The 459244-nt window shown below is 73.3% G+C and carries 402 protein-coding genes, 13 tRNA genes, 1 other RNA gene and 5 pseudogenes (2 of these 421 only partly in view); 177 read left to right on the top strand and 244 right to left on the bottom strand.

Annotated features, from left to right (window positions below):
• Window positions 1-835: the 3' portion of a nucleotide pyrophosphatase/phosphodiesterase family protein gene (locus AAG742_RS06830; RefSeq protein WP_248115655.1), read on the top strand. 383 nt of this gene lie to the left of the window's left edge; the window shows 835 of its 1218 coding nt (coding positions 384-1218); its start codon lies beyond the left edge, outside the window; its stop codon occupies window positions 833-835.
• A 26-nt stretch (window positions 836-861) separates the two neighbouring features.
• Here AAG742_RS06830 and sepH read toward each other — a convergent pair whose 3' ends face one another.
• Window positions 862-2595 (bottom strand): septation protein SepH, encoded by a 1734-nt coding sequence (gene sepH / locus AAG742_RS06825; RefSeq protein WP_298711200.1) that lies wholly within the window; start codon window positions 2593-2595, stop codon window positions 862-864.
• Between the two features lie 291 nt (window positions 2596-2886).
• On the opposite strand from sepH, the gene AAG742_RS06820 reads away from it, so the two are divergent.
• Window positions 2887-3186, top strand: a complete 300-nt coding sequence (locus AAG742_RS06820) for a DUF4193 domain-containing protein (protein ID WP_248115653.1) — start codon at window positions 2887-2889, stop codon at window positions 3184-3186.
• A gap of 4 nt (window positions 3187-3190) precedes the next feature.
• Here the strand turns inward: AAG742_RS06820 and AAG742_RS06815 are convergent, their stop codons facing one another.
• The gene (locus AAG742_RS06815; RefSeq protein WP_248115652.1) at window positions 3191-3718 is read right to left on the bottom strand and encodes a DUF3093 domain-containing protein; all 528 of its coding nucleotides are present in this window, start codon (window positions 3716-3718) and stop codon (window positions 3191-3193) included.
• A gap of 65 nt (window positions 3719-3783) precedes the next feature.
• Between AAG742_RS06815 and dut the strand changes: the two genes are divergently transcribed.
• The 4 genes from dut to AAG742_RS06795 are packed head-to-tail and all read left to right on the top strand — an operon-like array spanning window position 3784 to window position 6126.
• Entirely contained in the window at window positions 3784-4290 is a 507-nt protein-coding gene (gene dut, locus AAG742_RS06810; protein ID WP_248115651.1) for a dUTP diphosphatase, read from the top strand.
• Entirely contained in the window at window positions 4287-5063 is a 777-nt protein-coding gene (locus tag AAG742_RS06805) for a DUF3710 domain-containing protein (RefSeq protein ID WP_298711197.1), read from the top strand. The genes dut and AAG742_RS06805 overlap by 4 nt, the downstream gene beginning before the upstream one ends.
• Complete coding sequence (locus AAG742_RS06800) at window positions 5060-5383, top strand: hypothetical protein (RefSeq protein WP_248115649.1); 324 nt, start codon at window positions 5060-5062, stop codon at window positions 5381-5383. Before AAG742_RS06805 ends, AAG742_RS06800 begins: the two co-directional genes overlap by 4 nt.
• A 14-nt stretch (window positions 5384-5397) precedes the next feature.
• Entirely contained in the window at window positions 5398-6126 is a 729-nt protein-coding gene (locus AAG742_RS06795; RefSeq protein WP_298711193.1) for a DUF3159 domain-containing protein, read from the top strand.
• Here the strand turns inward: AAG742_RS06795 and AAG742_RS06790 are convergent.
• Window positions 6012-6794 carry a TrkA family potassium uptake protein gene (locus AAG742_RS06790; protein WP_298711188.1) on the bottom strand — a complete coding sequence of 261 codons (783 nt, stop codon included), beginning with the start codon at window positions 6792-6794 and terminating at the stop codon, window positions 6012-6014. The two genes, AAG742_RS06795 and AAG742_RS06790, sit on opposite strands and share 115 nt — an antisense overlap.
• A complete protein-coding gene (locus AAG742_RS06785) occupies window positions 6791-7483 on the bottom strand; it encodes a TrkA family potassium uptake protein (RefSeq protein WP_248115646.1) in 693 nt (230 codons plus the stop codon). The genes AAG742_RS06790 and AAG742_RS06785 overlap by 4 nt, the downstream gene beginning before the upstream one ends.
• 124 nt (window positions 7484-7607) lie before the next feature.
• Here AAG742_RS06785 and AAG742_RS06780 point away from each other — a divergent pair, with 124 nt between their 5' ends.
• The 7 genes from AAG742_RS06780 (at window position 7608) to AAG742_RS06750 (ending at window position 18348) form a co-directional block, all read left to right on the top strand.
• Window positions 7608-9590 carry an amino acid permease gene (locus tag AAG742_RS06780; protein WP_298711184.1) on the top strand — a complete coding sequence of 661 codons (1983 nt, stop codon included), beginning with the start codon at window positions 7608-7610 and terminating at the stop codon, window positions 9588-9590.
• 60 nt (window positions 9591-9650) lie between these two features.
• Window positions 9651-11135: a TRAM domain-containing protein gene (locus AAG742_RS06775; RefSeq protein ID WP_298711181.1), complete on the top strand. Its 1485-nt coding sequence runs from the start codon at window positions 9651-9653 to the stop codon at window positions 11133-11135.
• A gap of 254 nt (window positions 11136-11389) precedes the next feature.
• Window positions 11390-14092 (top strand): aconitate hydratase AcnA, encoded by a 2703-nt coding sequence (gene acnA, locus AAG742_RS06770; protein WP_298711179.1) that lies wholly within the window; start codon window positions 11390-11392, stop codon window positions 14090-14092.
• A 128-nt stretch (window positions 14093-14220) separates the two neighbouring features.
• Window positions 14221-16287 carry a 1-deoxy-D-xylulose-5-phosphate synthase gene (gene dxs / locus AAG742_RS06765; RefSeq protein WP_298711177.1) on the top strand — a complete coding sequence of 689 codons (2067 nt, stop codon included), beginning with the start codon at window positions 14221-14223 and terminating at the stop codon, window positions 16285-16287.
• Window positions 16288-16345: 58 nt separating this feature from the next.
• Window positions 16346-16945 carry a hypothetical protein gene (locus AAG742_RS06760; RefSeq protein ID WP_248115641.1) on the top strand — a complete coding sequence of 200 codons (600 nt, stop codon included), beginning with the start codon at window positions 16346-16348 and terminating at the stop codon, window positions 16943-16945.
• 3 nt (window positions 16946-16948) lie between these two features.
• On the top strand, window positions 16949-17923 hold the full coding sequence (locus AAG742_RS06755; protein WP_248115640.1) for an aldo/keto reductase: 975 nt from the start codon (window positions 16949-16951) through the stop codon (window positions 17921-17923).
• Window positions 17923-18348, top strand: a complete 426-nt coding sequence (locus tag AAG742_RS06750) for a PLD nuclease N-terminal domain-containing protein (protein ID WP_248115639.1) — start codon at window positions 17923-17925, stop codon at window positions 18346-18348. Before AAG742_RS06755 ends, AAG742_RS06750 begins: the two co-directional genes overlap by 1 nt.
• 45 nt (window positions 18349-18393) lie before the next feature.
• Here AAG742_RS06750 and AAG742_RS06745 read toward each other — a convergent pair whose 3' ends face one another.
• Window positions 18394-18924, bottom strand: coding sequence for a Rieske (2Fe-2S) protein (locus AAG742_RS06745; protein WP_248115638.1), 531 nt, complete (start codon window positions 18922-18924; stop codon window positions 18394-18396).
• Window positions 18925-19060: 136 nt separating this feature from the next.
• Between AAG742_RS06745 and AAG742_RS06740 the strand changes: the two genes are divergently transcribed.
• Window positions 19061-19714 carry a hypothetical protein gene (locus AAG742_RS06740; protein WP_248115637.1) on the top strand — a complete coding sequence of 218 codons (654 nt, stop codon included), beginning with the start codon at window positions 19061-19063 and terminating at the stop codon, window positions 19712-19714.
• 166 nt (window positions 19715-19880) lie between these two features.
• Here the strand turns inward: AAG742_RS06740 and AAG742_RS06735 are convergent, their stop codons facing one another.
• From AAG742_RS06735 to msrB, 5 genes are read right to left on the bottom strand one after another with little or no spacing between them, the layout of a single operon-like run.
• Complete coding sequence (locus AAG742_RS06735; RefSeq protein ID WP_298985525.1) at window positions 19881-22064, bottom strand: 3-hydroxyacyl-CoA dehydrogenase NAD-binding domain-containing protein; 2184 nt, start codon at window positions 22062-22064, stop codon at window positions 19881-19883.
• 42 nt (window positions 22065-22106) lie between these two features.
• Window positions 22107-23384 carry a ribonuclease D gene (locus AAG742_RS06730; RefSeq protein ID WP_298711171.1) on the bottom strand — a complete coding sequence of 426 codons (1278 nt, stop codon included), beginning with the start codon at window positions 23382-23384 and terminating at the stop codon, window positions 22107-22109.
• A gap of 23 nt (window positions 23385-23407) precedes the next feature.
• Window positions 23408-24007 (bottom strand): DUF3000 domain-containing protein, encoded by a 600-nt coding sequence (locus AAG742_RS06725; protein WP_298711168.1) that lies wholly within the window; start codon window positions 24005-24007, stop codon window positions 23408-23410.
• A 59-nt stretch (window positions 24008-24066) separates the two neighbouring features.
• The gene (locus tag AAG742_RS06720) at window positions 24067-25206 is read right to left on the bottom strand and encodes a beta-eliminating lyase-related protein (RefSeq protein WP_298711165.1); all 1140 of its coding nucleotides are present in this window, start codon (window positions 25204-25206) and stop codon (window positions 24067-24069) included.
• Window positions 25203-25706, bottom strand: a complete 504-nt coding sequence (gene msrB, locus AAG742_RS06715; protein WP_298711163.1) for a peptide-methionine (R)-S-oxide reductase MsrB — start codon at window positions 25704-25706, stop codon at window positions 25203-25205. The genes AAG742_RS06720 and msrB overlap by 4 nt, the downstream gene beginning before the upstream one ends.
• A 99-nt stretch (window positions 25707-25805) precedes the next feature.
• Here msrB and AAG742_RS06710 point away from each other — a divergent pair, with 99 nt between their 5' ends.
• A complete protein-coding gene (locus tag AAG742_RS06710) occupies window positions 25806-27149 on the top strand; it encodes an alpha/beta fold hydrolase (RefSeq protein WP_298711161.1) in 1344 nt (447 codons plus the stop codon).
• Between the two features lie 89 nt (window positions 27150-27238).
• The gene (locus AAG742_RS06705; protein WP_343281954.1) at window positions 27239-27649 is read left to right on the top strand and encodes a hypothetical protein; all 411 of its coding nucleotides are present in this window, start codon (window positions 27239-27241) and stop codon (window positions 27647-27649) included.
• Window positions 27650-27787: 138 nt separating this feature from the next.
• Here the strand turns inward: AAG742_RS06705 and AAG742_RS06700 are convergent, their stop codons facing one another.
• The gene (locus AAG742_RS06700; protein WP_298711156.1) at window positions 27788-29872 is read right to left on the bottom strand and encodes a M3 family metallopeptidase; all 2085 of its coding nucleotides are present in this window, start codon (window positions 29870-29872) and stop codon (window positions 27788-27790) included.
• A gap of 93 nt (window positions 29873-29965) precedes the next feature.
• Between AAG742_RS06700 and AAG742_RS06695 the strand changes: the two genes are divergently transcribed.
• From AAG742_RS06695 to AAG742_RS06660, 8 genes are all read left to right on the top strand, one after another.
• Window positions 29966-30730 carry a YebC/PmpR family DNA-binding transcriptional regulator gene (locus AAG742_RS06695; protein ID WP_248115628.1) on the top strand — a complete coding sequence of 255 codons (765 nt, stop codon included), beginning with the start codon at window positions 29966-29968 and terminating at the stop codon, window positions 30728-30730.
• 11 nt (window positions 30731-30741) lie between these two features.
• Window positions 30742-31407, top strand: coding sequence for a crossover junction endodeoxyribonuclease RuvC (gene ruvC / locus AAG742_RS06690; RefSeq protein WP_298711153.1), 666 nt, complete (start codon window positions 30742-30744; stop codon window positions 31405-31407).
• Window positions 31408-31502: 95 nt separating this feature from the next.
• The gene (gene ruvA / locus AAG742_RS06685) at window positions 31503-32144 is read left to right on the top strand and encodes a Holliday junction branch migration protein RuvA (RefSeq protein ID WP_298711150.1); all 642 of its coding nucleotides are present in this window, start codon (window positions 31503-31505) and stop codon (window positions 32142-32144) included.
• A 2-nt stretch (window positions 32145-32146) separates the two neighbouring features.
• Complete coding sequence (gene ruvB / locus AAG742_RS06680) at window positions 32147-33163, top strand: Holliday junction branch migration DNA helicase RuvB (RefSeq protein ID WP_248115625.1); 1017 nt, start codon at window positions 32147-32149, stop codon at window positions 33161-33163.
• A 66-nt stretch (window positions 33164-33229) separates the two neighbouring features.
• Complete coding sequence (yajC, locus tag AAG742_RS06675; protein WP_298711147.1) at window positions 33230-33721, top strand: preprotein translocase subunit YajC; 492 nt, start codon at window positions 33230-33232, stop codon at window positions 33719-33721.
• Window positions 33722-33779: 58 nt separating this feature from the next.
• Window positions 33780-35564 carry a protein translocase subunit SecD gene (gene secD, locus AAG742_RS06670; RefSeq protein ID WP_298711144.1) on the top strand — a complete coding sequence of 595 codons (1785 nt, stop codon included), beginning with the start codon at window positions 33780-33782 and terminating at the stop codon, window positions 35562-35564.
• Window positions 35561-36583 carry a protein translocase subunit SecF gene (gene secF, locus AAG742_RS06665; protein ID WP_298711141.1) on the top strand — a complete coding sequence of 341 codons (1023 nt, stop codon included), beginning with the start codon at window positions 35561-35563 and terminating at the stop codon, window positions 36581-36583. The genes secD and secF overlap by 4 nt, the downstream gene beginning before the upstream one ends.
• Before the next feature lie 215 nt (window positions 36584-36798).
• Window positions 36799-39036, top strand: a complete 2238-nt coding sequence (locus tag AAG742_RS06660) for a bifunctional (p)ppGpp synthetase/guanosine-3',5'-bis(diphosphate) 3'-pyrophosphohydrolase (RefSeq protein WP_298711413.1) — start codon at window positions 36799-36801, stop codon at window positions 39034-39036.
• A 7-nt stretch (window positions 39037-39043) separates the two neighbouring features.
• Here the strand turns inward: AAG742_RS06660 and AAG742_RS06655 are convergent, their stop codons facing one another.
• On the bottom strand, window positions 39044-39718 hold the full coding sequence (locus AAG742_RS06655; RefSeq protein ID WP_248115621.1) for a hypothetical protein: 675 nt from the start codon (window positions 39716-39718) through the stop codon (window positions 39044-39046).
• 102 nt (window positions 39719-39820) lie between these two features.
• Window positions 39821-41494 carry a DUF349 domain-containing protein gene (locus AAG742_RS06650; protein WP_298711138.1) on the bottom strand — a complete coding sequence of 558 codons (1674 nt, stop codon included), beginning with the start codon at window positions 41492-41494 and terminating at the stop codon, window positions 39821-39823.
• A 175-nt stretch (window positions 41495-41669) separates the two neighbouring features.
• Here AAG742_RS06650 and hisS point away from each other — a divergent pair, with 175 nt between their 5' ends.
• Window positions 41670-43046, top strand: coding sequence for a histidine--tRNA ligase (hisS, locus tag AAG742_RS06645; RefSeq protein ID WP_298711136.1), 1377 nt, complete (start codon window positions 41670-41672; stop codon window positions 43044-43046).
• Between the two features lie 38 nt (window positions 43047-43084).
• Complete coding sequence (locus AAG742_RS06640) at window positions 43085-43282, top strand: hypothetical protein (RefSeq protein ID WP_298711133.1); 198 nt, start codon at window positions 43085-43087, stop codon at window positions 43280-43282.
• 12 nt (window positions 43283-43294) lie between these two features.
• Here AAG742_RS06640 and AAG742_RS06635 read toward each other — a convergent pair whose 3' ends face one another.
• Window positions 43295-44587, bottom strand: coding sequence for an APC family permease (locus AAG742_RS06635; RefSeq protein ID WP_298711131.1), 1293 nt, complete (start codon window positions 44585-44587; stop codon window positions 43295-43297).
• A gap of 165 nt (window positions 44588-44752) precedes the next feature.
• On the opposite strand from AAG742_RS06635, the gene aspS reads away from it, so the two are divergent.
• Window positions 44753-46579: an aspartate--tRNA ligase gene (gene aspS, locus AAG742_RS06630; RefSeq protein ID WP_298711128.1), complete on the top strand. Its 1827-nt coding sequence runs from the start codon at window positions 44753-44755 to the stop codon at window positions 46577-46579.
• Between the two features lie 25 nt (window positions 46580-46604).
• Here aspS and dtd read toward each other — a convergent pair whose 3' ends face one another.
• Entirely contained in the window at window positions 46605-47075 is a 471-nt protein-coding gene (gene dtd, locus AAG742_RS06625; protein ID WP_298711126.1) for a D-aminoacyl-tRNA deacylase, read from the bottom strand.
• Between the two features lie 73 nt (window positions 47076-47148).
• Window positions 47149-48912, bottom strand: coding sequence for a choice-of-anchor I family protein (locus AAG742_RS06620; RefSeq protein ID WP_298711124.1), 1764 nt, complete (start codon window positions 48910-48912; stop codon window positions 47149-47151).
• Window positions 48913-49041: 129 nt separating this feature from the next.
• Between AAG742_RS06620 and AAG742_RS06615 the strand changes: the two genes are divergently transcribed.
• From AAG742_RS06615 to AAG742_RS06495, 25 genes and pseudogenes are all read left to right on the top strand, one after another.
• Window positions 49042-50508: a replication-associated recombination protein A gene (locus tag AAG742_RS06615; protein ID WP_298711121.1), complete on the top strand. Its 1467-nt coding sequence runs from the start codon at window positions 49042-49044 to the stop codon at window positions 50506-50508.
• A 252-nt stretch (window positions 50509-50760) separates the two neighbouring features.
• Window positions 50761-51411 carry a 30S ribosomal protein S4 gene (rpsD, locus tag AAG742_RS06610; protein ID WP_319074221.1) on the top strand — a complete coding sequence of 217 codons (651 nt, stop codon included), beginning with the start codon at window positions 50761-50763 and terminating at the stop codon, window positions 51409-51411.
• Between the two features lie 158 nt (window positions 51412-51569).
• Entirely contained in the window at window positions 51570-51983 is a 414-nt protein-coding gene (locus tag AAG742_RS06605; protein WP_298711118.1) for a hypothetical protein, read from the top strand.
• Window positions 51980-54691, top strand: coding sequence for an alanine--tRNA ligase (gene alaS, locus AAG742_RS06600; protein WP_298711115.1), 2712 nt, complete (start codon window positions 51980-51982; stop codon window positions 54689-54691). Before AAG742_RS06605 ends, alaS begins: the two co-directional genes overlap by 4 nt.
• Entirely contained in the window at window positions 54688-55188 is a 501-nt protein-coding gene (ruvX, locus tag AAG742_RS06595) for a Holliday junction resolvase RuvX (protein WP_248115610.1), read from the top strand. Before alaS ends, ruvX begins: the two co-directional genes overlap by 4 nt.
• On the top strand, window positions 55185-56549 hold the full coding sequence (locus AAG742_RS06590) for an endolytic transglycosylase MltG (RefSeq protein WP_298711112.1): 1365 nt from the start codon (window positions 55185-55187) through the stop codon (window positions 56547-56549). The genes ruvX and AAG742_RS06590 overlap by 4 nt, the downstream gene beginning before the upstream one ends.
• Window positions 56546-57490, top strand: a complete 945-nt coding sequence (locus tag AAG742_RS06585) for a shikimate dehydrogenase (RefSeq protein WP_298711107.1) — start codon at window positions 56546-56548, stop codon at window positions 57488-57490. Before AAG742_RS06590 ends, AAG742_RS06585 begins: the two co-directional genes overlap by 4 nt.
• 81 nt (window positions 57491-57571) lie before the next feature.
• Window positions 57572-58807 (top strand): chorismate synthase, encoded by a 1236-nt coding sequence (gene aroC / locus AAG742_RS06580; RefSeq protein WP_298711104.1) that lies wholly within the window; start codon window positions 57572-57574, stop codon window positions 58805-58807.
• Between the two features lie 10 nt (window positions 58808-58817).
• Entirely contained in the window at window positions 58818-59456 is a 639-nt protein-coding gene (locus AAG742_RS06575) for a shikimate kinase (RefSeq protein WP_343281953.1), read from the top strand.
• A 17-nt stretch (window positions 59457-59473) separates the two neighbouring features.
• Window positions 59474-60649, top strand: coding sequence for a 3-dehydroquinate synthase (gene aroB, locus AAG742_RS06570; RefSeq protein WP_248115605.1), 1176 nt, complete (start codon window positions 59474-59476; stop codon window positions 60647-60649).
• Between the two features lie 123 nt (window positions 60650-60772).
• Complete coding sequence (efp, locus tag AAG742_RS06565) at window positions 60773-61336, top strand: elongation factor P (RefSeq protein WP_298711101.1); 564 nt, start codon at window positions 60773-60775, stop codon at window positions 61334-61336.
• Window positions 61329-61770 (top strand): annotated as a pseudogene (gene nusB / locus AAG742_RS06560) (transcription antitermination factor NusB). Before efp ends, nusB begins: the two are co-directional and overlap by 8 nt.
• Before the next feature lie 171 nt (window positions 61771-61941).
• Window positions 61942-62559, top strand: coding sequence for a bifunctional pyr operon transcriptional regulator/uracil phosphoribosyltransferase PyrR (pyrR, locus tag AAG742_RS06555; protein ID WP_298711097.1), 618 nt, complete (start codon window positions 61942-61944; stop codon window positions 62557-62559).
• Window positions 62560-62562: 3 nt separating this feature from the next.
• Window positions 62563-63585: an aspartate carbamoyltransferase catalytic subunit gene (locus AAG742_RS06550; RefSeq protein ID WP_248115601.1), complete on the top strand. Its 1023-nt coding sequence runs from the start codon at window positions 62563-62565 to the stop codon at window positions 63583-63585.
• Window positions 63582-64964, top strand: a complete 1383-nt coding sequence (locus AAG742_RS06545; RefSeq protein WP_298711094.1) for a dihydroorotase — start codon at window positions 63582-63584, stop codon at window positions 64962-64964. Before AAG742_RS06550 ends, AAG742_RS06545 begins: the two co-directional genes overlap by 4 nt.
• Window positions 64961-65605, top strand: a complete 645-nt coding sequence (locus AAG742_RS06540) for a hypothetical protein (RefSeq protein WP_298711091.1) — start codon at window positions 64961-64963, stop codon at window positions 65603-65605. Before AAG742_RS06545 ends, AAG742_RS06540 begins: the two co-directional genes overlap by 4 nt.
• Entirely contained in the window at window positions 65602-66828 is a 1227-nt protein-coding gene (gene carA / locus AAG742_RS06535) for a glutamine-hydrolyzing carbamoyl-phosphate synthase small subunit (RefSeq protein ID WP_298711088.1), read from the top strand. Before AAG742_RS06540 ends, carA begins: the two co-directional genes overlap by 4 nt.
• Window positions 66829-66831: 3 nt before the next feature.
• A complete protein-coding gene (carB, locus tag AAG742_RS06530) occupies window positions 66832-70134 on the top strand; it encodes a carbamoyl-phosphate synthase large subunit (protein WP_343281952.1) in 3303 nt (1100 codons plus the stop codon).
• Window positions 70131-71018, top strand: coding sequence for an orotidine-5'-phosphate decarboxylase (gene pyrF, locus AAG742_RS06525; RefSeq protein WP_298711082.1), 888 nt, complete (start codon window positions 70131-70133; stop codon window positions 71016-71018). The genes carB and pyrF overlap by 4 nt, the downstream gene beginning before the upstream one ends.
• A gap of 136 nt (window positions 71019-71154) precedes the next feature.
• Entirely contained in the window at window positions 71155-71469 is a 315-nt protein-coding gene (gene mihF, locus AAG742_RS06520; protein ID WP_298711079.1) for an integration host factor, actinobacterial type, read from the top strand.
• Between the two features lie 69 nt (window positions 71470-71538).
• Window positions 71539-72183 carry a guanylate kinase gene (gmk, locus tag AAG742_RS06515; protein ID WP_298711076.1) on the top strand — a complete coding sequence of 215 codons (645 nt, stop codon included), beginning with the start codon at window positions 71539-71541 and terminating at the stop codon, window positions 72181-72183.
• Between the two features lie 62 nt (window positions 72184-72245).
• The gene (gene rpoZ / locus AAG742_RS06510; RefSeq protein ID WP_298711072.1) at window positions 72246-72692 is read left to right on the top strand and encodes a DNA-directed RNA polymerase subunit omega; all 447 of its coding nucleotides are present in this window, start codon (window positions 72246-72248) and stop codon (window positions 72690-72692) included.
• Window positions 72693-72699: 7 nt separating this feature from the next.
• Complete coding sequence (locus tag AAG742_RS06505; protein ID WP_298711069.1) at window positions 72700-73992, top strand: bifunctional phosphopantothenoylcysteine decarboxylase/phosphopantothenate synthase; 1293 nt, start codon at window positions 72700-72702, stop codon at window positions 73990-73992.
• Between the two features lie 100 nt (window positions 73993-74092).
• On the top strand, window positions 74093-75355 hold the full coding sequence (metK, locus tag AAG742_RS06500; protein WP_298711066.1) for a methionine adenosyltransferase: 1263 nt from the start codon (window positions 74093-74095) through the stop codon (window positions 75353-75355).
• 98 nt (window positions 75356-75453) lie between these two features.
• Complete coding sequence (locus tag AAG742_RS06495) at window positions 75454-77550, top strand: primosomal protein N' (RefSeq protein ID WP_298711063.1); 2097 nt, start codon at window positions 75454-75456, stop codon at window positions 77548-77550.
• 45 nt (window positions 77551-77595) lie between these two features.
• Here AAG742_RS06495 and AAG742_RS06490 read toward each other — a convergent pair whose 3' ends face one another.
• Window positions 77596-78651: an alpha/beta hydrolase gene (locus tag AAG742_RS06490; RefSeq protein WP_298711061.1), complete on the bottom strand. Its 1056-nt coding sequence runs from the start codon at window positions 78649-78651 to the stop codon at window positions 77596-77598.
• A 636-nt stretch (window positions 78652-79287) separates the two neighbouring features.
• Here AAG742_RS06490 and AAG742_RS06485 point away from each other — a divergent pair.
• From AAG742_RS06485 to holA, 8 genes and pseudogenes are all read left to right on the top strand, one after another.
• Entirely contained in the window at window positions 79288-79959 is a 672-nt protein-coding gene (locus AAG742_RS06485; protein WP_298711058.1) for an alkaline phosphatase PhoX, read from the top strand.
• A 66-nt stretch (window positions 79960-80025) separates the two neighbouring features.
• Window positions 80026-81379 (top strand): annotated as a pseudogene (locus tag AAG742_RS06480) (FGGY family carbohydrate kinase).
• Window positions 81380-81512: 133 nt separating this feature from the next.
• Window positions 81513-82802: a hypothetical protein gene (locus AAG742_RS06475; RefSeq protein WP_298711055.1), complete on the top strand. Its 1290-nt coding sequence runs from the start codon at window positions 81513-81515 to the stop codon at window positions 82800-82802.
• 126 nt (window positions 82803-82928) lie between these two features.
• Complete coding sequence (gene leuS / locus AAG742_RS06470) at window positions 82929-85433, top strand: leucine--tRNA ligase (RefSeq protein ID WP_298711053.1); 2505 nt, start codon at window positions 82929-82931, stop codon at window positions 85431-85433.
• A 54-nt stretch (window positions 85434-85487) separates the two neighbouring features.
• Window positions 85488-86450: a DegV family protein gene (locus AAG742_RS06465; RefSeq protein WP_343281951.1), complete on the top strand. Its 963-nt coding sequence runs from the start codon at window positions 85488-85490 to the stop codon at window positions 86448-86450.
• 138 nt (window positions 86451-86588) lie between these two features.
• Window positions 86589-87533 (top strand): ComEA family DNA-binding protein, encoded by a 945-nt coding sequence (locus tag AAG742_RS06460; RefSeq protein WP_298711048.1) that lies wholly within the window; start codon window positions 86589-86591, stop codon window positions 87531-87533.
• Between the two features lie 4 nt (window positions 87534-87537).
• The gene (locus tag AAG742_RS06455; protein ID WP_298985552.1) at window positions 87538-90135 is read left to right on the top strand and encodes a ComEC/Rec2 family competence protein; all 2598 of its coding nucleotides are present in this window, start codon (window positions 87538-87540) and stop codon (window positions 90133-90135) included.
• Window positions 90136-90145: 10 nt separating this feature from the next.
• Window positions 90146-91165 (top strand): DNA polymerase III subunit delta, encoded by a 1020-nt coding sequence (gene holA / locus AAG742_RS06450; protein ID WP_298711042.1) that lies wholly within the window; start codon window positions 90146-90148, stop codon window positions 91163-91165.
• A gap of 84 nt (window positions 91166-91249) precedes the next feature.
• On the opposite strand, the gene rpsT is transcribed toward holA, so the two are convergent.
• Window positions 91250-91516, bottom strand: coding sequence for a 30S ribosomal protein S20 (rpsT, locus tag AAG742_RS06445; RefSeq protein ID WP_248115583.1), 267 nt, complete (start codon window positions 91514-91516; stop codon window positions 91250-91252).
• 213 nt (window positions 91517-91729) lie between these two features.
• Window positions 91730-92497, bottom strand: coding sequence for a type II toxin-antitoxin system PemK/MazF family toxin (locus tag AAG742_RS06440; RefSeq protein WP_298711039.1), 768 nt, complete (start codon window positions 92495-92497; stop codon window positions 91730-91732).
• Window positions 92498-92587: 90 nt separating this feature from the next.
• Here AAG742_RS06440 and lepA point away from each other — a divergent pair, with 90 nt between their 5' ends.
• Both lepA and hemW read left to right on the top strand, forming a co-directional pair.
• Window positions 92588-94438 carry a translation elongation factor 4 gene (gene lepA, locus AAG742_RS06435; RefSeq protein WP_248115582.1) on the top strand — a complete coding sequence of 617 codons (1851 nt, stop codon included), beginning with the start codon at window positions 92588-92590 and terminating at the stop codon, window positions 94436-94438.
• On the top strand, window positions 94439-95728 hold the full coding sequence (gene hemW, locus AAG742_RS06430) for a radical SAM family heme chaperone HemW (protein ID WP_298711036.1): 1290 nt from the start codon (window positions 94439-94441) through the stop codon (window positions 95726-95728).
• Between the two features lie 18 nt (window positions 95729-95746).
• On the opposite strand, the gene AAG742_RS06425 is transcribed toward hemW, so the two are convergent.
• Both AAG742_RS06425 and AAG742_RS06420 read right to left on the bottom strand, forming a co-directional pair.
• Window positions 95747-96157 carry a DUF4870 domain-containing protein gene (locus tag AAG742_RS06425; RefSeq protein WP_298711033.1) on the bottom strand — a complete coding sequence of 137 codons (411 nt, stop codon included), beginning with the start codon at window positions 96155-96157 and terminating at the stop codon, window positions 95747-95749.
• 105 nt (window positions 96158-96262) lie between these two features.
• Entirely contained in the window at window positions 96263-97123 is an 861-nt protein-coding gene (locus tag AAG742_RS06420; protein ID WP_298711031.1) for a DUF3097 domain-containing protein, read from the bottom strand.
• Window positions 97124-97201: 78 nt separating this feature from the next.
• Here AAG742_RS06420 and hrcA point away from each other — a divergent pair, with 78 nt between their 5' ends.
• The 11 genes from hrcA (at window position 97202) to AAG742_RS06365 (ending at window position 108174) form a co-directional block, all read left to right on the top strand.
• Window positions 97202-98215: a heat-inducible transcriptional repressor HrcA gene (gene hrcA / locus AAG742_RS06415; RefSeq protein WP_298711027.1), complete on the top strand. Its 1014-nt coding sequence runs from the start codon at window positions 97202-97204 to the stop codon at window positions 98213-98215.
• A 31-nt stretch (window positions 98216-98246) separates the two neighbouring features.
• Window positions 98247-99374, top strand: coding sequence for a molecular chaperone DnaJ (gene dnaJ, locus AAG742_RS06410; RefSeq protein WP_298711025.1), 1128 nt, complete (start codon window positions 98247-98249; stop codon window positions 99372-99374).
• A complete protein-coding gene (locus AAG742_RS06405) occupies window positions 99371-100123 on the top strand; it encodes a 16S rRNA (uracil(1498)-N(3))-methyltransferase (RefSeq protein ID WP_248115576.1) in 753 nt (250 codons plus the stop codon). Before dnaJ ends, AAG742_RS06405 begins: the two co-directional genes overlap by 4 nt.
• An 80-nt stretch (window positions 100124-100203) precedes the next feature.
• Window positions 100204-101226, top strand: a complete 1023-nt coding sequence (locus tag AAG742_RS06400) for a PhoH family protein (RefSeq protein ID WP_298711022.1) — start codon at window positions 100204-100206, stop codon at window positions 101224-101226.
• Entirely contained in the window at window positions 101216-101689 is a 474-nt protein-coding gene (ybeY, locus tag AAG742_RS06395; RefSeq protein WP_298711020.1) for an rRNA maturation RNase YbeY, read from the top strand. The genes AAG742_RS06400 and ybeY overlap by 11 nt, the downstream gene beginning before the upstream one ends.
• An 11-nt stretch (window positions 101690-101700) precedes the next feature.
• The gene (locus tag AAG742_RS06390; protein ID WP_298711017.1) at window positions 101701-103035 is read left to right on the top strand and encodes a hemolysin family protein; all 1335 of its coding nucleotides are present in this window, start codon (window positions 101701-101703) and stop codon (window positions 103033-103035) included.
• A gap of 72 nt (window positions 103036-103107) precedes the next feature.
• Complete coding sequence (era, locus tag AAG742_RS06385) at window positions 103108-104070, top strand: GTPase Era (RefSeq protein ID WP_248115572.1); 963 nt, start codon at window positions 103108-103110, stop codon at window positions 104068-104070.
• Window positions 104071-104240: 170 nt separating this feature from the next.
• On the top strand, window positions 104241-104633 hold the full coding sequence (locus AAG742_RS06380) for a hypothetical protein (protein WP_298711015.1): 393 nt from the start codon (window positions 104241-104243) through the stop codon (window positions 104631-104633).
• A 145-nt stretch (window positions 104634-104778) separates the two neighbouring features.
• Window positions 104779-106509, top strand: a complete 1731-nt coding sequence (leuA, locus tag AAG742_RS06375; RefSeq protein ID WP_298711013.1) for a 2-isopropylmalate synthase — start codon at window positions 104779-104781, stop codon at window positions 106507-106509.
• Between the two features lie 7 nt (window positions 106510-106516).
• Window positions 106517-107356 (top strand): DNA repair protein RecO, encoded by an 840-nt coding sequence (gene recO, locus AAG742_RS06370; RefSeq protein WP_298711010.1) that lies wholly within the window; start codon window positions 106517-106519, stop codon window positions 107354-107356.
• Complete coding sequence (locus AAG742_RS06365) at window positions 107353-108174, top strand: isoprenyl transferase (protein ID WP_298711007.1); 822 nt, start codon at window positions 107353-107355, stop codon at window positions 108172-108174. Before recO ends, AAG742_RS06365 begins: the two co-directional genes overlap by 4 nt.
• Window positions 108175-108184: 10 nt before the next feature.
• On the opposite strand, the gene AAG742_RS06360 is transcribed toward AAG742_RS06365, so the two are convergent.
• A complete protein-coding gene (locus tag AAG742_RS06360) occupies window positions 108185-109249 on the bottom strand; it encodes an alpha/beta hydrolase (RefSeq protein ID WP_298711004.1) in 1065 nt (354 codons plus the stop codon).
• 78 nt (window positions 109250-109327) lie between these two features.
• Between AAG742_RS06360 and AAG742_RS06355 the strand changes: the two genes are divergently transcribed.
• On the top strand, window positions 109328-110455 hold the full coding sequence (locus tag AAG742_RS06355; protein WP_298711001.1) for a quinone-dependent dihydroorotate dehydrogenase: 1128 nt from the start codon (window positions 109328-109330) through the stop codon (window positions 110453-110455).
• Between the two features lie 124 nt (window positions 110456-110579).
• Here AAG742_RS06355 and AAG742_RS06350 read toward each other — a convergent pair whose 3' ends face one another.
• On the bottom strand, window positions 110580-111182 hold the full coding sequence (locus tag AAG742_RS06350) for a DUF3043 domain-containing protein (RefSeq protein WP_298710998.1): 603 nt from the start codon (window positions 111180-111182) through the stop codon (window positions 110580-110582).
• A gap of 42 nt (window positions 111183-111224) precedes the next feature.
• Between AAG742_RS06350 and AAG742_RS06345 the strand changes: the two genes are divergently transcribed.
• From AAG742_RS06345 to AAG742_RS06320, 6 genes and pseudogenes are all read left to right on the top strand, one after another.
• On the top strand, window positions 111225-112649 hold the full coding sequence (locus AAG742_RS06345) for a dipeptidase (RefSeq protein WP_298710995.1): 1425 nt from the start codon (window positions 111225-111227) through the stop codon (window positions 112647-112649).
• A 101-nt stretch (window positions 112650-112750) separates the two neighbouring features.
• Window positions 112751-113143 (top strand): iron-sulfur cluster insertion protein ErpA, encoded by a 393-nt coding sequence (erpA, locus tag AAG742_RS06340; RefSeq protein ID WP_298710992.1) that lies wholly within the window; start codon window positions 112751-112753, stop codon window positions 113141-113143.
• Window positions 113144-113443: 300 nt separating this feature from the next.
• Window positions 113444-114346 carry a cytochrome c oxidase subunit II gene (coxB, locus tag AAG742_RS06335; RefSeq protein WP_248115563.1) on the top strand — a complete coding sequence of 301 codons (903 nt, stop codon included), beginning with the start codon at window positions 113444-113446 and terminating at the stop codon, window positions 114344-114346.
• Window positions 114346-116058 (top strand): cytochrome c oxidase subunit I, encoded by a 1713-nt coding sequence (gene ctaD / locus AAG742_RS06330; protein WP_248115562.1) that lies wholly within the window; start codon window positions 114346-114348, stop codon window positions 116056-116058. Before coxB ends, ctaD begins: the two co-directional genes overlap by 1 nt.
• Entirely contained in the window at window positions 116055-116456 is a 402-nt protein-coding gene (locus AAG742_RS06325; RefSeq protein ID WP_248115561.1) for a cytochrome c oxidase subunit 4, read from the top strand. Before ctaD ends, AAG742_RS06325 begins: the two co-directional genes overlap by 4 nt.
• A gap of 392 nt (window positions 116457-116848) precedes the next feature.
• Window positions 116849-117127: pseudogene (locus tag AAG742_RS06320) on the top strand (integrase core domain-containing protein); the annotation flags it as partial.
• A 302-nt stretch (window positions 117128-117429) separates the two neighbouring features.
• Here the strand turns inward: AAG742_RS06320 and AAG742_RS06315 are convergent.
• The 4 genes from AAG742_RS06315 to AAG742_RS06300 form a co-directional block, all read right to left on the bottom strand.
• Window positions 117430-119127 (bottom strand): cytochrome bc complex cytochrome b subunit, encoded by a 1698-nt coding sequence (locus AAG742_RS06315; RefSeq protein WP_248115560.1) that lies wholly within the window; start codon window positions 119125-119127, stop codon window positions 117430-117432.
• A 5-nt stretch (window positions 119128-119132) separates the two neighbouring features.
• On the bottom strand, window positions 119133-120209 hold the full coding sequence (locus AAG742_RS06310; RefSeq protein ID WP_248115559.1) for a Rieske 2Fe-2S domain-containing protein: 1077 nt from the start codon (window positions 120207-120209) through the stop codon (window positions 119133-119135).
• Between the two features lie 69 nt (window positions 120210-120278).
• The gene (locus AAG742_RS06305) at window positions 120279-121085 is read right to left on the bottom strand and encodes a cytochrome c (RefSeq protein WP_298710989.1); all 807 of its coding nucleotides are present in this window, start codon (window positions 121083-121085) and stop codon (window positions 120279-120281) included.
• 85 nt (window positions 121086-121170) lie between these two features.
• Window positions 121171-121749, bottom strand: coding sequence for a heme-copper oxidase subunit III (locus tag AAG742_RS06300; RefSeq protein WP_248115686.1), 579 nt, complete (start codon window positions 121747-121749; stop codon window positions 121171-121173).
• Between the two features lie 278 nt (window positions 121750-122027).
• Between AAG742_RS06300 and trpD the strand changes: the two genes are divergently transcribed.
• Window positions 122028-123083: an anthranilate phosphoribosyltransferase gene (trpD, locus tag AAG742_RS06295; RefSeq protein ID WP_248115557.1), complete on the top strand. Its 1056-nt coding sequence runs from the start codon at window positions 122028-122030 to the stop codon at window positions 123081-123083.
• Window positions 123084-123256: 173 nt separating this feature from the next.
• On the opposite strand, the gene AAG742_RS06290 is transcribed toward trpD, so the two are convergent.
• Window positions 123257-123538 carry an Lrp/AsnC ligand binding domain-containing protein gene (locus AAG742_RS06290; RefSeq protein WP_248115556.1) on the bottom strand — a complete coding sequence of 94 codons (282 nt, stop codon included), beginning with the start codon at window positions 123536-123538 and terminating at the stop codon, window positions 123257-123259.
• A gap of 107 nt (window positions 123539-123645) precedes the next feature.
• On the bottom strand, window positions 123646-124044 hold the full coding sequence (locus tag AAG742_RS06285; protein ID WP_248115555.1) for a DUF3054 domain-containing protein: 399 nt from the start codon (window positions 124042-124044) through the stop codon (window positions 123646-123648).
• Between the two features lie 80 nt (window positions 124045-124124).
• Here AAG742_RS06285 and AAG742_RS06280 point away from each other — a divergent pair, with 80 nt between their 5' ends.
• Window positions 124125-124769: a hypothetical protein gene (locus AAG742_RS06280; protein ID WP_298710986.1), complete on the top strand. Its 645-nt coding sequence runs from the start codon at window positions 124125-124127 to the stop codon at window positions 124767-124769.
• A gap of 100 nt (window positions 124770-124869) precedes the next feature.
• Here the strand turns inward: AAG742_RS06280 and AAG742_RS06275 are convergent, their stop codons facing one another.
• Complete coding sequence (locus AAG742_RS06275) at window positions 124870-125319, bottom strand: glutamate synthase-related protein (protein WP_343282420.1); 450 nt, start codon at window positions 125317-125319, stop codon at window positions 124870-124872.
• Window positions 125320-125439: 120 nt separating this feature from the next.
• Here AAG742_RS06275 and AAG742_RS06270 point away from each other — a divergent pair, with 120 nt between their 5' ends.
• Window positions 125440-125679, top strand: a complete 240-nt coding sequence (locus AAG742_RS06270; protein WP_248115553.1) for a superinfection immunity protein — start codon at window positions 125440-125442, stop codon at window positions 125677-125679.
• 72 nt (window positions 125680-125751) lie between these two features.
• Here the strand turns inward: AAG742_RS06270 and AAG742_RS06265 are convergent, their stop codons facing one another.
• A complete protein-coding gene (locus AAG742_RS06265; protein ID WP_298710980.1) occupies window positions 125752-128205 on the bottom strand; it encodes an excinuclease ABC subunit UvrA in 2454 nt (817 codons plus the stop codon).
• 96 nt (window positions 128206-128301) lie between these two features.
• Complete coding sequence (locus AAG742_RS06260) at window positions 128302-130431, bottom strand: NADPH-dependent 2,4-dienoyl-CoA reductase (protein WP_298710978.1); 2130 nt, start codon at window positions 130429-130431, stop codon at window positions 128302-128304.
• 204 nt (window positions 130432-130635) lie between these two features.
• Between AAG742_RS06260 and AAG742_RS06255 the strand changes: the two genes are divergently transcribed.
• From AAG742_RS06255 to AAG742_RS06245, 3 genes are all read left to right on the top strand, one after another.
• Window positions 130636-131112 (top strand): NfeD family protein, encoded by a 477-nt coding sequence (locus tag AAG742_RS06255; protein WP_248115550.1) that lies wholly within the window; start codon window positions 130636-130638, stop codon window positions 131110-131112.
• Window positions 131113-131179: 67 nt separating this feature from the next.
• Complete coding sequence (locus tag AAG742_RS06250; protein WP_298710976.1) at window positions 131180-132358, top strand: SPFH domain-containing protein; 1179 nt, start codon at window positions 131180-131182, stop codon at window positions 132356-132358.
• 154 nt (window positions 132359-132512) lie between these two features.
• The gene (locus AAG742_RS06245) at window positions 132513-132860 is read left to right on the top strand and encodes an RNA polymerase-binding protein RbpA (protein WP_248115548.1); all 348 of its coding nucleotides are present in this window, start codon (window positions 132513-132515) and stop codon (window positions 132858-132860) included.
• 82 nt (window positions 132861-132942) lie between these two features.
• Here AAG742_RS06245 and AAG742_RS06240 read toward each other — a convergent pair whose 3' ends face one another.
• The 10 genes from AAG742_RS06240 to AAG742_RS06195 all read right to left on the bottom strand — a co-directional run bounded on the left by AAG742_RS06240 (window position 132943) and on the right by AAG742_RS06195 (window position 144514).
• Entirely contained in the window at window positions 132943-133674 is a 732-nt protein-coding gene (locus AAG742_RS06240; protein WP_248115547.1) for a polyprenol monophosphomannose synthase, read from the bottom strand.
• Between the two features lie 123 nt (window positions 133675-133797).
• Window positions 133798-134910: a hypothetical protein gene (locus tag AAG742_RS06235; RefSeq protein WP_343281950.1), complete on the bottom strand. Its 1113-nt coding sequence runs from the start codon at window positions 134908-134910 to the stop codon at window positions 133798-133800.
• Window positions 134911-134915: 5 nt separating this feature from the next.
• On the bottom strand, window positions 134916-137924 hold the full coding sequence (locus tag AAG742_RS06230; RefSeq protein WP_343281949.1) for a DEAD/DEAH box helicase: 3009 nt from the start codon (window positions 137922-137924) through the stop codon (window positions 134916-134918).
• A gap of 99 nt (window positions 137925-138023) precedes the next feature.
• Complete coding sequence (tatC, locus tag AAG742_RS06225) at window positions 138024-138887, bottom strand: twin-arginine translocase subunit TatC (RefSeq protein ID WP_343281948.1); 864 nt, start codon at window positions 138885-138887, stop codon at window positions 138024-138026.
• A gap of 21 nt (window positions 138888-138908) precedes the next feature.
• Window positions 138909-139160: a twin-arginine translocase TatA/TatE family subunit gene (locus AAG742_RS06220; protein ID WP_343281947.1), complete on the bottom strand. Its 252-nt coding sequence runs from the start codon at window positions 139158-139160 to the stop codon at window positions 138909-138911.
• 31 nt (window positions 139161-139191) lie between these two features.
• On the bottom strand, window positions 139192-141300 hold the full coding sequence (locus tag AAG742_RS06215) for a WYL domain-containing protein (RefSeq protein ID WP_298710970.1): 2109 nt from the start codon (window positions 141298-141300) through the stop codon (window positions 139192-139194).
• A 15-nt stretch (window positions 141301-141315) separates the two neighbouring features.
• A complete protein-coding gene (locus tag AAG742_RS06210; protein WP_298710966.1) occupies window positions 141316-141711 on the bottom strand; it encodes an FKBP-type peptidyl-prolyl cis-trans isomerase in 396 nt (131 codons plus the stop codon).
• Between the two features lie 32 nt (window positions 141712-141743).
• On the bottom strand, window positions 141744-142862 hold the full coding sequence (locus tag AAG742_RS06205) for an FKBP-type peptidyl-prolyl cis-trans isomerase (protein WP_248115540.1): 1119 nt from the start codon (window positions 142860-142862) through the stop codon (window positions 141744-141746).
• 36 nt (window positions 142863-142898) lie between these two features.
• On the bottom strand, window positions 142899-144314 hold the full coding sequence (gene pafA, locus AAG742_RS06200) for a Pup--protein ligase (RefSeq protein ID WP_248115684.1): 1416 nt from the start codon (window positions 144312-144314) through the stop codon (window positions 142899-142901).
• Window positions 144314-144514, bottom strand: coding sequence for a ubiquitin-like protein Pup (locus tag AAG742_RS06195; protein WP_248115539.1), 201 nt, complete (start codon window positions 144512-144514; stop codon window positions 144314-144316). Before AAG742_RS06195 ends, pafA begins: the two co-directional genes overlap by 1 nt.
• 78 nt (window positions 144515-144592) lie before the next feature.
• Between AAG742_RS06195 and AAG742_RS06190 the strand changes: the two genes are divergently transcribed.
• The gene (locus AAG742_RS06190) at window positions 144593-145033 is read left to right on the top strand and encodes a pyrimidine dimer DNA glycosylase/endonuclease V (protein WP_298710963.1); all 441 of its coding nucleotides are present in this window, start codon (window positions 144593-144595) and stop codon (window positions 145031-145033) included.
• A gap of 27 nt (window positions 145034-145060) precedes the next feature.
• Window positions 145061-145654, top strand: coding sequence for a cyclodeaminase/cyclohydrolase family protein (locus tag AAG742_RS06185; protein ID WP_298710960.1), 594 nt, complete (start codon window positions 145061-145063; stop codon window positions 145652-145654).
• Window positions 145655-145666: 12 nt separating this feature from the next.
• Here AAG742_RS06185 and AAG742_RS06180 read toward each other — a convergent pair whose 3' ends face one another.
• The 6 genes from AAG742_RS06180 to AAG742_RS06155 all read right to left on the bottom strand — a co-directional run bounded on the left by AAG742_RS06180 (window position 145667) and on the right by AAG742_RS06155 (window position 153023).
• Entirely contained in the window at window positions 145667-146410 is a 744-nt protein-coding gene (locus AAG742_RS06180; protein WP_298710958.1) for an MBL fold metallo-hydrolase, read from the bottom strand.
• Window positions 146411-146559: 149 nt separating this feature from the next.
• Window positions 146560-148290, bottom strand: coding sequence for a depupylase/deamidase Dop (gene dop, locus AAG742_RS06175; protein WP_298710955.1), 1731 nt, complete (start codon window positions 148288-148290; stop codon window positions 146560-146562).
• On the bottom strand, window positions 148287-150047 hold the full coding sequence (arc, locus tag AAG742_RS06170; RefSeq protein ID WP_298710952.1) for a proteasome ATPase: 1761 nt from the start codon (window positions 150045-150047) through the stop codon (window positions 148287-148289). The genes dop and arc overlap by 4 nt, the downstream gene beginning before the upstream one ends.
• Window positions 150044-151159 carry a tRNA (adenine-N1)-methyltransferase gene (locus AAG742_RS06165; protein ID WP_298710949.1) on the bottom strand — a complete coding sequence of 372 codons (1116 nt, stop codon included), beginning with the start codon at window positions 151157-151159 and terminating at the stop codon, window positions 150044-150046. Before AAG742_RS06165 ends, arc begins: the two co-directional genes overlap by 4 nt.
• Window positions 151156-152316: a site-2 protease family protein gene (locus tag AAG742_RS06160; RefSeq protein ID WP_298710947.1), complete on the bottom strand. Its 1161-nt coding sequence runs from the start codon at window positions 152314-152316 to the stop codon at window positions 151156-151158. The genes AAG742_RS06165 and AAG742_RS06160 overlap by 4 nt, the downstream gene beginning before the upstream one ends.
• Window positions 152313-153023, bottom strand: a complete 711-nt coding sequence (locus AAG742_RS06155; RefSeq protein WP_248115531.1) for an HAD family phosphatase — start codon at window positions 153021-153023, stop codon at window positions 152313-152315. Before AAG742_RS06155 ends, AAG742_RS06160 begins: the two co-directional genes overlap by 4 nt.
• Before the next feature lie 116 nt (window positions 153024-153139).
• On the opposite strand from AAG742_RS06155, the gene AAG742_RS06150 reads away from it, so the two are divergent.
• Complete coding sequence (locus tag AAG742_RS06150) at window positions 153140-154099, top strand: PAC2 family protein (protein WP_298710944.1); 960 nt, start codon at window positions 153140-153142, stop codon at window positions 154097-154099.
• Between the two features lie 10 nt (window positions 154100-154109).
• Here the strand turns inward: AAG742_RS06150 and mshC are convergent, their stop codons facing one another.
• The 3 genes from mshC to AAG742_RS06135 all read right to left on the bottom strand — a co-directional run bounded on the left by mshC (window position 154110) and on the right by AAG742_RS06135 (window position 156572).
• Window positions 154110-155393 (bottom strand): cysteine--1-D-myo-inosityl 2-amino-2-deoxy-alpha-D-glucopyranoside ligase, encoded by a 1284-nt coding sequence (gene mshC / locus AAG742_RS06145; RefSeq protein WP_298710941.1) that lies wholly within the window; start codon window positions 155391-155393, stop codon window positions 154110-154112.
• Window positions 155394-155433: 40 nt separating this feature from the next.
• Window positions 155434-156267: an undecaprenyl-diphosphate phosphatase gene (locus AAG742_RS06140; RefSeq protein ID WP_298710938.1), complete on the bottom strand. Its 834-nt coding sequence runs from the start codon at window positions 156265-156267 to the stop codon at window positions 155434-155436.
• A gap of 80 nt (window positions 156268-156347) precedes the next feature.
• Window positions 156348-156572: a hypothetical protein gene (locus tag AAG742_RS06135; protein ID WP_248115527.1), complete on the bottom strand. Its 225-nt coding sequence runs from the start codon at window positions 156570-156572 to the stop codon at window positions 156348-156350.
• 88 nt (window positions 156573-156660) lie between these two features.
• Between AAG742_RS06135 and AAG742_RS06130 the strand changes: the two genes are divergently transcribed.
• Window positions 156661-156900, top strand: a complete 240-nt coding sequence (locus AAG742_RS06130; protein ID WP_298710935.1) for a DUF5703 family protein — start codon at window positions 156661-156663, stop codon at window positions 156898-156900.
• Window positions 156901-156928: 28 nt separating this feature from the next.
• On the opposite strand, the gene AAG742_RS06125 is transcribed toward AAG742_RS06130, so the two are convergent.
• A complete protein-coding gene (locus tag AAG742_RS06125) occupies window positions 156929-158269 on the bottom strand; it encodes a M20/M25/M40 family metallo-hydrolase (RefSeq protein WP_298710932.1) in 1341 nt (446 codons plus the stop codon).
• 118 nt (window positions 158270-158387) lie between these two features.
• On the opposite strand from AAG742_RS06125, the gene AAG742_RS06120 reads away from it, so the two are divergent.
• Together AAG742_RS06120 and malQ are read left to right on the top strand one after the other, a co-directional pair.
• Window positions 158388-158471, top strand: a tRNA-Leu gene (locus AAG742_RS06120).
• A gap of 137 nt (window positions 158472-158608) precedes the next feature.
• On the top strand, window positions 158609-162028 hold the full coding sequence (gene malQ / locus AAG742_RS06115) for a 4-alpha-glucanotransferase (protein WP_298710929.1): 3420 nt from the start codon (window positions 158609-158611) through the stop codon (window positions 162026-162028).
• Between the two features lie 70 nt (window positions 162029-162098).
• Here malQ and AAG742_RS06110 read toward each other — a convergent pair whose 3' ends face one another.
• From AAG742_RS06110 to AAG742_RS06100, 3 genes are all read right to left on the bottom strand, one after another.
• Window positions 162099-162989 (bottom strand): MaoC/PaaZ C-terminal domain-containing protein, encoded by an 891-nt coding sequence (locus AAG742_RS06110; protein WP_298710926.1) that lies wholly within the window; start codon window positions 162987-162989, stop codon window positions 162099-162101.
• A gap of 2 nt (window positions 162990-162991) precedes the next feature.
• Window positions 162992-164350 (bottom strand): 3-oxoacyl-ACP reductase, encoded by a 1359-nt coding sequence (locus AAG742_RS06105; RefSeq protein WP_298710923.1) that lies wholly within the window; start codon window positions 164348-164350, stop codon window positions 162992-162994.
• Window positions 164351-164470: 120 nt separating this feature from the next.
• A complete protein-coding gene (locus AAG742_RS06100) occupies window positions 164471-165805 on the bottom strand; it encodes an acetyl-CoA C-acetyltransferase (protein ID WP_298710920.1) in 1335 nt (444 codons plus the stop codon).
• Between the two features lie 163 nt (window positions 165806-165968).
• Between AAG742_RS06100 and AAG742_RS06095 the strand changes: the two genes are divergently transcribed.
• The gene (locus tag AAG742_RS06095; protein ID WP_248115520.1) at window positions 165969-166655 is read left to right on the top strand and encodes a TetR/AcrR family transcriptional regulator; all 687 of its coding nucleotides are present in this window, start codon (window positions 165969-165971) and stop codon (window positions 166653-166655) included.
• Window positions 166652-168805 (top strand): acyl-CoA dehydrogenase, encoded by a 2154-nt coding sequence (locus AAG742_RS06090; protein ID WP_298710917.1) that lies wholly within the window; start codon window positions 166652-166654, stop codon window positions 168803-168805. The genes AAG742_RS06095 and AAG742_RS06090 overlap by 4 nt, the downstream gene beginning before the upstream one ends.
• Window positions 168806-168963: 158 nt before the next feature.
• Here AAG742_RS06090 and glgA read toward each other — a convergent pair whose 3' ends face one another.
• Window positions 168964-170160 carry a glycogen synthase gene (gene glgA, locus AAG742_RS06085; RefSeq protein ID WP_248115518.1) on the bottom strand — a complete coding sequence of 399 codons (1197 nt, stop codon included), beginning with the start codon at window positions 170158-170160 and terminating at the stop codon, window positions 168964-168966.
• A gap of 114 nt (window positions 170161-170274) precedes the next feature.
• Here glgA and glgC point away from each other — a divergent pair, with 114 nt between their 5' ends.
• Both glgC and pepN (AAG742_RS06075) read left to right on the top strand, forming a co-directional pair.
• Window positions 170275-171519: a glucose-1-phosphate adenylyltransferase gene (glgC, locus tag AAG742_RS06080; RefSeq protein ID WP_248115517.1), complete on the top strand. Its 1245-nt coding sequence runs from the start codon at window positions 170275-170277 to the stop codon at window positions 171517-171519.
• Between the two features lie 62 nt (window positions 171520-171581).
• On the top strand, window positions 171582-174242 hold the full coding sequence (gene pepN, locus AAG742_RS06075) for an aminopeptidase N (RefSeq protein ID WP_298710914.1): 2661 nt from the start codon (window positions 171582-171584) through the stop codon (window positions 174240-174242).
• Window positions 174243-174270: 28 nt separating this feature from the next.
• Here pepN (AAG742_RS06075) and AAG742_RS06070 read toward each other — a convergent pair whose 3' ends face one another.
• From AAG742_RS06070 to AAG742_RS06050, 5 genes are all read right to left on the bottom strand, one after another.
• Window positions 174271-175344 carry a biotin/lipoate A/B protein ligase family protein gene (locus AAG742_RS06070; protein WP_248115515.1) on the bottom strand — a complete coding sequence of 358 codons (1074 nt, stop codon included), beginning with the start codon at window positions 175342-175344 and terminating at the stop codon, window positions 174271-174273.
• A gap of 153 nt (window positions 175345-175497) precedes the next feature.
• Window positions 175498-175755 carry a type B 50S ribosomal protein L31 gene (locus AAG742_RS06065; protein ID WP_248117064.1) on the bottom strand — a complete coding sequence of 86 codons (258 nt, stop codon included), beginning with the start codon at window positions 175753-175755 and terminating at the stop codon, window positions 175498-175500.
• 155 nt (window positions 175756-175910) lie between these two features.
• Window positions 175911-176672: an RNA methyltransferase gene (locus tag AAG742_RS06060; RefSeq protein ID WP_298711410.1), complete on the bottom strand. Its 762-nt coding sequence runs from the start codon at window positions 176670-176672 to the stop codon at window positions 175911-175913.
• Window positions 176673-176760: 88 nt separating this feature from the next.
• Window positions 176761-177609 (bottom strand): sulfite exporter TauE/SafE family protein, encoded by an 849-nt coding sequence (locus AAG742_RS06055; RefSeq protein WP_248117061.1) that lies wholly within the window; start codon window positions 177607-177609, stop codon window positions 176761-176763.
• Complete coding sequence (locus AAG742_RS06050; RefSeq protein ID WP_298710911.1) at window positions 177606-178430, bottom strand: ABC transporter ATP-binding protein; 825 nt, start codon at window positions 178428-178430, stop codon at window positions 177606-177608. The genes AAG742_RS06055 and AAG742_RS06050 overlap by 4 nt, the downstream gene beginning before the upstream one ends.
• Window positions 178431-178501: 71 nt before the next feature.
• Between AAG742_RS06050 and serB the strand changes: the two genes are divergently transcribed.
• On the top strand, window positions 178502-179341 hold the full coding sequence (serB, locus tag AAG742_RS06045; RefSeq protein ID WP_298710908.1) for a phosphoserine phosphatase SerB: 840 nt from the start codon (window positions 178502-178504) through the stop codon (window positions 179339-179341).
• Window positions 179342-179359: 18 nt separating this feature from the next.
• On the opposite strand, the gene AAG742_RS06040 is transcribed toward serB, so the two are convergent.
• Window positions 179360-180124: an SDR family oxidoreductase gene (locus AAG742_RS06040; RefSeq protein WP_298710905.1), complete on the bottom strand. Its 765-nt coding sequence runs from the start codon at window positions 180122-180124 to the stop codon at window positions 179360-179362.
• A gap of 44 nt (window positions 180125-180168) precedes the next feature.
• Window positions 180169-180918, bottom strand: coding sequence for a beta-ketoacyl-ACP reductase (locus AAG742_RS06035; protein ID WP_298710900.1), 750 nt, complete (start codon window positions 180916-180918; stop codon window positions 180169-180171).
• Between the two features lie 177 nt (window positions 180919-181095).
• On the opposite strand from AAG742_RS06035, the gene AAG742_RS06030 reads away from it, so the two are divergent.
• The 3 genes from AAG742_RS06030 to AAG742_RS06020 are packed head-to-tail and all read left to right on the top strand — an operon-like array spanning window position 181096 to window position 182791.
• A complete protein-coding gene (locus AAG742_RS06030; protein ID WP_298710897.1) occupies window positions 181096-181491 on the top strand; it encodes a DUF3099 domain-containing protein in 396 nt (131 codons plus the stop codon).
• Window positions 181488-181862, top strand: coding sequence for a hypothetical protein (locus tag AAG742_RS06025; RefSeq protein ID WP_343282414.1), 375 nt, complete (start codon window positions 181488-181490; stop codon window positions 181860-181862). The genes AAG742_RS06030 and AAG742_RS06025 overlap by 4 nt, the downstream gene beginning before the upstream one ends.
• Entirely contained in the window at window positions 181859-182791 is a 933-nt protein-coding gene (locus AAG742_RS06020) for an SURF1 family protein (RefSeq protein WP_298710894.1), read from the top strand. The genes AAG742_RS06025 and AAG742_RS06020 overlap by 4 nt, the downstream gene beginning before the upstream one ends.
• A gap of 18 nt (window positions 182792-182809) precedes the next feature.
• Here AAG742_RS06020 and AAG742_RS06015 read toward each other — a convergent pair whose 3' ends face one another.
• Window positions 182810-184408, bottom strand: coding sequence for an ABC-F family ATP-binding cassette domain-containing protein (locus AAG742_RS06015; RefSeq protein WP_248117045.1), 1599 nt, complete (start codon window positions 184406-184408; stop codon window positions 182810-182812).
• A gap of 104 nt (window positions 184409-184512) precedes the next feature.
• Window positions 184513-185508 carry an IS481 family transposase gene (locus tag AAG742_RS06010; RefSeq protein WP_343282413.1) on the bottom strand — a complete coding sequence of 332 codons (996 nt, stop codon included), beginning with the start codon at window positions 185506-185508 and terminating at the stop codon, window positions 184513-184515.
• Window positions 185509-185627: 119 nt separating this feature from the next.
• Between AAG742_RS06010 and AAG742_RS06005 the strand changes: the two genes are divergently transcribed.
• Complete coding sequence (locus AAG742_RS06005; RefSeq protein WP_248117043.1) at window positions 185628-186569, top strand: neutral zinc metallopeptidase; 942 nt, start codon at window positions 185628-185630, stop codon at window positions 186567-186569.
• A gap of 91 nt (window positions 186570-186660) precedes the next feature.
• On the opposite strand, the gene AAG742_RS06000 is transcribed toward AAG742_RS06005, so the two are convergent.
• From AAG742_RS06000 to AAG742_RS05980, 5 genes are all read right to left on the bottom strand, one after another.
• Window positions 186661-186987 (bottom strand): metal-sulfur cluster assembly factor, encoded by a 327-nt coding sequence (locus AAG742_RS06000; protein ID WP_248117041.1) that lies wholly within the window; start codon window positions 186985-186987, stop codon window positions 186661-186663.
• Entirely contained in the window at window positions 186984-187751 is a 768-nt protein-coding gene (gene sufC, locus AAG742_RS05995) for a Fe-S cluster assembly ATPase SufC (RefSeq protein WP_248117039.1), read from the bottom strand. The genes AAG742_RS06000 and sufC overlap by 4 nt, the downstream gene beginning before the upstream one ends.
• Window positions 187752-187798: 47 nt before the next feature.
• On the bottom strand, window positions 187799-189040 hold the full coding sequence (gene sufD, locus AAG742_RS05990) for a Fe-S cluster assembly protein SufD (protein ID WP_298710231.1): 1242 nt from the start codon (window positions 189038-189040) through the stop codon (window positions 187799-187801).
• The gene (sufB, locus tag AAG742_RS05985) at window positions 189041-190513 is read right to left on the bottom strand and encodes a Fe-S cluster assembly protein SufB (protein ID WP_248117034.1); all 1473 of its coding nucleotides are present in this window, start codon (window positions 190511-190513) and stop codon (window positions 189041-189043) included.
• Between the two features lie 71 nt (window positions 190514-190584).
• Window positions 190585-191289 carry a helix-turn-helix domain-containing protein gene (locus AAG742_RS05980; protein ID WP_298710234.1) on the bottom strand — a complete coding sequence of 235 codons (705 nt, stop codon included), beginning with the start codon at window positions 191287-191289 and terminating at the stop codon, window positions 190585-190587.
• A 140-nt stretch (window positions 191290-191429) separates the two neighbouring features.
• Between AAG742_RS05980 and AAG742_RS05975 the strand changes: the two genes are divergently transcribed.
• The 3 genes from AAG742_RS05975 (at window position 191430) to AAG742_RS05965 (ending at window position 194161) form a co-directional block, all read left to right on the top strand.
• The gene (locus AAG742_RS05975) at window positions 191430-192395 is read left to right on the top strand and encodes an ABC transporter ATP-binding protein (RefSeq protein ID WP_248117029.1); all 966 of its coding nucleotides are present in this window, start codon (window positions 191430-191432) and stop codon (window positions 192393-192395) included.
• A complete protein-coding gene (locus AAG742_RS05970) occupies window positions 192392-193144 on the top strand; it encodes an ABC transporter permease (protein ID WP_298710242.1) in 753 nt (250 codons plus the stop codon). The genes AAG742_RS05975 and AAG742_RS05970 overlap by 4 nt, the downstream gene beginning before the upstream one ends.
• Window positions 193145-193207: 63 nt before the next feature.
• Window positions 193208-194161, top strand: coding sequence for a COX15/CtaA family protein (locus AAG742_RS05965; RefSeq protein WP_298710246.1), 954 nt, complete (start codon window positions 193208-193210; stop codon window positions 194159-194161).
• Window positions 194162-194246: 85 nt separating this feature from the next.
• On the opposite strand, the gene AAG742_RS05960 is transcribed toward AAG742_RS05965, so the two are convergent.
• Entirely contained in the window at window positions 194247-195233 is a 987-nt protein-coding gene (locus AAG742_RS05960; protein WP_298710247.1) for a heme o synthase, read from the bottom strand.
• 234 nt (window positions 195234-195467) lie between these two features.
• Here AAG742_RS05960 and tkt point away from each other — a divergent pair, with 234 nt between their 5' ends.
• From tkt to AAG742_RS05935, 5 genes are read left to right on the top strand one after another with little or no spacing between them, the layout of a single operon-like run.
• A complete protein-coding gene (tkt, locus tag AAG742_RS05955) occupies window positions 195468-197648 on the top strand; it encodes a transketolase (protein WP_298710249.1) in 2181 nt (726 codons plus the stop codon).
• A gap of 21 nt (window positions 197649-197669) precedes the next feature.
• On the top strand, window positions 197670-198785 hold the full coding sequence (gene tal / locus AAG742_RS05950) for a transaldolase (protein ID WP_298710251.1): 1116 nt from the start codon (window positions 197670-197672) through the stop codon (window positions 198783-198785).
• A gap of 41 nt (window positions 198786-198826) precedes the next feature.
• Window positions 198827-200434 carry a glucose-6-phosphate isomerase gene (locus tag AAG742_RS05945; RefSeq protein ID WP_298710253.1) on the top strand — a complete coding sequence of 536 codons (1608 nt, stop codon included), beginning with the start codon at window positions 198827-198829 and terminating at the stop codon, window positions 200432-200434.
• The gene (gene zwf / locus AAG742_RS05940; RefSeq protein ID WP_298710255.1) at window positions 200424-201995 is read left to right on the top strand and encodes a glucose-6-phosphate dehydrogenase; all 1572 of its coding nucleotides are present in this window, start codon (window positions 200424-200426) and stop codon (window positions 201993-201995) included. Before AAG742_RS05945 ends, zwf begins: the two co-directional genes overlap by 11 nt.
• Window positions 201992-202933 carry a glucose-6-phosphate dehydrogenase assembly protein OpcA gene (locus AAG742_RS05935; protein ID WP_298710257.1) on the top strand — a complete coding sequence of 314 codons (942 nt, stop codon included), beginning with the start codon at window positions 201992-201994 and terminating at the stop codon, window positions 202931-202933. Before zwf ends, AAG742_RS05935 begins: the two co-directional genes overlap by 4 nt.
• A 122-nt stretch (window positions 202934-203055) precedes the next feature.
• Here the strand turns inward: AAG742_RS05935 and secG are convergent, their stop codons facing one another.
• From secG to uvrA, 11 genes are all read right to left on the bottom strand, one after another.
• Window positions 203056-203307 (bottom strand): preprotein translocase subunit SecG, encoded by a 252-nt coding sequence (gene secG / locus AAG742_RS05930; protein WP_298710259.1) that lies wholly within the window; start codon window positions 203305-203307, stop codon window positions 203056-203058.
• A gap of 83 nt (window positions 203308-203390) precedes the next feature.
• On the bottom strand, window positions 203391-204179 hold the full coding sequence (gene tpiA, locus AAG742_RS05925; RefSeq protein ID WP_298710261.1) for a triose-phosphate isomerase: 789 nt from the start codon (window positions 204177-204179) through the stop codon (window positions 203391-203393).
• 2 nt (window positions 204180-204181) lie between these two features.
• Window positions 204182-205429: a phosphoglycerate kinase gene (locus AAG742_RS05920; protein ID WP_298710263.1), complete on the bottom strand. Its 1248-nt coding sequence runs from the start codon at window positions 205427-205429 to the stop codon at window positions 204182-204184.
• Window positions 205430-205532: 103 nt separating this feature from the next.
• Entirely contained in the window at window positions 205533-206543 is a 1011-nt protein-coding gene (gene gap, locus AAG742_RS05915) for a type I glyceraldehyde-3-phosphate dehydrogenase (protein WP_298710265.1), read from the bottom strand.
• Between the two features lie 135 nt (window positions 206544-206678).
• The gene (locus tag AAG742_RS05910) at window positions 206679-207305 is read right to left on the bottom strand and encodes a superoxide dismutase (RefSeq protein WP_298710268.1); all 627 of its coding nucleotides are present in this window, start codon (window positions 207303-207305) and stop codon (window positions 206679-206681) included.
• A gap of 198 nt (window positions 207306-207503) precedes the next feature.
• Window positions 207504-208466 (bottom strand): DNA-binding protein WhiA, encoded by a 963-nt coding sequence (gene whiA, locus AAG742_RS05905; RefSeq protein WP_248117000.1) that lies wholly within the window; start codon window positions 208464-208466, stop codon window positions 207504-207506.
• A gap of 53 nt (window positions 208467-208519) precedes the next feature.
• Window positions 208520-209566 carry a uridine diphosphate-N-acetylglucosamine-binding protein YvcK gene (gene yvcK, locus AAG742_RS05900; RefSeq protein WP_298710270.1) on the bottom strand — a complete coding sequence of 349 codons (1047 nt, stop codon included), beginning with the start codon at window positions 209564-209566 and terminating at the stop codon, window positions 208520-208522.
• Window positions 209563-210459, bottom strand: coding sequence for an RNase adapter RapZ (rapZ, locus tag AAG742_RS05895; protein ID WP_298710271.1), 897 nt, complete (start codon window positions 210457-210459; stop codon window positions 209563-209565). The genes yvcK and rapZ overlap by 4 nt, the downstream gene beginning before the upstream one ends.
• On the bottom strand, window positions 210456-212420 hold the full coding sequence (gene uvrC, locus AAG742_RS05890; protein WP_343282412.1) for an excinuclease ABC subunit UvrC: 1965 nt from the start codon (window positions 212418-212420) through the stop codon (window positions 210456-210458). Before uvrC ends, rapZ begins: the two co-directional genes overlap by 4 nt.
• Window positions 212413-213096, bottom strand: coding sequence for a lysophospholipid acyltransferase family protein (locus tag AAG742_RS05885; RefSeq protein WP_298710275.1), 684 nt, complete (start codon window positions 213094-213096; stop codon window positions 212413-212415). Before AAG742_RS05885 ends, uvrC begins: the two co-directional genes overlap by 8 nt.
• A 42-nt stretch (window positions 213097-213138) precedes the next feature.
• Window positions 213139-216021, bottom strand: coding sequence for an excinuclease ABC subunit UvrA (gene uvrA, locus AAG742_RS05880; RefSeq protein ID WP_298710426.1), 2883 nt, complete (start codon window positions 216019-216021; stop codon window positions 213139-213141).
• A gap of 239 nt (window positions 216022-216260) precedes the next feature.
• Between uvrA and AAG742_RS05875 the strand changes: the two genes are divergently transcribed.
• Genes AAG742_RS05875 through AAG742_RS05865 form a run of 3 tightly spaced genes read left to right on the top strand, consistent with a single transcriptional unit; the run spans window position 216261 to window position 221115 of the window.
• A complete protein-coding gene (locus AAG742_RS05875; protein ID WP_248116990.1) occupies window positions 216261-216944 on the top strand; it encodes an MBL fold metallo-hydrolase in 684 nt (227 codons plus the stop codon).
• Between the two features lie 29 nt (window positions 216945-216973).
• Entirely contained in the window at window positions 216974-219625 is a 2652-nt protein-coding gene (locus AAG742_RS05870; protein ID WP_343282411.1) for a DUF3516 domain-containing protein, read from the top strand.
• Complete coding sequence (locus AAG742_RS05865) at window positions 219622-221115, top strand: alpha/beta fold hydrolase (protein ID WP_343282410.1); 1494 nt, start codon at window positions 219622-219624, stop codon at window positions 221113-221115. The genes AAG742_RS05870 and AAG742_RS05865 overlap by 4 nt, the downstream gene beginning before the upstream one ends.
• A gap of 39 nt (window positions 221116-221154) precedes the next feature.
• Here AAG742_RS05865 and AAG742_RS05860 read toward each other — a convergent pair whose 3' ends face one another.
• From AAG742_RS05860 to coaE (AAG742_RS05820), 9 genes are all read right to left on the bottom strand, one after another.
• The gene (locus AAG742_RS05860) at window positions 221155-222408 is read right to left on the bottom strand and encodes a TerC family protein (RefSeq protein ID WP_248116985.1); all 1254 of its coding nucleotides are present in this window, start codon (window positions 222406-222408) and stop codon (window positions 221155-221157) included.
• Window positions 222409-222608: 200 nt separating this feature from the next.
• Window positions 222609-223652: a TerC family protein gene (locus tag AAG742_RS05855; RefSeq protein WP_343282409.1), complete on the bottom strand. Its 1044-nt coding sequence runs from the start codon at window positions 223650-223652 to the stop codon at window positions 222609-222611.
• Window positions 223653-223689: 37 nt separating this feature from the next.
• Complete coding sequence (locus AAG742_RS05850) at window positions 223690-224508, bottom strand: putative hydro-lyase (RefSeq protein WP_343282408.1); 819 nt, start codon at window positions 224506-224508, stop codon at window positions 223690-223692.
• A gap of 84 nt (window positions 224509-224592) precedes the next feature.
• The gene (locus AAG742_RS05845; protein ID WP_248116979.1) at window positions 224593-225312 is read right to left on the bottom strand and encodes a hypothetical protein; all 720 of its coding nucleotides are present in this window, start codon (window positions 225310-225312) and stop codon (window positions 224593-224595) included.
• Window positions 225309-225983 carry a hypothetical protein gene (locus AAG742_RS05840; RefSeq protein WP_298710279.1) on the bottom strand — a complete coding sequence of 225 codons (675 nt, stop codon included), beginning with the start codon at window positions 225981-225983 and terminating at the stop codon, window positions 225309-225311. Before AAG742_RS05840 ends, AAG742_RS05845 begins: the two co-directional genes overlap by 4 nt.
• A gap of 28 nt (window positions 225984-226011) precedes the next feature.
• Window positions 226012-227379 (bottom strand): MFS transporter, encoded by a 1368-nt coding sequence (locus AAG742_RS05835; RefSeq protein WP_298710281.1) that lies wholly within the window; start codon window positions 227377-227379, stop codon window positions 226012-226014.
• A complete protein-coding gene (gene uvrB, locus AAG742_RS05830; protein WP_298710283.1) occupies window positions 227376-229514 on the bottom strand; it encodes an excinuclease ABC subunit UvrB in 2139 nt (712 codons plus the stop codon). The genes AAG742_RS05835 and uvrB overlap by 4 nt, the downstream gene beginning before the upstream one ends.
• A gap of 38 nt (window positions 229515-229552) precedes the next feature.
• Window positions 229553-230191: a dephospho-CoA kinase gene (coaE, locus tag AAG742_RS05825; RefSeq protein WP_298710285.1), complete on the bottom strand. Its 639-nt coding sequence runs from the start codon at window positions 230189-230191 to the stop codon at window positions 229553-229555.
• 17 nt (window positions 230192-230208) lie between these two features.
• Window positions 230209-232584 (bottom strand): dephospho-CoA kinase, encoded by a 2376-nt coding sequence (gene coaE / locus AAG742_RS05820; protein WP_298710428.1) that lies wholly within the window; start codon window positions 232582-232584, stop codon window positions 230209-230211.
• A 137-nt stretch (window positions 232585-232721) separates the two neighbouring features.
• Here coaE (AAG742_RS05820) and AAG742_RS05815 point away from each other — a divergent pair, with 137 nt between their 5' ends.
• Both AAG742_RS05815 and AAG742_RS05810 read left to right on the top strand, forming a co-directional pair.
• A complete protein-coding gene (locus AAG742_RS05815; RefSeq protein ID WP_298710287.1) occupies window positions 232722-233456 on the top strand; it encodes a YigZ family protein in 735 nt (244 codons plus the stop codon).
• Window positions 233434-234675 (top strand): class I SAM-dependent methyltransferase, encoded by a 1242-nt coding sequence (locus tag AAG742_RS05810; protein WP_298710289.1) that lies wholly within the window; start codon window positions 233434-233436, stop codon window positions 234673-234675. The genes AAG742_RS05815 and AAG742_RS05810 overlap by 23 nt, the downstream gene beginning before the upstream one ends.
• A gap of 107 nt (window positions 234676-234782) precedes the next feature.
• Here the strand turns inward: AAG742_RS05810 and rpsA are convergent, their stop codons facing one another.
• From rpsA to polA, 4 genes are all read right to left on the bottom strand, one after another.
• Window positions 234783-236243, bottom strand: a complete 1461-nt coding sequence (gene rpsA / locus AAG742_RS05805) for a 30S ribosomal protein S1 (RefSeq protein WP_248116965.1) — start codon at window positions 236241-236243, stop codon at window positions 234783-234785.
• A 123-nt stretch (window positions 236244-236366) separates the two neighbouring features.
• On the bottom strand, window positions 236367-237680 hold the full coding sequence (locus AAG742_RS05800) for a GNAT family N-acetyltransferase (protein ID WP_298710291.1): 1314 nt from the start codon (window positions 237678-237680) through the stop codon (window positions 236367-236369).
• A gap of 23 nt (window positions 237681-237703) precedes the next feature.
• Window positions 237704-239122, bottom strand: coding sequence for a GNAT family N-acetyltransferase (locus AAG742_RS05795; protein ID WP_298710294.1), 1419 nt, complete (start codon window positions 239120-239122; stop codon window positions 237704-237706).
• Window positions 239106-241934, bottom strand: coding sequence for a DNA polymerase I (polA, locus tag AAG742_RS05790; protein ID WP_248116959.1), 2829 nt, complete (start codon window positions 241932-241934; stop codon window positions 239106-239108). Before polA ends, AAG742_RS05795 begins: the two co-directional genes overlap by 17 nt.
• Before the next feature lie 44 nt (window positions 241935-241978).
• Between polA and AAG742_RS05785 the strand changes: the two genes are divergently transcribed.
• The gene (locus AAG742_RS05785) at window positions 241979-242512 is read left to right on the top strand and encodes a hotdog fold thioesterase (RefSeq protein ID WP_298710296.1); all 534 of its coding nucleotides are present in this window, start codon (window positions 241979-241981) and stop codon (window positions 242510-242512) included.
• Between the two features lie 39 nt (window positions 242513-242551).
• Here the strand turns inward: AAG742_RS05785 and AAG742_RS05780 are convergent, their stop codons facing one another.
• The 7 genes from AAG742_RS05780 to AAG742_RS05750 form a co-directional block, all read right to left on the bottom strand.
• Entirely contained in the window at window positions 242552-242929 is a 378-nt protein-coding gene (locus AAG742_RS05780; RefSeq protein WP_248116955.1) for a monovalent cation/H(+) antiporter subunit G, read from the bottom strand.
• 13 nt (window positions 242930-242942) lie between these two features.
• Complete coding sequence (locus tag AAG742_RS05775) at window positions 242943-243227, bottom strand: MrpF/PhaF family protein (protein WP_298710298.1); 285 nt, start codon at window positions 243225-243227, stop codon at window positions 242943-242945.
• Entirely contained in the window at window positions 243224-243625 is a 402-nt protein-coding gene (locus AAG742_RS05770) for a Na+/H+ antiporter subunit E (protein ID WP_298710300.1), read from the bottom strand. The genes AAG742_RS05775 and AAG742_RS05770 overlap by 4 nt, the downstream gene beginning before the upstream one ends.
• Before the next feature lie 32 nt (window positions 243626-243657).
• The gene (locus AAG742_RS05765) at window positions 243658-245346 is read right to left on the bottom strand and encodes a monovalent cation/H+ antiporter subunit D family protein (RefSeq protein ID WP_298710302.1); all 1689 of its coding nucleotides are present in this window, start codon (window positions 245344-245346) and stop codon (window positions 243658-243660) included.
• Window positions 245343-245813, bottom strand: coding sequence for a cation:proton antiporter subunit C (locus AAG742_RS05760; RefSeq protein ID WP_248116948.1), 471 nt, complete (start codon window positions 245811-245813; stop codon window positions 245343-245345). The genes AAG742_RS05765 and AAG742_RS05760 overlap by 4 nt, the downstream gene beginning before the upstream one ends.
• Window positions 245810-248716, bottom strand: coding sequence for a DUF4040 family protein (locus AAG742_RS05755; RefSeq protein ID WP_343282407.1), 2907 nt, complete (start codon window positions 248714-248716; stop codon window positions 245810-245812). The genes AAG742_RS05760 and AAG742_RS05755 overlap by 4 nt, the downstream gene beginning before the upstream one ends.
• Window positions 248717-248929: 213 nt before the next feature.
• A tRNA-Leu gene (locus AAG742_RS05750) sits at window positions 248930-249011 on the bottom strand.
• Between the two features lie 108 nt (window positions 249012-249119).
• Between AAG742_RS05750 and AAG742_RS05745 the strand changes: the two genes are divergently transcribed.
• The gene (locus AAG742_RS05745; RefSeq protein ID WP_298710306.1) at window positions 249120-249710 is read left to right on the top strand and encodes a response regulator; all 591 of its coding nucleotides are present in this window, start codon (window positions 249120-249122) and stop codon (window positions 249708-249710) included.
• 37 nt (window positions 249711-249747) lie between these two features.
• On the opposite strand, the gene pyk is transcribed toward AAG742_RS05745, so the two are convergent.
• The 11 genes from pyk to hisI form a co-directional block, all read right to left on the bottom strand.
• Window positions 249748-251229: a pyruvate kinase gene (gene pyk / locus AAG742_RS05740; protein ID WP_298710308.1), complete on the bottom strand. Its 1482-nt coding sequence runs from the start codon at window positions 251227-251229 to the stop codon at window positions 249748-249750.
• A gap of 53 nt (window positions 251230-251282) precedes the next feature.
• On the bottom strand, window positions 251283-252740 hold the full coding sequence (locus AAG742_RS05735) for a glutamate synthase subunit beta (protein ID WP_298710310.1): 1458 nt from the start codon (window positions 252738-252740) through the stop codon (window positions 251283-251285).
• Window positions 252733-257361 carry a glutamate synthase large subunit gene (gltB, locus tag AAG742_RS05730; RefSeq protein WP_298710312.1) on the bottom strand — a complete coding sequence of 1543 codons (4629 nt, stop codon included), beginning with the start codon at window positions 257359-257361 and terminating at the stop codon, window positions 252733-252735. Before gltB ends, AAG742_RS05735 begins: the two co-directional genes overlap by 8 nt.
• 180 nt (window positions 257362-257541) lie before the next feature.
• On the bottom strand, window positions 257542-258546 hold the full coding sequence (lgt, locus tag AAG742_RS05725) for a prolipoprotein diacylglyceryl transferase (protein ID WP_298710314.1): 1005 nt from the start codon (window positions 258544-258546) through the stop codon (window positions 257542-257544).
• Window positions 258547-258548: 2 nt separating this feature from the next.
• Complete coding sequence (trpA, locus tag AAG742_RS05720) at window positions 258549-259352, bottom strand: tryptophan synthase subunit alpha (protein WP_248116939.1); 804 nt, start codon at window positions 259350-259352, stop codon at window positions 258549-258551.
• On the bottom strand, window positions 259349-260674 hold the full coding sequence (gene trpB, locus AAG742_RS05715) for a tryptophan synthase subunit beta (protein WP_298710317.1): 1326 nt from the start codon (window positions 260672-260674) through the stop codon (window positions 259349-259351). The genes trpA and trpB overlap by 4 nt, the downstream gene beginning before the upstream one ends.
• A gap of 28 nt (window positions 260675-260702) precedes the next feature.
• Window positions 260703-261509 (bottom strand): indole-3-glycerol phosphate synthase TrpC, encoded by an 807-nt coding sequence (gene trpC / locus AAG742_RS05710; protein ID WP_248116937.1) that lies wholly within the window; start codon window positions 261507-261509, stop codon window positions 260703-260705.
• Window positions 261510-261519: 10 nt separating this feature from the next.
• Window positions 261520-261867: an HGxxPAAW family protein gene (locus AAG742_RS05705; RefSeq protein ID WP_298710319.1), complete on the bottom strand. Its 348-nt coding sequence runs from the start codon at window positions 261865-261867 to the stop codon at window positions 261520-261522.
• 63 nt (window positions 261868-261930) lie between these two features.
• A complete protein-coding gene (locus tag AAG742_RS05700) occupies window positions 261931-262509 on the bottom strand; it encodes a Trp biosynthesis-associated membrane protein (protein WP_298710321.1) in 579 nt (192 codons plus the stop codon).
• Window positions 262509-264071, bottom strand: coding sequence for a chorismate-binding protein (locus AAG742_RS05695; RefSeq protein ID WP_298710323.1), 1563 nt, complete (start codon window positions 264069-264071; stop codon window positions 262509-262511). Before AAG742_RS05695 ends, AAG742_RS05700 begins: the two co-directional genes overlap by 1 nt.
• Complete coding sequence (gene hisI, locus AAG742_RS05690) at window positions 264068-264445, bottom strand: phosphoribosyl-AMP cyclohydrolase (protein ID WP_248116931.1); 378 nt, start codon at window positions 264443-264445, stop codon at window positions 264068-264070. Before hisI ends, AAG742_RS05695 begins: the two co-directional genes overlap by 4 nt.
• 39 nt (window positions 264446-264484) lie before the next feature.
• Between hisI and AAG742_RS05685 the strand changes: the two genes are divergently transcribed.
• Window positions 264485-265222, top strand: a complete 738-nt coding sequence (locus AAG742_RS05685) for a maleylpyruvate isomerase family mycothiol-dependent enzyme (protein ID WP_298710325.1) — start codon at window positions 264485-264487, stop codon at window positions 265220-265222.
• A gap of 24 nt (window positions 265223-265246) precedes the next feature.
• Here the strand turns inward: AAG742_RS05685 and hisF are convergent, their stop codons facing one another.
• From hisF to AAG742_RS05670, 3 genes are read right to left on the bottom strand one after another with little or no spacing between them, the layout of a single operon-like run.
• A complete protein-coding gene (gene hisF / locus AAG742_RS05680; protein ID WP_298710326.1) occupies window positions 265247-266017 on the bottom strand; it encodes an imidazole glycerol phosphate synthase subunit HisF in 771 nt (256 codons plus the stop codon).
• A 52-nt stretch (window positions 266018-266069) separates the two neighbouring features.
• Window positions 266070-266918 carry an ATP phosphoribosyltransferase gene (gene hisG / locus AAG742_RS05675; protein WP_298710328.1) on the bottom strand — a complete coding sequence of 283 codons (849 nt, stop codon included), beginning with the start codon at window positions 266916-266918 and terminating at the stop codon, window positions 266070-266072.
• A gap of 48 nt (window positions 266919-266966) precedes the next feature.
• Window positions 266967-267230 (bottom strand): phosphoribosyl-ATP diphosphatase, encoded by a 264-nt coding sequence (locus AAG742_RS05670; protein ID WP_298710330.1) that lies wholly within the window; start codon window positions 267228-267230, stop codon window positions 266967-266969.
• 74 nt (window positions 267231-267304) lie between these two features.
• Between AAG742_RS05670 and AAG742_RS05665 the strand changes: the two genes are divergently transcribed.
• Window positions 267305-267721: a hypothetical protein gene (locus tag AAG742_RS05665; RefSeq protein WP_298710332.1), complete on the top strand. Its 417-nt coding sequence runs from the start codon at window positions 267305-267307 to the stop codon at window positions 267719-267721.
• Between the two features lie 24 nt (window positions 267722-267745).
• On the opposite strand, the gene AAG742_RS05660 is transcribed toward AAG742_RS05665, so the two are convergent.
• From AAG742_RS05660 to AAG742_RS05610, 11 genes are all read right to left on the bottom strand, one after another.
• Window positions 267746-268927, bottom strand: coding sequence for a DUF4232 domain-containing protein (locus tag AAG742_RS05660; RefSeq protein WP_298710334.1), 1182 nt, complete (start codon window positions 268925-268927; stop codon window positions 267746-267748).
• Between the two features lie 269 nt (window positions 268928-269196).
• Window positions 269197-269679: a 6,7-dimethyl-8-ribityllumazine synthase gene (gene ribH / locus AAG742_RS05655; protein ID WP_298710336.1), complete on the bottom strand. Its 483-nt coding sequence runs from the start codon at window positions 269677-269679 to the stop codon at window positions 269197-269199.
• Window positions 269676-270989, bottom strand: coding sequence for a 3,4-dihydroxy-2-butanone-4-phosphate synthase (ribB, locus tag AAG742_RS05650; RefSeq protein ID WP_298710338.1), 1314 nt, complete (start codon window positions 270987-270989; stop codon window positions 269676-269678). Before ribB ends, ribH begins: the two co-directional genes overlap by 4 nt.
• A complete protein-coding gene (locus AAG742_RS05645) occupies window positions 270986-271642 on the bottom strand; it encodes a riboflavin synthase (RefSeq protein WP_069941990.1) in 657 nt (218 codons plus the stop codon). Before AAG742_RS05645 ends, ribB begins: the two co-directional genes overlap by 4 nt.
• Window positions 271643-272779, bottom strand: coding sequence for a bifunctional diaminohydroxyphosphoribosylaminopyrimidine deaminase/5-amino-6-(5-phosphoribosylamino)uracil reductase RibD (ribD, locus tag AAG742_RS05640; RefSeq protein ID WP_298710340.1), 1137 nt, complete (start codon window positions 272777-272779; stop codon window positions 271643-271645). It abuts the gene before it with no gap.
• On the bottom strand, window positions 272776-273480 hold the full coding sequence (pnuC, locus tag AAG742_RS05635; protein ID WP_298710430.1) for a nicotinamide riboside transporter PnuC: 705 nt from the start codon (window positions 273478-273480) through the stop codon (window positions 272776-272778). The genes ribD and pnuC overlap by 4 nt, the downstream gene beginning before the upstream one ends.
• 294 nt (window positions 273481-273774) lie before the next feature.
• Window positions 273775-274467 (bottom strand): ribulose-phosphate 3-epimerase, encoded by a 693-nt coding sequence (rpe, locus tag AAG742_RS05630; RefSeq protein WP_298710342.1) that lies wholly within the window; start codon window positions 274465-274467, stop codon window positions 273775-273777.
• Entirely contained in the window at window positions 274460-276148 is a 1689-nt protein-coding gene (locus AAG742_RS05625) for a transcription antitermination factor NusB (protein WP_298710344.1), read from the bottom strand. The genes rpe and AAG742_RS05625 overlap by 8 nt, the downstream gene beginning before the upstream one ends.
• The gene (locus tag AAG742_RS05620) at window positions 276145-277209 is read right to left on the bottom strand and encodes a methionyl-tRNA formyltransferase (RefSeq protein ID WP_298710347.1); all 1065 of its coding nucleotides are present in this window, start codon (window positions 277207-277209) and stop codon (window positions 276145-276147) included. The genes AAG742_RS05625 and AAG742_RS05620 overlap by 4 nt, the downstream gene beginning before the upstream one ends.
• Window positions 277206-277775 carry a peptide deformylase gene (gene def / locus AAG742_RS05615; protein ID WP_298710348.1) on the bottom strand — a complete coding sequence of 190 codons (570 nt, stop codon included), beginning with the start codon at window positions 277773-277775 and terminating at the stop codon, window positions 277206-277208. The genes AAG742_RS05620 and def (AAG742_RS05615) overlap by 4 nt, the downstream gene beginning before the upstream one ends.
• Window positions 277772-278740, bottom strand: a complete 969-nt coding sequence (locus AAG742_RS05610) for a cytochrome (RefSeq protein ID WP_298710350.1) — start codon at window positions 278738-278740, stop codon at window positions 277772-277774. Before AAG742_RS05610 ends, def (AAG742_RS05615) begins: the two co-directional genes overlap by 4 nt.
• A gap of 174 nt (window positions 278741-278914) precedes the next feature.
• Here AAG742_RS05610 and AAG742_RS05605 point away from each other — a divergent pair.
• The 4 genes from AAG742_RS05605 to AAG742_RS05590 all read left to right on the top strand — a co-directional run bounded on the left by AAG742_RS05605 (window position 278915) and on the right by AAG742_RS05590 (window position 279311).
• Window positions 278915-278988, top strand: a tRNA-Gly gene (locus AAG742_RS05605).
• A gap of 18 nt (window positions 278989-279006) precedes the next feature.
• Window positions 279007-279077 (top strand) — tRNA-Cys (locus AAG742_RS05600).
• 55 nt (window positions 279078-279132) lie between these two features.
• Window positions 279133-279204 (top strand) — tRNA-Val (locus AAG742_RS05595).
• 30 nt (window positions 279205-279234) lie between these two features.
• Window positions 279235-279311, top strand: a tRNA-Gly gene (locus AAG742_RS05590).
• Between the two features lie 105 nt (window positions 279312-279416).
• Here the strand turns inward: AAG742_RS05590 and zapE are convergent.
• Window positions 279417-280484 carry a cell division protein ZapE gene (gene zapE, locus AAG742_RS05585; protein WP_298710352.1) on the bottom strand — a complete coding sequence of 356 codons (1068 nt, stop codon included), beginning with the start codon at window positions 280482-280484 and terminating at the stop codon, window positions 279417-279419.
• A gap of 216 nt (window positions 280485-280700) precedes the next feature.
• Between zapE and AAG742_RS05580 the strand changes: the two genes are divergently transcribed.
• On the top strand, window positions 280701-281594 hold the full coding sequence (locus AAG742_RS05580) for a sulfurtransferase (protein ID WP_298710354.1): 894 nt from the start codon (window positions 280701-280703) through the stop codon (window positions 281592-281594).
• Between the two features lie 114 nt (window positions 281595-281708).
• On the opposite strand, the gene AAG742_RS05575 is transcribed toward AAG742_RS05580, so the two are convergent.
• On the bottom strand, window positions 281709-283037 hold the full coding sequence (locus tag AAG742_RS05575; protein WP_298710356.1) for an HAAAP family serine/threonine permease: 1329 nt from the start codon (window positions 283035-283037) through the stop codon (window positions 281709-281711).
• A gap of 73 nt (window positions 283038-283110) precedes the next feature.
• Here AAG742_RS05575 and AAG742_RS05570 point away from each other — a divergent pair, with 73 nt between their 5' ends.
• Together AAG742_RS05570 and AAG742_RS05565 are read left to right on the top strand one after the other, a co-directional pair.
• Window positions 283111-283566, top strand: coding sequence for a SufE family protein (locus AAG742_RS05570; protein ID WP_298710358.1), 456 nt, complete (start codon window positions 283111-283113; stop codon window positions 283564-283566).
• 19 nt (window positions 283567-283585) lie between these two features.
• Window positions 283586-284110 carry an aminoacyl-tRNA deacylase gene (locus AAG742_RS05565; RefSeq protein ID WP_298710360.1) on the top strand — a complete coding sequence of 175 codons (525 nt, stop codon included), beginning with the start codon at window positions 283586-283588 and terminating at the stop codon, window positions 284108-284110.
• Window positions 284111-284140: 30 nt separating this feature from the next.
• Here AAG742_RS05565 and pgsA read toward each other — a convergent pair whose 3' ends face one another.
• From pgsA to AAG742_RS05530, 7 genes are all read right to left on the bottom strand, one after another.
• Window positions 284141-284755 (bottom strand): phosphatidylinositol phosphate synthase, encoded by a 615-nt coding sequence (gene pgsA, locus AAG742_RS05560; RefSeq protein ID WP_298710362.1) that lies wholly within the window; start codon window positions 284753-284755, stop codon window positions 284141-284143.
• On the bottom strand, window positions 284755-285435 hold the full coding sequence (locus AAG742_RS05555) for an HIT domain-containing protein (RefSeq protein WP_298710364.1): 681 nt from the start codon (window positions 285433-285435) through the stop codon (window positions 284755-284757). The genes pgsA and AAG742_RS05555 overlap by 1 nt, the downstream gene beginning before the upstream one ends.
• Window positions 285432-287450: a threonine--tRNA ligase gene (gene thrS / locus AAG742_RS05550; RefSeq protein WP_298710366.1), complete on the bottom strand. Its 2019-nt coding sequence runs from the start codon at window positions 287448-287450 to the stop codon at window positions 285432-285434. Before thrS ends, AAG742_RS05555 begins: the two co-directional genes overlap by 4 nt.
• Before the next feature lie 67 nt (window positions 287451-287517).
• On the bottom strand, window positions 287518-289287 hold the full coding sequence (locus AAG742_RS05545; RefSeq protein ID WP_298710368.1) for an HNH endonuclease signature motif containing protein: 1770 nt from the start codon (window positions 289285-289287) through the stop codon (window positions 287518-287520).
• A gap of 79 nt (window positions 289288-289366) precedes the next feature.
• Window positions 289367-293269 carry a DNA polymerase III subunit alpha gene (gene dnaE, locus AAG742_RS05540; RefSeq protein ID WP_298710369.1) on the bottom strand — a complete coding sequence of 1301 codons (3903 nt, stop codon included), beginning with the start codon at window positions 293267-293269 and terminating at the stop codon, window positions 289367-289369.
• Between the two features lie 223 nt (window positions 293270-293492).
• The gene (locus AAG742_RS05535; protein WP_248116876.1) at window positions 293493-293819 is read right to left on the bottom strand and encodes a DUF6504 family protein; all 327 of its coding nucleotides are present in this window, start codon (window positions 293817-293819) and stop codon (window positions 293493-293495) included.
• 298 nt (window positions 293820-294117) lie between these two features.
• Window positions 294118-295359, bottom strand: a complete 1242-nt coding sequence (locus AAG742_RS05530) for a metallophosphoesterase family protein (RefSeq protein ID WP_298710371.1) — start codon at window positions 295357-295359, stop codon at window positions 294118-294120.
• A 308-nt stretch (window positions 295360-295667) separates the two neighbouring features.
• Here AAG742_RS05530 and AAG742_RS05525 point away from each other — a divergent pair, with 308 nt between their 5' ends.
• Both AAG742_RS05525 and AAG742_RS05520 read left to right on the top strand, forming a co-directional pair.
• The gene (locus AAG742_RS05525) at window positions 295668-296432 is read left to right on the top strand and encodes a DUF6318 family protein (RefSeq protein WP_298710373.1); all 765 of its coding nucleotides are present in this window, start codon (window positions 295668-295670) and stop codon (window positions 296430-296432) included.
• A 257-nt stretch (window positions 296433-296689) separates the two neighbouring features.
• On the top strand, window positions 296690-297406 hold the full coding sequence (locus AAG742_RS05520) for a hypothetical protein (protein ID WP_298710375.1): 717 nt from the start codon (window positions 296690-296692) through the stop codon (window positions 297404-297406).
• A 44-nt stretch (window positions 297407-297450) separates the two neighbouring features.
• Here the strand turns inward: AAG742_RS05520 and AAG742_RS05515 are convergent, their stop codons facing one another.
• Window positions 297451-298311 (bottom strand): SOS response-associated peptidase, encoded by an 861-nt coding sequence (locus AAG742_RS05515; protein ID WP_298710377.1) that lies wholly within the window; start codon window positions 298309-298311, stop codon window positions 297451-297453.
• Between the two features lie 114 nt (window positions 298312-298425).
• Between AAG742_RS05515 and AAG742_RS05510 the strand changes: the two genes are divergently transcribed.
• From AAG742_RS05510 to AAG742_RS05500, 3 genes are read left to right on the top strand one after another with little or no spacing between them, the layout of a single operon-like run.
• Entirely contained in the window at window positions 298426-299520 is a 1095-nt protein-coding gene (locus AAG742_RS05510; RefSeq protein WP_298710380.1) for an S-(hydroxymethyl)mycothiol dehydrogenase, read from the top strand.
• Entirely contained in the window at window positions 299520-300179 is a 660-nt protein-coding gene (locus tag AAG742_RS05505) for an MBL fold metallo-hydrolase (protein ID WP_298710381.1), read from the top strand. Before AAG742_RS05510 ends, AAG742_RS05505 begins: the two co-directional genes overlap by 1 nt.
• A gap of 5 nt (window positions 300180-300184) precedes the next feature.
• Complete coding sequence (locus tag AAG742_RS05500) at window positions 300185-300835, top strand: uridine kinase (RefSeq protein WP_298710382.1); 651 nt, start codon at window positions 300185-300187, stop codon at window positions 300833-300835.
• Between the two features lie 73 nt (window positions 300836-300908).
• Here AAG742_RS05500 and AAG742_RS05495 read toward each other — a convergent pair whose 3' ends face one another.
• From AAG742_RS05495 to nrdF, 6 genes are all read right to left on the bottom strand, one after another.
• A complete protein-coding gene (locus AAG742_RS05495; RefSeq protein WP_298710383.1) occupies window positions 300909-301730 on the bottom strand; it encodes a lipoate--protein ligase family protein in 822 nt (273 codons plus the stop codon).
• Window positions 301727-302584: a thioesterase family protein gene (locus AAG742_RS05490; protein ID WP_298710384.1), complete on the bottom strand. Its 858-nt coding sequence runs from the start codon at window positions 302582-302584 to the stop codon at window positions 301727-301729. Before AAG742_RS05490 ends, AAG742_RS05495 begins: the two co-directional genes overlap by 4 nt.
• A gap of 101 nt (window positions 302585-302685) precedes the next feature.
• Complete coding sequence (locus AAG742_RS05485) at window positions 302686-303363, bottom strand: methionine ABC transporter permease (RefSeq protein ID WP_298710385.1); 678 nt, start codon at window positions 303361-303363, stop codon at window positions 302686-302688.
• The gene (locus AAG742_RS05480) at window positions 303360-304469 is read right to left on the bottom strand and encodes a methionine ABC transporter ATP-binding protein (RefSeq protein WP_298710387.1); all 1110 of its coding nucleotides are present in this window, start codon (window positions 304467-304469) and stop codon (window positions 303360-303362) included. The genes AAG742_RS05485 and AAG742_RS05480 overlap by 4 nt, the downstream gene beginning before the upstream one ends.
• Before the next feature lie 4 nt (window positions 304470-304473).
• Window positions 304474-305388 carry a MetQ/NlpA family ABC transporter substrate-binding protein gene (locus AAG742_RS05475; RefSeq protein ID WP_298710389.1) on the bottom strand — a complete coding sequence of 305 codons (915 nt, stop codon included), beginning with the start codon at window positions 305386-305388 and terminating at the stop codon, window positions 304474-304476.
• Between the two features lie 496 nt (window positions 305389-305884).
• Complete coding sequence (nrdF, locus tag AAG742_RS05470; RefSeq protein WP_298710391.1) at window positions 305885-306883, bottom strand: class 1b ribonucleoside-diphosphate reductase subunit beta; 999 nt, start codon at window positions 306881-306883, stop codon at window positions 305885-305887.
• A gap of 267 nt (window positions 306884-307150) precedes the next feature.
• Between nrdF and AAG742_RS05465 the strand changes: the two genes are divergently transcribed.
• Complete coding sequence (locus AAG742_RS05465; protein ID WP_298710393.1) at window positions 307151-307621, top strand: DUF2087 domain-containing protein; 471 nt, start codon at window positions 307151-307153, stop codon at window positions 307619-307621.
• A gap of 46 nt (window positions 307622-307667) precedes the next feature.
• Here the strand turns inward: AAG742_RS05465 and nrdE are convergent, their stop codons facing one another.
• The 3 genes from nrdE to nrdH are packed head-to-tail and all read right to left on the bottom strand — an operon-like array spanning window position 307668 to window position 310566.
• Window positions 307668-309836, bottom strand: coding sequence for a class 1b ribonucleoside-diphosphate reductase subunit alpha (gene nrdE, locus AAG742_RS05460; protein ID WP_298710395.1), 2169 nt, complete (start codon window positions 309834-309836; stop codon window positions 307668-307670).
• The gene (gene nrdI, locus AAG742_RS05455) at window positions 309833-310303 is read right to left on the bottom strand and encodes a class Ib ribonucleoside-diphosphate reductase assembly flavoprotein NrdI (protein WP_298710397.1); all 471 of its coding nucleotides are present in this window, start codon (window positions 310301-310303) and stop codon (window positions 309833-309835) included. Before nrdI ends, nrdE begins: the two co-directional genes overlap by 4 nt.
• 17 nt (window positions 310304-310320) lie before the next feature.
• Window positions 310321-310566: a glutaredoxin-like protein NrdH gene (gene nrdH, locus AAG742_RS05450; RefSeq protein ID WP_248116842.1), complete on the bottom strand. Its 246-nt coding sequence runs from the start codon at window positions 310564-310566 to the stop codon at window positions 310321-310323.
• Between the two features lie 567 nt (window positions 310567-311133).
• On the opposite strand from nrdH, the gene AAG742_RS05445 reads away from it, so the two are divergent.
• Together AAG742_RS05445 and AAG742_RS05440 are read left to right on the top strand one after the other, a co-directional pair.
• A complete protein-coding gene (locus tag AAG742_RS05445; protein ID WP_298710401.1) occupies window positions 311134-311835 on the top strand; it encodes a type 1 glutamine amidotransferase domain-containing protein in 702 nt (233 codons plus the stop codon).
• A gap of 252 nt (window positions 311836-312087) precedes the next feature.
• Window positions 312088-312393: a GNAT family N-acetyltransferase gene (locus AAG742_RS05440; protein WP_298710403.1), complete on the top strand. Its 306-nt coding sequence runs from the start codon at window positions 312088-312090 to the stop codon at window positions 312391-312393.
• Between the two features lie 104 nt (window positions 312394-312497).
• Here AAG742_RS05440 and AAG742_RS05435 read toward each other — a convergent pair whose 3' ends face one another.
• The 5 genes from AAG742_RS05435 to AAG742_RS05415 form a co-directional block, all read right to left on the bottom strand.
• Complete coding sequence (locus AAG742_RS05435; protein ID WP_298710404.1) at window positions 312498-313451, bottom strand: DUF305 domain-containing protein; 954 nt, start codon at window positions 313449-313451, stop codon at window positions 312498-312500.
• Window positions 313452-313555: 104 nt separating this feature from the next.
• Window positions 313556-314437 carry a class F sortase gene (locus AAG742_RS05430; protein ID WP_298710405.1) on the bottom strand — a complete coding sequence of 294 codons (882 nt, stop codon included), beginning with the start codon at window positions 314435-314437 and terminating at the stop codon, window positions 313556-313558.
• Window positions 314438-314473: 36 nt separating this feature from the next.
• Entirely contained in the window at window positions 314474-314920 is a 447-nt protein-coding gene (locus tag AAG742_RS05425; protein WP_298710406.1) for an Ig-like domain-containing protein, read from the bottom strand.
• A gap of 3 nt (window positions 314921-314923) precedes the next feature.
• Window positions 314924-315127, bottom strand: coding sequence for a hypothetical protein (locus AAG742_RS05420; protein WP_298710407.1), 204 nt, complete (start codon window positions 315125-315127; stop codon window positions 314924-314926).
• A gap of 92 nt (window positions 315128-315219) precedes the next feature.
• Window positions 315220-316137 carry a LysR family transcriptional regulator gene (locus tag AAG742_RS05415; RefSeq protein WP_298710408.1) on the bottom strand — a complete coding sequence of 306 codons (918 nt, stop codon included), beginning with the start codon at window positions 316135-316137 and terminating at the stop codon, window positions 315220-315222.
• Between the two features lie 144 nt (window positions 316138-316281).
• Here AAG742_RS05415 and gabT point away from each other — a divergent pair, with 144 nt between their 5' ends.
• Entirely contained in the window at window positions 316282-317616 is a 1335-nt protein-coding gene (gene gabT, locus AAG742_RS05410) for a 4-aminobutyrate--2-oxoglutarate transaminase (RefSeq protein ID WP_298710409.1), read from the top strand.
• Window positions 317617-317696: 80 nt separating this feature from the next.
• On the opposite strand, the gene AAG742_RS05405 is transcribed toward gabT, so the two are convergent.
• A complete protein-coding gene (locus tag AAG742_RS05405) occupies window positions 317697-318008 on the bottom strand; it encodes a hypothetical protein (RefSeq protein WP_298710411.1) in 312 nt (103 codons plus the stop codon).
• 192 nt (window positions 318009-318200) lie between these two features.
• Between AAG742_RS05405 and AAG742_RS05400 the strand changes: the two genes are divergently transcribed.
• Entirely contained in the window at window positions 318201-319634 is a 1434-nt protein-coding gene (locus tag AAG742_RS05400) for an APC family permease (RefSeq protein ID WP_298710413.1), read from the top strand.
• Window positions 319635-319716: 82 nt separating this feature from the next.
• Here AAG742_RS05400 and AAG742_RS05395 read toward each other — a convergent pair whose 3' ends face one another.
• From AAG742_RS05395 to AAG742_RS05385, 3 genes and pseudogenes are all read right to left on the bottom strand, one after another.
• Window positions 319717-321102, bottom strand: coding sequence for an NAD-dependent succinate-semialdehyde dehydrogenase (locus AAG742_RS05395; protein ID WP_298710415.1), 1386 nt, complete (start codon window positions 321100-321102; stop codon window positions 319717-319719).
• Window positions 321099-321401 (bottom strand): annotated as a pseudogene (locus AAG742_RS05390) (amino acid transporter); the annotation flags it as partial. The pseudogene AAG742_RS05390 and the gene AAG742_RS05395, both read right to left, overlap by 4 nt.
• 148 nt (window positions 321402-321549) lie before the next feature.
• Window positions 321550-322596: a hypothetical protein gene (locus AAG742_RS05385; RefSeq protein WP_298710420.1), complete on the bottom strand. Its 1047-nt coding sequence runs from the start codon at window positions 322594-322596 to the stop codon at window positions 321550-321552.
• Between the two features lie 1269 nt (window positions 322597-323865).
• Between AAG742_RS05385 and AAG742_RS05380 the strand changes: the two genes are divergently transcribed.
• Complete coding sequence (locus AAG742_RS05380) at window positions 323866-324540, top strand: hypothetical protein (protein ID WP_298986377.1); 675 nt, start codon at window positions 323866-323868, stop codon at window positions 324538-324540.
• On the top strand, window positions 324537-326558 hold the full coding sequence (locus tag AAG742_RS05375) for a hypothetical protein (protein WP_343282406.1): 2022 nt from the start codon (window positions 324537-324539) through the stop codon (window positions 326556-326558). Before AAG742_RS05380 ends, AAG742_RS05375 begins: the two co-directional genes overlap by 4 nt.
• Here the strand turns inward: AAG742_RS05375 and AAG742_RS05370 are convergent.
• Both AAG742_RS05370 and AAG742_RS05365 read right to left on the bottom strand, forming a co-directional pair.
• Window positions 326503-327747 carry an IS256 family transposase gene (locus tag AAG742_RS05370; RefSeq protein ID WP_031943898.1) on the bottom strand — a complete coding sequence of 415 codons (1245 nt, stop codon included), beginning with the start codon at window positions 327745-327747 and terminating at the stop codon, window positions 326503-326505. The genes AAG742_RS05375 and AAG742_RS05370 overlap by 56 nt on opposite strands.
• A gap of 275 nt (window positions 327748-328022) precedes the next feature.
• A complete protein-coding gene (locus AAG742_RS05365; protein WP_010078807.1) occupies window positions 328023-329366 on the bottom strand; it encodes an IS256-like element ISMlu11 family transposase in 1344 nt (447 codons plus the stop codon).
• Between the two features lie 62 nt (window positions 329367-329428).
• Between AAG742_RS05365 and AAG742_RS05360 the strand changes: the two genes are divergently transcribed.
• Both AAG742_RS05360 and AAG742_RS05355 read left to right on the top strand, forming a co-directional pair.
• Window positions 329429-330772, top strand: a complete 1344-nt coding sequence (locus tag AAG742_RS05360; protein WP_298713457.1) for a hypothetical protein — start codon at window positions 329429-329431, stop codon at window positions 330770-330772.
• Between the two features lie 992 nt (window positions 330773-331764).
• Entirely contained in the window at window positions 331765-332106 is a 342-nt protein-coding gene (locus tag AAG742_RS05355; protein ID WP_298713453.1) for a hypothetical protein, read from the top strand.
• Here the strand turns inward: AAG742_RS05355 and AAG742_RS05350 are convergent.
• Window positions 332095-332170: transfer RNA gene (locus AAG742_RS05350), tRNA-Ala, on the bottom strand. The genes AAG742_RS05355 and AAG742_RS05350 overlap by 12 nt on opposite strands.
• A gap of 169 nt (window positions 332171-332339) precedes the next feature.
• Between AAG742_RS05350 and AAG742_RS05345 the strand changes: the two genes are divergently transcribed.
• On the top strand, window positions 332340-333500 hold the full coding sequence (locus AAG742_RS05345; protein ID WP_298713450.1) for an oxidoreductase: 1161 nt from the start codon (window positions 332340-332342) through the stop codon (window positions 333498-333500).
• Here AAG742_RS05345 and AAG742_RS05340 read toward each other — a convergent pair.
• The 11 genes from AAG742_RS05340 to AAG742_RS05290 all read right to left on the bottom strand — a co-directional run bounded on the left by AAG742_RS05340 (window position 333489) and on the right by AAG742_RS05290 (window position 344002).
• Window positions 333489-333564 (bottom strand) — tRNA-Ala (locus AAG742_RS05340). The genes AAG742_RS05345 and AAG742_RS05340 overlap by 12 nt on opposite strands.
• A gap of 121 nt (window positions 333565-333685) precedes the next feature.
• Window positions 333686-334351, bottom strand: a complete 666-nt coding sequence (locus AAG742_RS05335; protein WP_298713448.1) for a histidine phosphatase family protein — start codon at window positions 334349-334351, stop codon at window positions 333686-333688.
• Between the two features lie 7 nt (window positions 334352-334358).
• Entirely contained in the window at window positions 334359-334778 is a 420-nt protein-coding gene (gene rsfS / locus AAG742_RS05330; RefSeq protein ID WP_248114941.1) for a ribosome silencing factor, read from the bottom strand.
• Window positions 334775-335428: a nicotinate-nucleotide adenylyltransferase gene (gene nadD / locus AAG742_RS05325; protein WP_298713443.1), complete on the bottom strand. Its 654-nt coding sequence runs from the start codon at window positions 335426-335428 to the stop codon at window positions 334775-334777. The genes rsfS and nadD overlap by 4 nt, the downstream gene beginning before the upstream one ends.
• A 2-nt stretch (window positions 335429-335430) precedes the next feature.
• Window positions 335431-335658 carry a hypothetical protein gene (locus AAG742_RS05320; protein WP_248114942.1) on the bottom strand — a complete coding sequence of 76 codons (228 nt, stop codon included), beginning with the start codon at window positions 335656-335658 and terminating at the stop codon, window positions 335431-335433.
• Between the two features lie 78 nt (window positions 335659-335736).
• Window positions 335737-337056 carry a glutamate-5-semialdehyde dehydrogenase gene (locus AAG742_RS05315; RefSeq protein ID WP_298713441.1) on the bottom strand — a complete coding sequence of 440 codons (1320 nt, stop codon included), beginning with the start codon at window positions 337054-337056 and terminating at the stop codon, window positions 335737-335739.
• 51 nt (window positions 337057-337107) lie between these two features.
• Window positions 337108-338322 (bottom strand): glutamate 5-kinase, encoded by a 1215-nt coding sequence (gene proB / locus AAG742_RS05310; protein ID WP_298713439.1) that lies wholly within the window; start codon window positions 338320-338322, stop codon window positions 337108-337110.
• Between the two features lie 3 nt (window positions 338323-338325).
• A complete protein-coding gene (gene obgE / locus AAG742_RS05305) occupies window positions 338326-339885 on the bottom strand; it encodes a GTPase ObgE (protein WP_298713436.1) in 1560 nt (519 codons plus the stop codon).
• Between the two features lie 149 nt (window positions 339886-340034).
• Window positions 340035-340292 carry a 50S ribosomal protein L27 gene (rpmA, locus tag AAG742_RS05300; protein WP_248114948.1) on the bottom strand — a complete coding sequence of 86 codons (258 nt, stop codon included), beginning with the start codon at window positions 340290-340292 and terminating at the stop codon, window positions 340035-340037.
• A 51-nt stretch (window positions 340293-340343) separates the two neighbouring features.
• A complete protein-coding gene (rplU, locus tag AAG742_RS05295; RefSeq protein WP_248114951.1) occupies window positions 340344-340649 on the bottom strand; it encodes a 50S ribosomal protein L21 in 306 nt (101 codons plus the stop codon).
• A gap of 227 nt (window positions 340650-340876) precedes the next feature.
• On the bottom strand, window positions 340877-344002 hold the full coding sequence (locus tag AAG742_RS05290) for an Rne/Rng family ribonuclease (protein WP_343282405.1): 3126 nt from the start codon (window positions 344000-344002) through the stop codon (window positions 340877-340879).
• Between the two features lie 398 nt (window positions 344003-344400).
• Here AAG742_RS05290 and AAG742_RS05285 point away from each other — a divergent pair, with 398 nt between their 5' ends.
• Window positions 344401-345081: a vitamin K epoxide reductase family protein gene (locus AAG742_RS05285; RefSeq protein ID WP_298713430.1), complete on the top strand. Its 681-nt coding sequence runs from the start codon at window positions 344401-344403 to the stop codon at window positions 345079-345081.
• A gap of 222 nt (window positions 345082-345303) precedes the next feature.
• Here AAG742_RS05285 and ndk read toward each other — a convergent pair whose 3' ends face one another.
• From ndk to AAG742_RS05250, 7 genes are all read right to left on the bottom strand, one after another.
• Complete coding sequence (gene ndk / locus AAG742_RS05280) at window positions 345304-345726, bottom strand: nucleoside-diphosphate kinase (RefSeq protein ID WP_248114957.1); 423 nt, start codon at window positions 345724-345726, stop codon at window positions 345304-345306.
• Between the two features lie 60 nt (window positions 345727-345786).
• A complete protein-coding gene (locus AAG742_RS05275) occupies window positions 345787-346311 on the bottom strand; it encodes a DUF4233 domain-containing protein (RefSeq protein ID WP_298713427.1) in 525 nt (174 codons plus the stop codon).
• Window positions 346308-347846 carry a Mur ligase family protein gene (locus AAG742_RS05270; protein WP_298713424.1) on the bottom strand — a complete coding sequence of 513 codons (1539 nt, stop codon included), beginning with the start codon at window positions 347844-347846 and terminating at the stop codon, window positions 346308-346310. The genes AAG742_RS05275 and AAG742_RS05270 overlap by 4 nt, the downstream gene beginning before the upstream one ends.
• Entirely contained in the window at window positions 347843-351259 is a 3417-nt protein-coding gene (gene ileS / locus AAG742_RS05265; protein WP_298713422.1) for an isoleucine--tRNA ligase, read from the bottom strand. Before ileS ends, AAG742_RS05270 begins: the two co-directional genes overlap by 4 nt.
• A 297-nt stretch (window positions 351260-351556) precedes the next feature.
• Window positions 351557-352189: a TIGR03085 family metal-binding protein gene (locus tag AAG742_RS05260; protein WP_298713419.1), complete on the bottom strand. Its 633-nt coding sequence runs from the start codon at window positions 352187-352189 to the stop codon at window positions 351557-351559.
• A 10-nt stretch (window positions 352190-352199) separates the two neighbouring features.
• Window positions 352200-352730: a hypothetical protein gene (locus AAG742_RS05255; protein ID WP_298713416.1), complete on the bottom strand. Its 531-nt coding sequence runs from the start codon at window positions 352728-352730 to the stop codon at window positions 352200-352202.
• Window positions 352727-353545, bottom strand: a complete 819-nt coding sequence (locus AAG742_RS05250; RefSeq protein WP_298713413.1) for an SDR family oxidoreductase — start codon at window positions 353543-353545, stop codon at window positions 352727-352729. Before AAG742_RS05250 ends, AAG742_RS05255 begins: the two co-directional genes overlap by 4 nt.
• Before the next feature lie 141 nt (window positions 353546-353686).
• Here AAG742_RS05250 and valS point away from each other — a divergent pair, with 141 nt between their 5' ends.
• The 3 genes from valS (at window position 353687) to AAG742_RS05235 (ending at window position 357447) form a co-directional block, all read left to right on the top strand.
• Entirely contained in the window at window positions 353687-356356 is a 2670-nt protein-coding gene (valS, locus tag AAG742_RS05245) for a valine--tRNA ligase (protein ID WP_298713410.1), read from the top strand.
• Window positions 356357-356521: 165 nt separating this feature from the next.
• On the top strand, window positions 356522-356989 hold the full coding sequence (locus AAG742_RS05240) for a DUF2231 domain-containing protein (RefSeq protein WP_298713407.1): 468 nt from the start codon (window positions 356522-356524) through the stop codon (window positions 356987-356989).
• A gap of 140 nt (window positions 356990-357129) precedes the next feature.
• Window positions 357130-357447, top strand: a complete 318-nt coding sequence (locus AAG742_RS05235) for a hypothetical protein (protein WP_298713482.1) — start codon at window positions 357130-357132, stop codon at window positions 357445-357447.
• A 93-nt stretch (window positions 357448-357540) separates the two neighbouring features.
• Here AAG742_RS05235 and AAG742_RS05230 read toward each other — a convergent pair whose 3' ends face one another.
• The 7 genes from AAG742_RS05230 to AAG742_RS05200 all read right to left on the bottom strand — a co-directional run bounded on the left by AAG742_RS05230 (window position 357541) and on the right by AAG742_RS05200 (window position 363844).
• Complete coding sequence (locus AAG742_RS05230; protein ID WP_298713404.1) at window positions 357541-358158, bottom strand: DsbA family protein; 618 nt, start codon at window positions 358156-358158, stop codon at window positions 357541-357543.
• 58 nt (window positions 358159-358216) lie between these two features.
• Window positions 358217-359515, bottom strand: a complete 1299-nt coding sequence (gene clpX / locus AAG742_RS05225) for an ATP-dependent Clp protease ATP-binding subunit ClpX (protein ID WP_298713402.1) — start codon at window positions 359513-359515, stop codon at window positions 358217-358219.
• A 171-nt stretch (window positions 359516-359686) separates the two neighbouring features.
• Window positions 359687-360352 (bottom strand): ATP-dependent Clp protease proteolytic subunit, encoded by a 666-nt coding sequence (locus AAG742_RS05220; RefSeq protein WP_248114972.1) that lies wholly within the window; start codon window positions 360350-360352, stop codon window positions 359687-359689.
• Window positions 360353-360399: 47 nt separating this feature from the next.
• The gene (locus AAG742_RS05215) at window positions 360400-360993 is read right to left on the bottom strand and encodes an ATP-dependent Clp protease proteolytic subunit (protein WP_248115310.1); all 594 of its coding nucleotides are present in this window, start codon (window positions 360991-360993) and stop codon (window positions 360400-360402) included.
• A gap of 260 nt (window positions 360994-361253) precedes the next feature.
• Window positions 361254-362723, bottom strand: coding sequence for a trigger factor (gene tig, locus AAG742_RS05210; protein WP_298713400.1), 1470 nt, complete (start codon window positions 362721-362723; stop codon window positions 361254-361256).
• Window positions 362724-362769: 46 nt separating this feature from the next.
• Window positions 362770-362843 (bottom strand) — tRNA-Pro (locus tag AAG742_RS05205).
• 83 nt (window positions 362844-362926) lie between these two features.
• Window positions 362927-363844 carry an SDR family NAD(P)-dependent oxidoreductase gene (locus AAG742_RS05200; protein WP_298713397.1) on the bottom strand — a complete coding sequence of 306 codons (918 nt, stop codon included), beginning with the start codon at window positions 363842-363844 and terminating at the stop codon, window positions 362927-362929.
• A 54-nt stretch (window positions 363845-363898) separates the two neighbouring features.
• On the opposite strand from AAG742_RS05200, the gene AAG742_RS05195 reads away from it, so the two are divergent.
• Window positions 363899-363969, top strand: a tRNA-Gly gene (locus tag AAG742_RS05195).
• Between the two features lie 106 nt (window positions 363970-364075).
• On the top strand, window positions 364076-365269 hold the full coding sequence (locus AAG742_RS05190) for a glycosyltransferase 87 family protein (RefSeq protein ID WP_298713394.1): 1194 nt from the start codon (window positions 364076-364078) through the stop codon (window positions 365267-365269).
• 11 nt (window positions 365270-365280) lie between these two features.
• Here AAG742_RS05190 and AAG742_RS05185 read toward each other — a convergent pair whose 3' ends face one another.
• The 5 genes from AAG742_RS05185 to AAG742_RS05165 form a co-directional block, all read right to left on the bottom strand.
• Window positions 365281-365676 (bottom strand): hypothetical protein, encoded by a 396-nt coding sequence (locus AAG742_RS05185; protein ID WP_298713391.1) that lies wholly within the window; start codon window positions 365674-365676, stop codon window positions 365281-365283.
• 367 nt (window positions 365677-366043) lie between these two features.
• Window positions 366044-366949: a DNA glycosylase gene (locus AAG742_RS05180; RefSeq protein ID WP_298713388.1), complete on the bottom strand. Its 906-nt coding sequence runs from the start codon at window positions 366947-366949 to the stop codon at window positions 366044-366046.
• Window positions 366950-367423, bottom strand: a complete 474-nt coding sequence (locus tag AAG742_RS05175) for a ribose-5-phosphate isomerase (protein ID WP_298713383.1) — start codon at window positions 367421-367423, stop codon at window positions 366950-366952.
• An 86-nt stretch (window positions 367424-367509) separates the two neighbouring features.
• Window positions 367510-369075, bottom strand: coding sequence for an NAD(P)/FAD-dependent oxidoreductase (locus AAG742_RS05170; RefSeq protein ID WP_298713380.1), 1566 nt, complete (start codon window positions 369073-369075; stop codon window positions 367510-367512).
• Between the two features lie 14 nt (window positions 369076-369089).
• A complete protein-coding gene (locus tag AAG742_RS05165; RefSeq protein WP_049146105.1) occupies window positions 369090-369944 on the bottom strand; it encodes an alpha/beta hydrolase in 855 nt (284 codons plus the stop codon).
• A gap of 183 nt (window positions 369945-370127) precedes the next feature.
• Here AAG742_RS05165 and AAG742_RS05160 point away from each other — a divergent pair, with 183 nt between their 5' ends.
• From AAG742_RS05160 to AAG742_RS05145, 4 genes and pseudogenes are all read left to right on the top strand, one after another.
• Window positions 370128-370898 (top strand): helix-turn-helix domain-containing protein, encoded by a 771-nt coding sequence (locus AAG742_RS05160; protein ID WP_298713377.1) that lies wholly within the window; start codon window positions 370128-370130, stop codon window positions 370896-370898.
• 129 nt (window positions 370899-371027) lie between these two features.
• Entirely contained in the window at window positions 371028-373667 is a 2640-nt protein-coding gene (gene pepN, locus AAG742_RS05155) for an aminopeptidase N (RefSeq protein WP_298713374.1), read from the top strand.
• Between the two features lie 82 nt (window positions 373668-373749).
• A pseudogene (locus AAG742_RS05150) lies at window positions 373750-374181 on the top strand (OsmC family protein); the annotation flags it as partial.
• Window positions 374182-374451: 270 nt separating this feature from the next.
• The gene (locus AAG742_RS05145) at window positions 374452-374823 is read left to right on the top strand and encodes a globin (RefSeq protein ID WP_248115311.1); all 372 of its coding nucleotides are present in this window, start codon (window positions 374452-374454) and stop codon (window positions 374821-374823) included.
• Window positions 374824-374828: 5 nt separating this feature from the next.
• Here the strand turns inward: AAG742_RS05145 and AAG742_RS05140 are convergent, their stop codons facing one another.
• A complete protein-coding gene (locus tag AAG742_RS05140; RefSeq protein ID WP_298713371.1) occupies window positions 374829-375566 on the bottom strand; it encodes a hypothetical protein in 738 nt (245 codons plus the stop codon).
• Between the two features lie 96 nt (window positions 375567-375662).
• Here AAG742_RS05140 and AAG742_RS05135 point away from each other — a divergent pair, with 96 nt between their 5' ends.
• A complete protein-coding gene (locus AAG742_RS05135) occupies window positions 375663-376655 on the top strand; it encodes an acyl-CoA thioesterase II (RefSeq protein ID WP_298713368.1) in 993 nt (330 codons plus the stop codon).
• 90 nt (window positions 376656-376745) lie between these two features.
• Here the strand turns inward: AAG742_RS05135 and ettA are convergent, their stop codons facing one another.
• Window positions 376746-378428, bottom strand: coding sequence for an energy-dependent translational throttle protein EttA (gene ettA, locus AAG742_RS05130; RefSeq protein WP_248114994.1), 1683 nt, complete (start codon window positions 378426-378428; stop codon window positions 376746-376748).
• 60 nt (window positions 378429-378488) lie between these two features.
• Window positions 378489-379046: a single-stranded DNA-binding protein gene (locus AAG742_RS05125; RefSeq protein WP_298713365.1), complete on the bottom strand. Its 558-nt coding sequence runs from the start codon at window positions 379044-379046 to the stop codon at window positions 378489-378491.
• A gap of 194 nt (window positions 379047-379240) precedes the next feature.
• Here AAG742_RS05125 and AAG742_RS05120 point away from each other — a divergent pair.
• A tRNA-Arg gene (locus tag AAG742_RS05120) sits at window positions 379241-379314 on the top strand.
• A gap of 79 nt (window positions 379315-379393) precedes the next feature.
• Complete coding sequence (locus AAG742_RS05115; protein ID WP_298713362.1) at window positions 379394-380857, top strand: DUF2079 domain-containing protein; 1464 nt, start codon at window positions 379394-379396, stop codon at window positions 380855-380857.
• On the opposite strand, the gene AAG742_RS05110 is transcribed toward AAG742_RS05115, so the two are convergent.
• From AAG742_RS05110 to mptB (AAG742_RS05100), 3 genes are read right to left on the bottom strand one after another with little or no spacing between them, the layout of a single operon-like run.
• A complete protein-coding gene (locus AAG742_RS05110; protein WP_298713359.1) occupies window positions 380842-382188 on the bottom strand; it encodes a glycosyltransferase 87 family protein in 1347 nt (448 codons plus the stop codon). The two genes, AAG742_RS05115 and AAG742_RS05110, sit on opposite strands and share 16 nt — an antisense overlap.
• Entirely contained in the window at window positions 382185-383768 is a 1584-nt protein-coding gene (gene mptB, locus AAG742_RS05105) for a polyprenol phosphomannose-dependent alpha 1,6 mannosyltransferase MptB (protein ID WP_298713356.1), read from the bottom strand. The genes AAG742_RS05110 and mptB (AAG742_RS05105) overlap by 4 nt, the downstream gene beginning before the upstream one ends.
• Window positions 383765-385408 carry a polyprenol phosphomannose-dependent alpha 1,6 mannosyltransferase MptB gene (mptB, locus tag AAG742_RS05100; protein ID WP_298713351.1) on the bottom strand — a complete coding sequence of 548 codons (1644 nt, stop codon included), beginning with the start codon at window positions 385406-385408 and terminating at the stop codon, window positions 383765-383767. The genes mptB (AAG742_RS05105) and mptB (AAG742_RS05100) overlap by 4 nt, the downstream gene beginning before the upstream one ends.
• A gap of 90 nt (window positions 385409-385498) precedes the next feature.
• Here mptB (AAG742_RS05100) and orn point away from each other — a divergent pair, with 90 nt between their 5' ends.
• From orn to AAG742_RS05085, 3 genes are all read left to right on the top strand, one after another.
• Window positions 385499-386146 (top strand): oligoribonuclease, encoded by a 648-nt coding sequence (orn, locus tag AAG742_RS05095; protein WP_298713348.1) that lies wholly within the window; start codon window positions 385499-385501, stop codon window positions 386144-386146.
• A gap of 44 nt (window positions 386147-386190) precedes the next feature.
• Window positions 386191-386266: transfer RNA gene (locus AAG742_RS05090), tRNA-His, on the top strand.
• Window positions 386267-386407: 141 nt separating this feature from the next.
• Window positions 386408-386713, top strand: a complete 306-nt coding sequence (locus tag AAG742_RS05085) for an antibiotic biosynthesis monooxygenase (protein ID WP_298713345.1) — start codon at window positions 386408-386410, stop codon at window positions 386711-386713.
• A 576-nt stretch (window positions 386714-387289) separates the two neighbouring features.
• Here AAG742_RS05085 and AAG742_RS05080 read toward each other — a convergent pair.
• The gene (locus AAG742_RS05080; RefSeq protein ID WP_343282404.1) at window positions 387290-387547 is read right to left on the bottom strand and encodes a hypothetical protein; all 258 of its coding nucleotides are present in this window, start codon (window positions 387545-387547) and stop codon (window positions 387290-387292) included.
• 66 nt (window positions 387548-387613) lie between these two features.
• Here AAG742_RS05080 and def (AAG742_RS05075) point away from each other — a divergent pair, with 66 nt between their 5' ends.
• Window positions 387614-388249 carry a peptide deformylase gene (def, locus tag AAG742_RS05075; RefSeq protein ID WP_298984480.1) on the top strand — a complete coding sequence of 212 codons (636 nt, stop codon included), beginning with the start codon at window positions 387614-387616 and terminating at the stop codon, window positions 388247-388249.
• Window positions 388250-388339: 90 nt separating this feature from the next.
• Here def (AAG742_RS05075) and AAG742_RS05070 read toward each other — a convergent pair whose 3' ends face one another.
• Complete coding sequence (locus tag AAG742_RS05070) at window positions 388340-389785, bottom strand: glyceraldehyde-3-phosphate dehydrogenase (RefSeq protein ID WP_343282403.1); 1446 nt, start codon at window positions 389783-389785, stop codon at window positions 388340-388342.
• A gap of 144 nt (window positions 389786-389929) precedes the next feature.
• On the opposite strand from AAG742_RS05070, the gene rnpB reads away from it, so the two are divergent.
• An RNA gene (rnpB, locus tag AAG742_RS05065) (RNase P RNA component class A) lies at window positions 389930-390313 on the top strand.
• Between the two features lie 162 nt (window positions 390314-390475).
• Here the strand turns inward: rnpB and AAG742_RS05060 are convergent.
• Entirely contained in the window at window positions 390476-390790 is a 315-nt protein-coding gene (locus AAG742_RS05060) for a hypothetical protein (RefSeq protein ID WP_248115017.1), read from the bottom strand.
• A gap of 152 nt (window positions 390791-390942) precedes the next feature.
• Between AAG742_RS05060 and AAG742_RS05055 the strand changes: the two genes are divergently transcribed.
• Complete coding sequence (locus tag AAG742_RS05055; protein WP_343282402.1) at window positions 390943-391749, top strand: peroxide stress protein YaaA; 807 nt, start codon at window positions 390943-390945, stop codon at window positions 391747-391749.
• Between the two features lie 7 nt (window positions 391750-391756).
• Here AAG742_RS05055 and AAG742_RS05050 read toward each other — a convergent pair whose 3' ends face one another.
• From AAG742_RS05050 to AAG742_RS05040, 3 genes are all read right to left on the bottom strand, one after another.
• Complete coding sequence (locus tag AAG742_RS05050; RefSeq protein WP_343282401.1) at window positions 391757-392704, bottom strand: reverse transcriptase-like protein; 948 nt, start codon at window positions 392702-392704, stop codon at window positions 391757-391759.
• Between the two features lie 127 nt (window positions 392705-392831).
• Window positions 392832-393566 (bottom strand): DNA-binding protein, encoded by a 735-nt coding sequence (locus tag AAG742_RS05045; protein WP_343282400.1) that lies wholly within the window; start codon window positions 393564-393566, stop codon window positions 392832-392834.
• The gene (locus tag AAG742_RS05040) at window positions 393563-394504 is read right to left on the bottom strand and encodes a Nif3-like dinuclear metal center hexameric protein (protein WP_343282399.1); all 942 of its coding nucleotides are present in this window, start codon (window positions 394502-394504) and stop codon (window positions 393563-393565) included. Before AAG742_RS05040 ends, AAG742_RS05045 begins: the two co-directional genes overlap by 4 nt.
• A 103-nt stretch (window positions 394505-394607) precedes the next feature.
• On the opposite strand from AAG742_RS05040, the gene msrA reads away from it, so the two are divergent.
• The 3 genes from msrA to epsC all read left to right on the top strand — a co-directional run bounded on the left by msrA (window position 394608) and on the right by epsC (window position 396842).
• On the top strand, window positions 394608-395186 hold the full coding sequence (msrA, locus tag AAG742_RS05035) for a peptide-methionine (S)-S-oxide reductase MsrA (RefSeq protein ID WP_343282398.1): 579 nt from the start codon (window positions 394608-394610) through the stop codon (window positions 395184-395186).
• Window positions 395187-395257: 71 nt separating this feature from the next.
• Window positions 395258-396193: a cysteine synthase A gene (gene cysK / locus AAG742_RS05030; protein ID WP_343282397.1), complete on the top strand. Its 936-nt coding sequence runs from the start codon at window positions 395258-395260 to the stop codon at window positions 396191-396193.
• A 61-nt stretch (window positions 396194-396254) separates the two neighbouring features.
• Window positions 396255-396842, top strand: a complete 588-nt coding sequence (epsC, locus tag AAG742_RS05025) for a serine O-acetyltransferase EpsC (protein ID WP_343282396.1) — start codon at window positions 396255-396257, stop codon at window positions 396840-396842.
• A gap of 72 nt (window positions 396843-396914) precedes the next feature.
• Here epsC and gndA read toward each other — a convergent pair whose 3' ends face one another.
• From gndA to AAG742_RS05010, 3 genes are all read right to left on the bottom strand, one after another.
• On the bottom strand, window positions 396915-398471 hold the full coding sequence (gene gndA, locus AAG742_RS05020; RefSeq protein ID WP_298713310.1) for an NADP-dependent phosphogluconate dehydrogenase: 1557 nt from the start codon (window positions 398469-398471) through the stop codon (window positions 396915-396917).
• Window positions 398472-398551: 80 nt separating this feature from the next.
• Window positions 398552-399466, bottom strand: coding sequence for a polyphosphate kinase 2 (ppk2, locus tag AAG742_RS05015; protein ID WP_248115035.1), 915 nt, complete (start codon window positions 399464-399466; stop codon window positions 398552-398554).
• A gap of 203 nt (window positions 399467-399669) precedes the next feature.
• Complete coding sequence (locus AAG742_RS05010; RefSeq protein WP_343282394.1) at window positions 399670-400173, bottom strand: hypothetical protein; 504 nt, start codon at window positions 400171-400173, stop codon at window positions 399670-399672.
• 275 nt (window positions 400174-400448) lie between these two features.
• On the opposite strand from AAG742_RS05010, the gene AAG742_RS05005 reads away from it, so the two are divergent.
• Window positions 400449-401837 (top strand): YncE family protein, encoded by a 1389-nt coding sequence (locus AAG742_RS05005; protein ID WP_298713299.1) that lies wholly within the window; start codon window positions 400449-400451, stop codon window positions 401835-401837.
• A 91-nt stretch (window positions 401838-401928) separates the two neighbouring features.
• Here AAG742_RS05005 and AAG742_RS05000 read toward each other — a convergent pair whose 3' ends face one another.
• Window positions 401929-402288, bottom strand: coding sequence for an AzlD domain-containing protein (locus AAG742_RS05000; RefSeq protein ID WP_248115038.1), 360 nt, complete (start codon window positions 402286-402288; stop codon window positions 401929-401931).
• Entirely contained in the window at window positions 402285-403118 is an 834-nt protein-coding gene (locus AAG742_RS04995) for an AzlC family ABC transporter permease (protein ID WP_319074983.1), read from the bottom strand. The genes AAG742_RS05000 and AAG742_RS04995 overlap by 4 nt, the downstream gene beginning before the upstream one ends.
• Before the next feature lie 279 nt (window positions 403119-403397).
• Here AAG742_RS04995 and AAG742_RS04990 point away from each other — a divergent pair, with 279 nt between their 5' ends.
• Window positions 403398-404522, top strand: coding sequence for a C40 family peptidase (locus AAG742_RS04990; protein ID WP_343282393.1), 1125 nt, complete (start codon window positions 403398-403400; stop codon window positions 404520-404522).
• 69 nt (window positions 404523-404591) lie between these two features.
• Here the strand turns inward: AAG742_RS04990 and AAG742_RS04985 are convergent.
• The 3 genes from AAG742_RS04985 to AAG742_RS04975 form a co-directional block, all read right to left on the bottom strand.
• Window positions 404592-404665: transfer RNA gene (locus AAG742_RS04985), tRNA-Val, on the bottom strand.
• Window positions 404656-405177 carry a redoxin domain-containing protein gene (locus tag AAG742_RS04980; protein ID WP_343282392.1) on the bottom strand — a complete coding sequence of 174 codons (522 nt, stop codon included), beginning with the start codon at window positions 405175-405177 and terminating at the stop codon, window positions 404656-404658. Before AAG742_RS04980 ends, AAG742_RS04985 begins: the two co-directional genes overlap by 10 nt.
• A 16-nt stretch (window positions 405178-405193) precedes the next feature.
• Window positions 405194-405625, bottom strand: a complete 432-nt coding sequence (locus AAG742_RS04975; protein ID WP_343282391.1) for a DUF3052 domain-containing protein — start codon at window positions 405623-405625, stop codon at window positions 405194-405196.
• 268 nt (window positions 405626-405893) lie between these two features.
• On the opposite strand from AAG742_RS04975, the gene aceE reads away from it, so the two are divergent.
• From aceE to fabF, 6 genes are all read left to right on the top strand, one after another.
• Entirely contained in the window at window positions 405894-408644 is a 2751-nt protein-coding gene (gene aceE / locus AAG742_RS04970) for a pyruvate dehydrogenase (acetyl-transferring), homodimeric type (protein ID WP_298713284.1), read from the top strand.
• A gap of 109 nt (window positions 408645-408753) precedes the next feature.
• On the top strand, window positions 408754-409944 hold the full coding sequence (locus tag AAG742_RS04965; RefSeq protein WP_343282390.1) for a helix-turn-helix domain-containing protein: 1191 nt from the start codon (window positions 408754-408756) through the stop codon (window positions 409942-409944).
• A gap of 79 nt (window positions 409945-410023) precedes the next feature.
• Window positions 410024-410941 carry an ACP S-malonyltransferase gene (locus AAG742_RS04960; protein ID WP_343282389.1) on the top strand — a complete coding sequence of 306 codons (918 nt, stop codon included), beginning with the start codon at window positions 410024-410026 and terminating at the stop codon, window positions 410939-410941.
• 52 nt (window positions 410942-410993) lie between these two features.
• Window positions 410994-412046 carry a beta-ketoacyl-ACP synthase III gene (locus tag AAG742_RS04955; RefSeq protein WP_343282388.1) on the top strand — a complete coding sequence of 351 codons (1053 nt, stop codon included), beginning with the start codon at window positions 410994-410996 and terminating at the stop codon, window positions 412044-412046.
• Between the two features lie 61 nt (window positions 412047-412107).
• Window positions 412108-412353 carry an acyl carrier protein gene (locus AAG742_RS04950; protein ID WP_248115047.1) on the top strand — a complete coding sequence of 82 codons (246 nt, stop codon included), beginning with the start codon at window positions 412108-412110 and terminating at the stop codon, window positions 412351-412353.
• Window positions 412354-412496: 143 nt separating this feature from the next.
• On the top strand, window positions 412497-413741 hold the full coding sequence (fabF, locus tag AAG742_RS04945) for a beta-ketoacyl-ACP synthase II (RefSeq protein WP_343282387.1): 1245 nt from the start codon (window positions 412497-412499) through the stop codon (window positions 413739-413741).
• A gap of 77 nt (window positions 413742-413818) precedes the next feature.
• Here fabF and AAG742_RS04940 read toward each other — a convergent pair whose 3' ends face one another.
• The 17 genes from AAG742_RS04940 to AAG742_RS04860 all read right to left on the bottom strand — a co-directional run bounded on the left by AAG742_RS04940 (window position 413819) and on the right by AAG742_RS04860 (window position 429793).
• The gene (locus AAG742_RS04940) at window positions 413819-414322 is read right to left on the bottom strand and encodes a DUF3145 domain-containing protein (RefSeq protein WP_343282386.1); all 504 of its coding nucleotides are present in this window, start codon (window positions 414320-414322) and stop codon (window positions 413819-413821) included.
• Window positions 414323-414449: 127 nt separating this feature from the next.
• A complete protein-coding gene (locus AAG742_RS04935; RefSeq protein WP_298984511.1) occupies window positions 414450-415442 on the bottom strand; it encodes a tyrosine recombinase XerC in 993 nt (330 codons plus the stop codon).
• Window positions 415439-416794: a DNA-processing protein DprA gene (locus AAG742_RS04930; protein ID WP_298984514.1), complete on the bottom strand. Its 1356-nt coding sequence runs from the start codon at window positions 416792-416794 to the stop codon at window positions 415439-415441. Before AAG742_RS04930 ends, AAG742_RS04935 begins: the two co-directional genes overlap by 4 nt.
• Window positions 416791-418407: an ATP-binding protein gene (locus AAG742_RS04925; RefSeq protein WP_298984516.1), complete on the bottom strand. Its 1617-nt coding sequence runs from the start codon at window positions 418405-418407 to the stop codon at window positions 416791-416793. Before AAG742_RS04925 ends, AAG742_RS04930 begins: the two co-directional genes overlap by 4 nt.
• Window positions 418404-418823: a YraN family protein gene (locus AAG742_RS04920; protein ID WP_298984519.1), complete on the bottom strand. Its 420-nt coding sequence runs from the start codon at window positions 418821-418823 to the stop codon at window positions 418404-418406. Before AAG742_RS04920 ends, AAG742_RS04925 begins: the two co-directional genes overlap by 4 nt.
• A 118-nt stretch (window positions 418824-418941) precedes the next feature.
• On the bottom strand, window positions 418942-419265 hold the full coding sequence (locus tag AAG742_RS04915; protein WP_298713260.1) for a DUF2469 domain-containing protein: 324 nt from the start codon (window positions 419263-419265) through the stop codon (window positions 418942-418944).
• A 129-nt stretch (window positions 419266-419394) separates the two neighbouring features.
• Window positions 419395-420153 (bottom strand): ribonuclease HII, encoded by a 759-nt coding sequence (locus AAG742_RS04910; RefSeq protein ID WP_298984521.1) that lies wholly within the window; start codon window positions 420151-420153, stop codon window positions 419395-419397.
• Window positions 420150-420923 carry a signal peptidase I gene (gene lepB, locus AAG742_RS04905; RefSeq protein WP_298984524.1) on the bottom strand — a complete coding sequence of 258 codons (774 nt, stop codon included), beginning with the start codon at window positions 420921-420923 and terminating at the stop codon, window positions 420150-420152. Before lepB (AAG742_RS04905) ends, AAG742_RS04910 begins: the two co-directional genes overlap by 4 nt.
• Complete coding sequence (gene lepB / locus AAG742_RS04900) at window positions 420916-421677, bottom strand: signal peptidase I (RefSeq protein WP_298713255.1); 762 nt, start codon at window positions 421675-421677, stop codon at window positions 420916-420918. The genes lepB (AAG742_RS04905) and lepB (AAG742_RS04900) overlap by 8 nt, the downstream gene beginning before the upstream one ends.
• A gap of 37 nt (window positions 421678-421714) precedes the next feature.
• A complete protein-coding gene (rplS, locus tag AAG742_RS04895; protein WP_298984527.1) occupies window positions 421715-422068 on the bottom strand; it encodes a 50S ribosomal protein L19 in 354 nt (117 codons plus the stop codon).
• A gap of 209 nt (window positions 422069-422277) precedes the next feature.
• Window positions 422278-423015, bottom strand: coding sequence for a tRNA (guanosine(37)-N1)-methyltransferase TrmD (gene trmD, locus AAG742_RS04890; protein ID WP_248115059.1), 738 nt, complete (start codon window positions 423013-423015; stop codon window positions 422278-422280).
• A 7-nt stretch (window positions 423016-423022) separates the two neighbouring features.
• Complete coding sequence (rimM, locus tag AAG742_RS04885; RefSeq protein WP_298984531.1) at window positions 423023-423607, bottom strand: ribosome maturation factor RimM; 585 nt, start codon at window positions 423605-423607, stop codon at window positions 423023-423025.
• Window positions 423608-423641: 34 nt separating this feature from the next.
• Complete coding sequence (locus AAG742_RS04880) at window positions 423642-424535, bottom strand: hypothetical protein (RefSeq protein ID WP_298984534.1); 894 nt, start codon at window positions 424533-424535, stop codon at window positions 423642-423644.
• Window positions 424532-425194: a hypothetical protein gene (locus tag AAG742_RS04875; protein WP_298984537.1), complete on the bottom strand. Its 663-nt coding sequence runs from the start codon at window positions 425192-425194 to the stop codon at window positions 424532-424534. Before AAG742_RS04875 ends, AAG742_RS04880 begins: the two co-directional genes overlap by 4 nt.
• 92 nt (window positions 425195-425286) lie before the next feature.
• Entirely contained in the window at window positions 425287-426795 is a 1509-nt protein-coding gene (locus tag AAG742_RS04870; protein WP_298984540.1) for a HAMP domain-containing sensor histidine kinase, read from the bottom strand.
• A complete protein-coding gene (locus AAG742_RS04865) occupies window positions 426792-428582 on the bottom strand; it encodes an ABC transporter ATP-binding protein (protein WP_298984543.1) in 1791 nt (596 codons plus the stop codon). Before AAG742_RS04865 ends, AAG742_RS04870 begins: the two co-directional genes overlap by 4 nt.
• 8 nt (window positions 428583-428590) lie before the next feature.
• Window positions 428591-429793: a DUF1611 domain-containing protein gene (locus AAG742_RS04860; protein ID WP_343282385.1), complete on the bottom strand. Its 1203-nt coding sequence runs from the start codon at window positions 429791-429793 to the stop codon at window positions 428591-428593.
• A 164-nt stretch (window positions 429794-429957) separates the two neighbouring features.
• Between AAG742_RS04860 and AAG742_RS04855 the strand changes: the two genes are divergently transcribed.
• From AAG742_RS04855 to AAG742_RS04845, 3 genes are read left to right on the top strand one after another with little or no spacing between them, the layout of a single operon-like run.
• Complete coding sequence (locus AAG742_RS04855; protein ID WP_343282384.1) at window positions 429958-430542, top strand: hypothetical protein; 585 nt, start codon at window positions 429958-429960, stop codon at window positions 430540-430542.
• A gap of 35 nt (window positions 430543-430577) precedes the next feature.
• Window positions 430578-432074, top strand: a complete 1497-nt coding sequence (locus AAG742_RS04850) for a HAMP domain-containing sensor histidine kinase (protein WP_343282383.1) — start codon at window positions 430578-430580, stop codon at window positions 432072-432074.
• Window positions 432071-432757, top strand: coding sequence for a response regulator transcription factor (locus AAG742_RS04845; protein ID WP_248115067.1), 687 nt, complete (start codon window positions 432071-432073; stop codon window positions 432755-432757). Before AAG742_RS04850 ends, AAG742_RS04845 begins: the two co-directional genes overlap by 4 nt.
• 88 nt (window positions 432758-432845) lie before the next feature.
• Here AAG742_RS04845 and AAG742_RS04840 read toward each other — a convergent pair whose 3' ends face one another.
• From AAG742_RS04840 to ftsY, 5 genes are all read right to left on the bottom strand, one after another.
• On the bottom strand, window positions 432846-433085 hold the full coding sequence (locus AAG742_RS04840; protein ID WP_248115313.1) for an RNA-binding protein: 240 nt from the start codon (window positions 433083-433085) through the stop codon (window positions 432846-432848).
• A gap of 2 nt (window positions 433086-433087) precedes the next feature.
• Window positions 433088-433531: a 30S ribosomal protein S16 gene (gene rpsP, locus AAG742_RS04835; protein WP_248115069.1), complete on the bottom strand. Its 444-nt coding sequence runs from the start codon at window positions 433529-433531 to the stop codon at window positions 433088-433090.
• 232 nt (window positions 433532-433763) lie between these two features.
• Window positions 433764-435350, bottom strand: coding sequence for a signal recognition particle protein (gene ffh, locus AAG742_RS04830; protein ID WP_248115070.1), 1587 nt, complete (start codon window positions 435348-435350; stop codon window positions 433764-433766).
• A gap of 107 nt (window positions 435351-435457) precedes the next feature.
• Complete coding sequence (locus AAG742_RS04825; RefSeq protein WP_343282382.1) at window positions 435458-436747, bottom strand: ammonium transporter; 1290 nt, start codon at window positions 436745-436747, stop codon at window positions 435458-435460.
• A 189-nt stretch (window positions 436748-436936) separates the two neighbouring features.
• On the bottom strand, window positions 436937-438178 hold the full coding sequence (ftsY, locus tag AAG742_RS04820) for a signal recognition particle-docking protein FtsY (RefSeq protein WP_343282381.1): 1242 nt from the start codon (window positions 438176-438178) through the stop codon (window positions 436937-436939).
• A gap of 39 nt (window positions 438179-438217) precedes the next feature.
• Here ftsY and AAG742_RS04815 point away from each other — a divergent pair, with 39 nt between their 5' ends.
• Window positions 438218-439525 carry an MFS transporter gene (locus AAG742_RS04815; RefSeq protein WP_343282380.1) on the top strand — a complete coding sequence of 436 codons (1308 nt, stop codon included), beginning with the start codon at window positions 438218-438220 and terminating at the stop codon, window positions 439523-439525.
• 42 nt (window positions 439526-439567) lie between these two features.
• On the opposite strand, the gene wecB is transcribed toward AAG742_RS04815, so the two are convergent.
• Entirely contained in the window at window positions 439568-440713 is a 1146-nt protein-coding gene (gene wecB / locus AAG742_RS04810; protein WP_343282379.1) for a UDP-N-acetylglucosamine 2-epimerase (non-hydrolyzing), read from the bottom strand.
• Window positions 440714-440879: 166 nt separating this feature from the next.
• Between wecB and AAG742_RS04805 the strand changes: the two genes are divergently transcribed.
• The 3 genes from AAG742_RS04805 to AAG742_RS04795 all read left to right on the top strand — a co-directional run bounded on the left by AAG742_RS04805 (window position 440880) and on the right by AAG742_RS04795 (window position 444501).
• Entirely contained in the window at window positions 440880-441761 is an 882-nt protein-coding gene (locus AAG742_RS04805) for an ABC transporter permease (RefSeq protein WP_343282378.1), read from the top strand.
• Window positions 441762-441886: 125 nt separating this feature from the next.
• Complete coding sequence (locus AAG742_RS04800; RefSeq protein ID WP_343282377.1) at window positions 441887-442714, top strand: ABC transporter ATP-binding protein; 828 nt, start codon at window positions 441887-441889, stop codon at window positions 442712-442714.
• A gap of 446 nt (window positions 442715-443160) precedes the next feature.
• Window positions 443161-444501: a hypothetical protein gene (locus tag AAG742_RS04795; RefSeq protein WP_343282376.1), complete on the top strand. Its 1341-nt coding sequence runs from the start codon at window positions 443161-443163 to the stop codon at window positions 444499-444501.
• A gap of 18 nt (window positions 444502-444519) precedes the next feature.
• Here the strand turns inward: AAG742_RS04795 and AAG742_RS04790 are convergent, their stop codons facing one another.
• From AAG742_RS04790 to coaD, 13 genes are all read right to left on the bottom strand, one after another.
• On the bottom strand, window positions 444520-446325 hold the full coding sequence (locus AAG742_RS04790; protein WP_343282375.1) for a hypothetical protein: 1806 nt from the start codon (window positions 446323-446325) through the stop codon (window positions 444520-444522).
• Between the two features lie 51 nt (window positions 446326-446376).
• Entirely contained in the window at window positions 446377-448152 is a 1776-nt protein-coding gene (locus AAG742_RS04785; RefSeq protein WP_343282374.1) for a glycosyltransferase family 4 protein, read from the bottom strand.
• A 219-nt stretch (window positions 448153-448371) separates the two neighbouring features.
• Window positions 448372-449619, bottom strand: a complete 1248-nt coding sequence (gene wecC / locus AAG742_RS04780) for a UDP-N-acetyl-D-mannosamine dehydrogenase (RefSeq protein WP_343282373.1) — start codon at window positions 449617-449619, stop codon at window positions 448372-448374.
• A gap of 91 nt (window positions 449620-449710) precedes the next feature.
• Window positions 449711-451909: a glycosyl transferase gene (locus tag AAG742_RS04775; protein WP_343282372.1), complete on the bottom strand. Its 2199-nt coding sequence runs from the start codon at window positions 451907-451909 to the stop codon at window positions 449711-449713.
• Window positions 451902-452675 carry a hypothetical protein gene (locus AAG742_RS04770; protein ID WP_343282371.1) on the bottom strand — a complete coding sequence of 258 codons (774 nt, stop codon included), beginning with the start codon at window positions 452673-452675 and terminating at the stop codon, window positions 451902-451904. Before AAG742_RS04770 ends, AAG742_RS04775 begins: the two co-directional genes overlap by 8 nt.
• Window positions 452676-452710: 35 nt before the next feature.
• A complete protein-coding gene (locus AAG742_RS04765) occupies window positions 452711-453943 on the bottom strand; it encodes a glycosyltransferase family 4 protein (protein WP_343282370.1) in 1233 nt (410 codons plus the stop codon).
• Window positions 453936-455189, bottom strand: coding sequence for an LCP family protein (locus AAG742_RS04760; RefSeq protein WP_343282369.1), 1254 nt, complete (start codon window positions 455187-455189; stop codon window positions 453936-453938). Before AAG742_RS04760 ends, AAG742_RS04765 begins: the two co-directional genes overlap by 8 nt.
• A gap of 32 nt (window positions 455190-455221) precedes the next feature.
• Window positions 455222-456133, bottom strand: coding sequence for a bifunctional DNA-formamidopyrimidine glycosylase/DNA-(apurinic or apyrimidinic site) lyase (mutM, locus tag AAG742_RS04755; RefSeq protein WP_343282368.1), 912 nt, complete (start codon window positions 456131-456133; stop codon window positions 455222-455224).
• A gap of 7 nt (window positions 456134-456140) precedes the next feature.
• The gene (gene rnc / locus AAG742_RS04750) at window positions 456141-456803 is read right to left on the bottom strand and encodes a ribonuclease III (protein WP_343282367.1); all 663 of its coding nucleotides are present in this window, start codon (window positions 456801-456803) and stop codon (window positions 456141-456143) included.
• 73 nt (window positions 456804-456876) lie between these two features.
• Window positions 456877-457080, bottom strand: coding sequence for a 50S ribosomal protein L32 (rpmF, locus tag AAG742_RS04745; RefSeq protein ID WP_248115096.1), 204 nt, complete (start codon window positions 457078-457080; stop codon window positions 456877-456879).
• A 2-nt stretch (window positions 457081-457082) separates the two neighbouring features.
• Window positions 457083-457655, bottom strand: a complete 573-nt coding sequence (locus AAG742_RS04740; RefSeq protein WP_343282366.1) for a YceD family protein — start codon at window positions 457653-457655, stop codon at window positions 457083-457085.
• A 149-nt stretch (window positions 457656-457804) separates the two neighbouring features.
• Entirely contained in the window at window positions 457805-458716 is a 912-nt protein-coding gene (gene galU / locus AAG742_RS04735; RefSeq protein WP_248115098.1) for a UTP--glucose-1-phosphate uridylyltransferase GalU, read from the bottom strand.
• Window positions 458713-459244: the 3' portion of a pantetheine-phosphate adenylyltransferase gene (gene coaD, locus AAG742_RS04730; RefSeq protein WP_343282365.1), read on the bottom strand. The gene runs 2 nt beyond the window's last position; only the last 532 of its 534 coding nucleotides appear in the window; only part of the start codon is in view: it crosses the right edge, with 1 base visible at window position 459244; it ends in the stop codon at window positions 458713-458715. Before coaD ends, galU begins: the two co-directional genes overlap by 4 nt.

Raw genomic sequence — 459244 nt, 5'->3', positions numbered from 1 at the left:
CGTGGTGGTCAACCAGCTCGGCGGCTGGGACGAGGCCACGGACCCGCTGGCCTGGCAGCCGCACGCCACCGTGCTCGAGCGCGCGGCCGCGGCCGGCGTGGACACGGTCACGGTCTCCCTGCCGGCCTTCGAGCACTCGGCGCTGACCCGCGCGGGCCTGCGCGGCGGCCGCTTCGTGGCGGGGAGGGGACTGCTCGCGCGCGCCCAGCACGCCGAGCGCGTCCTGAAGGACGCCCGCGAGCCCACCCTCGTGTACGTCTACGCGAACGAGCTGGACAAGGCCGGCCACCGCCACGGCGTGGGATCGCCGCAGTGGCTGCACGCCCTCGAGGAGGTCGACTCCGCCCTGCGCCGCCTCCTCGCGCGCGTCCCCGCGGGCACCGTGGTCCTCGCCACGGGCGACCACGGCATGGTGGACGTGCCCGCCTCCCGGCGCGTGGACTACGCCGCGCTCGACGACGGGGGCGCGCTGCTCGATCCCGCGCTGCTGGCCGGGGTGGCGCACACCGCGGGGGAGCCGCGTCTCGTGCAGCTGCACTTCCGCCCCGACGCGGACGAGGCGGTGCGCGAAAGCACCCGTGCCGCGTGGCTCGAGCGGTACGGGGCGCACGCCTGGGTGCTCACCCGGGAGGAGGCGGTGGCGGCCGGATGGTTCGGGGAGCGCGTGGAGGAGCGCGTCCGCGGCCGCATCGGGGACCTGCTGATCGCCGTCCACGGCGACCTCGCGCTCTACGACGGTCGCCGCGTGGAGCCGACCGCCTTCGCGATGGTCGGGCAGCACGGGGCGCCCACACGCGCCGAGCGCGAGGTCCCGCTGCTCACCTGGGTGCGCTGAGCGGACCCGCCTCGGCGAGGCGCGGCTCAGTCGCCCTTGCGGCCGAAGACGATGTCGTCCCAGCTGGGCACCGACGCGCGGCGCGAGGCCGAGCGGGAGCGGGGCCGCGGCGTGGGGGTGGGCATCGCGGGGCGGCCCGGGGCAGGGGTCGACTCCGGCGTTCCGGCGCTCGCCTCGGCCTCGATCTCGGCGGTCTCAGGCTCGGCGACCTCCGCGTCATCCCGGTCGTCGGCGACGTCGGCCGTGGCGGCGCGGACCTGGGCGACCTCGTCCTGGGCGCGGCTGACCTCGCGGTCCACCTCGGCCTCGGTCACCTCGGACGACGCGGCGTCGTGTGCCCCCGGTGCGCGGCGGGCGTCCGCCGCCTCCGCCGCGGGATCCGGGAGGGACGGGCGCAGGGGCGTCGGGGCCGCGGCCCGGCGCTGGGCCGCGTCGCGGGCGATCAGGTGGGCCAGGGCGTCGTCCGAGGCGGAGTCCGCGCCCACGCGCTGTCCGCGGCGGGCCCGGAGGATCTCCAGGAGGTCGGCGTCGGGGTCGGCCGCGGGGGTGTGGGCGCCCAGCGGGGTCACCGCCGCCTCCGCGTCGTCCACCGCAGCGTCAGGACGGCGGCCCGCCGCCGCGGGGGCGCCCGCATCGGCGGCCTCGGCGTCGGTCTCGGAGGACGGGGTCCGCGGAGCCGGCGGCTCGGGGAACACGTCCCACGCCTCAGCATCGGAGAGCATCCGGGCCCACGCGTTCTGCGGGTCCAGGTGCCGCCCCACCGGGCGGAACGTCCACCGCGCGGGCGGCTCCTCCGTGGTGGGCCGGGTGCGCAGGCCGGTCGCCGCGAACTGCGCGGTCACGGTCCACTCGCCGGAGGGCTCGCGCCATGCGTCCCACTCGAGTCCGCCCGCGGGGGCGCCCAGCTCGCGCAGCCGATGCTCGGCGAGCTCGCCCAGGGTGCTGGGCCCGCCGTCCTCGATCGCATCGGTGTACAGATCGGGGCCGCCGACCCAGATCTCCGTGCCGCGCGCCTGCTGCGCCACGTAGCCGCGCTCCGCGAGGACGGGGAAGCCGTAGCTGCGGATGCGGGCGAAGGGGTTGCCGCTCTCGCGGGCCACCTGCTCCACCGAGGCGCCCGCACGGATGCGCTGCTGGATCTCCCGCGGCGAGAGCGGCGGGGCCTCCTGGGTGGCCGCGGCGCGCACGTCCTCCTGGTCGGCCAGGGGAGCGGTGGGCGTGCCGGACGCGGTGCGGCGCTCGCCCTGCGCGGCGGGGCGGTACGCGGAAGAGCGGGTCATGGAGGGGCGCGGCGCGGCGGGCTCGCCCGGCGTCGGACGCGCTTCCACGGGGGACGCGGCGGGCTCAGGGGAGCCCGTGAGGGCGGACGTGGCGGTGAGCGGGGCCGCAGACGGGGCGCCGGCGGCCGGCGGCAGGGGCGCGTGGGAGGCCGCCTCCGGCTGGAGGGGAGGCGTGATGCGCGGCGCCAGGGGGCTGGGGCCGGTGCGGCGGGGCGGCTGTTCCTCCTCGGGATCGACGCCGCCGGTGACCTCATCGCCGGACGCGTCGTCGGGGCTCTGCTCGTCGGTGTCCTGCTCGTCCCCCCGCGGGGCGTCCTGCGCGGGCTGCTCCTGAGGCTCGGCGTCCTCCTGCTCCGTGCCCTCGAGCACGAGGCGGCGCAGGTAGACGGAGAGGGGCAGGGAGTGCTCCTGCCCGTCCGCGTCGGCCAGGCGCAGTGCCCGGCCGTCCTCGGTGGGTCCGGTCAGTCGCAGCTCTGCCATGGCGGTGGTCCCTCCCACATCGTTCTCGACCGGTCCGCGGCGTATCCGCGGGCGCGGACGAGGACGGCGCGGCCGGCGTCGGGCCTCTGCTGATCCTAGCGGTCCGGCCGCGGGGAGCCGCGGTGCGAGCGCGGCCCGCGGCCATTTGGTTCCCGGCGGCCCGTGGTGCACAATCTACGCGCAACGGCGCAGGATGACGGCGGGCGCTCCCCTCGGGGGTCCCGATCCGCTGCCCGCACCGGCATCGGTCCCGATGCCGTACCCCCACCAGCGGAGCGTGAGAACCACACCATGGCCACGGACTACGATGCCCCTCGCAAGAACGAGGAAGAGCTCGGCCAGAATTCCATCGAGGAGCTGAAGGCGCGTCGCACCGACACGCAGTCGGCCGTCGTGGACGAGGACGAGACCGAGGCGGCGGAGGGATTCGAGCTGCCGGGGGCGGACCTCTCCGGCGAGGAGCTCATGGTGCGGGTCCTGCCCGCGCAGTCCGACGAGTTCACGTGTGCCTCGTGCTTCCTGGTGCGCCACCGCTCGCAGGCCGCGCGCGAGAAGAACGGCGAGCTCTACTGCACCGACTGCGAGGGCTGAGCCCTCACCCGTCCTCGGCGGCCATGTGGCCGCCGAGGACCGCCACGAGCTCCTCCGGCCGGCGGGTGCTCGTGAGCCAGTACGGCGTCCGGTCCCGCTCGTCCGTGATCTGGACGCGCACGACGGGGGAGATCCACCCGCGCACCGTCACGTAGGCCAGTCCGTGCAGGTGCGGCCCGCGCTGCTGCCGCGCCGACTCGCCGCGATGTCCCGTCACCGCGCCGATGTGACGCCGCTCGATGCTCGCGCGGCCCACCTGCAGCGTCCGCTCGCGCACCGTGATCCGGGGGGTTCCGGTGATCAGCAGGAGTGCCTCGATCCCGAAGAAGACGGCCGCGGCGATCAGCCCCACGACGATGTCGATCGGCGCGAACACCAGGATGGCCAGACCCGCGAGCATGAGGGCCACGATCCACACGCCCGGTGACGGGGAGAGCCGCTCCTCGTAGACCACCGGGTCAGGGTCGCCGGCGACCGCGGGGGCGGGCTCGGCGGAGAGGGGGCGGGCGTCGTCGTCGTGGGGCTCCTGCATGTCCTCCAGCTTCCCACATCCGGCCGCCCGGGGGCCCCGACGCGGCTCGGGTAGAGTCCTGCCACGTGAGTGACCCCGCCGAGCTTCCCGTGCCCCTGCGCGTCCTCGATCCTGACCTCCCGCCCCCCGCGTACGCCCAGGACGGCGACGCGGGCGCGGACCTGCGCACCACGGTGGACGTGACGCTCGCCCCGGGAGAGCGGGCCCTCGTCCCCACCGGCGTGGCGATCGCGCTGCCCCAGGGGTACGCCGGCTTCGTGCACCCCCGCTCCGGCCTGGCGGTCCGCCACGGCCTGGGCGTCGTGAACGCCCCCGGCACCATCGACGCCGGGTACCGCGGCGAGATCATGGTGCCGCTCATCAACCACGATCCGGCGGAGCCCCTCACCCTGCACCGCGGGGACCGGGTGGCCCAGCTCGTGGTCCAGGCGGTGGTCCAGGCACGCTTCGAGCCGGTGGACGCCCTGCCGGACTCCGTGCGCGGCACGGCCGGCTTCGGATCCACGGGCGGATTCGGCGCGGGCACCACCGCGCCGGCCGCCGACGTCGACACTCCCGGGAGGACCTCGTGATCTTCGGACGCAACCGCACCGCGCGCCACGAGCAGGTGACCCTGCCCGAGCATCTGCTCGAGGAGCGCGACCTCGCCGTGGCCGCGGCCGCCGGCGACGCCGCCCGGGAGGCCGAGCGCGGCCCCCACGACGTGACGGCCCGCCCGTCCGCCACCGGGTACATCGACCTGGGCGCGCTGCGCGTGCGCGCCGTCCAGGGCATGAAGCTGCGGCTCGACCTCGAGGACGCCACGCGGCGCATCGTGGCCGTCACCGTGACCGTGGGCGGCTCCGCGCTGCAGATCCAGGCCTTCTCCGCGCCGCGCGCCGCCGGACTGTGGGACGACCTGCGCGCGGAGCTCATGGACGCCCTGGGCTCCTCCCCGGGCGCCCACGTGCAGGAGCAGGCCGGCGCCTTCGGCCCCGAACTGCTCACCCGCATCCCCGCCGAGATGCCGGACGGCTCGCCGGGCTGGAACGTGGCCCGCTTCGTGGGCGTGGACGGCCCCCGCTGGTTCGTGCGCGGCGTGTTCCACGGCGAGGCCGCCTTCCGGCCCGACGCCGCCGGACCGCTCGAGCAGGTCTTCTCCGACCTCGTCGTGGTCCGCGGCGAGGGGCCCCTGCCTCCCCGGGAGCTGCTGCCCCTGCACGCCCCGGCCAACGCCCAGCCCGTGCAGCGCCGCCACCGTCCGGCCGAGGGCACCGAGACCACACCGACGGCGTCGTCCGGCGAGCAGCCGGCCGGGGGCGCGCCCCTGCCGGAGCGCGGCCCGGAGATCACGGAGACCCGGTGAGCCCCGCGACCGCGCCGGTGGCGGTCCTGCCGCCTCCCGCCGGGATGGTGGACCGCCTCGGCGTGGTGGTCGCCGTGACCATCCCGGGCGCCGACGACGCCACCGTGTTCCGCGCGGAGCTCGCCACGCGGCTCCCGGAGCCCGGACGGGCCGAGCCGCTCGCCGTCATCCGGCTGGTGTGGCACGGGCGGCGTCGCGTGCCCGGCGTGATGCCGGGGGAGTGGCTGCGCATCCGCGGCCGCGTCGTGGAGATCGACGGCGTCCCCACGCTGCACAATCCCGAGTTCGACCTCGTGGACGGCCCGACGGCCGTCCGATGACGCAGGAGGCACCCATGAACCGGCCCGCGACCCGCCGCGACCCCGGCGCGCCGGACCCCGCCGCCGCCCTCGGCCGCGGCGCGAGGCTCGACGAGCACGGCCGCCTGGACCCCCTGGCCAGCGTCGGCGGCTGGCGGGGGATCGTGGAGGCGTCCCTGCCCACGTTCGTCTTCATGGTCGGGTACGTGCTCACCCAGCAGGTGTGGCCCTCGGGCGTGGCCGCCGCGGGCGTGGCCGTCCTCATGGGCGTGGTCCGGCTCGCGCAGCGCCAGTCGCCCGCGCAGGTCCTGGCCGGGCTCGTCGTCGTCGTGCTCTCGGTGGCGGTGGCCCTGACCACGGGGCAGGCCCGGGACTACTACCTCTGGGGCTTCATCACGAACGCCGGCTACGGCCTCGCGTTCCTCGTCTCGATCCTCGCGGGCTGGCCCGTGGTGGGCCTGATCCTCGGCCTCGTGCGCGGGGAGGGGACCGCATGGCGTGCGGACCCCCGCCGCCGGCGCGCCTACGCGGCGGCCACCTGGGTGATGGCGGCCGTCTTCGCGCTGCGGCTGGGCGTGCAGGTGCCGCTCTACCTCGCGGACGCGGCGACGGCCCTGGGCGTCGCCCGTCTCGTGATGGGTCTGCCGCTCTACGCGCTGGGGCTCTGGCTGGCCTGGTCCGTGAGCGCGCCCTCGCCGGGCTCGCCCGAGGAGGAGCCCGGTCCGGCCGGCGCCGCCGCCGTCGACCCGGCGTCCTCGCCCTGAGGCTCCGCGGCCTCCCCGACCAGGAGACGCCGCAGGGCCGTCTCGGCCGCGGCGGAGACGAGCAGGAACAGCTCGTCTCCGGCCTCGAGGACCTCATCCGGGGTGGCGGCGCGCGGCGTCCCGTCCCGCACGACGGCCACGAGCGGGGCCTCCGCCGGCCAGGACACCGTCCCGACGCGACGGCCGACGAGCCAGTGCGCCGCCGGGACGCGGAATTCGGTGAGCGCCGTGCCGCCCGCCTCGAGGCGCAGCAGGCGCACGAGGTCGCCGGTCTCCACGGCCTCCTCCACGAGCGCCGTCATGATGGACGGGGTGGACACGGCCACGTCCACGCCCCAGGACTCGTCGAAGAGCCAGTCGTTGCGGGGGTTGTTCACGCGGGCGACGGTGCGCTGCACCCCGAACTCGCTGCGGCCGAGCAGGGAGACCACGAGGTTGGCGCGGTCGTCGCCCGTGGCGGCCACGAGGACGTCCGCCTCGAGCGCCCCGGCCTCGCCGAGCATGACGAGGTCGGTCGCGTCCCCCACGAGGGAGCGGGCACGGCCGACGTCGGCGCGCCGGACGACCTCCGGGCGCAGGTCCACCACGGTCACGGCGTGCCCGTGGGCGCACAGCTCCCGTGCGACCGAGGCGCCCACGGCGCCGGCCCCTGCGATGACGACCCTCATGACCGCTCCTCCTCGTCCTCGTCCGGCTCACGGGCCTCGCCCTGCAGCGCGGCCTCGACCGCGTCCCGCCGGTCCACGGGGTACACGCCGTGCACGACGTCGCCCTCCTGCAGGCGCTCGACGCCCGCCGGGAGCATCCCCTCGCCGAAGCGGGTCAGGTAGGCCACGCGGATCCCGGTCATCGACTCGACCTCGGCCAGGCGCCGCCCCCACCACGAGGGGTGGGGGACGAGCTCCGTGATGATCAGGCGGCCGGAGGGGTCGCGCTGCTCCGCGTCCGCGGCGCCGGCGGGCAGGAGGCGGTGCAGCACCTGCTCCGCGGTCCACTGGATGGAGGCCACCGTGGGCACGCCGAGGCGCTGGTACACCCGCGCGCGCTCGGCATCGTAGATGCGCGCCACCACGTGGTCCACGTGGAAGGTCTCGCGGGCCACGCGCGCGGCGATGATGTTGGTGCCGTCGTCCGCCGTCACGGCCGCCAGGCCCTGGGCCTTCTCGGTCCCGGCGCGGCGCAGCACGTCGCGGTCGAAGCCGATGCCCGCCACGAACTCGCCCGAGAAGTCCGCGGGGAGGCCGTCCTCCGCGCGGGCGTCCCGGTCCACCACGGCCACGGAGTGGCCCGCGGCGTCCAGGGTGGCCGCGAGGCGTGAACCCACGCGGCCGCCGCCGACGATGACGTAGTGAGCCATGGCCTGTTCGTCCCCTTCCGGATCGGTGCGGGCGGCGCCCGCCCGGGGACCATCCTCGCACCGCCCCGGGCGCCCGCGGGAACGGGCGGGGCATGGCGGTGCGGGGCGGGGGTACCGTGGTGCGGTGACGACGCTGTCAGCGACCCTCCGCCGGGCACTGCTGGGACGACCCGTGGCCTCCACGGACGCCGCCGCCCCGCGCATGCCCCGGTGGCGCGCCCTCCCCGTGACCTCCGCCAACGCGCTCTCCTCCCTGGCCTACGCCCCGGACGAGATCATCCTGACCCTCGTGGCCTCGGGCACCGCCGCCCTCGCGCTCGGGCCCCTCGTGGGCTGGGCCGTCGTCGCGGTCATGGTGCTCATCGTCGCCTCGTTCCGGGCTGCCGTGGTGGCGGTGCCGCACGGGGGCATCTACCGCATGGCGCGCACCAAGCTGGGACCGCGCGCCGGGGTGCTCGCCTCGGCCGCCCTCCTGCTGGACTTCGTCTTCACCGCCGCCGTGTCCCTCGCGGCCTTCGCCCACTACGCCGCCGCCCTCGTGCCCTCGCTCGCGGAGCACCGCATGGCGGTGGCGTGCACGGCCCTGGGCCTCGTGCTGCTCCTGGCCCTGCGCGGATCGGACCGTGGCCGGGGCCGGCGCATCCTGCCGCTCGTGGTGGCCGCCTTCGTGCTCCTGCTGGCGGGCATGGTGGGGGCGGGCCTCTGGCAGGACGCGGGGGGCACCCTGGGCCAGGCCGTGACCGCGGGACACACGGTGGACGGGTCCGGCGCCGGGCCCGTCGGCGCGGTGGCCACGGCCCTGCTGGCCCTGCGCGCCTTCAGCGCGGGCTCGGTCCTGCTCACGGGCGTGGAGGTCCCCGTCTCGGCCGCCCGCACGGTGGCGCATCCGGCCGTGCCCACCGTCCGCTGGCTCCTCACGATGATGGCCGCCGCCGTGGCGGCACTCACGGTCGGCGTCATGCACCTGGCCCACCGCACGGGCACCGTGGTGGCCCTGGACCCGGCCTCCCTGCGCGGCCCGGACGGCGCGCCGCTGCCCGAGGGCGCCGCGGCCCCGCCCGTGATCGCCCAGCTCGCGGCCGCCGTCTTCGGACCGGGGAGCCCGCTGGCCGTGCTCACCATCGCGGCCACCGCGCTCCTGCTGCTCTTCGCCGCGAAGTCCGCGTTCCGCTCCTTCCCGGCCCTGACCTCCCGGCTCGCCGACGACGGCTACCTCCCGCGGCAGATGCGCGTGCGCGGCGACCGCCTGGTCCACACGTGGGGCGTCGTGGCCCTCGGCGCCGCCGCGGCGATCCTGCTGCTCGTCTTCCGCGCCCAGACCGCCCTGCTCGTCCAGCTGTACGTGATCGGCGTCCTGCTGGCCTTCACCCTCGCCCAGACGGGGATGCTGCGGCTGTGGCGCCGCCGGCTCGCGCACACCCCGGGCACGCGCGCCCGCGCCGCGGTGCGCCTGCGCCTCGGCATCACCGCCGTCGCGCTGGGCGTCACCGCGCTCGCCGGCGTCGTCGTGCTCGTGACGCGCTTCACGCAGGGGGCGTGGGTGGCGCTGCTCACGATCGTCGTGGGTGCGCTGGTCATGGGCCGGATCCACCGGCACTACGCCGCGGTGGGCCGCGAGCTCACGCCGGACGCCCACGACGACGCCCGTGCCCTGCCCTCGAGGGTGCACGTCGTCGTCGTGGTCTCCACCCTGAACAGGCCGGCGCTGCGGGCCATCGCGTACGCCCGCGCGACCCGCCCCTCGTCCCTGGAGGCCGTGGTGGTGGACGTGGACCGCGCGGTGACGGAGCGGGTGATCGACGACTGGGACCGCGCCCGCATGCCGCTGCCGCTCACCGTGGTGGCCTCTCCCTACCGCGACACGGTGGTGCCGCTCGTGCGGCACCTGCGCGAGCGCCGGCGCCTCTCCCCGCGGGACCTGACCATGGTGTTCATCCCCGAGTACGTGGTGCGGCCGGGATGGCGGACGCTGCTGCACAACCGCACGGCCACGCGGCAGAAGAACCGCCTGCAGCGGGAGGCGGGAGTGATGGTGGGCTCGGTGCCGTGGCAGATCCGCGAGGGCGAAGAGCCGGGACCGCGTTCCGCGGCGAATCTGCGAGAATGATGGGACCAGTCGACGCCCGGTGCAAGGTCTGCGGCGCGCTGCTTCGCGAGAGGAGTCATCATGGCCGTCACTGACGCCACCACGGACATCACCGAGGTCGGGAGGATCATCGAGGTCGAGGCCGGGCAGATGGCGCACGGCGGCCACTGCGTCGCGCGCCACGAGGGACGTGTCGTGTTCGTCCGGCACGCGATGCCGGGGGAGAAGGTCAGGGTCGCCCTGACCGAGTGCGACCCGGGAGCGCGGTTCTGGCGCGGGGACGCCGTCGAGGTCCTTCGGCCCTCCGAGTTCCGCCGCATCCACCAGTGGAAGCTCGCGGACGTCATGCGCGCCCACGCCTCGGGCCGGCCCCCCGTGGGCGGCGCCGAGTTCGGCCACATCGTGGTGCCGCACCAGCGCCGCCTCAAGGCCCAGGTCTTCCGCGACACGGTCGCCCGGATCGCCGGCGTGACCCTCGACCCCGAGGTCTGCTTCGCGGGCGAGGAGGACGAGCCCACGGGCCAGCACTGGCGCACGCGCACCGCGTTCGCGGTGACCCCGCAGGGCCACATCGCGATGCATGCGCACCGCTCCACCACCCTCCTTCCCGTGCGCAACATGCCGCTGGGCGTGCCGGCCCTGGACGCCCTGGCCCTGTGGGACTGGGACTTCACGGGGGCGGCCCGCGTGGACGTGGCCACCCCGGCCAACGGCTCGCAGCCGCTGGTGCTCGTGACGCCCACCCCGCAGACCGCGGCGGACGAGGCCAAGCTCGGCCGACTGCGCACCCGCATCCGGCAGACCGCGAACGCCTCCGCCGTCGAGGTGTCCACCGGCCTCGCCATGCCCGGTCCCAAGCGCCACTCGCCCGTCACCGTGGAGCGCATCACGGGCCGCACGTGGGTCTCGGAGACCGTGAGGACGGAGCGCGGCGGCGAGCGCCGCTTCCGCGTCACGGGCGACGGCTTCTGGCAGGTCCACCAGCATGCCCCGGCCACCCTCGTGGACGCCGTGCTCGAGGACGCGCAGGCGCAGCCCGGCCAGATCGTGGCCGACCTCTACGCCGGCGCCGGGCTGTTCAGCGCCTTCCTCGCCGACGCGGTGGGCCCCGAGGGCCGCGTCTACTCCGTCGAGGCCTCGCGCGGCGCGTCGAAGGACGCCCGCCGGAACCTGCTCGGCGCCGAGCAGGCGATCGTGCTCAACGGCCCCACGGACAAGGTCCTGGGCAGCTGGCTCAAGCACCCGGAGCGCGCGGTGGCCGACGGCGGCCTGGCCGACACGGCCGTGGACACCGTGGTGCTCGACCCGCCGCGCTCCGGCGCGGGCCGCAGGGCCGTGGAGCGGATCCTCGCCCTCCGCCCGGGCCGCATCGTGTACGTCTCGTGCGACCCGGCCTCCTTCGCGCGCGACCTCGCGTGGCTGCGCGAGGGCGGCTACGAGGTGGAGCGCGCCCGCGTGTTCGACCTCTACCCGGACACCCACCACCTGGAGTCCGTGACCGTGCTGCGCCCGGCCGCGGACCTCGTGGCCGCGCCGGCCGTCGTGGAGACCCCCGCCGCCGAGTGACCCGCCGGACCCCACGGGGGCGTGCGACGACGGACGCCGTCGTCGCACGCCCCCGTCACGTCCGCGGCCGCAGTGCGTCGCCACACAGGGGAAGAGAGCCCCGGGGCGGGGCGGGCACGCGGTAGGCTGGGCGGCAGTGCGGCGCCTGCGACTCAGGTGACGGCCCTGTGAGGACCGTCACGGACGAGGACCCGGTGCCGACCCCCACTGGACGAGTGCCCGGGACGAACCCGGGCGGGAATAGGAGTCCTCCCGTGACCACTGTTGACAGCTTCGGGTCGAAGGGCGTCCTCGACGTCGCCGGCGCCGAGTACGAGATCTTCCGCCTCAACGCGGTGGAGGGCGCTGAGAAGCTGCCCTACTCCCTCAAGGTGCTGCTGGAGAACCTGCTGCGCACCGAGGACGGTGCCAACGTCACCGCCGAGCAGATCAAGGCCCTGGCCTCGTGGGATCCCTCCGCGCAGCCGGACACCGAGATCCAGTTCACCCCCGCCCGCGTCATCATGCAGGACTTCACCGGCGTGCCCTGCGTCGTGGACCTGGCCACCATGCGCGAGGCCATCAAGGACCTCGGCGGCGACCCCGCCCGCGTGAACCCGCTCTCCCCGGCCGAGCTGGTCATCGACCACTCGGTGCAGATCGACGTGTTCGGCAACGACCAGGCGGTCGAGCGCAACATGGAGATCGAGTACGAGCGCAACGGCGAGCGCTACAAGTTCCTGCGCTGGGGCCAGACCGCGTTCGACGACTTCAAGGTCGTCCCCCCGGGCATGGGGATCGTCCACCAGGTCAACATCGAGCACCTGGCCCGCACCGTCATGACCCGCGAGGTCGACGGCGTGCTGCGCGCCTACCCCGACTCCTGCGTCGGCACCGACTCGCACACCACCATGGTCAACGGCCTGGGCGTGCTGGGCTGGGGCGTGGGCGGCATCGAGGCCGAGGCCGCGATGCTCGGCCAGCCGGTCTCCATGCTCATCCCGCGCGTCGTGGGCTTCAAGCTGACCGGCTCCATCCCGGCCGGCGCCACCGCCACCGACGTGGTGCTGACGATCACCGAGATGCTGCGGCAGCACGGCGTGGTGGGCAAGTTCGTGGAGTTCTACGGCGAGGGCGTCGGCTCCGTGCCGCTGGCCAACCGCGCCACCATCGGCAACATGTCCCCGGAGTTCGGCTCCACGGCCGCGATCTTCCCGATCGACGACGTGACGCTCGAGTACCTGCGCCTCACCGGCCGCTCCGAGGAGCAGGTCGCCCTCGTGGAGGCCTACACCAAGGAGCAGGGGATGTGGCACGACCCCTCCACCGAGGTCGCCTACTCGGAGTACCTCGAGCTGGACCTCTCCACGGTGGTCCCCTCGATCTCCGGCCCCAAGCGCCCGCAGGACCGCATCGTGCTCACCGACTCCAAGGAGACGTTCCGCAAGGACCTGCACAACTACGCCACGGACGACGAGGCCGGCGAGGGCCGTCCCTCCAAGCTCGTGGACGTGTCCATGGAGGACGGCCGCCGGTTCCAGCTGGACCACGGCGCCGTGTCGATCGCCTCGATCACCTCGTGCACCAACACCTCGAACCCCTCGGTGATGATGGCCGCGGGCGTGCTGGCCCGCAACGCGCTGGCCAAGGGCCTGACCTCCAAGCCTTGGGTGAAGACCTCCGTGGCCCCGGGCTCCCGCGTCGTGACCGACTACTACGAGAAGTCGGGCCTGCGCGAGTCCCTCAACGGCCTCGGCTTCAACGTGGTCGGCTACGGCTGCACCACCTGCATCGGCAACTCGGGCCCGCTCGAGCAGGAGATCTCCGAGGCGATCCAGGAGAACGACCTCTCCGTGACCGCGGTGCTCTCCGGCAACCGCAACTTCGAGGGCCGCATCAACCCGGACGTGAAGATGAACTACCTCGCGTCCCCGCCGCTCGTGGTGGCCTACGCGCTGGCCGGCACCATGGACTTCGACTTCGAGAACGAGGCCCTGGGCCAGGACGCGGACGGCAACGACGTGTTCCTGAAGGACATCTGGCCGGACCCCACCGAGGTCCAGAAGATCATCGACGAGTCGATCGACACCGAGATGTTCACGAACCAGTACGGCACCATCTTCGACGGCGACGAGCGCTGGCAGTCCCTCGAGACCCCCACCGGCGACACGTTCGCCTGGGACGCGGACTCCACCTACGTCCGCAAGCCCCCGTACTTCGAGGGCATGCAGGCGCAGCCGGAGCCGGTGGAGGACATCGCCGGTGCCCGCGTGCTGCTGAAGCTGGGCGACTCGGTCACCACCGACCACATCTCCCCGGCGGGCTCGTTCAAGTCGGACACCCCGGCGGGCCGCTACCTGCTGGAGAACGGCGTGGAGCGCAAGGACTTCAACTCGTACGGCTCGCGCCGCGGCAACCACGAGGTGATGATCCGCGGCACCTTCGCGAACATCCGCATCAAGAACCAGCTCCTGGACGGCATCGAGGGCGGCTTCACCCGCGACTTCTCCCAGGACGGCGCCCCGCAGGCCTACGTGTACGACGCGGCGCAGAACTACGCCGCCGCGGGCACCCCGCTGGTGGTGCTGGGCGGCAAGGAGTACGGCTCCGGCTCGTCCCGTGACTGGGCCGCGAAGGGCACCGCGCTCCTGGGCGTGAAGGCCGTCATCGCGGAGTCCTTCGAGCGCATCCACCGCTCGAACCTCATCGGCATGGGCGTGCTCCCGCTGCAGTTCCCGTCCGGCGAGTCCGCGGACTCCCTGGGCCTCTCCGGCACCGAGACCTTCGACATCGCCGGGGTGACGGAGCTCAACGAGGGCCGCACGCCGAAGTCCCTGAAGGTCACCGCCACCGGCGAGGACGGCAAGGTCACCGAGTTCGACGCGGTCCTGCGCATCGACACCCCCGGTGAGGCCGACTACTACCGCAACGGCGGCATCCTGCAGTACGTGCTGCGCCAGATGGTCGCCAAGGCCTGATCCGCGCACGGGCCCCGTCCGCGGGGCCGCCCGACGCCGGCCCGTCGCCTCCCACGCGGAGGCGGCGGGCCGGCGTCGTCCTCGGCCTCCGCGCCCGCGCGCGGGGAGCGGAGTACCCTGGACGGACTATGAACGAGCCGTCTCGCGCCAGCCGCCCCCAGGACACCGGTGCACCCCTGCTGCCCCAGATCACGTCTCCGGAGGCCCTCGAGGGCCTCTCCGAGGAGGAGCTGACGCGGCTGGCGGCGGAGATCCGCGCGTTCCTCATCGCCCACGTCTCCCAGACGGGCGGCCACCTCGGCCCCAACCTCGGCGTGGTGGAGCTGACGCTCGCCGTGCACCGCGTGTTCTCCTCCCCGCGGGACGCGGTCATCTTCGACACGGGCCACCAGTCCTACGTGCACAAGCTGCTCACGGGGCGCCAGGACTTCACCACGCTGCGGCAGCAGGGCGGCCTGTCCGGCTACGGCGACCGCGCCGAGTCCGAGCACGACGTCGTCGAGTCCTCGCACGCCTCCTCCTCCCTCTCCTGGGCCGACGGGATCGCCCGTGCGTGGTGGCAGACGTGCCAGCGGGACCGCACCGTGGTCGCGGTGATCGGGGACGGCGCCCTCACCGGCGGCATGGCCTGGGAGGCGATCAACAACATCGCCGGCGATCGCAACCGGCGCGTGGTGATCGTGGTGAACGACAACGGCCGCTCGTACGCCCCCACCGTGGGCGGCCTGGCCGACCACCTCGGCGGGCTGCGCCGCGGAGTGCTGGACAAGGTCCGCACGCACCGGCGCTACGAGCAGACCCTGGACTACATGAAGCGCCGCCTGCAGGAGGGCGGCACGGCGGGCCACCTCCTCTACCGCCCGCTGCACGCGGCGAAGAAGGGCCTCAAGGACCTCTGGGCGCCGCAGGGCCTGTTCGAGGACCTGGGCATGAAGTACATCGGCCCCGTCGACGGGCACGACGTGGAGGCCATGGAGGAGGCCCTCGAGGACGCCCGCGCCTACGGCGGACCCGTGATCGTGCACGCCATGACCGAGAAGGGCCACGGCTATGCACCGGCCGTGGCGAACGAGGCGGACCAGTTCCACGCGATCGGCCGGATCGACCCGTCCACGGGCGAGCCCGTCACGTCCGACACGGCGCAGTCCTGGACCAACGTGTTCGGCGAGGAGATGGTGGACATCGCCCGCGAGCGCCCGGACGTCGTGGCCATCACGGCCGCCATGATGAACCCGGTGGGCCTGGCGCCCATGGCCCTGGAGTTCCCGGACCGCGTGTTCGACGTCGGCATCGCGGAGCAGCACGCCGTCACCTCCGCGGCGGGCATGGCCTTCGGCGGCCTGCACCCCGTGGTGGCCGTGTACGCCACGTTCCTCAACCGCGCGTTCGACCAGGTGCTCATGGACGTGGGCCTGCACCGCGCCGGGGTGACGTTCGTGCTGGACCGCGCCGGCGTGACCGGCCCGGACGGCCCGAGCCACCACGGCATGTGGGACCTCGCCCTGCTCCAGACCGTGCCGGGGCTGCGGATCGCGGCCCCGCGCGACGCCGAGACCCTGCGCGAGGAGCTGCGCGAGGCCGTGGCGGTGACCGACGCGCCCACCGTGGTGCGCTTCGCGAAGGGCTCGGTGGGCGAGCCCGTGCGCGCCCTCGAGCGCCTCGAGGACGGCACGGACGTGCTCTCCCGGATCGGCCCGGCCGCCCACGAGGACGACGCCGACCGCGACGTGCTGATCGTGGCCGTCGGCGCGATGGCCGAGCTCGGGCTCGACGTCGCGCAGCGCCTGAGCCGCCAGGGCATCACCGCCACCGTCGTGGATCCCCGGTGGGTCCTGCCGGTGGCCGGGTCCGTGATCCGCCTGGCCGCGCGCCACCGGATCGTGGTGTGCCTCGAGGACGGCGTCCGCGCCGGCGGCGTGGGCTCCCGCATCCGCCAGGAGATGCGTGCCGCGGGCGTGGACACCGCCCTGAACGAGGTCGGCCTGCCCGTCGAGTTCCTCGCCCACGGCACGCGCGCCGAGGTGCTGGACCGCGTCGGCCTGACCGCCCAGCGCATCGCGCAGGACACCGTGGCCCAGGTGCTGGGCGCCAAGGTGCCGTACGCGCGGCCCGTGTCCGGCGCCGTGCCGGAGTCCGGCATGCCCGGCGTGGCCCCGTCCAGCCCCGAGGACGCGCGGCGCACGTCCGATCGCTGAGCGCCGGCCGCCGTCGTCGCCCTCCCCACCCACTAACCCCCGACGCCAGGAGCACCCCATGAGCATCGTCCGCCTGTACCGCGACGTCACCGCCGAGGACGGCACGCGCCGCTTCGAGTACCGCGAGGCGTGGTGCGAGCCCGGCTCCGGGCAGTTCACCGTGCACCACGGCCGCGTCGGCGCGGTCGGCACGGTGGGGGACCAGCCCGTGGCCGACGACGCCGAGGGCGAGGAGCTGCTGGCCGCCTTCGTGGCGCAGGGCCGCGAGGAGGGCTTCGCCGAGCTCGCCGACGACGCCCTGACCACGCTGTCCGTGACCTACCGCCTGCGGGGGCGGACGAGCACGCCGATCGAGGCTCAGCACGCGGACGCCCTGCGCTCGGAGATCACCCACCAGCTCGCGTGGCGCGGTCTCGGCGACGTCGAGGACGTCGCGGAGGAGGAGGGCCGGCTCGTGCTCATCGTCCGCACGCCCCACGCTGCCAAGGCCGAGGCGGAGATCCCGGCCGCCGCCAAGCGCGCGCACGGCGTCCAGCCGAACAAGGTGGAGGTGCACCGCGGGGACCTGCGCCCGGCGGACGCCTCGGCCCATGGTGCGGCGGACGCGGAGGCGGACGCCGACGTCGTGGACGCTGCGGCCGAGACCCGGGAGGCCTGAGCGATGCGCACCGTGCGACTGGGCCGCTCCGGCCTCACCGTCTCCGTGGTCGGGCTGGGCTGCAACAACCTGGGCCGTCCCGGCACCGCCACGATGGAGCAGGCGGGCACCGACGCCGTCGTCGGCGCCGCGCTGGATGCGGGCATCACCTTCTTCGACGTCGCGGACATCTACGGCGCCGAGCCCGGCCTCTCCGAGGAGCGCCTCGGCACCGCCCTGGGCTCCCGCCGCGACGAGGTGGTGCTGGGCACCAAGTTCGGCATGGAGATGGGCGGGGCGAACGGGCCCGACGGCGGCGCCCGCGGTTCGCGCGCGTACATCGTCAGGGCGGTGGAGGCGTCGCTGCGCCGGCTCGGCACCGAGTGGATCGACCTGTACCAGTTCCACACGCCCGATCCCGGCACGCCGATCGACGAGACGCTGCGGGCGCTCGACGACCTCGTGCGGGCGGGCAAGGTCCGCTACGTCGGGCACTCGAACCGCACCGGCTGGCAGATCGCGCAGGCCGAGTACGTGGCGCGCGAGCTCGGCACCGAGCGGTTCGTCTCGGCGCAGAACCACTACAACCTCCTGGACCGCCGCGCCGAGCTGGAGGTCGTCCCCGCGGCCGCGGAGTTCGGCCTGGGCGTGCTGCCCTACTTCCCGCTGGCCAACGGCCTGCTGACGGGGAAGTACTCGCAGGGTGCGGCGCCCGAGGGCTCACGGCTCTCCCACGTGCGGCAGCACATGGTGGACGAGGCGGACCTGGAGCAGCTGGCCGCGTTCGGGGCGTTCGCGCGCGAGCGCGGCATCACCGAGGTGCAGGCGGCCGTCGGCTGGCTCGCCGCGCAGGGGCCGGTGGCGTCCGTGATCGCGGGGGCCACGCGTCCCGAGCAGGTCGCCGAGAACGCGAAGGCCTCCGACTGGGAGCCCACGGCCGAGGACCTCGCGGAGCTCGACGCGCTCTTCCCGGGCCCGGAGAAGGTGGCGCTGTTCTGATGCCCCTCGTGCCCTCGCCGGCCGAGATGGCCCTGGGGTGGAGCGTGTCCCTGACCGCGGGGGCGATCTGGGTGGGCGGGCTCGTCTCGCTCGCGCGCGGCCCCCTCGACCACCGGGCCCGCCTGCCGTGGGTCGTGTCCATGCTGATCCTGCCGGTGCTCGGGGCGCTCATCTGGTTCTGGTGGCGGCACCGCTACTACCCGGCGCGGCGGCGTGAGCAGCCCGGCTGGGACCCCAACCGGCGCGAGGTCGCGGCGCTGCCGCCGTCGCGGGGCAGCCGCACGCCCGCGCCCAGCCGGCGGGGCCGGCCCGATCCGTACGCCGGTCACGCCGCCCCGGAGGGACTGCTGCCGCGCCGGCGCTTCGGCATGGAGGAGTTCGCCGCGCCGGCAGGCCCCGGGCGGGAGCGCGGCGACGACGTCTGATCTCCCAGGACTCGCCGCGCCGCTCGGTTCCGGGCGTGCGCGGGCTCAGAGCTTGACGACCACCTGGTCGCCGTCGATGGCGGCCTCGTAGTCCATGAGGGGCTGGCGCGCGGGGCCGCCGAAGGGCTTGCCGGTCTCCACGTCGAAGTGGGAGCCGTGGCACGGGCACGCGTAGGCCGTCCCCTCGGGGCGGTCCACCACCTGGAGCAGGCAGCCCTGGTGCGTGCACACGTTCGAGTACGCGGTCACCGTGGACTCGTCCACGCGGTGCATCAGCAGCGTGCGGCCCTCCACCTCCACGGACGTCGTGGCGCCCACGGGCAGCTCCGAGACGGCGAGGGCGGGCGTCCTGGCGGCGCCGACGTAGTGGTCCTGCGCCGTGTCCTCCGCGCGGATCTCATCCGTGCAGCCGGAGAGGACGAGGGAGCCGGCACCCACGGCGGCGACGGCGGCGCCGCGGCCGAGCACGGTGCGGCGGGTGGTGCCGGGCTGGGCGTCCTGGGGGGCGCAGTGGCCGCAGCAGCCGGTCTCGGCGGCGGGGGCGGGCTGGGAAGAGCGGGTGTCCTGCGTGGTCATACCCCCATTGTTCCACTCGGCGGACCGGGCGCCTCCCCGCGTGCGGTGCGCGGGGGAGGGTGAGAGGATCGTGAGCCGACCCGCCGTCGTCGTGCGTGAGAGCGCGGCGAGACCGACCGAGACCAGGAGACCCGCCGTGGCCGACACCGCCCGCCCCGCCTTCGACCTGACCCCGTTCGAGCGCTGGGAGGCCGTGACCCTGCGCGGGGAGCACGTGGGCTTCCTGTTCCGGCGGCTCGCCGAGGGCGTGCTCACCTCCCGCATGGGCTTCGCCCCCACCGCGGTGCAGCGCGCGGCGACCCCGGACCTGCCGGATCGGTTCTTCGCGCAGAGCCAGGTGGCCTTCACCGACGACGGGGCGACGTGGGTTTGGACGTCCTATGAGGACTCCGCCACGGAGCAGCGCGTGCGGATCGAGCGCGAGCGCGCGGGGCTGGGGGAGGACGTCGTGCCCTCCTACGCGGAGCACCTGCTGATGGGACCCGCGGCCGAGGCGGCGCTCACGTTCGTGCGGCTCGAGGAGGCATCCCCGCTGCAGGGGCCGGTGCGCATGCCGGAGGCGACGCTGCGGCCGGCCGGCGGCGATGCCGGTGCGGGGGCCGAGGGCGGCGTGCGGGTGGACGTGGTGAGCGAGGGCGTGGTGATCGGCTCGCATCACGTGCGCGAGGGCGCCGTGACGGCCTCGGACTGGGGTGGCGGGACGGCGTCCGCGCCGGTGGCCGGCAGGGACGAGGCGCTCGCCGGGCTGGGCGCGCAGCTGGTGACGTTCGCCGGACTGCCGGTGGAGTGAGGCGGGGCGGGCACCAGCGCCGCCAGGGACATGACCTGCCACCCGGCCAGCGCCCATCCGACGCCGAACGTGCGCGCCCTCGTGCCGCCGCTGCCGTGGGAGCGGTACGCCGGCGGCCCCGCCACCCTTCCGCGGTGACGGGGCCGCCGGCGCCGGGATGCCGGCCTCAGCCGTGGAAGCGCGTCCCGTTGACCCGCTCGGACGCGCCGGAGTCGTCGAGGTACCCCGTGATGCCGCCCAGGTGCAGCGGCCAGCCGGCGCCCAGGATCATGCACAGGTCCACGTCCTCGGGGGCGGCCACCACCTCCTCCTCCAGCAGCAGGCCGATCTCCTCGGCCAGGGCGTCCTCCACGCGGTGCAGCAGCTCCTCGGCCGTCTGCGGGGCGTCGCCCTGCTCGAGCAGCGCGGCGGTCGCGGCCGGGATCTCCTCGCCCGTCGCGCCGGCGGCCTCCTCGCTCTCGGCGCCGCCGCGCACGTCCTTGGCCCAGATCGCGGTCTTGCCGGCGTCGATGAGGCGCTGGAGGTTCGCGGACACCGGGAAGCGCTCGGCCCCGAAGGCGGCCTGCAGCGATTCGGAGACGTGCTGCGCCACGGGGATGCCCACCATCGCCAGGAGCGTGAACGGGGTCATCGGCAGGGCCAGCTCGTCCAGGGCGTGGTCGGCGGTGTGCGCGTCGGTGCCCTCGTCGAAGGAGTTCTGCACCTCGCCCATCATGCGCAGCAGCACGCGGTTGACCACGAAGGCCGCCGCGTCGTTGACGAGCACGCCGGTCTTGCGGAGGCGGCGGGCCAGCTCGAACGCGGTGGCCACGGCCTCGTCCGAGGTCTCGGCCACGCGGACGATCTCGATGAGCGGCATCTGGGCCACCGGGTTGAAGAAGTGGAAGCCCACGAGGCGCTCCGGGTTCTGGAGCACCTCGGCCATCGCGGCCACGGACAGGCTGGAGGTGTTGGTCGCCAGGATCGCGTCCGGGCGCACGATGCCCTCCAGCTCGCGGAACACCGCGCGCTTGACCTCGAGCTCTTCGAACACGGCCTCGATGACGACGTCGGCGTCCGCGTAGACGGACTTGTCCGTGTCCGCGGTGATGAGCCCGGCGAGCGCCTCGCCCTGCTCCGCGCTCATCCGGCCCTTGGCCACCTGCTTCTCGATCTGCCCCTGCACGCCGGCGAGGCCGCGCTCGACACGCTCGGCGTCCATGTCCGTCATCACGACGGGCACCCCGAGCTGCTGCGCGAACACCAGGGCCAGCTGACCGGCCATCAGGCCCGCACCGACCACGCCGACCTTGCGGACCTCGCGGGCCTGGTCCGCCCCGGGATCGCCCGCCGGCCTCTTCGCACGGCGCTGGACGACGTCCAGGAACGCGTACACGGTGCGGCGGAACTCGGGGGAGCCGATGAGCTCCTGGAGCGCCTCGGCCTCGTGCTCGGCCGACTCCTCGCGCGTGCGCGTGCGGGCACCGACGAACAGCTCCTCGACGTGGCGGCGCGCCGGGAGGTGGCGCCCCGGGCGCGCGGCCTGGAGCTGCTCGAGCGCCGCGAGCGCGCGCTCCCACGCTGCGTCGGAGACGTCGCGGCCGTGGTGCTCGGACTGCGCCTCCTCGGTCTGGCCCTCGCCCGTGAGGATGCGCGCGGCGAACGCCAGACCGGCCTCCAGCAGGTCGCCCTCGGCCACCGCGTCCATGAGCCCCAGCTCGTACGCGGCCTTCGCGTCCAGGGTCCGGTTGTTGTCCAGCGGGTTCTTCACCAGGACGCCGACGGCGGCCTCGGGGCCGATCAGGTGCGGCATGCGCCACACGCCGGACCAGCCGGGCACGAGGCCCAGCCGGACCTCGGGCAGTCCGAAGCCCTTGGCGCCCGCGGCCACCACGCGGTGCTCGGCCGCGAGGGCGAGCTCGAGCCCGCCGCCGAGCGCCGTCCCGTTGACGAAGGCGAAGGTCCGGGCGGGGAACGCGTCGAGCCGGTCGTAGGCGGCGTGGCCGAGCCGGGCCAGGTCGCGGCCGATGCCCGCCTGCGGGTCCCCGGCGTCCTCGATGCCCGCGATCAGCGAGAGGTCGGCGCCGGCGGCGAAGGTGCCCCCCGTGCCGGTGACCGCCAGGGCCTGGATCTCGCCGGCCACGGCCCGCGCAGCCTGGGCGTCCAGGGCGCGGGCGAGCCCCAGCAGCGAGGCCGGGCCCAGCGTCGCCGGCCGCTTCGGGCCTTGGCCGTTGTCCAGGGTGAGGAGGGCGAGGGTGCCCACGCCGCCGGGCAGCGCGTGGTCGGTGACCTCGATGTGGGTGACGACCTCGTCCGGGGTGATTCCGGGCAGGTGGCCGAAGGCGTCCAGGGGAGCGGGGCGTTGTGTCATGGCTCTCACTCTAACCGTGACGCGCCGTCCCAGGAACGCCGCTCAGTCCTCCACGGGGTCCGGATCCAGCAGGGCCACGGTCAGGACCGCGGCCACGTTCTCCACCTGCCACGGCCGCGCCCCGCGCTCGCGGAGGGCGTCCTCCACGGACTCGGGGGTGAGCGGCGTGGGCGGCTCCCAGCAGATCCGGCGCAGCGTGTCCGGGGTGAGCAGGTTCTCGGTGGGCATGTCGAGCTGCTCCGCGCGGCGGGCCACGCGCGCCTTCGCGGTCTTGAGCCTCCGGTCGGCGAGCGGGTCGCGATCGCGCCACGCCCGCGGCGGCGGCGGGGCGTCCCCGCCGCGCACGTGCAGGGGCGGGGCTGCGCCGTCGGCGGCGTCCTCGAGCCCGGCGCGGATCGCGGCGATCCAGCGGGGCGCCTCCCGGGACGCGGAGCGGCCATGGAAGCCGGAGGTGTCCCGCAGCGCGGGGACCGTGCGGGGCTGCGCGGTGGCGGCGGCCACCAGCGAGCGGTCGGGGATGAGCCGGCCGGGGGCGACGTCCCGGTGTCGGGCCAGCTCCTCGCGGGCCTCCCACAGGCGGCGCAGCACGGCCAGCTGTGCGGGTCGGCGCAGGCTGTGCGAGCCGGAAGTGCGGCGCCACGGGTCCGTGCGCGGGGCGGGCGGGGGCGCCAGCCGGGCGGCCTCGAACTCCTGGCGCGCCCACTCCGTCTTGCCCTGCTCCTCCAGCAGCGCGGCGAGCGCGTCCCTCAGCGGCACGAGCAGCTCGACGTCGAGGGCCGCGTAGGCCAGCCAGCCCTCGGGCAGCGGCCGGGTGGACCAGTCCGCCGCCGAGTGCTCCTTGGCCAGGGTGACCCCGAGCATCGCCTCCAGGACGGCGGCCAGGCCCACGCGGGGCAGCCCGGCCAGGCGGGCGGCCAGCTCCGTGTCGAACAGGGCGTCCGGGCGCAGCCCCTGCTCGGCCAGGCAGGGCAGGTCCTGGCTGGCCGCGTGGAGGACCCACTCGACCCCGCTCAGGGCCTCGGCCAGCGGCCCCAGGCCGTCGAAGGCCTCCGGGTCCACGAGCCAGATGCCCGCGCCCGCGCGCTTGAGCTGCACGAGCATCGCGCGCTGGCCGTAGCGGATGCCGGAGGCGCGCTCGGCGTCCACGGCCACCGGTCCGGTGCCCGCCGCGATGGCGCGGGCGCAGGCCTCGAGCCCGGCGGGGGTGTCGGTCACATGCGGGGTCCCGCCCTCGGGCTCGGTGATGAGCCGGGGCGCGGGGGCCTCCCCGGCGGCCTCGTCGGGGGACGGCTGTCCCGGTGCGGACGCGGCCTGGGTCATGGAGTGCTCCTGCTGGTGGGTCGTCAGTGGGTGGGGTGGGGGAGAGCGGCGGACTCGGGCGGCAGGCCGGCGAAGGCGCAGATCATGTCCGACCACGCCTCCAGGTGCGCCCCGAGGTCTCGCCCGCTCGGGGTCCAGGAGGCACGCAGCTCGATGTCCGTCACGTCCGGCTCACCGGCCAGGGTGCCGAAGCTCTCCGCGAGCTGGCGCGTGGCCACGCCTCCGGCCTCGGTGTGCTCGGCGTGCCGGGTCTCCAGGGCCTCCACGAGCCAGGTCCAGGCGACGGCGCCGGCGAGGTGGTCCGTGGCGACGTCGGGCTCCAGGCTCGCCCGGATGTACGTGACCGCGCGGAACCGGCCCCGCCACTGCGGCGAGCCGGCCGGATCGTGCAGGAGCACGAAGCGGCCCGTGGCCAGCACGGGGCCGGCCGGGTCCTCCGCGGTGACGTCCTCGCACACGTCCGCGGCCAGGGCCACGGCGTGCGGGGCGAGACCGGGCGGGGCCGGGATCTCGCGCAGGCGCACGGGGGTGCGGGGCCGGGCGTCGCGCAGTTCGGCGAGCGCCCGGCGGAACTCCGCGGGCACCTCGGCGCGCGCGGCGTGGGGCGCCCCGGTGACGGTCATGCCCGACAGCGTAGGCGGGCCGGTGCGCGTCGCGGCGCAGGGCGCGCCGTCGGCGGCCCTCAGCGCCGGGCCGCCAGGGCCTGGCCGAGCGCGTCCGTGAACCCGGCGACGTCCTCCCGGGAGGTGTCCCACGACGTCATCCAGCGCACCTCGCCGGTGGCGGGGTTCCAGTCGTAGAACGGGTAACGGGCGCGCACCGCGTCGGCGGCGGCCGGGTCCAGGACGGCGAACACCGCGTTGGCCTCGGGCTGACGGGAGAGCTCCACCCCCTCGAGCGCGGACACGCGCTCGGCCAGCAGGCGGGCCATGGCGTTGGCGTGGTCCGCCAGGCGCACGCCGAGGTCGTCGGTGAGCAGGGCCAGCAGCTGCGCGGAGAGGTAGCGCTGCTTCGAGGCCAGCTGCATCGAGGACTTGCGCAGGTACCCCAGGGACATCTGCGCCGCGGAGTCCGCGTCGCGCTCGCGGCCCGGCACGTCGCGGTCGGTGATCATGGCCGCGGTGGCCACGGCATCCGGGTTCAGCACGACCACGGCCTCCGCGCCCAGCGCACCGTTCTTCGTGCCGCCGAAGGAGACCGCGTCCACGCCGGCGTCGGTGGTGAACTCCCGCAGGGGCACACCCAGGGCGGCGGCCGCGTTGCACAGGCGGGCGCCGTCCATGTAGACGCTCAGCCCGGCGGCGTGGGCGGCGTCGGCGAGCGCCCGCACCTCCTGCGCCGAGTACACGGTGCCGACCTCGGTGGCCTGGGCGATCTCCACCACGGCCGGCTGCACCGCGTGGACGAATCCGAAGGAGCCCAGCACGGGCGTGAGGAGCGCAGGGGTGAGCTTGCCGTCGTCGCCCGTGGGGACCGGGAGCAGGGAGAGCCCGCCGACCTGCACGGGGGCGCCGCCCTCGTCCGTGGCGATGTGCGCGTGGCTAGCGCACACCACCGCTCCCCACGGGGGCGTCAGGGCCCGCAGTGCGACGACGTTCGCGCCCGTGCCGTTGAACACCGGCAGCGCGAAGGCCCGCTCGCCGAAGGTCGCGCGGACGCGCTCCTGCAGCGCCGCCGTCACGGGGTCCTCGCCGTAGGCCCGCGCGTGGCCCGCGTCCGCGTCCAGCATGGCGGCCCACACGTCCGGATGGACGCCCGCGTAGTTGTCGGAGGCGAAGGCGCGCAGGTCGGCGGGCGACGTCGGCGCCCCCGGGGCGCTCACGCCGCGCCGCCCGGCGTGTCGGACGCGTCGGCGGAGGGCACGTCGGACGGGCTGAGGCGCAGCGAGATCGAGTTGATGCAGTAGCGCAGGTCCGTGGGCGTGCCGTAGCCCTCGCCCTGGAACACGTGGCCCATGTGGGAGCCGCACCCGGCGCAGCGCACCTCGATCCGCTGCATGCCGAGGGTCTCGTCCTTGATGTACTCCACGCGGTCCTCGGCCAGGGGTGCGAAGAAGGAGGGCCAGCCGCAGTGGGAGTCGAACTTCTCGTCCGAGCGGAACAGCTCCGCCCCGCACGCGCGGCACGCGTACACGCCCTGCACGTGGGAGTCCCAGTACTCGCCCGTGTAGGGGCGCTCCGTGCCGGCGCGGCGCAGGACCTGGAACTCCTCCGGGGTGAGGCGGCGCGCCCACTCCTGCTCGGTGAGGGCCGCGGTGTGCGGCGTCCCGGGCGGGGCGGCGTGGGGAGGGGTGTCCGGGGATGCGGTCTCGTGGGTGCTCATGGTCCGCACAACGCCCGCGCCGCTCGCCCTGTTCCCCGCCGGGCCGGCCGGATCGGCGCGGATTGGCCCGCCCGCGCGTGCGTGGTCGAGAATGCACTCATGGCCTCCTCCTGCCGCCGTCGCCCCCGCCGCCACCGGTCCCGCGCTCGCGGAGCCGTGCCCCTCGCGCAGCGCCTGGTGCGCCGAGGGGTGAAGGGCACCGTGCGCGGCTCCGTGGCGATCGCCGCGCCCATGGCGCGCTGGTCCCCGGTGGTGGGCAGCGTGGCCCTCTCCGGGGCGTTCGTCGTGGCCGGGGCCAGCTCCGCGCTCGCGGGCGTCTTCGCCCGCACGGTGGTGACGCCCGTCCGCCAGCACGCGGAGTCGACGGCGATCCTGGCCGTCGTGGACGGGGAGGACGGGCCCGAGGTCATCCTGCCGGCCGACGAGTACACCACCGTCCCCGGCACCTACTCGCTGACCTTCGACGGCGGCGCCGGCTGCGCGCGGATCGGTGCCATCACCTCGTTCGACCCGCGCGACGGCACGGTGCAGCGCGTCGTGGAGGAGGTCTACGCCGGCGAGCTGCGGGCCGCCGTGAAGGGGCGCTTCACCGCGTTCGTGTACCCCACCCCGGCCGACGCCGGACTCGAGGCCGCCGAGGTGCTCGTCCCCGTGCCGAACGGCTGCGCCCCGGCCTGGCGCGTGGACCCGGAGGCGGATCAGGACGCCCGGTCCGGCGAGGGGCTGTGGGCCGTGATGGTGCACGGCCGGGGCGCCCGCCGCAACGAGGGCATCCGCGCGGTGCCCACGGCGCAGCGACTCGGCATGACATCCCTGCTGATCTCCTACCGCAACGACGGCGACGCCCCCGACGCCCCGGACGCGCGCTACGGGCTCGGCACCACGGAGTGGGAGGACGTGGAGGCCGCCATCCGGTACGCGATGGAGCAGGGGGCCGAGGACGTCGTGCTGTTCGGCTGGTCGATGGGCGGGGCGGTGGCGCTGCAGTGTGTGGACCGCTCCGCGCTGGCCCCTCATGTGCGGGCCGTGGTGCTCACCGGCCCGGTGGTCGACTGGATGGACGTGCTCGAGCACCAGGCCAAGCTCAACCGCATCCCGGAGGCGATCGGCCTGCTGGGCCAGTGGCTGCTCTCCAATCGGGCCGGCCGGTTCGTCACCGGCCTCGCGGCCCCCGTGGACCTGAAGGCGATGGACTGGGTGACCCGCGCCGAGCAGGTGCGGGTGCCCACCTTGATCCTGCACTCCGAGGACGACGAGTACGTGCCCGTGGGCCCGTCCATGGACCTGGCCGAGCGCAACCCCGAGCTCGTGCGGTTCGTGCGGTTCCAGCGCGCCCGCCACACGCGCGAGCAGAACGTGGACCCCAAGAAGTGGGACACCACCGTGCGCGGCTGGCTGCGCGCGGTGCTCGGCGCGAGCCGGCCCGGCACCCGCCGCGTATGACGTCGTGGTGGAGGCGCCGGGAGCGAGTCGAGGTCCCGCTCGAGGTGTCACGAGGGGGGACGGAGGAGCTGTACGGCCACGCTCGGGAGGTGCGTCGTGGGTCGGCGCGGATCTCACTCGCTGACCTCGCCGGCGCGGACATGATCGTGCTGGACCTTGTGCCCCACCGGAGGGACGCGGCGGAGATGCAGGTCTGCGGTGACCTCGCCGAGCCGGAGGGGACCGCTGTGATGGGACTGACGATCTCCGTGGACGGGTGTGCACGCTTCGAGATCGGCGTGGACGACGACGACCTGGACTTCGCACGGCAGGTGATCGACGCCGTCGTCGACCGCCGGGTGCGGATCAGGGAGGCGCCCGGGCGGTCGGAGACCACGCTGACACTGCGTGACGGATCGACTGTCGTGTCCCGCAGGTGGTCGCTGCCCGACGGCGGGCTGGTGCCGCGTCCAGGATGGAGGAGCCGTGCCGATGTCCGGGAGTGTGCGCCCTACCGGTGAGACCGGCCCGCGAGGCGACACCCTCCACCTGCGTTCGTGTCACGGCGGCGGTGTCCTGCCGATGGCCGGAGACCGGGCCGGAACCGGGCCGGTTCCGGCCATCCTCATGACTGCTCGTCCCCGGTCACGGGGCAGCGCTCAGCCCTCGGTGAGCCCCCGGCGCCGCAGCAGCGGTTCCAGCTCCGCGTCCCGCCCGCGGAAGGCGCGGTAGGACTCGAGCAGGTCCCGCGTGTTGCCGCGCGCGAGCAGCTCCGCTGCGAAGCGATCGCCGTTCTCCCGCGTGAGGCCGCCGTTCTCCCGGAACCACTCCACGGCGTCCGCGTCCAGCACCTCGGCCCACACGTACGAGTAGTACCCCGCCGCGTAGCCCGAGCCGAAGATGTGCTTGAAGTAGCCGGTGCCGTAGCGCGGGGGCACGAGGTCCGGGTCGATGCCCGCCTCCGTGAGGACCCTGCGCTCGAACGCCGCCGGATCCGCGGTGGCCGCGTCCACGGTCTCCTCCGTGAGGGTGTGCCACGCCCAGTCGATCAGCGTGGCGCCCAGGTACTCCACCGTGCGGTAGCCCTCGCCCCACAGGTCCGCGGCCTCGAGCTTCTCCAGGGTGCCCGCGGGCAGCTCCTCGCCGGTCTCCACGTGGCGCGCGTACGCGGCCAGGATCTGCGGCTCGCGGATCCACATCTCGTTCACCTGGCTCGGGAACTCCACGACGTCCCGCGGCACGGCCGTGCCGGTCAGCGAGGGGTACTCGCCCTCAGCCAGCAGGCCGTGCAGGGCGTGGCCGAACTCGTGGAACAGGGTGGTGGTCTCGTCCAGGGTCAGCAGCGCCGGGCGGCCCTCCGCCGGGGCGGGCACATTCATGGTGGTGAACACCACCGGCTTCTCGCCGAGGGCCTCGGACTTGTCCCGCACCGTGTGCATCCACGCGCCGCCCGACTTCGTGGCCCGGGCGAAGAAGTCGCCCACGAACAGGCCGACGGACTCGCCGCGCTCGCGGGCGACCTCCCAGACCCGCATGCCGGGGCGGTACAGGTGCCGCGCCAGCTCCGGGCGCTCGGTGAACGTGAGCCCGTACAGCGCCCCCGCCGCGGCGAACACGCCCTGCGTGAGCACGCGGTCCAGCTCGAAGTACGGGCGCAGGGCCGCGGTGTCCACCGCGAACGCCTCCCGCGCGTGCCGCGCGGACAGGTGCGGCCAGTTCCACGGGGCCACCTCGGCCGCGCCGTCACCCGTGCCCGCGACGACGGCGGCGTCCCGGCGGGCGTTGGCCATGGCCCGCGGAGCCATGGCGGAGAGCAGCTCCTCCACCGCAGCCACGGACGGCGCCGAGCGGTCCTTGAGGGCCTGCTCCGCCCAGCACGAGGCGCCCAGCAGGCGGGCCTTGCGCAGCCGCAGCCGCACGATCTCCATCGCCAGCGTCAGGGTCTCGTTCTCCCCCGACGCGCCGCGGCCCACAGAGGCCTCGAACACCTCCCGGCGCAGCGCCTCGTCCTCGAGGTCCGCCAGCCAGGGCTGGGAGGTGAACAGGGAGAGGGTCAGCAGCCACGGGCCCTCGCCCGCGGGGGCGTCCGCCGCGCGGTGCCCGGCCTCCACCGCTGCGGCGGCGGCGGCGTCGACGTCGTCCTGGCCGAGGCCCGCGAGGCGCTCGCGGTCCGTGACGAGCACGGCACGGGCGGCGGTGTCCGCGACGAGGCGGCGCGTGAAGGCGGAGGACGTGGAGGCGAGCTCGCCGTTGATGCGCTGCAGCTCCTCCCGCTCCGCGCCGCCCAGGTGGGCGCCGGCGACGTCGAGCCGCTGGCGGAGCACCTCGAGCAGGCGGGCGTCCTCGCCCGAGAGGGAGCCGGCGTCGATCGCGGCGACCCGCTCGGCCAGCCGCGGATCCAGCAGCAGGGCGTCCTCGTGCGCGGCGAGCTCGGGGGAGAGCTCCTGGGCCAGGGCCTGGCGGGCCTCTGTGCCGTCCGCGCCGACGAGCGTGAAGAACACGGCGGCGACGCGGCGCAGCAGGGCCCCGGAGAGCTCGAGCGGCCGCACGGTGTTCTCGAAGGTCGGGGCATCGGGGGAGGAGAGGATCGCCTCCACCTCGGCGCGCTGCTCCGCCATGCCCTGGCGGATGCCGGCGGCGAGATCGGCGTCGGAGCACGCGGCGAAGTCGGGCAGCTCGTGGGGGAGGGCCGAGGGGCTCAGCAGGGGATGGCCCTCGGGGAGGGTGTCGGTGAGGGAGGTCATACGGGCACCCTACGACGGCGGCCGACGTCGGCGGGTGCGGGCCCGCTGGCTAGACTGGGCCGTCGAGCCAGCAGTCGAAGCCAGGAGGCGTGCATGTCCGGACATTCCAAGTGGGCCACCACCAAGCACAAGAAGGCCGTGATCGACCAGCGTCGCGCCAAGGCCTTCGCCAAGTACATCAAGGGCATCGAGGTCGCCGCCCGCGCCGGCGGCGCGGACATGTCCGGCAACCCGGCCCTGGACCTGGCCGTCAGCAAGGCCAAGAAGAACTCGGTCCCCAACGACAACATCGACCGCGCCATCAAGCGCGGCGCGGGCCTGACCGGCGAGGTCATCGACTACGTCGAGATCATGTACGAGGTGCGCGGCCCCCAGGGCTCCGCCCTGCTCGTGGAGTGCCTCACGGACAACAAGAACCGCGCCGCCTCCGAGGTGCGCGTGGCCGTGACCCGCAATGGCGGCACGATGGCCGACTCCGGCTCCGTCTCCTTCCTCTTCACGCGCAAGGGCGTCGTGCGCCTGCCGGCCGAGGGCAACACCGAGGACTCGCTCCTCGAGGCCATCCTCGAGGGCGGCGCGGACGCCGAGGAGGTCGTGGAGGCCGGGGAGGACTTCGAGATCGTCTCCGATCCCTCTGACCTGCGCGCGGTGGCCGAGGCGCTCGACGCCGCCTCGGTCGAGTACGAGACCGACGAGGTCGAGTTCATCCCCACCATGAAGGTGCAGCTGGAGGACGCCAAGGGCGCCGGCACCTTCCTGCGGCTCGTGGACGCGCTCGAGGAGCTCGACGACGTGCAGAACGTCTACTCGAACGTGGACATCGCCCCCGAGATCCTCGCCCAGCTGGACGAGGACTGAGCAGCACCGCCGTGACGCGGCCCGCCGACGTCGTCCGGATCCTGGGGGTGGACCCCGGGCTCACCCGCTGCGGGATCGCCGTCGTGGACGTGGACGCCCGTCGTCGGGCCGCGCTCGTGCACGTGGAGGTCGTGGGCACCCCGCCCGGGACCTCCCTCGACCAGCGGCTGCTGCGGATCGACGAGGCCGTGACCCGCATCCTGGCGTGCCACCGGCCCGACCGCGCCGCCGTGGAGCGCATGTTCGCCAACAACAACACGCCTACCGTGCTCGGCACTGCCCAGGCGGCCGGCGTGGCGATCGCGGCGGCGGCGCGCGCCGGGATCCCGGTGGGGCTGCACACCCCCTCGGAGGTGAAGGCGGCGGTGACCGGCCACGGCGACGCGGGCAAGGAGCAGGTCACCACGATGGTCACCCGCATCCTCCGGCTCGACGCCCCGCCGCGGCCGGCCGACGCCGCCGACGCCCTCGCGCTGGCCATCGCCCACGGCTGGCGCGGCACCGCCCTCGGCCACGCGGCCGGGCAGACCGGCATGGACACGGCCGACATGGCCTCGCGGGCGGGACGATCGCACTCCGCGGCCCGGGTCCCCCTGCCGACGCGGGCCGGGGAGATGACGGCGGCGCAGCGGGCGTGGCTCGCCGCGGAGCGCTCGACGGGCGGCAGGCGCCGCTGACCCCGCGCCCTCGCCGGGGGCCGGGCGGATGCCGGGATCGCGGGACGTTCGATGATATGTTCGAATGCGTCCCCCTCGACGTCGGAAGGCCCAGCATGATCGCGTCCCTGAGCGGCACCGTGGAGCACGTGGCGCTGGATCGCGCCGTCATCGCGACCGGCGGCGTGGGCGTGCTCTTCCACTCCACCCCGCAGACCCTCGCCACCCTGCACGAGGGCCGCCCCGGCCACGTCCAGACGCACCTCGTGGTCAAGGAGGACGCGCTGACCCTCTACGGCTTCGCCGACCGCCACGAGCGCGAGGTGTTCGAGGTGCTGATCGGCGCCAACGGGGTGGGCCCGCGCCTGGCCCTGGCCATCCTCGCGGTGCACCACCCGGAGGCCGTGCGTCGCGCCGTCACAGAGGAGGACGAGAAGGCCCTCACGCGCGTGCCGGGCATCGGCCCGAAGATGGCGCGCAAGATCATCGTGGAGCTCTCCGGTCGGCTGGCCCCCACGGGGGAGCAGGTCCCGGAGGAGGACGCCCCCGTCGCCGAGGAGGCCGCCGCGACCGCGTGGCACGCCGACGTCGTCGCGGCCATGGCGGGCCTGGGCTGGTCCGAGAAGGAGGCCGAGAAGGCCGTGGCCGCCACCGTCGCCGCCCGGCCGGAGCTCGAGGACTCCCGCGACGTCGCCGCGCTGCTGCGCGCCACCCTGCGCGACGTCGGCACCGCCGGCGCCGCACGCGGGGGCCGGTGAGCATGGCCGAGCGGCCCATGACCGCCCCCGAGGCGGACGCGGAGGAGCGCCGGCTCGAGGCGGCGCTGCGGCCGAAGCACCTCGACGAGTTCGTGGGGCAGATGCGCGTGCGCGAGCAGCTGGACCTCATGCTGGCCTCGGCCCGGCTGCGGGACCGCGCGGCGGACCACGTGCTCCTCTCCGGCCCGCCCGGCCTCGGCAAGACCACGCTGGCCATGATCGTGGCGGCGGAGATGAACGCCCCGCTGCGCCTGTCCTCCGGCCCGGCCATCCAGCACGCCGGCGACCTCGCGGCCATCCTCTCCTCGCTCACCGAGGGGGAGGTGCTCTTTCTCGATGAGATCCATCGGATGTCCCGGCCGGCCGAGGAGATGCTCTACATGGCCATGGAGGACTTCCGCGTGGACATCGTGGTGGGCAAGGGCGCCGGCGCCACCTCGATCCCGCTCGAGCTGCCGCCCTTCACGCTCGTGGGCGCCACCACCCGCGCGGGCCTGCTGCCCAGCCCCCTGCGGGACCGGTTCGGCTTCACCGGCCACCTCGAGTTCTACGCGGAGGAGGAGCTGGAGCGCGTGCTGCGCCGCTCCGCCCTGCTGCTGGACATGCGCGTGGACACGGACGGCTACCGGCAGATCGCCTCCCGCTCGCGCGGCACCCCGCGCATCGCCAACCGGCTGCTGCGCCGCGTGCGGGACTGGGCGCTCGTGAAGGGCCTGGAGTCCGTGGACGCCGAGGCCGCCTCGGCCGCCCTCACCATGTACGAGGTGGACGCCCGCGGGCTGGACCGCCTCGACCGCGCGGTGCTCACCGCGCTGTGCACCACGTTCGGCGGGGGGCCGGTGGGCCTGTCCACCCTGGCCACCGCGGTGGGCGAGGAGATGGAGACCGTGGAGACGGTGGCCGAGCCCTTCCTCATCCGCGAGGGGATGGTGGCCCGCACGCCGCGTGGCCGCGTCGCGCTGGCTGGAGCGTGGGAGCACCTGGGGCTGACGGCGCCGGCAGCCCCCGGCTCCGCCTGAGCGGCCCGGGCGGGGACGGCCCCTAGACTGGCCCGGACCCCGACCTCGACTGACGGAGCCCGACGCATGTCCTCGCTCGACCACGCCCTCCCCGCCCTGGCCCCCGCGGCGGCCGCACAGCCCGCCGGCGGCGGCTCCAGCATGTTCATTCTGCTCATGTTCGCGGCCCTGGCCGTGCTCATGTTCATCTCCATGCGCCGCGCGAAGAAGGTGCAGACGCAGCAGGCGGAGATGCGCCGCGGCCTCACCCCGGGCCAGGAGGTCATGACCACCTCCGGCATCTTCGGCCGCGTGGTGCGCCTCGACGAGTCCGAGCAGCGCGCGACCCTCGAGGTCGCCCCCGGGATCCGCATGGACTTCCACCTCCAGGACATCGCCAGCGTCGTGGAGCCCACCGGCGTCGATGCCGCGGCCGACGGTCCCGTCCTCGCCGAGCCGACCGCCGCGCCGACCACCGACCCGCGCGTCGCTCCGGAGAGTGCCGCGTCCGGCTCCACGGCGGCCGACGTCGTGGACCCCGGCCACGAGGGCACCGCCCCGCGGACCGACCGCCCCTGAGACCCACCCGGCGGCCCGGTCACGGCCCGCCCCCGACGCGGACGGAAGCACCTGAAGCATGGCGAAGACATCCCCCACCGGCTCAGCCGCGCGCACCCTGGCCTGGCTGGCCGCCCTGGTCGTGGCGCTCACGGCGATCCTCGGCTTCGGCGTGGCCTCCGGCCAGGCGAGCTGGGCCCCGAAGCTGGCCCTGGACCTCGAGGGCGGCACGCAGATGGTGCTGGCCCCGCAGACCGCCTCCGGTGAGGAGGCCACCCCCGAGCAGCTCCAGCAGGCGGTGGAGATCATCCGCCAGCGCGTGGACGGCTCCGGCGTGGCCGAGGCCGAGGTGGCCACCCAGGGCGCCGAGAACGTCGTGGTCTCCCTCCCCGGCGTGCCCGACGACGAGACGCGCCGCCTCATCCAGGCCTCTGCGGACATGGTGTTCCGCCCCGTGCTGCAGGCCGCCCCCGGCGAGGCCACCCCCGAGGACCAGCTCATTCCCGTTGACCAGTTCCCGAAGCCCACCGCGGAGCCGACGGACGCCTACGACCCGAACCGGCTGACGCCCGAGCTCGCCGACGAGTTCCAGCGCGCGGACTGCACCGTGCCCCGCGATCCCTCCGCCCCGGCCCAGCCCGCGGACCAGGCGATCGTGGCGTGCCAGCCGGCGGAGGAGACGGACGGCGGCATCGTCTCCCCGTCCGTGAAGTACCTCCTGGGCCCCGTGGTCATCCCCGGCACCCAGATCGACGGCGCCACCAACGGCATGGCCCAGGCGACGGGCGGCGTGTCCACGAACCAGTGGGTCGTGAACATCGACTTCGACGCCGAGGGCGCCAAGACCTTCGCCGAGGTCACGCAGCGCCTGACCCCGTACCCGGAGGGCGACCCGCGCAAGCAGTTCGCCATGGTCCTGGACGGCGAGGTCATCTCCGCGCCGCAGTCCAACGGCGTCATCACCAACGGCAGCGCGCAGATCAGCGGCGGCAGCATGACGGAGGAGTCCACCGCTCAGCTCGCCGAGCAGCTCAGCTACGGCTCGCTGCCCATCTCCTTCTCCATCGAGTCCGAACAGCAGATCTCTGCCACCCTCGGCCAGGACCAGCTGTTCTGGGGCCTGATCGCGGGCCTCATCGGCCTCGCCCTGGTGGCCGTCTACCAGCTCTTCCAGTACCGCGCCCTCGGCCTGCTGACGTTCGCCTCGATCGTGGTGGCCGGACTCCTGACCTACCTCGCCATCGCCATCCTCGGCTGGACGGACAACTACCGCCTCTCCCTGGCCGGCATCGCGGGCCTGATCGTGGCGATCGGCCTCACGGCCGACTCGTTCATCGTCTACTTCGAGCGCATCAAGGACGAGCTGCGCGCGGGCCGCACCGTGGACGTCGCCGTCCACGAGGGCTGGAAGCGCGCGAAGCGCACCATCGCCGCGTCGAAGGCCGTGAACCTGCTCGCCGCCGTCGTGCTCTACTTCGTGGCTGTGGGCAACGTCCGCGGCTTCGCCTTCACCCTGGGCCTCACCGCGATCGCCGACCTCATCGTGGTCTTCTGGTTCACCCACCCGATCATGCAGCTGCTCGCGCAGACCCGCTTCGTCGGCGGCGGGCACCGCATGTCCGGGCTGGACCCCTCGCTGCTGGGGGAGGAGCCGGCGCTGTACCAGGGCGCGGGCCGCCTCCGGGAGCCCCGGGTCGCCGCGCCGGGAACCTCCGCCGAGGAGGACGGCGCCCCCGCCTCGGGCGCGCACGCCGCCGCGTCCGTCCTCGCCGGCCCGTCCCGCGGGCGCCGCGGGGCGGCCCCCATGACCATCGCCGAACGCCGGCGCGCCGAGCGCGCCGCCGCACAGGAGGACACGCCGTGAACCGCTTCGCAGCCTGGGGCAACGACCTCTACTCGGGGCGGACCTCCTACCCCTTCGTCCAGCGCTGGGGGCGCTGGTTCGCCCTCGCCGGGATCCTCCTGGCCCTCGCCGCGGGCCTGACCGCGCTGCGCGGCGGGTACAACCTCGGCATCGAGTTCAAGGGCGGCTCGGAGTTCACCGTCTCCTCCGCCCAGTCCACGGACGTGGAGCCCGGACGGCAGGCCGTCGCCGACGTGGTGCCGGACTCGGACCCCACGGTCACCGACATCGCGCCCGGCACCATGCGCGTGCAGACCGAACAGCTCGACGACGCGCAGACCCGCCAGGTGGCCGAGAACCTCCAGGGCGCCTACGGGGTGGGACAGGACCAGGTCACCTCCACGTTCGTCGGCCCGACCTGGGGCCAGGCGGTCTCCCAGCAGGCGCTCATCGGCCTGATCGTGTTCGTGGTGCTGGTGACCCTGTTCATGGCCCTGTACTTCCGCACGTGGAAGATGTCGCTCGCCGCCGTGCTGGGCATGCTGTACGTGGTGGCCCTGACCGCCGGGATCTACGGGGCGACGGGGTTCGAGGTGACGCCCTCGGCGATCATCGGCTTCCTCACGATCCTCTCCTACGCGCTCTACGACACCGTGGTGGTCTTCGACAAGATCCGCGAGAACACGGCCACGGACCACGAGGACCCCCGCCGCACGTTCGCGCAGAACGTGAACCTGGCCGTGAACCAGACGCTCGTCCGCTCGATCACCACCTCGATCGTCGGCATCCTGCCCGTGGGCTCCATCCTGTTCATCGGCGCCGGACTGCTCGGGGCCGGCACGTTGCGGGACATCGCCCTGGCCCTGTTCGTGGGCATCATCGTGGGCACGCTCTCCACGCTCTTCATCCAGGCCCCGCTGTACGCGCTCCTGCGCCGCGGCGACGCGGACGTGCGGGCGCACGACGCGCGGGTGGGCGAGCTCTCCGCCGCCCGCGGCGCGGACGGCGAGGACGGCGAGGGGCGCGTCCCGGCGGTCTGATCCGCTGACGACGACCCGGGCGGGGGCGGGCGGGCACGGCGACGTGCCCGCCCGCCCCCGTCCCTCTTCCCGGGGTAGACTCGCCCATCATCCGCGGGCCGGGCCCGGTATCCGAAGGAGTCGCCGCCATGAGCGAGCAGCACCAGCACCCCGCCCCGGCCGGCCCGCCCCCGGCGCCGCAGACACCGCCCGCCGCGGCGCGGCCCCGCGGCCGCATGGCCCGCCTCACCGGCCGCCACGCCACCGAGTACTCGCCGCTGCTCGAGCCGCTCATGCGCACCGTGCGCCAGCGCGCCACCCGCGCCGAGCTCATGGAGATCGTGCGCGCCTTCGAGGTCGCGCAGCGCTGCCATGCGGGGCAGATGCGCCGTTCGGGGGACCCCTACATCACGCACCCCGTGGCCGTGGCCACCATCCTCGCCGAGATCGGCGTCACCGGCCCCACGCTCCTGGCGGCCCTGCTGCACGACACCGTGGAGGACACCGACTACTCGCTCGAGCAGCTGCGCCGGGACTTCGGCCCCGAGGTCGCGCTGCTCGTGGACGGCGTCACGAAGCTGGACAAGGTGACCTACGGGGCCGCCGCACAGGCCGAGACCGTCCGCAAGATGGTCATCGCCATGGCGCAGGACGTGAACGTGCTGCTCATCAAGCTCGCGGACCGCCTGCACAACGCCCGCACGTGGCGCTACGTCTCACCCGCCTCGAGTGCCAAGAAGGCGCGGGAGACCCTGGACATCTACGCCCCGCTCGCGCACCGGCTCGGCATGAACACGGTGAAGTGGGAGCTCGAGGACCTCGCGTTCGCGGCTCTGAAGCCCAAGGTCTACGCGGAGCTCGTGCGCCTCGTGGGCGACCGCAATCCGGAGCGGGAGAAGCATCTCCAGTCCCTGCGCGGCGTGATCGAGGAGCAGCTGCGCGAGCAGCGCATCCGGGCCACCGTCACCGGGCGCCCCAAGCACTACTACTCGATCTACCAGAAGATGATCACGCGCGGGAAGGACTTCGACCAGATCCACGACCTCACGGGCATCCGCATCATCGTGGACACCGTGCGGGACTGCTACGCGGTGCTGGGCGTGATCCATGCGCGGTGGAACCCGATCCCGGGCCGGTTCAAGGACTACATCGCCGTCCCGAAGCTCAACATGTACCGCTCCCTCCACACCACCGTCATCGGCCCCGACGGCAAGCCCGTGGAGATCCAGATCCGCACGCTGGAGATGCATCGCCAGGCCGAGTACGGCGTGGCCGCGCACTGGCGGTACAAGGCCGGGGCGGCTGCGGCTGCCCAGGCCCCCGCGCAGGCCACGCCCGCGTGGCTGCGCTCCGTCATGGACTGGCAGAAGGACACGCGGGACCCGGACGAGTTCCTCTCCGCGCTGCGCACCCAGATCGGCGCCGACGAGGTCTACGTGTTCACGCCCAAGGGCGAGATCCGCTCCCTCCCGGCCGGGTCCACGCCGGTGGACTTCGCGTACGCCATCCACACCGACGTCGGCCACCGCACCATCGGCGCGCGCGTGAACGGCAAGCTCGTGCCGCTCTCCACCCCGCTCAGCCACGGGGACACCGTGGAGGTGTTCACCTCCAAGGCCGAGGACGCCGGCCCGAGCCGGGACTGGATGGGGTTCGTGGTCTCGCCGCGGGCCAGGTCCAAGATCCGCCATTACTTCGCCACCCAGCGCCGCGACGAGCAGGCCGAGCGCGGCCGCGAGGCCCTCACCCGACGCATGCGCCGGGCCGGCCTTGCCGTGCAGAAGGTGCTCGGCGGCGAGGAGATCGTCGGGGTCGCGGAGGAGATGGGCTACGCCGACCTGGACGGCCTCTTCGCCGCGGTGGGCGACGGGCATGTCTCCGCACAGGCCGTGTGCGAGCGGCTCGAGGAGCGCCTGGCCCCGCCCGCGCCCCCCGCCGCGGAGCCGACCGCGGAGCTCCCCGTGGGCGAGGTCGACCTCGCAGCGCTCGTCCCCGCGCAGACGCGCCGCACCCCGCAGCGTGCCACCAACGACGCCGGCGTGCTCGTGGCCGGCGACGGCGGGGTGCTGGCGAAGCTGGCGCGGTGCTGCAACCCCGTTCCCCCGGACGAGGTGGACGGATTCGTCACGCGCGGCTCTGGCGTCTCCGTGCACCGGGCCGACTGCCGCAACTTGGCGACCATGCTGGGGCAGGAGCCCGAGCGCCGCGTGCCCGTGGAGTGGGCGCCTTCGCGGGACACCGTCTACCTCGTGGAGATCCAGGTGGAGGCGCTCGACCGCACGTCCCTGCTCTCGGACGTCACGCGCGTGCTCGCGGAGAACCACGTGAACATCCTCTCGGCGTCCGTGAACACCACGCGCGACCGCGTGGCCATGAGCCGGTTCGTCTTCGAGATGGGCGATCCCATGTACCTGAGCCACGTGGTCAACGCGGTGCGCCGGATCGACGGCGTGTTCGACGTCCACCGCACCTGAGCGCCCCTCACCCGGGCGCCTCCAGCGCAGTGAGCAGCGCCGCGAGGCGGGCCCGGGCGGCGACGACGCCCGCCCGCCGCGTGGGCCGAGCCAGTCGCTCGGTCAGCCCCGCCGTCCCGTGGCGGGCCATCACGTGCGCGGCGCGCCGCGCGTGGTCCGGGTCCCCGGTGAGCAGGAGGTCCTCCACGGTGCGGGCCGGCGTCGTCACGCGCGCCGGCCCGACCCGCATCACGTCCGCCTCGGCCTCGGCGTGCCCCTGCGGCCCCGCGGCCACGTCCGACTGCACGAGCGCCCACGGCAGGACCGTGCCGCCGGCGGGCAGGCGGTGGTAGTGCGCCACGGCCGCGTGGATCCGCGGGGGCGCCGGCCCGCCCGCGAGCACCCACGCCGCTGACGGGCCCACCGCCGTCCAGCCGGCCGCCAGGACGGGGCCGGCCAGGAGCCAGAGGGCGGCGGCCCGTGTCTCCGCGTCGCGGGCCGCGCGGGACCGGCAGTAGACGCCCGGGAGGACCCGATCGATGGCGCCGCGGTGCACGAGCGCCTGCAGCTCCGCGTCGGTGAAGTGCTCCCCGGCCACAACGAGGTCCGTCGCGAGCCCGCGGCGGGCCGACGTCGGGAGGGCAGTGGCCGGCGGTGCGGCCGTCGGCGGCGCGGCGGGCGCAGGGGCGGGGGAGGTGCTCATGGCACCGAAGCGTGCCAGAGACGCCGCACCCCCGTTCGGCACCTGTGGACAGGTGCCGGACGGGGGCGCGGGAGCCGGCGTTCGGGGGACGCCGCGGAGGGGTCAGCGCAGCTCGGAGGCCGCGGCCTCGAGGGCCTGCTTCCACTGCAGGCGGGCGTCGAGGGCCTCCTGGGCCTTCGCGATGCCGCGCTGGTCGCCCTTGGCCTTGGCCTTCTCCAGGTCCGCCTCGAGGCCGGCGATGGTCTCCTCGAGCTGGGTCAGGGCCGAGCTGGTGCGGGCCTTGGTCTCCGGATCGGTGCGGCGCCAGTGCTCGGACTCGGCCTCCTTGACGGCGTCCTCGAGCTTGCGGAAGCCCTCCTCCATGCGGCGCATGTCGCCCCGCGGCACCTTGCCGGCCTCCTCCCAGCGGCCCCGCAGCGCATTGAGCGCGGCGCGGCCCGCCTTGAGGTCGGTGACGGGGAGCATCTTCTGGCCGTCGGCCAGGATCTGCTCCTTGACCTTGAGGTTGGCGGCGTATTCACGGTCGACCTCGGCGTCCACGGCCTTGCGGGCCGCGAAGAACACGTCCTGTGCGGCGCGGAAGCGGGCCCACAGGGCGTCGTCCTCCTTGCGGGAGGCGCGGGGGGCCTTCTTCCACTCGTCCATGAGGTCGCGGTACTTGCCGGCCGTCACGCCCCAGTCCGTGGAGGAGGAGAGCTCCTCCGCGCGGGCGATCAGCTTCTCCTTGACCTGCTTGGCCTCGGAGCTCGCCGCGTCGAGGCGCGAGAAGTGGGCGCGGCGGGTCTTGTCGAACGTGGTGCGGGCGGCACGGAAGCGCTTCCACAGGCCGTCCTCCACCGACTTGGACAGGCGCGGGCCGGCCTTCTGCGCGGCCTTCCACTCGTCGAACAGCTCGGCCATGCGCGCGGAGGCCTGCTTCCACGGCATCCGCTCCGCGGCGGTGCCGGCGTAGCCCTCGGCCTCGGCCACGATCGCCTCACGGGCGGCCAGCTGCTCCGCCTGGGCGGCCTGGCGGGCCTCCTGCTCCGCGGCGCGGTAGTCGCCCAGGAGGGTGTCGAGGGCGGCGAGGCGGGTGCGCAGCGCGGCCATGTCGCCCACCATGTGGCGTTCGTCCACGGCGGAGGTCATCTGGCCCAGGGCCTTGCCCAGCTCGCTCGAGGGGGCCCCGGCAGCGATGCGCTGCTGGAACAGGGCCATCTGCGCGCGCACGTCGTCGTACTTGCGCACGAAGTAGCTGAGCGCGTCCTCGGTGGAGGCCTCCGGCACCTGGCCGACCGCGACCTCGTCCTCGCCGTCCAGCAGCGTGACGTGGCCGTCCTCGCTCACGCGGGCGAAGCGGGCGGCCTCGGCGATCGGCGTGGGGGGCACGGCGGGCGCGACGACGGCCGGGGCCTTGGCGGCGCGCGCCGGCTTCACGGCGGCGGGAGTGGCGGGGGCCTTGGGCGCCGCGGGGCGCATCGCGGCGGGGGAGGCCGGACCGGGGCGGGCGGCGGGCGCGGCCTGCTCGGCGGACGACTCCGCCGGGGCCTCCGCGGTGTCCTCGGCCGGCGCGGTGCCGTGCTCGGAGGCGTCGGGCACCACCACGGCCAGCGGCTGGGCCTCCGCGGGCACGGGGGGCTCCTCGGCGCCGGCTTCCTCGGCAGGAACGGCGTCCTGGTTCGGGGCGTCCTGCTCGGGGGTCTGGGGGGCGTCCTGCTCGGGCAGGGCGGCGGTCGCCTCGGCCTCGTCCTCGAGGGCGGGGGACTGCTGGTCGTCGGGCTGCTGCTGGTGGGTCACCGCTGGAACTCTCCCTGGATGCGCCGACGCGCACGCGGGGCGCGGGCCGGTCGGGATGGACACGAACGTCCCCAGCGTACCGGCCGCGTCGGCGGCCCCGACTAGAATGGGCCGGTGCTCGGGCTCGGTGCTCCGTTCCCGCCACCGCCCCTCACCGTCGTCGCGAAGGATTCCCATGTCCCGCAAGGCCTCCCTCTCCGGTTTCCACGAGTGGCTCCCTGCCGAGCGCCTCGTGGAGCAGCACGTGCTGGACACCCTGCGCCGGACCTTCGAGCTCCACGGGTTCGCCGGCATCGAGACCCGCGCCGTCGAGACCCTGGGCCAGCTGCTGCGCAAGGGCGAGATCGACAAGGAGGTCTACGCCGTCTCCCGCCTCGCCGAGGACGCCGAGGGCACCTCGGCCAAGGATCCGAACGACCCGAAGCGCCTGGCGCTGCACTTCGACCTCACCGTTCCGTTCGCGCGCTACGTGGTGGAGAACGCCGGCCACCTGGCCTTCCCGTTCCGCCGCTTCCAGATGCAGAAGGTCTGGCGCGGCGAGCGCCCCCAGGAGGGTCGCGCCCGCGAGTTCACGCAGGCGGACATCGACGTCGTAGGCGACGGCGAGCTCTCCCCGCGCTACGACGCCGACGTCGCGCTCGTGATGGCCGAGGCGCTCGGGGCCCTGCCGATCGGCGACTTCCTGATCCGCGTGAACAACCGCAAGCTCGCCGAGGGCTTCTACCGCGGCATCGGGCTCACCGACGCCGCGGGCGTGCTCCGCTCCATCGACAAGCTGGAGAAGATCGGCCCCGACGAGGTCGCCCGCCTGCTGCAGGAGGAGCTCGGCGCCACCGAGGAGCAGGCGCGCCAGGCCCTCGAGCTGGCCGCGATCCGCACCGAGGACACCTCCTTCGTCGAGCAGGTCCGCGCCCTCGGCGTGGAGGACGATCTGCTCGAGGAGGGCCTGGCCGAGCTGGCCGACGTCGTGGGCACGCTGCACCGCCGCGCCCCCGGGCGCGCCGTCGCGGACCTCTCGATCGCGCGCGGCCTCGACTACTACACCGGCACCGTCTACGAGACCGTGCTCGTGGGCCACGAGCAGCTCGGCTCGATCTGCTCGGGCGGCCGCTACGACGCGCTGGCGTCGAAGGGGAACCGCGTCTTCCCGGGCGTGGGCCTCTCCATCGGCGTGACGCGCCTCGTGATGCGCATGCTCTCGCAGGAGATGGCCGTGGCCTCACGCTCCGTGCCGACCGCCGTGTACGTCGCGCTCACCCAGGACGCGGACTGGTCGGAGGCGCAGGACGTGGCCGCGCTGCTGCGCGAGCGGGGGATCCCGGCCGAGGTCGCCGTGAGCGCGGAGAAGTTCGGCAAGCAGATCAAGTACGCCGACCGCCGCGGCATCCCCTACGTGTGGTTCATGGGTCGCGACGACGCCGGCACCCGCACCCACGAGGTCAAGGACATCCGCTCCGGCGAGCAGACCGCGGCCGACCCGGCCGACTGGACCCCGTCCGCCGAGGACCTGCTGCCGCAGATCACGCGCGCGGAGGACGTCGACCCCGCCTGACCGATGCCCGTCCGACCCGCCTGTCCGTGAGGCGGGTCATGGCCGACGCCGAGGATGCCACCATGGAGCTGCCCACCGCCGTCCTGACCCTCCTCACCGCCGGGGAGCCGAACCCGCTGGTCCCGCAGCCGTACGAGATCACCGTGCTGGTGCTCGGCGGGCTGCTGGTGGGCCCGGTGGACGGCATCGCCGCGGCTCGCCAGGAGCGTCGTCGCCGACGGCCCGCATCGGCCTGACGGCCTCCGGCCTCAGCGCGGGGGCCGGTCCCGCCCGGCCAGCACGAAGGCGCGCCCGCCCACGCCGATGAGGAAGACCGCGAGCATCGCCACCACGGACAGGGGCGGCAGGGTGAACGCCAGGACCAGGCACAGCACGAGGCCCAGCCCGTTCACGGCCCGCGGGACCCGCAGCGGGCGGGGGAGCGCGGCGTCCCTGCCGTCCTCGCCGCCGCGCAGGGTGAGCGCCGCGAGGTTGGCCACGGCGTAGTAGACCAGCACGCCGAAGGAGCTGAAGCCCACCACGGTGAGGATGTCGGTGGTGAGCACCAGCAGGATCACGGCCACCGCGACGGCCAGCTGGCCGACCCACGGCGTGCCGGTGCGCTCGTGCACGCGGGCCAGGGGCCGCGGCAGGTCGGACTCCCGGGCCATCGCCAGGGCCGTGCGGGAGATGCCGGTGAGCAGGTTGAGCATCGCGCCCGCGCTGGCCAGGCCGGCGGCGACCAGGGCGAGCCAGCCCCATCCGGAGCCCAGGGTGACCTCGAGTGCCTCGCGCACGGGCGCCGGGGAGAGCGCCAGGCCCCTCGGGCCGAGCGCGGCGAGGAGCCCGAGCGTCACGAGCGTGTAGAGGCCGACGGTCAGGCCCAGGGCGATCAGGATGGCCCGCGGGATGGTCCGCCGCGGGTCGATGACCTCCTCTCCCATCGTCGCCACGCGGGCGTAGCCGGCGAACGCGAAGAACAGCACGCCCGCGCCCATGAGCACGCCCGCCAGGGGGGCGTCCCCGAGGCCGCCCGCCACGTCGCCCGCGCCGCGATCGCCGAGGGCCAGCCCGGCCGCCGTCGTGAGGGCGAGCACCGCCACCACGGGCACGAGGATGGCCATGGTGGCCTGCGCGGTGCGGGTCACGCCCGCCATGGCCACGACCGTGAGGACGACGACGGCGGCCACGCCCGCCAGGCGCGCGGCCAGGGGCTGGTCCGGGAAGAGGTAGAGGCCGACCGTCGTCGCCATGGCGGCCACCGAGGCCGTCTTGCCCGTGACGAAGCCCCAGCCGGCGAGGAAGCCGGCGAGGGGGTGCAGCTGCCGGCGGCCGTACACGTAGGTGCCGCCGGACTCGGGGTGCACCGTGGCCAGCTGGGCGGTGGAGAGCGCGTTGCACAGCGCGGTGAGCACGGCCAGGCCGAGTGCCGCGAAGAGCAGCCCCGGATGCCCGCCCGTGAGGGCGGCCGCGAGGCCGATGGCGGTGAAGACGCCCGCACCGATCATGGAGCCGAGGCCGATGGCGATGGCATGGGGCAGGGTCAGGCGGCGCTGCAGCACGGGGCCTCCTGGTCAGAGGGGACGGTGGTGGCCTGGCGCCGTCGGGCGGCCAGTAGACTCGCGTGCGACGGTCCGCGCGCGTGTCCCCCAGGGATACCACGGCGGACCGACCATCACATGAACCCCGCACCTCGTCCGGCGGACACCGGACGGAGAGGACACCCCGTGCTGCGCACCCACCACCTCGGCGAGCTCAACGCCTCGCTCATCGGCCAGACCGTCACCGTCACCGGCTGGGTGGCGAAGCGGCGTGACCACGGCGGCGTGGCCTTCGTGGACCTGCGCGACGCGTCCGGCCGCGCCCAGGTCGTGGTGCGGGACGAGGCCGACTTCGACCCGCTGCGCAACGAGTGGGTCCTGCAGGTCACCGGCACCGTGGAGCGCCGCCCCGAGGGCAACGAGAACGCGAACCTCGCCTCGGGCGAGGTCGAGCTGATCGCCGAGGACGTCACCGTGCTCAACACCGCGGCCGCCCTGCCGTTCCAGGTGGACGAGCACGTGGAGGTCGGCGAGGAGGCGCGCCTGCGCCACCGCTACCTCGACCTGCGCCGCCCGCAGCCGAGCCGCATCATGCGCCTGCGCTCCGAGGCCAACCGCACGGCCCGCGAGCTGCTGCACGGCGAGGGCTTCACCGAGGTGGAGACCCCCACGCTGACCCGCTCGACGCCGGAGGGCGCCCGCGACTTCCTCGTCCCCGCCCGCCTCGCGCCCGGCTCCTGGTACGCCCTGCCCCAGTCCCCGCAGCTGTTCAAGCAGCTGCTGCAGGTCGGCGGGATCGAGAAGTACTACCAGATCGCCCGCTGCTACCGCGACGAGGACTTCCGCGCCGACCGCCAGCCCGAGTTCACCCAGCTGGACATCGAGGCCTCGTTCGTGGAGCAGGACGACGTCATCGCCCTCGGCGAGAAGATCGTGCAGGCCCTGTGGGGCCTCGTGGGCGTCGAGGTCCAGACCCCGATCCGCCGCATGACGTACGCCGAGGCCATGGAGAAGTACGGCTCGGACAAGCCGGACCTGCGCTTCGGCCTCGAGCTGACCGACCTCACCGCGTACTTCAAGGACACGCCCTTCCGCGTGTTCCAGAACGAGTACGTGGGCGCCGTCGTGATGCCCGGCGGCGCCTCTCAGGCCCGCCGCACGCTCGACGCCTGGCAGGAGTGGGCCAAGCAGCGCGGTGCCAAGGGCCTGGCCTACGTGCTCGTCCAGGAGGACGGCTCGTTGACCGGCCCGGTCTCCAAGAACATCACCGACGAGGAGAAGGCCGGCCTTGCCGCCGCCGTCGGGGCCGAGCCCGGCGACTGCGTGTTCTTCGCCGCCGGCTCCGCCAAGGAGGCCCGCGCGCTGCTCGGCGCGGCCCGCGTGGAGATCGGCCGCCGCTGCGAGCTCTTCACGGACGCCGGCAACGGCGTCGAGGCCAAGGACGCCGACTGGGCGTTCGTGTGGGTCGTCGACGCCCCCATGTTCGAGCCCGCCGCCGACGCGGTCGCCTCGGGCGACGTGGCCGTTGGCTCCGGCACGTGGACCGCCGTGCACCACGCGTTCACCTCGCCCAAGCCCGAGTTCGCCGACACCTTCGACACCGATCCGGGCTCGGCCCTGGCCTACGCGTACGACATCGTGTGCAACGGCAACGAGATCGGCGGCGGCTCCATCCGCATCCACCGCCAGGAGATGCAGGAGCGCGTCTTCGAGGTCATGGGCCTGTCCCAGGAGGAGGCGAACGAGAAGTTCGGCTTCCTGCTCGAGGGCTTCAAGTACGGAGCCCCGCCGCACGGCGGCATCGCCTTCGGCTGGGACCGCGTGGTGGCGCTGCTGGCCGGCACCGAGTCGATCCGTGAGGTCATCGCCTTCCCGAAGACCGGTGGCGGCTTCGACCCGCTGACCGCCGCCCCGGCGCTGATCACGCCGCAGCAGCGCAAGGAGGCCGGTGTGGACGCGAAGCCGGAGCCGAAGAAGGCCGAGGGCGAGAGGGCCGAGGCGCCCCAGGCCTGACCCTCGGGCCGCGGCGGGGGCGTCGTCAGCCTCGCCGCGGCCCCGCCAGGTCGTCGGTGCCCACGATCAGCGTGAAGGGCCCGTCGTTCACGAGGGCCACGTCCATCTGCGCGCCGAACACGCCGCGCTCCACGTGCACGCCCTCCGCCTCCAGCCCGGCCAGGAAGCGCTCGTACAGCGGCTCCGCCTGATCGCCGCGCGCCGCCCTCGTCCAGGACGGGCGGCGGCCCTTGCGGACGTCCCCGTGGAGGGTGAACTGGCTGACCACGAGGGCCGGCGCGGCGGCGGACACCAGGGACTCCTCGCCGTCGAGCATGCGCAGGTGCGCCACCTTCGCGGCGAGGGCGTCCGCCTCGGCGGGTCCGTCCTCGGTGCTCACTCCCAGCAGGACCATGAGCCCGGGCGCCGCGAGCCCGCCGACCACCTCGCGGGTGCCGGCCTCGGCGTCGACCACGGTCACGGACGCGGAACGGGCGCGCTGCAGGACGGCTCTCATGGGGCCATTGTGCCCCGTGCCGTTCCGCGGCGCGCCCGTCCGGGTCGCGTCGGGGCCATGCCCCGTCAGCGCATCACTTCACGCGGGTGGGGTTCACCTCGTACACGGTGGTGGAGCCGGAGACCTCGTTGGCCACGATCAGCAGCGCCACGCCCGAGGGGGACTCGTGCGCGGGCACGAAGGTCAGGCCCTCGGCACCCATGTCGCCCAGGCCGGCCCCGGCGTCGTCGCCCTCGGCGTCCCAGTTGCGCTCGTTGACGTAGTCCACGTAGGTGGCCTGCGTCGGGTTCGTGATGTCGAAGACCATCACGCCGCCGATGCGCTCCAGGCCCACGAACGCGTAGGTGCGGCCCTGAATCCGGCCCACGACGACGGACTCGGGCTCGACGCCCTTGTCGTCGGAGCGGGAGTCGAACGAGGGGGTCTCGTCGTTGTTCGCGTTGAACGCCCACTCGGGCAGCTCGCCGGCCTCGATGAGCGCGGCGATCTGCTCCTCGATCATGCCGGCGGAGTCGAAGAGCCGCTCGCCGTCCGCGGTGTAGATGGAGAAGGAGCGGCCGCCGAAGGCGTGCAGCTGGGAGTAGCACTCGCGCTCGGCGTCGTAGCCGAGGTCCGTGATGACGTTGAGGCGGCCCAGGGCGCCCTTCTTCTGCAGGGCCTTCGCGTCCGGGTACTCGGCCTTGCACAGCTCGAGGTCCTTCACCCGCTCGGCGTCCACGAAGTCGCCCCACTCGCGGGAGTCGCCCTCGTTGGCAGAGACCACGAGGTCCTGGCCACGCCAGCGGTAGGAGTCGATGCCGTCGGGCATCGGCACGCCCATCACGGACCAGTTCTGCAGGGTGATCGCGTCGTCCTCGTTGGAGACGTCGCGGACGCCGTCCTGGGACCAGTCGGTGAGCTGGAGGGCCCAGAAGTCCTCGATGGACGCGGACTTCAGGTCGATCGCGACGATCGCATTGGCCTCCTGGATCGAGACGTAGGCGGTGCGGCCGGTGTCGCCGATGGTGACGTACTCGGGCTCGAGGTTGCGGGCCACGTAGCCGGCCTCCTCCTGGCCCTCCGGAACCTGCACGTCCGGGCCGAACACGCGGACGCCCTCGGGCAGCGCGGCGCCCTCGTCGTAGGCGCGGAAGTCCACGGTGCGCACGTCGTCCTGGGACAGGCGGGAGAACTGCTGGACGTTCTTCGGCACGGAGATCACGGAGATCGTGCCCTCCGGGTCCACGGAGAAGTCGGCGGCGGGCTCGCCCTCGTTGGCGACCACGGCGTACTCGCCGTTCGGGGAGAAGGCGATGGAGTCCGGCAGGGCGCCCGCGCGGACGCCGCCGAGGTACTCCAGGGTCTCGGTGTCGAAGAACACGACCCAGCCGAGGCCGGTCTTGTCCGCGGCCTCCACGGCCATGGCCATCACGCCGCCGGACACGGCCACGGAGTTCACCGTGGCCCCCTCGTCCGTGATGGAGCCGTCGGCGGTGGCCAGGCCCTCGGCGGAGAGGACGGTCTCCGCGGTCGGGGCGCCGTCGGCGCCGACGCGCAGCACGTCGATCGCGCCCTTCTCCGCGTTGACCACGAACAGGCGGCCGGTGGTGGGGTCGAAGGCCGGGATCTCGGCGGCGGACTCGCCGAACACACCGGTCTCGTGCGTGCCGGCGGGGGTCAGCTCGACGGACCTGCCGGCCGCGTCGCCGGACGCGACGGCCGCGGAGCGCCCGTGGGCCTTCGCGTGGGCGGGCGGGGCGGCGGCGGTCATCGGGGCGGCGGCGGTCATCGGGGCGACGACGGCGGCGGACAGGGCGACGACGGAGGTCGCCGCGGCGAGGCGGTGCAGGGTGCGCATGGGGATCCTGTGCTGGGGTGCGGGGGTACCCCTGAGATCTATGCCATGCGGGTGAACCGCGGGTGACCCCGCGCTGACGCCCACCTCTCCACGGGGTGACCGGCACGGGGGAGGCCTACGCTGGAGGGGATGGACGACCTCTTCTCCGCCGCGCTCACCCCCGACGACGACCCCGGCCCCGCCGGGACGGTCGCCGGGACGCACCCGTCCGCGCCGCTGGCGGTGCGCATGCGGCCGCGCTCCCTCGACGAGGTCCTGGGCCAGCGTCACCTGCTCCACGCCGGCTCGCCGCTGCGCAAGCTCGCCCAGCCGGACCCCGCCTCGCAGGCCGCGGGCCCGAGCTCGGTGATCCTGTACGGGCCGCCCGGGATCGGGAAGACGACGCTCGCGCACGTGATCGCGCGCGGCGAGGGGCGCACCTTCACGGAGCTCTCCGCCATCACCGCGGGCGTGAAGGACGTGCGCCAGGTGATGGAGCAGGCCCTGCGCGAGCGCGACCTCTACGGCCGCACCACCGTCCTGTTCCTGGACGAGATCCACCGGTTCACGAAGGCGCAGCAGGACGCGCTGCTGCCCGGTGTGGAGAACCGCTGGGTCGTGCTCGTGGCCGCCACCACGGAGAACCCGAGCTTCTCGGTGATCGCGCCGCTGCTCTCGCGGTCGCTCCTGCTGACGCTGCGGCCGCTCACCGCGGAGGACATCGGGGGGCTCGTGGACCGGGCGGTGGCGGACGAGCGCGGGCTCAACGGCGCGGTCGCCCTCACGGACGAGGCCCGGGAGTACATCGTGCGCATGGCCGCCGGCGACGCCCGACGGGCCCTCACGGTGCTGGAGGCGGCCGCCGGCGTCGGACTGGACCGGGCGCGCGACGACCGCCCCGCGGCCGAGGGGGCGGATCCCGCGGAGGCGGACGGCGACCCGTCCACCGGGGGAGAGGGCGCCGAGGTCGGGACGCCCGTGACCGTGACCGCGGAGGACGCCGCGCAGGCGATGGACCACGCGGTCCAGCGCTATGACAAGGACGGCGACCAGCACTACGACGTGATCTCCGCGTTCATCAAGTCGATCCGCGGCTCGGACGTGGACGCGGCGCTGCACTACCTCGCGCGGATGCTCGAGGCGGGGGAGGACCCGCGGTTCATCGCCCGGCGGCTCGTGATCTCTGCCTCCGAGGACGTCGGGATGGCCGACCCCACCGCGCTGCAGACCGCCGTGGCCGCCGCCCAGGCGGTGCAGCTGATCGGCATGCCGGAGGGGCGGATCATCCTCGCGCAGGCCGTGACGCACCTGGCCACGGCGCCGAAGTCGAACGCCTCCTACACGGCGATCAACGAGGCGATCGCGGACGTGCGCGCGGGCCGCGGCGGGCTCGTTCCGCCGCCGCTGCGGGACGCCCACTACGCCGGCGCGGCGGACCTCGGCCACGGGAAGGGGTACGTGTACAGCCACGATGAGCCGCACGCCGTCGCCCGCCAGCAGTACCCGCCGGACCCGCTCGTGGGCAAGGACTACTACCGGCCCAAGCCCATCGGCCATGAGAAGCGGCTCGTGGACCAGGTGGCGGCCCTGCGGCGCATCGTCCGCGGGCAGGACTGAGCCCGCGGCTCTGGTAGGGTTGACCGGTCTGGCAGGCGCTGCGCCGCAGACTGATCCCCCCGCGCCGATCGGCGGGCACCCCGTGTGCCTGCGCTCCGGCGCGGACCGCGCAGCGCATCAGTGGATGACGGGCGGCGGCACGCCCCTCAGCTCTCCGGAGGATCACGCGGAGGCCAGGTTCCACGCCCTCACCGTCGCCCGCCCCCGCGCGGGTGCTTGACGGGGCGCGGAGACAAACCCGAACCGTGTCGCATGTCAAGGAAAGAAGGAACCACCATGAGTGGCAACCTGCGCACCCGCCGCACCGTGCGGCACTCCCGCGCTCTGGGCATCGCCCTGACCCCCAAGGCCGAGAAGTACATGGAGCGCCGTCCGTACGGCCCCGGTCAGCACGGCCGCGCCCGCAAGAAGCAGGACTCGGACTACGCGGTGCGTCTGAAGGAGAAGCAGCGTCTGCGCGCGCAGTACAACATCCGCGAGGCCCAGATGCGCCGCTACTTCGAGGAGGCCAAGCGCACCGCCGGCCTGACCGGTGAGAACCTGGTCGAGCTCCTCGAGATGCGCCTCGACGCCCTCGTGCTGCGCTCCGGCTTCGCCCGCACCATCCAGGCCGCCCGCCAGCTCGTCGTGCACCGCCACATCATGGTGGACGGCAAGCGCGTCGACATCCCCTCCTTCCGCGTGAAGCCGGGCCAGATGATCCACGTGCACGAGCGCTCCGAGAAGATGGTCCCCTTCCAGCTGGCCGCCGCCGGCGCCCACCAGCAGGTCCTGCCCACCACCCCGGGCTACCTGACCGTGGAGATCGAGAAGCTCCAGGCCACCCTCTCCCGTCGCCCCAAGCGCTCCGAGGTCCCCGTGACCTGCGAGGAGCAGCTCGTGGTCGAGTACTACGCGCGCTGATCCCTCTCCTCCGGGACCCGTCCCGGACGACGACGCCGCGCGCGTCCCGCAGGCCCGGTCACCTCGTCGAGGTGCCGGGCCTGCGGCGTCCCCGGCTCCGTCCGCGCGTCCCGGTAAGGTGAACCCGGTATCCGCACGCTCCCGAAGGAGGGCCAGCCATGCTCCGCTCACTGCTGCTGTTGACCGCCGGCTCCGCCGCGGGGTGGTACGCCCACCGCGCGTTCGGCCCGCTCGTCGAGCCCGACGCCGCCCGCCCCTCCGCCGCGCACGGCGCCCCCGACCTGGGGCGCCGCTTCGCCCAGCGCGCCGGGATCGACCCGGACACGATCGCCCAGGACCTCGGCCAGGCGGCCGGCGACGCCGCGGCCACGGCCCTCGCCGAGGGCATGAACAGCTTCACCGAGCGCCTCAAGACGGACGCCCCGCCGTGGGTCTCCGCCCTCGCCACGCGCGCCACCGTCATCGCGGGGGAGACGCTGGACACGCCGTCGTCGTCCGCGCCGCCCGCACGTGCGCCCCGCACCACCGCCTCCCCGTCCACCACCACCATCTCGAAGGACCCCACCGCATGAAGTCGCAGGAGATCGCACGCCGCTGGACGGCCTACTTCGAGCAGCAGGGCCACCGCCCGGTGCCCTCGGCCTCGCTGGTGTCCCCGGACCCGTCGCTGCTCTTCACCGTGGCCGGCATGGTGCCCTTCATCCCCTACTTCCTGGGCGAGCAGACCCCGCCGGCGCCGCGCGCCGTGTCCGTGCAGAAGTGCATCCGCACCGCGGACATCGAGGAGGTCGGCAAGACCGTCCGCCACGGCACGTTCTTCCAGATGTGCGGCAACTTCTCCTTCGGCGACTACTTCAAGGAGAAGGCCATCCCCCTGGCCTGGGAGCTCCTGACCTCCTCCGTCGACGACGGCGGCTTCGGCCTGGACCCGGACCGGCTGTGGGTCACGGTGTACGAGGAGGACGACGAGGCCGCCCGCATCTGGCGCGAGGAGGTCGGTGTCCCCGTCGAGCGCATCCAGCGCATGGGCAAGGACGACAACTACTGGAACACGGGCCAGCCCGGCCCCGGCGGCCCGTGCTCCGAGATCTTCTACGACCGCGGCCCCGCGTACGGCGCCGAGGGCGGCCCGGAGGCGGACGACACCCGCTACATCGAGATCTGGAACCTCGTGTTCATGCAGTACCGGCTCTCCGCGGTGCGCTCGAAGGACGACTTCGACGTGGCCGGCGAGCTGCAGAACAAGAACATCGACACCGGCCTCGGCCTCGAGCGCCTCGCGATGATCCTCCAGGGCGTGGAGAACATGTACGAGACGGACCAGGTCCGCCCCGTGCTGGACCGCGCCGCGCAGCTGGCCGGCCGGGACTACACCTCCACCGAGGATCCCGCGGACCCGCACTACGAGGACGACGTGCGCCTGCGCATGGTGGCCGACCACGTGCGCTCCTCCCTCATGCTGATCGGCGACGGCGTTCGCCCGGGCAATGAGGGCCGCGGCTACGTGCTGCGCCGCCTCATCCGCCGCGTGGTCCGCGCCCTGCGCCTGATGGGCGTCACCGAGCCCGTGCTCCCCGAGCTGCTGCCCGTCTCCCGCGATGCCATGAAGGGCGTCTACCCGGTGGTGGCGGACGAGTTCGACCGCATCTCCCGCATCGCCTATGCCGAGGAGAAGGCGTTCCTGCGCACCATCGCCGCGGGCACCGCGCGCCTGGACGCCGCCGTCGGCGCCGCGAAGACGGGCGGGACGGGCATCGGGGGGGCGGACGCCTTCGAGCTGCACGACACCTACGGCTTCCCGATCGAGCTGACCCTCGAGATCGCCGAGGAGGCCGGCGTCGCCGTCGACGAGGAGGGCTTCCGCACCCTGATGACCGAGCAGCGCGACCGCGCCCGCGCGGACGCCAAGGCCAAGAAGTCCGGCCACACGGACACCGCCGTGTACCAGCGCCTGCGCTCCGAGGGCCAGACCCACTTCACGGGCTACACCGAGCACACCACCGAGTCCGTGATCCGCGGGCTGCTCTCCGACGGGGCCGAGGTCCCCTCGGCGGCAGCGGGCACCGAGCTCGAGCTGGTCCTGGACGCCACCCCGTTCTACGCCGAGTCCGGCGGCCAGGCGGCCGACACCGGCCTCATCACCGGCGACGGCTTCCGCCTCGAGGTCCTCGACGTCCAGGCGCCCGTCAAGGGCCTCTCGGTGCACAGGGTCAGGGTGCTCGAGGGCGAGGTGCCCGTGGGCGCCGAGGCGCTCGGCCAGATCGACCTGCAGCGCCGCCTGGACGGCGAGAAGGCGCACTCGGGCACGCACCTCGTGCACGCCGCCCTGCACCAGGTCCTGGGCCCCGACGCCACGCAGTCCGGCTCCTTCAACAAGGAGGGCTACCTGCGCTTCGACTTCCGCTGGGCGGAGTCCGTCTCGGCGGGCGCACGCTCGGAGATCGAGGACGTCGTCAACATCGCCATCCGGGACGACCACCAGGTCCTCACCCAGGAGATGGGCATCGAGGAGGCCCGCGCGCTCGGCGCCATGAGCCTCTTCGGCGAGAAGTACGGGGACCGCGTGCGCGTCGTCGAGATCGACGGCGCCTGGTCCCGCGAGCTGTGCGGCGGCACCCACGTGGGCCGCACCGCGCAGATCGGCTCCCTGACCCTGCTCGGCGAGCAGTCGGTCGGCTCGGGCAACCGCCGCGTCGAGGCGCTCGTGGGCCTGGACTCCTTCCGCCACCTGGCCACCGAGCGCACCCTCGTCTCGGACCTCTCGGAGATGTTCAAGGCCCCGGCCGACCAGCTCAAGGACCGCATCTCCGCCACGATGGACCGCCTCAAGGCGGCCGAGAAGCAGATCGCCGACCTCCAGGCGAAGCAGCTGCAGGCGCAGGCGGGCCAGCTCGCCGCGGGCGCGCAGGACGTCACGACGACGGCCGGCACGGCGGTGCGGGTCCTCACCCACCACGCCGGCGAGGTGGCGGGCGACCAGCTGCGCACCCTCGTGCTCGACCTGCGCTCGCGCATCGAGTCCGCCGGCGGCAACGCGGCCGGCACCCCCGTGCTCGTGGCGCTCACCGGTGAGGCGAAGGGACGCCCGCTCGTCGTCGTCGCCACCAACGAGGCCGCCCGCGCGGCGGGCCTCAAGGCCGGCGCCATGGTCAAGACCGCCACGCGCGTGCTCGGCGGCGGGGGCGGCGGCAAGGACGACGTGGCCCAGGGCGGCGGTCAGGACGCCTCCGCCGTGGCCGCGGCCCTCGACGCCGTGCGGGCGGCGGTGGCCGCGGCGTGAGCTCGTGGGAGGTGCGCCGCGGGCGCGCGATCGGGGTGGACGTCGGCCGCGCGCGCGTCGGCGTCGCCTCGTCCGACCCGGACGGCCTCCTCGCCACCCCCGTGGCCACGCTGCGGCGGGACGCGAGGCACGGCCGTGACCTCGGCGAGCTCGTGCGCCACGTGGACGAGCACGAGGCCGTGGTGGTGTATGTGGGGCTGCCGGTCAACCTGCGCGGGGAGCACACGCCGTCCACGCAGGACGCCCTCGACTACGCGGCGCGCCTCGAGCGCGCCCTCGGCGCCGCGGGCCGTCCGGTCCCCGTCCACCTCGTGGACGAGCGCCTCTCCACGGTCACAGCCCAGGCGGGCCTGCGCAGCGCCGGCCGCACCGTGAAGGACAGCCGGTCGGTGATCGACCAGGCGGCGGCCGTCGCCATCCTGCAGGCGGCCATCGACGAGCAGCGCCGCACGGGCGCCTGGGCCGGGCAGCCGGCCACGACGGAGGAGACGCCGTGAACGAGACACGCCGGGGCTACGACCACGACCCGGAGGACGACGACCTCGACGTGTTCGGCTTCGTGGAGCACGAGGACCTCACCGCGGACCTCTCGGACGCCGAGGAGCCCGGCGAGCCGGAGCCCGCGCCCGCCCCGCCGCCGGTCCGCGGGGGCGCCCTCGCGGGCACGCTGGGACGGCTGCGCGCCGGACGCTCCCCGCGCCGGGCTGGAGCCGTGGATCGCGGGCGGGGGTCGCGCGCCGCGGGCCCCTCCGTCGTCGGCGGCACCGCACGGCGCCCCGTCATGACCGGCTCGGCCCGCGCGGCCGGCACGGGACGGGGGGACCGGCGGCGCCGCGGCCGGGTGGTCCTGCTCGCCGTGGCGGCGGCCCTCGTGGTCGTGGCCGCACTGGCGCTGCGCTCCATGCTCGCCGGGGCGGACCACGCCGAGGCCTCGGGCGAGGAGGTCACGTTCACCGTCCGCCCGGGGGAGTCCCTGCAGTCCGTGGCGGAGCGCCTGGACGAGAAGGGCATCGTCGGCTCGGCCTCGGCGCTGCGGCGCGAGGCCGAGGAGTCGGGCGAACGGCCCATCGGTGCCGGCGACTTCGTGCTGCGCGAGCGCATGCCCGCCGCCGACGCCCTCGCCGTGCTGCAGGGCCGGGACCAGGGCGCCGTGCACTACGTGCTCGTCAACCGCGGCCAGTGGCTCACAGAGACGCTGGACGCCCTCGTGGAGTCCACGGGCCACTCCCGCGAGGAGTTCGACGCCGCGGCCAGCGATCCGCAGCGGTACGGCGTCCCCGAGGGGGCCGACTCGCTCGAGGGGTGGCTCGACCCGGGGGAGTACCGGATCTCCGTGGACTCGACCCCGGAGCAGATCCTGGACAGGCTCGTGCGCCCGCGCCTCGAGTTCCTCGACGAGCAGGGGGTGAGCGACGCCGACGAGCGGATGCGCGTGGTCACCCTGGCCTCCCTCCTCGAGGCCGAGGCCCTGCCACGGGACTACGCGCGGGTCGCGGGCATCATCGAGAACCGGCTCGCGCCGGACAACACGGAGACCCACGGCCTGCTGCAGATCGACTCGGCCGTCAACTACGGGCTTGGGGCGCGCAGCCTCCAGTTCACCAAGGCCCAGCGCGCCGACGAGTCCAACCCCTACAACACCTACCAGCACCGGGGCCTGCCGCCGGGGCCGATCGGCATGCCCTCCGACGCCGCGGTGGAGGCCGCCGTGCACCCCGAGCCGTCCGAGGACTACTACTGGGTGACCACCGACATCGCCACGGGGCACACCGAGTTCTCGAAGACGTACGAGGAGCACCGCGCCCACCAGCGCGAGTTCCAGAAGTACTGCGCCTCCAACCCGGACGTGTGCGGGTGAGCGCCGCCCCGGCGCCCCCGGGGGTCCGCCTGCGCGCCGGCGTGTTGGGCCGCCCGATCGCGCACTCGCTCTCCCCGACGCTGCACGGGGCCGCCTACGCGGCCCTCGGCCTGCCCGTGGTCTACGACCGCCACGACCTCGGCCCGGACGGGCTGCCCGCCTTCGTGCGGGACCGCCTCGGGAGGGCCTCCGGGGCGACGGGATCCGGCGTCGCCGACCCCGGGGAGGACTGGCTGGGCGTCTCCGTCACCATGCCGCTCAAGGCGGCGGTGGTCTCCGAGGCCGACGTCCTGACGGACCGGGTGCGCCTGCTGGGCGTGGCGAACACGCTCGTGCGCGACCACCCGGACCATCCGGGCGCCCTGCTGGCCCACAACACGGACGTCGACGGCGTGGTCGGTGCCCTGCGCACCGCTGGGCTGGACCCCGCCGCACGCGGCGGTGCCATGGGTGTGCTCGGCAACGGCGGCACCGCGGCCGCCGCGGTGCTGGCCGCGTGGCAGCTCGGCGCCGACGCCGTCGCGTTCGGCGTCCGGGAGCCGTCCCGCGCCGCGGAGGTCGCAGACCTCGCGGCCGGGCTCGGGCTCCGGGTGGAGGTCATGGCACAGGCCGAGCTCCTGGCCCTGGCCCCGGACCTGCGCGCGCTCGTCGCCACCCTGCCGCCCCGCGCCGCCGACCCCCTCGCCCCGTGCCTCCCCGAGGGCGGGGCGCTGCCGCCCCTGCTGGACGCCGCGTACGACCCGTGGCCCTCCGCCCTCGCCCACGCGTGGTCCGGCCACGGAGGGGCGGTCGTGTCCGGCGTCGCGATGCTGCTGCACCAGGGCGTGGAGCAGGTGCGCCTCTTCACCGCTCGGCCCCGCCGGGAGGCCGGTGCGCCGGAGCCGGACTGGGCCGCGGTGACGGCCGCGGCCGCCCGGGCACTCGGCGTGGCCGGGGCCTGACCCGCCGCCGGCACGACCCGCGGGCGACGCCGCCGGTCACATCCGGCGGCGGCGCCCCGCCTGCGTGAGAGGATCGTCGGCATGGTGCGCTGGTTGACAGCGGGAGAGTCTCACGGCCCCGCCCTGACAGGAATCCTCGAAGGTCTCCCCGCCGGGATCCCGGTGACGACGGAGGCGATCGCGGACGCGCTCGCGCGCCGTCGCCTCGGCTACGGCCGCGGCGCGCGGATGTCGTTCGAGCAGGACGCCGTCACCGTGCTCGGCGGCGTGCGGCACGGCCTGACGCTGGGCTCGCCCGTGGCGATCCAGGTGGCCAACACCGAGTGGCCCAAGTGGGAGAAGGTGATGGCGGCCGATCCCGTGCCGGCCGAGGAGCTCGCGGGGCTCGCGCGCAACGCGAAGCTGACCCGCCCGCGTCCCGGCCACGCCGACCTCACCGGCATGCAGAAGTACGGCTTCGACGACGCCCGCCCCCTGCTGGAGCGCGCCTCGGCCCGCGAGACCGCCGCGCGCGTCGCCCTCGGCACCGTGGCCCGCTCGTTCCTCGCCGAGCTCGGCGTGCGGATCGTCTCGCACACCGTCGCGTTCGGAGCGGCCACCCTGCCCGCGGACCACGCCTTCCCCGTGCCCGAGGACGAGGCCCGGCTCGACGCCGACCCCGTCCGCTGCCTCGACCCGGAGACCTCGGCCGCGATGGTGGCCGAGGTGGACGCGGCGCACAAGGAGGGGGAGACCCTCGGCGGCGTCGTGGAGGTCCTGGCCTATGGCGTGCCGATCGGCCTCGGCTCGCACGTGCACGGGGACCGCCGGCTCGACGCGCGTCTGGCCGGCGCCCTCATGGGCATCCAGGCCATCAAGGGCGTCCAGGTGGGCGACGGCTTCGCCACCGCCTCCCGCCGCGGCTCGGCGGCCCATGACGGGATCGCCCGCGGCGACGGCGGCCGACCGCGTCGCACGAGCGACCGCGCCGGCGGCATCGAGGCCGGCATGTCCACGGGCGAGGTGCTGCGCGTGAGCGCGGCGATGAAGCCCATCGCCACCGTCCCGCGCGCGCTGCCGACCGTGGACGTGGCCACCGGCGACGCGACCACGGCGCATCACCAGCGCTCGGACGTCGCGGCGGTGCCCGCCGCGGGCATCGTCGCCGAGGCCATGGTCGCGCTCGTGCTGGCCGATGCCGTGATGGAGAAGTTCGGCGGCGACTCGCTCGGGGAGACCCGGCGCAACCTGGAGGCCTTCACGGCCGCGATCCCCGCGCTGCCCGAGCCTGCGGGGGACGCCCCCGCCGACGGCCCCATGGGCGACCCCCTGCCGTGAGGCCCGCGCCGTGACGGCCGCCTGCCCGGCGACCCACCCCGTCCCGGGGCCCTGCACGGCTCGGCCGTGGGACGCGATGGCCGGCGCCCTCGAGGCGCGGCTCGCCGCGTCGGCCAGGGCGGGGGAGGACGCCGGCACGCGGCGCGGCCTCGTGCTCGTGGGGCCCATGGGCGCGGGGAAGACCACCGTCGGGCGCGCCCTGGCCGAGGCCACGGGGCTGGCGTTCGTGGACTCCGACGACCTCCTCGTGCAGGTCCACGGACCCATCCCCGCCTTCTTCGCCGAGCACGGCGAGCGGGCGTTCCGGGCCGAGGAGGCACGGGTGATCGAGCACGTCCTGAGCCGCGCCGTGCCGTGCGTCCTGGCCAGCGGCGGCGGCGCCGTGCTCTCGCCCGGGACGCGGTCGCTGCTCTCCCGCCCCGAGGTCGCGGTCGTGTACCTGCGCGTGACGGAGGCCGAGGCGCTGCGCCGGCTCGACAGCGGTGCCGGGCGCCCCGTGCTCGCGGGGGACCCGGCCGGCACGTGGAGCCGGATCCTCGCGGAGCGCGATCCCCTCTACCACGAGGTCGCCGACCTCGTGGTGGACACCACGTCAGATCCGGCCCGCGAGCTCGCCTGGCGTATCGTGGAGGGGATCTGCCCCCGCTGAAGGAATGAGACCCACCCATGACCGAGCGACATCCGGACCCGTCCGAGCTCGATCCCGCCGGTGAGCCGGGGGCCGACGCGCCCGGCGCCGACCGCCCCGAGGACGCCACCGTCATCCCGGTGGGCGGCGGCCACGAGAACGCCGCCCAGGGGGGCTACGACGTCGTCGTGGGCCGTGGCCTGCTCGCTCGCCTGCCCGACATCCTGGGCCCCGGCGTGCAGCGGGTGCTGGTGGTCCACCCCCGCGCCCTGCGGGCGACGGGCGACGTCGTGAAGACGGACCTCGAGGCCAGCGGCCTCACGGCCCTGACCGCGGAGATCCCGGACGCCGAGGAGGGCAAGCACCTCCAGGTGGCGGGCTTCTGCTGGCAGGTCCTGGGTCAGAACGACTTCACCCGCTCGGACGCGATCGTCTCCGTGGGCGGCGGCGCCGTCTCCGACCTGGCGGGCTTCGTGGCCGCGACGTGGCTGCGCGGCGTGCGCGTGGTGCACATGCCCACCACCCTGCTGGGCATGGTGGACGCCGCCGTGGGCGGCAAGACCGGCATCAACACCGCCGAGGGCAAGAACCTCGTGGGCGCGTTCCACTCGCCCGCCGGCGTGCTGGCGGACCTCGACACCCTCCTGACGCTGCCGGCCAACGAGCTCATCTCGGGCCTGGCCGAGGTGGTCAAGTGCGGGTTCATCGCGGACCCGGCGATCCTCGAGCTGATCGAGGAGGACCCGGCCCAGGCGCAGAACCCCCACTCGCCGCGCCTGCGGGAGCTGATCGAGCGCGCCATCCGGGTCAAGGCCGAGGTGGTCTCCCGGGACCTGCGCGAGTCCGGTCCGCGGGAGGCCCTCAACTACGGGCACACCATGGGCCACGCGATCGAGCACGCCGAGCGCTACCAGTGGCGCCACGGCGCAGCCGTGTCCGTCGGCCTCGTGTTCGCGGCCGAGCTGGCCCGCTCCCTGGGCCGGCTGGACGACGCCACCGCGGACCGCCACTGGGCCGTGCTGCAGTCCCTGGGCCTGCCGGTGTCCTACCGCGGCGACCGCTGGCAGACCCTCCTCGAGGGCATCCGCCGGGACAAGAAGAACCGCGGGGACCAGCTGCGCTTCGTTCTGCTCGACGGGCTGGCCAGCCCCGTGACGGTGGACGTCCCGGACGCCTCGCTGCTCTTCGCGGCGTACCAGGAGATCGCGGAGTGAGGCGGCCCGGTCCCTCCTGCAGGACGGGCCGGGGGCGTGCACTGCGTAGACTGGCACGCGCAATCAACGACTGAGAAGACCGGCGGGCCGCTGCGCGCCCGCCCCAGGCACCGGGAGACCTTCGTGGCAACGACCAATGACATCAAGAACGGCTCCGTCCTGAAGCTGGAGGGCCAGCTCTGGAACGTCATCGAGTTCCAGCACGTGAAGCCCGGCAAGGGCGGGGCGTTCGTGCGCACCAAGATGCGCAACATCACCAGCGGCAAGGTCGTGGACAAGACCTTCAACGCGGGCACCAAGGTGGAGTTCGCCATCGTGGACCGCTCGGACTACCAGTACCTGTACCAGGACGGCACGGACTACGTGTTCATGGACACGAAGACCTACGACCAGATCACCGTCCCGGCCGCCGTGGTGGGCGACGCCGCGAAGTACATGCTCGAGAACACCCAGGTGGTCATCGCCCTCAACGAGGGCACCCCGCTGTACCTCGAGATGCCGGCGTCCGTGGTCCTGGAGATCACCTACACCGAGCCGGGCCTGCAGGGCGACCGCTCCTCCGCGGGCACCAAGCCCGCCACCGTGGAGACCGGTGCCGAGATCCAGGTCCCGCTGTTCGTGGAGCAGGGCACCCGCGTCAAGGTGGACACCCGCAACGGCGACTACCTGGGCCGCGTCAATGACTGATGCCGCCTCCGCCCCCGGCGCCAAGCGGGGGACCACGGCGCGCAGCCGCTCCCGGCAGCGGGCGGTGGAGATCCTCTTCGAGGCCGAGCAGCGCGGGACCACCGTGCTCCAGGGCATCGAGACCCGGCGCTCCCAGACCGACCTGCAGGTGAACGCCTACACGCAGCTGCTCGTCGAGGGCGTCATCGCCGACCAGGAGCGCCTGGACGAGGCCCTGACCTCGTACTCCCGCGGCTGGAGCCTGGACCGCATGCCCGCCGTGGACCGCGCGATCCTGCGCGTGGGAGCTGCTGTTCCAGGACGACGTGCCGGACGCCGTCGCCGTGTCCGAGGCCGTGGCCCTGGCCGCGCAGCTCTCCACGGACGACTCCCCGGAGTTCGTCAACGGCCTCCTCGGCCGTCTCCAGCAGGTGAAGCCGACGCTGCTCGCCTGAGCGGGACGCGGATCACACCCGACGCGAGGCCCGCGCGGGCCGTCATCGGGCGTCCCGCGCGGGCCCCACTGGTAGAGTCGGACTCGCCCGCGGACGGTGCCCCCGACCGTCGGACACACCCCTTTCGCATCCTTTAACGACCGTCCTGTGAGGCGGGGAAGGAGGCGCCGGATGGGACGAGCTCCCACCGCACCTCGTGCTGCCCGGACCGTGCTGACCGCGGCCGAGATCGACCGGGCCCTGACCCGGATCGCCCATGAGATCCTCGAGTCCAACAAGGGCGCGGACTCCCTCGTGCTGATGGGGATCCCGCGCCGCGGCGTCCCGCTGGCGCACCGCCTGGGCGCGGTGCTGCACCGCATCGACCCGGGCTTCGACCCCGAGGCCTGCGTCGGCGATGTGGACGTCACCCTGTACCGGGACGACCTGCGCCGCAGCGCAGCCCGCACCCCGGCCCCCACGCGCCTGCCCGCCCACCCCCTCGACGACGCCGTCGTCGTGCTCGTGGACGACGTCCTCTTCTCCGGGCGCACCGTCCGCGCCGCGCTCGACGCGATCGCCGACCTGGGCCGCCCCGCCGCCGTCCGGCTCGCCGTCCTCGTGGACCGCGGGCACCGCGAGCTGCCGATCCGGGCGGACTTCGTGGGAAAGAACCTTCCGACCTCCACCGCCGAGCGCGTGCAGGTCCGCCTCACGGAGGTGGACGGCCCCGCGGGCACCGGGGAGGTCGTCGAAGACACCGTGAGCATCGCCGACGCCCCGTCCGCGCCCGCCGGCACGGAGGCCTGAGCCGTGCGCCACCTGCTCTCCACCGCCGACCTCAGCCGCGCAGACGCCCTCGCCGTGCTGGACACCGCCGAGGAGATGGCGGCCGTCAACGAGCGCGAGGTCAAGAAGCTGCCCGCCCTGCGCGGCCGCACCGTGGTGAACCTCTTCTTCGAGGACTCCACCCGGACGCGCATCTCCTTCGAGGCGGCCGCCAAGCGCCTCTCGGCGGACGTGATCAACTTCTCCGCGAAGGGCTCCTCCGTCTCCAAGGGCGAGTCCCTCAAGGACACCGTCCAGACGCTCGAGGCGATCGGCGCGGACGCGATCGTCATGCGCCACTGGTCCTCCGGCGCGGCCCGTCAGCTGGCCGACTCCGGCTGGGTCGGCTCGGCCGTGGTGAACGCCGGCGACGGCACCCACGAGCACCCCACGCAGGCGCTGCTGGACGCCTTCACGCTGCGCCGCCACCTGGCCGCCGAGACCGGCGCGGCGCCCACGGGCACTGACCTGGCCGGCATGCACGTGGTGATCGTGGGGGACATCCTGCACTCCCGCGTGGCCCGCTCCAACGTCTGGCTCCTGACCACGCTGGGGGCGGAGGTCACCCTCGCCGCGCCGCCCACCCTCCTGCCCGTCGGCGTGGACGCGTGGCCGTGCCGCGTCACCTACTCGCTGGACGAGGCCCTCGCCGCCGCCCCCGACGCCGTCATGATGCTGCGCGTGCAGGCTGAGCGCATGGGCGGCGCGTTCTTCCCCTCCGCGGGGGAGTACACCCGTTCGTGGGGCCTGACCGCGGACCGGTTCGCGCGGCTCTCCGCCCAGCGCGGCGGCCGCCTCGCGCAGCCGCTCGTGATGCACCCGGGGCCGATGAACCGGGGCCTCGAGATCTGCCCCGCGGCGGCCGACTCGCCCCGCAACACGGCCCTCGAGCAGGTGGCCAACGGCGTGTCCGTGCGCATGGCCGTCCTGCACCTGGTCCTCAACCACGACGATCCCGGCCGGCCCTCCGCCGCGCCCGCCCAGCCCCTCCAGGAGGTCCGCCCGTGAGCGCTCCCGTCACCCGCCCCGCCCCCGTGCTGCTGCGCGGCGCCGCCCTCGCCTCCGGGGAGAGCGCCGACGTCCTCGTGGCGGACGGCCTGGTCGCCGCCGTCGGCCCGGACGCGTCCGCCCACCCGGCCGCCGGCGCCGCCGAGGTGCTCGACTGCACCGGCCTGATCGTCCTGCCCGGGCTCGTGGACCTCCACACCCACCTGCGTCAGCCCGGCAAGGAGGACGCGGAGACCGTGGAGACCGGCACCCGCGCCGCCGCGATGGGCGGGTTCACCTCCGTGCACGCCATGGCCAACTCGACCCCCACCGCGGACACCGCGGGCGTCGTCGAGCAGGTCTGGCGCCTGGGCCGCGACGCCGGCTGGTGCGACGTGCACCCCGTGGGCGCCGTGACCGTGGGCCTGGCCGGCGAGGCCCTCGCCGACCTCGGCGCGATGGCCGACTCCCAGGCCCGCGTGCGGATGTTCTCCGACGACGGCATGTGCGTGCACGACGCCGTGCTCATGCGCCGCGCGCTCGAGTACGTGAAGTCCTTCGGCGGGTTCGTGGCCCAGCACGCCCAGGAGCCCAAGCTCACCGCCGGCGCCCAGATGAACGAGTCCGAGCTCTCCGGGATCCTCGGCCTGCCCGGCTGGCCCGCCGTGGCCGAGGAGGCGATCATCGCCCGCGACGTGCTGCTCGCCCAGCACGTGGACTCCCGCCTGCACGTCTGCCACGTCTCCACCGAGGGCTCCGTGCGCCTCATCCGCTGGGCCAAGGAGCAGGGCGTGCGTGTCACCGCGGAGGTCACCCCGCACCACCTCCTCCTCACCGAGGAGCTCGTGCGCTCGTACGACCCGGTGTTCAAGGTGAACCCGCCGCTGCGCCGCGAGGCCGACGTCATGGCGCTGCGCGAGGCCCTGGCCGACGGCACGATCGACACCGTCGGCACCGACCACGCCCCGCACACGCCCGAGACGAAGCAGTGCGAGTGGACGGTCGCCGCGATGGGCATGACGGGCCTGGAGACCGCCCTGCCCGTGGTCCAGCAGGCCATGGTGGAGACGGGGCTGCTCGACTGGGCCGGCGTGGCCCGCGTGCTCTCCGTGAACCCGGCCCGCATCGCGGGCCTCACCGACCAGGGCCAGGCGGGGGACGACGGCGCCCCGCGCGTCGGCGCGGTCGCGAACCTGGTGGTGTGGGACCCCTCGGTGCGCCGCACCGTGGACCCCGAGGCCCACCTGACGCGCTCGCGCAACAGCCCGTACCGCGGCATGGAGCTGCCGGGCGCCACCGTGCACACCCTCTACCGCGGGCACCGCGTGGTCGCCGACGGCGCCCCCGCCACGCCCTACCGCCATCCCGCGGCCGCCGAGACCGGCGAGGCGAGCCGGTGACCGGGCCGCGCTTCGACGCCCTCGCGCGCCTGGAGGGTGTGCTCGCCGCGCGTCCCGTGCCCCCGGCGGCCCCGGGGAAGGACTACAGCGGCGTGTGGCTGCCCATCGTCGTGGCGACGCTCCTGACGATCGCCGTGATCCTCGCGCTGCTGGCATGGGGGTGGCGCTCCCGGCGCCGCGCCCAGTCCGGCATCCCCGCTCCGGCCGCCGCCCCCGCCGCGCTGTACGAGCAGGAGCCGGCCCTCGCCGTCGAGGGGATGTACGTGGGCACGGTGCGGGAGGAGAGCCGCCTGGACCGCGTGGCCGTGCACGGCCTCGGCCTGCGCTCGAGGGCCCGCCTCGAGGTGCACGCCGCCGGCGCCCACCCCGGCCTGCTGGTCCTGCGCCCCGGGATGGACGCCCTGTTCGTGCCGGCCTCCGATCTCACCGCCGTCGGGCACTCCGCCGGGATCGCCGGCAAGTTCACCGAGCCGGGCGGGCTCGCCGCGTGGGGCTGGCGCCTCGGCGACGCCGCCCTCACCTCGGCCTTCCGCCCGCAGCGCCCCGAGGACCGCCACCGCGTCGTCGACGCGCTCCAGACCATCATCGACCGCGCCCGGACCGCCACCGCGGACCCCGCAGGACAGGAGAACCCCCGATGAGCACCCCGACCCCCGGCACCGCCGCCGGCACCGACGACCGCGCCCTCCTCGTCCTCGAGGACGGCTCCGTGCACCGGGGCCGGGCCTACGGCGCGCGCGGCACCACCCTCGGCGAGGCCGTCTTCACCACCGGCATGACCGGCTACCAGGAGACCCTGACCGACCCCTCCTACGCCCGCCAGATCGTGGTCCAGACCGCTCCGCACATCGGCAACACCGGCGTCAACGACGAGGACCGCGAGTCCCGCGCCATGTGGGTGGCCGGCTACGTGGTGCGCGACGCCGCCCGCCGCCCCTCCAACTGGCGTGCCGAGCGCTCCCTCGACGAGGAGCTCACGGCGCAGGGGATCGTCGGCATCCAGGGCGTGGACACCCGGGCGATCACGCGCCTGCTGCGCAGTTCGGGCGCCATGCGCGCCGGCATCTTCTCCGGTGCGGACGCGCAGCGCCCCGAGGCGGAGCTGCTCGCCGAGGTCCGCGCTGCCCCGGCCATGGAGGGCGCGCGCCTCGCCGAGACGGTCACGGCGGAGTCCGGCTACGTCGTCGAGCCCGCCGACCACGGCTGGGAGGGGGAGCCGATCGCCACGGTCGCCGCCCTCGACCTCGGCATCAAGGCCGCCACCCCTCGCCACCTGGCCGCTCGCGGCATCCGCGTGCACGTGCTGCCCGCCACCGCCGGCTTCGCCGAGATCCAGGCGGTCGAGCCGGACGGCGTGTTCCTCTCCAACGGTCCCGGCGACCCCGCCACCGCCGACGCGCAGGTGGAGACCCTGCGCCGGGTGCTGGACGCGGAGCTGCCCTACTTCGGCATCTGCTTCGGCAACCAGATCTTCGGCCGCGCCCTGGGCTTCGGCACCTACAAGCTGCCGTTCGGCCACCGCGGCCCCAACCAGCCCGTCATGGACAAGGCCACCGGCCGCGTGGAGATCACCTCGCAGAACCACGGCTTCGCCGTCGACGCGCCCATCGGCGAGGTCGTTCAGGCCCCCGAGGCCCGCTACGGCCGCGTCGAGGTCTCCCACTGGTCCCTCAACGACGACGTCGTGGAGGGGCTGCGCCTGGTCGACCGGCCCGCGTTCTCCGTGCAGTTCCACCCCGAGGCCGCCGCGGGTCCGCACGACTCGCTGGGCCTGTTCGACCGCTTCGCCGCCATGCTCGCCGAGCGCCGCTCCGCCGGCGCGCCGGCCGCGGCCACCCCGTCCGCCACCCCCGAAGGAGCCTGATCCATGCCCAAGCGCACCGACCTGAAGTCCGTCCTGGTCATCGGCTCCGGCCCCATCGTGATCGGCCAGGCCGCGGAGTTCGACTACTCCGGCACGCAGGCCATCCGCGTGCTCAAGGAGGAGGGGATCCGCGTGGTCCTCGTCAACTCCAACCCGGCCACGATCATGACCGACCCCGAGCTGGCCGACGCCACCTACGTCGAGCCCATCACGCCCGAGGTGGTCGCCAAGATCATCGAGAAGGAGCGTCCGGACGCCGTCCTGCCCACCCTGGGCGGGCAGACCGCGCTGAACACCGCGATCGCCCTCGACAGGGACGGCGTGCTGGAGCGGTACGGCGTGGAGCTCATCGGCGCCAACATCGCCGCGATCGAGCTCGGCGAGAACCGCGAGAAGTTCAAGGGCGTCGTGGAGCGCTCCGGCGGCGAGTCCGCGCGCTCGCACATCGTGCACACGATGGAGGAGGCCCTCGCCGCCGTCGAGGACCTGAAGTACCCCGTGGTGGTGCGCCCGTCCTTCACGATGGGCGGGCTCGGCTCCGGCATGGCCTACGACGAGGCCGACCTGCACCGCATCTGCGGGCAGGGCCTGCAGTACAGCCCGACCTCCGAGGTGCTCCTCGAGGAGTCGATCCTCGGCTGGAAGGAGTACGAGCTCGAGATGATGCGCGACCGCAACGACAACGTCGTGGTGGTCTGCTCGATCGAGAACGTCGACCCCGTGGGCGTGCACACCGGCGACTCGATCACCGTGGCCCCGGCCATGACGCTCACGGACCGCGAGTACCAGAAGCTGCGCGACATCTCCATCAACGTCATCCGCGAGGTCGGCGTGGACACGGGCGGCTGCAACATCCAGTTCGCCGTGAACCCGGAGGACGGCCGCGTCGTCGTCATCGAGATGAACCCCCGCGTGTCCCGCTCCTCGGCGCTGGCCTCGAAGGCCACCGGCTTCGCGATCGCCAAGATCGCCACGAAGCTGGCCCTGGGCTACACGATGGACGAGATCCCCAACGACATCACCCGCAAGACGCCCGCCTCCTTCGAGCCGGTGCTCGACTACGTGGTGGTGAAGGTCCCGCGCTTCGCGTTCGAGAAGTTCCCCGCCGCGGACCCCACGCTCACCACCACCATGAAGTCCGTGGGCGAGGCCATGGCCATCGGCCGCAACTTCACGGAGGCGCTCCAGAAGGCGCTGCGCTCCCTCGAGCAGAAGGGCTCCGAGCTCGCCTTCGACCGGGACGCGGATCCGAAGGCCCTCCTCGAGCGGGCCCGCACCGCCACCACGCAGCGCCTCGCCCAGACCCAGCAGGCCCTGTACGCCGGCGCCACGCTCGAGGAGGCCTTCGAGGCCACCGCGATCGACCCGTGGTTCCTGGACCAGTTCATGCTGGTCAACGAGGTCGCCGACGAGGTCCGCACCGCGGAGCAGCTCACGGAGGACCTGCTGCGCCGCGCGAAGCGGCACGGCTTCTCGGACGAGCAGATCGGCCGCCTGCGCCACATGGACCCCGACGTGGTCCGCGGCGTCCGCCACGCCCTCGGCGTCCGGCCCGTGTTCAAGACCGTGGACACGTGCGCCGCCGAGTTCGAGGCGTTCACGCCCTACCGCTACTCGTCCTACGACCTCGAGACCGAGGTGACCCCGCACGAGGGGAAGTCCGTGGTCATCCTCGGCTCGGGCCCCAACCGCATCGGCCAGGGCATCGAGTTCGACTACTCGTGCGTGCACGCCACCATGGCGCTGCGTGGGGCCGGGTACGAGACCGTCATGGTCAACTGCAACCCCGAGACCGTCTCCACGGACTACGACATCTCGGACCGCCTGTACTTCGAGCCGCTCACCCTCGAGGACGTCCTCGAGGTCATCGCGGCGGAGGAGGCCTCCGGCGGCGTGCTGGGCGTCTTCGTCCAGCTCGGCGGCCAGACCCCGCTCAAGCTCGCCCAGCAGCTCGCCGACGCCGGCGTGCCGGTCCTCGGCACCTCCCCGGCGGCGATCGACCTCGCCGAGCACCGCGGGGAGTTCGCCCGCGTGCTCGACGCGGCCGGGCTGATCTCCCCGAAGAACGGCACCGCGGTGTCCTTCGAGGACGCCAAGCGCGTGGCGGACGAGATCGGCTACCCCGTGCTGGTCCGCCCGTCCTACGTGCTCGGCGGCCGCGGCATGGAGATCGTCTACACGGAGGAGGCGCTGGCGCACTACGTGACGCACGCGACCGAGATCACCCCGGACAAGCCGATGCTCGTGGACCGCTTCCTCGAGGACGCGATCGAGATCGACGTCGACGCGCTGTTCGACGGCACGGAGCTCTACCTCGGCGGCGTCATGGAGCACATCGAGGAGGCCGGCATCCACTCCGGCGACTCGGCGTGCGTGCTCCCGCCCGTGACCCTCGGCCCGGACGTGGTGGAGCGCGTGCACCGCGCCACCCGGCTGATCGCCGAGGGCGTGGGCGTGCGCGGCCTCATCAACATCCAGTTCGCGCTGGCCTCGGACATCCTCTACGTCATCGAGGCGAACCCCCGCGCGTCCCGCACGGTGCCGTTCGTGTCCAAGGCCACGGGCGTGCAGCTGGCCAAGGCCGCCGCGCTCATCGGCGTGGGCCGCTCGATCGCGGACCTCCAGGACGCGGGCGTCCTGCCCACGGCCTACGACGGCGGCTCGCTCCCCCTGGGCGCGTCCGTCGCGGTCAAGGAGGCCGTCCTGCCCTTCACCCGCTTCCGGACCAGGGAGGGGCGCGTCGTCGACTCGCTGCTCGGCCCGGAGATGCGCTCGACCGGCGAGGTCATGGGCATCGACAAGTACTTCGACACGGCCTTCGCCAAGTCCCAGGCCGCCGCGGGCGGCCCGCTGCCCACCCAGGGCCGCGTGTTCGTCTCGGTGGCCAACCGGGACAAGCGGGCCGTCGTCGGGCAGGCCAAGCGCCTCGTGGACCTGGGCTTCCAGGTCGTGTCCACGGGCGGCACCGCCGAGGTGCTGCGCCGCAACGGGATCCCCGCGGAGACCGTGGCGAAGATCGCGGAGGCCGGACGCGAGGACGGCGTGGGCACGGTGCTCGAGCAGCTGCACGCCGGCACCGTGGACCTGGTGCTCAACACGCCTTCGGGCGGCGACGCCCGCACGGACGGCTACGAGATCCGCGCGGCCGCGACCTCGCTGGGCGTGCCGGTGATCACGACCGTCGCCGAGTTCGCGGCGTGCCTGCAGGCCATCGAGGCGATGCGCACCTACGAGTGGAGCGTGACCTCCCTCCAGGAGCACGACGAGCGCCTCCATCAGGCCGTGCGCGCCGGGGCGTCCGCGTGAGCGAGGAGTGCGCCGCACGGGCCTCGCGCACGCCGTTCGGGCGGCGCCTCGCCGACGCCATGGCGGCGGCCGGGCCGCTGTGCCTGGGCGTGGACCCGCATCCCGTCCTGCTGCGTGCGTGGGGGCTGCCGGACACGGCCGCGGGCCTGGAGTCCTTCTCCCTCACCGCCCTCGAGGCCGCCGCGGGCGGCGAGTGCCCGCGCGTCGCGGCCCTGAAGCCCCAGGTGGCCCTGTACGAGCGCCACGGATCGGCCGGCTTCGCGGCCCTCGAGCGGCTCCTCTCCGAGGCCCGGGCCGCGGGCGTGCTCACCATCGCGGACGCCAAGCGGGGGGACATCGGCTCCACGATGGCGGGCTACGCCGCCGCGTGGCTCGAGGACGCCTCCCCGCTGGCCGCCGACGCGGTGACCCTGAGCCCGTATCTGGGCTTCGGGACGCTGACCGCCGCCGCGGAGACCGCGCACGCCGCCGGACGCGGCGTGTTCGTGCTCGCGCTCACCTCGAACCCCGAGGGTCGCGACGTGCAGCATGTGGGCGCGGGGGAGGAGGGCGGCGCCGTCGCGCGACGGATCACGGAGGCCGCCGCCGAGCTCAACGCCCGGCTGGCCGCACCCGGCGAGTGGGGGCCCGTGGGGCTCGTCGTCGGGGCGACCGTCGCCGAGGAGGCCGCGCGACTGAACATGCGGCTCGAGGACGTGGGCGGCCCGTTGCTGGCGCCCGGCTTCGGCGCCCAGGGCGCCACGGCCGCGGGCATGCGCGCGGGCTTCGGCCCGGCGTGGCCGCAGGTGCTGGCGACGTCCTCCCGCGGCATCCTCGCGGCGGGGCCGACCCTGGCGGGCCTGATCGCCTCCCTCGAGCAGAGTCGCGCTGACCTGGGTGGATGAGATGACTCCTGCACGCCAAGTGACCGACGCCACACGAAGTGGTATCTTCCCCTCTCAGATCGGTGATTCTCCGATCCGTTGAACCTCGAACGGTTCGGTGACGCCGCGCATCGCGCGACAGAGAAGGGGGCGGCCCATGGCACTGCGGGAACTCAGCACGGCCGAGCGGGCCGAGGCGCGCTCGAAGGCACTCGAGGCGCGGCAGGCGCGTGCCGCGCTGAAGGCCTCGTTCGCGGAGGGCGAGGTCACCCTCCATGATGTCTTCGAGCGCGCGGACGCCGATCCGGCGATCGCCCGGCTGCGCACCGTGGACCTGCTCCAGGCGCTCCCCGGCGTGGGGGAGGTCCGCGCCCAGACCGTCATGGAGGCGTGCGAGATCTCCGCGCCGCGGCGCCTCAGGGGACTGGGCCGGCGCCAGCGCGAGGCGCTGATCGCCTATATTGGCCGGTGACCCCCACCCCCGTCGCGGACCGGTGAGCGCCGTATCGCGGTGAGCCCGGCCGCCGTCCCAGGAGCGCGAGTGACCGAGCTGAACGACCAGGGCCCGGTGCCCGCCATCCCCGCCGCGCGGACCGCCGTCGTCGCCCCCGGCCCCGGCGTGACCGTGCTGGCCGGGCCCACCGCCGTGGGCAAGGGCACCGTCTCCGCCTACGTCCGGGACCACTTCCCGCAGGCCTGGCTCTCGGTCTCCGCCACCACCCGCCCGGCCCGGCCGGGCGAGCAGGAGGGGGTGCACTACTTCTTCACCTCGCCCGAGGAGTTCGACGAGCTGGTGGAGCGGGACCAGATGCTCGAGTGGGCCGTGGTGCACGGGCTCAACCGCTACGGCACGCGGCGGGACCGCGTCGAGGAGGCCGTGGCGGCCGGACGCCACGTGCTCCTCGAGATCGACCTCCAAGGTGCCCGCCAGGTGCGGCGGTCGATGCCGGACGCCACCTTCGTGTTCCTCGCCCCGCCGAGCTGGGACGAGCTGGTGTCCCGGCTCGTCGGGCGCGGCACCGAGGGGACCGAGGAACAGCGGCGCCGTCTGGATACGGCTAGACTGGAGCTCGCCGCGGAACCCGAGTTCGACGCCGTCGTCGTGAACGACACCGTCGAGCGGGCCGCCGATGAACTGGTGAGACTCATGGGGCTGGACCCCGAGCGCCGTTCGCCCCAGGCCTAGAACCTGGCCGCCGCCCGGCGGGAACCGGGCCAGTCAAGACCGCGACAGACTCTGGAGAACTCGTGACCGAACAGTACGACGGCATCGTCAACCCGCCCATCGACTCCCTCCTGGAGCGGGTGGACTCGAAGTACGCCCTGGTGCTCTTCGCCGCCAAGCGCGCTCGCCAGATCAACGCCTACTACTCGCAGCTCCACGAGGGCCTCTTCGAGTACGTGGGTCCCCTTGTGGACACCTCCCTGAACGAGAAGTCCCTCTCCATCTCGCTGCGCGAGATCGAGTCGGACCTGCTGGTCTCCCGCGAGGAGCAGGAGCCCACCCCCGCGGCCGACCTCGCCGCCGAGGACTTCGGAGACTTCTCCCTCCCGGGCGACGACGACCCCTTCTCGCTCCTCGAGCACTCGGACGCCGGCCAGCCCGTGGGCGACCCCGCCGAGATCGCCGAGGAGGGCGAGCAGGCGGAGCCCGAGGCCGGCGCGCCGGCCGACGAGGACGCGCAGGAGTCCTGATCCCGCCATGGAGATCGTGCTGGGGGTCGGCGGCGGCATCGCCGCGTACAAGTCCGCCCTCCTGCTGCGTCTCATGACGGAGGCGGGCCACGGCGTCACCGTGGTCCCCACGCCGAGCGCACTGAAGTTCGTGGGCGCCCCCACGTGGGAGGCCCTCTCGGGGCGACCCGTGCGGACGGACACGTTCGAGGCCGTGGACGTGGTCAACCACGTCCGGGTGGGCCGTTCGGCCGACCTGGTGGTGGTGGCCCCGGCCACGGCCGACCTGCTCGCGCGCACCGCGGCCGGGCTCGCGCCTGACCTGCTGGGGAATGTGCTGCTCACGGCCACCTGCCCCGTGGTGCTGGCCCCGGCCATGCACACGGAGATGTGGCACCACCCCGCCACGCGGGCCAACACGGCCCTGCTGCGCGAGCGCGGCGTGACCGTGGTGGAGCCGGCGTCCGGCCGGCTCACCGGCCGGGACTCCGGCCCCGGCCGCCTGCCCGAGCCCGAGGACATCTGGGCCGCCGCCCAGGCCGCGGCCATCGCCGCGCCCGCCAGGGACCGTGAGGCGGCCGTGACCGCCCCGTCGGCGTCCACGTCCGCCGCGTCGGGCGAGTCAGCCCCGCACGGCCCCCTGGCCGGGCGCACCGTCGTGATCACGGCCGGCGGCACCCGCGAGCCGCTCGATCCCGTGCGTTATCTCGGGAACCGCTCCTCCGGCAAGCAGGGCGTGGCCCTCGCCGAGGCCGCCCTGGCCGCGGGGGCGCGCGTGCGCTTCATCGGCGCCGCCATGTCCGTCGCGCCGCCTGCGGGCGCCGACGTCACCCGGGTCGAGTCCACGCAGGAGCTGCTCGACGCCGTCCTGTCCCAGGCCGCGGACACCGACGTGCTCATCATGGCCGCCGCCGTCGCGGACTTCCGTCCGGCGCAGGTGGCCGAGGCCAAGATCAAGAAGACGGACGACGGCGGCGCTCCGACCATCGTCCTGGAGCGCACCCCGGACGTGCTCGCCACGGCCGTCCGCACGCGCGCCGCAGGGGAGTCCATGGCCCCCGTGATCGTGGGCTTCGCCGCGGAGACCGGGGACGCCACGTCGTCCGTGCTCGACTACGGCCGCGCGAAGCTGGCCCGCAAGGGCTGCGAGATGCTCGTGGTCAACGAGGTCGGGACGGACAAGGTGTTCGGCCAGGACCTCACGGAGGTCACGGTGCTCTTCGCGGACGGGCGCGCGCCGCTGCACCGCGCGGGGACCAAGGCGGAGGCGGCCGGAGTCGTCATCGAGGCCGTGGCAGCCGAGGTGGCCGCGGGCCCCTGACCCGCTCCCTCGACGTCGGCCGTGACGCGGCGGCGGCCGCGACCCGCGCGGCTGTGGACGACGCCGTGCCCCGCCCGCCCGCTGTTCTAGAGTGGGACGCATGACCGACGCCGCCCAGCAGAGCCCCTCACGACCCACCGAGCCGTACCGCGGGGTGAGCGGCGGTGACCTCCGCCTCTTCACCTCCGAGTCCGTCACGGCCGGGCACCCGGACAAGATCTGCGACCAGATCTCGGACGCCATCCTGGACGCCATCCTCGCCGCGGACCCGTCCGCGAAGGTGGCCGTCGAGACGCTCACCACCACGGGGCTCGTCCAGGTGGCCGGCGAGGTCAACACGTCCGCGTACGTGGAGATCCCGAAGCTCGTGCGCGAGACCATCCTGGACATCGGCTACGACTCCTCGGCCAACGGCTTCGACGGCGCCCAGTGCGGCGTCAGCATCTCCATCGGCCAGCAGTCCTCGGACATCTTCGCCGGGGTCTCCCGCTCGCTCGAGGCGCGTGAGTACGGCTCCGCGGACGTCGACGACGAGCAGGGCGCGGGAGACCAGGGCATCATGTTCGGCTACGCCACGGACGAGACCCCCACGCTCATGCCGATGCCCATCCACCTGGCGCACCGCCTCTCCGAGCGGCTGACGAAGGTGCGCCAGCAGGAGCATTCGCCCATGCCGTACCTGCTGCCCGACGGGAAGACGCAGGTCACCGTGGGGTACGACGCGGAGCACGTGCCCCGCACGGTCGAGACCGTGGTGGTCTCCACCCAGCACCACGACGTCGTCTCCCAGGAGCAGCTGCGCCGCGACGTCGAGGAGCACGTGATCCGTCCGATCATCGACCTCTCCGGCCTCGACGCCTCGGACACGCGCGTCATCGTGAACCCCGGCGGCAAGTTCGTCATCGGCGGGCCCGTGGGCGACGCCGGCCTGACGGGCCGCAAGATCATCGTCGACACCTACGGCGGCATGGCCCGCCACGGCGGCGGGGCCTTCTCGGGCAAGGACCCGTCGAAGGTGGACCGCTCCGCGGCCTACGCGCTGCGCTGGGTGGCCAAGAACGTGGTGGCCGCAGGGCTCGCGAAGCGCGCCGAGTTCCAGGTGGCCTATGCCATCGGCTCCGCCCGTCCCGTGGGGCTCTACGTGGAGACCTTCGGCACGGGCGCCGTCTCCCACCAGACGATCATCGACGCTGTGAACGCGGTCTTCGACCTGCGACCCTCGGCCATCGTGAAGCAGCTCAACCTGCTGCGCCCCATCTACCGTCGCACGGCGGCGCACGGCCACTTCGGCCGCGAAGAGGCGGACTTCACGTGGGAGCGCACGGACCGGGTGGAAGAGCTGCGCCGCGCCGCCGGCGTCTGAGCGGGGTGTGAGCCATCACGGACGCGCTGTTCGCCCTTCCCGCCTCTGAGGCGCGGCCCCGCCTGCCCGAGAGCGCGGAGGGCTGGCCGGAGGACCCGGTGGCCCGCGTCCTGCTGGACACGCCCGTCCCGCACCTGGACCGAGAGTTCGACTACCTCGTCCCGGCCGAGCTCGACGCGCGGGCCGTGCCCGGCTCCCGGGTCGGCGTGCGCTTCGGCGGCCGGGAGATGACCGGCTGGCTCGTCTCCCGGGAGGCCGAGCCGGTCACGGGGGCCCAACTGACGGCGCTCACCTCCGTGCTCACGGCGGTCCCGCCGTTGACAGAGGAGGTCCTCGCGGTGGCGCGGGCCGTGGCCGCCCGGCAGGCGGGCATCGTCACGGACGTGCTGCGCGCGGCGGTGCCCCCGCGGGTCGTGCAGGTCGAGAAGGAGATCCTCGCGGCACGCACGGCGGAGCCGACGGCGGACCACCCGGTCGCCCGGGTCGAGACCCCTGACGACGACGCCCCGGGCGGTGACGGCGCCCCGGCGGCGGCCGAGCCCACCGTCTGGGAGTCGCTCCAGGGCGGCGCCGCCTTCGTCGCCGCCGCGTGCGCGGGGGACGGGGTCCGGGCCGCCGCCGCCGTCCCGAGCCGCGTGGGGGAGTGGGACGAGGCCGAGGCCCTCGCCGCGCTGGCCCGCACCGTGGCGGCCTCCGGCGGGAGCGTCCTGCTGCTGGTGCCCGACCACCGCGACCTCGACCGGCTGTGTGCCGCCCTCGACCGCGCCGTGGGCGGGGAGGCCTACGCCCGCATCGGCTCCGAGGACGGGAACACCCCGCGGTACCGTGCGCACCTGCACTCCCTCGAGGGCACCGTGCGGATCGTCGCGGGCACACGCGCCGCCGCCTGGGCGCCGCTGAAGGATCTCCGACTGGTGGTGATGTGGGACGACGGCGACGACGCCTACGCCGAGCCGCGCAGCCCCTACTTCCACGTGCGCGAGGTCGTGCTCGAGCGCGCCCGGGCCTCAGGCTGCGCGCTCCTCTTCGCCGGCCCCTCTCGCTCTGTGCCGGTCCAGCGCCTCGTGGAGGCCGGCTGGCTGCTGCACCTCGGTCCCGGCCGCGAGCTCCAGCGGGCGATCGGCCCGCGCGTGGTCGCCACCGCGGACGCGTGGGAGAGCGCGCGCGACCCGTTCGCCCGGCGCGCCCGCCTTCCGCACGCCGCGTGGGCCGCCGCGCGCGAGGCCCTGACCGGTGCCCGTCCCGGGCCGGTGCTCGTCCAGGTGGCCCGCGCCGGGTTCATCCCCGCGCTCGTCTGCGAGCGGTGCCGCACCCCCGCCCGGTGCCGGGAGTGCTCCGGCCCGCTCGCGTTCCGCGACCGGCACGCCGCCGAACGCGGTGAGCTCGCGTGCCGCTGGTGCGGCACCCGCGAGCGGGCGTTCCGCTGCACCGAGTGCGGGGGCACGCACGTCCGCGCCGGCGCGCGCGGTGTGGACCGGACCGCCGACGAGCTCGGCCGCTCCTTCCCCGGAGTCCCCGTCCACGCCTCCTCCGGCCAGCACCGCCTCGGCTCCGTGGCGGACGCGCCGGCCGTCGTCGTGGCCACCGTGGGTGCCGAGCCCACCGCTCCCGGCGGCTACGCGGCGGCGCTGCTCCTCGATGGCGACGCCCAGCTCCAGCGCGAGGGGCTCGACGTGCCCTCTCGGGTGCTCGCCCGCTGGCTGGCGGCGGCGTGCCTGGTCCGCCCGGCGTCCGAAGGGGGCACCGTGGTGGTGACCGCCGAGCACGACGGGGTCGTCGGCGCCCTCGTGCGGCGCGATCCCGCGGGCTTCGCGAGCCACCAGGTCGCGGAGCGTCGGGAGCTGCGCCTGCCGCCCGCCGGGCGGCTCGCCGAGGTGACGGGGGACGCCGCCGCCGTGAAGGAGTACCTGGGCCTGGTCGAGGCCGCTCGACGCGAGAGGCGGCGGGTGGGGCCCGACGCCGAGCCCTCCCTCGACCTCGAGCCGGGCGCCCGTCCCGGCGACGCGGCCCCGCTGCCGTGGATCGGCCCTGTGCCGGACCCTGTGGACGAGACCCAGCACCGCGCGCTGCTCCTCTTCCCCTACGCCGCCGCGGACGAGACGGTCGCGGTGCTGCGCACGGCCCGCTCCGCGGCGAGCGCGCGCCGCGAGCAGAAGGCCGTGCGCGTGCGGCTGGACCCGCCGGGGGTGCTCTAGCCGGGCGGCCCCGCACGGCCTCCGTCCAGGACCCGCCACGGCCGGTCACCTCGGGTGCGCGGCCTCCCGGATGAGCCTCGCGCACGCGAGCGGCCGCTCGTAGTGCAGCAGGTGGCCCACGCCGGGCAGCACCTGCAGGTCGGCCGTCCCTCCCGCCGCGGCGATCGCGGCGGCGAGGCGCTCCTGTGCGGCCACGGATCCCAGCGGATCCTCGGCACCCGCCACGAGGACCACGGGCAGCGCGAGCCCCGCGGCGGCGTCGAGGGCCGTGGACGTCGTGGAGGCCCGGTAGGACTCGGAGAGCATGCGCCGTGAGGCGAAGAGGGAGAAGTACCGGCGGTGCTGATCATGGGTGTAGGCCAGGACGCGCCTGTCCGTGGTTCGACTCATGACGACGGTGGTGGCCCACACCACGGGCGCCGCGCCCAGCAGGGCGCGCCCGGCGCGCTCGGGCAGACGCGCCGCGACCTCGTAGTACCCCTGCGCGACGGTGGCCGCCGCCGCCGCCGTCCACGACCCCGACGCGTCCAGGGCGGGCTCGGCGATCGGGTTGAGCAGCACGAGCCGGTGCCACGCGGAGGGGTCCCGGGCCACGAGGTGGGACGCGACGATCGACCCGTACGAGTGGGCGACGAGCAGGGGAGGCTCCGCGAGCGCCAGCGCGTGGACGACGGCGGCCACCGCATCCGCGTGGTGCGCCACCGAGTGCTCGGCCGCGGGGAAGGCCTCGGACGCGCCGAAGCCGGGCAGATCGATCGAGGAGATCGCGAACTCGGGCAGCGCGTCGGCGATGAGCGCGAGCCCGTGGTGGTCACCGCGGAATCCGTGCACGAAGACCAGGCGGGGGGCGGCATCGGGATCGACGCCCCTGGACCCGTCCGCCGGGCCCACCGGTGCGTACTCCCACACCGCCACGTCGACGCCGGACCCGGCCACGGGGTCGGGGACGGTCACCTCGCGCCGTCGGGGGATCCGCGCGGGGCATCCGGTCAGCGAGCCAGGCCCGTCGTCCGGGCGCGGGATCCGGACCCGGTCCCAGAGTCTCACCCGGTGCCCGGGCGGCACGGGGGCGCCGCTGCCGGCGTCGTCGTTCTGCTTCACGCCCCCAGCCTAGTGAGCACGCTCCGCAGGGGGGGGCGCCCGCACGTCTTCACCGGTGCGTGTGGCGGGGTTCGGCACGTGGACGCGGGATCGCCACCTCGCTGACCTGCACTGATCCCGCCGCCGCCGGCGCCCAGCTGCCCGCCCTCTCCGAGGACGGCATGGTCGCGATGCCCCGCGGCTTCAAGGCCCACCGCATCGGCACCATCGGCGTCGAGCCCCTGCTGTCCGACCGCGGCGGCCGCGTCGTCGGGGTCACCCCCTCCAACCTGGACGGCATGGGCGCCTTCGACCGCGCCGGCGTGACCCGCCTCGTGCGCAACCACGAGTGCCGCGCGAACGCCAAGGTCACGGTGCCACTGGTCCCCGGCACCGTCTACGACGCGGGCTGCCCCACCGGCATGGGCGGCAACACCGTCGTCGAGGTCTCCCGCTCGGGCGAGCTCGCCCAGCAGCGGGTCGGCCTCTCCGGCACCATCCGCAACTGCGCCGGCGGCACCACCCCGTGGGGCTCCTGGCTGGCCTGTAAGGAGACCACCGAGCGCGCCGGGCAGACCGTCACCAGCTCCGTGGACGGCCAGGCCTACACCCTGCAGAAGGACCACGGCTACGTCTTCGAGGTGTTCCCCCGAGCCGGTGGCCCAGCAGATCCCGCTGCCCATCAAAGCCTGGGGCCGCGCCGTGTGGGAGGGTGCCGAGATCGGCGCCGACCTCTCGAGCGCCTACCTCACCGAGGACACCAAGGGCGGCCTGTTCTACCGCTGGACCGCACCGCAGGGCGTCACCCTGCGTCCGGGCATCGCCACCCAGCTGGGCGAGGGCGGCGCCGACCGCCAGGCGCAGACCACCGACCTGCGCCAGCAGTTCCCGGGCGCGACCACCCACCGCAAGATCGAGGGCGTCTGGAGCGACGACGCCGGCGAGGGCCTGTGGTTCACCCACTCCATCGTCAAGGACGGCGAGCACCCCGAGGCCGTCGCCAACCAGGGCATGATCATGTACTACTCCTTCGCGGAGCAGACCATGACCCTCAAGGAGTCCTGGGCCGTGGGCAGTGACTTCGACGCCCCGGACAACATCACCGTCTCCCCGTGGGGCGGCGTCGTGATCGCCGAGGACGGCTCGGACCCGAACTACCTCGCCGCGTTCACCGAGCGTGCCGGCTCCTCGGCCCTGGCCAAGGACATCGCCGAGCGCGGCGAGTGGGCCGGTCCCTGCTTCGGCGGCGGTCGCGCCCTGTTCGCGAACATCCAGAGCGACTGCACCCACATGATCACCGGCCCGATGGCCAAGCAGCTCCACCGCTGACCGGGCCGCGCGACGGCGCCCCCCCGCCTCGATGAGGCGGGGGCGCCGCCCGTGAGGGCCACTCCCATGAGCCGCACCGCCGTCGTCGCGATCGACCAGGGGACCACCTCGACCCGGGTGGCGGTGGTGGGCGCCGACGGGCACGTGGTGGCGAGTGCGCAGCGCGAGCACGTCCAGCACTTCCCGCACGCGGGGTGGGTCGAGCACGATCCGACGGAGCTGTGGGAGGCCGTCCGGGAGCTCACCGCGCTCGCCCTGGCGCGCGCGCACCGGGGCCCGCGCCCGCACCGGCCTGCCCCTGGCCTCCCACTTCTCCGCGTCCAAGATCCGCTGGATCCTGGACGAGGTCCCGGAGGCCCGCGCGCTGTCGGCCGCGGGGCGGCTGCGGGTCGGAACCGTGGACTCGTGGCTCGTGTGGAACCTCACGGGCGGCGTCCACGGCGGGGTCCACGTCACCGACGTGACGAACGCCTCGCGCACCCTGCTGATGGACCTCGAGACGGGGCGATGGAGCGCCCCCATGCTCGAGCTCTTCGGGCTCGACCCCGAGGAGTGGGAGGCGATGGCGCCGCGCATCGTGCCCTCGGTGGGCGTGCTCGGCGAGGTCACCGGCCACGAGACGCTGGCGGGCGTCCCCGTGGCGGGGGTGCTGGGGGACCAGCAGGCCGCGTGCTTCGGCCAGGCGCTCTTCCGCCCCGGGGACACGAAGAACACCTACGGGACCGGCTGCTTCCTGCTCCAGCACACGGGGACGCAGCGGCCGACGTCGGCGCACGGCCTCGTCTCCACGGTCGCCTACCAGCGGGCGGGGGAGCCGATGCGCTACGCCCTCGAGGGGTCCGTGGCCGTGGCCGGGGCGCTCGTGCAGTGGCTTCGCGACGGCCTCGGGATCATCTCCACGTCCGAGGAGGTCGAGGCGGCCGCGGCCACGGTGCCGGACAACGGCGGCGTGGTGATCGTCCCCGCCTTCGCGGGCCTCTTCGCGCCGCACTGGCGGGCCGACGCCCGCGGGCTCATCGCCGGCCTGACCGGATTCGCCCATCGCGGCCGCCTCGCCCGGGCTGCGGTGGAGGCGACGGCCTACCAGAGCCGGGACCTGCTCGAGGCCCTGACGGCGGACACGGGGACGCGCATCCGGGAGCTGCGCGTGGACGGCGGGATGACCGCCAACGCGGGCCTCCTCCAGTTCCAGGCGGACATCCTGGACCTGCCGGTCGCGCGCCCCGCGGTGGCCGAGACCACCGTCATGGGGGCGGCGTGGGCGGCCGGACTCGCCGTCGGCGTCTGGCCGGACGAGGCCGCCCTGTGCTCCCTGTGGCGCGAAGACCGCCGGTGGGAGCCGGCCATGGCGGCGAGCGTGCGCGAGCGCCTGCTGGATCGGTGGCGCCGGGCGGTGGAGGCCTCGCTCGGCTGGGCGTGAGACCGTGCACAGGGCGGCGCCCAGCGCCCATGCTTCCTGGGCGGACCCCCGGGCCCGCCACTACCCTTGCGGAGGCCGCACCGGGGAATCGACCTCGGTGTGCCGCGCCCTGCCCCCGAGGATAAGGAACCCCATGCAGAACTCCGCCGTGTTCAGATCGGCCAAGATCGCACTCGCCTTCGTCGGCCTCGTCGTCGGGGCGGGCTTCGCCACCGGCGCCGAGGTGATCCAGTACTTCGTCGGGTTCGGCGAGATCGGCATCTGGGGGGCGATCCTCGCCGGCGTCCTCGTGGCCGTGGGCGGCGCGGTGATCCTTCAGCTCGGCAGCGCCTTCCTGGCCAACGAGCACAAGGCCGTGTTCCGCAGCGTGACCCACCCGGTGATCGCCCGCATCCTGGACGTCAGCGTCTCCATCACGCTCTTCGCGATCGGCTTCGTGATGCTGGCCGGTGCCGGCGCGACCATGCACCAGCAGCTCGGGTGGCCGACCTGGGCGGGTGCCGCCATCATGACGGCGCTCGTGATCGTCACCGGCCTGCTGGACGTGGAGAAGGTCTCCTCCATCATCTCCGGGCTCACGCCGTTCGTCGTGGTCGCCGTCGTGGGAGCGTTCCTCGCCACGGTGCTCACCCTGGACGGCTCCTTCACCGCCAACGAGGCGATGGCGGCCCAGACCGCCACCCCCATCAACCCGTGGTGGCTCTCGGCCCTGAACTACACCGGACTCGTCCTCGTGATGGCCGTGTCCATGTGCCTCGTCATCGGCGGCTCCATCACCAATCCGCGCGAGGCGTTCTTGGGCGGGCTCGCCGGCGGACTGCTCTACACGGTCCTCATGGTCATGGCGGGCGTGCTGCTCTACCTGAACTTCGACCGGATCGGGCACGCCTCCGTGCCCATGCTCGAGCTCTTCGGCGCGTTCCACCCCGTGCTGGGGTGGGCCATGCTGGCGGTCATCTACGCCATGATCTACAACTCGGCCATCGGCATGTTCTACGCCCTGGGCCGGCGCATCTCGGCGGACCGCCCTGACCGCTACCGCCCCGCGTTCATCGCCGTCACCCTGGTGGGCTTCGCGGTGAGCTTCCTCGGCTTCGGCACCCTGATGAACGTGGTCTACCCGTTCCTGGGCTACCTCGGCCTGCTCCTGGCCGTGGTCCTGGTGGCCTGGTGGCTGACCCACCGCGGGGAGCTCTCCGCCGAGCGGACCCTGCGCATGCGCCTGTCCTCCCTCATCCGCCTGCAGCGGCACCCGGAGAAGCGCTTCACGACCGCGCACGCGGACGCCCTCGAGGAGGCGGTCGCCCACTCCGTCGCCGAGCCCGCGGCGGTGACGGGCGCGATCGAGCGCCAGGTCGCCCGGGACCTGGACGCGGAGCTCGAGGACGACCCGGGCCGGGCCGAGGGATCCCACCGCGCCTGAGCCGACGCCGTAGGATGGACCCGCCCCGCACACGCGCGGGCGGGTCCGCCGTCATGCCGTCGCGCGAACGTCCCGCCCCCGCCGCCACCGCACCCCCACCCCGACCGCGTTAGGACACGAGCCGCCGTGAGCCAGACCTCCGAGACCCCCGCCCCCGCCACTCCCGAGGTCCCCGCGGACGCGGAGTACTCGTTCCGCGAGGTGGAGGCGCGCTGGGCCGGGTACTGGGAGCAGGCGGGCACGTTCACCCCGCGGGAGGACGGCGCCGAGCGGCGCACCGTGGTGGACATGTTCCCCTACCCCTCGGGCGATCTGCACATGGGCCACGCGGAGGCGTTCGCGATGGGCGACGTCGTGGCCCGCTACTGGCTGCAGCGCGGCTACGACGTGCTGCACCCCATCGGCTGGGACTCGTTCGGCCTCCCGGCCGAGAACGCGGCCATCAAGCGCGACGCGCACCCGGCCGCGTGGACCTATGCCAACATCGAGACCCAGAAGCGTTCGTTCCAGCGCTACGGGATCGCCGTGGACTGGACCCGCGAGCTGCACACCTCCGACCCCGAGTACTACCGCTGGACGCAGTGGCTCTTCCAGCAGCTCCACAAGGAGGGCCTCGCCTACCGCAAGCACTCGCCCGTCAACTGGTGCCCGAAGGACCAGACCGTGCTCGCCAACGAGCAGGTCGTGGACGGCACGTGCGAGCGCTGCGGCACCGAGGTCACCAAGCGCACGCTGAACCAGTGGTACTTCCGCATCACGCGGTTCGCGGACGCGCTCCTGGACGACATGGACCAGCTCACCGGTCACTGGCCCGAGCGGGTCCTCGCGATGCAGCGCAACTGGATCGGCCGCTCCGAGGGCGCGCACGTGGACTTCCAGGTGGAGGACGGCCCCTCCGTCACCGTGTTCACCACCCGCCCGGACACCCTGTTCGGGGCCACCTTCATGGTGGTGGCCGCAGACGCCCCGCTGGCCCTCGAGCTCGTCTCCGACGACGCCCGGGCCGACCTCGAGGCCTACCGCGAGGACCTCAAGAAGGTCTCCGACATCGACCGCCAGGCCACGGACCGCCCCAAGACCGGCGTGTTCCTCGGCCGCCACGCGGTGAACCCGCTGACGGGGGAGCGCCTGCCCGTGTGGGCCTCGGACTACGTGCTCGCCGACTACGGCACCGGAGCGATCATGGCCGTGCCCGCCCACGACCAGCGCGACCTCGACTTCGCCCGCGCCATGGGCCTGCCGGTGCGCGCCGTCGTGGACACGGGCGAGGAGGACCCGGCCGTGTCCGGGGTGGCCACCACCGGCGAGGGCGTCCTGGTCAACTCCGGCGAGCTCGACGGCCTGGACAAGACGGCGGCCATCGCCCGCGCGATCGAGGTCGTCGAGGCCAAGGGCACCGGGCGCGGCACCACCACCTACCGCCTGCGCGACTGGCTGCTCTCCCGCCAGCGCTTCTGGGGCACCCCGATCCCCGTGATCCACTGCGCCGACTGCGGCGAGGTCCTCGTCCCCGAGGACCAGCTGCCCGTCACCCTGCCGACCGACCTCAAGGGTGAGCAGCTCGCGCCCAAGGGCCAGTCCCCGCTCGCCTCCGCCGAAGACTGGGTCAACGTGGACTGCCCGCGATGCGGCGGCCCGGCGAAGCGCGACACGGACACCATGGACACCTTCGTGGACTCGTCCTGGTACTTCCTGCGCTACGCCTCCCCGTGGGACGAGACGCAGGTGTTCGACCCCCAGGCGGTGCGCGACTGGCTGCCCGTGGACCAGTACGTGGGCGGCGTCGAGCACGCGATCCTGCACCTGCTCTACGCGCGCTTCTTCACGAAGGCGCTGCACGGCATGGGCCTCGTGCCGTTCACGGAGCCCTTCCGCGCCCTGCTCAACCAGGGCCAGGTGCTCAACGGCGGCAAGGCGATGTCCAAGTCCCTCGGCAACGGCGTGGACCTGGGACAGCAGCTCGACGAGTTCGGCGTGGACGCCGTCCGCCTCACCATGGTCTTCGCGTCTCCGCCGGAGGACGACGTGGACTGGGCCGACGTCGCCCCCGGCGCCGCGGGCAAGTTCCTCGCCCGTGCCTGGCGCCTGGCGCGGGACGTCCGCGAGGCGGGCCCGGCGGCGGGCGCCGCCGAGGGCGGCTCCGCGGCCCTGCGCCGCGTGACCCACCGGACGGTGCACGAGGCCGCCCAGCTGCTGGACGACGGCAAGTTCAACGTGGTGATCGCCAGGACCATGGAGCTCGTGAACGCCACCCGCAAGGAGATCGACAACGGGGCCGGCGCCGCGGATCCCGCGGTCCGCGAGGCCGCCGAGGCCGTCGCCAAGCTGCTCTCGCTCGTCGCGCCCTACGCGGCCGAGGACATGTGGGTGCTGCTGGGCCACGAGCCCTCGGTGGTGCGCTCCGGCTGGCCCGAGGTCGACGAGTCCCTCCTCGTGGAGGACGCGGTCACCGCCGTCGTGCAGGTCAAGGGCAAGGTGCGCGACAGCTTCGAGGTGCCCGCGGACATCACCGCCGAGGAGCTCGAGGCGCGCGCCCGGACGTCCGAGAAGGTCATGGCGTTCATCGGGGACGCCCAGATCGTCAAGGCGATCGTCCGCGAGCCCAAGCTCGTGAACCTCGTCATCCGCTGATCGGCGAGCCGGACTGAGCCGGGTCGCCCCGTCGGCCCGGAGGAGGAGGGGAGCATGGCGACGCTGGACCAGTGGCGCGACGACGTCCTGGAGCGCCTGCGCGCCCGCCGACCCCACCTGGTGGGCCGGGCCCGCTACGGGCTGAAGCCGCCCCGGCGGGACCGGACCGCGATCGTGACCGACTCCGCCGCGGCCCTGCCGCCGGCCCTGCTCGCCCACCCCCTGGCGGCGGGCATCCGCCAGGTCACCCTCCCCGTGATGGTGGGGGAGCAGATCCACACGGAGGGGACGGAGGACCTGCGGTTCGAGCTGCCCGTCGCCCTCGCCTCCGGCACCCCCGTGAAGACCTCCCGGCCGTCTCCGGGGGCGTTCCGGGCCGTCTACGCCGACCTCGCGCAGGCCGGGTATGCGCGGGTGCTCTCCCTGCACCTCTCGAGCCGGCTCTCCGGCACCGTGGAGGCGGCACGGCTCGCCGCGGCGGACGCCCCGCGCCCCGTCACGGTCCTCGACTCGGGCACGGCCGGCTTCGCGCTCGGCCTCACGGTGCTGGACGCGGCGATCGACGCCGGCGTGGGGCTGCCGGTGGAGCAGATCACCGCGCGGGCGGAGGCCACCGCACAGGCGGGCGCCGTGCTGTTCTCCGTGCCGAGCCTCGAACAGCTGCGCCGCGGCGGCCGGATCGGCGCCGTGGCCTCCCTGCTGGGCACCCTGCTCCACGTGCGCCCCGTGCTGGCCCTCGACGACGGCGCGGTCACCCTGGTGGACCGCCCGCGCTCGGCGGCCCGCGCGATGGACCGGATCGTCGAGCTCGCCCTGGAGCGTGCCGCCGGGACGCCGAGCCGGATCGTGGTGCACGGCTTCGGCGACCCGGCGGGGAGCGAGGAGCTGGTGGCGCGCCTGCAGCCGCACTCGGCCACGCCCGTTCCCGTCGTCGAGCTGCCGGCGGTCCTCGCCGCGCACCTGGGACTCGGCGCGCTGGGCGTGGTGGTGACCCCGCTCGAGGTGGAGGTCGACTGAGGCCGAGTCGAGCCGGGGCGGACCGGGCGCGTGCGGACCGGGCAGTCCGCTCCTGCACAGGCGTCGGGTCGCTCCTCGCCATCCCCGAGGCCGCGGCGGGCGCCTCTCCTGACCCGCCGGCCCGGCCACAGTGGCTCCATGCACACGCGAGCCCCGGACGTCCCCTCCGAGCAGCCCGGCCCCGTCCACGGTCAGGACCCCCGCGGTTGCGGCCCCGGTGAGGACTGGGAGGCCGTCCCGCCGCGCCCCCCGATCGTCCGGTGGCGCGCCGCAGGCACGGCCGCGCTCGTGCTGCTGGTGGCGGCCATCGCGTGGTGGGCCGTGACCTGGTTGACCGCCCCGGCTCCACCCGCCCCGGCCTCCGCGGCGGCATCGGTCGCGTCCGTGTCGGGTGTCCCGGCGCCGCCCTCGGGCGATGCCGCCGGCGCGGCCCCGGGCGCGAGCGTCCCGGATCCTGGCCCCGGGGCGACCGTGAGGCCGGCCGGAGAGGCCCCCGGCGCGTCCTCGGGGACACCGTCCGGCGGTTCTTCCGGGGACTCCGGGGGCGCGGGCGAAGGCTCCGCACCGGCGGAGGTGCGCGTGCACGTGGTGGGCGAGGTCCGTCGGCCCGGCGTCGTGACCCTGGCGGCCGGGTCCCGGGTCACGGACGCGATCCGGGCCGCCGGCGGGGCCGCGTCCCAGGCGCGCACCGAGCGGATCAACCTCGCTGCGACGCTCTCGGACGGCCAGCAGGTCCTGGTCCCGTCCGCTCGCACGCCGGACGCAGAGCTGGCCGCGGCGGCCGGGGGTGGGGCGCCGCCAGCGGGGTCGGCGGCTCCCAGCGGGCGAGCGGGGGCCGCGGTGGCGGGGCCCGGCAGCTCGGGGGCGCAGTCTCCCGACGGTGCGGGCGCGGTGCCGGTGGACCTGAACACGGCCGACGCGGCCGCCCTCGAGACGCTCCCGGGCGTGGGTCCGGCGACGGCGGAGAAGATCATCGCGCACCGGGACACGGTGGGCCCGTTCGGCGGGCTGCAGGACCTGGACGCGGTGCCCGGGATCGGCCCGGCCGCCCTCGCGCGGCTGCGTGACCACGTGAGCTGGTGACCCCGTGAGGGCCGGCGCCGTCCCCGGACCGCTGGACGGCCGATGGGTTCCGGCGCTGCTGCTGTGCCTGGCCCTCGGGAACGTGCTCCCGAGCCGGCCCGCGCACGAGGCCGTCCTCGCGTCCGGGGCGTGTGGGCTCCTCGCCCTGTGCGGGGCCGCCGCGCTGGTCGTGGGCGGCCGATCCGCCGGAGCACGACGCACCGACCGCCCTCGGCGAGGCGTGGCCACCGCCGTCGTGCTGGCCGGCGTGGCGGGAGCGCTGATGGCCCAGCACGTGGCCCTCCACCAGTCCGCGCGTGAGCGCGTCGGCTGGGATGACGCCGTGACTGCGGAAGAGGCCGTGCGGGTCGAGGTGGTGCTGGACGCCCCACCCCAGGCCACCGGGTCGCCCTTCGGACCGCGGTGGGGCGCCCCGGCCACGGCCACGCGGTTCGGCCACCCCTCTCGAGCGTTCGAGCGGCCCGAGGCGGTCCGCCTCACGGGGGAGGGGGAGCCGCCCCTCGGGCTCGGCACGGCGGACGGCGGTGTCGCGGCGGGCGGGAAGGCCTGTGTCGTGGCCGCTCCCCGGCGCGAGGGGGACACGGTGTTCCTCACCGCACGCGCGGCACCGATCCCGGGGCCCTGTCCGGCACAGGGAGGAGCAGCACTCCCGCCGGACGTGGCGGGACCCTCCGGGCGTGAGGTGCTGCGCTCGGCGTTCCGGGCCGCGGCCTCTCCCCTGATCGGCACGGCGCCCCAGCTGATCCCCGGGCTCGTGCTGGGGGACCGCACGGCCCAGAGCCCGGAGCTCGGGGACGCCATGAAGGATGCCGGGCTGAGCCACCTCAGCGCCGTCTCCGGGGCGAACTGCGCGCTGCTCCTGGGCACGGTCGCCGTGGTCCTGCGCTCGCTGCGCGTGCACCGGCACGCGGTGGTGGCCGCGGCGCTGGCCACGCTCGGGGTGTTCGTGGTCGTCGTCGGACCGGAGCCCTCCGTGCTCCGGGCGGCTGTGATGGGCGGGCTGGGGGCGCTGGCCCTCTTCCTCGGCCGCGGCCGGCAGGCGTTCTCCCTGCTCGCGGTGGGCGGCACCGGGCTGCTCGTGGTCGCGCCGACTCTCGCGACGGAGGTCGCGTTCCACCTCTCCCTGGCCGCGACGGCGGGGATCGTGCTCGTCGCCGCCCCCGCGGACCGGTGGCTGCATCCGCGGATGGCGCGCGTGCTGCCCGACTCCGCCGCGCGCTGGCTCTCCGCGTCCCTGTCCGTCACCGTGGCTGCCCACCTCGCGTGTCAGCCGATCCTCCTGGCCATGACCGGCACGGTGAGTGCCTACGCCGTGCTCACCAACATCGTGGCCGCCCCCGCGGTCGCACCGGTGACCGTCCTCGGCACGCTCGCCGCCGCGCTGGTCCTGCCCGCCCCGCCGATCGCGGCCGCCCTCGTCTGGATCGCGCAGTGGCCGGCCGCGGCCATCGGCTGGACCGCGACCACGGCCGCCACGCTGCCGGGCGCCCTGCGGCCATGGCCGGGCGGCGGCCTCGGGTTCGCCCTCGGCGCCCTCCTCACGGTCGCCACGCTCGCGGGCTTCCGTGCGGTCCTGGTGCTGGAACGGGAGTCGCCTCCCCGCGTGCGGCGCGTGGGTCGCTCGGCGCCGGACCGCGTCCGGCGGGTGTCCGCCGCCGCGGTCCTGACGGCCGCGCTGATCGCCGCGGCCACGGGCGGCGTGGGCGCGGTGCTGACCCCCCGACCGGCCGGCGACGTCCCCGCGGGCTGGGTCGCGGCGTTCTGCGACGTGGGGCAGGGGGACATGACGGTCCTCCGCACGGGCGTGGACTCTGCCCTCGCCGTCGACGTCGGCCCGGATCCCGACGCCGCCCGACGATGCCTCGCGGACCTGCGCGTGGAGAGGGTGGACGCGGTGCTGCTCACCCACCTCCACGCCGATCATGCCGGAGGGCTGGCCGGGCTCACGGGGCCGCTCGCCCCTGGCGCGGTCCACTACGCCACCCGCTCGGCCGGCAGCTCGCCGCTCGGCGACCCCGCCGCGGGCACACCCCTCGAACGAGGGAGGAGCCGCGCCAGCACGGGGGAGGACCCCGCGATGCCGCCGCCCTCCGGAGCGACGCCGCTCCACACGGGCCAGGAGGGGGAGAGCGGATCGGTGCGGTGGAGCGTCCTCCTCGCCGATCGCGCCGCGCCCGAGGAGAACGACGCCTCCGCACAGCTCCTGCTCACTGTGCGCGGCGCCGTGGGCCCGCTGACCGTGCTCGTCACGGGTGACATGGAGCAGGCGGCGAGCGCCGCCTGGGCGGCCGGACTGCGCTCGGACGCACCCCCGCCGCCCTCCGCGGACGTGCTGAAGGTGGCCCACCACGGTGCGCGCAACGGCGGCACGGACGTCCCCGCGGCGGTCCGCGCCCGGCTCCAGGTCGTCTCGGTGGGCGCAGAGAACACGTACGGACACCCCCACCCCGCCACCGTGGCCGCCCTCGAGCGGCTCGGCCCGGTGGCCCGCACCGACCGGCACGGCACCCTCGCGCTCACCCTGGAGTCGGGCTCGGACGGGGATCCCGGGATCGCCGTGCACACCGTCCGCCCTCCCGCCGTCCCCGTCTCCACACCCTAGGATGGTGCCCATGTCCGCCGCCCGCAGCCCCCGCTCCGGCCGCGCCCCGCGCACGGATCCGCTGGCCTGGCGCCGCACGGAGCCCGGCCCGCTCATGCTGCTCAAGGGCCCCGAGGACTACGTGGCCCGCTGGGTCACGGACCGGGTGACGGCCGCGCTGCGTGCCCGGCACGAGAGCCTCGAGGTGTACGACCTGCGCGCCGGGGAGTACCAGGCGGGGCAGCTGGCCATGGCCGCCAGCCCCTCGCTCTTCGCCGAGCCCACCCTCATCCGCGTGGACGGGCTCGAGTCCATGAACGACGCCTTCCTCGCCGACGCCCTGCGCCTCGTCGAGCAGGGCCCCGGCGCGAACGAGGTCACCCTCGTGCTGCGCCACACGGGCGGCAGCCGGGGCAAGCGGCTGCTCGACGCCGTCGCGAAGGCCGGCACCGTGGTGGACTGCGCGCCCCTCAAGCGGGACGAGGACCGCCTGGCGCTCGTCCAGGCGGAGTTCCGCGAGGCACGCCGCCGCGTGGACGAGGACGCCGCCCGCGCCCTCGTGCGCGCCACCGGCGCCTCCCTCACGAAGCTCGCCGCCGCGTGCCGTCAGCTGATCGACGACACCACCGGCACGGTCACCGCCGAGATGGTGGACACCTACCACGGCGGCCGCGTCGAGGCCACGAGCTTCGCCGTCGCGGACGCCGCCCTCGAGGGCCAGGCCGCCCGCGCCGTGTCCCTCGTCCGCCACGCGCTGGCCACCGGCGTGCACCCCGTGATGATCACCTCGGCGCTCACGCTGAAGGCCCGCCAGGTCGCGCGCATCATCGACGCCGGCCGGGAGCAGGGCGAGCTCGCCTCCCTCCTGGGGGTGGCTCCGTTCCAGGTGCGCTACGTGCAGCAGGCCGCCCGCCACTGGACCCCCGCCGGGATCGCGCAGGCCGTCGAGTGGATCGCCCAGGCCGACGCCGAGGTCAAGGGCGCCTCCCGCAACCCCGACTTCGCGGTCGAGCGGGCGGTCATCCGGATCGCCACGGCCGTGCGTCGCTGACCACGCCGCGGACCCTCCCCGGACGCACCACGGCCCCCGTCCGAGGGTCTCGGAGCGGGGGCCGTGGCGGTGTGGCGCTGCGGATCAGGCGAAGAGGGCCTTCACGCGGTTCGCGATGCCCGACTTGCGGTTCGCGGCCTGGTTCTTGTGGATGACGCCCTTGGAGGCTGCCTTGTCCAGCTTGCGGTTCGCGGTGCGCAGCGCGGCGGCGGCGGCCTCGGCCTCGCCGGCGGCCACGGCCTTGTCCACGGCGCGGATGGCGGTGCGCAGCTCGGACTTCACAGCGATGTTGCGCTGGCGCGCCTTCTCGTTGGTGAGGATGCGCTTCTTCTGAGACTTGATGTTGGCCAACTCTGGTCCTTACGTCGTCGGCGCGGGACGGGTGGTCCGCACGCCGCGTGAACAGGGGGGTCGTGGAGGGTTCCCGGATCCGTGGACTTCAGTGGCGTGGGGACACCGTGGCGATCCCGGTCCGGGGGTGCCCGTCGACCGGCGGACACAATGCCCACAATCGTATCATCTGCGTGTCCCGGACATGGCCGGGGAGTGCCTCGGCGTGGCGCGTCAGCACTCCCAGCCCTGGTGGCGGCGCAGCGCGTCGCCCACGGCCTCGAACCGCGCGGGGTCCAGGACCCCACCCTCCCGGCGCACGGCGTCCGGGTCCACGCGCAGCACGCGGTCCACCTTCGCCTCGGAGGCCCGGCCGCGCCGGTCCCACGGCCCGGCGCCGACGTCCACGTAGTCCTCGTCGCGCAGGTCCGCGTTGTTGCGGTCCCGGCTCGTGAGCATGAGGCCGAGCAGGCACGCGCCGTCGCGGCCGACGAGGAGGACGGGGCGGTCCTTGCCCCGGCCGTCCATCTCCTCGAACGGGACCCAGGTCCACACCACCTCGCCCGGGCCCGCCGCGGGGCCGGGCACGGGGGCGTACTCCACGCGCGCGCGGCCGGTGAAGTCGGGGAGCAGCTCGGCGGGGGACCGCCGGTCCGGCCGGCCCGCCGCGCGCCCCGACGCCGCCGGTCCCTCGGCACGGTCCGCGTCCCGGGCGCGGCGCAGCACCTCGTCCACACGGCGCCGGTCCGGCCGGCGCGCGCCGCCGGCCGGGGGAGTGGGCCAGTCGTCGGTGCGCCGGGTCGGGTCGAAGGCCGGGGCCCCCGGATCCCGAGGCGGGACGCCCAGGTCGAAGACGGGCCCGGCGCCGCCGCCCGTCCCCGAGCCGGAGGCGCGGCGGGACGAGCCGCGGCGTGGGCCGGCGTCGGAGGAGGAGCTGAGCGTCTCCAGGAGGCGGGCGGCCTGCCGGCCGAGGGAGAGGGCGCGCTGGAAGTCGAAGGCCATGGGCCCGAATCTATCCGGCCGGGCGGGCATGGAAGAATGGGCGGTCAGTGTTCCACCCCACCCGTCCCCGAGACTTCCAAGGATGTGCCCGTGTCGCCCCAGGCGTCCCACCCCCCGGCGCCCGCCGCCACCGACCCCTCGGTGATCCGCAACTTCTGCATCATCGCCCACATCGACCACGGGAAGTCGACGCTGGCGGACCGCATGCTGCAGTCCACGGGCGTGGTGCAGCCGCGTGACATGAAGGCCCAGTACCTGGACCGCATGGACATCGAGCGCGAGCGAGGCATCACCATCAAGTCCCAGGCGGTGCGCATGCCGTGGGCGCTGGACGGGACCGACTACGCCCTGAACATGATCGACACGCCCGGGCACGTGGACTTCACGTACGAGGTCTCCCGCTCGCTCGCCGCGTGCGAGGGCGCGATCCTGCTGGTGGACGCCGCGCAGGGCATCGAGGCGCAGACCCTGGCCAACCTGTACCTGGCCATGGAGAACGAGCTCGAGATCATCCCCGTGCTCAACAAGATCGACCTGCCCGCCGCGGATCCGGACCGCTACGCCGCCGAGATCGCCACCCTGATCGGGTGCGAGCCGGAGGACGTGCTGCGGGTGTCCGGCAAGACGGGCATGGGCGTCGAGGCGCTGCTGGACCGCGTCGTCGAGCGGATCCCCGCCCCCACGGGCGACGCCGACGCCCCGGCCCGCGCCATGATCTTCGACTCCGTGTACGACACCTACCGCGGCGTCGTGACCTACGTGCGCGTCATGGACGGCCGGCTCTCCCCGCGGGAGAAGATCCGGATGATGTCCACGGGCGCGGCCCACGAGCTTCTGGAGATCGGCGTGTCCTCGCCGGAGCCCCACCCCTCCCAGGGCCTGTCCGTGGGCGAGGTGGGCTACCTCATCACGGGCGTGAAGGACGTGCGCCAGTCGAAGGTGGGCGACACGGTGACGAATCACGCCAAGCCCGCCGCCGCGGAGATCGGCGGCTACGAGGACCCCAAGCCCATGGTGTTCTCCGGCCTCTACCCGATCGACGGCTCCGACTACCCGGTGCTGCGCGACGCCCTCGACAAGCTCAAGCTCAACGACGCCGCGCTCGTCTACGAGCCGGAGACGTCCGTGGCGCTGGGCTTCGGCTTCCGCGTGGGCTTCCTGGGCCTGCTGCACCTGGAGATCATCCGGGAGCGCCTCGAGCGCGAGTTCAACCTGGACCTGATCTCCACCGCGCCCAACGTGGTCTACGAGGTCACGAAGGAGGACAAGGAGGTCATCACCGTGACCAACCCCTCCGAGTACCCCGAGGGCAAGGTCCTGGCGGTGCGGGAGCCGATGGCCTCGGCGACGGTCATCGTGCCGAGCGAGTTCATCGGCGCCGTCATGGAGCTGTGCCAGGCCAAGCGCGGCAATCTCAAGGGCATGGACTACCTCTCCGAGGAGCGCGTGGAGATCCGCTACTGGATCCCGCTCGCGGAGATCGTGTTCGACTTCTTCGACCAGCTCAAGTCCCGCACCAAGGGCTACGCCTCCCTGGACTGGAAGGCCGACGGCGATCAGGTCGCCGACCTCGTCAAGGTGGACATCCTCCTGCAGGGCGAGCAGGTGGACGCGTTCTCCTCGATCACCCACCGGGACAACGCCTACGCGTACGGCGTGATGATGACGGGCAAGCTCAAGGAGCTCATCCCGCGTCAGCAGTTCGAGGTGCCGATCCAGGCGGCGATAGGCGCGCGCATCATCGCGCGCGAGAACATCCGGGCCATCCGCAAGGACGTGCTCTCCAAGTGCTACGGCGGCGACATCTCCCGCAAGCGCAAGCTGCTGGAGAAGCAGAAGGAGGGCAAGAAGCGCATGAAGATGGTGGGCCGAGTCGAGGTCCCGCAGGAGGCCTTCATCGCCGCACTGTCCTCGGACGGTGCCGAGCAGGCCAAGAAGTAAGTGCCCGCCCTTCCCCTGGGCATGCCGGTGCCCGACGACGGCGCCCTGCCCGCCGACGTCGGCGCGCGGGTCCGCGCGGCCGCGGCCGCCGGCGCGCCGCGGACGTTCAGCCTGTACGTGCACGTGCCGTTCTGCACCGTTCGTTGCGGCTACTGCGACTTCAACACGTACACGGCCGTGGACCTCGGCCCGGGCGCGGCCCGCGGCGACTACGCCGAGACGGCCATCGCGGAGCTCGCCTTCGCCGAGCGCGCCCTCGAGGCCTCCGGCGTGCCCGCCCGCCCGCTGCACACCGTGTTCTTCGGCGGCGGCACGCCCACGCTGCTGCCGGCCTCCCACCTCGTGCGGATCCTCGCCGCGGCGCGGGAGCGGTTCGGGATCGTGCCGGGCGCGGAGGTCAGCACCGAGGCGAATCCGGACACGATCACCCCGGAGTACGCCGCCACGCTCGCCGCGGGCGGATTCACCCGGCTCTCGGTCGGCATGCAGTCGGCCGTGCCACACGTGCTGGCCACACTGGACCGCACGCACCGTCCCGCGTCGGTGCCCGCCGCCGTCGCCGCGGCCCGCGCGGCCGGCCTCGAGGTCTCCCTGGACCTCATCTACGGCACGCCGGGGGAGTCGCTCGAGGACTGGCGCGCCACGCTCGAGACGGCCGTCGCCCTCGCGCCGGACCATGTGAGCGCGTACTCCCTGATCGTGGAGGAGGGCACGAAGTTCGGGGCCCGGGTGGCCCGCGGCGAGGTGGACGACGTCGACCCGGACGACCAGGCCGACAAGTACGTCCTGGCCGACCGGATGCTCGCCACGGCCGGCTACCGCTGGTACGAGGTCTCCAACTGGGCGCGGGACCCGGAGGGGACGGGCGTCCACCGGGCGCGGCACAACGTGGCCTACTGGGAGGACCAGGACTGGTGGGGCGTGGGGCCCGGCGCGCACTCGCACCTGGCGGGCGTGCGCTTCTGGAACGCGAAGCACCCCGCCGCGTACGCGCAGCGCCTGGCCACGGGCGTGACCCCGGCTGTGGGCCGGGAGATCCCCGATGCGCCGGCGCGCCGGCTCGAGCGGGTGATGCTCGCCGCCCGCACGTCCACGGGACTGGGCCTCGCCGAGGTGGAGGAGGGGTTCGCCGCGGCCGGCGACGACGGCGCCCGGCTGCGGGACCTCGTGGCCGCCCTCATCGCGGACGGGCTCGTGGACGGCCGTGCCGCCCAGTCCGGGCGGATCGTGCCGACCCTCGAGGGGCGGCTGCGCAACGACCGGATCGTCCGGGACCTGGCCGGCTTCTGACGCCGAGCGCGGTGCGGCTCAGCGCAGGACGCGCAGGTTGAACGGGTAGCGGAAGGGGCGGCCCTTCGACACGTTCGCGGCCCCCATGACGCCGTAGCAGGACATGGCCACCCAGGTGAGGGCGCCGAGGATCGCGAGAATCGGCCCGATGACCGGGAGGGCGCCCAGGAGCAGGAAGAGCACCACCAGCAGCGTGGGCGGCACGGAGAAGTTCAGCGCCTCCTTGGCCTCCTGAGCGGTGAACGGTCCGCGGTCACGGTAGCGCAGCCACACGAGCAGCGGTCCGAGACATCCCAGCGCCACGCTCAGGTGCCCGAAGGCGGCGCGGTCTCGGTCCTGCTTCGCGCTGAGGGGTCCGCCCTCGGTGCCGGCGGAGGCCACCCAGGCCGCGGCACGGGGCTGGCCGGTCTGCGGCGGGGTGGTGTTCACGGCGGATCCTCCTGAGGGGCGGCAAGGTCCCGGCCGCACGGGGCGGACGCGGGGCCCGATCAGTGTAGCGCGGCGACGGGAGGCGGAGCCGGCGCCCCGGCGTGCTCAGCCACGGTCCTCCGCGGTGAGGAAGTCGATGAGCTCCTCGACCCGGCCCAGCAGGGACGGCTCGAGGTCCGCGTACGTGGTGACGTGGGAGAGCAGCCGCTTCCAGCCCAGTCCGGTGGCCTCCTTCGTGCCGTGGGGCCAGCCCAGGCCCTTCAGCACGCCGGTCTTCCAGTCCTGGCCGCGCGGGACCACGGGCCAGGCCTCGATGCCGAGCACGGCGGGCTTGACGACCTGCCAGACGTCCACGTAGGGGTGGCCCAGGATGAGCACGTTGCCGGCCGCTCCGGGCACCCGCATCGCCTCCGCGGCGATCCGCTCCTCCTTCGAGCCCGTCACGAGGTGGTCCACGAGGATGCCCAGGCGGCGCCGGGGGCCGGGGGAGAACTCACGGATCGCCCCGGCCAGGTCGTCCACGCCGTGCAGCGGCTCCACGACGATCCCCTCGAGGCGCAGGTCCTCGCCCCAGACCTTCTCGACGAGCTCGGCGTCGTGCACGCCCTCCACCCAGATCCGCGACGCGCGGGCGGTGCGCGCCCGGACCCCCTCCACGCGGCGGGATCCCGACGCCGTCCGGGCGGGCGCGCGCGACGCCGTCGTCGTCGCAGGGGTGAGGGTGACGGGCTCGCCGTCGATCCAGAATCCGCCGCCCAGGGGGAAGGAGCGGCGGACGCCGCGGCGGTCCTCCAGGACCACCACGTGCACGCCGCCGGAGCGCTCCGTGCGCACGACGGCGCCGGTGAACCCCGAGCCGACGTCCTCCAGCACGACGCCGGGGGAGGCCGGCACCTCGCGGGTGCGCCGCGCCGGCGGTCGGGTCAGGGAATCGTGGCCCGCGGGGCCCCACGTGCTCCAGTCCATGTCGGGCACGGTACCAAGGGCGGTAGGATTGGCACTTGGATGTGGCGAGTGCCAGACATCGGAGGGAAGGAGACCGTCATGACGGAGCAGCCGCGCCGACTGCAGGTGCTCCAGGCCATCGTGGAGGACTACGTGGCCCTCAGCGAGCCCGTGGGCTCCAAGGCCATCGTCGAGCGTCACGCGCTGGGCGTCTCCTCGGCCACGGTGCGCAACGACATGGCCGCCCTCGAGGAGGAGGGTCTGATCGTGGCCCCCCACACCTCCGCGGGGCGGGTGCCCACGGACAAGGGCTACCGCGTGTTCGTGGACCGCATCTCCGAGGTCAAGCCCCTCTCTCCGGCCGAGCGCCGAGCCGTGCAGGCACTGCTGGACTCGGAGCAGGACACGGAGCACATGATGGAGGCCACCGTGCGCCTCCTCGCCCAGCTGACCCACCAGGTGGCCGTCGCCCAGTTCCCGCACGAGGACGGCTCGACCGTGCGCCACCTCGAGCTCGTCTCCCTAACGCCCACGCGCGTGCTCGCCGTGCTCATCCTCTCCACCGGCCGGGTGGACCAGCGGGTGGTCCCGCTCGAGCGCCTCGTGGCGGAGGATGACCTCGCCGCGCTGCGCCTGCTCCTGCTCCAGGCGATGATCGGCCGAGGGGCCGGGCAGGCCGCCGCCCTGCTGGACGCGGCCGTCACGGGTGTGCGGCCGGAGCAGCGTCCCACGGCGGACGCGCTCGTCGGCGCGGTCCGCAGCCTCCTGGAGGCGGGCCGACAGGACCGGATCGTCATGGCGGGCACCGCCAACCTGGCCCGCTCCACGGGGGACTTCGGCGCCTCGATCGGACCGATCCTGGAGGCCCTCGAGGAGCAGGTGGTGCTGCTGCGCCTGCTCACGGAGATGGAGCAGGACGCGCACGGGGTGTCCGTGCGGATCGGCTCCGAGAACGCCGGCTCGCTCGCGGACACCTCCGTGGTGGCCGCCGCCTATGGGCCGGGCGCCGTCGCCAAGGTGGGCGTGGTGGGCCCCACGCGCATGGACTACCCCGGCACCATGGCCTCCGTCCGCGCGATCGCCCGCTACCTCTCCCGCATCCTCACCCCCTGACCTCGACCCCCGCGAAGGAAGTGCCCCCACCGTGTCCGACCACTACGAGACCCTCGGCGTCAGCCGCGACGCCAGCACCGAGGAGATCCGCCGCGCGTACCGCAAGCTGGCGCGCACCCACCACCCGGACGTGAACCCCAGCCCGGAGGCCGCGGAGCAGTTCAAGCGCATCTCCCACGCCTACGAGGTCCTCTCGGACCAGGACAAGCGCCGCAGCTACGACACCACCGGCAACGAGAACGGCTCCGCCGGGTTCGGCGGCGGCTTCGGCGGCTTCGGCGGTGGCGGCTTCGCCGACATCTTCGAGACCTTCATGTCCGCGGCGGGCGGCGCCGGCCGGGGCCCCGCGAGCCGGACGCGCCGGGGACAGGACGCGCTCGTCACCGCGCAGATCGACCTCAAGGACGCCGTGTTCGGCAGCGAGCAGACCCTCCACCTGGACACGGCCGTGCGCTGCGAGCGATGCGAGGGCTCGTGCTGCGAGCCCGGCACCGACCCCGAGACCTGCGAGACCTGCCACGGCCGCGGCATGGTGCAGCGGCCGATGCGCTCGATGCTCGGCACCGTGATGGCCACCGAGGCGTGCCCGGCGTGCCGCGGCTTCGGCACCGTGATCCCCACCCCCTGCACCGAGTGCTCGGGCCAGGGACGAGTGCGCACGGAGCGCCCCCTCACCCTGCGCATCCCCGCCGGCGTGGACGACGGCACCCGCATCCACCTCGCCGGCCGCGGAGAGGCCGGCCCCGCCGGCGGCCCGAACGGCGACCTCTACGTGGAGATCGCCGTGCGCCCGGACCCCGTCTTCCGCCGCGAGGGCGACCACCTGGCCACCACCGTGACGGTCCCGATGGCCGCCGCCGCCCTCGGGACGAGCATCACCCTCGACACCCTGGACGGCAAGCAGAGCGTGACCCTGGAGCCGGGCACCCAGTCCGGGCACGTGGAGACGCTGCACGGCCTCGGCGTGGGCCGGCTGCGCGGCTCCGGTCGCGGCGACCTCAAGGTGGACGTGGTCGTCACCACCCCCACGGACATCACCGGCGAGGAGCGCCAGCTCCTCACGCGCCTGGCCGAGATCCGCGGCGAGGACGTGGTCCACGGCGCCCCGCAGCAGCGGGGCGTGTTCGCCCGCCTGCGGGAGAACCTGAAGAACCTGTGACCGCGCCGCTGTTCCACCTGGCGGCGGGGGCGCTCGAGGGAGCGGCCGCCGGGGCCACCGTGACCCTCACGGGCTCCGAGGCCCGGCACGCCGCCGCCGCGATGCGCCTTGCCCCGGGGGAGTCCGTGCTCGTGGCGGACGGCTCCGGCCGCCGCGGCCACGGGACGGTGCTGGCCGCCTCCCCCGACGCCGTCGACGTGCGGCTCGACGAGGTGGACGAGGAGCCCGATCCCGCGCCTCGCCTCGTGCTCGTCCAGGCCCTGGCCAAGGGTGACCGCGACCTCATGGCGGTCCAGGCGGCCGTGGAGCTCGGGGTCCACGCCGTGGTCCCGTGGGAGGCGGAGCGCTCGATCGTGCGGTGGAAGGGTCCCAAGGCCGCCAAGGCCCGGCAGAAGTGGGCCGACACCGCCCACGCCGCGGCCAAGCAGGCCCGCCGGGCGCGGGTGCCCGAGGTGCGCGAGCCCGTCTCCGGCACGGGCGCGGCGTCCCTGGCGCGGGAGGGACGCGTGCTCCTCGTGCTCCACGAGGACGCCGCGGACGGGCTGGGTGCCCTTCCGGAGGCCGCGTGGGCCGGGGCCGAGGAGATCGCCGTGCTGGTCGGCCCGGAGGGCGGGATCTCGCCCGCCGAGCTGGACGCGTGCCGGGACGCCGGGGCGCACCCGGTGCGGCTCGGACCCCACGTGCTGCGCGCCTCGACGGCCGGCCCCGCCGCACTGGCCGTGCTCGAGCACCGGCTCGGCCGCTGGTGAGGGGCCCGTCCCGCGCCCGGCCGTCCGCCTAGACTGGACCCGAGCATCCCGCCCCCGACCGAACAGGTGATCCGCCCCTCGTGACCGTTCCCGCCGTCCTCCCCCCGGACTCCGCAGAGGAGTCCGTCCAGTTCGAGACCGCCGACCTCATGGTCCGCGCCTTCGGTCCCCAGGACGCTCTGCTGCGCATCCTCGGCGGCGTGTTCCCGGCGGTGGGCCTGTCCGTGCGGGACCAGCGGCTCGACCTCTCCGGTCCCGCGCCGGACGTCGCCGCAGTGCGCCGCGTCGTGGAGGACCTGCGCTCCATCGCACGCCGTGACGCCGCCGTCACCCCCGAGGTGATGGAGCAGGTGGTGAACCTCGTCCGCGGAGGCCGCGTGGGCGCCGGCGTCCTGCACCTGGACTCGATCCTCTCCGGCCGCGGCCGCACGATCCGCGCCAAGACGCTCCACCAGCAGGACTACGTCGAGGCGATCGACCGCTCCACCGTGGTGTTCGGGCTCGGCCCGGCCGGCACCGGCAAGACCTACCTGGCCATGGCCAAGGCCGTGCAGGCCCTCCAGGCCAAGGAGGTCACGCGGATCATCCTGACCCGCCCGGCCGTCGAGGCCGGGGAGCGGCTCGGCTTCCTGCCGGGCGGACTCAACGAGAAGATCGACCCCTACCTGCGCCCGCTCTACGACGCGCTGCACGACATGATCGAGCCGGAGTCGATTCCGCGGCTCATGGAGTCCGGCGTGATCGAGGTGGCCCCGCTGGCGTACATGCGCGGCCGCACCCTGAACGACGCGTTCGTGATCCTCGACGAGGCGCAGAACACCACGGGCGAGCAGATGAAGATGTTCCTCACCCGCCTGGGCTTCGGCGCCCGGATGGTGATCACGGGGGACACCTCCCAGGTGGACCTGCCCCGGGGTGTCACCTCCGGCCTGGCCGAGGCCGTGGACGTGCTCGAGGGGGTGGACGGGATCGAGATGGTCCGGTTCGACTCCTCCGACGTCGTGCGCCACGCCCTCGTCAGCGCGATCGTGGACGCCTACGACCACCAGGCAGCCGCCGACGCGCGGACCACGACGAAGGGACGCCGCGGCCGTGGCCATTGAGATCGTCAACGAGTCCGGGATCGACGTCCCGGAGCGGGACCTGCTGGGCATGGCCCGCCACGTCTACGCCCGGCTGCACGTCCACGAGCTGGCCGAGACCGCCGTGACCGTGGTGGACGCGGACCGGATGGCCCAGCTCCACGAGGAGTGGATGGACCTGCCCGGGCCCACGGACGTCATGAGCCTGCCGATGGACGAGATCACCCCCGGCGCCCCCGAGGCGCCGAGCGAGGGCGTGCTCGGCGACGTCGTGCTGTGCCCCGAGGTGGCAGCCGAGCAGGCCGCGCGCGGCGGGCACACCCGCGACGACGAGCTGATGCTGCTGCTGACGCACGGCATGCTCCACCTGCTGGGCTACGACCACATGGACGAGGAGGACCGCGTCGAGATGTTCGAGCTCCAGGACCGGCTCGTGAGCGAGTTCCTCGGCCGCCCCGCCCCGGCCCCCACCATCGAGGACTGATCCCGCCCGCCATGTTCACCCCCGTCGCACTCGCCGCGCTCTTCGTCGTCTTCATCGCCTTCACGTGGGTGCTCGCCCTCGCCGACTCCGCCCTCACGTACATCTCGCGCCGCGAGGCCGAGGAGGTCCTCCGCGAGCATCCCCGGTCCCGCATCCTCGAGGTGACGGCGGAACGGGACGCGCACCTCGGCGCCCTGCGCGTGTGGCGGTTCATCACCGAGGCGCTCGGCGCCGTGTGCCTGACGGCCGCTGCCGTGTGGGTGCTGGAGGGCGTGTGGGCCGCCGTCGGGGTGGCCGCCCTCGTGCTCGTGGCGACGGCCGCCCTGCTGGGCGTGTGGAGCCCGCGGCCGATCGGCTCCCGCAACGAGACCGCCGTCGCCCGCCGCACCGCAGGCCTCGTGTGGGGTCTGCGGCGCGCCCTCGGTCCGATCGGCACGCGGCTCGGCCAGGACCGCCGCCGGGGGGACGACGAGGTGAATGAGGAGGACGACTTCGAGGAGCGTCACCTCCGGGAAGTCGTGGCGCGCGCTCACGACGCGGACGTGCTGGCCGACTCCGAGGCCGAGCTCATCCAGTCGGTGTTCTCCATGAACGACACCATCGTCCGCTCCGTCATGGTGCCGCGCACCGACGTCGTCACGATCGACGACGACCACACCCTCGCCCAGTCCATGGACCTCTTCCTGCGCTCGGGCTGCTCCCGCGTGCCGGTGATCGGCGAGGACGCCGACGACGTGCGGGGCATGCTCTACCTCAAGGACGTCACCCGGGCCCTGCATCACGAGGGCGCGGCCTCGGGCGATCCCGTGACCGGATGGATGCGGGACGTGCGCTTCGTCCCGGACTCCAAGTCGGTGGCCGGCCTGCTGCAGGAGCTGCAGCGCGAGTCGACACATGTGGCCATCGTGGTGGACGAGTACGGCGGCACCGCCGGGCTCGTGACCCTGGAGGACCTCATCGAGGAGATCGTCGGCGAGATCTACGACGAGGACGACCTCCCGGACCGCCCCGAGGTCGAGGTGATCGAGCCCGGCGTGTACTCGGTGGACGCCCGCATGGGCATCGGGGACTTCCGCGAGGAGTTCGACCTCCCCGAGCCGGAGGATCACGAGGACGACGACGTCGACACCGTGGGCGGCCTCCTGGCCAAGGAGCTCGGCCGCGTGCCGATCCGCGGCTCCCAGGTCACCGTCCAGGGTCTCGTCATCGTCGCCGCCGCGCTCGAGCCGCGCCGCAACCGCGTGGACCGGCTGCGCGTGATCGAGACCGAGGACCGCCCCCCGCGTGTACGTCGCCGTGACGAGGAGCCGCACGGCTCCACCGCGGTGGACCCTACCGCCCACTGAACCCCTCGGCCTCGCGTGACGGGGCCGAGCGCCACGGCCGGGCGACCGCGCGGCCCGACCCGAAGGATCCCCATGACCTCCCTGCTGCCCCCGCTCGTCCCGGAGGGCCACCGCTCCGGCTTCGCCTGCCTCGTGGGGCGGCCGAACGCCGGCAAGTCCACGCTCACCAACGCGCTCGTGGGGGAGAAGGTGGCCATCACCTCCTCCAAGCCGCAGACGACGCGGCACACCATCCGCGGGATCGTGCACCGGCCGGACTTCCAGCTCGTGTTGGTGGACACCCCCGGCCTGCACCGCCCTCGGACCCTGCTGGGCGAGCGGCTCAACGCCCTGGTGCAGGAGACGCTCTCCGAGGTGGACGTGGTGGGCTTCTGCCTGCCCGCCGACGAGAAGATCGGCCCGGGGGACCGCTTCATCGCCCAGCAGCTGGCCGCCCTGCGCCGCACCCCCGTCGTGGCGATCGTGACGAAGACGGACAAGGCCGACCCGGCGCAGGTGGCCGAGCAGCTGCTGGCCGTCACCGCGCTGGGCGACGAGGTGCTCGGCCCGGAGAACGGCGGGAAGGGCTTCGCCGCGGTGGTGCCGGTCTCCGCGGTGGCGGGCCGCCAGGTGGAGGACGTGGAGACCGTCCTGGCGGAGCTGCTGCCCGAGGGGCCGCCGCTGTACCCCGACGGCGAGCTGACGGACGAGCCCGAGGTGATCATGGTGGCCGAGCTGATCCGCGAGGCGGCCCTGGAGGACGTCCGGGACGAACTGCCGCACTCGGTGGCCGTGGTGGTGGAGGAGATGAACCCCCGCGAGGGGCGGCCGGCGGACCGGCCACTGCTGGACGTCTACGCGAACGTGTACGTGGAGCGCGACTCGCAGAAGGGGATCATCATCGGCAAGGGCGGCTCCCGACTGCGGCAGATCGGCTCCGACGCCCGCAAGGGGATCGAGAAGATGCTGGGCACGCCGGTGCACCTGGACCTGCGGGTAAAGGTCGCAAAGGATTGGCAAAGGGATCCCAAGCATCTTCATCGTCTGGGCATGTGACAGTCACAGACTCCCGTTGGGTGTTGGTTACCCGCTGGCAGTACCGGGGTTGTTCAACAATCCACCGAGGCGTCCCGCCTTCTCATCGTCGTGCTCCTGTGCGTGGCGTGGGTCCGTGGGGCATCGAGCACTGAGCTCAGTCCCGATGGCGTCGTCAACCAGAGGACCCCATGGCTTCTGCTGAGAGCACCCACACCCTGTCCGCAGCCCCCGTCTCCCGTCGCAACGTGACCAAGGGACTGGCCTGGTCCTCGCCAGCGGTGGGCATGGTCGCCGCGGCGCCTTCGTACGCGATCTCCGGCACCGCGTGCACGAACGCGGTGCCCACCCAGACGAGCCTGATCTCCACCGACGGCACAAAGGCCACGTTCCGCGCCACCTCGTCAACCGGGCAGACCTATACCGTCACGGTGACCACCCAGGGCGTCGTGAATGGGCAGACCTACGGGAACCCCTCGGCCCCGAGCGATGTCGCGCGGTCCTACAACATGACCGTGGGAAGCATCGCCATCAATGGCGGGAGGTCTGCAACCGGTGTCGTATCCTCCGCGCCCACCAGGTGAGACGCATCGGGTCACCTGACCGCCCCGCGCGTCGGGAGGGTATGGAATAGGAGAGAAGCCCGGTCCATCCTGGACACCCCGGCCCGGACAGTCGACGCGTCGGCGGCTCCATCCCCGCCGTCGCACAGGAAGAGGTGACGCGCCCATGCGCAATCTGCAGCAGCCCTCGGGCATGAAGCACGGCAAGTACGTGCCGTACCACGAGCAGATCCAGGTGCACCTGCCGGACCGCACGTGGCCGGACAAGGTCATCACCGAGGCGCCCCGCTGGTGCGCCGTGGACCTGCGTGACGGCAACCAGGCGCTCATCGACCCCATGGGCCCGGACCGCAAGCTGCGGATGTTCCAGCTTCTCGTGCAGATGGGCTACAAGGAGATCGAGGTCGGCTTCCCCTCCGCGTCCCAGACCGACTACGACTTCGTGCGCCGCCTGATCGAGGGCGACCACATCCCGGATGACGTCACCATCCAGGTCCTCACGCAGGCCCGCGAGCACCTGATCGAGCGCACCTTCGAGTCGCTCGAAGGTGCCGACCGGGCCATCGTGCACCTCTACAACTCCACCTCCGTGCTGCAGCGGCGCGTCGTCTTCCGCCAGGACGAGGACGGCATCGTGGACATCGCCACCTCCGGCGCCCGCCTGGTGAAGAAGTTCGAGGAGCAGCTCTCCGGCACCGAGATCACCTACGAGTACTCGCCGGAGTCGTACACGGGCACCGAGCTGGAGTTCGCCCGGCGCATCTCGGACGAGGTCGCCACCGTCCTCGAGGTGTCCACGGATCGCAAGATGATCCTCAACCTGCCCGCCACCGTGGAGATGGCCACCCCCAACGTGTACGCGGACTCCATCGAGTGGATGCACCGGAATCTCGAGCACCGGGACGCCGTCATCCTCTCCCTGCACCCCCACAACGACCGCGGAACCGGCGTCGCCGCCGCCGAGCTGGGCTACCTGGCCGGCGCGGACCGGATCGAGGGCTGCCTCTTCGGCAACGGCGAGCGCACGGGCAACGTGGACCTCGTGACCCTGGGCATGAACCTCTTCTCCCAGGGGATCGACCCGATGATCGACTTCTCGGACATGGACCACGTCCGCCGCACCGTGGAGTACTGCAACCAGCTCCCCGTCCCCGAGCGTGCCCCCTGGGGCGGCGACCTCGTGTTCACCGCCTTCTCCGGCTCCCACCAGGACGCCATCAAGAAGGGCTTCGAGGACATGGAGCGCCGCGCCGCCGAGGCCGGGACCCACGTGGACGAGCTCGAGTGGGGCGTCCCGTACCTGCCGATCGACCCGCGGGACATCGGCCGCTCCTACGAGGCCGTGATCCGCGTGAACTCGCAGTCCGGCAAGGGCGGCGTGGCCTACCTGCTCAAGTCCGAGCACAAGCTGGACCTGCCGCGCCGGGCGCAGATCGAGTTCTCCCACGTCATCCAGGAGCTCGCCGACGCCCAGGGCGGCGAGGTCTCGGGCGCCGACCTCTGGAAGGTCTTCCAGGACGAGTACCTGCCCGCCGAGGACGCCGCGGACCGCTGGGGCCGCTACCGGATCGGCTCCGTGGAGTCCGCCTCGGACGAGGACGGCGGCTTCCGCATGACCGTCGAGCTCGCCGTCGACGGCCGGGTGGAGACCCGCACTGCCACGGGCAACGGCCCGATCGACGCCTTCCTCGCCATCCTCGCCCAGGACGGCACGGACGTCCGGGTGCTCGACTACACCGAGCACGCCCTCTCCGAAGGCGGTTCCGCCATGGCCGCCGCGTACGTCGAGGCGGCGGTCGGCGACCGCGTCCTGTGGGGCGTCGGCCTGGACCACAACACGACGACGGCCTCCCTCAAGGCCCTCGTCTCGGCGGTCAACCGCGCCATGCGGGCATGATGGTCGGGTGACCGGCTCCACCCGGCGCTCCTCGGGGGCGCGGCACGGCGGCTTCGCGGCGAACTCGTATCGCACCGAGGCCATCGTGCTGCGCACCCGGGACCTGGGGGAGGCCGACCGGATCGTCGAGGCCCTCACCCCCGAGCACGGGATCGTGCGCGCCGTCGCCAAGGGCGTGCGGAAGGCGTCGTCGCGCTTCGGCTCCGTGGTGGAGCCCTTCATGCATTCCACCCTCCAGGTGGCGCGCGGCCGGGGCGAGCTGCAGACGATCACACAGGCGCAGCTGCTCCACCCCTACGGCAGCGCGCTCGCCGCGGACTACGACGCCTTCACCGCCGCCGCCGCGCTCGCTGAGACGGTCCAGCGGATCGCCGCGGTCGACGACGTCGGGCGGGCGGCCCAGTACCGCCTCTTCCACGGGGCCGTGGCAGCGCTGGCACGCCGGGCCCACGCCCCGCGGATGATCCTCCACTCGTTCGTGCTGCGGTCCCTCGCCCAGGCCGGCTGGGCGCCGTCGTTCTCGGCGTGCGCGCGCTGCGGCCGGCCCGGCCCCCACGCCGCGGTGAACGTCGGCCTCGGCGGGGCGGTGTGCCAGCACTGCCGGCCTCCCGGCTCCACCCACCCGGCTCCGGAGACGCTGGCCCTGCTCGGCGCGCTCGCGCAGGGGGACTGGGAGGTCGTGGACGCCGCGGGGGAGGCCGCGCAGCGGGAGGCGGCCGGTATCGTGTCCGCTTACCTGCAGTACCACGCCGAGCGGCGGCTCGTCTCCCTGTCCGTCCTGGACCAGGGCATCACAGGCCCGACGCCGCCCGGTCCCGCCCGGTCTCCCGCCGAGAGGAGCGCATGACCGTCTCGCCCAGCCCCTGCCTCACGCCCCCGCCGCATCCGTCGGGTGCCACGGCCCCGCGGATCGACCCGCGCTTCATCCCGCGCCACGTGGCGATCGTGATGGACGGCAACGGGCGCTGGGCCAACCAGCGCGGTCTGCCCCGCACCGAGGGCCACCGCGCCGGCGAGGCGGCGTTGCTCGACGTCGTCGCCGGGGCTGTGGAGCTCGGGATCGGCCACGTCTCCGCCTACGCGTTCTCCACCGAGAACTGGAAGCGCTCCCCGGACGAGGTGCGCTTCCTCATGGGGTTCTCGCGGGACGTGCTGCGTCGGCAGCGGGACACGCTGCACTCATGGAACGTGCGGATCCGGTGGAACGGACGTGCGCCACGGCTGTGGACCTCCGTGATCAAGGAGCTGCGCGAGGCCGAGGAGCTCACGCGGCACAACACGGGCACCACGCTGCACATGTGCGTCAACTACGGCTCACGCGCGGAGATCACCGACGCCGTCCAGGCCCTGGCCGAGGAGGTCGCCGCTGGCCGGATGCGCCCCGGCGACATCCGCGAGGACACCATCACGCGCTGGCTCGACCGGGCCTACCGCGCGGGGGAGCGGGGGATCGACGTCACCCCGGACGTGGACCTCTTCCTGCGCACCTCCGGGGAGCAGCGGCTCTCCAACTACCTCCTGTGGCAGTCGGCCTACGCCGAGCTGCTCTTCCTGGACGTGCTCTGGCCCGACGTCGACCGGCGCACCCTGTGGGACGCCGTCGAGGCCTATGCCCGACGCGACCGGCGGTACGGCGGCGCGGTGGACGCGCCCGGCGCGGGCTGAGCCCGGGGCCTCACGCGCGCGGCGGCGCGTAGGCCGACAGCCAGCGCAGGGTCTCCGCCGCGGCGGCCCGCCGGACGGGAGCGGGGGAGGCGAAGACGTCGTGCAGCGCGTCCGGGTGGCGCTGCACCATGACCCGATCGCCCAGCCGCAGGGCCCGGCGCGCCATGCTCACCGGATTGAGCACGATGTCCGCCGAGCGCATGGCCTCCCCGTAGCGCGTGCCGCGATGTCCCCGCCCGGCCACGTGCACGAGGACCGGCTCCCGGACGTCGAGTCCCGCGGCCACCGTCCGGTGGCCGGCGAGGACGGCGCCCAGCCAGGCCGCCGGCACGTCGAAGGCCCACTGGGGCCGCCAGAGCGGATGCAGGTCCCACTCGCCGTCCGCCGCGTCCGAGAGAGTGCGCCAGTAGTGGTCTATTCGGGGGAGCTTGAGCATGGCGTACGGCTGCAGGGCCGAGACGGGGTCCACCACCGCCCTGGCCATGAGGCGCACGCCCGTGCTGCCCTGCATCTCGAGCCACGGGCTGTTGAGCACGAGGGCGGCGGCCCGGCCGGGGTGACGGTCCGCCCAGAGCGCGGCGATCAGCCCGCCCGTGGAGTGGGCCAGGAGCACGGGCGGCAGCGGGTGGTCCTCGGCGAGCACCGCGAGAGCGGCGTCGAGGTCGGCGTCATAGCAGGCGAGGTCATCCGTCCAGCCGGGGGTCTGCCCCGGTCGCAGGGATCGGCCGTAGTGGCGCAGGTCCACCGCGTGAAAGGCGTACCCGGCCTCCTCGAACGCGTGGGCCAGCGGGGCGTTGTAGAAGTAGTCGCTCCAGCCGTGCACGGCGAGGACGGCGCGGCGCCCGTCCTCCCGAGAGCCCCCCGGGCGGACCACTGTGACAAGGTTCTGGCCTTGTTCATCCACCTCCAGCCCCAGGGTCCGGCGTTCGAAGCCCTCCATCAGGTCCGGCACCCATCCGCCGCCCGGGGCGTCCTCGAGCAGGGCCGTGTCCGGGCGGGTCGCGTCCGGGCCGGCGGCGGGGAGGGCGACGTCGTCCGACATGGGAGGGGCGGAGTCGGGGTCGCCGGGGGACATGGCTCCACTCTAGGCAGAGGGGCCGGCGGGGATGCCGGTGCGGCTCCGGGGGGAGCCGCCCGTGCGATCATGGGCGGCATGCAGCTGCCCGACCCGAAGACCGGAATCGACGCCCTCCTGACCTCCCGCGCGCCGCGCCTCTACCCGCCGTTCTTCCGCGCCGTGTTCGCCGGCATGGACGCGGAGGACGCCCACCACCGCGGCTTCCAAGCGATCCGCGCCGCCGAGCGGACCGGTGCCTCGGCCGCCCTCCGCTCCGCGTTCCGGCCGGATCCGCTGCTCGCCCTCACCGTCATGGGGCTGCGGTTCCCCACGCCCTTCGGCCTCGCCGCCGGGTTCGACAAGGAGGGGCGGGGCACGGCGGCCCTCGCGGACCTCGGCTTCGGCCACGTCGAGGTCGGCACCATCACGGCGCAGCCGCAGCCGGGCAATCCCCGTCCCCGCCTCTTCCGCCTGCCCGAGGACCGGGCGCTCGTGAACCGCATGGGGTTCAACAACGACGGCGCGGCCGCCGTCGCGCCCCGCCTCGCGCGCACGCGCGCCACGCTGGAGCGCCGCTTCGGCGAGGTGCGCCCCGTCCTGGGCGTGAACATCGGCAAGTCCAAGGTGGTGCCGCTCGAGGACGCCGCCGAGGACTACCGTGCCTCCACGCGGATGCTCGCCCCCCATGCGGACTACCTCGCGGTGAACGTCTCCTCGCCCAACACACCCGGCCTGCGGCAGCTCCAGGAGATCTCGGCGCTCGAGCCGCTGCTGGCCGCCGTGCGGGACGAGGCGGACCGCGCCGTCGCCGGGCGCCGCGTGCCGCTCGCCGTGAAGATCGCCCCGGACCTCGCCGACGAGGACGTGCGCGAGGTGGCCGCCATGGCCGCCCGGCTGGGCCTCGACGGCGTGATCGCCACCAACACCACGATCACGCGCGAGGGACTCACCGCGGACGCGGCGCACGTGGAGTCGCTCGGGGCGGGCGGACTCTCCGGGGCCCCGCTCACGGCGCGCTCCCTCGAGGTGCTGCGGGTCCTGCGCGCAGCCCTGCCCGCGGAGACGGCGGTCATCAGCGTGGGCGGCGTGACCGACGCCGACGACGTCCTCGAACGCCTGGACGCCGGGGCGCAGCTCGTGCAGGGCTACACCGCGTTCCTCTACGAGGGGCCGTTCTGGGCCGGTCGGATCACCGCCGGTCTCGGCCGGTCGCTGCGCGCCTGATCCCTCCGGCTCGAGGCCGTCACCGCTGCAGCCCGGGGGTGCCCCGGCCTGTGCGAGACCCGGACGACGACGGCGCCGCGCCCCTCGCGGGGCGCGGCGCCGTCGTCGTGGCTGACGGAGTGGCTCAGGCGGGGTGCTGACCGCGCTTGACCTGTGGCTTGGGCAGGCGCAGGCGGCGGAACTGCAGCCCCCGCATGACGCCGTACATGCGGGTGCCGGGCTCGGGCGTGCCGAAGCGCGCCGTGAGGCCCCGCTTCACCTGGCGGGAGAGGATCACGCTGTCCACGATCACGAGGGCCACCACCGCGTAGAGGCTCAGCATGAGGATGATCTGGAACTGCTGCCCCGGCACGAGCATGAGCAGCAGGTAGAGGAAGACGATGGGCATGAGCCACTCGCCCACCCCGGTGCGGGCGTCCACGAGGTCGCGGACCCAGCGCTTCTGAGGGCCCCGGTCCCGTGCCGGAAGTCCGCGCTCATCCCCGGTCTCGAGGGCGACGCGCTGGCGCATGCGCTCCTGGCGGGCCGCGTCGCGCTGCGCCTTCTTCGCGGCCTGTCGGTCCGCTGGGACGAGGGGGCGGCGGCGAGCGGCCTCCTGGTCGCGGCGCCGCGGCGTGGGCGTGGACTTGCCCTGCGCGCGGTCGGCGCCGGTGTGGGCGGTCGAGCCGTGGGTGGCCGGGGCGGCCGGGGGCTCGGCGGACGGGGAGGACTTCCTGCGAGTGAACACCGAGCCAGTCTAGTGCGGCGGGGCCGTCGCTAGGCTGGGTGCATGACCGAACAGATCCCCGCCGCCTCCGCCGGCTCCGTGCCGCAGTCCCTCGACGCCGAGCTCGTGACCGCCGTCCGCGCCGCCGTGGACCGCCGCTTCCCGCAGACCCTCCAGACGCTGAAGGACCTCGTGGCCGTCCCGGGCATCGCCTGGGACTCCGCTCCCCGCGAGAACCTCGAACGCTCCGCCCAGGAGGTCGCCGACCTCCTCCGCGGGGCCGGGCTGCAGGGCGTCGAGGTCGTGACCGAGACGCGCGAGGACGGCCGGCCCGGCGGCCCCGCAGTGCTGGGCGAGCGCCCCGCCGCCGCTGACAAGCCCACCGTGTTGTTGTACGCCCACCACGACGTCCAGCCCCTCGGTGACGAGTCGCTCTGGGACACCCCGCCGCTCACGGCGACGGAGAAGGACGGGCGCCTCTACGGCCGCGGCGCGGCCGACGACAAGGCGGGGATCATGGTCCACATGGCCGCCCTCGCCGCGCTGGACGAGGCCCTTCCCGACGCCGGCGTCGGCGTGCGCGTGTTCATCGAGGGGGAGGAGGAGGCCGGCTCTCCCACCTTCCGCCCCTTCCTGGAGAAGCACCGCGACCGCCTCGCCGCCGACGCGATCGTGGTGGCGGACTCCTCCAACTGGGCCGTGGGGGAGCCGGCGGTGACCACCTCGCTGCGGGGGCTCGTCGACGGCACCGTGACCGTGCGCGTGCTCGACCACGCCGTGCACTCCGGCATGTTCGGCGGCCCGGTCCTGGACGCCGTCGTCCTGCTCTCCCGCCTCGTCGCCACCCTGCACGACGAGCACGGCGCTGTGGCGGTGCCCGGCCTCGAGCCGCGCCACACGGCCTCCCTCGAGTACCCGGAGGACGTGTTCCGCGCCGACTCCGGGCTCCTGGACTCCGTGACCCTCGCCGGGACGGGCGCCCTCGCCGACCGACTGTGGAACGCCCCGGCCCTGAGCGTCCTCGGGATCGACGTCCCGAGTGTGGCCCAGTCCTCGAACACGATGCAGCCGCAGGCGCGCGCCAAGTTCTCCCTGCGCCTCGGCCCCGGGATGGACCCTGCGGCGTCCTTCGCGGCGCTCAAGGAGCACCTCGAGGCGCAGTCCGCCGCGGTGCTCGGCGCGGAGATCACCGTGGAGGCGGGCGAGTTCGGCCAGCCCTTCTCCACCGACACCTCCGCGCCCCACGCGGCCGCCATGCTGGAGGCGCTCGGCGCGGCGTGGGGCGTGGAGCCCAAGGAGACCGGCCTCGGCGGGTCCATCCCGTTCACCGCCGACCTCAAGGAGGTCTTCCCGGAGGCGACGATCCTCATCACCGGAGTGGAGGACCCGGACTCCCGTGCACACTCCGCCAACGAGTCCCTGCACCTCGGGGACTTCCGCAACGCGATCGTGGCCGAGGCCCTCTGGCTCGCCGGCCTCTCCCGCTGAGAACCCGCAGCGGGAATGCCCCGCCGTCCGGCGTTGTTGAGCCGGACGACCCCACCGGCGTCGGCATCCCCGACGCCCCCACCCCCAACCAGGAGGTCAGGATGGCACTGTCCGCAGAGGAGACCGGCGTCGAGATCGGCGCCACCGAGAACGCCGCGGGCCTTCCCCCGCACGAGGTCGAGCTCACCGAGGTCGCCGCGAACAAGGTCCGCGCGCTGCTCGATCAGGAGGGGCGCACCGACCTGCGCCTGCGCGTGGCCGTCCAGCCCGGCGGCTGCTCCGGCCTCATCTACCAGCTCTACTTCGACGAGCGCGTGCTCGAGGGCGACACCGTCCGCGACTACGACGGCGTCGAGGTCATCGTGGACAAGATGAGCGTGCCCTACCTCATGGGCGCCTCGATCGACTTCGAGGACACCATCTCGAAGCAGGGCTTCACCATCGACAACCCCAACGCCGGCGGCTCCTGCGCCTGCGGCGACTCCTTCCACTGATCCGAGGGCGACTCCGGGGACGCGCACGCGGCCCCCGCTGACCCGTGGACGACGTCGGGCCGGCTCCCCACCCGGGGAGCTGGCCCGACGTCGTCGTGATGAGGCGGCCAAGGGGCGATGCGCGGGGGAGACCGGCGGAATCCGCCCGTGTCACGGTGCGGCGATTGGGGCCCGGTCGGCTTAGACTGGCTCCTGAATCATCAGGGCATACCCGGCCCACCTGAAGGGAACCTGCGAAATCTCGCGGGAGTCCGTGGGACGGGGCGCTCATCGCACACGAGATGAAGAGGAAGGCCGTCTGTGAGAGCACACAATGACGCCGGACGTCGGACTCGCCGCCGCCTGAAGAGCGGGGCCGTCGGTGCCGCCGCACTGGTGGTGCTGACCGGCTGCTCCGCCGAGGTCCAGCAGGGCTGGATGCCCGGCACCCGGGAGACCACCAACCACAACGCCGAGCTGATCGATCTCTGGGTGAACTCCTGGATCGCCGCCCTGGTCATCGGCCTGCTCGCGTGGGGCGCGATGATCTGGTGCATGATCGCCTACCGGCGGCGCAAGAACGATCAGGGGTTCCCGAAGCAGACGGCCTACAACGTGCCGATCGAGACCATGTTCACCCTGATCCCGGTCCTGCTGGTCTTCACGCTGTGGGGCTTCAGCGACCGCGTCCAGGCCTCCGTGGACGAGCCCATCGACGACTCGCCGCTGACCGTCACCGTGTACGGCAAGCAGTGGTCTTGGGACTTCAACTACGAGTACGAGGGCCAGCAGGCCCACTACTCCGGCGTGCAGGCCCAGCTCAACGGCGAGGAGGGCGTCCGGGACACGCTGCCGACCCTCTACCTGCCCAAGGACGTGCCGGTGCACTTCGAGCTGAAGTCCCGCGACGTGGCGCACTCCTTCTGGATCCCGCAGTTCCTCCAGAAGCGCGACATGATCCCCGGCAAGACCAACCACCTGTACCTCACCCCGCAGGAGCTGGGCCGCTTCGACGGCAAGTGTGCCGAGCTCTGTGGCGAGTTCCACTCCGAGATGATGTTCAACGTGGAGGTCGTCGACGAGGCGGAGTTCACGCAGAAGCTCGACGAGATGGAGCCGGGCCTGGTGGGCGACGAGTACAACCGCAACCCGAACAACAACCCTGACGGCGCCCGGGAGATGGAGGTCGACCTCCAGACCCCCCGCGGTGGAGGTAACCACTGATGACCACTTACGAGTACGCAACGGATGAGGTGCGCACGCAGGCGCAGCCTCGTGTGGTGCCCCGTTCCCTGGGCAAGATCATCGTCAGCTGGCTGACGACCACGGACCACAAGACGCTCGGGTACATGTACCTGATCACGTCCTTCGTCTTCTTCTGCGTGGGCGGCGTCATGGCGCTCATGATCCGCGCCGAGCTCTTCGAGCCGGGCATGCAGATCCTGCAGACGAAGGAGCAGTACAACCAGCTGTTCACGATGCACGGCACCCTGATGCTGCTCATGTTCGCCACGCCGCTCTTCGTGGGCTTCGCGAACGTGCTGGTGCCGCTGCAGATCGGCGCCCCTGACGTCGCCTTCCCGCGACTGAACGCGCTGGCCTTCTGGTTCTTCCTGTTCGGCTCGCTCATCGCCACCGCCGGCTTCCTCACCCCCCAGGGCGCGGCCTCGTTCGGCTGGTTCGCCTACGCCCCGCTCTCGGACACCACGTTCTCGCCCGGCGTGGGCGGCGACCTCTGGGTCTTCGGCCTGGCGCTCCAGGGCTTCGGCACGATCATGGGCGGCGTCAACTTCATCACCACGATCCTGACGATGCGTGCCCCGGGCATGACGATGTGGCGCATGCCGATCTTCACCTGGAACACCCTCATCACGGGCATCCTGATCCTGATGGCGTTCCCGCCGCTGGCCTCGGCGCTCTTCGCGCTGGGCATGGACCGCCGCTTCGGCGGCCACATCTTCAACCCGGAGAACGGCGGTGCCATCCTGTGGCAGCACCTGTTCTGGTTCTTCGGCCACCCCGAGGTGTACATCATCGCGCTGCCGTTCTTCGGCATCGTCTCCGAGATCGTCCCGGTGTTCTCCCGCAAGCCGATCTTCGGCTACAAGTCGCTCGTCTTCGCGACGACGGCCATCGCGGCGCTCTCCGTGACCGTGTGGGCCCACCACATGTACGTGACCGGCTCCGTGCTGCTCCCGTTCTTCTCGGTGATGACCATGCTCATCGCGGTCCCCACCGGCGTGAAGTTCGTGAACTGGATCGGCACCATGTGGCGCGGTTCCATCACCTTCGAGAACCCCATGCTGTGGACCCTCGGCTTCATGGTGACCTTCCTCTTCGGCGGTCTGACGGGCGTCATCCTGGCGTCCCCGCCGATGGACTTCCAGGTCTCCGACACCTACTTCGTGGTGGCGCACTTCCACTACGTGATCTTCGGAACCGTGGTCTTCGCGATGTTCGCCGGCTTCTTCTTCTGGTGGCCCAAGTTCACCGGCAAGATGCTGAACGAGCGACTCGGCAAGATCCAGTTCTGGATGCTGTTCGTGGGCTTCCACGGCACCTTCCTCATCCAGCACTGGCTGGGCGTCACCGGCATGCCCCGCCGCTACGCGGACTACATGGTGGAGGACGGCTTCCAGGCGATGAACGCCTTCTCGACCGTCTTCTCCTTCGTCCTCGGCGCGTCGCTGATCCCGTTCTTCTGGAACGTGTACATCACCTCGCGCTTCGGCAAGAAGATCACCGTGGACGATCCGTGGGGCTTCGGCGCCTCGCTCGAGTGGGCGACCTCGTGCCCCCCGCCGCGCCACAACTTCCACTCGCTGCCGCGCATCCGCTCGGAGCGTCCGGCGCTGGACCTGCACCACCCGGAGCTGTCGGCGCACTCGCCGCAGCACGACACGGACACGGCATTCGGAGAGAGGGCACACCAGTGAAGGTCAGCGCGAACATCTTCTGGATCATCGGCGCATTCCTGATCGCCGTCGCCACCCTCTACGCCTTCTGGACCGAGTGGACCGAGTGGGCAGGCATCCCCGCCTTCTACGCCCTCGGCGCGATGAGCTGGATGATCGCCTGGTACCTCCGGTCCACCGACCGGAAGTACGGCCTGGGTCCCGCGGATGACGAGGACGGCGAGATCGCCGACTTCGCCGGCACCTACGGCACCTTCGCCCCCTGGAGCTGGTGGCCGCTGGGCCTCGGCATCGCCTGCGCGATCGTCGTGACCGGCCTCGCGGTCGGCTGGTGGGTGTTCTTCATCGGCGCCGGCCTGTCGATCTTCTTCCTCTACGGCTGGGTCTACGAGTTCTCCAAGGGCAAGTACGCCCACTGAGCTCGCCGACGCCGGCACTGGCCGCGGGCCGGATCTCCTCAGGGAGGTCCGGCCCGCGGCTTTTTCGCGTCCCGGTCGCACCAGGGAGCATTCCCCTGCAGTTCGTCCTCCTGATGCACTCCCACCCCCAGCCGTGAGGCCACGCGGCCAGCTGTCCTGACGGGACACGTTGTTCGAGGACTCAGGCGAAGCGTCGGCGCGCAGCGCGGCGGGCGAGGTCGTCAGATCCGCACACTCACCCGACGCCCCTCTGCCGCGGCGAACAGCGATGCTGGGCGTCTTCATCGCGGCGGCGCTCCTCGTGGCTCTGGCTCCATGACACGGGGTCAGCACGACAATGCCGCATAGACGTCTCGGCATGACCGGTCGTCGCGGCCGAGGACGTCGCCGGACAACGCGTCCTGTCGTACAACGGCGGCGCTTACCGCTCGCACCTGTGGCGTGGCACCTGCGGGGCCCTGTCGATCACCCCGGAGCGGACCCGCCCGTACCGTCCGCAGACCAACGGGACGGCAGTGCGCTTCCACCGCACCATGCCCGACGGATGGGCCTACGCCCGCTGCTGCACCAGCGTGCAAGAACGACGCGACGCACTTCCCGAACGGCTGCGCCAGTACGACCACCGCCGCCCTCACATCGCCTGCGGCAGCCATCCGCCCTTCTCAGAATTGATCAACGGCCCCGGTCAGGACAACGAGCGACCACGTCGCCGCCTCTCAGGCCCGTCCGCAGCGCACGAGGGTCGACCTCGGCACGCACCGTCGACGCGGTCGCCCATCCATGCGCCCTCGGTGATCCGTCCTGCGCCCGCGTCGTCCGTCACGACGGGCGCCCCTCGTCGAGCCGGGCAGACGCGGCGGCAGGCCGCCTGACGTCGTCCGCCAGGCGCCAGCGAGCAGTGCAAGGCATGACGAAGGGCCCCGCACACCGATCGGTGCGCGGGGCCCCTCCTGAGGGGGTCAGCTCAGACTGCTCAGCGGCTGATCTCCGGGTTGGCGCCGCCGTCGTGCCCGGCGCCCTCGATCTGGTCCGCATCGCCGTGGCCGCCGTGCAGGCGGGCCTCGACAAGCTCCGCGCGGGAGACGGGAGCGACGCGGTCCTGGTAGAACGCGCGGTTCAGGCCGGAGCGCATCTTCTCCATGCCGGAGACCTTGCCGTTGCGGCCCGGGGTGGCCGGGACCGGGCGGTGCTCGTCGAACGCGACCATGCGGTACATCTCGTAGTCCGTCAGCTGGCGGTGACGCTCGTGGAAGCCGCCGTCGGGGGACATCTCGATGACGCCGGCCTCGTGGCCGTGCAGGACGGTCTCCCGGTCCTTGCGCTGCAGGGACAGGCAGACGCGGCGCGTGATGAGGTAGGCGACCACCGGGCCGAGGAAGAACAGCGCGCGCAGGAAGTACGCGACGTCGTTCAGCGACAGGTGGAAGTGCGTCGCGATGAGGTCCGAGGAGGCCGCGGCCCACATCGTGCACCACATGGTCATGACGGCGACGCCGAACGCGGTGCGCGCCGGGGCGTTGCGCGGGCGGTCCAGGATGTGGTGCTCGCGGTCGTCACGGGTGATCCAGCGCTCGATCCAGGGCCACAGGATGAGGCCCACGAGGATCACGCCGACCGGGATCAGCGGCGCCAGGACGCCCATCGGGAGGGACACGGAGGAGCCCCACGGCATCGGGACGTTCCAGAGGAACGAATAGTCGCCGAGCATGCCGGGCATCAGGCGCAGGGCACCGTCGAACGGGCCGATGTACCAGTCCGGCTGGGTGCCCGCGGACACGGGGGAGGGATCGTACGGACCGTAGGTCCAGATGGCGTTGATTGTCACGGTGCCGGCGATGAGGGCCAGCACGCCGAACACGATGAAGAAGAAGCCGCCGGCCTTGGCCGCGTACACGGGGCCGACGGGGTAGCCGACCACGTTGTTCTCGGTGCGGCCGGGGCCGGGGTACTGCGTGTGCTTGTGCACGACCACCATGAACAGGTGGACGGCGATCAGCAGCAGGATGACGGCCGGCACGATCATGATGTGCAGCGCGTACAGGCGGCCGATGACCGAGTAGCCCGGGAACTCTCCGCCGAAGAGGAAGGCGGAGAGGTACGAGCCGACCAGGGGGAGGGCCTTGAGGATGCCGTCGATGATGCGCAGGCCGTTGCCGGAGAGCACGTCGTCGGGGAGGGAGTAGCCGGTGAAGCCGGCGGCCCAGCCGGCCATCAGCAGGAAGCAGCCGACGACCCAGTTCAGCTCACGCGGGCGACGGAACGCGCCGGTGAAGAAGATGCGGAGCATGTGCACGGACATGGAGGCCACGAACAGCAGGGCCGCCCAGTGGTGCAGCTGGCGCATGAAGAGGCCGCCGCGGATGTCGAAGGAGATGTCGAGGGCCGAGGCGTAGGCCGCGGACATCTCGATGCCGCGCATCGGGGCGTAGGCGCCGTCGTACGTGACATGCGACATCGACGGATCGAAGAAGAACGTCAGGAACGCGCCGGACAGCAGCAGGATGACGAAGCTGTACAGCGCCACTTCGCCGAACATGAACGTCCAGTGGTCGGGGAAGATCTTGCGGCCGAAGAACTTGACGATGGGGGACATGCCCATGCGGGTGTCCACGAAGTTCGCCACTCGGCCGGTCGAGGTGGCCGGCTGGAACTCTTTCACTGCGGTGCTCATAGGTGTCAGCCACGCTCCCAGTAGACAGGCCCGACGGGCTCATGGAAATCACTCTGAGCGACGAGGAAGCCCTCGTCGTCCACGGAGATCGGCAGCTGCGGCAGCGCGTGGCTGGCAGGGCCGAAGATCGGCTTGCACTCCTGGGCCAGGTCGAAGGTCGACTGGTGGCAGGGGCAGAGCAGGTGGTGGGTGTGCTGCTCGTAGAGGGCGATCGGGCAGCCCACGTGCGTGCAGACCTTGGAGTAGGCGAAGATGCCGTCCACGTTCCAGTCCTCACGACCGGGGGAGATCTGCACCTTCGAGGGGTCGAGGCGCATGACGAGCACCACGGCCTTGGCCTTCTCGTTCAGCTTCCCGTGCTCGACCTCGTTGAGGCCCTCGGGGATCACGTGCATGGCGGAGCCCAGGGTGACGTCGGACGCCTTGATCGGCGAGCCGGTGGGGTCACGCACGAGGCGGACGCCCTCGGCCCACATGGTGTGGCGCAGGCGCTCGGGGCCGAAGTTCTCCGCCGCGTTGTCGGCGAAGTTGTCCGTGTTGTCCAGGTCGCGGAACACGGCGATGAAGGGCAGCGGGGCCAGGAGGATCGCACCGATCAGCGTGTTGCGCAGCAGCGGACGACGCTTGATCTGGGACTCGTCGATGATGTCCGTGATCATGCCGGTGGCGGCGACGCGGTCGGCCTCCGTGCGGATCTCGTGACGCTCCTCAACGGTCTCGTGGTCGGGCATGAGCGTCTTCGCCCAGTGCACGATGCCGATGCCGATGCCGAGCATCGCCAGTGCGGTGCCGAGGCCCAGCAGGAGGTTCTGCAGGAAGATCGTGGAGAACGCCTCGTTGTTGCCGATCTGACCGACGCCGAAGTAGCCGATGAAGAACAGCACCGTGCCGACGATGGAGATGAGGAACATGATCGAGACCTGGCGCTCAGCGCGCTTGGCGGCCTTCGGATCCTCATCGGCCAGACGCGGACGGTGCGGGGGAAGGCCCGGGTTCTCGATGGCGTACCGGGACGCGTCCGCCCCGGAGTGCTCGAGGGAGTCCGAGTGTCGCTCGGTCCCTTCGTAGCCTTTCTCGCCCATATGCCTGTTTCCTTTACTCGAGTGATGAATGACGATGACGGAGGACCGGTGCGCAGGGCGCCGGCGGGATCAGGAGGACCGGCTGGTCAGCCAGACCATGAAGCCGATGATGAGGGCCAGGCCAGCGGTCCAGATGAACAGGCCCTCGGCGACCGGGCCGAGCGAGCCGAGCTGCAGGCCGCCGGGGGAGCCGTTGTTCTCGATGGTCTTGAGGTAGGCGATGATGTCGCGCTTGTCCTCGGGCTTCAGGTTCGAGTCGGAGAACACGGGCATGTTCTGCGGGCCGGTCTCCATGGCCTCGTAGATGTGCTTCTCGGAGACGCCCTCGAGGGACGGGGCGTACTTGCCGCGGGTCAGGGCACCGCCGGCGGCTGCCGCGTTGTGGCACATGGCGCAGTTGATGCGGAACAGGTCGCCGCCCTTGGCGATGTTCACGTCCTCGTGGTCCTTGTCGAGGTACTGCTCCTCGGGCAGGGCCGGGCCGGTGCCGAGGGAGGCGACGTACGCGGCGAGCTGCGCGGTCTGCTCCTCGTTGAACTGGTTCGGCTTCACCATGGCCTGGGGGCCGTTCATCTGCATCGGCATGCGGCCGGTGCCCACCTGGAAGTCGACGGAGGCGGCGCCGACGCCGACGAGCGACGGGCCGGAGGGGCCGCCCGCGGCGCCGGTGCCGTGGCAGGAGGCACAGTTCGCGTTGAAGAGCTTCTCGCCCTCGGACAGATCGTCAGCCGAGGCGGCCGCGGTGACCTGCGTGGCCGCCTGCGCCTGATTCACGGTGCTGGCGACGGAGTACAGTCCGCCGGTCACCAGGAGTCCCAGCAGGAGGAGCGCCAGCCCCATCAGGGGGTGGCGTCGATTCTGCGAAAGTGCCTTCACGGGGTTTCCTATCGTGTGTCTTCCGGACCGGGTCTCATGCCCCCCGGCCCGTACCTCTTGTCAGGTGCTTGAGAACGGGGGCGTCTTACTTGAGGAAGTAGACGATGAAGAACAGGGCGATCCAGACGACGTCCACGAAGTGCCAGTAGTAGGACACCACGATCGCGGAGGTGGCCTCGTGATGGCCGAAGCGGCGGGCCAGGTAGGCGCGGCCGATGATGAGGAGGAATGCGACGAGGCCACCGGTCACGTGGAGGGCGTGGAAGCCCGTGGTGATGTAGAAGGCCGAGCCGTAGGCGCTCGAGGCGATGGAGATCCCGTGGGACACCAGGGTGGCGTACTCGTACGCCTGCACCGAGACGAAGACGGCGCCCATGATGAACGTCAGGATGAACCACTCCACCATGCCCCACTTCGCGAAAGCGAAGGGGCCGCCCGTGCGGCGGGGCTGCAGGCGCTCGGCGGCGAGGACGCCGAACTGCGCGGTGACGGAGGAGAGCACCAGGATCACCGTGTTCACCGCGGCGAGCGGGACGTTCAGGAGCTGGGTGTTCTCCGCCCACAGCGCCGGGGAGGTGGAGCGCAGGGTGAAGTACATGGCGAAGAGCCCACCGAAGAACATGAGCTCGCTGGCGAGCCACACCATGGTCCCGACCTGGACCATGTTCGGCCGGCTCGGGAGGCCCGTGGTGGGCTGATGGAGAGTGGGGGTAGCAGTGGTCACCCAGTCATTATGGCCCCAAAGGCGGTGCAGGGGGTAAACCGAACCTATCGTGTCGCCCTCGCCGCCGGACGGGGTGCGGGCCGGTTCGGGGCCAGTCAGCGGGTGGCGGCCAGGAAACGTTCAGGTTCGGAGCCCCCTGCGGAGGGCCAGGTCGGCGCGTCTCCGGGTGTCGCGTGCGGCATCGGCTCCGCCGGGCCGGCGTTAGAGTCGTCCGCGTGATGACTGGGACGACTTCTCCGGAGACCGGAACGACCACGTGGCCCGAGGTGTTCCGCGCGCTCATGCTCGGCCAGGACCTGGAGGACCACGCGGCCGGCTGGGCGATGGGCGAGATGATGTCCGGCGACGCCAGCGAGGGGCAGGTGGGTGCCTTCCTGCTCGCGCTGGCCGCCAAGGGCGTCACCGTGCCTGAGCTCCGCGGGCTCACCGATGTGATGGTCCGCCATGCCCGCCCCGTCCATGTGGAGGGGGAGACCCTGGACATCGTGGGCACGGGCGGTGACCGCCTCGGCACGGTGAACCTCTCCACGATGTCCTCGCTCGTCGCCGCCGGCTGCGGCGTGCGGATCGTCAAGCACGGGAATCGCGGCGCGTCCTCCACGGCGGGTGCCGCGGACGTGATCGAGGCCCTCGGCGTGGACCTGTCGATGCCGCGCGCCAAGGCGGAGGAGTGCGCGGAGGCCGTGGGCATCACGTTCCTCTTCGCCCAGCACTACCACCCCTCCATGAAGCACGTGGCGCCGGTCCGCAAGCAGCTGGGCGTCCCGACCGTCTTCAACTTCCTGGGCCCCCTCAGCAATCCGGCCCAGGTCACGGCGCAGGCGCTCGGCTGCTCGAGCGAGGTCATGGTCCCCCTGCTGGCGCAGGTGCTCGCGGACCGCGGCGTGCGGGGCTTCGTCTTCCGGGGCTCGGACGGCAGGGACAAGATCACCACCTCCGGGCCCTCCACCGTGATGGAGGTGCGCGGGGAGGTCACCGCTCATGAGCTGGATCCGCGCGAGCTCGGCATCGAGCTGACGTCCGTCGAGGCTCTGGCGGGCAAGGACGGGGCCCACAACGCCACGCTCGTCCGCGCGCTCCTCGCTGGGGAGAAGGGGCCGATCCGCGACGCCGTGCTCCTCAATGCCGCCGCCGGTCTCACCGCGGCCGACCCCGAGGCCGATGCTCCCCTGATGGACCGCCTCGCGGCCAACATGCGGCGCGCCGCTGAGTCCCTCGACTCCGGCGCCGCGGCCGACGTACTGGATCGCTGGATCGAGTTCTCGCGGTCCTGAACGGCCTCAGTCGCCCTGGGCCAGGGTGGCGCCGGGCGCCTGGGAGCACATCCCGACGTCGGCGCCCTCCTCCGTGATGAACAGGACCATGCCGGCGATCGCCGCGCGGGCGGCCACCCTGCGGGCAGCGGACGCGGCGTCGACCGGCGCCGGGAGGAAGATGGGCGTGACGCTCAGGCGTCGAACCCCAGCGCCCACCCTTCCTCGAGATCCTCAGAGGAGTACGCCCGGAACGCGAGCATGGTCTCGGTGTCCGTGATCCCCTCGACCTTGGAGAGCTGATCGGCGATGACGTCCGCGAGGTCCTCGTAGCGCTTGAGCTTGACCATGGCGACGAGGTCCCACGCGCCGGTCACGGAGTAGACGGAGCTCACGCCGTCCAGGGCGGCGATCGCCTGGGCGGTCTCGGGGATGCGGGACTTGTCGGTGGTGATCATGACGATGGCGGTGACCATGGGGGCGTCCTTCCTTGGGGCGGACCGACGGGGCCGAGAGCGCGGGGTCGTGCCCCGATCCTACGGCTGAGCTGTGCCCGGGGGCCGTTTGGGCGCCCGGCTGCGGTTCAGGGGCGGCGGCGGGTGAGGACCCGCGCGAGCGCGCGGCGGCCGAGCAGGAACACCCCGAGGACGAGCAGGGTGACAATCACGAAGGACAGCGGGGCGCCACCGAGGCCCCACAGCACCCGCAGCGCCATGCCGATGCCGACCGTTCCCAGCCACACCAGCACGCCGTGCGGCCAGGTGCGGGCCCACGTGCGGTGGCCGCCGGTGAGGATCGTCATCACGATCAGGCCGACCAGGAACGGGCCGGCTGTCTGCAGGAGGCGGGGGAGTCCAGCCGCCGTGTCGTGCTGACCCTGACCCAGCGCGGCGAACACGCTCACCAGCAGGACATCCGCGGCCAGGGCGAGCACGGCGGGAAGCGGTCGGGCGGGGGCGGGGGCATGCCGGTCGGATCTCATGGACCCATTCTCGCGCGCGACGCTCGGCTCTGATGCCGTGCAACAAGGAGTCAGGATTGTCATAGGGATACTGTGGGGTCGTGATCCACGTTCTGCTCCGCACCGCAGACCCCGCGCGCGACCGCGGAGACGTGTCGCGCCTGTGTGCCGTGCTGGCCGCTGCCGACAATCTCGACCACGCGGGGGAGTGCGGCCCGGCGCGGTTCACCGTCCGGGACGACGTGCTGCCCTGCGTCGTCGAGGGCCTCCTCGAGGATCCCGTGGAGGCCGTCGGGCTCGTTCTCGCCGTGATCCGGACGGGCGCGTGGGTCGCCGGGCTCGTCGCCTCCACGGGAGCTCCCGACCCGGATCGCGGCGTGGGCGCCGGGGAGGTGGAGGCGGCTGTCCTCGAGCGGGTCCTGCACCGCGCGGCGGCCTCGACGGGCCGGTGCGCGCTGGAGCTGGACGGGGCTGCCGGCGACGCCTCGGCGCGGCGCCGGCAGGACGCCGCCGAGGCCGCGCTCCAGCTGCTCGGCGTCCTGGAGCAGCGGCGATCCGAGCCCCAACAGGAGGCCGGGCGTCTGGTCGAGTCCGGCGCGAGCCAGCGGGAGGCGGCCGCCGCACTGGAGGTCACCCAGCAGGCGGTGCACGCCCGGCTCAGGAACGGGCTCTGGCACGAGACGCGGACGCTGGCCGCCGCCGTCGCCGCTCTCGTGGCCCCCTCCTCGAGGACCACCGATCCGTGATCCGGGGCGGACAACTCACACCGCGTCGGGACCCTGCCGGCGAGACGCCACAGGATCAGGGGCGGCGCCGAGCAGTGTCAGGAGGATGTCCGGCCTGCGTTCACTGGCTGACCGTGTCGTCCTCGTCCGTGACGGGCAGGGGTGCGTGCTGCACCACGTCGTCGGGGGAGAGGAGGCCCGGGTGGGGGACGCCGGCGGCCTCGGAGGCCTTGAGCAGGTTGCTGCGCAGGGTCTGCACGTAGCGAGCCGGACGCTCGGACTTCTCCTCGGGCACCACGCCGCGGGGGAGCCACGGGTTCTGCGTCGCGACGCCGGTGGGGCACGTGTCCGTGTGGCACTTCTGCCCCTGGATGCAGCCGACGGCGAGCATCGCCTCGCGGGCGACGTGCACCATGTCCGCGCCGAGGGCGAACGCCACGATCGCGTTGTCGGGGAGGCCGACCTTGCCCGAGGCGATCCACGTCACGCGGTCGGTCAGGCCGCGCTCGGCGAAGATGCGGTAGACCTCCGTGAACCCGACAGCGGCGATGGACGCCGGGGACCCCGCCAGGAGCGTTACATGACATAATGTCCATTATCGGCTCTTCGGGGCTCCGCCCGCGTGTGCCGTTCGTGGCATCCGCCCGGCGTCGCCGCTCGCCAGGACGTGGAGCGTCCGTAGACTGCCCGCATGACTCTCGTGACCGATCAGCGTGACCGCCCGTTCGTCGCCACCGTGGCCATCGTGCTGGCCATCCTCACCGCCGGCTACCTGGCCCCGTGGGCCGTGGCCGCTGCTCGCGGACGTGCCAACCACTGGCTCGTGTTCTGGGTGAACCTGCTGCTGGGCTGGACCGTCATCGGCTGGGCCTGGGCCCTCTACCTCTCGCTCACGAGCCACCGGGTGAGCGTGTACCCAGGCATGCGCTGACGCCCGGGATCACCTCGCCTCGGCCCTGCGTCGGACTCCCGACCCGTGTGGTTGACATAACGCGCACGCCCATCATGCGGAGTCCGCCACGTATGCGGCCAAGTGCTCGCCCGTCGTCGTGCCCTCGCCGCTGTGCGCGGCCGCCACGAGGTCGTGCGGGCGCCCCTCGAACACCACCGTGCCGCCCTCGGCGCCGGCGCCCGGGCCGACGTCCAGGATCCAGTCTGCGTGTGCCATGACGGCCTGATGATGCTCGACGGCGATCACCGAGACCCCGGCGTCCACCAGCCCGTCCAGCATGGCCAGCATCCGCCCGACGTCCTGCAGGTGCAGGCCCGTGGTCGGCTCGTCCAGGACGACGACGGTCCGCGCGCCGTCCTTGGCCTTCGCCCGCTCCCCCAGGTGGGTGGCCAGCTTGAGACGCTGACGCTCGCCCCCGGACAGGGTGGTCAGCGGCTGACCGAGCCGGACGTAGCCCAGGCCGACGTCCACGAGCCGCTCGAGGGCGGCGGCCGCCGCCGGCACGCGCGACTCGCCCGCGGAGAAGAACTCCCGCGCCTCCTCCACCGGCATCTGCAGCACCTCGGCGATGTCCCTGCCGCCGAGCATGTACTCCAGCACCTCGTCCATGAATCGCCGCCCCTCGCACACGTCGCAGGTGGCCGCCGTGTCCGTCGCCGCCGCGGCGTCAGCGTAGATCACCCCGGCGCCCTTGCACTCGGGGCACGCGCCCGCGGAGTTCGGGCTGAACAGGGCCGGCTTGACGCCGTTGGCCTTGGCGAACGCCTTGCGCACCGGCTCGAGCAGGCCCGTGTAGGTCGCGGGATTGGAGCGCCGCGAGCCCTTGATCGGCGCCTGGTCGACGACCACAAGGTGGACATCCTCGGCGGCGCTCCCCCGGCGCGTCTGGAGCATCGCCTCGCGCATCAGCGACGACTTGCCGGAGCCGGCCACGCCGGTGACGGCCACGAGCATGCCCAGGGGCACGTCGACGTCGACGTCCCTCAGGTTGTTCTCCGCGGCCCCGCGCACCCGCAGCGCGCCGTTGCCCGCGCGCAGCTCGGCCTCCTCCTTGAGGCGGGCGCGGTCGTGGAGGTGGCGGCCCGTCGGGGTGTCGGACGCGGTCAGCTCGGCCACGGTCCCGGTGAACGTGACCTCGCCCCCGGCGGTGCCCGGGCCGGGTCCGAGGTCGACGACGTGGTCCGCGATCGCGATGGTCTCCGGCTTGTGCTCCACCACGAGCACTGTGTTGCCCTTGTCGCGCAGCCGCAGCAGCAGGGTGTTCATGTTGGCGATGTCGTGCGGGTGCAGGCCCGTGGTGGGCTCGTCGAACACGTAGGTGACGTCCGTGAGCGAGGACCCCAGATGGCGGATCATCTTGGTCCGCTGCGCCTCTCCCCCGGACAGCGAGCCGGCGGCGCGGTCGAGGGAGAGGTAGCCGAGCCCGATCATCACGAAGCCGTCCAGCAGCTGGCGGATCGACCCGACCAGGCCGCCCACCCGCGCGTCGTCGAGCTCGGCACACCACGCGGCGAGGTCGGTGATCTGCATCGCGCAGAGGTCGGCGATGGACGTGCCGCGGATCCGGGACGAGCGCGCCTGCTCGTTCAGGCGCGTGCCCGCACAGGCCGGGCAGGGAATGGTGGTCACCGCGCGGTCCACGAACGCGCGGACGTGCGGCTGCATGGCCTCGCGGTCCTTCTGCAGGAACGCGCTCTCGATGCTCGCGTAGAGGCCCGTGTAGGTCATGGAGATGCCGGACATGTCGATCTTCACCGGCTCCTTGTGCAAGAGGTCGTGCATCTCCCGCTCGGAGTAGTCCCTGATCGGCTTGTCCGGGTCGAAGAAGCCGGACTCGAGGAACTTCCTCACGGCCCAGCCGTCCGCCGTGTAGCCCGGGATGGTGAAGGGCCCCTCGTTCAGGGACTTGGCCTCGTCGAACAGCTCGGCCGGGTCCAGGTCCTGCTTCGCCCCGGTGCCCTCGCACTCGGGACACATGCCGCCCTGGACGTGGAACGAGCGCCGCTCCTTCTTCCCCTTGTCCTTGCCCGTGGTGAGGGTGACGGCGCCGGAGCCGCTGATCGAGGCCACGTTGAAGGAGTAGGCCTTGGGCGAGTCGAGCGCGGGCTCGGCGATCCTGGAGAACAGGATGCGCAGCAGGGCGTTCGCGTCCGTCACGGTGCCGACGGTCGAGCGCACGTTCCCGCCCAGGCGCTCCTGGTCCACGATGATCGCCGGGGTGAGGCCCTCCATGTGGTCCACGTCCGGGCGCGGCAGTGCGGGCATGAAGCCCTGCACGAACGCCGGGTAGGTCTCGTTGATCATGCGCTGGGACTCGGCCGCGATGGTCGCGAACACCAGGGAGGACTTCCCCGAGCCCGAGACGCCCGTGAACACGGTCAGGCGCCGCTTCGGGATCTCCACGTCGACGTCCTTCAGGTTGTTCTGCCGCGCGCCGACCACGCGGATCGTGCTGTGGACGTCGGCGGGATGGGTCTCGGCGGCGGGTGCGGGCGCGGTGGTCACAGGGGCATCGTAGGCGAGAGCCCCCGCCGCGGGCCCGTCACCTCAGAGCCGCGCGGCAGGCCAGGCCGGAGGGTCGAGGCGCGGGAGGCGCCGGCATCAGCCCTGCACGGCGCGCGTGGCGTGGTCCATCGCGCGGTAGGCGTCGATCTCCCGCGCGTCGTGGGCGCCGCCCACCACGCGCACCGCGGCCTCCGGGTAGCCGGCGGCGACGAGCTCGGCGGCCAGCTCGGCCACGGGCTCCTGCCCCGCGCACACCACGACGTCGGTCACGTCCAGGACGCGGGCCACGCGTCCCCCGACGCCCTCGGCCCCCGGGCCCGGCTCGGACGCCGGCAGCGTGACGTGCAGCCCCTCCGCGTCCACACGCTCGTAGGTCGCCCCGCTGACCGCCTCGACGCCGAGGCGGCGCAGCTCCGCGCGATGCACCCAGCCGGTGGTCGGCCGCAGCCGTGCACCCACGGGACCGGGGCTGCGCTGGAGCAGCACGACCTCCCGGGCGGGCGCCTCCGGCCGCGGGCGCACCAGCCCTCCGCGGACTCCCGGCGCGTCGGCCACGCCCCAGCGCGCGCGCCAGTGGTCCACGGACTCGGGCTCGCCGTCGGCCCGTTCTCCCCCGGCGGCGAGGAACTCGGCCACGTCCACGCCGACACCTCCCGCGCCGATCACCGCGACGCGCGGCCCGCAGACCACGCGCCCCGCGATGACCTCCTCGTAGCGGTGGACGAACGGGGCACCGGGCTGCCCCGCTCCCGGGAGACCGATCTCCCGGGGCCGCACGCCGGTGGTCACGAGGACCTCGTCGAAGGCCGGCGCCCCCTCCGGTGTCAGGAGCGTTGTACCACTCACCCGTGTGCCGAGACGCATCTCGACTCCCGCCTGCTGCGCCCGTGCCGCGAGGTGCTCGAGCGCCGGGGCGAACTCCTCCTTGCCGGGAATCCGCCGCGCCAGGCGGAACTGGCCGCCCACGCCGTCATGGGCGTCGTAGAGGACGACCTCATGGCCGAACTGCGCCGCGCGGTGCGCGGCCGTCAGCCCCGCCGGCCCCGCGCCGACCACGGCGACGCGGCGGCGCCGCCCGATCTCCACCGGCACCGGCACGGCGTAGCGCGGGTCGGTCTCCCTGCCGGCCCGGGGGTTCATGAGGCAGCTGACGGGCTCCCCCGTGAACACGTGGTCCAGGCACGCCTGGTTGCACGCGATGCAGGGGGTGAGGTCGGCGGGGTCGTCCGAGCCGATGCTCCTCACCCATGCCGGGTCGGCCAGCAGCGGGCGGGCGAGGGCGACGAGGTCTGCGGCGCCGGAGGCGAGGATCTGCTCGGCATCGGCCGGCGTCGTGATCCGGTTCGCCGCGATCACCGGGATGGAGACGGCGTCCCTGACGGCCGCCGTCGTCGGGACGAACGCGGCGCGCGGCACGGAGGTGACGATCGTGGGCACGCGCGACTCGTGCCAGCCGATGCCCGTCATGAGCAGGTCCGCCCCGGCCGCCTCGAATGCGCGAGCGGTGTCCCGGACCTCCTCGAGGTCCTGGCCCTGTGCCACGAGGTCGATGAGCGAAGTCCGCACGGACAGCAGCCCGCGCTCCCCCAGACCGGCCCGCACCGCGGCGACGACCGCGGCCGGGAAGCGGCGCCGGTTGAGGGCGGATCCCCCGTACTCGTCCTCGCGGCGGTTCGTGGCGGGGGCGAGGAACTGGTTGAGGAGGTAGCCCTCGGAGGCCATGACCTCCACGCCGTCGTAGCCGGCCTCCAGCGCCAGGCGGGCGGAGCGCTCGAACGCGGCGACCGTCTCCGCGATGTCCTCCGCGGTCATCTCCCGCGCGGTCAGCCGGGAGATCGGGGCGCGCGTGGCGGAGGCCGAGACGAGCTCCGAGGTCGGGGCGTAGCGGCCCGCGTGCAGGAGCTGGACGAGGATCCGCCCGCCCGCGGCGTGCACGGCGTCCGTGACGACGCGGTGGGCGGCCGCGTCCGCGTCGGAGGCGAGGGCCCCGCCTCCGGACGTGACGGCGCCCTCCGGCACCGGCGCCACTCCTCCGGTGACGATGAGCCCGACGCCGCCGCGTGCCCGCTCCGCGTAGAACGCCGCGAGCCGCGGCAGGTCCTCGTGGCGGTCCTCCAGTCCCAGGTGCATCGAGCCCATCACCACGCGGTTCGGCAGCGCCGTTCCGCGGACCGTGAGCGGCTCGAGCAGGAGGGAGGGAGGGGGCGCGGGGGCGGCGACTGTCATGCGGGTCACAGTACCGGACGGTCGACCCGGGCTCCTCTCCCGCGCCCGGCCGTGCGACTCTCCCCCGGTCTCCGGCGGCGTCGGTGGGAATTCGGACCTCCATCGGGCAGGATGGAGCGCAGGGGACGCTGTGGCGCAGGCCACGCGCGACGGAGAGCGTCGGGCCGGCACGGCCCGATCACCCCCCGAGCACGGAGGTGTCGGATGGAGTGGATCGAGGCCAACGCCGGATGGCTGTGGCTCGTGCTCGCCCTCGTCCTGGCGGGCGTCGAGGTGCTCACCCTGGACCTGCTGTTCCTCATGCTGGCCGCCGGCGCCGCCGCGGGGGGCGTGGCCGCCCTCGCCGGCGCCGATCTCTGGGTCCAGATCGTGCTGTTCGCCGTCGTCTCCCTCCTGATGCTGACCGCCGTCCGCCCCGCGGCGCTGCGCCGCCTGCACGGCGACGACGCCGCCTCCGCCTCCTACCTCGACACGCTCCCCGGCCGGCGCCTCACCGCCGACGCCGCCATCACGCGCGAGTCCGGGCTGATCGGCGTGGACGGCGACACCTGGTCCGCGCGCGTGGACGCCGGCGCCCCGGACGCCGAGCCCGGCACGGACGTGCGGATCCTCCGCGTGGACGGAGCGACGCTCATCGTCGCCCCCGTCCCGCGCATCGACTGGGACGCCGCCCGAGACTGACCGCCACGGCTCCGCCCGGCCGGCCCTCCCGAACCACCCCCGACCATCCACCGCAGAGGAAGACCCCATGGAAATCCTGATCGTCCTGGTCGTGCTTGCGGCCGTCGTGGTGGTGATCCTGGCCAGCTCGGTCAAGATCATCCCCCAGGCCCGCACGGCCAACATCGAGCGGCTCGGCAAGTACCAGCGCACCGCAGGCGCCGGGCTGACGCTCATCATCCCGTTCATCGACCGCATGCTCCCCCAGGTGGACATGCGCGAGCAGGTGGTCTCCTTCCCGCCGCAGCCCGTGATCACCGAGGACAACCTCGTGGTCTCGATCGACACGGTGGTCTACTTCCAGGTCACCGACGCGAAGGCCGCCACCTACGAGATCGCCAACTACATCCAGGCCGTCGAGCAGCTGACCACCACGACGCTGCGCAACGTGGTGGGCGGCATGAACCTCGAGGAGGCGCTCACCTCGCGCGACTCGATCAACTCGCAGCTGCGCCTCGTCCTCGACGACGCCACGACCCGCTGGGGTCTGCGTGTCTCCCGCGTGGAGCTCAAGGCGATCGATCCGCCCCTGTCCATCCAGGACTCCATGGAGAAGCAGATGCGCGCCGAACGGGATCGCCGCGCGGCCATCCTCACGGCCGAGGGCACCAAGCAGGCCCAGATCCTCACGGCCGAGGGCGAGCGCCAGGCGCAGATCCTCGCCGCCGAGGGCGACGCCCAGGCCCGCGTGCTCCGGGCCAACGCGGAGGCCGAGGCCATCGAGGTGGTCTTCGACGCCATCCACGGCGGTCAGGCGGACTCGGAGGTGCTCGCCTACCAGTACCTCCAGCAGCTGCCGAAGATCGCCGAGGGCCAGTCGAACACCATGTTCGTCGTCCCCGCCGAGCTGACCCGCGCCCTCGAGGGCCTCGGGGAGGCGTTCGGCCCCGGCGCGCGGCGCTCCGGCGGGCAGGACGGGGCCGGTGCAGACGAGGGCGGCTCTCCCGCGTCGGACTCCGCGGCGGGGGGCGAGGACGCGGCGCTCGGCACCCGCCGCGCCCTGCGCGGCTCCCGCCCCACCACGGTGGAGGCACTGCGCTCGAGCGGCGTGCTCGAGGCCATGACCGGCGGCGCGGTCACGGCCGACGACATGCCCCAGACCTCCCTCGACGAGGCGCTGGCGACGCCGCAGGGACTCGACGAGCCGACCGAGCCCGGCCCCGTGCCCGGCACCGCCCCCGCCGGGACGACCCAGCCGCCGCGCTGAGCACCCACCGCCTCCCGGGCGGGCGGACCCCGCCCGCCCGCCCGGGAATGTCGTGGGAGACTGGGTGGTTGCACCATCGGAGAGACGACCGCCGCGCGCAGCCGCCTCCGCCCGCGAGACGGGCGGAGTCCGCGCGGCCTGACGAGGAGGAAACGTGAGCGATCGCAGCCTGCGCGGCATGCGCCTGGGGGCCCAGTCCCTGGAGTCGGAGGCCGGCGTCGAGCCCGCCGCCCGCCAGCGTGTGGAGTACCGCACCGAGGACGGCGAGCAGGTGTTCGTCACCTTCGCGGTGGAGGCCGACGTGCCTGCCACCTGGACGTCCAAGACGGGCAAGGAGGCCTTCCTGGTCAGCGGCGAGAAGCCGACGGAGCCCGAGGGCAAGCCGGTCCGCAGCCACTGGGACATGCTGCTCGAGCGCCGCTCCATCCCTGAGCTCGAGGAGACCCTCGAGATCCAGCTGAAGAAGCTGCGCGCCAGCCGCGGCGAGGCCGTCGACGCCTGATCCGCTCCCCCGCACGCCATGAGGGCCCGACCACGTGGTCGGGCCCTCGTCGTCTGCGGACAGTGCGCCGATCAGCGTCGGGTCAGCGGCCGAACAGCTTGCCCAGCTGCTCGGCGCGGGCGGCCAGGCCCCAGCGGGTCACGTTGACCACGGCCTCGCCGATGATGCCGCCGCTCATCTTGGACTCGCCGAGCTCGCGCTCGACGAAGGTGATGGGGACCTCCACGATCCGCTTGCCCAGGCGGGCAGTGCGGAACGTCATGTCCACCTGGAAGCCGTAGCCCTTGGACTGCACGTCGTCGAGGTCGATCTCGCGCAGCACGTCCGCGCGGTAGGCGCGGTAGCCGGCGGTGATGTCCGTGAGGTTGAGGCCGAGCATGATGCGGGGGTAGAGCGAGCCGCCGAAGGAGATGAGCTTGCGGGACATCGGCCAGTTGACCATCTTGCCGCCCGGCACGCGGCGGGAGCCGATCACGAGGTCCGCGGTGCGGACGGCCTCCAGGAGTCGGGGCAGCTGCTCGGGCTGGTGCGAGCCGTCGGCGTCCATCTCCACGAGCACGTCGTAGCCGCGCTCGAGCCCCCAGCGGAAGCCCGCGATGTACGCCCCGCCCAGGCCGTTCTTCTCGGCGCGGTGCAGCACGTGGACCCCCGCGTCCTCGGCGGCGCGGCGGTCGGCCCACTCGCCGGTGCCGTCCGGGGAGGAGTCGTCCACCACGAGCACGTCCACCTCGGGGACGGCCTCGCGGAGTCGACCGAGGGTCAGCGGCAGCGACTCGATCTCGTTGTAGGTGGGGATGATGGTCAGCACGCGCATGCGTCTCTCACGCCTTCCTCGGGCCGTTCGGTTCGGCCGTGCGCCGGTCGGCGGGCCGTGGTCATCCGTTCGAGTATAGGAACCGCTCGGGCGCGCGCCGTCCAGCGGCGCGCGCGGCGGGTCTCACGCCTGGGCGGCCACCGCGCCGTCCAGCCACGTGGCGCGCCAGCGCGGCAGCGCGGTCTCGGCGTCCAGGGCGGGCAGCAGGGGCGTGCCGGCGCGGGTGTCGGTGCTCCACGCGGCCACGCGGCCGTCCGGGGACTGCACCGTCACGGCGTCGGCGTCCCACACGGCGAAGGTGGCCGCGGCGGAGACCACGAGGCGCGGGGTGGCCTCCACGCGGGCGGCCGGCACGTCCGGCAGGACGCGCAGGCCGGTGCGGGTGGCGGCGGTGAACGCGGAGCGTGCGGAGATCCGCTCGTCCTCCTCCGGGTGCGTCAGCGCGGCGCGGACGGCCGCCCACGGGTCGCCGTCGGGGCCCGCCGCGAGGGCGAGCGGCACGGCGTCCGCCAGGAGGGAGGCCACGGGGGCGCGCAGGACGCCCTCGGCGTCCGGGGCGACCGTCACGGACACGCCGATCCCGGCCAGGAAACCGCGGTCCGCGGCGTCCAGGGGCCCGGTCACCGCCAGCCGGTGGCGGACGCGCCCCAGCGCCGGGGCGCCGAGCTCCCCCGCGACGGAGCGCAGGGCGGCGACGGCGGCGGACTGGGCGCGGGCGACGGCGTCGGGATCCCCGGTGTGGTCCCGGTGGGCCGGCACGAGGTAGGCCTGCTCCCCCGCCTGCGTCGACGCGGCCACCAGCCCCGCGAGGGAGGACGCGTCGAGCCCGTCGTCCGTGGGCAGCCACACGCCCGCGGCCGCGGCGTCCACGGTCTCGGGGGCCCGGTAGACCACGGTCCGGGCGGCCGGTCGGGCGGCCGGTCGGGCGGCCGGCGCGGGCGGAGCGGCGTCGGCCTGGCCCTGCGACCGCGCGTCCCAGCCCTCGAGCACGGTGACCACGGCGGTGCCGCGGAGAAGGGCGTCCCGCGCGTCGGCGGCCGTGCCCCACGGGGCCACGAAGGCGGGGGCCACGACCGCCCCGTCCAGGTCCTGGCGCGGCACCTCCGGGCCGGCCACGAGCGCGGCGGAGTCGTCGGACCCCAGCCACGCCACCACGCCGTCGGCCACGAGGGCCGCGGTGGCGTAGGGATCCGAGGCGGAGTGGATGATGCCGTTCGTCAACAGGTGCGCTCTCACGCGGCTCACCCTAGCGCCCCGGGCTGGGCGGCGCCGGGAAGGGAGGTGGCCACCACTCCGCGGGCCACCAGGCCCGCCGCGTGTCGGCACGCCCGGGAGCGGTGCGCGTCGCCGGGCACCTGGGCCAGCTGGTCGAGCACGTCGATCACCTGGCGGGCCCAGCGCACGAAGTCGCCCGCCGCGAGGTCCGCGCCCTGCAGGGTGTCCCGCAGGGACTTGCCGCGCACCCAGCGGTGCACCGGCCCCACGAGCCCGGGATCGGTGGGCGGGGTCGGGTCCAGGCGGGCGGCCTGCTCGGCGGCGGCGAGGTCCGCCTCGATCGCCTCCGCGGCCTCCGCCACGCGGGCCAGCCGCGCCGTGGGCATCGGCACCACGCCGCGGGTCTCGCCCTTGCCCTGGTACACGAGCAGCGCCGCCACGCACGCCCACTCCTCGGGCGTCAGCGAGGCCGTGGCCGGGTCGTGCAGCACGAGCGAGGCGAAGAGGTCGCGCTCGCCGTAGATGCGCCGCAGGGTCTGGCCCTTGTCGGTGAGGGCGTCGGCCGGGTCGGCGACGTCGTCGCGGACGTAGCCGTAGGAGTTCAGCAGGCCCACCACGCGATCGAACGTGCGGGCGATCGTGTTGGTGCGACCCGCGATCCGCTCGCGCAGCACCGAGAGCTCACGCTTCATCCCCCACCAGCGCTCGCCCCAGCGCAGGTGCTCCTCCCGGTCCTGGCACCCGTGGCACGGGTGGCGCTCGAGGGCGCGGCGCAGCTCCTCGGCGCGGGGGGACACGGTGTCCTCCTGCAGGCGGAAGCCCGTGGAGCGGCGTCGTCCCCCCGTGGGCGGGCGGTGGATCCGCACGGCCTCCCGCATCGCGGCGGCGATGTCCTTGCGCTGCGCGGGGGTCTTCACCTGCAGCAGCTGCGGCAGGACGGCTCCCGCGATCGGGTCCACGGGGCCCGTGACGTCGTCGACCGTGATGCGGCGCAGCTGCGCCTTGTCCGTCACGACGCCCACGCGCGGGTTCTGCGGGTTGCCCGCGGGGAGGACCACGACGGCGCGGCCGAGCTGGCGCCCGTCGTCGAGCTGGATGACGTCGCCCGGCGCGAGGTCCGACAGCGACTCCTTCACCGCCGCGATCTGGGCGCGCCGGCGCCCCTGCGAGCCGGACTTCTGCACGGAGGCGAGCTCCTTGCGCAGCCCGAGGTACTCGCCGACGTCGCCCAGGTGGCACTCCATGGCCGCGGCGTACTTCTCGAGGCTGCTCTCCTTGGACCGGACCTCGCGCGCGAGGCCCACCACGGAGCGGTCCGCCTGGAACTGTGCGAACGAGGACTCGAGGATGCCGCGGGCACGGTCCGCGCCCACCTGGGACAGCAGGTTCACCGACATGTTGTAGGTGGGGCGGAACGAGGAGCGCAGCGGATAGGTGCGGCGCGAGGCCAGGCCGGCGACGGCGGCCGGGTCCAGGCCGGGACGCCACATCACCACGGCGTGGCCCTCCACGTCGATCCCGCGGCGGCCGGCGCGGCCCGTGAGCTGGGTGTACTCCCCCGCCGTGATGTCCACGTGGGACTCGCCGTTGAACTTCACGAGCTTCTCGATCACCACGGAGCGGGCGGGCATGTTGATGCCGAGCGCCAGGGTCTCCGTGGCGAAGACGGCCTTCAGGGCGCCGCCGGCGAACAGGTCCTCCACGGCCTCCTTGAACGGGGGCAGCATGCCGGCGTGGTGGGCGGCGAAGCCCCGGGAGAGGCTGTCGCGCCACGCCCAGAAGCCGAGCACCTCGAGGTCCTCGGGCGGCAGGAGGCGCGCGACCTCCTCGACGCGCTCGGCGACGAGGGCCTTCTCGCGCGGCGTGGTGAGGTCCAGCCCTGCGCGCAGGCACTGCTCCACGGCGCCGTCGCACCCGGCTCGCGAGAAGATGAAGGTGATGCAGGGCAGCAGGCCCTCGCGTTCCAGCACGCGGATCATCTCCGGGCGGGAGGTGGTCATGCTGCGGCGGCGCGGGGCGTCCTCGCCGTGGCCGGTGCGCGCGGCGGCGCCCCGGTCCCGGTCCCAGCCCGACGCCGCCGGACGGCCGGAACGGTCAGGACGATCGTCCCGACCGCCGCGGCCGCCCCTGGTGCGGCCCTTGGGCCCGCCGCCGCGGCCGCCCTTGTCCTGGCGGCGGCCGGGCCGGCCCCAGTCGGGGCGCTGCGCCCCGCGCTCGGCCTCGACGGCCAGGCGCTTGAGCTCGGGGTTGAGCAGGGCGGCGCCGTCCCGGTCCGCGGTGTCCTCGAACGCGACGTCCTCCGCGAAGAGGTCGTAGAGGTGGCTGCCCGCCATGACGTGCTGCCACAGGGGCACGGGGCGGTGCTCGGAGACGACGACGGTGGTGGCGCCGCGCACGGTGTCCAGCCACGCGCCGAACTCCTCCGCGTTGGACACGGTGGCGGAGAGGGAGATCAGCTGCACGTGCTCGGGCAGGTGGATGATCACCTCCTCCCACACGGGGCCGCGGAAGCGGTCCGCGAGGTAGTGCACCTCGTCCATCACCACGAACCCGAGGTCGGTGAGGGCGTCGGAGTCCGCGTAGAGCATGTTGCGCAGCACCTCCGTGGTCATCACCACGACCTGCGCGTCCGGGTTGATGGAGGTGTCACCGGTGAGCAGGCCCACTCGCTCGGCGCCGTGGGCGCGCACCAGGTCCGTGTACTTCTGGTTGCTCAGCGCCTTGATGGGCGTGGTGTAGAACGCCTTGGTCCCCCGGGCCAGGGCGAGGTGGACGGCGAACTCCCCGACCACCGTCTTGCCCGCTCCGGTGGGCGCCGCCACGAGCACGCCGTGGCCGTCCTCCACCTCGCCGCACGCACGCACCTGGAAGTCGTCCAGGGGGAAGCCCAGGCCCGCGGCGAACAGGCCGAGCTGGGATCCGGCGTGGGTGCGGGACGCCCGGGCGCGGGCGTAGCGCTCGGCCGGGCTGAGCTGCGGCTCGTCGTGGGGCAGGGCGTCATCGCCCCTCGGCTCGTTCGGGATGACGGGGACCATGACCGCCACCCTAGCGGCCGGTTCTGGCGGCAGAGGAAGCGCGGCGCCCGTCTCCGCCGTGGGCGGAGACGGGCGCCGGTCGACCCTGCGGGGCCGGGGTCAGATCTCGTCGAGCGGGCGGGGGCCGGCGGCGATCTCCGCCTCGACGTCCTGCTCGCGGTGGTCGGCGCGACGCGCGCGACGCCGGTCGTTCAGAAGGCAGAGCACGATGGAGGCGCCGAAGAGCAGCACCAGCGGGACCGCGAGGTAGAACATCGAGACGGCGTCGCTGCCAGGGGCGGCCAGCGCGGCGACCAGGGCCACGCCGAACACGGTGATGCGCCAGTGCTGGACGATGGTGCGCCCGGGGAGCACGCCGATCATGTTCAGCCCGACCAGGAACACCGGCAGCACCAGGGAGGCCCCGAAGGCCAGGAACAGGCGCAGCACGAACGGGATGTACGACTGGGCGGGGATCAGGTTGGGCATGTTGGCCGGCGAGAACTGGATGAAGAACTGCACGGCCTGGGGCATCACGAGCCAGCCCAGGCCGACGCCGGCGAGGAACAGCGGGATGGCGGCGCCGAGGAACCCGAGCGCGTAGCGCTTCTCGTTCTTCTTCAGGCCCGGCATCACGAACGCCCAGATCTGGTAGAGCCACACCGGGCTCGAGACGAGCAGCCCGATGAACATCGACACCTGGAGCATGATGTCGAACGGCGCACCCACGGAGTCGAAGGTCACGGCGGAGAGCCGGCCCTTGCCGGCCTCGACCACGGGGGCCACCAGCGCGGTGAAGATCGGCTCGTAGAGGAGGAATCCCACGATGGAGCCGAGCGCGATGGCCACGGCCGAGATCAGGATGCGGTTGCGCAGCTCCGTGAGGTGCTCGCGCAGGGGCATCTCCCCGTGGGGGTTCTTCTGCTTCCGGGCCTTCGTGCGGCGCCGCCCGGCGGCGCGTTCCTCACCCTCGACGGAGGTCATGGATGCGGTGCCTCTCGCGGATCAGCGGTCGTCGCGCGGGCGGGGGTCCGGGTCCACGACGCGGCCCTCGACCGGCTCCGTGGCGTCCGCGGCGGTGGAGCCGTTGTTCGGCTCCTCCTCCTTGCCCTCGGTGCGCATCTGCTTCACCTCGGAGGAGAAGATGCGCATGGACTGGCCCAGGTTGCGGGCCATCGTGGGGAGCTTGGGCGCAGCGAACAGCAGCAGCGCGATCAGGATGATGATGACGAGCTGCCATCCCTGGAGTCCGGCCATGGTGGAGGGTCCTTTCGATCGGTTCCTGCGCCTAGGCTACCCCGGTGCGGGCCCGTCGAGCGGCCCTCCCGGCCCGCTCCGCGACCTCCGCGCGCAGCGCCGCCGGGGCGAGCACCTCGACGTCGCCGCCGTGCCGGGCCACGAGCGCCGCGGCGACGTCCGCGCCGGTCAGCGCGAGCCGGGTGACACGGTCCCCGCCGGGCAGGTGGGCCTGCGCGAGGGGGTGGTAGCCGTCCGCGGCGTCGCGCACGCGGTGGGACCACCGCACCACCGCGACGAGCCCCTCGTCGCCGGCGTCGGAGGGAGCGTGGGAGGCAGCGGGGCGCGGGCGGGGCCGGAACCTCTCGCCGGTCTCCCGGATCTCGCTCACGCGGTCCACGCGGAAGACCCGGTGGTCGCCGGCCTCGCGGCACCACGCGTGCAGGTAGAGCCGGGTGCGGTCCTGGACCACGGCGAGCGGCTCCACGTCCCGCTCGGACTGGGTGTCCGAGCGCACCGCGTGGTAGCGCAGCCGCAGCACGCGGTGCTCCGCGATCGCGTCCAGGAGCGTGCGCACCGTCTCCGGGTCCACCGCCACGTCCCAGTGCGCGACGACGGCGGCCGGGCCCGCCGCGCCCGGTGTGGGGGCGTCGAGGAGGGCGGCGCTCTCCGGGTCCTCGGCCAGGGGCTCCCCCGCGGCGATCAGCCGTTCGCGGATCCGGCGCTGCGCCGAGCGGGCGGCCTCCCGGTCCGCGGCGGGCAGCACGGTCATGTCCGCCACGGTCTGGAGGGTGGCCACGAGGGTGTGCGCCTCCGGCAGGGTGAGCCGCACCGGGGCGGCGAGCTCGGCCGCCTGGTGGACGCGGATCCGGCCGCCCTCCTCCTCCACGTCGAACTGGAAGCCGGGGAACTCGCGCTCGGGCATGCCGCAGTACGCGAGGAGCGCGAGGTCGCGGTCCAGCTCCCGGGACGTGACGCCGAGGCGGTCCAGCAGCTCGGCACGCTCCACGCCTCCGGCGCGGTTGGCCAGCCCCACGATGTCCAGGAGCCGGCCCACGAGGTCCTCGCTCGAGTGTCGGGCGCGGCGGCGCACGGGCGGGGCCAGCGACAGGGACTCCCACGCGGGATCCGGCTCTGGCGCGTGCACGGCGGCGGCGGCCTCGAGGTCCTCGGCGAGACGGTGGACGAGGCCCGCATGGGCCGGGGAGAAGAGAGCCTCCCCCAGGAGGGCGGCCACCTCGGCACCGAGCCCGTCCTCACGAGCGCCGCCGGCGGCCTCCCACAGCTCCCACCCCGCCGCCGGCGGGGGGCCGTCGTCCGCCCGCGGGTCCACGGCGCGCCCGGCCACCCGCACCGCCTGGCCGCGTCCCGGCGCGAGCCACACCCGCACGCGCTCGGCGTCGGCCTGCCCGGCCAGGCGCACGCGCAGGCCGGCGGCGTCATAGCCCTCGGGACGCGCGGGGGCCTCGGGGGCGTGCTCGGCGAGCACCGGATCGGTCTCCATGCGGGTGAGGCGGAAGCTGCGCTCGGCGCCGCGGTCCAGGTCCCATCCCGTGGCGTACCAGCGCCCCCGCACGAGGGTGAGGAACCAGACGCGCACGGTCCGCTCTCGCAGCGCCCCCGCGGCGTCGCGGTACGCGAAGCGCACCGTGCTCTGCTCGGCCGCGGCCTCGGTGAGCACCTCGAGCCGCGGATCCGACCGCGGCATCACGGTGTGGTAGCCGGCGAGGGCGTCGTCGTCGGCCAGGTCGGCCGGATGGAAGAGCAGCCCGACGGCGCGCACCACGTCCGCGCGCAGCGGGGAGTCCGCCCACAGCCGGCGGGCCCGCACGAGCGCCCGGCGCTCGTCCACCGTCAGGTCGAGGTCGCGCAGCAGGAGCGCCTCGCGGTCCACGCGGTACCGCGATCCCTCCTCCGCGTCCTCGCCGCCGTCGTCGGCCCGGGCGGCACGCAGCAGCGGGACCCCCACGGCGCGCAGCACGCGGCGGTCTCGCTGGAACAGCTTGGCGAACGCCCCCTCGCCCAGGTCCTCGTAGCCGACCACGAGGCGACGGATCTGCTCCCGCGTGTAGCCGCGGGGCTCGTGGAGGAGCAGCCACAGCAGGGAGATGATCCGCTCGGCGGGCTCGGCGGTGGAGCGGCGGGCGAGGGAGGCGGCCACGGCGTCAGGATCGGGTCAGTCGATCGAGACCAGGTCGCACACGAAGATGAGGGTCTCGTCCGGGCCGATGGCGCCCCCGGCCCCCTGGGACCCGTAGGCCAGGTGCGGCGGGATCTCGAGGCGACGGCGACCGCCCACCTGCATGCCGAGCAGGCCCTGGTCCCACCCGGCGATGACCTGGCCGACGCCCACGGTCAGCGGCAGCGGAGTGCCGCGGTTCCACGAGGCGTCGAACTCCTCGCCCGTGGACCACGAGACGCCCACGTAGTGCACCTGGACGCGGGATCCGCGCTCCACCGCGGGGCCGGAACCGGGGATGAGGTCCTCCACCACGAGCTCGGTGGGCGGGATGTCGCCCGGGAACTCGATCTCGGGGCGGTCGCGGTCGTAGTCACGCTGGCCGAAGGACACGGCGTTCTCCTTGGGGTCGGGGATGGGGGGGGTCAGTTCTGCGGGGCGGCCGGAGCCTGGGCGTCGAGGATGTCCACCACGAAGAGCAGCGGCTCGTTCGGGCCGATCTTCGGCGGACTGCCCTGCTCACCGTAGGCCTTGTCCGCAGGGATGGACAGCAGGACGCGCGACCCGACCTTCTGCCCGGCCAGGCCCTCCTTCCAACCCGGGATCACGCCGTTGAGGCTGAACGTGGCCGACGCGCCACTCTCCCACGAGGAGTCGAAGGTCTCCCCGTCGGACCACGTCACGCCGCTGTACTGCACGGTGACCGTGTCGTCCTCCCCGACCTCGGCGCCCTCGCCCTGGATGAGGGGCTGGACCACCATCTCCGCCGGAGGGCTGCCCTCGGGCTTGGCGATCGTGGGCGTGCCGTCCTCGCCCACGCTGACCTCGGGCAGGCGATCGTCGCGCTCCGTGACCTCGGCCCCCTGGGCCGTGCGCGGCACGATCGCGTCGATCTTGTAGACGAACAGCTGGGCCGGCACCGTGGTCGTGGAGGGCGAGGCGGACGGGGAGGAAGACGCGGATGAGGACGCGGACGGGGCCGGGCCGGTGGGCTCCTGACGCTCGGGCGAGTAGGCCGCGACGACGCTGCCCACGCCGTTGGTGGCGAACAGCTCGAACATCTCGGGGAACATCTGCTGGACCCGGTCGTCCAGCGGCGCGGTCTGTGGCTCCGAGGAGAAGTTCTCGGCCTCCACCTCGCCCGTGGCCGGGTCCACGATCACCGTGGAGAACTTCACGACGTCGCCCGACCGGGCCAGCTCGCCCTCACCGGCCGTGAGGACCCGCGTGCTCGGCTGGTCGGTCTCGATCGGCGTCTCGATCCTCACCTCGGGCTCGCCGTTCTCCGCCTCGGTGACGTGCACGCCCTCGAGCGCGCCGGGCTCGCCCTGGCCCTCGCCGGCGGCCTTGCGCGGCGCCTCGGACTCGCCTGCCTGCTGCGTGGTGCTCTGCGAGGACTGCGCCGAGGGCTCGGGCTCCTCGCCGGCGTCCTGCCCGCCGGCACACCCTGTGGCGAGCAGGAGGGAGGCGAGGCCGAGGGACAGCAGGGTCAGCGGACGCCGACGACGGGACGCGCCCGGGATGGGGTTCTCGTGGGTGGTCATGCGGGCCACCCTAGCGGCGGTGGCTGGGGAATCCGGTCAGCCCGCCGCCCCCACCCGCTCGAAGAGCCGGTCGACCGCGGCCGAGGAGGTCTCGAACGGGTCCTTCGCCGAGATGGCGTGCAGCGGGTGGTCGGTGAGCTTCAGCGTGGTCCAGTCCACGGCGTAGTCCATGCCGCGCTCGCGGGCACGCGCGATGAAGTCCGCGCGCACGCGGGCACGCGTGGTCGGCGGGGCGGCGCCGACGGCGTCGCGCGCGGCGTCCTCGGGCAGCAGGCGACGCACCGTGCCGCGCTCGCGCAGGATGCGGAACAGGCCGCGGCCCTCCGTGATGTCGTGGAAGGCCAGGTCCAGCTGGGCCACGCGCGGGGAGTCCCACGCGAGGTCGTGCCGGGCGCGGTAGTCCTCGAGCACGCGCCGCTTGATCGCCCAGTCGATGCGGTCCTCGATGGGGGTGAAGTCCTGGCTGCGCACGGCCTCGAGCACCGCGCCCCACAGCTCGAGGATCTCCTCCACCCGCTCGTGGTGGGCGCCCTCGCGGTCCACGAACGCCCGGGCGCGCCCGAGGTAGTGCTCCTGCAGCTCGAGGGCCGAGGCGTCGCCCTCGCGCAGAGCGATGCGCGCGGTGCCCGTGAGGTCGTGTGAGATCTGGCGGACCGCCCTCGTGGGCTGGGCCACCACCCTGTCCCCCAGCGGGAAGCCGGCCTCGATCATCCGCAGCAGGAGGTCCGTGGCGCCGAAGCGCAGCAGGTGGGTGTGCTCGGAGAGGCTGGTGTCCCCCACGATCACGTGGAGGCGGCGGTACTCGGAGGCGTCGGCGTGCGGCTCGTCCCGGGTGTTGATGATGGGACGGGAGCGGGTGGTGGAGGAGGAGACCCCGTCCTGCACGAAGTCGGCGCGCTGGGAGAAGGCGAAGTGCGCCGTGCCCGAGCCCTCCGGCCACGTGCCGGCGGGGACCACACGGCCGGCGCCCACCAGGATCTGGCGGGAGACGAGGAAGGGCACGAGCGCCTCGGTGAGGCGGCGGTACTCGGTGCGCCGGCGGAGCAGGTAGTTCTCGTGGCTGCCGTAGGAGCTGCCCGAGGAGTCGGCGTTGTTGCGGTACAGGTAGATGCGCCCGCCGATGCCGTCCGCGGCCATGTGGTCTTCAGCCTGGGCGATGAGGTCCTGGAGGATCAGGTCACCCGCGGCGTCGGAGGCGATCAGCTCCTCGAGCGTGGAGCACTCCGCGGTGGCGTACTCGGGGTGCGAGCCGACGTCGAGGTAGAGGCGGGAGCCGTTGCGGACGAAGACGTTCGAGGACCGGCCCCACTCCACCACGGGGCGGAAGAGGTAGCGGACCACCTCCTCCGCGCTCAGGGGCCGGGCGCCGGGGTTCCAGTGCTGCACGCCGTACTCGGTCTCGAGGCCGAAGATGCGGCGGGAGCGCTCCGCGTCCGCGGGAGCGACGCCGATCACTGGCCGCCCTTCTGGACGAAGCCCTTGACGAACTCCTCGGCGTTGGACTCGAGGACGGCGTCGATCTCGTCGAGGAGGCTGTCCAGGCCGGCGTCCTGGGACGCGGGGCGGGCCTGCGCCTGGCCGGCCGAGGCGGCCGCGTCGTCGTCGCCGGCGGGGCGGGGGCCGGTCTGGTGCTGGGCCTTGTCCTGGGCCATGGTCGGTGCTCCTCGATGCGGGGACGGGATTCGCCCTCGACCCTACGCCGGACGGCGCGGGGTGTCAGGATGGTCGCCATGCGCCTCTGGACCCTGCACCCCCGCTACCTCGACCGTCAGGGCCTGACCGGCGGGTGGCGCGAGGCGCTGCTCGCCCAGGCCGTGCTGGCCGGACGGACGAAGGGCTACCAGCACCATCCCCAGCTCGAGCGGTTCCGCGCGCATCCCGACCCGCACCGCGCCGTCGGGGCGTATCTCACCGGCCTCGCGGACGAGGCCACCGCGCGCGGCTACCGCTTCGACCGCTCCCGGATCGACCATCCGGGGACGGACGCCGTGGAGCCCGTCCCCGTGACCGCCGGCCAGCGGGACTACGAGTGGGAGCACCTGCGGGCCAAGCTCGCCGCCCGCAGCCCCGAGTGGCTCGCCCGCTGGGAGGACGTGGCGGTCCCCGACGTCCACCCGCTCTTCACGGTCCGCCCGGGCCCCCTCGAGGGGTGGGAGCGACCCCTGGGCTGAACGCCCTCGGGCTGGGAGGATGTCCGCATGATCCGCCACGAGAGCATCGAGGACTACCTGACCCGCCTGGCCTCCGGGGAGCCCACCCCCGGCGGCGGCGCCACCGGGGCGCTCGCCGTCGCCGAGGGGGTCGGACTGATCTGCATGGCCGCCCGCTTCTCCGAGCGGGAGGATCTCGCGGCGGAGGGCGAGAAGGTCATCGGCGCCTGCCTGCGCCTCTCGGACGCGGACGAGCGCGGCTTCGCGGCCGTCGCCGACGCCTACGGGCTCCCCCAGGACACGCCCGAGCAGAAGGAGCACCGATCGGCCGCCGTCCAGGACGCGCTCGCCGAGGCCGTCCGTCCCCCGTGGGACATCGTCGACGCCGTCGCGGCCGCGCTCGACCTCGCCGAGCGCGTCCTCGCGGACGCGAACCCCCACGTCCTCTCCGACGTCGGCACCGCGCTGGGGTGCGCCCGCGCCGGGCTCACCGCCGCGGTGGTCACCCTGCTGACGGACCTGTCCCCGTTGAAGGACGAGACGCTCGCGGACGAGCTGCGCGCCGAGATCGACCGGGCGGACCGGCTCACCGAGCGCGCCGACGCGATGCTGGCGCGGGTCCGGGAGTCGATCGCGGGCTGAGCCGGGTGCGGCTCAGTGCTCGCCGACCCGGCGGGCGTGGGCGACGGCCGCCTCCGCCCCGCCCTGCCACGGGCCGCCGTGGCCGGGCAGTACCGTGTGCGCCCCCGTGGAGGCGATCGCGTCGAGGGAGGCCATCGCCTGGGCGGTGTCCTTCGTGGCTGCCGGGGCGACGATCTGCGGTCCGGTGCGCCCGGTGTACGGGTCCAGTGTCACGAGGGCGTCGGCACTGATGACGGCGTCCCGGTCGGGCAGGTGCAGGATCACGTGGCCGTCCGTGTGGCCGGGGGTGTGGATCACGTGCGGCCGCCCGGGCACGGGGGCCGGGGCGCCGGCCGCGAGGGTCCGGGTCTCCTTCACCCCCCGGACCTGGAGGGCCCCGGCCAGCGCCATGCCGCCGATCAGCGGCAGGGACCGGGGATGCAGGAGCGGGTAGAGGACGCGGCTGCTCTGGGGCTTGTAGCGGTACGGGTGGGCGGCCAGGCGCCGGTCCCCCTCGTGCACCAGCACGGGCAGCCCCCAGGCGCGCTGCGCGCGGCGGGCGAAGCCGACGTGGTCGAAGTGCCCGTGGGTGAGCACGAGCGCTCGGACCTCGTCCGGTCGGCGCCCGAGCTGTTCGAGCGCGTCCTGGAGCATGGGCCACATGCTGGGCAGCCCGGCGTCGACCACGGTGACCCCGTCCTCGTCCTCGAGGAGGTAGAGGTTGACGTTCGCGTGGGTGAGCAGGTGCACGCCGTCGGCGACGCGGGGGATGAACATGGGGGCCTCCTGAGGCGCGGGTGGTCTGGGGCGGTGCGGCGGCGGGCGGCGAACCTCCGTCGCCCGTCCGCCCGGGACGGGACGGGACGCACTCCAGCGTGTTCGCGGCGCCCCGTCGGGTCAATCGGTGACGGGCGGCCGCGCGTCCTTCACTCCCCGAAGAGCGGCACCAGCGTCGTGACCAGCTCGTCCGGGGTGGGCAGGAGCGCCGCGCCCGATCCCGCGTCCTCCCACCATCCCGGGAGATCGTCCGCGGCGCCCACGAGCGGCTCCGCGAGGCGCAGGCGGTGGAGCCGGCCCTCCTCCGCGGGCCGCAGCAGCACGGAGTCCCATGCCGCCCCGACCACCTGCGTGGCGTGGTGGCGCACCAGGTTCCCGCGCGTCCACGCCCGGGTGCTCCGCGGCGGGGCGACGACGGCGGCCGCCACCTCGGCCTCGTCGGCCAGCTCCCGCAGTGCGCCGGCGGCGACGAGGCGCCGGTGCAGGGACTTGGCGGGGCGCAGGTCGGCGTACTGCAGGTCCACCATGGCCAGGCGCGGGTCGGTCCAGTCGGCACCGGAGCGGGCGCGCATGCCCTCCAGGAGGCGCAGCTTGGCGGCCCAGTCGGCACGGTCGGCCAGGGAGAGCGGGTCGGCCGCGGCGTCGCTCAGGTCCTCGCCCCACGCGGTGAGCACCGCGGCGGTCTCGGCGTCGTCCACCCCGAAGCGGGCGCAGTGCTCCTCCGCGGCGCGGTGATAGGCCCCGAGGATCTGCAGGCCGGTCCACGCGTGCCGGACCCACGCGCCGCCGTCGACGGCCCCGTCCCCCGCCCACTCCCGCAGCGGCACGGTGGCCGTCAGCGTGGGGTCGTGGCTGATGGTCTGCAGCGCGGCCACGGGGTCGTCGAGGACGAGCCGCGGCGCGGTCCCGGCCTCGGCCGTCGCGAGCACGAGGGCGGTCATGCCCATCCGCAGCCACGTGGCGTGCTGGCTCAGGGTCGCGTCGCCGATGATCACGTGCAGGCGCCGGTACGCGTCGCGGACGGCGTGCGGCTCGTCGCGCGTGTTGACGACGGGCCGGTGGATGGTGGTCTCCAGCCCGACCTGCTCCTCGAAGTAGTCCGCGCGCTGGGAGAGCTGGAACCCGGGCTGCTCCCCCGCCTCCCCCAGGCCCACGCGGCCGGCGCCCACGAGCACCTGGCGCGCGGCGAAGAACGGGAGGAGCACGGCGGCGAGCTCGTCGAAGTCCAGGGCCCGGGCCACGAGGTAGTTCTCGTGGGCGCCGTAGGAGCGGCCCTTGCCGTCCACGTTGTTCTTGTACACGAGCACCTCGGGGTGGCCCTCCCCGGCGCCGATGTGCTCGGCGGCGGCCTGGGCGATCCGGTCGCCCGCGGCGTCCCACACCATGGCGGCGCGCGGCGAGGTGGTCTCGGGCGAGGAGTACTCGGGGTGCGCGTGGTCCACGTACCACCGCGCGCCGTTGGTGAGCACGGTGGAGAGCAGCAGGTGCACGGGCTCGCCGTCCGGGCCCACGAGCGCCTGGTCGGTGAGCTGGGAGGGGTGGGCGGCGGAGCGGGGCATGCGCCAGCCGCGCGCGTCCACCAGGGGCGATTCGCCCGTGTAGTCCCACTCTGTGCCGGCCACGGCCGAGCCCGTCCGCGTCGCCAGGTCCGCGTACGCGTTGACCAGCTCGGTGGAGAGCACGCTGTGGTGCGCACCGGGGTTGGCCGGCGCGTGGATGCCGAACTCGGTCTCCGTGCCCATCACGCGGTGCACGCCCCACCCGGCGGCGTCGCGGCGGTGCGGGGGCGCCGCCAGGTCCGCCGGGAACAGCCGCCGCTGACCCGCGAACGCGGGCGCGGCCGACGTCGAGGGGCCCGCCGGGCCCTGCCGCCCGCTCACGCCCCGGCCTCCCCCGCCGGGCCGGCCCCACGCCCGGGCCCCCGCAGCATCCTCAGGCGGGTCAGCGCCGGGCCCCGCCAGCCAGAGGTGCGCGCCCACTCGGCGGGCGCGGCCGTGGAGAGCAGGTCGGTCTGGTCCTCGAGCACGCCGTCGACGGCCTCGAGCAGGTGTGCGGCGCGCAGGCCGCGCGCGGAGGGGTCCTGGTCCGCGCCCAGCAGGTCCCGCACCGCGTGGCGCTTGGCGCGGTCCACCACGTCCGCGACCACGGCGCCCGAGACCAGGTCCGCCAGATGCAGCACGGTGACCGCGCCAGAGGCGTCCGTGAGCTCGGCCAGCGCGGTGCGGGGGCCGCGCTCGTAGAGGGCCGTGACGGCGGCGGAGATGAGCTCCTCGCGGGCGGACTCCGCGTCCCCGGCGGCGGCCGTCTCCTCCGGGTGCAGCGGCACGTCGTCCGTGAGGTGGCGCGCCATGATGTCGACGGCGCCGCGCGCGTCCGGGCGGTCGACGCGGATCTTCACGTCGAGGCGTCCGGGACGCAGGACGGCGGGGTCGATCATGTCCTCGCGGTTGGACGCGCCGATCACGATCACGTTGTCCAGGGACTCCACGCCGTCGATCTCGGCGAGCAGCTGGGGGACGATCGTGGTCTCCACGTCCGAGGAGACGCCCGCGCCGCGCGTGCGGAACAGGGACTCCATCTCGTCGAAGAACACGACCACGGGGAAGCCCGCCGCCGCCTTCTGGCGGGCGCGGTCGAAGATCACGCGGATCTGCCGCTCGGTCTCGCCCACGTACTTGTTCAGCAGCTCGGGCCCCTTGATGTTGAGGAAGTAGGAGCGCTCCCCGTCCGCCGAGCGTGCCGAGAGGGCGCGCGCGACCGCCTTGGCCAGCATGGTCTTGCCCGTGCCGGGCGGGCCGTAGAGCAGGATGCCCTTGGGCGCGCGCAGGCCGTGCTCGCGGTAGAGGTCGGGGTGCAGGAACGGGATCTCCACGGCCTCGCGGATCCGCTCGATCTGCGGGCCCAGGCCGCCGATGTCCTCGAACGAGGTGTCCGGCACCTCCTCGAGCAGGACCTCGTCCACGTCGGAGAGCGGCACCGCGCGCAGGGCCCACTCGAGGCGGGCGTCCACGGCGACGGCGTCGCCGTGGCGCAGCTCGACGCCCTCGAGCGCGGGGGCGCGCCGGACGACGCGCTCCTCGTCGGCCGCGCCGGCGAGCACGAGCCCGCCGTCCGGCAGCGCCTCCTTCACGCGCAGCAGCTGGCCCGCGTGCGTGGTCGGCCCGATGCCCACCACGGTGCTGGAGTCGTCGAGCAGCACGGTGGAGCCGGGCGCCAGGCTCTCCGGGTCCAGGAGCGGGGAGACGGCGACGCGCAGGCGGCGGCCGTTCTGCACCACGTCGGCGCCGCCGCGCACGATCGCGCCGGTCTCCACGCCGGCGTGGGGCGGGCGCGGGGCGTGCACGGCCTCGAGGGTCGCGAACGTGAAGGGCGCGTGCGTCGTGGCGTCCAGGGTCTCCTTGAGCGTGGTGATCTCCGCACGCGTGGCCTCGAGCAGCTCGACCATGCGGCGGTTGTTGCGCGCCGCGGCGTCGGTCTGCGCCTGGGCGGCGCGGCGGCGCTCGCTCAGCTGCGCGGCGTGGCGCTGCGCCGAGTCCAGCTGGTGCCGCAGGCGCTCCGCCTCGGCCTGGGACTGGCGCAGCAGCTCCTGGGCCTCCGCGAGGCGGCGGCCGTCGTCGGCCGCGGAGAGCGCGCTCACGCCTCCGGCCCTCCCGCGTCCGGCGCCGGCGTGGACGCGGGCGGCGCCACCTGCCCCGTGGACAGGTCCGGGAACGCGTCCGGGTCGCTGCCCGGGGTCTGGGCCTCCTTGGCGCGGCGGGCCATGAGCCGCGCCTCCTTCGCGGCCTTGCGGGCCTTCTTGTCCGTCACGGGCCGCTCGCCGAGGGCCTGCGGGGTCCAGCGCGACTCGTCCGAGGGCTGCCACGCCTCGACGTCCACCGCCTTGAACTCGGACACCTTGGAGCGCTTCTTCAGCAGCAGCGCCTCCTCCCCGGTCGCGAGGCGACGGGCGGTGAGGAGGAAGCCCGTGTGGGCCACCATGCGGTGGTCCGGGCGCACGGCGAGCCCGTCCAGGTGCCAGCCGCGCACGAGGGTCTCGTTGGCCTGCACCTCGGTGAACTTCCCGGAGTCGCGGATGGCCTCGGCCACGCGGGAGAGCTGGGTGGCGGTGGCCACGTAGTTCAGCCACACGCCGCCGGGGGCGAGCACGGTGGCCACGGCGTCGAGGCACTCCCACGGGGCGAGCATGTCCAGGACCACGCGGTCCACCGAGCCGGGCTCGTGGACGTGCAGCATCTCCTCCTGGGCGTCGCCGAGGTGGATCGACCACGCGGGGTGCTCGGCGCCGAAGAAGGACTCCACGTTGGCGCGCGCGATGTCCGCGAACTCCTCGCGCCGCTCATAGGAGTGGAGCCGGCCGCCGTCGCCGACGGCGCGCAGCAGCGAGCACGAGAGGGCGCCCGAGCCGACGCCGGCCTCCACCACCACCGCGCCCGGGAAGATGTCCGCCTGCTGCACGATCTGGCCGGCGTCCTTGGGGTAGACCACGGTGGCCCCGCGCGGCATGGAGAGCACGAAGTCGTTGAGGAGGGGGCGCAGCACCTGGTACTCCTGCCCCGCGGAGTTCGGCACCACCACGCCCTCGGAGCCGCCGATCAGCTCGTCGTGCCGCAGCACGCCCTGGTAGCTGTGGAACTCCCCGCCCGGAAGCAGGGTGATGGTGTTCAGGCGGCCCTTGGCGTCCTTGATCTGCACGCGCTCTCCGGCCCGCAGGGGGCCTCGTCGACTGCTCACGCCGGTGGGTTCGGTCATGCTCGGTTCTCCTTCGCAGAGGGGTCGTCCGTGGAGTGCCGCGTCGCGTGGACGGCGGCCAGGAGGGTGTCGCGCGGGAGCACGGAGGCCACGCCGTCGCGGGCGTCCGTGAGCACGCGCACGGGGAGGTCGGGCTCGCCGAGGCGGGCCACGAGGTCGGCGCCGGAGGCGGGGAGATCGGCGCGGCGCACCACGGCGCCGGGCGCGAGCGCGGTGCATGCCGCGCTCACGGGGGTGCGCTCGAGCTCGTCGGCCGGGCGGTGCACCACGGCCGTCAGGTCGAGCACGCCGCGGGGCGTGCCGGTGGCGTCCACGGCGACGGCGGCCCGGCGGCCGCCGTCGGCCAGCCGGAGCGCGTGCGCCACCGAGCCCTCGGCGGGGACGGCCACCGCGGGGATCTCGAGGGAGGCCAGCGTGAGCACGGCGAGGCGGCCGCCCCACCGCCCGCGCTCGACGGACGCGCCGGCCCCCCGCCACAGGATCACGCCCACCCACGCGAGCAGGAAGGACATCAGCAGGTCGGACCGCTGCCCGCGCAGCAGCGGGCCCGCGAGCGCGGCGCCCACCAGCAGGACAGCGATCGCGCGCCCGGACCAGCCCGCCGCCACGAGGCCGCGGTCCCGGGAGCCGGTGGAGGCCCACACGGCGGACTCGACGAGCCGGCCGCCGTCCAGGGGCATGCCCGGCAGCGCGTTGAACGCGGCCAGCAGGAGGTTGGCCCACACGGTGATGTCCAGGAGGAGCCCGGCCACGGAGGCCGTGGGCAGCGTCAGTGCGGCGAGCCACGCAAGGCCGGCCACCGCCAGGTTGGCCAGGGGCCCGGCCATCGCGGTGGCCACCGTCCCCCACGGCCCGGCCTGCGGGCCGCGGAACTGGGTGTGCCCGCCCCACAGCGTGAGCACGATCTCCTCCGCGCGGTCCCCGAAGGCCCGCCCGACGACGGCGTGGGCGATCTCGTGCGCCAGCACGGAGAGCGCGAGCAGCACGGCGTAGCCGAGGGCCACCGCGTAGGCGCCCGCCCCGAGGTGGGGCAGGGCGCGCTGGATCTGCGGCCCGAAGGTGAGGACCACGAACGCGGCCACGAGGGCCCACGTCCAGGAGAGGTAGACCGGGGCGCCCGCCGCGCGGCCGATGGGCAGGCCGGGCCGGCGGGTCATCCGGCTCCGCCTGGACGCGCGGATCGGACGGCCGCGAGGTCGGCGAGCGTCCGCCCGGCCAGGGTGTCCCACTGCACGGTCGCGGCGCCGGGGGGCAGCGGGAGCACGCTGGGCACGCCCACCGTGGGCAGGCCGGCGGCCATGGCCGCTCCCACGCCCACGGGCGAGTCCTCCACCGCCACGCAGTCGGCGGCCACGAGGCCGGGCCGCAGCTCCCCGAGGCGGGCGAGGGCCAGGGCGTAGGCCTCGGGATCGGGCTTGCCCCGCGTCACCTGGTCGCCGGCGACCACCACGGCCAGCGCCCCGCCCGGAGCGCGCTCGGCCAGCACGCGGGCCAGCGGCGCGTGGGACATGGTCACGAGCGCCCCGGGCACGCCGGCGGCCGCCTGCTCGCGCAGCAGCTCGAGGGCGCCGGGCCGCCACGGCACCCGCTCGACGACGCCGCGCGCCACCTCCGCCATGGTCCGCTCGATGATCTCGGGGACCCCGAGGCGGATCCCGGCCTCCTGCAGGTGGCGGGCGCCCACGTCCAGGGGCCGGCCCACGAGGGAGGCGGCGAGCTCGTTCGACCACGTGCCGCCGTGCTCCGTCATGAGGCGGCGCTGGGCGGCGTTCCACAGGTGCTCGGTGTCCACGAGGGTGCCGTCCATGTCCCACAGCACGGCGGCGGGCGTCTCGCGGGGAGGCAGGGGGGCGGCGTCGGGCATGCGTCCATCCTATTGGAGGGCGTCGACGGGCCGCGGGCACGGGCCGTGCGCCGCCCCTCGGGCCGCTGCGCGGCGAACCGTGACCCCCCTCGGCTCCCGTGCGTAGGGTGACGGTCATGACCGAATCCCCCGCCGCCCCCGCCGAGGACCAGCCGGACGACGCGCTCGGCGCCCTGCGCACGCACCTGACCGCCACGGTGGAGGAGCTCGAGGCCGGGCGCCGCGCCCCCACCGTCCTGCTCCTGGCGTTCCAGGGGTGGAACGACGCCGGGGAGGCGGCGACGGGCACGCTGGAGGCGCTGCGGCAGCAGTGGGACGCCGCCGAGCTGGGACGCGTGTGCGAGGGCGAGTACTACGACTACCAGGTGACCCGTCCCCACGTGCGGCGCGACGCCGACGGGCTCGGCACCCTGGAGTGGCCCGCGATCCGGCTGCACGTCGCGGCTCTCGACGCCGCGGGGCGCCCCGTGGCCGAGGAGGAGGCCCCCGCGGACGGGGTGCGCGTCCTGCTGGCCAGCGGCGTCGAGCCGAACGTGGGCTGGCGGGCCTTCACGGCCGAGCTGTTCGCGTGGGCGGCGCGGGAGCGCGTGGACGCCGTGGTGACCCTGGGCGCCCTGCTGGCGGACGTGCCCCACACGCGCCCGCTCCGGGCGCGCCCGACCTCTCCGCTCGTGGACGTGCGCGTGGCCGTCGGCGCGGAGCGGCCCACCTATGAGGGGCCCACGGGGATCGTCGGCGTGATCGGCGACGAGGCGGCCCGCCGCGGGTTGCCGAGCCTCGCGCTGTGGGGCGCCGTGCCGCACTACGTGGCCCAGGCGCCCTCCCCCAAGACGCTGCTGGGCCTCGTGGAGGCCGTCGAGGACCTGCTCCACGTCACCGTGTCCACCCACGAGCTGGAGGACGACGCCCACGCGTGGCAGCGCGGCGTGGACGAGCTCGCCGCCGAGGACCCCGACGTCGCCGCCTACGTGCGCCAGCTCGAGCAGGCGCAGGACGCCCAGGAGCTGCCGGAGGCCTCCGGCGAGGCGATCGCCCGGGAGTTCGAGCGCTACCTGCGCGGCCGGCACGGCCGCTGAGCGCGGCGGCTCAACGCAGGCGCAGGCCCAGGAGCGCGTCGGCCACCGTGGCGACGTCGAGGGGTGCGGGGGCGTCCTCTGCGGCGCCGGCGTCGCGGAGCCCGGGCAGGGAGCCGTCCGCCCACGCGTCGAGCACGCGGAGCGCGGCGGGCGCGTCGAGGTCCTCGGACAGCGCGGCGTGGGCGGCCTGCAGCACCGCCGCCCCGGCCGCGGCGTGGGGGCCGTCGAGGGCGGCGCGCCACGCGGCCACGCGCTCCTGAGCGGCGGAGAGCAGGTCCTCGGACCACTCCCAGTCGCTGCGGTAGTGCTGCGAGAGGATCGCCGCGCGGATCGCGACCGGCTCCACCCCCCGGGCGCGCAGTCGAGAGACGAGCTCGAGGTTGCCGAGGGACTTGGACATCTTCTGCCCGTCGAGGGCCACCATGCCCGAGTGCACGTAGGTGTGCGCCAGGGGCTGGCCGTCCGCCGCCGTCGCGTGGGCCGCGGAGAACTCGTGGTGCGGGAAGCGCAGGTCGGAGCCGCCGCCCTGGACCGTGAACGGGGCGGGCAGGTGGGCGCGCGCGATGACGGAGCACTCGATGTGCCAGCCGGGCCGGCCGGCCCCGAGCGCGTCGGCCTCCCACGAGGGCTCGCCCGCGCGGTGCACACGCCACAGCAGGGGGTCGAGGGGGTGGCGCTTGCCGGGACGGGCCGGGTCGCCGCCGCGCTCGGGGAAGACCTCGTCCATCTGCGCCCGCGTCATCGCGCTCACGGAGCCCAGCGTCCAGCCCCCCGCGGCCTGCGCCGCCTCGACGTCGAAGTACACGTCCCCGTCCGGGCCGCCGTCGACCCCGGGAACGCGGTAGGCGACGCCGGCGTCGAGCAGGGCCGTCACGCCGTCGACCACGAGGTCGATCGCCTCGGTGGCGCCCACGTAGTGGTCCGGCGCGAGGACGTTGAGCGCGGCCATGTCCGCGCGGAACAGGTCCGTCTGCTCACGGGCGAGGTCCCGCCAGTCGACGCCCGTGGCGGCGGCGCGCTCGAGGAGCGGATCGTCCACGTCGGTCACGTTCTGCGTGTAGGCCACCTCGATCCCGCACGCGCGCCAGTACCGCTGCAGCAGGTCGAAGGCGACGTAGGTGGTGGCGTGGCCCAGGTGCGTGGCGTCGTAGGGGGTGATGCCGCACACGTACAGGGAGGCGTGCCCGGCGTCGTTGCCGGGGTGGCGCAGGCCCTGCGTGGCCGTGTCGAGGACCCGCAGTCGGTCCGGCTGGGCGGGCAGGGCGGGCGGGGCGGGGGTGCTCCAGGACTTCACGGTGCTCCTCGGGGACGGCGACGACGGGCGGGCGCGCGGCTCAGGCGGAGATCAGCCCGGTGCCGAGCATCGCGTAGAGGGCGAGGCCGAGGGCCACGCGGTACCACACGAACGGCATGTACGAGTTGGTGGAGATGAACTTCATGAGCCAGGCGATCACCGAGTAGCCCACCACGAACGCGATCACGGTGGCCACCAGCGTCTCCCCGCCGCCGTAGGGACCGGACTGGCCGGGCTCCGTGAGCGCGGAGAACAGCTTGTAGAGGCCGGAGGCGAACACGGCCGGGACGGCCAGCAGGAACGCGTAGCGGGTGGCGGCCTCGCGGGTGTAGCCCATGGCCAGGCCCGCGGTGATGGTGCCGCCCGAGCGCGAGACGCCGGGGATGAGGGCGAGCGCCTGGGCGAAGCCGAAGAGGATGCCGTCCTTGACGGTGAGCCGCTCGATGGGCGTGGTCTGACGGCCGAGGCGGTCGGCCAGCGCCAGCAGCACGCCGAACACGATCAGCATGGTGGCGGTGATCCACAGCGAGCGGAACTCCGTGTCGATCCAGCTCTCCAGGAGCAGCCCGAGGATCGCGATGGGCAGCGAGCCGAGGATGATGAGCCAGCCCATGCGGGCATCCGGGTCGCTGCGGGGCACGCGGCCGGTCAGCGAGCCGGACCATCGTCCGATGATCCGGACGATGTCCTTCCAGAAGTAGATCAGCACGGCCAGCTCGGTGCCCAGCTGGGTGATGGCGGTGAAGGCCGCGCCGGGGTCCGACGCCGAGGGCAGGAACTCCCCCACGATGCGGATGTGCGCCGAGGAGGAGATGGGCAGGAACTCCGTCAGGCCCTGCACCAGGCCCAGAATGATTGCTTCGATCCACGTCACGGTGGGTCACTGTACTGCACCGCCCAGGGAGGTCTCCCGGGGCGGTGCAGGGGTTCGCGGCGGTGAGGGGCCGCCAGGACTCAGTCCTGGTCGTCGTCCTCGTCGTCGTCGAAGAGGTCCAGCGGGGTGACCTCTTCGGTGTCCGCGTAGAGGGCGTCCTCGTAGTTCTCGAAGGCGTCCGCCACGGCGAAGAAGGCCGCCTCCACGGTGGGGTCGTCCTCGCCGCGCTTGTTCTGGGCGGCCACGAGGTGTTCGTTCAGGGCGGTGGTCAGGGCCTCCAGGGCCAGGCGGGCGTCAGAGCTCATGGCTGAACGGTAACCCGAGGACGGGCGGTGCGACCAGAGGTGCGCGCACCCGCGCGGCGGGGCCGCGGCGGTCTGCGAGGATGACCGGGTGCGTGAGCAGCTGATGTCCTCGACCCTGGACTCCGTCGCCCAGGGCCAGAAGTGGGAGTACCTCGTCCTCACCGTGGCCCCCGAGGAGTCCCTCGGCGACGCGCGGCGCCGACTCGTGGAGCACGCCGAGTACGGCCGCTGGGAGCTGCAGCGAGCGGTGCACTACCGCGGCGGGGCCCGGCGCTACTGGCTGCGCCGGCGCGTCATCCGGGTGGCCTCCACGCTCGACCTCGCCTGAGCGGCCCGGTCCGCGGGGCGGCGCGCCGTCAGGGGCGCGGCTCCAGCATGCGCGCGAGGACGCGGCAGCCGAACTCGAGCGCGTCCACCGGCACGCGCTCGTCGATGCCGTGGAAGAGCGAGGTGAACGCGAGGTCCGGGGGCAGGCGCAGCGGGGAGAACCCGTAGCCGGTGATGCCCAGGCGGGAGAGCGACTTGTTGTCCGTGCCGCCGCCCAGCATGAAGGGCAGCACCTCGGCCTCGGGGTCCTCGTGCCGCAGCGCCTCGACCATGAGCTCCACGAGGTCGCCCGAGAACGGGACCTCGAGGCCGATGTCCCGGTGCTCCGGCTCGAACTCCACGTGGGGTCCGGCGAGCTCGGCGAGGGTCGCGAGCGTCTGCTCCTCCTCCCCCGGCAGGGGGCGCACGTCCACCGTGCCCGTCGCCGTGGACGGGATCACGTTGTGCTTGTACCCGGCGGTCATGCCGGTGGGGTTGGACGAGGTGCGCAGCGTGCCGGTGACCCACGTGCGGGCCTGGCCGAGGGCCTCGAGCTGCGGGGCGGGGTCCGTCTCGTCGAACGGGACGCCCATGATCTCGGCCACCTGCTCCAGCAGCTGACGGGTGGTCTTCGTGTAGGTCAGCGGCCACTCGTGGCGGCCGATCCGCTCGAGCGCGCCGGCCAGGTGGGTGACCGCGTTGTCCTCGTGCGGGGCGGAGCCGTGGCCCGGAGCGCCGGCCGACCGCAGGTTGAGCCACATCAGGCCCTTCTCCGCGGTCTGCACGAGGTAGGCGCGGGTGCCGGCCACCTCGGTGGAGAAGCCCCCCACCTCGCTGATCGCGTCCGTGCACCCCGCGAAGACCTCCGGGTGGTGCTCCACCATCCACGTCGCGCCGTACACGCCGCCGGCCTCCTCGTCCGCGAAGAACGCGACGGTGAGCGGGCGGCGCGGGCGGCGGCCGGTGCGGGCGAGGTGCAGGAGGACGGAGAGGATCATCGCGTCCATCCCCTTCATGTCCACCGCGCCTCGGCCCCAGACCATCCCGTCCTTCAGCTCCGCGCCGAAGGGGTCCACGCTCCACTCGGCGGCCTCGGCCGGCACCACGTCGGTGTGGCCGTGGAGCACGAGGCCGGGGGCATCCGCGTCCCAGCCCGGCAGGTGCCCGACGACGGAGACGCGCCCGGGTGCGGACTCGAAGAACCGCGGGGTCATCCCCGCCTGCTCCATGAGCCTCCCGCAGAAGGCGGCGGCCTCCGGCTCGCCCACGGACACGTTGCCGCCGCGGTTGGTGGTGTCGATGCGGATCAGGCCGCGGCAGATCTCGACGACGTCGGCCGCGGGGGACTCGGTGCGGGGGGCGGTGGGCTTCTCGGCGGGGGAATCGATCATGGAGTTGAGCCTACCTCCGGGGGTGTGGTACGCTTCTCGGGTTGCTCCGGCGAGGAACGGTGAAAACCGGGACTGGCCGAACGCGAAGGAAACGGTCCGCTCCGGCGGATCGGGATGAGCGCGAGTGGCGGAATTGGTAGACGCGCAGCGTTGAGGTCGCTGTGTTCGAAAGGACGTGGGGGTTCAAGTCCCCCCTCGCGCACAGCTCATCGGACGAAGGGCCCCGGTCACAGACCGGGGCCCTTCGTGCCATCCCGTCCCTCCTTCCCCCTACAGTGAAGGTGCGCGACGGCCCGCCGCCGTCGTCGCTCACCTGACAGGGACGACACGGAGGTTCCGATGGCCGACGATGCCCGCACGCTGCTGCGCCGACTCGCCCGCGCCCACGGGGTGCAGTGGCGATACACGGGACAGGACGGCTCGGACCAGACCGTGCCGGACGACGCCCTCGTGAAGGTGCTCGCGGCCCTCGGGGTGGCGGTCCGCCCGGACGCCGTCGCCGCCCTCACCGAGGCGCTCGACGACGCGGAGCTCGCACCGTGGCGGGACGTCCTGCCTCCCACCGTGGTCACGCGGGCGGGGCACCGGCTCTCCGTGCCCGCCCACGTCTCGGTGGTCGAGGGGCTGAGCGCCCGAGTCGTCACGGAGGCGGGCGCGCCCGTGCCCGTCGCCGTCACCCGGCCGCTGGGCGAGCCCCGCCGCGTGGACGGCGTGGACCTCGTGCGGTGCCACGTGGAGGTCCCCGCAGACCTGCCCCTCGGCTGGCATCGCCTCGAGCTCGACAGCGCCACCGGCCACCACGCCGAGGCCACCCTCGTCTGCGCGCCGGACCGCCTCACCACGGCCGCACCCTTCCTGGCCCGGCGCGGCTGGGGCGTGGCCGCCCAGGGCTACTCCGTGACCTCGGAGCACTCGTGGGGCATCGGGGACATCGAGGACGTCGCGTCCGTGGCGGAGACGGCCGCCGAGCACGGCGCCGACTTCCTGCTCCTGCATCCGCTGCACGCGGTCGACCCCGGCACCACGCCCGCGGACTCCCCCTACTCCCCCGTCTCCCGCCGCTTCCTCACCGCGCTGCTGATCCGCGTGGTGGACATCCCGGAGTTCGCCGGGCTGCCCGCCGCGGAGCAGGAGCAGCTGCGCGCCGCCGGCCGTCGGGTCCAGGAGCGACTGGAGGAGACGGGGCGCATCGATCGTTCCGCCGTCGCCGAGGTCCTGTGGCCCGCCCTGCGCCGCGTGCACTCCGTGCCCCGCACCGCCGAGCGGGAGGCGGCGTTCGCCGCGTTCCGCGCGCGGATGGGGGCGGGGCTGGACGACTTCGCCCTCTGGTCCGCCCTGCGCCTCTCGGACGTGACCGGCCCGGACCCGCAGGACGCCGACTGGACTCCGGAGGGCGAGCGCGCCGCCGCGTTCCGCAGCACGCACGCGGACGAGCTGGACCTGCACCGCTGGGTCCAGTGGATCGCGGACGAGCAGCTGGCCGCCGTCCAGCGCCGCGCGCTCGGCGCGGGCATGCGCATGGGCGTGATGGTGGACCTGGCCGTGGGCGCCACGCGCGGCTCGGCGGACGCGTGGATGCTCGGGGACGTGCTCGTGCCCGGGATGTCCGTGGGCGCCCCGCCGGAGGTCTTCAACCAGCTGGGCCAGGACTGGTCCCAGCACCCGTGGCACCCCCGGCGGCTCGCCGAGACCGGCTACGCCGCGTTCCGGGACATGCTCCGCACCGTGATGGCCCACGCCGGCGGCGTGCGGATCGACCACGTGCTCGGCCTCTTCCGCCTGTGGTGGGTGCCGGAGGGCGCCGGCCCCACGCAGGGCGCGTACGTGGAGTACGACCACGAGGCCATGCTCGCCGTCCTCACCCTCGAGGCGCAGCGGGCCGGCGCCGTGGTGATCGGCGAGGACCTCGGCACGTTCGAGCCGTGGGTGCAGAAGCGCCTCGCGGAGGCGGGCGTGCTCGGCACGAACATCCTCTGGTTCGAGCAGGAGGACGGCGTGCCGGTCCCCCCGGAGCGCTACCGGCGCCTGTGCCTGGCCGCCGTGAACACCCACGACCTCCCCCCGACCGCCGGCTACCTCGAGGGCGTCCACCTGGACCTGCGCGAGGAGCTCGGCCTGTTCACGGGGGACGTGGCCGCGGAGCGGGAGCGCTCGGCCGCCGAGGTGGAGGCATTCCTCCGGGCCGCACGAGACCGCGGCCTCCTCGAGGAGGTCCCGGGCGTGGGCGAGCGGCAGTCCCAGGTCATCGCCCTGCACCGGCTGCTCGCCCAGGCGCCGTCGGCGCTGCAGAGCGTGGCCCTCGTGGACGCCGTCGGGGAGCGCCGCATCCAGAACCAGCCGGGGACCATGCAGGACCAGTACCCGAACTGGACCGTGCCGCTCGGGGACGCCGAGGGCGCGATGCTCCACGCGGAGGACCTGCCCGGCCTGCCGTCGGTGGCCCGCCTCTTCGACGCGGTGGACCGTGAGCTCACGGCCTCTGTGCCCGTGGGGATCGGCGTGGCCTACCACACCTCGCCGCTGGCCCAGCCGGGCCGCGGGGACGCCGGCGGCATGAACGTGTACGTGCGGCAGGCCGCCCTCGCGCTCGCGCGGCAGGGGATGCGGATGCTCCTGTTCACCCGCGCGGAGGAGCCGGTGGACGGCGGCGCACGGATCACGCGTCTGCCCGCGGGCGGACCGACACCGGACGTCCTCGTGGTCGAGCTGGCCGCCGGCCCCGCCCGACCCCTGGACAAGGCCGAGCTCGCCGCGCACACGGACGCGTTCACCGCGGCCGCGCTGGCCTGGCTGCGGGGAGCACGCGAGGCCGAGGGGCTCGCGGAGGCCGAGCGCGTGCGGTTCGTCCACGGGCACTACTGGCTCTCCGCGCCCACGGCCCACGCCCTGGCGCAGGAGATGGATGCCCCTCACCTGCAGACCATGCACACCACCGCGGCCGTGAAGATGCTGCAGGACGAGGGCCACGAGGAGCCCGCCGAACGGATCGCCGCCGAGGCGCGCGTGGTGGAGGAGGCCGACCTCCTCGTGGTGAACTCCCCCGCCGAGGCCGCCGACCTGCGTGAGGTCCTCGGCGTGGACCGCCGGCGCACGCGCGTCCTCTCCCCCGCCGTGGACACCGCGACGTTCACGCCCGAGGGAGCGTCCTGCTGGCCCGGGTCGTCCGGGGCCACGGCCGGCGCCGACGCGGCCGCTCCCCTGCGCGTGCTCTTCGCGGGGCGCGTGCAGGCGCACAAGGGCCCGCAGATCCTCGTCGAGGCCCTCGCCATCCTGCGGGGCCGGCGCGGCGGCGCCGGTGCGGATCCCGGGATCCGGCTGCACCTCAACGGGGCCGCCTCCGGCGGAGAGGGCCTGGACCTCGCCGCCCTGGCCCGCCGGCACGACGTCGCGGACCTCGTCACCGTGTCCGATCCGGTGCCCGCGCCCGCGCTGGCCGAGCAGCTCCGCGCGGCGGACGTCGTCGCGATGCCGAGCCGTTCGGAGACCTACGGCCTCGTGGCCCTCGAGGCGCAGGCGTGCGGCACCCCGGTGCTGGCCCACCGCGTGGGCGGGCTCGTCCACGCGGTGCAGGACGGGCGGACCGGCCGGCTCGTGGCCCCGAACACCGCGGAGGCGTGGGCGGACGCGCTCGAGGGGATCCTCGGGGACCGCGGCGCGTGGGCCGCGATGTCCACCGCGGCCGTGCGCCACGCGCAGAGCCACTCCTGGGACGCGTACGCGGACGGCCTCCTGGACGCCGCGGCGGCCGCGGAGGGCTGATCCCGCTGCCTTGACGACGACGGCGGCCCGGGAGCATCACGCCCCCGGGCCGCCGTCGTCGGTCCTCCCCTCAGGTGAGGGGCCGGATCCCGCCCCGGAAGTGGCGGCGTCCACGCGTGGCGTCCCAGCCCGTCACCTGCGTGACCGCGGGGTCGCGCTCGTACCGGACGGCCACGCGGGCGGGCAGCACCACGGGCGCCTCGAACTCGATGTCCCAGCCGACGCCGGCCTCGGCGGGCTCCCGGCCGTCCAGCATGCGCGCGGCGAGGAGCATGCCGTGGGCGATCGCACCCTTCATGCCGAACAGCGTCGCGCTCGGCCCGGAGAGGTGGATGGGGTTCCAGTCCCCCGAGACGCCCGCGTAGGCGCGGCCGGCCCCCGCCCCGAACGTCCACTGCGCGGTGGGGGCCGCGGGGACGAACTCCTCGCGCACGGGCCGCTCGGGGCGTTCGCCCGTCAGCCACACGCCCTTGGCCAGGTACCGGGAGGAGCCCTCCCACAGCAGCGCGGCCTCCGCGCCGGCGCCCGCCGCGCGCTCCACGCGCACCGCGACGTCCACGGCGGTGCCCGCGTGGTGGGGCACGAGGCCCAGGGCCTCGGCCGCGACCGTCAGCGGCTCGCCCGCGGGGACGGGCCGGTGGTGCTGGACCGAGTTGGAGAGGTGGACCATGCCCGGCAGGGGCAGCGGGAAGTCAGGGGCGGCCATGAGCGCCATCGCCGTCCCGAACACCTGGGTGTGCACGAGTACGGAGGGCAGGTGCGTCGGGTCCGCGGGGCCCACCACCTCGCGCCAGCGGCCGACGACGGCGGGGTCGATCGTCAGGCCCTCCACCTCGATGCGGCGCTCGGGCAGGGTCGTCGGCCGGCGTCGGCGGGTGAGGGCGTCCTGCGCGGCCTGCGCCGCGGCGCGGGCGTACAGGGAGCCGAGGGCGGGGGCCTGCGTGAGCGTCCGGGTCTCCATGCTCAGGCCCCCATGATCGCCTGGCCGCACACCCGCAGGGTGGCGCCGTTGGTGCCGCCGGCCCCGTCCGAGACGAGGTAGGCGATGGCCTCGGCGACGTCCTGGGGACGGCCGCCCTGCTGCAGCGAGTTGAGGCGGCGGCCCAGCTCGCGGGTCGCGAGCGGGATCTTGGCGGTCATCTCGGTCTCGATGAAGCCCGGGGCGACGGCGTTGATCGTGCCCCCGCGCTCGGCCAGCATCGGCGCGGTGGCCGACGTGAGGCCCATGACGCCCGCCTTGGACGCCGCGTAGTTGGTCTGGCCGCGGTTGCCGGCGATGCCGGAGGTGGAAGCCAGGCCGACGATGCGCAGGCCCTCGCCCACGACGTCGCGGGCGTCCTCGGCGAGGAAGGCCGCGTTCATGGCCAGCTGCGAGGACGTGTTCACGGCGAGGACCGAGTCCCAGCGCGCCGCGTCCATGTTGGCGAGCAGCTTGTCCCGCGTGATGCCCGCGTTGTGCACCACGATGTCCATGCGCCCGTGGCGGGTGCGGCAGTGCTCGAGGATCCGGGCGCCGGCGTCGGGGGCGGTGATGTCCAGCGCGAGGGCGGTGCCCCCGAGCTTGTTGACTACACCGGCCAGGGCGTCCCCGGCGGCGGGCACGTCCACGCCCACCACGCGGGCGCCGTCGCGGGCCAGGGTGGCGATGATCGCCGCGCCGATGCCGCGGGCGGCACCGGTGACGACTGCGACCTTGCCCTCGAGCGGGCGGGCCAGGTCCGCGGGGGTCGAGCCGTCCGCGGTGGTGACGGGCAGGAACTGGCCGGAGACGAACGCGGAGCGGCCCGAGAGCAGGAAGCGCAGGGCGCCGGCCGCGCCGGGGGCGGTGAGCGGGACGCCGGAGCCCAGGATGAGGCCGTTGGCGGTGCCGCCGCGGCGCATCTCCTTGCCGAGCGAGCGGGTCAGGCCCACCACGCCCTGGCGGGCGGCGCGCGCCGCGGGGTCGGCGGCCACGGAGGGGTCCTCCGGATCCTCGAACACGGTGACCACGCGGGCGCTGGAGCCGAGCTGGCGCAGGGCGGGGCCGAGCTCGAGGGCCACGGCGGAGAGCTCGGACGGGGCACGCACCCCGTCGAAGCACGCGACGACACCGGCCAGGCGGGCGCCCTCGGCGCGCTCGGAGACGACCTGGACGCCGGCGGCGGTGAGCAGCCCGCGGGCCGCGTCGGCGGCGGGGGTGGCGCCGAGCACCAGGACGGTGCCGGTGATCAGCGGCTGGCCGGGCTCGTACCGGCGCAGCTCGACGGGCTGGGGCAGGCCCAGGGCGCCGGTGACGCGCTTGCCCAGGGCGGAGGAGACGAAGGAGCCGTACGGGTCGTTCACGGGGGGACCTCTCAGGTCAGGGGTGTGCTGGAGTGCGGCGGGGTCGGTGCGGCGGGGACCGGCGCCCCGCCGTCGGACGGGCCGACGGCGGGGCGGGTGCTGCGGGTGGTGCCGGGTGGCTCAGCGGCCGCGCAGGAGGGCGACGATGCCCTGGCCGCCGGCGGCGCACACGGAGATGAGGCCGAGGGAGCCCTCGCCCTTCTGGTGCAGCGCCTTGGCCAGCAGGGCCACGATGCGGCCGCCGGTGGCGGCGAACGGGTGGCCGGCGGCCAGCGAGGAGCCGTGCACGTTGAGCTTGGAGCGGTCCACGGTGCCGAAGGCGCCGTGGAGGCCGAGGCGCTCGCGCCCGAACTCCTCGCTCTCCCAGGCCTTCATCGTGGCGAGCACGGTGCCGGCGAAGGCCTCGTGGATCTCGATGAAGTCCAGGTCGTCCAGGGTCAGGCCGTGGCGGGCCAGGAGGCGGGGCACGGCGTACGCGGGGGCCATGAGCAGGCCCTCCTTGCCGTCCACGAAGTCCACGGCACCGTTCTCGGCGTCCACGAACTCGGCGAGCATGGGCAGGCCGCGCTCGGCGGCCCAGTCCTCGGAGGCGAGCAGCACCGCGGAGGCGCCGTCGGTGAGGGGCGTGGAGTTGGCGGCGGTCATGGTCGCCTCGTCGCCGAGCTGGCGGCCGAAGGCGGGCTTGAGCTTGGCCAGCTTCTCCATGGAGGAGTCCGGGCGGAGGTTGTTGTCGCGGGTCAGGCCGCGGAACGGGGTCACGAGGTCGTCCATGAAGCCGGAGTCGTACGCGGCGACGAGGTTGCGGTGGCTGGCCACGGCCAGCTCGTCCTGCGCCTCGCGGGTGATGCCCCACTGGTGGGTGGTGAGCGCCTGGTGCTCGCCCATGGACATGCCGGTGCGGGGCTCGCTGGCGCCGGCCGGCTCGGGGACGAGCTGGTTGGGGCGCAGCTGGGAGACGGCCTTGAGGCGGTCCTTCAGGGTCTTCGCGGCGTTGAGCTGCATCAGCACGCGGCGGGCGCCGTCGGAGACGCTCACGGGCGAGTCGGAGATGGAGTCCACGCCGCCGCCGATGGCCGACTCGATCTGACCGAGGCGGATCTTGGAGGCGAGGGTGCCCAGGGCCTCCATGCCGGTGGCGCAGGCGACCTGGATGTCTGCGGCCGGGGTGTCGGACGCCAGAGCGGAGCCGAGAACGGACTCGCGGGTGAGGTTGAAGTTCTTGGGGTGCTTGAGCACGGCGCCAGCGGAGACCTGGCCGATGCGCTCGCCCTGCAGGCCGAAGCGGGCCACGAGGCCGTCGAGCGCGGCGGTGAGCATCTCCTGGTTGGAGGCTGTGGCGTAGGCCGTGTTGGCGCGGGCGAAGGGGATGCGGTTGCCGCCCACGACGACGGCGGGGCGCAGGGTGCCGCCCGCGACGGCGGGGCGGGCGGTGGGGGTGTTCGGGGGGGTGGTCACGTCGGGGTCCTCCTGGACGGTGTGGCCTCACCCGCGGGGTGCGCGGCGAGAGGTCGGGGGGTGATCCGGGCGCTGGTGGTGTCGATGGAACTGGGGTGATGGTGGAGCGGCGCGGCCGGGATCGGGGTGACTGAGACGAACAGTACCTGATACAGTCCGTCCTGTGAAGTCACTCACGCCTCCCCCCGTCCTCCGCGACGGTCGCAGCTCCCGGTGGGACCAGCACCGGCTGGACCGCCGCCGCGAGCTGCTCCGCGCCGCGCGGGCCGCGGTCCACGAGCTGGGGCCCGAGGCCTCCATGGAGGACATCGCCACGCACGCCGGCACCTCCAAGTCGGTCTACTACCGGTACTTCGGCGACCGCGCCGGCCTGCGCGTCGCCGTCGCCGAGCGGGTGACCGCCCACATGGAGCGGCGACTGCTCGAGGCGGCGGTCGACCACTCCGACGCCGCCGCCACCCTGCATCGGATGGTCGAGGTCTACCTCAGTGTGGCCGCCACGTCCCCGAACGTCTACGCCTTCGCCGTGTCCGCCCCGGACTCCTCCGGCGCCGCGGCGGGCGTCCTGGACGCCTTCTTCGACCGCGTCCACGCCCTCCTCGCGGAGGGGCTCGCCCAGCACCTCGGGGCGGACGGCGTCCCGCCCGTCGGCTCCCCTCTCGGCCTGTGGCCGCGCGCCGCCGTCGGACTGGTGCGGGCCACGGCCGAGACCTGGCTGCGCTCCCCCGAGGACGCGCGCCCCGACGCCGCCGAGCTGGCGGCCTCCATCACCGGCTGGCTGCTCCACGGCCTGCTCGGCGCCCCGACATCCCCCGTCCCGATCCACGCCCACGAAGGAGCGGTCCGATGACCACCACCCGCGACCACAGCCTCGACGCCGTCACCGACGTCCCCCCGTCCCCCACCGACCTGCCCCACGACGTCGCCGAGATCGCCCCCGAGCACCCGCGCCCGGGGTCCCTCGACTCGGCCGTGATCCAGGAGGCGCTCCTGGGCCGCTGGGCCGCGGAGCGCCGTGAGTCCCGCGAACTCGCCAAGGACCCGGCCCTGCACCGCGACCCGCTGCTGGGCATGGACGAGCACCGCCAGCGCGTGTTCGGCCAGCTCGGCATCCTCGTGGACAGCCGCGCCGTCCACCGCGCCTTCCCGGCCGAGTTCGGCGGCGACGACAACCACGGCGGCAACATCTCCGCGTTCGGCGACCTCGTGGTGGCCGACCCCTCGCTCCAGATCAAGGCCGGCGTGCAGTGGGGCCTCTTCAGCTCCGCGATCCTCCACCTCGGCACCGCCGATCACCACCGCCGGTGGCTGCCGGGCGCGATGGACCTGTCCATCCCCGGCGCCTTCGCCATGACGGAGATCGGCCACGGCTCCGACGTCGCCTCGATCGCCACCACGGCCACCTACGACGAGGCCACCCAGGAGTTCGTCATCCACACGCCGTTCAAGGGCGCGTGGAAGGACTACCTCGGCAACGCCGCCCTGCACGGCAAGGCCGCCACGGTCTTCGCCCAGCTCATCACCCAGGGCGTCAACCACGGCGTGCACTGCTTCTACGTGCCGATCCGCGACGAGTCCGGGGCGTTCCTGCCCGGCGTCGGCGGCGAGGACGACGGCCTCAAGGGCGGCCTCAACGGCATCGACAACGGCCGCCTGCACTTCACCCACGTCCGGGTGCCCCGCACGAACCTGCTGAACCGCTACGGCGACGTCGCCGAGGACGGCACCTACACCTCGCCGATCGACTCCCCCGGGCGCCGCTTCTTCACCATGCTCGGCACCCTCGTGCAGGGCCGCGTGTCCCTGTCCATCGCCGCGACGACAGCCTCCTTCCTCGGCCTGCACGGCGCCATCGCCTACGGCGAACAGCGCCGCCAGTTCAACGCCTCCAGCCCGGAGCGCGAGGAGGTGCTGCTGGACTACCAGAACCATCAGCGCCGCCTCATCGACCGCCTGGCCCGCGCCTACGCGGACGCGTTCTCCTCCAACGAGCTCGCCGTCAAGTTCGACGACGTGTTCTCGGGCCGCGCGGACACCGACGTGGACCGCCAGGAGCTGGAGACCCTCGCGGCCGCCGTCAAGCCCCTGACCACCTGGAACGCCCTGGACACCCTCCAGGAGGCCCGCGAGGCCTGCGGCGGCACCGGGTTCATGGCCAAGAACCGCGTCACCCAGCTGCGCGCCGACCTAGACGTCTACGTCACCTTCGAGGGCGACAACACCGTCCTGCTCCAGCTCGTCGGCAAGCGCCTCCTGACCGACTACTCCAAGGAGTTCGGCCGCCTCGAGGTCGGCGCCGTGTCCCGCTACGTGGTCCTCCAGGCCTCCGACGCCCTGCACCGCGCCGGCCTGCCCAAGGTGGTCCAGACCGTGGCGGACGCGGGCTCCGAGCGCCGCTCCGCGAACTGGTTCAAGGATCCCGCGGTCCAGCGGGAGCTGCTCGAGGACCGCGTGCGCGCCAAGACGGCGGACATCGCGGGCACCCTCTCGGGCGCCCGAGGCAAGGGCCAGCAGGCCCAGGCCGAGGCGTTCAACACGCGCCAGCACGAGCTGGTCGAGGCGGCGCGCAACCACGCCGAGCTCCTCCAGTGGGAGGCGTTCACCCGGGCCGTGGACGCGATCGAGGACGAGGCCACCGCCACCGTGCTCACCTGGCTGCGCGACCTCTTCGCGCTGCGCCTCATCGAGGACGACCTGGGCTGGTTCGTGGCCCATGGCCGCGTCTCCAGCCAGCGCGCCCGCGCCCTGCGCGGCTACGTCAACCGCCTGGCCGAGCGCCTGCGCCCCTTCGCGCTGGAGCTCGTGGAGGCCTACGGCCTCGAGCAGAAGCACCTGCGCATGGAGGTCGCCACCGACGTCGAGGCCGAGCGCCAGGAGGAGGCCCACCGCTACTTCGAGCAGCTGCGCGCCTCCGGCACCGCCCCCGAGGACGAGAAGGTCCTCCGGGAGCGCCAGCGCAAGGAGGCCAAGTCCAAGGCCTCCCGGCTGCGCCGGTCCTGACCCACACCCGTCCGCGCCGGTCGCCCGGCGCGGACGGACCGAGGGCCCGGAGATCCCCCAGGGGGGTCTCCGGGCCCTCGGGCGTTCGGGGACGGCGGCGCGCTCCGCCTCGGCCGGGCGGCACAGCCCTGTCCGCGCCGTCGCGGAGCTGGCCGGCCTCAGTCGAGGACGGAGCGGTACACCTCGAGCGTGCGCTCGGCGATGGTGTCCCAGGAGAAGTGCTCGACCGCGCGCCTCCGGCCGGCCTCGCCCATGCGGCGGGCCTGCTCCGGGTCCTCCAGCACGCGCGTGAGGGCGGCGGCGAAGTCGGCCGCGAAGCCGTCCTCGTCCACCGGCGTGCCGGTGCCGTCGGCCACCTGCTCGACGTGCACGAGCAGGCCGGTGGCGCCGTCCTCGACGACCTCGGGGATGCCGCCCACGGCGGAGGCGACGACCGCGGTGCCGCACGCCATGGCCTCGAGGTTGACGATGCCCAGGGGCTCGTAGACGGAGGGGCAGGCGAACACGGTGGCGGAGGTGAGGATCTCCATGACCTCGTGGCGCGGGATCATGCCCTCGATCACGACGACGCCCTCGCGCTGCCCGCGCAGCTGCGCGATGAGGCCGTTGACCTCCGACGCGAGCTCCGGGGTGTCCGGGGCGCCGACGCACAGCACGAGCTGGACCTCCGGGGGCAGCTGCAGAGCGGCGCGCAGCAGGTGCGGGACGCCCTTCTGGCGGGTGATGCGCCCGACGAACGCGACCGAGGGCTTGCCCGGGTCGATCCCGTACTTCTCGAGGGCGCCGGTGCCGGTCTGCGGGGTCCACACCTGGGTGTCGATCCCGTTGTGCACGGTGTGCACCTTGGCGGGGTCGACGTCCGGGTAGCAGGCCAGGATGTCCCGGCGCATGCCGTCCGAGACCGCGATGACGGCGTCGGCGCCGTGGTACGCGGTGGACTCGGCCCAGCTGGAGATCGCGTAGCCGCCGCCGAGCTGCTCGGCCTTCCACGGGCGCAGGGGCTCGAGGGAGTGGGCGGAGAGCACGTGCGGGACGCCGTGCATGAGCTTGCCGAGGTGGCCGGCCATGTTGGCGTACCACGTGTGGGAGTGGATCACGTCCGCGCCCTCGAAGGCGCCGACCATGGTGAGGTCGGTGGCCAGGGTCTGGACGGCGCCGTTCTCCGCCTCGAACCCCTGGGGATTCGGGTAGGAGTGCACGGCGGCGCCGTGGTAGTCCCGCTCGCGGGGCTCCCCGAACGCGTGGACGACGAGGTCGGCGCGGGACGCGAGCACACGCGTCAGCTCCGCGACGTGGACTCCGGCGCCGCCGTAGATGGACGGGGGGAACTCTTTGCTCACGATGTCGATGCGCACGCCTCCAACCTAGTCGAGCGCCCCTCGGGCCGGATAGCCTGACGGGACCGACAGAGGCCGGGCCCGAGCGGGCTCGGCGACGAGGCGCGTCCCCGGAATGAGGAGTGGTCCCCGATGGTGCAGAAGAAGGTCCTGTCCGTGGTGCTGGCGGGCGGCGAGGGCAAGCGTCTCATGCCCCTCACCGCCGACCGGGCCAAGCCGGCCGTCCCCTTCGGCGGCACGTACCGGCTGATCGACTTCGCTCTCTCCAACCTGGTGAACTCGCGCTACCGCGAGATCGTGGTGCTGACGCAGTACAAGTCGCACTCGCTGGACCGGCACATCTCCGAGACGTGGCGCATGTCCACCATGCTCAACAACTACGTGGCCACCGTCCCGGCGCAGCAGCGCCGCGGCAAGGACTGGTTCACGGGCTCGGCGAACGCCATCTACCAGTCCATGAACCTCATCGCTGACGCGCGCCCGGACATCGTCGTGGTGATCGGCGCGGACCACGTCTACCACATGGACTTCCAGCAGATGGTGGACCAGCACATCGCCTCCGGCGCGAAGGCCACCGTGGCCGCCGTGCGCCAGCCGCTGGACCTCGCGGACCAGTTCGGCGTCATCGAGACCGACCCGTCCTCCCCCGAGCGCATCAAGGCGTTCGTGGAGAAGCCCGCCACCACCCCGGGCCTGCCGGACGACCCGTCCCAGTTCCTGGCCTCCATGGGCAACTACGTGTTCGACACGGACGCCCTCGTGGAGGCGCTCAACGCGGACGACGCCAACCCGCACTCCAACAACGACATGGGCGGGGACATCGTCCCCTACTTCGTGGACCGCGGCGAGGCCGGCGTCTACGACTTCACCGCCAACGAGGTCCCCGGCGGCACCCCCGGCAAGCACTACTGGCGGGACGTGGGCACGCTGGACTCCTACTACGACGCGCACATGGACCTCGTGCAGCCGTGGCCGGAGTTCAACCTCTACAACCGCGAGTGGCCGCTGTACACGCGGCAGTCCGTCTCCCCGCCGGCGAAGCTGGTGCGCTCGGCCTCGCGCCGCCCCGGCAGCGCGAACGACTCGATCCTCTCGCAGGGCGTCGTCGTCTCGGGCGGCACGGTGGCCCAGTCCGTGCTGTCCACGGACGTCCGCGTCGCGAACGAGGCGTGGGTCGAGCAGTCCGTGCTCCTGGACTCCGTCGTCGTGGGGGAGGGCGCCCACGTCCGCAACGCCATCCTCGACAAGAACGTGGTGGTCCCGCCCGGCGCGCGCATCGGCTTCGACCGAGCGGAGGACGAGGCCAACGGCTACACCGTGACGGACTCGGGCCTGACCGTGCTCTCGAAGGGCCAGTCCGTGCCGGCGCCGCGCTGACCCGCACCGGTCCCCCGTCTCGCTCCCCCGCCCGCTCCCACCCCACAGACCGGAGAACACCCGTGCCCGACGTCGTGCCCGCGCCCGACCTCGACCAGACCAACGTGACCCGTGCCGAGGCCTTCGAGCGCTCCCGGCTGCTCACCGTGAGCGCGTACGACGTCCACGTGGACCTCTCGGCCGCCCGCGACCTCGAGCAGGACACCTACCCGGTGGAGGCGCGGATCCGCTTCGCGTGCGCGGAGCCCGGCGCGAGCACGCACCTGGACTGGATCCACGCCGGGGTGGATGCGGTGGAGCTCAACGGCGCAGCCCTGGACCTCGCCGAGGTGGTCGGCGAGGCCCGCGTCCTGCTGCCCGGCCTGGCGGCCGAGAACGACGTGGTCCTGAAGGGCGCCTCGCGCTACTCGCGCTCGGGCGAGGGGCTGCACCGCTTCGCGGACCCGGCCGACGGCCAGGTGTACCTCTACACGCAGTACGAGCCCGCGGACGCGCGCCGCGTCTTCCCGGACTTCGAGCAGCCGGACCTCAAGGGCGCCTTCACCTTCGCCCTCACCGGCCCGGCCGACTGGGTGCTGGCCTCCAACCGGCCCGAGGCGTCGCGCACGGAGGCAGGCGACGGCGTCGTGCGCGTGGACTTCGAGCCCACGCTCGCCCAGTCCACCTACATCACGACGCTGCTGGCCGGCCCCTACGCGAGCTGGGAGGACCGCTGGGACGGCGATGCGGCCACCGGTGCCGCGCCCGTGCCGCTGCGCCTGTTCACGCGGCAGACGATGGCCGACGCGTTCGACCCGGAGGCCGTGTTCGCGGTGACGAAGCGCGGGCTGGACTTCTTCCACGGGCTCTTCGGCGTGCCCTACGAGTGGGGCAAGTACGACCAGGCGTTCGTGCCCGAGTACAACCTCGGAGCCATGGAGAACCCGGGGCTGGTGACCTTCACGGAGGACTTCGTGTTCACCTCGCGGGCCACCGCCGTGCAGTACGAGGGCAGGGCCACCGTGATCCTCCACGAGATGGCGCACATGTGGTTCGGCGACCTCGTGACGATGCGCTGGTGGGACGACCTGTGGCTCAAGGAGTCGTTCGCGGACTTCATGGGCTCGCTCGGCGCCGCGGAGGCCACGGAGTTCTCCGACGCGTGGGTCACCTTCGCCTCGCGCCGCAAGGCGTGGGCCTACGTGCAGGACCAGCTGCCGACCACACACCCGATCGTCGCGGACATCGTGGACCTCGAGGCCGCGCGGCAGAACTTCGACGGCATCACGTACGCCAAGGGCGCCTCGGTGCTCAAGCAGCTCGTGGCGTTCGTCGGCCGGGACGCGTTCCTCGACGCCGCACGCCGCTACTTCCGCGCCCACGCGTGGGGCAACGCGGAGCTCGCCGACTTCATGGCGGCCCTCGAGGCCGCCTCGGGGCGGGACATGGGCGCGTGGGCGGACGCGTGGCTGCACACCTCGGGCGTGCCGCGCCTGCGGGTGGAGGCGGGGGACGACGGCGCCGTCCTCCTGCACCAGGAGGGCCGGGATCCCGTCACGGGCCGCCAGGTGCTGCGCCCCCACGTGGTGAAGGTGGGCGTGTTCACGCCCGACGAGGACGGTGTGCTCGTGCGCACCGGCCAGGCCACCGTCGACGTGCCGGGCGGTGCCGAGGGCGCCGCGGTGCCGCTGGCCGGGCTCGAGGTGCCGGAGGGCGTCCGGCTCGTGCTGCCCAACGACGAGGACCTCACGTACGCGGCCGTGGAGGTGGACGACGCCTCGCTCGAGGCGGTGCTCGCTCACCCGATCGCGGATCCGCTGGCCGAGGCCACCGTGTGGGCGGCCCTGTGGTCGATGACGCGCGACGGCGCGCTGCCCGTGGAGCGCTTCGTGACCGCGGTGGGGCAGCTCTCCGCCGGGATCGAGACCGTCGGCGTCCACACCCAGGTGCTCGCCCAGGCCGCCGCCGCGGTGTCCCAGTACGCCCGGGCCGAGGACCGCGCCGCCCTGCGCTCGCGGCTCGGCACCGAGCTGGCCGAGCAGACCCGCACGCTCGAGGCCGGCTCCGACCGCCAGCGCACGGCGGCCCGCACGTGGGCGCTCGTGGCGCGCGCCGACGCGGCGCTGGCGGGCTCTCTGGCCGAGGCCCTGCTGGTCTCGCCCGGCACGGCGGCCCCCGGGCTCGCCGTGGACGCCGAGGTGCGCTGGCTCGTGCTCCAGGCCCTCGCCGCGACCGGCCAGGCCGATGCGGCCCGCCTGGACGCCGAGCTCGAGGCGAAGCGCACCGCGCAGACGGTCACGTGGCACCGCCTCGCCCTCGCCGCGCGCCCCGAGCCCGGCGTGAAGGCCGCAGCGTGGGAGGCCGTCATGGCCGGGCGCACCGCCGACGGCGTCGAGCTGTCCAACGACCTGCTCTCCGCCACGGCCGCCGGCTTCGCCGCGGGCTCCGTGGAGCTGCTCGCCGCCCACGAGGACGGGTTCTGGCCGCGGCTGGAGCAGGTGTGGGCGAGCCGGTCGAACGGGCTGGCCAGCCGCGCGATCGGCGGGCTGTTCCCGGGGCACCAGCACGCGGTGCCGGGCGGTGCCGAGGACCAGGAGCGCCACCCCACGCTCGCCGCCGCCCAGCGCTGGATCGACGGCCACCCGGACGCCCCGGGCGCCCTGCGCCGCCTCGTCGTGGAGCACACGGACGCGCTGCGCCGGTCCCTGCGGGTGCAGGCGGCCCAGCACGACCTCGAGGGGTAGGCGGGCTGCGCAGGGGTGAGCCGCCCGGTCACGGGACGCGGGCGGTCCACTCCGGCGTGGCGAACTTCGTGCGGGCCAGCTCCTCGGCCTCGGCGCGGGTCTCGGCGTCGAGGTCGACGCGCCGCGCCCCGTACCGCTCCTCGAAGGTGGCCATCATGGTCTCCCAGATCTCAACGCGGGGGACGCCGGTCTGACGGCGCAGCGGGTCCACCCGCTTCTTCGCCGAGGCGACGCCCTTGCCGCGCAGCTTCTCGCGGCCGATCCGCAGGACCTCGAGCATCTTGACCGCGTCGATGTCGTAGCTCATGGTGACGTGGTGCAGGAGGCCGGACTCCCCCACGCGCTTCTGGGCGGCCCCGCCGATCTTTCCCTGGGGCGTGGCGATGTCGTTGAGCGGCTGGTAGAACGCCTCCACGCCGAGGCGGCCGAGCGCGTCCATGGTCCACTCGTCGAGGAACGGGTAGGTCTCAGCGGTCTCGAGGCCGTCCACGAGGGACTGCGGCACGTGCAGCGAGTACGTGACGCAGTTGTCCGCCTCCATGAACATCGCGCCGCCGCCGGAGATCCGCCGCACCACGTTGATCGCGTGCCGCTCCACGCCCTCCGGGTCGACCTCGTTGGCGAGCGACTGGAAGGCCCCGATCACGACGGCGGGCTCATTCCACTGCCACAGCCGCATGGTCGGGTTCCGCCGTCCCTCGGCCACCTGGCGGGTGAGGACCTCGTCGAGGGCCACCGTCAGCGCGATCGGCAGCGGCTCCGGCGGGATGATCTCCCACTGGTGGTCCTCCCACGTGGTCGACTTGCCGAGGGCGCGGCGCACCGCGGAGGCGATCGCGAAGGCGTCGACGCCGAACAGCTCGGCCTCGGGCCGCAGGCCCTGCTCCACCGCCGCCCGGATGGCGCGGTGCTCCACGTCGGCCGAGAGCCCGGCCACGGCCGCGTTGAGGTCCTCGAGCGCCTCGTCGGGCTCGAGGAAGAAGTCGCCGTTGATGCTGGCCGTGGCGATCCGGCCGTCGTGGAGGGTGAGGTCCGCGGCCACCAGCTTGCCGCCGATCACCTTGTACTCCCCGTGGTGGGCGCTGTCCTGGTTCGTGGTCATGCCGCCAGCCTAGGATCCCGCCGGGGCACGGGCCAGGGGCGTTCGCGCCGGGCGGGAGCCGGGGACGCGAGGGGCCCCGCTCCTCCGGCGTGGTGCCGGAGGCGCGGGGCCCGTCGTCGTGGTCCGAGGTGAGAGCGGCTCAGGCCGCTGCGATCACTTCTTGCCGCCGAAGCCCTTGAAGCGGGCGTTGAAGCGCTCCACGCGGCCGGCGGTGTCCATGATGCGCTGCTTGCCCGTGTAGAACGGGTGCGAGGCGGCCGAGATCTCGACGTCGATCACCGGGTAGGTGTTGCCGTCCTCCCACTCCGCGGTCTTCTCGGAGTTCGCGGTGGTGCGGGTGAGGATCTTCTCACCGGAGGCGAGGTCGTTGAAGATGACGTAGCGGTACTCGGGGTGGATCGCGGTCTTCATGGGGAGCATCCTTCGTTTCTGCCGCCTGATTGGGACCAGGGGCGCGAGAGGTGTGGTCGGTGGGGTCCGCCGGTCGGCGGGCCAGCGGCCCACTCTACCGCATGCCCCGTCGCGTCTCCCCGCGGATCGCGCGGCCCGCGCGTCGCGCCCGGCCCTCACCGCGCGCGCAGCTCCCACAGTGCGACGGCGGCCGCCGCGGCCACGTTCAGCGAGTCCACGCCCGCCGGCATGGGGATCACGACGTCGGCGTCGGTCTGGGCGAGCGTCTCCTCGCGGACGCCGGGGCCCTCCTGGCCCAGCACGAGGGCCAGCCGCTCGGCGCCCCGGATCCCCTCGAGCTCCGGGCTGTCCAGGCCCACGGCCCGCTCGGTCACCTCGAGCGCGGCGACCGCGAACCCCGCCTCCTTCAGCACGGGCACCGCGGACCCCACGGGGCCGTCCAGCCGCGCCCAGGGCAGCTGGAACACCGTCCCCATGCTCACGCGGATCGCCCGCCGGTAGAGCGGGTCGGCGGCCTGCGGGGTCAGCAGCAGCGCGTCCCACCCCAGGGCCACCGCCGAGCGCACCACCGCGCCCAGGTTCGTGTGGTCCACGAGGTCCTCGGCGATGAGGACGCGCCGCGCGCCCGCGAGCACCTCGCCCACGGAGCGCGGGGCCGGCCGGTCCATCGCCGCCAGCGCGCCGCGGTGCAGGTGGAAGCCGGTGAGCTCCGTGAGGACCTCGTCCGGGCCGGTGAAGACCGGCACGTCCGGGTGGGCGGCGAGGGCGTCCGCGAACGTCTCGCGGTACCGGTCCCCCAGCAGGAACGAGCGCGGCGTGTGCCCGGCGGCCAGCGCCCGCCGCACCACGGAGGAGGACTCCGCCAGGAAGACCCCGTGCTCGGCGTCCACGCGGCGGCGCAGGGCGGCGTCGGTCATGGTCGTGTACGCGGCCAGGCGGGGGTCGGCGAGGTCGGCCGGGGTCAGCCGCACCTCGCGGCCGGCCGCGCCCGGAAGCCGGGTGTGCTCAGCCACCGTTCACCAGGCGCAGGATCATGCTCGTCAGTCCGGCCAGGCCCACCACCACGATCACCCCGCGCAGCAGCGTCGGGGAGATGCGCCGCCCGATCCTGGCCCCCACGGACCCGCCCACCAGGGAGGACGCCGCGATGAGCAGCACGGCCGTCCAGTCGATGCGGTCGAAGGCGAACAGCAGGTAGGAGACGGCGGCGATGAGGTTCACCGAGAGGGAGAGCCACGTCTTGATGCCGTTCGCGTGCACGAGCGTGCCGCCGCAGAGGAACACGCCGAGGATGCCCATGAGCAGCACGCCCTGCGCGGCCACGAAGTACCCGCCGTACACACCGGCCAGGAAGACGAGGATCCACAGCGCGGGGCCGACGGGCCGGCTCGGCACGGCGGGGGCCTCGGCGACCTCGCCGCCCGCCCGCGCGGCGGCCCGCCGGCGCACCCACGCCTGCAGGCGGGGCTGGAGGATCACGAAGGCGAGGGCCACCACGATGAGGATCGGCGCCGCGTACCCGAACACCTCGGGCGGCAGGTGGATCAGCAGGGATGCCCCGAGGATGCCGCCCAGCAGGGAGGCCACGGTCAGCACGGGCAGCACGGCCCGCGACTCCGCGAGCTCGCGGCGGTACCCGAACACGCCCGAGAACCCGGCGGCCACGAGGCCCATGGCGTTGGAGATCTGCGCCGTGACGGGCGGGTACCCCACGGCCACGAGCACGGGGAAGGTGACCAGGGTGCCCGAGCCGATCACGGAGTTGATGGTGCCGGCCCAGAACCCGGCCAGCAGCACGAGCAGCACCTGCCACAGGTCCATCCCGAGGACCTGGGCGGCGAGCAGCTCGCTCACGCGCCGACGGCCGAGTAGCGCCCGTCCGTGGAGGTGACGGTGAGCGCGAGGCCGAACGCGGTGGAGAGGTGCTCGTCCGTGAGGACCTCCGCGACGGGGCCGGCGGCCACCACGCCGCCCTCGCGCAGCAGCAGGGCGTGGGTGAAGCCCGGAGGGACCTCCTCCACATGGTGCGTCACGAGAACGGTGGCCGGCGCCGCCTCGTCCTCCGCGAGCTCGGTGAGCTGGCGGACGAGCTCCTCGCGCCCGGCCAGGTCCAGCCCCGCGGCGGGCTCGTCCAGGAGCAGCAGCTCGGGGTCGGTCATGAGCGCGCGGGCGATCAGCACCCGCTTGCGCTCGCCGTCCGAGAGGGAGCCGAAGGGCCGGTGCGCCAGGCGGGAGAGCCCCCACGCGGACACGAGCCCGAGGGCCCGCATGCGGTCCTGCGTCTCGTAGCTCTCGCGCCACGTGCCGGTCACGCCGTACGCGGCGGTCACCACGGCGTCCTGCACGAGCTCCGCGCGCGGCACCTGGGCCGCCAGCTGGGCGGAGGAGAGCCCGATGCGCGGGCGCAGCTCGAACACGTCGACGGCGCCCAGCACCTCGTCGAGGATCGCGACGTCGCCGGCGGTGGGGTGCAGGCGGGCCGCGGCGATCTGCAGCAGGGTCGACTTGCCCGCGCCGTTGGGGCCCATCACGACCCAGCGCTCGCCCGCCCGGACGGTCCAGTCCACGTCGGCGACGATGTCCCGGCCGCCGCGGTGCACGCGCACGCCGCGCAGCTGGAGCACGGCGTCCTCGTCCGGGGTGAAGATGTCCTCGAGGTGCTGGGGCGTGGTCATGGCCTCCACCATAGTGGGGCCGGGCGTTCACACGCGGGGCGCGCTGCGTCCGCGCCCCTAGATTGAGGCCCATGAGCTCCGTGCGCCGCCTCGTCCTGACCGCCTCGCCCGCCGACGCCCCTGGTCCCGCGGGCACGCCGGAGGGCGTGCCGGAGGGCGCCGAGCGCGTCGCCGCGGACGGCCTCGTGGGCTGGCGGTTCCTGAGCGACGCGTGGGCCGCGGCTCCCGATCCGGGTCCCGGCTGGGCCGCGCTGACGCTGCCCGAGGACGCGACGGCGAACCCGCACCCGCTCGTGGTGACCGACGTCGACTCCACGCTGATCCAGCAGGAGGTCATCGAGCTGCTCGCGGCGCACGCCGGGCGCGAGGCGAAGGTCGCCGAGGTCACGGAGCGGGCCATGCGCGGCGAGCTCGACTTCGCCCAGTCCCTCCACGCGCGCGTCGAGGCGCTCGCGGGCCTGCCCGTGGGCGTGGTCGAGGAGGTCGTGGACGCCGTGCGCCCCACGGACGGCGCGCTCGAGCTGATCGCCGCCGTGCACGCGGCCGGGGGTCGGGTCTGCGCCGTCTCGGGCGGGTTCACCTCGGTGCTCGCCCCGCTCGCGGCCGCGTGGGGCCTGCACGCCTACTGCGCGAACGAGCTCGAGGCCGCGGACGGGCGCCTCACGGGGCGCGTCGTCGGGACTGTGGTGGACCGCGCCGCCAAGGCGGCCATGCTGCGCGCGTGGGCGGCCGACGCCGGCGTCGCGGAGACCGCCGTCGTGGCGGTGGGCGACGGCGCCAACGACATCGACCTGCTGACGGCCGCGGGGTGCGGGGTGGCCCTGTGCGCCAAGCCGGCGCTGCGCGAGCACGCCGACGTGGTGCTCGACGTGCCCTCGTTCACCCCGCTGCGCTGGCTGCTCGGGCTCTGAGCCCGAGCCGCCGGCGACTCAGCCCCGGTGGCGGGCCAGGAAGTCGCGGGCGCCGCCCACGAGCTCGGTGTGGCCCACCTCGAGGTCGGTGCGCCCCACCAGGGCGGCCACCTCGGACGCGAACTCCTCCACCGTGTACAGCTTCCCGGCCGCCTCACGGCGCGCCTCGATGGCGCCCGGCTCCGCGCGGTTGAGCAGCGTGGCGGTGATGGTGCCCTCGATCATGTCGCCCGAGACCACCGCGAAGCCCACGCCCTTCTCCGCGAACGCGGGGATGCGCTCGCGCAGCGCGAGCTCTCCGGCGCGCTTGGAGCGGGCCACGGGCTCGTAGGACTCCATGGTGTCCACCTCATCGATGAAGTGCGCCTGGTGCGAGGTGACGAACACGATCTGCCCACCCTCCCCCATCCGCTCGAGGGCGGCGTCCGCGAGGGCGGCCTGCGCGTCCCGGTTGAGCGTCATGGCGTAGTCCTCGCCGAACTGGGACTCCATGCCGCCGGAGGCGTTGAGCACGAGCACGTCCAGCGAGCCGAACGCCTCGACGGCGGCGTCGAGCAGGGCGGCGCGGTCCTCGGCCTTCGTGACGTCGCCGCCCACGGCCACGGCGCGGCCTCCGGCCTCCTCGATGGCGGCGACCACCTTGTTCGCGCGCGGGGCCTTCTGGCGGTAGTTCACCACGACGCCGGCGCCGCGGGCGGCCAGCAGCCGCGCGGTCTCCGCGCCGATGCCGCGGGAGGAGCCGGTGACGACGACGCCGCGTCCGGTGAGGTCTGTCTCAGTCATGCTCGGGGCCTTTCTGCCTGGGGTGGGAAGGGTGAGGGGGCGGGTCAGTGGCCCATGCCGAGGCCGCCGTCCACGGGGATGACGGCACCGGAGATGTAGGAGGCCTCCTCCGAGGCGAGCCACCGGACGACGCCGGCGACCTCGTCCGGGTCGGCGAAGCGGCCCGCGGGGATGGACTTCTTGTACTGGGCCTTGAGGTCCTCGTCCAGCGAACGCGTCATCTCCGTGTCGATGTAGCCGGGGGCCACCACGTTCGCCGTCACGCCCCGCGCGCCGAGCTCGCGGGTGATGGAGCGCGCCATGCCCACGAGGCCGGACTTGGAGGCGGCGTAGTTGACCTGGCCCGGGGAGCCGAGCAGGCCCACCACGGAGGAGACCAGCACGATCCGGCCGCGCTTGAGGCGCATCATGCCCTTCGTGGCGCGCTGCACCACGCGGAACGAGCCGGTGAGGTTCGTGTCCACCACCGAGGCGAAGTCCTCCTCGGACATGCGCAGCAGCAGCTGGTCGTTCGTGATGCCGGCGTTCGCCACGAGCACCTCGACCGGGCCGTGGGCCTCCTCGACCTGCCGGAACGCCGCGTCCACGGACGAGGCGTCCGTCACGTCGGCCCGCACCGGCAGGACGCCCTCGGGGCCCTCGCCCGAGCGGGACGTGATGGCCACGCGGTCGCCGTTCGCGGCGAACGCCTGCGCGATGGCCAGGCCGATCCCGCGGTTGCCGCCGGTGACGAGGACGCTGCGCCCGCCGGGGGCGGCCGGCTCGGCTGCGGTGGGACGGGACTGCTCGGCCATGGGGACCACCTTCTGTGCGGGGGCGACTAGGATCGTTCACCTAGGACATCGACCGGCGGTCGGCTCTGAGAGCCGTCCGAGGCGGACGCGAAGCGCCCGCCCGCCGCCGTGAACCACCACTCTACGTGTGCCGTCGTGCCGGGACCCGCCCCCGGACGCCGTGCAGGAGGTGACGCCATGACCACCCGCCCGGTCCAGGGGGTCACCACCGCCGCGCCGGCCCGCAGCGAGGACCGCTCGCACCGCATGCGCGTCTACCTCCTCCAGATGGGCGTCCGCACGCTGTGCTTCGTGGCCGCCCTCTTCACGCACGGCTGGCTCCAGCTCGCGCTCATCCTGGGCGCCGTGGCCCTGCCCTACATCGCGGTGGTCTCCGTGAACAACGCCGGCCCCGAGCGCTCCGGCACGCTGCGCCGCGTGGACTCGGGCGCCGCCGCCCTCCCCGTCCCCGAGGAGTCCGGCCCCGCGGCGCCGCAGCCCGTGGTCCTGACGGGCGACGTCGTGGCGGACCCCGTCCTCGACCGGCGCCGGGCCCTGCCCGGGCCGCGGACCGGTGGGGAGGCGGGCGCATGAGCACCGCGGGCCCGCTCGGCGGCATGGACCTGCTCGGAGCCCTCGCCGCGGGGTCCTCCCCCGCGCCGGGCTCCGTTCCGGGCGCCACGCCCGGGCCCGTCGGGGGACCCGCCGGCGTGGCCGCCGGGCCCGGCGATCCGCACCCGTGCTCGCGCCGCGGCTGCCGCGCCGACGCGGTGTGGGCGCTCGAGTGGAACAACCCCCGCGTGCACGCTCCCGAGCGGACCAAGACGTGGCTCGCCTGCCGCGAGCATCGCGCCCACCTCGAGGACTTCCTCGAGGCGCGCGGCTTCCTGCGCCGCGTCCGGCCCCTCGTGGCCCCCGACCACCCCGACCACCCCGACCACCCCGACGATGAGGTCCCCGCATGAGCACCGCCACCGGCCCCCGCGTCGGCTCCCGCCGTCCCCCCGGGGACACGGCCACGGAGCGCCTGCCCCGCCTGCGGTTCGGCTTCCTCGCCACGGGGCCCTGGATCCTCGGCCTCCTCGTGTGCGTCCTCTTCGCGTTCGCGTGCCACTACCTCGCGCAGTGGCAGTGGGACCGGCGTGTGCAGAAGATGCACGAGGTCAACCGCGTGCTGGAGAACTACGACGACGACGCCGTGCCGTTCGCCGAGGCCGAGCGGATGTTCACGGACTTCGACGCCCAGGACGAGTGGACGCCCGTGACCCTGAGCGGGGAGTACCTCGTGGAGGAGACGCTGATCGCCCGCAACCGCCCCCGCGCCGGCCGCCCCGGCTACGAGGTGCTGGTGCCGTTCCGCACGGACGAGGGCGTCGTCGTCGTGGTGGACCGCGGCTGGCTGCCCGTGGGCGACACCCCCGGACGGCCCGACGTGGTGCCGGCGCCGCCGGAGGGCGAGGTGTCCGCCGTCGTGCGCGTCAAGCCCGGCGAGCCCACCCTGGACCGCGACGCCCCCGAGGGGCAGGTCGCCTCGATCGACCTGCCGGAGATCGGCCGCGTCGTCGGCGAGCCCGTGGCGGACACCGCGTACGGGATCATGGTGAGCGAGGACCCGGCCGCGGAGACCGCGCCGCAGAGGCTCGTGGAGCCCACGCTCGACGAGGGCCCGCACCTCTCCTACGCCATCCAGTGGTACCTCTTCGCGGCCATGGGCTTCGGCGTGTGGGGCTACTCGGCGTGGATGCGCGCCCGCAACGACCGCGCGGACGCCCTCGAGGACGCCGTCGACGACGGCACGTTCGCCGCCCGCCGCCCGCCGCGCCCCCAGCCCGTGCGGCGCCGCCGGGACGGACGGCTCACGGACGAGCAGGCCGAGGACGCGCTGTTCGACTGAGCGGCCCCGGCCGGCCGCTCAGGCCAGGGTGATGAGGTCCAGGTAGTCGTCGTTCCAGAGGTCCTCGACGCCGTCCGGCAGCAGCACCACGCGCTCCGGGGCGAGCGCCTGGACGGCACCCTCGTCGTGGGTCACGAGCACCACGGCGCCCTCGTACCGGCGCAGCGCGTTGAGGATCTCCTCGCGGCTGGCGGGGTCGAGGTTGTTGGTGGGCTCGTCGAGCAGCAGGACGTTCGCGGAGGACGCCACGAGCGTGGCCAGGGCCAGGCGGGTCTTCTCGCCGCCGGAGAGCACCCGCGCGGGCTTGTCCACGTCGTCGCCCTGGAAGAGGAACGAGCCCAGCAGCGTGCGCGCCTGGGTGTCCCCCAGCTGCGGCGCGGCGTGGCGCATGTTGTCGAGCACCGAGGCGTCCTGGTCGAGGGTGTCGTGCTCCTGGGCGAAGTAGCCGAGCTTGAGGCCGTGCCCGGCCTCCACGCCGCCCGTGTCCGGGGTCTCGGCACCGGCCAGCATGCGCAGCAGCGTGGTCTTGCCCGCGCCGTTGTAGCCCAGGATCACCACGCGGGAGCCGCGGTCGATCGCCAGGTCCACGCCCGTGAAGATCTCGAGCGATCCGTAGGACTTGGAGAGGTTCTCCGCGCGCAGCGGCGTCTTGCCCGAGGGCTGCGGCGAGGGGAAGCGGATGGCGGCCACGCGGTCCTGCGCGCGCTCGCCCTCGACGTCCCGCATGAGGCGCTCGGCGCGCTTGATCATGTTCTGCGCGGCCACGGCCTTCGTGGCCTTGGCCCGCATCTTCTCCGCCTGGGAGATCAGCGCGGAGGCCTTCTTCTCCGCGTTGGCGAACTCCCGGCGGCGGCGGGACTCGTCCTGCTGGCGCTGGGCCAGGTAGTTCTTCCAGGACATGTTGTAGACGTCGATCACCTGGCGGTTGGCGTCGAGGTAGAGGACCTTGTTCACGGTCATCTCCATGAGCTCCACATCATGGCTGATCATCAGCAGGCCGCCGGAGTACGTCTTGAGGTATTCGCGCAGCCACACGATCGAGTCGTGGTCCAGGTGGTTGGTGGGCTCGTCGAGGAGCATGATGTCCGCGTCCGAGAAGAGGATGCGGGCGAGCTCCACGCGGCGGCGCTGGCCGCCGGAGAGCGTGTGCAGCGGCTGGTCCAGGACGCGGTCCGGCAGGCCCAGGTTCGAGGTGATCCGGGCGGCCTCGGACTCGGCCGCGTACCCGCCGCGGGCGGCGAACTCCGCTTCGAGCCGCGAGTACCGGTTCATGGCCCTCTCGCGCTCGGCGTCGTCGTCCGCCGCCATCCCCTCCTCCGCGGCGCGCATGCGGCGGATGGTCTGGTCCAGGTCCCGGGCGGAGAGGATCCGGTCGCGGCCGGACTGGTCCATGTCCTCCACCTTGGGGTCCTGCGGGAGGTAGCCGATCCGACCCGAGCGGGTGACGGTCCCCCCGGCGGGCTGTCCGCCGCCGGCGAGCACCTTCGTGAGGGTGGTCTTGCCGGCGCCGTTGCGCCCCACCAGGCCCACCTTGTCCCCCTTGTCCACGCGGAAGTTCACCTCGTCCATGAGCAGGCGGGCGCCGACGCGCAGTTCGAGATCCGTGACGGTGAGCATGAGGGGGTGGAGCTCCTGGGGGTGTGGGGGCGGCCGCAGCGGACCGGTCGAGGGCGCGCGAAGGGCCGAGGGGCCCGGGGCCGCGCCGCCCCAGTCTAGTCCGTCTAGATGTGATGTCCAGGGAGGTTGTTGAGCCTGGTGGCAGGCACGGCACCGATCGCGGAGTGGACGCGATGATGATTGTAGAAGTGCAGCCATCCAGGCAACGCGGCCCTGCGCTCCGTCTCTGAGCTGTAGAACCGGGCGTAGGCCCACCCGTCAGCGAGCGTGCGATGGAACCGCTCAATCTTCCCGTTCGTCTGCGGCCGGTAGGGCCGAGTCCGCTTGGGCTTGATCCCGAGCTCGGCACAGGCATCACGCCAGGCATGCGAGCGGTAGGCCGAGCCGTTGTCCGAGAGCACCCGCTCCACCTCCACGCCCAGGCGCGCGAAGTGGGCGACCGCGCGGCGCAACACCGCGATGGCCGTCTGGCTGCGTTCATCGGAGTGCATCTCGACATAGGCGAAGCGGGAGTGATCATCGATCACGGTGTGCAGAAAGCCCACCCCGAGCCGGGGCTGGTATCGGGCATCACGGGTTCCTTCGCGGTCCGAGGTCGCCGCGCGGTGCTTCAGGCCCTGCTGGCGCCCGACGAATCGGTGTCCGCCCCCGTCGGGGATGCGCCCGAACTTGGTGACGTCGACGTGGATCAGCGACCCGGGGTGGGGGTGCTCGTAGCGGCGGATCGGCTCGCCGGTGACCCGGTCCAGACGGGCGAGGCGGTTGATCCGGCAGCGCACGAGCACGGCATGGACGGTGGAGGCCGGCATCCTGAGTTCTCCGGCGATCTGTGCCGGCCCCAGGCGTCGGCGCCATCGGGCGGCCACGATCTGTTTCACCACCGCCGGCGGTGTTCTGGTCGGCATCGTGGACGGCCGGCTGGACCGGTCTGCCATCCCTGCAGGTCCCTCGGCCCGGAAGCGTGTGGCCCATTTGCGTGCGGTGGGTGGGGAGACCATGAACATCTTGGCCGCGGTGGCGACCGGCCAGTGCTCCTCGACGATGAGCTTGGCCAGGCGTAGGCGGGCGCGAGGGGTCAGGGCGGCGTTAGCGTGGGACATGAAGGCCTTCTGTTCGCGTGAGCGGTTTCTCGACAACTCCACTCTCGCAACAGGAGGCCTTCGCCTGTCAGCTGTTCACGCAACAACGTCCCTGGACATCACATCTAGACTCAGGCCTCATGACCTTCAACTCCAACGTGCAGCTCGACGCGGGCCGCGCCTCCGGCGGCGGCGGGGGCCTCGGCCGGGGCGCCGCGATCGGCGGCGGCGGCGGCCTGCTGGCGCTGCTCCTGGCCATCTTCGCGCCCGGGCTGGCCGACCAGCTCGGCATCGACACCGGCTCGGCCACCTCCGGCCAGGGCCAGTACCAGCAGCAGACCACGGGGGGCACGGACCAGCCGGTCTCCCCGTCGGAGTGCAGCACCGGCGACGACGCGAACCGCAACGTGGACTGCCGCGTGATCGCCACCACCGAGGCCGCCGACCAGTTCTGGGGCGGGTACCTCGGCCGGTACTCCAACATCGACTGGCGCGAGCCGAAACTCACCCTGTTCTCCGGCCAGGTGAACACCGGCTGCGGCGCCGCGTCCTCGGACACCGGCCCGTTCTACTGCCCCTCCGACGAGTCGATGTACTTCGACACGTCCTTCTTCGGCACCCTCCAGCGCGACTTCGGCGCCGAGGGCGGCCCCCTGGCCGAGGAGTACATCGTCGCGCACGAGTACGGCCACCACGTGCAGAACGTGGTCGGCTACCTGGAGTACTCGCGGGACGGCACGACGGGCGCCACCTCGGGCTCGGTGAAGGCCGAGCTCCAGGCCGACTGCTTCGCCGGCATGTGGGCCGGCCACGGCACGGTGACCACGGACCCGGAGTCCGGGGAGCCGTTCCTGCAGCCCATCTCGGACGCGCAGCTGCGCCAGGCGATCGACGCAGCGGCCTCCGTGGGCGACGATCACATCCAGGAGCAGGCCCGCGGCCGCGTCGACCCGCACAGCTTCACGCACGGCACCTCGGAGCAGCGCATGGGCTGGTTCATGCGCGGCTACCAGAACGGCCGCCAGGCCGAGCCGGACATCCAGCAGTGCAACACGTTCACCGCGAGCACGCTGGACATCTGAGGGCGCTTCCCGCGGTCTCCCCGGAACGACGTCGGGCCCCCACCTCCGCGCGGAGGTGGGGGCCCGACGTCGTTCCGGGACCGGGGCTGGGTCAGATGTTGAAGCCGAGGGCCCGCATCTGGTCCTTGCCGTCCTCGGTGATCCGCTCGGGACCCCACGGCGGCATCCAGACCCAGTTCAGGCGCCACTCGTCCACCATGGTGCCGATGGCGCGCGAGACCTGGTCCTCGATCTCCTCGGTGAGGGGGCACGCGGCGGTGGTCAGGGTCATGTCCACGAGCAGCGCGCCGTCCTCGGCGTAGTGCAGGCCGTAGAGCAGGCCCAGGTCCACCACGTTCACCCCGAGCTCGGGGTCGATGACGTCCTTGAGGGCCTCACGGACGTCCTCCGTGGGCGTCTGCGCGGCGGCCTCGGTCATGCCGAGACCTCTGCGGCCTGCTCGAAGCGGGCGTAGCCCTCGGCCTCGAGCTGCGCGGCGAGCTCGGGGCCGCCCGACTCGGCGATGCGGCCGGCCACCATCACGTGCACGTGCTGGGGCTTGATGTAGTTCAGGATGCGCGTGTAGTGGGTGATGAGCAGCGTGCCCATCTCGTTCGCCTCGGCGGCGCGGTTCACGCCCTCCGAGACGATGCGCAGGGCGTCCACGTCGAGGCCGGAGTCGGTCTCGTCGAGGATCGCGAACTTCGGCTTGAAGAGCTCGAGCTGCATGATCTCGGCGCGCTTCTTCTCGCCGCCCGAGAAGCCCTCGTTGACGTTGCGGTTCATGAACGCCGGGTCCATCTGGAGGGCCTCGAAGGCGCCCTTGACGTCCTTGGTCCACGTGCGCAGCGAGGGCGCCTCCCCGTCCAGCGCGGTCTTGGCGGTGCGCAGGAAGTTGGTCATGGTCACGCCCGGGATCTCCACGGGGTACTGCATGGCCAGGAAGAGACCCGCCTGCGCGCGCTCGTCCACGCCCATCTCCAGGACGTCCTCGCCGTCCAGGGTGATGGACCCGGAGGTCACCTCGTAGCGGGGGTGGCCGGCGATGGTGGAGGCCAGGGTGGACTTGCCGGAGCCGTTGGGGCCCATGATGGCGTGCGTCTCGCCCGTGTTCAGGGTGAGGTTCAGGCCCTTGAGGATCTCCTTCGGGCCGTTGTCGGTCTCGATCTGCACGTGCAGGTCGGTGATCTGCAGAGTTGCCATGTGCGGTTCTCCTTGGAAGAAAAAGGTGGGGTGAGCGGGAGGTGGGCTCAGAGCGCGGCGATGCGCAGCTCGTCCTCCATGACGGTGGTGAGCTCGTCCTCGACGTCGGCGATGCCGATCTTCTGGATGATCTCGTTGAGGAAGCCGCGCACGATCAGGCGGCGCGCCTCCGACTCCGGGATGCCGCGGGCCATGAGGTAGAACAGCTGGGTCTCGTCGAACCGTCCGGTGGCGGACGCATGGCCCGCCCCCTCGATGACGCCGGTCTCGATCTCGAGGTTCGGCACCGAGTCGGCGCGGGCGCCGTCGGTGAGCAGCAGGTTCTGGTTCTTCTCGTACGTGTCCGTGCCCTCGGCCTCCTTGCGGATCAGCACGTCGCCCACCCACACGGTGCGCGCGTCGGCGCCCTGCAGCGCGCCCTTGTAGAGCACGTCCGAGACACAGTTCGGCTGGTTGTGGTCCACGAACAGGCGGCTCTCGAGGTGCTGGCCGGCGTCGGCGAAGTAGAGGCCGTAGAGGCGGGCCTCGCCGCGCTCGGCGGAGAAGCGCGCGGTCGGGGTGAGGCGCACCAGCGAGCCGCCGTGGGAGACGGTCACGTGCGTGAGGTGCGCGCCCGTGGCCACGGAGGCCTGCTGCGCCGACACGTGCACGGCGCCCTCGTCCCACGCCTGCAGGGAGACTGCGTTCAGGCGGGCGTCCCGCCGGACGTCGAACTCGACGTTCTGGGCCAGCACGGCGGAGCCGCGGTGGCGGATCACGACGTCGGCCTGGGCGTTCTCCTCGACGATGACCGTCAGGTGCGCGGCGGCAGCCTGGGGGCCTGCGCCGGTCACCTCGATCCGGATCGGCTCGGCGACCTCGGCTCCCGCCGCGACCGTCACGACGACGGCCTCGGAGGTCGAGGCCCACGCCGCGGCGGAGACGCGGTCGTCCGGCGTCAGCACGGAGCCGACGCGCGCGTCCTCGCGCGAGACGGTCTCCACGGAGACGCCCTCGTGCTCGGACACGGTCACGGTCGGTGCCGCGCCGGTGAGCCGCGCGTCGTCGCCGCCGGGCAGGTGCAGCCCGCCCAGGCGCTTGAGCGGGGTGAACCGCCAGTCCTCCTCGCGCCCGGTGAGCACCGGGAAGTCGGCGAGCTCGTACGAGCTCACGCGGTCCGCGCGGGAGCCGCCGGTGCGGCGCGGCTGCGCCGCGGGCTTCGGGGCCTCCTGGGTGACGGCGAGCTTCTCGCCCTCCTCCCCCATGCCCGGAATGAGATTGCGCTCGGTCACATCCATGGTCTCGGCCACTCAGCCCACCGACCCTTCCATCTGCAGTTCGATCAGCTTGTTCAGCTCGAGGGCGTACTCCATCGGCAGCTCGCGCGCGATCGGCTCGATGAAGCCGCGCACGATCATCGCCATGGCCTCGCTCTCGGAGAGGCCGCGGCTCTGGAGGTAGAAGAGCTGCTCCTCCGAGACGCGGGACACCGTGGCCTCGTGGCCGAGGGTCACGTCGTCCTCGCGGATGTCGATGTACGGGTAGGTGTCCGAGCGGGAGACCGTGTCCACGAGCAGCGCGTCGCACACCACCGAGTTCGCGGCGCCCTTGGCGCCCTCGTCCACCTGCACGAGCCCGCGGTAGGCGGCCCGGCCGCCGTTGCGGGCGATCGACTTCGAGACGATCGAGCTGGAGGTGTTGGGGGCCATGTGCACCATCTTCGAGCCCGTGTCCTGGTGCTGGTCGGCGCCGGCGAAGGCCACGGAGAGCGTCTCGCCGGTGGCGTGCTCACCCGTGAGGTACACCGCGGGGTACTTCATGGTGACCTTCGAGCCGATGTTGCCGTCGACCCACTCCATCGTGCCGCCGGCCTCGACCACGGCACGCTTGGTCACCAGGTTGTACACGTTGGTGGACCAGTTCTGGATGGTGGTGTAGCGCACGCGGGCGTTCTTCTTCACCACGATCTCCACCACGGCGGAGTGCAGGGAGTCCGACTTGTACATCGGGGCGGTGCAGCCCTCGATGTAGTGCACGTAGGAGTCCTCGTCCGCGATGATCAGCGTGCGCTCGAACTGGCCCATGTTCTCCGTGTTGATGCGGAAGTAGGCCTGCAGCGGGATGTCCACGTGCACGCCCTTGGGCACGTACACGAAGGAGCCGCCGGACCACACGGACGTGTTCAGGGAGGCGAACTTGTTGTCGCCCACCGGGATCACGGTGCCGAAGTACTCCTCGAACACCTCCGGGTGCTCCTTGAGGGCCGTGTCGGTGTCGAGGAACAGCACGCCCTGGGCCTCGAGGTCCTCGCGGATCTGGTGGTAGACGACCTCGGACTCGTACTGGGCGGCGACGCCCGCCACGAGGCGGTCGCGCTCCGCCTCGGGGATGCCGAGGCGCTCGTACGTGTTGCGGATGTCCTCGGGCAGGTCCTCCCAGGACTTCGCCTGGCCCTCGGTGGAGCGCACGAAGTACTTGATGTTGTCGAAGTCGATGCCGGTGAGGTCCGGGCCCCACGCGGGCATCGGCTTGCGCTCGAAGTACTTCAGGCCCTTGAGGCGCAGGTCGAGCATCCACTGCGGCTCGGACTTCTTGGCGGAGATGTCGCGCACGACGTCCTCGTTCAGGCCGCGCACGGCCTTCTCGCCGGCCGCGTCGGAGTCGGCCCAGCCGTACTGGTAGGCGCCGATGGCGTTCAACTCGGGGTTCTTCTCGAGGATCTCGGCGATCACGCCGGGATCGGCGGTCTCCGTGGTCTCCCGCTGGACGATCTGGTCTGTCATCTCAGCCTCTCTCGTTGCGGTGTTGGGGTGGTCGGACGGTCGGGTGGTCTTCTCGGGGCCGGCGGGCGGCCTCACGTGCGGCCCAGGGGCACGTGTGTGGTGCACACGTGCCCGCCGGTGGCGAGGGTGGAGAGCCGGCGCACGTCGACGCCGAGCAGGCGCGCGAACAGGGCGGCCTCCTCCTCGCAGAACTCCGGGTAGCGGGCCGGCAGGCCCTGCAGGGGGCAGTGGCCCTGGCACACCTGGTCGGCCCGCAGGGTGGGGGCCAGCCCCTCGCCCAGGTGGCGCAGCGTGCCGGCGAATCCGGCGGCGTCGAGCACCCTGGCGAGCACGGCGGTCCGCTCCTCCAGCGGCAGGTCCGCGCCGGCGACGGCGGCGTCGAACCTCCGCTCGACGTCGCGGAAGGCCCCGCGCGCGAGGCGCCGGACCTCGCCCTCGCCGCCGAGCTCCGCGAGGCGGTCGATCGCGTCGACGGCGACCGAGAGGTGGTCGTCGCCGAGACGGCGCTGGGCGTGCTGCGTCACCACGTACCGGCGGGAGGGGCGGCCCGCTCCGCGGGCGGCGCTGACGAGCTTCACGGCCACGAGGGACTCCTCCTCGAGGGCGTCGAGGTGGCGGCGCACGGCCGCAGCGGTGAGCTCCAGCTCCCGGCCGATCTCGGCCGCGCTCACCGGCCCGCGAGTGAGGACCAGCTGCAGGACGCGCTCGCGCGTGCCCTCGGCGGGTGCCGGGGCGGGCGCGGCGTCATGCGCGGGGACGGGCAGTTCGGAATACACCAGTCCATGATGACGTAATGATCTGGAACCGTTCAAGTGAGGGGGCCCTTCGTCCGCTCTCGGCACCGGTGTCCCGCGTCACCCGGGACGCCCCGCCCGCGGCACCGGGCACCGCCGGCCCGCCCGACTAGACTGGACCGGTGCCCCCCACCTCCCCCGACGACGCCCACACCGACGCACCCGTGCCGGCGCTGAGCCTGCGGGACGCCCACCGGAGCCTGGGCCGCGGGCGCGCCCGCACGCCCGTGCTGCGCGGGGTGGACCTCACCGCCCGCGCCGGGGCCGTGACCGTCCTGCTCGGCCCCAACGGCGCGGGCAAGTCCACGACGCTGGGCCTGTGCCACGGCACGGACCGTCCGGACGCCGGCACGGTCCGCGTCTTCGGGCGCGACCCCTGGCGCGCATCCGCGGACCTGCGCGCCCGCATCGGCGTCATGTGGCAGGAGGGCGGGCTGCCGCCCTCGGTGACGGCGCGCCGGTTCGTCACGCACGTGGCCTCGCTCTACCGCTGCCCCGAGGACCCGGAGGAGCTGCTCGAGCGCCTGCTGATCGCGAAGGTCGCCGGCCGCTCCCTGCGCCGCCTCTCCGGCGGCCAGCGCCAGCGCGTCGCGCTCGCCGCGGCCCTCGTCGGCCGCCCGGACATGCTCTTCCTGGACGAGCCGACGGCCGGGCTGGACCCGGAGACGCGCCCCGTCGTCCACGAGGTCATCCGCGAGCAGACCGCGCGCGGCGCCGCGGTGCTGCTGACCACCCACCTGCTCGACGACGCCGAGCGCCTCGCCGACGACGTGGCGATCCTCCGGGCCGGACGCGTGGTGCGCGCCGGCTCCCTCGCCGAGCTGACCCGCGTGGAGGCCGGCGACGTCGTGGACGTGGAGTTCGCGCAGGCGCGGCCCGCCGACGTGCGCGCGTGGTCCGCGGCCCTGCGCGCCCCCTTCACCGCCCGCCCGCTGCCCGACTCCCCCAGCGTCCGGGTCACGGGCGTGCGCACCCCCGCCGACCTCGAGGCCCTCGCCGGCACGTGGCGGGCCCACGGCCTGCTGCCCACGCGCTGGGACCGGGCGAGCCTGCGCCTCGAGCACATCCTCCAGGAGAGCGCCGCATGAGCACCCCCACCGCCGCCCCCCACGCCGGAGCCGCCCCCCTGGGCTCCCGCGTGGCGCGCCAGGCCGCCTACGAGACCGGCACGGCCCTGCGCAACGGCGAGCAGCTGATGGTCACCCTGATCCTGCCGCTGCTCGCGCTGATCGGCGTGCACGCCACCGGTCTGCTGGACGCGCCCTCCCGCTCCGGCCTGGACGTGGCCGTCCCCGGCGTCCTCGCGCTGGCCGTCATCAGCTCGGCCTTCACGGCGACCGCGATCTCCACGGGCTTCGAGCGCCGCTACGACGTGCTCGCCGCGCTCGCCACGACGCCGCTCGGCACGCTCGGGCTGGTCGCCGGCAAGGCCGCGTCCGTCGCCGTCCTGCTCGTGGTCCAGACCGCGGTGATCGGCGGCGTCGGCCTCGCGCTGGGCTGGCGGCCGGACCCGGCGGGGATCCTGCCCGCCGCCGTCGCCCTCGTGCTGGGCGCGGCGGCGTTCACCGCCCTCGGCCTGCTCCTGGCGGGCACGGCGCGCCCCGAGGCGACCCTCGCCGCCGCCAACCTGCTGTGGGTGCTGTTCGGCGCGGTCGGCGGCACCGTGTTCCCCGCGCGGTGGGGCTGGCTCGAGCTCCTGCCCTCGGGCGCCCTCGGCGCGGCCCTGCGCGGCGCCCTGCTCGACGGCGCGTGGGAGCCGCTGCCCCTCGTCGTCCTCGTGGCGTGGACCGCGGCGGCCGTGCTGGCCGCCCTGCGCTGGTTCCGCTGGCGCCCCTGACGGCCCGGCACCGCCCTCCCTGCTCCCCCGACCCACCCTCGACCCCGCAAAGGACCGGTTCTCGTGACCGCTTCATCCTCCTCCCACCGCGCCGCCGGCGCGGCGAACCCCTCCCGCATCACCGCCACCACCGTGGCCCTCGCCCTCGCCTCCCTCATCTCCCAGATGGTCATCGTGGTGACGGGCGGGGCCGTCCGGCTCACCGGCTCCGGACTGGGCTGCCCCACGTGGCCGACGTGCACGCCCGAATCCCTCACCACCACGCCGGAGATGGGCATCCACGGCGTCATCGAGTTCGGCAACCGGACCCTCACGGGCGTCCTGGGGGTCATCGCCCTGCTCATGATCGTGCAGCTCTGGCCCCTCCGCCGCACGCACCGCACGTCGTTCCTGCTCGCGTGCCTGCTCCTGGCGGGCATCGCGCTCCAGGCCGTCATCGGGGGCATCACCGTGTGGATGCACCTGGACCCCCGGATCGTGGGCGTCCACTTCGTCATCTCCGGGGTGCTCATCGCCCTCGCGGCCATGCTGTGGCTGCGGGTGCGGGAGGCGCACCGCCACGGCGCGGGCGCACCCCTCGTGGACGGCGTCACCACCCCCGGCACGCGCCTGGCCGCCCGGGTCGCGTACGCCGCCCTCTGGGCCGCCCTCGTCCTGGGCACCCTCGTGACCGGCACCGGTCCGCACTCCGGCGACCCGGCGGCGGCCCGGCACGGCTTCGACGCCGTCATGATCACCCGCCTGCACGTCGTGCCGGTCTACCTCACGGTCATCGCGACGGTGGTGCTGCTGGTGCTCATCCACCGCACGCTCGGCTCCGGCGCGGGCCAGCGGTCCTCGGCGTGGTTCCTGCTGGCGGCCGTCGTCCTCCAGGGGATCCTCGGCTACTGGCAGCACGTCGCGGGGCTGCCCATCGGGGTCGTGGCGGCCCACCTGGCCGGCGCCACGGTCGCCGTCGTCGCCGGCACCCTGGCGTGGCAGCGCCAGACCAGCGGACACGTCACGCCGGGGCACTGAAAACCCGCGCCGGAGACGCAGAACGGCCCCGCATCCTCCGGCCGGAGGATGCGGGGCCGTCGTCGTGACGGGGCCGAGGGCCGGTTCAGGCGCCGAAGCGCATGAGCGGCACGCCCACGAACGGGTCGATGGCCAGAGCCACGAACAGCAGCGTCAGGTACGTGATGGAGAGGTGGAAGACCTTCATGGCCTTGCGGTCGTCGAAGTCCTCGCGCTGCGCGCGGCGCTGGAGGACGTGGGCCTCCCACACGAACCAGCCGCCGACGCCGAGCGCCACGGCCGTGTACACGATGCCGGCCCAGCCCATGGGCACCAGCAGCAGCGAGCACACCACGGTGGCCCACGCGTAGAGCACCACCTGGTTGGACACGAGACGCGCCGAGGCGACGGCCCCGAGCATGGGGACGTCCGCCTCCTGGTAGTCCCGCTTGTACTTCATGGACAGGGGCCAGTAGTGCGGCGGGGTCCACAGGAAGATCACGGTGAAGAGCACGAGGGCGGGCCACTCGACCGTGCCGCGGACCGCGGCCCAGCCGATCAGCACGGGGAAGCAGCCGGCGATCCCGCCCCACACGATGTTCTGCTCCGTGCGGCGCTTGAGGATCAGCGTGTAGACCACCACGTAGAAGAAGATGGCGGCCACGCCCAGGCCCGCCGCCAGCCAGTTGGCGCCGAAGCCGAGGACCAGCACGGAGAGGACAGCGAGGGTCCACGAGAACACCAGGGCCTCCCGCGGGGTGAGCTCGCCCGTGACGAGGGGCCGGCGCTCGGTGCGCTTCATGATCCGGTCGATGTCCCGGTCGATGTAGCAGTTGAACGCGCCGGAGGCGCCGGCCGCCATGGCACCGCCCACGAGGGTGGCGATCATGGTGGTGAGGTCCGGGAATCCGCGCTGGGCGAAGATCATGGTGGGGAGCGTGGTCACCAGCAGGAGCTCGATCACCTGGGGCTTGGTGAGCTCCAGGTAGGCGCGCAGCTTCCGGCCCAGGGGGACCGGCGGCCGCTCGGGCGCGGTGGCCGACCGGACGTCGGCGGCGGGTGCTGGGGAGTGCGACTCCACGGAGGATGACATCTGCTTCTCACGGTGAGGGGACGGGGTCAGGCCGGGGGCGGGGCGCGGGGAAACCTCCACGCCCTGCACGGGGCCCTGCTCCATCCTACCCGCGGGCCCCGCGGCGCGCCCGGGGAGGCGGGCGTCACTCCGGGACCGGCCGGGGGTCCGCGGGCTAGGCTGGCGGGGACGCCGCCCTTCGGGAGCGACCCCGACGGCGCGCCCCGATGTCCCCCACATGCCAGGAGCAGTCCCGTGACCGACGCCCCGTCCCCCGCCGCCGGGCCCATCCCCGCCCTGGACCGCGTGCCGCCCGCGCGGGAGTTCGTGTACGACGACGCCGACCGCCGCATGGTGGACACGCTCAAGGTCCTCGCCGTGGACGCGGTGGAGCGTGCGGGCCACGGCCACCCCGGCACCGCGATCTCGCTCGCGCCGGTGGCGTGGCAGCTCTTCCAGAACGTCATGCACCTGGACCCGGCCGACGACCGCTGGGCCGGCCGAGACCGGTTCATCCTCTCGGCGGGCCACGCCTCCCTCGTCCTCTACCTGCAGCTCTTCGCCGCCGGGTACGGCCTCGAGGTCGAGGACCTCGAGGCCCTGCGCACCCGCGGATCCCTGACCCCCGGCCACCCGGAGTACCGCCACACGCCCGGCGTGGAGATGACGACGGGCCCGCTCGGCCAGGGCCTGGCCTCCGCGGTCGGCTTCGCGTACGACCAGCGGCGGGTGCGCGGCCTGCTGGACCCCGACGCCGCCCCTGGGACCTCGCCCTTCGACCACCACGTCTTCGTGATCGCCTCGGACGGCGACGTCCAGGAGGGCGTGACCGCCGAGGCGTGCTCGCTCGCCGGTCATCAGGAGCTCGGGAACCTCGTGGTCGTCTACGACGCGAACCGCATCTCCATCGAGGACGACACCGACATCGCCTTCACTGAGGACGTCGCCGCCCGCTACGAGGCCTACGGCTGGCACGTGCAGGAGGTCGACTGGACCAACGGCGCCCAGGGGCACGACGTCTCCGAGTACACGGAGGACGTCGAGCGGCTCTACGAGGCCCTCGCCGCGGCGAAGGCCGAGACCGGGCGCCCCTCCCTGATCAGGCTGCGCACCGTGATCGGCTGGCCCTCCCCCACGAAGCAGAACACCGGCGGCATCCACGGCGCGAAGCTCGGCGAGGACGAGGTCCGTGAGCTCAAGGCGCACCTCGGCTTCGACGTCGAGGAGCACTTCGCGGTGGAGCCGGGCCTCCTGGAGCACGCCCGCGCCGTGGGCGAGCGCTCGAAGGCCTACCGCGCGCAGTGGGAGGAGGCCCTCGCCGCGTGGCGCGAGGCGAACCCGGAGCGCGCCCGCCTCTTCGACCGGCTGACCGCCGGCGATCTGCCCGAGGGCTTCGCCGAGGCGTTCCCCACCTGGGACGCCGATGCGAAGGGCATCGCCACGCGCGCCGCCTCCGGCGAGGTCCTGACCGCCCTCGCCCCCGTGATGCCCGAGCTGTGGGGCGGCTCCGCCGACCTCGCCGGCTCGAACAACACCACCATGAAGGGCGAGCCCTCCTTCGTCCCCGCACGCCGCTCCACGAGCACGTGGCAGGGCGACGCGTACGGCCGCACCCTGCACTTCGGCATCCGCGAGTTCGCGGCGGGCGCGATCGTCAACGGCATCACGATCGGCGGGCTGACCCGTGCGTACGCCGGCACGTTCCTCCAGTTCGCCGACTACCAGCGCGCCGCCGTCCGCCTCGCGGCCCTCATGGGCGTGCCGAGCATCTACGTGTGGACGCACGACTCGGTCGGTCTCGGCGAGGACGGGCCGACCCACCAGCCCGTGGAGCACCTCGCCGCGCTGCGCGCGATCCCGGGCCTCGACGTCGTGCGCCCCGCCGACGCGAACGAGACCGCGTGGGCGTGGCGCACCGTGCTCGAGCGCCGCACGCGCCCCACGGGCCTCGTGCTCACCCGGCAGAACGTCCCCGTGCTCGACCGTGGGGAGGGCGCGCTCGCCGCGGCCTCCGGCACCGCCCGCGGGGCCTATGTGCTCGCGGAGGCGGCCGGCCCGGACGGCTCCCCCGCCGCGCCGCGCGTCCTGCTGATCGCCACCGGCTCCGAGGTGTCGGTGGCGCTGGGCGCGCGGGGCCTGCTGCAGGCCGACGGCGTGCCCACCCGCGTGGTGTCCGCCCCGTGCCTCGAGTGGTTCGCGGAGCAGGACGAGGCCTACCGGGCCGAGGTCCTCCCCGACGGCCCGGATGCCCCCGTCCGCGTCTCCGTGGAGGCCGGGATCGCCCAGCCGTGGTTCGAGCACACCGTCACCGCCGGATCCCGCGGGGCCCGCGTGAGCCTCGAGCACTACGGCGAGTCGGCCGACGGGCCCCTCCTCCTCGCCGAGTACGGCTTCACCCCCGAGAACGTCGCGGCCACGGCCCGCGGCCTGCTCTGAACCGAACGAAGGGCGCCTCCCATGACCGAGAAGAACCCCCGCACCGCCGCCCTCGCCGAGGCCGGCGTGTCCCTGTGGCTGGACGACCTCTCCCGCACGCGCCTGGACTCGGGCACGCTCGAGGAGCTGATCGCGACCCGCTCCGTGACCGGCGTGACGACGAACCCCTCCATCTTCGCCCTTGCCCTGAAGGACGCGGACGCCTACGAGGCGCAGCTGGCCGAGCTCGCCGCGGCCGGTGCCACCGTCGACGACGCCGTCACGGCGCTGACGACGACGGACGTGCGCCGCGCGGCAGACGTCCTTGCGCCCGTGCACGAGGCGACGGGTGGAGCGGACGGCTTCGTGTCCATCGAGGTGGACCCCCGCCTCGCGCGGGACACCGACGGGACGATCGCGCAGGCCCGCGATCTGGCCGCCGTCGTGGACCGCCCGAACCTCATGGTGAAGATCCCCGCCACGGTGGAGGGCCTGCCGGCCATCTCCGCGGTGCTCGCCGAGGGCATCAGCGTGAACGTGACGCTCATCTTCTCCCTGCCCCGCTACCGCGAGGTGCTCAACGCGTGGCAGTCGGGCCTCGAGCAGGCCCGGGAGAACGGCCACGACCTCTCCCGCATCCACTCCGTGGCCTCCTTCTTCGTCTCCCGCGTGGACACCGAGGTGGACGCGCGCCTGCGCGCGGGCGGCCGTGACGACGCCGACGGCCTGACCGGCAGGGCCGGCCTCGCCAACGCGCGCCTCGCGTACCGGGCCTTCACGCAGGCCCTCGACACCGAGCGGTGGCGTCTCCTCGAGGCCGCCGGCGCCCCCGTGCAGCGCCCCCTGTGGGCGTCCACCGGCGTGAAGGACCCCGCCCTGCCGGACACCCTGTACGTCGCCGGCCTCGTGGCCCCCCGCACCGTGAACACCATGCCGGAGAAGACCCTCGAGGCCTTCGCGGACCACGGCGAGGTCACGGGTGACACCGTCACCCGCGCCGGCGCCCAGGCCGAGGCCGACCTCGACGCGATCGGCGCCGCGGGCGTCTCCTACACCGAGGTCGTCGAGCAGCTGGAGGCCGAGGGCCTGCAGAAGTTCGAGTCCGCGTGGGCCGAGCTGCTCGACTCCGTGCGCGCCGGCCTCGACGCCCACCGCTGAGCACAGCCCGACCGACCTCCACCGCACCCGGAAGGACCACCATGAGCACGCTCGGCCTGACCACCACCGGATCCGCCCTCGAGGCGATCGACCGCCACCTGCCCGCCCTCCTGGAGGACCGCGTCGCCTCCCGCCTCGGCGCCCAGGACGCCACCCTGTGGGGCGAGCAGGCCCGGGACGAGGCCGCGCGCCGCCTGGGCTGGATCTCGCCGTTCGCCGACGCGCGGGCCGTGGTGGCGGACGTCGAGGCCCTGGCCGCCGAGCTGCGCCGCGCGGGCCTGACCCGCGTGGTCCTCGCCGGCATGGGCGGCTCCTCCCTCGCCCCCGAGGTCATCGCGGCCGCCGCCGGCGTCCCCCTCGAGGTGCTGGACTCCACCGACCCCCTCGAGGTGGCCGACGTGATCGGCCGTGACCTGGACCGGACCGTGCTCGTGGTCTCCTCCAAGTCGGGCTCCACCGTCGAGACCGACTCCCAGCGGCGCATCGTGGAGCGCGCGCTGCGCGAGGCCGGCGTCGACCCCGCCGAGCGGATCGTGGTGGTGACGGATCCGGGCTCGCCCCTGCACGAGGCTGCCGAGGCCGCCCACTACCGCGCCGTCTTCACGGCCGACCCGACCGTGGGCGGGCGCTATTCCGCCCTCACCGCGTTCGGCCTCGTGCCCGCGGGCCTGGCCGGCGCGGACGTCGCCGCCCTCCTCGACGAGGCGGAGTCCGTCGCAGGCCTGCTCACCGCGGACGACGTCGAGAACCCCGGGCTGCGGCTCGGCGCCGCGATCGGCGGCACGAGCCCGCTGCGCGACAAGCTGGTGATCTCCGACCTCGGCTCCGGCCTCCCCGGCTTCGGGGACTGGGCCGAGCAGCTCCTCGCCGAGTCCACGGGCAAGGACGGGACGGGCCTGCTGCCCGTCGTCGTGGCCCCCGGCGACCCGGAGACCGTCTCCGCCGCGGGTGACCTCCTCCAGGTCCAGATCGCCGGCGCCGACGTCCCCGAGGACGACGCCCCGGCCCACGGCCTGCGCGTCTCGGGCTCCCTCGGCGCCCAGATGCTCACCTGGGAGGTGGCCACCGCCGTGGCCGGCCGCCTGCTGGGGATCAACCCGTTCGACCAGCCGGACGTGGAGGCCGCCAAGGCCGCCGCCCGCGCGCTGCTCGACGCACCGGCCGGCCCCGCGGAGTCCGGTGCCGTGCTCCAGGGCGTCGAGGTCTCGGGCCCCGCCGCCGTCACGGAGTCCGCGGACCTGCGCTCGGCCCTGGGCGCCGTCGTCGGGCTCATCCCGCCGGGCGGCTACCTGGCCGTGCAGGCCTACCTCTCGCGCCACGCGGACTCCGAGCTCGCCGGGATCCGCTCGGAGCTCGCCGAGCTCGCCGGGCGTCCGGTGACCTTCGGCTGGGGCCCGCGGTTCCTGCACTCCACCGGCCAGTACCACAAGGGCGGCCCCGCCACGGGAGTGTTCCTGCAGGTCACCGGCGCGGCCGGGACGGACGTGGAGGTCCCGGACCGCGCGTTCTCCCTCGGCCGCCTGATCGCCGCGCAGGCCTCCGGCGACGCCGACGTGCTGCGCGCGCTCGGGCGCCCCGTGATCACGGTGCACCTGCCCCGGCGCGCCGCCGGGATCGCCGCCCTGCGGGACGCCGCCCGTGGCCGCTGAGCTCCCCGTGCGCGCCGGCCGCCCGTCCAACCCCCTGCGCGACCCGCGCGACCGCCGCCTGACCCGCATCGCCGGGCCGTCCTCGCTCGTGCTGTTCGGGGTGACGGGTGACCTCGCGCGAAAGAAGCTGCTGCCCGCCATGTACGACCTCGCCCATCGCGGCCTCCTGCCGCCCTCGTTCTCCCTCGTGGGGTTCGGACGCCGTGACTGGTCCGACGACGAGTTCGCGGACTACGTGCGGGCCTCCGTCGAGGCGGCCTCCCGCACCCCGTTCGACGAGACGGTGTGGGACCAGTTCCGCGGGGGGCTGCGGTTCGTCTCGGGCGCGTTCGACGACGCCGAGGCCTACGCACGCCTGCGGGACATCCTCGCGGAGCTCGAGACCACCCGCGGGACCGCCGGCAACGCGGTGTTCTACCTCTCGATCCCGCCGGACTGGTTCGAGGCCGTCTCCCGCCACCTCGCGGACCAGGGCCTCGCGGACCGCTCTCAGCCGGCCGACGGCCCGTGGCGGCGTGTGGTGATCGAGAAGCCGTTCGGTCATGACCTGGCCAGCGCGCAGGAGCTCAACGCCGTGATCGAGCGCGTCTTCCCCTCCGACGCGGTGTTCCGGATCGACCACTACCTCGGCAAGGAGACGGTCCAGAACATCCTGGCCTTCCGGTTCGCCAACCGGATCTTCGAGCCGCTGTGGAACGCAGACCACGTGGACCACGTGCAGATCACCATGGCCGAGGACATCGGCATCGGAGGCCGCGCGGGCTACTACGACGGCGTGGGCGCGGCCCGCGACGTCATCCAGAACCACCTGCTCCAGCTGCTCGCCTTCACCGCGATGGAGGAGCCCATCTCCTTCGTCGCCGACCACCTGCGCGCGGAGAAGGAGAAGGTCCTCGCCGCCGTGCAGGTGCCGGACACGCCCGCCGGGCTCGAGGCGGCCTCCGCCCGCGGCCAGTACACGAGCGGCTGGCAGGGCGGGGAGAAGGTCACGGGCTTCCTCGACGAGGAGGGGTTCAACCCGGCCTCGACCACGGAGACCTTCGCGGCCCTCAAGGTGGGCATCCACACGCGCCGCTGGCAGGGCGTGCCGTTCTACCTGCGGGCGGGCAAGCGCCTCGGCCGGCGGGTCACGGAGATCGCCGTGGTGTTCAAGAAGCCCCCGCACCTGCTGTTCCCGGTGCACGCCGGGGACGAGTACGGGCAGAACGTGATCGTCATCCGCGTGCAGCCGGACGAGGGCGTGACCATCCGCTTCGGCTCCAAGGTGCCCGGCACCCAGTCCGAGGTCCGCGACGTGACCATGGACTTCGGCTACGGCCACGCGTTCACCGAGGACTCCCCCGAGGCCTACGAGCGCCTCATCCTGGACGTCCTGCTGGGCGAGCCTCCGCTGTTCCCGCGGCAGGCGGAGGTGGAGCAGTCCTGGCGCATCGTGGACCCGTTCGAGGAGCACTGGGCCTCCCTCGACGCGCAGCCCGAGCCCTACGCGCCCGGGACGTGGGGTCCGCCCTCGGCGGACGCCCTCATGGCCCGCGACGGACGAGCATGGAGGCGGCCGTGAGGATCAGCATGCAGGACACCACCACCTCCCACGTGGCCAAGCGCCTCACCCGCCTGCGGGAGAAGGGCGGAGTCGTGGCCCTCGGCCGCGTGCTCACCCTCGTGATCAGCACCGACGACGCCGGCATCGAGTCCGCCCTCGAGGCCGCCAACGCGGCCTCGCTGGAGCATCCCTGCCGGATCATCGTGCTCGCGCTCGGCGACCCCGCTGCGCCGACCCGCCTCGACGCGGAGATCCGCGTGGGCGGGGACGCCGGCGCGTCCGACGTCGTGATCCTGTGGTGCACCGGGGACAACGCGCAGGCCGACGAGTCCCTCGTGGGGGCGCTCCTGCTGCCCGACGCCCCGATCGTGGCGTGGTGGCCGGGCCTGCCGCCCGCGGTGCCCTCCGCCACGCCGCTGGGCCGCCTCGCCCACCGGCGCATCACCGACTCGGGCGCCTCCGCCCACGCCGAGTCCGCGCTGTGGGACCTGCGCGCCGGCCACCGCGACGGGGACACGGACCTGGCCTGGACCCGCCTGACGCTGTGGCGCATCCAGGTGGCCGGGATCCTGGACAACCTCGACGCGCGGAGCCTGGCCTCCGTGAGCGTGGACGGTGCCCCGGACTCCCCCAGCACGCTCCTGCTGGCCTCATGGCTCACGCTTGGCCTGCGGATCCCCGTGACCATCGCACACTCCAAGGTCGGGCGCGGGATCCGGTCCGTGCGGCTGCGCCGCCCCGAGGGCGACGTCGTCCTCTCACGCTCGCAGTCCCAGGTGGCCCGGCTCTACCAGCAGGGCCGCCCCGTGCAGCGCATCGCGCTGCCCCGCCGCTCCGACCAGGACTGCCTGGCCGAGGAGCTGCGCCGCCTGGACCCGGACGAGGTGTTCGGCGCCGTGCTCCACGAGGGCCTGCCCCTCGCCGACCTCTCCGCGGTGCAGGCGAGCGAGCGCTGACGGGGAGCTCGGCGGCCCCGGACACGCGAGGCTCCCGACGCGACAGGACCCCGCGATCCATGGCGGATCGCGGGGTCCTCGTCTCGGCGGGGCGTCACGGCGGGGCGTGGCCGGGCCGGGGTTCAGGAGTCGATGCTGAGGCGGCCGATGAGACCGATGGCGATGATCGACGCGCCCCACAGGATCACGGATGCCACCGTCACGCGGGTCAGGAGGCGCTGCGCAGAGCCCGAGGAGCTCATCGACGTGGTCACGCCGCCGCCGAACATGTCCGACACGCCGCCGCCGCGCCCCTTGTGCAGGAGCACCAGGAGGACGATCACCACGCTGAGCACCACGACGAGGATCTGCAGGATGGGGGTCAGGACGTCCACGGTCCGCTCCTTAGGGTCACGGCCCGGCCCCGGGCGTCACGCACCGGGACCGGCTCCGAAGGTCATCTCGTCCGCGCGCCCGCTCAGGCGGCCGCGTCGAACCGGACGATCCTAGCAAACTCGTCCGCGTCGAGGCTGGCGCCGCCCACGAGGGCGCCGTCCACGTCCGGCTGGGCGAGCAGCTCGGGGGCGCTCGAGGACTTCACCGAGCCGCCGTAGAGCAGGCGCATCCCGGCGGCGACGTCGTCGCCGTGGATGCGGGCGACCTCCGCGCGCAGCGCCGCGCACATCTCCTGGGCGTCCCCGGCGCTCGCGACCTCGCCGGTGCCGATGGCCCACACGGGCTCGTAGGCGACGACGATGCGCGCGGCGTCCTCGGCGGAGAGCCCCGCGAGGGAGCCGCGCAGCTGCTCCACGGTGTGCTCGACGTGACGGCCGGCCTGCCGGACCTCGAGGCCCTCGCCCACGCAGACCACGGGGGCGAGCCCGTGGCGCAGCGCGGCGGCGGCCTTGCGCGCCACGAGGGCGTCGTCCTCGCCGTGGATCGTGCGGCGCTCGGAGTGCCCGACGATCGCGTAGGCGCAGCCGAGCGAGTTCAGAAACGCGCCCGAGACGTCGCCGGTGTACGCGCCGGAGTCCTCCGGGGAGAGGTCCTGCGCGCCGTAGGCGAGCTCGATGCGGTCCCCCGTGACGAGGGTCTGCACCGCGCGCAGGTCGGTGAAGGGCGGGAACACCGCGGCCTCCACGTGCTCCTGCTCGTGGCCGGCGTCCTGCAGCAGCCAGGCGAGACGCTGCACCAGGGTGACCGCCTCGCGGTGGTCCATGTTCATCTTCCAGTTGCCCGCGATCAGCGGGGTGCGCGCCGGGGCCATGCTCAGGCCTCCGTCCCGCCCTGCAGGGCGCTGACGCCGGGCAGCTCCTTGCCCTCGAGGTACTCGAGGGAGGCGCCGCCTCCGGTGGAGATGTGGCCGAAGGCCTCGTCCTCGAAGCCGAGGGAACGCACGGCCGCGGCGGAGTCGCCGCCGCCCACCACGGAGAGGCCGCCGTCGCGCGTCACGTCCGTGAGCGCCTGCGCCACGGCGCGGGTGCCCTCGGCGAAGGCGGGGAACTCGAACACGCCCATGGGGCCGTTCCAGAACACGGTCTTCGCCTCGCGGACCTGCTCCGCGAACGCCTCCGCGGTGGCGGGGCCGATGTCCAGCCCCAGAGCGGAGGCGCCATGCGCCCCCGTGGTGAGGGCGTCGGCGGGCAGCACCTCGTGCTCGGCGTCGGCCGCGAAGCCGGAGGCCATGACGATGTCGGTGGGCAGGACGATCTCGGCGGCGTCCTTGCCCGAGCGCTCGAGGTATCCGCGGACGGTCTCCAGCTGGTCCTCCTCGAGGAGGGAGGCGCCGACCTCGTGGCCCTGGGCCCTGAGGAAGGTGAAGAGCATGCCGCCGCCGATGAGCAGGACGTCCGCGGTGTCCAGCAGGTTCTCGATCACGGCGAGCTTGTCCGAGACCTTGGAGCCGCCGAGCGCCACGACGTAGGGGCGCTCCGGGTCGGCGGTGAGGCGCGTCAGGACCTCGAGCTCCGCGGCCACGAGCGGGCCCTGGTGGGCGGGCAGCTGGGAGGCGATGTCGAAGACGGAGGCGTGCTTGCGGTGCACCGCGCCGAAGGCGTCGCCCACGTACGCGCCGTCCTCGCCCGCGAGGGCCGCCATCTCGGAGGCCAGCTCGGCGCGCTCGGCGTCGTCCTTGGAGGTCTCCCGGGCGTCGAAGCGGACGTTCTCGAGCAGGAGGACCTGGCCGTCCTCCAGGCCCGCGGCCTTCTGACGCGCGGAGGGCCCGGTGACGTCCTCGGCCAGCGCGACGGGGACGCCGAGCAGCTCGCCCATGCGGGCGGCGACGGGCTTCAGGGAGTACTTCGGGTCCGGCTCCCCCTGGGGGCGGCCGAGGTGCGCCATCACGACGACGCGGGCGCCGGCGTCGGCGAGGGCCTTGACGGCCGGGAGGGAGGCGCGGATGCGGCCGTCGTCGGTGACGGTCTGTCCGTCCAGCGGGACGTTGAGGTCCGAGCGGATGAGCACGGTGCGTCCGGCGACGCCGGCCTCGAGCAGGTCGGTCAGGGTCTGGGCGGTCATGCGGGCCTCCTGGGGTGCGTCGTGCGCGTACGTGGTCAGTCTAGGCAGACGGCCCGGCCCGGTGGTATGCCACCGGGCCGGGCCGTCGGGGGTGCTCAGCAGGTCAGAGCTGGCGGCCCATGTGGGACGCCATGTCCATGAGCTGGCACGTGTAGCCGTACTCGTTGTCGTACCAGCCGATGATCTTCACGGTCTGGCCGATGGACTTCGTCAGGGGAGCGTCGAAGGTGCACGCGGCCGGGGAGGTCACGATGTCCGAGGAGACGATCGGGTCCTCGGAGTACACGAGGCGGCCCTTGAGGCGCTCGGACTCGGCCGCCCTGCGGAAGGCCTCGTTGACCTCCTCGACCTCCACGTGGCGGGTCAGCTCGACGGTGAGGTCGGTGGCGGAGCCGGTGATGGTCGGCACGCGCATCGCGAATCCGTCCAGCTTGCCCTTGAGCTCCGGGATGACCTCGCCGATCGCCTTGGCGGCGCCGGTCGAGGTGGGGACCATGTTCTGCGCGGCGGCGCGGGCACGGCGGCGGTCCTTCTTGTGCACGTTGTCGTGCAGGTTCTGGTCGCCCGTGTACGCGTGGATCGTGGTCATGATGCCGTCGACGATGCCGAACTCGTCGTTGAGCACCTTGACCATGGGGGCCAGGCAGTTGGTGCTGCAGGACGCGTTGGAGACGATGTCCATGGACGCCGAGTCGTAGTCCTCCTCGTTGACGCCCATCACGAAGGTGCCGTCGACCTCCTTGCCGGGTGCGGAGAGCAGGACCTTCTTGGCGCCCGCGTCCAGGTGGGCCTTGGCCTTCGGGCCCGTGGTGAAGATGCCCGTGCACTCCACCACGACGTCCACGCCGAGCTCGCCCCACGGCAGCGCGGAGGGGTCCTTCTCGGAGAAGAAGGCCACCTCCTTGCCGTTGATGCGGAAGCCCTTGTCGGTGAGCTCCAGCTCGCCCGGGAATCGGCCGAGGATGGTGTCGTACTTGGTGAGCCAGAAGAGGTCCTCCGTGCTCGCGAGGTCGTTCACCGCGACCAGCTCGAGGTCGTCGTGGCCCTGTTCGAGGAGCACGCGGACGGCGTTGCGTCCGATGCGGCCGTATCCGTTGATGGCGATCTTGGTCATGGGGTTCCCTCTTGTCGATCTGGCTCTGGGGGTTCGGGATCTTCGGGTTCCTGCGTCCGCACACGCCGAAGGGCGGCGCTCACGCCTCCGTGGAGGAGGATGCGCGCCGCCCTGCGCGCTGCGGGGTCGGGCGGGTCAGGCCGGGAGGACGAGGCCGCGGGCGCCGGAGCGGGCCGCCTCGAAGCGGTCCTGGACGTCGGCCCAGTTCACGATGTTCCAGACCGCCTTCACGTAGTCGGCCTTCACGTTCTGGTAGTCCAGGTAGAAGGCGTGCTCCCACATGTCCAGCTGGAACAGCGGGATGGTCGCCACGGGGACGCCGTTCTGCTGGTCGTAGAACTGCTCGATGACCAGGTTGCCGCCGATGGGCTCGTAGGCCAGCACGGCCCAGCCGGAGCCCTGGATGCCGAGGGCGGCGGCGGTGAAGTGCGCCTGGAACTTCTCGAACGAGCCGAAGTGATCGTCGATCGCGGCGGCGAGCTCGCCCGTGGGCTTGTCGCCGCCCTCCGGGGAGAGGTTTTTCCAGAAGATCGAGTGGTTCGTGTGGCCGCCGAGGTTGAACGCCAGGTCCTTGGAGAGCTGGTTGACGGCGGAGAAGTCCTCGGCGTCGCGGGCGGCGGCGAGCTTCTCGAGCGCCGTGTTGGCGCCCTTCACGTAGGTGGCGTGGTGCTTCGAGTGGTGCAGCTCCATGATGCGCGCAGAGATGTGCGGCTCCAGGGCGGCGTAGTCGTAGTCCAGCTCCGGCAGAACGTACTCCGTCATGCTTCCTCCTTCGTCGGCGGGACCGCGGGCGGGGCGCCCGTGGCCGTCACCTGGTGCGAACTCCGCCTCTCGGCGGCGTATTCCGTACACCACCATTCTGGTAGCGCGGGGCCCTGCGGCGCCATGGCCCACCGCCCCGGCACTCGGGATCCGGCGCTCGGGATCCGGAGCGCGGGATCGGTGCGCTGGATCCGGGGTTCAGGATCCGGTGGGGGAGGCCCCCGGCAGTCCCTGCTCCGCGGCCCGCTTGTCGGCCATCGCCAGGAGGCGGCGGATGCGACCGGCGATCGCGTCCTTCGTCATGGGCGGGTCCGCGAGGCGGCCGAGCTCGTCGAGGGAGGCCTCCTTGTGGGCGATCCGGAGGCGTCCGGCCTCGAGCAGGTGGTCCGGCACGTCTGCGCCGAGGATCTCGAGGGCGCGCTCCACGCGGGCCCCGGCGGCGACGGCGGCCTGGGCCGAGCGGCGCAGGTTGGCGTCGTCGAAGTTGGCGAGCCGGTTGGCCGTGGCCCGGACCTCCTTGCGCTCGCGCCGCTCCTGCCACAGCGTGGCGGTCTGCTCCGCGCCCACCGCCGTCAGGAGGGTCGCGATCCCCTCGCCGTCCCGCACGACGACGCGGTCCGCCTGGCGGACCTCGCGGGCCTTGGCGCCGACGCCGAGGCGCCGCGCGGCGCCGACGAGGGCGAGGGCTGCCTCCGGGCCGGGCGTGGTGACCTCGAGGGCGGCGGAGCGGCCGGGCTCCGTGAGCGAGCCGTGGGCGAGCAGGGCGCCGCGCCACACGGCGGCGGTGTCCCCGCGGGTGCCGTTCACGAGCACCGCCGGCAGGCCCCGCACGGGGCGGCCGCGAAGGTCCAGCAGCCCGGACTGCCGCGCGAGGTCCCCGCCGCCCCGCACCACGCGGATGACGTAGCGCTGGCCCCGGCGCAGGTTCCCGCCCGAGACCACCACGATCTCGGTCGTGTGGCCGTACAGCTCCGTGATCGCGGCCCGGAGGCGGCGGGCGCTCGCCCCGTGGTCCAGCTCGGCCTCGATGACCACGCGGCCGGAGACGAGGTGCAGCCCCCCGGCGAACCGGAGCATGGCGGCGGTCTCCGCCCGCCGCTCGGACGTCGAGCCCACCGGCACGCGCGCCAGCTCTTCCTTCAGGGTCATGGTCAGGGCCACGCTCGGCCTCCTTCTGGGGTCTGCGCCCGGATGGGCGGCCGCCGCCGACGCGATCAGTCGGTCATGGCCTCGTCGATCGCCACGGCCAGGCGCAGCGGGTCGTGGACCTGCGGGTCGAGGGCACTGCCCACTCTACTGAAGACGACGCGCGCGCCCATGCGGCGGGCGGCCCGCACGACCTCGGCGCGGTCCTGGACCGCGTCCGCGTCCGCGATCACGACGTCGAGCCGCAGGTCGGGGGCGTGGGAGTGCAGCACGGCGAGGTGGTCGGCGTGGGTGAGGCCCGTGGTCTCCTGCGTCCCGGTGTGCAGGTTCATGAGGTACAGGCGACGCGCGGGCGTGGCGCTCAGGGCCGCCCGCACGTCCGCCATGAGCAGGTGCGGCAGGACGGACGTGTAGAGGGATCCGGGGCCGATGACGACCCAGTCGGCCAGCTCGATGGCGGACAGCGCCTCGGGGGCGGGCACGGCGTCCGAAGGGTTGAGGCGTACGCCCGTGACGCGCCCCTCGAGCGCGGCCCGAGCCAGCGCCACCTGCCCCTCGACACGGCGCGTGCGCAGCCGGCCCTCGGCGTCGGAGCTGAGCACGTCGCCCTCGATCGTCAGGGGCGTGCGGGAGATCGGCAGGACCTCCCCGTGGGCGCGCAGGAGCGCGCCGGCCCAGCGCAGCCCGTCCACGGGGTCGCCGAGCAGCTCCCAGAGCGCGACGATCAACAGGTTGCCGAGCGCGTGGTTGTCCAGCGTCGCCTCATGGGCGGGCACCTCGGTGGAGCGGAAGCGGTGCTGCATCACCTGCGCCCACGTGCGGCCCCAGTCCGTGTCGTCGCACAGGGCGGCCAGCGCCATGCGGAGGTCCCCGGGCGGCAGGACCGCCATCTCCTTGCGGATCGTGCCGGAGGAGCCGCCGTCGTCGGCCACCGTGACGACGGCCGTGAGGTGGCCGGCCACGAGCCGCAGCGCGGAGAGGGAGGCGTAGAGGCCGTGGCCGCCCCCGAGGGCGGTGACCCGCACGCCGGGGCGGGCGGCGCCCGGGGTGCGCACTCCCCCGCGGCCGTCGGATCCGGGGGGCAGGGGCAGCTGGCCCGTGAGGGGGGACGTCATTCGCGGCCCACGTCCCGGTGCTGCACGTGCACGCCCACGTGCGGGCGCTGGGCCAGCCGGCGGGCCAGCTCCTCCACGACCGCCACCGAGCGGTGCTTGCCGCCGGTGCACCCGACAGCGAGGGTCGCATAGTGCTTGTTCTCGCGGCGGTACCCCTCGAAGGCGGGGACGAGGGCCGCCGTGTACGCGGAGAGGAACTCCTGCACGCCCGGCTGCTGCAGCACGTAGTCCGAGACCTGCTCCTCGCGGCCCGTGAACGGGCGCAGCTCGGGCACCCAGTGCGGGTTGGGGATGAAGCGCATGTCCGCCACGAAGTTGGCGTCCGCGGGGAGTCCGTACTTGAACCCGAAGCTCATGATGTTCAGGCGTAGGGTGATGGTGCCGGACTCGGAGAAGAGCTGGGTGATCTCCGTGGCCAGCCCGTGCACGTTCAGGTTCGAGGTGTCCACCACGACGTCGGCGCGGGCGCGCAGGTCCGCGAGGACCTCCCGCTCCGCCTGGATCCCGTCGAGGAGCCGGGCGTTGCCCTGCAGCGGATGAGGGCGGCGGCCCGCCTCGAAGCGGCGCACGAGCACCTCGTCCTCCGCCTCGAGGTAGACCATGCGGAACTCCACGCCGTTGTTCTCGAGTTGCTGGAGCGCGGTCCACAGCGCCTCCACGTACGTGCGGGAGCGCATGTCCACCACGATGGCCACGCGCGCGAACGCCTCGGGAGAGCGGGCCACAAGGTCCGCGAGGGTGACGAAGAGCTGCGGGGGCATGTTCTCGACCACGTACCAGCCGTGGTCCTCGAGGGCGTGGGCCGCGGTCGTGCGGCCGGCGCCGGCCATGCCCGTGATGACGACGACCTCGGGGGACGGGGGCTTCTCGGGCTGCAGACTCGGAGCGGTCATGGGGTCACTGTATCCGCCGGGGCGGACGCGACAGAGGGGTCTGCGGGCGCCGGTGCCGACGCCGTCAGCGCCGTGTGCACGGCCTCGGCGAGGCGGGGTCCGATGCCGGCCACCTCCGTGAGCCCCTCGATGCCGGCCGCCCGCATGCGCTCCGTCGAGCCGAAGTGGGTGAGCAGCGCCTGGCGCTTGGCGGGGCCCAGGCCGGGCACCTCGTCCAGGACGGAGGCGGTCATGCCCTTCGTCCGCCGGGAGCGGTGGCCGGCGATGGCGAACCGGTGGGACTCGTCGCGGATGCGCTGCAGCAGGAACAGCCCCTCGGAGCTGCGCGGCAGGACCAGGGGGAACTCGTCCCCGGGCAGCCACACCTCCTCGAGCCGTTTGGCGAGGCCGACCACGGGGAGGTCCTCGAGGCCGAGCTCGGCGAGCACCTCGGCCGCGGCCGCCACCTGGGGAGCGCCGCCGTCGACGACGACGAGCGAGGGCGGGTACGCGAACCGGCGCTCCTCCGACCCGGTCTCGCCGTCCTCGGCGATCTGCCCCGTCAGGGGCACGCCCTCGCGGCGTTCGGCGGCGAGCCGGGAGAACCGGCGGCGCAGCACGTCCCGCAGGGACGCGGTGTCGTCCCGCGCTGCCTCACCGGTGACGTTGAAGCGGCGGTAGTCCTTCTTCTTGGCCAGGCCGTCCTCCATGACCACCATCGAGCCGACCACGTCGGTGCCCTGCGAGTGCGAGATGTCGTAGCACTCGATGCGCAGCAGGGGTTCGGCGATCTCCAGGGCCTCCTGCAGCTCGGTCAGGGCGGCCGAGCGCGCGGTGAGGTCCCCCGTGCGGCGCGACTTATGGAGGCCGAGGGCCATCTCCGCATTCTGGCGCACCGTGCCCAGGAGGTCCTGCTTGGCGCCGCGCTGCGGGACGCGGATGGAGACCCGGGCCCCGCGCAGCCCGGAGAGCCACTCGGTCAGCTGCTCCGCCTCGCTCGGCATCACGGGCACGAGGACCTCGGCGGGGATCCGCTCGGTGTCCGCGGCGTCGCCGTAGACCTGCTTGAGCAGCTCCTCCACCATGACGTCCTCCCCCACGTCCTCCACGCGGTCCATGACCCAGCCCCGCTGGCCGCGGATGCGGCCCTGGCGGATGTGGAACACCTGCACGGCGGTCTCCAGCTCGTCCGAGTGGAGGGCGAAGATGTCCGCCTCGGTGTTCTCCGGGAGCACCACGGCGTTGCGCTCGAACACGCGGCGCAGGGCGGCGACGTCGTCGCGCAGGCGGGCGGCGTCCTCGTAGCGCAGGTCCGCGACGGCGTCCCCCATGGCCGCCTCGAGCTCGCGGATGAAGCGGGTCGCGTCCCCGGCCATGAAGTCGCAGAAGTCCTGCGCGAGCTCGCGGTGCTCGGCCGGGCTGATCCGCCCCACGCACGGGGCGGAGCACTTGCCGATGTAGCCGAGCAGGCACGGGCGGTCCTGGGCCTGCGCGCGCCGGAACACCCCCGCGGAGCACGTGCGCACGGGAAAGACGCGCAGCATGAGGTCCACGGTCTCGCGGATGGCCTTGGCGGGGTGGAAGGGCCCGAAGTACTTCACGCCGGGCCGCTTGTCCCCACGCATCACCTGCACGCGCGGGAACTGCTCGTTCATGGTCACGGCGAGGTAGGGGTAGGACTTGTCGTCCCGGTACATGATGTTGAAGCGGGGCCGGTACTGCTTGATCCAGGTGAACTCGAGCTGCAGCGCCTCGAGCTCCGAGCCCACCACGGTCCACTCCACGGCGGCCGCGGTGAAGACCATGGTGCGGGTCTTGGTGGCCAGCCGGGCCGGGTCCTGGAAGTAGGAGCTCAGGCGCGACCGGAGGTTCTTCGCCTTGCCCACGTAGACGACGCGGCCGTCCGCGTCCCGGAAGCGGTACACGCCCGGGGACGTGGAGATCTCGCCCGGCGCGGGGCGGTAGGTGGACGGATCAGCCACGGGCGCCCTGGTCCGACGACGGCGCGGCGTTGTACGTGTCCACGCGCTCCTGGCCGGAGAGCGCGGCGATCGCGGCCATGATCGCCTCGGTGGCCTCGCGCCGCTGCGGCAGGGCGTGCCGGCGGCCGGGGTGCCCGAAGTCGAGCGGCTCGCCTGCCGCGAGGGTGAAGCGGTGCGGGCGGAACCCGTTGGTGCCGGGGGGCTGGAGGCCCTCGGTGCCGCGCAGGCCGACCGGGACCACGGGGGCGCCCGTGGTGAGCGCGAGCCATGCCGCGCCCGTGCGTCCGCGGTAGAGGCGCCCGTCGCGGCTGCGGGTGCCCTCGGGGTAGATGCCCACGCCCTGGCCGGCCTCGATCAGGCCCACCAGCTGGTCCAGGGCCGCGACGGAGGCCGCCTGCTCCCCGCGCTCCACGGGGATCGATCCGACGGCGTCGAAGAACCACCTCTGGGCGCGGCCTCGGGGCCCGGCGCCCGTGAAGTACTCCGCCTTGGCGAAGAACGCGACCGGGCGCGGGGCGAGCGCCTGGAGGATCACGGAGTCGAAGAAGGAGAGGTGGTTGGAAGCGAGGATGAACGGCCCGGATGCGGGAACGTTCTCGAGGCCGGTCACCTCCGGCCGGCACGACAGACGCAGGAACGCCGCCGCGGACCGGCGGATGGGCTCCGAGGTGGCCATGGTGTCTCCGCCCTTCAGCGTGTGGTCGGGAATCGGGTCATGCTACGCCAGGAGCTCGGCGAGGAACCGGCCGGTGTGGCTCTCCGCGACCTTCGCGACGTCCTCCGGGGTGCCCGTGGCGACGATCGTGCCGCCCCCGGACCCGCCCTCGGGTCCGAGGTCGATCACGTGGTCCGCGCACTTGATGACGTCCAGGTTGTGCTCGATGGTGAGCACGGTGTTGCCCTTGTCCACGAGCGACTGCAGCACCTGCAGCAGCTTGCGGATGTCCTCGAAGTGCAGGCCCGTGGTGGGCTCGTCCAGCACGTAGATGGAGCGGCCGTTGGAGCGCTTCTGCAGCTCCGCGGCGAGCTTGACCCGCTGGGCCTCGCCGCCGGAGAGCGTGGTGGCCGGCTGCCCGAGGCGCACGTAGCCCAGGCCGACGTCCACGAGGGTGTCCAGGTAGCGCGATATGCGGGTGTACGCGCTGAAGAACTGCGCGGCCTCCTCGATCGGCATGTCCAGGACCTCGGCGATGTTCTTGCCCTTGTAGAGCACCTCGAGGGTCTCGCGGTTGTACCGGGCGCCGTGGCACACCTCGCACGGGACGTAGACGTCCGGCAGGAAGTTCATCTCGATCTTCAGCGTGCCGTCGCCCGCGCACGCCTCGCAGCGCCCGCCCTTGATGTTGAAGGAGAACCGGCCCTGCTGGTAGCCGCGCACCTTCGCCTCCGGGGTCTCCGCGAAGAGCTTGCGGATCGCGTCGAACACGCCGGTGTAGGTGGCCGGGTTGGAGCGCGGCGTGCGGCCGATGGGGCTCTGGTCCACGTGCACCACCTTGTCCAGGTGCTCGAGGCCCGCCACCGTGCGATGCCGGCCGGGCACCATCTTGGCGCCGTTGAGCCGGTTGGCCAGCACCTTGTAGAGGATCTCGTTGATGAGCGTGGACTTGCCCGAGCCGGAGACGCCGGTGACGGCGGTGAGCACGCCCAGCGGGATGTCCACGGACACGTTCTGCAGGTTGTTCTCCTGGGCGCCCTTGACGGTCAGCTTGCGGTTCCTGTCCAGGGGCCGGCGCCGCTCGGGGACCGCGATCGAGCGCCGGCCCGCGAGGTAGTCGCCGGTCACGGAGTGCGTGTTCGCTTTGAGCTCCTCGAGGGAGCCGGAGTGCACGACCTCGCCGCCCCGCTCGCCGGCGCGGGGGCCGATGTCCACGATCCAGTCGGCCTCGGCGATCGTGTCCTCGTCGTGCTCCACCACGATCAGCGTGTTGCCGAGGTCGCGCAGGCGCAGCAGCGTGTCGATCAGCCGGCGGTTGTCCCGCTGGTGCAGGCCGATGGAGGGCTCGTCCAGGACGTAGAGCACGCCCACGAGCCCCGAGCCGATCTGGGTGGCCAGGCGGATGCGCTGCGCCTCGCCGCCGGAGAGCGTGCCCGCGGGGCGCTCGAGGTTCAGGTACTCCAGGCCCACGTCGAGGAGGAACGCGAGGCGGGCGAGGATCTCCTTGAGCACCTGGTCCGCGATCTGCCGCTCGCGGTCCGTGAGGGTGAGCCCCTCGAGGAACTCGAGGGCGTCCCGCATGGGCAGGGCGGTCGCCTCGGCGATGGACTTGCCGCCCACGAGCACGTTGAGCACGGTGGGGTTCAGGCGCGCGCCCTTGCACACGGGGCAGGGGATCTCGCGCATGAAGGACTCGTAGCGCTCCCGCGCTCCGTCCGACTCGGTCTCCCCGTGCTTGCGCATCACGTACGGGAGGACGCCCTCGAAGCCCGTGGTGTAGCGGCGCTCGCGGCCGAAGCGGTTGCGGAAGGACACCTCGACCTTGAAGTCCTTGCCGTGGAGCACCGCGTCCTGCTGCTCCGCCGTGAGCGCGTGCCACGGGGCGTCGAGCGAGAACCGCATCTCCGTGGCCAGCCCGCCGAGCACGCGCAGCCAGTAGTCCGAGGTGGACTTGCCGAGCGACCACGGGACGATCGCGCCCTCGCGGATGGACAGCTCGTCGTTGGGGACCACGAGGTCCGGGTCCACCTGCAGGCGCGAGCCGATGCCGGTGCACTCGGGGCACGCGCCGAAGGGGTTGTTGAAGGAGAAGGAGCGCGGCTCGATCTCGTCCACGGTCTGCTCGTGCCCGTTGGGGCAGCTGAGCTTCTCCGAGAACGTGCGGAAGCGCGGGTTGCCCTCGGCGTCCTTGCCGCCCCACTCCCCCGTGTTCTTCTTGCCCTTCTGCTCCTCGACCTCCACGTCCACGAACTCGACCGCCACGAGGCCGTCCGCGATCTTCAGCGCGGTCTCCACGGAGTCCGTGAGGCGCTGGCGGATGCCCTCCTTCATGGCCAGGCGGTCCACCACGACGGCGATGGTGTGCTTGTTCTGCTTCTTCAGCGTGGGCGGGTCGGAGAGCTGGACCGTCTCCCCGTCCACCACCGCGCGGGCGAAGCCCTGCGTGGTCAGCTGGGCGAAGAGGTCCACGAACTCGCCCTTGCGGCCGCGGACCACGGGGGCCAGCACCTGGAAGCGGGTGCGCTCGGGCAGCTCCTCGAGCTGGTCCACGATCTGCTGCGGGGTCTGGCGGCTCACGGGCTCCCCGCACACGGGGCAGTGGGCCACGCCGACGCGGGCCCAGAGCAGACGCATGTAGTCGTAGATCTCGGTGATGGTGCCCACCGTGGAGCGCGGGTTGCGGTTGGTGGACTTCTGGTCGATGGAGACCGCCGGGGACAGGCCCTCGATGAAGTCCACGTCCGGCTTGTCCACGCGGCCCAGGAACATGCGCGCGTACGAGGAGAGCGACTCCACGTAGCGCCGCTGGCCCTCGGCGAAGATCGTGTCGAACGCGAGGGAGGACTTGCCCGAGCCGGACAGGCCCGTGAAGACCACCATGGCGTCCCGCGGGATGGACACGTCCACGTTCTTCAGGTTGTGCTCGCGCGCGCCCTTCACGACGATGCGGTCCCGCTCGGCGCCGGCCTGCGCGAGGCGGCCGTGGCCGGACGCGAGCCCGGCACGCTCCGGCTCGACGGCGGGCCCGGGAGCGGACTCGGGGGCGGCGGTGGACGGGGTGGGGGCGGTGTTCTTCGGCACCCGGCCAGTGTAGGCGGGGCACCGGACACGGCAGGGGGACTCCCCGCGCGGCGGAGCCGGTCCGCCCCTGGCGCCTCCGGGGCCTTTCGGCCACACTGGTCCGCATGCCCGCGACCTCGAAGAACCGCGTCCTGCACGACCTGCCGGGAATCTCCGTGCGCGTCCGCCCCGTCTCCGCGATGGACAACGACGTGTACCTCCTGACCTCCAAGACGACGGGAGCACAGGTGCTGATCGACGCCGCGGACGACGCGGACGCGATCGAGGCGCTGCTGGCCTCGGCCGACGTCGACACCCCGTGCGAGACCTGGCTCGCGGCGATCGTCACGACGCACCGCCACTGGGACCACGTCCGGGCGCTCGCCGAGGTCGCCGGGGCCCACGAGGAGGCGGTCCTCTACGCCGGGGCCGACGACGCCGCCGCCATCGCCGAGGAGTCCGGCGTGCAGATCGACCGGGCCGTCGGCCAGGGCGACCGGATCGCCGTGGACGGCCTCGTGCTCGACGTGATCGCCCTGCGCGGCCACACCCCGGGCTCGATCGCCCTGGCCTACGAGCCCGGCCCCGACGAGGCGACCCTGCTCTTCACCGGAGACTCCCTCTTCCCCGGCGGCGTGGGCAGCACGGAGAAGGATCCGGAGCGGTTCGCCTCCCTGCTCGCCGACGTCACCGCGCGCCTCTTCGACGTCTACGACGACGACACGCACGTCCACCCCGGCCACGGCGACTCGACCACGCTCGGCGACGAGCGGCCGCACCTGCCGGAGTGGGCCGAGCGCGGCTGGTGACCCCGGCCGGCGCCGATACCCTGGGCGGGATGACTTCCTCTGCCCCCGCTCCCGCCTCCGCCACGACTCCGCCCGCCCTCCTCGCCCGCCTCGACGCCCTGGACGCGTCCCCGGACGCCGACGCGGTGTTCGAGGCGTTCACCGCGTGGACGGACGAGCGCGGGATCTCCCTGTACCCGGCGCAGGAGGAGGCCGTCCTCGAGCTCGTGCAGGGCCACAACGTGGTGCTCGCCACCCCCACGGGCTCCGGGAAGTCACTCGTGGCCATCGGGGCCCACGCCGACGCCCTCGCGCACGAGCGCGTCTCCTACTACACGGCGCCGATCAAGGCGCTCGTCTCCGAGAAGTTCTTCGCCCTCGTGGACGTGTTCGGCGCGGAGAACGTCGGCATGGTCACGGGCGACTCCACCGTGAACGGTGACGCCCCCATCATCTGCTGCACCGCCGAGATCCTGGCCAACCGCGCACTGCGGGAGGGCTCGGGGATGGACATCGGCACCGTGGTCATGGACGAGTTCCACTACTACGCGGACCCCTCCCGCGGCTGGGCGTGGCAGCTGCCGCTCCTGGAGCTCCCCCAGGCGCGGTTCCTCCTCATGTCCGCCACCCTGGGCGACACGAGCCGCCTCACCGCGGACCTGACCGAGCGCACGGGCCGCGAGACCGCCGTCGTCGCCCACGCCGAGCGCCCGATCCCCCTGAGCTTCGAGTGGTCCGAGGTCCCGCTGCAGGAGAAGGTGGAGGAGCTCGTCTCCACCCGCCAGGCCCCCGTGTACGTGGTGCACTTCTCCCAGCTGGACGCCGTGGAGACGGCCCAGGGGCTGACCTCGATCTCCGTGACCACGAAGGAGGAGAAGGAGGCCATCGCGGCGCGGATCGCCGGCTTCCGCTTCTCCGCGGGCTTCGGCCACACCCTGAACCGCCTCGTGCGGGCGGGCATCGGCGTGCACCACGCGGGCATGCTCCCGAAGTACCGGCGCCTCGTGGAGAAGCTCGCGCAGGACGGCCTGCTCAAGGTCATCTGCGGCACGGACACGCTCGGCGTCGGGATCAACGTGCCGATCCGTACCGTGCTCCTCACCGCGCTGTCCAAGTTCGACGGCGAGCGGACCCGCCTCCTCCAGGCCCGCGAGTTCCACCAGATCGCCGGACGGGCCGGGCGCGCGGGCTACGACACCTCGGGCACCGTGGTGGTCCAGGCCCCCGAGCACGTGATCGAGAACGCCGCGTCCGCGCGCAGGGCCGCCGCGAAGTTCGCGTCCGTCAAGGACGAGGCCGAGCGCGAGAAGCGCATGAAGCAGTCCCTCAAGGGCGCGAAGAAGAAGTCGCCGCCGCAGGGGTTCGTCTCGTGGGGCCGGGCCAGCTTCGAGCGCCTCGTGGCGGCCGAGCCGGAGCCGCTGTCCTCCCGCATGCGGCTCACCCACTCCATGCTCCTGAACATCCTGGACCGGCCCGGGGACCCCGTGATCGCGGTGCGGCGCCTGCTGCGCGGCACGCACGAGACGCCGGCCCGCCAGGCGGCGCTGATGCGGCAGGCGCTCGGCATCTTCCGCGAGCTGCTCGCCGCGGGGATCGTGGAGAAGCTCCCGGAGCCGGACGCCGAGGGCCGCACGGTGGACCTCACGGTGGACCTGCAGGCGGACTTCGCCCTCAACCAGCCGCTCTCCCCCTTCGCCCTGGCCGCCCTCGAGCTCCTGGACCCGGCCGAGCCGGACCACGCGCTCGACGTCGTCTCCGTGATCGAGGCGACCCTCGACCCGCCGCGCCAGGTGCTCTCCGCCCAGGCGAAGAAGGCCAAGGGCGAGGCCGTGGCCGCCATGAAGGCCGAGGGCATGGACTACAACGACCGCATGGCCGCCCTCGAGGAGGTCACGTACCCGCAGCCGCTCGCCGAGCTGCTCGAGCAGCAGTTCGAGGTGTACCGCAAGGACGCCCCGTGGCTCGCCGAGTTCGAGCTCGCCCCGAAGTCCGTGGTGCGGGACATGTTCGAGCGCGCCATGGGCTTCGGCGACTACGTGCGCTTCTACGGGATCGCCCGCTCCGAGGGCGTGCTGCTGCGCTACCTCACGGACGCCGTGAAGGCGCTGCGCCACACGGTGCCGCAGGAGTCGCGCACGGACGAGCTGCAGGTGCTGCTGGACTGGCTCGACGAGATGGTCAAGCAGACCGACTCCTCCCTCCTCGAGGAGTGGGAGGACCTCGTGGCCGGGGACATCGAGGAGCTCCGCAAGGACATGGAGTCCATCGCCCCGCCCGCTCCCCCGCGCCTCACGGACAACACGCCGGTGTTCCGCGTGATGGTGCGCAACGCGATGTTCCAGCGGGTGCGCCTGTTCGGGGACGAGCAGGACGCGCGGCTGGCCGAGCTCTCCGGCGACCTCTCCGCGGACGACTGGGCCGACGCGCTCGACGCGTACTTCGACGACCACGAGGACATCGACGACTCGGCCGCCGCGCGCGGCCCCGAGCTGTTCCGCGTGGCCACGGCGCCCCCCGTGCCCGCCCCGCTCGAGCTCACCGGCGCCCGCTGGTGGGCCGTCCGCCAGGTCCTCAAGGACCACGACGGCGACCTCGACCACGGCATCAACGCGGTCGTCGACCTCGACGCCTCGGACGAGGCCGGTCACCCCGTCATCCGCGTCGTCTCGGTGGGCGCGCCCGAGTCCGGGTGGGGGCTGTGACGCACGACGGCGGCTCCCCCGTCTCCGGGGGCGGGGCCGCCTCGGGGCTCCCGCCCGGCGACCCGCGCGGCTTCGCGCCCCGGGAGGCCGCGGAGCACGTGCGCGGCGCGCAGACGACGCTCTTCGACGGCACGGTGATCGTGGACCACCGGTTCACCGTCCCCGTCGACCACGCCGACACCCTCGAGCAGGCGCGGGCGAAGGACGCGTCCGCCACGGGGCTCGGGCCCGGGGGCGCGGGCACGCTCCGCGTGGTCGCGCGCGAGGTGCGCGGACCGGCGGCAGGGTCGGCGGACCTGCCCTGGCTCCTGTACCTGCAGGGCGGTCCGGGCAGCGGCGCCGCCCGCCCCCCACGCCTGGGCGGCTGGCTCAAGGAGGCCGCGGGGCGGTTCCGGGTGCTCCTGCTGGACCAGCGCGGGACGGGGGCCGCCACCCCGGCCACCGTCGCTTCCCTCGCGGGAATGTCCCCCGAGGCCCAGGCCGCGTACCTGGGGCACCTGCGGGCGCCCTCCATCGTCGCGGACGCCGAGATGGTCCGCCTCGCCCTCGGCGCGAACGCGTGGGCCACGCTCGGCCAGAGCTTCGGGGGCTTCTGCACGCTGAGCTACCTCTCCTGGTTCCCCGAGGGCCTCGCGCGCTGCCACGTCACGGGCGGCCTCGCCCCGCTCACGGGGCCCGCGGACCGCGTGTACCGGGCCACCTACGCGCGCATGCGGGAGCGGAACCGCGAGTTCTTCGACCGCCACCCGCACGCGTGGGTGGCCTGGGAGCGCGTCGTCGCCCATCTTCGGGCCCGCGAGGCGGCCGGCACGCCCGAGCGCCTGCCGGACGGCACCGCGCTCACGGTGGCCCGAGCCCAGATGCTCGGCATGCTGCTGGGCGGCAACACCCGCGTCGACTCCCTGCTCTACGTGCTGACCGAAGCGTTCGACGAGGGTGCTCGCCAGGCGCGGCTGAGCGAGGGCTTCCGGGCCGCCGTCGCCGCCCAGGCCGACCGCGCCCAGACGCCGCTGTACACGCTGCTCCACGAGGCGATCTACGCCCAGCCGGGCGCCGCGCCGACGGACTGGTCGGCCGCGCGCGTCCTCCAGGAGCACCCGGACTTCGACCCGGGCGCGTGCGGCGGGGACGCCGCCGCCCCGGAGGGCACCCCCCTGCTCACGGGCGAGCACGTGTTCGCGTGGCAGCTCGAGGCCGGGGCGCCCCTGCACCCGCTGGCCGAGGCCGCGCAGCTCATTGCCGCCCGCGAGGACTGGGGCGCGCTCTACGACCTCGGCGCGCTGGCGGCCAACCGCGTGCCCGTGGCCGCGGCCGTCTACACGCACGACGTCTACGTGGACCGCGACCTCTCCCTCGAGACGGCCGCACGGGTGCGCGGGCTGCGCGTGTGGGAGACCGACGCGTTCCACCACGACGGGCTCGCCGACGACGGCGCGGCCGTCCTCGCCCGTCTCCTGGAGATGACGGAGGCCCCCGGTCCGATCGGGTGATCGGGGCGGGGGCCTGCCCGTGCGGCGACGCCGCGTGCCTCAGACGCGGGGTCCGGCCTGGCGGACGATCGCCTCGGACACGCCGCGCGGATCCGCCGAGTCCGGGTCGGAGAGGCGCGTCTCGTGCGCCGTGCGGATGATCTGGGAGTAGCGGTCCTTGTGGTCCAGGAGCTTGTCCCGCCACTTCTGGTCGACCTGCTCGGCCTTGGCCGTCCAGGTGTCCATCCTCTCGGCGGCCGCGCGGCGCTCCTCGAGGGGCGCCTGCGGGTCGAGCTGGGTGAAGCGGTGGGAGAACTTCTCCGCGTTCTGCAGCGTCCGCAGGGCCTGGCCCTTGGGCGAGGCCAGGGAGACCAGCACGGTCAGCACCAGGATGCCGACGACGACGATCAGCGAGAGCACCGTGGGGATCTCCACGACCGACACGTTCTGGCCGTCGTTGATGAACGAGAGGTTGTTCTCGTGCAGCGCGTGGAGGATCAGCTTCACGCCGATGAAGGCGAGGATCGCGGACAGGCCGTACGAGAGGTACACGAGGCGGTCCAGGAGGCCGTCGATGAGGAAGTACAGCTGGCGCAGGCCCATGAGGGAGAACGCGGTGGCCGTGAAGACGATGTACGCCTCCTGGGTCACGCCGAAGATGGCGGGGATGGAGTCGAAGGCGAAGAGGATGTCCGTCGCGCCGATGGCCACCATGACCAGCAGCATCGGCGTCATGACCTTCTTGCCGTTCTCCACCGTGAACAGCCGGTCGCCGTCGAACGAGTCCGAGGCGGGGAGGAAGCGCTTGGCCAGGCGGACCATCACGTTGTCCGCCTCGTCCTCGGCGGAGTCGCCCGCGAGCTCCCCCTTGAGCTGGTTGCCGGCCACGATCAGGAGCACGATGCCGAAGAGGTAGAACACGTCGGACCACACCGAGATCACGGCCGCGCCCAGCAGGATGAAGACCGTGCGGGAGATGAGCGCGAAGGTGATGCCGAACAGCAGCACCTTCTGCTGGTAGTCGCGCGGGACCCGGAACGAGGCCATGATGACCAGGAACACGAAGAGGTTGTCGACGCTGAGCGCCTTCTCCAGGATGTAGCCGGTGTAGTACTCCACCGCGTGCTGGGCGTCCCCGAACGCGAAGAAGACGAGGCCGAAGAGCAGGGCGATGCCGATGTAGACGCCGGACCAGACCGCGGCCTCGCGGATGGTGGGCGTGTGCGCCTTGCGCACGTGGGCGAAGTAGTCGAAGGCGAGGAGGCCCACGATCAGTGCGATCGTCAGCCCCCAGGTCAGACCGGTGATCTCCATGGGAGCACCTTTCGTGAGGGGGTCTCGATGAGTGCTCGCAAGTCTCTCCGCCTCGCCTCCGGTTCCTCCCGGCGCCCAGGCCGCTGTGCCCGGCGGGCCGCATCGGGATTCTCGACCGATCGGCGCGCGTACTGACGTTCACAGCGTTGTGGATACTCCCCCACGACGGGCCCACTCTACCGGAGGGCGCGCCCGCCCGCTCAACGGTCGTCCGACTCCGCCCGCTCCGCGATGTCCTGCATGCGGTGCGCGCCGTGGAAGACCGGCTCCGCCCCGTCCTCGGGCGCCTTGCCCCACAGCAGGGAGGCGAGGGTGGCGACCACGAGGGTGCCCAGGATGACGGCCAGCGAGACGAACGTGGAGATCTCCGGCACCCAGGTGACGGGCTGGCCGCCGTTGAGGAAGGGCAGCTCGTTCTCGTGCAGGGCGTGGAGGATGAGCTTCACGCCGATGAAGGCGAGGATGAACGCGAGTCCGTGCTTGAGGAACACCAGGCGGTCCATGAGCCCGCCGAGCAGGAAGTAGAGCTGGCGCAGGCCCATGAGGGCGAAGATGTTGGCCGTCAGCACGATGAACCAGTTCTGGGTGAGGCCGAAGATCGCCGGGATCGAGTCCACCGCGAACATGACGTCCGTCAGGCCGATGGTGATGAACACGACCACCATGGGGGTGAACATGCGCTTGCCGTCCACGGTGGTGCGCAGCCTGTTCCCGTCGTAGTCCGGGGCCACGTTGAGCCGGCGCGTGAGCCGGGCGACGATCCCGGGCTCGGACTCCTCGCCGTCGTCGTCGTCCTTGAGCTGGTGCCATGCGGTCCAGAGCAGGAAGGCGCCGAAGATGTAGAACACCCACGTGAGGTGCTCGATGGCCACCGCGCCGATCGCGATGAAGACGGCCCGCGCGATGAGGGCGATGATGATGCCCACCATCAGGACCTCCTGCTGGTACCGGCGCGGCACCTGGAACTTGGCCATGATGATGAGGAAGACGAACAGGTTGTCCACGCTCAGGCTGTACTCGGTGACCCAGCCGGCAAGGAACTCCGTGCCGTGCTGGGCGTCGCCCAGGACGAAGAGCAGGCCCGCGAAGACGAGGGCGAGCGTCACGTAGAAGCCGATCCACAGGCCCGCCTCCTTCATGGAGGGCTCATGGGGCCGCCGCGCGACGTAGAGCAGGTCCAGCAGCAGGATGAGGCCGAGCACCACGAGGGTGCCGACCTCGAAGGCGGGGCTGAGAACGTCCATGGACGGGGGTCCTTTCGTCGGCGGGGCGGCCGTCAGTCTAGACCCGCGCCGCCCCCTCCACGGCGTCGGTGATGAACATGTGCCCCGGCGCATGCGTGATGGCCCACGGCGGCCGGGAGACCTCGAGCGCCCGCTGCGGGGTGACGCCGCACGGCCAGAAGACGGGGACGTCGCCCGGCTCGAGGTCCGTGGCCTCGCCGTAGTCCGGCGCGGCGAGGTCGGCGACGCCGAGGCGGGAGGGGTCGCCGACGTGCACGGGGGCGCCGTGGGCGAACGGCACGGCGGCGCTGACGGTGACGGCCGTCGCCACGAGCTCGGGCGGCACGGGACGCATCGAGACCACGAGCTCGCCGCGCATCCGCCCCGCGGGGCGCAGCGGACGGTCCGTGCGGTACATCGCCACGTTGCGCCCCTGGTCCAGGTTGCGCACGGGCACCCCGGCCCGCTGCAGCGCGGCCTCGAAGCCGAAGCTGCAGCCGATGAGGAAGGCGACGGCGTCCTCGCCCCAGTGGTCGGTCGCGTCCGAGACCTCCTCGACCAGCTCGCCGCCGCGCCACACGCGGTAGAGCGGCAGGTCGGTGCGCAGGTCCGCGCCGGGTGCCCACGACGTCGTCGGCTCTCCCGGCTCGGTGACGTCCAGCAGGGGCATGGGGCCGGGGTTGCGCTGGGCGAACAGCAGCATGTCGAAGGCCCAGTCCCGCGGCAGGACCACGAGATTGGCCTGCGTGCGGCCCGGGGCCAGGCCCGACGTCGGGCGGACGAGGCCGGAACGGAAGTCGGCGCGGGCCAGGGCAGCTGGGGACCCGGCGCGGGCCAGGGCAGCCGGAGAGTCGGCGTCGTGGTGGTGGTGGGTCATGGGGGCGGGCCTCCGGTGCGTTCGCGTGAAACTGCTTATATGGGGGGACTATCAGTGTTCGTGTGACACGGCGTCGTCGCTGTCTCACCCTCCCGCAGGGAAGGGCGGAGAGCCGAGGGAGAGCCACACGAGCAGACCGCCGACGGCGGCGAGCCCCCAGCTGGCCAGTGAGCCCACCAGGAACTCCTCGGCGCGCGAGCCGTCCCCCCGATCGGCCGAGATCTCCGGGAAGCGCACGATGCCCTTGGCCGCCATGAGCGCGGCGATGACCTGCCACGCGTGGGCGAGGCCGAGGAGCACCATGAGCACCCGCTCCATGGGGCCGATGTAGCGGCCCCCGCGCAGGGGCGGCTCCGCCTCGGCGGCCGGGGCGGCGTCCGACTCCCCGGTGCGGCGCCCGGCGAGCTGCAGCACGGCGCGCGTGATGCGATTGGACGTCTCGGCGAGGGCGACGGCCACCGCCACCATCGTCAGCCCCGCCGGTGCGAAGCGGTGCTCCGGTGCGCCGAGACCCAGCTCGAGGACGCCGACCAGCCCGAGGGCGGCCACCACGCCCAGCAGGACGCGGGGCCGTTCCGCTCCCGTGGCGCCCCACGCCAGGAGGGCTCCGCAGGCCACGAGGACCGCGCCCGCCACCGAGGTCCACGGCGGGCCGACGACGGCCAGCGCGGCCGCGCCCAGCAGCACGCCGACGACCGCGGCGCCCAGGGCGGTCCGCCCCGCCCGACCCGGGGACCACGCCGCCGGCGCGAGCGAACGCGCGAGGTCGTACAGGCCGACGGCGAGCAGGGCGAGCGCGGTCATCGGCCCTCCCCCGCGGCGGCATGCAGGGCGTCCAGCTCGAGGATCCGTCCCACGCCGGAGCGGGCGACGGCCTGGGAGACCGCCGACTGGGTGATGCGCTCTTGCCGTGCGGCCTCGGTCTGCGTGGACCCGGCGAGCAGGGCCGCCGCCAGGCGGCGCTCCCGGGCCCGGAGCCGCCCGACGAGGTGGTCCCTCAGGAGAAGCTGGCCGTCCACGGCGAGGGAGAGCTCCGGGTCCGGGCCGACGAACGCCGTGGCCGCGCCGGGGGCCCGGCCGTCCGCGGTCTCGAGGGCCGCGCGGGCGCGGTGCCATGCGGTGCCGTCCAGGATCGGGCCGCCCTCCCCCGCGTCCCCGCCGACCTCGTGATGGTCCCCCTCGCCAAGGCCGAACCGCAGCGCGAGCCCGGGCGGCAGCGCCAGGCCGACCCGCAGGACGGCGCGCGCGGCCGTGCTCCAGTGGGTGTGGAGCGACTGGAACTCGTCCCCCACCGTGGCCCAGCCCGGCAGGAGCGGGGGCACCTGGCGCTCGGCCGCGGCGAAGGCGTGGAGGATCGCGGCCTGGGCGGCCGCCCGGTCCGCGAGGGTGCGGGATCCGACGATGTCCGCGATCACGGCGACGCCCCGGGTGGGTCGGGGCTCTCGCGCTGCGGTGTCCGTCCGGCGACGTGGCATGGCCCTGATGTTACATCACTGCTGATAATCAGCGAATATCAGCATTCCTGACACGCGTCGGTCCGGGCGATGCCCCCCGCAGCGCGGCAGCGGCCACGACGAGGGCCAGCATCGCAGACAGCACCGCCAGGCCGCCGTAGCCGGCCACGCCCAGCACGACGCCGGCCAGCCCGGCGCCCGCGGCTCCGGCCAGTCCCATGCCGGCGTCGGTGACGCCCTGCACCAGCACCCGGTCCGTCCCCGTGACCAGTTCCGACACCCGGGCCGAACCGGCCACGGTGGCCGCCGACCAGCCGAGGCCCAACAGGATCAGGCCCACGGTGACCACGGGCACCGAGGCCCGACCCGCCCCCGCGAGGAGGCACGCGGCCGCCAGCGTCCCCAGCCCGACCGCGGTGAGACGCACGCGTCCCCACCGGTCCGCCAGGTGGCCCATCACCGGGGAGAGCGCGTACATGCCCGCGATGTGCAGGGAGATGACGAGCCCGATCACCACGAAGGTGTCCGGAGCGGTGTCCAGGTGCGCGGCATGGTCGTGCGCGGCGTGCGCCGCACCGGAGGCCGCGTCCTGGGCCGCCGCGTCCTGGGCCGCCGCGTCCTGGGCCAGGCGGGCCAGGTGCACGGGCGTCATGGACATGACGGCCACCATCACCGCGTGCGCGGTCACCACAGCCGTCACGGCGAGCGCGACCGCCCGCTCCCGGCGCAGGACGGCGAGACCGTCCGCGAGCCGGGGGCGGGGGGCGGGGGGTCCGCCCCCGAGGCGCAGGGCCGTGGTGAGGGGGTCGGGGCGGAGGCCGACCTGGAGGACGGCGACGGCGAGCAGCATGCCCGCCAGGGACAGCAGGAACGGGCCGGACGTGTCCGGCAGCCCCAGCGGTCGCGCCAGGGCGGCACCGGGGCCGATGAGGTTGGGGCCGGCGACGGCGCCGAGGGTGATGGACCAGACGACGAGGCCCAGGTCGCGGGCGCGGGTCGCGTCGTCGGCGAGGTCCGTGGCGGCGAAGCGGGCCTGGAGGTTGCCGGCGGCGCCGAGGCCCACGAGGAGCGCGGCGGCGAGGAGCAGCGGGTAGCTGCCGAGCACGGGGGCGAGGACCATGCCGACGGTGCCGAGGGCGGCGAGACCGTAGGCGGCGGTGAGGGCCGTGCGCCGGCCGTGGGCGAGGGCCAGGCGGGCCAGGGGCAGCGCGCTCAGCGCCCCGGCGAGGGACATGGCCATGGTGGTGGTCCCGCCCCAGCCGGCGTGGCCGCTGAGCTCGACGGCCATGACCGAGCCGACCGCGAGCGCGGAGCCGTTGCCGAGGCCGGAGAAGACCTGGCTGGCGGCGAGGGTGCGGACGGTGCGGCGTCGGGCGGCGCGGCGGGGGGTGGTGTCGAGGAGCCCGGCGGGGGTCACCGTTCGCGCTCCATCTGGCGCAGCTCCTTCTTCAGCTCCGCGACCTCGTCGCGCAGGCGCGCCGCGAGCTCGAACTGCAGCTCGGTGGCGGCCTGGTGCATCTGGGCGGACATCTGTTCGATGAGGTCCTGGAGGTCCTTGGCGGGGATGGACCCGGCTCCGACGGCGGGCGCGTCGCCGTCGGAGCCCGTGCCCGCCCGCTCCGCGCCCTCGCGGACGGAGGAGAGCCCGCGGTGGCCCATGCCGTAGTCGAAGCCGGACTTCACGCCCCCCATGCCCTTGAGGAAATCGGCGGTGTCCGCGTCCTCGCGGGCCAGCTGGTCGGTGATGTCCGCGATCCTCTTGCGCAGCGGCTGCGGGTCGATCCCGTGCTCCTCGTTGTACGCCACCTGCACGGCGCGCCGGCGGTCGGTCTCCTCGATGGCCTGCCGCATGGAGTCCGTGACGCGGTCGGCGTACATGTGCACCTCGCCGGAGACGTTGCGGGCCGCGCGGCCGATGGTCTGGATGAGCGAGGTGGAGGAGCGCAGGAAGCCCTCCTTGTCCGCGTCCAGGATGGCCACGAGCGAGACCTCGGGCAGGTCCAGGCCCTCGCGCAGCAGGTTGATGCCCACGAGGACGTCGAACACGCCCTGGCGCAGCTCGCGCAGCAGCTCCACGCGGCGCAGGGTGTCCACGTCCGAGTGGAGGTACTCGACCTTCACACCCGCCTCGAGCAGGTAGTCGGTGAGGTCCTCGGCCATGCGCTTGGTCAGCGTGGTCACGAGGACGCGCTCGTCCTTCTCGACGCGGAAGCGGATCTGCTCGAGCAGGTCGTCGATCTGGCCCTGCGTCGGCTTGACCACGATCTTCGGGTCCACGAGCCCGGTGGGGCGGATGATCTGCTCCACGCAGCCGTCCGCCTGGGAGAGCTCGTAGGTGCCGGGCGTGGCGGACATGTAGACGGTCTGCCCGATCCGCTCGAGGAACTCGTCCCACTTCAGCGGCCGGTTGTCCATGGCCGAGGGCAGGCGGAAGCCGTGCTCCACGAGCGTGCGCTTGCGGGACATGTCCCCCTCGTACATCGCGCCGATCTGCGGGATGGTCACGTGGGACTCGTCCACCACGAGCAGGAAGTCGTCCGGGAAGTAGTCCAGCAGGCAGTGGGGGGCCGAGCCGGCGGGCCGCCCGTCGATGTGCCGGGAGTAGTTCTCGATCCCGTTGCAGTAGCCCATCTGCTGCATCATCTCGAGGTCGTACGTGGTGCGCATCCGCAGGCGCTGGGCCTCGAGCAGCTTGTCCTGGGACTCCAGCTCCTGGAGACGCTCGCGCAGCTCGTCCTCGATCGACGTGATCGCCTTGCCCATGCGCGTGTCCCCGGCCACGTAGTGGGAGGCCGGGAAGATGTACATCTCCGTCTCCTCCCGCACGACCTGGCCGGTGAGGGGGTGGAGGGTCTGGATGGACTCGATCTCGTCCCCGAAGAACTCGATGCGCACCGCGAGCTCCTCGTACATGGGGATGATCTCCACCGTGTCCCCGCGCACCCGGAACGTGCCGCGGTGGAAGTCCATGTCGTTGCGCACGTACTGCATCTGCACGAACTGGCGCAGCAGGGCGTCCCGGTCCATCTCCCCGCCGCGGCGCAGGGTGACCATCTGCTCGATGTACTCCTCGGGCGTGCCGAGGCCGTAGATGCAGGAGACGGTGGCCACCACCACGACGTCCCGGCGTGTGAGGAGGGCGTTGGTGGCGGAGTGGCGCAGCCGCTCCACCTCCTCGTTGACGGAGGAGTCCTTCTCGATGAAGGTGTCCGACTGCGGGACGTAGGCCTCGGGCTGGTAGTAGTCGTAGTAGGAGACGAAGTACTCGACCGCGTTGTTCGGCAGCAGCTCACGGAACTCGTTGGCCAGCTGTGCCGCGAGCGTCTTGTTCTGCACCATCACGAGGGTGGGCCGCTGCAGCCTCTCGATCAGCCACGCGGACGTGGCCGACTTGCCGGTGCCGGTGGCGCCCAGGAGGACGACGTCCTTCTCCCCCGCCTGGACGCGCTCGGCGAGCTCCGCGATGGCGGCGGGCTGGTCGCCTGAGGGCTCGAACGGGGAGACGACCTCGAACGGCGCGACGACGCGGTTGATCTGCTTGGCCAGGCTCATGGGCAGAACCCTACGCGCGCCGCCGACGCGTCAGCGCGTCACGGCGCAGCGGGCGCAGCGAGGAACCGGTCCCACACCTGGTTCGCGGCGGAGGCCAGGCGCGTGAGGTCGGCGTCGTTGACGATCACGACGTCGGCGGCCGCGCGGCGCTGCGCGTCGCTCGCCTGCGCGGCGATGCGCGCCTCGGCGTCCTCCCGGCTCATCCCCCGGTCCTGCGTCATGCGCCGGATCCGCTCCTCGAGCGGGGCCTCCACGACGACGACGAGGTCGAAGGCGTCCGCCTGGCCGGTCTCCACGAGCAGCGGCACGTCCTGGACCACGACGGCGTCCGGGCCCGCCTCGGCCACGATCCCGCGGGCCATCTCCCGCACCCGGGGGTGCACGATTCGGTTGAGCCGCTCCCGCTGGCCCGCGTCGCCGAACACGATGCGGGCCAGCGCGACCCGGTCGAGCTCCCCGTCGGCGGTGATCACCCGGTCCCCGAACGCGTCCTGGACGGCGGCGAGGCCCTCCGTCCCCTTCTCGAGGACGGCGCGGGCCAGTGCGTCCGAGTCCACCAGCAGGGCGCCGCGCTCCTCGAGCACCCGGGCCACGGCCGACTTGCCGGCCGCGATGCCCCCGGTGAGCCCCACGTGGACGCGGGGACGGTGGGCGACGGGGGCGGGGGGCTCGGACATCGACTCTCCTGGAGGACTCAGCGGGCAGGGTGGGAGGCGCCGGCGGCGTCGACGACGGGCTGGATCCTCGCGTCCCAGTATGCCCGGACCTCGTCGCGGAGCTCCTCGAGGGTGCCGGCGTTCTCGAGCACCGTGTCCGCGACCTCGGCGCGCTCCTCGTCCGCCGCCTCCTCGTCGATGAACGCCCAGGCCCGCTCGCGGCTCATCGCGTGGGAGTCCATGAGGCGGGCGACGCGCAGCTCGGCCGGGGCGGAGACCGCGAGCACCTGGTCGAACTCGCGGGCGGAGCCGGTCTCGGTCAGGAGCGCGAGGTCCATCACCAGCACGGCGTCCTCCCCGACGGCCCTGGCCCGGGCGTCGGCTTCGGTCCGCACGGCCGGCGCGACGATCTCGTACATGCGGCGGCGCGCCGTCGTGCTCTCCGTGGTCAGGCGGTTGAGGGCGCGCACGTCGAGGGAGCCGTCCGCGTGCACGATCTCCTCTCCGAACACCTCGCGCAGCTCGTCGAGCACGGCACTGCCGGGCACGAGGACCTCGCCCATGAGGTCGTCGAACTCGACGACGACGGCACCGAGCCGCTCGAGCTCCTCCCCCACCGCGGTCCGGCCGGCCGCGACGCCGCCGGTCAGGCCGACCGTCAGGAGGGCGTGTTCGGCGGCCGCACGCTGCTGGTGCCACGTCTTCGGCGTGTGGGTGTCGTACTCCGGCTCCGTGCCCACCTCGAACTCGGGGCGCACGACGTAGTCGGACACGTCGGCGCCGTCCTCCGCGGCGCGGCGGCGGTACTCCTCGGCGGGGAGCACCTTCTTCCACTGGCGGGTGCGCATCGGACGGACGGTGCCGGCGTCCTCACGGAGCGCCTGAACGAGGAGCACCACCTGGACGACGGTGATCATGAGGATCGGCAGGCCGATGACGATGATGACCTCCTGGAGGGCGGCCAGGCCGTCCTCCCCCGCCGTGAGGATGATCGCGGCGCACACGGCGCCGATCGACACGGCCCAGACGACGCCCTGGATGCGCGGGGCAGGGTCCTCGTGGCCGTTGACCATGGCATCCATGACCAGGGCGCCGGAGTCGATCGAGGTGATGAAGAACAGCGAGATGACCACGAGCGCGACGACGGCGGCGCCGAGGGAGAGGGGGGTGCCCTGCAGGTGCTGGAACAGCGCGGCCTGCACGTTGCCCTCCTCCACGATGGTCCGGGTCAGGTCTCCGCCCGTCCCCGGAGACGGGGCCGTGGCCCGGTCCGACTGGAACGCCGAATGGCCGTAGACACCCATCCAGATGATCACGAACGCCGTCGGCAGGCCGAGTCCGGCGGCGACGAACTGGCGGATGGTGCGGCCGCGGGAGATGCGCGCGAAGAACATGCCGACGAACGGGGCCCACGTCACGGTCCAGGCCCAGTAGAAGACCGTCCAGTCGCCGGACCAGGCGCCCGAGTTGTAGGTGTCGTTGTAGGTGGAGAGCAGGGGCAGTGCGGTGACGTACTCGCCGACGGCCTGCACCGTCCCGCGGATGACGTCCATGCTCGAGCCCGCCCACATGAGGACGTACACCAGGAGGGCGATCGCGAGGATGATGTTGGCGTAGGAGAGGCGCTTGACGCCCTTGTCCATGCCCGCGAGGACGGAGGCGACGCCCACCGCGGTGATCACGGCGAGGATCAGGGCCTGGACCCAGGGGGCGACGGGCGTGCCCAGCACCTCGTTCATGCCGGAGTTCAGCTGCATGGCACCCAGGCCCACGGACACGCCGAGGCCGAAGACCGTGGAGACCACCGCGATGATGTCGATGGCCTTGCCGACGGGGCCGTGGATGCCGTCGCCCAGCAGCGGCTGGAACGCCGACGACACGCGCGGGGGCAGCTTGCGCTTGTACGTGAAGTAGCCGAAGCACAGCCCCGGCACCAGCAGGATCGCCCACATGTGGATGCCGAAGTGGAAGTTGGCGATGCTCATCGCCTCCGACGCCGCCTGGTCGGAGAAGGGCTCGGTGCCGGCCAGCGGCGGGTTCGCGTAGTGGTTGATCGGCTCCGCGATCCCCCAGAACATGAGCACGGCGCCGACGCCGGCGGCGAACATCATGGCGAACCAGACGAGGCCGGAGTACTCGGGGACCGCGTCGTCGTCGCCGAGCTTGACCCGGCCATAGCGGCTGAAGGCCAGGCCGAGCATGAAGACGACGAGAACGGTGAGGCTCAGGGTGTAGATCCAGCCGGCGTCGTAGCGCAGCCACGTGGCGACGATGCCGAAGGTGCGCTGCACCGGGCCCGGAAAGAGCCCCATGGCCGCGGTGAAGAGGACGATGAGGCCGAGGGAGCCGAAGAAGATCGCCGGGCTGGTGCGGAGCCGGAGGGCGTCGTGCAGGCGCGTGAGCGGGGAGGTCATGGGTCTCGCAGACGGGGTCGGGTCCAGCCCGCGGCGGCGGTTCGTGCGCTCACCGGTGGGCCGGTGCCGGGTGGCACGGGTCACCAGGCTAGCGTGAGCCCGCGGTCGGCGCATGCCGAGCGCCTACGCTGGTGCCCATGTCTGTCGACCCCGCCCCGGGCCTGCCCGGGCCCGCCGACGCCGCGCGGTGCACCGTGCTCCCCGCCGGCGCACGGCGCCCCGAGGGCTGGGTCCGCCTCGAGCAGGAGGTGCGGCGCAGCCGCTTCCGCGCCTACCTGGGACGCGTCGCCGACGAGGACGAGGCCCGCGAGATGGTCGCCGAGCTGCGGCGCCGCCACCACGACGCGCGGCACGTGTGCAGCGCCTTCGTCCTGGGCCCGCGCCGGGAGCGCATGCGCTCCTCCGACGACGGCGAGCCGGCCGGCACCGCGGGCACCCCCATGCTGGAGGCCCTCGTGCAGCGGGAGACCCGCCCCGGCCACGCCGACCTCACGGACGTCTGCGCCGTCGTCGCGCGCTGGTTCGGGGGCGTGAAGCTCGGGGCGGGCGGCCTGGTGCGCGCATACTCGGACGCCGTCTCCGCCGCCCTGGCCACGGCGCCGCTGCTCTCCCGGGAGCGCATGGCGCTCGGAACGATCGCCGCGCCCCATGCCGACGCGGGGCGCTGGGAGAACGACCTGCGTGCCGCCGGGGTGCACGTCACGGCGACCGACTACGCCGCCGACGCCGCGTGGCTGCACGTCGCGGTGGCGGACTCCCCCGCCGCGTGGGCGGATCTCGAGCAGAGCCTCGCGGGGATCACCGCGGGCAGCGGACGCGTGGAGCGCGTCGGAGAGGACTGGGTGGACCATGACGACGACCTCGCACGATGACCGCGGCCGTGTCCCGGCGGGGGTGACCCCCGACGTGGTGCTGGGCGGGCTCCCGGACGACCTGACCCGCGGTGTGCCGTGGGAGTCCCTCACGCGCTGGCCGCTGCCCGCCGAGGCGGGGCGCGCCGCCCACGACGCCGCGGACGTGCTGCTCCTCGACACCCTCGCCGGATGGCTGGCGTGCGGCCACGCGGCCGGCCCCGTGGTGGTCCTCGAGGACCGGCACGGCGCCCTCACCCTCCCCCTGCTCGCGGCCGGGCACGACGTCCGCCTGGCCCAGGACGACGCGTCCGCCGAGCGCTCGGTGCGGGCGAACCTGGAGCGCTGGCGCGCGGAGGGCCTGCTGCGGGACTCCGCCGGGTCCCTGACGCACGCGGAGCTCGACGATCGGCTCGTCCGCGGCGCCCGGACCGTGCTGCTCCCCCTGCCCCGCTCCCTCGACGAGCTGGACCGGATCGCCCGGATCCTGGCGCGCGGCGCGGACCCCTCCGTCGTCGTGCTGGCCGGGGGCCGGGACAAGCACATGAGCCCGCGGATGAACGCCGTGCTGGCGGCGTCCTTCCAGGACGTCGTCGCGAACCGGGGCCGCCGCAAGGCGCGCGTGCTCACGGCCCGCGCGCCCCGCGCGGGCGTGGCGCCCCGGCCCCATGACGAGACCACGGCGGCCCTGCCGGGGATCGGCCCCGTGCGCCTCGTGGCCGAGGCCGGCACGTTCGGCGGGGCGCACGCCGACCCCGGCTCCCGCCTGCTCCTCGAGGCGCTGGCGGAGGACCCGCGCCCCCCGGCCCGCGCCGTGGACCTGGGCTGCGGCAACGGCCTGATCGCGGTCGGCGCGGCCCGCCTGTGGCCCCACGCCCGGATCACCGCGACGGACCAGTCCGCCGTCGCGGTCGCCTCGACGCGGGCGACGGCCGAGGCCAACGGCCTGGCCGAGCGGATCGAGGCCGTCCGGGACGACGCGCTCGCCTCGTGGGCGGACGCCTCCGAGGAGCGGATCCTGCTGAACCCCCCGTTCCACGACGGCAACGCGGTGGACCCCACGGTCGCACACCGCCTCTTCGAGGCCGCCGCGCGCGTCCTGGCTCCGGAGGGGGAGCTGTGGTGCGTGTGGAACTCGCACCTGCACCACCGCGGGATCCTGCAGTCCGTCGTCGGGCCCACCCGGCAGGTCGCGCGGAACCGCACGTTCACGGTGACGGCCTCCACGCGGCGCGGCTGACCCCGGACACGACGAAGCGCCCCGCCCCTCCGTGATGGAGGGACGGGGCGCTCGTCCGTGGTGGGCGTCCGCCCGGGCGGCGGCCGTCACCGGCTCACCGCACCGGATCAGTTGCCGGTCAGCTTCTCGCGCAGGGCGGCGAGGGCCTCGTCGGAGGCGAGGGTGCCGCCGTCGGAGGCCGGGGCCTCGGAGGAGTACGTGGAGGCGCCGGCGCCGGCGGAGGAGGACTCGGTGCCCGCCTGGGCCTCCTCCTCGACGGAGCGACGCACCTGCTCCTTGTGGGCCTCCCAGCGGGTCTGGGCGTCGGCGTACTGCTGCTCCCACGCCGCGCGCTCGGACTCGAAGCCCTCCATCCACTCGTTGGTCTCGACGTCGAAGCCCTCGGGGTACTTGTAGTTCCCCTCCTCGTCGTACTCGGCGGCCATGCCGTAGAGCGCGGGGTCGAACTCGGTGCCGTCCGGGTCCACGCCCTCGTTGGCCTGCTTGAGGGAGAGGGAGATGCGGCGACGCTCGAGGTCGATGTCGATGACCTTGACGAACAGCTCGTCGTTGACCGACACGACCTGCTCGGCGGTGTCGATGTGGCGCGAGGCCAGCTCGGAGATGTGCACGAGGCCCTCGATGCCGTCCTCGACGCGCACGAACGCGCCGAAGGGGACGAGCTTGGTGACCTTGCCGGGCACGACCTGGCCCAGGGCGTGGGTCCGGGCGAAGAGCTGCCACGGATCCTCCTGGGTCGCCTTCAGCGACAGGGAGACACGCTCGCGGTCCATGTCGACCTCGAGGACCTCGACGGTGACCTCCTTGCCGACCTCGACGACCTCGGACGGGTGGTCGATGTGCTTCCAGGAGAGCTCGGAGACGTGCACGAGGCCGTCCACGCCGCCCAGGTCGACGAACGCGCCGAAGTTGACGATCGAGGACACGACGCCCTGACGGACCTGGCCCTTCTCCAGCTTGTGGAGGAAGTTGGAGCGGACCTCGGACTGGGTCTGCTCGAGCCAGGCACGGCGGGAGAGCACCACGTTGTTGCGGTTCTTGTCCAGCTCGATGATCTTCGCCTCGAGCTTCTGGCCGATGTAGGGGGCCAGGTCGCGCACGCGGCGCATCTCCACCAGCGAGGCGGGGAGGAAGCCGCGGAGGCCGATGTCGATGATGAGGCCGCCCTTGACGACCTCGATGACGGTGCCCTCGACGACGCCGTCCTCCTCCTTGATCTTCTCGATGTCGCCCCAGGCGCGCTCGTACTGCGCGCGCTTCTTGGAGAGGATCAGGCGGCCTTCCTTGTCCTCCTTGGTGAGGACGAGGGCCTCGACGGAGTCGCCCACGGCCACGACCTCATCCGGGTCCACGTCGTGCTTGATGGACAGCTCGCGGGAGGGGATGACGCCCTCGGTCTTGTACCCGATGTCGAGCAGGACCTCGTCGCGGTCCACCTTGACGACGGTGCCCTCGACGAGGTCGCCATCGTTGAAGTACTTGATGGTCGCGTCGATCGCGGCGAGCAGCTCCTCGGCGGTGCCGATGTCGTTGACGGCAACCTGGGGGGCGTTGGAAGTGGTGGTCATGTAGGAGGGACTCCGATGGGATTGGGGTTCATGCCGAGGCGGCCCGGGCACGCGCGTGTCCGTCACCCGGCATGGGTTGTGATGGTCAGATTCAAGAGCGCACGAAAGTGCCCTTCCAGGCTATCAGAAACCCACCAGGGACCGCACGGGCGCCGTGGGCCGCAGGATCGCGTCCAGGCGGTCCGCCGCGCCGGGCACCCGCTCCTCCACCAGGCCGCTCGCCACGCGGGCCGCGGCCCCGCCCGCCGCCCCGTGCCCGCCCAGCCACACCGCGGACAGGTCGGCCACGTCGAGCACGAGATCGGCCTCCGCCGGCTCGGCCGCGGCCACGCTCGCGGCGCCCTCCTGCACCGCGAGCCGCCACGTTCCGTCGGCGTGGCCGAGCGGGTCCGCCACCGTCAGGACGACCTCGCCCTCGCCCAGGTCGTCACGGGCGCCGAGGGCGGCGGGCACGTCGAGGATCCGCAGGTAGAGGTCGTCGCCGTCGCGCTGGGTGCGCATGCGGCGCTCGTCCTCGAGGAGGGCCTCGACCCATCCGGCCTCGGGGGCCCGCTCCCACTCGACCCGCTCGACGAGGTCGAGGCTCGTGAGGTGCGCGAGCAGGCCGCGGCGGGCCTCAGGGGTGAGGGCGATGAAGAGCTCCATCGTCACCGTGGGGGGCTCGACGTCCCAGCCCTTGAAACGGTACAGCGCGATCCCCTGCGCCCGCCCCGCCGCGTCCCGATGCACGGCGGCGTAGAGGCCGGTGCCCTTGCCGTCGTTCTTGAACCGGCTGCGGTCCTCCCAGCGGATCGCGGTCATGGCCGGTCGCTGAGTGGCGCCGGGGGTCGCGCGGCGGGCCCTCTGGTAGAGCTCGTCGGCGAGGGGGCCGATCTCGCGCGGTTCCTCCCGCGTGACCCGTCCCGCCGGCGCGTCGCCGCGCTGCCGCACCTCGCCGCGGACGTCGAGGTGCGTGCGGCGCCAGCGGGTCGCGGCGCCGAACCCGAAGCGTCCGTAGATCGCGGCCTCGGAGGCGGTGAGGGCCGCGACGGGCATCCCGGCCGCCGCCGCGTCCGCGAGGCTGCGGCCCATGAGCGCCCGGAGGATCCCCCGGCGGCGGAACCCCGGGTCCACGGTCACGGCGCTGATGAGCCAGGCGGGGACGGTGACGCCGGGCGAGACGGTCAGCTCGGACGGGAAGTCCTCGAACGTGGCGACGGGGCGGGACGCGGCCGGGTCGTCTCCGGCGGCGTACGCGTCGACCATGCGCCGGCCGTCCGCCTCCCCCGCCTCGAGCAGCTGCGCGAGCGCCTCGCCCGCGGGCGGCTCCTCGTAGAACCCCCGCTCGACGGCCAGGGTGTGCCGCTCGAACGCAGGGTCGCCGGCGCGTCCCGGGGCCACCACCAGCTGCAGGCCGTGCGCGGCGAGGCTGTCGTCGTGGGCGTGGTGCGGGGGCATGGGTCGTCCTGGGTCGGGACGCGTCAGAAGCCGGTCAGGGCGAAGGGCAGGCGGGGCTGGCGCAGGAGCGTGTCCAGGTCCGTGGCCGCGCCGGGGCGGTGCTCGCGCAGGATGCCCGCCTCGCGCATGACCTCGGCCTGCACCCCGCCCAGGAGCACGGAGCCCAGCTCCGCCACGTCGAGGGTCAGCTCGGCCTGGTCCTCGTCCGCCGGGCGGACGCGCCCCCGGCCGTCCGCCGCCGAGATCTCCCACGTGCCGGCCGCGTGGCCGAGGTCGTCCTCGACCGTCACGGTCACGGCGCCGTCGTGGAGGTAGGGACGGGCCTCGAAGCACGCGGCGACGTCCAGGATCCGGTGCCACAGGTGGTGGTGGACGCCGCGGGTGTAGATCCGGGACTCGTCGCGCACGAGGAACTCGAGCATGCGGTCGTTGGGGACCGAGGGCAGGCGCAGCCGCACCACGAGGTCGAGGTTGCCGAGGAACTCCAGCAGGGCCCGGTAGGCCTCGGCGTCGGCGGCCCACAGGGCCACCACGGTGGCGGTCACGGGCTCGTCCGCCACGAGCTCGGAGGTCTCCCCCGTCACCCGGTAGACGGCCACGCCGCGGTCCGTGCCGTCGGGGCCGGAGAACACGACGCCGCGCAGCCCCTGCGGCCGGCCCTCGTCCACGCGCGGGTCCCGGTCCGTCTCCTTGGCCGCGTGGAAGCGGATGCGCTCGACCGAGCCGAGCTGTCCCTCGAAGGCCCGACGCCACAGGCCCTCGATCAGCTCGCCCGACGTGGTGGGCTCGATGAACCGGAAGCCGCCCTCGGGGCGGCCGCCGCGCAGCTGGATCCCCCGGGTGACGTCGAGCCACACGGAGCGGTAGTACGTGGAGACGCCGAAGCCGAAGCGGCGGTAGATGGTGGCCTCGGTGGCGGTGAGCGCGGCGATCGGCACGCCCGCCTCACGGGCACGGCGCAGCGAGTCCGACATCATGGCGCGCAGGATCCCGCGGCGCCTGTGCGTGGGCGAGACGGTCACCTCGGAGATGCACCAGGCCGGCAGGAGGCGCCCGGCGCCCACATTCAGGTCCTTCGTGAAGTCCACGAGAGTGCCCACCGGGTCGACGGCGTCCGGGTCGGCGCCCACAGGGTAGACGCCCACCAGCCGGCGGCGGTCGCCCTGCTCGACGCCGATGAAGCGGTCGGCCAGGCGCAGCTCCGGGTCGCCGACCTCGTGGAAGGTGCGCTGCAGGACGGCCGTGTGCCGGCGGACGGCGGGGGCGTCGTCCCAGCGGCGCGCAAGGTCGAACGGCGCCTCGGGGTCCGCCAGCCCGGCCTCCCACGGGGAGGGCACCGGGCGCAGCTCGAGCCCGTGCTCGGCCAGCGCGCCGGCCGGATCGGGCGGCGCCGTGGGGCCGGAGGACTCTCGAGGGGCGGTGGTGTCAGTGGGCTGCGGCATGCCAGGTCCTTCCTTCGCCGACGTGGACGTCCAGCGGCACGGAGAGGTCCGCGGCCCGCCCCATGCGCTCCTTGAGCAGGGCCGTGGCGGCCGCGAGCTCGTCGCGCGGGACCTCGAGGATGAGCTCGTCGTGGACCTGGAGCAGGAGGCGGGAGCGCAGGCGCTGCTCCTCGAGGCCGGCCTGCACGTCCAGCATGGCCCGCTTGATGATGTCCGCCGCCGAGCCCTGGATCGGGGCGTTGAGGGCGGCGCGCTCGGCCATGTCCCGCAGCTGGCGGTTGTCCGAGTTCAGGTCCGGCAGGTAGCGGCGCCGCCCCTCGATGGTGGAGGTGAAGCCGTCCTGCCGGGCCTGGGCGACGACGTCGCGCAGGTAGTCCCGCACCCCGCCGAAGCGGTCGAAGTAGCCCTTCATCAGGCCGCGGGCCTCGTCCACCGAGATCTTCAGCTGCTTGGACAGGCCGAACGAGCTCAGTCCGTACGCGAGCCCGTAGCTCATCGCCTTGACCTTGGAGCGCTGCTCCGCGCTCACCTCGTGCGGGTCCACGCCGAACACCTGCGAGCCGACGAAGCTGTGCAGGTCCTCCCCCATGTTGAACGCCTCGATGAGGCCGGCGTCCTCGGAGAGGTGGGCCATGATGCGCATCTCGATCTGCGAGTAGTCCGCCGAGAGCAGCACGGCCTCCGTGCCGTCCACCTCGCCCGCCGTGAAGGCCTCGCGGATGCGTCGGCCGGCCTCGGTGCGCACAGGGATGTTCTGCAGGTTGGGGTGCAGGGAGGAGAGGCGGCCCGTGGCCGCGGCGGTCTGCGAGTAGGTGGTGTGGATGCGCCCGTCCGGCGCCACGGTCTCCAGCAGGCCCTCCACGGTCTGGCGGAGCTTCGTGACGTCGCGGTGCGCCATGAGGTTCTCCAGGAAGGGGTGCTGCGTCTGCTCGAGCAGGTCCTGCAGCGAGTCCACGTCCGTGGAGAAGCCGGTCTTCGTCTTGCGGGTGCGCGGCATGTTGAGGCGCTCGAAGAGGACCTCCTGCAGCTGCTTCGGGGAGCCGAGGTTGACCTCCATGCCCCCGGTCTCCTCCGCCACCGAGGCCCACGCGGACTCCTTCGCGGCGTCCGCGCGCTCGGCGAAGTCGGCGCGCAGCGCCTCGAGGTGGTCGCGGTCCACGGCGATCCCGGCCAGCTCCATGCGCGCGAGCAGGCGCGCGAGCGGGATCTCCATCTCCTGGAGCAGCCGCTGGGCGCCGCGTTCGAGCACCTGGGGGGTGAACTCGGCGGAGAGGCGGCGGACCACCCACGCGGCGCGGACGGCGTCTGTGGCCCGCTGCGCGCGCTCGGCCGCGGCGGCTCCGCCGTCGAGGTCGAGCTCGCCCTGGGCGGAGGCGGGTTGCCCCGTGGCCGGCGCGGCGAGCGGAGTGCGCAGGTGCGCCTCGGCGAGCGAGGCCAGGTCCACGTCCCGGCGGTCGGGCTGGATCAGGTAGGCCGAGAGGAGCACGTCGTCCTCGACCCCGCCGATCACGGCTCCCTCCCCCAGGCCGGCCGGCCGGGTCGGGGCGGCCAGCGCCTTCACGGTGCGCTTGAGGTCGTGCACGGCCTTGGCGGTGCCGGCGTCCTCGAGCGCGTCGCGCACGGCCGCCATGAGCTCCGCGTCCGGCCCCTCGGCGTCGAGGTCCACGTAGAGCGCGGCGTCGTCGGCGGCGAACGCCACCCCGACGGGGGTGCCGTGGGTGCCCGGCACGGGCACCTTGCGCTTCGGCAGCATGTCCGGGCCGTCCACGACGACGTGCACCCCGAGCAGCGCGCCGGCGTGGGCGGCGAGGAACCCGCCCAGGTCCGCGGCCGTCGTCGCGACCACGTGCTCGGGGGCCTCCTCGACCTCGGCGGCGGGGGCGTCCGCGCCGAGGCGCTCGGAGAACACCTCGAAGACGCGGTCGCGGATGCGGTTGAACTGGAGGGCGTCGAAGAGCTCGGACACGGTGTCGTGGTCCGGCATCGTCAGCGCCATGGCCTCGAGGTCGACGGGCAGGTCGAGGTCCCGCACGAGGGCGTTGAGCCGGCGGTTGCGCCGCACGTCCTCGAGGTGGGCGCGCAGGGCCTCGCCCTTCTTGCCGGTGATGCTGTCCGCGTTCTCCAGCACGCCCTCGAGCCCGCCGTAGGCGTTGATCCACTTGGCCGCGAAGCCGGGGCCGACGCCGGGCACGCCCGGCAGGTTGTCCGCGGACTCCCCCACGAGCGCGGCGAGGTCCGGGTACTGGGCGGGGCTCACGCCGTACTTGGCCATGACGGCGTCCGCGTCCATCGGCGGGATGTCAGAGACGCCCTTCTTCGGGTACAGGACCGTGGTGTGCTCGGAGATGAGCTGGAACGCGTCCCGGTCCCCGGACACGACGACGGCGTCCCACCCCGCGGCCTCGGCGCGGGCGGAGAGCGTGGCCACGATGTCGTCCGCCTCGTAGTCCTCCACCGTGAGGGTGGGGATGCCGAGGGCCTCCATGACCTTCACGGTCAGCTCGATCTGCCCCGCGAACTCGGCGGGGGTCTCCGAGCGGCCCGCCTTGTACTCCGCGTACTCGGCGGAGCGGAACGTGGGCCCGGAGAGGTCGAAGGCGACCGCCACGTGGGTGGGCGCCTGCTGGCGGATCATCGTCAGCAGCATCGCCGTGAAGCCGTAGACCGCGTTGGTGTGCTGACCGGTGTCGGTCGCGAAGTTCTCGGCCGGCAGCGCGTAGAAGGCGCGGAACGCCATCGAATGGCCGTCCAGCACCAGCAGGCGCGGCCGGGTCTCGGAGGTGCCGGTCTCGGCCGCGGCGGTCTCACCCATGGTCTCGTTGCTCCTCTCGTGGTCCAGGTGCCAGCCTAGTGCCCATGACCGACACCCCCGCCTGCAGCCCCGACCTCCCGGCCGCCCTCGCCGACCTCACCTTCCGGGCGGGGGTGCGACCGCGGTTCACGCCCGAGCAGCTCGCGGAGCTCTCCGCCGCGGCGGGCCTGCCGCCCGAGCTGCAGGACGCCCTCGGCGGGGCCGGCGTCAGCCCGCTGGCCCTGAAGATGGGCATCGTGTTCACGGAGCTCACCGCGGAGCGCGCCGTCGCCACCATGCCGGTGGCGGGCAACGAGCAGCCCGTGGGCCTGCTGCACGGCGGCGCCCACCTCGTGCTGGCCGAGACGCTGGGCTCGGTGGCCGCCAAGGTCGCCGCCGGGCGGGACCACAACGTCGTGGGCATCGAGATCGGCGCCACGCACCACGCCGCGGCGCGCGCCGGAACCGTCACCGGCACGGCGACGGCGGTCCACGTGGGCCGCACGCTCATCACCCACGAGGTGGTCATGACGGGCGAGGACGGGCGCCGCCTCTCGACGGCCCGCATCACGAACCTCGTGCTCGCCCGCCAGGGCTGACGCACCACGCCACGGCCGCTCCGACCGCGCCGGAGCCCCTCAGTCCGCGTCGGCGGCCCGCGGCGCCGGCTCGCCGTGCTCGCGCCCCGGGGTGTCCGCTGCGAGCTCGTCGTAGTGGCCCGAGGCCATGGGCACGCCCGTGAGGTAGGCCGAGCGCCCGAGGGCCATGGTGGCCACCGCGGCGCTGCCGAGCTGGAGCACCACGATCAGCACCACCTTCACGAGGTTCGACACGCTCGGCATGTGCAGGAGGGCGCCGACCACGATCAGGATCATGCCCACGCCGCCGGCGGTGCCGGTGGCCGAGATGCGCATGTAGGGGTCGGGGAAGCGGATCAGCCCGACGGCGGCGCCGAGGAACACGAGGGCTCCCCCCACCACCATGATCGAGCCGAGAACCGTCAGGAAGGCGTCCATCGTCAGGACCTCCTCATCGCTTTCCGCGCGTGAGTGCGCGGGCCAGGGACATGCCGGACAGGAAGCCCACGATCGCCGCCACGAGGACCAGGTCGAACGTGAACGGACTCCCGGCGCGCACGCCGAGCAGCACCACCATCCCGATCACGCTGAAGCTGAGCAGGTCGCCGGAGACGGCGCGGTCGGCATCGAGCGGCCCGCGCAGGATCCGGACCGCCGACACGACGGCGGAGACCAGCAGGAGGACCAGGGCGATGTCGATGCCGAGGTGGGACCACTCGTAGTCGAGCGCGCTCATGCGGTCACCCCCGTGCGGCGCATCGCGTGCAGCATGCGCCGCTCCATGTCATGGATCTCCTCGCGGAGTGCGTCCGCGTCGTCCGCGTACAGGCCGTGGACGTAGAGCAGGCGCCGGCCGTCCGCCTCACGGCGGGTGCCCAGCGTGAGGGTGCCGGGGGTGAGGGTGATGAGCGTCGAGAGCAGGGTCAGCTCCGGGTCCGTGCGGCAGTTGCTGTGCACGCGGGCGATCCCGGAGCGGGCCTGGTCGCCGGGCGTGATCAGGTCGTGCAGCACGGCGCCGGACGACGTCACCAGCGCCCAGGCGTACCAGCACCAGAACACGAGCCAGCGCACCGGCCAGGAGAGCGCGCCCTTCGTGCCCGGGCGCAGGTCCACCGTCCCGTCCGTGGGGGTCATGCTGGGCCTCCCTGAGGTCTGCGGAGTGGGGGTCACAGGCCGAGCACCGCCTCGATGTAGGCGCTCGGGTCCACGAGGCCGGCGGCGGCCTGGTCCGTGAGGGGCCACAGGCCCTGGGCGCCGAGGCCGAGGGCCAGCGTCGTGGCGGCCATCAGGACGGCTGGGGCCGCCAGGCGCGCCGGGATGCGCGATCGGTGGGCGTCCTCGTCCGGGGAGAGCACCACGGGCAGCACGCCCGTGGGCGCGTCGAGGGCCTCGGAGGACATCCAGGACTCGGTGCGCTCGGTGTCCGTGCTCGACCCGCGGCCCGTCGCGGCGGAGCCGGCCGGCTCCGGGAGGGCGCTCTGCCCCGCCCTCACGACGGGCATCGCCGACGTCGCGAGCCGCTCGCGGTGTCCGTGCGGGGCCCGGGGCTCGCCCCAGAACCACGCGTTCCACACGCGCAACAGCGCCCACAGGCTGACGAGCGAGGAGCCCAGCAGCAGGGTCACCATGACGGTCCGACCCGCCTCGACGCCGGCCACCGCGAGCATCAGCTTCCCCACGAAGCCGGAGAACGGGGGGATGCCGATGAGGGAGAGCATGCCGACGAAGAACGCCGTGGCGATCAGGGGCTCGCGCCGGGCGAGGCCCTGCAGGTCCGCGAGGCGGCCGGTCCCGTACCGCACCTCGATCGCACCGGTGGCCGTGAGCAGGCAGGCCATCACCACCATGTGGTGGATCAGGTAGAAGAGCCCGGCGGACAGTCCGGCCTGACTGGAGAGGGCGACGCCCAGGAGGATCCCGCCGATGCCGCTGACCATCTGCCACGAGAGGACCGAGCGCGTGCCGTGCTCGCCCACGGAGGCGACGGCGCCGACCACGAGCGTGAGCAGGCTCAGGGTGAGCAGCAACCAGAGGTGCCGCGGGTCGCCGTCGTACACCACGGAGTAGATCCGGTAGATCGCATACACCGCGACCTTGGTGTGCAGGCTCGCGAAGATCGCCGTGACGGCGGGCGATGTGGACGGGTAGGCGCGGGCCAGCCAGCCGTGGAGGGGGAGCACCGAGGCCTTGATGGAGAGCGCGAAGAGCACGAGCCCCGCGGCGAGGGCGACGCGCTCGTCCCGGGCGGCCGCCCCGGCGAGGGCCGCGAGGTTGACGGTGCCGGTGAGCGCGTACACGAAGCCCACGCCCGTCACGAGGATCGTGGAGGTGAGCAGGTTCAGCGTCACGTAGAGACGGGCGCCGTCCACGCGGCGCAGCGGCTCGCGGCGGTTGGCTGAGAGGACGAAGAGCCCGTACGAGGGCAGCAGCATGACCTCGATGAACACGAACAGGTTGAAGAGGTCCGCCGTGAGCAGCGCGCCGCTCACGCCGGCCACGAGGACGAGCATGAGCGGGGCGAAGTGGACCGAGTTGGCCACGCGGGAGCCGTAGGCGAAGGCCGCGCCCACGAGGGTGAGGGCGCTCGTGAGGGTCAGCATGAGGGCGGTGAGCGTGTCGGCGGCGAACGGGATCGCGACCCCGTCCGGCCAGCCGCCCACCCCGGCGGCCGCGACGGAGCCGTCGAGGGACCGCACGAGCAGGGCCGTGCCGGCCACGGCGGTGAGCGCGAGGAGCGCCGTGAGTGCCCCCCGATGCAATCGGCGGTGCTCGCCGGCGATCACGAGCAGGCCCGCCGCGAGCAGGGGAAGGGCGACGAACAGGGGCAGCAGCAGCCCGACGGCGTGGTCGCTCATGCGCGTGCCCCCGGACCGTGCGGGGCGGACGGCTCGGCGGCCCGCGCGGACACGCGCGGGATGGCGCCGCTGCGCAGCTCCTCGGCGGCGGCCCTGCGCTCCGCCGCGGGGAAGCGGGCGTCGGAGGCCGCGGCCTCCAGCGCATCGGGTGTCTCGTGGGGGTCCGCCGTGGCGTCGTCGGTGCGGCCGGTGACGGCGAGCACGAGCAGCAGCACGGTGATGGCGAACGAGATCACGATGGCCGTGAGCACGAAGGCCTGCGGCAGCGGATCGGCCGCCCCCTCGGGGACCGCTCCCCCGGGGGTGAAGGGGGGTGTCCGACGGTCGGTGCCGCCGGCCGCGATGATCGCGAGGTTGGCGGCGTGGCCCAGCAGCACCATGCCGAGGATCACGCGCAGCAGCTCGCGCTTGGAGAACAGGTACACGGCCCCGAACATCAGCAGGCCCACGGTGATGGCGATGGTCATCGGGAGGCCCCCTCTCGTGTCGTCGTGATCGTGGTGGTCGGGGCGACGGCCGTGACCGGTGCCCCGGGAGGCGCGGGGAGGACTCCCGGCGGGGCGCCGTCGTCGACCGGGCCGTGCTCGTCGGACTCCTCCTCCGCCTCGTCCCCGCCCAGCAGCGCGAACGCGGCGACGACGAGCCCGATGACGGAGAGATAGACGCCCAGGTCGAACACGAGCGTGGTGGAGACGCCATAGCCGAGCACCTTGACGCTCGCGGAGCCCAGGAAGCCCTTGCCGGTGAGGTAGCCGGCGAGGCCGGCGAGCGAGCCGAGGGTGATGCCCCCGCCGATCAGGCTCATGTAGGGCCACTGCAGACGACGCGCCGTCCCCGTGTCCGCGGCCAGGTACATCAGGGCGTACCCGGCACCGCCCACGAGCGCCGCGATGAAGCCGCCGCCGGGCTCGTAGTGCCCGCGGAAGAACAGCAGGAGGGACAGGGCGATGATGACAGGGCTCAGCGCTCGTCCGAAGGTCCGGGCGTAGACGAGGTTCTCCCGCACGGAGGCGAGCGGTGAGTTCAGGTCCACGGCGGAGGGGCGCGGCGGCGCGGGGCGCCGGTTCATCAGGAGGGCGGCGATCGTCAGGCCGGTGACGCCCAGCACCGTCATCTCGCCGTAGGTGTCCAGGGCTCGGAAGTCCACGAGGATGACGTTGACGACGTTGTACCCGCCGGCGTCGTGGTAGGAGTGCTCCAGGTAGTAGCGGGAGATCTCCGAGACCCCGCCGCGGCCCGTGAAGGCGAGGACGCCCAGCATGGACGCGAGGCCCGCGATGAGGGCCGCCACCACGGCCCCCGCCCGGCGGGGGGTGCCGTCCGTGCGGAACCGCGCCGGGAGGCGCCGCAGCAGCAGCACCATGACGCACACCGTGAGGACCTCGACGAGGAGCTGGGTGAGCGCGACGTCCACGGCCCCGAGGGTGAAGAACCACAGGGTCACGCCGAAGCCCACGACGCCCACGACGACCATCGCCGCGATGCGCGTCTTGGCGCAGATGGTGGCGACGACGCCCGCGCCCACGAGGAGGACCAGGGCCCAGTCGTGCCAGCGCGAGGGCTGGCCCACCACAGCCGGGAGGTCCTCGACCGTGAGGACGCCCGCCACCGCGAAGACGCCGAGCACGAGTGCGGGCGTCAGCAGGTGGCCGCGCGGGGCGATGGTCCCGGAGGCGCGGCTGACGAAGGCGCCGATGTCCACGAGGGCGTGGCGCACGCCGTCCACGGCGGCGAGACCGGACAGGGGCAGCTCGACGTGGGAGGCGATCCGCTCGACGGGGCGGCGCAGTGCGACGAGGAGCAGGCCGCACGCGATCACGGCGGCCGAGACGCCCAGGGCGGGGGTGAGCCCGTGCCACAGGGCCAGGTGAGGGTGGACCGGGAGGCCCGCCGCGGCCGTCGCCGCCTCCCCGACCGGCTCGTCCAGCACCCCGGGGGCGAGCCCCAGGACGAGGCCGGCCAGCGCGCCCAGCGCCGGGACGGCCCAGAACGTGAACGAGGGGTCGCGCACCGGCTCGCCCCGGCCGGACTGCCACGTGTGGCGCGCGCCCGTGGGGCTGCTGCCCCACATGCCGAGCGCGCCGAGCACGAGACGCCCGGAGTAGGCGAACGTGAAGACGGAGGCCAGGGCGATCCCGCCCGTGACGACCCAGGCCGTCCACGCCGGCCCCGGCGTGTCGAGGGCCGCGTCCAGCAGCCCCTCCTTCGAGACGAAGCCGAAGAGCGGCGGCACGCCGGCCATCGAGACGGCGGCCAGCACGATCGCCGTCCCGGTGACGGGCATGCGGACGTTCCGGGCGGCGAGGTCGCGCAGGTCCCGCCCGCCCGCCTGGTGGTCGACGATGCCGATGAGCATGAACAGGGCGCTCTTGAAGAGCGCGTGCGCCGCGGTGTGGACGATCGCCGCCGTGAGGGCGGCCGGGGTGCCCACGCCGATCAGGGTCACGAGCAGGCCGAGCTGGCTCATCGTGGAGTAGGCGAGCAGGCCCTTCAGGTCATGGCGGCGGATGGCCGAGACGGCTCCGAAGATCGCCGTGGTGAGGCCGGAGGCGATCAGCAGGGTGGACCACACGGCGGTGCCGGCCAGCACGGGGCTGAAGACGAGCAGCAGGAACACGCCGGCCTTCACCATCGCGGCGGCGTGCAGGTAGGCCGAGACCGGGGAGATCGCGACCATCGAGTCGGGCAGCCATGCCTGGAAGGGGAACTGCGCCGACTTGGTGAACGCCGCCACCGCGAGCAGGACCGCGACGAGGGTGCTCACCGCCGGGTCGCGCCAGAGGTCGGCCGCGAGCACGTCCGACAGGGACGCCGTCCCGGCCTGGACGATCATCACGGCCACCGCGCCCACCAGTGCGAGGCCGCCGGCGACCGTGACGAGGAGCGTGCGGATCGCCGGCTCGCGGCCCTTCTCCCCCGCCCGCCCGATCAGGAAGAACGAGGTGAAGGAGGTGAACTCCCACGCGACGAACAGCACGACGAGGTTGTCCGCCAGGACGAGGAGGAGCATCGAGGCGGCGAAGACGGTCATCAGCAGGTAGAAGGTCCCGTGGCGCTCCTTCTCGCGGTCCCGGCCGAGGTAGCGGCTGGAGTACGCCAGGATGCCGGCGCCGATCACGAGCACGATCTGCGAGAACACGAGCGCGAGCCCGTCCAGGCGCAGGTCGAGGTCCACCCCGATCGCGGGGATCCAGGCGTGGTGCTCGCGGACGGCCTCCCCCGTCCAGGCGGAGAGGAGGACGCCGGCGGCCGCGAGGAGGGGCACGGCCAGCACCCATCCCGCGTCGCGGCCGAGCCACCGTCCCAGCGGGACGGCGGCCGCCACCGCGAGGGCGGTGAGACAGAGGCTGATCAGGAGCAAGTGGGACACCCCGCATGGTCGAGGAACGTCGGACGTGGGCCGGTGGGGCCCACGGGCGGAGGGAGGTCCGCGGCGGGCCGGCTCAGGGCCGGCTCGGCGGCACGCCGGCGTGGAGCGCCCCCCACGAGGAGACCTGCCCGTTGGTGCCCCGGGCGCTCACGTCGGCACAGCGGGTGTCAGGAGACTCCATGCCGGCGCCTCCTTCCGGCGGGTCGATGGGGGTGCCCGAAGTGGGACTCGAACCCACACGCCTCGCGGCACCGCATTTTGAGTGCGGCGTGTCTACCGATTCCACCATTCGGGCAGGTCCGCACGACGGCGGCCCCGACCACTCTAACAGGGGGCCTCAGGCGCACACGGTACGCTTCTTGCGCCCGGGCACCCGGCCCGGCCCCCTCACCCGGAGGTCCCCATGAGCCCCAACGCCGAGACCCCCCGCCTGCGCGCCGTCGTCGCCGAGGACGAGGCCCTCATCCGTCTCGACGTGGTGGAGCTGCTCACCGCGGCCGGCTACACCGTGGTGGCGGAGGCCGGCGACGGCAGCGCCGCCGTGGACGCCGTGCGCGAGCACCGCCCGGACATCGTCGTGATGGACGTGATGATGCCGGTCATGGACGGGATCGCGGCGGCCGGGGAGATCGCCCGGGACCGCCTGGCACCGGTCGTCATGCTCACGGCCTTCTCGCAGCGCGAGCTGGTGGAGCGGGCCCGCACCGCCGGGGCGATGGCCTACGTGGTCAAGCCCTTCACGGAGAGTGACATCGTCCCCGCGATCGAGCTCGCGGTCGCGCGCTTCGACGAGCTGCGCAGCCTCGAGGCGGAGGTCCGGGACCTGGACGACCGCCTCGAGACCCGCAAGGTCGTGGACCGCGCCAAGTCGCTCCTCCAAGAGCGCATGGACCTGACGGAGGCGGAGGCCTTCCGGTGGATCCAGAAGACCTCCATGGACCGGCGCCTCACCATGCGCGAGGTCGCGCAGACGGTCGTCGACCAGGTCGGCTGACGGCTGGCCGCCGCGGGCGCCGCGGCCGCCACGCCGCTCAGCGCGGGGAGTGCGCGGGCCAGAAGCCCACGGGCTCGCGCTCGGCGGGCGGGACGGCGACCCCGCTCGCGTCGTCGCCCACGCGGTGCACGCGCAGGGTGTTCGTGGAGCCGACCTGCCCGGGGGGCGAGCCGGCCGCGATCACGACGAGGTCGCCGCGCTCGGCGATGCCCTCCGAGGTGAGGGACTCCTCCACGAGGCGGGTCATCTGGTCCGTGGTCTCCGCGAAGGGGACCATCTTGGGGTACACCCCCCACGCGATGCACAGGATGTTGTGGGTGTGCTCGCGGTGCGTGTACGCGTAGATCGGCTGCCGCGGGCGCAGACGGGAGAGGCGGCGGGCGGTGTCGCCCGACTCCGTGAAGGTGGCGAGGAACGGCACGTCCAGCTGGTCGGCCACGTCGACGGCCGCCCGCGTGATCGCCCCGCCGCGCGTGCGCGGCCGGGAGCCGAGCGGGTGGATCATCTCGAGCCCGTGCGTCTCCGTGGACTCGATGATGCGCGCCATCGTCTCCACGGTCAGCACGGGGTACGTGCCCACCGAGGTCTCGCCGGAGAGCATGACGGCGTCCGCGCCGTCGAGCACGGCGTTCGCGCAGTCCGAGGCCTCGGCGCGGGTGGGGCGCGGGTTCTCGATCATGGACTCGAGCACTTGGGTGGCCACGATCACCGGCTTGGCCCAGCGGCGGGCGAGGTCCACGGCGCGCTTCTGCACCACGGGCACCTCCTCGAGCGGCAGCTCCACGCCGAGGTCGCCACGGGCCACCATGATCATGTCGAACGCGTCCACGATCGCCTCGAGGTTGTCCACGGCCTGCGGCTTCTCGATCTTGGCGATGACGGGGATGCGGCGCTCCTCCTCGTCCATGATCTCGTGCACGCGCTCGATGTCCGCGGCGTCGCGCACGAAGGACAGGGCCACCATGTCCACGCCGGTGCGCAGCGCCCAGCGCAGGTCCTCCTCGTCCTTCTCGGACAGGGCGGGCACGTCGACGGCGACGCCGGGCAGGTTGATGCCCTTGTTGTCCGAGACGTCCCCGCCGACCTCGACCTCGGTGACGACGTCCGTGTCGGTCACCTCGACGGCGCGCAGGCGCACCTTGCCGTCATCCACGAGGAGGGTGTCCCCCGGGCGGACGTCCCCGGGCAGGCCGGCGTGGGTGGTCCCCACGAGGTCCGCGGTGCCCTCGACGTCGCGCGTGGTGATGGTGAAGCGGTCCCCCGTCTCGAGGCCGTGGGGGCCGTCGGCGAAGCGGCCGAGGCGGATCTTGGGGCCCTGCAGGTCCGCGAAGATCGCGACCGGGCGCCGCTCCTCCACGCTGAGCCGGCGCACGCGCTCGAAGGAGCCCGCGTGCACCTCGTGGTCACCGTGGCTCATGTTGAGGCGGACCACGTCCGCCCCCGCCCGGATGATCGCGCGGGTGGTCTCGTCGGAGGCGGTGGCGGGCCCAAAGGTGGCGATGATCTTGGCGTGTCTCATGGGTCCACTCTAGGCACGGGCGCGCCCCCCGTCCGAGGGGCGCGCCCCGCCGTTCACCTCAGGACGAAGCCGTGGTCGGAGGGCCGGACCGGCGCCGGGAGCATGGTGTCCCCCGTGAGGAACCGGTCCACCTCGGCCGCGACGGCGCGGCCCTCGGCGATCGCCCACACCACGAGCGAGGCGCCGCGGGAGACGTCGCCGCAGGCGAACACGCCCGGGGCCTGCGTGGCGTACGTCTCGTCGCGGACCACAAGGCCGCGCTCGAGGCTCACGGCGGAGCGGTCCACGAGCTCGTCCAGGTCCGCGCCCGTGAAGCCGAGGGCCAGCAGCACGAGGTCGGCCGGGATCTCGTGCTCGGTGCCGGCGCGCGGGCCGCGGGTGCCGTCGGCCCGGATCTCGGTCTCGGCCACCTTCAGGGCGCGCACCCGGCCGTCCGCGTCGCCGAGGAACTCGACGGTGGAGGCGAGGTAGGTGCGCTCGCCGCCCTCGGCGTGCGCGGAGGCGACCTCGAACAGGGTGGGCACGGTGGGCCAGGGCTGATGCTCGGGGCGCTGCTCCGGCGGCCGCCTGCCGATCGCCAGCGTGGTGACCGAGGCGGCCCCCTGGCGGTGGGCGGTGCCGATGCAGTCCGCGCCCGTGTCGCCGCCGCCGAGGATCACGACGTGCCGGCCCTGGGCGCTGATCGGCTCGGGCTCGCCGCCGGCGACCCGCCGGTTGACGGGCACGAGGTAGTCCATGGCCAGGTGGATGCCGTCCAGGCCACGGCCCGGCAGGGGCAGCTCCCGGCCGACGGGGGCGCCGGTGGCCAGCACCACGGCGTCGTAGCGGCGCTGCAGCGCCTCCCAGCTCATGTCCGTGCCGATCCGCACGCCGGTGCGGAACCGGGTGCCCTCCTCGGTCATCTGGGCGATGCGGCGGTCGATCAGATGCTTCTCCAGCTTGAAGTCCGGGATGCCGAACCGCAGCAGCCCGCCGAGCGCCTCGTCCTTCTCGTGGACCACCACGGTGTAGCCCGAGCGGGTCAGCTGCTGGGCGGCGGCCAGGCCCGCCGGGCCCGAGCCGACGACGGCGACGGTCAGCCCGTTCTGCCGCTGCGGCGGGTGCGGGGTGAGGGAGGGCGCGTCGAAGAGGTGGTCCGCGATCGACAGCTCCACCTGCTTGATGGACACGGCCGGCTGATTGATGCCGAGCACGCACGAGGCTTCGCACGGGGCGGGGCAGATCCGGCCGGTGAACTCGGGGAAGTTGTTCGTGGCCTCGAGGCGGGCGCCGGCCTCGTCCCAGTCGTCCCGGTACACGAGGTCGTTGAACTCGGGGATGAGGTTGCCCAGGGGGCAGCCGGCGTGACAGAAGGGCACGCCGCAGTCCATGCAGCGGGAGGCCTCCGTGCGCACGATCGCCTCGTCCTGGCGCACGTGGACGTCCTTGAAGTCCATGATGCGGACGGGGACGGGGCGCGAGGGGCGAGCGACGCGCTCGCGATGCTTCAGGAATCCGCGCGGGTCAGCCACGGGTCACCTCCAGGATTCGGGCCCAGGCGGCGTCGCCGTCGGGGTCGGTGCCGGCGTCCCCGCTCTCGGTTCGGATCTCCTGCACGGCCGCGTAGCGGCGCGGCAGGACGGTGGTGAAGCGCTCCCAGAGCGCCTCGGCGGCCTCAGCGGGGCCGTCCAGCTCGGCGAGCAGGCGCGCGGCCAGGTCCGAGCCGGTGGCGGCCCGGTGCTCCTCGAGCAGCTCGCGGATCAGCGCGCGGTCCGCACCCTCGGGGCGGCCGAGCAGCAGCTCGTCCTCCTTGACGGCGAGCGGGTTGAGCTGAGCGGGGTCCAGGTCCAGGAAGAACCCGACGCCGCCGGACATGCCGGCCGCGAGGTTGCGGCCGGTGTCCCCCAGCACGAGGGCGGTGCCGCCCGTCATGTACTCGAGGCCGTGGTCGCCGATGCCCTCGACGACGGCGACCGCCCCCGAGTTGCGGACCAGGAACCGCTCCCCCACGCGGCCGTTGAGGAACAGCCGCCCCGAGGTGGCGCCGTAGCCCACCACGTTGCCGGCGATCATGTTCTCCTCGGCCGCGAAGGGGGCCTCGGGGTCGGGTCGCAGGGCCACCGTGCCGCCGGAGAGGCCCTTGCCCACGTAGTCGTTGGCGTCCCCGGACAGGGTGATGGTCACGCCGGCCGGCAGGAAGGCGCCGAGGGACTGCCCGGCCTCGCCGGTCAGCTCGATGCGGATGGTGTCCCGGGGCAGCTCGTCGTCGAGCCGGGCCGCGGTGACGCGGTGGCCCAGCAGGGTGCCCACGGAGCGGTCGGTGTTCACGAGGCGGTCCGTGACGGTCACGGGCGTCTCGGTGACCACGGCGTCCGCCACCTGGTCCAGCCAGCGCTGGTCCGCCTGGTCCTGGAGCCGGTGGTCCTGCTCCGTGAGCCGGCGGCGCGGGGCCTCCTCGGGCACCCCGGCGTCCGAGAGCACGCCGGACAGGTCCAGGCCCTCGGTCTTGAAGTGCCCGATCGCCGCGTCCTTGTGCAACAGGTCCTGGCGGCCGATCGCCTCGTCCAGGGAGCGCAGGCCGAGCTCGGCGAGCAGCTCGCGCACCTCCTGGGCGATGTACTCGAAGAACGTCACCACGAACTCCGGCCGGCCGGTGAAGCGGGCGCGCAGCTCGGGGTTCTGCGTGGCCACGCCCACGGGGCAGGTGTCCAGGTGGCACACGCGCATCATGATGCAGCCCGAGACCACGAGCGGCGCCGTCGCGAAGCCGAACTCCTCGGCGCCGAGCAGGGCCGCGATCACCACGTCCCGGCCGGTCTTGAGCTGGCCGTCCACCTGCACGGTCACGCGGTCGCGCAGCCCGTTGAGCCGCAGCGTCTGCTGGGCCTCGCTCAGTCCCAGCTCCCACGGCGTGCCGGCGTGCTTGAGCGAGTTCAGCGGGGAGGCGCCGGTGCCGCCGTCGTGGCCCGAGATGAGCACGACGTCGGCCTTCGCCTTGGTCACGCCGGCGGCCACCGTGCCCACGCCGGTCTCGGAGACCAGCTTGACGTGCACGCGGGCCTGCGGGTTGGCGCGCTTGAGGTCGTGGATCAGCTGGGCGAGGTCCTCGATCGAGTAGATGTCGTGGTGCGGCGGCGGGGAGACGAGGGAGACGCCCGGCGTCGAGTGCCGCGTGCGCGCCACCCACGGGTACACCTTGGCGCCCATGAGCTGGCCGCCCTCGCCGGGCTTGGCGCCCTGGGCCATCTTGATCTGCAGGTCCGTGGCGGTGGACAGGTACAGGCTCGTGACGCCGAACCGGCCCGAGGCGATCTGCTTGACGCGCGAGTTGCGCTCCGGGTCGAGCAGGCGCTCGGGGTCCTCGCCGCCCTCGCCCGAGTTCGAGCGCGCGCCGAGGCGGTTCATGGCCACCGCGAGCGTCTCGTGGGCCTCCTGGGAGATCGAGCCGTAGGACATGGCGCCGGTGGAGAACCGCGTCACGATCGACTCGACGGACTCGACCTCGGAGACCGGCACGCGCTCGCGCCCCTCCGTGGCGAGCCCGAGCAGGCCGCGCAGGGTCATCAGGTCCGCGGACTGCTCGTCCACGCGCCGCGTGTAGTCCTTGAAGATGTCGTAGCGCCGCTCGCGGGTGGCGTGCTGCAGGCGGAACACGGTCTCGGGGTTGAACAGGTGGGGCGGGCCCTCGCGGCGCCACTTGTACTCGCCGCCCACGGGCAGGCCCGAGGTGTCGCGCGGGCCCACGGTGGAGGCGGAGGAGCCGTCCACGGGGAACGCCGTGGCGTGGCGGGCCGCGGACTCGGCCGCGATCACGTCCAGCCCCACGCCGTCCATCGGCGAGCGGGTGCCCGTGAAGTAGCGGTCCACGAAGGACCGGGAGAGGCCGAGCGCCTCGAACGTCTGGGCGCCGCAGTACGAGGCCACCGTGGAGATGCCCATCTTAGACATGATCTTCTGCACGCCCTTGCCGAGCCCGTGGATGAGGTTCCGGGTGGCCTCCTGCTCGGTGACGCCGGTGAGCGTGCCGGTGCGCACGAGCTCCTCGGCCGTCTCCATGGACAGGTACGGGTTGACGGCGGAGGCGCCGTAGCCGATCAGCACGGCCACGTGGTGGACCTCGCGCACGTCGCCGGCCTCCACGAGCAGGGAGGTGCGGGTGCGCGAGGCGCTCGCCAGCAGGTGGTGGTGCACGGCCGAGGTGAGCAGCAGGGACGGGATGGGCGCCCACTGCGCGTTGGCGTCCCGGTCCGAGAGGACCACGTACTGCACGCCGCGCTGGACGGCCGCGGAGACCTGCTCGCAGATCTCCTTGAGGCGGGAGCGCATCTCCTCGGCGCCGCCGGCCACGAGGTAGAGCCCCTTGACCTTGAGGGCGCGGCGCGTGCCGTCCTCGGCGCGCACCGCGGCGATGCGGGCGAGCTGCTCGTTGTCCAGCACCGGGAAGGGGATCTCGACGGCGTCCGTCGTCACCTTGCCCGCGGCGAGCAGGCTCGCCTGGGGTCCGATGCACGTGCGCATCGAGGTGACCTGCTCCTCGCGGATGGAGTCCAGCGGCGGGTTGGTCACCTGCGCGAAGTTCTGCGTGAAGTAGTCGAAGAGCAGGCGCGGGCGCGGGGAGAGCACCGCGATCGGGGTGTCCGTGCCCATCGCCCCGAGGGGCTCGGCGCCGTGCCGCGCCATGGGCTCGATGATCGTGCGCACCTCCTCGTCCGTGTAGCCGAACAGGCGCTGGCGCAGGCGGACGGAGTCGCCGTGGTAGCGGACGGGCTCGCGCTCGGGCAGGTCCTCGATCCGCCGCAGCGAGTCGGCCACCCAGTCCTTCCACGGAGCGGAGGCGGCGATCTCGGCCTTGACCTCCTCGTCCTCGATGATGCGGCCCTGCTCGGTGTCCAGCAGGAACATCCGCCCGGGCTTGACCCGGCCCTTGCGGACCACGGTGGCCGGGTCGATGTCCAGGACGCCGACCTCGGACGCGAGCACCACGAGCCCGTCCCGGGTCTCCCAGTAGCGGGCGGGGCGCAGGCCGTTGCGGTCCAGCACAGAGCCGAGCTGCACGCCGTCGGTGAAGGCGATCGCGGCGGGGCCGTCCCACGGCTCCATGAGCATCGAGTGGTATTGGTAGAACGCGCGCCGGTCCTCGTCCATGGTGGTGTGGTTCTCCCACGCCTCCGGGACCATCATCATGATCGCGTGCGAGAGCGGGCGGCCGGCCAGGTGGATCAGCTCGGCCACCTCGTCGAACGAGGCCGAGTCCGAGCCGGAGGCGCTCACGATGGGGAACATCTCCTCGGGCACCTCGCCGAGCAGCGGGTGGCGCAGCTCGCCCTGGCGGGCCCGCATCCAGTTGCGGTTGCCCTTGACCGTGTTGATCTCGCCGTTGTGCGCGATCGTGCGGAAGGGCTGGGCCAGCGGCCACGAGGGGAACGTGTTCGTGGAGAAGCGGGAGTGGACCACGGCCAGGCGGGTCACGTACCGCTCGTCCGAGAGGTCCGGGTAGAACGGCTCGACCTGCGCCGTCGAGAGCATGCCCTTGTAGACGAGGGTGCGCGAGGACAGGGAGGGGAAGTAGACGCCGCTGCGCTGGGCGCGGCGGCGCAGGCGCCAGGCGCGGGCGTCCAGCGACTGGCCGGGGGCCTCGACGTCCTCGCCCGCGGAGACGGCAAGGAAGAGCTGCTCGAAGACCGGCACGACGGCGCGCGAGCCCGGGCCGAGCACGGACTCGTCGGTGGGGACGGGCCGCCAGCCGAGCAGGTCCAGGCCCTCGACGACGGCGGCCTCGGCGATCGCCTCCTGCGCGGCGGTGCGGGCGGCCTCGTCCTGGGGCAGGAAGGCGGTGCCGACGGCGTACTCCCCCGCCGCGGGCAGCTCGAAGGAGACGGTGGCGCGCAGCAGGGCGTCGGGGACCTGGGTGATGATGCCCGCGCCGTCGCCGGTGCCCTCGTCCGCGCCCACGGCGCCGCGGTGCTCGAGCGCCCGCAGGGCGGTCAGCGCGTCCTGGACGATCTTGTGGGTGGCCGGGCCGCGCAGGGTGGCGACGGCGGCGAGGCCGCACGCGTCCTTCTCCTGCTCCGGGTCGTAGAGACCCGCCGCCTCCGGCTGGGCCGCGAACGCGCGGAACGGGTCGGCGTGCGGGGTCTTCGATGGGTGCTGCATGGCGCGTCCTTCTCCTGTGGCCGGCCGGAGGGCCGGGGTGAGGAGGGGACGACGCTGGCCCCTGCGATGGTGAGCGGACCCTGCCTCGGGGATCGCCCGGCGGGTCGCGTTGCGCACGAGAGTAGCGAGGAAGGCGACCTGCGCCACATTCTCAGACGCGGATGTCCGAATGCTGGACGCTCAGCGGTCCTCGCGGACCCCCGCGGCCGTGGATCCGGCGCCGTCGTCGGGGCCCTGCCCCGCGACCGCCGCGTCGACGGGCGCGCCCGCGCCGGCCTCGAGGGCGGGGCCGCGGCCGGGCAGCCACACGGAGTCGTCCGAGCGCGGGCCGGCGGCGGCCGGGCCGTGCTTGACCAGGATGACGGCGAGCATCACGAGCGCCAGCAGGAGCATCACGATCGAGGTCCACACGTTCAGGCGCTGGGTGACCCCGAAGAGGGTGATCATCTCGGCGTCGTCGATCCGGAGCATCTCGATCCAGACGCGGCCGAGCGTGTACCAGGCCACGTAGGCCCACAGCATCGCGCCGTGGCGCAGGTGGAGGCGGCGGTCCAGCAGCAGGAGGAGGGCCACTCCGGCGAGGTTCCACAGGCTCTCGTAGAGGAACGTGGGGTGGAACAGCGTGTCGGCGGGCGTGCCCACCGGGAAGTTGGCGTGCGAGGGGTCGATCCGCAGACCCCACGGCAGCGTGGTGGGCGCGCCGAAGAGCTCCTGGTTGAACCAGTTGCCCCAGCGGCCCACGGCCTGGGCCAGCAGGACGCCCGGGGCGACGACGTCGCCGAAGGCGCTCAGGCGCAGCCCGTACCGGCGGCACGCGATCCAGGCGCCCACGGCGCCCAGCGCGATGGCGCCCCAGATCCCGAGGCCGCCGTTCCACACGTAGAAGGCCTGGACCGGATCGCCCGTGCCGTCGAAGCCCGGGCCGAAGTACCGGTCCGGGGAGGAGAGCACGTGGTAGAGCCGGCCGCCCACGAACCCGAACGGGATGGCCCAGATCGCGACGTCGAGGACCGCGCCCTCGGGGCCGTTCCGGTCCTCCCAGCGGCGCGAGGCCAGCCAGAGGGCCAGGATGATGCCGAGGATGATGCACAGCGCGTAGGCGTGGACCTTCAGCGGGCCCAGCTGCAGGCCGTCCCACGACGGGGACGGGATCGCCGCGAGGGGGGCGAGGGCACCGGCGAGCATGCTCAGGCCTCCCGCACGGTGCCGGCGGCCAGCTCGCGCGTCAGGGCCGCGACGGCCTCGGGGCCGCCGTCGGTGAGGGCGCGCACCAGCGCGGTCCCCACGATCGCCCCGTCCGCGAACGCCCCGATCTCGCGGACATGCTCGGCCTGGGAGACGCCCAGGCCCACGCACACGTGCTCGGCACCGGCCTCACGGGCGGCCCGGACGACGGCCTCGGCCGCGTCCGAGACCTGGTCGCGGGCGCCGGTGACGCCCATCACGGAGACGGCGTAGACGAACCCGCGCGAGGCCTCCACCGTGAGGCGCACGCGCTCCGGCGAGGACGAGGGGGCGGTGAGGAACACGCGGTCCAGGCCGTGGCGGTCCGAGGCCTCGAACCACTCCCCGGCCTCCTCGGGCACGAGGTCGGGCGTGATGAGCCCCGCTCCCCCGGCCGCGGCCAGGCGGCCCGCGAACTCCTCGACGCCCATCCGGTCCACGAGGTTCCAGTACGTCATGACGAGCACGGCCGCGTCGGTGCGGGCGGTCACCTGCCGCACGATCTCGAACACGTCCGCCACCCGGAAGCCGGCGGCGAGCGAGGCGGCCGTGGCGCGCTGGATGACGGGGCCGTCCATCACCGGATCGGTGTAGGGCAGGCCGATCTCGATCACGTCGGCGCCGTTCTCCCCGAGGGCGACGGCGGCCTCCACGCAGTCCGCCACGGAGGGGTAGCCGGCGGGCAGGTAGGCCACGAGGGCGGTGCGCCCGGCGTCGCGGGCGGCCGCGATCGCGGCGGCGGTCTTGGAGGTCACGTCGGTGCTCACTGCTCTTCTCCCGGGGTCAGCTCGTCCAGCGGGTCCTTCTGCTCGTCCGCCTCCCCGAGGCCGAACCAGGCCGCGGCCGTGGCCACGTCCTTGTCGCCGCGGCCGGAGAGGCTGACCACGATGATCCGCTCCTCGCCCTCGGCGGTGTCCGCGCCCACGAGGCCCTCGTCGGCCCAGCGGCGGGCCAGGCGCAGCGCGCCGGCCAGGGCGTGGGCGGACTCGATCGCCGGCAGGATGCCCTCGGTGCGGGTGAGCCGCTGGAACGCGGCCATGCACTCGGCGTCGGTGACGGGCTCGTACGCGGCCCGGCCGGTGTCGTGCAGGAAGGCGTGCTCGGGGCCCACGGCGGGGTAGTCCAGGCCCGCGGAGATCGAGTGCGAGTCGATGGTCTGCCCGTCCTCGTCCTGCATCAGGTAGGTGCGGGCGCCGTGCAGCACGCCGGTGCGGCCCAGGGTGATGGAGGCGGCGTGGCGGCCGGACTCGAGGCCCTCCCCGCCGGCCTCGAAGCCGTACAGCTCCACGCCCTCGTCGTCCAGGAACCCGTGGAAGAGGCCCATCGCGTTGGATCCGCCGCCCACGCACGCCGCGACGGCGTCGGGCAGGCGGCCGGTCTGGGCGAGGACCTGCTCGCGGGCCTCCTCCCCGATCACGGAGTGGAAGTACCGCACCATGGTGGGGTAGGGGTGCGGGCCGGTGACGGTGCCCATCAGGTAGTGCGTGGTGTCCACCGAGGCCACCCAGTCGCGCAGCGCCTCGTTGATGGCGTCCTTCAGGGTGCGGGCGCCGATGGTCACGGGGATGACCTCCGCGCCGAGCATCTGCATGCGGGCCACGTTGAGGGCCTGGCGGCGCGTGTCCTCCTCCCCCATGTACACGGTGCACTCCATCCCGAAGAGGGCGGCCGCGGTGGCGGTGGCCACGCCGTGCTGGCCGGCGCCGGTCTCCGCGATCAGGCGGGTCTTGCCCATGCGCCGGGCCAGCAGCGCCTGGCCGATCACGTTGTTGATCTTGTGCGAGCCGGTGTGGTTGAGGTCCTCGCGCTTGAGGAAGATGCGCACGCCCGGGGTCTCGGCAGCGAAGCGCGGCACCTCGGTGAGCAGCGAGGGCCGGTTGACGTAGTCCCGGAAGTAGCCGCGCAGCTCCTCCTCGAACGCCGGGTCCCGGCGCGCCACGTCGTAGGTCTCCGTGACCTCCTTGAGCGCCGCCATGAGGGACTCGGGCATCCACTGCCCGCCGTACCGGCCGAAGTACGGGCCCGGCAGGCCCTGGAACACGCCCTCGAACTCGATGGACGGCTGGGTGCTGGATCGCTCCGCGCTCATGGGCGGACCACTTCCTTCGGTCGGGGGGTCAGCGGACGGTGAGGGAGGCGGCGCGGAACGCGCGCAGCGCCGCCTCGGGGTGGCCGTGGCGCACGAGGGCCTCGCCCACGAGGACGGCGTCGGCGCCGGCGGCAGCGTAGGAGCGGATCTGCTCCTCGGACTCCACGCCGGACTCGGCGACGCGCACGACGTCCTCGGGGAGCCCGGCGGCCAGGGCCGCGTAGCGGTCCGGGTCGATGTCGAGGGTCTTCAGGTTGCGCACGTTCACGCCCAGGATCCGGGCGCCGGCGGCCACGCCGCGCTCGACCTCCCCGGGGGTGTGGGCCTCGACGAGGGCATGCATCCCGAGTGACTCCGTCAGCTGCAGGAGGCTACGCAGGCGTGCGTCGTCGAGGGCGGCCACGATGAGGAGCACGAGGTCCGCCCCGTGGGCGCGGGCCTCGTGGACCTGGTACTCCTCCACCGTGAAGTCCTTGCGCAGGACGGGCAGGGCGACGGCGGCGCGCACGGCGTCGAGGTCGGCCAGGCTGCCGCCGAAGCGTCGGGCCTCGGTCAGCACGGAGACGGCGGAGGCTCCCCCGCGCTCGTAGGCGGAGGCCAGGGCGGCGGGCTCGGGGATGTCGGCGAGGTGCCCCTTGGACGGGCTGGCGCGCTTGACCTCGGAGATCACGTGGATCCCCGCGGGGTCGGTGCGGCCGCCGGTCAGCGCCGCGTGCGCGTCGAGGGGGGCCGGGGCGGCCGCGACGAGCTCCGCGAGCCGCTCCTGAGGGAGCGATCGGCGGCGCTCGGCGAGGTCCTCGCGGACTCCCTCGACGATGTCGTCGAGGACGCTCACGGAGTGGGCCTCAGTGGCCGCGGCGGGCCGAGTCGGGCCGGGCCGACTGGCGCTTGGCCGACACGAGGCCCACGATGCCGCCGATCACGAGCATGGCGAGGCCGATCCAGATGAGGATCTGCAGGTCGGTGAGCGCACCGATGCAGCCGGCGAGGACGCCGAGCACGCCGAGACCGGCCATGATCCAGCCGCCCGGGGTGTTGCCGTGGTCCGGGACCTCCGCGTGCGTGGGGTCGCCCAGCACGCGGCCGTCCTCGGTGACGACGACCCCCGCGTCGACGCCGCGGTCCGCGTCGCGCTCCTCGCGCAGGTCGCGACGGCGGGTGCCGGAGGTGGTGGTGGTCTCGGTGTGGCTCATGGGTGTCCCTCACTCGACGTGGTGTGCATGACGACTGCCCCTCATTGTGCCACGGGACGCCGCTCAGGTCGGGTCGTGACCGCGCGAGAGGTCGTCCCACGCGTCCATCTCGTCCACCGTGGCGGCGGGTGCGGCCGTCGCGCCCGCGGGAGTGCCGGCGGGAGTGCCGGCGGCCGCCTCGTAGCGGCGGGCGGAGCGCCACGAGCGGGCCGAGGCCAGGGCGGCCGCCCCCGTGAGGGCGGCCAGGACGCCGGCCGCCGCGCACACCCACGGCCACACGGTCACGGCATAGGAGGCGGCGTCAGCGGTGGTGCCCGTGACGGCGGCGACGGCCGGGGTCGCCGTCGCCACCGGGTCCAGGGCGGCGAAGACGGCGGTCGAGGCGATGACCACGCCGGCCAGCACCGTCAGGAGGCCCACGACGACGGCGCCGACCCGGCGGGCCGTGGTCAGGGCGAGCGCCCCGGCCATCACGACGACGGCCATCGCGGTCGCCACGGGCGCCGCGGAGGCGCCCACGGCCCGCGCGTGGTCGGCGGTCCCACCCGTCAGGCCCGACGCCTCGACCCAGGTCTGCCCCGCGGTCGCGAGGACCAGCGCGCCGGAGGCGAGGGCGAGGAGCACCGCCGTGCGGCGGCGCATCACGCCTCCTCCAGCTCGGCGGCCGCGAGCACCGCACGCAGCGGGGCGGTGGCCTTGGTGACCGTCTCGGCGGCCTCGGCCCGCGGGTCGGAGTCCGCCACGATCCCGGCACCCGCCTGCACGTGGGCCTGTCCGCGGTGCAGGGTCACGGAGCGGATGTTGATGGCCATGTCCATGTTGCCGGCGAGGTCGAAGTAGCCGACGACTCCGCCGTACGGCCCGCGCTCGGTGGGCTCCCACTCGTCCAGCAGCTGGAGCGCGCGCGGCTTGGGGGCTCCGGAGAGGGTGCCGGCTGGGAAGGCGGCCCGCAGCACCTGGAGGGCGTCGACGTCGTCGCGCATGCGCCCCTCCACGTGGGAGACCAGGTGCAGGATGTGGCTGAACGCCTCCAGGCCCATGAACTGGGTGACCGCCACGGAACCGGCCTCGCACACGCGGGAGAGGTCGTTGCGGGAGAGGTCCACGAGCATGAGGTGCTCGGCGCGCTCCTTCTGGTCGTGGAGCAGGTCCTCGCCGAGGCGCGCGTCCTCCTGGGCGCTCGCCCCGCGGCGGCGCGAACCGGCGATCGGGTGCGTGACGACGTGCCGGTCCTGGACGGTGACGAGGGCCTCGGGCGAGGAGCCGACGATCTCGTACGGCTCCCCCTCGGGCGTCTCGAAGGAGAAGAGGTACATGTACGGGCTCGGGTTGACCGTGCGCAGCACGCGGTACACGTCCTCCCCGCTCACGTCCGTGGTCACGGAGAGGCGGCGGGAGAGCACCGCCTGGAAGACCTCGCCGTCCCGGATGGCCTGCTGGGCCTTCCCGACGGCGGCTCGGAAGCCCTCGGCCCCCCAGCGGTCCTCGGCCTGCGCCGCCACGTCCTCCGCGGAAGCGTCCAGCCAGCGGCGGGAGACGGCGCTCACGGGCTCGGGCACGGGCGTGCGGAGCCGCTCGACCATGGCGTCCAGCCGCGCGAGGGCGTCGTCGTGGGCCTGCTCGGCCCCGGTGGCGAGGCCGTTGCCGTTGATCGCGTTCGCGATGAGGGTGACGGTGCCGTCCACCGCGTCGTGCACGGCCAGGTCCGTGACGAGGTTCATGGCGAGGTCGGGAAGGCGAAGGTGGTCCTCGGGCGGGTGCGGCAGGTGCTCCCACGAGCGCACCGTGTTCCAGCCCAGGAAGCCGACGAGCCCCGAGACCAGGTGCGGCAGCGACACCCCCACCCGGTCCCGGACGTCCGTGCGCAGCAGGCGCAGGGAGTCGGCGAGGACCTCGAGGGCCGGGCCCTCGCGGCGCAGCCCCTCGGGGGGCGTGCCCTGCCAGTGGGCCTCGCCGTCGCGCGCCGTGAGGGTGGCCGCGGAGCCGGCGCCGATGAAGCTGTAGCGGGACCACGCGGCGCCCTGGGACGCGGACTCCATGAGGAAGGTGCCCGGACGCGATGCGGCGAGGCGGCGGTGGATGGCCAGGGGCGTGAGGCCGTCGGCGAGCACGGTGCGCACCACGGGGATCACGCGCGCGGTGTCCGCCAGGCGCAGGAACTCGGCGCGGTCGGGGGTGGCGTCGGAGGCGTGGGGGCGGGTCATCGGGCGTCCTCCTCGGGGGTGCGGCCCGTCAGGTCCGCGATCCGGCGGTCGGTGAAGCAGCTGGCGGTGCCGGTGTGGCACGCGGGCCCGGTCTGGTCGACGCGCAGCAGGAGCGTGTCGCCGTCGCAGTCCGCGCTGACGGCGAGGACGCGCTGTCGGTGGCCCGAGCTCTCGCCCTTGCGCCACAGCCTCCCGCGGGACCGGGACCAGTAGGTGGCCCATCCGGACTCGAGGGTGAGGCGCAGGGACTCCTCGTCCATCCACGCCATCATGAGCACCTCGCCCGTGTCGTGCTGCTGCGCGATGGCCGGGATGAGGCCCCGGTCGTCGAAGGTCAGGGACTCCGGGAGGCCGGCGGTCTGGGGGGTGCTCATGGAGGTCCATTCTAGGGAGCCGCGTGTAGCGTGGAGGCCATGGCCGAGACCCCCGCCGCCGCGCAGCACACCGCCACCGACTTCGCGGTGGCCTCGCGCGCCGCGCTGGTGGAGGCGCTGCTCGCCGCGGGCCCGGCGGCGCCCACGCTGTGTGAGGGCTGGCGCACGGAGCACCTGGCGGCCCACGTGCACCTGCGCGAGACCTCCCCCTCGGCCGCCGGGATCGTCCTGCCCGGGGTCGCCCGCCGCCGACTCGCCCAGCTCACGCAGGAGCTCGGCGACGCCCACGCCTCCGAGGAGGGCTACGCCGAGCTCGTCGCGCTGGTGGCGCGCGGACCCCTGCGCGCGCCCGGCGAGGGTCCCCGCGTCGCGGCCCGGCTGCGAGGGCTGGCCGCGGCCGCCCGCCGGACCGCCCCGGGACGGCGCGTGGCCGGCCAGGTGCAGCTGCTCGAGTTCTTCGTGCACACCGAGGACGTGCGGCGTGCGCAGGAGCGCTGGGCCCCGCGCATCCTCGCCGACGACTACGCGGACATGCTCTACACCCGCCTGCGCGGTCGCGCGCGGCTCCTCTACCGCGGGGCCGAGTCCGGGATCGTGCTCGCCCGCCGGCCCCGGCCCGCCTCGCGCGTGGACAACGCGCCCATCGTCGCGCGCCGGCCCGGCGAGGACGGCGTGAGCGTGCGCGTCACGGGGGCCGCCGGCGAGCTCGTCCTGCACGCGCACGGGCGACGCCGCGCCGCGCTCGTGACCACGGACCGCGTCACCGGCGCGGCCTGAGCCGCGCGGCGTGGTCCGTGCCCCTCAGCGGACGACGTGCCCCGCGGCGCGCAGCGCGTCCTTGACGCGGGCGAGCATGTCGTCCGGGCCGAAGTGGAACAGGGACGCGGCCAGCACCGCGTCCGCCCCCGCGGCCACCGCCTCCGTGAAGTGGGCCGGCTCCCCCGCGCCGCCCGAGGCGATCAGCGGCACACGGGTCACGGCCCGGACGTCGCGGATCATCTCGAGGTCGAAGCCGGCCCGCGTCCCGTCCGCGTCGATCGAGTTCAGCAGGATCTCCCCCACGCCGCGCTCGGACGCCTCCCGGCACCACTGCACCGCGTCGATGCCGGTCCCCGTGCGCCCGCCGTGGGTGGTGACCTCGTAGCCGGACGCACACGCGGGGTCCTGCGTGCGCCGCGCGTCGAGGGAGAGCACGAGCACCTGGGAGCCGAAGCGCCGGGTGATCTCCGTGATGAGCGCAGGGCGGGCGACGGCGGCGGTGTTCACCGAGGCCTTGTCCGCACCGGTGCGCAGGAGGCGGTCGACGTCGTCCACGGTCCGGACGCCGCCCCCCACCGTGAGCGGGATGAAGACCTCCTCCGCCGTGCGGGTGACGACGTCGTACGTGGTGGCGCGGTCCGCGGTGGAGGCGGTGACGTCGAGGAACGTGAGCTCGTCCGCCCCCGCGGCGTTGTAGCGGCGGGCGAGCTCGACCGGGTCGCCCGCGTCGCGCAGGTCCTCGAAGTTGACGCCCTTGACCACGCGCCCGGCGTCCACGTCCAGGCAGGGGATGACGCGGACGGCGACGGTCATGGCGGGGCTCCTTCGAGGCCGACGGGGGTGCGGACCGTGTGGTCCGAGGGGGTCAGAGGCGGATGGCGTGGATGGCGGAGATGAGGATGCCGCGGGCTCCGAGGTCGTACAGCTCGTCCATGATGCGGTTGGCGTCGCCCTTGCGCACCATGGAGCGCACGGCCACCATCGACTCGTCGCGCAGCGGGGAGACGGTCGGGGACTCCAGTCCCGGCGTGACCGCGGTGGCGCGGTCCAGGAGCTCGCGGCGGATGTCGTAGTCGATCATCACCCAGCGGCGGGCCACGAGGACGCCGTTGAGGCGGCGCAGCAGCACGTCGAGGCCCTCGGGCTGGGCGCCCCGGCGGCCGATCATGATCGCCTCGGAGTCGAGGATCGGCTCGCCGAAGACCTCCATGCCCGCGGCACGCAGGGTGTTGCCGGTCTCCACGACGTCGGCGATCGCGTCCGCCGCGCCGAGCTTCACGGAGGACTCGACGGCGCCGTCGAGGTGGACGACGGTGGCGTCCAGGCCGGTCCGCTCGAGGTACGCCGTGAGCAGGCCGTCGTAGCTCGTGGCGATGCGCCTGCCCGAGAGCTCGCCGGCCGCGCTGAACGCGCCGACCGGCGCGGCCAGGCGGAACACGGACCTCCCGAAGCCGAGCGCCATGACCTCCTCGGCGGTGTCTCCCACCTGCGCGTCGCAGAACAGGTCTCGGCCGGTCAGGCCGACGTCGAGGGTGCCCTGGCCGACGTACACCGCGATGTCGCGCGGCCGCAGGTAGAAGAACTCCACCTGGTTCTCCGGGTCGACGAGCACGAGCTCCCGGGAGTCGCGTCGCTGGCGGTAGCCGGCCTCCTGCAGGATCTCACGGGCGGCCTCGGCGAGGGCGCCCTTGTTCGGAACGGCGATGCGCAGCACGCGTCGGTCTCCTCGGGGTGCGGTGGGCGGGGAACGGGGCCGGCGGCCTCAGAGGTGGCGGTAGACGTCCTCGAGGCTGATGCCGCGGGCGATCATCATGGTCTGCACGTGGTACAGCAGCTGAGAGATCTCCTCGGCGGCGGCCTTATCCGACTCGTACTCGGCGGCCATCCAGACCTCGGCCGCCTCCTCGACGACCTTCTTGCCGATCGCATGGACGCCGGCGTCGATCTGGGCCACGGTGCCGGAGCCCTCGGGGCGCTCCTGCACCTTGCGCGTCAGTTCCGCGTACAGCTCGTCGAAGGTCTTCACGTGGGCCACTGTACCGAGCGCAGAGAGAGGTCGTGCGTGGGGCCGTCACTGTGACGGCCTGACACCATGGGGTCATGACGCACCGGCCTCAGCACGAACCCGCGCCGGGTCCAGTCCGCCGACCCACCGGGTTGATCGTCCTGTGGTGCGTCCTCGTCTTTCCCGTCCTCCTGACCGTGGTCATTGCCGTCGGCAGCGCAGCGTCCAACGCCTCCGGTCTCTTCGGCGATCACTACGTCGTGTACGCGTCAGTGGTGATCGGTCTGCTCTTTGCGGCCATCGCCACGACGGTGGCCGCGGCCCGTGCGAGCCGGCGCGGGCCTCGCAGGGCGTTCACCGCGGCCACCGTGATCCTGTTGTTGGTGCTGGCGGCACCGCTTGTCGCCGGCCTGGCCATGATGGCCGCCGACGAGTGGTGCGAGGGTCAACCGGGCGGACGCGGCGGCACGGAATTCCGCACCGAATCGGACATTCCCTCCGTCTGCCGGTGACAGTCCACCGATGCCGAACCCGGATCAGTCGCGCGGCGTCCAGGGTCCCACGCGGAGCTCAGCGCCCCCTGGGACGTCGTCCTGGAGGTCGAACGGGGCCGGACCCCGGCTACCGGAGTCCTCCGACTCCGCGACCTGCGCCGGGACGATCGGGCCTCCGTGTCCCAGGGACACGGACACCGTCTGCGGCGCGCTCTGGTCGGCCCTGGCGCGGTAGCCGGGCCAGAGCAGGGCGGCCACGGCCTGCTGCCCCGGCTCCAGGACCACGCCGAGGTCGGGGTCCTCCTGGGCCGCCTGCTCCGGGGTCAGCACGGTGGTGGTCGCGGTCATCGGCTCGAGGTGCAGGTCGATCGGGTCGCCGCCCTGCACGATCTCGACCTCCGGGCGGCCGTGGAGGGCGCAGGCGGCGTCTCCCGTGTTCACGGCAGTGACGCCCGCCGAGGAGGTCCCCATCGCAGAGTCGAATCCGCCGATCCGGACCAGGAGCAGCTCGGGGGTACAGGCTGGCACGCCCGCGGGAACAGGCGCCGGGGCCGGGCGGATCGCGTCCTGCGGCTCCGCTGCGGGAGGCGGTGACGCCGTCGGCCACGGCTCAGACTCGATGACCGGCGGAGAGGCGGGGGGCGGATCGGTCTCGGGCTGCGGCTCAGACACCGGCCAGGCGGACCATACGGCGACAAGCAGGAGCACCGCGGCACCGGGCCCCACGATCCGCATGGACGCCACCGGCAGCGGCATCGTCTCCTTCGCAGGCATACGGGCTCTGCGGCGGCGGGCGGCCCGCCGGGTCACGCTGAAGAGCAGCAGGTGGAAGGCCGGCAGGCTCCACGGCGCCAGCAGTAGCAGCGGCACGGTCTGGGGCACCTGATGCACGGTGAGCGCGTACGCCGTCGCCACCGTGGCGGTGGCGCAGGCGAGCCCAGCACCACTGAGAACACCCGCGAGCAGCCATGCCTGGCGGTCGCCGCCGACCACCGGACGCAAGAAGGTGCGGCCCACCAATGCGACGGCGACAACGGTGGTTGTCAGGAGGGCGATGCCCAGGGGCAGGGCCCAGATCGCCGCCGCCCGGGTGACGGCGACGCCCACCACTCCCAGCACTGCGACGGCACCGGCCGCTACGCCCTTCTCCGGATGCCTGCGGTGACCGTGTGCGGTGCTGGGCTGCCGGAATCCGGCGGCGGCCCAGCCGAGCGCTGCGGTCACGGCGGCGACAAGTGCCACACGTCTGTAGTGCTCGCGCGGGCCGGACCACGCCGGGCCACATTCGGGGACGTCACAGTCCAGCACGAAGGAATCGAGGCCGAGCCGGAGGGCATGGAGGCCGGCCGCCAGAGACACGGCGAGGGAGACCGTCAACAGGACCAATCCCAGCACACCCACGCTCGGTGCGGCAGACCCGGGGCGGCTGCGGGGACTGGCCTGCCGAGAGGTGCTCACGGCAGGAGCGTAACCAACGCCCCGCCCGGCCGCCCTCAGTCCCGCGGCGTGACCGAGCGCAGCGCGAGCTCGGTGAGCACCGCCGCCTCGAGGGCCTCGCGGCCCTTGTCCTCGCGGGATCCGGGCAGGCCCGCCCGGTCGCGCGCCTGCTGCTCGGTGTCCACGGTCAGCACGCCGAAGCCCACGGGAACGCCGGTGCGCGCCGAGACCTCCGTCACGCCCTGGGTCACGGACTGGCACACGTAGTCGAAGTGCGGGGTGTCCCCGCGCACCACGACGCCGAGGACCACGACGACGTCGAAGCGCTCCGCCAGCCGCGCCGCAGCGACGGTGAGCTCGACGGTGCCGGGCACCCGCACGAGCCCGGGCTCCAGGCCCAAATCCACCGCGGCGGCCTGCGCCCCGGCGATCAGCCCGTCCATGATCTCGGTGTGCCACTGGGCGGCGACGATCGCCACGTTCAGGCCGCTCGCAGCGGCGGGGTCGGGGGTGAAGGTCGGGGCTCCGGCGCCGCTCATGGGATGTCCTCCTGGTGGGTGGGGTGGGTCGGGTCGGTGGTCGGGTCATCGGCCGGCGTGGCGGGTCCGCCGGTGGCCGTCGGCGGTTCGAGCACGCGGTCCGCCAGGGCGTGGGCCATCCGGTCCCGCTTGGTGCGCAGGTAGACGACGTTGTGCTCGGTGACGGGCGTGGGGGCCGGGACACGCTCGACGACGTCGATGCCGGCCGCGCGCAGCCCCGCGACCTTCACCGGGTTGTTGGTGACGAGGCGGATGCGCCGATGGCCGGCGGCCGTGAGGACGGCGGCGGCCCCGGCCCAGTCGCGCGCCTCGGCGGGCAGACCGAGGGCGAGGTTGGCCTCGACGGTGTCCATCCCCTCCTCCTGGAGCCGGTAGGCGCGGATCTTGTTGGCCAGGCCGATGCCGCGTCCTTCGTGGCCCCGGAGGTAGAGGACGGCGCCGCCCTCGGCCGCCGCGCGGGCAAGCGCGTCCTCGAGCTGGGGGCCGCAGTCGCAGCGCAGGGACCCGAGCACGTCGCCGGTGAGGCACTCCGAGTGCACGCGGACGGTGAGGGGACGCTCCGGGTCGGTCTCCCCCGCCACGAGCAGCAGGTGCTCGGCCCCGGTCTCGGCGTCCACGTGCACACTCACGCGGAACAGGCCGTGCCGGGTCGGCAGGGTGGCCTCGGCGGGGACGGCGGTCAGGGTCGGCGTCGTCTCCTCCAGGTGGGCCACGAGGTCCTCGATGGAGATCAGCACGAGGCCGTGCTCGTCGGAGAACTCCCGCAGGGCGGGCAGGCGCATCATGGTGCCGTCGTCGTGGACGAGCTCGGCGATGGCGGCCACGGGCGCGACGCCGGCCAGGCGGCACAGCTCGACGCCGGCCTCGGTGTGGCCGCGGCGGGCCCGGACGCCGCCGGGGACGGCGCGCAGGGGGAACACGTGGCCGGGCCGGGTCAGGTCGCCGGGGGCGGCGCCGGGGTCGGCGAGCACGCGGAGGGTACGGGTGCGGTCGGCGGCGGAGATGCCGGTGGTGACGCCGGCGGCGGCGTCCACGCTCACGGTGTAGGCGGTGCCCTTGGGGTCCTCGTTGACGGTGGTCATGGGCGGCAGGGCCAGGCGGTCGGCCAGGCCGGCCGGCAGGGGCGCGCAGATGACGCCCGAGGTGTGGCGGACGGTGAAGGCGGTGACCTCGTCGGTGGCCAGGGCGGCCGCGTAGATCAGGTCGCCCTCGTTCTCGCGGTCGGCATCGTCCACGACGACGACGGGCCGGCCCGCGGCGATCGCGGCGATCGCCGCGGGGACGGGGTCCAGACGGATGTGCTCACTCACGGGCGGGCCTCCTCGGTGGGTGCGGCGGGGGCGGACGGGATGAGCGCGAGGCGCTCGGCGTACCGGGCGAGCACGTCGGTCTCGAGGTTGACGCGGTCGCCCGGCCGCAGGGCGCCCAGGGTGGTGGCCTCGAGCGTGGCCGGGATGATGCCGACCTCGAACCAGTGCGCGGCCGCGCCCGGGTCGGAAACGGCGGTGACGGTGAGGGAGACGCCCTGCAGGGCGATGGCCCCCTGCGCGGGGACGTAGCGGGCCAGGCGGGCGGGCAGGCCGATGCGCAGGGTGGTCCAGGCCCCGTGCGGGGTGACCGCGAGGACCTCGCCGGTCCCGTCCACATGGCCCTGGACCACGTGCCCGTCCAGGTGGTCGGTGGGGCGCAGGCAGCGCTCGAGGTTGACCCGGTCCCCCGGGGCGCGGTCGCCGAGGCTGGTCATCCGCAGCGTCTGGCCCATGAGGTCGGCACGGAACACGCCGGGGCGCTCCGTGGGCCCGTCGAGGGCCGTGAGGCACACGCCGTCGACGGCGAGCGAGCCGCCGGCGGGCAGCCCGTCGAGGGCCCCGCCGGCGTCGAGGGTCAGCAGGGCGGTGTCGGCGGCCGCGTCGTGCTCGAGGGCGACGACGGTGCCGAGATGGGTGACGATGCCGGTGAACACTCAGTCCTCCTGGAAACGGGTCGGGGCGGGGGCGGTGGGCAGGCGCGGGGCCGGCACCGGGCTCAGGTGGGTCCAGACGTCGACCCCGAGGGCACGGACGGGGCCGCCCTCCGCGGGGTCGGGGTGCCAGCGCAGTCCCTCGGACAGCGTGGCGACGTCGAGGCCGGCGACGGCGGCGCGGCCCGGGCCGAGCAGCAGGGGCGCGGTGTAGACCATCAGCTCGTCCACGAGGCCTACGCGCAGCCACGCGCCGAGCACGCGGGGTCCGCCCTCGATGAGCACGTGTGCCGGGCGGTCCCCGCTGCGGGGCCAGGGCCCGGGATGGGCGGCGAGCGCGGCGAGGACGGCGTGCGGGTCGTGGTCCCGCACGTGCAGCGGGACCGGGTGGCGGCGCAGTGCGGCGCCGTCGGGCACGGGCCGGTGACCCTGGACGACGGGCACGGGCTGGTGCGCGAGTTCGGCGCCGGCGGCGTCACGGGCGGTGAGGCGAGGGTCGTCGGCCAGGACGGTCCCCGTGCCGACGACGATGGCGTCCACGCGGGAGCGCACCTCGTGGGCGTGGACGCGGGAGTCCGGGCCGGTGATCCACTGGCTCGTGCCGTCGGCGGCCGCGGCGTGGCCGTCGAGGGACTGGGCGAGGTGCCCGGTCACCCACGGGCGGCCCGCGTCGCGGACCTCGCGCCAGCGGGCGGTGAGCGCGAGTGCGGCCGCCTCGCCGGTGGGGCCGGTGACGTGCACCCCGTGCGCGGCGAGGCGGGCCGCGCCGCCGCCGTCGTGACCGGTGGGGTCCGCCACGGCGTAGCGCAGTGCGCCGATCCCCGCGTCCAGGACGGCCTGCGAGCAGGGGCCGGTGCTGCCGGTGTGGTCGCAGGGCTCGAGGGTGACGTGCAGCGTCAGGCCGGCGGGGTCGAGGGCGGCCAGGGCCGGATCCGTGGCACGGGCGGCCCGCCAGCGGGTCAGGGCGTCGATCTCGGCGTGGGCGGTCCCCCGTCCACGGTGGTACCCGACGGCCAGGACGCGGCCGGCCTCGTCGGTCAGGACGGCCCCGACGAGGGGGTTGGCGCCGCGCACGCCGCGCAGCGCGGCGCGGACGGCGAGGTCCATGGGGTCGGCGGACGGGGTCTCGGCGGCGCTCATCGGACGACGTCCCCCTCGGGGCCGTCCGGCAGCAGCGTCTCCACGGCGGGCTTGTCCCGGTCCTTGGCGCGCAGCCACACGAAGAAGCCGATCAGGGTGAAGACCCCGTAGAACGCGTACATCACCGCGGAGGCGTAGTAGCCGCTGCTCCACAGCAGGGGGACGCCGACGACGTCCACGGCCACCCACACGAGCCAGAACTCCACCCAGCCGCGGGCCATGCCGTACGTGGCGAGCAGGGAGCCGACGAAGGTCCAGGCGTCCGCCCACACCGGCTCCCACGAGCCGAGGGCGCGGAACACCGGGGTGAGGGCGAGGGTGCCGATCAGCAGGCCCAGCACGAGGAGCGTCCGCCCGCCCCGGCCGGCCCACTCGGGGGTGATCGCGGGGGCGTGGTCGCCGCGGCCGCGGCTCGCGGCCCGCCAGCGGACCCAGCCGTACACGGAGACCGCGATGAACATGACCTGGCGGCCGGCCTGGCCGAGGAGCGTCGCGTGGTCGGCGCCGCCGAAGAGGGAGGCGAGGAACACCGTGAGCAGGAGCGCGTTGCCGATGATCCCGACGGGCCATGCCCAGACCTTGCGGGCCATGCCGCCGAGCGCGGAGGCCAGCCCGAAGAGGTTGCCGATCACCTCCCGCACCAGGAGGCCGCCGCCGGCGACGGGGATGGTCCAGGTGAAGACGTCCACGAGCCACTGCATGGGGGCTGACGCCACCTCCTCGGTTCGGGACTCCGAGGGGTGCGCTCCGCAGCCCTCCCGCGTCAGCGCGCAGGACGGCACGGCCGCGTGCCTCTCCCATCCCGACTGTACGGTCGGCACCGGAATTCCACCGGTCAGGCCGCGGTCCCGGACCCTCGGGTGAGGGCGGGGCGCGCGGTTAGCGGGCTGTCACCGCCGGTGCGGACTTCCACCGCATCTCGGAGCACGTTGCGTGCGCCAGTATGCCACGCGGCCTCGGGGGTTCGCGGGGTCGGCGCTGCGGGCCGAGGGTGTTCAGCCGCAGGCGTGACGCGCGGCGTCCCGCAGGGCGACGACGGCCGCGTCCGGATCGTCGGCGCCGAACACGGCGGAGCCGGCCACGAAGGTGTCCGCCCCGGCCTCGGCCGCGCGCTCGATCGTGTCCCGGTTGACGCCGCCGTCCACCTGGAGGGCGAGCGGAGTCGCGGCGCCGTCCAGGGCGGCACGGGCGCGGCGGATCTTGGGCAGCACGACGTCCAGGAACGCTTGGCCCCCGAAGCCGGGCTCCACCGTCATCAGCAGGAGCATGTCCAGCTCGGGGAGCATGTCCAGGTACGGCTCGACGGGGGTGGCCGGCTTGAGCGCCATGCCCGCCCGGGACCCGCGGGCGCGCAGCTCGCGGGCCAGGCGTACGGGGGCGCCGGAGGCCTCGGCGTGGAAGGTCACGGACTCGGCGCCGGCCTCGGCGTAGTCCGGGGCCCACCGGTCGGCGTCGGCGATCATCAGGTGGATGTCCAGGGGAAGCGCCGTGGCGGCCCGGATGGCCTGGACGACGGGCAGGCCGAGCGTCAGGTTCGGGACGAAGTGGTTGTCCATCACGTCCACGTGCACCGCGTCCGCACTCGGGATGCGGGCGAGCTCCTCCGCCAGCCGGGCGAAGTCCGCCGAGAGGATCGAGGGGTGGAGACGGGGGCTGTGCAGACGCGGGGCGTGCGGACCCTCAGCCACGGTCCTCACCCTCCGCCGGCGCCCGGAACAGGGCGAGGAACATCGCGTCCGTGCCGTGGCGGTGGGGCCAGAGCTGGGCGGTGCGGGCCGTGGCCTCCTCGGCCGGGGGTCCGCCGTCCGCCCCGCCGTCACCGGCGCCGCCGCCAGCCGGGGCGCCGCCGAGCCCGAGGTCCGCGAGCGCGACCTCCGCGAGCGCCGCCGGGGCGTCGACCTGCTCGAGCCGCGGATGGCGGCGCAGCAGGTCCTGGACCTGGACCGTCGTCTCGGCCACGTGCGGGGAGCACGTGACGTAGGCGAGCACACCGCCGGGAGCGAGGACGGAGACGGCGGCGTCCAGGAGCTCGGCCTGCAGGCCGGTGAGCTCGGCGAGGTCGGCCGGCGTGCGGCGCCAGCGGGACTCGGGCCGGCGGCGCAGGGCGCCCAGGCCGGTGCAGGGGGCGTCCACGAGGATCCGGTCGTAGCCGTCCCCCGGGGTCTCCACCGCGTCGGCGATCCGCCGCCCGTCCCCCGTGTGCGCCGTCCAGGCCTCCCGCGGCACGGCGGCCAGGGCGGAGCGGACCAGGTCGGTGCGGTGCGGGGCGAGCTCGTTGGCCGTGAGCGTGGCGCCGCGCTCGGCGGCCAGCGCGGCCAGCAGGGCGGCCTTGCCGCCGGGCCCCGCGCACAGGTCGAGCCAGCGCTCGGCCCGCTCGGAGGCGTCGGACTCGCGGGGCACGGCCACGAGGGCGCGGGCCGTCAGCTGGGAGCCGACGTCCTGCACCCGGACGAGGCCCTCACGCACCCCGGGCAGGCGGGAGGCGTCGCCGCCGGCGTGCAGGGCGGAGCCGGGAGCCAGCGGGCCGGGCTCGGCGCCGTCCGCGATCACCCGGGCGAGCGCCTCCTCCCCGCCGTCGACGGGCAGGGCCACGAGGTTCACCACCGGTGCCGCGTTGTCCGCGGCGAGCAGCTCCTCGATCTGGTCGGCGTCCGCGCCGGGGTGGGCGGCGAGCGCCTGGCGCAGTGCGCGCACGATCCACACGGGATGGGAGGTGCGCACCGCCAGGGCGGCGTCGCCGCCGTCGGCCGGGGCGACGTCGGCCAGCCAGTCCTCGAGCGGGCGCTCGGAGACACGGCGCAGGACGGCGTTGACGAAGCCGGACGGCCCGGCGCCGATCTCGGAGCGCACGAGCGCGACCGTGGCGTCGAGCGCGGCATGCGCGGGCACGCGCATGGCGAGCAGCTGGTGGGCGCCGAGGCGCAGCGCGTCCAGCACGGGCGGGTCGATCTGCTCCAGGGGACGGTCCACGCAGCGGGCCAGGACGGCGTCGTAGAGCCCGCGGCCGCGCAGGGTGCCGTAGGCCAGCTCCGTGGCGAAGGCGGCGTCGCGGCGGTCCAGCCGGGCCTGGCGGATGCGCGGGGGCAGCACGAGGTTCGCGTAGGCGTCCTCGGCGTGGACGGCGCGCACGGCCTCGAACGCCACCCGGCGCGCGGGGTCGGCGCTGCGGGAGCGCTGCGAGGGCGCCTGGGACGAGAACTGCCGTCCCGCTCCGGAGCGGCCGCGGCTGCGGGTGCGCCCCTGCGCGTCGCGGCGGGGCTCGCCGCGCCCGCCCTTGCCGGCTGCGGCCGGCCGGCCGGAGCGCTCTCCGCCTCCGGCGCCGCCGCGCCCGCGGCCCTGGCCGCCGGTCCCCTCGGATGCTCCGCTCATGCTCGTCCCTCCTGCCGTGCGGCGGCCCGTTCGGCCGCCCGCTGCTGCTCCCGCTCCCCGTGGGCCGCGAGCGCGGCGCCGGAGAGGAGCGTGGCGCCCTCGCCGGCGCCGCGCGCCCAGTCGAGGGCGGGCATGGTCGTCTTGCCGGCCGGCTGGACCGTGCTCAGCCGCACCGCGCCGCCGTCGGTCCGCAGCCAGGCGCCCTTGGCCACCACGGCGATGCGTCCCGGGGCCAGCGGCGCGAGCTCGGCCGGCCAGGCGGCGTCGTCCTCGGCCACGGGGGCGACGCCGCCGAGCTTGAAGCGCACGGGCTCGGCGTCTGCGCGGGCCGCCAGCCAGCCCCAGGCGCCCGGCTCGGGGGTGACACCGTTGATGCGCGCGGCCACCCGGCCGGCGGGGGCGCCGGCGTCCACCAGGCCGTCCGCGGCGGTGAGCTTGGCGGCGTGGGTGGGCTCGCCCTCCTGGGGCGCGGCGACGGCGGTGCCGTCCGCGAGCGCGTCGAGCACGTCCAGCACCAGCGGGCCGCCCCGTTCGGCGAGGTCCGCCAGCAGGTCGCCCGAGGTCTCGTCGGGGGCCACCTCGCGCGTGAGGCGGGCGAACACCGGGCCGGTGTCCAGGCCCTCCTCGAGCTGGAACACGTCCGCCCCCGTCACCGCGACGCCGTCCATCACGGCGCGCTGCACCGGGGCGGCGCCGCGGTAGGCGGGCAGATGCGAGAAGTGCAGGTTGAGCCACCCCAGGCGGGGGATCCGCAGCGCGTCGGCGGGGACGAGCGCCCCGTAGGCGACGACCACTGCGACGTCGGCGTCCAGCCCGCGGATCGAGGCCACCGCCTCGGCGCCGGCCTCGCCGCGCAGGCGATCCGCCTTGACGGCGGGGAGCCCGGCCTCGGCCGCCGCCGCCGCGACGGGCGAGGGCGTGAGCACCCGCTTGCGGCCGACGGGAGCGTCCGGGCGGGTGAGGACGCCCACGACCTCGTGGTCGGAGGCCAGCAGGGCCCGCAGCACGGGCACGGCGGTGGCCGGCGTGCCGGCGAAGAGGACGCGCAGGGGGGCGCTCATCGGCCGCCTCCCCGGGCCGATCCGGCGAAAACGGAGCCGACGACGGCGGCGCGCTCCGCGCTCACCCGGGCGGCGGTGCGGTCGACCTCGCCGGCCCGCAGGCGGCGGCGGGCCTCGCGGCGCTCGTCGCCGTCGAGCCGGTCGATGTAGAGCATGCCGTCGAGGTGGTCGGCCTCGTGCTGCAGGCAGCGGGCCACCAGGCCCGTCCCCCGGTGCTCGACGGGCGCCCCGTCCACGTCGACGCCGGTCACGACGGCCTCGACGGCGCGCGCGGGGTGGTAGCGCAGCCCGGGCACGGAGAGGCAGCCCTCGCCGAGGTCCCGGCTGGTCTCCTCGCCCCGGACCAGCACGGGGTTCACCACGTGGCCGGCCATGCCGTCCACGTCGAACACGAAGACCCGCAGGCCCACGCCCACCTGCGGGGCGGCGAGCCCCACGCCGCCGACGGCGTGCATGGTCTCGACCATGTCCGCGACGAGGCGGCGCACGTCGACGCCCGCTGGGACGGGCGCGGCGGGGGTGCGCAGCACGGGATCGGGCACGGTGCGGAGGGGGAGGACGGTCACGCGGTCACCCTATCGGCCGGGCCCGCCTCCGCGGCCGCGGACCCGGTGCCGGTCGGCTCCGCCGCCCCGCCGAAGGCCGCCGCGCGGGCGGCCTCCAGGCCGCCCGCCGCCGCCGCCGGGACCGCCACCGGGGGCGGGCCGATCACGCGCAGCGCCGGGCCCGCGTCGGCGACGGCCTGCGCGTGCGTCCACACCTGGCGCAGCGCCCAGAACTTGTGCCAGTGCCGCGGCAGCACGGCGGGGTTGGCCTGGTGGACGGCCACCTCCGTCTCCCCCAGGGCGACGCCGAGCAGCATCTCCGCGGCGCCGTGCTGCCAGGGCTCCCACGTGCCGGCCTCGGCGTCCACGAGCGACTCCTCCGCCTTGAGGCCCGCGGTGAGCTGCATGACCACCTTCGGGTCGAGCGCCTTGACGCGGCCGTCCCTGCCGGTGCCCTTGGTCTTGTAGTCGATCAGGCACAGCCGACCGCCGATCCGCGCCACGAGGTCCAGGGTGCCGGCGTAGCCCACGGTGTGGTTCCACACGGTGATCTCTGCGGCCACGGGCCTCACGTCGTAGAGGTCCCACCACTCGTCGAAGCGGTCTGCGTAGGCCCCCTCCCCGTGCTCGATCAGTGCGGCCCGGGCCTCGGCCATGGTGTGCGGCTGCCCGAGGGCGCGGCGCGAGACCTGCTCCGCGTAGTCGTGGACGCGGTCTCCGCGCTCGGCCGCGGCGTCGCGGAAGCGCGCGGCCGCGTCCGCCGACTGGCGGGCGACCTCCCGCAGGCGGGCGGAGGAGCCGACCGCCTGGGCCAGGCGCTCGTCCTTGACCACGGCGTCCGCGGCCATCCATCCGATCCAGCCGTCCAGGTCCGTCTTCTCCATGCCGATCACCGTCGTGATGGAGGGGACTTCGGGCAGGCCCGAGAGCGAGCGGGCGTACATGCGTCCGGACAGCGTCTGGTGCGCGAGTCGTGGCTGGGTCATGGTCAGACATCCTCTCAAACGCCCTGGACGGGACAGGGCGGCGGGGACGGTCAGGATCCGCCCGGACACGCCGGCACGGGGCCGATTTGGCGGGAGGGCCCGGCATGGTCTAGAGTTCTTTCTCGTTGGAAATCGCGGTTTCGGTTCTTCGGAACGGGCTCCCGGTTCCCTTCTGCGGATGTAGCTCAGCTGGCTAGAGCGCCACCTTGCCAAGGTGGAGGTCGCGAGTTCGAATCTCGTCATCCGCTCGCTCCACCTTCACCCCTGGTCGGGTGGCCGAGAGGCGAGGCAGCGGCCTGCAAAGCCGTATACGCGGGTTCGAATCCCGTCCCGACCTCGCAGTCTCCCGGCATGAGGGTGGCGGCATGTTCACCGTTCCTCGGAATGGATGAGCGCGATTAGCGCAGCGGTAGCGCGCTTCCCTGACACGGAAGAGGTCACTGGTTCGATCCCAGTATCGCGCACGGACTGACCCCCCTCGCGGGGCAGGCCACGCGGATGTAGCTCAGCTGGCTAGAGCGCCACCTTGCCAAGGTGGAGGTCGCGAGTTCGAATCTCGTCATCCGCTCCACCTCGAAGGCCCCCTCCCCGCACGGGAGGGGGCCTTCGTCGTCGGAGGCCGGGGCCAGCGCGGCCCAGGCCGGGGCGGGCGCGCGGCCCGCCCCGGCTCAGCGGGTCACTTCGCCTCGACCTCGCCCAGCTGTCCCTCGCGCACGAGCGCGGTCATGCGGGAGACGGTGCGGAAGTACTTCTTCATGTACCCGCCGTGCATCATCTCCTGGGTGAACAGGTCGTCGAACGGCACGCCGGAGGCGACGACGGGCACGTCCTTGTCGTAGAGCCGGTCCGCGAACACCACGAACCGCAGGGCCGTGGCCTGGTCCGTGATGGTGCGCACGCCGTGGAGCGCGACGACGTCGACGTCCTTGACGAGCTCGCGATAGCGCGAGGGGTGGACGCGGGAGAGCATCGCGGTGAGCGCATCGAAGTCGTCCACCGCGACGACGCCGGCGTGCGGGAAGTTGGCCTGCACGGCGCGCTCCACCTCGGCGTCCGGCAGCGGGGCCGGGGCGGCGGCGAGCCCGCGGTGGCGGTAGTCCTCGCCGTCGATGCGGATGACGTCGAACTGCTCGGAGAGCACCTGGATCTCGCGCTTGAAGTCCTGCGCCGCGAACCGTCCCTCGCCGAGCGAGCCCGGCAGGGTGTTGGAGGTGGCCACGAGGCGCACGCCCGCGTCGGCCAGCTCGCGCATGAGGCGGGACATCAGGACCGTGTCCCCCGGGTCGTCGAGCTCGAACTCGTCGATGCACACGAGCGTGTACTGCGTGAGCACGTCCACCGCGTTGCGGAAGCCCAGCGCGCCCACCAGGTTGGTGTACTCCACGAACGTGCCGAACGCCTTGGGCCCCGGGGCGGCGTGCCACGTGGAGGCCAGCAGGTGGGTCTTGCCGACGCCGAAGCCGCCGTCGAGGTAGATGCCGGCCGGCTGGGCCGAGGCCTTGGGACGGCCGCCGCCGAACAGCCCGCCGAAGAAGCCGCCGCCGCCCCCGGACGCGGGGCGCCCGATCGACGCGGCGAAGTCGCGCAGCCGCTGCACGGCCTCGGCCTGGGAGGGATGCGCGGGATCCGGGATGTAGGAGTCGAAGGACACCTCCCCGAACCGGTAGGAGGGATGGAAGCCGGCGAGCAGCTGGTCCGGGGTGACCTGCGGCGAGCGGTCGGCGAGGTGGACGGTCTGGGCCACGGGGTGCTCCATCCTTGGTGTGGGGGGCGGACTACCGGGCCATGCTACCGGCGCGGTCGTGGCCGCCCCAGGGGGTGCCCGCCCCGGCCCGGCGCCGGGCGGACCCGCCCCCGGCGTCGGGAGGCCCCGTCTGCTGCCCGGCGTGTGACCCCGCGTGTCCGGATTGAGGCTCGCCTTCCCCATTACGCATCATCGGCCTGGCGTAATGTGGCACCCATGACCGAGAACACCGCGCAGACCACCGAGTACGCCCATCCCGAGAAGCTCGTCTCCACGCAGTGGGTCGCCGACCACGTCCACGACGCGGACGTCGTGGTCCTGGAGTCCAATGAGGACGCCCTGCTGTACGCCACCGGCCACGTCCCCGGCGCCCAGCGGATCGACTGGCACACCGAGCTCAACGACCCCGTGGCCCGCGACTTGGTGGGCCCCGAGGCGTTCGCCGAGCTGGCCGCCTCGAAGGGCATCTCCCGCGACACCACCGTGGTCTTCTACGGCGACAAGTCCAACTGGTGGGCCGCCTACGCCCTCTGGGTCTTCACCCTCTACGGCCACGAGGACGTGCGCCTCATGGACGGCGGCCGCGACAAGTGGATCGCCGAGGGCCGCGAGACCACCCGCGAGGTCCCGCAGGTCGAGCGCGCCGAGTACCCCGTGGTGCAGCGCGACGACACCACTGAGCGCGCCGCCCGCGAGGACGTCCTCGCCGCGATCGGCACCACGCCGCTGATCGACGTCCGCTCCCCCGCCGAGTACACGGGCGAGACCACCCACATGGCCGGCTACCCGCAGGAGGGCACGCTGCGCGGCGGCCACATCCCGACCGCGGCCTCCGTGCCCTGGGCGAAGGCCGCGAACGAGGACGGCACCTTCAAGTCCCGCGCCGAGCTCGAGGAGATCTACCGCGACGGCGCCGGCCTGAAGGAGGGCGACGACGTGATCGCCTACTGCCGCATCGGCGAGCGCTCGTCCCACACCTGGTTCGTCCTCAAGCACCTGTTGGGCCACGAGGACGTCCGCAACTACGACGGCTCGTGGACCGAGTGGGGCAACGGCGTGCGCCTGCCCATCGCGATGGGCGAGGAGCCCGGCGCGGCGCCCGCGCGCTGATCCGCCGCTGAACCGTCACGGAACCGCCGCACGCGCGGCGCCCGCCGCCCTGGACGAGTCCGGCCCTCACCCCGCGGGGTGAGGGCCGGACTCGTGTCGGCGTGAGGCGCGGCCTCAGGCGCCGGTGACGCTGCGGACGATGCCGTAGACGAGGGCGCTCACGGCTGCGAGGCCGGCGAGGACCACGAACACGTTGGAGGCCTTCCCCCGGTAGGGGGCGAGGGCGTCCAGCCGGTGGATCGCGTAGATCGGCATGAGGAACAGGATCATGGCGATCACCGGCCCGCCGACGGTCTCGATGAGGCCGAGGACGCTGGGGTTGGCGATCGCCGCGGCCCAGGTCGTGAAGAAGATGACGACGGCGATGACCCCGCGCAGGGTGCGGGCGCTGATGCGGGAGCCGTCCTTGTCCACCAGGGAGCGGACGACGCCGGCGGCGCCCTCGGCCGCGCCGAGGTAGTGGCCGAAGAAGGAGGAGACGATCGCCAGGAACGCGACGACCGGGCCGAGCAGCGAGATCAGCGGCGAGCCGTGGACGTTGGCCAGGTAGGACAGCACCGGGAGGTTCTGCTCCTGGGCCTCGGCCATGCCGTCCGGGCCGAGCGCCAGCACACAGGACCACACGAAGAACATGGTGAAGACGACGAGCAGGCCCGTGACCTTGGCCAGCACCGCCGAGGCGCGCGTGGCCGCTCCCGCTCCGTACTGGCGCTGCATGGCCAGGGAGAACTGGGAGATCGCCGGCGAGTGGTTGAACGCGAACACCAGGACGGGGATGACCAGCCACGTGGAGAGCAGGATGCCGCCCAGGTCCACCGGGCCGCCGGTGAAGAGGGCGTCCGGCTTCCAGGACGGGATGAGGTAGAGGCTCGCCCCGAAGAGGATGAGGATCAGGGGGTAGACCAGCCACCCGGTGATCGCGAGCATGAGCTTCTGCCCGGCGATCATCACGGCCATCATGAGGGCGATCAGCACGAACGAGAGCAGCGGGCGGGGCAGGGAGGCCAGGCCCAGCTGGTTCACCATGAACGAGTCCACCGTGTTGGTGATGGAGACGCCGTAGATCAGCACGATCGGGTAGATCGCCAGGAAGTACAGGACGGAGATGAGCCCGCCGACCCCGGGTCCGAACGTGCTGCGGGCCACGGCGGTGATGTCGTCGCCCGGGTTGGGGGACGCGCACACGAACCGGGAGAGCGCCCGGTGGGAGAAGTACGTCATGGGGGCGATCAGGAGGGTGGCGATGATGAGCGGCCACACGCCGCCCAGGCCCGCCTTGATCGGCAGGAACAGGACTCCCGCGCCGACGGCCGTGCCGAAGAGCGAGACGACCCACCCCCGCTCGACACGGCGGTCCGGTGTGGGGTCGGCGTCGGGGTCGATGGCGACGGCGGGCGCTGACGAATCCCCTGCGTCGTGGAACTGGTGTGAGACGGATGACATGGGCTCCAGTCTAGGAAGGGGCAGGCGGGACCGTTGACCGCCGTGCGGGCGGCCGTCACTAGACTGGGTGACCATGACCGAGTCGACCGCGACCCCCGCCGCCCTGTCCGAGATCATCGACGACTTCGCGGGGGTGCCCGATCCGCAGAAGCTCGAGCTGCTGCTGGAGTTCTCCGACGAGCTGGCGGAGCTGCCCGCCCGCTTCCACGGCCACGAGGCCGAGATGGAGCAGGTGGTCGAGTGCCAGTCGCCCCTGTTCCTCGCGGTCGAGCTGGAGGGCGAGCCGGGCCCGGACGCGGTGGTGCGCCTGTACATCACGGCGCCGCGGGAGGCACCCACGACGCGCGGATTCGCCTCCGTCCTCTCCCAGGGGCTCGACGGGTCCACGGCGCGCGAGGTCCTGGACGTCCCCGAGGACATCCCGGCGAAGCTGGGCCTGCAGAAGGCGCTGACCCCGCTGCGGCTGCGCGGCATGTCCGCCATGCTCGGGCGGATCAAGCGCAACGTGCGCGAGCAGACCGGCCTCTGAGCCGGCGAGGACGGCCGGCATGGCACGGAGGCGGGGCGGCACGGATCGGGGCGGGCTGAAGCACACGGCGACCCCCGCCGTCGCGGCGCTCGTGGCGGCCGGGGTGCCGCACGTGCTCCACACGTTCGAGGTGGCCCTCGACGGCGGCGGCGAGAGCTTCGGCGCGCAGGTGGCCCACGCGCTGGGGGTCCCCCCGGGGCGGCTGTTCAAGACCCTGATGGTGGCCCTGCCGGACGGCTCGCTGGCCGCGTGCGTCGTGCCCGTGTCCGGGAAGCTGGACCTGCGCGCCGCCGCGGCGGCGCTGGGGGTGAAGAAGGCGGTGATGGCCGACCTCGCGGTGGCCGAGCGGCGCACCGGCTACGTGCGGGGCGGCATCTCCCCGCTGGGACAGCGGAACCGGCACCCCGTGGTGGTGGACGCGTCCGCCCTCACAGGAGAGGTGATGTACCTCTCGGGCGGGCAGCGTGGGCTCGACGTCGAGCTGGCCCCCGCCGACCTCGTCGCGGTGAGCGGCGCCGTCGTGGCGGCGATCGCTGCCGACTGAGGTGACTGCTGGCTGAGGCGGCAGGGTGCTTCAGGCCGCGGACGCGCGGGCCTGGCGACGCACCGCGGCGACCCGCTGCAGCACGGTCACCACGGAGGCGAGCGCGAGCAGCGCGAGGACCACGGTGAGCAGGACGGGCGGCAGCCCCAGGCCCGTGAGGCCCACCGCCACCAGCGTGGCCACGAGCCGCTCGGCGCGCTCGGCGATGCCCACGTTGGCGGTGAACCCGAGCGACTCGGCCTTGGCCCGGGCGTAGGACACGAGCATGCCGAGCGCCAGGCAGGAGGCGGCGAGGACGCCCACGGTCGGGTTGTCCCCGACGCCGAAGCCCCACCACAGCACGCCGAGGAACACCGCGGCGTCCTGCACGCGGTCCAGGGTCGAGTCCAGGAAGGATCCCCAGCGGCCCGTGGTCCCGGCCTCGCGGGCCATGATGCCGTCCACGAGGTCCGAGAACACGAACAGGGTGATGACGATCGTCCCCCAGAACAGCTCGCCGAGCGGGTAGAACACGAGCGCGCCGAGGCTCACGCCCACGGTGCCCGTCACCGTCACGGCGTCCGGGCTGACGCCGGCGCGCAGCAGCCCGCGGGCCACGGGCAGGAAGACGCGCGTGGTCACCCCGCGGGCATGCCGGTCCAGCATCAGCGCACGTCCCCCTGCGGTGCCGCGGCGGGCGTCGCGTCGCCGGGAGCGTCCGGAGCGTCGGGAGCGTCGTCGGGCTCTGCCCCGGCGTCGCGCCTCCTGCGGGCGGTGAGCTCGGCGGCCGCTGCGGGCCAGGCTGCCACGAGGAGGTCGCGGGTCTGGCCCAGGGTCTGGGACATGTTCTTGGTGTGCGCGATGATCGGCAGGAAGTTGCCGTCGCCGGTCCACCGCGGCACCACGTGCTGGTGCAGGTGTGCCGCGATTCCCGCTCCCCCGGCCACGCCCTGGTTCATGCCCAGGTTGAAGCCCTTGGGGCGACTGGCCCCCTCGAGGGCGAGCATGGCCGTCTGGGCCAGCTCCGCCATCTCCGCCGTCTCCTCCGCCGTGATGTCCGTGTACATGGGCACGTGGCGGTACGGGCAGATCAGCAGGTGCCCCGGGTTGTACGGGAACAGGTTGAGGATCACGAAGGCCGTGCGCCCGCGGTGCACGATCAGCGACTCCTCGTCCGTGCGATGCGGCGCCGCGCAGAACGGGCACGTGTGCTCGTCCTTCACCTGGTCCGGTCCGGCGTTGATGTACGCCATGCGGTGCGGGTTCCAGAGCCGATCGAAGGCGTCCGGGACGCCGGGCAGCCCGAAGCCGTCCGTCGCCGCGGCGTCGCCGTCGGGGGTGCTCACGCCGTGACCTCGCGCTCCCGGACCGCCTTCACGATGCGGGCGATGGCCTCGTCCACGGGAACGCCGTTGTCCTGCGACCCGTCGCGGAAGCGGAAGCTGACCGCGCCGGCCTCGGCGTCCTCGCCGCCCGCGATGAGCACGAACGGCACCTTCTCCTTGGAGGCCGTGCGGATCTTCTTCGGGAAGCGGTCCGAGGAGTCGTCCAGGCGGGCCCGGATCCCCTCGGCGCGCAGCTTCGCGACGACGTCGGCCAGGTAGTCGTTGAACGCCTCGGCCACGGGGATGGCCACGACCTGCTCGGGGGCGAGCCACGCCGGGAAGGCGCCCGCGTAGTGCTCGGTGAGCACGCCGAGGAAGCGCTCGATCGAGCCGAAGAGGGCGCGGTGGATCATCACGGGGCGCTGACGCGTGCCGTCGGCGGCCTGGTACTCGAGGTCGAAGCGCTCGGGCAGGTTGAAGTCCAGCTGGATGGTGGACATCTGCCAGGTGCGGCCGATCGCGTCCTTGGCCTGCACGGAGATCTTCGGCCCGTAGAACGCGGCGCCGCCCGGATCCGGGACGAGCTGGAGGCCGGAGCCCTCGGCGACCTCGGCGAGGGTGCGGGTGGCCTCCTCCCAGATGTCGTCCGAGCCGACCGACTTCTCCGGGTCACGCGTGGACAGCTCGAGGTAGAAGTCGTCCAGGCCGTAGTCCTTGAGCAGGTCGAGGACGAAGGTGAGCGTCGTGGTGAGCTCGTCCTTCATCTGGTCGCGCGTGCAGTAGATGTGGGCGTCGTCCTGGGTCATGCCGCGCACGCGGGTCAGGCCGTGGACCACGCCGGACTTCTCGTAGCGGTACACGGAGCCGAACTCGAAGAGGCGCAGCGGCAGCTCGCGGTACGAGCGGCCGCGGGAGCGGAACACGAGGTTGTGCATGGGGCAGTTCATCGGCTTGAGGTAGTAGTTCTGCCCCTGCCGGGTGACCTCGCCGGTCTCCGGGTCGCGCTGCTCGTCGATCTGCATGGGCGGGAACATGCCGTCCGCGTACCAGTCCAGGTGCCCGGAGACCTCGTAGAGGTGCTGCTTCGTGATGTGCGGCGTGTAGACGAACTCGTAGCCGGCCTCCTCATGGCGGCGGCGCGAGTAGTCCTCCATCGTCTTGCGGATGATGCCGCCGCGCGGGTGGAACACGGGCAGGCCCGAGCCGAGCTCGTCCGGGAAGGAGAAGAGGTCCATCTCCGCGCCCAGCTTGCGGTGGTCGCGGCGCTCGGCCTCGGCAAGCCGCTCCTGATAGGCCTTCAGGCCGGCCTTGGTGGGCCAGGCGGTGCCGTAGATGCGCTGCAGCTGCTTGTTCTTCTCGTTGCCCAGCCAGTAGGCGGCCGCGGAGCGGGTCAGCGCGAAGGCGTTGGAGATGAGCTTCGTGCTCGGCAGGTGCGGGCCGCGGCACAGGTCGCACCACACGGCGTCGCCGGACTTGCGGTCCACGTTGTCGTAGACCGTGATCTCGCCGGCGCCGACCTCCACGGAGGCGCCCTCGCCCGCGGTGTCGGCCTCGTTCTTCTTGCCCAGGAGCTCGAGCTTGTACAGCTCGTCCGCCATCTCGGCGCGGGCCTCGTCCTCGGTGACCACGCGGCGGCGGAACTGCTGGTTCGCGTTGACGATCTTCAGCATCATCTTCTCGAGCTGCTTGAGGTCCTCCGGGGTGAAGGGCTCGGCGACGTCGAAGTCGAAGTAGAAGCCGTCCGTGATGTACGGGCCGATGCCGAGCTTGGCGTCGGGGCGCAGCTGCTGCACCGCCTGGGCCATCACGTGGGCGGTCGAGTGGCGCAGCACGTTCAGGCCCTCGGGCTCGGTGATGTCCACGGCCTCGACGCTGGCGCCGGCCGGGATTGCGCGGGCGAGGTCCCACAGGTGGCCGTCCACGCGCATGACCACCGTGGTGGGCTGCTCCCGGAAGAGCTCCAGGCCGGTGATGCCGTGCGTCACCTCCCGCATCTGGCCGTCCACGGTCAGCAGGATGTTCTTCGGCTCGGACACGGTGCTCCTTCTCGGGTCAGGCTTCTGGGCGTGTGGCATACGGAGGCCACCGCCAGCCGCCCCCATTCTAGGGGCGGGCGGGAACAGGGCGGCGACGACGCAGGAGGGCGCCGACCCGCGTCGACGCGGCGGACTCCTCCCACCCGCCGGGGCTCCGTTGGGCGCGACCGATCCGCAGGGGCGGTTGAAGCCGGGTCCAGGGCTCGGGGAGGGCTGGTCGCTCCGGCGGAGGGAGTGGTTCCCGCCTCGCCGGAGCAGGAGCCGCCCCGGGTGGGCCCGGGCGTGTCCGGTGATGCTGGTTCCGGCGCGGCGTGCGGTCCGGGTCGAGGTGGCGGGCCGGGACGAACCACGGGACGCCCTCGATGACCGACACCTCCCACCACCCGGCGTGCACGGCCTGGTGATGGTGCGAGCAGAGCAGCACGCCGTTGGCCACGTCCGTGGGCCCGCCGCGCTCCCAGTGGCCGATGTGATGGACCTCGCACCAGCTGGCGGGCAGCGCGCAGCCGGGTGCGGCGCATCCGCCGTCCCGCGCCGTCACGGCCCGCCGCTGGGCACGGGTGAAGAGACGACGCGCCCGGCCGAGGTCGAGGATCTCCCCCTCGCCGCCCAGGACGGCGGGGATGATGTCCGCGTCGCAGGCGATGCGCCGGATCTCGCGGGGGTCGATCGGTCCAGTGAGGTCGGCCGTGGACACGGCGGACCCCATGCGTCCGTCGGCGGCGGCGCGCAGCTCCCCGAGGAGCGTCCGATGGTCGATCGTGACGAGCACCTGCGGACGGTTCCCGCCGGTGGAGGGCAATGCCTCCGCACCGGCATGCGCGAGGGCCGCCTGGAGGGCGCTCACCAGCGTGTCCGCCTGCCGCTGCCCGCGCGTCCGGGGGTCCGGGGCCGAGCCGGCGTCCTGCACGCCGGCAACGGCGCGGGGGTTCGTCGCGGCGGATGCCACGGTCTGCAGGACCTCATGCTGGGCGTCGGTGAGGTGGAGGTCCCACCGGTGCAGCCCACGGCGCTGGCCCCGGTGGAACAGTCCCTGGGCGGCGTTCAGCTCCGCTTCCGTGGGCGCGGCGGTGTCCGGCATGACGAGGGCGTCGAGGTTCTGACGCCACCGGGCGCAGAGCCGACGGATGCCGTCCGGCTCGATCCGCTGGAGCTGGTCCGCCAGGATGGCCTCTCCCGCGTCGACCAGGTCCTCGACCTCGTCCCGAGGCACGCCGGCGATCAGGGCGTCGGTGCGTGCACGCATCAGCGTCTCGATCACGACGTCGCAGGCCCCCGGCTCGGCGGCACCGGCCGCCACCACACGGGCGATGGCGGGCAGCTGCGGCTCCGCGACCGGCGCCGTGGCGAAGGCGCGCTGGGGTCGGGTGGCCTCGGCTCGGCGGAGTCGGCGCTGGGCGTCCCGGCGGTCGATGTGGAGGAGGGAGCGCAGGCAGTCGGCCTCGTCCCGGTGGGGGCTCTTGCCCGGCGGGATGCCCAGGAGCTCATGACGATCCGCCTCGTGCCCGTAGACCTGGGCGAGGTGCCCGGCGAGGGAGGTCTGCACCGCGGCGACGGTGCGCGCGAGCCGCTCCACCTCCTGGAGCAGGGCCGGGAGCCGCAGGTCCTCGGCCTCCGGGTGCCACTCCGGGTCCCCGAGCCGTTCGAGCAGAGCCAGGACGTCCGACTGCGCGGCCCCGAGCAGGTCCGCGACCGGCGCGCCGAGAGGCGAGCGTGGACCCTCGCCGAGGCCTTCGCCGGAACTCCGGTCTGCACTGCCGCTGCCGGCGCCGTCAGCGGCGTTGCCGAGGCGCGCCGACGGGTTCATCACGCGCCTGGTCTCACCGATCACGTCCATGTCTCTTCCCCCCCTTTCCTCATGCAGTCCATCACGGGGCCCGGACACGTTAAGCAGCCCCTCATCCGTGCCGGACGGCTCACCGCTCCGGCGTGGGCAGCAGCTCCCACGTGTCCGGGTGGGGCACCGGTATGGGCGTGCTGCACCCCGGGGCCTCGGCCGTGGCCTGCGGCGTCCCGGCGCTCGCCCCGGCCTCCACGCGCTCGGCGTCCTGGGCGACGAGCGCCTCGGGGCGCACCTTGACCGGCCAGCCGCCGGTGCCGTGGTGCGGGATGTCCGGCAGGGACGCCCCGCCGCCGGGCCCGCCCGGCGTGCCGCCGCGACGCCGGACCGCGGCCGCCTTCCGGTCGGCGGCCAGCCAGCGCCGCCACTGCTCCCGGGTGGCGTCGAGGTAGTCGGGGTCGGGCAGGGTCTCGGAGCGGTGCAGGTCCCATGCGCGGACGGCCTGCACCGAGACGGCCTGCGGGCCGGTGCGTCGCGTGGTCCCCTCGATCAGCAGGAGGCGCGCCGAGAAGAGCATCTCCCCCGAGGCGTGCTGGGCCTCGGTGAAGAAGGACGCGTCGACGCAGCCCGTCCCGTCGTCCACGGAGAGGAACACCACCCGCTTGCCGCTGCGCATGGGCGGGGTCTGCGTGGCCACGCGCACCCCCGCCACGAGCACGCGCGACTGCGAGCGCAGTCGCAGCAGGTCCTTCGCGCGGGTGATCCCGAGGGCGTCGAGGTACGGCGCGTGGGAGTCCATGAGATGGGCTGTCACGTCCAGAGCGGTGAGGTCCAGCTCGGTGCGCACCTGCGCGGCCGTGGGCGGGGACGGGAACATCGGGGTGAGGGCGCTGAGCTCGGTGTCCGGCAGGTCCAGGGCCAGCTGACCGTCCACCTGGCGGGTCCGCGGGGGCCGCGAACGGGTGGCCCCGCGTCCCGGGCCGGTGCCCCGCGTGCTGGAGTGCTGCAGCTCGAGGTGGTGCACGAGGTCGGTGCGAGACGCCCCGCCGGGCGGCAGCAGGCAGTCGAGGGCGCCGAGCTGGGCGAGCCGCTCCAGGTTGCGGCTGGTGGGCCGGGCACGGTCCCGGACGTCGGCGAGGGAGTGGTAGGGGCGGCCCGCGTCGAGGCGCTCGACCTCCGCCTCGCTCAACCCGGACAGGCTCGTCAAGGGCAGGCGGATCCCCCAGCGACCGCGAGCGCGGCCGTCGGGACCGGTCGCGGAGCTGGCGGTCGCGGAGCTGCCGGGTGCGGGTGGGCCGGGCGTCGAAGGGCCGGGTGTGCTGGGCCTGGAAGGACCGGGCGCGCCGTCGTCGTCCACGCATCCACCGTCCGCGGGGTGACGCGCGCCGTCGTCGTGGGCGCCCTCCCCGTGGAGGCCGTGGCCGTCCACCTCCGGGTGCGAGGGCACCCACTCGACGCGCACGTGCCGAGTGGAGGCGTTGACGTCCACCGGGAGCACGGGGATGCCCATGCGGCGGGCCTCGGCCACCATGAGGCGGGCCGGGTACATGCCGGGGTCATGCTCGAGGATGGCGGCCATGAAGGCCTCGGGGTGGTGCGTCTTGAGCCAGGCGGACTGGTAGGTGGGCACGGCGAACGCGGCGCCGTGGGCCTTGCAGAAGCCGAACGAGCCGAAGGCGTGGAGGGTGCCCCAGACCTCGTCGATCACGTCGAGGTCGTACCCCTTCTCCAGCGCGTGGGAGCGGAAGTACTCCTCCACCGTGCGCTCGGCGGGCCCGCCGAGGAGCCGGCGGAACTCGTCCGCGCGGGCCAGGCCACAGCCGGTCATGACGTCCATGGTGCGCAGCACCTGCTCGTGGAACACGGTGACGCCGTGGGTCTCGGCGAGCACGGGCTCGAGGTGCGGGTGCGGGCAGCGGGCCGCCGCCCAGCCGTGCCGCTGCTCCAGGAAGGGCCGCACCATGTCCGACTGCATGGGGCCGGGACGGAAGAGGGAGATGTCCACCGTGAGGTCGTTGAACTCGCGGGGGGCGAGCTTGCCGATCAGCTCCCGCTGGCCCGGCGACTCGATCTGGAAGCAGCCGAGGGTGTGGGTGGTGCGGATCATCTTGAAGGTCGCCTCGTCGTCGAGGGGGACCCGCTCGAGGTCCGGCCTCTCCCCCGTGATGCGCTCCACCTCCGCCAGCGTGTAGGCGATCGCCGACTGCATGCGCACGCCGAGGATGTCCAGCTTGAGGAAGCCCATGGGGTCCATGTCGTGCTTGTCGAACTGGCTCATCGGCAGGCCCATGCCCGAGGGCTGCACGGGCGTGCGGTGCAGGAGGGTGGCGTCGCCGAGGATGACGCCGCACGGGTGCATGGAGATGTGCCGGGGCAGGCGATCGAGACGCTCCGTGATGTCCACCAGCAGGTCCAGCTGATGCCGCCCCGCCCGGCGGCCGGACTCCACGCGGCGGGAGAGCTCCCCCAACTCGGGCATGCGCTGCAGCGCCTCGCGGAAGCTGGAGGCGGAGAAGCGCCACAGCTGCTTGGCGATGACGTCCACGTCCTCGTCCGGCAGGCCCAGGGCCATCCCCGCGTCCCGGACGGCGCCGCGGGCCCGGTAGGCGTTCTGCATGCTCATGAGCGTGGTCCGCTCGGCCCCGAAGCGCTCGAACACGGCACGGTAGATCTCGTGGCGGCGCGCGGACTCCACGTCGATGTCGATGTCCGGCAGGGTGGAGCGCGCGTCCGAGAGGAAGCGCTCCATGATCAGGCCGTTGGCCATGGGGTCCACGTTGGAGATTCGCAGCGCGTGGTTCACCAGCGACGACGCCCCGGAGCCGCGCGCGGAGACCCGCACGCCCATCCCCTCGATCAGGTCCACCACGGAGGACACCGTGAGGAAGTAACTCGCGAACCCGAGGCGCGAGATGATCCCGAGCTCGTGCTCCACCCGGTCCTGCAGGTCGCGCGCCTCCTGACTGGTGCCGAACCCGGAGCCGGTGTGCAGACGCGGGTAGCGGGCGGCCAGGCCGGCGAGGGTCCGCTCGTGCAGCACGCGGTCGGGCGGCCCGTCCACCCCGATGACGGAGGCCTCGGGCACCCGGGGCCGGCCCCAGCCGAGATCGCTCTCGGGGTCGAGGGCGCAGGCCTCGGCCAGGCGGCGGGTGGACTCCAGGAGGGGCGCGGCAGGCTCGTCCGCGGCCTCGCACACCTCACGGGCGAGCCGGTGCATGTGCTCGGTGGGCTTGAGCCAGCCCTGTCCGTTGGGCTGCAGGTCGTGCAGGGCGTCGAGGGAGCTCAGCGCCCGGGCGGCGTCGAGGACGTCCGCGGTGGCCGCGCCGTCCGGGGCGGCGTACCGCACGGCGTTGGTCAGCACGGCGGGCGTGCGGGTGTCCCGGGCGGCGCGCAGCATCTTCACGGCGTGGCCCGTGTCCAGCCGTCGGCCGGGCGCGGAGAGGTGCGTGACGACGTCGACGTGCACAGATCCGGCGGGCAGGGCCGAGCGCCACCGGCGCAGGGCGCCCACTCCCGCGGCGTAGCGGCGGCGGGCGAGGTGGCGTCCGAGGTCCGAGTCCGGCCCGAGGAGCACGAACAGTTCCGGGCTCGGCGGGTTCGCGGGGTTGGCGGCGGTGGGCACGCGCCCCCCGGCGGCCTCCGCCAGCTCGGCGACGGCGGCCCAGGGGCTGCCTCCGCCCGCTCCCCCGGTGGTACGGGCATGGGCCGCGGAGATCACCTGGCACAGGGCGCGGTAGCCGGACCCGTGGGAGCCGCCCCGGGCGAGGATGACGGCCCGGCCGGCGTCGCCGTCCTCCTCCGACCAGCGCAGGGCGAGGTCCACCCCGACCACGGGCGCGATGCCGTGCTGCAGGCACGCACCCACGTGCTTGGCCATGCCGTAGAGGCCGTCGCGATCGGTGCACGCGAGCAGGTCCATGCCCGCCGCGGCGGCGGCCGCGGCGAGGTCCTCGGGCCAGCTCACCCCGTAGTGGGCGCTGAAGGCCGAGGCCACGTGCAGATGGGGGAACGGGACGGGCGGGGGCGTGCGGTCACTCATGGGGAGCTCTCCTGGACGTGCTGGACCACCCCGCCGGGGTCTCCGACGGGGGCGGCGCGGGAAGCGCGGCGGGTGCACGAGCCGGGAAGCGTGCGGGGGTCCGAGCCAGGGGAAGGAGGCGGTCGGGGCAGCCTGTGGCCGCCGAGGCGGCCACTCACCCACAATAGAACACATGTTCGAATGACGGAAGCGGGGGGCAGGCCCCGGAGGGGCGGGCGGGACCTCACGCCGTCCTCCGCAGGTCATGAGCGACCTCGTGGACGCGAATGAGGCGCCAACGCCCGGAGTCGAGGTGGTGGGCGACGTCCAGGGTCTGCACGGGGGCGGAGCCGGCCCGGGCGAGGCGCACCTGCAGGCGCCAGATCTCATGGTCCACCAGGCCCGGCCCGCGGCCCTTCTCGGCCCGCACCTCCTCGGCCCACCAGCGGCGACGCTCGAACCAGCGCATCGGCCGCTCGGCGATGACGTAGTCCCGCCCGTTCCAATGCAGGCCCTGCGGCGCGCCGTCCGGGGCGCGCTCCACCGCCACGGACTGCGTGAAGACTCCCATGCTGCTCTCTCCCTGTGTGCGCTGCGGACGGATCCGCCGGCGGGCGCCGACGGACGGCGGGAGCGCGACCCACCCGCGACGGCGGGCAGGGGAAGAGTCGGGAAGCCTCGGCCCGCGATGGGACCGAGGACCGGAGGTCGCACTCTCGATCGTACTCGAACATGTGTTCGAATCCAATGGGAGGGACACTACGGATGGCAGCGGACACGTTAAGGGGGCCCAGGGAAAAGGCGACGTCGGCACCCGCGCGGGTGCCGACGTCGCCGTGCTCACGCCCCCGGGCGGGGCGGGGCCGCGCTCAGGCCTTCACGTACCGCGGGAAGGCGGCAGGCGCGGCCACCGGCTTGCCCTCCGGGTTCATGTCGATCCCGAGGTCACGGGCCCAGACGATGCGGGTGTCGCCGGTGTAGACGGCCTCGGTGCGCTCGTCGAGCTCGAACACGCGGGCGCCGCGGAGGGTGTGCTGATCCCACGTGCCGTCGTTGAGGCCGTAGGTGTCGAAGCCGGTGCCGGGCGCGTAGCCGAGCTCGACGCCGTAGTAGTTCCCCTTGTAGGTGTTGATGTGGTCGTGGCCGCAGTAGATGCCCTTGACCTCGCCGCGCTCCTTCACGGAGGCGTAGATGCCCGAGTTGATCAGACCGTGGTAGACGTCCTCGTGCTTCACACCCTCGATGGCGTGACGGCGCACGGCCTCCGCGTGGCGGGCCTCGTCCTTCTCGCCCTGGGAGGCGTACCACATGTAGGAGTGCTCGAACGTGGGGATGTGGAAGAACATGAGGCCGGGGACGCCCTTGCCGAAGCGCTCCGCGGTGGCCTCCGAGGCCTCCTCGTACCAGCGGATCTGCTGCGGACGGATCCAGTCGTAGTCCATGACGCCCTCGGTGGACTGCCCGGCGGCGTCCTGGGCGGTCGCGTAGCGGCCCGAGTCGAGCAGCCAGATGGCGAAGGAGGGGGCGGCGCCGCGGGACCCCCGCACAAGCAGCTGGGCGTCGGAGTGGCCCGGCTTGGACGGGTCCACGGCCGGGTTGAGGTTGTGCTTGTACTGGCGCACGAAGTCCACGATCCGGGATTCCGTCATCGAGGTGCCGTGCTCCGTGACCGAGTCCTCGTCATGGTTGCCGAAGGTGATGGCCCACTTCACGCCGCGGGACTCCATCGGCATGACGAAGTTGTTGATCCCCTGCATCACCTGCAGGTCCGTGGTGGGCGAGCCGTCGATGACGTCACCGTTGATGAGCGCGAAGTCCGGCTTCTCCCGGTCCAGGACCTTGCCCATGAACTCGAGGGTGCGACGGTCCGCGGCGTGGCCGCCCTGGGTGTCGTTGAACTGCACGATCTTGAAGCGGCGGCTCTTGCCGAACGCCAGCGGCATGGACTGGGCGCCGGCGTCACGGCGACGTCCATGGGCAGGGGCGTGGGCCGGAGGCGCGGCCTGGGCGACGGGGGCTGCGGCCAGCACGCCGGCCGCGGCGAAGGCTCCGCCTCCGGCGAGGATGCCGCGGCGGTCGACGGACGGGGACTCGGGGATGCGATCGGTCATGGCTCTCTCCTGCTGAAGCGGCGGTCGATGACGTCGCGGAAGCGTCGCTGACCTGGACGTTAGGAGGCTGAGATGACCCCGGGGATGCCCGGCGCGGAACGCCCTCGGAACGAGCAGATGAACGGTCGGGAACACGACACCTGCGCGTCTGACGATGTTCACGGTCCGCCCTGTGGAGAACCCCTCGCGTGTCGCGGAGGCATGCGTACACTCGCCAGTGTCGCCACTCACACGCCGCTCACGCGGTGGTCTTCACGGGATCAGAGCCGTGGCGGCGGACGGAACGGATGTCTTCTGAGGAGGGGACCTTGTCCATCACCGCACCCCCACGCGCCCTGCCCCGCCGACGCCCCGCCCAGGCCGCATCGCTGGCAGCCGCCCTCGCACTGGCCCTCACGGCCTGCGGCGGCGGAGACCCGGCACCGACCGAGACCACGACGACGGCGCCCGTCTCGTCCACGCAGGCCGCTGACACCCCCACGGCTACGGCTACGGCTACGGCCGGCGCATCTCCCTCCACCCCCGACGGCGGCACGGCGCCATCGAGCGGGAGCGGGAGCGGACCCGCGAGCGCAACGGCGAGCGGTCCGTACGTCCCCGCCTCCGCCGAAGGCCCCGCCCAGAACGTGCCGAAGCCGGTGATGCCCGAGGTCATGAAGGAAGAGACCCAGGAGGGCGCCGAGGCGGCGGTGAAGTACTTCTGGGAGACGGTCTACTACATGCAGCAGACGGGGGATGCGGGTCTTGAGCAGGAAATCTCAGGCCCCACCTGCAAATTCTGCGAACACCACAAGAACTCAATCATGAAGCTCCATGGAGATGGCGGGTGGATGGTCAGTGAAACTGCCACGATTCACTCTGCCATAACGCGCCCTAGCAAAAACGGTTATACATCGACGATTCTTCTTAACATGAGCAAAGAGGAGTTCTTCGAAAAGTCTGGTGATGAAATTGCCGTGAGCATGTCAGACTCCGAGGATAAAGCGCCATGGATTGCACAGTCTCGCTACGACAAGGACCTGGGACACTGGACCATCGCAGAGATGGCATATGAAGGAGTGTCACAAAATTGAGCTACCGTCACACATCAATTGCGGTGGCGGGCGCACTCCTGATCGGCTCACTGATACCTGACGCAGCGTCAGCTGAGTCGACACAATCAAACTGCTCAAACACCGACATCGTGTATTCAACTCGCGGATCTGGTGTCGGAGCGAAAGCAGACTGCTCGGAAGAACATCGTTCACCACGCGCAGGATCAGATGGGGATAAGGAACCCTCAAAGGTGGAGGCGAAGACCGTAGCACCCACCACCACGCGCACCGTCACAATGGCCGCATGCTACCCCGGACAGGCAGGCAATCCGGACCTGGGCACCTGCCAGGAGCAGAACGAGAAGTTCTGCCCCGAGGGGAGCGAGTGGGTCATGTCGAAGACCACGGATACCGCTGCACCCGACGGCCCGGTGGACTACGGCACCCCCATCTGCACGGGCACCGGCACCGGCCCGGCTCCCATCGGCGCCGCAGGCGACGCCGCTCCCCCGGTCACCATCGACGAAGTCCGCACCCTCCTGGTCCTGGAGCCGACGATCGAGTCGGACAACGCCGGCCGCGGCGTCCGCAACGCGGAGACCAACTTCTACACCCTCGCGCAGCCGGTCTTCCTGACCACGACCATCGCCGGCCAGGACATCGAACTCCGCGCCACGCCCGTCACCTTCCACTGGACCTACGGTGACGGCACCGGCACCGTGACCACCCACGACGGAGGCCACGCGCAGCCCGAGTTCAACGTGCCCACCCCCACGAGCCACGTCTACGAGGACACGGGGTCCTACACGGTCGGGCTGACCACGGTGTACGTCGGCGAGTACCGGGTGGCCGGCGGCGAGTGGCAGCTGATCCCCGGCACCATCACCCTGGACGCCGCCCCGGTCACCGCGGACATCTGGCGCACCGTCACGCGCAACGTCGCCGACGACTGCGGCGCCGACGCCTCCGCGTGGGGCTGCACCGGGCCCATCGACGCCCCGGACGGCGGCTGAAGGCCGCTCCTCGGCTCACCTCCGGGCGCCCCACCCGGCCCACCTCAGAGGAGTCGCTCCTGCACCTCGCCGGGCTCCTCGATCAGCTCCGGGCCGTTGTTCCGCACGTTCCCCACGGCCGAGCCCACCGGGCGCAGGCGCCACCCCGACGCCACGCCGTACGCCTGCGCGCACACCTCGTCCACGAGCAGTTCGGCCTCCTCTGCCGACCCGAGCTTCCCGGGCTCCAGCCAGCGGGCCATCGCCTCGGCTCCCAAGGGCACGGGCAGCCGGTCGTGCAGCTCCCCCAGCTCCGCCAGCAGCGGATCCTCCGCCTCCATGTTCGGCGCCGCCATCGTCAGGATCGACGTCGAGAGCACCCACGCGTCCTCTCCCGCGGCTTTCGCTTCCGGGTCCTGCCACCACTCGTAGAGCCCGGCGAACCAGATCACGGGCCCCTCGCCGTCACCGGCGCCGGCCGGGTGCACGTAGAAGGGCTGCTTCTCGGCGGCCTTCCCGTCGGCTCCCTTCGCCCCGGGCTCCGGCTTCTTCCACTCGTAGTACCCCTCCACCGGCACCGCGCAACGGCGCGAACGCACGGCCGCCCGGAACGTCGGCTTCTGTGCCACCGTCTCGGACCGGGCGTTGAACGCCCGCGACCCCACGGACAGCTCCTTCGCCCACGGCGGAACGAGTCCCCACCGCGCCACGTGCAGCTCGCGCCGCACCTCCCCGTCGGGCGCCTCGCCCCCGCCAGACGCCCCCGCGCCGTCCCCGTCCACCGCCCGCTCCAGCAGGATCGGCACGTCCGCCGTCGGGGCCACGTTCCAGTTGGGCCGCAGTTCGAGCGTCTCATCGGGCAGCATGCCGCCGCCTAGCCTGACGAGGTCACCGGCCGCCCGGGCCATCACATACCGTCCGCACATGCCCCCAGTGTGCCCCACCACAACGGGGTCGCCGCCGGTCCCCACCGGATGCCACCCCGGCCTCGCGTGTGGTGGGATGGACACCGAGCCACCCCCACTGCACAAGGAGTCAGCGTGCCACAGAAGGTCCGCGGCGTCGTCGCCATGGCGAAGGACGCCCCCGTCAGCATCGAGACCATCATCATCCCCGACCCGGGACCGGGAGAGGCCGTCGTCGACGTCAAGACGTGCGGCGTGTGCCACACGGACCTGCACTACGTGCAGGGCGGCATCGGCGACGAGTACCCGTACCTGCTCGGCCACGAGGCGACCGGCGTGGTCTCGGCGATCGGCGAGGGCGTCACCCACGTGGCCGTCGGCGACACCGTGATCCTCAACTGGCGCGCCGTGTGCGGCGAGTGCCGCGCGTGCAAGAAGGGCCAGCTCGAGTACTGCTTCGCCACGCACAACGCCGCCCAGAAGATGACCCTCGAGGACGGCACGGAGCTCTCCCCCGCCCTCGGCATCGGCGCCTTCGCCGACAAGACCCTCGTCCACTCCAAGCAGTGCACCACGGTGGACGGCGTGGACGGCGTCGAGGAGCAGGCCGCCGTGGGCCTGCTGGGCTGCGGCGTCATGGCCGGCATCGGCGCCGCCATGAACACCGGCGCGGTCAAGCGCGGCGAGTCCGTGGCCGTCATCGGCTGCGGCGGCGTGGGCGTCGCCTCGATCGCGGGCGCGAAGCTCGCCGGGGCCACCACGATCATCGCGGTGGACATCGACGACAAGAAGCTCGCCAAGGCCACCGAGCTGGGCGCCACCCACACGGTGAACTCCAAGGAGCAGGACCCGGTGGAAGCCATCCGCGCCGCGACGGGCGGCTTCGGCGCCGACGTCGTCATCGAGGCCGTGGGCCGCCCCGAGACCTACGAGCAGGCGTTCTACGCGCGCGACCTTGCCGGCCGCGTGGTGCTGGTGGGCGTGCCCACCCCGGACATGCAGCTCACCCTGCCGCTGCTCGAGATGTTCGGCCGCGGCGGCGCCCTGAAGTCCTCGTGGTACGGCGACTGCCTGCCCGAGCGCGACTTCCCCATGCTGGTGGAGCAGTACCGCCTGGGCCGCCTGCCCCTGGACGAGTTCGTCACCGAGACCGTCGCCCTCGACCAGGTCGACGAGGCCTTCGAGACCATGAAGTCCGGCGACGTCCTGCGCTCGGTGGTGGTGCTTTGATGGCCGCGCGCATCGACCACGCCGTCACCTCCGGCACGTTCTCCCTCGACGGCGAGACGCACCAGGTGGACAACAACGTGTGGGTCGTCGGCGGCGCGGAGGAGTGCGTCGTCATCGACCCGGCGCATGATGCCTCCGCCGTGTGGAGGAAGGTGGCCGGCCGCCAGGTGCTGGCCATCCTCCTCACCCACGGCCACGACGACCACATCCGCCAGGTCCAGGAGTTCCGCCAGATGGTGGACGCCCCCGTGCTGATGCACCCGGCCGACCGCATGCTGTGGGACGCCGTCTTCCCCGACGACGCCCCCGACGGCGACCTGACCGACGGCGACGTGATGCGTGTGGCCGGCGTCGAGCTGCGCGTGCTCCACACGCCCGGGCACTCCCCCGGCTCCGTGTGCCTCCACGCCCCGGACCTCGGCGAGCAGGACGACGACGGCACCCCCACCGGCGTGCTGTTCTCCGGCGACACGCTCTTCCAGGGCGGGCCCGGCGCCACGGGCCGTTCGTACTCGGACTTCGACACGATCATCGAATCGATCCGCGAGCGCCTGCTCACGCTGCCGGAGTCCACGGTGGTCCACACGGGCCACGGCGGCTCGACCCGCATCGGGGACGAGAAGCCGCACCTGCAGGAGTGGATCGAGCGGGGTCACTGAGCCCCGTGGACACCCTGACGGACGCCGCGCGCGTCGTCCTCCTCGGAGGTGCCTCCGGCTCGGGCAAGTCCTACCTCGCCCGGCGCTACGGGCGCCCCCACCTCCCGCTGGACGCGTTCTACTTCCAGCAGTCCGACGACGGCGGCGGCTCCGGCCCCGTCTTCCCGCGCACCCCCTACGGGGAGATCGACTGGGACCACCCCGGGACGTGGAACGAGCAGGCCGCGGTGGACGCCGTCGTCGAGCTCCTCGAGGAGGGCGTCACCCGCGTCCCCGACTACGACATCTCCACGTCCTCCGTGCTCGGGCACACCGCCGTCTCGCTGGAACCGGACGGAGTGATCGTGGCCGAGGGCATCTTCGCGGAGGAGATGCCCGCGGCGCTCACCCGCGCAGGCGTCCCGTTCGAGGCCTGGTACATCGACCAGTGGCGGGGGACGACGGCGGTGCGCCGGTTCGGCCGCGACGTCGCCGAACGGCGCAAGCCGGTCCCGTTCCTGGTGCAGCGGGGCTGGGCGCTGTACCGCACGGACGCCGAGCGCCGGGCGCATGCGCTCGCGGCCGGTTTCGCGCCGCGGTCAAAGGCACGGCTGAAGCGCGAACTCGCGGCGCTGGCCATGACGGGCGCAGTGGGCGGGGTGGGGGGCTCCGCGTGAGCAGCCGCCACGTCTCCACCGTGATCGCCGCCGACACCGCCCTCGTGGCGCGCCTCGCGGGCGTCGACGGCGCTCAGACGTCCACGACGCCGCGCCCCTGCCCCTGCGCCCACGCCGCGTACTCGTCACGCAGGGCGACCGTGAACGCCGGCACCGCGGCCCCGGGTCGCACGTCGTCCGCCCCGCCGACGGTCCGCGGGTCCATCTCGAGCCCGAGCGAGCGGTAGACGTCAGTGAGCACGGCGCGCAGCGGGGAGGCGTCGGCGACCACCACGTGGGTGGAGAACAGCCACGCCCCCTTGACCACGCGCTGCGCCGAGCCGGCCAGCTTCACCGGATGCCCGGGTGCCGGCCCCTGCACGGAGAATTCGCCCGGGCAGTACTCCCCCGGGATCTCCCCCACGGATGACTCGACCCCCATCCGCGCGAACGCCCGCACGAACAGGTCCGCGAACTCGGAGAACCGTGCCTGCTGGCGCACCCCGGCGTCCTCCTCGAGGGCGAGGTGGTCCACCACCACGCAGCCGTGGTGGTAGGCCGCCGCCCGTCCCCCGGCCCGGCGCGTCACTGGCGCGAAGCCATGGGCACGGCACGCGTCGACGGCGGACGCGTGCCCGGTCAGCCGGGTGTCGCGCTGGCCGAAGGCCACGGTGGGCTCCGGCACGTAGACCCGGATCAGGTCGGCCATCGGCGTGCCCGCCGCCGCGGCCGCCCGGAACTGGCCGAGCGCGTCCATGGCCCAGTCGAGGTCCTCGGTCGCGCCCAACGACTCACCCTGCACGAACCAGCGGACCCCCTGGGGCGCCGCGCCCTCCCCGGGCTGCTTCAGGCGACCACCGTCCGCGGCGTCCGACGCCTCGTCCCTCGATCCGTCCGTCGGTCCGGACCCGCTCACGCCTCTGGCCACGGGCGCACGGTCAGGGTCTGCTCGGCGTGGGCGAAGGGGCCGCCGTCGTCGTGGAGCACGGAGGAGGTGAGGCCCACGCCGTCCGGGCCCACGGTGACCTGGTTGGCGATGCCCAGCCAGGAGCCCGTCGGCTGGCGGTACAGGTGGATCTGCAGATCCACGTTCGGGAAGAACCAGCCGCCCGGCTTGGGCGGCAGCACCGGCGCGATGCCGTTCGCCGCGTCCGCCAGTCCGATCAGGCGCACGAGGTCCGAGGTGGTCTCCCCGTCCACCATCGCGACGTCCGAGGTCAGCCAGACGCGGCCGTGGCCGGGCTCGTGGCCGGGGGCCTCGAGTCCGTCGAGGCTCGCGATGAAGCCGCCGCCCCACCCGGACAGGGCTCCCTCGCCGGCGCACCCCTCGCGCGGGGTGAGCAGCTCGTCGGGGATGTTCAGGGCGGCGGACGTGTCCGTCGTCGTGAGCAGCCACGCGCGGCAGGTCAGGACGGCCCGCTCGCGGGCGGTGAGCACGGACTCCACGAGCTCGATCGTCTTTCCCGGGCGGATCACACGGGTCTCCACGTGCAGGTCGCCGGACCAGAGGGTGCCGAGGATCTCGAAGCTCAGGCGAGCGACCCGCAGGCCGTCCTTGCCGAACTCCGCCTGGATCTCATGGACGAGCAGCGCGGACACGGCCGCCATGTGCATCTCCTCGGGCCGCCACGCGCCCTGAGCGTGCACGGTGGAGCGGACGTCGGCGATGCGCACACCCTCCTCGGTGGTGCGGGGATCGGCGGTGCGGACGTAGTACGCGCGGGGCTCAGCGCCGGTCTCGGCGCCGCCGTCGTGGGCATCAGTGGTCATGCCCGGCAGTCTGCCAGAACGACGCCGGCCGGTCGCCTCCGTGGGGAGACGACCGGCCGGCGTCGAGTGGGGCGCGGCAGGACCGCGCGACGAGCCTCCGCTCAGCGGCGCATGACCCGGCGGGCGATCCCGTTGCCTGCCAGCTGCAGCGCCTGGACGAGCACGATGACGACCGCGACGGCGAGCCACGTGATCTCGGGGCGGAACCGGTTGTACCCCTCGACGATGGCGAAGTTGCCGATGCCGCCGCCACCGATGATGCCGGCCATGGCGGACATGTCCACGAGGGAGATGATCACGAACGTGAAGCCGAGGATCAGCGGGCCGAGGGCCTCGGGGAGCACCACGGTGCGGATGATCCGCATCCGGGAGGCGCCCATGGCCCGGGCCGCCTCGATCACGCCGGGGTCCAGCGAGACGAGGTTCTGCTCCACGATGCGGGCGATGCCGAACGTGGAGGCCCAGATCATGCAGAACACGACCGCCGTGTTGCCGATGCCGGTGCCGACCACCTGGATGGTGAGCGGCTGCAGGGCGGCGATGAGGATGACGAACGGGATCGGCCGGATGAGGTTGACCACGAAGTTCATCGCGGCGTAGGCCACCCGGTTGGCGTAGATGCCGCCCGGCCGCGTGGTGTACAGCACCATGCCGACGAGCATGCCGAGGATGCCGCCGAGCAGGAAGGCCCACCCCACCATGTAGAGGGTGTCGCCGATCGCGGAGAGCAGCTCGGGGCCGTAGTAGTCCCAGTCGAGGTTCTGGATGTCCTGGATCACGGGTGCTGCACCTCCTGCACGTCCCCGGCGCCCGCCAGGTCCGCGACGAACGCCTCGACGGCGGCCGGCTCACCCGTGAGCGCCACGGTGAGCAGGCCGTAGGCCGAGTCCTTGGTGGCGGACATGCCGCCGTGGACGATCTCGAATCCCACCCCGCGCTGTGCGGCGGTGCCGAGCACCCCGGACACGGCGGCGGCGTCCTTGAGGGACACCATCACCAGGCGGCCGGCGGTGCGCTCGCGGATGCGGGCGACCTCCTCCGCCGTGGGGCGGTCCTTCAGGGCGGTGGCCACGAAGGACGCGGCGTCGGCCGAGTGGGCCGGACGGGAGAAGAGGTCGTAGACCTTCCCCGACTCCACCACACGGCCGGTGTCCATCACGGCCACGCGGTCGGCGATCGAGCGGATGACCTCCATCTCGTGGGTGATGGCCACGATCGTCACGCCGAGCTCCTCGTTGACGCGCCGCAGCACGGTGAGGACCTCCTGGGTGGTGGAGGGGTCGAGGGCGCTCGTGGCCTCGTCGGCCAGGAGGATCTCCGGCTCGGCGGCGAGCGCGCGGGCGATGCCCACGCGCTGCTTCTGCCCGCCCGAGAGCTGCTCGGGGTAGTGCCGCGCCTTGTCGGCCAGCCCCACGAACTCGAGGAGCTCCGCGACGCGGGCCTTGCGGTCGCCCCGCGGCCACCCGGCCGTGGCGAGGGCGTACTCCACGTTCCCCGCCACGGTGCGGGAGGTGAGCAGGTTGAACTGCTGGAACACCATGCCGATCCGTGTGCGCAGGGGTCGCAGGCGCGCCTCGGAGAGGTGCGAGACCTGCTCGCCGAGCACGGTGACCGTGCCCGACGTCGGCTTCTCCAGCCCGTTGATCATGCGGATCAGGGTGGACTTGCCGGCTCCGGAGAACCCGATGACGCCGAAGACCTCACCGCGGCGGACGGACAGGGAGACGTCGTCCACCGCCGTGACCTCGCGGCCGCCGGTGGCGAACACGCGACTCACGTGGTCGAAGACGATGATGTCCTCCCCCGGGGCGCCCTGCGTGGCGCGCCTCGGGGTACCGGCGGCCGTGACGGCCGCCGGGTGCTCAGGGGTGTGCGAACCGGTCACCGGCTCAGGCACCCTGCTTCGCGATGGCATCCTGGTACTGCTTCAGGGTCTCGTCGATCTGCCCCTCGTCCAGCTTCACCGGCACCGAGGTGTCCGAGGAGAGCTTGGCGGACTCGGCGAGCACGCGCTCGTCGTGGTACAGGTCCGCGACGGTCTTGTAGGTCTCGTTCTCGCGGTCCGCGCGGCGCACCGCGAAGCCGTTGACGAAGGGCTTGGCAGAGTCGGCCTGCGGGTCGTCCTTGAACAGGGCGGTGGTCGTGTCGATGCCCGCGTCCGCGGAGAAGGTGTTGTTGATGATCGAGCCGGCCACCGACTCGAGCGCGTTGACGGTCTGCTGCGCCGCCACGGGCTGGACCTTCACGAGGGAGGCGGCCTCGTCGATGTCACGGACCTCGGGGCGGATCGTGTCGTTCTTGAGCTTCAGCAGGCCCGCTGCCACCAGGACGTTGATCGCGCGCGCCTGGTTGACGGTGTCGTTCGGGATCGCGACGGCGTCGCCCTTCTGGAACTCCTTGAGGTCCTTGTACTTCTTGGAGTAGAGCGGCAGCGGGATGATCTCCGTGGTGCCGATGAGGGTGAGGTCCTTGCCGGAGGCCTGGTTGTAGTCGGCCAGGTAGGCGATGTGCTGGAACCAGTTCATGTCCACGTCGCCGTTGTCCAGCGCGGGGTTGGGCTGCGTGTACTCGGTGAAGTTGCGGATCTCGACGTCGATGCCGTGCTCCTCCTTGGCGATCTTGGCCAGGAGGCGGTGGGTCTCGTTCTCCGAGACGACGCCGATGCGCACCTTCTTCGCGTCGCCCGAGCCCGAGGCGGAGGAGCCCTTGTTCTCGGACTGGGAGTTGCACGCGGTGAGAGCGAGGGCGCCGACGGCGGCCAGGGAGAGGCCGGCGAAGGAGCGGCGGGTGATGTTCTGCGTCATGGGGTTCTCCTCGATGAGGTGGCGCCCGCTGGGGGCGGTGGGACGGCTGTGGGCGCGGCAGGGCGGGCCAGAGGGGCCGGCGCGCGTGGCGCAGGAGGGGCGTGGCTCGCCCCGGGCCGATGGCCGGGGTTCCTTTCGACGATGCTCTTGCCCGTCCTCCAGCCACCGCACTGTGCCCCGTCGGGGGGCCTCCGTGCGGCGGAGGGGGGCCGCTTCTCGGTCCGATGCCACCCGTGAACATGGGGTTGGCGAGCGGCTCGTCGTGGGACCACGTGGTCCCGCCGGTGGGGCGGGGCCGAAAGCCGCTTCTCCTGAAGCTGACGCCGATCCTATCGCAGGATGGCCCGGCCTTTGCGGCAGGTGCTCACCTGATGTCGCAGAACGTCACGGACGGCCCACCGGAGACACAGACGACGCCGGCCGTCCGCCTCCGTGAAGGAGGCGGACGGCCGGCGTCGTGGGTCCGTGCGGAGAGACGCCGCGGGTCAGCGCGGGATCAGAAGTCCCAGTCCTCGTCCTCGGTGTTCTCGGCCTTGCCGATCACGTAGGAGGAGCCGGAGCCGGAGAAGAAGTCGTGGTTCTCGTCCGAGTTCGGGGAGAGCGCCGAGAGGATGGCCGGGTTCACGTTGGTGACCTCGGCCGGGAACATCGGCTCGTAGCCCAGGTTCATCAGGGCCTTGTTGGCGTTGTAGTTGAGGAACTTCTTCACGTCCTCGGCCAGGCCCACGGCGTCGTAGAGGTCGTGGGTGTACTCGACCTCGTTCTCGTACAGCTCGAAGAGCAGCTCGAAGGTGAAGTTCTTCAGCTCCTCGCGGCGCTCGGCGGGCAGCGCCTCGATGCCGCGCTGGTACTTGTAGCCGATGTAGTAGCCGTGCACGGCCTCGTCGCGGATGATCAGGCGGATCAGGTCCGCCGTGTTGGTCAGGCGCGCCCGGGAGGAGAGGTACATGGGCCAGTAGAAGCCCGAGTAGAAGAGGAAGGACTCCAGCAGGGTCGAGGCGATCTTCTTCTTGAACGGGTCCTCGCCGTCGTAGCGGTCGACGACGATCTGCGCCTTGCGCTGCAGGTTCTCGTTCTCGCGGGACCAGCGGAAGGCCTCGTCGATCTCCTTCGTGGAGGAGAGCGTGGAGAAGATCGAGGAGTAGGACTTCGCGTGCACGGACTCCATGAACGCGATGTTCGTCAGGACGGCCTCCTCGTGCTGCGTCAGCGCGTCCGGGATGAGGGACACGGCACCGACGGTGCCCTGGATGGTGTCCAGGAGGGTCAGGCCGGTGAACACGCGCATGGAGAGCAGGCGCTCGTCGTCGGTCAGGTGGGCCCAGGACTGGACGTCGTTGGACAGCGGCACCTTCTCCGGCAGCCAGAAGTTGTTGACGAGGCGGTTCCAGACCTCGACGTCCTTGTCGTCCTGGATCCGGTTCCAGTTGACGGCCTCGACGAGGTGGTGCTTCACGGAGGGTCCGTGGGCGTGCTGGTCCTGGGTCGCGGTCATGTCGCTTCACGTCCTTCTAGAGCAGAGATCGGCGGATTCACGCCGTTGTCGGGCACATCTGGGCTTGACGCCAGTGGCTCGTTCCGATGAGCTAGTCTAGCCGTGTCGGCTCTCTCCGGCCCTACCCGAGGACGGCGATGGCCGGTGACCTCCGCTACCTCCTCGGGAGCCCGGAGACGTCCCGGCGAATGACATGGCCGATCCGCCGTCACCCATGTCAATCCAGGATCGACCTCCCCGGCGGCCGCCACGACTACGCTCCCCCTCATGCACGACTCCCTTCGCCCCACCCGCTCGCTCGTCGCCATGCTGCGCAATCCGAGGATCCGCCGCGCCGTCGCGGCGCTGCTGTCCGGGACCGACGTCGCCGAGGAGCACCGCGGGCCGCTGAAGGCGGCTGCCGCCGTCGGCCTCGCCTCCCCCGACGACGACGGCGCGCCCGTGCTGCGCGAGGCCTTCCTCGCGGACGCGGTCGCCGCCCTGGACCGCAGTCTCGGCCCGCTGGCCGTGCTCGAAGGCGAGCGCATCGACGTCCCCGACCTCCCGCTCGACACGGTCGACGGCGCGGTGCGCGCCGTCGCCGAGCGCGTCCTCTCCCCCGGCGAGCGGATCGGCGAGGCGAGGCTCAACGACCGGCTCGCCCTGTTCGTCGACGACGCGGCGTTCTTCCGGCGGCACGCGTGCGACCTGGGCGTCCTGGCCCGCGAGGCGGACGGCTCGGCATACTGGCGGGCGTGAGCGGCCCGGCCGAGCCCCCGCCCTCCGGCGTGCACCCGTCCGTGGGTCAGAGCATGCAGGACACGCAGCCCTCGACCTCGGTGCCCTCCAGCGCGAGCTGGCGCAGACGGATGTAGTAGATCGTCTTGATGCCCTTCTTCCACGCGTAGATCTGCGCGCGGTTCAGGTCACGCGTGGAGGCGGTGTCCTTGAAGAACAGCGTCAACGAGAGGCCCTGGTCCACGTGCTGCGTGGCGGCGGCGTACGTGTCGATGATCTTCTCGTAGCCGATCTCGTACGCGTCCTCGTAGTACTCGAGGTTGTCGTTGGAGAGGAACGGTGCCGGGTAGTACACGCGCCCGAGCTTGCCCTCCTTGCGGATCTCGATCTTCGAGGCCACCGGGTGGATCGACGACGTCGAGTTGTTGATGTAGGAGATGGAGCCCGTGGGCGGAACCGCCTGCAGGTTGCGGTTGAAGATGCCGTGCTCCATGACGGAGGCCTTCAGCGCACGCCAGTCGTCCTGCGTGGGCAGCGTGATGCCGGCGTCGGCGAAGAGCTGTGCCACCCGGGCGGTGGCCGGCTTCCACTCGGTGTCCGTGTACGTGTCGAAGAACTCCCCGGAGGCGTACGTCGAGTCCTCGAACCCGCCGAACCGCTGGCCGGTCTCGATCGCGATCCGGTTGGAGGCCCGCAGGGCGTGGAAGAGCACCGAGTAGAAGTAGATGTTCGTGAAGTCGATGCCCTCCTCGGAGCCGTAGTGCACGCGCTCGCGGGCGAGGTAGCCGTGGAGGTTCATCTGCCCCAGGCCGATCGCGTGGGAGGCGGCGTTGCCCTTGGCGATGGACGGCACCGACTGGATGTCGCTCATCACGGACACGGCGGTCAGCGCGCGGATCGCCGTCTCCACGGAGAGCCCGAAGTCCGGGGAGTCCATGGTCTTGGCGATGTTCATGGAGCCCAGGTTGCAGGAGATGTCCTGGCCGATGTGCTCGTAGGTGAGGTCCTCGTTGTACTCGGAGGCCTCGGAGACCTGGAGGATCTCGGAGCACAGGTTGGACATCGTGATGCGGCCCTTGATGGGGTTCGCGCGGTTCACGGTGTCCTCGAACACCACGTACGGGTAGCCCGACTCGAACTGGATCTCCGCGATCGTCTGGAAGAACTCGCGCGCGTTGATCTTGGTCTTCTTGATGCGGGCGTCGTCGACCATCTCGTCGTACTTCTCCGTCACGGAGATCTCGGAGAAGGGAACACCGTAGACGCGCTCGACGTCGTACGGCGAGAACAGGTACATGTCCTCGTTGCGCTTGGCCAGCTCGAACGTGATGTCCGGGATCACGACGCCGAGCGAGAGGGTCTTGATGCGGATCTTCTCGTCCGCGTTCTCGCGCTTGGTGTCCAGGAAGCGGTGGATGTCCGGGTGGTGCGCGTGCAGGTACACGGCGCCGGCGCCCTGGCGCGCGCCGAGCTGGTTCGCGTAGGAGAAGGAGTCCTCGAGGAGCTTCATCACGGGGATGACGCCGGAGGACTGGTTCTCGATCTGCTTGATGGGCGCGCCGTGCTCGCGGATGTTGGTCAGCGAGAGGGCCACGCCGCCGCCGCGCTTGGACAGCTGCAGGGCGGAGTTGATGCCGCGGGCGATCGACTCCATGTTGTCCTCGATGCGCAGCAGGAAGCAGGAGACGAGCTCGCCGCGCTGCTTCTTGCCCGCGTTCAGAAACGTGGGGGTGGCCGGCTGGAAGCGGCCGGAGATCATCTCGTCCACGAGGTGGGTGGCCAGCTCCTGGTCGCCGCGCGCCAGGTGGAGGGCGACGACGGACACCCGGTCCTCGTAGCGCTCCAGGTAGCGCTTGCCGTCGAAGGTCTTCAGCGCGTACGAGGTGTAGAACTTGAACGCGCCGAGGAAGGTCGGGAAGCGGAACTTCGCCTTGTAGGCGCGGCCGAAGAGGTCCTTGACGAACTCGAACGGGTACTGCTCGAAGGTCTCGGTCTCGTAGTAGTCGTTCTTCTGCAGGTACTCGAGCTTCTCCTCGAGGTCGTGGAAGAACACCGTGTTGGTGTTCACGTGCTGCAGGAAGTACTGGCGCGCGGCGGCGTGGTCGGCCTCGAACTGGATGCGCCCGTCCGCCCCGTACAAGTTCAGCATGGCGTTCAGCTCGTGATAGCCGAGGTTCTGCCACTCGGGGGGCATGGTCTTGGCCTGCTGGATCAGGTCCTGTTCGGTGACGGTCATGGCTGGAGTCCTTTCAGGCCCTCCCGGACGGCGGTGACGTCGTCGGGGGTGCCCATGAGTTCGAACTTGTACATCAGGGGGACCTGGCACTTGCGGGCGATGATGTAGCCCGCGAGGCAGTACCCCTCGTGGAAGTTGGTGTTCCCGGAGGCGACCACCCCGCGCAGGAGCGCTCGGTTGCCCGGGACGTTCAGGAATTTGATCACCTGCTTGGGCACCGCGCCGTCGCCGTCTCCCCCGCCGTAGGTGGGGGTGAGCAGGACGAACGGCGCGGTGGCCCCCAGGGTGGGCTCCGGGGTCCGGAGGGGAAGTCGTGCCGCTCGGCCGGTGGGAAGGTCCAGCTTGCGCACGAAGCGGTGCGTGTACTCGGACGTCGACGAGAAGTAGATCAGCTGCGCGTCCGTGGGGGTGAGGCCCTGCGCCTGTGCGGACCGGATGTGGGTCTGGTCCGCAGGGGTGGGGCTCATGGCGCGGTCTGTGGGGATCAGGCCACCGAGGCGGCCACGGAGGTGGCCAGCTCGTCGATCTTGTCCGGGCGGAAGCCGGACCAGGAGTCGGTCTCCGTCATCACGACGGGGGCCTGCATGAAGCCGGCGGCGCGCACGCGCTCGAGGGCGGCCGGGTCCTGGGACATGTCCACGACCTCGTAGGCGATGCCCTTCTTGTCCAGCGCACGGTAGGTGGCGTTGCACTGCACGCAGGCGGGCTTGGTGTACACGGTGACGGTCATGCGGCTTCCCTGTTCCTTCGATCCTCGTGGGCCCGTGAGGGGCCCGAAATGACGTCTCCCGGGCGAACGGGAGGTGTTCTGTCCGGTCCCGATCGATACTACATCTAGTGATGTCGGAGCCCGTGCATCCCTAGATGTAGTAGTGACACGGATGTAATTCCACGGGTGGGACTGTCCCCAGAGCTGTCCACAGCGGGCGCCCGGCGGCGATCCGCGCGGGCATGCGGGACACGCCGAGAGGCTGTGCGAGATGTCCACAGGCGGTGGGTTCAGCGGCCCGGGAAACGCACAGCCCGAAGGTCTGGTCCACCACATCCGGGCCCGGCGTGTCGGGGGTCCGGAGGGCACAAGATGTGGGCGGGGTCGGAGAGAGGCGGTGCGGACGGACATCTCCGCGCCCCCCAAGGGGGCTGGTGCCTGAGCGGGCCGGTGCGGCCTCGGATCGGGCTCGACGGGGACGCGGCCTGCCGGAACCTCAGACCCCGGCAGCGCGGTCAGGACCTGCCTCCCCGCCCCGCGGAGCACCTACGGTGGACGCACTGACCTCACGACCCGAAAGGGACAGCCATGCCCTCCGTGCTCTTCGTCCTCTCCGCCTCCGACCACTGGACCCTGAAGGACGGCACCCGCCACGACACCGGCTTCTGGGCCGAGGAGTTCGTGGCTCCCCACGACGTCTTCGCGGAGGCCGGGTGGGACATCACCCTGGCCACCCCCGGAGGCGTCACCCCCACCGTGGACAGGACCAGCCTCGGCGTGATGGGCGGACTGCCCTGGAAGACCGCGCAGCTGAAGAAGGACCTCGAGCGCCTCGCGCCCGTCCTGGAGCACCCGCGGGCACTCGCGGACGTGGACGAGGCGGCGTACGACGTCGTCTTCTACCCGGGCGGCCACGGCCCCCTCGAAGACCTCGCGAAGGACCCGGTGTCCGGGGAGCTGCTCCGGGCACGCATGGCCGCCGGCCGCACGACCGCGTTGCTGTGCCACTCCCCCGCCGCCATGCTCGCCGCCCCCGGTGAGGGGGCGGACTGGCCGTTCCACGGCTACGCCATGACCGGCTTCTCCAACGCCGAGGAGAAGAACGCCGGCCTCGCGGACAAGGCCCCGTGGCTGCTCCAGGACGAGCTGGAGCGCCGCGGCGCCGACGTCTCCACGACGACCATCCCCTACCGCCCCCACGTGGTGGTGGACCGCAACCTCTACACGGGGCAGAACCCCCAGTCCTCGGAGCCCCTCGCCGAGCGGATCCTCGCGGACCTGACCCGCTGACGGCCCGCCCGGCTCACCCCGGCCGCCGTCGTGCTGTGAGGGTGCGCCGGCACCGGCCAGCCACCCCACGGCGGCGTCGCCGGTCTGCACTTTCACCGGCGTGGCGTGGGCACCCGGTCGACGGTCTCGGCCTGGCGGTCATCATCGACCCCGCGGGCGTATGGATCGCCAGGCCTGGGGCTGCATGCCCTGCCACTCACCCATGAATCCCGGCATGGAATACGCCTCGTGGAGCGGCGTGTTGCACGGACCATGACCACCTCCCCCACCATCACCCGCGACGACGACGCCTCCCGCTACGAGCTGCATGACGGCACCACGCTCCTGGCGGTCCTCGACTACCGCGACAACGGCACGGACGTCGCCCTCACCCGTGCGTTCACGGTCCCCACCTTCCGCGGCCAGGGCCACGCGGCCACGCTCACCGCAGGCGCTGTGGCCGACATCGCCGAGCGCGGGGGCGCCGCAGGCGGCCGACGCGTCGTGCCGCTGTGCTGGTACGTGGCGCAGTGGTTCGATGAGCACCCCGAGCAGTCCCACCTGCTCGCGCCGCGCTGACCTACACCCTTCACCGCGCCGCGCGAACCGCGCACGCCCGGCAGCGGCGATGTGGTCGTCGACCGGGAAGGAAAGGTGCCCCGCCACTGGGGCGGGGCGCGCGGTCAGCCGTCCGTGGCCGACGGGGACGGCGACGGGCCGGGCGTGGGCCGGGCGGTGTCTGCGGGGCTGGGCGTGGGGGACGGCGACGGCTTGGTCCGGGCGTAGGCGGACTGCTCCGCCTGGATGGACTGCAGCAGCGAGGGCGTGCGGTCCACGTTCCCTCCGTCGGCGCCGCCCCCCTCGATCTTGATGGGACCGGTGAATCCGGACGGGCGCGCGGTGGGCGTGCCGTCCGCGCCGATGGCGCCCTTCTGGGCGAGGAGCTCCACCAGGCGCTGCATGGCCGTCCGGTTCTGGTCCAGGATGCCCTGGGCCGCCTTCTTGCCCGAGTCATCCGTTCCGGACTGCAGCTCGTTGCCCGCGACCGTCACGGCCCCCTGGAGCAGGCGGTGCAGCTGAAGGAGGTAGGTGCGGTCCGCGTCCTCTCCCCCGACGCTCTCCAGTGCAGCCCTGTCCGAGGCGGTCAGCAGGCCGGCCCGCATGTCCGCGGTGTCCTGAGCGGACAGCTGCGCCTCCTCCTCCCCCGGGGACAGGGTCGAGGACTCCTCGGCGGACGGCTCCGGCTCCTCCTCGGGCACGGCCGCGCCCCAGCCCTCGAGCAGGCGGCTCAGCTCATCGATGCGCGCGGCGTGCTGGTCCCGCACTCCCTCGGCGATGTCACGCACCTCCTGGTCCACGTCCTCCTTGGCGAGGTAGGCCTCGGACAACCGGACCGCCTGGCGGTGGTTGCGCACCGTCATGGTGGCGAAGTCGATGTCCCCCTGCAGGGGGTTCAGGCTCGTGTGGGTGGGCGTGGAGAGCACGCCGTCGAGGTAGGTGTTGGCCGAGCCGGACGCGGCGGGCACCTCCTCGCTCGCCGTGCAGCCGGCCAGCGCCACGGCCAGGCCGGCGCCGGCGACCGCCGCGGTCCAGCGCCGCCGTCGTGCGGGGGCGGAGGCGTGGGGGGCACGGTGCATGGCTGGCGGTCCTCTCGGCGGGCGGCGCCCGCAGGAGTCACGGGCGTTCCGGCGCGGTGGAGCCCGCTCCGGCCCTCACAGGGTACCCCCGCAGATCCCGGCTCTCACGCGACCCGGTCCGCCTGCACCACCCAGTTGTTCAGCGAGTATCCGGTCATCCCGGACCCCTCCACCAGCTCGCATGTGATCAGCGTGACCGCGTTCCCGGGCACGTCCAGCTTCCACGCCCACGCCCATTCCTCGTCCTGGGTGAAGGCCGTCTTGTCCGCGGAGACCGCGTCGTCCTGGATGCGGAAGGCCGCCTGGGTGCCGTCGTCGTAGGAGATCACGACGGCGTCTCCCGCGCGCGCCTCCTGGAGCCGGTAGAAGACGTCCTTGGAGCCGGAGTGGATGATGTGGCCGGCGAGCACGCCGGGGTAGCCCGACCGCTCGCCCGGCGTCGTGGACCACTGCGGGGGCCCGTACCAGCCGACGGTCTGCGGAGTGGGGTTGATCTCGCCGTCGTCCCGCATCTGGGTGAGCTCGATCGAGGCGCCCACGATCTGCTCGGCGCTGCGATCCGGCCCGCGGTACACCGCCACGTGCACGGGGGCGGCGGCGATGTCCTCCCAGGGGGCGGCGGGACCGGTCAGCAGCCCCGACGCGGAGGCCGTGGAGGAGGACGGGGCCTCATTCGGGGTCGGTGTGGCCGGGGCGGTCGTGGGGGCCGGGGCGCTCGTGGCGGCCGGGGCGCTGGACGCCGGGGCGCTCGACGACGTCGTGACGGACGCCGACGATGCCGTGGCAGAGGCGGACGACGATCGTTCGGTCGGCGTCGGGCCGGCCGAGGCGGTGTCGCTCGACGAGGCCGAGGGGGATGCGGCACTCGGCGGAGCGCTGATCGGGGTGTCGCCGAGGGCCAGGCCCCCGCGCACCGCGAACCAGACGGCCGCGATGCAGGCCAGCAGCAGGACGGCCCAGAGGCCCCGCTTGACGTTCGTGCTCATCGACCGCTCCCTCATGCGTGGTGGTGTCGGCGTCGATCATGTCAGGCCCGGGCCACCGACGCCGCGTCCCGCCGGCAGCGCCACGACACCGTGACGCGACCCGCCGAGCAGGGAACGCGCGGCGTCGCCCGTCTCCACCCTCTCGGGGACGGTGTGACCGTCGCCCTCGACGGCCGGCTCGGCAGGCTGAGCCGGCTCGGCCGGATCGGCAGGCTCGATCGGGGTCGGCGTGGACTCACCGGGGAGGTCCAGCACGTCCACCGTGAACTCGACCGTGCGGGTGACGTCGCCGGAGGTCATCTGCACGGTGAAGGTGTCGCGTCCCAGGAAGTCCTCGTCCGGGGTGTAGCCGTCGCTGGACGCGCCGATCACGACGGTGCCGTGCTCCGGCCTCTTGATGAGCGTCGCGTCGATCGCGACCGGCACACCCGCGTCATCGACGGTCAGCGGCTCCTCCACCGTGGCGTTCTGGTCGGTGGTCACGGATCAGGTGCCCACGGTCGCCCACGCCTCGAAGGGGATGAGCTCCTCCGCCTCGATGTCGGTGAAGTTGCCCTCGTCGTCGAACGCACCCCCGAAGGCCAGCTGGCCGTCGCCGTAGACGGAGAGCTCGAACCCGGCGGTCAGCTCGTCGCCCAGGGCCTCCGCGAGGGTCTCCGCCGTGAGGACGCCGGTGTCGGTGACCTTCATGGGTCCCCTCCGGAGGCTGGTGATGTGCACGACATGGAGGCTGCGGTGCATCGGACGCGTCTGGGCCCCGTTCCGCGAGGTGGGACACACGCTCACCTGATGCTCGACGGTGCGAGATGCGGGCCAGGGGCGGGCCGGTCCGGATACCGCGAGCGCGCGAACGAGCGCAGTCGGCCGGCCAGGTCTTCGAGGGTCTCGGCCGAGTAGTGGTCCCGCTGCCACGCGGCGTGCAGTCGAACGAGGAGGTCGCGTCCCTGGGCCACCACCCGCAGGGGCACGAGGTCGAACGCCGGGTCGTCGGTCACCACCGCCACCCCGCTGCCCGTGGCCACGAGTGCCTGCGCGACGCGGCCCGAGTTCGCCTCGGTCAGGTCCGGTGCCGTGAGGCCTGCGACGTCGAGGGCGCCGTCGAGCACCCGCCGGGACATGAAGCTGCGCGAGGGCGCCACGAGCGGCTCCGCGGCCAGCTCCTCGAGGGCGACGGACCGCCGCGCGGCCCACGGGTGGCCGGGCGCCACGTACGCCCACAGGGGCAGGTCGACCAGGGCCGTCGAGGCGATCGTGGGCCGCGGGCTCGAGGGCATCACGACGAGGTCGTGGTTCATCACCGCCTCCTCCAGGAACACGTCGAGAGGCGTCTCGGCCACCTTCGCCCGCGGCTGACCCGCCCCGAGGGTGGCCACGAGCGGGATGACGACGTCGATCAGCGTGGTGCCGGGCGCGGCGATGCGCACGTCCATGAGGCGCCCGGCGGCGATGGTCCGCGCGGCCTGCTCGGCAGCCGCGTGCTCGGCGAGGACGCGCCGGGCGACGGGGAGGAACGCCTCTCCCGCGGGAGTGAGGACGATCCCCGTGCCGGCACGGGCCACGACGTCCAGGCGCACCTCGCGCTGGAGACGCTGCAGCTGACGGCTCACGGCGGACTGCACCAGGCCCCTCCGCTCGGCGGCAGCGGTCACCGTGCCGGACTCAGCGACGGCGACGAAGGTGGCGAGGAGGCGGGCGTCCATGACAGATGAGCATAGAGTTCATCCCCGCTGCTCATTGGACGACATGCCTGGGTGCGCCGGATCATGGAGCCACGCGCCCCCGCACGGGGCGCGCCCCCATCCCCAGCTCCCCTCGCGCGGAGCCTCACAGGCGAGGTGCCACCCATGACCCAGTCCCCCCTCTCAGCCGAGGGCGTCGAGCAGTCCCGTCTCCTGGCCACCCCCGTGCCCGGCCCCAGGTCCCAGGCGCTCGCGGAGCGCCAGGCGGCCTCCGTGCCCGCCGGCGTGGCGACCACCATGCCCGTGTACGCCGCCCGTGCCGCCGGCGGCATCGTCGAGGACGTGGACGGCAACCGCTTCATCGACCTCGCCTCGGGCATCGCCGTGACCTCCGTGGGCGCTGCCCACCCGCGCGTCGTGAAGGCCGTGCAGGAGCAGGTGGCTCAGTTCACGCACACCTCGTTCATGATCACGCCCTACGAGGGCTACATCGCCGTGGCAGAGGCCCTCGGGCGCATCGCGCCGATCTCCGGGGAGACCCGCACGGCCCTGTTCAACTCCGGCGCCGAGGCCGTGGAGAACGCCGTCAAGGTGGCCCGCTCCTTCACCGGCAAGCAGGCGGTGGCCGCGTTCGACCACGCCTACCACGGCCGCACCACCCTCACGATGGCGCTGACCGCCAAGAACATGCCGTACAAGCAGCACTTCGGCCCGTTCGCCCCCGAGGTCTACCGCGTGCCGGGGTCGTACCCGTTCCGGGACGGGCTGGACGGCGCCACGGCGGCGAAGCATGCCATCAGCGCCCTCGAGAAGCAGATCGGCGCGGACAACCTGGCCGCCGTCATCATGGAGCCCATCCAGGGCGAGGGCGGCTTCATCGTCCCGGCCGAGGGCTTCCTGAAGGCCGTGGTGCAGTGGTGCAAGGACAACGGCGTGCTGTTCATCGCCGATGAGGTGCAGTCCGGCTACGCGCGCACCGGCCAGTGGTTCGCCTCCGAGTTCGAGGGCATCGAGCCGGACCTGATGACCACCGCCAAGGGCATCGCCGGCGGCATGCCGCTCTCCGCCGTGACCGGGCGCGCCGAGATCATGGACACCGTGCACCCGGGCGGCCTGGGCGGCACCTACGGCGGCAACCCGGTGGCCACGGCCGCCGCACTCGCCGTCATCGAGGCCATCGAGGAGGACGGACTGCTCACGGAGGCGCAGAAGATCGAGACGATCATCCGCGAGCACTTCGAGCAGAACCCGGACCCCCGCATCGGGGAGATCCGCGGCCGCGGCGCCATGATGGCCGTCGAGTTCGTGGACCCCGCCACCGGCGAGCCCGACGCGAAGCTCACCAACGCCGTGGCGGCCGCCGTGCGCCAGGCCGGCGTCATCCTGCTCACGTGCGGCACCTACGGCAACGTGGTCCGCTTCCTGCCGCCGCTGACCATCGGTGAGGACCTCCTCAAGGAGGGCCTGAGCGAGGTCACGAAGGCGCTGCAGTCCGCCTGAGCCCCCGCCACCGGCGGACCGACGACGACGGCCCCGCATCCCGTCCGGGATGCGGGGCCGTCCGCCTATCGGCGGAGGACTCAGATGTCGTCCTCATACGCGGGGCCGCCTTCGTTCTCCATGGCCTCGATGCGCCGGGACTTCTCGGCGGTGAAGATCCGGCGGACCCCCGTGCCGCCGAACTCGTCCTCCGGGACCAGCCCGACGCCGTACTTCCGCAGGGCCTTCTCCAGACGCAGACGCTCGTCCACCCGCAGGTCGGCCAGCCCCTTCTCGAAGCGGCGCAGCTGCTCCTTCTCGAGGCCGGCCGCGGTGGCCAGGGTGCGGACACTGACCTGTGCGAGAGCGCGGCCGGCGCGCGCCACGTCGAAGGTCATCGGGGTGGGGTACATCAGACATCTCGATTCTGCTGGGATTCAGGGGGGGAACCGGTCCATGATGGCCACGCCCCGGTGGAAGGGACAAGGGCGCGCCAGCCTAGAACCCGCTGTGCGCCAGGCGCCCGGCCGGCGGAGACGACCCTGGCCGACGATCGGGGAGACTATGGCGGTCATCACCCCCCCGCTTCCGAAGAAAGGGGCTCCATGAGCCACGTGACCTCCTCCCCGCCCGAGACAGGGCCGGGTCTCAAGAAGACCCTCTCGTCGCTCGACGCCTACGCCATGGGCTTCGGCGCCATGATCGGCTTCGGCTGGGTCGTCCTCGTGGGCGGCTGGCTCAAGAACGCCGGCACCATGGGCTCGATCATCGCCATCGTCTCCGGCGGCCTGATCATGACCGTCGTCGCGCTGGTGTACGCCGAGCTCGTCGCAGCGATCCCGAAGGCTGGCGGCGAGCATCACTTCCTGCTGCGCGGCATGGGCGCGCGGTGGAGCTTCCTCGGCTCGTGGGGCATCACGGGCGGCTACATCTCGATCGTCGCGTTCGAGGCCGTCGCCCTCCCCCGCACCGCCGCGTACATCTGGCCCGAGATCGAGTCGATCCCACTGTGGAACGCCTTCGGCTCGGACGTCTACCTCGTCTGGGCGCTGGTCGGCGCCGGGGCCGCCGTGGTCATCACCTGGATCAACTACATCGGCGTCAAACTGGCCGGCGTCGTGCAGACGATCGTGGTCGCCACGCTGCTCGTCATCGGCGCCCTCCTGGTGTTCGGGGCCGGAACGGGTGGCTCCGTCGCGAACTTCGAGCCGCTCTTCACGGACGCCCGGGGCCTCTTCACGGTGATGATCGTCGTGCCGTTCCTCTTCGTGGGCTTCGACGTCATCCCTCAGTCGGCCGAGGAGCTCAACATGCCCCCTCGCCGCATGGGCGTGATGATCATCGTCTCGGTGGCCGCCGCGACCCTCTGGTACATCATGGTGATCCTGACGAACGCGTCCTCGATGCCCCGTGAGCAGCTCGTGAACGCCGACCTCGTGACGGCTGACGCCATGGCGGCCCTGTTCCACAGCCCGGCCATGGCCAACATGCTGCTCGTGGGCGGCATGGCCGGCATCCTCACCTCCTGGATCGCCCTGCTCATGGGCGCGGCTCGCCTGCTCTACGCGATGGGCGTCTCGGGCATGCTGCCCCGCTGGTTCGGACACATCCACCCGAAGTACCGGACGCCGTCGAACGCGGTGCTGTTCATCGGCGTGCTCTCCATCGCGGCGCCGTTCTTCGGCGCGGGCGCCCTGGGCTGGTTCGTGGACTCCGGATCCCCGTCCATCGTGTTCACCTACATGATGGTCTGCGTCGTGTTCCTGCTCCTGCGCCGCCGCGAGCCGGAGATGGACCGCCCCTTCCGCGCGGGCGGCGCGACCGCCGGGCGAGTGCTGGGGGTGACCGGTGTGATCCTCACAGCGGGGCTGCTCAGCCTCTACATCCCGGGGATGCCCGCCTCCATCGCCCCGATGGCCTATGCCTTCTTCGGCCTGTGGTGGCTGCTCGGCTTCGTCTTCCTCTTCCGCATCCCGCGCGGGATCACCCCGGGCGAGGACGCAGAGGAGCGTCTGCTGGAACGTCTGGCGCGTCGCTGACCCATCGCTCCCGCCACGCCGGCGGGACGCGGACGGGCCCGCCTCCGGTCACCGGAGGCGGGCCCGTCGTCGTCGTGGGGTGTCAGTCCTGGACGAAGTACATCTGCTTGTTGACGAACTCGTCCATGCCGAGCGGGCCGAGCTCGCGGCCGAAGCCGGAGCGCTTGACGCCGCCGAACGGGATCTCCGCCCCCTCGCCCGCCGGCGTGTTGACGTTGGCCATGCCGACCTCGAGCTGCCGGGCGATCCTCTCGGCCTGGGCCTCGTCCTGGGAGAACACGGCGCCGCCCAGGCCGTACTGGGAGTCGTTGGCGAGGGTGAGCGCCTCGTCCGCGGACTCCACCTTGTAGACGACGGCGACGGGGCCGAAGAGCTCCTCGCGGTAGGCGTCCATCTCGGAGGTGACGCCCGTGATCACGGCCGGGGCGAAGCGGGCGCCCGCCTCGTCCGTGACGGTCCCGCCGACGTGGACGGTCGCGCCCTGCTGACGGGCCCGCTCCACCTGCTCGGCCAGGCCCTCGGCGGCACCGCGCGAGGACAGCGGGGTGAAGACCGTCGGGTCCTCGTCGGCGGCCTCCCCGGGCTTCATGGCCTCGGCCAGGGACACCAGCTCGGCCACGAAGGCGTCATGGATGTCCGCCGAGACGATCATGCGCTTGTTGGAGTTGCAGGCCTGGCCCATGTTGTACATGCGGGTCGCCCACGCGGTGCGGGCGGCCTCGGCCGGGTCCTCGGCGTCGAGCACGATGTACGGGTCCGAACCGCCGAGCTCGAGGACAGCCTTCTTGAGGTGCTGGCCCGCGAGCGCGCCGATCACGGAGCCGGCCCGCTCGGAGCCGGTCAGGGAGACGCCGGCCACGCGCGGGTCGGCGATGAACTCGGCGATCTGGTCGTGCGTGGCGAACACGTTGGTGTACACGCCGGCCGGCACGCCGGCGTCGTCCATGATCTGCTGCACGGCCAGGGCCGAGCGCGGGCAGATCTCGGCGTGCTTGAGCACGATCGCGTTGCCGAGCATGAGGTTCGGCGCGGCGAAACGGGCGATCTGGTAGTACGGGAAGTTCCACGGCATGACGCCCAGCAGCACACCCAGGGGCAGGTGGCGGATCATGGCGCGGCCGCCCTCGAAGGTCTCGATGGGGCGGTCCGCGGCGAGGGTGGGGCCCTTGTCCGCGAAGTAGCCGAAGATGGCCGAGCTGAACTCGGCCTCCTCGACGCCCTCGGTCACGCGCTTGCCCATCTCGGTGGCGATGATCTGCGCGAGCTCGTCCTTGCGCTCCTCGAAGAGGTCCGCGACCTTCTGCACGATGGTGGCGCGCTCCTCGATGGGGCGGGCGGCCCACGCACGCTGGGCGGTCTCGGCGGCGGCCAGCAGCTGGTCGACCTCACCGTCGGCGAGGGCGGGGAAGGTCTCCACGACCTGGTCGGTGCTGGGGTCCTGCACGCGATAGCCGGCGGGGGTGGTCATGAGTGGGTCCTCTCGTTCGGGTCCCGGACCACGGCAGTGCCGTCGTCGTCCGGACGGATGATCGGGATGGGTCGGGTCGAGTCCGTCTGCGGCAGGGTCTCGCCGCGGAAGTACGCCGGGTGGCGCAGCCGTGTCCACATCATCAGTACCACGCCGATCGCCAGCACGCCCATGCCCAGGATGAACACGGTGCCGACGCCGAACACGGAGGAGCCGGAGCCGTAGTCGGGGTCTGTGGAGTCCAGCGCGGTCACGCAGAACATCACCAGCAGCACGAGGCCGGGGACCACCGCGAAGATCGACTCTTGGATGTCCGGGTTGCCCGCGCCCATGGCGTGCCTCGGCGACTGACGCCCGGGCTGCCGGCCGCGTGTCAGGCCGGCACGGACGCGCCGTTCCTCCGCGTGAGAGGGGCGGCGCGTCGAAGGAACTGTGCGCGGCAGGCTGTCAGTCGGTCAGGCCGAGACGACGGCGGGCCGCGACCAGCACCCCCGCGGCGGCGGCGCCGAGGCCGGCCAGCCACCAGCCGGTGGACTGCCCCGTCTCGACGGTGTCCGGGGTCGTGTGCTGCTCGTCGGCGTCGCCCTCGACCGGAGCGGTCTGCTCCTCCTCATCCCCCGGAGCCGGGGCGGCCGCGTCGCCCCGGAACGCGGCGAGCACCGCGGCGGTGTCCGGGTCGGTCAGGTCGAGCGGCTTCCCGTTGAGGACGCCGTCCTCGGCATCGAGGAAGCCGTCGTACGCGGCGGGGATCTCCTCGCCGACATGCACGGCGACGGTCTGGACGTGGGCGACGTGGTCGCTGTGGAAGTCGACGGTGAAGGTGTCCGTGCCGACGAAGCCCTCCTCGGGGATGTTCCAGGCACGGAGCTCGGAGTGCTCCGAGTCACGGAACGCGAAGACCTCACCGTGGGCCGGCTCGGCCACGACCTCCGCGTAGGTGTTCTCCATCGTCGGCGCGGCGACCAGGTGGACGATCTCGGCGCCCGCCACCCCGGGTGCCAGCTGCATGGCCGAGTCCCAGACCAGGGGCCGGTCCCCGAGGTGGCCCGTCTGCGGGCCGTCGACGGAGTGCACGGCCGCCCCCTGATCGTCGGCGAGGTCGGCGTCCGCCTGGAGCGTGATGCCCATGCGCAGCAGCTGACCGTCCACCTCCACGTCGTACCGCACGAGGCCTTCACCGGAAGCGCCGAGCGCGCGGCGGGTCTCGAGGACGTCCACGGCGCCGCCGTCGATGACGTCCAGGGCGGTGAACTCGACCTCTTGGCCGCCCTCCAGGCGGGTGCCGTCCTCGGCCACCGGGGTGAGCGTGAGCGTGAGGTCCTCCGGGTCGTAGCCGTCGTAGGTCTGGAAGAAGGCGGTGGTGACGTTCTCGTGGTCGACGGCCTGGAAGTATCCGGCCTGGGGGCCATGGGCGTCGTCCCAGGCGGCGGCGGTGATGAGGCCGGCGGCGGGCAGGTGACGGAGGGAGGGACGACGGGTACGGATCACGGACATGGCAGCTCCTCACTGAGTCGGCCGGACAGGGCAGGCGGCCCCCGCCTCCAAAGCAGCGGTGTTCCGGGCTCCACGGGTGGGGACGCCTCGAGTCTGTCCGCCGAGAGCCTGCCGTGAAAGGGCTGTGCGACGTCGACGCGTGATCGACGCTGGACCGCAACCCGGCCGTGACCGGCGGGGGTGCCATGCGGGGGCGGAGCGCAGAGTGGTCACGACACGCCGTCTGCTCACGCAGCACACGGCGTGTCGTGACCACTCGAGGGGGCAGGCGGGTCTCGACGGCGAGCCGGCCGCCACAACGACGAAGGCCCGGTCCAAATGAACCGGGCCTTCTGACTGGTGGACCAAGCGGGAGGCTTGTGGAAACTCGCCCCGCCGGTGATTCAGATGGTGCGAGTGCACCGGTCGATCCGCGCGAGAAGGCATAGGACGCACCGCCGGAGACACCAACCGCAGCAGGCGCCGCGAGCATCCGAGACGTCCTTCAAGGAGCGGAAGCCGCCTACGCTGCGGGCGGGTCTCGGAAAGTCGTGGCCCGACAGGTCGGTCTTGGGCATGAGCGACTCTCTCGTCTCCTTCGGGAACGCGGTGTCGTCCTCCGTAACCACTTACCATCGACCAGCAAGATTCGGCTGATGTGTGCCATGTATGAGGAAGGGGCTTCACTGGAGCGCGTGGGCGACAGGTTCGGTTACACGGCGGGGACAGTCCGCACGCACTTGATCGCCGCCGGTGTCATGATGCGCGACACGCACGGCCGCGGAACAGTCATGAAGGCGCAGCAAGCCCGTCACTGAAGAGCACCACCAGCCACCGAGTTCCAGTTCCCCTGACGTGAGGCCCGGTCGTGCTGATCGAGGATTACGAAGCCAGCAGCTCGACATGCGAGTTTGCCGATAGGTTCAACATGCGCCGAAATACGTTGCGCCTCGCCGGGTTCGACCTCACTGACCGCCCTCGTCGTCGTGGACGCGGAAAGTACTTGACAGGGCCCGCGATGCTGAAGGCGGCCGTCGGGGCGGTTGGGCTCGCGCGCCGAGGACGCCGATCTTTCGAGTGCCTACGGCAGGTGCCGGGCACAATGTCTCTATGGGGAATCGGCGGAACCAGCGAGGGAACAGCCGTGGCGCCGATCGTCGCAGCCAGAAGTCACGGTGGTCGGTCGCGCCAGCCGCACAGGCAGATGCCTCCGGGCCCGCATCTGCGTTATCGGGGATATCGCATCCTGGCACGGATCGAGAGAAGGCGATGCTCCAGAAGCGTCGCGAGATGAACTTCGACGACCTGTGGGCCGACCTCCGCCAAGGTGCGCGCAACATATCTGGCGTTAGCTGGCAAGTCGCTGTGTGCGGGTACTTGTTGGTCGCATCACGCGCCGGGCATCTGCCGTTCGTCGAGCTGATCCCCGAGGGTTATGAGGATGCGGACTGCGTTGCAGTCGACGGTACGCGCACCTTCGTTCAGATGAAGGAACTCGATGGTGGCCAGGGCGAGATGGGCCCCGCGGGGCTCGCCGAGGCCCTTGCCCACGCAGAGGTGAGCGCGAGGGGTGCGGAGATTGTTGTTCTCACCGATGGTTCGCTCGGGTCCGGTCTTTCCTTCACCGGATGGGACGCCGTGCTCAGCGATCAATCCAGCCGAGGCGTGGAAAGGGTTCTGGCCGGCCTGGTCACCCGCGGGTACGACGATGTTCACGCTTTGAGCGTCCTTGCCCGCGCCCGTGTTGTGCGCCTCCCCTACCGGATCGGCCAGGCTAGCGAAGCCCTGCTGGCCGAAGCGGTGAATGTCCATCCCACCGTCGCAGGCATTGCTGTCAGTCGCCTCAGGATGTGCTGGCACGAGCCTCGGGCGATCAGCGACGTGCGACCAGTCAGACTGCAGCTCGGGTACGGGTTAGCGACCTCGACGCCATCATTGTCGAGGTCCAAGATGCCGTTGACGTGACCGGTCTCGACGAGGCCGTTGCCTCTGGCGTCTGCGCGCCTGTCAGCTTCCTCGCAGCAGAAGAGGTTCCGGCTCGGATCTTCTACCTTGGCGTTGACGGACGCCCAGGACACGTGGCAGCAAACCTGGACGTGACCAGACCCAGTGAACTGCTCGCATGCGCTGAGGGACTCAGGGAAGAGGGAAGCACTCTGCTTGTCGGCCCCTCGGGCGCGGGCAAGTCAGTGCTTCTCTGGCGCGCTGCCCGTGACCTCATCCCTGCGGCAAGAGTTCTGCGAGTCAACCGGGTCGAGGACGAGGACGACGCACGAGCGCTTGCCCGGCACGTGCGGCTGCTGCGTCCGAGCGAAACGTCACCGGTGATGGTCGTCGCTGACGATCTCGGCCGACCGCAGACCACGGGATGGCCGCATGCTGCAGCCCTACTGCGTGAGATCCCCGCGGTGCTGCTCCTTGGTGCCGCGCGCGCTGAGGACTTCTCACCAGCGCTGCTCGTGGGCTCCACCCGTGTGGTGGAACCGCAACTCGAAGCCCTCCTGGCTGCGGCGTTGGGTAAACGGATGCGCGAGCAGGGCATCCCACTCCGCATGGACCCTGACGAAGCATTCCAGCGATCCGAAGGCCTGCTCATGGAGTACGTCGCTCTGCTGACCACAGGGCAACGGTTGCGGCAGGTGCTGGCCACCCAGGTCGCGGGCCTTCAGGCTCCCGACCGCCGAATCCAGCGTGAAGCAGCACGCCTGGTCACCGCAGCACACACACTCGGCCTCACAGTGAGCGCAGATCGCCTTGGCTCTGCGCTGGCTGCTGATCAGGTCGTCACGGAACTCGCAAGCGTGGGTGACGCGCTCGGCGTGTTGCGTGATGAGCACATCGCGGTCAGCGACGGCGACAACTGGCGTGGGATTCACGAGCTCCGCTCCACAACGATCAGCGACCTGCTTCACGACAACCCTCCCCCTCGGATTGGGAACACACTGGCGCGAGTCGCTGCCTTGATCCATCCTCAGCAGGCGGGATGGATGCTGCGCCGGGTCGCCGAACTTCATCCCAAGTGCGTGGACGAAGTCGTTGAAGCTCTCGGGCACTCTCTCAACATCTACAGCAAGAGCGCAGGTGACGTCGCTGCGTTCCTCGAAGGTGCCGAGCGCGCCGATAACGCACTCTACGTTCGGGCCACGCTGCCGATCCTCGAACGAGCACGGCCTTCAAGTGTGCCGCTTGAGATGCTCGCAACTCTCGTCTATTCGCAGCGTAACCAGAATCTACGCTTCGACGAGATCGGAGTGAAGCAGTTCGACAACATGGCCCGTCGCATCAAGAACATCGCGAATCAACTGCCGGCGCGATCTGATTACGACACGGCCCTGCAGGCGGCTTGCACTGGAATCGACAGTGAACGGCTCCACAGCATCCTCACAGATGCGGATTTGCTCGATGCTATCCGCGTCCTAGAAGCTGGCCATCCGCACCTCAGCGTTCCCATCGATCTCTTCCGCTCTCTCTTCAAACGAGTTCCAACACCGCACGATATCTGGACTGCGACCATCTGGTCCCGCCTAGCAGCTGTCTGCCACGCTCATCTCTCACAGGAGGAGACCATTGAGATTCTTGGGCCCCTGGACAACCGAGTCAGCCTCATTTGTGCAGCAGACCAGTCGATTCTCGACGCCGCCGTTGATGAAGACATGTCATCCGTGTGCGTCACGCGACTGCTGCCCCTAGACCTCGACGAAATCCCGCTACCACTCCTCCCGTGGGACATACCGAGAGCAGGCACAAAGGACGCCTTCAACGAGTCCACTGTCGCTTGCCTCACACGGCTCGCGGATGCCTGCCCCGAACTGCAGCGATTCACGATCACGACTGTCACTGCGGCGGGAGTCCCGTACCGGGTGCGGGACTTCGAGCCCGGCCGGTCAAGTCCCTGGAAGTGGTGTAACCGTCTTCGAGGCATGAGAATCAGGCCAGGGCCGGCATCACCTCCGTGCCCATCACGGTGCCCGGTTCTTGCGTGAGGGGCTCGCGGCAGCGGGCCAGCAGCTCGAGACCGAGGTACCGGCGGCCCTCGGCCCACTCATCCGTCTGCTCAGCCAACACGGCCCCCACGAGCCGCACCACGGCATCCCGGTTCGGGAAGATGCCCACCGCGTCCGTGCGGCGCCGGATCTCCCGATTCAGGCGCTCGGCAGGGTTGTTCGACCAGATCTGGGACCACACGTCCTTCGGGAACGAGATGAACGCGAGGATGTCCTCCCGAGCAGCATCGAGGTGCCCAGCCACGGCGGGCAACCGCTCGGCCACGTAGTCCAAGAGCCGGTCGAACTGGGCGTGCACCGCCGGCCCGTCAGGCTGGTCGTAGACGCTGTGGAGCATGGCCTTCACCGCCGGCCACATGGCCTTCGGGGTCACCGCCATCAGGTTCGCGGCATAGTGCGTGCGGCACCGCTGCCACACGGCCCCGGGCAGGTTCGCCGCGATGGCTTCGACCAGGCCACGGTGGGAGTCCGAAGTCACCAGTCTCACCCCGTGAAGGCCGCGGGCGACCAGATCAGCGAAGAACTCGTTCCACGCCGCGCCTGACTCCGTGGTGGCCACCCGCAGCCCGAGTACCTCACGTCGCCCGTCAGCGTTGACGCCGGTGGCGACCATGGCCACCGCGTTGATCACCCGACCACCCTCGCGAACCTTCATGGTCAGGGCGTCCGCGGCGAGGAACACGAACGGGCCGGCATCCCCCAGCGGGCGGTGCCGGAACGCGTCGATGTGCTCGTCCAGCTCGGCGGCCATCCGGCTGACCTGGGACTTCGAGAGCGAGTCGATGCCCAGCTGGCGCACGAGCTTGTCCATGCGTCGGGTGGAGACCCCAGCGAGGTAGCAGTCGGCGACGACCGTGATCAACGCGGACTCGGCCCGCTTGCGTCGCTCGAGCAGCCACTCTGGGAAGTACGTGCCGGCGCGCAGTTTCGGGATGGCCACGTCGATCGTGCCGGCGCGGGTGTCGAGGGGCCGGTGGCGGTACCCGTTGCGCTGTGCGGTGCGGGTATCAGAAGCGGTGCCGTACTCGGCGCCGCAGACCGCGTCTGCGTCAGCGCTGAGCAGGGCGTTGATCACGGTCTGCAGCAGGTGGCGCAACAAGTCCGGCGAGGCTTCGCCGATCGCTTCGCGTAGCAGGCGTTCAGGGTCGACAATGTGAGGAGCGGTCATCGTGGTGATGTCCCTTTCGAGAGTGCTGTGGAAGGTTCACTCGAAGGCTCCCACGGTGACCGCGTCCATGCTGGGGACGGTGTTGGCGGCCGGGGAGGGTTACACCACTATCAGGGACTCAACTGCCCGGCCATAAGGACATGCGGCGCGCGAGATTTCCTGAGCGTACTGCCGTACGCCAAGCTGTTGGCTATCAGGCGGCTCTTCGCCGCGCCACCTCGTCCCAGACGTGGACGGAGGTGGGGCGTGTCAACTTGTCTGTGTAAGCGGGGTGGTCACAGGTAGGGGTTGATCCGGTCGGGGTAGGCCGCGGCGAGCTGGGCGAGGGCCTGCTTCCAGTTCGTGACGGCCTGGCCTTCGACGAGCCGGCCCTGGGCTTTGCGCTGGCCGGCGGGTTTGCCCCGGTCCCGAGCGCGTTCGGCGGCGCGTTTGTCTTCGATGTTGCAGATCGCCAGCCAGAGCAGCTTCACCGCCGCCTCGGTCGAGGGGAAGTGGCCGCGGTTCTTGGTCACCTTCCGTAGCTGGAAGTTCAGCGACTCGATGCTGTTGGTCGTGTAGATGACCTTGCGGAGCATGGGTGGGAACTGCAGGAACGGGATGAACCGCTCCCAGGAGTTCGCCCAGGTCGCGGCTGCAGACGGGTACTTCGTGCCGAGCTCGGAGGCCTCGAACTCGGCCAGCGCCTTCCTCGCGGTCTCTTCGTTGGGGGCAGTGTAGATCGGCTTCAGCGCGGCGGCGACCTTCTTGCGGTCCTGGTAGGCCACGAACCGCATCGCGGCCCGGATCAGGTGAACCACGCAGGTCTGGACCATCGAGTCCGGCCACGTCGCCTCGATCGCCTCCGGCAGGCCCTTGAGCCCGTCGCAGCACACGATCAGCACGTCCTGCACGCCCCGGTTGGCGAGATCGGCGCAGACGTGGGCCCAGAACGCCGAGCCCTCGGTGTCCTGGACCCAGATCCCCAGCACGTGCTTGATGCCCTCGAGGTCCACGCCGACGGCGATGTAGGCGGCACGGTTGAGGACCTGGCTGTTCTCTCGGATCTTGATCCGGATTGCGTCGAGATAGATCACCGGATAGAACTCCTCCAGCGGCCGCGACTGCCACGCCAGGACCTCTTCGCTCACGGCGTCGGTGATGTTGGAGATCGTCTCGTGCGACAGGTCCGTGCCGATCGTGGAGGCCAGGTGGTGCTGGATGTCCCGGATCGTCATTCCGCCGGCATAGAGGCTGATGATCATGTCATCCAGGCCCCCGAGGCGCCGCTGGCCCTTGGGCACCAGGCGCGGGGTGAACGACCCGCCCCGGTCTCGCGGGACGTCCAGCTCGATCGGCCCGACCTCGGACTCCACGGTCTTCGGGGTGGTCCCGTTGCGGGAGTTGGCGTGCTTCGGCGCCTCGCTCGAGCCCTTCTCGTAGCCCAGATGGCTGGTCAGCTCGGCCTGCAGGCCCCGCTCGAGCGCGGCCTTGACCAGCGCGGGCACGAACCCGCCGTCACCGGTGAGCTCGACGCCGCCCGCGTCGATCTGCGCGAATAGGGAATCAAGCTGCCCTGAGGCTTTCAGCTGCTCGACCAGGTCCTGGCCCGAGGGCTCGCCTGGGTTCTTCTCGTCGGTCATGGTCATGATTCTTACCGTTCCTCTCGGTACGGCTTACACAGACCATCTGACACGCCCCGGAGGTGGTCACGGCCCAGATCAGTGCCGCAGCCGACCTGGCAACTGCAGCCAGAGAGCTACCGCTCCGGTTCAAGCCACATGACAACAAACGGCGCCGGGTTGCCTGGCGCGCCCAGCTCGCCGACCTCCGCAGGCGCCTCGGCGCCCTCCAGCCTCCCCCACTTCCCGCACGCTCCGGGCCCGCGTCCGCACACGCTCTCGACGACGACGCCGACCGCACCGAAGACCAGACAACACGCGTCCTACGCGCCGCCCTAGATGCGTTGGACAATGCTTGTTCGGACGACGAAACGAATACCCAAAGTCTCTTAGCCATTGCCATCGCTCTGCGGGAGGCCGCAGGGAAGATCGACCAAGCTCGTCGAAACACCCGCACTTTCCTACAGGGCCGCGGGTCAGTTCTGCCCAACGACCTCAGTGACGCGATGCGGCGCAGCGCAGACCTAGCTATCGCGCTTCACCGCCATCCGGAACGGGCACGACTCATTAGCGCCACAAGTCCTCTTCCCTCAGCCACCGAGATATGGAGGAAAGTCACAGACGCGGAGCAGAGCCGTTCCGAGGCGGTCTTGCAGAGTCTCCTCGAACCCGTGTCGGAAGTAACCTACGAACTCGTCGAAGATCCCAATCCTGCGTCGTGGGCGCTCGATTCGCGAAGTTGGGTTGTCATGGCGCCAACGCACGTCTTCGACGACACGCTTGCGTTGCTGGAGACTCTGGACGACGCCGCACGCGAACAACTCGGGCCCCACCTCGTCGTTCTGTGCGTCTTCGACGCTGTCCGCCCAATCACAGCCGACACCCCAGCCGGCTCGGATCAGCGCGTTTCCCTTGGCTTCGGCTACCAGCTCAGTTCCAGCGCTGCACGCCCGGCTCTACTCATCTCACCCGACACAGCAATGGAGTGGGCTCAAGCAGCGGGCCTGCTTCTGCTAGACCACACCACGTCTCCAGCGACACTCGCTGAGCGACTCGTCCACCGATCTCACGAAGCAGCGCGGCGCAGGATGCGACGCCTGCCCGAACCTGTCACAGCACAAGGCGACCAGCAACCCCCCATCATCCGCGCGGATGCGCAGGGGCCCAACACAGGCCAGTCGCAGAGTCGTGAATTAGCCGACATCCAAGCCTCCCTGTCGCTCCTCCAGCAACACGTAGAGGCCGAGGAGGAAGGTACCGTCTCCATGTACTTGTCCGAAGTGATATTCAGGCCAGTCGCCGGTCTTTCCCTCGACAGCCAAGCTGAGGAACTCATGGGCGCAATGGCCGTCCTGCACCTTGACAGACTGCGTGACTTACCCACCGACGAAGCGGCTGCCCGACGCGCTGCAGAAGGCGGCGGCTGACAGCGCGGCTGAAGTTTACGAGCGCTGCATCAACGACGAGGCGGGTCCCCCCTGCACGATCACCGGACGTGCGCAAGCCGGGTACTACCCTAGATATCTCTATCTCCAGGACGTTCGCTCGCCCCACTGACGCTGAGACCTGCTCGCATCCACGAGATCAACTCCCCCGCGCGTCAGAACGCCAAATTGAGCACCGCCTCAGCGTGTAGTTGTCATCTTGCGAGTTCCGTCGCCCCACACGCCTACGAATGGGTTCATCCGTAACGGAGCTCCGAGCCGCTCTGGGCGGCAACTTTCGCCCAGCCACGTTAGGTTCATGTGCGCCCGGTGGTCATGCCGTTGATCGTGTTTGGCGCCACGGAGCCACGCAGCCGCGATCTGGGGTAGGGACTGTCGGTGGCGGCTGTAATACTTGCAGCATGGGCCGCTGTAACAGCTTCAGCGAACGACTCAAGAGGAGAGCCATGGAGTGCTACTTCAACACTCGCGGCGAGTTCATCGCCTTTCGCCAGTCGCCGGATGCGCGCTTCCTTTTCGACAAATCCGGTCAATGGATCGGTTGGTTCCCGTGGGGAGATGCAGACGCAGTTGACAAGCATGGCGAGTACCTCGGCACAGTCGTCAGGAACCGACTCGTGGCCCGGATTAGTCAGCCGTACCGGGGGTATCCCGGTTACCCGGGATATCCAGGCTATGCGGGCCACCCCGGGTATCCAGGCTATGCCGGGCACTCCGGGTACTTGGCTGGTTTCGAAGACGTCCCCGCAGAGCGGTTGAAGGGTTAGCGCCAGCCCGGTGCCGCGATGGCCTGGACTGGGGCTATGTTCGCCGCCGCGCGAACCAGCACCTATGCAGCCACGGCTGCTACTCCGGCCCCAGTCCGCTCGGCCCTCCTGAGCCCCAGTATTCGCGCAGCGCTGCCGTCCCCCTCGCTTCCCGATCCCAGGAACTGGCAGAGCTGACCGAGAACCGCCAGCGGCTCCAAAACGCGAGTGACAAACTCCTCGCCGCGCACTTTGCCGACGCCATCGACCTCGACACCCTTAAGCGCCACCCAGACCGGCCTCGCCGATATCGACCGCCGCCTCGCCGGCGAACACGACCACCACGCCGGAGCACGCAAACAACTCAGCACGGCCCTCGGCCTGCTGGCCGATTGCGCCATGCTTTACGCGCGCACGAACCACCAAGGCAAGCGCCTGGCGAATCAAGCGCTCACCAACGGCATCGAGATCAGCGAAGACGAAAGGGCGACGATCCGACTCGCTGAGCTCGCCACCACGACGACGAAGGCCCGGTCCATATGGACCGGGCCTTCTGACTGGTGGAGGTAAGGGGATTCGAACCCCTGACCTTCTGCATGCCATGCAGACGCGCTACCAACTGCGCCATACCCCCAGGTGGGTGATGCCCCCGTTTCCGGCGGACCGGCCGGAGCACCTGAACAGAATACCCGGCCTGCGGCAACCGTGCAAACCTGCCGGGCGGCGTCGATGGACCGCCGCGGCCCCACGGCCTAGCGTGCAGGAGACGCCCCCATGCCCGCCGCCAGCCCAGGAGGTCCTGCATGTCCCGCACTGACGCACCGATCCGCACCGCCCTGATCGGCTATGGGTTCGCCGGGAAGACGTTCCACGTCCCCCTGCTCCACGCCACGGAGGGACTCGCGCTCACCCATGTCGCCTCCAGCCGCCCGGACGCAGTGCACGCGGACCTGCCGGACGTCGTCGTGGTGCCCGACGTGGACGCGCTCCTGGCTCGCCACGACGTGGACCTCGTGGTGATCGCCGCCCCGAACGACCAGCACACGACGCTCGCGCGCACGGCCCTGAGGGCGGGCAGGCACGTGGTGGTGGACAAGCCCTTCACGCTGAGTCTCGCCGAGGCGCGGGAGCTGCGCGACCTCGCGTCCGAGACGGGACGGGTGCTGCGGGTGTTCCAGAACCGCCGCTTCGACAGCGACTTCCTGGGCATCGCCGAGCTCGTCCGCTCCGGCGGGCTCGGAGACGTCGTCCACCTCGAGTCCCGGATCGACCGCTTCCGTCCGACCGTCCGGGACCGCTGGCGGGAAGCCGCGGTGCCCGGGGGCGGCATCTGGTTCGACCTCGGCCCGCACCTGGTCGACCAGGCGCTCCTGCTCTTCGGCGTCCCCGATCTCGTGGACGCCGACCTCGCGGCCCTGCGTCCGGGCGCCCCGGTCGAGGACTGGGCGCACTGCGTGCTGCAGTACCCGGGCCGGCGTGTGGTCCTGCAGGCGTCGATGCTCGTGGCCGGCGGCAGCCCGCGCTTCGCGGTCCACGGCACGCGCGGCACCGCGGTGAAGGAACTGCCGGATCAGCAGGAGGCTCAGCTGCGCACGGGTCTGCTCCCCGGTGCCGCGGACTGGGGCGTCGACCCGGACCCGATCCTCCTGCACGACGGGGAGGGGGACATCGAGCGCGTCCCTGCGCCGACCGGAGCCCAGCAGCGGTCCTACACGGGCGTGCGCGACGCGATCCTGGGCCGCCCGAGCGGCGACGCCGCCACCCCCGACCAGGCCGTCGCCGTGATGGCGGTGCTCGAGGCCGCCGTCGCCTCGGCGCGGGAGGGCCGTGCGGTGGAACCCGCCCTCACGGCGGCGGAGCGCGCCGCGTACCCCGGCGTGTCCCCCGCACCGACCGCGCACGGGAGCCCGACGACGACGAAGGCCCGGTCCGTATGGACCGGGCCTTCTGACTGGTGGAGGTAAGGGGATTCGAACCCCTGACCTTCTGCATGCCATGCAGACGCGCTACCAACTGCGCCATACCCCCAGATGTGGGTGTCACCCGCGATGTTCACGCGCCGTTTCCGGCGCGTTCGCCTCGCTGGCAACTCGACCAGCGTACACGGTCCCCGCGCGGGCGCCAAATCGGCGTCCAGGCCGGGGCGCCCTCAGATGCCGTAACCCTCGAGGGTCCAATCGCCCCAGCCCTCGGCCCCGGTGTCCGGGGCGAACGCGCCCTGCAGCACGGCGGCGCGGGCGTTGCCGATCCGTTCCATCGCCGCGAAGGCCTCGCCCTCGTGACGCAGGAGCAGCCCCGTGGCCGCGCGGATCAGCGCACCGTGGGCCACGGCGAGCAGGGTGTGGGCGCCACCGTCGCGCGGGGTGTCCGCCCAGTGCGGGGGCACGTGTCCGCGCAGCGCACGCAGGGCCCGCTCGCCGCCCCCGCGCAGGGTCTCCCCGCCGACGGGGCCGGCGTCGAGCGCCGGCTCGGCCCGCCAGAGGCGGTGCTCGTCCGGCCAGCGTTCCGCGATGGCACTGAGCTCCAGGCCCTCCCACTGTCCCCCGGCCAGCTCCATCAGCTCCGGGTCGACGGCCACGGGCGCCGCGCCCACCCGGGCCTCGAGCACGATCTCGGCCGTGCGGCGCGCCCGGGCCAGCGGGGAGCACACGGCCACGAGCTCCTCCGCGTCCTCGATCAGGTCGCCCACGGGCCCGCCGGCGGCGCGGCGGGCCTGCCGCTCGCCCACGGCGTTGAGGTCGACGTCGGTGCGGCCCTGGTACCGATCGAGGGCGTTCCAGTCGGTCTCGCCGTGACGCAGGAGGATCAGGCGCACGGGCGGCTCAGTACTGGTGGGCGGCGTCCGAGGCCTCACCGGCGGCGTCGGGCCGGGTGGCCTCCTCGGGCAGGCCCAGGTCGATGGCCGGGCTGTCCTTCCACAGGCGGTCGAGCGCGTAGAACTCGCGGTCCTCCCGGTGCTGCACGTGCACCACGAAGTGCCCGTAGTCGAGGAGCACCCAGTGCCCGTCGGAACGGCCCTCGCGGCGCAGCGGCTTGAGCTGCTCGTCCTTCAGCAGGGCCTCCTCGACGCCGTCCACGATGGCGTTGACCTGACGCTCCGAGGCGCCCGAGGCGATGAGGAACGCGTCCGTGAGGCCGAGGCGCTCGGCCACGTCCACGGCCACGACGTGCGTGGCCAGCTTCTCCGCGGCGGCCGCGGCGGCCACAGTGAGGGCGTCGAGGGTGGTCTGGGGAACGGTCACGGTGCTCCTTGAGCCTGGGGGTCGATGGCGAACGCGGGGTGCGCGTCGTCCTCGGGCTGATAGAGCCCGTACTTGTTGATGTACTGCACCACGCCGTCGGGCACGAGGTACCAGACGGGACGGCCACGGGCCACGCGCGCGCGGCAGTCCGTCGAGGAGATGGCCATGGCCGGGATCTCCATGAGGGAGATGTCGTCCTTGAGGCCGGGGTCCGTGAGGTCGTGGCCGGGCCGGGTGACGCCCACGAAGTGCGCGAGGTCCCACAGCTCGTCCACGTTCTTCCACGTGAGGATCTGGGCGAGCACGTCCGCGCCCGTGATGAAGAAGAGCTCGGCGTCCGGGTTCAGACGACGCAGGTCGCGCAGGGTGTCCGCGGTGTAGGTGTCGCCCGGGCGGTCGATGTCCACGCGGGACACCGTGAACCGCGGGTTGGAGGCCGTGGCGACCACGGTCATGAGGTAGCGGTCCTCGGCCGGGGAGACCTTCTTGTCCGACTTCTGCCACGGCTGGCCGGTGGGCACGAAGACGACCTCGTCGAGGTCGAACTCCGCGGCCACCTCGCTGGCCGCCACGAGGTGGCCGTGGTGGATCGGGTCGAAGGTGCCGCCCATGATGCCGAGGCGGGGACGCCGTCCGGCGTCGGCGGACACGATCAGTGGCCGGCGCCGTGCGAGCCGGTGGAGCCGTGCCCGCCGTGGCGCTGCACCGTGGTGGTGGGCTCCGGGTGGCGCAGGGACACGGACCGCATGGACATGATGGCCAGCAGGGAGGCCATCAGCAGCAGGAACATGATGATCCCGTACCAGATGGCGGGAATGGGCAGCTCGTGGACCACGTGGTGGCCCTCCGCGGCGGCCAGGATCAGTGCGCTGTTCAGCATGGGTGCTCCTCGGTGCGTGGGTGCGACGGCCGGGTCCATGCCCCGGCCAGGGTGTGCCTCAGTCCATCCTAGCGGCGGTCAGCGCCGGATCTGGCCGTCGCCGCGCAGGATCCACTTGGTGGTGGTCAGCTCCTCGAGGCCCATGGGTCCGCGGGCGTGCATCTTCTGCGTGGAGATGCCGACCTCCGCGCCGAGGCCGAGCTCGCCGCCGTCGGTGAACCGGGTGGAGGCGTTGACGATCACGGCGGCTGCGTCGATCTCCGTCACGAAGCGGTCCGCGTTCGCGAGGTCGTTGGTGACGATGGCCTCGGTGTGCCCCGTGGACCAGCGGCGGATGTGCTCCATGGCCTCGTCCAGGGAGCCCACCGTCTTCACGGCCATCTCCATGTCCAGGTACTCGCGGCCCCAGTCCTCCTCGGTGGCGTCCACGGCCGTGCGCGCCGCCGGCCCGCCGTCCGCGGCGTCCGGCAGCCAGGCGCGGGCCGCGGCGTCCACGTGCAGCAGCACCCCGGCACGCGTGAGGGCGCGCAGCACCTCGCGGCCCGCCGCCTCGGCGTCCTGGTGCAGCAGCAGGGTCTCGGCGGCGTTGCACACGGAGGTGCGGTGCGTCTTGGCGTTCAGGGCGATGTCCGCCGCCATCTCGACGGGCGCGGAGGCGTCGATGTAGAGGTGCACGTTGCCCTCGCCGGTCTCGATGACGGGGACGCGCGACTCGCGGACCACGCGCTGGATCAGCTCCCGGCCGCCGCGCGGGATGAGCACGTCCACGGAGCCGTGTGCCTCCATGAGGGCGGCGACGCCGGGCCGGCCCAGGTCGTCGATCCCCTGGATGAGGTTGGGGTCGAACCCCTGGGCGCCGACCGCCTCCCGCAGGACCTGGACCAGGACGGTGTTCGTGCGTTCCGCCGCGGAGCCGCCCCGCAGGATCACGGCGTTGCCGGACTTCAGCGCGATGCCGGCGATGTCCACGGTGACGTTGGGACGGGCCTCGTAGACGGCGCCCACGACGCCGAGGGGCACGCGCACCTGCTGCATGCGGACGCTGTTGGGCAGGCTGCGGCCGCGCACGACCACGCCCACGGGATCGGGCAGCGCGGCGAGGTCCTCCAGCGCGACGGCGAGGCCCTCCAGGCGGTCGTCGTCGAGGATGAGGCGGTCCAGGAGGGCCGCCGTCGTGCCGGTGGCCTTCCCGCGCTCCACGTCCTCCGCGTTGGCCGCCAGGATGGCGGGGCCGTTCGCGCGCAGGGCGGAGGCGAGAGCCAGGAGCGTCTCGTCCTTGCGGGCACGGCCGGCGCGGGCGAGCTCGCCGCACGCGGCCCGCGCCCACGCGGACCGGCTGCGGATCGCCTCCACGACGTCGGGGGCGGGCTGCTGCTGGGCGTTCTGCTCCGTGTCCATGCCCGCCACCCTAGCGAACGGGGCGGCGGGCACGCAGGGCGCGGCTCGCGCTCAGCTGTAGGCCGCGTGCGAGGGGGCGAGCCGGACCCAGTCGTCCGCGTGGACCACGACGCCGTCGTAGCCCGCGCCGAGCTCCTCCTTCAGGACGGCCGTGGAGCGGCCGAGCATGCGCGGCAGCTGGGACGCGGAGTACTGGACGAGGCCGCGGGCCCGCACCCGGCCGTCCTGATCCGCGATCTCGACGACGTCGCCGGCCGTGAACTGCCCGGAGACGTCCGTGATGCCGGCGGCCAGGAGCGAGCGCCCGCGGTCGATCGCGCCGGCGACCGCGCCGTCGTCGATGGTGAGGCGGCCCCGGACCTCGGCCGTGAGGCCGAGCCACGCGGCGCGGGCCGAGCGCCGCCGGCCGGCCACCTCGAACCACGTGCCCACGTCCTCCCCCGCGAAGGCGGCGGCGGCGTTGGGCGCCGAGGTCAGCAGCGTGGGGATGCCCGTGGTGGCCGCGATGCCGGCGGCGTCCACCTTGGTGACCATGCCGCCCGTGCCGACGCCGGCGGAGCCCGGGGTGCGCACGTCCACGCCCGCGAGGTCCTCGTCTGAGGAGACGGTGGCGATCCGCCGCGAGTCCGGCAGCGACGGGTGCCCCGTGTACAGCGCGTCCACGTCCGAGAGGAGGACGAGCAGGTCCGCCTTCACGAGGTTGGCGGTGAGGGCGGCGAGGCGGTCGTTGTCGCCGAAGCGGATCTCGCGGGTGGCCACCGCGTCGTTCTCGTTGACGATCGGCATGACGTCCATCGTGAGCAGGCGGGCCAGCGAGCGGTGCGCGTTGATGTACTGGCCGCGGCGCATGAGCTCCTCCGCCGTGAGCAGCACCTGGCCCACGGTGGTGGCGTGCCGGGCGAAGCTCTGGGAGTAGTGGGCCATGAGGCTCCCCTGGCCCACCGAGGCGGCCGCCTGCTGCGTGGCCGTGTCCTTGGGGCGGCGGGTGAGGCCCAGCTGCGGGAAGCCCGCCGCGATCGCGCCCGAGGAGACCAGCACCACCTGCGTGCCGCGGGAGCGCAGGTCCGCGATCACGTCCACGAGCGCATCGATCGCCTCGGTGTTCAGGCCGGTCGGCGTGGTGAGGGAGGACGAGCCGATCTTGATGACCACGCGCCGCGCGGCCGGCAGGGTCTCCCGCGTGGTCACGGGGTTGGCCTTGGGGTCCTCCGGCCCGCCCGTGGCGGGCGTGGCGTAGCGGGTGACGACGGTGCGGCGTGCAGACATGGGTCAGTCCTCTCGGTCGGGGTCCTCGGTCTCGTCCACGGTCCAGAGGCCGGTGCGCCGCTCCGCCTCCATCTCAGCCCGCGTGGCGGCACGGGCGGCCCGGCGCTGGTCCTGCTCGGCACGCTTCTCCGCGCGGGTGGCGCGGCTGCGCTCGTCGAGGCGGAGGTCGGTGCCGCGCGGGCCGGCGAGGAGCTCGGCGCCGGCGGACAGGGTGGGCTCCCAGTCGAAGAGCACACCGGACTCGTCGTCGCCGATCACCACGGCGTCGCCCGGCGTCGCGCCGGCCTTGAACAGGCCGTCCTCGACGCCGAGGCGCTGCAGCCGGTCCGCGAGGTAGCCCACGGCCTCGTCGTTGACGAAGTCGGTCTGGGCGACCCACTTCTCCGGCTTCTCGCCGCGCACGCGGAACAGGGGCTTGAGGTTGCGCTCCTCGCGGACCACGGTGAACTCCCCGCGCTCGCCCTTGCGGTGGAAGCGGCGGGGCACCTCGACGGGCGCGGGCGCCTCCGGCTCGGGGACCCGCTCGCGGGCCTGCGTGACCAGGTCGGCCATGGCGTACTTGAGGGCCTCCAGGCCCTCGCGGGCCAGCGCGGAGATGTCGAAGACCCGCAGGCCGCGGCCCTCGAGCTCGGCGCGGACCATGTCCGCCATCTCGGCGCCGTCCGGCAGGTCGGTCTTGTTCAGCGCCACGAGGCGGGGGCGCTCGTTGAGCGGCACCACGCCGTCGCCGCCCTGGGAGAAGACGGGCTCCACGGCGTACGCCTCGAGCTCGGCCTCGATGGCCTCGAAGTCGGCGATCGGGTCGCGGTCCGGCTCGATCGTGCCGCAGTCCAGCACGTGCACGAGCGCGGCGCATCGCTCCACGTGGCGCAGGAACTCGAGGCCGAGGCCGCGGCCCTCGGAGGCTCCGGGGATGAGGCCCGGCACGTCCGCCACGGTGTAGCGGACCTCCCCGGCCTGCACGACGCCGAGGTTCGGCACGAGCGTGGTGAAGGGGTAGTCCGCGATCTTGGGGCGCGCCGCCGAGATCGCCGCGATGAGCGAGGACTTGCCCGCGGAGGGGAACCCGACCAGGGCGATGTCCGCGACCGTCTTGATCTCGAGCGAGAGCTCGCGGCTCTCCCCCGGCAGGCCGAGGAGCGCGAAGCCCGGGGCCTTGCGCTTGACGGAGGCCAGCGCCGCGTTGCCGAGCCCGCCCTGACCGCCCGCCGCGGCCACGTAGGTGGCACCCTCCCCCACGAGGTCCGCCACGATGTTCCCGTTCTCGTCCTTCACCACGGTGCCGTCCGGCACGGGCAGCACGAGGGACGTGCCGTCCTTGCCCGCCCGGTGGTCGCCCATGCCGGGCTGGCCGTTCTCCGCGGAGCGGTGCGGGGCGTGGTGGTAGTTGAGCAGGGTGGTGGTCTGCGAGTCCACCACGAGGGTGATGTCGCCGCCGTCGCCGCCCTTGCCGCCGTCGGGACCGCCGAGGGGCTTGAACTTCTCACGGTGCACGGACACGCACCCGTGCCCGCCGTTGCCGGCGGTGAGGTGGAGGACGACGCGGTCCACGAAGGCTGCCATGGGGAGGATCCTGACGGTGGGAGAGAAGGGGTGAGACGACGACGGCGGGAGCGGGTCCTGAGAACAGTGACCCGCCCCCGCCGGGGCGTCAAGCCGCGCGGACCGCCTCCGGGTGGGAGGCGTGGCCCGCGCTCAGGCCGCGAGTGGGATCACTCGGCGGCGGCGACCACGTCCACGACCTTGCGGCCGCGGCGCTGACCGAAGGACACGGAGCCGGCCGACAGCGCGAAGAGCGTGTCGTCCTTGCCGCGGCCCACGTTGTGGCCCGGGTGGAACTTGGTGCCGCGCTGGCGGACGATGATCTCGCCGGCGTTGACGTCCTCGCCGCCGTAGCGCTTGACGCCGAGGTACTGGGGATTCGAGTCGCGGCCGTTCTTGGAGGAACTGCCGGCCTTCTTATGTGCCATTGCTGTTGCCTAACCTCTCGGATGCTCGGGGTGCGCGAAGCCGGTGACGGCTCAGGCGATCCCGGTGATCTTGACCGTGGACAGCTCAGAGCGGTGGCCCTGGCGCTTCTTGTAGCCGGTCTTGTTCTTGTACTTCTGGATAACGATCTTCTTGCCGCGGGAGTGGGAGACCACCTCGGCGGTCACCTTCACACCGGCGGCGTCGGCGCCTGCCGTGACCTTCTCCCCGTCCACCAGCATCAGAGCGGGCAGCTCGACGGAGCCACCGGTCTCAGCGGGGACGCGGTCAAGGGTAACGAGGTCTCCGACGGAAACCTTCTCCTGGCGGCCGCCAGCGCGGACAATCGCGTACACCACTTGGGACTCACTTCTCTCGACGTTTCAATGGATTCGGCTGTGTTCTCACACCCGTACCTCGACTGCAGCGTGCGCCCGGGTACGACGGTCCCTCACCGGGACATGCAGGAGCGTGCGGGCGGTGAACACCGATTGTTCATCATACTGCGTCCCCCGCACCCGCACCAATCGCGACACGCTCGGCGCGTCGCGCCCCCGAGAGGGGCGACGCGCCGAGCCGCGGCCCGTCAGCGTCGGGCCAGGTCCGCGGCCTTCACGCCCACGCCCAGCATGACCGGGGCCGGGGCCTCCGCGGCGGTGCGCTCGGTCGGCGCAGCGGCGGCCGAGGCGGTGAAGCGGCTCCCGGTGGCGGCGGCCGAGGCGTCCTGCACCTCCACCTGGACGCCGTCCGAGGAGACGGCACGCCGCGAACGACGGCGGGCCGGACGCTCGGCGGTGGGCGCAGCGGGCGCAGCGGGCTCGGGCACGACGGGGTCGGGCGCCTGGGCGGGTGCCGGCACGACGGGCTCGGGCGCCTGGGCGGGTGCCGGCTCGGCGACCGGCTCGGGCGCCTCCGCGGCCACGGGCTCCGGGGCCCGGGCGGCCACCGAGGCGGGCGCCTCCGCGCCGCGGCGCTCGAGGGCATCCTCCAGGCTCTTCAGCTCTGCGGCGGGACGCACGGCACCGTCGCTCGAGGCCCGGCGGGACCGCCGACGACGCGGCACGGGGACGTCCTCGCCGTCGAACGTGATGACCCCGGAGACCTCACGAGCGGCCTCGGAGGGGGCGTCGGGGGCCGGTGCGGCCTGAGCCGGGGCAGCCATCTCCGGCTCCTCCGAGGTGTCCGTGACCGCCGAGGCCTCGGCCTCGGTCTGCTCGGGATCCTGGAGAGCCCGCGGCGCCTCCGGGGCGGAGCGGTCGGCGTCCGCGCGGCGCGAACGCCCGCGCCCGCCACGACGACGGCGGCCTCCGGAACGGCCCTCACCCTCCTCCTCGGCGGCGGGGGCCTCCGGGGCCTCCGCCTGGACGGGCTCTGCGGCAGGCTCCGACTCGACGGGCTCGGCCTGGGCGGGCACGCCGCCGGCCGGCTGGACGTCCGCCGTCGTCGCGGACTCCTGCTCCGGGGCGGCCTCGCGGGCGTCCCGGCCGGAGTCGGTGCGCTCGTCGCCGGACGGGCGGGAGCCGTCGTCGCCCCCGCGGCCGCGGCGGCGTCCACGGCGCCGACGGCGGCGGCCGCCGTTCTCCTCGTCGCCCTCGGTCTCGGCGTCGGCGCTGTCGCGCTCGGGCCGGGTGCCACGGTCCGACTCGGCCGGCGCGGACTCCTCGTCCTCCGGCTCCTGCCCGCGCTGGTCGTCGGAGGCCGGGGCGGCGTCGGAGGCGGCCTCGACGGGGGCCTCCTCGATCTTGCCGGACGCCTTGGCGATGGAGTGGAGGGCGGCGCGGGCGGCGGCCGCCCGCTCGCGGCGCTGACGGGCCTCGTCCGAGGCCTCCTCATCGGGCTCGCCCGTGGTCGACTCGTCGTGCGGCGCGTCCACGTCGGAGCCGCGACGGCGCTTGCGTCGTCGGCCCTCGCCCTCGGAGCGCGACTCCGCCTGGACGCGGCCCTTCTCGACCGGCGCGTCGTGGATGAGGATGCCGCGGCCGGCGCAGTGCTCACAGGTCTCGGAGAACACCTCGACGAGGCCGGTGCCCATGCGCTTGCGCGTCATCTGCACGAGGCCGAGCGAGGTGACCTCGGCCACCTGGTGCTTGGTGCGGTCACGGCCGAGGCACTCGACGAGGCGGCGCAGGACCAGGTCCCGGTTGCCCTCGAGCACCATGTCGATGAAGTCGATGACGATGATGCCGCCGATGTCCCGCAGACGCAGCTGGCGGACGATCTCCTCGGCCGCCTCGAGGTTGTTCTTGGTGACGGTCTCCTCGAGGTTGCCGCCCGAGCCCGTGAACTTCCCGGTGTTGACGTCCACCACCGTCATGGCCTCGGTGCGGTCGATCACGAGCGAGCCGCCGGAGGGCAGGTAGACCTTGCGGTCCAGGGCCTTGTGGAGCTGCTCGTCCACGCGGTGCGTGGCGTACAGGTCCTCGCCCTCGAGGTCCTCGGGGACCCAGTGGTGGAGGCGGTCCAGCAGGTGCGGGGCCACGTAGGTCACGTAGGCCTCGATGTTGTCCCAGGTCTGCTCGCCCTGGACGATCATCGCCGAGAAGTCCTCGTTGAAGACGTCGCGGAGGGTCTTGATGGTCAGGTCCGGCTCGGCGTACAGCAGCTCGGGCGCCAGCACCTTGCCGGCGGAGGCCCGGCCCTCGATGCCCTCCCACTGCGCGCGGAGGCGGTTGATGTCGTTCTGCAGCTCCTCCTCGGAGGTGCCCTCCGCGGCCGTGCGCACGATCACGCCCGCGTCCTGCGGGAGGTGGTCCTTGAGGATCTTCTTCAGGCGGGCGCGCTCCACGTCGGGGAGCTTGCGGGAGATGCCGGTCATGGAGCCGCCGGGCACGTACACGAGGTAGCGGCCGGGCAGGGAGACCTGACTCGTCAGGCGGGCGCCCTTGTGCCCCACCGGGTCCTTGGTGACCTGCACCAGGACGGTGTCCCCGGACTTGAGCGCGTTCTCGATCTTCTTCGGCCTGCCGTCCAGCTGCGCGGCGTCCCAGTTGACCTCGCCCGCATACAGCACGGCATTGCGGCCGCGGCCGATGTCCACGAACGCGGCCTCCATCGAGGGCAGCACGTTCTGCACCTTGCCGAGGTACACGTTGCCGATCATCGAGTCCTGGGTCGTGTTGGAGACGAAGTGCTCCGCGAGCACGCCGTCCTCGAGCACGGCGATCTGGATGCGGCTGTCCCGCTGGCGCACGAGCATCTTGCGGTCCACGGACTCGCGGCGGGCCAGGAACTCGGCCTCGGTGATCACGGTGCGGCGGCGGCCGCCCGAGCGGGAGTCCCGGCGGCGCTGGCGCTTGGCCTCCAGGCGGGTCGAGCCCTTGACGCCCTGGACGGTGTCCGAGCGCGTGGCCTCGGCCGCGGCGGCGCGGGGGGCGCGCACCCGGGTCACGGTGTGCTCCGGGTCGCCGTCCTCACCGCCGTCCAGCTCCATGTCGACGGCGCCGCGGCGGCGCTTGCGACGGCGGCGGGAGACGGCCGGGCGGTCCCCGCGATCCTCGGACTCGTCACGGTCGTCCTGGTCGTGGTCCTCGTGGCCGCGGTCCCCGTCGTCGTCCGCCGCGTGCTGCGGACGCGCGGGACGCGTCCGCAGCACCTCCATCACGTTCTCGGGGACCGCGAAGGGGTCACGGGGATCGAACAGGACGGTCTCGCCCGACACGGGCTGGGATGCGGAGCGTTCGTCCGCGGGGGTCTGGTTCTCATTGGCCGCCATGGCAGCACCTCCCGCCGCCCGTCGGCGCCACACGCACCGCCGGCACGGCGTGTCACGGACCGCGCCCCGGCCGCGTTGCCCCGCGGGCGCTCGCGCGCCCGGGGTGCGCCGGGAGGCGGTCACCGAGAGAAGTCGTCTGGTGAACGGGTCCGGGGCCCCGGGAGGGGTCCTGGGCCTGAACCGCTGTGTGCGCCGAACCGGGCCTGCTCGATGGCTGGTTCGCCGATCGGCGCAGGGGCGGCATCGGATCGACCGAGCCGACCTCGGCACGGGGACACTCCCCGCGGCCGACGCGACGGCGGCGGCCCGTCGTCGGGCGCACAGCGGGACGGCCCGTGGTGTGGGCACGGGACGGCCGAGCCGATTCTCTCACACCGGCGCGGAACTAGACTCGGGACATGCCTGGTTCCTCCACCCGCGGCGCCCTCAACGCCCCCACCGCGTCCGCCTCCCCTCACGCCGACCGCGACCTCGACCTCGACCTCGACCTACCCTGGTACGCCCGCACCCGGGGAACCGCGTGGATGCTGCTGGTCACGTCGCTCATCGCGATGGCGGCGACCGTCGTCATCATCATCGAGCGCTCCATCCTGGCCGCGGACCCGACCCACCGCACGAGCTGCGACCTGAACCCGTGGGTCTCGTGCGGGCAGGTCATGCAGTCCTGGCAGGCGCAGACGTTCGGCTTCCCCAACACGTTCATCGGCGTCGTGGCCTTCTCCGTGCTCATCACCGTCGCCATGTCGCTGTTCGCCGGCGCTCGCTTCGCGCGCTGGTACTGGCTGCTGATGAACGCGTGCATCCTGGCCGGCTTCGCCTTCTGCGTGTGGCTCTGGCACTCGGCCGTGTACGACATCGGGACCCTCTGCCTCTACTGCATGGTGGTCTGGACCATGGTGACCGTCCAGCTCGGGCTGATCACGTCGCGCACCATCCAGACGGGCGCCCTCGGGAGCGGCTCGCCGCGCGCCGCGGCCCTCGCCCGGGACCTCACGTGGCCGTTCGTCGTGCTCGTCCTCCTCGGCGTCGGGGTGTCCATCCTGCTGGAGATGGGCCTGGGAGTCCTCGGCATCGGCTGAGGGCCCGGCATCCCCTGCACACGCGACGGCGCCGCACCCTCCAGTGGAGGGTGCGGCGCCGTCGCGTGTGCAGGAAGCGTGAGGGGCCGGGAGGACCGGCGGTCTCCTCGATCGCGCCCGGGGACGAGTCGGGCTGCCTCGCCGTGAGTCCCGGCTCCCGTCGCTGCCGTGGGGCTGTGCTTCTGGGCTCGTGTGCTTCCGACGATCGGCCGGGCTGTGGGATCAGCCGAACCAGATGGCGAGCTCGCGCTCCGCGGAGAGCGTGGAGTCCGAGCCGTGCACGAGGTTCTTCTGCACGCCCGCGCCCCAGTCGCGGCCGAGGTCGCCGCGGATGGTGCCGGGTGCGGCCACCGTGGGGTCGGTCTTGCCGGCCAGAGCGCGGAAGCCCTCGATCACGCGGTCGCCGCCGAGGCGGATCGCCACGACCGGCCCGGAGCCCATGAACTCGACGAGCGGCTCGAAGAACGGCTTGCCCTCATGCTCCTCGTAGTGCTTCTCCAGCATGCCGCGGGTGGCCGTGACCATCTTCAGGTCCACGATCGTGTAGCCCTTGCGCTCGATCCGGGCGATGATCTCGCCCACGAGGTTGCGCTGCACGCCATCGGGCTTGACGAGCACGAGGGTCTCTTCGGGGTGATGGGTCATGGTCGGCTCCTTCAGGGGTGGACGAGCTCGGTCTCCTCTCACCCTAGTGGGCGGCGCGCCTCAAGACCCGTGCTCCGCCGCCCACTCCTCCTCGAGGCGGTCACGCCGGGCGTTCTCGAGGTCGATCTCCCGGCCCTTGGTCACGGCGTACCACCACGTGAGCGCGAAGAGCGGGCCGATCACGAACATCGAGTACTCCCAGAACCCGGACACGATCAGCACGAGCTGGATGGCCCACCCGATCCAGATGCCCACGGGCCTCTGCACGAGCGCGCACGTCAGCAGTGCGACGACAGCCAGGACGGAGAAGCCGATCGCGAACCACAGGGCGTGCTCCTCCCCGCGGTTCAGCCCGAACAGGGTCATCCCCAGGAAGAAGATCACGACCGACTCGAGGGTCAGCACCACGGACGTGAACATGGCCCGCGTGGAACGGCGACGGCGGCGTTGACCGGGCGTCCAGGACCGCTGGGCCTTGGTCTCACGCTCGGGGCGCCACGCCTCGGCACCGAAGTGCTCGCCCTCGGTCGCGGCGGTTCCGGACGTCTCGGCCGGCTCGGCCGGGTGGGGCGTCGCGTGGCTCATCGGTGGTCCTCCGTCTCGTCGGCGTCGTCCAGCAGCTCGAGGATCTCGGGATCGAGGGCGTCCTCGTTCTCGTCGGCCAGGCCCACGGCGTCCAGCAGATCGGCCGGGTCGAGGCCGCGGGCGGCCACCGTCACCGGTCCGGCGCGGCGGGGCTCGCCGAGCAGCGCACGGACCTCGGCCGTGAGGGTGATGGACCCGAGGACGAGCACACCACCGCCTGTGCCGGAGGCCAGCTCGTCGGCGCTCGACTCGAGCGCCTCGGCACGGCCCACGGCCCACTCGAGCGCGTCCGGCACGGACTCGGTGGCGAACAGGTCGTCCTCGGGCCAGCCGGCGTCCAGGGCGATCCGCGCGAGCTCGGCCGCGGGGATGGCCCGCGGCGACGTCGACTGGGTGAGCGCCAGGTCCGCGACGTCGTCGCCGAACGCGCGGTGCAGCGCCTCCAGCATGGCGGGGGCGTCCTTCTCCTGCAGCACCCCCACCACGAGCACGAGGCGCGTGAAGCCGAACGACTCCTGCACGGCGCGCACGGTGGCCCGCACACCGTCGGGATTGTGGGCGGCGTCCACGATCACCGTGGGGGCGGTGCGCAGCACCTCGAGGCGGCCCGGGGAGGTGACCTGCGCGAGGCCCTCCCGCAGCAGCTCCTCGTCCAGGGGACGCACTCCCCCGCCGAGGAACGCCTCGAGCGCGGCGACGGCCAGGGCCAGATTCTGGGCCTGGTGCTCGCCGAGCAGGGGCAGGAAGAGGTCGGGGTACTCGCCGGCCAGGCCGCGCACCGCGACCTGCTGCCCGCCGACCGCGAGCGCACGCTCAACGACGCCGAACTCGACGCCCTCGAAGCGGAACGGCACGCCCGCGGACTGCGCGGCCTCCAGGAGCACCTGGGCGGCGTCGCGCTCCTGCACCGCGGACACCAGGAACCCGCCCGGCTTGACGATCCCCGCCTTCTCCTCGGCGATCTCCGCCTCGCTGTCCCCCAGCAGGTCGGTGTGGTCCAGGGAGATGGGGGTGACCACGGAGACGACGCCGTCGGCGACGTTGGTCGCGTCCGTGACGCCGCCCAGGCCCACCTCGAGCACGACGACCTCGACGGGCTCGTCCGCGAAGACGGCGAACCCGAGCACGGTGACGGCCTCGAAGTACGTCAGGCGCGGCTCGCCCGCGGCCTCCAGCTCGGCGTCTACGGTCTGCACGATCGGCAGGATCTCGCCCCACACGCGCACGAACGTCTCGTCGGACACCGGTTCGCCGTCGATGCTGATGCGCTCGGTGACCTTCTGCAGGTGCGGCGACGTGTAGCGGCCCGTGCGCAGCCCGTAGGCGCGCAGCACGGCCTCGATCATGCGCGCCGTGGACGTCTTGCCGTTCGTTCCGGTCAGGTGGATGACGGGAGCGGCGTCCTGCGGGTCCCCCAGGAGGGCCAGCACCCGACGCACGGGGTCCAGCCGCGGCTGCATCTTGTTCTCCGGGGCGCGGGCGAGCAGGTCCCGGTAGACCTCCTCGACCGTGCCGGGCCTCTGATCCGCACTCATGCGCCCACCTTCTCCACGGTCACGGCCACGGCCTTCATGGCGTCGTCGGCCGGGTCCTGGCGCGTGTCCTCCGCGCCGGAGTCCACGAGCTCCAGCTCCGCCGAGAGCGTCTCCCCCGCGATCAGCTCGCGGTGCGACTCGAGCGCCGCGAGCACGGCCGCCGGGCCCTCGATCCGGGAGCGCACCCGGTCGGAGACCTCGAGGCCGGCCTCCTTGCGGGCCGCCTGGACGGCGCGGATCACGTCGCGGGCCACGCCCTCGGCGGCAAGCTCCGCGCTCACCTCGGTCTCGAGGACGAGGAAGCCCGCCGCCCCGGAGAGCACGCCGACGGCGGTGCCGGCGGGCGCGCCCGTGGACACCGTGCGCAGCTCGTAGAGCTCGGGGGCCAGCGTCACGGTCTCGCCGTCGGCCAGGGCCACCGCCAGCCCGTCGGCGGTCTCCGCGTACGCGCCGTCATCGACGGCCTTCTTCACGGCCGGGACCTGCTTGCCGAACGCCTTGCCGAGCTCGCGGAAGTTCAGGGTCAGCTTCGTGCCGATCCCGTACTCGGCGATGGCCTCGTCCGAGAGCTCGGTGAGCGCCACCTCCTTGAGGTTGAGCTCGTCCGCGACGATCCGCGCGTAGGTGCCCTCGAGGCCGGCGGCGTCCGGCACGACGACGGACAGGCGCGCGAGCGGCAGGCGCACGCGGCGCTTGGCGCCCTTGCGCAGCGCCGAGCCGGCGGAGCTGATGCGGCGCACGGCGTCCATGCGGGCCACGAGCGTCTCCGCCTCAGGGCCGTGCGGGAACAGGTCCGCATCCGGGTAGTCGGTCAGGTGCACCGAGCGGCCGCCGGTGAGGCCGCGCCAGATCTCCTCCGCCACGAGGGGCAGCAGCGGCGCGGCGGCGCGCGTGAACGCCTCGAGCACGGTGTACAGGACGTCCATGGCCACGGTGTCCTCGGCGAAGAACCGCTCGCGGGAGCGCCGGATGTACCAGTTGGTCAGCGTGTCCATGAAGGTGCGCAGCGCCTCCGTGGCGTCGGAGACCTCATAGGAGTCCAGCGCCGCCTTGACCTCGCGCAGCATCTGCCCCGTGGCGGCCAGGACGTACTGGTCCAGGGGGTCCTCGGAGGTGTGGCGCTCGCTCGCGCGGTAGCCCTCGGGGCGGGCGCCGCCGTCGTGGGCCGTGTTGGCGTAGAGCGAGAAGAAGTGCCACGCGTTCCACGCCGGGAGGATCACCTGGCGGGTGGCCTCGCGGATGCCCTCCTCCGTGACGATCAGGTTGCCGCCGCGCAGGATGGGGCTGGCCATGAGGAACCAGCGCATGGCGTCCGAGCCGTCGCGGTCCAGGACCTCGTTGACGTCCGGGTAGTTGCGCAGCGACTTGGACATCTTCTGGCCGTCCGAGCCGAGCACGATGCCGTGCGAGATCACGTTGGAGAACGCGGGGCGGTCGAACAGCGCGGTGGCGAGGATGTGCATCGTGTAGAACCAGCCGCGGGTCTGGCCGATGTACTCCACGATGAAGTCCGCCGGGTTGTGCGTGGGGAACCAGTCGGCCCGCTCGAACGGGTAGTGCACCTGCGCGTACGGCATGGAGCCGGAGTCGAACCAGACGTCCAGGACGTCCTCGACGCGGCGCATCACGGCCCCGGCCGCGGCGGCCTCGGGGTCCGGGTGCGGGCGGGTGAGGTCGTCGATCCACGGACGGTGCAGGTCGACCTCGCCCTCGGCGTTGCGCGGCAGGCGCCCGAAGGCCTCCTCGATTTCGGCGAGCGAGCCGTAGACCTCCTGGCGCGGGTAGTCCGGGTGGTCGGACTCCCACACCGGGATGGGCGAGCCCCAGTAGCGGTTGCGGGAGATCGACCAGTCGCGGGCGTTGGCCACCCACGTGCCGAACTGCCCGTGCTTCACGTTGCCGGGGATCCAGGTGATCTCGTCGTTCAGCTCGAGCATGCGCTCCTTGACCTGCGTGACCGCGACGTACCAGGAGGTCACCGCGCGGTAGACCAGCGGCTTCCGGCAGCGCCAGCAGTGCGGGTAGGAGTGCTCGTAGGAGGCCTCGCGGGCCACGCGGCCCAGGTCACGCAGCGCGCGCACGATCGTCCGGTTGGCCTCGAAGACCTGCACGCCGGCGATCTCGCGCAGGTCGCCGCGTCCGGTGTCCTCGCGGGCGAACAGCGGGAGGAACTTCGCGCCCGAGTCCACGGAGAGCAGCACGGGGATGCCGTTCGCCTCGCACACCCGCTGGTCGTCCTCGCCGTAGGCGGGGGCCTGGTGGACCACGCCCGTGCCGTCGTCGGTGGAGACGTAGTCGTCCACGAGGATGCGGTGGGCGGCGTCCAGGGTGAGCTCGCGGCCGTTCGCGGTGAACGTCTCGCCGCGGTGGGCGTCGAACACGTCCGTGAACAGGGGCGCGTAGCGCAGCCCGCCCAGGCGGGCGCCGGGGATGGTCTCCACGACGGCGGCGCGCGCGGCCTCCGCGTCCGCGTAGCCGAGCTCCTTGGCGTGGGCGGGCACGCGGTCCAGGGCGAGGAGGAAGCGCTCCGCGTCCACGGAGGCGCCCTCGGGGCCGGCGGGCACCACGGCGTAGGCGATCTCCGGCCCGACGGCGAGGGCCGCGTTGGTCGGCAGGGTCCAGGGCGTGGTGGTCCACGCGAGGACGTGCACGCCGAGGAGACGCTCGGCCAGGTCGGCGTCGGCGCCGCCGTCGGGGATGAGCGCGGCGTCCTCCGGCAGGCCCGTGACGGGGAAGGAGACGGTGACGGATGGGTCCTGGCGCATCTGGTAGACGTCGTCGTCCATGCGCAGCTCGTGGTTGGAGAGCGGGGTCTCGTCGTTCCAGCAGTAGGGCAGCACGCGGAACCCGCGGTAGGTGAGCCCCTTCTCATGCAGCTGGGAGAACGCCCAGATCACGGACTCCATGAAGTCCGGGGTGAGGGTCTTGTAGTCGTTCTCGAAGTCCACCCAGCGGGCCTGGCGGGTGACGTACTCCTGCCACTGGTCCGTGTACTTGAGCACGGAGGCGCGGCACGCGTCGTTGAACCGGTCGATGCCCATGGCCTCGATCTCGGCCTTGTCCGTCATGCCGAGCTGCTTCATCGCCTCGAGCTCGGCGGGCAGACCGTGGGTGTCCCAGCCGAAGCGGCGCTCCACGCGGCGGCCCTGCTGCGTCTGGTAGCGGGCCACGAGGTCCTTCACGTAGCCCGTGAGGAGGTGGCCGTAGTGCGGCAGGCCGTTCGCGAAGGGCGGGCCGTCGTAGAAGACGAACTCGTTCTGCGCGCCATCCTCGGTGAGCGGCGGGCGCTGGTCGATGGAGGCCTGGAACGTGCCGTCCTCGTCCCAGTGCTGCAGGATGCGGCGCTCGATCTCCGGCAGGCGCGGCGAGGCGGGCGTGGTGCCGTTCGGGTCAGAGGAGGCGAGGGGGTACACGGTGGTCCTTTGCGGTCCGGGGAGGTGTTCCGTGCAAGGACGCACACCGGGGCCGTGGGGCCGACGGCAGCGCGGTACCACCTTGCTTGCCGATCCCTGCTGCCCGCGCGCGGAGGCGAGGGCGGTGCGCGGACCGACCGCTTCGTGACGGCTGTGACGGGCCTGCCCGTCCGGTTCTACTGAGGCGCCGCCTGCGACGGACGCCCGTTCTTCCGGAGGCTCACCGGTGATGGCCGGATCGACGCCTGTGCCCGCCAGTGTAGTGGACCGGCGGGCACAGGCGTGAGGGGGTGCGCGTCAGAGTCTGGCGCGCTTCACCGCGGCGAGGTCTCCATCCACGGTAACGTGCACGGCGTCGCGGCCGTGGGCCCAGAGGAGCAGCTCGCCGACCTCGCCCGACACGGTGACCGGGGTGTGGACGGCCACCGCCTCGCGGGCCACCGTCACGGGCGCGCGGCCGGGGGCCTGCAGGACGACGGGGACCGTCGAGGAGCGCAGGAGCATCGGGGCCATGCGGCGCAGGGAGCGGTAGAGCGCGTCCGTGTCCCGCTCGGAGAAGGCGCGGGGCGCGGGGAGCTCTCCGCCGCGGGCGACCTCGCCCCGGCGCACGTCCTCGAGGTGGATGAAGTGCTCGGCGGCGTTCACGTGCTTGTCGGCGAGGCGCATGGGGTTCAGGGTGCCGGGGCCCTTGGCCCAGGACTGGACCAGCTCGCGGTAGTCGCGCGACTTGGCCTGGTCCGAGACCTTGCCCAGGTGGGCCTTGAGGGGGCCGACCATCATGCCGGCGGCGGCATCGGGGCGGTTCTCGCGGACCCACAGGTGCGTGGCCATGTCGCGGGTGGTCCACCCCTCGCAGAGGGTCGGGGCGTCGGGGCCGTTCTCGAGGAGGAGGTCGGACAGGCGGGCACGTTCGGCAGAGGCGAAGGTCATGGTCGCCAGGCTAGCGAGCAGACACCCGCGACGGCGAGGAGTGCGGGGCCGAGGGCGGGGTGCGCTCTGCGAACTCGACGAGTCCGCCGAGCACGCCGCCGGCCACGCCCATCCACCGGCGCGGGTGCCGCGCACCGCGGCGGACGGCCAGGCGCTCGAGGCCCGCGTCCGCCTTCAGGGAGAGCCACAGGCTCACGCCCAGGACCGTCCCGATCCCGACGCTCCCCGCCGCCAGCGCCACCGCCTGACGCGGGCCGTCCACGACGGGGCCGGCCGAGGACGCGCTGCCGCCCCCGCGGACGGAGGCCGCCCAGGCACCGCTCGGGATGAGCAGGGCCACGGCGCCGCCGAACGCCGCGGCGGTCCGGACGTGCGGCAGCCGCCCCAGCGGGATCAGGGAGGCCACTCCGCAGCCGAGGCCCGCGGCGGCGGCCGCGGCCAGCCGCAGCCGCGCATCGGGGATCGCCCGCTCCGCCCGGCGCACCTCCCGCTCGAAGCGCGCCCGCTCCGTGAAGGGCATGTCCTGCGCGAACCCGGTCATCGGCGGATCACCTTGTGCTGGGCGGCCTGCGCGACGGGCCGCATCACGATCTGGTCCAGGTTCACGTGGTGCGGCAGCTCGACGGCGTGTACGCACACCTCGGCGACGTCCTCCGCCGTGAGGGGCTTCTCCACGCCGGCGTAGACCGCGTCGGCCGCCGACTGGTCTCCCCCGAGGCGGTTCTTCGAGAACTCCTCGGTGTGCACCATGCCCGGCAGCACCTCGACCACGCGCACGTTGTGCTCGGCCTCCTCGAGGCGCAGGGCCCCGGTCAGCCCGTGGGCGCCCATCTTGGCCGCGTTGTACCCCGCACCTCCCTCATAGGCGACGATCGCCGCCGTCGACGTGAGGTTCAGGACGGTGCCCTCCCCGTGCGCGCGCAGCAGGGGAAGGAAGGCGCGGCACGCGTTCAGGGTGCCGAGCACGTTGACGCGGAACATCCACTCCCAGCCGGCCGGGTCGCCGTCGGCCACGGCGTCCACGCCCTGCGCGCCGCCCGCGATGTTGAGCAGCGTGTCCGCGCCGCCCTCCGCGGCCACCCGGTCGGCCAGCGCGCCGACGGCCGCCGCGTCCGTCACGTCGAGGGGCGCGGGCCGGACCTCCCCCATGAGGCCCTCGGCGCGCACCTGCGCGGCGAGCTGCTCGAGGCGCTCGTCGCGGCGGCCGGCGGCGTACACCCGCCAGCCGCGGCGGGCCAGCTCGAGGGCGGTGGCGCGGCCGATGCCGGAGGTCGCGCCGGTCACGACGGCGGTGCGGGGCGGCGTCGAGGAGTCGGCCGCGGTGGACGGGGCGGGGGTCTGCGAGGTCTCGGTCACGCGTCCACTGTAGGCACGGGGCCGACGGGGACAGGGCCGCAGCGGGCCTCGTCGGCACGCCGCACGCGGACCGTGCGGGAGGGGCGGGGGTGGTCGTGTGTGCTCACGGCCCCACCGTGCGGCCGTGGGAGAATGGCCGGCATGGCTGAGAACACGCAGGGCACAGACACGCCCACCGACGCATCCCCCGCTCCGACGACCGCCGTGGCGGTCCCGGACCGCCCCGCCCTCGAGGGACTCGAGGACAAGCTGACCGCCCGCTGGGCCGAGGAGGGCACCTACGCCTTCGACCCGGACACCACGCGCGAGCAGGTCTACTCGATCGACACCCCGCCGCCCACCGCCTCCGGCTCCCTGCACGTGGGCCACGTGTTCTCCTACACGCAGACCGACGTGCTGGCCCGCTACCAGCGCATGACCGGCAAGAACGTGTTCTACCCCATGGGCTGGGACGACAACGGCCTGCCCACCGAGCGTCGCGTGCAGAACTACTACGGCGTGCGCTGCGACCCCACGAAGCCCTCCATCGAGGGCTACCGCCCGCCGGAGACGCCGGCGAAGAACCAGCGCGACTGGGACGTCGTCTCCCGCAAGAACTTCATCGAGCTCTGCGAGGAGCTCGCCGTGCAGGACGAGAAGGTCTTCGAGGACCTCTTCACCCGCCTCGGCCTCTCCGTGGACTGGTCCATGACCTACCGCACCATCGACGACGTCTCCCGCGCCGTCTCCCAGCGCGCCTTCCTGCGCAACATCGCCGCGGGCGACGCCTACCTCTCCGAGGCCCCCACGATGTGGGACGTCACCTTCCGCACCGCCGTGGCCCAGGCCGAGCTCGAGGACCGCGAGGTCGCCGGCGCCTACCATCGCTACCCGTTCTTCACGGCCGACGGCGAGCAGGTCTTCATCGAGACCACCCGCCCCGAGCTGCTCGCCTCATGCTCCGCCCTCGTGGCCCACCCCGACGACGAGCGGTACCAGCCGCTGTTCGGCACCACGGTGCGCTCGCCCCTCTTCGACGTCGAGGTGGAGGTCAAGGCCCACGAGCTGGCCAAGCCGGACAAGGGCTCGGGCATCGCGATGGTCTGCACCTTCGGCGACCTGACCGACGTCACGTGGTGGCGCGAGCTGCAGCTGCCCACCCGGACGCTGATCGGGCGCGACGGCCGCTTCGCCGCCGACACCCCTGAGTGGATCACCACGGAGGCCGGCCGCGCCGCCTACGCCGAGACCGTGGCCGGCAAGACCGTGTTCTCCGCGAAGGAGGGCGTGGTGAACGCCCTCACCGAGGCCGGCCTCATGGACGGCGAGCCGAAGAAGATCATGCACGCCGTGAACTTCTACGAGAAGGGCGACAAGCCCCTCGAGGTCGTCACCTCGCGCCAGTGGTACGTCCGCAACGGAGGCCGCGACGCCGACCGCCGCGCCGCCCTCATCGAGCGCGGCCGCGAGCTGACGTGGCACCCCGAGCACATGCGCCACCGCTACGAGAACTGGGTGGACGGGCTCAACGGCGACTGGCTCGTCAGCCGCCAGCGCTTCTTCGGCGTGCCGATCCCGGTCTGGTACCGCCTCGACGAGGACGGCGAGCCGGTTTATAACGCGCCGATCGTCCCCGAGGACTCCGCCCTTCCGGTGGACCCCGTGGCCGAGCCCGCGCCGGGCTTCACCGAGGACCAGCGCGACGTCCCCGGCGGCTTCACGGGCGACCCCGACGTGCTCGACACGTGGGCGACCTCCTCGCTGACCCCGCAGATCGTGGGCCGCTGGGGCCGCGACGACGCGTTCTTCGAGAACGTCTTCCCGTTCGACCTGCGCCCGCAGGGCCACGACATCATCCGCACCTGGCTGTTCTCCACCGTGGTGCGCGCGGACGCCCTCAACGGCTCCGTCCCGTGGACGGACACCGCCCTCTCCGGGTGGATCCTGGACCCGGACCGCAAGAAGATGTCCAAGTCCAAGGGCAACGTGGTGGTCCCCACCGACATCCTCGAGGAGTTCGGCGCGGATGCGGTGCGCTACTGGGCCTCCTCGGCCCGCCTCGGCGCGGACACCGCCTACGAGGTGGCGCAGATGAAGATCGGCCGCCGTCTGGCGATCAAGCTGCTCAACGCGGCGAAGTTCGTGCTCAACCTGGGCGCCACCTCCGACGCCGTGGTGCGCTCGGAGGCCGACGCCGCCGTCGTGACCAACGCCCTGGACGCCGCGCTGCTGGCCCGCCTGGCCCAGACCGTCGAGCAGGCCACCGCCGCGTTCGCCGGGTACGACTACGCCCGGGCGCTGAACGTGACCGAGCAGTTCTTCTGGCAGTTCACGGACGACTACGTGGAGCTCGTCAAGGACCGCGCGTACGGCGGCCACGGCGAGGCCGAGCAGGCCTCCGTGGTGGCGACGCTCGCCACCACCCTGGACGCGCTCCTGCGCCTCCTGGCCCCGTTCCAGCCGTTCGCGACCGAGGAGGTGTGGAGCTGGTGGCGCACCGGCTCCGTGCACCGCGCCCCGTGGCCCGGCCTCGAGGCCGAGCTCAGCGGGCTGCGCGCGGCGGCCGAGGGCGGCGACCCGCGGGTCCTCGCCGTCGTGGCGCAGGTGCTCGGCGGCGTCCGCAAGTCGAAGTCGGAGGCGAAGGTCAAGCAGCGCACCGAAGTCCGCACGGCGACCGTGCGGGCCGGCGCGGCGCAGCTCGACGCGCTGCGCGGCGGGCTGGCCGACCTGAAGGCGGCCGGCAACGTGGCCGACGTCGTGCTCGTCGAGGCCGAGGGCGAGGGCGACCTCGAGGTCACCGATGTGGAGCTGGCCCCGGCCGAGCAGGCCTGACCCGTCCACGGGCCCGGCGCGCCGTCCCACCCGGGGCGGGGTGCCGGGCCCGCGGCAACCGCCGGCAGGGCGCCGTCCGGCCGGCCGGGTGAGGAACAGTCACACCAGGTGAGGGCGGGATCCCCTCCTCCGGAACGGACGCGGACCTTGCATATCGTCGCCCGCATGAACGGCCTCCCCCTGCACCCGCTCCTCGTCCACCTGCCCGTCGTGCTGATCCCCCTCGTCGCGCTCCTGACGGTCCCGACCCTGGTCTCGCGCCGCTGGTTCCAGTGGTCCGCCCCCTTCACCCTCGGCCTGGCCCTGCTGGCCGCACTCGGCTCGTGGTTCGCCACGTGGTCAGGGGAGGACCTGGAGGCGCGGCTCGGCGAGAGCTCGGCGCTGCTGGAGCAGCATGCCCAGCTCGGGGAGATGACGCGCAACCTGGCCTTCCTCACCCTCATGCTCCTCGCGGTCCACGTGGCTCTCTTCTGGCACCGCTCCCCCGCGGCGACGCGGGCGTTCGGTGAGAATCGACCCGTCGTCCACACCGTGCTGGCCGTGCTCACCCTCGTGGCCGCCCTCGCGGGCGTGGTCGTCGCGATCCAGGCGGGCCACGCCGGGGCGCAGCTCGTGTGGCTCGGGGCGGCGTGAGCGGCCGGGGCGGTCTGATGCGGGAGACTGGCCGCATGCGACTCCTCCCCCGCCCCACCGCCACCCCGCCGCCGGATCCGCGCCGCGGGTCCGCCGGCGCGCACCGCACCGCCCGCCGCACCGCCGGCGTGCTCGCCGGCATGGGCGTGCTGCACTTCGTGAGGCCCGAGTCGTTCGACGGCCTCATCCCGCCGGCCCTGCCCGGCTCCGCGCGGGTGTGGACCCTCGGCTCGGGTGTGGCCGAGCTGGCGGTGGCCGGGCTGCTCGCCGCCCCCAGGACGCGGAGGGTGGGGGCGCGCGCCGCCCAGGCGCTGTTCGTGGCCGTGTGGCCGGGCAACATGTGGATGGCCTGGCGGGCCCGGCACGCCTCGGTCCCCTTCCGCGCCATGGCCTTCGGCCGCCTGCCCCTGCAGATCCCGATGATCCGTTCGGCGGGACGGATCGCCCGGGCGCTCTGAGGCCCGCGAGGACCCCGCACACGCCGCAGGCCCGGCCTCTGCTCGAGGGAGCAGCTGCCGGGCCTGCGGTGCTCCGTGGCAGGAGCCCCAGGATCAGTCGAACTCGGGGCTCGTCGTGCGGGCGCGCTTGAGCTCGTAGAAGTACGGGAACTCGGCCAGCGCCACGGCGCCGTCGAAGATGCGGCCGGCCTGCTCGCCGCGCGCGATGCGGGTCATCACGGGGCCGAAGAACGCGGTCCCCTCGAGGGCCACGACCGGGGTGCCGACGTCGTTCCCCACCAGCTCCTCGGCCCTGCGCTGCGCCTCGCGGAGGTGATCGTCGGCGGCGTCGGTGCGGGTGGACTCCAGGACGGCGGTGGCGTCCAGCCCGAGCTCCTCGGCGGCCTCGGCGATGACCGCCTCGTAGTCCTTGTTCCCCTGCTCGTGGATGCGGGTGCCCAGCGCCGTGTACCAGTCGGCGAGCAGCTCGGGGCGCTCGGTGCCCACGTGCAGGGTGGCGCGGCCGGGGATGAGCCCCTCGTCCGTGTGGCGGCGGTAGTCCGGGTCCAGCTCGCGGCCCTCGTTGAGCATGTAGAGGGACATCTGGTGGAAGCGCACCTCGACGTCCCGGACCTGCTCGACCTCGAGCATCCAGCGGGAGGTGATCCAGGCGAACGGGCACGTGGGGTCGAAGTAGAAGTCGACGACGGGGGTCTGCGGGGTCTCGGTCATGAGGGGCCTCTCTCGGTAACGGTGCTGCGGTGCGGACGAGGTGGGTCAGGCGGTGCCGTCAGGCGCTGCGGCCGCGGCGGCGGCGCTCCACCTCGGCCGGGATGAGCAGGGGCTCGGCGTCTCCGCGCACGGCGTCCCCGGTGACCACCACGGTCCCGACGTCCGTGCGGGAGGGCAGCTCGAACATCACGGGCTTGAGGACGTTCTCCATGATGGAGCGCAGCCCTCGTGCGCCGGTGCCGCGGGCCTCGGCCAGCTCGACGACGGCCTCGAGCGCGTCCGGCTCGAACTCCAGCTCGACGCCGTCCATGAGGAACATCTTCCGGTACTGCTTCAGCAGGGCGTTCTTCGGCTCGGTGAGGACGCGGACGAGCTGCTCCCGCGTGAGGTCCTCCACCGTGGTGATGACGGGCAGGCGGCCGATGAACTCCGGGATGAGGCCGAACTTGAGGAGGTCCTCCGGGCGGACGTCCGCGTAGGAGGTCTCCCCCGCCCCCAGGTGGTTCAGCGGCGCGCCGAACCCGATCCCCTTGCGGCCGGCCCGGGAGCCGATGATCTCGTCCAGCCCGGCGAAGGCGCCGGCGACGATGAACAGGACGTTGGACGTGTCGATCTGCAGGAACTCCTGGTGCGGGTGCTTGCGACCGCCCTGCGGCGGCACGGAGGCCACCGTGCCCTCGAGGATCTTCAGGAGCGCCTGCTGCACGCCCTCGCCCGAGACGTCCCGGGTGATGGAGGGGTTCTCGGACTTGCGGGAGATCTTGTCGATCTCGTCGATGTAGATGATCCCCTGCTCGGCGCGCTTCACGTCGTGATCCGCGGCCTGGATGAGCTTGAGGAGGATGTTCTCCACGTCCTCGCCCACGTAGCCGGCCTCGGTGAGGCTGGTGGCGTCCGCGACGGCGAAGGGCACGTTCAGCTTCCGCGCGAGGGTCTGGGCCAGGTAGGTCTTGCCGGAGCCCGTGGGCCCGACCATGAGGATGTTGGACTTGCCGATCTCCACGTCCGCCAGGTCGTCATGCCCCGACAGCCGCTCCGCGAGGTCCGCCCCGCGGTCCTGCGGGCTGCGCACGCGCTTGTAGTGGTTGTAGACGGCCACCGCGAGGGAGCGCTTGGCCGCCTCCTGACCCACCACGAACTGCTCCAGGTGGTCGAAGATCTCCTGCGGCGTGGGGAGCACCAGCTCGTCCGACTCGGCGGCCTCCCCCAGCTCCTCCTCGATGATCTCGTTGCAGAGCTCGATGCACTCGTCGCAGATGTAGACCCCCGGGCCGGCGATGAGCTTGCGGACCTGCTTCTGGCTCTTGCCGCAGAACGAGCACTTCAGCAGATCCGCGCTCTCTCCGATACGCGCCATGGTGGTCTCCTCGAGATGGGCGGGATGGACGGCGTCGTGTCCCGTGGCGGACGACTCCGTTGTCGGACTCGCTCCAGGATACGCGGGGACCCGGACGCGTTAAGGGGCGGACACCCGGGACGCCGCGAGGGCCCGCCCGCGATGCGGCGGCGGACCCTCGTGACGGTCGGCTCAGGCGGACGGACGGGTGATCTTGCGGGAGGGGAGCACCTCGTCGACCAGGCCGTACTCGAGGGCCTGGTCGGCCGAGAGGAACTTGTCCCGGTCGATGTCCCGGGAGACCTCCTCCGGGGTCCGGTTGGTGAGCGAGGCCAGGGTCTGCTCCATCCAGACGCGCATGCGGTTGATCTCCTGCGCGTGGATCTCCAGGTCCGTGGCCGTGCCCTGGTCGCCCTGCATCGCCGGCTGGTGGATCAGCACGCGGGCGTTGGGCAGCGCGAGGCGCTTGCCGGGGGCGCCGGCGGCCAGCAGGACCGCCGCGGCGGAGGCAGCCTGGCCGAGGCACACGGTCTGCACCTCGGGCCGGATGAACTGCATGGTGTCGTAGATTGCCGTCATGGCCGTGAACGAGCCGCCCGGGGAGTTGATGTAGAGCGTGATGTCACGCTCGGAGTCCATCGCCTCGAGGACGAGCAGCTGCGCCATCACGTCGTCGGCCGACGCGTCGTCCACCTGCGAGCCCAGGAAGACGATGCGGTCCTCGAAGAGCTTGGCGTAGGGGTCCTGGCGCTTGAAGCCGTAGGGAGTGCGCTCCTCGAACTGCGGCAGGATGTAGCGGGCGCTGGGAGCGGTGGCGGAGGGCGTCCCGGTGGGGAGCCCGGCGGGGAACGGGGTCATGGAAGGTCTCCTCGAGAGGGTCTGGATGGGGCCGGGAGCGGAAGGAGTCAGCCCTGGACGCCGCCGCCGCCGGACACGGACGACGCCCGCTCGGCGATGTGGTCGATGAAGCCGTACTCCCGGGCCTCCGCGGCGGTGAACCACTTGTCACGCGCGTTGTCCTCGAGGATGGTCTCGACGGACTGGCCGGTCTGCTCCGCGGTGAGCTCGGCCATGACCCGCTTCATGTGCAGGATGAGCTGTGCCTGGATGCGGATGTCCGACTCCGTGCCGCCGATGCCGCCCGAGGGCTGGTGCATGAGGATGCGGGCATGAGGGGTGGCGTAGCGCTTGCCCTTCGCACCCGATGCGAGCAGGAACTGGCCCATCGACGCCGCGAGGCCGGTGGCCACGGTCACGACGTCGTTCGGGATGTACTGCATGGTGTCGTAGATCGCCATGCCCGCCGTGACGGAGCCGCCCGGCGAGTTGATGTACAGGTAGATGTCCTTCTCCGGGTCCTCCGCGGAGAGCAGGAGCAGCTGGGAGCAGATCGCGTTCGCGTTGTCGTCGCGCACGTCCGAACCGAGCCAGACGATGCGCTCCTGCAGCAGCCGCTTGTAGAGGTAGTCCTCGCGCTGCTCGGGATCCACCGAGGTCATGCGGGGGGTGATGTCAGTCATCACTGCTGCCTTCCTGTCGAGATGCTTCGCTGGCCCCCGTCCGTGCGCCGCTTCGGGCGCGGAGACGGGTCCCTGATCGAGGTCGACACTATCCGGGCGCCCTCGCCGCGCGAGGACGTGCCGGGGGCGTTTCGCTGTTGGCGCAGGTCGACGACGCCGCCCGGCGGCGGACGCACCGGCGCCCCCGTCCACAGGGGACGGGGGCGCCGGTGCACGGCGGGCACGGGCCCGCAGGAGGATCAGGCCTCGGTGGGCTCCTCGGACTCGGCCGCGGCCTCGTCCTTCTTCGCCTCGTCCTTCTTCGCCGCGGCCTTCTTGGCGGCCGCCTTCTTGGCCGGGGCCTTCTTCGCGGGCTTCTCGGCCGGCTGCTCCTCGGCGGGGGCGTCCTCCACCGGGGCCTCCCCGGCGTCGGCGCCGCCCGGGGTCACGAACGCCGTGAGGTCCACGGCGTTGCCCTCGGTGTCGGTGACCTCGGCGTGCTTGAGCACCTCGGCCAGCGCCTTGCGGCGGCGGACCTCGCCCATGATCATCGGGATCTGGCCAGCCTGGTCGAGCATCATGGCGAACTGGTTCGGGTCCATGCCGTACTCGGAGGACGTGGCGATGATGTACTCGATCAGCTCGCCCTGGTCCACGGTCACGGACTCTGCCTCGGCGACCTCGTCGAGGAGGACCTCGTTGGCGAACGCCTCGCGGGTGTTCTTCTCCAGCTCGGCGCGGTGCTCCGGGGTGTCGTGGTCGTCACCGGACTCGTGGCCGCCCGCGGAGAAGTGCTGCTCGAGCTGCTCTGCGATCACGCCGTCCGGCACGGGCACCTCGACCAGCTTGCCCAGCTCCTCGAGGACCTTGTCGCGCGCCTCGACGCCCTGACGGGTCACGGCGTCCTCGGCGGCCTTCTTCTTGAGGTCGGCCTTCAGCTCCTCGATCGTGTCGAACTCGGAGGCCAGCTGGGCGAAGTCGTCGTCGGCCTCGGGCAGCTCGCGGTCCTTCACGGCGGTGAGCTGCACCTTCACGGTGGCGGTGCGGCCGTCGTGCTCGCCGCCGTTGAGGGTGGTCTCGAAGGTGGCGTCCTCGCCGGCGGACAGGCCGTCGAGGGCCTCGTCGATGCCGTCGAGCATGGTGCCGGCGCCCACCTGGTAGGAGAGGCCCTCGGCCTGGTCGACCTGCTCGCCGTCCACGGTGGCGGTCAGCGAGACGGTGACGAAGTCGTCCTTGCCCGCGGGACGGTCCACGTCCTTGAGGGTGCCGAAGCGGGCTCGCAGGGCGTCGAGGGCCCTCTGCTCGTCCTCCTCCGAGGCGGCGGCGGGCTCCACGGTGACCTTGAGGCCCTTGTAGTCGGGCAGCTCGATGGTGGGGCGCACGTCGAACTCGGCGGTGAAGGCCACCGGGGCCTCGCGGTTCGCGGAGTCCGGGGAGGCGGTCACGTCCACCTCGGGGCGGGAGATCGGGGTGACCTCGGCCTCCGAGACGGCCTGCGTGAACCACGTGTTCAGGCCCTCGTTGACGGCCTGGTCCACCACGGCCTCGAGTCCGAAGCGCTGCTCGATCATGCGCGCGGGGACCTTGCCGGCACGGAAGCCGGGGATCTGGACCTGCTGGGCGATGTCCTTGAACGCCTTGTCCAGCGCGGGCTTCACCTCCTCGAACGGCACCTCGACGGTCAGCTTGACGCGGGTCGGGCTGAGGTTCTCTGCGGTGGACTTGACCACGGATGGCTCCTGTTGCACTGGATGACGGATGGATGTGACGACAGTGTCGGGGTGACAGGATTTGAACCTGCGGCCTCACGCTCCCAAAGCGCGCGCTCTACCAAGCTGAGCTACACCCCGTCGTCTGGAGATGACGCCGGTCGGGCTCACGCGATCGCACGCCGGGCACCCGAGACGCTGCCTGCAGGGCAGACTGTGGAATCCTAGCGCGCCGCGCGGTCCGGGGCGAAAACCGGGGGCGGAGCCGTCGGCGTCGACCGGCCCGTGAACGCGTCCATGGTGGCATTGACGCCGAGGACGTCCATGGCGGCGTCGAAGGCGCCGCCGGGCAGGGCGCGCAGGGGGGCGATGAGCCCCACGGCCCGGGGCAGGAGGAGCCGACGGCGGCCCGCCTCCACCGCGTCCAGCACCGCGTCGGCCACCGCCTCCGGCCGCAGGATCGGCAGGAGCGCGGGGATGCGGGTGCGGACGCCGTCGAACATGCCGGTGCTGACGTAGTACGGGCACACGACGAGCGAGGTGACGGGGCTGCCCTCCTTGCGGAGTTCGGCGCCCAGCGACTCGGCGAAGCCGACGGCGGCGTGCTTGGAGGCCGAGTAGTCGGTCTGCCGGGCGACGCCCACGAGCCCGGCGGCCGAGGCCACCGTGACGATCGCCCCGCGCCCCCGCGCCCGCATCCCGGGGAGCACCGCGCGGGTGAGCCAATAGGGAGCCAGCGCGTTCACCTCGAAGGTGCGGCGGATCCCCTCCTCCGTGGCGTCCTCGAGGCGCGCGCCGGTCACGACGCCCGCGTTGTGGACGGCCACGTCCACCTCGCCCGCGCGCTCGGCGGCCGCGGCGACGGCGGGGGCGTCCGTGACGTCGATCCGCTCGGCGACGCCCTGGGCGCCCCGGGACGTGGCCTCCTGCGCGACGGCGAGCGCGGCCGCCTCGTCCCGATCCCACACGAGCACGCGGGCCGCGCCCCGCTCCGCCGCACCGAGGGCCATGAGGCGGCCGATCCCGGAGCCAGCACCGGTGACGAGCACGGTGCGACCGGCGAGCGGCAGGCGGCGCCGGACGGGGACGACGGAGCGGAGGCCGCGGGCGGCGGCACCGGGTGAGGGGGGACGAAGCGGCATGGCGCCTCCGTGCTAGTCTGGCTGGCGCTGGTCCGCGATCCTCGCGGATGGCCCGGGGATGTAGCTCAATGGTAGAGCCCCAGTCTTCCAAACTGGCTACGCGGGTTCGATTCCCGTCATCCCCTCGTCCGTCCCGGCCCGCCGTCATCTCCACGGCGGCGACCGGGACTTCTTCATGTCGGCGTCCTCCGCCCAGGTCGTGAGCCGATCCGAGCGAAGGAGCACCCGATCGTGTCCCACCGGCACACCGCCCCCGCGCCGTCCTCCCCGGCCGCCCGTGCCGCGGCCTGGGCGATCCCCGTGGCCGCCGCCCTGCTCATCGTCCTCCTCACGCCGGGGAGCGGGCTCGACCTCGCCGTGTACCGCGAGGGCGGCCTGGCCCTGCTGGACCCGGAGGCGGACCTCTACGCCCCGATCCTGGGCCCGGTGGGCGATCCGGGGCTGCCGTTCACGTACCCCACCTTCGCGGCCCTGCTGTTCACCCCGCTGACCCTGGTCCCGCTGCCCGTCTCCCTCGGAGTGCTGACGGTGCTCACCGCCGCGCTGATGCACCTGGTCAGCCGCGACCTGACCGGACGCCTGCGCGCGGCCCTGCCCCGGTGGCGGGTGCCCGCCTGGGTGCTCACCGTCGTGGCGCTCCTCGCCATGCCCGGCCGTGAGACGCTCACCTATGGCCAGATCAACGTGGTGCTCATGGCCTCGGTCTACCTCGCGCTCGCCTCGCGCCGTCATCCGTGGGCGTGGTTCGCCGTCGCCGTGGGCGTGACCGCCGGCATCAAGCTGACCCCGCTGGCCCTCCTCCTGCTGCCCCTCATGCTGGGCCGGTTCCGCACCATCCTGCTGGCCGGAGGCGCCTTCCTGGCCACGCAGGCCATCGGATTCCTCGCGGCCCCGGAGCCCACCTGGCGGTTCTGGACCTCGGTGCTGCGGGACCCCTCCCGCGTGGGCGGGATCGACTACATCGACAACGCGTCCGTGCGCGGGATGCTCGCCCGATTCACGGAGCACGAGACGCTCCCGTGGCTGCTCGGCGTCGCCGTGGTGATCGGCCTCGTGGCCGTCCTGCTCCGGATGAACCGGCACGAGGACCGCGTCCTCCTGCTCGGCCTGAGCAGCACGGTGCCGCTGCTCATCTCGCCCATCAGCTGGGTCCATCACTTCGTGTGGTGGCCCGTGATCGTCTACGCCGTGCTGGCCCTCACGTGGCGCGTCCGGGCCCTGCGGATCCCGGCCATCGTGCTGGCGGTCCTGACGGTCGGCGCCCTGGCCCTGACCCCCAAGCACCTGGCCGGGATGTTCGGCCCCGGATGGATCAACCCGGTGATCGGCGCCGTCGCGCCGGCCGGTCTCGTCGTGCTGCTCGGCCTGGCCCTGGCAGCAAGCCTCACCGCGCGACGGCCTGGAGCGGCCGTGGCGGCGCGGTAGGAGGCGAGGGGTCAGGCGGCGCTGCGCAAGTCCAGCCTGAAGGTCATGTTCTGGATGAGCACGTCCCGGGTGGCCTTGCCAACGGTGCCGACGCCGAGGGTGACGGTGATCCGCGTGACCGGACCGGCGATCGTCACGAAGGCGGAGCCGGTGGTGTTCGGCGTCGTCGTCTGGAGCCCACTGCCCGAGACGGTGACGCCCGAGGCCGCGGTCGCCGTGGACTCCGGGGACACCGTGATCACCTCCTGCACGCCGTACGTGCCGTTGTTGTCGACCCACTCGATGTCGGCGAGGGTGAACCGCACGTCCTCCACCGTGCGTCGGACGTCGATGGTGACGGTCTGCTCACCGCTGACGGTCACGGCGGTGGAGGTGCGCGTGAGGTTCCCGGGCCCCGTGCTGGTCACGTCCACCGGCGGCGCGGGAGACGGACGGGGTGGAAGCAGGCATGGTGAACTCCGGGGATGCTGGGCGGGAGGTGGGCGGCACGGCGCCTCTCTGAGGACTGAGCACCCTCCCGTCGACGCCGTGGGCAGTCCAGGCACAGCGGGGCCCAGGGAAATACCCGCGGAGAACATCCTGGGTTCCGCTCTGACCTGGACTTTCTCTCCAGCTGCGGGCGGAGCGTCAAAGGAGCCCGTGACGGTCAGCCGCCGGTCACCCGCCCCCGTGCGAGAGTTCATCCGATCGTCGGCGATTCGTCGCCAGGGAGCCCGCGGACCGCGTGGCCACAACGCTGTCAGCAGCGGCGGCTGATCGGCCGGCGGGTCGTCCTCACGTCTGGCACACGGTGCAGCGGTACAGCTTCCGCGCGGCCATCTCCTCCACCACGATCGCATCCCGCCCGCACACCAGGCACGGCCGGCCGTGGCGGTGGTAGACGTAGGTCGCATGCTCGGGCCACGCCTCCTCGGCGGGAACGCCGGGCCGGTGCTCGGGGCGCGTCGTCACGATGCGTCCGAGACGCACGCCCTCGCGCATGAGCGCGGCGTTGTCGTCCCACAGGGCGCACAGCGCCTCCTCCCCCACGTCCCTCGCGGGTCTCCACGGGTCGATCCCGGCGCGGAACAGGGCCTCGGCACGGAAGATGTTGCCGATCCCGCTCGCGGCCGACTGGTCCATGAGCACGACGCCGATCGGCCGCCTCGTGCGGGCGGCGAGCCGCAGGAAGGGGGTGGGGTCGTCACCGTTGAGGGGGTCGGGACCGAGCGTCGCGGTCACCTGCTCCACCTCGTCGGCGGTGAGCAGCCGGCACTGCGCGGCCCCGATCAGATCCGCCCAGCCGTGCGCGGAGCGCAGGCGCAAGCGCACCGTGGGGGCCGGTGGCGGCGGGATGACCCAGCCGTCGTCGTGGGCGAGGCCGGATGTGGCCGGGCCGCCCTGCACCTCCCGCTCCCCGATGCGCCGCGGCGCGCCGATGGACGAGGCTGCGGCGAACGTCTCGTCCCCGCCGAAGGTCCATGCCCCGTACATGCCGAGGTGGACGTTGAGCGACAGACCGTCCTCGACGTCGGCGAAGAAGTGCTTGCCGTGCGCCCACGCGCGCTCGAGGACGCGCCCGTCGATCAGCGCCGCGCCCTCGGTGAACCGCCCCTGCGGGCTCGAGGCGCCCAGGGTCTCGCCGCCGAAGACGTCGGTGAACTGCCGCGCGAGACGGTGGATGGAGTGCCCCTCAGGCACTCACATCACCACCTCGCCGGTCACCTCGTAGCGCGCGATCTTGCCGATGCGGCGCACGTGGCGCTCGTCCTCGCTGAAGGGCTCGGCGAGGAACGCCTCGATGATCGCGGTGGCCTCCTCGAGGCTGTGCTGCCGGCCGCCCACGGCGACGACGTTCGCGTCGTTGTGCTCGCGGGCGAGCTTCGCGGTGCTGAGGTTCCAGGCCAGCGCGGCGCGGACGCCCTGCACCTTGTTCGCGGCGATCTGCTCACCGTTGCCGGAGCCGCCGAGGACGATGCCGAGGGAGTCCAGTCCCTGCTCGCGGTCGGCGACGACGGCGCGGGCGGCGTTGATGCAGAAGCCCGGGTAGTCGTCCTGCGCGTCGTACTCGGTGGGTCCGTGGTCCACCATCTCGTAGCCGGCGGCGGTGAGGTGCTCCACCAGGTGGGCGGACAGCTCCATGCCGGCGTGGTCGGTGGCGATGTGGACGCGCATGCGCAGACTCCTCCAGAAGGACGACGGTCGGGTGGGGTCAGTCTACTGACGGCCCCACCCGACCCCCTGTCCCGGGGCGGGCCGGCTCAGATCAGCGCGACCGATCGCTCGGGCTCGCGCACCGGCATGGGCTCGGGCTCCCCGCTCGCCGAGGAGAGGAAGCCCTCCCCGGTGAAGTGGCCGTTGCGGGCGCGGAAGTCGTAGGCGTAGTCGGGCCAGATCAGCGTCAACTTGCCCGAGCGGGGGTCGACGTACCAGGAGTGGCAGCCGCCGTCCACGAGCCACACCGAGGTGGCGGCCCGCTCCTGGAGACGGTCCACGTACTCCTCCTGGGCGAGTGTCTCGGGGACCATCGTCCGGATCCCGTCGTGCTCCGCCCGGTCCAGGGCCTCCAAGATGTACGCGATCTGCGACTCGATGATGTAGACGATCGAGTTGTGCCCCAGCGAGGTGTTCGGCCCGTTGATGGCGAACAGATTCGGGAATCCCGCCACGGCCGTGGAGTCGAACGCCGCCATGCCGCTGCTCCAGTGATCGGCCAGGGAGCGGCCCTCACCGTCGTGGACGCGGTCGGCGAACGGCGGCTGGGCCGCCTCGAAGCCGGTGCAGAGGACGACGGCGTCGACCTCGTACCCGTGACCGCTCACGCCGAACAGCCGGCTCCCCTCGACGCGGTCCAGCGCGCTGTCCTCCAGGGTGACGTTGTCCCGGGCCATGGCCGGGTAGTAGTCGTTGGAGACGAGCACACGCTTGCAGCCCGGCAGGTACCGCGGCGTGAGGCGCTCGCGGAGCTCGGGGTCAGAGACCGCGGCGGCCAGGTGCCCGAGGGCCTGAGCCCGGACCTGGTCCAGCGCGGCCGGCACACCGCGGCGCTGGGCATAGTTCGACTCGGCGAACCAGAAGATGTCGTCGCGCTCGCGCTGCATGGTGTGCGGGGCGCGCTCGAACATGCGCCGCACGGCCGCGGAGTACGGCTTGACCACGCGCGGGGTGACCCACGCTGGGGTGCGCTGGAAGACGAAGAGCTCGGCCGCCGTCGCCGCCAGCTCGGGGATGACCTGGATCGCGGAGGCGCCGGTGCCGACGACGGCGACACGCTTGCCCTTCAGGTCCACCGTGTGGTCCCAGCGGGCGGAATGGATGACCTCGCCCTCGAAGGCGTCGAGACCCGGGACGTCCGGCAGGCGGGGGTCGGCGAGGTGCCCGGTGCCCATGATGAGCCAGCGTCCCGTGTAGGTCCCGCGCGGCGTCCGCACCGTCCACCGCTCCGTCTCGGGGTCCCAGTGCGCTTCGAGCATGTCCGCCCCGAGACGCAGGTGCGGGGTGAGGCCCTCGTCCTCGGAGAAGCGCACGAGGTAGTCCTGGATCTCCGGACCCGGTGTGTAGAAGCCCGACCACTGCGGGTTCGGCGCGAAGGAGAAGCTGTAGAGGTGGCTCGGGACGTCGCACGCGGCACCCGGGTAGGTGTTGTCCCTCCAGGTCCCGCCGACCTGCTGGGCGCGGTCCAGGATGAGGAAGTCCTCGCGGCCGTGACGCCGCAGCTGGGCGCCCATGCCGAGGCCGGCGAATCCGGAGCCGATGATGAGGATCTCGGCGGACTCGTCGCGCGGTGCGGGGCGCACGTCGGTGGTGGTGGTCGTGGTGGTGGTCATGGCTGGCCCCTCTCTCAGGCGTGGGTCTCGGGGATGATCGCGCCGGCCGGGTGGCGGTCGGGCTCGCGCAGGTACAGGTCGACGATCTGCATGAGTTCTGCCGGGCGCTCGAGGAAGAAGGCGTGGCCGCTCGTCATGGTCGTCAGCCGCGCGTCGTCGATGATGCCGAGCAGCTCGTACTGGTGATGGGGCGGGACCATGATGTCCTCGGCGCAGGAGACGATCAGTGTCCGCGCGGTGACGGCGGAGAGACGGTCGGCGACGTCCACGCGGGCGTTCAGGTCCATCTGCCGGGCGGTGAACTCGTCCGCGGTCAGGGAGGCGAGCGCCCCGTCGAGCATGGCCGGGGTCAGGGAGCGCAGGGCCAGCGGGGACAGGCCGCAGAAGGCCGTGTAACGGGCCAGGGCATCAGGGCTCGTGGCGTACAGGTGCCGCCAGACCTCGTTGCGCAGGCGCTGGTGGACATCCGTCGTCGCCCAGCCGGCCACGAGCACGAGGTTCTCCACACGGCGACCGAGGTCGGCGGCCAGCTGCCCGGCCACGACGGCGCCGAGTGAGTAGCCCAGCAGGTCGAACGCGGCGTCGGGGCCGAGGAGCTCGTCGACGACGGCCCGCACCTGGCCGACCAGCAGGTCGACGGTCAGGTCTGCGGCGGGGTCGGCCGTCGGCGCCCAGTCCACGGCGATGACGCGCGTCCGCGTGGCCATCATCGGGAACAGGTGGCCGAAGTGCGAGGCGGTCGTCCCGCCCGTGCCGTGGACCAGCACGAGAGGCCGGTCGAGCTCCCCGGGTGTCACCGAGTCGTGGCAGGTGACGGAGGCACCGTCCACGCTGACGGTGCGCGTGACGGTCGATGCGGTCAGTGGCATGAGGCTCCTCCTGGAAACCGATATGTGGACTATGGGGCCCGACACCCGTGATGTGACGCGCCCTACATTCCCCAGCATGGCGCGTGCATTTCTCGGAATGCAAGCAGGCGCGTCAGTCATTTAGTCCATCAGATGGAACTGGGTCCGACGCCGGAGCTGCGGCACGATGGACCGGTGACCCCTATGACCCCGCCCACCGGCGTCCTGCCCCGTGCCGCCCTCGTGATGCGCCTGCTGCACGAGGCCGGACCCGCCGGCCTGCGGCTGAGCCAGCTCGTCCAGCGGACGGGTCTGCCCCAGCCCACCGCCCATCGACTGCTGGCCGACCTGGCCGAGGAGGGTGCCGTGACCCGACGTGGGGCCGCCTATGCACTCGGCGATCGGTGGGGCCCCGTCGGGTTCGAACCGGTGACGCCGCGGTGCCTGATCGAACGCGAGGCCAGCCGGGCCGTGGTCCAGGCCGCCGCGGACGAGCTGGGGGACACGGTCTACCTGGCGGCACGGGCCGCGGGCGGAGTGGCCTACCTCCTGCGATGCGACGGCGACTCCCCCGTGCGCGTCTTCACCGTGGAGGTCGGCGAGGTCAAGCGGCTTGCCGCCGGGTACGCCGGCATCGCGCTCCTGGCCTCCCTGCCGCCCGAGCGCCGGCGAGCGGAGGTGGACGCGGTCGTCGCCCGGCCTCCCCGTCGCTGGAACCTGACGGATGACGGAGCCCTGCACGACCTGCTGGACACCCTGCTGCGTCAGATGGACGAGCAGGGGTGGTGCGGCGGTGTGCCGGTCGTGCCCGGGGTGGCCGGAGTCGCCTGTGGCATTCCGGCGCGGACGGGAAGCATCCCCCAGGTGTCCCTCACGGCCTCGGCGGCCGAGCAGCGGATGCCGCCGGCACGCGTGCCCGAGGTGGCTGAGGTGCTGCGTGCGGCGGCGACCCGACTGGCCGAGATCGGGGGCTGAGCACACCGGCCGGCCCGCTCTGCGGTGCGCCGTCCACGACGCCCGGGCCAGGTGACACAATGGCGGGCAGTGAGCCGGGGCACATCCCGCACCGGCCGTCGTCGTCCCTTGCCTACCCCTGGAGGTTCCGTGAGCTCCGCACGCCTGAACATCACCCGCGAGGAGGCCGCGCAGCGCGCCGCCGCCCTGACCGTGGACGCCTACGAGGTGAGCCTGGACCTCACCCGCGGCGCCGAGCGCTTCGCCGTGACGAGCACCGTCACCTTCGCGGCGAGCGAGGACGCGGTGGGCTCGAGCACGTGGATCGACTGGGTGGCGACGACGGCGCCCCGCGCGGTCACGCTCAACGGCGAACGCCTTGACGTCGCGGACTTCGACGGCGCCCGCGTGGCCGTCGGCCCGCTGGCCGCGCAGAACACGCTCGTGGTGGAGGCCGAGGGCGACTACTCGACCACCGGTGAGGGCCTGCACCGCTTCGTGGACCCGGTGGACCAGGAGGTGTACCTCTACACCCAGTTCGAGGTGCCGGACTCCCGCCGCATGTTCCCCGTGTTCGAGCAGCCGGACCTGAAGGCGTCCTTCGCGTTCAGGGTCACGGCGCCGGCGCACTGGGCCGTCGTCTCCAACCAGCCGGAGACGTCCCGCCGCCCGCTGGGCAGCGTCGAGAACGAGGACAGCCTCGGCGGCGTGGACGCCGCCGTGTGGGAGTTCGCCCCCACCCCGCGCATCTCCTCCTACATCACCGCCCTCGTGGCCGGCCCGTACAGGTCCACGCATTCCGAGCTGAGCAGCGCGGACGGCCGCACCATCCCCCTCGGCGTGTACTGCCGCGCCTCCCTCTTCGAGCACCTCGACGCGGACGCCGTCTTCGACCTCACCCGTCGCGGCTTCGAGTTCTTCGAGGCGCAGTACGGCCACCCCTACCCGTTCGAGAAGTACGACCAGCTCTTCGTGCCGGAGTTCAACGCGGGCGCCATGGAGAACGCCGGCTGCGTGACGTTCCTCGAGAGCTACGTCTTCCGCGGCACGGTCACGGAGGCCGTCGTCGAGCGCCGCGCCATCACCATCCTGCATGAGCTCGCCCACATGTGGTTCGGCGACCTCGTGACCATGCGCTGGTGGAACGACCTGTGGCTCAACGAGTCCTTCGCCGAGTTCATGTCCACGCTCGCCGCGGCCGAGAACACGGAGTACACCGGCGCGTGGACCACGTTCTCCTCGATGGAGAAGAACTGGGCGTACCGCCAGGACCAGCTCTCCTCCACGCACCCGATCACGGCGCAGATCCGCGACCTCGACGACGTGCTCGTGAACTTCGACGGCATCACCTACGCCAAGGGGGCCTCGGTGCTTCGTCAGCTCGTCGCGTGGGTGGGTCAGGAGAACTTCATGGCCGGCGTGCGCGAGTACATCGCCAAGCACGCGTGGTCCAACACCGAGCTGCCGGACCTCATGACGGAGCTCGAGGCCTCCTCCGGCCGGGACCTCTCCGAGTGGACCCGCCAGTGGCTCGAGACCTCCGGCGTGAACACCCTTCATGTGGAGGTGGACACGGACGCGAGCGGCACGATCGCCTCCCTGCGCCTGCGCCAGACCGCGCCGGACGGCTCCCCCACCGCGCCCGGCGACGACATCCTGCGCCCGCACCGCCTCGCGGTCGGCTTCTACGACGTCGACGAGGCGACCGGCCGCCTGACCCGGACCGACCGCTTCGAGCTGGACGTGGCGGGCGAGCTGACCGAGGTGGCGGAGGCCGCGGGCCGCCGTCGCCCCGCGCTGATCCTGCCCAACGACGACGACCTCGCCTACGCCAAGATCCGCCTCGACGACGCCTCGTGGGAGGCCGCGTCCACCCGCCTGAAGGACGTGGACGGCTCCCTGCCGCGCACCCTTCTGTGGGGCGCCGCATGGGACACCGTGCGCGACGGCGAGGCCTCGGCCGCGTGGTTCGCCGAGCTCATCCTGGCGAACATCGGCGAGGAGCGGGACTCCACCGTGGTGCAGACCCTGCTGCGCCAGCTGGCGACGTCGCTGTCCCAGTACCTGCCCGAGGCGCAGTCCCGCCCGGCGCGCGAGCGCGTGGCGGACCGGCTGTGGGCCCTGACGGAGCAGGCCGAGGCCGGGTCGGACAACCAGCTGCAGTTCGTCAAGGCCTTCGCCCTGCACGCACGGACGGGCGCGCAGCTCGACGCCCTCGACGCCGTCGTGGACGAGCGCAGCGTGCTGCCCGGTCTGGACCTCACGACGGACCTGAAGTGGGAGCTGCTCACCGCGCTCGTGGCCGCGGGCCGCGCGGGCGAGGAGCAGATCGCGGCGGCCGCGCAGGCCGACGCCACCGCCACCGGCGCGCTCGCGGCGCTGCAGGCCCGCGCCGCCGTGCCCACCGCCGAGGCCAAGCAGGAGGCGTGGCGCCGGGTGGTGGCCGGCGAGCTGTCCAACACGGAGCAGCGCCAGGCGCTCATCGGCTTCGGCCGGGTGCACGACCGCTCCCTGATCGCCCCCTACGCCGAGGAGTACTTCTCCCGCATCGAGCAGGTGTGGGACTCGCGCTCGCACGAGATGGCCGAGACCGCGGCGACCCTCGGGTTCCCGGCGGCGCAGGTGGGCCAGGAGGTGGCGGACCGGGCGACCGAGCTCTCCGAGCGGGTGAAGGGCTCCCGCGCGGGCCTGTCCCGCGTGGTGGCCGAGGGCCGCGACGAGATGGTCCGCGCCCTCGCCGCTCGCGCGCATGCGGAGGAGAACGTGCACGAGGTGTCCGCCGCGGGCTGACGCGGCCTCTCCCCGGCACGGGGCCGGACCCTCGACGGGTTCGGCCCCGTGGCGCGTCCTGGCGCGGCACTAGGCTGGGAGGATGAAGCACACCTTCACGCTGCGCACCGAGTGGACCGGCGACCGCGGGACCGGCACGTCCGGCGTCCGCGACTACGACCGCTCCGTGGTCATCCAGGACGCCGGCGTCGGCGAGATCCACGCGTCGGCGGCCCGGCCCTTCCGCGGAGACGACTCGAAGTGGAATCCGGAGACCCTCCTGCTCGGCGCGCTCGCCGAGTGCCACACGCTCTCCTACCTGCACGCCGCCGCGACCTCGGGACTCGTGGTGACCGGCATGGCCTGCACGGCGTCCGGCGAGATCGAGGTGGAAGGCGACGGCGCGGGGCGCTTCGCCTCGATCACCCTGCGCCCCGAGGTGCGCCTGGCCGACGAGTCCCACCGCGGCGAGGCCGACGCCCTGCACGCCGAGGCGCACCGGCTCTGCTTCATCGCGAATTCGCTCGCCGCGCCGGTGACGGTGGAGCCGGTCGCCGGCCACGGCCCGGAAAGCGGGCCCGCGACGTCGTCCGGGCTCCCCGACCTGTCCTCCCGCCTGGGCGCTCCGCTCGCGGTGCTGCGCCCGCGCGGCGCGAACCGGCCGAGCGCCGTGACCGGCATGGAGAACCGGCCCACCGAGGTGGAGCCGATCACGAAGGACGGCGCCCCCGCGCCCGTCGACCAGGTCCGCGCGCGCGACGCGCAGAGTGGCCCGGCGACGGCGGGGCCCACCGCGCCCGACCGGATGACCAGCTTCTACGACGCGGTCGGCGGGCACGCGACGTTCTCGAAGCTCGTGCACGAGTTCTACTCGCGCGTCCGCGAGGACGAGCTGCTCGCGCCCATGTACCCGCAGGAGGACTTCGCCGGCGCCGAGGTGCGCCTGCGCCTGTTCCTCGAGCAGTACTGGGGCGGTCCGAGGACGTACTCCGAGCAGCGGGGCCACCCCCGCCTGCGCATGCGCCACGCGCCCTACAAGGTCGACCCTGCCGCCCGCGACGCCTGGCTGCGGAACATGCGTGCCGCCCTGGACACCCTGGACCTGTCCCCGCTGCACGAGGCCGAACTGTGGGACTACCTCGAGCGGGCGGCGCACTCGCTGCAGAACTCCGCCTGACTCTCTCAGACCGCGACGGCGGCCCTCCCCAGGACGAAGCCACCCGGGGTGTCGAGCCGGGTCCACGGGCCGGCGGTGCTCAGGCGGGCGTGGCTGCCCGGGAGCAGGAAGCCCAGCGCGTGCGCGCCGAACGCCATGCCCGCGGGGAACTGGAGGGCGTCCCCGCCGAGGGTGGGGCCCCACATGCGGGCACGGACCTGGCGCACCACGGCCTCGCCGGGGTTCTCGGGCAGAGCCGCCCGCACGGCCTCCACGCCGCGGGAGGCCACCTCGATCAGCTCCTCGTCCGCCACCTCGGCGGCCGGGGTCCAGCCGGAGCGCGGCGGCGTCAACGCGGTCCAGGAGACCTGCTCGCGGGTCGGCGGGACGGGGAACGCGACGTCCACCGGGTCCTGCCCGCGCATGCGGGCGGTGCGCTCCGTCACGGCCCCGAGCGGGACGACGACGTCGAGTCCGGCGACCCCGTCCGCCGTCGCGAGCGGAACGGTGCGCAGGCCGAGGACCACGGGGACCTGGTCGCCGAGACCCTGCGGCTGCAGCACGGAGACCCACTGCGCGAGCATCGGCGTGCGGGAGGACCCCGCCTCCGCGACGACGTCCAGGCGCATCCCCGTGTCGGCCACGCGGCGGGCGCGCGTGGCGAACTGCTCGAGGTCGCGGACGGCGCGCTCGTCGGCGAAGGTCAGGACGGGGACGCCGTCCCGGTCGCGGGGGGTGCCGGTGGAGGGGGGCTGCTGGCTCATGACAGCATTGTCCCAGGTCCGGCCCCGCCCGGACCCGCCCCGTGCCGGGAATCGGCCCGGGCGCCGCACGGACCACTCCAGGAAAGGGAGCACCCCATGACGCCGCGCACCCCGAAGCGCCCCGCCTCCGCGCCGAAGGACCCCACCGACCTGCTGCGTGGCATCCTCGACCTGGCAGACGCCGGCCCGGACCCCGTCACCGGCGAGCCGCGGTTCACCGGCACCACGCCGCGGCAGGCGCACGGCCGCGTCTTCGGCGGTCAGGTGCTCGCCCAGGCGCTGGCCGCGGCCGCGCGGACCGTGGCGGGCACCCGGCCCGCGCACTCGATCCACGGGTACTTCATCCGCCCCGGGGACGCGCTGCAGCCGATCACCTTCACCGTGGAGACGCTCCGCGACGGCCGCTCCTTCTCCGTGCGGCGCGTGCTCGCGTCCCAGAACGAGAAGGCCATCCTCGCCCTGACGTGCTCCTTCCAGGAGCCCGCCGAGGGAGTGGACCACCAGGTGGCCATGCCCGAGGACGTCCCGGCCCCGGAGGAGCTGCCCACCACCGCCGACGTCCTGGGCAACATCCGCCACCCCGTGGCGCAGGAGTGGTCCTGGTCCCGCCCCTTCGACATCCGCCATGTCCAGTCCCCCATCTACGTGGACCGCGCGGCCCGGGCCCAGAACACGAACATGGTGTGGATGAAGACGTTCACGCCGCTGGCCGACGACCCGCGCCTGCACCTGGCCGCCCTGACGTACGCGTCCGACTACACGCTGCTCGAGCCGATCCTGCGCCAGCACGGGGTGGCCTGGGTGCAGCCGGGCATGTCCGTCGCGTCGCTGGACCACGCGATGTGGTTCCACCGTGCGGCCCGCGTCGACGAGTGGCTGCTCTACGTCCAGCACTCCCCCAGCGCCCAGGGCGCGCGCGGGCTCGGCCAGGGCTCGGTCTTCACCCGCGAGGGCGAGCTGGTGGCCACCGTGGCCCAGGAGGGGATGGTGCGCCTGCCGCAGGGCCATGCGGCGACCCGTGCGAAGGTCCAGGACGCCGCCCAGCGCCTGACCATGCGGACCCTGCTGCGCCGCAGCTGGCGCCGCTGAGACACCCCCCGTCAACCAGGCCCTCGCGCGCAGTCGACGACGGCCCGCCTCGGGCGTCCGAGGCGGGCCGTCGTCGTCCCGGCGGGACGGTCAGTCGCGCGTGAGCTTGCGGTGGGTCACGCGGTGCGGGCGCGCGGCGTCCGGACCGAGGCGGTCCACCTTGTTCGCCTCGTAGGACTCGAAGTTGCCCTCGTACCAGTACCAGTTCGCCGGGTCCTCGGCGGTGCCCTCGTACGCGAGCATGTGCGTGGCCACGCGGTCGAGGAACCACCGGTCGTGCGAGACCACGACGGCGCACCCCGGGAACTCGAGCAGCGCGTTCTCGAGCGAGGTCAGCGTCTCGACGTCGAGGTCGTTGGTGGGCTCGTCGAGGAGCAGCAGGTTGCCGCCCTCCTTGAGCGTCAGCGCCAGGTTGAGGCGGTTGCGCTCACCGCCGGAGAGCACGCCGGCCTTCTTCTGCTGGTCCGGGCCCTTGAAGCCGAACGCGGAGACGTAGGCGCGGGAGGGCATCTCCACGTTGCCGACCTTGATGTAGTCCAGGCCGTCCGAGACGACCTCCCACAGCGACTTCTCGGGGTCGATGTTCGCGCGGGACTGGTCCACGTAGGAGATCTTCACGGTCTCGCCGACCTTGAGGTCTCCGCCGTCGAGGGGCTCGAGCCCCACGATGGTCTTGAACAGCGTGGTCTTGCCGACGCCGTTGGGGCCGATGACGCCCACGATGCCGTTGCGCGGCAGGGAGAAGGACAGGCCGTCGATGAGCACGCGGTCCCCGAAGCCCTTCTTCAGGTCCGTGGCCTCGATGACGGTGTTGCCCAGGCGCGGGCCCGGCGGGATCTGGATCTCCTCGAAGTCCAGCTTCCGGGTCTTCTCGGCCTCGGCGGCCATCTCCTCGTAGCGGGCCAGGCGGGCCTTCGACTTGGCCTGGCGGCCCTTCGAGTTGGAGCGCACCCAGTCGAGCTCCTCGGCGAGGCGCTTGGCGAGCTTGGCGTCCTTCTTGCCCTGCACCTCGAGGCGCGCGCGCTTCGTCTCCAGGTACGTGGAGTAGTTGCCCTCGTAGGGGTAGAGGCGGCCGCGGTCGACCTCGCAGATCCACTGGGCCACGTGGTCCAGGAAGTAGCGGTCGTGGGTCACGGCGACGACGGCGCCGGGGTAGGCGGCCAGGTGCTGCTCGAGCCACAGCACGGACTCCGCGTCCAGGTGGTTGGTGGGCTCGTCGAGGAGCAGCAGGTCCGGCTTCTGGAGCAGGAGCTTGCACAGGGCCACGCGGCGGCGCTCACCGCCGGAGAGCTTGGTCACGGGCTCGTCGGCCGGGGGCGTGCGAAGGGCGTCCATGGCCTGCTCGAGCTGGGAGTCGATGTCCCACGCGTCGGCGGCGTCGATGTCCGTCTGCAGCGAGCCCATCTCCTCCATCAGGGCGTCGAAGTCCGCGTCCGGATTCGCCATCTCCTCGGAGATCTGGTTGTAGCGCTGGATCTTGCCGTAGATCTCGCCCACGCCCTCCTGGACGTTCTCCAGGACGGTCTTGGACTCGTCCAGCTTCGGCTCCTGCATGAGGATGCCGACGGAGTACCCGGGCGAGAGCCGGGCGTCGCCGTTCGAGGGCTCGTCGAGCCCCGCCATGATCTTCAGGATCGTGGACTTGCCGGCGCCGTTGGGGCCGACCATGCCGATCTTCGCGCCCGGATAGAACGACATCGTCACATCGTCCAGGATCAGCTTGTCGCCGACCTTCTTCCGTGCTTTGACCATCGTGTAGATGAATTCCGCCATGCGTCCCAGGCTAGTGGGTGGCCGCCGGATTCCTCTCATCCGACGGCCGCCCCGCTCGCCTCAGGCAGCCGTGAGCACGCCCGGGGTGCGCGCCGCCTCCTCCCCCACGCGCTCGTCGCCCTCCTGCTCCTCGCCGCCGTCGTCGGCCGGGCGGTCCGCGCGGGCCGGCGCGAAGGCGTCATGGGCCGGACCCCCGAAGTCCTCGGCCGGCTCGGCGCCGGCGGCCCGCTCCTCGCGCGGCTCCTCCCGCGGCGCCGAGGCGCGCTGGTTGCGCACGAAGGCCCCCGAGCCGTAGCCCAGGTCCAGGCCGACGGCGTCCGCCACGACGTCCACGGACGTCCCCGAGCGCTCCTCCGTGGACCAGTCCCGCACCCGCAGGCGGCCGGTGACGATCACGGGGTTGCCCTTCTTGATCGACTGCGCGGTGTTCGAGCCGAGCTGACCGAACGCGGAGACGCTGTACCAGTTGGTGTGGGCGTCCACCCACGTGCCGGCGTCCCGGTCGAAGCGCCGCTCCGTGGTGGCCAGGCGGAAGCCCGCCACCGTGGTGCCGGAGGCGGTGTGGCGGACGGCGGGGTCGGTGGCGACGAAGCCGCGGATGGTGATGGTGTCCTGCATGATGGGTCCTTCTCTGCGCGGCCCCGGGCCCGGCCCGGAGCGGGTCTGCGGCGCATCGGTCGATCCGCCACCCCCATCAGACGCCCCCGGAGCGGCCGGCGTCCGGCACGTCCGCCGCGCTGGGGACCCGCCGGGCGCGGACGTCGCCTGTGCAGGAACGGCGCCGAGCCCGGCCGGTAGAATGGCACGGCCCAGCCCCAGTAGCTCAGCTGGACAGAGCAGCGGCCTTCTAATCCGCCGGTCGGGGGTTCGAATCCCTCCTGGGGCACCGCCGTGCCGCGCCCTGCCGCCGTGCACCGTCGTCGTCGTCCCGAGCGTCAGGAGGCCCGAGCATGAGGAGGCCCCCCATGGATCGCCGGCGCGCGTGGCCCGCTCCGCGGGAGCGATGGCACCTCGCGCTGCTGCTGGCCGCGTTCACGGCCCTGGCCGTGACCCATTCGTTCCTGCGCCACCGGGCCTACGAGTCGAAGGGCTACGACCTGGGGATCTTCGACCAGGCGATCCGGCAGTACGCCCTCCTCAAGCCACCGATCGTGCCGGTCAAGGGGGTGGGCTTCCACCTCCTGGGCGACCACTTCCACCCGGTCCTCGCCCTGCTGGCGCCCGCCTACTGGATCTGGGACGACCCCCGCGTGCTCGGGATCGTCATGGCGCTGGCCCTCGCGCTGGCCGCGGTGCCCGTGTACCTGTTCGCCCGCCGCCGATCGGGCCACGGCCTCGCCCTGGGCGCGGCCGCGGCGCTGCTGCTCTCCTGGCCCTTCCAGGCCATGGTCAACTGGGACTTCCACGAGATCACCCTGGGCGTGCCCCTCATGGCGTGGCTGGTCTGGGCCCTGGACGGGGGCCGCCCGTGGACCGTCACGGCGCTCGCCGCGAGCCTCCTCACGGTGCGCGAGGACATGGGCGTCACGCTCGTGGCGGTGGCGCTGGTGCTCGCGATCCGCGGCCACCGGGTGCAGGCCGCCGTCACCGCGGTCCTGGGCGTGGCCGGCTACTGGTTCGCCACGTCCGTCGCCATCCCCCGCTTCTCCCCCACGGGGAGCTTCGGCTACTGGCAGTTCACGGCGCTCGGCCCGGACCTTCCCTCCTCCCTCCTGTTCATCCTCACGCGGCCGCTCTCCGCCGTCGGGGTGCTGGTGGACCACCCGTTGAAGATCGCCCTGCTGCTCCTGCACCTCGTGCCCCTGCTGCTCCTGCCGCTCCTCAGCCCGTTGACGCTGCTGGCGATGCCCGTCCTGCTCTCTCGCCTCTTCAACGACCGGCTCACCGTGTGGAGCCCCGTCTTCCAGTACGACGCCATCCTGGCGCCCATCCTCCTGATGGCCGCGCTCGAGGCGGCGCACCGGCTGGCGGCCCGGCGGGAGGAGCTGCGGCGGCTGCCCACGGTGCTCGTCGCCGCGGCCCTGGGCGTCTCGCTGCTCGGCACGGCCGTGTTCCCGCTCGTCTTCCCGTTCCACCGCACCCTCACGGGGGACATGGCGGTCACGGCGCACGCGCGCAGCCTTGACCGCGCGGTCTCCCTCATCCCGGACGGCGTGTGCGTCGAGGCCCCGGACCACGTCATCCCCCACCTGACCACGCGGACGTACGTGGGCCTCGCCGGGGACATCGGCGACGAGCTGGCCACCTGGACCATCGTGGACCTGCAGGAGGAGGAGCCCGGCGGGTGGGACCCGCTGGCACCCGGGCAGGTCCTGGAACGCGCCCGCGCCCTCGGCTTCCAACGGGTGTGGTCCGAGGACGGGGTGATCGTGCTCCACCACCCGGGGCGCGCGGTGGACCGGACGTGCTCGGACTACCTCCGCCGCTGAACGGCGGCGGCCAGCGGGCCGTCCGGCGCGCCCCAGAACGGGCCCGCGTTCGGGTCCTCCGCGATGCCCGGGGCGACGCACGGCGCGCCCCGCTCGAGGGCGGTGCGTCGCACCGGGTCCCGCGCCGGGTCGAGGACGTCACGGATGACGATGACGCAGATCCAGGCGACGGCGGCCACGTGCAGCACCACTCCCGAGCCGTACCAGAGGGTGGCCCAGGCCCCGCCGAACGTCCCGCCGGACGTGATGCGCGCGGACTCCATCCAGACTCCGGCCCAGTGGTAGACCTCCACGACCTGCCAGGCCCAGAACATCCGGCGCCGCGGCGTCGCGAGGACGACGAGCGGGATCAGCCACATCACGAACTGCGGCGAGTACACCTTCCCCAGGAGCAGGAACGCCGCCACGATCAGCAGGCAGAGCTGGGCCAGGCGAGGGCGCACCGGGGCCGCCAGCCCCAGCCACGCGATCCCCGCGCAGCACACCGCGAACAGCCCGTTCGACACCAGCGAGAACGTCTCCCCGGACCATCCGGTCCAGACGAACGCGAGCCACACCGAGGAGAAGGAGACCGCACGCTCGCCCGAGAAGGCGTAGAAGCGCGCCCACTGGTCGAACGCCGTCAGCATGAACGGGAGGTTCACGGCCAGCCACGCCGCCGTCCCCGCCGCGAGCGCCCTCCCGAACCCCGCCCACCGGCCCGTGCGCAGCGCGAGGACCAGGAGGGCGCCGAAGAAGAACAGGGGGTAGAGCTTCGCGGCGGCGCCCAGGCCGAGGAGCGCGCCCGAGAGCGTGGGGCGGTCCGCGGACCACGCCCACAGGGCCAGGGCGGCGAGCATGACCGCCCACAGGTCCCAGTTGAGCATCGAGGTCAGGACGACCCCCGGCGCGAGGGCCACCAGGAGCGCGTCCCGCGACCGGCCGCGCGCCGTGGACGCCGTCGCCACCACCGTGACCATCCAGCAGAGCACCACGCCCGCCGCGTTCACGTCGAAGTAGGCCACGGTGCGCTCGTGCAGGGACCCGCCGGCGGGCACGAGCCAGGAGGTGACCCCCGCGACGACGGCCAGCAGTGCCGGGTACTCCATCCACTGCTCCGTCGGAAGCGACGCGGAGAAGGGGAAGTGCCCGTCGGCCAGGCCCCGCGTGGGGAACAGCTGCGCGAAGTCCGAATAGCACAGGTGGACGTGCACGCCCGGGGCGGCCCAGCCGTGCACGCGGCACCACTGCTTGCTCAGCAGGCCGAGGACGGCGGCCAGCGCCGTCGCGCCGAGGAGGACGGCGACCCGGCAAGAAGCAGGGCCGGAGGCGGGGCGGTCACGGTCGCTCATGGTCCCTCCCGGGGGATGGCGGGGCGAGGCTCGATCGTCTCGAGCGGGGCACGGCCGCGGCCGGGGAACAGCACGGCGGTGGACGGGTCGCGGAACGCGATCAGGAGGATGCCGACGAGGGCGGCGAGCGCCGTCGCCCCGCGCACGGCCGCGAGCGGCATCCACTGGGCCACGGAGATCTGGTCCACCACGCCGACGCCGATGAGCAGCAGGACGGCCAACGCCGTCACCCAGCCCAGCCAGCGCGGGTGGAGCGGTCCGCGGGGCGTGCCGGGGAGGGCGCACGCGAACAGCGGCAGCACCCAGAGCAGATACCACGGCTGGATGATGGGCGCCGTGAGCACGGCCACGACGAGCACGGCGGCGGAGGAGAGCACCGGGTCCACGGGGCGGCGGCGCAGCGCCATCCAGGCGGTGAAGACCAGCGCGGCCAACGTCATCAGGGTGTAGAACGCGTTCGCGGCCGACCGGGCGGGCACGGGGCTCACCGCGTCCACGAGCCAGCCGAGGCCGAGCCCCACCAGTCCCACCGGCGCATAGGGGAAGGCGGCGTCGCCGCTCGTGAGCATGGCGGCCGCCCACCCGAACCACAGCCCCGTGCCCGCTCCCAGGATCGTCAGGACGGCCAGGGCGACCGCCGCCGTCGTGATCCAGGGGCCGAGGCGCTCGCGGCGCCGAGGCGGCCGCCCGCCGGCGCGGAAGGGCGCCCAGCCGGCGGGCAGCAGGAGGGCGGCGAACGGCAGGGCCAGCGCGGTCAGCGGCTTGATGGCCACCGAGAGCGAGATGAGCACGAGGCCCCACAGTCCGTGGAGGCGACGGCGCGGAAGGCGCACCAGCAGCAGGAGACCGGCCAGCATGAGCCCGCTCATGAGGGCGTCATTGTGGGCGCCGGCCACCATGTAGAGCAGGAACAGCGGGTTCGCCACGCACAGCCACGCGGCCCAGCGTCCGCCGCGGCCCGCCGCGTCCGCGAGACGGCGCACGGCCCACAGGCACAGGGCCATCCCGGCCAGGGCGAGGAGCCGGAAGCACAGCACCCCGAGCTCGATGTTCCCGCCGGAGAACCGCCACGCCCCCTCCGCGAAGAGCAGGAACAGCGGGCCGTACGGAGACGGGGACTCGGCCCAGATGGAGTCCGCCCCCTGCATGAACCACCCGGGCAGCCGGGAGACGCCCTCCCGGTAGGGGTCCAGCCCGAGCGCCACCACCCGCCCCTGCTGGAGGTAGGAGTAGACGTCCCGGGAGAAGATGGGGAAGGCGCCCAGCATCGGGAGGGACCACTGCCACGCCGCGCGCGTCACCGCTGAGCCCTGGGAGTCCCAGCGGCCGCGCAGGGCGCGCCCGAGCCGCAGCCACGCGCGGGCCAGCAGCAGGCAGCCGACCGCCAGCAGGACCGCGCACCCGATCACGCCCACGAGGTTGGCGCGCAGCGGGTTGAGCAGCCGCGTGCCGGCGAAGACGGTGTCCGTGGTCATCGGCAGCCACCCCACGCCCCACGAGGCGACCATGATGAGCACGGCGGCGACGGTCCCCTCCCGCACGGCCGCACGGGGATCCGGCGCCTCGGCGCCGTGCTTCACCGGACCTCCGGCCGACGCCTCACGCTGCGGGCGACCGTCCGGAGCTCGTGACGGCCGGGCATCCTGCCGCGCAGGACGTGCCGCGTGTGCGGGTCCAGGAGCAGGATCCACACGAGGCACAGGGCCGAGACCGCCAGCGAGACGACCTTCACCTCGCCCGCGATCTCCAGGAACGGCCACGTGAACAGCTGGTCCTGGGCGCCGTAGGTGAGGAAGAAGCACACGGTGAAGAACACCCACGTCAGCCGCCAGTCGTCCGGGATGCCGATCACGGCGAAGAAGGGCAGCAGCCACAGCAGGTACCACGGGTGGATCACCGGGGAGAGCACCACGAGTGCAGTGAACGCCCACGTCATCCGAGGCAGGATCCGGTCCTGGCGGCCCCGGAACATGAGCACGGCCACCACGAGCACCGAGAGGAGGCGTCCGGCCGTCTTGTAGAGGCCCTCGATGCCGCTGCGGTCCACATCGTTCCCGAGCGCCTCCAGGACCCCGATGGTCACGCTGGAGAGCATGCCGATGGGCGCCCACGGGGACGTGCCCGTACCCGTGCTCGCCATGACGGACACCCAGCCGAAGCCGTAGCCGTTGGCGTGCCCCACCGCGAGCATGATGAGGGCGGAGGTCACCGCCGTCGCCGCCCAGTAGGCGAAGCGACGGGGCCACCCGGCTCGGGGGCCCGCCCACAGCAGGCCGATGAACGGCAGGAGCACCACGGTGATGGGCTTGACGCCGAGCGAGAGGGTCACGAGGAGCACGCCGGCCAGGCCCCACCCGGCCGAGGCGAGCGCTGACTGGGGCCGCTCCGGGCGCCCGGCGCGCAGGGCGCACCACGTGCCGGCGAGCGCCAGGCCCACCATGAGGGCGTCGTTGTGACCGGAGGCGACGAAGTGGATGATGACGAGCGGGTTGGCGGTGGTGAGCCACTGCGCCCAGCCGGGCGGCGTCCCCGTGCGGCGTGCGAGCAGGGGCACGAAGACCGCGGTGAGGACCACGCCGAGCACCGCCACGAGGCGGAAGAGCACGATGGCCAGGTCCGGGTTCTCTCCCCCGCTGGCGTTCACCATCGCCTGCTCCACCCACAGGAAGACGGGCCCGTAGGGGGTGCCGTCGTAGGCCCACATGGAGTCCGCACCGAGCTGGAGCCAGTTCGAGACGTCGGAGATGCTGTCCTCGTAGGGGTTCTTCCCAGCCGCCATCATGCGCCCCTGGGCCACGTACGCGTACATGTCCCGGCTCAGGATGGGCAGCGCCACCAGGAGGGGGGCGCTCCACAGGGCCGACGCCCAGGTCATGGTGCCCACCGTCCCGCCGCCGCGCGGGTCCACGGTCTGGCCGAGACGGATCCAGGCCCAGAACAGGAGCCAGAAGCCGAGGGTGAGGAGCGTGATGCCGGTGAGGACGCCCGCCTCGTCCGTGCGCCACGGGATGAGCCACTGCCAGCGGTTCAGGGGGGAGACGGACGCGAGCCAGCCCACGCTGTAGGAGCCCGCCACCACCAGGAGGGACCCCAGGAGCCCGACGAGGAGCGGGACGCGCGGCGAGCCGCCCGGGCCGAGCGGCCGCGGAGCTGCGCTCGCGCCGCCGGGCGCCGGCCGCTCCCCCGACGGGGACGACGGCGGCGGGGTGGGCGCGCTCATGGGGCGTGTCCTTCCGTGCGGGCCGGGTCGGAACCCGGGGTGGGACTGACGGCGAATCTATCATCGTGGACCACGAGTAGCCTGGATTCCATGAGCGACACGAACACCCCCGCGCCGGAGCGCGCCCCGCTGGTCTGGATCGACTGCGAGATGACCGGCCTGGACCCGGACGTCGACGTGCTGGTGGAGGTAGCCGTGCTCATCACGGACTCCGAGCTCGAGCTCCTCGACGAGGGGCTGGACCTCGTGATCCGCCCGACCGCGGCCGCCCTCGCCCAGATGGACCCGTTCGTCCGGGACATGCACACCACGTCCGGACTGATCGAGGAGTTCGAGTCCGGGCTCCCCCTCGAGGAGGCTGCCGAGCGGGTGCTGGCCTACATGGCCGAGCGCGTGCCCGCGGGCAGGGCCCTGCTGGCCGGCAACTCCGTGGGCCAGGACAAGCTGTTCCTGTCCCGGTACATGCCGCGCGTCGTGGAGCACCTGCACTACCGGATCGTGGACGTCTCCACGCTCAAGGAGCTCGCGCGCCGCTGGTATCCGCGCGCCTACTACCAGGCGCCGGCGAAGACGGGCGGCCACCGCGCCCTCGGCGACATCCGGGACTCGATCACCGAGCTGCGCTACTACCGCGAGGCGGTCATGCTCCCGGCCCCCGGCCCGACGTCGGACGAGGCCCGCTCGATCTCGGCCCGGATCACCGCTGGCGCGGGCGACCCTCAGGATCGTGTACAGTAGTACCCGCTGCTCCGCACGGGTCACCCCCATCGGGAGCATGCATGGTGGGCGTAGCTCAGTCGGCAGAGCGTCTGGTTGTGGTCCAGAAGGTCGCGGGTTCAATCCCCGTCGCTCACCCCACCGAGGCCCCCGGAATCATGCGGATTCCGGGGGCGTTGTCGTGTCCGTGGTTGCGCTCCTGGTAGTGCCGGGCGGGGGTCTACCCTGGCAGGGCAGGAGGGCGCCCGCCCTGCCCCACCGTCCCGTCTCCAGGAGGCCACCGTGTCCGTCGTGAAGATCAACGCCATCACCGTCCCCGAGGGTGCCGGTCGCGAGCTCGAGCAGCGCTTCGCCGCCCGCAAGCACGCCGTGGACTCCGAGCCGGGTTTCGAGGGCTTCCAGCTGCTGCGCCCCACCGCCGGGGAGGACCGCTACTTCGTGGTGACCACGTGGGCGTCCGAGGAGGACTTCCAGGCGTGGCGCTCCGGCCGCATGCCGGCTGCCCACTCGGCGGAGAAGGACGGCCGCCCCGCCCCCGTCGCCACCGGCGCGGACCTCCTCGAGTTCGAGGTCGTCGAGCTCGGCTGACCCGAGCCTCCGCACCGCCCCTGCACGGTCAGGATCGCCCAGCGCCCCGGCCGCCGGTCTCGGGTGAGGCGTCTGCGGTGCTCTCGACGGGCCGGGCACAGCATCGACAGCGCACCGAGGGCCTGCGTGCCCCACATCACGGGAGAGATCCGGTGTGCCAGGACCGGTTCACGGAGCGGACCCCGCGCCTCCGGGGAGCAGGCGGCGCAGGTGGTGCTGGGGGCGAGCTTGCCCCCATGGTCGAGGGGGTCTCCCCCGCCAGGGGCACGGCCTCGGCCCACCAGGGCACCCCACCCGCGGCGAACCACTCCTGCGGCCCCGGGCAGTCGATCCGACGCAGGAGGGGGTGCGCCTTCGGAGACCTGGCGACCGCGAGGGCCTCGGGGCACTCGGGCATGCCGAACTCCTCTGTCGGTCGGCGACACCCCTCTCAGCCGCCTCGCGTCCCCCTCCGGTCGGTCGCCTGTGCGGCATCCATGCTGGTGGGCTCGGGAAGATGCCGGTACCCGGCGGCGGCCCGGCTGAAGCGCACGCTCTGGGCTCCGCCGAAGATCAGGACGGCGAGCAGCACGGCCGTCACGCCCCGACCCGGCAGTGCTCGGCGGGCCACGACGCCCACCAGCAGGATCCCGAGGACGAGGGGGCGAGCGGACGGCTCAGCAGCGTGACCACGGCGCCGACGAACCACCAGCGGCCAAGGCCGCGCGTCGCCACCCACGCCGGGGACCTCGTCGGGCCCACCAGCGCCGCGATGACGCCACGGAGCAGCGCGAAGAGCACCACCGCAGTGGTCTCGATTCGACGGGGCCGCTCCGCTGTCTCCCACCTGTGCACACGCGGAGGCGAGCGGGGCTGAGTAGACTCCCGGTGGTCACCTGCCGCCGTCCCCGAGGATCCCCCGTGCCTTCCATCCGCCCCATCACCGTCTACGGCGAGCCCGTGCTGCACACCCGCGCGGCGGAGGTCGAGGTGATCGACGACGGCATCCGCACCCTGATCGAGGACATGTACCTCACGCAGGACGTCGCCAACGGCGTGGGCCTGGCGGCCCCGCAGGTGGGTGTGGGCCTGCGCATCTTCACGTGGACGTTCCCGGACACGGGCGACGCGCCGAACGTCGGCCACGTGATCAACCCCGTCCTGACCTACCTGGACAAGGCCCCCCAGGAGGCCCCCGACGAGGACGAGCACACCGAGGGCTGCCTGTCCGTGCCCGGCCACGGCTACCCGCTGCAGCGCTCCTCCCGCGTGCGCCTGGCAGGCCAGCGCGTGGACGGCGAGCTGTTCGAGTTCGAGGCCGAGGGCTGGTTCGCCCGCGTGATGCAGCACGAGTACGACCATCTCAACGGCACCCTCTACGTGAACCGCCTCGAGGGGAAGTGGGCGCGGCGCTGGAAGCGCGCGCAGCGCGCCGAGCGCATGAACCGTCCCGGCGTGACGTGGCTCCCTGGCACGGATCCGGACCCGTTCGGCCACGGCGAGGTCGACCACGAGTGCGACGGTCCTGACTGCGCCCACGAGCACGCCCAGGACTGAGCTCCTCCGGAACGACCGCGGCGCCGCCGCCTCCCAGCGGGAGGCGGCGGCGCCGTCGTCGTGGTGGCCTGAGGACTCAGGCCGGGCCGGTCAGGCCCGCGGGAAGACCGGCAGGTCCTGGCCCGCCATCTTCTTCACGCAGCGCACCACCTGGTGCGAGTAGCCGTACTCGTTGTCGTACCAGACGTAGAGGATCGCGTTCTTGCCCTCGTTGTTCACGAGGGTCGCGAGGCCGTCGACGATGCCGGCGCGGTTGGAACCCACGAAGTCCGTGGAGACGACCTCCGGGGAGTCGATGTAGTCGATCTGGCTGTGCAGCTCGCCGGTCAGGGACTCCTGACGCAGGCGGTCGTTCAGCTCGTCCACCGAGGTGGGCGTCTTCAGTTCGAGGTTCAGGATGGCCATGGACACGTCCGGGGTGGGGACGCGGATGGCGTTGCCGGAGAGCTTGCCCTTGAGCTCGGGCAGCGCCTTGGCCACGGCCTTGGCGGCGCCCGTCTCGGTGATGACCATGTTCAGGCCGGCGGCGCGGCCGCGGCGAGAGCCCTTGTGGAAGTTGTCCGTCAGGTTCTGGTCGTTGGTGAAGGCGTGCACGGTCTCCACGTGGCCGTGGTCGATGCCGTACTCGTCCTGGATGACCTTGAGCACCGGGGTGATGCCGTTGGTGGTGCAGGAGGCCGCCGAGATGATGGTGTCCTCGGGGAGGATGTCCTCCGAGTTCACGCCGTAGACGATGTTCTTCATCTCACCCTTGCCCGGGGCGGTGAGCAGGACCTTCTTGACGCCCTTGGCCTGGAGGTGCTGGGACAGCCCCTCGTCGTCGCGCCAGCGGCCGGTGTTGTCCACCACGATCGCGTCCTCGATGCCGTAGGACGTGTAGTCCACGGTGGTCGGGTCGTTCGAGTAGATGACCTGGATCTCGGTGCCGTTGGCGGCGATGACGTTGCGGGCCTCGTCCACGGTGATGGTGCCCTCGAAGGCGCCGTGGATGGAGTCGCGGCGCAGCAGGGAGGCGCGCTTGATCAGGTCGTCGTCCGAGTTCTTGCGGACCACGACGGCGCGCAGGCGCAGCGCGGAGCCGCCCCCGGCCTGGCCGAGGATGATGCGGGCCAGCAGGCGCCCGATGCGGCCGAAGCCGTAGAGCACGACGTCCTGCGCGCGGCCGAGGCCCTCGCCCCCCTTGCCCTTGACGTCCGCGAACTCGGCGTCGAGGAAGGCCTGGAGGTCACCGCCCTGCTTCTTGAACTTGGCGGCCAGCTTGGCCAGGTCCACGGAGGCGGCACCGAGATCTATGGAGGACAGGCCCTGGACGAGCGCGTACGTCTCCTCCACGGGGAGCACGGTCTCGTCGATCCGACGGGCGAAGCGGTGCGCCTTGATGATGTCGATCACGCCGCGGTTCACGAGGGTGCGCCCGTGGATGCTGGTGACCACGTTGTGCTCGCGGTAGAGGCTGCCCAGCAGCGGCACCATCTTCTCGGCGAGCTCCTGCTGCGTGTTCCACTCGGGGGTCTGGGTCGAGGCGGTGTCTGCCACGGGAGTCCTTCCTTCAAGCCTGTGCGGGCACGTGCGGGCACGGACCCTCCGGGACCTCGTCGTCCGCGGACACCCCCCATTCTATGCGGAGCCGCCCGCGCGCACGGGCCCGGGGCGTCCGGCCGGGTAGAGTTGCAGGCCGGGACGGATCAGCGGACGGCCGCGTGCCCGCTCCATGAGCGGGCGCGAGGAAAGTCCGGGCACCGCAGAGCAGGATGGTGGGCAACGCCCACCCGGGGAGACCCGCGGGCCAGTGCCACAGAGAGAAGACCGCCTCCGCGCCTCGGCGCGGCGGTGAGGGTGAAAGGGTGGTGTAAGAGACCACCAGCGGCCCCGGTGACGGGGTCGGCTAGGTAAACCCCATCCGGTGCAAGGCCGAACAGGGCGCGTCACGAGGGCTGCTCGCCCCAGCGTCCGGGTTGGCCGCTCGAGCCCGTCAGCAATGGCGGGCCCAGATGGATGGCCGTCACCCCGCGGGGGGCAACCCGCGCGGGGACACAGAACCCGGCTTACAGCTGGTCCGTCCCCTCATCCATCCCCCGGCGCGCCGCTCGCGCCCGGGTCCGACGCTGCAGCGCCTTGGCCACGCCGAACACCGTGACGGCGAGGAAGAACAGCACGAGCAGTCCGCCGACGAGGGCGATGAGGATCTCCACGGGGGCTCCTGGAATCGGGGAACGGGGCGGGGGTTCAGAGGGCGTCGTCGTCGCGGAGACGTTCGAAGCGGAGCTCGATGACGTGCTCGCGCTCGATGCGGTCCACGAGTCCGTACCCGTACATCTCGCCCAGCGAGACGACCGTGGCCAGCGTGGGCCGGCGGCGGTCCCGCGGCCACTCCAGGCTCACCCGGTCCGCGCCCGTGAAGGTGCGCTCCCGCAGGCGGGTCTCCACCTCCGAAGAGCGGGTGCGCGTGCGTCCGCTCGAGCGCACGCCGACGGCGATCGCGGCGGCCATGGCCAGCAGGGCGGCGGGGAAGACCCACGCATAGACGGCCATCGTCTCCATGGGGCCTCCCGGGCTCGTCGCGACGCCGGCCCGCCGTCTGCGGACCGTCCGCCCCCACTCTGCCAGTCCGCGACGACGGAGCCCACCCGGGTGGGCGGGAATCGCCGTGGGCGGACGGGCCGGCGACGGGTCCTGCTGACTAGGCTGGACCAGTGCTGATCCTGCTGCCGCCCTCCGAGGGCAAGACCCCGCCCCGCTCGGGGGCGCCCCTGGACCTCGCCTCCCTCGCGCTCGCCGATTCGCCGGACGTCTCGGGCGCACGCGAGGAGCTGCTGGACCGCGTCGCCGCGGCGTCCGTGCGTCCGGACGCACTGGAGCTGCTCGGTGTCGGGGCGTCGCTCGCGGCGGAGGTGGCCGCGAACCGCACCCTGCGGGACGCCCCCGCGGCGCCGGGGCACCGCGTGTACACGGGCGTGCTCTTCGACGCCCTCGACCACGCCTCGCTCTCCCCCGCCGCCAAGCGACGGGCCCGCACGGACGTCCTGGTGTTCTCGGCGCTCTTCGGCGCCACCGCCTTCGCGGACCGCATCCCCGCCCACCGCCTGTCGGCCGGGGCGCGACTGCCGGAGATGCCCGGCCTGGCCGCGTGGTGGCGGCCCCGGCTGACGCCCGCCCTGGACACCCTGGCCGACTGCGCCGGCGGCCCCGTGGTCGACTGCCGCTCGGGGGGCTACGCCGCCCTCTGGAAGGCCCCGGCCGCGCGGACCGTGGGCGTGGACGTGCTGCAGCTGCGCGAGGGTCGGCGCACCGTGGTCTCCCACTTCGCCAAGCACACCCGCGGCCTCGTGGCCCGCGCGCTGCTCGAGGCGGGCCCCCGCGCCGCGTCCACGCCGGAGCGCGCGGCGGACGTGGTGGCCGCGGCCGGGACGGGCGACGGCGGACCGCAGTGGGAGGTGGAGCTCGACGCCCCGACGGACGCGAGGGCCGGCTCCCTGCGCGTGGTGCTGCCCGAGTCCTGACGCCGGCTCAGTCCCCCGTGGCCACGAGCTCCACCTCGAAGCCGTCGGCCGTCTCGAGGTAGGCGGCGTAGTGGTCGGGCCCGCCGGCATGGGGGTGGCGGTCCGCGAACAGGAGACGGAAGCCCCGTTCCCGCGCAGCGGCGGTGAGCTCGTCGACGCGGGCGCGGGAACCGGCCTGGAAGGCGAGGTGGTTCAGCCCCGGGCGGGTGCGCTCGTGCGCCCCGCCGCTCACGTCCGGCCCGGCCTCGAGCACGAGGTAGTGGCCCGCGCCCTGGTAGGTCTGGCCCCCGTCCCAGCCGCCGTGCAGGACGTAGCCGAGCTGGGTGAACAGCCAGCCGAGGGTCCGGGTCGCGGCGTCCAGGTCCGCCACCCAGACCTCCACGTGGTGCAGCGAGCCGGTCGGACGCGGTCCCGAGTCCGTCGCGGGAGCGGCGTCGGCACGCTCGTCCGCGGCGGCCTCCGGGGCGGCGGCGCGCTCGTCGGCGTCGGCCCGCGGCGCGGCGACCGCGATCTTCGAGGCGCCGGCGTCCCAGGACCCGCCGCGCGCGCCCGCGTCCATGGCCTCGTTCGAGAGCTGGTCGGCGTCCTTGTTCTTGGCCCGCGGGATCCACTCGTACGTCACGCGGCCCGCCGGGGCGATCGCCCGGGCGTCGGCGGCGAGGCGGCGCATGTCCTCGTGCTTGATCTTCCAGCGCCCGGACATCTGCTCGACCACGAGCTTGGAGTCCATGAGCACGTGCACGCGCGCGGTGGGGTCGATCATCGCCGCCATCCGCAGACCGGCCACGAGGCCCGAGTACTCGGCCACGTTGTTGGAGGCCCTGCCGAGCGGCGCCGCGTCCGTCATGAGGACCTCGCCGGTGGCGGGGTCGCGCACGAGCGCGCCGTAGCCGGCCACGCCGGGGTTGCCGCGGGAACCGCCGTCGGCCTCGACCTGCAGGACTCGTTCCGCCACCACGGCCTCCTCGTCTCACCGGGCGCGCCGGGCGGCGCGCCGACCCTCCACTGTACTGATGGGCGCGTCGGCACGCGCCGGGCAGCGCTGCGCCGCACCGTGCAGAACCCCGCCGACGTCGGCGAGCTCAGCCGCGCACGAGGATCGCGCCCGACTCCGGGCAGCGCGCCACGGCCTCGGGCGGCAGCGCCGTGATCCGGGCGATGTCGGCCGGGGAGAGCTCCATGCCGGTCGCGCTGGAGCAGCGTCCCATGAGGCGCGCGGCCCCGATGCCCCCGTTGGCCTCGCGGGCCTTCTCGTAGAGGGCGAGGAGCGGGGCGGGGAGCAGGCCCGCGAGGGCGGCACGGCGGGCCGTGAGCTCGCGCCCCTCGAGGGTGACCTGCTGGCCCGTGGCGCGCAGGTGGGCCACCCGCTCGCCGACGGCGTGACGGGCCTCCGCCAGGCTCGCCTGCGCCGCGCGGACGGCCTGCTCGGCGGCGTCCGCGGACTGCATCGCCACGAGGGCGGCCTCCTCGTGCTCCGCCAGGAGGGCCTCGAGCGTCTGCTCCTCATGGGCCAGGCCCTCGAGGTCGCGGGAGGAGGTGCCGGATGCAGCGAGCCGCTCCCGGGTGCGGTCACGGCGGGCGCGCGTGGCCGCGGCCTTCTCCGAGGCGGAGGCCGCCTGCCGGTCGGCCTCCTCGGCCGCGGCGGTGGCGTCCGCGAGCGCCGCCTCGGCGGCGCGGGCCGCCTCCTGGCGGTCTGCGTGCTCGGCGTCGGTGCGCAGGCGCGCAAGCGCGGTCCTGGCCTGGAGGATCCGGGTGTCCAGGTCCTGCAGCTCCAGGAGCCTTGCCTGGACGGCGGGGGGCGCTGTCAGAGCGGTCACGGTGCGTTCCTCTCGGTGATGACGTAGTCCCACGGGTCGGTCACCCGGGTGGACACGATCGACTCGACGGTGCGGCCCGCCGCGTGCAGGGCCTCCTCGAGGGCGCGGGCGCCCACGGGCAGCCACAGCCACTCGCTCGCCCAGTGGGAGACGTCCACGAGGAACGGGCGGCCGCCCGTGAGACGGGCGGCCTCGCGCGCCTCGGAGGCCGGGTGGTGGCGCAGGTCGGCGGTCACGTACGCGTCTGCCCCGCTCGCGCGCACGGCGTCGAACAGACTGTCCCCCGCACCGCCGCACACCGCCACGGTGCGGACCTCGCCCTCGGCGTCCCCGGCTGCGCGCACCCCGCCGGCGACGCCGGGCAGCACCCGGTGCACACGGCCCGCCAGCTCCGCGAGGCTCACGGGGGCGGGCAGCACGCCGACGCGGCCGATGCCCTCCGCGTCCGTGCCGGACCCGGCCGGCTGCAGCGGCCGCAGGTCCTCAAGGCCGATCGCCTGGGCGAGCACGTCGGAGACTCCGCCCACGGCCGAGTCCGCGTTGGTGTGCGCGGCCACGAGCCCGATGCCGTGCTCGATCAGGGTGTGGAGGAGCTCTCCCTTGTACGCCGCACCATGCCCCGTGGCGGCCACGCTGGTCACCCCGCGCAGCAGGAGGGGGTGGTGCGTGATGACGAGGTCGGCACCGGCCTCCACGGCCTCGTCCACCACCGTGCGCACGGGGTCCACGGCCCACAGGATGCGCCGCACGGACGCCCCGGGTCGGCCTGCCACCGGCCCCACGGCGTCCCAGGATTCGGCGAGGGAACGGGGCCAGAGCCGCTCGACGTGCTCGAGCACCTCCGCGAGCGTGGGCGCCGCGTCGTCCGCGGCCCGCCGGTCGGGTCCGCACCGCTCGCCGAAGAGGGGGCCGTGGGAAGCTGTGCGCTGACCGGTCATGGGGTCATGATGGACCACCGCCGCCCCCTCCCGCACTCCCTCCCGCCCGCTCGAGTCGGCGGGCGCGGGAATGAACCCGGGAGCGGGGTTGCTGTCTCCGGACATGACCGCGTTCGAACTGCCCTCGCCCGAGCCCACCGCCGCGCCCGCCGACCCCCGCGAGCTCACGCTGGCCGGAGGGTGCTTCTGGTGCCTCGACGCCGTGTACCGCCGCGTGCGGGGCGTCCTGGAGGTCGAGTCCGGGTACACGGGCGGCCACGTTCCCGCGCCGGACTACGAGGCCGTGTGCACCGGGACCACCGGCCATGCCGAGGCCGTGCGCGTGCGGTTCGACGCCGCCGTCGTGCCCGCCGCGGTGATCATGGACCTCTTCTTCACGGGCCATGACCCGACCTCGCTGAACCGCCAGGGCCACGACGTCGGCACGCAGTACCGCTCCGCGGTGTTCGCCCGCGACGAGGAGGAGGCCCGCTTCTACGAGCGCGAGGTCGCCCGCGCGCAGGAGAACTACGATCGCCCGATCGTCACCACCGTCGAGCCCGCGGGTCCGTGGTTCCCCGCCGAGGACGTCCACCAGGACTTCTACACCCGTCGCCCCGGCAACGGCTACTGCCAGGTGGTCATCGACCCGAAGCTCGCGCGCGTCCGCCGACGCTACGCCGCGTGGCTCACCGAGGGCTGAGTCCCGCTCCCCCGGCATAGCCTGGTCCCGACCCGTCCCACCCCGTACCACTCACTCAGGAGGTCCCCCCCATGGCCCGCATCCTCGACGACATCACCCAGGCGGTCGGCAGCACGCCGCTCGTCCGTCTCAACCGGCTGACGGAGGGCCTGCCCGGCGACGTGGCCGTCAAGGTGGAGTTCTACAACCCGGCCAACTCGGTCAAGGACCGCATCGGCACCGCCATCGTGGACGCCGCCGAGGCGTCCGGCGCGCTGGCGCCCGGGGGGACCATCGTGGAGGGCACCTCCGGCAACACCGGCATCGCCCTGGCCATGGTGGGAGCCGCCCGCGGCTACCGTGTGATCCTCACGATGCCCGAGACGATGTCCACGGAGCGACGCGTGATGCTCAAGGCCTTCGGCGCGGAGATCGTGCTCACCCCCGGCGCCGAGGGGATGCGCGGCGCCCTCGAGCGCGCGCAGGAGATCGTCCGCACCACCCCGAACTCCATCTGGGCCCAGCAGTTCGCCAACGAGGCCAACGTGCAGGCGCACTACACCGGCACCGGCCCGGAGATCTGGGACGCCGCGGACGGCGCGGTGGACGTGTTCGTCGCCGGCGTGGGCACGGGCGGCACCATCACCGGCGCCGGCCGCTACCTGCGCGAGCAGAAGTCGGACGTGAAGCTCATCGCGGTCGAGCCGGCCGACTCGCCCATCCTCTCCGGCGGCAAGGCCGGCCCCCACAAGATCCAGGGCATCGGCGCCAACTTCGTCCCGGAGATCCTGGACACCGAGCTGTACGACGAGGTGTACGCCGCCTCCTTCGAGGAGTCCCTCGAGGTCGCGCGCGAGCTGGGCCGCAAGGAGGGCATCCTCGGGGGCATCTCCACCGGCGCGATCGTCTCCGCCGCGCTGAAGGAGGCCGCCAAGCCGCAGAGCGAGGGCAAGCTGATCGTCGCGGTCGTGTGCGACTTCGGCGAGCGCTACATCTCCACGCCCCTGTTCGAGGACATCCGCGGCTGACCGCCGCCGCCCTCCTCTGCGCACGCACCCCGCTCCCCCGTCACCGAAAGGGCCTGACCCCTTGGGCTTCATCTCCCGCTTGAAGGAAGACATCGCCACCGTCCGCAGCCACGACCCGGCCGCGCGCGGCGATCTCGAGGTGGCCCTCGTGTACTCGGGGCTGCACGCCGTGTGGTCGCACCGCGTGGCCCACCGGATGTGGCGCCACGACCGCCTCAAGACGCCGGCTCGCGTGCTCTCCCAGGCGACGCGCGCCCTGACGGGGATCGAGATCCACCCGGGTGCGACCATCGGACGACGCTTCTTCATCGACCACGGCATGGGCGTGGTCATCGGGGAGACCGCCGAGGTGGGCGACGACGTGATGCTCTACCACGGCGTCACCCTCGGCGGCCGCTCGCTCGAGCGGGTGAAGCGCCACCCCACCCTGCGCGACGGCGTGGTGGTCGGCGCGGGGGCGAAGATCCTCGGCCCCGTGGAGATCGGCGAGGGCACCGCGGTGGGCGCGAACGCCGTCGTCGTGAAGGACACCCCGGCGGACGCCATCGCCACGGGCATCCCGGCCACGTACCGGCTGCGCTCGTGCGAGGAGGAGACGGCGCCCCTCGTGGACCCGGCCGAGTTCGTGGAGCCGGCCCTCTACATCTGAGCCCGCTCATGACGGCGCCCTGCACCCCCGGCTCGGGGGTGCAGGGCGCGGCCGATTCCGCGGCGTGACTCGTCAGGCCGTGGGGTCGCCCTCGGCGGGCTGCGGCATGACGACGGGCACGCCGTCGCCGTCCACCTCCGTGCGGTCCCCGGACCACAGGGTGTGGAACGAGCCCTCGCGGTCCGTGCGGCGGTAGGTGTGGGCGCCGAAGAAGTCGCGCTGGCCCTGGATGAGGGCGGCGGGCAGGCGGTCGGCGCGCAGGCCGTCGTAGTACGCGAGGGCGGAGGAGAAGACCGGCACGGGCACGCCGGCGGAGATCGCGGCGCCCACCACGCGGCGCCACGCGGGCAGCGCGTCGGCGATCGCGCGGGTGAACTCGGGGGCGAACAGCAGGTTCAGCGGCTGGCCCTCCGCGCGGGTGCCCGGCTCGGGGTGGCGGTCGGTGTCCCGGCCGCCGAACGCCGTCATGATGACGTCCAGCAGGTCGGCGCGGATGATGCAGCCGTCGCGCCACAGGGAGGCGATGGTGCCGAGGTCCAGCGACCAGCCGTACTCGGCCGCGGCGGCGGAGAGCATGTCCAGGCCCTGCGCGTAGGCCACGAGCTTGGAGGCGAAGAGCGCCTGGCGCACGTCCTCCACGAACTGCTCGCGGTCGGCGTCGGCCACGCCCGCGCCGTCGACGCCCGCCACGAGGGTCTCGCGGGCGATCTCCCGGACCTCTCGCTGCGAGGAGAGCGAGCGGGCGAAGACCGACTCGGCGATCGCCGCGACGGGCGCGCCGACGTCGAGGCCCGAGATGGCGGTCCAGCGGCCGGTGCCCTTCTGGCCGGCCTCGTCCACGATCACGTCGATCAGCGGGCGGCCCGTGGCGGCGTCGGTCTGGCGCAGCACCTCGGCCGTGATCTCGATGAGGTAGGAGGACAGCTCGGTGCGGTTCCACGCGTCGAACACGGCGGCCTGCGCGGCGGGCTCGATGCCGGCCACGCGGCGCAGCAGGTCGTGGGCCTCGCCGATGACCTGCATGTCCGCGTACTCGATGCCGTTGTGGACCATCTTCACATAGTGGCCGGCGCCGTCCGTGCCGACCCAGGCGCAGCAGGGCTCGCCGCCGTACTGGGCGGCGATCCGCTCCAGCATGGGGCCGACCGCGGCGTAGGACTCCTTCGGGCCGCCCGGCATGATGGCGGGCCCGTTCAGCGCGCCCTCCTCGCCGCCGGAGACCCCGACGCCGACGAAGTGCAGCCCCTGGGCGGCGAGCGCGGCTTCGCGGCGGCGCGTGTCCTCGTAATGGGAGTTGCCGGCGTCGATGACGATGTCGCCCTCCTCCAGGAGGGGCACGAGCTGGTCGATGACCGCGTCGACGGGGGCGCCGGCCTTGACCATGATCAGCACGCGGCGCGGCACGGCGAGGGAGGCGACGAGCTCCTCGAGCGAGCCCGTGGCCACGAACTCGCCCTCGTGGCCGTGCTCGGCCACGAGCTGGTCCGTCCGGCCGCGGCTGCGGTTGTGGAGGGCCACGGTGTAGCCGTTGCGCGCGAAGTTGCGGGCCAGGTTGGCCCCCATCACCGCGAGCCCGGTGACGCCGATGTCCGCGGTGCCGGCGAGGGCGGTGGTCGTCTGCTCGGTCATGCCTGAGGAGCCTCCTGTGCGGGGGTGGATGCGTGCGGGGGCGGAGTCCCGCCCGCCCCCGCCAGCCTAGCGGCCGAGGGTCAGTCCCCGACGGCGTCGCGGCCGCGGCGGATGATCAGCGGGTCCGGCTCACCCACGACCTCGTGGTCCTTGCCCTCGTACTCGAACTGCGTGAGGAAGTAGCGCATGGCGTTGAGCCGGGCGCGCTTCTTGTCGTTCGAGCGGATGGAGATCCACGGGGCGTGGTCCGTGTCCGTGTGCAGGAACATCGCCTCCTTGGCGTCCGTGTAGGCCTCCCAGCGGTCCAGGGACTCGAGGTCCATGGGCGAGAGCTTCCACTGGCGGACGGGGTCGATCTGCCGGATCGCGAAGCGGGTGCGCTGCTCGGTCTGGGTCACGGAGAACCAGAACTTCGTGAGGTGGATGCCGTCGTCCACCAGCATCTTCTCGAAGAGGGGCACCTGGTTCATGAAGCGGCGGTACTGCTCGTCCGTGGAGAAGCCCATGACGCGCTCGACGCCGGCCCGGTTGTACCAGGAGCGGTCGAAGAGGACCATCTCGCCCACCGTGGGGAAGTGCTGGATGTAGCGCTGGAAGTACCACTGGCCCTGCTCGCGGTCCGAGGGCTTGTTGAGCGCGACGACCCGGGCCATGCGGGGGTTGAGGTGCTCCGTGAAGCGCTTGATGGTGCCGCCCTTGCCGGCGGCGTCCCGGCCCTCGAACACGAGGATGTGGCGCTGGCCCGTGTCCTCGGACCAGTACTGCAGCTTCAGCAGCTCGATCTGGAGGCGGTACTTCTCCAGCTCGTACTCCTCGCGGGACATCCGCTCCTCGTACGGGTAGTCCTCCTTCCACGTCTCCACGGCGCGGCCCTGGGGGTCGATCAGGTCCGGGTCGTTGGTGTGACCGTCGGTGACCGTGTAGCCGCCGTCCCGCAGCTTGTCGATGAACTCACGGAGGTTCTCGCGGGGGGCGTCGGGCTGCAGCAGCTCCATGGGCCTTCTCCTTCGGTGGGGTGAGGTCGCGGAGCGGCGGCGCCGCCGCTCCGGGGCTCCGGCGCGGGGTTCGCGCGGACCGTTCTGGCTCCCATTATGGTCCGGAGCCCGGACACGGCCGTGGAGTGGGTCGTCCCGCGAGATGAACAGCCGGTGAACCCTGCCGCTCCGTCGAAGGGCGACAGCGGCCGGCCCGGGCAGGGTCAGCGCCGGCGCACGGCTCCGACGAGCTCGTCCACGGCCGCCACGGCGGCCCGAGCCGCGTCGACGTCCGCGAACTCGGCCACCGCATCGTCGTAGCGCGCGTGACCGGGGAGCTTGAGGCCGACGCTCGCACCGTCCACGGCGGGGAGGATCCAGAGCCGGGCCCGCGCGTCCACCTCGCGGCCCTGCGCGAGGTCATCCTCCTCGAAGTCCTTCTCATAGCCGGCCCACTCGACGCCGGGCCGGGCGGTGTCGGCGCCGTCGAGCACGTCCGTCCCGCCCATCCGCAGGTAGGTGACCGACTGCAGCAGGGCGTCCACCGTGCGCGCGGCGGCCCGCCCGGCGAGCTCGTCCTGGAAGACGGCCAGGCGGCGCCAGCCGGCGTCGTCGTTGAGGAGCAGGAGCGTCTGCGCGGCCTCCGGTGCGCTCACGATGGCGAGATGGCGCGCGCGGCCCTGGGCGTCGGCGGGCAGCTTCCAGAAACCGAGGGGCGTGGCGGACATGGGGCACCTCTTCAGGGGGACGTGCGGGGTGGGGCCTCCCACCCTACGCGGACGACGGCGCCCCGGCGGCCGCCGCCATCGCCTGGCGCATCGTCCGCACCCGCGTGGGCCTTGAGCTCGGGACTGTCCTCCTGGGGCATGGTCCGACCCTCCTGGAGGACGTGGGTCGGACCGAGACCCAGGGCACTTCGCCCCTGCCGTCTCGCTATGATTGAGCTGTGTTCGGCGACGCCGTCGGACGTGCCGACCGACCACCTCACCCTTGGAGACCCCCCATGCCTCGACTGCACCGCGTCCACGAGACTGCCGACATCGCCGCCGACGCTCGTGCTCCGCGCGGCGTCGACGCCGCCCGCCCCCGGGCGCTGCGGCCCGCCGCCGCACTGCTCACCGTGGGCCTGCTGCTCACCGGCTGCGCCGGCACGGACGGCGGGCAGACGGAGAACGGGCAGGGAGCCAGCGCCTCCGCCACCCAGGACGGCGGCTCCGGGAAGGGTGACGCCGGCGCAGCTGCCTCCACCCGTGGCCAGGCCAGTGAGGCGCAGGGCCAGGCCGAGGAGTCGGTCTCCGAGGATCCGGCCGACTTCCCGGCGTCCAACACCACCACGCTGACGCACGTGGAGACCATCGAGGACCCCGGCCTGTCGTCGAAGTCGGTGGTCTCCAACCAGCACGGGCTCGTGATCGCCAACAACATGATGTACCGGCACAACGTCATGCTCCTCGACACCCGGAGCCGCGAGGTGGTCCAGACCCTCGAGGACACCGTGGACACGGACACGATGGGCATCGACGGTCTGTCCGGCGTGGTCAGCGGCTCCCCGGTGGAGGCAGCGTGGACCCAGGACGGCCAGTACGCCTATGTCACCAACTACCAGCTGACCGGCGGGGTGGGCACGGGCACCAAGCCGGATGACAACTGCACCGCCGGCTCGGCGATCGCCCCCTCCCTGGTGTACCGGTACTCGGTGAAGGACAAGAAGTGGGACGCCGCCTACCGGGTGGGCCGGGTGCCCAAGTACGTGGCTCTGTCCCCCGACGATTCCCGCCTGCTGGTCGCCAACTGGTGCGACGCGACCCTGTCCGTCCTCGACACCGGGTCCGGGGAGACCGAGCACACCATCCCCCTGGACACCATGCCTCGCGGCACCGTCGTGCTGCCGGACAACAAGACCGCCTACGTCACCGCGATGTGGGCGGACAAGCTCTTCCGCGTGGACCTGGAGGCCGGCACCGCCGAGGTGGTCCTGCACACCGGCCCCCAGCCGCGCCACCTCACCCTGTCCCCGGACGGGAAGACCCTCTACATGACGGTCGCCGGCGCCGACCAGATCGTGAAGCTGGACGCCGCGACCGGCACGGTCCTCGCCACGGCGTCGGCCGGGGATGAGCCGCGCTCCATGGACATCTCCGCGGACGGCACGGCGCTGTACGTCGTCAACTACGAGGCCTCCACGGTGACCAAGATCGATGCCGAGACCCTCGAGATCCTCGACACGAAGCCGGCCGGCGAGAACACCGTCGGCGTCACCTACGACAAGCCCACCGGCCAGGTCTGGGTGGCCAACTACGGCGGCACCCTCGACGTCTACGACGACACCGACGGCGTCGGCCCGGGTGCCGGCGGCTCCGCGCAGCCCTCGACCGACACCGCAGGGAATTGACCGCGACCCGGCCGGTCACACCGGAGAGGACCGGCCGGGCAGAGGCCTCCTTGGGCAGGCGACGTCGGCGGCGTCCCGCTCGGCGGGCGTCTCAGAGGGCCAGGTTCACGAGCAGCACGTAGGCCAGCGTCCCCGCCCCGATGGACAGCAGGGTGCGCCGCCCGCCGAGCAGGTGGACGAGCACGGTCACGGCGCTCGCCGCGAGCGCGCAGCGGATGCGCGGCCAGTCGACCGGGTCGCCGGGGGCGAGGGCGGCGGAGTCGAGGATCATCACGACCGCGAGGATCGTCAGGATCCCGGCGGGCATCCACACGGCCAGGCGCGCCACGAGCCCGGACTCGCGAAGCGGGCGCAGCAGGGCGAACGGCAGGGCTCGCAGCAGGAAGGTCACGCCGCCGGACACCAGGGCCGCCGCCACGATGTACCCGGGGTGCACGGCCCCGTCGATCATCGTCCCCCCTCCCCGTCCGCCCCTGTGGGCCCGCCCGGCTCCCCGCCCGCGGCCCGGGGAGCCGGGGCGCCGAGCGCATGGACCGCCGGCAGCGGCAGGGCCACGCCGCTCTCGGCGGCGACGTGCGCCGCCACCAGCGCCGCCGCGAACCCGAGGAACGAGGCGACCAGCAGCGCGCCCGGCGCGACGACGAGCCCCACCCCGACGGCGGCCGCCGCAGCGAGCACGAGCGGGACGTGGCGGCGGGTGCGGGCGGCGTCGAGGGCGAGGACGATGAACAGCGCGGTGAGCGCGAACTCGAGGCCCTCCACCGGCGCCGGCAGCAGCCCCGCCGCCGCGACACCCACGAGACCGCCGGCCACCCAGTACAGGTGGAGGCTGATCTGGGTGGCGAGCAGACGCGGGGCCGTCCAGCCGCGGGGATGGGCGGCCGTGATGGCATAGGCCTCGTCGATGAGCCCGCCCATCGAGTACAGCCGCGCCAACGGGTTCCGCACCACACGCAGCGGGAAGCTGAACGCATAGAACACGTGCCGGAAGTTGAGCAGGAACACGGTCACGGCGATCCCCACCAGGGACGTCCCGGCGACGAGCAGGCTCACCATGAGCAGCTCCACCGAGCCGGCGAACACCACCAGGGACAGCAGCGGGGCCGTCCACCCAGGCAGGCCGGCCTGCACGACGAGCATCCCGAAGGCCACGCCCAGCGGCACCAGTCCCAGCCCCGCCGGCCCGGACAGGCGGATCCCCTCGGCCACCTCGGCGCGGCGGGACGGCGGGGCGTCCGGCGCACCGGACGCCGCGCGCGATGACGGTGTGACCTCACTCATGGTCGGCCCAGCGTGCCACAGCCCGTGCGCTCCCTCCGCCGCGACGACGCACGGTGACGAGACGGCGCGGCGCGGGTGATGCCCCGCAGGGCCACCTCCCGAGGAATCCGCGGTGGGGCGGACCACCGCTACGCTTGCTGATGACACCCGGCCGCCCGCGCAGCACGCCGCCGGACCTCCACCACCGGACGTGCCGCACCACCCTGGACCTCTCGCGAGCCGAACGCCGAGGGGTCCTGTCACGTCCGGAGGGGGCCCACAGACGAGGAGAACCACCGCGTGGAAGCCATCTCAGAACGCCCGCTCACCCGCCGCCGCACCCTGCGGGGGCTCGGCGGCGCCGGAGCCGTCGGCGCCCTGTGGCTGACGGGCTGCGCCACCGCGCCGACGACCTCCGCCCAGCAGACCGCCTCGTCGGCCGCGGCGTCGTCCGCGTCCCCCGTCGCGGAGACGGGGATCAAGGACCTCGCCGTGGGCGAGGACGCCGTGGTGCGCACCTCCATGACGACCGCCTGGCTCAAGCCCGGCCAGGGCCGCGGCTGGACGGACGAGCCCGTCATCAAGGCCGACGCCCGGCCGGACCAGTGGCTCTCCCGCATGGACGTGGCCCAGCAGCGAGGGCTGCTCGGCCGCACCGACACCCAGGCCGCCCTCGGCTCCCGCGTCACCGTCCGAGAGCTCTCCGGGGACTGGGTGAAGGTGAGCTTCCTGGACCAGGCCGCGCCGAACGACGACGGCCATCAGACCAGCTGGGTGCCGCGCGCCCACGTCGTGCGTGATCTCGGCTTCCTCTCCGCCCAGACGGCCGACGGCGCCCAGGTGGTGCGCGTGACCGCGGACAGCACCGGCGTGTTCGACGGCGAGGGCATGGAGCAGACCCTCGTGGTCGTGCCCTTCGACACCCGTCTGCCGCTGCTGGAGCAGGGCGAGAAGGCCTCGAAGATCCTGCTGCCGAACGAGCGCGAGGGCTGGATCGCCAGCGCAGACGTGGCGGTGGGCGAGCCCGCCCTCGGCACGGTCGAGCAGGTCTTCGAGACCGCGCGTTCCTTCGACGGGACGCCGTATCTGTGGGGCGGCATCAGCCCGTTCGGCATCGACTGCTCCGGCTTCACCTACACGGTGCTGCGCTCGCACGGCATCCTGCTGCCCCGCGACGCCGGCCCCCAGCTGAACCACTCGGGCCTGCCGAAGGTCTCCGCCGACGACCTCACCCCCGGCGACCTGCTGTTCTACTCACTCGTGCCCGGCGGCGAGAAGATCCGCCACGTCGCCCTGTACCTCGGCAAGGGACACGGCATCCACGCCCCCTTCGTGGGGCGACCGGTCTGCATCGAGACGCTGCAGGAGATCAACATCAAGCGCGACTACGCCGGGGCGGTGCGTCCCCGGTACGCCGAGGCCTGACGGCGGGCCCGCGCGGCCGACGACGACGGCCCCGGGACCAGGCGCATGGTCCCGGGGCATCGACACGAGTGGACCCAGAGGGACTTGAACCCCCGACCTGCTCGGTGTAAGCGAGCTGCTCTAGCCGACTGAGCTATAGGTCCGCGCTGCGCTCCAGGGTACCGGTGCGGCGCAGGTGCTCCCGCGTCGCCGCCTCGTGCGCGCTCCGCGAGCGCGCCCGGCCCGGCTCGGCGGCCACCCTGGCAACCTCGACGCCGGTCGCGTCCAGGAGCACGGAGACCCGTCGCGCCCGCCCCGTCTCCGGGTCGAACGCATCGCACGCAGCGGCCGCGGCCCCGTGGGGCCAGAAGTCGGAGAGCAGCGTGAGCCGCTCCCCCAGGCCCAGGTCCTCGCGCACGCGGCGCAGCACCGGAGCGGCGTCGCACGCGATCACCCGCACCCCGACGTCCACCGCGGCGAGCTCCTGCGCGAGGTCCGCGAGCCAGGCGAGCTCGCCGGTGCACACCGGGGTGAACGCCCCGGGGAGGAACGCCAGCCAGGTCGCCCGGGGCCGGCCGACTCCGTCGTCCGGATGCGGCACGCCGTCCGGTGTGGCGAGCGGGGGGAACGACCAGGACTGTCCGTGGTCGTCCCGCAGCGCCGGGGCCGCAGCCACCGCGCTTCTGCGCAGCTCAGCCACCGCGCTTCTGCACGAGCCTCTGGGCGGCCCAGTCGGCGCTCACGCCGGAGCCCGTGGTGGGGTGCAGCCCGGCCGTGGAGGCCGCCTCCTGCACGTCCGCCGGCGGCACGTGGCCCGTGCGGCCCGTGCGGGGCGTCATGATCCAGAGGGGGCCGGCGTCGAGGGAGCGCTGGGCGTCCACCAGGGCGTCGGCGAGGTCTGTGACGTCCCCCTCATCCGAGCGCCACCAGAAGAGGACGGCGTCCGCGGGCTCCTGGTCCTCCTCGGTCAGCAGCTGCTCCCCGAGCGCCGCCTCGAGGGCGGCGCGGAAGCCGTGGTCGACGTCGTCGTCGAACCCCCACTCCTGCACCAGGTCGCCCGGCGCCAGGCCGAGCTCCTCGAGCCGTGCCTGAGCAGCCGGGGTCTCCTGCGGCCCTGCCTCCATCGTGTGCGGTCCTCCTCCGGGACGGGACATGCGCCCCGTGCGGGGCGCGCGCCGTGCGTGTGCGTGACACGGCCCACCCTACGCCCGTGCGTCCGGGGCCTCCGGGTCCCAGACCACGCGCGCAGCCCACGGACGGCGCTAGGCTGGGCGCGACAGGCGCCCGTCCGCCGGAGCGAGTCCGGGGGCGCGGCGCGGCAGTGCGGGCGTATCCCGCCAGTGCAGCAGCACCGACGCGGAGCATCCCTCCGCACGAACACCAGGAGGCACCGTGAGCGCAGCCGAAGAGAGCTCCCAGATCCTGAGCGGTCTGACCAACCAGCTCCCGGACAAGGACCCGCAGGAGACCGCGGAGTGGATCGAGTCCTTCGACGGGCTCGTGGAGGAGCGCGGGACGGAGCGGGCGCAGTACATCATGCGCACCCTCATGCAGCGCGCCGGCGCCCAGTCGGTCGCCCTGCCCCACGTGACCACCACGGACTACGTGAACACCATCCCGGCCGACCAGGAGCCCGAGTACCCGGGCGACGAGGAGCTGGAGCGCCGGTACCGCAACTACCTGCGCTGGAACGCCGCGGCGATCGTGCAGCGCGCGCAGCGCGAGGGCATCGGCGTGGGCGGCCACATCTCCTCCTACGCCGGCCAGGCCACCCTGTACGAGGTGGGCCTGAACCACTTCTTCCGCGGGCAGGACCACCCCGGCGGCGGCGACCACATCTTCTTCCAGGGGCACTCCTCCCCGGGCAACTACGCGCGTGCCTTCCTCGAGGGCCGCCTCGCCGAGGAGGACCTGGACGGCTTCCGTCAGGAGAAGTCCAAGGAGGGCCACGCGCTCCCCTCCTACCCGCACCCGCGCATGAAGCCGGACTTCTGGCAATTCCCGACGGTCTCCATGGGCCTCGGCCCGATGAACGCCATCTTCCAGGCGCAGACCAACCGCTACCTCCACCACCACGGCATCAAGGACACGTCCGAGCAGCACGTGTGGGCGTTCCTCGGCGACGGCGAGATGGACGAGCCGGAGTCGCGCGGCCAGCTGCACATCGCCGCCAACGACAAGCTGGACAACCTCACCTTCGTGGTCAACTGCAACCTTCAGCGCCTCGACGGGCCCGTGCGCGGCAACGGGAAGATCGTCCAGGAGCTGGAGTCCTACTTCCGTGGCGCGGGCTGGAACGTCATCAAGGTCCTCTGGGGCCGCGAGTGGGATCCGCTGCTCGAGGCCGACGACGAGGGCGAGCTCGTGCGCATCATGAACGAGACGCTCGACGGCGACTTCCAGACCTACAAGGCCGAGTCGGGCGCCTTCGTGCGCGAGCACTTCTTCGGCCGCTCCTCCACCACCAAGGAGCTGGTGGCGGACATGAGCGACGACGAGATCTGGGGCCTCAAGCGGGGCGGGCACGACTACAAGAAGGTGTACGCCGCCTACAAGGCCGCGATGGAGCACAAGGGCCAGCCCACCGTCATCCTGGCCCACACCATCAAGGGCTACGGCCTCGGCAAGTCCTTCGAGGGCCGCAACTCCACCCACCAGATGAAGAAGATGACGGCGGACGACATCAAGGTCTTCCGCGACCGTCACCGCATCCCGGTCTCCGACGAGGTCATCGACAAGAACCCGTACGAGATCCCGTACTACAAGCCCGACGCGGACTCCCCGGAGATGAAGTACCTCATGGAGCGCCGCAAGGAGCTCGGAGGGTTCGTCCCCGAGCGCCGCGCGGACTACCACCGCATCCCGCTGCCCCCGGAGTCGGCCTACAAGCAGGCCCGCAAGGGCTCGGGCAAGCAGCAGGCCGCCACCACCATGGCCTTCGTGCGCCTGCTGAAGGACCTGATGCGGGACAAGAACCTGGGCTCGCGCTTCGTGCCGATCATCCCGGACGAGGCCCGCACCTTCGGCATGGACTCGTTCTTCCCCACGGCGAAGATCTACAACCCCAAGGGCCAGAACTACCTGTCCGTGGACCGCGACCTGTTCCTCTCCTACAAGGAGTCGCCGCAGGGCAAGCTCTACCACGTGGGCATCAACGAGGCCGGCGCCACCGCGGCCTTCAACGCCCTTGGCACGGCGTACTCGACGCACGGCGAGCCCATGATCCCGATCTACATCTTCTACTCGATGTTCGGGTTCCAGCGGACGGCGGACAGCATCTGGGCGGCGGCCGACCAGCTCGCTCGCGGCTTCATGATCGGCGCCACCGCGGGTCGCACCACGCTCGCGGGCGAGGGCACCCAGCACATGGACGGCCACTCGCCGGTCCTGGCGGGCACCAACCCGGCCGTGAAGCACTACGACCCGGCGTACTCGTACGAGATCGCGCACATCGTGCGCCAGGGCCTCGAGGACATGTACGGCGACCACGACCGCGGCGACGCGGTGCGCAATGTCATCTACTACCTCACGGTCTACAACGAGCCGATCGTTCACCTCGACGAGCCGGAGGACCTGGACGTGGACGGCCTGCTCAAGGGCATCTACCGCCTCTCCGAGGGCCAGGGCGACGGGCCGAAGGTCCAGCTCCTTGGCTCCGGCGTGGCCCTGCCGTGGGCGGTCGACGCGCAGCGCATCCTCGCCGAGGACTGGGGCGTGAGCGCCGACGTGTGGTCCGTGACCTCGTACAACGAGCTCTACCGCGACGCCGTCGCGGCCGAGAAGGACGCCCTCAAGGACCCCAGCGCCCCGGTGCGCACCCCGTTCGTGACGGAGAAGCTCGCGGGCGCCGAGGGCCCCGTGGTGGCCACCTCGGACTACACCACGTCCTGGGCCAACCAGATCCGGCCGTTCGTGACCCAGCGCTTCAGCGCGCTGGGCGCCGACGAGTTCGGCTTCGCCGACACCCGCTCGGCGGCGCGCCGCTACTTCCACATCGACACGCACTCCATGGTGGTGCGCGCCCTGCAGCTCCTCGAGCAGGAGGGCACGGTCGAGGAGGGCACCGCGGCGAAGGCGCACTCGATGTACCGGCTCAGCGACGTCAACGCGGGCACCACCGGCAACGCCGGCGGCGACGCCTGACGTCCCCGGCCGGCGCCCGTGCGTCGGCCCGCCCCGACGGCCGGCCGTCGTCGTCCCCGCTGTAGGAACCCCACAACCGGTCGCGTCGCGGGCCCCTAGGATGCTGTGCATGCCCGAACCCCGCGCCGCCGCGCCCCGCCCCGTCAGCGCCGAGGGTGTCGATCGGCTGCGCCGCCACCTGGGGGCCCTCAACACCACCGTCCTGCAGCGCCTCGATGCGACCCTGCCCTGGTACCGCGAGCTCTCCCCGGACGAGCGCAGCGCGCTCGGACTCGTGGCCCAGCGGGCCCTGCAGGGCCTCGTGGTGTGGTGCGAACGGCCGGCGGCCGGCGCGGACACCGTCCTCCAGGACGTCTTCGGGCCCGCCCCCACCGACCTCAGCCGCGCCGTGTCCCTCCAGCGTGCCCTCCAGCTCATCCGCACCATGGTGGAGGTCGTCGAGTCCACCGTCCCGGACCTCGTCGCGGAGCGGGACCAGGCCGCGATGCGCGAGCACATCCTGCACTACTCGCGGGAGATCGCCTTCGCCCTCGCGGACGTCTACGCGCGGGCCGCGGAGATGCGCGGGGCCATGGACTCCCGGCTCGAGGCGGTCCTGCTCGACGCCGTGCTGCGCGGCCAGGACCCGGACGAGATCCGCCACCGCGCCACCGCGCTCGGCTGGCACGACGACCACTGCGTGATGGTCATGGCCGGCTCCGCCCCGGGCGAGGACCAGCCCGCCTACGTGCCCGGGCTGCGCCGCGCGGCGGCCCGCCTCGACTGCGACCTCCTGGTGGGCGTGCAGGCCGAGCGTCTCGTCCTCGTCCTCGGCTCGGTCACCGACCCCCGGGCCGCCGCCGAGGCGCTCACCCCGTGGTTCGCCGCCGGACCCGTGATCGCGGGCCCCGCGGTGGACTCGCTCGTGGAGGCGCACGTCTCCGCCCACCACACGCTCGCCGGGCTCGGCGCCGCGGCGGCGCACCCGCGCGCCCCCCGCCCGACGCCGTCCGGGGACCTCCTGCCGGAGCGCGTGCTGATGGGCGACCCCTCCGCTCGCGAGGCGCTCGTGGACGGTGTCTGGGCACCCCTCGCCGACGCCGGCTCCTCGCTCCTCGAGACCGTGGACACCTACCTGGCCCTCGGCCGGTCCCTCGAGGCCACCGCCCGCGAGCTCTACGTGCACGCGAACACCGTCCGCTACCGGCTCCGGCGGGTCAGCGAGCTGACCGGGTGGGACCCGCTCGTGCCGCGCGACGCCTACGTGCTCCAGACCGCGATCGCCGTGTCCCGCCTCGCCGAGGGCCGCCCACTCTTGTAGGAACCCTCCAAACGCCTCCGTGCGGGTTCGTGCCTGCAGCGGGAGGCGGGAGGCGCGCCCGCCTGACACGATGGAGGGCATGCTCGCGATCGTGTGCCCCGGACAGGGCTCCCAGACCCCCGGCTTCCTCGCCCCCTGGCTCGAGATGGACGGGACCCGTGAGCTCCTGGAGGAGCTCTCCGACGCCGCCGGCGTGGACCTGGTCCGCCACGGCACGGTCTCGGACGAGGAGACCATCAAGGACACCGCGGTCGCCCAGCCGCTCATCGTCGCGGCGGGGCTCGTCGCCGGATCCATCCTCGAGGCGGACGCCTCCGACCCCGCCACCACCGTCCTCGCCGGCCACTCCGTCGGCGAGATCACCGCCTCCGGCCTGGCGGGCGTCCTCTCCCCCGCCGAGTCGCTGGCGCTCGTCCGCGTCCGCGCCACGGGCATGGCCGAGGCCGCCGCCGCCACGCCCACCGGCATGGCCGCCGTCGTGGGCGGGGACCAGGAGGAGGTGCTGGCTGCCATCCAGGCCGCCGGCCTCACCCCGGCCAACGTCAACGGCGCCGGCCAGGTGGTGGCGGCGGGCACCCTCGAGGCGCTCGCCGACCTGAGCGCCCCGGCCCGGGCGCGCGTGATCCCCCTGAAGGTGGCCGGCGCGTTCCACACCGAGCACATGTCCCCCGCCGTGGACGCCCTGGCGGCCCACGTGCACACGCTCTCCCCGGCCGATCCGCGGCTTCCCCTGCTCTCCAACCGGGACGGCGCCGCCGTCGCCTCGGGCGCCGAGGTCCTGGAGCGGATCGTGGACCAGGTGACGCGCCCGGTGCGGTGGGACCGGTGCATGGACGCCCTCGCCGAGCGCGGCGTCACCGGTGTCCTCGAGCTCCTGCCCGGCGGTACGCTGACGGGACTGGCCAAGCGCGGCCTGAAGGGCACCGCCGCGCTGGCGCTGAAGAGCCCCGAGGACCTGGACGCGGCCCGCGCGTTCCTCGCCGAGCACTCAGCCTGAGCACCGCCGCCCCCCTCCCGCGCAGAGACGAACAGACGCAGAGAAGAGCATCATGACCGTCACCCTGAAGCAGCTGGACCGCCCCGTGGCGAGCCGCATCGTCGCCGTCGGCGCCTGCCGTCCCGCGAACCTCGTGCCGAACGAGGACCTCGTGGGGCCCATCAACTCCTCCGACGAGTGGATCCGGCAGCGCACGGGCATCGTCACGCGCCAGCGCGCGACCGCGGACCAGACCGTGGTCTCGATGTCCGTCGACGCGGCCCGGGAGGCCCTCGCCTCCGCCGGACTGGAGGGCTCGGACCTCGACGCCGTCATCGTCTCCACCGTGACCTTCCCCCACGCCACCCCCTCGGCCGCAGCCCTGGTGGCCCACGAGATCGGTGCGACCCCCGCCCCCGCCTACGACGTCTCCGCCGCGTGCGCGGGCTACTGCTACGGGGTGGCCCAGGCCGACGCGCTGGTGCGGGCCGGCACCGCGAAGCACGTGCTCGTGGTGGGCGTGGAGCGCCTCTCCGACGTCATCGACCCCACGGACCGCTCCATCTCCTTCCTGCTGGGCGACGGCGCGGGCGCGGTGATCGTCTCCGCCTCGGACGAGCCCGGCATCTCCCCCTCGGTGTGGGGCTCGGACGGCGAGCGCTGGGAGACCATCTCCATGACCCGCTCACAGCTGGACGTGCGCGACGCCGTCGAGCACGCCCGCACCACCGGCGACGCCTCCGCGATCACCGGCGCCGAGGAGATGCTCTGGCCGACCCTGCGCCAGGACGGGCCCTCCGTGTTCCGCTGGGCCGTGTGGTCCATGGCGAAGGTGGCCCGCGAGGCGCTGGACCGCGCCGGCGTCGAGCCGGGCGACCTGGCCGCCTTCATCCCGCATCAGGCCAACATGCGCATCATCGACGAGTTCGCCAAGCAGCTGGCGCTGCCCGAGTCCGTGGTGGTGGCCCGGGACATCGCCGACGCGGGCAACACCTCCGCCGCGTCCATCCCGCTGGCCATGCACCGCCTGCTCGCCGAGCACCCCGAGCTCTCGGGCGGCCTCGCCCTCCAGATCGGCTTCGGCGCCGGCCTCGTCTACGGAGCCCAGGTGGTGCGCCTCCCCTGAGGCGTGCGCATCTGATTCACTGACCCAGTACACCGAAACACCTACCTGAAGGAGACGCCCCATGGCTTCCAAGGAAGAGATCCTCGCCGGCCTCGCCGAGATCGTGAACGAGGAGACCGGCCTCGACACGGCCGACGTGCAGCCGGAGAAGTCGTTCACCGACGACCTCGACATCGACTCGATCTCCATGATGACCATCGTGGTCAACGCCGAGGACAGGTTCGGGGTGAAGATCCCGGACGAGGAGGTCAAGAACCTCAAGACCGTCCAGGACGCCGTGGACTTCATCGACGGCGCCCAGGCCTGATCCAGGCCCACCCCGTGCGGAGGGCCTCTCGGCCCGCCGTGCCTCGCAGGACCGTGCCGGAGGCGCCTGATCCGGGCGCCTCCGGCCCCCGCTCGCCCGGGGCACCCGCACCCCGGCCCCCGAGAGACGAAGGCAGCAGACCCATGACCCGCACCGCAGTGATCACTGGCCTCGGCGCCACCACCCCCATCGGCGGCGACGTGCCCACGTTCTGGGCCAACGCGCTGAAGGGCGTCTCGGGCGCCGCCACCATGGAGCACGACTGGGTGGAGCAGTACGACCTGCCCGTCACCTTCGCCGCGGAGCTCGCGGTGCCCACCGCCGAGGTGCTCAGCCGGGTCGAGGCCAAGCGCCAGGACCCCGGCACGCAGATGGCCACCGTGGCCGCCCGCGAGGCCTGGAAGGACGCCGGGCTCGAAGGCGCCGAGATCGACCACGACCGCCTGGCCGTCGCCTTCGGCACGGGCATCGGCGGCGTGTGGACCCTCCTCGACGGCTGGGACACCCTGCGCGAGCGCGGGCCGCGCCGTGTGCTGCCCATGACCGTCCCCATGCTCATGCCCAACGGCGCGGCCGGGGCCCTCTCCCTCGAGTTCGGCGCCCGCGCCGGGGCCCGCACCGTGGTCTCCGCCTGCGCCGCGGGCACCGAGGCCCTCGAGACCGCACTGCTGCTCATCCGCTCCGGCCAGGCCGACGTCGTGCTGTGCGGGGCCGCCGAGGCCGCCGTGCACCCGCTGCCGATGGCCGCGTTCGCCGCGATGCAGGCGCTGTCCAAGCGCAACGACGACCCGCAGGCCGCCTCCCGCCCCTACGACGTGGACCGCGACGGCTTCGTCCTCGGCGAGGGTGCCGGCGTCATGGTGGTGGAGTCCGAGGAGCACGCGAAGGCCCGCGGCGCCCGCGTGTACGCCGAGCTGATCGGCGCCGCCGTCTCCTCCGACGCGCATCACATCACCGCCCCGGAGCCCGAGGGCCTCGGCGCCACCCGGGCCCTGCGCTCCGCCCTCCGCGGTGCCGGCGTGGACCCCTCCCAGGTGAGCCACGTGAACGCGCACGCCACCTCGACCCCCAAGGGAGACGCCCCCGAGTACCTCGCGCTGAAGGCAGTCCTCGGAGACCACCTCGACGACGTCCTGGTCTCGGCCACGAAGTCCCAGACCGGCCACCTGCTGGGGGCGTCCGGCGCGATCGAGTCGATCCTCACCGTGCTCGCCGTGCACCACGGCACCGCTCCCGTGACCATCAACCTGGAGCACCAGGACCCCGAGATCCCGCTCAACGTCGTGACCGGCGAGCCGGGCCGCCTGCCCGCGGGGGACCGCGTGGCGGTGAACAACTCCTTCGGCTTCGGCGGCCACAATGCCGTGGCCGTGTTCCGCGGGGTCTGACCCGCACGCCCGACGGCGCCCGTCCCCACGCGGGACGGGCGCCGTCGTCGTGAGGGGGTGCGGGCGAGGGGGCGGTGTCAGCCCGCGCGGTGCAGCCAGCGCACCGGCGCACCGGCGGCGGCGAGGCGGAAGGGCTCCAGCTCCTCGTCCCAGGCCTCGCCTAGGGCGAGTGAGAGCTCGTGGAACACGACCGTGGGGTCGCCCGCGCCCTGCTCGTAGGCGAAGCGGATCCGGTCCTCGGAGACCATGATGTTGCCCGAGACGTCGGTGGCCGCGTGGAAGATGCCCAGGCCCGGGGTGTGGGACCACCGGGACCCGTCCGCGCCGGCGGAGGGCTCCTCGGTGATCTCGAAGCGCAGGTGCGGCCAGCCACGCAGCGCCGAGGCCAGCGACGCTCCGGTGCCCTGCGGGGCCCGCCAGTGCAGCTCCGTGCGGTGCTGCTCGGGCGCGGCCGGCTGCGCCTGCCACTCGACCTCGGTGTGGCCGCCGAGCACGGAGCTCAGGGCCCACTCGACGTGGGGGCACAGCGCGGTGGGTGCGGAGAGGATGTGGACCACGCCGCGGGTGGTGATGGTGTCCATGGGTTCCTCCGGGAGCGATGCGGTGCGTCTTCCCCTACGACCACGCCGCGGACGACGGAACTCCTGTGGCCATTGTGCCGGAGGGCCCGGGGGCGGGCAATGGTCCCGGCTTGAGGGCGTGTCGCGCTCAGGCGCGGGGGTGCGCCTGGCGGTAGCCCTCCCGCAGGCGGTCGATGGACACGTGGGTGTACACCTGCGTGGTCCGCAGGGACGAGTGGCCGAGCAGCTCCTGGACGGTGCGGAGGTCGGCACCGCCGTCGAGCAGGTGGGTGGCGGCGGTGTGGCGCAGGGTGTGCGGGCCGCGGGCCGCCGTGTCGCCGAGCGCCTCGAGCCCGCGGTCGACGACGGCCCGCACCTGCCGCACGCCGAGCCGCCCGCCGCGCGCGCCGAGGAAGAGGGCGGGGCCGGACTCCCCCGTGAGCAGGGCGGGGCGTCCGGCGGAGGACCAGAGGTGGACCGCCCGCGCGGCGGGACCGCCGAAGGGGACGGTGCGCTGCCGGTCGCCCTTGCCGGTGAGGGTGGCCACGCGGCGCTCCAGGTCCACGTCGTCCCGGTCGAGGGCCACGACCTCGGCGACGCGGGCTCCCGTCGCGTAGAGGAGCTCGAGCACGGCCGCGTCGCGCAGGGCGACAGCGCGGGCGACGGCGTCGTCGCCCTCCTCCGCTTCGGCGACGCGGGCCTCAGCCCAGTCCAGCAGGCGGCGTGTCTGCAGGTCCTGCAGCACGTGCGGCAGGGAGGAGTCCGGCCGGGGAGAGCGCAGGCGCAGCGCCGGATCGTCGTGGCGCAGGCCCTCGCGGCGCAGCCACGCCATGAACGTGCGCACGGCGGCCACGCGGCGGGCCAGCGTGGTGCGGGCCAGGCCGGCGTGGGCCATGGCGGCGAGCCAGCCACGCAGGTCCTCCACGTCCACCTCCGCGAAGACATCCTGACCGGGGCCCACGTGCGCGGCCAGGTGGCGCAGGTCCGCACGGTAGGCGGACACGGTCCGGGGGCTGCGATTGCGCTCGTGGGTCAGGTGCTCCGCGTACGCCTCAAGCCACGCCGCGTCCCGGGGCGAGGGCGCGGGCACGGCCGCGGACGGCTCGGCCGCCGGGCCTGTGGCGCGAGGACGGGTGCTCATCCCTCCACTGTGCCACCCCCGCCCGGTGCGCGCCGCCATCGGTCCTCCACGCGCTCGGCCAGCCCGGCCCGCTGCAGGCGGGAGAGGACGGCGAGCACGGTGGGCAGGGCCAGGCCCGCGGTGACGGTGAGGCGGTCCACGGGCACGGCGCTGCGCAGCGGGAGGGCGTCGACGACGAGCAGCTCCTCCACGGTGAGGGCGTCCGTGGGCCGCTCGGCGTGCCGCTGCCGGCGCTCCCCCCTCGTCCCCGGCGCCGACGTGGGCGCCACGGATGGTTCGGGCGCCCGGGATGTGCCCGTGTCCGCGGCCGTCCCGCCAGGGGCGCCCCTCCCAGCGGGCCGGCGTACGCCGTCCAGCAGGGCGAGGGCGTCGTCCTCGTCCATCACGAGCCGCGCCGGGGTCTCCTTCAGCAGGCGATGGCAGCCGGCGGAGCTGGGCGCGGTGACGGGCCCCGGGACGACGCCGAGCTCCCGGCCGAGGCCCATCGCGTGGCCGGCGGTGTTCTGCGCGCCGGAGCGCCAGCGCGCCTCGACCACGAGCACGGCGCCGGAGAGCGCGGCGATCAGCCGGTTGCGCTGGAGGAAGCGGTGGCGCGTCGGACTCGCTCCGGGCGGCATCTCCGAGAGGAGCAGCCCGGCCTCCATGACGTCTCGGAGCAGCTCCTCGTGGCCGGCCGGATAGAAGCGGTCGAGGCCGCCGGCCAGCACGGCCATGGTCGGGGCGGACGCCTCCGCTCCCCCGGCCCCGCCACGCTCCTGGGCCGCGTCGAGGGCTGCGCGGTGCGCGGCGCCGTCGATCCCGTATGCCCCGCCCGAGACGACGCACAGGCCGGCTCGGACAGCGTGGCCCACGAACTGGCGCGTCACCGCGCGGCCGTAGGCGGTGGCCTCGCGGCTGCCCACCACGGCGAGGGTGCGGCCGGCAGCGGGCAGCGCGCCCGTCCCGCGGAACCACAACCCCAGCGGGGCGCTCTCGCCGAGGTCCTCCAGTGCGGCCGGCCAGGCGTCGTCCTCCGGGATGAGCAGGCCGCCGCCCAGACGGTGCAGGGCGACGAGGTCGCGCTCGGGGTCCAGATGGGCGGCGCGGGGCGCCCATCGCTGCAGCCCGGCGGACCACCGGCGCGCCAGGCCGTCCGGCGCGCCGGTGTGCTCCGCCAGGAGGTCCCGCTCGGCGGGGTGCAGTGCCGCGCGGCCGGTGAGGAGCGCGAGGGCCCGCTCGGGGCCGAACGCTGCCACGGCGTGCGCCGGAAGCTCGTCCCCGGGCTCCACGAGCCGGGTGAGCGCGGCGCGGGCCACACGGGCGCCGTCGGGGCGGGCGGAGGCGGAGGTGGGGGTGGGGTGGGAGGGATTCACGGCTGTTCCTCGTCTCGGCTGCGCAGGTTCAGGGCCACGTCCGTGTCCTCCGGGGCGGGCCGCTCGCGGCCGCGCAGGTCCGCGAGGGTCCACGCGAGGCGAAGCACCCGGGCGTGGCCGCGAGCGCTGAGCTCGCCCCGGTCCACGGCCGCGTCGGCCGGCTCCCGGGCGACGGCGGGCACCGCGAACGGTCCGTGTCGCAGCACGGGGGCGGGCACGCGGGCGTTGCGGCGCACGTGGGAGGCCACGAGACCGCGCGCGCCGGCCTCCCTCCAGCGGGCGTCCTGGCGCTCCACGGCGGCGTGCACCCTGGCGGCCACGGTGACGGAGTCCTCCGCGGCAGGGGCTCCGGTGAGCTGGTGCGCGCTCACGGGGCGGACCGTCACCTGCAGGTCCACGCGGTCCAGCAGCGGACCGGAGAGCCGGTCGGCGTAGCGCCGGCGCTGGAGCACGGAGCACCGGCAGCGGCTGCCGTTGCCGCCGCCGAAGCCGCAGGGGCACGGGTTCGCGGCGAGGACGAGCTGGAAGCGGGCGGGGTAGGCGACCGTGCCGCGGGAGCGGTGGATCACCACCTCCCCCGACTCGAGGGGCTGGCGCAGGGACTCGAGCGTCCGGCGGTCGAACTCGGGGGCCTCGTCGAGGAAGAGCACGCCGCCGTGGGCCAGGGACACGGCGCCGGGCCGGGCCAGCCCGGCGCCGCCTCCCACGAGGGAGGCGGCCGAGGCCGAGTGGTGCGGGGCCTCGAACGGCGGGCGGCGGTCGAGGCCGCCCGCGTGGGCGCCGATGGCGCGCAGGGAGCGCAGGGCCGCGGTCTCGAGCGCCGTGCGGTCGTCCATGGGCGGGAGGATGCCGGGCAACCGCTCGGCGAGCATCGTCTTGCCCGCGCCGGGCGGGCCCATGAGGAGCAGGTGGTGTCCACCCGCGGCGGCCACCTCGAGGGCGAACCGCGCCTCGCCCTGACCGGCCACCTCCGCGAGGTCGGGCGCCGGAGTGCACCCGGGCCCGCGGGCCTCCGGGGAGGTGGAGCCCTCCTCTCCGCCGGATCCGGCGCGGCCGGCGCCGAGCACGTGCCCGTCCGGCTCGGGCGGGACAGTCCCCTCGGGCGAGCCGCCGAAGGCTCGGATCACGTGGTGCAGGTGGGCGTAGCCCCGGACGCGGGCACCGGGGACGAGCTCGGCGTCGGCGACCGCCTCCTGCGCCACCACGATGTCCCGATGGCCGGCGTCCACCGCGGCGAGCACCATGGCCACGGTCTCCGGGGCCCGGTGCAGCGTTCCGTCCAAGCCGAGCTCCGCCAGGAACACGGGCCCGTCCACACCGCGCACCCGCCCGTCCGCGGCGTAGGCGGCGAGCACGATGGCGAGGTCGTGGCACGCGCCGCGCTTCTGCACGCCGGCCGGGAGCAGGTTCACGGTCAGGTGCCGGCGGGTCAGCGGCAGGCCGGCGTTGCGGGCGGCGGAGCGGATGCGGTCACGGCTCTCCTGCAGGGCCTGGTCCGGCAGTCCCAGCAGGGTGAAGCCGGGAAGGGACTGGGCGATGTCGGCCTCCACGTCCACCACGTCGCCGCGCAGCCCGGCCAGGGAGATCGACCGCGTGCGACCGATACGGCTCACGGCCGCACGTCCGTGACGAGGTCGAAGCGGACGCCCCCGGTGCGCGGCACGAGGACGGCGACGGCATCCACGCGCCACGGGGCCGGATGCCGCCCCTCGCTGTGGGTGCGCACCCACTCGGCCATGAGGCGGTGCAGGCGCAGGAGCTTGCGCCGGGTGATGGCCTCGAGGGGATCGCCGAAGGCGAGCCCCGAGCGGGTCTTCACCTCCACGCCCACCCACCAGCCGGCGTGGTGGGCCACGATGTCCAGCTCGCCCGCCCCGCCGCGCCAGTTCCGCTCGGCGATGACATAGCCGCGCTCCGTGAGCCAGCGCGCGGCCGCGTCCTCCCCGAAGCGGCCCAGCGCCGTGTGCGCGCTGCTGCCCCGCCCCTGTGCGCCGCCGCCCGGCGGCGCCGTCTCCCCGGTCCTCGTCATGGTGACCACCTCCGCCACCAGGGTGCGGGAGGCGGAGGGGCCTGCGCCGGGCCGCGGGCCTGCTGTGAGGGAGGGGACGCCTGTGCAGGAGCGGTGGGACCGCGCCGGCCCCCGCGACTCAGCCCGGCAGCCGGCCGTCCTGCGGGACCTGGAGGTCCTCGGCGGGCAGCTCCTCGATGTTCACGTCCTTGAAGGTGAGCACCCGCACACGCTTGATGAACCGCGCGCTGCGGTACACGTCCCAGACCCAGGCGTCCTCGAGGACCAGCTCGAAGAACACGTCTCCGTCGGCCTGGTGCGGCGTGAGGGTGACGCCGTTGGCGAGGTAGAAGCGGCGCTCCGTCTCCACCACGTAGCGGAAGAGGCCCACGACGTCCCGGTACTCGCGGTAGAGCGTGAGCTCCGCCTCGGCCTCGAAGTCCTCCACATCGTCCGCGCTCATGGCAGGACCTCCTCAATGCTCGGCAGGGCATCCGGGCGGCCGGGCGGGCCGGACGGATGCAGACCCGTCCATCCTGCCTCGCGCCGGGACTCGCGTCGAACGCGGCGAGCCCGGTCGACGCCCGCGGGCTCAGTCGAACAGCGTGGGGGCGGGGTCGCCGTCGGGCAGGCCGAGGTTCCACGAGCGCCGGTGGTGCGTGGTGGCGCCGAGCCGCTGCAGCGCGGCGCGGTGGGCGGCCGCGCCGTAGCCCTTGTTGCCCGACCAGCCGTAGGCGGGGTGCTCGGCGTGGAGCATGGTCATGGTGTCGTCGCGGCCGACCTTGGCCGCGATCGAGGCCGCCGCCACGGTGGCGGACTGGTCCTCCGCGCGGACCACCATGCGGGGCACGGGCGGCACCGGGGCGGGTGCGTCGGCGGGGGCACCGCGCGTGAGCCAGTCGTCCCGGCCGTCCAGGATCAGGGCGACCGGCTCGGCGTCGAGCGCGGAGCACAGCCCGGCCCACGCCCGGTGCCCGGCGAGGCTGAGGGCCGCGCTGAGCCCCAGGGCGTCGATCTCGGCGGGGCTCGCCTCGCCGAGGCTCACGCCCGCGGCCCACGCGGTGATCTCGGGGACGAGCGCGCGGCGCCGCCGATCGGTCAGTGCCTTGGAGTCCCGCACCGCGGGGATCGTCCCGGAGGCCGGGGCCCACGCGGCGCACGCCCCGACGACGACGGGCCCGGCCAGCGCACCCCGGCCGACCTCGTCCATGCCGGCCACGAGCCAGGGGCCCGCGGGGGCGGAGGTGGACCCGTCCCCGGCGACCTCGGCCGCCAGCGCGACCTCGAGGTGCAGCCCGGCGCGCACCGCCGTGCGCGGCGAGCTCCCCGCGCGCTGCGCGGCGGGGCTCATGCGTGCCGTCCCGGCTCGGGGACGTCCGCGAACGGCGCCGGGTCCGAGCCCGCCGGGCCGATCCGCTCGAGGGGCCATACGATCGCGACGGCGCGCCCCACGACGTCGTCCGCGGCCACGAACCCTCCGCCCGGGCCGTCCCGGTGGTAGCGCGAGTCGGCGGAGGCCTGCCGGTTGTCCCCGAGCACCCACAGCTGCCCGGCGGGCACGGTGACCTCGAACGGGACCTCGGAGGCCGCCACGCCCGGCGCCAGGTAGGGCTCCTCCACGGGCTCCCCGTTGACGCTGACGTGCTCGTCCCCGGGCTGCCAGGCCACCGTGTCCCCCGGCAGGCCCACCACGCGCTTGGCCACGTGCGACCGGGCGTCCTCCGGGGCGAGCCCCACGAAGCGCGCCGCCTCGCCCAGCGGATCGCCCGGGCCGGCGGCCGGCGGCAGCCAGCCCTTCGTGTCGCGGAACACGACGACGTCGCCGCGCTCGAGGGGGGACGCGTCAGGCACGCGCAGGTCCACGGCCACGCGGTCCCCCTGCTCGAGCGTGGGCGCCATCGAGCCCGAGGGGATGAAGAACATGCGCAGCACGAACGTCTTGACCAGCAGGAGCGCGCCCAGGGTCAGGAGCACGACGAGGAGCACCCGCCGCGCCAAGGGGCCCCACCGCGGGCGCCGGGAGGGGCGGGTCTCGGCGCGATGCGCGCCCGCGCCGGAGGGCACGGCCGGGACGGACTCGGGCGCGGCCGGATCGGCACGCGGCGGGACGGGGTCACCCATGCGCGGCCTCCCCCGGAGCAGCGGCGCCGTCCACGGGGCCGCGGCGGTCCAGCGGCCACACGACCTCCTCGGCCGTGCCGAGCACCGAATCGAGGGGGATGAGCCCCCCGCCGGGGGCGCCGAGGAGGGCACGGGAGTCGCGGGAGTCCGCCCGGTTGTCGCCGAGCACGACCATCCGGCCCGCCGGCACCTCGAAGCGCCACGGACGCTCCGAGGCCGGCTCGGCGGCGGTGACGGCACGCCCGAGGTAGGGCTCGTCGAGCGGAGTGCCGTTCACCGTGAGGCGGCCGTCGGCGGCGCAGCACTGCACCGTGTCCCCGGGCAGGCCGGCGACGCGCTTGACGAACACGTCCTCCCTCGCGGCGGTGCCCCACCACTGGGCCACGTCCTCGAGGCCGGCCTCGAGCGAGCCGCGGGAGCGGTACGGCGCCAGGCTGCCGCCGCCGTCGAACACCACCACGTCCCCGCGCTCCAGGCCCGCCCCGCCGGCCGCGGACGCGTCGATCCGCACCCGGTCGCCCGGCAGCAGGGTCGGCTCCATCGAGGCGGACGGAATGAGCAGCACGGCACCGGTCACGGCGCGCAGCACGGCGGCCAGCACGACCCCGGCCACCACGGTGAGCGCGACCCAGGGCCACCAGCCGGCCGCCCCAGCGGCGTCCGCGGACCGGGCATCCCGGGCGGCCGGCGCGCCGGATCCGGATGCGCGGGAGCCCCGCGACCGAGACGGGTCACGGGGCTCCGGATGCGACATGGGTGTGCTCAGGCCGCGCGAACGCGGCCGAAGCGGATCACTTGACGTCGGCGCGCTTCTCGCGGATGCGGGCGGCCTTGCCGTGGCGGTCGCGCATGTAGTAGAGCTTCGCGCGGCGCACGTCGCCCTTGGTGACGAGCTCGATCTTGTCGATGACCGGGGAGTGCACCGGGAAGACGCGCTCCACGCCGACGCCGAAGGTCACCTTGCGGACGCGGAAGGTCTCGCGGACGCCCTCGCCCTGGCGGCCCATGACGTAGCCCTGGAAGACCTGCACGCGGGCGGTCTTGCCCTCGATGATGTTGACGTGGACCTTGACGGTGTCGCCGGGGCCGAACTCCGGGATGTCGGTGCGCAGCGTGGACTTGTCGAAGGAATCAAGGATGTGCATGTTCATCTCTCCTGGTGGACGCCACAGGTCATCCACGTGGTACTCGGGTCTGCGGCTGTCCGCCGCGCGTCGCGCGGTCGGGATGCCGGATCCCGTGAGCCTGGTCCGGGCGCGCCTGTTGGGCTCCCGGTGGTCCTGCCGTCGACGTCCGCCCCCTGTGGCAGGTCGGGCGTCCGGTGGACCGACAGTCGATTATGCCACAGCCGGGCTCAGCGCTCGGAACCGTCCGGGCCCGGCGCCGTGAACGCGCCCCACAGGTCCGGGCGGCGGTCCCGCGTCCGCTCCTCCTGCTGGGAGCGGCGCCACGCGGCCACCTTGCCGTGGTCGCCCGAGAGCAGCACGGGGGGCACCTCACGGTCCCGCCACACCGAGGGCTTCGTGTACACGGGATACTCGAGCAGCCCGTCCTCATGGGACTCCTCAACGAGGGACTCCGGGTTGCCCACCACGCCCGGCACGAGCCGCCCGATGGCCTCGATCATGGCCAGCGCGGCCACCTCTCCGCCGTTGAGGACGTAGTCGCCCAGAGAGACCAGGCGGACCTCGAAGCGCTCCTCGGCCCAGCCGAACACCCGCTCGTCGATGCCCTCGTAGCGCCCGCACGCGAAGGACACGTGCTCCCGCCGGGCGAGCTCGCGGGCGGTGGCCTGCGTGAACGGGCGGCCGGACGGGGTGGGGACGACGAGGACGGGCCGCTCCCCCACCGCGGGTGCGGGGCTCGCCGCGGCCACGTGCTCGAGGGCCAGCGCCCACGGCTCGGCCTTCATCACCATGCCGGCACCGCCTCCGTAGGGGGTGTCGTCCACCGTGCGGTGCCGGTCGAACGTGAAGTCGCGCAGGTGGTGGACGTGCACGTCCACGAGGCCCTCGCGGCGCGCCTTCCCCAGGAGGGAGACGTCCAGGACGGCCAGGTACTCGGGGAAGATCGTGACGACGTCGAAGCGCACGGGCGGCTCAGCGCTCCTCGTCCGCGGCGGCCGCGGCATCGTCGCCCAGCGCGAGCTCGAGGAGCCCGGGCGGCGGGGTGAGCATGAGGGTGCCGGCCTCGAGGTCGACCTCGGGGACGATCTCCTCGACGAACGGCACGAGCGCCTCGGCGTCCGCGTCGTCGAGGGCCACCTGAAGCAGGTCCTGGGCGTCTCCGGTGATCAGTCCCGTCACCACGCCCACGCGGGCGCCGTCCACGAGCACGGCGAGGTCCACGAGGTCGTCCTCGTACCACTCGTCCGACTGCTCGGCCTCCAGGGGCGAGGCGAAGAGCTGGAGGCCGCGCCACGCCTCGGCCGTGTTCCGGTCCGGGCACTCCTCGAAGGCGACGACGAGGATCTGCTTGTTCCACCGGGCCCTGACCACCGTGAGATGCGCGGGCATGCCGGCGCCGGCGCCGCGCACCTCGAGGACCTCGCCGGGGGCGAAGCGGGCGTCCGGGTCGTCCGTGAAGACCTGGACCGTCACCTCGCCGCGGATGCCGTGGGGCTTGCCGATCCGGGCGACGCGGACCAGGGCGTCCTCGGCGGGCGTGACGGGGGTGGGGCTCATGCGGTGTCCTTCGCGGTGGCGCGGCGTCGGCCGCTCAGCGAGGCAGCTGTGGGCCCACCGGGAGGTGGGCCAGGTAGCTGACGCCGCTGATGTTGTACGGGAACGAGATCCCCATGATTTCACGGATGCCGGTGTGCATGCCCCAGGCGGCCGCGGCGAAGGCCAGGCCGAGCCGTCGGTCCAGCAGGCTCAGCGGCGCGCCCAGCTCCACCGCGAGGGAGACGACCGCCATCAGGGCGAACAGCCGTTCCCGGTGGTACAGCGCCGTGCCCGCGGCGGGCTTCTGCGAGCCGAACAGGTCCTTGCGCAGGCCGTCGATCGCGATCTGCCCGCGCAGGACGTCCCCGGAGGCCCAGCCGAATCCCACCGTGCTGCGCACCTTGGCCACGCCGGAGATGAAGTACACCGCGCTGGTGACCGCGTTGAGCATCACGGGCACCGCGCCGTAGCGGCGCCCGAAGACCGCGGGCGCCAGGCGCCGCCGCATCACGAGGGCGTCCACGCTGAGGGCGTCCGCGCTCGGGCTCGTGCCCAGCACCATCTGGTGGAGCACGAGCATGTTGTCGTTGTGGTAGATCATGCCCCACGAGTTGCGGTAGGTGAGGGTCCACAGCTGCAGGGCCGCGTTGAGCGGCCCCGTGACACGGTGGGCGACCCCCAGCGTGGCCAGCACGTTGACGGCCTGCGCGGCGTCGTGGATCCGGTCGGCCACCTCCGGGCGCAGCGGACGCCGCAGGACGCGGACCACGCCGACGGGCGCGAAGCGTTGGGGATCCTGGGCGTGCACGCCGCGCAGGAGGGCGCGGCGGCGCGAGTGGTGCCGTGCCGCGCACAGGCCCACGCCGATCCGCAGCACCGCGGGGCGCGCCGGGGTGGCCGCGGGACGCAGCGTGTCCACCGCCCACTGCCGGATCCGCGCGCCGTTCACCGGGCCACCCCGTTCGCGATCTCGTCCGCCGTGCGCTCCTCGCGCACCGCGACGGCGGTCCCGCCCAGCTCACAGCGGGCCAGCACCGTCTCCCGATGCGGGAGGCGGTGCCCGCTGTAGTAGTCGTCGAACCGGAAGCGCGAGCGCACCACCTCCACCCGCTGGACGGCCGCCTCGCGGCGGCGCCGCGCTGCCCCCTGACCGCTGCCGCTCGGAAGCCGGTCTCCGAGGGCGGCCCGCTGCTCCGCGAGGGAGTCGGCGTACGTCTGCGCCACCAGCGCCGCGTCGCCGCGCCGGATGGCCCGGGAGACCTGCTTGCGGACTTGATTCAGCCCGCCGCCGCCGAAATGGCGCGTGTCCGGGATGACGCGCTCTCCCCCCTCGGTGAGGCCGATCACGTGCGGCACGTAGGTGGAGCGGCCGCGGTGCTCGGAGAACATCGGGTAGGTGGAGAGCGGGAAGGAGTCCAGGCGGAACTTCGGCGCGTCGTTGCCGGAGAGCTGCGGCCCCGCGTAGGCGCGCAGGGGCCACAGGAGCACCGCGACGCCGGCCGCCCCCGCCGCGATCCCCCAGGCGTCCCGGGCCGTCGGGGCGGGGGCCGGCTCGCGCACGCGCAGAGGCGGCCGGGCGGCGGGGGCGAAGGGATGCGGTCGGGACACGGGGTGGCTCCTGTCGATGCGGGCGGTGCTGCTCGGTGCGGGCGGGTCGGGGCGGCCGGCCCGCACCTCCAGCGTGGGCGAGCGCGATGAGATCAGGATGAGGCCGGGGCCGGCTCCAGCAGCAGGCGCACGGTCGTGCCCTCCGCCTCCACCTCGTCCCCCCCGTGGATGCGCAGCTCCCCGCCCATGGCGCCCATGAGCCCGTGCGCGACGGCGAGGCCCAGGCCGTTGCCCGGCGCGGGGTCGTTCGAGGCGACCGCGAGGCGCGCCGTCAGGCCGGCGCGCTCCTCCTCGGGCACGCCCCGCCCCCGGTCCGTGACGTCGATCGCCACCCGCTCGCCCTCCTGCGTGGCGAGGGCGTGGACCCGCACGAGGATCGTCCGATCCGTGGGGTGGAGGGAGGAGACGTCGACGCCGCCCGGCGCATCCGCCGGGATGTGCACTGCGTCGCGGGCGTTGTCGAGGACCTCCTCGAGGACCTGCACCAGGCGTGCCGGCTCGGCCCGTGCGGCCGGCACGGAGGGGTCGGCCTCGACGCGCACCTCGACGCCGCTGCCGTCCTGGTCCGCCCGCTCCCGCCAGCCCCGGGCGGCGACCGCGACGATGTCGGCGGGATCCACGGCCACGGACTCGACGGCCAGGTCGGCACTGCCGAGGCGCGTGAGCAGCGCGAGGTCGTCGAGCAGCTCCCGGGCCCGTGTGGCCTCGGCCGCCAGCTCGTCCGCCGTCGTCCGCCACTGCGCCGCGGTGCCCCCGGGGCTGCGCAGGCCCGCCTCGAGCATCGCGGAGGAGGTCCGCAGTGTCAGGGTGATGTCCTGCGCGAAGGAGCGTTCCCGCGCGAGGGCGCGATCGGCCCGGCGCAGCAGCCGGTTGGCGCCCTTCGCCAGCGCCGCGTACTCGTCCGAGCCCTCCTCCGGGAGGCGGGGCACCCCGCGTCCCCGTGCCGCACGGCGCACCGCCGCGTCGAACTCGGCGGTGTGCCCCAGGATGCGCCCGGCCAGGATCCACGCGGCCAGGCCCGTCGCCGCCAGGCCCGCGAGCGCGAGCAGCCCGAGCAGCAGAGCCTGCACGGCCACCTGCTCCTCCACATGGCGGTGGAGCACGGCGACGACGATGTGCCCCGTCTGCTCTCCGGCCCGGATCGTGACGTTCGCCCAGGAGACGGTCCCCTGCACCGGGTCGGTCATGCGGCCCGAGCGGTCGGGGACGAGCAGGGCCTCGCGGGTCGCGGCATCGAGGGCCTCGAAGCCGACGGCCCGCTCCCCGGCGCGCTGGCCGATCACGGGGACGGCGTCGGAACCTCCGACGATGAGCTCCGAGGGCTCGGCGCGCTGGCGTTCGAGGTAGAGCTCCACGAAGCGGTCGGGGCCGGTGACCTGCTCGCCGGTGGCCGGGTCGAGTCCGTTGGCGGCGAACACCCCGACCTCCTCGACCTCCTGCGTGATGGAGGTGCGGATGCCGTCCTCGGCCATCCAGCGCAGTGCGAACACGAGGGAGCCGAGCAGCAGCGCCATGCCGAGCCCGGAGATGAGCACGATCCACGCGACGACGCGGATGCGCGCGGGTGCGGAGAGGCTGCCCGTGGGCCGTGTGCGTGTCATTCGTCGTCCCCTTCGAGGTCGTCACCGGGCTGGTCCCGGACGGAGGCGCCGGTGCGGCGCAGGTCGGCCAGCTCCGCGGCGGAGCAGCGGACGGGAGGACCGAACGGGTCGCGGTCCGTGCCGGCGAGGTAGGTGGTGGGGCGTGGGCCCCGCGCGCGGGTCTGCTCGTGCGGAAGGGCGGCCACGACCGCGGGGGCCGTCTCGTCCACGTTCCACACGTCGTAGTGCTCGAGCAGGTGGTGGGGGTTCGCGCTGCGCAGGATCACGCAGCCGGGGTAGTCACGCAGGATCCGCGCGAGGATCGGGCGGTCCACGGTGTCCAGCTGGTCCTCGATGTGCAGGAGCAGGAGCAGGGGCGGCTCGCCTGCCACGGCGCGCGCGATCTTCAGCAGCGCCCGCTCGTTCACGCTGAGGGGCTCGCCGCCGCGGGTCAAGCGCGTGCGCTCCCCATCCGGCAGCCGGGCGATCCGCTCCGCCATGCCCACGCGCCCCAGCAACGACCGCACGGCCTCGTCGCCGGCGTCGGGCACCCGGTAGCGCAGGACGCGGGAGATGGAGCCGCGCTCGAGGGGCACGTCCCGGGAGGCGATCCCGAGGAGGCCGCGCCGCTCCTTGGCCGTCATCGCGTTCAGGTGGCGCCCGTCCACGGTGATCCAGGCCTCCGAGCCGGGCACGTCCCCGGTGATCTCCCGGGTCACGCGGTGCAGCCGTTCGGGCGAGCCGCCCGTCAGCAGCACGCGCGCCCCCGGGGCCGCCACGAGCGCAGGGATGCTCCCGACGTCGTCCCGCAGGTCCGCCACATGGACCGAGCCGCGGGCGGCGCCGCCCCGGGCCGCCCGGTGGCGCATCCGCCGCTGGGCCCGCTCCTGGAGGCGCTCCCGCTCACGGTGTCGACGCGCGTTCTCCACGAGGGGCAGCAGGATGCGGGTGGCCGCGTTGTAGTTCTGCCGGTACTCCCCCACGCGTCCCAGATCGGTGACGGGCGCACCCAGCATGCCGGCGATGAACACGGAGGTGGTGACCGCGGCGCCGGTGGACCCGGCGAGGCTGCCCGTGATCGCCACGAGCACGCCGAGGAGCGTGGTGATGGAGGCGGCCGAGCCGCGCATCGTGCCCGAGACCAGGGCACGCCGGTGAGCGGCCTCCTGGATCTGTCCGGAGATCCTGTCCACGCGTCCGACCTCGCGGCGCACGCCGCCCGAGGTGCGGATCCCCTCGGCTGCGGTGACGGCGTCCGCGACGTGCCCGGCCATCTTCCCACGCACGCGCCGCAGCGCCACGGCACGGCGGAAGAACACCCGGGAGAGCAGCCACATGGCCACACCGAACACGGCGAGGACGCCCAGGACCACCATGCCGAGCACGGGCAGGAGGATCACGAGCCCCCCGACGACCCCGAACACGAGGGGCACGCCCACCACGATCGGGCTGATGCCCAGGGAGACCCAGTTCTTCACCGCGGTCAAGTCGTTCGTGGTGCGGGCGATCGTGCTGCCCAGATTGGCGCTGCGCTCCGGCACGAGGGCGCTCGTCACGAGGAGCCGGCGGACCTCCCGGACGTAGTCCTGGCCGAGGTCCTCGGCGATGACGCGCTCTCCGATGCGGGCGCCGCCCACGCCGAGGGCCGCCGTCAGGAGCGCGAGGGCCAGCCCCCACGCCGCCGGGCCGGACGTGAGCAGGCGCGGGGTGAGGACCGCGACCAGGAGGGAGAGCGCCGCCTGGAGGAGGCCCAGGCCGGCGAGCCAGAGGAAGAGGCGCCGCCGTCGACCGGTGAAGAGCGTCGGCATGGCCGCACTCACGCGACCGCGACCTCCGCGGGCAGGCCGAGCGTTCGGCAGGCCACGTCGGCCTCGCAGAGGTCGAAGGTCGGGACGATCGGCACGGAGACCACCGCGGCGGCCTCCCGCGCGATCAGCGGGGCCGAGGTCAGGCGACCGGAGACGGCCACGAGGGGCAGGCCCGCACCCTGCAGGAGGGTCGCACCGGCCGCCGCGGAGAGTGCCTCCCCGCACGCGAACAGGACCCGATCCGTGAGGGCGCGGAAGTCCTCGTCCGCGACGAGGGCCGCGGTCTCCCCCTGGTAGATGCCGTCGGCGATCTCGATCACGACGACGTCGGGCCCGCCCTCGGCGAGCACGGCCGCCATCGAGAAGACGACGTCCTTGATCCGTTCGACGGAGAGCTTGAAGGTCGAGGCGAGCCCGAAGTCGGTGAAGTCCACGACACGGTCCGCGCCGCCGTCGCGGAAGAGGCCCGCGTCGTTGCCGGCGCCCGTGCCGGTGGCCTTGCCCGCGTGGACTCGGAGCCCGGCTCGGTCGAGGCCGTTGACGAGGCAGCTGACGGTCGTGGACTTGCCGGAGTTCATGGAGGAGCCGAAGACCATCACGACCGTGGGGCCGTCCGCCGACATCGCCGCCCGGGCCTCCTGCCAGGGACGGATGCGGTGGCCGGACAGGTCGGCGAGGGTGAGGACCTCGCCATCGCGGGTGATGAGGCCCACGGGCTCGAGGACGGTGGCCGGATCGATCCCCTCGTGCTTCTCGATGACCCGTGAGGCCATGCCGCCGGCGGCCACGAGGTTCGTGTAGTCGAGGTTGTGGGGCACCTCGGCGAGGAACTGGTCGGGGGCGTAGCGGTCGCCGTAGGCCACGATCACCTCGTCGCCCATGAACAGATGGCGGCGGCGCGAGTTGTAGGCCTCGAGCCTCTTGTGCTGGCCGATCGCGGCCACGCGGGCCAGGACGAGATCGCCCGCGGCGGGGGCCACGCCACGGCCCCGGCGCAGTCCGTAGCCGGTGTGCCCGTTCTCCCGGGCCACGGTGCGGAACGCCCGGGCCGTGTAGGAGGTCTTCGCCCGGCGCAGGCGGCGCGGCGCCAGCTCCACATCCTCCACGCCGTCCACGGCGTGCCCCTCGGCTGGGCTGTCGGACAGGTGGCGGTAGCGCTGCTCCATCTCGAGGGAGATGGCGCTGATCAGGTCAGTGGCCTCGGACTGCATGGTGTACCTCGTTCTCAGGGGGTGGAGTCGCTCGACGACGCGTCGCCGGGCGGGTCAAGGTGAAGCACACCAGCGCTTCGTGAAGCCGGGATGAGAAGACGCCGTCCGAGCCGCCGGGGGCCGATCTCATCGGTCCCTCATGCGGGTGGGCGATGCTGTCCGGCATGCTCCGCAGATCCGGCCCCGTCGTCGCCTTCGCCCTCATCCTGGCGCTTGCGATCAGCGCGCTCGCCCTCGTGGTGGGCTCCTCCCGTCAGTCCGAGACCGTGCTGGGACCCCAGATCACCCTCGGGAGTCCGACCGGGTCGGCCGTGCCCTCCGCGTCCGCGTCGAGCCCCATGGCGTCCAGCCCGCCGTCGACGGACGTGGCCGGCCCGCACGCCTCGGACGGCGGGTCCACGACGCCGCGCCCGGCCACGGCCACGGGGACGGGGACGGCCTCGGTCCCCGCGGCGGCCCCGCGCCCGTCCGACCCCTCCCCCACGACGCGTGCGACGGCGCCCCCCGCATCGGCGCCCTCCGCCGCGGCGACGTCGCCCCGGGACGCGCCGTCGAAGCGCAGCGCCTCCTCCCTCGCGCCCGCGGCAGCGGCCTCGCCCACCCGGCTCCCGCCGCCGACGCCGTCCGCCCTGGACGAGGACGACGACGACGACGAGGATGACGACGACGAGGACGCCCATGACGACGAGGACGCTGATGACGACGAGGTTGACGAGGTTGACGAGGTTGACGACCATGGCGACGACTGACTCCGGGCGCCGCCCCGCGGCCGATCTCTGACCCGGTGGCCTCGGTCGCGACCCGACAGGCCCCGGCGGCGGACTCCTGGTCCCGCCTGCCGGTGCGGCGGCGTCTGTCCCTCCTCCTCGCCCTGGTCGTGGTCCTGGCCCTGACGCTCTCCGGGATCGCCGCCTATGCCTTCCAGCGCGTGAGCATGAACGAACGCGTGGACGACAACCTCGAGCGCACGGTCGAGGAGGTCGGCCTGCTCTCCTCCACCGGCCTCGTCCCGGAGACCGGGCAGCCCGTCGCCAACGCCGCCGAGCTCATCCGGCTGGCCATGCTGCGCGTGCGGCCGCTCGAGAACGAGGGGATGCTCGGATTCGACGCCGAGCGTGCCGCGCTCGCCGCCTCCGACGCCGTCGAACTGCGCCTGGAGGAGGACGGGGCGCTCGTGGCGTGGACCCTGGAGCGGGTGCACGAGGAGGTCGTGACGCTGGAGAGCGTCGAGACGGACACGGCCGCCTACCGGGTCGCCCTGGTCCCCGTGGGCGGACGAGGCCCCGAGGACGTGGGCGCCCTGCTGCTGGCCTTCGACATGGACGCCGAGACGGATCGGCTCAACCGCACGTTCGTGGGATACGCGGCGTCCGCGCTGCTGTCCACCGTGCTCGCGCTCCTGTTGGGCGTGCCCCTGCTGCACCGGGTCTTCGCCCCCCTCGAGGCGCTGAGGGACACCGCCGCCGAGGTCTCCGAGCATGACCTGCACCGCCGGGTGACGGTGCTCGGCCACGACGACGTGGCGGACCTGGGACACAGCTTCAACGCGATGCTGGACCGTCTCGAAGACTCCTTCGCGTCCCAGCGGCGCCTCCTCGACGACGTCGGGCACGAGATGCGCACACCGCTCACCATCGTGCAGGGCCACCTCGAGGTCATGGACCCCGTGGACCCCGACGACGTGCGGGAGAGCACGCGCCTGACTCTGGACGAGCTCGCGCTCATGGGCCGGCTCGTCGACGACCTGCTCACCCTCGCCAAGGCGGAGCGCCCGGACTTCCTGCGTCCCGCGCCCACGGACGTGGCCGAGCTGACCGAGGCGGTGCTAGAACGGGCCCGCGCCCTCGGTGACCGGCAGTGGAGCCTGGACGCCGCCGCCCCCGTGAGCGCGCAGGTGGACGGACAGCGTCTGACGCAGGCGTGGCTGCAGCTGGCCGCGAACGCCGTGCGCTACTCGGAGCCCGGGACGCCCGTGGGCATCGGCTCCGCGGTGCGGGCAGGCATGCTGCGGCTGTGGGTGCAGGACGCGGGCGTGGGCGTGCGCCCCGAGGACCGCAACGTGATCTTCGAGCGATTCGGCCGCGGCGCCCACGGCCGGCGGACGGAGGGATCCGGCCTGGGCCTCGCGATCGTCCGCACGATCGTGGAGGGCCACGGCGGCCGGATCACCGTGGACCCCGCGCCCCGCCGGGGGTCCGTCTTCACCATGAGCCTGCCCCTGGAGGGCACGCCCCCGCCGAGACCGGCGGGCGGCATCGACGACCGAGAGGACCGCCCATGATCCCCCTGCTGCTGATCGAGGACGAGGAGCGGATCGCCGGCTTCGTCACCAAGGGCTTCGCCGCGGAGGGGTACGCCGTGACGACGGCGGGCACCGGCGCCGAGGGCATCGCCCTGGCCATGACGGGCGCGTTCGACCTCGTGATCCTCGACCTGGGGCTCCCCGACGTCGACGGCTTCGAGGTCCTGTCCCGGATCCGCGCCCAGGACGGGGAGCTGCCGGTCATCATCCTCACGGCACGCTCCTCGGCGGAGGACACCGTGGAGGGACTCAGCTCCGGGGCGGACGACTACATGCCCAAGCCCTTCCGGTTCGCCGAGCTCCTCGCCCGCGTGCGCCTGCGCCTGCGTCCCGGCACTCCCGCTCCCGCGCCCGTGGACGCCGTGCTCCGGCACGGCGACCTGGAGCTGGACCCGGCCGCCCACCTGCTCACCCTGAGCGGGGAGCCGGTGAACCTCTCGGCCCGGGAGTTCGCCCTGGCCGAGGAGTTCCTGCGCCATCCGGGCCAGGTGCTCAGCCGGGAGCAGCTCCTCGACGGCGTGTGGGGAGCTGACTTCGAGTCCGGATCGAACGTCGTGGACGTGTACGTGCGGTACCTGCGGACCAAGATCGGGGCGTCCCGGATCCTCACGGTGCGCGGCCTCGGCTACCGCCTCGCCACCGTGCAGGAGTCAGCCGGCTGACACGACGGCCCCGGACGCGACGATCCCCGCAGCTCCTGCACGGCAGGGGCTGCGGGGATCGTGGTGCCGGGTGGACCCGGCGGAGTGGTCAGCGGGCGCGGTCCGTCTCCACGACGTCCACGCGGACCGGGTGTCCGGCCAGGCCGTCCAGCACGGTGCGCAGCGCGGTGGCGGTGCGGCCCTGACGGCCGATCACGCGACCGAGGTCCTCCGGGGCCACACGGACCTCCAGCATGTCACCGCGGCGCTGGGCACGCGCGTCCACCCGGACGGCGTCCGGCGTGTCCACGATGCCTCGCACCAGGTGTTCGAGGGCCTCGGTCAGCATGGTCACTCAGACTTCTCGGCGTCCTCGGCCGGGGCCTCGGCCTCCGCGGCAGGAGCCTCGGCCGGGGTCTCAGCCTCGGCCGGGGCCTCCTCCTTCTTGGGCTCCTCGGGGATGATGACCGAGCCCTTGGAGGGGGCCACGAAGGCCTCCTTCTCAGCCTTGGTCCGCAGGGTGCCCTCGGCGCCGGCCTCGCCCTTGAACTTCTGCCAGTCACCGGTGATCTTCAGGAGGGCGGCGACCTGCTCGGTGGGCTGTGCGCCCACGGAGAGCCAGTACTGCGCGCGCTCCGAGTCGACCTCGATGAACGAGGGCTCCTCGGTGGGGTGGTACTTGCCGATCTCCTCGATCGCACGGCCGTCACGGCGGGTGCGGGAGTCGGCGACGACGATGCGATAGTACGGGGCGCGGATCTTGCCGAACCGCTTCAGACGAATCTTGACAGCCACGTGTGTGGTCACTCCTTGGTAGAGATCAGGGGGCCGCGATCGGTTCTCCGCGTGGGGGCAGCGGGGCATGCGACCGGGCTAAACGGAACGGAGCGCGCGGAGGATAGAGGGTCGTCCGGGCTCACGCTCAGTACCGGGCCATTCTGCCAGACTCCCCCGGCTCGCGCACCTCGACGCGCGAGGAGGACGACGACGGCCGCGCCGGGCGCCGTCGTCGTCGTCGACCCGGGGCTCAGCGGTCCTTGAGGTACTTCTCGAAGCCGGCGGGCAGGTTCAGGCTCGACGGGTCGAAGTTCTCGAGGTCCATGCCGCCGGCGCCCTGGCCGAACATGGAGCCCGCGCCGGCCTGCGCGGAACGCGCCTGGCGCTCCTCGAGGGCCTTGCGCTCGGCCGCGGCCTTGGCCGGGTTGCCGGACTTCACCCTGTTCTTGGCGTTCTTGCCCTTGGCCTTCCGAGAGGTGCCGCCGTGGCCCATGCCGGGCATGCCCGGCAGGCCGCCGCCCGAGGCCATCTTCTTCATCATCTTCTGCGCCTCAGCGAAGCGCTCCAGGAGGGCGTTCACCTCGGAGACCTGGGATCCGGAGCCGCGGGCGATGCGCGCGCGGCGGGAGCCGTTGATGATCTTCGGGGCCACGCGCTCGTGCGGGGTCATCGAGTGGATGATCGCCTCCACGCGGCCGATGGAGGACTCGTCGAACTGCTCGAGCTGCTGCCGCATGCCCTGGGCACCCGGCATCATCATGAGCATTTTCTTCAGCGAGCCCATCTTCTTGAGCTGCTGCATCTGCTGCAGGAAGTCGTCGAGGGTGAAGTCCTCCTGGTCCGCGAACTTCTTGGCCATCTTCTCGGCCTCGGCGCGGTCCCAGTTCTGCTCGGCCTGCTCGATGAGCGACATGACGTCGCCCATGTCGAGGATGCGGGATGCCATGCGGTCCGGGTGGAAGACCTCGAAGTCCTTCAGCCCCTCGCCCGTGGAGGCGAACATGATGGGCTGACCGGTCACCTGGCGGACCGACAGCGCGGCGCCGCCGCGGGCATCGCCGTCGAGCTTGGTGAGGACCACGCCGGTGAAGCCGACGCCCTCGTTGAAGGCCTGTGCGGTGGCCACGGCGTCCTGGCCGATCATCGCGTCGATGACGAAGAGGACCTCGTCCGGCTGCACGGCGGCGCGGATGTCCGCGGCCTGGCGCATGAGCTCGGCGTCCACGCCGAGACGGCCGGCGGTGTCGATGATGACCACGTCGTGGTACTTGGCGTTGGCCTCGGCCACGCCCTCCCGGGCCACCTGCACGGGGTCGCCCGTGGCGGCCTCGAACTCGGAGGAGACGCCCGGGTGCGGGGCGTACACGGGCACGCCGGCGCGCTGGCCGCCCACCTGGAGCTGCTTCACCGCGTTGGGGCGCTGCAGGTCGCACGCCACGAGGAGCGGGGTGTGGCCCTGGGACTTGAGCAGATGCGCGAGCTTGCCCGCGAGGGTGGTCTTGCCGGCGCCCTGCAGGCCCACGAGCATGATCACGGTGGTGCCGGTCTTGGCGTGCCGGATGCGGCGGGTCTCCCCGCCCAGGATGGTCACGAGCTCCTCGTTGACGATCTTCACGATCTGCTGGCCCGGGTTCAGCGCCTGGGCCACCTCGGAGCCGAGGGCGCGCTCCTTCACCTGGGAGATGAACTGGCGCACCACGGGGACGGCGACGTCGGCGTCCAGGAGGGCGCGCCGGATCTCGCGCGCGGTGGCGTCGATGTCCGCCTCGGTCAGCCGCCCCTTGCCCTTGAGGTTGCGGAACGTGGCGGAGAGGCGGTCGGACAGGGAGGTGAACACGGCGGGTGGGATCCTTCGCAGGCGTCAGGGGTGTCGGCGTCGTGAAGACCGCCGGGCGACGCCGTCATCCGACGACGTCGCCCGGCAAGCCTAGCAACCGTGGCCGCTCAGCCCGCTGACCGCTCCCCGGTGTGGGCGAGCGCGTCGGCCGGGACGGGCACGGCGCCGAAGCCCACGTCGTAGGCGGTCTCGGAGTGCAGCGTGACGTCCACGCCCCGCTCCTCGTCCTCGGCGCTCACGCGCAGGCCGAGGGTGTTCCGCAGTACGAGGGCGATCACGGCGGTCACGACCGCCGTGAACACCACGGCCACCACGACGGCGACCGCCTGGGTGAGCAGCAGGGACGCGTCACCCCCGTAGAAGAGGCCCGCGGGTCCTTCAGAGGGCAGGGCGAAGAAGCCGATCAGCACGGTGCCGAGGATGCCCGCGGTGAGGTGGACGCCGACCACGTCGAGCGAGTCGTCGAAGCCGAGCCGGTACTTGAGGTTGACGGCGAGCGCGGACGCCGCGCCGGAGACGAGGCCGATCACGATCGCGCCGACGGGGCTCACGTACGCGCAGGCCGGGGTGATGGCCACGAGCCCGGACACGATGCCGGAGGCCGTGCCGATCGAGGTCGGGCGGCCGCGGCGCAGCCACTCGACGACGATCCACCCGAGCATGCCGGCCGAGCCGGCGGCCAGGGTGGTGATCCACACGAGCCCGAGCTGGTGCCCGCCCTGGGCGGCGCCGCCGTTGAAGCCGAACCAGCCGAACCACAGGATTGCGGCGCCCAGCATCACGAAGGGCACGTTGTGCGGGCGGTGCGCCGGGTCCACGCCGAAGCCCTTCCGCTTGCCCATGAACAGCGCCAGCACGAGCGCGGCCACGCCGGCGCTGATGTGCACCACGAGGCCGCCGGCGAAGTCGAGGGCCTCCCCGAGGCGAGAGCCGATCGCGCCCTCCTCGGAGAGCAGCCCGCCGCCCCACACCATGTAGGCGAGCGGCGCATAGACGAGGCTGACCCACACGGGCACGAACACGCACCACGTGGCGAAGCGCGCCCGGTCGGCCACGGCGCCGGAGATGAGGGCCACCGCGATGACGGCGAAGGTGGCCGCGTAGGCCGCGGGGATCAGGTTCCCCTCGGCCATCGCATCGCTCAGGCCGAGGTCGGAGAGGGGGTTGCCCACGAGTCCCAGCCAGCCCGGCTCATGGGTCATGCCGTAGCCCCACAGGACCCAGACGACGCCGATGAGCCCCATCGAGACGAAGGACATCATCATCATGTTGAGGGCGGACTTCGCGCGCGTCATGCCGCCGTAGAAGAGCGCCAGACCCGGCGTCATCAAGAGGACGAGGCCCGCGCTCGTGACGGTCCATACCGTTCCGGCATCCAGGGTGGTCGGGTCGTTCATCGCTGCACCTTCCGGTCGGGCCCCCGGACGGCAGTGCGGCGACCGATGCCCGGAGGCGTCGTCGCCCGGCCCTGTCGGGCCGATGCCGTGATCCTAGGCGCAGGGGCGGCGCACCGCCCGACCCTGCCGTTTTGTGACGCCACACACGCCTCTGTGACGCCACGCATGCCCGTCCTCGGGCGGCGCTGCTCAGTCGGCGAGCAGCGCGTCCACGAAGCCTTCGGCGGTGAAGGGGGCGAGGTCGTCCGCGCCCTCACCCAGGCCGATCAGCTTGACCGGCACGCCGAGCGTGCGCTGGATCGCCACGACGATGCCGCCCTTGGCGGTGCCGTCCAGCTTGGTGAGCACGATGCCGGTGACGTCCACGACCTCGGCGAACACCTTCGCCTGGGTGAGGCCGTTCTGGCCCGTGGTGGCGTCCAGGACGAGGAAGACCTCGTCCACGGCGGCCTGCTTCTCGATGACGCGCTTGATCTTGCCGAGCTCGTCCATGAGGTTGGCCTTGTTCTGCAGGCGGCCCGCGGTGTCCACCAGGACGCAGTCCACCTCCTGCTCGATGCCGGTCTTCACGGCCTCGAAGGCGACGGAGGCGGGGTCCGCGCCCTCGACGTCGGACTTGACGGTCTCCACGCCCACGCGGGCGCCCCACGTGGCGAGCTGCTCGGCGGCGGCGGCGCGGAAGGTGTCGGCCGCGCCGAGCACCACGGTGCGGTCCTCGGCCACGAGCACGCGGGCCAGCTTGCCCACGGTGGTGGTCTTGCCGACACCGTTGACGCCCACGACCATGGTCACGGCCGGGAGGTCGTTCTTGCGGGTGGCGGCGATGCGGCGGTCCAGCGAGGGATCGAGCATGGCCACGAGCTCCTCGCGCAGCAGGCCGCGCAGCTCCTGCGGGTCACGGGTGCCGGCCACGGTCACGCGGGCCTTGAGACGGTCCACGAGCTCCATGGTGGCGTCCGTGCCGAGGTCCGCCATGAGCAGCGTCTCCTCGATCTCGTCCCACACGTCGTCGTCGATGCGGTCCTGGGACAGCAGGGCGAGGAGGGACTTGCCGAAGACGTTGTTGGACTTCAGCAGGCGCGCCCGCAGGCGGGCCAGGCGCGTGCCGGCGGCCTCGGGGCGCTCAAGCTGGCGCGTGGTCTCCGGCTCGACCTCGACCGGCACGGTCTCCACCGGGGCAGCCTCGACGACCGGAGGCGCGGCGTGCTTGGGCGCCGGGGCGAGCAGCTCGGCGTCGGGGGCCTCGGGGCGCTCGAGCACCGCGGTCGAACCGTGGGAGCCGCCGGAGGCGACGCCGGGCGCGGGGTCGTCCGCGTCACGCAGCCCCGGGTAGGCGCCCTTCGGCGGCGCGGGGCGACGATCGAGGAATCCGACGAGGACGGTGCCCACCAGCAGGGCGATCACGACTGAGATGATGAGGGCGATTTCCACGAGGCCAGTCTGTCACAGGGGCGTGGGATGATGACGGGCATGCCGCCCTCCCGTGACCGCCGACCGTCCCGACCACCGCTCCCCCGGGACGTGAAGGTGCTGGTCGCGGCGGCGTTCGTGATCGCCATCGGGTTCGGCATCATCGCCCCGCTCCTGCCGCAGTACGCGAGCTCCTTCAACGCGTCCGCGACGGCCGTGGCCGCCGTCGTCTCCGCGTTCGGGCTGACGCGGCTCCTGTTCGCCCCGCTCTCCGGGCGCCTGACGAACCGCCTCGGCGAGACGCCCGTGTACATGACCGGTGTGCTGATCGTGGCCGCGTCCATGTTCCTCATCGCCTTCGCTCAGACGTTCGAGCAGCTGCTGCTCTTCCGCGCCCTCGGCGGCGTCGGCTCCACGCTGTTCACGGTGTCCGCCATGGCGTTCCTGGCGGCGAAGTCACCGCCGACGATGCGCGGGCGCGTCTCCGGTGCGTACGCCTCCGCCTTCCTGATCGGCAACATCGTGGGGCCGATCGTGGGCTCCGCCCTGGCGGTCTTCGGCTTCCGTGCGCCGTTCCTGATCTACGGCACGTCGCTGGTGATCGCCGCGGGGATGGTGTTCGTCCTGCTGCGGGACACGCGGCGCGCGGACCGTGGCACCGGCGATCCCCGCCCGACGATGCCCCTGAAGGAGGCGTTCGGCCTGCCGTCCTACCGTGCGGCGCTCGCCTCGTTCTTCGCGAACGGCTGGGCCACGTTCGGCGTGCGCAACTCGGTGATGCCGCTGTTCGCCGGCACCGCGTTCGCGGGCACGGCGCTGCTGGGGTGGCCGGTGGACGGGGCCTTCATGGCCGGCCTCGCCCTCTCCGTGTTCGCGCTGGGCAACGTGGTCGCCGTGACCTTCTCCTCGCGTCTCTCCGACGTGCACGGCCGCAAGCCGCTGATCCTCACCGGCCTGCTCACCATGGCCGCCACCACCGGCGTGATCGGGTGGATGCAGTCGCCCCTGCTGTTCCTGGTCGCGTGCCTGCTCTCCGGAGCCGGCACCGGCGTGCTCAACGCCCCGCAGCAGGCCGCCATCGCGGACATGGTGGGCCAGGGCCGCAAGGCCGGGCCGGTGATGTCCGCGGCGCAGATGTCCGCGGACCTCGGTGCGATCGCCGGTCCACTGCTGGCCGGCCTCGTGGTGGACCACGCCGGCTACGGCTGGGCGTTCGTGCTCACCGGCGGTGTGATCCTGATCGGTGCGCTGGCCTGGACCCGCGCCCCCGAGACCAACGTGCCGGTCGCCCCGGGCGGACCGCGCACGGGCTCGCTGCCCACGATCATCCCGCCGGACGTGACTCCGGCGCCGCGCGACCACTTCTGACCGCCCAGACGCCGTCGGCGTCGGGCGGCAGACCGCCGGGGCTCAGGCGCCGTCGAAGGCGGGCAGCCGCTCCCCCACACCCAGCAGCTGCGCGATCCCGGACACCGTCCTCTCGGCCGCGCGGCCGTCGCCGTAGGGATTCACCGCCGTGCTCATGGCGGTGTAGGCCTGGGGGTCCTCGAGGAGGCGGGAGACCTCGGAGACCACGAGCTCCTCGTCCGTGCCGATCAGCCGGACGGTCCCGGCGCTCACGGCCTCGGGGCGTTCGGTGTTCTCCCGCATCACGAGGACGGGCTTGCCCAGCGAGGGCGCCTCCTCCTGCACCCCGCCCGAGTCGGTGAGCACCACGGTGGCCGCCGAGAGCAGGTGGGTGAACTCGCCGTACGCCAGCGGCTCGGTGACGAGCACGTTCTCCAGGCCCTCGAGGTGGGGCAGGATCGCCTCGCGCACCACGGGGTTGCGGTGCGCCGGCAGGACGAACGACACGTCCGGGAAGCGGGCCGCGAGCCGGGCCAGTGCTCGACCGACCCCGCGCATCGCATCACCCTGGTTCTCGCGGCGGTGCGTGGTGATGAGCACGATGCGGCGCCCGGACGACTCGAGGGCGGCGAGGCGCTCGTCCTCGAACGGCACCTGGGCCCGCACGGCCTCCAGGAGGGCGTCGATCACGGTGTTCCCGGTGACGTAGACGTCCTCCTCCGCGACAGCCTCGCGCAGCAGGTTGTCCCGACTGACCGAGGTGGGCGGCAGGTGCAGCGCGGCGATCTGGCTGGTGATCTTCCGGTTCGCCTCCTCCGGGAACGGGGACATGATGTCGAAGCTTCGCAGGCCCGCCTCGGCGTGGACCACGGGGATCTGGCGGTTGAACGCGGCGACGGCGGCCGCCGTCGAGGTGGTGGTGTCCCCCTGCACGAGGACGGCGTCAGGGCCGACCTCCTCCAGCACGGCGTCGAGGCCGGCGAGGGTGCGGGCGAAGACGCCGTTGAGGGTCTGGCGCGGCTGGATGATGTTGAGGTCATGGTCGGGGACGATCCCGAAGAGCTCATTGACCTGGTCCAGCATCTCGCGGTGCTGTCCCGTGACCGTGACGACGCAGTCGAAGCGGTCGTCCGCCTGGAGCGCCTTCACGATGGGCGCCACCTTGATGGCCTCCGGTCGGGTTCCGTAGATGGGCATGACGATGGGCAAGAGATCCTCCAGGGTTGACTGCGGGGTACCGGGGAGTGCCGTGACCCGCCCTCCGGTTCACCTGAGTCTACTGATCGGGCCGAGTGGGACGCGGGCTAGACTGACGACTCGCGTCGCCCCCACCGGCACGTTCGCCCGCGAGATGCGCAAGAGAGGGTTGTTCCGCATGGCCGAATCCACGGCAGCCACAGGGACGGAAATCGTGCTCGAAGTGGACGGATCTGGGCTGCACCGCGTCGGCGCTCGCCCTCAGCTGGGAGCGTATATCGCCTCGCTCTGGTCCTACCGGTCATTCATCCTGTTCGACTCTCGCTCCCGTATCGCCGGGGCCAACTCGACGAACACGCTGGGCCGCCTGTGGATGGTGCTCAACCCGATCCTGGACGGTCTGGCGTACTTCCTTGTGTTTGGACTGCTCCTGGGAACCGGGCGGGGGATCGAGAACTTCATCGCCTACCTCATCGTCGGCGTGTTCCTCTTCCGCTTCACGACCCAGGCCGTCACGAGCGGCTCCCGGTCCATCTCGAGCAATGCCTCGATCGTGCGCGCCTTCCAGTTCCCCCGCGCCACTCTGCCCATCGCCACCAACATCCGTGAACTCCTGCAGTTCGGACCCACCTTGGCCGTGATGGTGGCACTCGTCCTGGTGATCCCGCCCCTGGAAGCCATCACCTGGCGATGGCTGTTGATGATCCCCCTCCTGGCCGTCCAGACCCTGTTCAACGTCGGCCTCTCGCTTGTGCTGGCACGGATCGTGGCCCACTGGGTCGACTTCGCCAACCTCATCGGGTTCGGTATGCGCATCTGGCTCTATCTGTCCGCCGTCTTCTTCAGCGCCCATCGTTTCGAGAACAGCCCCACGATGATGACCGTCATGCACCTGAACCCCATGTTCTGCGTCCTGGACATCGCGCGGCAGTCGATGGTCTACGGCCAGTCGGCCGACCCAGCGCGCTGGGCAGTGCTGCTCGCCTGGACCGCCGCGCTGCTCGTGATCGGACTCGTCTTCTTCTGGAAGGCCGAGGAGACATACGGGGAGGAGCGATGACTCCTTCTAGTTCGGCATCTTCGACCAACTCCTACGTCCCTCGTCACGCCCTCGCACCATCAGTCGCTTCACCGGCGCCGGTGAAGCGGGTGGACGATGCCGCCGTCGTCCTCGACCAGGCAGGGATGACCTACACCGTCCGCTCGGCGGAGGCCATCGGAACACGCTCCTTGCGAGCTCGCCTCCGCGGGGGCGCGTCCGGCCTGCGCACCAACACCGTGGAAGCCCTGCAGCCTCTGTCCCTGGTCGTTCGCCGCGGAGAGTCAGTCGGTGTAATCGGCACCAACGGCTCGGGCAAGTCCACGCTCATGAAGCTCGTCACCGGTCAGCTCCATCCCACGACCGGCCATGTGTTCGCTGCGACCACCCCCGTGATGCTGGGCGTCAACGCCGCCCTGGTGCGCCAGGTGTCCGGCGAGGACAACATCATGCTCGGATGCCTGGCCATGGGCATGTCCCAGGTCGAGGCCGAAGCCAAGTACGACTCGATCGTCGAGCTCTCCGGACTGGAGCCGAAGGCGCTTCAGCTGCCGCTGAAGGCGTACTCCTCGGGCATGGCATCCCGCCTGCAGTTCGCGATCGCCACGGCGGTGGACCCCGACATCCTGGTCATCGACGAGGCGCTGAACACCGGCGACGCCCAGTTCCGCGCACGGACGCGCAGTCGGATCGACCAGCTACGCGAACAGGCGGGATGCGTGTTCCTGGTCAGCCACTCCATGAGCACCATCCAGGAGATGTGCACGCGGGCCATCTGGATCGAGCAGGGCGTACTGACGATGGACTCCGGGGCCAAGTCGGTCACGAAGACTTATGCGCGCTACACGCGGAAGAAGGCGCGCGGTGACCATGAGGGCGCCCTGGCCCTCCTGGAGGCCGAACGCGGCGTCCTGAAGCGGACCCATGTCACCTGGCCTGACGGCGCCCGTCCCGACAGAGTCTCGGCCCCTTGACCCCCGGCGGCCGTCCTCTCCGCCTGGCCCGTCTCCTGGCCGACCGCACTCAGGTCCGGGTCGCGGACGTCTGGAACTCCGCCGCCCGCCAGGGACGCAGGCTCGTCGGCAGCCTCACTTTGCCCTCGTCCGCATGGACCGCGTCTCCCACCACCGGCGAAGCCATAGACGGGGATCCGCTGGCGCACCGCATCCTCCCGCTCCCCGCCTCCGCCCGGCTCACGCGCGCGGTCACCGGAGCCCGTCGACTCTCGCTCGACGCGTGGAACCCCCTGGGACCGAGGACACCCCGGTCCCCCGGTGTCCTGCTCTTGCCCGTGGACCCCGCCGAGCCCGGAACGTGGCGGCCCGAAGACGCCGTCGCGCTGGCCGCCTCCCGTGCCCGGTCTCTGAAGGGTGGGGGCCTGCACACCGTGGTGACTGACACGCGGCGTTGCGGTCCGCGGATGGCGCGGCTGCTCCACCGAGCCCACGGCCGGCAGGTTCCCGGCGTCCTCGTGGTCCCCGGAGCCGTCGCCGGCACGGACGCGCCGGGACGCTGGACCGAGGCGCTCTCGCTGGTCGACGCCGTGGTGGTGCCGCACCCGGAACGGTCGTCCCCTGCACTGCGAGACCTCGCAGCCGCGGCCGGGCGCGCGCTCCTGAGCCCTGCGGACGCCGCCGCTCCGCCCGCCGTCCTGGCAGCCCGCGGACGCGCGGCACGGCTCGAGCTGGTCCGGAGAGGGACTCCGCTCACCCCACCGCCCGCACCACCGCCGCCTCGGGTCCGAGTGGGCGCCGAGCCGCGCCGGGTGGTCGTAGCCGGCCACGACCTCAAGTTCGCAGGCGGCCTCCTCGAGGAGCTCCGCGCCCGGGGGCACGAGGTGCGGGTGGACGAATGGCGCGGTCACGCCCGGCACGATCCCGGCGCGAGCGCGGCCCTGGCCCAGTGGGCCGACGTCGTGCACTGCGAGTGGTCGCTCGGCAATGCCGCGTGGTATTCACGACATCGGCCGGACGGAACCCGGCTCACGGTCCGCACTCATCTCCAGGAGGCGTCGACCGAGTTCCCCCGGCGGGTGCGGCGGGACGCCGTCGACTCATGGGTGTTCGTGGCGGAGCACGTGCGCGCCCAGGTGCTGCGGGACACCGGCTTCCCCGCGGAGCGCGCCCTCTGGATCCCCAACGCCGTCCGGATCCCCGGGCGCCGCCCTCCGTCGACCGACGAGACCGACCCGCTTCGCCGGTTCACGCTGGGCCTGGTGGGTGTCCTCCCCGCGCGCAAGGGGCTGCATCGCGCCCTGGACCTCCTCGCCACGCTGCGTGCGGAGGAGTCGCGTTTCCGGCTGGTCATCCGCGGCCATCGTCCGGAAGACGTCGCATGGATGACGGCCCGCCCCGAGGAGGCCGCGTACTTCGCCGAGCAGGCCCGCCGGATGGCCGAGGATCCCCTGCTGGAGAGCGCGGTGCGCTGGGACCCGCACGGCCCAGACATGGGTGCGTGGTACACGAGGGTGGGCGTCGTCCTGTCCGTCTCCGACTTCGAGTCTTTCCACTTCACCCTGCCCGACGGGGCCGTGCACGGGTGCCTGCCGCGCTCCCTCGCGTGGGCCGGCGCGGACCTGCTCTACCCGCCGGACTGGCTGGCCGCGTCGACGGACGAGATGGCCCGGCGCCTGCACGACGAGGTCGCCGACACGGCACGCTGGTCCCAGCTCACGGCGGAGGCGGCGGCGTACGTGGAGGAGCGCTTCGGCGAGCGGCGCGTCGTGCCCGCGCTGGCCGACGCCGTGCTGGGCCTGCGCTGACCCGGCACGGCGGAGGCGTCAGCCCCGCAGCCAGGAGGCCCCGAACCACAGGTCCGCCGTGCGAATGCGCCAGAGCGTCTTGCGGAACTCCCGCATGGAAACCCCCGCCGGAAGGGCGGCACTCCCGGACTCCGCCGTCGCGCCGATGGCCCGGAGCCACTCCTCCGCGAGCAACGGCGCCAGCGCGCCGAAGCCCTCCGACCGGACGATGTCGGAGGCCAGCTCAGCGGCGGCGGCGCCGGAGTGCTCCCCCCGTTCAGCGGCAGGAACGTGGCCGGCCCGGGGTTCGAGCGGTGGCAACGGACGCATCCGATCCTCGTAGTGGTCACCCGACCAGGACGGGTCGGGACCGGCGAGCTCGAACTTCCACGGCTTGCCGTCCAGAGGGATGGCCGTCCCCTCGGGCCACACCCGGGCGAGCGCGCCGAAGGCGGCGCGGTACGAGACCTTCTCCGCCATCGCCAGCACGTCCGCCACCGCTGTGACCTCGGCGTCGCCCAGGGGGTAGGCGACCATCGCGTCAGCGGAGTAGAGGCTGATGTGTCCCTGCATCCACCGCCCCGACCTAAACTGGCGGGCGAACAGGTACATCGACTCGACGGGATTGTTGGCGGGCTGGGTCCGGAACCAGTCGCGCAGCCAGGCGTCATGCCCCGCGCGGACGCCCGGGCGCACCGCGCCGGAAGCCGAGGAGAGCATCGCCTCCTGGGCGGACTCCTGCGTGTAGCGCAAGCTCTTGGCCGCCCCGCCCTTGTAGAGCGGCCAGTTCCCCAGCATCACGGCCTCCCCGGGACCGCCGACGTCCGCACCGAGGTATCGACCGGTGTGGGCCTCGGACGGAGGGACGCCCCGACTCCGGCGGAGGGTGGCGCTCAGCTGCTCCGTGACGTCGTCACCCGGGGCGAGAGGCGGAGTGGACATGCGGAAGGGCAGGCCCGCACTCTCCGAGAGGATGCGGCCGAGGCGGACGTCGAGATCGTGGTCCTGCCCGTACGTCAGGGTCGAGATCGACATGCCGCGTCCGCGCATCAGCCCGATGAGGAGTCGGCTGTCCGCGCCGCCGGAGACCCGCAGCTGCAGCGGCCGGTCTCCCACGCGTCGCTCCACGCGGTCGGCGGACGCACGCATCGCGTCCGCCAGCGCGTCGGCGCCCTCCTCGGGCGTGTGGTCGGCGGAGAGCGGATGGGTGAGCCCCGCGGGGGCGTCGACGTCCGTGACCCGGCCGTCATGGACCTGGACGGCGCGGTCCACGGGGAGCACGCGCACGTTCTCGAACGGGGACTGCCCCGTCATGGAGTAGCCGAAGGACAGGTACTCCGCCAGGTAGGCCGGGGAGAGGGCTACGGCGTCGCGTCGCCCGCCCGCCAGCGCCAGGGCGACGAGCAGCGGCCGGTTCGACAGGTAGACCTGTCGGCCGTCCTGACCCCAGTGAACGGCCTCGAAGGCCGGCACCGTGTTCCACGCGGTGACCCGGCCCGTCCAGCGCTCCACCAGCACGGCGGCGTAGTGACCCCACACCGGCCGCTCGTAGACCAGGCGTCCCGCGCGCAGCCGCACAGCGTCCGCCAGGTCGGCCGCGTCCTCGGCACCGGCCATCACGGCCCACCGATCGCCGCGCGCCGGGAGCACGGGCTCGGTGCCCCGCCGGGCGAACACCAGCGCCGACGTCGAGGCGGACGGATGCACGAGCGCCGGCTCGGGCTCGTAGTCCATACCCACGAACGACGCGTAGCCGCGTGCCACGGACTCGAGCAGGCGTCCCGTGGCCGCCCTGTCCTGCTCCTCCACCCGCGACGTGCGCACGGCCACCAGGAAGTCGGTCACGGTCTCTCCTCAGTCTCGGATCACACCCCGGCACCAGGGGCGGGGGGGACGTCAGTCTCGCCCGGGAGGAACCTCCACGCCGAGCCGTTCGTAGAGGTCACGATACCGCCGCGCATTCGCCTCCCACGTACGGGTGCCCACGGCCCAGGCGCGTCCGGCGGATCCGAGCGACTCCCGCCGTCCGGGCTCCGCGAGGAGGTCCCCGAGGCACCGCGCCCACGCCGCCGGGTCCTCCGCCGGCACGAGCAGTCCGGTGACGCCGTCCTGCACGAGCTCGGCGAGCGCGGGGAGGTCCGAGGCCACCACGGGCGTGCCCACGGCGGACGCCTCCACCGACTTCATGGGCGTCACCGCGCGGGTGACCGGCAGGTCGCGGCGGGGCACGGTGAACACGTCCAGGCTGACCTGCTCCCACAGCGCCTCGGACCGGGCGACGCGGCCGGGGAAGCGCACGCGGTCCGCGATCCCGAGGTCCGAGGCGAGGCTGCGGAGGGCCGGAAGGCTGACCCCGTCGCCGGCGATGGACACCCGCAGGGAGGGGTGGTCCGGCATCAGGAGGGCCGCGGCGCGCAGGAGGGTGTCGAGCCCCTCGTATCCCACCAGGGAGGACACGGTGCCGATGTAGACGTGGTCCTCGGCCAGCCCCAGACGGCGGCGGGCGGCCGCGCGGGTGGGCGGCTCGGCCAGGAACGCCTCGCCGATCGCGTTGGGGCACACGGTGATGTCCTGCGGGGCCACGCCCTGGGCCCGCAGGCGGGCGGCCATGGTCTCCCCCAGGGTCACGACGGCGTCCGCGGACCGTGCCGCCTCCTCCTCACGCGCCACGAACTCGCGGTAGCGCTGGGAGGTGAGGGCGGCGGCGTCGCGCTTGGACGCCCACGTGTCCGCGAGCTGGCCCCGGACCTCGTAGACCCACGGGATGCCATAGGCCTCGGCCACGGCCCGCACCGCCACGGCGTTCACGAAGTGGGTGGTGGTGTGCAGCGCCTGCGGCCGGAACCGGTCGACCTCCGCCGCGAGGAGGCGCGCGTGCTGATCCATGCGGGCCGCGGTCCCCTGGGCCAGGCGCCACGGGGTGAGGCGGCGGTAGTGGATCCCGTCCACCATGTCCTGGCGCGCCGCCCACGGGACGCCCACCTGGGCCGGCCAGCCCGGCCGGGTGACGGCCTCCACGTGCACCCCGGCGTCCGCGAGCGCGCGCAGCGTCGAGTGGCTGCGCTGCGCGTAGCCGGACCCGGTGTGGGGCAGGGAGTTGGTGAGCACGTGGAGGACGCGCCCCGGCACGGGGGCGTAGGACGCGGGGCGGGGCACGTGCGGGCGGTGCCCCGCGAAGGCGGCCGCCTCCCCCGCCATGCGCTCGTGCAGGTCGCCGAGCCCACGACGGTCCGACGCGGCGACGGCGGCGTCGAGGTCCCCGCGGTGCAGCGCCAGGCGGGCGGCGGCGGCGTGCCACGCGGTGCCGCGGCCATTCTCCGGGACGGCCTCCAGCAGGCCGGCGGCGAGGGCGGCGTCGCCGAGCAGCAGGGCGGCGTCCGCGCGGGCGACGGCGGCGGCGGCGACGGGCCGGGCATCGCCGGTTCCTCCGGCGACACGGGCGCGGGCCTCGGCGGTGCGGCCCTGCATCTCCAGTCCAACGGCGGCGGCCACGGAGCCGAGCCCCGAACCTCGGCCGGCGGTCGTGGTGACGAGCGTGCCGAGGGGGCCCCGCCACGCGGCGGGCAGCCGGCGGGAGCCCTGCAGGAGCAGCTGCAGCGGATCATCCACGACGTGCTCGGCGACGATCTGGGCGGTCAGCGCGGCGTGGCGCGCCCAGGGGACCTCCCTCACTCGTCCCAGGAGACCGGAGATGCTCTGCTGATCCACTGACCCTCCCGTGTACCTCGCCCGGACGCCGGTGCACATGGAACTCGTCCGGCGCGCCGCCCACTCTATCCAGGTCGGGCGCCCGGACGGGCGGCCAGAGTGGGACCTGGTGCCGCCAGATGACCCGCGGGGTTCCCTCCGGGGCGGGACAGCACTCCTGCCCGCCCCCGGGTCACCGGCCCGTCAGCTCCGGCGCCACTGTCCGCGCGTGTCGATGACACGCTTGTCCCGAACCCGCTCACCGAGCCCCGCGAAGGCGTCGTGATCCACCAGCAGCAGGACGATGTCCGCCTGCGCCACCGCCTCGTCAGCCGTCACCAGCTGGACGTTGGGCTTGTCGGCGAGGCGCGGCGGGAGCGCGTCCACATGCGGCTCGACCACCAGGACCGAGGAGGCATGGAACTGGTCGGCCAGGTCCACCGCGATGTTCAGGGCGGGCGACTCGCGCAGATCGTCGATGTTCGGCTTGAACGCCAGGCCGAGGGCGGCGACGACGGGGGCGCGACCGGTCTCCTGCTGCACGTCGAAGGCGGCGGCCTTCACCTGGCCGATCACCCAGCGGGGCTTGGCGTCGTTGATCTCGCGAGCGGCTCGGATGAGGCGGGCGGTGCTCGGGGCGGCATCGACGATGAACCAGGGGTCCACGGCGATGCAGTGCCCGCCCACACCGGGACCGGGCTGCAGGATGTTCACGCGCGGGTGGTGGTTGGCGAGCTCGATGAGCTCCCAGACGTCGATGCCCTGCTCGGCGCAGATCAGGGACAGTTCGTTGGCGAAGGCGATGTTGACGTCGCGGAAGGAGTTCTCCACCAGCTTGGCCATCTCCGCCGTGCGGGTGTCCGTCAGGAGGATCTCTCCCTCACAGAAGGTCCGATAGAGCTCTTCGGCCCGGCGGGCGGCCGCGAGGGTCGAGCCGCCGACGATGCGGTCGTTCGTGACGAGCTCCACCATGACCCGGCCCGGCAGCACCCGCTCCGGGCAGTGCGCGAATTCCAGACCGGCGTCCTTGAGGTCCGGCCGCGCTTCCAGGATCACCTCCGCCATGTGCTCGGTGGCGCCGGGGGGCGACGTCGATTCGAGGATCACGAGCTCACCCCCGCGCAGCTGGGGCGACAGGGCACGAGAGGCGGACTCGATGTAGGAGAGATCCGGGGCGTGGTCACCCTTGAAGGGGGTGGGAACGGCGACGATGTAGGCATCCGCCTGGGGCGTCTCACGCGATGCCGAGAGACGGCCCGCCTCCACGTTCCGCTGGACGAACTCGGCGAGGTCAGGCTCCACGAACGGCACGGTGCCGGCGTTCACCGCGGCGACGGTGCGCTCGCTGACGTCGACCCCGAGCACGGTCATGCCGTTCTCGGCGAGGATGGCGGCGGTCGGCAGACCGATGTATCCCAGGCCGATGACGGCGACGGTGTTGATGCTGCTCACGGAAGTCCCTTCGATGTGTGGCTCGCCACCCTGCAGTGCAGTGCAAGCTCAAGATGTCATTCGAGTATAGGAAGGCGTCGATCGCTCGAGGCTAGGCGCGGGGTGGGAGCACGACGGCCCGCCACAGGTCCGCCACGACGACCTCGTCGTACTGCTCGGCATCCGCGACGGCCCTGACCGAGAGGTCTTCCCACCCACCGTCGGTCGTCACCGCGCCCAGGATCCGCTGCGCCGCCCCTTCGGCATCGGACACGACCCACCGCTCCCCGAAGACACCTTTCGCGCCGTCCCTGTCCCAGACCACCGGCACCGCGCCGGAGACCATTCCCTCGACGGGGGCGAGGTGGAAGCTCTCCGTGGAGCTGGGTGAGAGCATCCAGCCGATCTTCGTGTACCAGGTCCCCATGTCGGCGCCGAACGGCTCGAACGCCACGGCTTCCCGCAGCCCGGATGCCCCGAGACGCGCGAAGAGGTCCAGGTAGCCCTCTCGCTCCAGGGGCTTGCGCCACACGTGGGGGTACTCCCACGGCATGCGGCCTCGAATGTGGAGCGTGAAGCGGTCGTCGCGCGCCCGCAGGCGGGCGAGGAGGTCGATCGCGCGATCGGGTCGTTTCAGCAGGGGGACGATGCCCACCATGCCGAGGCGGAAGCTCCGACCCTCACGCCCCGGACGAGCCAGGTCCCTGAAGGACACCGCATTGGGGATGACATGGATCCGGTCGGAGTCGATGTCCATCGCCTCGGTGACCCGTCGACGGGTCACGTCAGACACGACGACCAGGGCGTCGATCCGGGACACGTCGATGTCCGCGAGCCATGCGCCCCGGAATTCGAACATGTGGAGACGGACGACGAGCCGCTGATCAGGCCGGACCCGCTGGGAGAACCACACGGCGTTGGGCCCCGCCCACTCGCACACCACCACGTCCGCCCACTCGAGCAGTCGGCCTGACGCGGCCTCGTCGTGCTTGTGCAGGCTCTCCCAGTGGTCGATGCGCAGCTCGACATCCGGGTCGGCGTGGAGCAGGTCCACGAGCTCCCCGGCGAACTTGAGGTCGTGTGCGGCGAGGAGGACCTTGGTTCGGGCCTCGGCAGGCACCGCCAGCGCCCGAGGACGGCGGACCGCGCCCACCCGCTCCAGGATGCGAGTCAGTGCCTCGGCGCGGTGAGACATCCGATAGGGCTCCGCCGCCTCAAGCACGTGGGCGGACAGCTCGGCCAGCCGGGGCTGGGCGGACGCGAGGACCGCGGCGATCTCATCCGGGCCGTCCCCGAGCGCGTCGACGAAGAGCGGATAGTCGGCCCCCAGCAGGTCCTCATGGATCGTGGTGCGGTTGACCAGCGGGGGCACCCCCAAGGCACAGCTCTCCAGCACCTTGGTCGAGATCTCGAGGGAGAGGTCGAGGGCGGGCGCGCGCCAGCCCAGGGACACATGCGAGCGGGCCATGGCGGCCATGCTGTCCTCCCGGCTCATGGCGCCGGTCCAGGTGAATCCGGGCGTCTGGGAGGCCAGGGTCTCCTGCATGCGTGCCGCCCAGCCGGGGTGATTCGGCTCCCGGTGGACCTTGTCGCCCACCATCGTCAGGCGGGCGTCCATCCCGCTCTGCCGCAGTGCCTCGAGGATCTCGGGCATGCGATCGGTGCGCCAGTCATGCGCGAACTTGCCGGTGTAGATCAGGTGGAGGGCGCCTTCGGCCCGCTCCGCCGCGAGGAGGGGACGGACGTGGTCCGGCACCATCGGAGAGAGGATCTCGGTCCTCCCCGCCGCCGCGGGCACCAGCGCTTCGAGGACCGCGCGGGCGTGCTCGGTCTGCGCCAGCATGAGCCGGCTTCCTTCGGCGATGCGGCTGACACGCCGGACCAGCGCGTCAGGGAAGCCGCCCCCGATGTAGCCGTACTCGGTGATGTAGGACCACAGCTTGCCCTGCAGGTGCCCGCGCTCCACGAGCTCCAAGCACATCTCGCTGCCGCGCACGAGGACGGCGTCGAAGTCCAGTGCCGCGTCCAGGGACTCGAGAGCCTCGGCCGCCTGCGCCGGCGTCATGGATTCCTCGCCCGGTCGGAGCCGCGCATCGTGCACGGTCACCCCGGGCAGCGCGCGGAGCGGGCCGGTCAGCAGGTCGCGACGTTCCACCGCCTTGAGCTGGACGTGGACCTCGGCGCCGGTGAGGGCGAAGGTCTCGGCCAGGGACGGGAGCCAGATCGCGGAGCCGTCCATCACGTTGAGGTTGACGTCACCGTAGAGGAGGACGCGGACCGAAGAGATGTTCGGGACGGACGTGTCAGGCATGGGCGGTCACCTCGGCGGAGGTCAGGAGGTCGGCGATTCCGAACGACGCGTCACCCGGATCCTCGGTGAAGTGCACCGCGGGTCGAGAACGGCCCGGATGGATGGGCATGAGCGAGGAGTGGCGCTGCAGGAGGAGGGCACCGATCTCGAACCGGCGTGCCCCGCGCACGAGGAGCCAGCAGGTGGCGCCGCCGCGGGAGGCGGCGCGGATGCCCGCAAGGAGTTCCAGAAGCAGGCTGACGCCGGACGTGGAGAGCGCTTCGGCCCAGACCCCGGTGAAGGCCTCGAGGTCGATGACGACGACCTCGGCTCGCGTGGCCACGGCCACACTGGTCCCGGGCTGGAGCGGCAGGACCCGGTACCCGTCCGCCTCGAGTCTCCCGCGCACGTCGGGAGCGAGGAGACCCACCACCGTACGATGGCCCGCACCCGAGCGCCCAGTGTCGACGGTCCCGAGAGCGCGCTCCAGGCGATCCCCGGCGTCCGGGGCGCTGCCCACGGACGCGGCCGCCCGCCCCGCGAATCCCTTGGGCGCGGTGTGGCCCCTGGAGCCGCCCGCGAGACCGAGCGCGTCACGCGCGGCTTCCGCCTCACGCTTGCCGACCGTTCCCCAGCGGACCCCGAACACGCCGCGGATCTCCTGGGCGACGGGGGTGGGGAGCTGACGCAGGACGACCCCGCCGGCTCGTCGCAACCGCGCACGGGCATCCGGCGGCAGGGCTCGGGCGGCGCGACGGAGGCCGCGCTGGATCTCGGGACGAGGCATGAAGAGACCTGATCTGACGGGGGTGGGGGAAAGCCTTAGGGAAGGCCGACAGGCCCTTCGAGGGTAGCAGTGGACCGCCGTCCCGGCGCCGCCAACCCCCGCAGCAGTCGCTCGTACCGCGCCGCCACCGCGGGCAGGTGGGCGTGCTCGCTCACCCACGCCCGCCCGCCGTCGCCGACGGCCGTCCGGGCGGGGTCCGCGGCGAGCGCGGCCAGGTGCGCCACGAGGTCGTCCACGCCCGGGCCGACGACGTCGGCGCCGCCGGCCGCCTCCAGCGTGTGGGCGGCCTCCCCCGTCACCTGGCCGGTGACGTGACGGCCGACCGCGAGGACCTCGTAGGTCTTGGAGGGGACGGTGTGGCGGAAGCTCGGCCAGTCCGGCCGCAGGGAGACGACGAGGGTGTCCGCCCACGCGTACTGCTCGCCGACCGCGTCCCCGGACACGGGATCGAGGAGCTCCGCGGCGCCGCCCAGGCGGGCGTTCAGCTCCTCGAGCGCCGCGCGGCGGACGCCATCCCCCACGAGGCGCACCTGCACGCCGGGGTGCGTCCGGCGCATCCGGGCGGCGGCCTCCACGAGGCGCTCGAGACCCTGGCTCTCCCCCATGTTGCCCAGGTAGAGGGCACGCAGCTCCCCGGCGGCCCGTTCCCGGGGCGGCACGGTGCGCACGCGGCCGAGATCCACGCCGTTGCCCAGCGTCACCACCGCGCCCATCCCCCGCGCGCGCAGGGTCTCGGCGAAGCCCTCGGTCACCGTCACGACGACGTCCGCGGCCCGCTGCCCGCCCGCCACGACGCGCTCCATGGCCCTGCCCAACGGGCCCTCGTGCACCCCGGCCTCATGGGCGAGGTCCGGCCACGCGTCGCGCATCTCGAGCACGAGGGGGCGTCGGCGCAGGCGGGACAGGGCCCAGCCGGCCACCACGACGGGAAGGGCGGGGACGGTGGCCACCACGACGTCGGGGCGGGGTGCCAGCAGGCCCCGCGGCACCGCGAGCACGCTGTGCACCACGGCCTCCACGAAGCGTCTGTTGCGGCTCCCGGCCCCGCGTGCCAGCCGCGGCGTGGGGAGGAGGCGCTCGCCGTCGTCGCCGTGGGAGGCGCGCAGTCCGCCGGGGGCGATCACGTCCACGTCCCAGCCGGCCTCGCGCAGCACGCGGACCACGACGGCCCACCGTCGCGCCGGAGGCGTGCGCTCCGGGCGGTAGGAGTGCGTCACGAGCATCAGGCGCGGGGGGCGGGCACGGCCCGCGGAGCGGGCGTCAGCCACCGCAGACCTCCTCGGGGACGGCGGGGCTCGGGGCCGGCGGTGCGGACGAGCTCGGGGCGGACGACGCGGACGGGCTCGGCTCCGCGGTGGTCGAGGAGCTGGACGCGCTCTGGGACGCGGACGCCTCCGCGGCCTTCTCGGCCGCGCGGCGGCTGCGCGCGGCCTCCTCCGCCTCGATGTAGCGCTGCACGTCGTCCGCCGCGAGGGCGGAGCGCAGCGAGTCCATCCTGGCCGGGTCCAGCTCCAGGATGGACTGGCCGCCGGGAGAGCGGCCGAACCCGGCGATCGGCACGGAGAACATCTCCACGTCCTCGCGGCCCACCTCGCGCAGCTGCCATGCCAGCGACGCCACGGTGGCGGCGTCCAGGCCGTCGTCCACCGAGAGGTGCCGGGAGAGGACGGAGACGACGTCGGAGGTGCGGCCCGGGTTCGCCAGGATCTCCGGGCTCAGGAAGCGCCCCAGGGCCCCGCCGACGTAGCGCTGCTGGTTCTCCACCCGGGTCATGTCCCCGTCCTCGAACGCGTGGCGCTCCCGCACGTAGCGCAGGGCCGCGGTGTCCTGGAGGAGGATCTCGCCCCGCGGGAAGTAGGAGGGGTTGGTCTGCCCCGAGGAGAAGGCGGTGGGGTTGCAGACCTTCACGCCGCCGAGGGCGTCCGTGACGCCGCGGAAGCCCTGGAAGTCCACCTCCATGAGGTGGTGCACGGGCACGCCCATCAGCTGCTCCACGGTGTCGACGGCCAGCGGGTAGCCGCCCATCGCGAACGCCGCGTTGACCTTGTCCTGGTGGCGCCCGGGGATCTCCACCCACGTGTCGCGCAGGATCGACATGATGTAGACGTGCTCCCGGTCCGCCGGGAGGTGCACCAGCATCATCGTGTCGGAGCGCCCGTCGCCCGCGTCCGCGCCCTCCTCCTCGGAGCGGGAGTCGGAGCCGAGCAGCAGGATGTTCATCGGTCCGGAGCCGGCGTCGTCGAGCGCCCCGGTGTCCACGGTGTTCCGCTGCTCGTCGTAGACGCGCCCGAGCGAGACGGCGTACCAGCCCGCGAGCACCACGGCGGCCCCCAGCAGGAGCGCGAGGAGGCCGAGGACCCACGGCCAGCGGCGGCGACGCCGGCGTCGGCCCCGGGCCGGGGACGGCGCGGGCGTGGGCCCCGCCGGCTGCCGGTGCTCCGCGACGGAGTCCTCGGGCGGCGTGCCGTCTGCGGGGTCACGAGGCGTCCACGGCGTCTGCGGGGGCTGGGTCACGTCGGCTCCTGTCGGGAATGGCTCCGCACAGTCTAGGGACCGGGGCGCGCGGAGGCCCGCCGAGGTCTCGGCTGGCACCGCGGGCAGCGGTGGGAGGCCCGCCCCATGAACGGCTCGCGCACGATCAGGGAGACGACGCCCTCCGCCGCGCAGCGCCGGCACGGCGAGCCCGTGCGGCCGTACGCCTGCAGGGAGCGGGCATACTCGCCGGAGCGCCCGTCCACGTTCACGTAGAGCGCGTCGAAGCTCGTGCCGCCCTGCTCGAGGGCGCGCCCCATGATCTCCCGCACGGCCTCGAGGACGCCCACGGTCTCGGCGCGGCGCAGGCGGGAGGTGGGACGTTCGGGGTGCAGCCGGGCCGCCCAGAGCGCCTCGTCCGCGTAGATGTTGCCGATCCCGGACACGAGGGACTGGTCCAGGAGCGCGCGCTTGAGGACGCTGCGCCGCCGCGCCAGGCGGGCGTGCACGGCCGCGGGGTCGAAGAGCGGGTGGAGGGGGTCCAGGGCGATGTGGGCCGCCGTCGCGGGGATCCGCTCCCCCGTCGCGGCCTCGGTGACGAGCGGGTCCAGCCACCAGCCGCCGAAGAGCCGCTGGTCCACGAACCGCAGCTCGCGCGCCGCTCCGTCGGCCGTGGTGATCGGGAGGCGCAGCCGCAGGTGGCGCGGGTCAGGATCGGCGGGCTCGTCCACGAGCACCTGGCCGCTCATCCCCAGGTGGACGACGACGGCGTCGTCGCCGTCCGCGAGCGGCAGCCACAGGAACTTGCCGCGCCGCGCGGGCTCGGCGAGGACGGCCCCGTCGAGGCGCGCGCGCAGCGCGGCGGGTCCCCCGGGGCTGCGGCGCACCGAGCGGGCGTCGAGCACCTCGAGGGAGCCGGCGGCGGCACCGGCGGCGCTGCGGGCGATGCCCCGGCGCACGACCTCCGCCTCGGGGAGCTCCGGCACGGCGGGCTCAGCGCCCCGCGGCGGGCAGGTCGGCCTCCAGAGCCGGCCAGGACTCGGCCGCGGCCTCGCGCTCGGCCTGCTTCTTCGAGCTGGCGACGGCGGAGCCGTAGTCCTTCCCGCCCACACGCAGGGTGGCGCGGTAGCGCGGGTCGTGCGCGGGGCCCTGTCCCTCGATGACGTACACGACCTCGCCGAGGCGGTGCCGGCTGGCGGCCTCGGCCACCACGGTCTTCCAGTCGGTGCTCTCGCGCATCAGGTCCGGCTCGTCGAGCAGCGGCACGACGTGCCGGTGCACGAGGGCCGCGGCGGCCACCGCCCCGTGGTCCACGTAGGTGGCGCCGATGAGGGCCTCGAGGCTGTCCGCGAGGATCGAGTCCTTGTCCGCGCCGCCCGTGCGGGCCTCGCCCGTGCCGAGCTTGACGAACGGGCCGATGCCGATCCGGCGAGCCACCTTCGCGAGCGCACGCGTCGAGACGACGGCGGCCCGGCGCCGGGCGAGGTCGCCCTCGGGCAGGTCCGGGTACACGGCGAAGATGTGGTCCGTGACCACGTAGCCCAGCACCGAGTCCCCGAGGAACTCGAGGCGCTCGTTGGTGGGCAGGCCGCCGTGCTCGTACGCGTACGAACGGTGCGTCAAAGCACGTTCGAGCGTCTCGGACGTGATGTGCACGCCGAGACGCTCGAACAGTTCAGGTGTCTCCGGCGCGGGGGCGACCCCGCGGCGAGCCGGTGACGACGCCATCTCAGGCGTCAGCGACCTTGCGGCCCTTGTACTCGAAGAACAGCGGGGTGCCGGCGGCGTCGGTCTTCAGCTCGGCCTGGTGGGGCAGGCGGTAGGACACGCGGCCGTTCTCCACGGTCTTGACCAGAGTGGGGGCCTCGGCCTTCCACTGGGAACGACGGGAACGGGTGTTGGAACGGGACATCTTCCGCTTCGGGACTGCCACGGCTATCTCTCTTCTGTCTCGGTGTTGGAGGTCTCTTCGGTGCCCGCGAGGGCGGCGAGCGCCGCCCAGCGCGGATCCACGCGCTCGTGGGCGTGCCCCTCGGGCGCGTCCTCGAGGCGGATGCCGCAGTCGGCGCACAGGCCCTCGCAGTCCGGCCGGCACAGCGGCTGGAACGGCAGGGTGATGACCACGGCGTCCCGGAACACGGGTTCCAGGTCCACGGTCTCGTGCACCACGATCGGCTGGTCGCCGGCCTCGTCCTGGGACGCGCCGGTGAGGAACAGCTCCTGCAGGTCCACGGTGATCCCCTCGCGCAGAGGGGTCAGACAGCGGCCGCACTCGCCCACCAGGTCCGCGTCTGCGGTGCCGGTGACGAGCACGCCCTCGTGGACGGCCTCGAGGCGCAGCTCGACGTCCACGAGGTCCCCCGCGGGGACGCCGAGGACGGGCGTGCTGACCCCCTCGGGGGCGGGCCACTGGGCCGTCGCGTGACGCTGGATCCCGGCTCCGCGCAGGAGGTCGCGCACGGAGATGACCCACGGCGACCCCGCGTCGGGGCGTTCGTCGGTGTCCATGATCGCTCCTCTCGGCGGTGGGACGGGCCGCGTCGACCGTCCGGATCGGACCGTTCGACGCGTGCAGGCAGGGTCAGGCCACGATGGACCGACAGCCCATCCTAGCGGCTGCCCCGTTCCACGCCAAAGCGGCGCACGGGCGGCGCGCCTCAGAGTCCGGCGGCGAACCCCTTGAGCCAGGCCCGCAGGTCGTCGCCGAGCTCGGGGTGGTCCACGCCGAGCTCCACCACGGCCTGGAGGTAGCCCAGCTTGTCCCCCGTGTCGTAGCGGCGGCCCTCGAAGACGACGGCGTGCACGCCGTACCCCTCGCCCTCGCCCTCCGCGAGGGTCTGCAGCGCGTCCGTCAGCTGGATCTCGCCGCCGCGGCCCGGAGCGGTCTCCTCGAGCACGTCGAACACCGCCGGGGAGAGCACGTAGCGGCCGATGACCGCGAGGCGAGAGGGGGCGTCCTCGCGGGCGGGCTTCTCCACGAGCCCGGTCACGCGCACCACCTCGTCGGTGCCCTCCACGGCCTCGACGGCGGCCACGCCGTACGAGGAGACGGCCTCCTCCGGGACCTCCATGAGCGCGACGACGGACCCGCCGAGGCGCTCCTGGGCGTCGATCATGCGGACCAGCAGGTCGTCGTCGGCGCCGATCAGGTCGTCGCCCAGGAGCACCGCGAACGGCTGGTCCCCGACGTGGCGGCGCGCACAGCCGACGGCGTGGCCGAGGCCGAGCGCGGCGCCCTGGCGCACGTAGTGGATGTCCCCCACAAGGTCCGACTCGCGGATCAGGTCGATGCGCTTCTGGTCCCCCTTGCGCTCGAGCGTGGCCTCGAGGGCCGGGTGGCGGTCGAAGTGGTCCTCGAGGGCGCGCTTGTTGCGGCCCGTGATCATCAGGACGTCGCACAGACCCGCGCGGCGGGCCTCCGCCACCACGTACTCGATGGCAGGGCGGTCGACCACCGGCAGCATCTCCTTGGGCATGGCCTTCGTGGCCGGGAGGAAGCGCGTGCCCAGGCCGGCGGCCGGGATGACGGCCTTGCGCGTGCGCGGGCGGGTGGGGGTCTGCTCGGTCATGGACGGGTGCTCCTGGACGGGTCGGGGGCGGCGGACGGGGACGGGGCGGCCGACGGGGACGGTGCGGCGTTCAGGCGCCGCAGCACGGCGGAGGGGACGAAGTCGCGGACGTCTCCGCCCAGGCCGTGGACCTCCTTGATGAGGGAGGAGGAGAGGTGGGCGAACCGCGGATCGGCCTGCAGGTAGACCGTCTCCACGCCCGTGAGGTGGCGGTTCATCGTGGCCATGGGCGCCTCGAAGGCGAGGTCGGCGCCGTCCCGCAGGCCCTTCACGATGGTGTCCGCGCCCACGGAGCGGCAGAACTCGGCGAGCAGGCCGGTCCCCATGGGCCGGGCGCTCACGCCGGACAGGGAGGAGACCGTGGCCTCGACCATCTCGATGCGCTCGTCCACGGTGAACCGGTACGTCTTCTTGGGGTTCACGGAGACGGCCACGATCACCTCGTCGAAGAGGTTGGCGGCCCGCATGATGACCTCGACGTGACCCTTGTGCAGCGGGTCGAAGGATCCGGGGCAGACGGCACGACGC

Origin of the sequence: Micrococcus sp. 2A, from assembly GCF_039519235.1 — a bacterium.
GTDB lineage: Bacteria > Actinomycetota > Actinomycetes > Actinomycetales > Micrococcaceae > Micrococcus.
The sequence above is the reverse complement of the archived record's forward strand: the minus strand, read 5'-3'. Positions and strand labels throughout refer to the sequence as shown.

Coding starts and splice junctions, on each gene's coding strand:
- sepH (WP_298711200.1), bottom strand. CDS start 2,595: ATGGCAGAGCTGCGACTGACCGGACCCACCGAGGACGGCCGGGCACTG.
- AAG742_RS06820 (WP_248115653.1), top strand. CDS start 2,887: ATGGCCACGGACTACGATGCCCCTCGCAAGAACGAGGAAGAGCTCGGC.
- AAG742_RS06815 (WP_248115652.1), bottom strand. CDS start 3,718: ATGCAGGAGCCCCACGACGACGACGCCCGCCCCCTCTCCGCCGAGCCC.
- AAG742_RS06795 (WP_298711193.1), top strand. CDS start 5,398: ATGAACCGGCCCGCGACCCGCCGCGACCCCGGCGCGCCGGACCCCGCC.
- AAG742_RS06790 (WP_298711188.1), bottom strand. CDS start 6,794: ATGAGGGTCGTCATCGCAGGGGCCGGCGCCGTGGGCGCCTCGGTCGCA.
- AAG742_RS06785 (WP_248115646.1), bottom strand. CDS start 7,483: ATGGCTCACTACGTCATCGTCGGCGGCGGCCGCGTGGGTTCACGCCTC.
- AAG742_RS06775 (WP_298711181.1), top strand. CDS start 9,651: ATGGCCGTCACTGACGCCACCACGGACATCACCGAGGTCGGGAGGATC.
- dxs (WP_298711177.1), top strand. CDS start 14,221: ATGAACGAGCCGTCTCGCGCCAGCCGCCCCCAGGACACCGGTGCACCC.
- AAG742_RS06760 (WP_248115641.1), top strand. CDS start 16,346: ATGAGCATCGTCCGCCTGTACCGCGACGTCACCGCCGAGGACGGCACG.
- AAG742_RS06755 (WP_248115640.1), top strand. CDS start 16,949: ATGCGCACCGTGCGACTGGGCCGCTCCGGCCTCACCGTCTCCGTGGTC.
- AAG742_RS06750 (WP_248115639.1), top strand. CDS start 17,923: ATGCCCCTCGTGCCCTCGCCGGCCGAGATGGCCCTGGGGTGGAGCGTG.
- AAG742_RS06745 (WP_248115638.1), bottom strand. CDS start 18,924: ATGACCACGCAGGACACCCGCTCTTCCCAGCCCGCCCCCGCCGCCGAG.
- AAG742_RS06735 (WP_298985525.1), bottom strand. CDS start 22,064: ATGACACAACGCCCCGCTCCCCTGGACGCCTTCGGCCACCTGCCCGGA.
- AAG742_RS06730 (WP_298711171.1), bottom strand. CDS start 23,384: ATGACCCAGGCCGCGTCCGCACCGGGACAGCCGTCCCCCGACGAGGCC.
- AAG742_RS06725 (WP_298711168.1), bottom strand. CDS start 24,007: ATGACCGTCACCGGGGCGCCCCACGCCGCGCGCGCCGAGGTGCCCGCG.
- msrB (WP_298711163.1), bottom strand. CDS start 25,706: ATGAGCACCCACGAGACCGCATCCCCGGACACCCCTCCCCACGCCGCC.
- AAG742_RS06710 (WP_298711161.1), top strand. CDS start 25,806: ATGGCCTCCTCCTGCCGCCGTCGCCCCCGCCGCCACCGGTCCCGCGCT.
- AAG742_RS06700 (WP_298711156.1), bottom strand. CDS start 29,872: ATGACCTCCCTCACCGACACCCTCCCCGAGGGCCATCCCCTGCTGAGC.
- AAG742_RS06695 (WP_248115628.1), top strand. CDS start 29,966: ATGTCCGGACATTCCAAGTGGGCCACCACCAAGCACAAGAAGGCCGTG.
- ruvA (WP_298711150.1), top strand. CDS start 31,503: ATGATCGCGTCCCTGAGCGGCACCGTGGAGCACGTGGCGCTGGATCGC.
- ruvB (WP_248115625.1), top strand. CDS start 32,147: ATGGCCGAGCGGCCCATGACCGCCCCCGAGGCGGACGCGGAGGAGCGC.
- yajC (WP_298711147.1), top strand. CDS start 33,230: ATGTCCTCGCTCGACCACGCCCTCCCCGCCCTGGCCCCCGCGGCGGCC.
- secD (WP_298711144.1), top strand. CDS start 33,780: ATGGCGAAGACATCCCCCACCGGCTCAGCCGCGCGCACCCTGGCCTGG.
- AAG742_RS06660 (WP_298711413.1), top strand. CDS start 36,799: ATGGCCCGCCTCACCGGCCGCCACGCCACCGAGTACTCGCCGCTGCTC.
- AAG742_RS06655 (WP_248115621.1), bottom strand. CDS start 39,718: ATGAGCACCTCCCCCGCCCCTGCGCCCGCCGCGCCGCCGACGGCCGCA.
- hisS (WP_298711136.1), top strand. CDS start 41,670: ATGTCCCGCAAGGCCTCCCTCTCCGGTTTCCACGAGTGGCTCCCTGCC.
- AAG742_RS06640 (WP_298711133.1), top strand. CDS start 43,085: ATGGCCGACGCCGAGGATGCCACCATGGAGCTGCCCACCGCCGTCCTG.
- dtd (WP_298711126.1), bottom strand. CDS start 47,075: ATGAGAGCCGTCCTGCAGCGCGCCCGTTCCGCGTCCGTGACCGTGGTC.
- AAG742_RS06620 (WP_298711124.1), bottom strand. CDS start 48,912: ATGCGCACCCTGCACCGCCTCGCCGCGGCGACCTCCGTCGTCGCCCTG.
- AAG742_RS06615 (WP_298711121.1), top strand. CDS start 49,042: ATGGACGACCTCTTCTCCGCCGCGCTCACCCCCGACGACGACCCCGGC.
- rpsD (WP_319074221.1), top strand. CDS start 50,761: ATGTCAAGGAAAGAAGGAACCACCATGAGTGGCAACCTGCGCACCCGC.
- AAG742_RS06605 (WP_298711118.1), top strand. CDS start 51,570: ATGCTCCGCTCACTGCTGCTGTTGACCGCCGGCTCCGCCGCGGGGTGG.
- alaS (WP_298711115.1), top strand. CDS start 51,980: ATGAAGTCGCAGGAGATCGCACGCCGCTGGACGGCCTACTTCGAGCAG.
- aroC (WP_298711104.1), top strand. CDS start 57,572: ATGGTGCGCTGGTTGACAGCGGGAGAGTCTCACGGCCCCGCCCTGACA.
- aroB (WP_248115605.1), top strand. CDS start 59,474: ATGACCGAGCGACATCCGGACCCGTCCGAGCTCGATCCCGCCGGTGAG.
- pyrR (WP_298711097.1), top strand. CDS start 61,942: ATGGGACGAGCTCCCACCGCACCTCGTGCTGCCCGGACCGTGCTGACC.
- carA (WP_298711088.1), top strand. CDS start 65,602: ATGAGCACCCCGACCCCCGGCACCGCCGCCGGCACCGACGACCGCGCC.
- carB (WP_343281952.1), top strand. CDS start 66,832: ATGCCCAAGCGCACCGACCTGAAGTCCGTCCTGGTCATCGGCTCCGGC.
- mihF (WP_298711079.1), top strand. CDS start 71,155: ATGGCACTGCGGGAACTCAGCACGGCCGAGCGGGCCGAGGCGCGCTCG.
- AAG742_RS06505 (WP_298711069.1), top strand. CDS start 72,700: ATGGAGATCGTGCTGGGGGTCGGCGGCGGCATCGCCGCGTACAAGTCC.
- metK (WP_298711066.1), top strand. CDS start 74,093: ATGACCGACGCCGCCCAGCAGAGCCCCTCACGACCCACCGAGCCGTAC.
- AAG742_RS06475 (WP_298711055.1), top strand. CDS start 81,513: ATGCAGAACTCCGCCGTGTTCAGATCGGCCAAGATCGCACTCGCCTTC.
- AAG742_RS06465 (WP_343281951.1), top strand. CDS start 85,488: ATGGCGACGCTGGACCAGTGGCGCGACGACGTCCTGGAGCGCCTGCGC.
- AAG742_RS06460 (WP_298711048.1), top strand. CDS start 86,589: ATGCACACGCGAGCCCCGGACGTCCCCTCCGAGCAGCCCGGCCCCGTC.
- holA (WP_298711042.1), top strand. CDS start 90,146: ATGTCCGCCGCCCGCAGCCCCCGCTCCGGCCGCGCCCCGCGCACGGAT.
- AAG742_RS06440 (WP_298711039.1), bottom strand. CDS start 92,497: ATGGCCTTCGACTTCCAGCGCGCCCTCTCCCTCGGCCGGCAGGCCGCC.
- AAG742_RS06420 (WP_298711031.1), bottom strand. CDS start 97,123: ATGGACTGGAGCACGTGGGGCCCCGCGGGCCACGATTCCCTGACCCGA.
- hrcA (WP_298711027.1), top strand. CDS start 97,202: ATGACGGAGCAGCCGCGCCGACTGCAGGTGCTCCAGGCCATCGTGGAG.
- AAG742_RS06390 (WP_298711017.1), top strand. CDS start 101,701: ATGTTCACCCCCGTCGCACTCGCCGCGCTCTTCGTCGTCTTCATCGCC.
- era (WP_248115572.1), top strand. CDS start 103,108: ATGACCTCCCTGCTGCCCCCGCTCGTCCCGGAGGGCCACCGCTCCGGC.
- AAG742_RS06380 (WP_298711015.1), top strand. CDS start 104,241: ATGGCTTCTGCTGAGAGCACCCACACCCTGTCCGCAGCCCCCGTCTCC.
- leuA (WP_298711013.1), top strand. CDS start 104,779: ATGCGCAATCTGCAGCAGCCCTCGGGCATGAAGCACGGCAAGTACGTG.
- AAG742_RS06365 (WP_298711007.1), top strand. CDS start 107,353: ATGACCGTCTCGCCCAGCCCCTGCCTCACGCCCCCGCCGCATCCGTCG.
- AAG742_RS06360 (WP_298711004.1), bottom strand. CDS start 109,249: ATGTCCCCCGGCGACCCCGACTCCGCCCCTCCCATGTCGGACGACGTC.
- AAG742_RS06355 (WP_298711001.1), top strand. CDS start 109,328: ATGCAGCTGCCCGACCCGAAGACCGGAATCGACGCCCTCCTGACCTCC.
- AAG742_RS06345 (WP_298710995.1), top strand. CDS start 111,225: ATGACCGAACAGATCCCCGCCGCCTCCGCCGGCTCCGTGCCGCAGTCC.
- erpA (WP_298710992.1), top strand. CDS start 112,751: ATGGCACTGTCCGCAGAGGAGACCGGCGTCGAGATCGGCGCCACCGAG.
- ctaD (WP_248115562.1), top strand. CDS start 114,346: ATGACCACTTACGAGTACGCAACGGATGAGGTGCGCACGCAGGCGCAG.
- AAG742_RS06315 (WP_248115560.1), bottom strand. CDS start 119,127: ATGAGCACCGCAGTGAAAGAGTTCCAGCCGGCCACCTCGACCGGCCGA.
- AAG742_RS06310 (WP_248115559.1), bottom strand. CDS start 120,209: ATGGGCGAGAAAGGCTACGAAGGGACCGAGCGACACTCGGACTCCCTC.
- AAG742_RS06300 (WP_248115686.1), bottom strand. CDS start 121,749: ATGGTCCAGGTCGGGACCATGGTGTGGCTCGCCAGCGAGCTCATGTTC.
- trpD (WP_248115557.1), top strand. CDS start 122,028: ATGACTGGGACGACTTCTCCGGAGACCGGAACGACCACGTGGCCCGAG.
- AAG742_RS06290 (WP_248115556.1), bottom strand. CDS start 123,538: ATGGTCACCGCCATCGTCATGATCACCACCGACAAGTCCCGCATCCCC.
- AAG742_RS06285 (WP_248115555.1), bottom strand. CDS start 124,044: ATGAGATCCGACCGGCATGCCCCCGCCCCCGCCCGACCGCTTCCCGCC.
- AAG742_RS06270 (WP_248115553.1), top strand. CDS start 125,440: ATGACTCTCGTGACCGATCAGCGTGACCGCCCGTTCGTCGCCACCGTG.
- AAG742_RS06260 (WP_298710978.1), bottom strand. CDS start 130,431: ATGACAGTCGCCGCCCCCGCGCCCCCTCCCTCCCTCCTGCTCGAGCCG.
- AAG742_RS06255 (WP_248115550.1), top strand. CDS start 130,636: ATGGAGTGGATCGAGGCCAACGCCGGATGGCTGTGGCTCGTGCTCGCC.
- AAG742_RS06250 (WP_298710976.1), top strand. CDS start 131,180: ATGGAAATCCTGATCGTCCTGGTCGTGCTTGCGGCCGTCGTGGTGGTG.
- AAG742_RS06240 (WP_248115547.1), bottom strand. CDS start 133,674: ATGCGCGTGCTGACCATCATCCCCACCTACAACGAGATCGAGTCGCTG.
- AAG742_RS06230 (WP_343281949.1), bottom strand. CDS start 137,924: ATGGTCCCCGTCATCCCGAACGAGCCGAGGGGCGATGACGCCCTGCCC.
- tatC (WP_343281948.1), bottom strand. CDS start 138,887: ATGACCTCCGTCGAGGGTGAGGAACGCGCCGCCGGGCGGCGCCGCACG.
- AAG742_RS06220 (WP_343281947.1), bottom strand. CDS start 139,160: ATGGCCGGACTCCAGGGATGGCAGCTCGTCATCATCATCCTGATCGCG.
- AAG742_RS06205 (WP_248115540.1), bottom strand. CDS start 142,862: ATGACCACCCACGAGAACCCCATCCCGGGCGCGTCCCGTCGTCGGCGT.
- AAG742_RS06195 (WP_248115539.1), bottom strand. CDS start 144,514: ATGGCCCAGGACAAGGCCCAGCACCAGACCGGCCCCCGCCCCGCCGGC.
- AAG742_RS06190 (WP_298710963.1), top strand. CDS start 144,593: ATGCGCCTCTGGACCCTGCACCCCCGCTACCTCGACCGTCAGGGCCTG.
- AAG742_RS06185 (WP_298710960.1), top strand. CDS start 145,061: ATGATCCGCCACGAGAGCATCGAGGACTACCTGACCCGCCTGGCCTCC.
- AAG742_RS06180 (WP_298710958.1), bottom strand. CDS start 146,410: ATGTTCATCCCCCGCGTCGCCGACGGCGTGCACCTGCTCACCCACGCG.
- AAG742_RS06165 (WP_298710949.1), bottom strand. CDS start 151,159: ATGACCGAACCCACCGGCGTGAGCAGTCGACGAGGCCCCCTGCGGGCC.
- AAG742_RS06160 (WP_298710947.1), bottom strand. CDS start 152,316: ATGACCCGCCGGCCCGGCCTGCCCATCGGCCGCGCGGCGGGCGCCCCG.
- AAG742_RS06155 (WP_248115531.1), bottom strand. CDS start 153,023: ATGCCCGACGCCGCCCCCCTGCCTCCCCGCGAGACGCCCGCCGCCGTG.
- AAG742_RS06150 (WP_298710944.1), top strand. CDS start 153,140: ATGACCGAATCCCCCGCCGCCCCCGCCGAGGACCAGCCGGACGACGCG.
- AAG742_RS06135 (WP_248115527.1), bottom strand. CDS start 156,572: ATGAGCTCTGACGCCCGCCTGGCCCTGGAGGCCCTGACCACCGCCCTG.
- AAG742_RS06125 (WP_298710932.1), bottom strand. CDS start 158,269: ATGATCGATTCCCCCGCCGAGAAGCCCACCGCCCCCCGCACCGAGTCC.
- malQ (WP_298710929.1), top strand. CDS start 158,609: ATGGCCGACGATGCCCGCACGCTGCTGCGCCGACTCGCCCGCGCCCAC.
- AAG742_RS06110 (WP_298710926.1), bottom strand. CDS start 162,989: ATGGAGACCCGGACGCTCACGCAGGCCCCCGCCCTCGGCTCCCTGTAC.
- AAG742_RS06090 (WP_298710917.1), top strand. CDS start 166,652: ATGACCACCACCCGCGACCACAGCCTCGACGCCGTCACCGACGTCCCC.
- glgC (WP_248115517.1), top strand. CDS start 170,275: ATGGTGCAGAAGAAGGTCCTGTCCGTGGTGCTGGCGGGCGGCGAGGGC.
- AAG742_RS06070 (WP_248115515.1), bottom strand. CDS start 175,344: ATGACCACGAACCAGGACAGCGCCCACCACGGGGAGTACAAGGTGATC.
- AAG742_RS06065 (WP_248117064.1), bottom strand. CDS start 175,755: ATGAAGACCGCGATCCACCCCGAGTACCGCTACGTCATCTTCAACGAC.
- AAG742_RS06060 (WP_298711410.1), bottom strand. CDS start 176,672: ATGACCGACGCCGCCCTGCGCCGCCGCGTGGACGCCGAGCACGGGGTC.
- AAG742_RS06050 (WP_298710911.1), bottom strand. CDS start 178,430: ATGACCACGCCCCAGCACCTCGAGGACATCTTCACCCCGGACGAGGAC.
- serB (WP_298710908.1), top strand. CDS start 178,502: ATGAGCTCCGTGCGCCGCCTCGTCCTGACCGCCTCGCCCGCCGACGCC.
- AAG742_RS06040 (WP_298710905.1), bottom strand. CDS start 180,124: ATGACTGAGACAGACCTCACCGGACGCGGCGTCGTCGTCACCGGCTCC.
- AAG742_RS06035 (WP_298710900.1), bottom strand. CDS start 180,918: ATGGCCGAGCAGTCCCGTCCCACCGCAGCCGAGCCGGCCGCCCCCGGC.
- AAG742_RS06030 (WP_298710897.1), top strand. CDS start 181,096: ATGACCACCCGCCCGGTCCAGGGGGTCACCACCGCCGCGCCGGCCCGC.
- AAG742_RS06025 (WP_343282414.1), top strand. CDS start 181,488: ATGAGCACCGCGGGCCCGCTCGGCGGCATGGACCTGCTCGGAGCCCTC.
- AAG742_RS06020 (WP_298710894.1), top strand. CDS start 181,859: ATGAGCACCGCCACCGGCCCCCGCGTCGGCTCCCGCCGTCCCCCCGGG.
- AAG742_RS06015 (WP_248117045.1), bottom strand. CDS start 184,408: ATGCTCACCGTCACGGATCTCGAACTGCGCGTCGGCGCCCGCCTGCTC.
- AAG742_RS06010 (WP_343282413.1), bottom strand. CDS start 185,508: ATGTCCCACGCTAACGCCGCCCTGACCCCTCGCGCCCGCCTACGCCTG.
- AAG742_RS06005 (WP_248117043.1), top strand. CDS start 185,628: ATGACCTTCAACTCCAACGTGCAGCTCGACGCGGGCCGCGCCTCCGGC.
- AAG742_RS06000 (WP_248117041.1), bottom strand. CDS start 186,987: ATGACCGAGGCCGCCGCGCAGACGCCCACGGAGGACGTCCGTGAGGCC.
- sufC (WP_248117039.1), bottom strand. CDS start 187,751: ATGGCAACTCTGCAGATCACCGACCTGCACGTGCAGATCGAGACCGAC.
- sufB (WP_248117034.1), bottom strand. CDS start 190,513: ATGACAGACCAGATCGTCCAGCGGGAGACCACGGAGACCGCCGATCCC.
- AAG742_RS05970 (WP_298710242.1), top strand. CDS start 192,392: ATGAGCACCCCCACCGCCGCCCCCCACGCCGGAGCCGCCCCCCTGGGC.
- AAG742_RS05960 (WP_298710247.1), bottom strand. CDS start 195,233: ATGTCATCCTCCGTGGAGTCGCACTCCCCAGCACCCGCCGCCGACGTC.
- tal (WP_298710251.1), top strand. CDS start 197,670: ATGACCGAGAAGAACCCCCGCACCGCCGCCCTCGCCGAGGCCGGCGTG.
- AAG742_RS05945 (WP_298710253.1), top strand. CDS start 198,827: ATGAGCACGCTCGGCCTGACCACCACCGGATCCGCCCTCGAGGCGATC.
- tpiA (WP_298710261.1), bottom strand. CDS start 204,179: ATGGCCCCGGCGCGCACCCCGCTGATCGCGGGCAACTGGAAGATGAAC.
- AAG742_RS05920 (WP_298710263.1), bottom strand. CDS start 205,429: ATGACCGCCCAGACCCTGACCGACCTGCTCGAGGCCGGCGTCGCCGGA.
- gap (WP_298710265.1), bottom strand. CDS start 206,543: ATGACCAAGATCGCCATCAACGGATACGGCCGCATCGGACGCAACGCC.
- AAG742_RS05910 (WP_298710268.1), bottom strand. CDS start 207,305: ATGACGGAGTACGTTCTGCCGGAGCTGGACTACGACTACGCCGCCCTG.
- yvcK (WP_298710270.1), bottom strand. CDS start 209,566: ATGACGTCCCCCCTCACGGGCCAGCTGCCCCTGCCCCCCGGATCCGAC.
- rapZ (WP_298710271.1), bottom strand. CDS start 210,459: ATGACCGCTCCGAGTCTGCAGCCCGAGAAGCCCCCGTCCCCCGAGGTC.
- AAG742_RS05885 (WP_298710275.1), bottom strand. CDS start 213,096: ATGGCCACCTCGGAGCCCATCCGCCGGTCCGCGGCGGCGTTCCTGCGT.
- AAG742_RS05875 (WP_248116990.1), top strand. CDS start 216,261: ATGCCCGCGACCTCGAAGAACCGCGTCCTGCACGACCTGCCGGGAATC.
- AAG742_RS05870 (WP_343282411.1), top strand. CDS start 216,974: ATGACTTCCTCTGCCCCCGCTCCCGCCTCCGCCACGACTCCGCCCGCC.
- AAG742_RS05860 (WP_248116985.1), bottom strand. CDS start 222,408: ATGGAGATCACCGGTCTGACCTGGGGGCTGACGATCGCACTGATCGTG.
- AAG742_RS05855 (WP_343282409.1), bottom strand. CDS start 223,652: ATGGACGTTCTCAGCCCCGCCTTCGAGGTCGGCACCCTCGTGGTGCTC.
- AAG742_RS05850 (WP_343282408.1), bottom strand. CDS start 224,508: ATGACCCACCACCACCACGACGCCGACTCTCCGGCTGCCCTGGCCCGC.
- AAG742_RS05845 (WP_248116979.1), bottom strand. CDS start 225,312: ATGACCGCGCTCGCCCTGCTCGCCGTCGGCCTGTACGACCTCGCGCGT.
- AAG742_RS05840 (WP_298710279.1), bottom strand. CDS start 225,983: ATGCCACGTCGCCGGACGGACACCGCAGCGCGAGAGCCCCGACCCACC.
- uvrB (WP_298710283.1), bottom strand. CDS start 229,514: ATGAGCCTGGCCAAGCAGATCAACCGCGTCGTCGCGCCGTTCGAGGTC.
- coaE (WP_298710285.1), bottom strand. CDS start 230,191: ATGTCCGAGCCCCCCGCCCCCGTCGCCCACCGTCCCCGCGTCCACGTG.
- coaE (WP_298710428.1), bottom strand. CDS start 232,584: ATGACCTCCCCGCTCACGCGCCTGCACGACGCCCTCCGGCTCCGCACC.
- AAG742_RS05815 (WP_298710287.1), top strand. CDS start 232,722: ATGTCTGTCGACCCCGCCCCGGGCCTGCCCGGGCCCGCCGACGCCGCG.
- AAG742_RS05810 (WP_298710289.1), top strand. CDS start 233,434: ATGACGACGACCTCGCACGATGACCGCGGCCGTGTCCCGGCGGGGGTG.
- rpsA (WP_248116965.1), bottom strand. CDS start 236,243: ATGACCACCACTTCCAACGCCCCCCAGGTTGCCGTCAACGACATCGGC.
- AAG742_RS05800 (WP_298710291.1), bottom strand. CDS start 237,680: ATGCCCCCGCACCACGCCCACGACGACAGCCTCGCCGCGCACGGCCTG.
- AAG742_RS05795 (WP_298710294.1), bottom strand. CDS start 239,122: ATGCCGCAGCCCACTGACACCACCGCCCCTCGAGAGTCCTCCGGCCCC.
- polA (WP_248116959.1), bottom strand. CDS start 241,934: ATGGGTGAGACCGCCGCGGCCGAGACCGGCACCTCCGAGACCCGGCCG.
- AAG742_RS05785 (WP_298710296.1), top strand. CDS start 241,979: ATGACCGACACCCCCGCCTGCAGCCCCGACCTCCCGGCCGCCCTCGCC.
- AAG742_RS05780 (WP_248116955.1), bottom strand. CDS start 242,929: ATGGACGCCTTCCTGACGGTTCTCGGCTCGATCATGGTGGTGGGGGGA.
- AAG742_RS05775 (WP_298710298.1), bottom strand. CDS start 243,227: ATGAGCGCGCTCGACTACGAGTGGTCCCACCTCGGCATCGACATCGCC.
- AAG742_RS05770 (WP_298710300.1), bottom strand. CDS start 243,625: ATGACCCCCACGGACGGGACGGTGGACCTGCGCCCGGGCACGAAGGGC.
- AAG742_RS05765 (WP_298710302.1), bottom strand. CDS start 245,346: ATGAGCGACCACGCCGTCGGGCTGCTGCTGCCCCTGTTCGTCGCCCTT.
- AAG742_RS05760 (WP_248116948.1), bottom strand. CDS start 245,813: ATGACCATCGCCATCACCGTGGGCCTGCTGATGTTCGGGGCCGTGTAC.
- AAG742_RS05745 (WP_298710306.1), top strand. CDS start 249,120: ATGAGCCCCAACGCCGAGACCCCCCGCCTGCGCGCCGTCGTCGCCGAG.
- pyk (WP_298710308.1), bottom strand. CDS start 251,229: ATGAGACACGCCAAGATCATCGCCACCTTTGGGCCCGCCACCGCCTCC.
- gltB (WP_298710312.1), bottom strand. CDS start 257,361: ATGCAGCACCCATCGAAGACCCCGCACGCCGACCCGTTCCGCGCGTTC.
- lgt (WP_298710314.1), bottom strand. CDS start 258,546: ATGCTCGCCGGTGCCCTCGCCCCCCTCGCGGCGATCCCGTCCCCGTCG.
- trpB (WP_298710317.1), bottom strand. CDS start 260,674: ATGAGCGCGGAGCGATCCAGCACCCAGCCGTCCATCGAGTTCGAGGGC.
- AAG742_RS05705 (WP_298710319.1), bottom strand. CDS start 261,867: ATGAGCCACACCGAGACCACCACCACCTCCGGCACCCGCCGTCGCGAC.
- AAG742_RS05700 (WP_298710321.1), bottom strand. CDS start 262,509: ATGCGCCGCCGCACGGCGGTGCTCCTCGCCCTCGCCTCCGGCGCGCTG.
- AAG742_RS05695 (WP_298710323.1), bottom strand. CDS start 264,071: ATGACCCGCCCCCACGCCTCCGACGCCACCCCCGACCGCGCCGAGTTC.
- hisI (WP_248116931.1), bottom strand. CDS start 264,445: ATGAGCACCCCCCAGACCGCCGGCCTCCCGGAGTCCCTGACCTTCGAC.
- AAG742_RS05685 (WP_298710325.1), top strand. CDS start 264,485: ATGGCCGAGACCCCCGCCGCCGCGCAGCACACCGCCACCGACTTCGCG.
- hisF (WP_298710326.1), bottom strand. CDS start 266,017: ATGACCGTCGCCGTCCGCGTCATCCCCTGCCTGGACGTGGACGCCGGG.
- AAG742_RS05665 (WP_298710332.1), top strand. CDS start 267,305: ATGACGCACCGGCCTCAGCACGAACCCGCGCCGGGTCCAGTCCGCCGA.
- ribH (WP_298710336.1), bottom strand. CDS start 269,679: ATGAGCGGCGCCGGAGCCCCGACCTTCACCCCCGACCCCGCCGCTGCG.
- ribD (WP_298710340.1), bottom strand. CDS start 272,779: ATGAGCGCCGCCGAGACCCCGTCCGCCGACCCCATGGACCTCGCCGTC.
- pnuC (WP_298710430.1), bottom strand. CDS start 273,480: ATGCAGTGGCTCGTGGACGTCTTCACCTGGACCATCCCCGTCGCCGGC.
- AAG742_RS05625 (WP_298710344.1), bottom strand. CDS start 276,148: ATGAGCGGAGCATCCGAGGGGACCGGCGGCCAGGGCCGCGGGCGCGGC.
- AAG742_RS05620 (WP_298710347.1), bottom strand. CDS start 277,209: ATGAGCGCCCCCCTGCGCGTCCTCTTCGCCGGCACGCCGGCCACCGCC.
- AAG742_RS05610 (WP_298710350.1), bottom strand. CDS start 278,740: ATGACCCAGCCACGACTCGCGCACCAGACGCTGTCCGGACGCATGTAC.
- AAG742_RS05580 (WP_298710354.1), top strand. CDS start 280,701: ATGACCGAGAACACCGCGCAGACCACCGAGTACGCCCATCCCGAGAAG.
- AAG742_RS05575 (WP_298710356.1), bottom strand. CDS start 283,037: ATGTCATCCGTCTCACACCAGTTCCACGACGCAGGGGATTCGTCAGCG.
- AAG742_RS05570 (WP_298710358.1), top strand. CDS start 283,111: ATGACCGAGTCGACCGCGACCCCCGCCGCCCTGTCCGAGATCATCGAC.
- AAG742_RS05565 (WP_298710360.1), top strand. CDS start 283,586: ATGGCACGGAGGCGGGGCGGCACGGATCGGGGCGGGCTGAAGCACACG.
- pgsA (WP_298710362.1), bottom strand. CDS start 284,755: ATGCTGGACCGGCATGCCCGCGGGGTGACCACGCGCGTCTTCCTGCCC.
- AAG742_RS05545 (WP_298710368.1), bottom strand. CDS start 289,287: ATGGACGTGATCGGTGAGACCAGGCGCGTGATGAACCCGTCGGCGCGC.
- dnaE (WP_298710369.1), bottom strand. CDS start 293,269: ATGAGTGACCGCACGCCCCCGCCCGTCCCGTTCCCCCATCTGCACGTG.
- AAG742_RS05535 (WP_248116876.1), bottom strand. CDS start 293,819: ATGGGAGTCTTCACGCAGTCCGTGGCGGTGGAGCGCGCCCCGGACGGC.
- AAG742_RS05530 (WP_298710371.1), bottom strand. CDS start 295,359: ATGACCGATCGCATCCCCGAGTCCCCGTCCGTCGACCGCCGCGGCATC.
- AAG742_RS05520 (WP_298710375.1), top strand. CDS start 296,690: ATGGCCGCATGCTACCCCGGACAGGCAGGCAATCCGGACCTGGGCACC.
- AAG742_RS05515 (WP_298710377.1), bottom strand. CDS start 298,311: ATGTGCGGACGGTATGTGATGGCCCGGGCGGCCGGTGACCTCGTCAGG.
- AAG742_RS05505 (WP_298710381.1), top strand. CDS start 299,520: ATGGCCGCGCGCATCGACCACGCCGTCACCTCCGGCACGTTCTCCCTC.
- AAG742_RS05490 (WP_298710384.1), bottom strand. CDS start 302,584: ATGACCACTGATGCCCACGACGGCGGCGCCGAGACCGGCGCTGAGCCC.
- AAG742_RS05475 (WP_298710389.1), bottom strand. CDS start 305,388: ATGACGCAGAACATCACCCGCCGCTCCTTCGCCGGCCTCTCCCTGGCC.
- nrdF (WP_298710391.1), bottom strand. CDS start 306,883: ATGACCGCGACCCAGGACCAGCACGCCCACGGACCCTCCGTGAAGCAC.
- AAG742_RS05465 (WP_298710393.1), top strand. CDS start 307,151: ATGCACGACTCCCTTCGCCCCACCCGCTCGCTCGTCGCCATGCTGCGC.
- nrdE (WP_298710395.1), bottom strand. CDS start 309,836: ATGACCGTCACCGAACAGGACCTGATCCAGCAGGCCAAGACCATGCCC.
- nrdI (WP_298710397.1), bottom strand. CDS start 310,303: ATGAGCCCCACCCCTGCGGACCAGACCCACATCCGGTCCGCACAGGCG.
- nrdH (WP_248116842.1), bottom strand. CDS start 310,566: ATGACCGTCACCGTGTACACCAAGCCCGCCTGCGTGCAGTGCAACGCC.
- AAG742_RS05445 (WP_298710401.1), top strand. CDS start 311,134: ATGCCCTCCGTGCTCTTCGTCCTCTCCGCCTCCGACCACTGGACCCTG.
- AAG742_RS05440 (WP_298710403.1), top strand. CDS start 312,088: ATGACCACCTCCCCCACCATCACCCGCGACGACGACGCCTCCCGCTAC.
- AAG742_RS05435 (WP_298710404.1), bottom strand. CDS start 313,451: ATGCACCGTGCCCCCCACGCCTCCGCCCCCGCACGACGGCGGCGCTGG.
- AAG742_RS05430 (WP_298710405.1), bottom strand. CDS start 314,437: ATGAGCACGAACGTCAAGCGGGGCCTCTGGGCCGTCCTGCTGCTGGCC.
- AAG742_RS05420 (WP_298710407.1), bottom strand. CDS start 315,127: ATGAAGGTCACCGACACCGGCGTCCTCACGGCGGAGACCCTCGCGGAG.
- AAG742_RS05415 (WP_298710408.1), bottom strand. CDS start 316,137: ATGGACGCCCGCCTCCTCGCCACCTTCGTCGCCGTCGCTGAGTCCGGC.
- gabT (WP_298710409.1), top strand. CDS start 316,282: ATGACCCAGTCCCCCCTCTCAGCCGAGGGCGTCGAGCAGTCCCGTCTC.
- AAG742_RS05405 (WP_298710411.1), bottom strand. CDS start 318,008: ATGTACCCCACCCCGATGACCTTCGACGTGGCGCGCGCCGGCCGCGCT.
- AAG742_RS05400 (WP_298710413.1), top strand. CDS start 318,201: ATGAGCCACGTGACCTCCTCCCCGCCCGAGACAGGGCCGGGTCTCAAG.
- AAG742_RS05395 (WP_298710415.1), bottom strand. CDS start 321,102: ATGACCACCCCCGCCGGCTATCGCGTGCAGGACCCCAGCACCGACCAG.
- AAG742_RS05385 (WP_298710420.1), bottom strand. CDS start 322,596: ATGTCCGTGATCCGTACCCGTCGTCCCTCCCTCCGTCACCTGCCCGCC.
- AAG742_RS05380 (WP_298986377.1), top strand. CDS start 323,866: ATGAACTTCGACGACCTGTGGGCCGACCTCCGCCAAGGTGCGCGCAAC.
- AAG742_RS05370 (WP_031943898.1), bottom strand. CDS start 327,747: ATGACCGCTCCTCACATTGTCGACCCTGAACGCCTGCTACGCGAAGCG.
- AAG742_RS05365 (WP_010078807.1), bottom strand. CDS start 329,366: ATGACCGACGAGAAGAACCCAGGCGAGCCCTCGGGCCAGGACCTGGTC.
- AAG742_RS05345 (WP_298713450.1), top strand. CDS start 332,340: ATGTCCCGCACTGACGCACCGATCCGCACCGCCCTGATCGGCTATGGG.
- AAG742_RS05320 (WP_248114942.1), bottom strand. CDS start 335,658: ATGCTGAACAGCGCACTGATCCTGGCCGCCGCGGAGGGCCACCACGTG.
- AAG742_RS05315 (WP_298713441.1), bottom strand. CDS start 337,056: ATGGACACGGAGCAGAACGCCCAGCAGCAGCCCGCCCCCGACGTCGTG.
- proB (WP_298713439.1), bottom strand. CDS start 338,322: ATGTCTGCACGCCGCACCGTCGTCACCCGCTACGCCACGCCCGCCACG.
- obgE (WP_298713436.1), bottom strand. CDS start 339,885: ATGGCAGCCTTCGTGGACCGCGTCGTCCTCCACCTCACCGCCGGCAAC.
- rpmA (WP_248114948.1), bottom strand. CDS start 340,292: ATGGCACATAAGAAGGCCGGCAGTTCCTCCAAGAACGGCCGCGACTCG.
- AAG742_RS05290 (WP_343282405.1), bottom strand. CDS start 344,002: ATGGCGGCCAATGAGAACCAGACCCCCGCGGACGAACGCTCCGCATCC.
- AAG742_RS05285 (WP_298713430.1), top strand. CDS start 344,401: ATGCCTGGTTCCTCCACCCGCGGCGCCCTCAACGCCCCCACCGCGTCC.
- ndk (WP_248114957.1), bottom strand. CDS start 345,726: ATGACCCATCACCCCGAAGAGACCCTCGTGCTCGTCAAGCCCGATGGC.
- AAG742_RS05275 (WP_298713427.1), bottom strand. CDS start 346,311: ATGAGCCACGCGACGCCCCACCCGGCCGAGCCGGCCGAGACGTCCGGA.
- AAG742_RS05270 (WP_298713424.1), bottom strand. CDS start 347,846: ATGAGTGCGGATCAGAGGCCCGGCACGGTCGAGGAGGTCTACCGGGAC.
- AAG742_RS05260 (WP_298713419.1), bottom strand. CDS start 352,189: ATGACCTTCGCCTCTGCCGAACGTGCCCGCCTGTCCGACCTCCTCCTC.
- AAG742_RS05255 (WP_298713416.1), bottom strand. CDS start 352,730: ATGACCGGGTTCGCGCAGGACATGCCCTTCACGGAGCGGGCGCGCTTC.
- valS (WP_298713410.1), top strand. CDS start 353,687: ATGGCTGAGAACACGCAGGGCACAGACACGCCCACCGACGCATCCCCC.
- AAG742_RS05240 (WP_298713407.1), top strand. CDS start 356,522: ATGAACGGCCTCCCCCTGCACCCGCTCCTCGTCCACCTGCCCGTCGTG.
- AAG742_RS05235 (WP_298713482.1), top strand. CDS start 357,130: ATGGGCGTGCTGCACTTCGTGAGGCCCGAGTCGTTCGACGGCCTCATC.
- AAG742_RS05230 (WP_298713404.1), bottom strand. CDS start 358,158: ATGACCGAGACCCCGCAGACCCCCGTCGTCGACTTCTACTTCGACCCC.
- clpX (WP_298713402.1), bottom strand. CDS start 359,515: ATGGCGCGTATCGGAGAGAGCGCGGATCTGCTGAAGTGCTCGTTCTGC.
- AAG742_RS05220 (WP_248114972.1), bottom strand. CDS start 360,352: ATGACCCCGTTCCCCGCCGGGCTCCCCACCGGGACGCCCTCCGCCACC.
- AAG742_RS05215 (WP_248115310.1), bottom strand. CDS start 360,993: ATGACCTCGGTGGATCCCGAGCAGCGCGAGGACTACCTCTACAAGCGG.
- AAG742_RS05200 (WP_298713397.1), bottom strand. CDS start 363,844: ATGCCGCTTCGTCCCCCCTCACCCGGTGCCGCCGCCCGCGGCCTCCGC.
- AAG742_RS05175 (WP_298713383.1), bottom strand. CDS start 367,423: ATGCGCGTCCACATCGCCACCGACCACGCCGGCATGGAGCTGTCCGCC.
- AAG742_RS05170 (WP_298713380.1), bottom strand. CDS start 369,075: ATGACCACCACCACGACCACCACCACCGACGTGCGCCCCGCACCGCGC.
- AAG742_RS05165 (WP_049146105.1), bottom strand. CDS start 369,944: ATGCCACTGACCGCATCGACCGTCACGCGCACCGTCAGCGTGGACGGT.
- AAG742_RS05160 (WP_298713377.1), top strand. CDS start 370,128: ATGACCCCGCCCACCGGCGTCCTGCCCCGTGCCGCCCTCGTGATGCGC.
- AAG742_RS05145 (WP_248115311.1), top strand. CDS start 374,452: ATGACCAGCTTCTACGACGCGGTCGGCGGGCACGCGACGTTCTCGAAG.
- AAG742_RS05140 (WP_298713371.1), bottom strand. CDS start 375,566: ATGAGCCAGCAGCCCCCCTCCACCGGCACCCCCCGCGACCGGGACGGC.
- AAG742_RS05135 (WP_298713368.1), top strand. CDS start 375,663: ATGACGCCGCGCACCCCGAAGCGCCCCGCCTCCGCGCCGAAGGACCCC.
- ettA (WP_248114994.1), bottom strand. CDS start 378,428: ATGGCGGAATTCATCTACACGATGGTCAAAGCACGGAAGAAGGTCGGC.
- AAG742_RS05125 (WP_298713365.1), bottom strand. CDS start 379,046: ATGCAGGACACCATCACCATCCGCGGCTTCGTCGCCACCGACCCCGCC.
- AAG742_RS05115 (WP_298713362.1), top strand. CDS start 379,394: ATGGATCGCCGGCGCGCGTGGCCCGCTCCGCGGGAGCGATGGCACCTC.
- AAG742_RS05110 (WP_298713359.1), bottom strand. CDS start 382,188: ATGAGCGACCGTGACCGCCCCGCCTCCGGCCCTGCTTCTTGCCGGGTC.
- mptB (WP_298713351.1), bottom strand. CDS start 385,408: ATGAGCGCGCCCACCCCGCCGCCGTCGTCCCCGTCGGGGGAGCGGCCG.
- orn (WP_298713348.1), top strand. CDS start 385,499: ATGAGCGACACGAACACCCCCGCGCCGGAGCGCGCCCCGCTGGTCTGG.
- AAG742_RS05060 (WP_248115017.1), bottom strand. CDS start 390,790: ATGGAGACGATGGCCGTCTATGCGTGGGTCTTCCCCGCCGCCCTGCTG.
- AAG742_RS05040 (WP_343282399.1), bottom strand. CDS start 394,504: ATGACCGGTCAGCGCACAGCTTCCCACGGCCCCCTCTTCGGCGAGCGG.
- msrA (WP_343282398.1), top strand. CDS start 394,608: ATGACCGCGTTCGAACTGCCCTCGCCCGAGCCCACCGCCGCGCCCGCC.
- cysK (WP_343282397.1), top strand. CDS start 395,258: ATGGCCCGCATCCTCGACGACATCACCCAGGCGGTCGGCAGCACGCCG.
- gndA (WP_298713310.1), bottom strand. CDS start 398,471: ATGACCGAGCAGACGACCACCGCCCTCGCCGGCACCGCGGACATCGGC.
- ppk2 (WP_248115035.1), bottom strand. CDS start 399,466: ATGGAGCTGCTGCAGCCCGACGCCCCCCGCGAGAACCTCCGTGAGTTC.
- AAG742_RS05010 (WP_343282394.1), bottom strand. CDS start 400,173: ATGTCCGCCACGCCCCTCGGTTTCTGGAAGCTGCCCGCCGACGCCCAG.
- AAG742_RS05005 (WP_298713299.1), top strand. CDS start 400,449: ATGCCTCGACTGCACCGCGTCCACGAGACTGCCGACATCGCCGCCGAC.
- AAG742_RS05000 (WP_248115038.1), bottom strand. CDS start 402,288: ATGATCGACGGGGCCGTGCACCCCGGGTACATCGTGGCGGCGGCCCTG.
- AAG742_RS04995 (WP_319074983.1), bottom strand. CDS start 403,118: ATGAGTGAGGTCACACCGTCATCGCGCGCGGCGTCCGGTGCGCCGGAC.
- AAG742_RS04975 (WP_343282391.1), bottom strand. CDS start 405,625: ATGGAGGCAGGGCCGCAGGAGACCCCGGCTGCTCAGGCACGGCTCGAG.
- AAG742_RS04965 (WP_343282390.1), top strand. CDS start 408,754: ATGCCCGAACCCCGCGCCGCCGCGCCCCGCCCCGTCAGCGCCGAGGGT.
- AAG742_RS04960 (WP_343282389.1), top strand. CDS start 410,024: ATGCTCGCGATCGTGTGCCCCGGACAGGGCTCCCAGACCCCCGGCTTC.
- AAG742_RS04955 (WP_343282388.1), top strand. CDS start 410,994: ATGACCGTCACCCTGAAGCAGCTGGACCGCCCCGTGGCGAGCCGCATC.
- AAG742_RS04950 (WP_248115047.1), top strand. CDS start 412,108: ATGGCTTCCAAGGAAGAGATCCTCGCCGGCCTCGCCGAGATCGTGAAC.
- fabF (WP_343282387.1), top strand. CDS start 412,497: ATGACCCGCACCGCAGTGATCACTGGCCTCGGCGCCACCACCCCCATC.
- AAG742_RS04940 (WP_343282386.1), bottom strand. CDS start 414,322: ATGGACACCATCACCACCCGCGGCGTGGTCCACATCCTCTCCGCACCC.
- AAG742_RS04935 (WP_298984511.1), bottom strand. CDS start 415,442: ATGAGCACCCGTCCTCGCGCCACAGGCCCGGCGGCCGAGCCGTCCGCG.
- AAG742_RS04920 (WP_298984519.1), bottom strand. CDS start 418,823: ATGACGAGGACCGGGGAGACGGCGCCGCCGGGCGGCGGCGCACAGGGG.
- AAG742_RS04915 (WP_298713260.1), bottom strand. CDS start 419,265: ATGAGCGCGGACGATGTGGAGGACTTCGAGGCCGAGGCGGAGCTCACG.
- AAG742_RS04910 (WP_298984521.1), bottom strand. CDS start 420,153: ATGAGCCCCGCCGCGCAGCGCGCGGGGAGCTCGCCGCGCACGGCGGTG.
- lepB (WP_298984524.1), bottom strand. CDS start 420,923: ATGGGTGACCCCGTCCCGCCGCGTGCCGATCCGGCCGCGCCCGAGTCC.
- lepB (WP_298713255.1), bottom strand. CDS start 421,677: ATGTCGCATCCGGAGCCCCGTGACCCGTCTCGGTCGCGGGGCTCCCGC.
- rplS (WP_298984527.1), bottom strand. CDS start 422,068: ATGCACATCCTTGATTCCTTCGACAAGTCCACGCTGCGCACCGACATC.
- rimM (WP_298984531.1), bottom strand. CDS start 423,607: ATGAGCCCCACCCCCGTCACGCCCGCCGAGGACGCCCTGGTCCGCGTC.
- AAG742_RS04870 (WP_298984540.1), bottom strand. CDS start 426,795: ATGACACGCACACGGCCCACGGGCAGCCTCTCCGCACCCGCGCGCATC.
- AAG742_RS04865 (WP_298984543.1), bottom strand. CDS start 428,582: ATGCCGACGCTCTTCACCGGTCGACGGCGGCGCCTCTTCCTCTGGCTC.
- AAG742_RS04860 (WP_343282385.1), bottom strand. CDS start 429,793: ATGCAGTCCGAGGCCACTGACCTGATCAGCGCCATCTCCCTCGAGATG.
- AAG742_RS04855 (WP_343282384.1), top strand. CDS start 429,958: ATGCTCCGCAGATCCGGCCCCGTCGTCGCCTTCGCCCTCATCCTGGCG.
- AAG742_RS04845 (WP_248115067.1), top strand. CDS start 432,071: ATGATCCCCCTGCTGCTGATCGAGGACGAGGAGCGGATCGCCGGCTTC.
- AAG742_RS04840 (WP_248115313.1), bottom strand. CDS start 433,085: ATGCTGACCGAGGCCCTCGAACACCTGGTGCGAGGCATCGTGGACACG.
- AAG742_RS04825 (WP_343282382.1), bottom strand. CDS start 436,747: ATGAACGACCCGACCACCCTGGATGCCGGAACGGTATGGACCGTCACG.
- AAG742_RS04815 (WP_343282380.1), top strand. CDS start 438,218: ATGCCGCCCTCCCGTGACCGCCGACCGTCCCGACCACCGCTCCCCCGG.
- AAG742_RS04805 (WP_343282378.1), top strand. CDS start 440,880: ATGGCCGAATCCACGGCAGCCACAGGGACGGAAATCGTGCTCGAAGTG.
- AAG742_RS04800 (WP_343282377.1), top strand. CDS start 441,887: ATGACCTACACCGTCCGCTCGGCGGAGGCCATCGGAACACGCTCCTTG.
- AAG742_RS04795 (WP_343282376.1), top strand. CDS start 443,161: ATGGCGCGGCTGCTCCACCGAGCCCACGGCCGGCAGGTTCCCGGCGTC.
- AAG742_RS04775 (WP_343282372.1), bottom strand. CDS start 451,909: ATGCCTGACACGTCCGTCCCGAACATCTCTTCGGTCCGCGTCCTCCTC.
- AAG742_RS04770 (WP_343282371.1), bottom strand. CDS start 452,675: ATGCCTCGTCCCGAGATCCAGCGCGGCCTCCGTCGCGCCGCCCGAGCC.
- AAG742_RS04740 (WP_343282366.1), bottom strand. CDS start 457,655: ATGGACACCGACGAACGCCCCGACGCGGGGTCGCCGTGGGTCATCTCC.
- galU (WP_248115098.1), bottom strand. CDS start 458,716: ATGACCGAGCAGACCCCCACCCGCCCGCGCACGCGCAAGGCCGTCATC.